The following is a 461,373-nucleotide window of genomic DNA, read 5'->3' as shown; positions in this document are numbered from 1 at the left end:
TACATTACCCGAAAAGTAGCCGATAAATTGAAATCGCTTTTTAACGAAGACCGTGCTGCTTTTGAACAAAAATGGAACGATATTAAAATTGTGCTGGAATATGGAATGCTGAGTGAGGATAAATTCTACGAAAAGGCGAAAGATTTTGCACTATATCCAACCGTTGATGAGGCGTTTTTTACTTTTGAAGAATTAAAAGAAAAAATAAAAGCAAACCAAACCAATAAAGAAGGTAAAATAGTTGTGCTTTATGCGTCAAACAAAGATGCACAACACAGCTATATATCAAACGCCAAAGCAAAAGGATATGAAGTGTTGCTTTTAGATTCGCCAATTGTATCGCATTTAATTCAAAAGTTGGAAATGGATCATCAAGACATCACTTTTGCGCGTGTTGATGCGGATTCAATTGATAATTTAATTAAGAAAGAGGAAACGGTGGTTTCTAAATTAAGCGAGGATGAAACTAAAAAACTAAAAGAATTTATTGAAACCACAATAAACAATAGCAGCTACAGTGTTCAAACCGAAGCTTTGGACAGCAATGCGGAACCTTTCATGATTACGCAACCCGAATTTATGCGTCGTATGAAAGAAATGCAGGCAATGGGCGGCAATACCATGTTTGGAAGTTTCCCAGATTCATACAATTTAATTGTTAATACGAATTCTGAAATTGCTTCTAAAATTTTAAACGAAAGTGATGAAGTCACTAAAAATCATTTAGTGAAACAAGCATTAGATTTAGCAAAACTGGCTCAAGGCTTGCTCAAAGGTGAAGAGCTTACTGCTTTTGTGAAACGAAATTTTGAAAATATTCAATAAAAAAAGGAGCAAAATGCTCCTTTTTTTATTGAATATTTTAAACTGAATTAATCAATTTTATAACGTTTTCTATCGTTTTCGTTTAAGTAGATTTTACGTAAACGCAACGATTTTGGAGTAACCTCAACATATTCATCTTTTTGAATATACTCTAAAGCTTCTTCTAAAGAGAATTTAATTGCTGGAATGATTCGGGCTTTATCATCTGCACCAGATGAACGCACGTTTGTTAACTTTTTAGTTTTTGTTACGTTAACCGTCATATCATCTCCACGAGAATTTTCTCCAATAACCTGACCTTCGTAAATATCTTCATTTGGATCTACAAAGAATTTACCGCGATCTTGCAATTTATCAATAGAATAAGGAATTGCTTTACCGTTTTCCATAGAGATTAATGAACCGTTGTTACGCCCTGCAATTTCGCCTTTGTATGGTTGATATTCTAAGAAACGGTGTGCCATAATTGCCTCACCTGCTGTTGCTGTTAACAATTGGTTACGCAAACCAATGATTCCGCGCGATGGAATATTAAAAACAATAATCATACGCTCTCCTCGTGGTTCCATTGATAACATTTCGCCTTTGCGCAATGTTACAAATTCTACTGCACGTCCTGACAAGTTTTCAGGAATATCAATGGTTAATTCTTCGATTGGTTCACATTTCACTCCATCGATTTCTTTAATGATAACTTGCGGCTGACCAATTTGCAATTCGTAACCTTCACGGCGCATTGTTTCAATTAACACAGACAAATGCAATACACCACGACCAAAAACCATGAATTTATCAGCAGAATCGGTTTCATTTACGCGTAATGCTAAGTTTTTCTCCAACTCTTTTGTTAAACGATCTTTTATATGGCGAGATGTCACATATTTTCCTTCTTTACCAAAAAACGGGGAATCGTTAATGGTAAATAACATGCTCATTGTAGGTTCATCAATCTTGATTGTTCCCAATCCTTCCGGATTTTCAAAATCGGCAATGCAGTCACCAATTTCAAAACCTTCAATCCCTACAACAGCACAAATATCACCTGCCTTCACTTCGGTAACTTTCATTCTGCCTAGACCTTCAAAGGTATAAAGCTCTTTGATTTTTGATTTCACAACGCCGCCTTCACGTTTAATTAAAGAAATATTCATTCCTTCACGCAAAACACCACGGTGTAAACGACCAATTGCAATACGACCTGTAAAAGAAGAGAAATCTAGCGAAGTGATTAACATTTGTGGGGTACCTTCTTTAACTTCGGCAGCTGGCACGTGTTCAATAACCATTTCTAATAATGCTTCCATTGAATCGGTTGGTTTTTTCCAATCGGTACTCATCCAGTTGTTTTTTGCCGAGCCGTAAACAGAAGGGAAATCTAGCTGCCATTCTTCCGCACCTAATTCAAACATTAAATCGAACACTTTTTCGTGTACTTCGTCTGGGGTACAATTTTCTTTATCAACTTTATTAATAACCACGCAAGGTTTTAAACCTAATTCAATAGCTTTTTGTAACACAAAACGTGTTTGCGGCATAGGTCCTTCAAATGCATCTACAATTAGCAAAACACCATCGGCCATATTTAAAACGCGTTCCACTTCTCCACCAAAATCCGCGTGTCCAGGAGTGTCAATAATGTTGATTTTTGTTCCTTTGTACTGAACAGAAACGTTTTTAGATACGATGGTAATTCCACGTTCGCGTTCTAAATCGTTATTGTCAAGGATTAAATCACCTGTATTTTCATTCTCTCTAAACAATTGACAATGATACATAATTTTGTCAACCATGGTGGTTTTACCGTGGTCAACGTGTGCAATAATTGCGATATTTCTTATTTGGGTCATAAAAATAAAGTTTCTTGTATTTTATTGATGCTATTTAACAACAAAAAGCCCTCGATGAAAGAGAGCTTCAGTGTTATATATCTCAAAAACATTAACTGATTAAAGTGCGTTAACGTGTTTTGTTAATTTAGACTTTAAGTTAGCTGCTTTGTTAGCATGAATAATATTCTTTTTAGCTAATTTATCGATCATAGAAGTAACAACAACTAATTTTTCAGCAGCTTCTGATTTTGTTTCAATCAAACGTAAAGCTTTAATTGCATTACGAGTTGTTTTGTGCTGATACTTGTTTAAAACTCTTTTCTTTTCGTTGCTTCTAATTCTTTTTAAAGCTGACTTGTGATTTGCCATTTTTTAATCTTTTTTTAATTGTAATTAATTATTTAAAACTTTTAGTTAAAAAAGAAAAACCTCCCACATTTGCCTAGGCAAACACTTTGGTTTTAACTAATAAAATAAAAGCCGAGACACTGACTGATATTTTACAAAACTTATTTACAACTAACAGTAGCCCGTAAGGGAATCGAACCCTTCTTACCAGGATGAAAACCTGGCGTCCTAACCGATAGACGAACGGGCCATCGTTTTTTTTAGGTTTGATGGAAACCTTTGTAGCCCGTAAGGGAATCGAACCCTTCTTACCAGGATGAAAACCTGGCGTCCTAACCGATAGACGAACGGGCCATCGTTTTTTAGGTTCGATGGAAACCTTTGTAGCCCGTAAGGGAATCGAACCCTTCTTACCAGGATGAAAACCTGGCGTCCTAACCGATAGACGAACGGGCCATTGTTTTTAGGTCAATGGAAAACCTTTGTAGTCCGTAGGGGAATCGAACCCCTGTTACCAGGATGAAAACCTGGCGTCCTAACCCCTAGACGAACGGACCATTATTTGTAATTGCGGTTGCAAAAGTATTAATATTTTTAAAACCTACAAATTATTTTTTTACTTTTTCTATATTTAATAAGAACTTGTTGCTTTTTATTAGCGTGTGCAAATATCTGTATAAATTTTTAATTAGCAAACCAAAATTTGAAAACAAATAGAAAATTCTATATTTTTCTTAATTGAGGTTAAATTTTCTCTAATCCCAAATTCTTTATGTGTTTACTTAAACCCATTTTTGAAAATGACGCAAAACATTTTATCATTTTCAAAAACAATAAATCACAGAAAAGCATTTAATAAATACTGATTCAAAAAATACAGACTGCGTATTCATTAGTTCAATCTAAGCAAAAACTCCGACGAAGTTTAGAACTTCGTCGGAGTTTTGCTTTTAGCTTATTGCTTAAAACTTATAATTAATCCAAACGCTCAATTTTTGCTCCTAAAGCTCTTAAGCGTTCATCAATGTTTTCGTAACCGCGATCTATTTGATCGATGTTTTGAATGACACTTGTTCCTTTTGCTGATAACGCTGCAATTAACAATGAAATTCCGGCACGAATATCAGGTGATGACATTTTGGTAGCCTTTAACTGCGATTTAAAATCATGGCCAATGATTACAGCGCGGTGTGGATCGCACAAAATAATCTTTGCACCCATATCAATCAATTTGTCAACGAAAAACAAACGTGATTCAAACATTTTTTGGTGAATCAACACCTCTCCCTTGGCCTGTGCTGCAACTACTAAAAATATACTTAATAAATCGGGAGTTAATCCTGGCCATGGGGCATCAGAAATTGTTAAAATAGATCCGTCAATATCGCCTTTAATTTCATAACCGTTGGTGTGTGCAGGAATGAAAATATCGTCTTCGTTTACTTTTTCAATGGTAATTCCCAATTTTCTGAAAGCTGTTGGTATCACACCTAAATTTTCCCAGCTTACATTTTTTATGGTAACCTCGCTACGTGTCATTGCTGCCAAACCAATCCATGACCCAATTTCGATCATATCGGGTAAAATTTGGTGCGTGCATCCACCTAAGCGTTCCACACCTTCTATCGTTAACAAATTCGATCCAACGCCAGTAATTTTTGCACCCATGGCGTTCAGCATCTTACACAATTGTTGCAAATACGGTTCACAAGCAGCGTTGTATATAGTGGTGGTTCCTTTTGCTAAAACAGCAGCCATTACAATATTGGCTGTTCCGGTAACAGAAGCTTCATCTAGCAACATATAGGTGCCTGTTAAGCCATTGGGCGCTTCTACCCCGTAAAAATATTCTTCGCGGTTGTATCTAAAAGTAGCTCCTAAATTGATAAATCCTTCAAAATGGGTATCTAATCTGCGGCGACCAATTTTATCTCCTCCCGGTTTGGGTATGTATCCTTTTCCAAATCGTGCTAATAACGGCCCCACAATCATGATAGACCCTCTAAGCGATTTTCCTTCTTCGCGGAATTTATCCGACTCTAAATAAGCCATATTCACCTGATCTGCCTGAAAGGAATAGGTGTTTCGGTCGATTTTTTCAACAGCAACGCCTAAGTTTTCTAACAATGTAATTAGTTTGTTTACATCGATGATATCAGGAATATTTGAAATTGTGATTTTTTGATCAGTCAGTAAAACAGCACATAAAATTTGAAGTGCTTCATTTTTAGCTCCTTGCGGTTGTACAATTCCATTTAACGGATGCCCACCTTCTATCTTAAAAGTTCCCATTAATTTGTGTTTCTGTTTTTCGGTGAATTAGTATTATTTTTCTTAACAAATCTATTATTGGTGTTGTTCCCTTGTTTGTTATTAGAATTATTATTCGAATTGTTTCTTTGACTGTTGTTTCCTGAATTGTTGCGATTTTGAAATTGATTGTTGCGGTTATTGGAATTACCACCCGAAGCATTGCGGTTGTTTTGATATGGGTTGTTCCAGTTATTTGTTTTGGCAAGGTTCACCGAATTGTTGTTCTCATCAACGCCGGTTGTTAAATCAATTTTGCCTGCCGATAATTTTTTTAAATGTTGAAAAATCACAGCATCTTCTACCGATTCATTATTCCAGTTCACATAACTTTTCTTCATGTGGTTGGCAATCACCATGATTAAAGCATCTTTCCGCTCTCCTTCTTCCCAATTAACAGCTTCTTGAATCATATCCACAATATTGGAACCATAAAAACGGTATTCATGGTTGTTTTTGGGATAGTCAATTAAAACCGGTTCGTGAAAATCGGTTACTGCTTTTGGTTTTTCATAAGGTGAATCTACGTCTAACTCAAAACGCGACATTTTAAAAAGCTGATCCCATAGTTTGTGTTGAAAATCTAACACATCGCGCAAATGCGGATTAATCGTTCCCATTATATCAATCACGGCACGTGCTGCACGGTTGCGCTCTTCACGGTCTTCTATTAAAATAACTTGGTCGATTAATTTTTGCAAATGACGACCATATTCAGGCAACACCAAATCTCTGCGGTTGGTGTTGTATTCTAAATTGTTTATTGCTTCTGTTGGATTAAATTTCATATAAAATTTATAAGGAAATAATTCCTTCTATAGTTGAAACTTCTTTGTATTTTTCAATAATTGCATCTGCACTGCCCATCACCACATTTATTGAAACACTTGAGTAGTTTCCGTTTTTAGATTTATTTGTTTTAATTACTGCTCCCATATTGTTGAAAGCCTTTTCAATTAAGGCAATTTTAGCCTCATCAGCTGGAACAATAAATTTGTATAAGTATTCTACCGGCCATTTTTCGGTCGTATTTTCTAGCTCGGCTTTTAGGCGTGCATAAAATTCTTCTGCTTTTTGATCCATATAATAAAAATTAGTACAAATATACATTAGATTTAAGTAAATATACTAATTAAAGACTTAAAATGACTATTGGTTTTAATAATTATAGTAATTTTGCATTTTGATTTTTAAAGTGGATAAGAAAATTATTGTTTTAATTGGCGGTCCTGGTTCGGGCAAAACATCGGTTATTAATAAATTGGCTGAAAAAGGATACGTTTGCTATCCTGAAATTTCGCGACAAGTTACTTTAGATGCACAAAAAACAGGTGTTGATCAATTGTTTTTAAAAGAACCTTTATTGTTTAGCGAACTGCTATTAAAAGGGCGTATTGAGCAATTTAAAAATGCACTAACCGAAAATGCCGATTGCGTTTTTATTGATCGTGGAATTCCCGATGTGTTGGCGTATATGCACTATATTGGCGATGCCTACCCTACCGTATTCGAAGACGCTTGCAAAGAACACCGCTATACAAAAATTTTTATTTTACCGCCTTGGGAAGAAATTTACGAATGCGACAACGAACGCTATGAGAATTTTGAACAAGCCCAACTTATTCACAATCACTTGGTGGAAACCTACGAAAGCTATGGCTATCACCTACAAGAGGTGCCAAAAGGTGATTTAGAAACAAGAATTGCTTTTATTTTGAATAATTTGTAAATTTTCTTTATTTTTAAAGAAAAAAAACACGGTTTTGTTTGAAGCTTTACACATTTTAAAAAAACATTGGAACCATGATGCTTTTCGCTTTCCGCAAGAAGAAATCATAGAGTCGGTGGTTCAGGGAAACGATACGCTTGCACTACTACCAACTGGCGGTGGCAAAAGTATTTGTTTTCAAATTCCAGCCTTAATGACCGATGGTATTTGCTTGGTGATTTCACCTTTAATTGCGTTGATTGAAGATCAAATCAATCAATTAAAAGACCGCAATATCAAAGCACTTTCTATTTCAGGAAACCTATCAACCGAAGAAATTTCAAACTTGCTGGATAATTCGCTTTACGGAAACTTCAAATTTCTGTATATAGCTCCCGAACGCTTAAAAAATGAATGGATTTTAAGCCGAATCATTCAATTGCCTATAAATTTGGTAGCGATAGACGAAGCACACTGTATTTCGCAATGGGGACACGATTTTCGTCCTGCATATTTAGAAATTGGCAAGTTAAAAGAATGGTTGCCCAATGTGCCGTTTATTGCTTTAACGGCTTCGGCCAACAAACGTGTGCAAGATGATATCATTAACAGCCTTCATTTGGTGAATCCGCAAACGTTTAAAAAATCATTTTTGCGGAATGAATTGCATTATGGCGTTTATCAACAAGAAAGCACCGAAGAAATAATGTTTCAAATTTTAAAAAAATCAAATGCACCCGCAATTGTTTATGTGAAAAGTAGAAAAGCAACGGTTGAAGTGGCAGAAAATTTGAAATCATACGGTATTGCTGCCGATTTTTTTCACGGAGGTTTGGATTTTAAATCAAAAAAAGAAAAGTTAAACCAATGGATTAGCGAAAAAACCTTGGTAATGGTAGCTACGAATGCTTTTGGAATGGGGATTGATAAGCCCAACGTGCGCAATGTGATTCATTTGCATATTCCCGATAATTTAGAGAGTTACTATCAAGAAGCCGGACGTGCCGGACGTGATGGCGAAAAAGCTTTTGCCACATTAATCTTAAACAATTACAGCGTTACCGAAGCCACTAATTTTCATCAGCACAACCACTTAGAAACCGACTTTGTAAAGCTGGTATATAAACGCTTTGTAAACCAATTTCAAATTGCTTATGGCGAAGGTTTTAACGAAACCATTCGTTTTAATTTTAAAGATTTTTGTAAGAAACACAATTTGCCCGTAAGCAAAACCTTTCATGCGTTTGCTTTTTTAGACAGGCAATCGGTTCTTACTTTTGAACAACATTTTAAATATAAAAATTACATACATTTTTTATTAAATTCTGAAGATGCCATTGCATATTTTAGTAATCATTCTATCGAAGAAATTATCTTTTTAAGTATTTTGCACCATTACCGCGGCATACACGAAAGTGACACCTTTATAGACATTGATGTATTGGCAAAACATACCAAAATACCCAACCAAAAAATTATTGAAATTATTGACTCTTGGGTTTTAAAAGGATTTTGCTCCTTTACACAAGCCCCAAATGATACAAATATTGTTTTAAACGAAATTCGTGAAGATGATATAACTATTAACCGAGTGGCAAAAAATTTGGTGCAGTTTAACAATGTAAAAGACATGCAATTCAAAGCAATGCTGCATTATGTAACCAATCAATCGGTTTGTAAAAACAAAATCTTATTAGATTATTTCGATGAGCTATATACCGATGATTGCGGCAAATGTTCGGTTTGTATTCAAAAGAAAAACAGCGCAGAGGATGTGCTTTCACAAATAAAAAATCAATTAAAAAACCACCCAAAAGGTCATGTTTTTGAATTGAGCGAATTAAAAAGTCGTTATTTAAACCAAACAATTTACTTGGCGCAAGCCTTAACCGAATTAATTGAAGAAAACCAATTTATTTATCAAAACGCAACCTATATTAAATTATAATGAATAAACTACGAATTGTTTTCATGGGAACACCCGACTTTGCCGTGGGAATTTTAGATACAATCTACAAAAACAATTACGAAATTGCAGCTGTGGTTACAGCACCAGACAAACCAGCAGGCCGCGGTCAAAAACTGCAACAATCTGCCGTAAAAATATATGCCGAGCAAAATAACTTAAAGGTTTTGCAACCCACCAACCTAAAATCGGAAACTTTTCTTGCAGAATTGGCCGCATTAAACGCCAACTTGCAAATAGTGGTAGCTTTTAGGATGTTGCCAAAGGCCGTTTGGGCAATGCCCGAATTTGGCACGTTTAATTTACACGCATCTTTACTTCCCGATTACCGCGGAGCCGCTCCCATAAATTGGGCAATTATCAACGGAGAAGAAAAAACAGGCGTAACTACATTTTTTATTGATGAAAAGATAGACACAGGTGCTATAATCCTAAAAAAAGAAGCACATATTGCACCAAATGAAACCGCCGGAACATTGCACGACAAATTGATGCATTTAGGCGCAGACGCAGTCATTGAAACCTTAGAGTTAATAAAAAACAACAATGCCACCACCACGCTGCAACCTGCAGAAGACACAAAAACGGCGTATAAACTTAACCGAGAAAATTGTAAAATAAACTTTAATAAGGAAAGTAAAGAAGTTTACAATTTAATTCGGGGGTTAAATCCCTATCCTTCTGCTTATACCATTTTGATAGATCATGAAAACGAATGGAATGTTAAATTACACGATGTATCTTATCGAACCGAAAAACACAATCACCAACCCGGAAGTTTTATCGCTACGAAAAAAACAATAGAAATTGCTACTATTGATGGATTTATCGAAGTTTTGTCGTTGCAATTTCCAGGAAAAAAGAAAATGAAAACAACAGAATTACTCAACGGAATGCAATTTTCAGAGCAAGCAAAGTGTAATTAAGGCCATTTAATAGCTTTTTTCCGCTATTTTTCTCACTTTTTTACAAAAAAAAGTTGTATAAATGAATTTAACTTTTAAATTTGTATATGTTAAGATTAACTCAATAAAAAAAAATTATTATGAACAAAACACAATTAATCGACGCGATTGCAGAAGATGCAGGAATTAGCAAAACAGCAGCTAAATCAGCTTTAGAATCATTTTTAAAAAATGTTGGTGAAACATTAACTAAAGGAGAAAAAATTTCTTTAGTAGGTTTTGGATCTTGGTCTGTTTCTGAAAGAGCAGAAAGAGAAGGTAGAAATCCACAAACTGGGAAATCAATTAAAATTGCTGCTAAAAAAGTAGTTAAATTTAAAGCTGGTGCTGATTTAGACGGAGCTGTAAACACACCTGTTAAAGCTGCAGCGAAAAAGAAAAAATAATTTTTTTCTTTTTGGATAATTAAAAACCACCTGAAAAGTGTGGTTTTTTTTATTTTTTTTTTACTTTTAAATAAAAAAGTAAATTATGAAACAGTTAACCCCCACTAAAGGAAAGTTATTAATAGCTGATTCTTCGGTTTTATTAGACACCGTTTTTAGTAGAACCGTTTTATTATTAGCTGAACACAATGCTAAAGGAAGTGTAGGATTTATTCTGAACAAGCCTTTGAATTTAACATTACAAGATGTGATACCTGAAGCTTCGGTAAATTTCAGAATTTTCAGTGGTGGTCCGGTAGAACAAGACAATTTATACTTTATACACACCATTCCTTCATTAATACCAAACAGTATCGAAATTAAAGACGGTATTTTTTGGGGGGGCGATTATGAAATATTGTTTGAACTTTTAAAAGAAAACAAAGTTTCGCAAAAAGACATTCGCTTTTTCTTAGGATACAGTGGTTGGGAAGAAAACCAATTGCAAGAAGAAGTACAGCAAAAAGCTTGGACGTGTGTAGAAAACCAATTCACCAATCATTTACTAGAAAAAACACCCTCTAAATTATGGAAAGAATTAATGATTGATTTGGGCGATGAATTTATCATTTGGGCAAATGCACCCGAAGATCCCGTTATGAATTGAACCTAACTAAGGCATTTAATTTTACCAATAAATTATTTGCCACTGTTTGATCAAACTTCTTTTTTCGGTATTGCGTTACCGATTGGATACCTACGGCAATGTTGGTTATAAACATTTCATCTGCTTTTTGTAACTCAAACGGAGAAATAGACCGCTCTTCAAAAAGTAAATCCTCTGATTTTTTAATAATTTCAATCATCTTTTTGCGGATAATTCCATTTTTACATCCATCGCTGATTGGAGGTGTTACCACCGTATTATTTGTAATTAAAAAAACATTTCCATTGGTGGCTTCCACCACATTTTTTTCATCATTAATCAACAAACAATTTTCGTAACCATTTTCTTGCGCGAAAATACTTGCAGTGATATTCACCAAACAACTGGTTGTTTTTAAAGAACTTAACAAATGTTTTGATATGTAAAAATCTTTAAAAAGTTCCACTTCGTATTTTTCAAGCTTATTTGTATAGATGGTTGCAGCGGGTTCAGCCACAATTACAAAACCTACGGTTCTTTGCTCTGGTAAATACTTCCCGCTTCCGTTTCTAAAAACAGTTAAGCGCACACGAGCGTGGGTTAAATTTAAAGCAGTAGTGGTTTTTATGATTTGACTTTCCATGTATTCTAATGTAAAATCGAGTGGAATTTCCATACGCAGAATTCGCAAGGAAGCCATTAGTCTAAAATAATGATCTTCAAGAAAAAGAATTCTTCCGTCTAAAACCTTTAATGTTTCAAAAACCGCATCTGCATATAAAAAACCACGGTTTTGTTCAATATGTTCGTTAGACTGACCTACTAAATCTCCATTAAAATTAATCATAAAAAAAGCTCTGAAATTCAGAGCAAATATAAGGCTTTAATTATGCAGACCCTAATACTTTTTTCAAATCTGCAATTTGGTTGTTCCATAATTGCGTTTGATCTTTCACTTCGTTTTCCTCTGCGAAATCGGTTACCATTAAAGTTACATCTTTAGTAAGCTCATCTAAAACAATACGAAGTTCAAAGAAATATTCTGTATCGGCACCTTCTTCATCCAACCAACGAAATTTTACTTTTTCATCGGTTTTTTTTGTGACCAATTTTGCTTTTTCTTCACTATCTTCCCAAATAAAAGTAAACAATTCACCTCGCGAGTTCACGTCATCTGCAAACCACTCTGTAAGCCCCGAAGGAGTTGAAATATATTGATACAACAATTGCGGGGAAGCTGTTATGGGGTATTCAATCTCAAACTTTGTTTTCATAGTTTATTTTTTTTGCGAAATATATAAAAAATAAAACTATTAGCAAATTTTTTTGGAATTAATTGAATGAAATTCCGCTTACAAATAATCAACATTTCCATTTTTCAAATATTGAAGGTTTTTAGTTGGTTTTAATTTGTAAAACGACAAATAAAGTCGCACCTTATTTATATTTTTACAACAAAAAATGTTTACAATCTCTCAAATATTAGTCCTTGTTCTTTTTGTAATATCGCTTATTTTGATCAATAAAAACATTCGGTTAAAGAAAACAAGCGATGCAAAAGAGCAAATGATTCATGAATTAGAAAACAACCACTCTTTACTTCTTTTCAAAAACAGCGAACTTACTGATAAATGTGAAATGCTATTAAAAGAAATGGAAGTGCTGCAAGAGCAAAACAAATTAATGACTCATGAAAACTATGATGCCAAAACGACTAATCGGGTATTAAAAGAAAAAATGGATTTTCAAAAAGCTGAAATTGCGCATTTACATAAGCAAACAACATTGCAGTTTGAACACATTGCCCAAAAATTATTGGAAGAAAAAGCAGAACGATTTACAAAAACCAACCAAGAGAATATTGATGCCGTTCTTAAACCACTAAACGAAAACATAGAACGCTTTAAAAAACAAGTAGAAGAAACGTATGAAAAAGAATCGAAGATTCGCTTTTCTTTAGACGAACGCATTAAGGAACTGTTGTTGCAAACCAATAAAATCAGTACCGAAGCTAACAATTTGGCTAATGCGTTAAAAACAAATCATAAGAAACAAGGCGATTGGGGCGAAGTGATTTTAGAAAATATTTTACAACAGTCTGGGCTTTGCAAAAACAGAGAATACCGTGTGCAACACAATTTGGTTATGGAAGGAAAAAATGTACGCCCCGATATTATTATTGATTTACCTGATCAAAAATCAATTGTGATTGATTCAAAAGTTTCATTAAATGCTTATGATGCCTATTGCCAGACTGAAAATGTAGATGAGCAGACTATTCATTTGAATAACCATTTAAAGGCGCTACGCATACATATTGAAGAATTGAGTAATAAAAATTATCAAAATCTCGTAAGTGGTTTAGATTTCACCATGATGTTTATACCAATTGAGCCTGCATATTTACTAGCGATACAGCAAGATAGTAACCTTTGGAACGAGGCTTACAAAAAACGTATTTTATTGATTAGCCCAACAAATTTAATTGCTTGTTTAAAATTGATTTCGGATTTATGGAATAGAGACAAACAAGACAAATCGGCACAAAAAATTGTAAAACAAGCCGAAAAAATTTATGAAAAAACAGTTCTTTTCACCAAAAGTTTCGAGCAGGTTGGCAAACAAATTCAGCAGGCACAAGATTCGTATTTAAAAGCACAAAATCAGTTAAGAGAAGGTAGAGGAAATATTTTATCGCAAACAAATCATTTACTGAAATACGGTATTTCGCCAAAAAATATTCTGAATGATTTTAACGATGAAGAGGATTCTGAATATTAAACTATTAGATCATACTTTCTAATCCTTTTCTTGTGCTATACTAATGAGAAGCTGACCCGAGCTTGCGAACAGAACGAAGTTAAACAAGTTCAGCTTGACAAGCTAGTCGATTATTTTTTAAAGCGCAAAATCAAATTCTGAATTTATAGAATAAAAAAATCGAACATAATGTTCGATTTTTTTTTATCTGATATTTTATAAAACTATACGTGTAACGCTCTGTTTTCTGTAGCAGCCAACGCAGCTTCTTTAATAGCTTCTGCAAACGTTGGGTGTGCGTGTGACATACGAGAAATATCTTCTGCCGAAGCACGGTATTCCATTGCAACCACTGCTTCTGCAATTAAATCTGCAGCACGAGCGCCAACAATATGGAAACCTAAAATTTCGTCGGTAGTTTTATCTGCTAAAATCTTAACAAATCCGTCTAAATCAGAAGATGCGCGTGCGCGACCTAAAGCTTTAAACGGGAACTGCCCCACTTTGTATTCTTTGTTTTCTGCTTTCAACTGCTCTTCTGTTTTACCAACAGCAGCAACTTCTGGCCAAGTGTAAACAACACCAGGAATCAAGTTGTAATCGATATGTGGTTTTTGACCTGCTAATTGTTCAGCAACCAAAACACCTTCTTCTTCTGCCTTGTGAGCTAACATGGCACCACGAACCACATCACCAATCGCATAAATATTTGAAGCTGTTGTTTGTAAATGATCATTTACTTCAACCTGACCTCTTTCGGTTAATTTCACTCCAGCTTTTTCAGCGTTCAATCCATCAGTGTAAGGACGACGACCAACACAAACCAAGGCGTAATCTCCATCTAAAGAAATTACTTCGTTTTTAGCGTTTAAAGCTTCCACCAAAACAGCATCGCCGTTTCGTTCTACTTTTTGAACTTTGTGCGAAGTGTAGAATTTCATTCCTGCTTTCTTCAACACTTTAGTCAATTCTTTAGAAACCGCTCCGTCCATAGTAGGCAACACGCGGTCTGCATATTCTACAACAGAAACCTGTGCGCCTAAACGCAAATAAACCTGACCTAATTCTAACCCAATAACACCACCACCAATAATGATTAAGTGTTTAGGAATTTCTTTTAACTTTAATGCTTCGGTAGAAGTAATGATACGCTCTTTATCGATTGAAATAAAAGGCAAAGAAGACGGTTTAGATCCTGTTGCGATAATAGTATTTTTAGCAGAAACTTGCTCAACAGAACCATCATTTTTTGTTACATTTATAGTAGTTGCATTTTCAAAAGATCCAACACCTTCAAAAACAGTGATGCTGTTTTTATCCATTAAAAATTTAACGCCGCCACAAGTTTGATCAACAACTGCTTGTTTACGGGCAATCATTTTTTGTAAATCGATTTTAACGTCACCAGGCAATTCAATACCGTGATCTGCAAAATGTTTCATTTCATCCACATGGTGCGATGATGCCAACAAGGCTTTAGAAGGAATACAGCCTACATTTAAGCAAGTACCTCCTAAAGTTGGGTATTTTTCAATGATTGCAGTTTTCATTCCTAATTGTGCGCAACGAATTGCTGAAACATATCCGCCCGGACCAGAACCTATTACAACTACGTCAAATGAATTCATATTTTATATTTTTTAGTGTAAAAATTAAAGTTGTACAAAAGTACGATTTATTATTGTGAAATAAGCATTTACGAAATGGTGAATGCTGCTAATTTTTTTTAAAGTTTATGCATATTTTCAGCTAAAGTTTCAATAAACTTTCCAATGGGACCTTTAATCATCATAGCCATCATTGGGTTAAAATCGCCCTCAAAAAACAACTGTACGTTGGTTTCTTCTGTGGCTTTTTCGTCTAATTTGGCAATTAAAGTAAAAGGTAGTTTGCTACTAGCGGCTCCCAAAACAACTTCTGTATTTGGTGTAGCACTTTTTTTTACCAATTTAATTTCAGGCATTCCTTTTAGTGCAAATTCAAAGCAGTTTTCGTCTATTACTTCAAACTTAGCAATGTTTTCGGGCATTAGCTTTTCGAAATTTTTAATATCGCTTAAAGCATCAAACAAATACGCTGATGATTTTTGAACAGTTACTATCGGACTTTCTAAATTCATAATTTATATTTTTTTAAACTCCCCAAACAGAAGGGTCTTTGCTCCAATCACTCAAAGTAGCAACTTCTTCTTGCGAGATGTATTTTTTTTCTACCGCCGCTTTTAACAACGTTGGATAATTGCTTAATGTTACCAATTGTATGTCTGCATTTTTAAAATTTTCTGTAGCAACATCAAATCCATACGTAAAAATAGCAGCCATTCCCAAAATATTGGCATCGGCAGCGCGCAACGCATCAACTGCTTGCAAACTGCTTTTTCCGGTACTGATTAAATCTTCTACCACAACTACGGTTTTACCAGCTTCAAACTGACCTTCGATCTGGTTTTGACGACCGTGCTTTTTAGCTTCTGGGCGAACATAAATAAAAGGCAATTCTAAGGCTTCGGCAACCAACAAACCAATACCAATGGCACCGGTTGCCACACCTGCGATATAGTCGGGTTTACCAAATTTATCTACAATATTTGCAGCAAATTCGTTTTTTAAAAATTTTCTAATTTCTGGAAATGAAAGAGTTATGCGATTATCGCAATAAATTGGCGATTTCCATCCTGAAGCCCATGTAAAAGGATTTTTAGGATTTAATTTAATTGCGTTTATTTGTAAAAGCAATTCGGCCGTTTTCTGTGCTGTATTGTCGTTAAAAATCATATTACAAATGTATAAAGTTTTTATTAATGATAAGCCACTTTTTTTAACAAGTACGCTAGAAAAAGAACGCAACTTTAAATATTATTTGCTTGAAACTATTGACCTGCAAAAGTTAATTGCTCAATATTTTAGTGGTGAAGTTACAAATGCTTACTTATATCATCCTTTCGAAGAACAGTTAATGAAACTTTTTAAGGATAAAATTACAGTGAACAAAGCAGGTGGCGGTTTGGTTGAAAATGATAAGAAACAGGTTTTGTTTATTTTTCGCAACGGCAAATGGGATTTACCAAAGGGTGGTATTGAAAAAAATGAAACTATTGAACAAACTTCTATCAGAGAGGTGGAAGAAGAAACTGGTTGCAAAAATTTAAAAATAAACAAACGATTAGAAAAAACTTTTCACATTTTTAAGCGTAACGGTGAATACCGTTTAAAAATAACCTATTGGTTTTTAATGAACACTAAATACAAAGGCAACTTACACGGACAAATTGAAGAAGGCATTGAAAAAGTGGTTTGGGTTGATAAAAAGGATATTCCAGAACTTCTTAAAAATTCGTACCAAAACATTAAATTGTTGTTTAATGATACGGTTTATGACCAAACTGTTTTAGAAAAAGAAAAAGGAATCATTTAAGATTCCTTTTTTTATTCTTCCATTTTTAAAGAAAGTTCAAACCAGCGTTCTTCTTTTTCTTCTAAGGTTTCAATTATTTTTTGCAATTCCAAGCCTTTTGAAATCATTTCTTCATCGGAAACAGTTCCATTTGAAAAACCTTCTTCGATTTGCTTTTTCTGATATTCCAGATCTTTTATTTCTCGTTCAATTTTAGAAAATTCTTTTTGTTCGTTGAAACTTAAACCTGACTTTTTAGGCTGATTGTCTTTCCAATTCACCTTTTCTTTCGGTGCATCGTCTTTCACAGGTTCGGCAGAATCTTCGTAAATTCTAAAATCAGAATAGTTGCCGGGGAAATCCTCAATCTCTCCTTCGCCTCTAAACACAAATAAGTGGTCTACAATTTTATCCATAAAATAGCGGTCATGTGACACTACCAATAAACATCCGGGATAATCTAACAAAAAGTTTTCTAGTACATTTAAGGTAACAATATCCAGATCATTTGTAGGCTCATCGAGAATCAAGAAGTTAGGATTTTGAATTAAAACTGTACATAAATACAATCGTTTTAATTCGCCCCCGCTTAATTTCTCTACAAAATCGTGCTGTTTTTTTCTATCAAACAAAAATCGTTCTAACAATTGCCCTGCCGAGATGGTTCTTCCCTTAGTCAGCGGGATATGCTCGCCGTATTCTTTAATAATATCAATAACTTTTTGTTCGGGTTTTGGGTTGATGCCACTTTGTGTGTAATATCCCACCTTAATGGTATCGCCAATAACCACTTTGCCAGAATCGGGTTGGATTGTTTGGGTTAAAATATTTAAAAATGTAGATTTTCCCGTTCCGTTTTTACCAATAATACCGATGCGTTCGCCACGATTAAACAGATAATCGAAGTTTTTTAGTATGATTTTATCGTTAAAAGCTAAAGAAACATTGTGCATTTCAATAACTTTAGAGCCCATTCGCTCCATATTGATTTCTAATTCCAACTGATGTTCTTTTCGGCGGGAATGTGCTTTTTCTTTAATAACGTAGAAATCGTCTTGTCGAGATTTTGACTTGGTGGTGCGTGCTTTTGGCTGACGGCGCATCCAATCCAACTCTTTCACAAATAGATTTTTGGCTTTATCGATCGATGCGTTTTCAGATGCAATACGCTCTTCTTTTTTCTGTAAATAGTACGAATAATTTCCTTTATATTGATAGATTTTTCCGTTGTCTAATTCGATAATTTCATTACAAACACGCTCTAAAAAGAAACGGTCGTGGGTAACCATAAACAAGGTAATGTTTTCTTTGGCGAAGTAATCTTCTAGCCATTCAATCATTTCCAAATCCAGATGGTTGGTGGGCTCGTCTAAAATCAGTAAATCGGGTTTATTGATTAGAACAATTGCCAATGCCAAGCGTTTCTTTTGCCCACCTGACATGTTTTTTACTTTCATCTTTAAATCTTCTAATTTTAATTTAAAGAGAATTTGTTTGTATTGTGTTTCAAAATCCCATGCATTGAACCGATCCATTTGATCAAACGCCAATTGATATTCCTCTTGATCGTCCATGTTTTCCAATGCCTTTTCGTATCGCTCAATAACTTTAAGAATTTCGTTATCTGATGCAAAAATGCTTTCTTCAACCGTTAATTCGTCTTGTAAATCAGGGTCTTGCGACAAAAACTCCATTCGGATTCCTTTACGGATTACCACTTGCCCAGTATCAGGAAAATCCAATCCATTGATAATGTTTAATATGGTCGATTTTCCGGTTCCGTTCTTGGCAACAAATGCAATTTTTTGGTCTTTGTTGATACCAAACGATACGCCTTCAAAAAGCGTACGCGCTCCGAATGATTTTGATATATTTTCTACTGAGAGATAATTCATGATTGATTTCTTGAGGCACAAAAATACGGTTTTTGAATGTAACTATGATTACTAATCGCACAATATAAACAAAACCCGCTTCAAATCTGGAGCGGGTTTCTTGTATTCAGGTTACATATTTCTGCGGTATTGACCGCCTACTTTAAATAAAGCATCGGTTATCTGACCTAATGAACATACTTTGGCAGCATCCATCAAAGCTTCAAAAATATTTTGGTTTGAGTATATTAATGATTTTGCATTTCATCTTTATCCTTCTTATAATTTGAATCAATAAGTGCAATTATGTTATTTAGAGAAACTTTTATTTTTTCAGATTTTGTTTTTTTTGATAGTAATTCTGCTTTAGATTTCATTTCATTAAAATTGGATTCGGGATATAAGTTAATAAGTTTTGGAAAATAATTATCAATTCCTTGAGCCAATTTTGATTTTCCTGCTTCACTAAACGCATCTTCGTTATTAATTTCATCTAGATAAATAAGATAATTTTTTATTAATGTGTTAACGTTCGAGTTTATATTACTTTTTACTCTAGGCGCGTTTGGATCGTCTGCACTTTCCTCTACTTGCTCATTTCCTAATTTAAAATATTTAAGTTGAAGTTCTAAACCAAAATGCCATACAGCTAGCATTTCATCTTCATACAAATACTGATCTTTTCTATCTAATACATTATAAATAGTAGTCATATTTTTCCATTCATTGAAAAACTTTTCGGCAATTTCATTTCTGTGTTTAAGTCCTAATTCATTGTCTTCTAGTACGATATTAAAATTTTGCTTATCGGTTAGTTTCTCAACTATGATTTTGGTATTGGGATCATCGAATGTTGGTAACATATCATCTTTTTCGTAACCATAATTAAGCTCTCTGACAACTTTATTATAATCATTTATATCCCAATATCTCTTATCTGTGGGAAAAACATTATTTTCCTTATTACAACTCAAAAAAGTTAAAATAACTAAAGCTAGAGTTAAATTTTTAATACCTTTCATGGAAATTAATTTTTGGTTTTTTGTATTCTGTTAATAAATTTAGTAAACTATCAACTATTATTTCATATTTTTTCTGTTCACTTAAAACATAACTATGGAAAGTATTGTAATCATATTCCTTTTGAAATGCTCTTTCTTCCTTTGCAGCTTGATCGATAATTTGTTTTATTTTTCTTTTATCAAATCTATCTAATTTATGTATCTTTTCTTTAGCTTTCCTTACATATAATTCTGTAATTTTAATATGATACTTTTCATGCTGTAAAAGCTCTTTACTGTTTGTATTCTGATTATAAACAAAAGATCTAGATGGATGAAAAAGAGATTGAATTGTTACCGAATTATCTTCAATCTTATAATCAATTGATGTTACAACATATGCAAATCTCTCATTCCCATATAATGTCTTTTTAAAAAATTCAATTCCTCTAAAATTTTTAAATGTAATCTGTTCATATTTATCAAAAGTCAAAGGCTTTTCATAGTTTAGAAAATTAGTGTGACTTATAATGATAAAACCTATTAATCCTAAAATAAGAGTCGTAAAAAAAACTTTTTTATACAAAACAATCTTCATCGTATTTTCATTAAACTTCTCAACTAAAGCATCACAATGTTACAGTAAAACAATATATAAAATTGAATATTTTACACTTTGCAATTATAGAAATTTTGATATATTTTCTACTGAGAGATAATTCATGATTGATTTCTTGAGGCACAAAAATACGGTTTTTGAATGTAACTATGATTACGAATCGCACAATATAAACAAAACCCGCTTCAAATCTGGAGCGGGTTTCTTATATTCAGGTTACATATTTCTGCGGTATTGACCTCCTACTTTAAATAAAGCATCGGTTATCTGACCTAATGAACATACTTTGGCAGCATCCATCAAAGCTTCAAAAATATTTTGGTTTTGTATAGCAACTTCTTGTATTCTTGCCAATTCTTCTGTTGCTTTTTGTGCTTTTGCTTTGTGAAGATTTTCTTTAGTTTTAATTTGAAACTGTTTTTCTTCTTCGGTTGCACGAATTACTTCTGCCGGAATCACCGTTTTAGATCCCGATGAACTTAAAAACGTATTTACCCCGATGATTGGGAACTCGCCATTGTGTTTCAACGTCTCATAATACAATGATTCTTCTTGAATTTTAGAACGTTGGTACATGGTTTCCATTGCACCTAATACACCGCCACGTTCTGTAATACGGTCGAATTCTGCCAATACGGCTTCTTCAACCAGATCAGTTAATTCTTCAATAATGAACGAACCTTGTATCGGGTTTTCGTTTTTCGCCAATCCTAATTCTTTATTAATAATCAACTGAATTGCCATTGCTCTACGCACCGATTCTTCTGTCGGAGTTGTAATTGCTTCGTCGTATGCATTGGTGTGCAACGAGTTACAGTTGTCGTAAATCGCATACAATGCCTGTAATGTGGTACGAATATCGTTAAAGTCGATTTCTTGTGCGTGCAACGATCTACCCGATGTTTGAATGTGGTATTTCAACATTTGTGCACGTTCGTTGGCTCCGTATTTTTGTTTTAAAGCTTTCGCCCAAATTCTACGTGCCACACGACCAATTACCGAATATTCTGGATCGATACCATTCGAGAAAAAGAATGATAAGTTTGGTCCAAACGCATTAATATCCATTCCTCTTGACAAATAATATTCTACATAAGTGAAACCATTTGCCAATGTAAAAGCCAATTGTGTTACCGGATTTGCACCTGCTTCGGCAATGTGATAGCCCGAAATAGAAACTGAATAAAAATTACGAACATTTTTTTCAATGAAATATTCCTGCACATCGCCCATTAAACGCAACGCAAATTCGGTGGAGAAAATACAAGTGTTTTGTGCTTGATCTTCTTTTAAAATATCAGCCTGAACCGTTCCACGAACTTGTGCCAAGGTGTTCTTTTTAATTTCGGCATACACATCAGCAGGTAAAACCTGATCGCCCGATACACCCAATAGCATCAATCCCAACCCATCGTTTCCTTCCGGTAAATCGCCATTGTATCTTGGTCTTTCCAAACCATTGTCTTCATAAATAGCTTTTATTTTTGCTTCAATTTCTGTCTCTAAACCATTTTCTTTGATGTATTTTTCACAGTTTTGATCGATTGCCGCATTCATAAAAAAGCCTAACAACATGGGCGCTGGTCCGTTGATGGTCATAGAAACCGATGTTGCCGGGTGCGATAAATCGAAACCAGAATATAATTTTTTCGCATCGTCTAAACAACAAATCGATACACCTGCATTTCCAATTTTCCCGTAAATATCTGGTCGATACCCTGGATCATTTCCGTATAAAGTTACCGAATCAAAAGCGGTTGACAACCTTTTAGCAGGCATTCCTTTTGATACATAGTGGAAACGACGATTGGTACGCTCAGGACCGCCTTCACCAGCAAACATACGTGTTGGATCTTCGCCTTCTCGCTTAAACGGATACAAGCCTGATGTAAATGGAAATTCTCCTGGTACATTTTCTTGCAACACCCAGCGTAAAATATCGCCCCAAGCTTCGTACTTTGGTAAAGCAATTTTAGGAATTTGTAAGTGCGATAACGATTCGGAATGTGTTTGAATTTTGATTTCTTTGTCGCGAACTTTAAACGAATAAACTGGATTTTTATACTTGTTTACTTTTTCGTCCCACGTAGTGATTACTTCCCAATTGTATGGATCTAAATCGCGTTTTAGTTTATCAAATTCGGCTAATAAAAGTTTTGACAATTCTGTATTTTGCGTTCCTGAAATTTCAATTCCATGCTGTGTTAGAATAGGTAATTTACCCGAAACTGTTTCAATGGTTTTAAAGATTCCGTATAATTTTTGAGCAACCTCTTTTTGTGAAACTGTTTTGTTATCGTACGCTCTGTTGTTTTCTGCGATTTCAGACAAATAACGGATACGAGCTGGTGGAATCACAAAGATTTTCTCAGACATCTCTTTTGTAATTTCAAAAGTAGATTTTAAATCAGCACCGGTTTTTTCCACCACTTTATCAATAATCGATTTGTAAAGTTGATTGGTTCCCGGATCGTTAAACTGCGAAGCAATTGTTCCAAAAACCGGCATTTCGTCTGGGTTTACATCCCATAAATTATGGTTGCGCTGGTATTGTTTTTTAACATCGCGCAAAGCATCTAATGCGCCACGTTTATCGAATTTATTGATGGCTACGATATCTGCAAAATCCAACATGTCGATTTTTTCTAACTGTGTAGCCGCACCAAATTCCGGGGTCATAATATACAATGAAGCATCAGAATGATCCAAAATCTCTGTATCAGATTGACCAATCCCCGATGTTTCTAAAATAATCAAATCGTACTGTGCTGCTTTTAAAACCTGAATAGCCTCTTCAACATATTTTGAAAGTGCCAAATTGGATTGACGTGTAGCCAACGAACGCATATAAACACGAGGGTTGTTAATAGAATTCATACGGATACGGTCGCCCAACAAAGCACCACCGGTTTTCTTTTTAGATGGATCTACTGAAACCAACGCTATGGTTTTTTCAGGAAAATCAATCAAAAATCTGCGCACGATTTCATCAACCATCGACGATTTACCTGCACCACCTGTTCCGGTAATTCCTAAAACAGGAGCGTTTTTATTTTCAACTTTATCAAAATCGAAAACCTTTAAAAAGTCTTCTTCACGGTTTTCTGCTAATGAAATTAATCGGGCAATTGTAGTAATATCCATGTCTTTCAACGACTGATAAATATCTTTCCCCGCAGGAATTTCTAAAGCACCTGTTGGAAAATCGGCTTTCTGCACCATATCGTTAATCATGCCTTGTAACCCCAATTCACGACCATCGTCTGGAGAATAAATACGCGTGATACCGTAATCCATCAACTCTTTTATTTCGGTTGGAAGAATTACGCCGCCGCCGCCGCCAACTATTTTAATATGTCCCGCTCCTTTTTCTTGAAGCAAATCATACATATACTTAAAATATTCATTGTGACCACCTTGATACGATGTCATGGCAATGGCATTTGCATCTTCTTGAATAGCGGTGTTCACCACGTCTTCAACCGATTTATCATGACCTAAGTGAATAACTTCACAGCCAGTAGCTTGAATAATTCGGCGCATAATGTTGATTGCTGCATCGTGCCCATCAAACAAAGCAGCAGCTGTAACGATACGAACTTTGTTTATAGGTGTATATATTTTTTGTTCCATTATTGATTTAATTTCGACTTCGCAAGATACATCTTTTACAGATTATATAAAAAAGATATGCGAAAATTATTCGTTTATAAAAAAAAGAGGAAGCTTTCGCATCCTCTTTTTTGTTGATATTTACAAGTGGTTATCGTTTCAACGAGAAGTGACCTGTAACTTCTTTTGTTAATCCTGTTTTTGGATCTACATACTCTGCTTTAAACCAGTAGTCGGTTGATGGCATTGGTTTTCCGTTAAAGGTTCCGTCCCAGCCTTCGCTTGCTCCACTTAATTGTTTAAGCAATTTTCCAAAACGGTCAAAGATGTATATTTTTGCATTTGGCTGATTCTTTAATGACCAAATGTTCCAAGTGTCGTTGTATCCGTCGTTGTTTGGTGTAAAGTATTTTGGATAATCCATCACATTGATTACTTTACTTGCCTCACATGGTTGTCCTTGAATACGTACATAAACTGAGTGCTCTCCTGGCGTTACATCTAAAAAGATATTTGAATCTTGCCATGGACCGTTGTCTAATTTGTACTCTAATTGTACGCCCGGACCTGCATAAGCCATTACTTCGATTGCGTTGGTATCGCCAAAGCTATCTGTTAGTTTCACTTCGTCGATTGTTACGCTTGGCGCTTCACTTACTACTGCCGTACGTGTTGTACTACAGCCGTTTGGACCAGTTACTACTACTTGGTAAGTACCACCGCGTTTCACATATAATCGCCCGCCGTCGTTTAACACATCTGCTACTGCAGGTGTTAAAGGTTGCCCATCACGTGTCCAAACAATGGTATAACCCGTATTTTCTTGGATTCCTGTTTCTAGGTAATGTCCACTAATCAGAGCAAATTGGTCGCGGTATTCGTAACATACTACTCCGTTTTCTAATGGTAAAACTTCCGGTGCGTCTTTTAATCGAACTGTAAAGGTTACACTTGCACTACATACCAAATTCGTATCAGTGTATTTTACTACTGCTCTTATTACTTCGCCGTCGAAAACTTGTACGCTGTTTTTGTTTACAATGGTGCCATCCCAACGCTCATACTGTACAAATACATCTGCTGCTGCTGGTTGGTTGCCAATAATCTCTGCGTCTAATCCGCTTAAATCTACTATCGACACACCATCGTTTTCAAAGTCCGTTTCACAGAATTCTGTATCAGTCGCTGCAAAGGCATATACTGCTTGCTCGATTTGGATAAAGAAGGTAGATATATTAAAACATCCCGTTTCACTGTTTTCTACACGAACCCAGATTTGTTGACGATCTAAGGTGGTGTTTTCATAGGTATATGGCAATGGGTTTACATTGTCTTCTGCATTTTCCTCGGTAGCAAAATATCTTACGATATGCTTTGCTGGATCTTGCGTACCCAAGGCTTGCGCATCTTTATCGCGTAGGTTGAACTTTGTGCTACGAGTTGGGTTATCCATACATGCTGCCAAAGTTGTCATTGGTCCTACTGTTGGCCATGGGTGTACCACCAAATCTAAAACAACAACCACATAACAACGTTGGTTTGTATCTGTGAAACTGTTTTCTACACGTACATAAACTTGTGATGTACCAGTAAAGAAATTACTTGGTGTACCTATTAAGCTTAAAGGATCTTGTGTATGAGCTCCTATCTCTGAAGCATAATACGTATAGGTATAATTACCAAAATTACCGATACTTGCTTCTGCATCTCTTAAATCAAAGGTTGCCATACCTGAGTTAAATGTATCTTCACACAATTCCAATGGTGTTGGTGTATAGTTCGGCTCTGGAACTGGTAACACGCGTAATGTTAAGGTAGTTACACTTCTACAACCGTATTGGTTTTCCACACCGATATAAATGGTTTGTGGGTTTACCGTATTATAGAACTGGCTTGGATTTGCGATTTTATTGAAATCGTTCTCTGCTGCTTGCTGGGTTAGGTAATAATTGATTACCGTTCCAAATGGTGGCTGACCGCCAAACAATTCATATTCACGGATGGTTAAATCAAACTCGCGCAATCCATCGTTTATTTGATCGGTATCACATAATACGATTGGTAATGGCTGTTGTAACACAAATGGTGCTGCTACCTCTATTTGGAAGCTCATCACACGTGCACAACCACCTGGTTTTGATGTATCTTCTATACGAACCCAGATTGTTTGTGGGTTTACTGTATTTTGAAACTGTGTAGGGTTTACAATCCAGTTTGTATTGCTATTAGCCAATGCTTGGGTAGTAAAGTAACGGATTTGGTAAGTCCCTTGAGCTGTTTGTGCTGCTAATAATGCCGCATTTTGCTCGGTTAAATCAAATATGGTTAATTGATCTTGAGTGCTTCCTAACACGTCACATTCTACCAATTTTGGTAAACTCGCAGGTAATTTTGGCGGCACTACCAATTGGAATGCGATTGGATATACAGAGAAACAACCGGATACAGGATCGTTTACGCGGATCCAAATTGTTGAATTTCCTGGCGTTAAATTGTTATAGGCTACCGGGTTCGATATATTATTTATATTGTTCATGGCATCAGACTCGGTTTCGAAAAACTGGAATCCGTAGTTTTGACCCGTAGCATCTATCAATGCTTTTCCGTATAAGTAAATATTAATGGTACCAAAACCTGAATCGCTACATATTACATAAGGTGTACTTGGTACGGTAATAACAGGGTTGGCTTTTACTTCTAAATTCATAGTGCTTACTACAAAACATCCCGTACTTGCGTTAAATACGCGAACATAGATGGTTTGTACGTTGGCAGATACGTTTTGGTATTGGTTTGCCAATGGATTTAATCCGGTTTGCGCATCGCTGTTGTTATAATGGAAACTTACATCTAAGCCTTGTTGCGTGCCGATGATTCCTGCTTTTAAACTTGCTAAATCAAACACTTCAAAACCATCCCCATTGGTATCACATTTTGTAACGGTTGGTAACGGGTTGGCTACAACCGGCATAGCTACCAATTCAATATTTATGCGACTTACTACGAAACAACCTGTGGTGTTATCGGTTACACGTACATAAACTACTGTTGATACACTGGTTGAAAAATTGGTTGGGTTGCCTATTGCTCCCGTATTTGCCATTGCTGCGGCTGAACTTATATGGTAGCTTACTGTATAGTTGGCAGCGTTTAAACCGGTTAACATTTCTGATTCTTTGCTGCGTAGGTTTACTGTTTCTACTCCATCATTATTAATGTCACAAACCTGAAGACCTCTAATTGGGGTAATGGCAGGAGTTTTGTTTACGATTAACACCAAAGGAACCGTGTTATAACAGCTAGAGTTGGTAAACCCTACGCGTACATAAATCGTTTGTTGGTCTTTTACTTTATTAATGTAAGCGCCGGTATTGAAGATGGCATTTGCATTGGCATCTGCATCTCCTTGGGTTTCGTGGAAAGTAACTACCGAATTAGCCGGCATTGGGTTTCCTGCGATTAATACGCGGGTTACATCTAAGTTAAATTCTCCAAATCCATCATTGTTTAAATCACAATATGTCAATGGTGCAATGCTGTTAGCTACTGGAGTGTTGATGATTTGTAACTGCAAAGGAACTACCGTGAAACAGTCGCCATCCAAATTGCGTACACGCACATAAATGGTTCCCGCTGCTCCGGTGTAATTTACAGGCAGCATTAACGCGGTGTTGCCTAATAATGCATCTTGCTGCGTGCTGTAAAACTCTAAAGACACACCTAGTGGACTAACAGGTACGGTGCTATAAGCTAAATTCAAATCGAAATTTGCTAAACCTGTATTTCCGTTTTCACATGCTGTGATTGGTAAAACCGTGGTTTGGATTAGCGGCAATAAGTTTCTATATAAATAGAAAGAAGTTACTCCAAATGACAATGAGTTGTTACTATCGGTAACGCGAACCCATATACGTTCACCGTTTGTTCCGTTATAAGTTGCTAAACTTCCCGATGGTATCGCATTGATGCCTGTATCTGCATCGGGTTTGCTTAAGTGGTAAGTTACTATATAACCTGCTGCATTGTTGTAAACAACAGGGGTTTGAACAGTTAAATCAAACGTTTGTACGCTCGCTCCCTCACATATCGATAAGTCCGGTAAAGGATTTAACGTTAAACTACAATTTAGTAAACTGATTGTAAATGAGGTTACATAAGGACATGGATTATTCAACTCGTATGCACGAACCCAAATCGTTAATGAACCGGTAGTACTATTCGGTAAATTATAAAAATTAGAAATTGCATTGGTATCATTCTCCGCATCTTGTTGCGTTAAATAATAACTGAATAATATATCTGGATTGCTCGTTACACCTGTCAAGGCATCGTCTAAATTAAATCGGGTCGAAGAACCTGAACTCGGACACAATGATATATTCTGTGGTGCAGATATCGTTACATAATCAAAAAATTCTATTCGAACGGGATCGGATACAAAATCACATAATACATTTGGAACAAATGCAACCACATGGTAATCTCCCGTTTCTGTTACCGTTAAAGTAGAACCTGTTTGACCTGGAATTTGCACACCATCTTTAAACCACTCAAAAGTAAATAAATTAGGGTCTAAACCAGCGTTTAAAGTGTAGCTATCGCCCACACATAAACCTTCGCCATTTTCAATTAAAACAGGGTTACCTAAATTTAAATTACCAATATTGAAACTTCCTCCTTCGATAAAAACCGCAGAATCAAGAGCAGAATCTCCTCTGTCTTGAATAACCATTTTAATACGATATTTAGTAAAAGGTACAACTGGCGATTCTGCTGTCATCTTAACGGTTTGTCCTCTAAAATTTATAGCACTTGTAGTACTTCCGTCATTATAACTATCAAAAAACTGTTCATTAACAGAAGGACAGTTTGCATTATGTGCTGCATCTCTAATTGTTACAACAGAAATAGGATCTGTGGTATTTGGTACTAATGCCAAATTGGTTGTAGTACCCGCTACTGTATTGGTTAAAAAAAATGCAAATGCATCAGAAAAGTTACATTGAAAAGTCCCATATTCTTCAGAAGCAAAAATAAAATTAAATTGCATTTCACTTGTAAAAGGAACAAAATCAAACTCTAATATAGTGGCATTATGATACGCATCCGTATTACCTAATATATTATTCATGTAGGTGGTAAGTTGCAAATCATCAGGCCACGCATTACTTGTACCGCTGCTTGAGCCTCCGTTTAATCCTCTTGGCCCTGGACCGTCGATCGCTTTACCTGTACTTAAAATAATACCATCAGCCATATCAAAAGCAGGATTGGTATTTTGAAAATAACCAATACCATTTGATTGGTCACCGGTTGCAAAACTGCTTCCTGTTGACCAGCTGACATTCGTTATTTGGGCACAAGGTGTTTTAATTAAAACATCTTTAACCAATTGCTCTGGCGTATAGGTAGTAGTATTAACAGTAATTGGTTGGCTAAAACCTAAAACTGAAAATAACAGTAGAAAACCTACCCAAAAACTGTTTGTTCTTAAATATAATTTCTTCTTCATATTTAAAATTTCTTATTTCTAAAAGTGAAACGCATACAAATATTTTTAATCTATATTTTATGCAAGATACATCGAAACATTTTATTTTTTATAAAAAATCATAAAAAAATCTTAATCAAACTAAAATTAACATATTTAATATTTTAGCAATTCGTATATTACCCATAAAAACACTTATATGAAATATTTACGTGGCGTTAAACATTCATAAATCATCTAACAAAAATCAATTTTCACCCTACTGAAACTTAATCGATTTTACGGGAGAAATTTTTGTGATGAGCACCGAAGGCAACAACATGATTATATAACTAATTACTACTAAAATCACATTTATTAAAAGGATATAAAACAGTGAAATTTGCACCGGGGCTTCTTTTACGTAATATTGCGTGGGGTCTAATGTAATCACACCAAAATATTTCTGAATCAGCAACAATCCTAAGCCTATAATGTTTCCTATTACTAAGCCTATCAATACTATATAAGTGGCATTGTACACAAATATCTTTCGAATACTCCAATTGGTTGCTCCTAAAGCTTTTAATATACCAATCATTTGCGTGCGTTCTAAAATTAAAACCAATAAAGCAACTACCATATTTATAACTGCTACCAAAATCATCAGCCCTACAATAATATAGATATTAAAATCGAATAGTTTTAGCCAATCAAAAATATGAAAATATTTAGTGCTTATTGGCTCACTGTTTAAGGTTGATGGAATATGACTATACACTTTATCGGCAACGGCATCAATCTGGGTAAAATCGTTTATGAAAAGTTCAAAACCACCCACCTCGTCTTGTTGCCATTTATTTAAGCGTTGCACGTGTTTTAAATCGCCAATAACAAAGGTTTCATCGAACTGAGGAAAGCCTGAGTCATAAATTCCTACAATAGTAAACGAACGCACATTGGGCATTTCTGCTTCTTGATTTCTTAAAAAATAGGTTTCTAACTTGTCGCCTACTTTCAACTCTAGTCGATTGGCTAAATAACCCGAGATAAGCACTTCGTTGGTCATTCCTTCTGCTTTATATTCTGGCAACTTTCCTTCTGAGAGATAATCTGCTAAATAGTTCCATTGATAATCTTTATCAACTCCTTTAAAAACAATTCCTTCAAACGATTTTTCGGTTCGAACTACTCCTGCTTTGGTAGCAAACGGATGCACCGCTGTCACTTCGGGTACTTCTGTAAAGTTTGGATAGAAATTTTGTTGGGTAGAAAGCGGTTCTAAAGTGATTTCGGACTGGTTATTATCAAAATTCGATACCACAATATGCCCATTAAACGATGTAATTTTATTGCGTATTTTTTCCTGCAAACCCAATCCTGTTGCCACCGAAACCAGCATCATAATCACACTAATGGCAACTGCGGCAATTGCAATTTTTATTATTGGCGCAGAAACACTATTTTTATACTTTTTAGAAGTTGCTAAACGTTTAGCTATAAAATAAGATACATTCAAAACTATGAAATATATAATTCACTCCAAAAATACATTTTTATTTTTCTTTGTAATAGTTTTTGCCAATTTAAGTTTTGTTGGTAATGCGCAATCTATACAAACAGGCGCCGAACAATTTCATCAATATTTTCCGTTATTAAAAGATAAAACAGTAGGAATTTTAACGAACCAAACGGGAATTGTTGAAGTAAATGAACCTTATAATGCGTATGGTAATTCAAACGGATGTATAAAATCAGTTAGAAAAGTAACAGTATATTTAGTAGATTTTTTAATCGAAAATAAAATCAACCTAAAAAAAATCTATGCTCCCGAACATGGTTTTCGTGGAACTGCCGATGCCGGTGAACTGATTAAAGACGGAAAAGATACCAAAACCGGTTTGCCAATTATTTCTTTGTACGGCTCCAACAAAAAGCCGACAAAAGAACAACTTGCGGGAATTGATGTAATGATTTTTGATTTGCAGGATGTAGGCGCGCGATTTTATACCTATATTTCGTCGTTACACTATTTAATGGAAGCTTGTGCCGAAAATAATATTCCGTTGATTGTTTTGGATCGACCAAATCCGAAAGGTGCAACGGTTGACGGACCTGTTTTAGAAATGAAAAATAAAAGTTTTGTAGGCATGCACCCAATTCCTGTGTTGCACGGAATGACTATTGGCGAATATGCCAAAATGATTAATGGCGAAAAATGGTTGAAGAATGGCGTTCAGGCAAAATTAACTGTTATTCCTTGCAAAAATTACAACAAAGGAATGCACTATTCATTGCCTGTAAAACCATCGCCAAATTTACCTAATGATACAGCTATTAATCTATACACTAGTTTATGCTTTTTTGAAGGAACGAATGTAAGTGTGGGGCGTGGCACCGAAAAACAGTTTCAAATTTACGGATCGCCCTTTTTAAAGAATATGAATTTTAGTTTTATACCCGAACCAAACGAAGGTGCAAAAAATCCGGTGCATAACGGTGTAAAATGTTTTGGAGAAGATTTATCAGCTCATGCAGCCATTGATGGTTTATCTTTAGAATGGCTTTTAAAAGCTTATAAAAACACCACGAACAAAGAAAAATTCTTTAATAACTTTTTTATAAAGCTTGCGGGAACAGATAAACTTCAAAAACAAATCGAAAAAGGTTTAACCGAAAAAGAAATCAGAGAGACATGGAAAGACGGTATTGAAGATTTTAAAAAAACAAGTAAAAAGTATTCGATTTACTTCAATTTTTAACTTCAATTTATCAATATGCTTGTTTAAAAATAGCTAAACTTTTACTATATTTGATTTCAAGTAAAAAAAATTTAATTGTTATGGACACAACCAACGCTGTAATTGCGATTATTGATCGTTTTCAATCTATTTATGAATGGTTTTTGCGTATTCTGGGGAATGTTATTGATTTATTTGAACGTTTTAAAGAATTTATTTTAAAATTAGTAGAATATGTAATCGACACTTTTAGCTCGGAAGAAGACGCTCAAGCTTTTCTAAAAAATTATTTAGACAACGAACACAGTTTTATATAAAAAAATGCCTTTGCTTTATAAAGGCATTTTCTTTTTCATTTCTTCAACAACAGCAAACGCTGCGGGACAAATTGCCACATTCTTTAAGGTTAAATGACTGATTTGCTGAAACTTCTTTCGGTCGGTATGCGGAAATTCCCTACAGGCTTTCGGGCGCACATCATAAATCATGCAGTAATTCTCGTGGTCTAAAAATGTACAAGGCACGCTTTGCAACACATAATCATTATCCTCATCAATCCGCAAATATTGGTCTATAAATTGCTGGGGCTTTTGGCGCAAATGTTTTGCAATACGCTCAATATCTGCCATGGTAAACAAAGGACCGGTGGTTTTACAACAATTCGCACACGACAAACAATCGGTTTTTTTAAACACATCATTGTGAATTTGCTGCATTTTATAATCTAAATCTTTGGGTGTTTTTTTCTTTAGCTTATCAAAATACTTCTTGTTTTCTGTGTGCTTATCTTTTGCTAACTTTGGCAATTGTTTTAAATAGTTTTCCATTGCAATTTTAAAATGCAAAATTACAAAAAATAAATACCGACATTTAAACTTTTAACCACGTAGAATTTCATTGCTTTTACTTAATGAGTACATAGCTTTTTAATAATTCATTATGTTTTCAACAAAAATAGAATCAGAAAATGTATGTTATTATGTGGTTGCAAAAAAAATAATTATATGTTTAAAGACCTTTTTGGCAAAGCCATGCTGGATTATGTGCAAAATAATCAGCCCGAAAATATAGTCACCGAAACCAATATCAGCGAAGCCGATGAAATGGATATTTCGTATCTTTTTCGATCATTCAATGATATGCCAAAAATCGAACAAAAAGCATTAAAGCTTTGTAAAGGAAAAGTGCTAGATGTTGGCTGTGGTGCCGGAAGCCATGCACTGTATTTGCAGGAAAAGGGATGCAATGTTTTGGCAATTGATATATCTGCAAATGCTGTGGAAACCTGTAAAATTCGAGGGGTTGAAAATGCTGTACAGATGGATATTTTACAGATGAATGAATCGGAACAATTTGATACTATTCTGCTTTTGATGAATGGAACCGGAATCTTTGGTAAATTGAAAAATATCGATCAATATCTTTCTAAATTAAAAAAATTATTAACCGATAACGGACAACTTTTAATAGACAGTTCGGATATCATTTATATGTTTGATGAAGACGAAGACGGCGGAAAATGGATTCCGATGTATGGTGATTATTATGGCGAGCTTACATTTAACATATCATACAAAGGCAAAAAAGAAGAACCTTTCAATTGGCTTTATTTAGATTTTAATACGCTGCAAAATGCTTGTATGGCACAAAACTTAAAATGTGAATTGATTTTAGAAGGATCTAATTTTGATTATTTGGCTAGAATTACAAAATAAACCATCAAGAATTTTTACTATAACTAGGAATTTCACAAATTTTCACAGATTGAAAAATCCTTTTCATCTTAAAATCTGTGGATAATAAAATTTTACAAACTTAAAGTTTCTGATCTTTAGCCAACAAAAAAGAGAAGCCCTTGCTTCTCTTTTTTTTACATCATATATTTCATAATAATACCTTGAATTTCGGCTTTAAAAGCCTCCGACCGATTGCTTAAAACAACAGCATAATTGCTTTTTACCATCATGAATTTTTTTGCCAATGGTGTTTGATAAAATTCAATCAAATTTTCCACTTCGCTTTGCGATAAGTTTTGCGAATAATAGGCAATTAAGTTCCTTTTTTGTTTGGCAATAAGCGGTTCCATGTCTTTTTTAAAACTTTCTCTATTAGTTACAGAAAGTTGTTTAGAAATTTCATCGGCAATATTGTAAAACTCTTTTACTTCACCAGAAAGTTCAACCAATTTTAATACATCGGCTTTATTAGCTTGGGCAAATGTGTTTGTAAAAACGGTTAAAAACAATACTACAACAATTTTTTTCATACCTCTTTTTTTACAGTAAAATTATCATTTTCTACGGAATATCCAAATATTTATGTGTTTGTGTAGAAATAGCCCATTTTGGATTTTTTTTTACATATTCTATAAGCGTTGGAAGCATTTCTGCCTTCTTACTCCACTCTACTTGCAAATACAGCTTGGCGTTTTTATTCACTTTTGCAGCTTGTTCTTCGGCAAAAATAAAATCGTGGTGGTTGTAAATGATGCATTTTAGCTCATTGGCAGCATCGTACACACTTTGCGTGGGCAATTTCTTTTTCTTTGGCGATAAGCAAATCCAATCCCAAAAACCCGAAAGCTCATAAGCGCCCGATGTTTCTATATTTGTTTGAATTCCCTTTTCTTTTAACTTTGATGTAAGATGATCTAAATTCCACATTAGCGGTTCGCCACCTGTGATTACAACCAAATTTCCATTTTCTTGAGCTTTCGACACAATATCGCTTACCGAAATTTTAGGATGCAGGTTTTCATCCCAGCTTTCTTTCACATCACACCAATGACAGCCCACATCGCATCCTGCCAAACGTATAAAATATGCGGCATGACCGGTATAAAAACCTTCACCTTGAATGGTGTAAAATGCTTCCATTAAAGGTAATTTTTCAACGATTTTTTCTGTTGCTGTCATTCTTTTTTTTGCAAAGATACGATAGTTATCACAAATCTTTATAAATGCGCTCTTGGAATCTATAAAACTAAACAACGCCAAGCTACAAAGTCTGGCGTTTTGCTTTTACCACAAAGTTATATAACAAAACAGCCTCAATACGTGTGTAAAGAGGCTGTTGGTTTTTATTGTTGCTCAAAGTCGGGAGACTTAGCACAGCTTTTAGATTTAATCTTTTTGTCACTATTCCCTTCGTTTTTGCATCCCGAATTGGGAAACATCAAGATGCAAGTTTATACATTAGGCAGTATTTTTATGATACAAGCCTTTCTTGTATTATGTTTCATCGCAGTTTTAAGTGGATATGTCAGCAAATTTTTAAAAAGAAAAACCTACATTCAAGCATACATGAATTATTTTCAGATTGCTGTTTGTATTGCATTAATTGTATTTATGTGGATGAAGTAGAAACTCTCCTAAAATTTTTTAAAAAAAATTAATTTAATTCCTTAAATTTGATTGACTTAATTAAAAAAGCGCTTTGAAACAAAGAAAGTTATTAAGCCAAAGGCATCCTATTTTATATTTTTTGGCAGTTTGGACTAGACGTTTAAAACGCAAAGCTGAATGGTTTTGTAGCGGTAATACCTATTCTAAATTAAAACCTATTGATTCCTCTTTTCAAAGAGTAAAAAAACATCAATCGGTATTGTTGCGAAAGCTGGGTGACGGAAATCAAGAGCTTCAAATAAACAAAGTTACTAATTTAAGAATTGCTCTAAAACAATTAAATGGTGTGGTGATTAAGCCCGGAGAAACGTTCTCTTTTTGCAAATTGGTGGGCTTACCAACAAAAAAAAAAGGCTATTTATTGGGTATGGAACTTTCTTTCGGAAAGGCGAGAGCAGGAATTGGCGGCGGTATTTGTCAAATAGCAAATATGATTCATTGGTTGGCAATGCACAGTCCGTTAACAGTTACAGAGCGTTCTAATCATTCGTTTGACCCCTTTCCCGATGAAGGAAGGGTTTTGCCCTTTGGAAGTGGTGCCGCAATTTTCTATAATTATGTTGACTTACAAATAAAAAACAATACTGATAATACATTTCAATTAAATCTTTGGCTTACAAGCACGCATTTGGAAGGTGAACTAAAAGCTAAAAATCCTTTGGGTGTATCGTATCATATATTTGAAAAAAATCATCAGTTCTTAAAAAAAGAAAGTCTTTTTTTTCGTCAAAATGAAATTTGGAGAAAGGTAATTGATAAAAAAACAGGAAATTGTTTGAAAAATGAACTTCTCAAGAAAAATTATGCCCGAGTGACTTATCAACCTGAAAATTATATCGACACTAACTTAAAAAACAGCTAAAATGAACAAAATTTATTTCCTATTTATAATTGTTGCTCTTTTTTGTAGTTGTTCAAAAACTACGCAACCAAACGACCCAATTCCAGCACATGAAACCATCGAAATTCAGTCTAAAAGTGTAAACGAGAAAAGAATAATTAATGTTTGGACACCCGAAGGTTACAGTCAATCCAAAGACAGTTTACCAGTAATGTATATGGCAGATGGTGGCATAAAAGAAGATTTTCCGCATATTGTCAACACTTTTGCAAAACTCATCCAATCTAAAAAAATACCGCCTATGATTTTAGTTGGAATTGAAAATACGGAGCGCCGAAGAGATTTATCTGGTGTTACTGAAGTTGAAAAAGACAAAGAAGTGGCTCCGGTGGTGGGTGGTTCGGAAAAATTCCGAGCTTTTATTAGTGATGAATTATTTCCCGAGATTGAAAAAAAATACCGCACATCGGGCAAAAAAGGTATTTTGGGAGAATCGTTATCAGGGCTTTTTGTAATGGAAACTTTTTTTCTAGAACCAGAACTATTTGATTATTACATTGCATTTGATCCATCTTTATGGTGGAACGACCACTATTTGGTAAAAACGGCGAAAGAACATCTAACGAAAATCCCAGCTGATAGCGAGAAAAAACTGTGGTTTGCAGGCTCTAGCGCTACTGATATTTCACCCTATACCAATGAATTAGCTGAGATTCTAAAAACGGAAAATCGAACTAATTTAAAATGGAACTATGCAGACGAACCTAAAGAAAAACACACCACTATTTTTAGAGCTACAAAGGAAAAAGCCTTAATTTGGACTTTGGGCAACGAATAATCGAAGTAGAATAATTTAGAATAGAACGATGATAAAAGAAGAATATCAAAAAAAATACACCGAAGAAGATGCTGTGGGATGGTTGCAAATAGATGAGCAATTAGAAAAGCTTTATCCCCAACAAGAACCTAAGCATTATGGACCATTGTGCGGCATTCACTTTATGGTAGGCGGCACCGATCCTATCGATGGGGCAAGTATATACAATACCAACAAACAAACTCCTCACAAACATTTGGTGAGCTACGGAATGTCGGAGCTTTATTATAACGAAGAAGCTTTAAACGGAGAATTCAGCAAATGGGGATTTGAGTTTACTTTTAGACTAAAACCTTTTGAAGGTGATATAGATGAACCTACTTGGGTGATTGGTTTGATGAACAACTTGGCGCGTTATGTTTTTCAATCGGGTAATTGGTTTGAAGAAAATCAATATATACCCACAAATGGCCCTATTAGAGCAAATACCGAAACCGAAATTGTGGGTTTGGTTTTTACCTTAGACCCCGAATTGGGAAAAATCAACACTCCGCATGGCGAAGTTTCGTTTTTACAAATCGTAGGAACTACCAAAAAAGAATTAGAGCATTTAAAAGCGCATTCCGCACGAAGCGAGGTTGAAAAATTAATCAACAAATTAAAAGAAGATAATCCGTTATTAATCACAGATTTAAACAGAAAATAAACTTAAAATAAAGCGTTTAATAAACGCTTTATTTTAATATTTGCTGGGTATGTTCTTTTGTTTTTACTTTATAAATAATATCTTCCACAATGCCCTTCTCATCTATAATAAAAGTAGTTCTGTGAATGCCGTCGAACTCTTTACCCATAAACTTTTTCGGTCCCCAAACGCCATAAGCATTGATAATCTCTTTATCTTCATCGGCCAATAGCGGATATTGCAGCTTATTTTTTGTAGCGAAATTTAACTGTCGTTTTTGCGAATCGGCACTCACGCCAATCACTTGATAATTTTGAGCAATAAAACGGTCTATATTGTTTTGTAAATCACACGCTTCGGCTGTGCAACCAGGAGTTGAAGCTTTTGGATAAAAAAACAAAACTATTTTTTTTCCTTTGAAATCATTTAATGTTACGATGGATCCGTTTTGATCGACACCTGAAAAGTCAGGAGCCTTGTCGCCTATTTTTATTGTATTCATTATTTTTTTTTTGTTTATTTGTTAAATCTAATAAATTCCTTACAAACATGAAAATATTTACACTAGTTACCTTATTATTTTCTTTAAACAGCATTGCACAAGTTTCAAATGCTACAAGAAATGTAGATTATAAAGCCATTGAAAAAGAAATCACCAACAAAAAAAGTCCGTATTTTTTTGAGCATTTGAAAGAGCGTTTTATCGCTTTAGATACCACTTTAACAATAGATGATTTTCATCACTTATATTACGGAAGTACTATACAAAACGATTACAATGTCAACAGAAGACATACTATTGATGAAAAAATTAGTGGCTATTATAATTCAGAAAATATCTCAACTGAACAATGGAAAGAGATTGCCAAGTATAATGAAAAAGTTTTAAAGAACGATTTATTTATAGATTTAAACGTTTTTGATGCGTTAATAGCTGCTTATCATTACACCGGAGATTCGGAAAAAAATATAAAGCTATCCAATTTATTTGATAAATTATTAGGTGCAATGCTTGAAACTGGCAACGGTTTTTCACAAGCTACTGCAATGGATGTTATTTCCACTTCGCATGAATATTATATGATGAATATTTTAGAATTCCCGGTCAGTGGTCAGCAATTATTAAGAGATGATGAGGGCAGATCGTATGATCTTTTAACCATAAAACATACAAATACAGCCTCTAATGCAGATGAAAATATTGATGAAGAATCGACGGAAGAAAAAATAGCCGAAAACGGAAAATTAAAAGGTTTGTATTTTGATGTTACGCGTTTGTTTGAATTATATGCAAAAATGTTCAATTAGTTTACCCCTATGACCAAAAAAGAAAAAGTTGCTTTTGTTATTGATACATTAGAAAAGTTGTATCCAGAAGTTCCTATTCCGTTAGATCATAAAGATCCATATACTTTATTGGTTGCAGTTTTGTTATCAGCCCAATGCACCGATGTTCGCGTGAACCAAATTACCCCAAAATTATTTGCTGTAGCCGATAATCCCTACGATATGGTAAAACTTTCGGTGGAAGAAATTGCCGACATTATCCGTCCGTGTGGCTTGTCTCCCATGAAATCGAAAGGTATTTATGGTTTAAGTAAAATTTTAATTGATCAACACAATGGCGAAGTTCCGGCAGATATCAACGCCTTAGAATTATTGCCTGCTGTTGGGCATAAAACAGCTTCGGTAGTCATGTCGCAAGCTTTTAATGTGCCTGCTTTTCCTGTTGATACGCATATTCACCGCTTAATGTATCGTTGGAATTTAAGTTCTGGTAAAAATGTAGTGCAAACCGAAATTGATGCTAAAAAAATTTTTCCAATAGATACTTGGAATAAACTGCATTTACAAATGATTTGGTACGGTCGCGAATATTCGCCAGCACGCGGTTGGAAATTGGAAAAAGACCTTATTACTCAAAAAATTGGCAAAAAATCGGTCATTAACGAGCTTCTTAAAATCTATAAACAATAAAGAAAGGAACTTTTTACAGTTCCTTTCTTCAGTTTTGAAAAGTTATGAAATGAAATGATCCTTTTTTTACCGCTTTTGTACTTTTTGAATAGTTTAAAATAAAGTCAATAGTACTGGTTTTAGGCAAAAGTTTAGGTTTTTGTTTACTGTTGGTTTTGTAATTTTTTATCATAGAAAAGGTTTATTTTTTATGATATAACGCCACAGTAGATTTATTATTGTTTAATCGTTTAAAATTATTTGTTTGTTGGTTATCATTTTTCGCAGATTAATAATGGCATAACGCATTCTGCCCAAAGCAGTGTTGATGCTTATATCATTTAATTCGGCAATTTCTTTAAAAGTTAAATCATCGTATAAACGCAAACGAATAATTTCCTGCTGATCTTCTGGCAGTTTCAAAACCAACAAGTGCAAGTCATCTTCAATTTGCCCTGCAATCATCTGTGCTTCGATATTCATTTGATTGTCAATCATTTTTCCAAAGATGGAATATTCTTCTTGATCGCGCTGCATTTTCACCTTAGATTGTTTTCTAAAATGATCTATAATCAAGTTGTGCGCAATTCGCATTACCCAAGGTAAAAATTTTCCTTCTTCGTTATAATTTTCTTTTTTTATGGTATTAATCACTTTAATAAAGGTTTCCTGAAAAATATCATCTGATAAATCTCGGTCTTTTACTTTTGAAAAAATAAAACTATATATGCGTGATTTGTGACGCTCTATTAATTGCGCCAAAGCCATTTCATTTCCAGAAGCGTATTGTTGAACTAATACTGCATCTGACAAAATTTCTTTTGCCATCTTAACTTATGTTTTAGGTTTTTACTATAAGTATAGATATGTAATAGGCTTGTTTATTTAAAGTTATAAGAACAAATATATAAAAAAATAATTCTTAAAAAAAACTTAAAGAAAAAATCTTTCATTCAAATATGATTTTTTTGTGAATTCGCAAGGTATAATCTTCGTTTAATAATTCGTAAATTTGTAGTTATTTTATGTACAAGCAATGAAAAAAACTGATTTTTCAAAAATCGACCCAAAACAAAATATCATTATCAAAGGTGCACATTTGCACAATTTAAAACAAATCGATGTTGTAATTCCGCGAAACAAAATGGTGGTAGTTACAGGATTGTCTGGCTCTGGCAAGTCCAGCTTGGCATTTGACACCCTCTATGCAGAAGGGCAACGTCGCTATGTGGAAAGCTTATCTTCGTATGCACGCCAATTTTTAGGCAGAATTAATAAACCAAAAGTGGAATATATTAAAGGTATTGCACCTGCGGTTGCGATTGAACAAAAAGTGAATACCACCAATGCGCGTTCTACCGTGGGTACATCAACCGAAATTTATGATTATTTAAAGCTTTTATATGCCCGAATTGGCACCACTTTTTCTCCAATATCTGGCAATGAAGTAAAAAAACATACCGTAACCGATGTGATTGATGCTGTAAAAAATTTTAATGAAGAATCGAAATGGTTGTTACTTGCTCCTGTATATGAAATAAAAGAACGTACCTTAATTGATCAATTAAAAATTGCATTGCAGCAAGGTTTTGCCCGATTATTTTATAAAAAAGAAACCCGAAGAATTGATGAATTTGTTGAAGAATTTGCATCAAAAAAGATAAAATCAGAAGATCTGCAGCTGATTATTGATCGTTTGGTGGTTCGGCATGATGAAGATTTCTACAATCGATTGTCTGATGCAGTAGATACAGCTTTTTTTGAAGGCAAAGGCGTATTGTATCTTCATGAATTGGAAACCGGCAAACAGCTGGAGTTTAACAATAAATTTGAATTAGACGGCATTACCTTTTTAGAGCCCAATATCCACTTGTTTAGCTTTAACAACCCTTATGGAGCGTGCCCTAAATGCGATGGTTTTGGAACCACAATTGGTATCGATGAAGATTTGGTTATTCCAAATACGGCTTTATCGGTTTATGAAAACGCCATTTATCCGTGGCGAGGCGAAAGCATGTCATGGTACCGAGATCAATTGGTAAACAATTCCCATAAATTCGATTTCCCAATCCACAAACCTTTTTATGAATTAACCGATAGCCAAAAGCAATTAATTTGGGAAGGAAATTCATATTTTACCGGATTGAACTATTTTTTTAAAGATTTAGAAGAAAACAATTACAAAATACAAAATCGGGTGTTATTGTCGCGCTATCGGGGGAAAACCAAATGCAATCTTTGCCATGGAAAACGATTGCGTGCAGAAGCCAACTATGTAAAAGTGGGTGGTAAAACCATTTCTGATTTGGTTGATTTACCAATCAACGAGTTGCGTGATTTCTTTAAATCGTTAAAATTAAACGAATTTGAAAATAAAGTTGCCAAAAGATTGTTGTTGGAAATCAACAACCGTTTGCAATTTTTAAGCGATGTTGGTTTGGATTATTTAACCATCAACCGCAGGTCTGCTACGCTTTCGGGTGGTGAGTCGCAACGTATCAATCTGGCAACATCATTAGGTAGTAGTTTGGTGGGATCGATGTATATTTTAGACGAACCAAGTATCGGGCTGCATTCGCGTGATTCAGAAAAATTGATAGAGGTGTTGAAAAACCTTCGGAATTTAGGAAACACTGTAATCATCGTGGAGCACGACGAAGATGTGATGAAAGCTGCCGATGAAATCATAGATATTGGTCCCGAAGCCGGAGTTTTAGGCGGAAAATTGATGGCACAGGGAACTTTTAAAGAGATTTTACAAGCCGATACATTAACAGCAAAATATTTAAACGGCGATTTAGAGATTAAAGTTCCTAAAAAACGTCGTACCGTTAAAAACTTTATCGAAGTAAAAGGGGCGCGAGAAAACAATTTAAAAAACATTGATGTGGTGTTTCCATTAGATTGTTTAACCATGGTGAGTGGGGTTTCGGGTAGCGGAAAGTCTACTCTTGTAAAAAAAATATTATATCCTGCATTAGAAAAGCACTTAATAGGTACCAGCGAAAAACCTGGGCAATTCAATGAAATTACAGGCTCTTTTTCGCACATTAAACACATTGAATATGTAGATCAAAACCCAATAGGAAAAAGTTCTCGTTCAAACCCTATCTCATACATCAAAGCATACGATGATATTCGCGATTTGTTTGCCAAACAAAAACTTTCAAAAATGCGAAATTACCAACCCAAACATTTCTCTTTTAATGTGGAAGGAGGACGATGCGAAGTTTGTAAAGGCGATGGAGTGGTTACCATTGAAATGCAATTTATGGCAGATGTGCATTTAGAATGCGAAGCATGTAAAGGAAAACGCTTTAAAAAAGAAGTTTTAGAAGTACAATTTGAAGGTAAAAGTATTTTTGACGTTCTAAATTTAACCGTTGATGAAGCAGTGGCATTCTTCACAAACCATAATCAAGATAAAATTGTACAGAAAATTCAGCCATTGCAAGATGTTGGTTTGGGATATGTAGCATTGGGGCAATCCTCTTCTACCCTATCGGGCGGGGAAGCACAACGCGTAAAACTAGCTACATTTTTGGGCAAAGGAGCCGTAAAAGAGCGTGCTTTGTTTATTTTTGACGAACCTACTACCGGTTTGCATTTCCATGATATTCAGAAATTACTGCAATCATTTCAGGCACTCATTGAAAAAGGACATTCTATTATTGTGATTGAACACAATTTAGACATGATAAAATGTGCCGACTATGTAATTGATATAGGTCCGGAAGGTGGTAAAAACGGCGGAACAGTTGTAGCAACCGGTACACCAGAAGAAATTGTAAAAAACAAAAAATCAATTACAGGAAGCTATCTAAAAGAAAAGTTGAAGTAGTTGTATCAAAGCGTTTCCACTTATAGTAGTAGAAACGCTTTGCTTTTATAGTGTAATTGCTATCGATGAACTCACAAATATTTATGAATGAAAAAAATTCCATTTATTGACCTAAAATTGATATTACCCATTGGATAAAAACGATTACTGTATCAGTATTACTTCCAAAGCAATCGGGCTTTTTCTAAATCTTCTTTCGTATCAATACCAATACCGGTATGGTTTGTAAGCACCATTTGTATGGTTCTCCCATATTCTAAATAGCGAAGTTGTTCCAACTTTTCTGTTGCTTCTAAACCTTTCATTTGCCAGGTAGTAAAATCTAATAACGCATTTTTTCGATAGGCATAAACACCAATATGTTGGTAATAAGGCGCATAAGTTTTTCCATCTCGTGGAAATGGAATGGTTGCTCTCGAAAAATACAAAGCTTTCAAGTTTTGATCTACTACCACTTTTACATTGTTTGTATTATTGATTGTCTCTAAATCATCAATCTCGAACATCAACGATGCCAAATCTATTTTTTGTTCAAGATCATTTTTAAAAATAGCAATTAAATTTTCTAAATTTTCTTTACTGACAAAAGGTTCATCGCCTTGAACGTTTACTACGATATCACAATCGATATTCTTTACCACTTCGGCAATACGGTCGCTACCGCTTTCATGCGAATCACTGCTCATTACTACATTTACATGGTGCTGTTTTAATGAATTGAAAATAATCTCATGGTCGGTTGCTACTAAAACCTCATCAAAAAGTTGTGTGGCAACTGTTGCTAAATAGGTCTGCACTACCACTGGTTTTCCACCTAAATCTTGAACCAATTTAGCAGGAAAGCGTGTAGATGCATATCGTGCCGGTATAACGGCTATTATTTTTAAATTATTCATTTTATACTTTTTAAACAAATAGAATTATACATAACGAAGTTTCAATTTTGAGATGACATAGTTCGTTATATGAACCTGTACCGAAAAATCTACCCTTCAAAAAAATCATCGCTAAAACCGATTAAATATACTTTTTCTTTGGCACGTGTAAGTGCGGTATATAACCAGCGCATATAATCTTTATTAATGCCGTTTGGCAAATATGGTTGTTCTATAAAAACAGTGTCCCATTGTCCGCCTTGCGATTTGTGACAAGTTACTGCATACGCAAATTTAATTTGCAAGGCATTAAAATATTCATTGTTTTTCACCTTTTGCATTCTCCGAAAAGCAGTGGTTTCTTCTTGATAATCTAGCATCACTTCCTGATACAATCGGTTCGATTCTTCATAGGTTAAACTTGCCGATTCGGAATGCAAGGTATCTAACAAAACAATGGTATCAAACGGCGGCATATCGGGATAATCAATCATGCGGACTTTTACCGATGCAAACCTGAAACCATATAAATCGTGGTGTTTATAGATTTGTAAAATTTCCAAAATGTCGCCATTTGCTATAAAATCGGTGGTTTTGGAATCTTTCAACCAAAAGTAATTATTTTTTACCACCATGATGTAATCACCGGCACTCATTTCGCTTTCGTTGTCTAAAATTCGGGTTCTAATTTGCTGGTTGTATTGGTTAGCGCGTTTATTTGATCGCACAATAAAAATGGTTTCTTCGGTTCCTTTTTTAGAATAGGCATCGTGAATGGCATCAAGTGTTTCATAACCATCTTGCAAGCGAATGATATCTTTGAAAGGCTTTACATCGAATTCAAAAAAATCGTAAAATTCTTGCTGTAACTGTTCGCGAAGCTCGGTGGCGTTGTATAAAATCCCGGAATCTTCTTCCTGACGCATCACTTCGGTCAATTCAATAAAATCGACTTTCATTTGGTAATTCAATGCCAATTTATCTTCGTTTAACGCCGGGCTTTCGTCCATTCCAACAGGTGGTAACTGTGCTGTATCGCCCACAATAATGAGTTTGCAATTTTGACCAGAATACACATAATACATTAAATCGTCTAACAACGAACCGTGGGTGTACATGGTGGCATCGGTCACATTATCGGAAATCATCGACGATTCATCCACAATAAAAATGGTGTTTTTGTGTTTGTTTGCTTGCATGGTAAATGCCACACCCGAATTTTTATCTTTTTTGGGATAATAAATTTTTTTGTGAATGGTATATGCAGGTTGCTTGGCGTAATTTGATATTACTTTGGCAGCTCTACCCGTTGGTGCCAGCATTACATATTTTTTATTTACAAATGGTAATTGATGCACCAAATTAGACAGCAATGTGGTTTTTCCGGTACCGGCATATCCTTTTAAAACAAAAATTTCATCGGGGTTATCACTTAAAACAAACTGTGAAATCTTTTTTAAAAAGGCATCTTGCTTTAAGGTTAATTCAAACGGAAAAGTGTTTTTTAATTGTTGATAAAATTGCGTAATGGTCATTATTTGTAATCGGGTTTTCACAAAGATACTATTAATCAACAAAAAAATTGTACTTTTGATTCTTATACATTTTATGATTATGTTGAACGAATCGTTTCAAAAATTATACATACAAGTATCGTTTCAAAATTTTAGTTATTGCGTTAAAAATCAAGTAAACAATCAGGTTTCGCATATAAAGTCGTTTGCTTTAGATCCATATAAGACTATTGAACAGCAATTAGATGTTTTTTTTGATAAGGAAGAAGCTTTGCAAAGTGGTTTTCAAGACGTGGTGGTTTTGCACGATAATAATTTAAACACATTTGTACCTACGGCTTTGTTTGATGAAACTTCGCTGGGAAGCTATTTGCAATACAATACCAAGGTTTTTCCGACAGATTATTTTGATTACGACAACTTGCCACAAGCCGAAATGAACAATATTTATGTGCCTTATGTGGCATTTAACAATTATTTTTTAGATGTTTTTGGCAGTTTTACATTTCAGCACATAAACACCTCTTTGGTGCAGCATTTTTTGGCAAAATCTGCAAACGATGCGGTTGCCAATCTTTTTGTACACGTGGGCGCTACCCATTTTGAATTGGTACTCACAAAACAAAAAAAATTACTTTTTTTTAATAGCTACGAGTTTCAAACCAAAGAAGATTTTATTTACTATCTATTATTTGTTTTTGAACAACTGCAACTAAATCCAGAAACTCAAGCCGTTACATTTTATGGCAATATAAGCACCGGAAGCGATTTATACCAGATTGCTTATCGTTTTATACGCCATGTTTCAGTGGCCGATATGCAAACGCTTGCCCAAACACTTTCTGTGACATACCAAGAACTTAAACAACATTATATTTTATTGCACGCATGAGAATAGTTTCCGGAAAATTTAAAGGCCGACGCATCACAGCTCCAAAAAACCTACCTGTTCGCCCTACAACCGATTTAAGTAAAGAAGCATTGTTTAACATATTGAACCATCAATTTTCGTTTCGTGAGCTAAGAGTGCTTGATTTATTTGCCGGAACCGGTAACATCAGTTATGAATTTGCCTCGCGGGGTGCCGAACCGATTACTTGTGTTGATACCGATTTTGGTTGTATAAATTTTATAAAGAAAACAGCTGCACAGTTTGAGATGGATATCACCACGATAAAAAGTGATGTGTATAAGTTTTTAGAACGAAGCAAAGTAACATACGATATTATTTTTGCCGATCCACCTTATGATTTTTCGCAAGAACAATTTGATAAAATCTACCAATTGATCTTTGAAAATGAATTGCTCGAAGCCGATGGTTTATTGATTATTGAACACTCTACGCAAACAAAGATGGAGCATTTGGAGCGTTTTAGTAACAGCAGAAAATATGGCGGTTCTATTTTTTCGTTTTTTGAATATGAACAAGAAGAAATAGATGACGATGAAGAGAATTTTGATGAAGAGGATTGATTTTTTTTGTTCTCCCAACCAATCCCCTAAAAAGCCCCACTAGCAATTCAATTCTTTATTATAACATATTTATGTTACCAACTTTAAGTTAAAAGCGTATCTTTATAGATAGCTAACCAATCTCACCTTTTAACTATGGAAACAATTATCGGAACAATAGCAGGGATTTTGACATCTATGTCCATGCTTCCACAACTCATTAAAGTTTTAAAAGAAAAAGAAGTGGAGAACATTTCCCACGGAACCATCATTGTTTTAATTTGTGGAGTTGCACTTTGGGTGGTTTATGGAATTTTGAAAAATGAATGGCCCATTATTCTCTCTAACGGGTTTTCGGTCTTAGTAAATGTCACACTGCTTGTTTATTATCATCTTTACAAAAAAAAATAACTGTATTATTCATCTGTAAGCATTCTAAAAATCAAAAAGTTGGCTTTAGCAATTAACATCTATACGCTATTAAATAACATAAATATGCTATAAAAAACCATTTTTTATATATTTTATGGCTATCTTTAATTATATAAAAATTGAAGCTATGAAAAAGTATTTTTTATTTGGTAGTATCGGCTTTATGTGCTTGTTACTTACCAGTTGCGAAGCCGTAGAAACCATTTTTAAAGCTGGAATGTGGTGGGCTTTCTTTCTTGTTTTTCTTGTAATTGGAATCATTCTTTGGATTTTTTCTAAAATGAGAGGACGAAAATAACAATCATCTGCAAGTTTCTTTTAAAAATAAGCTTGCAGATTCCCTTAAAATAAAGTAGCTTTAAGTATATTAAAGCACACTAAAAAACACGCATATTACTTTAATACAAACGAAATGTTTTTCTTATGCGTTTACTAAATTTTACCGAAAATGGCTTCTATTGCATACCCGGAAATTTCTATATTGATCCATGGAAACCCGTTGATTATGCACTAATAACGCACGCGCATGCCGATCATGCCCGTTGGGGAATGAAACGCTATTTGTGTCATCATTTTACAGTACCTATCCTTCACAGCCGAATTGGCAAAGATATTCAGGTACAAGGTATTGCTTACAATGAGTCGCTAATTATAAACGGGGTAAAGGTTTCTTTTCACCCCGCAGGTCACATTATTGGTTCGGCTCAAATCCGAATGGAATATAAGGGAAAAATAGCTGTAGTTTCGGGTGATTACAAGTTACAAAATGATGGATTGTCAACCCCTTTTGAACCAGTTAAATGCCACGAATTTGTAACAGAAAGCACTTTTGGTTTGCCTATTTACAAATGGTCGTCTGTGGAACAATTGAATCAATTGATGCTCGATTGGGTCATTGCCAACCAAAAAAACGGTAAAACTTCTGTCTTTGTGGGATATTCTCTTGGAAAAGCGCAACGCATCCTGAAAGCTTTAAGCGGTGTTGGCCCCATATTCACTCACTATTCCATTGCAAAATTGAATGAAGCTTATAAAAGTGTGGGTGTTGACCTTCCCGATTATCAAATTGTTGACTTTCGTGAATCGGTGCAACATGTGAACCAAGCAGTTGTAATTGTGCCCCCTGCCTTAGTTGAAAGTACCGCTTTAAAGAAAATTCCTAACATGGCTTATGCCGTTTGTTCGGGTTGGATGCAAGTGCGCGGTGCAAGAAGATGGCGAAGTGCCGATGCGGGATTTGCCGTAAGTGACCATGCCGATTGGGACGGACTTTTAACTGCTGTGAAAGCTACAGAAGCCGAAAAAGTTTATGTTACCCACGGACAAACTGCTGCTTTTGCTAAATATCTTAATGAAAACGGGATGCATGCGGTAGAACTGCACACTGCTTTTGGAAATGAAGAAGAGGACGAACAAACACCGGAAAGCGTATGAAAGAATTTGCCCAGCTTATCCATACTTTAGACAGCACCAATAAAAATTTGCAAAAAATAGCAGCTATTGAATTGTTTATTAAAACAGCTTCAAATGAGGATAAACTATGGTTTTTGTCCCTTTTCACAGGCAAGCGCCCAAAAAGAAGCGTTACCACCAAGTTGCTTAAACAATGGATTTTAGAAGAAACAAAATTGCCAGAGTGGCTTTTTGCAGAAAGTTATGCAGCTGTGGGCGATTTAGGCGAAACCATTGCCCTTTTGCTACCCAACTATGAAACCCGATCCGAAAAATCGCTCAGCCAATATATGGATGAAATCACAGCTTTGAAAGATGCCACCGAAGACGAGAAACGAGCGTATGTGGTATCTAATTGGCATGCAATGAGCAGTACCGAACGATTTATTTTTAATAAACTACTGGGCGGAAGTTTTAGAATTGGTGTTTCCTCTAAAACCGTTATAAATGCTTTGGCAAAATATTTCGATAAGGAACCAGCGGCGGTAACTCACAGTATTATGGGAGAATGGAGGCGTGAAGATGTTGATTTTGAAGGATTAATCACCGGTGCATACACGCAAGTTAATAAAAGCAAACCCTATCCTTTTTGTTTGGCTTATGCGCTAGACAAAGACTTAAAGTCGCTCGGCAATATTTCCGATTGGCAAATTGAATATAAATGGGACGGCATTCGGGCACAAGTGATTAAAAGAGATGGTTCGTTTTTTATTTGGTCGCGTGGCGAGGAACTAATCACCAACCAATTTCCTGAAATCGAAGCAGCTTTTGCCAATTTTCCATATGATTTTGTGATTGATGGCGAACTTTTAGTGGTTAAAAATCAAGAAGTTTATAATTTCAGTGAACTTCAAAAAAGGCTCAACCGTAAAAAGCTTCCTAAAAAAATGCTTGATGAACTACCTGTTTCGTTATACATTTATGATGTGTTGGAATGGCAAAACCAAGATCTTCGAACAGAGGCATTAGCAAACAGAAGAGCTGTTTTAGAAAGATATTTCAACACACCAAATCAAGAATCTATCCATTTGTCGCCTGTTATCAATGAAAAAAGTTGGGATCAATTAGCGGCAATTCGCAACAATGCAAGAGCCATAAATAGTGAAGGATTAATGCTAAAAAACCTGCACTCGCCTTATCACACGGGCAGAAAACGCGGGGATTGGTGGAAATGGAAAACAGATCCATTAACCATTGATGCGGTGCTTATTTATGCACAAAAAGGAAGCGGACGAAGAAGCGGTTATTATACCGATTACACATTTGCTGTGAAAAACGGCAACGAATTGGTCACCATTGCCAAAGCATATTCAGGGCTTACCGATAAAGAAATTCAAGAAGTGAGTAAATTTGTAAACCAAAATGCCATTGAAAAGTTTGGTCCTGTGCGCACTGTAAAACCTGAATTGGTTTTTGAAATTGCTTTTGAAGGCATTGGTTTTAGCAGTCGGCACAAATCGGGAGTTGCTTTGCGGTTTCCCAGAATTTTACGTTGGCGCAAAGATAAAAACGCTACTCAAATTGATGACTTAGAAGATGTTAAAAGGCTAATTACCTAATATGAAAAACGTAAATACCACCGAAGGTTACCAAATTATTACCGATTGGATGCACCGCAACCAACAAACACCTTTTGAGTTTCAAGAACGCACTTGGAATTACTACCACAAAGGATACAGCGGTTTGGTAATTGCCCCCACAGGTTTTGGTAAAACATTTTCGGTGTTTTTGGCTGCTGCTATAGATTTTATGAATCGATATGATGAAACGAAAACCGGTTTAAAACTCATTTGGGTAACTCCCATCCGCTCATTGGCAAAAGATTTAGCAAGAGCTATGCAACATGCCGCTGATGAAATTGGCCTTGATTGGCAGGTTGAAGTGCGCAATGGCGACACCGATCCCAAACAAAAAGCAAAACAAATCAAGCAAATGCCCGATGTGCTCATTGTGACCCCCGAAAGTTTGCATTTGCTTTTAGCGCAAAAAAGCCGCGATCAATTTTTCAAAAATCTAGCTTGCATTGCTGTTGATGAATGGCACGAATTGCTGGGAAACAAGCGCGGCGTTATGGTTGAACTTGCTATTGCATATCTTAGAAGTACACTTCCCGCATTAAAAATTTGGGGAATTACAGCCACTATTGGCAATATAGATCAGGCAATGGATGTATTGTTGCCTAATTTTCCCAAAAAAATAAAAATTATTTCGAAAGAAAAAAAGCAGATAAAAATAGTGCCTGTTTATCCAGATCATGTGGACGTTTTGCCATGGGCTGGTCATCTTGGTAGTAAACTAACCAACAAAGTGGTACAACTTGTTTTAAAAAGTAAATCCACCCTTATTTTTACCAATACCCGCAGTCAAAGTGAGCTTTGGTATCAATTGTTATTGGATGCGCACCCCGATTTTGCTGGTCAAATTGCGCTTCATCATGGTTCTATAGATCATCATCTTCGTAAATGGATTGAAGAATCGCTGAGCAACGGGCAATTAAAAGCAGTTGTTTGCACCTCATCACTCGATTTAGGGGTTGATTTTAAACCTGTTGACACCGTGGTTCAAATAGGATCCAGCAAAGGTATTGCCCGGTTTCTTCAAAGAGCAGGCAGAAGTGGTCATTCTCCTTTTGAAACATCCACCATTTACTTTGTTCCTACCCATTCTTTGGAACTGCTTGAAGTTGCTGCTCTCAAAGATGCTTTTAAAAATAAAATCATCGAGAAACGAGAACCTTTGGTTTTAACATACGATGTGCTGATTCAGTTTTTAGTAACCTTGGCTTTGGGTGGCGGTTTTTACCCCGAAGAAACATTTCCAATCATTAAAAACACCCACGCTTTTCATTTTATCTCTGAAGAAGATTGGTTGTGGTGCTTGGCTTTTATCACCAAAGGCGGTAAATTGGGCGAACATTACGAAGAATTTCACAGGGTGTCGGTTGCCGATGACGGGAAATATGTGATTACTAAAAGAAGAATTGGCATGCTGCACCGCCTAAATATTGGTGTGATTGTAAGCGATGCCATGCTTCGAGTAAAATATGTTTCGGGCGGATATATCGGAATGGTAGAAGAATATTTTCTCACTAAATTAAAAGTTGGAGATAAATTTATATTAGCTGGAAGGGTTTTGGAATATGTTCGCATGAAAGAACTTACGGTTTTTGTACGCAACGCATCAGGAAAAGCCATCACGCCCAGTTGGTTGGGAGGCAGATTGCCTTTAAGTGCCGATTTAGGATCATTTTTGCGAAAAAAAATAGCCGAAGCAGCAAAAAGCGAATCAAAAGCGAAAGAAGTTGCTTTTTTAGGTCCTTTGTTGCAGTATCAAAAAAACTATTCCACCTTGCCCACTGATAAAGAATTTCTAGTAGAAAGCATTCATACACGAGAGGGGTATCATTTGTTTATGTATCCTTTAGAAGGAAGATTTGTGCACGAAGTGATGGCTACTGTAATTGCTTATCGTATAAGTAAACGTTTCCCGATTAGTTTTTCCATTGCAATGAACGATTTTGGTTTTGAGTTGTTTTCAGACCAACCCATTCCTATTAATGAAGAATTATTGCAAGAACTTTTAAGCAGTAACGGATTGATGGATGATGTGGTTGGAAGCATCAATGCAGCTGAAATGGCGCTGCACAAGTTCAGAGACATTGCCGTGATTGCAGGTTTGGTGATACAAACTTTTCCGGGTGCTCAACGAAACAACAAATCGCTTCAGGCATCGTCGGGAATTATTTTTAAAGTTTTAGAAGAAAACGAGCCTACTCATTTATTGGTAAAGCAAGCATACACCGAGGTTTTCAATCAACAATTAGAAGAAGTACGGTTGCAAAAAACCTTTCAAAGAATTGCTGAAAGCACCGTGTTATTACAATTTTCAGACCGATACACACCATTAAGTTTTCCGATTAAAGCAGATAGTTTAAGGCAATCGCTATCAAGTGAAGATTTAGCAACCCGTCTGGAACGAATGATTGAACGAAATTTAAAGAAAAAAAAGAAATGAAAATTATCGAAAAATTGTTGCATTTTGGCGGGCAAGAATTTCTATTAAACAATCAGCGAAGCATGTTTTGGCCTGCTTTACAAACATTGATTTTTTCGGATTTGCATTCTGGTAAAAGTGCCTACTTTCGGAAAAATGGCATTGCAATGCCTTCTTATTTGCACACACTTGATTTGCAACGATTAAAAAATTTAATTTTGCATTATCAACCAAAAAACATCCTTATTGTTGGCGATTTAATCCACGCAGGAAACAACAAAGAAGTAACTGATTTAAAACAACTTATCGCAGAACATGATGCCATTAATTTTCAACTAGTGAAGGGAAACCACGACCGTTTGCCCGATTCGTTCATAAAAAGTTTAGGTTTTAAAAATATTTACCAGCATTTGGAAATTTGCGGTATTTTGGTGGTTCATGAACCTATAGAAAATCAAAAGCTACCAGCTATATCGGGACACTTACATCCGGGAGTTCAAATTCCGTTGTTAAAAAATAAAAGCAAACGATTGCCTTGTTTTATGGTTCAAAAAAATCAGTTGATTTTACCTGCATTTAGCGGATTTACCGGAATGGCCGTGCAAAAAACAAAAGGCGCTACTACTTTCTATGGGTTTTATGAATCAGTTTTTTTTGTTGTTCAAGAAGATTGAATTTGCCTTTGTTTTACTCCAACAATTTTAGCAACTTATTTCTTTAATTGCTCTTTAAAAACCTTTTTGAATTTTTCCACTTTTGGTTGAATCACTAATCGGCAATAAGCTTTATCCGGATTGTTTTCGTAATAATTTTGATGGTATTCTTCGGCCGGATAAAAAGTTTTGAACAATGATACTTCTGTAACAATGGGCTGGTTGTATGCTTTTTCTTTGTTTAATGCATCAATATAAAATTCAGCCAATTCTTTTTGTTCCGAATTATGGTAAAAAATTGCCGAGCGGTACTGCGTTCCAATATCATTTCCTTGTCGATTCAATTGTGTGGGATCGTGGGCTATGAAAAAAGCTTGCAACAATTCTCTGTATGAAATCACTCGTGGATTAAAAACAATAGCACACGCCTCCGCATGCCCCGTGTTTCCAGAAGTTACTTCTTCGTAAGTTGGATTAGAAAGCGTTCCACCAGTATATCCCGATGTAACCGAAAGCACACCATTTAACTGCTTAAACTGTTCTTCTACACACCAAAAACATCCTGCTGCAAACGTTGCTGTATCTGTAACAACTTGTGTAGATGGCTTATTAGAGGCGGTGTTTCGGGTGGCAAATTCAGTAGTTTTCTTGTTGCAACCCAAAATAGGCATAATGAAAAAACTAGCTAAAATGATGCTGAACGTATTAATAAAAATCGATGATTTCATGTTTGCTTTCTTTTTGTGGATTATAAAATTACAAAGAATGGAATGTTTAATGATGAAAGAATTCCCTAACAACACGTTAAAAATATTTCTTTATTTTAACATTAATTCCAAATTACAATAAAAAATTACTACTTTGCTAATCGAATTCCTGTGAATTGCGACCTTAAATTGGGATAGAAAAAATTGCGGTATGTTTTACGGCTGTGGTTTGCTGGTGTAGCAATCGAAGCTCCACGCAAAACCATTTGGCTCACCATAAATTTGCCATTGTATTCGCCCACAGCACCTGCTTCTTTTTGAAATCCTGGATAAGGTAAATAGGCCGAATTTGTCCATTCCCAACAACTTCCCCAATTTAATTCTTCGGCTGCAACCTCCCACTCTACTTCGGTTGGCAAACGCATTTCTTTCCATTGGGCAAAAGCTGCTGCTTCGTAAAAGCTTACATGACAAACCGCTTGTTGCCTGTTTATTTCCTGCAATCCATTGAACGTGTAATACATCCATCTGTCATCAATAAAATGCCAATAAAGCGGTGCTTCTATTTGATGCTTTTGCACCCAATCCCAACCTTCTGCATGCCAATACTTAAAATCATGATAACCACCCGATTCTATAAATTGCAGATACTCTTCATTGGTAACGGGCGATGTTGCAATCTGAAAACGATTCAAAAAAACCTTGTGTCTGTTCTTTTCATTGTCAAAACAAAATCCGTCACCATTATAACCAATTTCATAAATACCTTCGTTAATAGTACACATTGAATCATCTAAAAACACTTTGTTTTCTGGCATTTTTTTGGATTCGTAAACAGGAAAAAGCGGGTTGTGTCCCAAGATATATTTTATATCTGCCAAAAGTAGCTCTTGGTGTTGCTGTTCATGATTTAATCCCAATTCCAATAACGGATGTAAATGCTCCGTAAAGTGGATACTTTGTAAAAAAAGCACCATTTGCGCATCTACATACGCCCTATATTGATAAATTTCTGCAACAGACGGACGGCTTAAATTACCTCTGTCGGTACGGATTACACGTGCACCAATTGTTTCGTAATAACTATTAAACACATAATTATAATTGGTGTTAAAAACTTGATAATCTGGCAAATGTGGTTGCAACAAAAAAGTTTCAAAGAACCAAGTAGTATGTCCTAAGTGCCATTTCGGCGGACTCACATCAACTATTGGTTGCACCACATAATCCTCAGTTTGTAAAGGTTTGCAAATAGTTTCTGTATGCATGCGAATGTGGCGATACATTGCCAGCCAATCTGTTTTTTTGGTTGTATTTTTACTAGAAGTGTTTTGATCCATTTTTTTCTTTTTTTAAGCCATCCAAATAGCATCAATAAACCATTTTTTAGAGTCACTAATATTTTTTAGCGACTGAAAGCCCGAGTGATGCATTAAATGATGGATTTGTTCGGTGGTGAATTTCTGTGAAATTTCCATGTCTATCAACTCATTTGCTTCAAAATCAATCACTTCATCATCAATTGTCACCTTTTGTTTACAAATACTAACCAAATAACTGCGGCATGCACCTGAAACAGGATCATAAATCGGATAATGTTGAAAATTTTCTATTTTGAAATCAGCATGCAATTCACGATTGATACGGTTTAAAAGATTCACGTTAAATGCTGCCGTAATTCCTTCAGAATCATTGTATGCAGCAAGAATGGTATGCGGATTTTTCTTTAAATCGAACCCCATAAGTACCATATCGCCCGGATGCAACTTGCTGTGCAGTTTTTTACAAAAAAACAATGCTTCGTCTGCTTCCATATTGCCGATATTTCCTCCTAAAAAAAGAACCACTTTACGGTTTTCGGATTGCTTGGTGGCTTGTTCTAGCATTTCAAAATAATCACCTTGCATTGGAACGACGGATAGCTGGGGCAATTTCGTTTCCATTTGCTGCACCAATTCCGACAAAATATTTTCGGAAATATCAATAGGAAGATAACTAAACGCTGCTTTTTTTTCTAGTAAATGTTGCAATAAATAAACCGATTTTGTGGCATCTCCAGCTCCTAATTCAATTAAATCGAACGGTGTGTGATTGTGCATTATCACTTCGACAATTTCACTGGTTTTGTTTTTAAAAATGTCTAGTTCACAATTTGTGAGATAGTATTCAGGCATTTTCATGATGGCTTGAAAAAGTCGGTCGCCAATTTTATCATAAAAATATTTAGACGGAAGTTTTTTATTTTCTTGGTTTAATCCCCTCAAAATATCAGCTCGAAAAATATCAGAATTTTGATTGATTTGATCTGGAGGATTAACAGCGTGTTCAGTTTTCATAACAATTTATTTTACAATAATCACGCAAATACCTTGCCCCAAAATAGAAATTTAGAGCATGAAATCAATAAATTCAAACCAAAACTTATACATTAAGAAAGTATTGACCATTCTAAAGAGCTTTCTCTTTAATAAGATTAAAATATGCCGATTTTTATTTAAAAATTGGTAGCAACAAAAGCTTTAAAATATTTACAATAAAAATTACTTACTTAAAATTAGTCTATAAACAAACCATTGTTAAAATAAAATAGCATATAAAAATCCCTTTTTAAGGTTTTTTTATACAATGTGGGGATTTTTTTACCATAATTTTTTGATAAAAAGTGGGTGGGTTTTATCAAAAAAAATTATTTTTAAAAATAAACAATTGATTTTAAGATTATTACATTGCATATCTATTTATTTGGCACTTAAATTGTTTTATACATTATGCTTTGAAATAGAAATGACACCTTTGGTGTAAAAACGCCCGATATTAAGTTATTGGGCGTTTTATTAAACTAAACTTACCTATGTTATCCGCAATAAAAAGTATTTACATCGATCGTGAAATCAAAAAAGATTTAAGTAGCTCACAAATTTTCAACCTCGGTATCGTATCGGCAAACTTGGACGATTTTAACAACAGATTTCAAACAAATATCGTTTTGGAATTTGACAGTTTTACAAATATGTTTTCATGTTTATCAGACAAAAATGATTTAGGTGTTTGGTTTTGCGACGGAATTGGCGAATTATTAGCATTTGCCAATAACCCCAACAACCATAAAAAAGATATTATTGATAAATATATAAACAGCAGAAAAACAGAAGTTGATCATTTGCGTATTTCTCCCTTATTTGAATCGTACCGAAAAAGATATATTCATTATGCACCGATTGGTTTTTTAAATGATGTCAATGAAATGTATATTAAAAATCAAATGGATATGCTATTAGATGTTAAAGTAGTTGCTTAGTAACTAATTATTATTATTTGAATTAGTTCAAAAATATACTTTTTAATATACAAAAAATAAAAATATGTAAAATATCCCCGCTTTGTAGAAACAAACATTAATTTGTGGGTAATTTATAAAACACAAAAAAGTAATAAAGTATATTAATATACTTTATTTTAAAAATCTAAAAAAGTAATATGTATCATTTATAATTTAAGAATTATAGAATCAACACATATCTCCTAATAATCTAAAAACCAATGATTTTTATAGGTAAAATATTAAGTATTGCATCTTCATGCTCTCAAAATATCGGGAATAATTAAGATAATCACAGCAACTTGTATTGTAGATAAATGATTTTTAACAAACCGAATTATATCCTTTAAATTTTAAAAGCACAAATTTTGCTTTAAAAAAATAGTACAAAAACATACTTTATAAAATTTTGTTAAAAATTAAGTATAAAAATATACTATATAAAATGTTATTAATATATTTACATACTAATAATTTTTAGAGTAACCGATTTTTTATATAACTTATTTTAAATCATTATGAGTAAAAAAGTAATAATATATCTAAATTTTATTAGCCTTTTGGCAACCATATTGGTGAATTATTTGCTGAATACAGGAACAATGAATAGCAATACAATGAAAAGTATATCAGACAGCTATTTCAATATGTTTACACCCGCAGGGTACGCATTCAGCATTTGGGGCATTATTTATTTGTTGTTGATAGCACATACCATATATAGTTTTTATCAGTTAACAAAAAAAAATAATAGCTCCATCATAGATTCCATAGGGCTCACGTTTATAGCCACCAACGTTGTTAATTGTTTATGGGTTTATTTTTGGTTGAACGATGCAATTCTTATGTGCCTGATTTTGATGATTGTGTTATTGATTTTATTGCTACGCATTCTACTCAACAGTCAGCAATTGCAACCTAAAATTGCAGTGAGAAACCTATTCATTACATGCCCATTTGCTATATATGTCGGTTGGGTTTCAGTAGCGCTCATTGCAAATACAGCCGTTTGGCTTACAAAAATAGAATGGAAACCAATTTTTTTTACAGAAGTAGGCTGGACAATTTTAATGCTAATTATCGCCGGAATCATTGGCGTATATATCAGTTGGAAATACAATGCGATTGCGTTTGGTGTGGCTGTTGCTTGGGGAGTTGCAGCAGTAGCGGTAAGTAATTTTAATGAAAATTTTAATATTGTAATCACAGCCGTTATTGTATGCATCGCCATATTATCAGTTTGTTTATACCGTTTAATGCACAAAATAATACCCGCAGATTAATTGAATAAATATTTATCGAATACTTAAATCCTTGTAAATTATATAACTATTAAATTGATTAATTATGAAAATTAGAACATCCTTAAAAAAGTTTGCAAGTGCAACATTTGCATTCGCATTCCTTGCATTAACCACTTCGTGTAACGACGATGAGTCAACACCAATAATGCCTCAGCAAAAAACAATCGCAACCATTGTAAGCGAAAATGCAGATTACAGCCTTTTAAAAGCTGCTGTAACAAAAGCAAATTTAGGAGAAACACTAAACGGCACCGGCCCTTTTACAGTGTTTGCACCCAACAATCAAGCATTTGCAGCTTCGGGTATTTCCCAACAAACCATTAACAGCCTTTCAGAAACCGCTTTAAGCGATATTTTATTATATCATACATTGGCTGCAAAAGTAATGGCTGCAGATGTACCCGCAGGACCGAACGCTGAAGTTACAACTGTTGGTGGTGACAAAATATACGTTACCAAAGACAGCAGAGGGGTATTTGTAAACGGTTGGAAAGTAACCACTGCCGATATCGCCGCATCAAACGGAGTTATTCATTCAATTGAGCGTGTATTAATGCCGCCAACACAAGATATCGTAGAAATGGCACAAGCAAACTCAAACCTCTCTTACTTAGTAGCAGCTGTATTACGTGCTAGCGAAGGTTCAACAAACGTTGCTAATATACTTGCAACTACAAATAATCTAACTGTATTTGCACCAACCAATCAAGCATTTATAGACGCTGGTTTTCCTACCATAGCATCAATACAAAATGCAGATCCAGCTGCTTTAACATCAATACTAACTTATCACGTGATTGCTGCTCGTGCATTCTCATCTGACCTATCAAATGGTCAATCACTAAATACTGTAAATGGTGGAACATTAATGGTAGCTTTAGGAAATCAAGCAACCGTAAAAGGCAATGGAAACAGCACACCTTCTGTAATTACATCAGTAAATATGTTGGCAACAAATGGCGTAGTTCATTTAATTGACCGAGTTTTACTTCCATAATAATAGTTAAATGTTATTTTATTGAGTGTTCAAACCGTCTCACAAGTTGAGGCGGTTTTTTTATGCAAATAGGCACTGTACATTTTATTTTTTTGGGTAACTGATTATAAAATTTAGATATTTATCCTTAAATATAATGATTAAATGCTTTTGATGAGATTTTTAGCTTTCTTATAACAGATTCATGGATTTACTCGGATTTTCAACAATATACAGCAATACAATATACAGCAATACAATATACAGCATTACAATATACAGCATTACAATATACAGCATTACAATATACAGCATTACAATATACAGCATTACAATATACAGCATTACAATATACAGCATTACAATATACAGCATTACAATATACAGCATTACAATATACAGCATTACAATATACAGCATTACAATATACAGCAATACAATATACAACCTACATTATACAGTAATCATCAGCTAACCGCAATAGGGATTGCAGCCTTGTTGGAGCTCTTTGTTTTTGATAGAAAACAAAAGCGACGGCGGAAAGCCCGACCTGAAACGTTAGTGGAAGGGATTGCCCTTGTAAAATTAAATGAAATCAATAATTTTTTCTAATGCCATCCCACGCGAGCCTTTGATGAGTAGCAAATTGCTGTTGATGGTTTGTTTTTTAAGATGTGTAATGAAATCTTCTAAATTGATGAAATATTTTACGGTATCTGATGTTATTTGATTGCTGTAAAAATGTTGCCCTATAAAAATGGTTGGTATTTTGGTTTCGATAGCTTGTTTGATAATGGTTGTATGCTCTGTATTGGATGAGGTGCCCAATTCGAACATATCGCCTAAAATCATGGTTTTTGAAGGCTCTTGTAGTTGGCAAAAATTATCAATGGCTACTTGCATGCTGCTTGGATTGGCATTGTAGGCATCTAATAGAATGTTTTTATTGTTTATTTTTGTCCACTGTGAGCGGTTGTTTTGCGGGATGTATTCCTCGATGGCTTGCTTAATTGTTTCGAATGGAATGTTGAAATAATTACCTATGCAGACTGCAAAAGCGATGTTGGGCAGGTTGTATGATCCGGTTAGATTGGATTGTATATCGATATTGTTTACTTGCATAGATGCCATGGGTTGGGCATTTGCATTGTTGATTTGCAGGTTTGCAGCTGGATTATTTTTGGTGGAAAATCCGTAATGATTGATAGATTGTGTTTTTTGAACTTGTGTGGCATCGTCAAAGTTTACAAAAGCCGTTTTTTTGTTTTCACTGAGGTAGTCATACATTTCGCTTTTGCCTTTAATGACTCCTTCTATACCGCCAAAACCTTCTAGATGTGCTTTGCCAAAATTGGTGATGAAACCAAAATCGGGTTGGGTGATTTTGCACAATAATTCGATTTCTTTTTGATGGTTTGCTCCCATTTCAATGATGGCAAGGTCTGTTTCTTCGGTAATTCGCAAAAGGGTGAGTGGTACACCTATATGATTGTTTAAATTTCCAATGGTGGCAATGGTGTTGTATTTTTTGCTTAGAACCGCGTGAAGGAGCTCTTTGCTTGTGGTTTTTCCATTGCTTCCAGTTAGTGCGATTATGGGTAATCCAATATGAAACCTATGAAAACCGGCTAAATCTTGAAGGGTTTTAAGTACGTCGGTTACAATAATGAGCTTATTATTTTCTATTTTTTTTAGGTTGATATCATCTACAACGGCGTATGCGGCTCCTTTTTCAAGGGCTTGCAAAGCAAATTCATTGGCGTTGAAATTGGCTCCTTTCAAAGCAAAGAACATACTGTTGGGCAAAATGTTTCGTGTGTCGGTGCTCACACCATTGCATTGTGTGAACAATGCGTAAAGTTCGAATAATTCCATAATTGTACTTAAAGTCTTTAAGTGTTTTGTGTTGCAAATTTAACATTATTTAGTTTTTAGCGAAACAATTACTGCAAAACAATCTATACCATATTCTCTGGCTTTACCCATTCATCAAATTCATCAGAGGTGAGGTATCCCAAAGCAATTGCCGTTTCTTTTAAAGTGGTATTGTTTTTATGCGCCATTTGGGCAATCTCGGCGGCTTTGTAATAGCCTATTTTAGGGTTTAAAGCGGTTACCAGCATTAACGAGTTATCAACCAACTCTTTAATTCGATCATAATTTGGTTCAATACCTTTTGCGCAATGCTCATTAAACGATGCACAAGCATCGCCAATTAATTGTGCGGATTGTAGAAAGTTTGCTGCCATGAGTGGTTTAAATACATTCAGTTCGAAATGACCTTGCGCACCGCCAAATGTAATTGCTACATCGTTACCAATGACCTGAGCGGCAACCATTGTTAATGCTTCGCATTGTGTAGGATTTACTTTACCGGGCATAATAGACGATCCTGGTTCGTTTTCGGGAAGCAACAATTCACCGATGCTCGATCTGGGTCCTGATGCAAGCATGCGGATATCGTTTGCGATTTTGTTTAATGAAACGGCTAATTGTTTTAACGCACCATGGGTTTCCACAATGGCATCGTGTGCAGCCAAAGCCTCAAATTTATTTTCAGCGGTTATGAATGGAAATTTTGTGAATTGTGCAATATATTTTGCTACCAATACATCATAACCTTTTGGAGTGTTTAAACCGGTGCCAACAGCTGTTCCTCCTAAAGCAATTTCGGTTAAATGAGTCAATGTGTTTCTTAAAGCTTTTAATCCGTGGTTAAGCTGAGATACATAACCTGAAAATTCTTGACCTAAGGTAAGCGGAGTGGCATCCATTAAATGTGTTCGTCCAATTTTTACTACACTTTTGAACGCTTCTGCTTTTTCTTGTAAGGTATTTCGCAATTGTTCGATTCCCGGAATGGTAACTTGCTGAATGATTTTATAAGCCGCAATGTGCATCGCAGTTGGAAATGTGTCGTTTGATGATTGTGATTTATTCACATCATCGTTTGCTTTTAAAATGCTTTTTTCGGCACCAATTTCTAAACCAGCTAGAACTTGTGCTCGATTGGCAATTACTTCGTTTACATTCATATTAGATTGCGTTCCGGAACCCGTTTGCCAAATCACCAAAGGAAACTGATCGTTTAATGTTCCACTCAAAATTTCATTACAAACGGCAGCAATGGCATCTCTTTTTTCTACCGAAAGTACCCCTAAATCGCAATTGGCATAAGCAGCGGCTTTTTTTAAATAAGCAAATCCTTCAATAATTTCGATAGGCATAGATGCTTCTGCACCAATTTTAAAATTGTTTCGGGAACGTTCAGTTTGTGCACCCCATAGTTTATCTGCGGGTACTTTTACAGGACCCATTGTATCGGTTTCAATTCTATATTCCATCTTTATTAGTTGTTTTGTTGATACAATTAAAGGTACGGCTTAAAATCGATTAATCCATTTTTAGAAATATTTTTTAGAATTAATTAAGATTTTTGTTTGGGTAGTTAAAGTTTCGTTATATCTTTGTAACTGTATACACAAAAAATTCCGGAATCATGTTTGAATTTCAACAATTTATAGCTTTTTTAATTGGGTTAACAATCTTAACCATGGGTTTTTGGTTGATGTTTTTCCTTGTTAGCTTTGTATTTTACTGGGCTTTTGGAGGAGCAGCTGATCTTATTAAAGAGAAAAAAGCTAAAAGAGATGCATAAAAATATGTATTAAAAAAAAATCCTTTTCGTTTGAAAAGGATTTTTTTGTTTTTTTAGCCCATTGTGGTATAAACATTCTGCACATCGTCGTCTTCCTCGATTTTATCCAAAAGTTTTTCAACATCTGCGATTTGCTCCTCAGTGAGTTCTTTTGTTACTTGCGGAATTCGATCAAAACCAGATGATAAAATTTCCATATTGCGTTCTTCTAATTCTTTTTGAATCGAACCAAAGCTATTAAATGGTGCATAGATTAAAATACCGTCTTCGTCTTCAAAAATCTCATCTACACCTGCATCGATTAGCTCTAATTCAAACTCTTCCAAATCCAAACCTTCCACTTTAGCTATTCTGAAATTGCAGGTATGATCAAACATAAACTCAACAGAACCTTGTGTTCCTAAAGTTCCATTACATTTATTAAAGTATGAACGAATGTTTGCGACTGTTCGGTTGTTATTATCTGTGGCTGTTTCAATTAATACGGCAATTCCGTGGGGCGCATAACCTTCAAACAAAACTTCTTTATAGTTAGCTGTATCTTTGTCGGATGCCTTTTTAATTGCACGTTCTACGTTGTCTTTCGGCATATTAGCCGCCTTAGCATTTTGAATAACAGCACGCAAACGGGCATTGGTTTCAGGGTTTGGACCACCTTCTTTAACAGCCATAACAATGTCTTTACCAATGCGAGTAAACGTTTTAGCCATTGCCGACCAACGTTTCATTTTTCTTGCTTTTCTAAATTCAAATGCTCTTCCCATTTCTTCTTTTTATTAAATTTATACAAAATTATAGAAAAGTTGTTTTTCTTAAAAAAAAAACACTATTTATTTTGCATAAGAAAACTGCTTCGTTAAATTAGGCTTATTTAGTTTTATTGATTTTTACAACAAAAATATTATGCACGCATACTTTTTTGTATATTTACTTAACCAACTAAATGATAATATATGGATTTTTCACAGAAAATGTTACGCGACAATGCGTTAAAAGATAAAGTAATCATCGTAACAGGCGGTGGCAGTGGTTTGGGTAAAGCAATGACTACCTATTTTTTAGAATTAGGAGCAAAAGTTGCCATCACCTCTCGCGATATTGAGAAGCTAAAAAACACCGCTACCGAATTAGAGCAACAAACCAGTGGAACATGTTTACCGATTGCTTGCGATGTTCGTCATTACGATCAGGTAGAAAATATGTTGCAACAGGTTTTGTCGGCTTTTGGAAAAGTCGATGTGTTGTTAAACAACGCTGCGGGTAACTTCATCTCTCCTACCGAACGTTTATCGGCAAATGCTTTTGATACCATTATAGACATTGTTTTAAAAGGCAGCAAAAACTGTACGCTTGCTTTAGGAAAACATTGGATTGACAAAGGCGAAAAAAACAAAACCGTTTTAAATATTGTTACCACGTATGCTTGGACAGGTTCGGGTTATGTAGTGCCAAGTGCAACTGCAAAAGCAGGAGTTTTAGCAATGACGCGCAGTTTGGCAGTGGAATGGGCTAAATACGGAATTCGCATGAATGCTATTGCTCCAGGACCTTTTCCTACAAAAGGTGCTTGGGACAGATTACTGCCAGGTAATTTAAAAGATCAGTTTGATATTACCAAGCAAGTTCCGTTACGCCGTGTAGGCAATCATCAGGAACTGGCGAATTTAGCTGCTTACTTAGTTTCGGATTTTTCACAATACATCAACGGCGAAGTTGTTACTATTGATGGTGGTGAGTGGTTGCAAGGTGCTGGCGAATTTAATATGCTGGAAAATATTCCAAAAGAACTGTGGGATATGCTGGAGCAAATGATTAAAGCAAAAGGGAGTAAATAATAATCCGTTTAGCGCAAATTACTTAAAGCAAAATACATTACAAGGATATTTCTCGAGACACTGGAATACTGTATCTTGAAACCTTAAAAATAATAAACCAACATGCTAGATTATAGTAATAAAATAGGTTTGATTTTTTACACTCTTTAAATCTTGAATAGAAATGTGTATAAAAACACGGAAGAAAAAGAGATCTAATTTGAAGATAGTTTTGTAGATTTTATCAGCTAAATCTATAAATTGACAATAAAAATTCAATACTCATAAGATATTTTTAATAAGTAAAGTACAATTCTATTAGTGAAATCAAATCAATAAAAAAATTTACCAGCCAAATACGCTAATTTTTTGGTTGGTTAAATGGGAAATTAAATTTGCACATAAACACTTGCTTAAACAATAATAATTAATAAAACCTCCTTAAGAGGTTTTATTTAGTTTCGGTATTTTGTAAGACTTCTTCCTTGGCACTTTTTACATCTTTAAAATGCGTTGGTGCCAAACCGGTTACTTTTTTAAACTGATTGCTTAAATGACCTACCGAACTGTAGTTCATTTTATAAGCAATTTCGCTCAAGGTTAATTCATCGTAAACCAACAATTCTTTTACCTTTTCTATTTTTTGAAGTATATAGTATTGTTCAATAGTTTGCGATTCCTGAGTTGAAAAAAGCGAACTTAATGATGTATATTCTGTTTGCAATTTACTTGCTAAATATTCAGAAAGTGTAATGGTTAAATCGTTCATGTCTTTAGAAACCAACTCAATAATCTGGTTTTTAATACGCTCAACCGTTTGACTTTTTTTATCGTCTAAAATTTCAAAACCAAGTGCTACTAATTTTGCTTCAATTCTATTTCTGTCGTCATGAGTGATCGGATCGTGAAATTCAACCAATCCAAGCTCCACATCGTTCACATCATATCCCAAATCTTCCATTGTTTTTTCAACAGCCATAATACACCTTGGGCAAACCATGTTTTTAATGCGTAGGGTTTTCATAAATTCTTACTTTAATTTTGATTTTTTCAAATATATCATAAACCCCTCGTTTTTTCAAATTATTTAGGGTTTATTTCGTTAAATGGTCAAAATTACGCTTTTAATTTTCAACAAGAATATTTGGCAACTATTTCACACAAAATTAATATGGAAAACGTAAATTTGGGTAAAACTTATTGGAATGAAAGTACAAATTTGGTCGGATATTATGTGTCCGTTTTGTTATATAGGAAAGAAAAATTTCGAAGCCGCTTTAGAAAAACTTCCGTTTAAAGATCAAGTGGAAGTAGAATGGAAAAGTTATCAGTTAGACCCTGAATTAAACGAAACATCGGGATCAAAAACAATCAACGAATATCTTGCTGAACGCAAAAGAATGCCAATCGCTCAAATCGAACAAATGCAAATGCGTATAAAAGATATGGGCAAACAGGTGGGCATTGGTTTTAATATAGAAAATGCCATTGTGGCAAACACGTTTCCGGCGCACAAACTGATCCATTTTGCAGCAAAAAGCAATAAAGCGAACGAAGCGGAAGAATTGTTGTTTCATGCGTATTTTATCGATGGAAAAAATGTTGCCGATCACGAAGTATTGGTAAATATTGCCGAAGAATTAGGTTTAGATACCGATCAGGCGCAGTACGTTTTAAATTCTGATACTCTTGATTACGAAGTAAAACAAGATATTTTAGAAGCAAGAAATATCGGAGTTTCCGGAGTTCCGTTTTTTGTGCTAAATGATAAATACGCGCTTTCGGGTGCACAACCTATCGATTTGTTTGTAGAAGCTTTAACACAAACCTACAATGAAACCAACTCTAATAATTCAGCAGAAGGAAATTCGTGTACAATTGATGGGTGTGAATAATAGTTATTATGGATAAATATAAAGTATTGATTGCAGATGATTCCGAAAGGGAAAATTCTTTTATTGAAATCTGGTTTGATTATAAATTGATAGCTGAAATTACAAATGAGAATAATTCTATTTGTATAAATTTCTTCGATGTAAAAGACCTAAATTTAGATTTTAATGACTTTTTTACTATGGTTAATAATATACAAGTGAATTTAATTGAAAAAATACAGAAATAAAACATTACTCGGTTTTACAATAATTTATCATTTAGTGGCATTGATTTCGTTGTTTGGATTATATCCAAAAGATATATTCTATAATGAATTTGCTGATATTGGTATTTATGTAACAATTCCTATTTCATTTATTAGTTGGGGATTGCGTTTTTCCTCAACGAAAGTAGATTTGCTAGTAATTGGGATTCAACTATTTTTTTTCATCTTAAATTTATACATAAATAAAAGAATTGAAAGAAAACAGCGTTACTAATTTTTTCAATTTAATTTCAAAAAAACTACTTTTGCAAAGCTTTAAATTATGCAATCATGTACAAATCCATCATTCGTCCGCTTTTATTCAATTTTGATCCTGAAAAAGTGCATCATTTTACTTTTTCAATGATAAAAACCATGCACGCCATTCCGGGTATGAAATCGGTTTTTAAGTCGATTTATCAAATAAACGATAAAAGATTGGAACGCGAAGTTTTTGGCTTGAAATTTAAAAATCCGGTTGGTTTGGCTGCCGGATTAGATAAAGATGCAAAAATTTACAATGAATTGGATGCTTTTGGTTTCGGATTTATCGAAATTGGAACCATTACGCCAAAACCGCAAGAGGGAAATCCTAAAAAACGTTTGTTCCGTTTAAAAGAAGATTCAGGAATTATCAACAGAATGGGCTTTAACAATGGCGGAATTGATTTGGCAATTGAACGATTAAAGCAAAATAAAGGCGTTTTAATTGGTGGAAACATTGGTAAAAATAAAGTCACTCCAAATGAAGAAGCTGTAAACGATTATATGATTTGTTTCGATGCTTTGTATCCTTATGTAGATTATTTTGTTGTGAATGTAAGCTCGCCCAATACGCCGAATTTACGTGCGTTGCAAGACAAAGAACCGTTAACGGAATTGTTATCAACTTTACAAAATAAAAATCTTAAGCAACCAAAACAGAAACCGATTTTGTTGAAAATTGCGCCCGATTTAACCAATGAGCAGTTGTTGGATATTATAGATATTGTAAACGATACCAAAATTGCAGGTGTTATTGCTACAAACACCACTATTTCGCGCGATGGCTTACAATCTGCAAACCAAACAGAAATGGGCGGATTATCAGGCAAACCGTTGGCAAAAAGATCAACCGAAGTCATTCGTTTTCTATCAGAAAAAAGTAATAAATCGTTCCCGATAATAGGTGTAGGCGGAATACATTCTGCTGCCGATGCGTTGGAAAAATTAGATGCGGGTGCTTCTTTAGTTCAAATTTATACAGGCTTTATTTACGAAGGACCTGCCTTGATTAAAGAAATCAATCAAGCGATTTTAAAACGCAGTTAATGACGTTAGAAACCATTATATCGTTCTTTCTAACAAGCTTGGCGTTAACCATTTCGCCAGGACCCGATATAATGTATGTTTTATCAACGAGTTTAGCCAAAGGAAAACAGTTTGGTATCGCAGCCGCAATAGGTTTAAGTTCGGGTTTGCTGTTTCATACCACGTTGTTGGCATTTGGAATATCGACCTTAATTGTAGCTATTCCGTGGCTTTTTATCGCTATAAAAGTTTTTGGAACGTTGTATTTACTTCGAATTATCTACCTTTTATATAAAGCACCTATCGAACCTATTACGGTTAGTGTTGATAAAGCGCCCATTTCACGAAGCAATGTGTTTCAACAAGTTCAACAAGGATTAATCATGAATATTCTGAACCCGAAAATCATGTTGTTCTTTTTGTCGTTATTTCCTTCGTTTTTGCATCCCGAATTCGGAAACATCAAAATGCAAGTTTATACATTAGGCAGTATTTTTATGATACAAGCCTTTCTTGTATTTTGTTTAATCGCGGTTTTAAGTGGATATGTCAGCAAATTCTTAAAAAGAAACACCTACATTCAAGCATACATGAATTATTTTCAGATTGCTGTTCTTATTGCCTTAATTGTATTTATGTGGATTAAATAGATAAACATTAGTTATTTATTTTTTTGCAGATATTTTATCTTTCTATTATCTTTGAAACTTATGAAGCCAGTAAAAATAATAGAATGTCCGCGCGATGCCATGCAAGGCATTAAAATGTTTATTCCTACCGAACAAAAAGTTCAATACATTCAATCGTTGTTGCGTTGTGGTTTTGATACATTAGATTTCGGAAGTTTTGTTTCGCCTAAAGCCATTCCGCAAATGCAGGATACTGCTGAGGTTTTGGCACAGTTGGATCTATCAGAAACCAAAACAAAATTACTGGCTATTATTGCAAATACAAAAGGTGCCGAAATGGCATCGGTTCATAATGAAATTCAGTATTTAGGTTTTCCTTTTTCTATTTCAGAGAATTTTCAAATGCGCAATACGCATAAAACCATTGCAGAATCTATCGTTACTTTACAAGAAATTTTAGAAATCGCCAATAAAACCAACAAAGAGGTTGTGGCATATCTTTCTATGGGCTTCGGAAATCCGTACGGCGATCCTTGGAATGTGGATATTGTTGGCGAATGGACAGAAAAACTGGCAAATATGGGCGTGACTATTTTGTCGCTTTCTGATACCGTTGGATCTTCAACTGCAGAAGATATTGATTATTTGTTTTCTAATTTGATACCAAAATATCCTAACATCGAATTTGGTGCACATTTACATACAACTCCCGATGCTTGGTTTGAAAAAATTGATGCAGCTTACAAAGCAGGCTGTATCCGTTTTGATGGAGCTATTAAAGGGTTTGGCGGCTGCCCAATGGCAAAAAATGATTTAACAGGAAACATGCCAACCGAAAAAATGTTGAGTTATTTTACGGCAAATAGAGCTGCAACCAACGTTCAGATGACTTCTTTTGAAGCTGCTTATAACGAAGCATTGAAGATATTTAATTTTTATCACTAAAATTTTATTATATCGTAAAAAATCATTAAATTCGCATGCAATTCAACTACAATTGCAACATGAAAGCACACACAACTAAAATTGTCGGACAAGGATTAACCTATGACGATGTACTTTTAATACCTGCTTACTCAGAAATATTACCGCGCGAAGTAAGCATTCAATCAAGATTTACAAAAAATATTACCTTAAACGTTCCAGTAATTTCTGCTGCGATGGATACCGTAACAGAAAGTGCAATGGCAATTGCTATGGCTCGTGAAGGCGGAATCGGCGTTTTGCATAAAAACATGACGGTTGAACAACAAGCTTTGGAAGTGCGCAAAGTGAAACGTGCAGAATCGGGTATGATCATCGATCCAGTAACATTACCTTTAACAGCTACTGTGGGCGATGCAAAAACAGCAATGAAAGAAAACGGTATTGGCGGAATTCCTGTGGTTGACGAAAACCAGATTTTAAAAGGAATTGTTACAAACAGAGACTTGCGTTTCGAGAAAATGAACAATCGTTCTATTTTAGAGGTAATGACTTCCGACAAATTGGTTACTGCACTAGAGGGAACCACATTGGCTGATGCGGAACAAATTCTTCAAGAAAACAAAATAGAAAAATTGCCAGTTGTAAACGGCGATTATAAATTGGTAGGCTTAATCACGTTTCGCGATATTACCAAACTAACCTTAAAACCAAACGCAAACAAAGACAAATTTGGTCGATTACGCGTTGCTGCTGCATTAGGTGTTACTGCCGATGCTGTGGATCGTGCAAAAGCATTGGTTGCGGCTGGTGTTGACGCATTGATTATTGATACAGCACACGGACATACAAAAGGTGTGGTAAATACGTTGAAAGAAGTAAAAGCTGCTTTCCCAGAAATTGATGTAGTAGTAGGAAATATCGCTACTGCAGAAGCTGCATTATATTTAGCTGAAGCTGGTGCCGATGCCGTTAAAGTGGGTATTGGTCCAGGATCAATCTGTACAACTCGCGTTGTTGCAGGTGTAGGTTTTCCGCAGTTTTCTGCTGTAATGGAAGTTGCTGCTGCTTTAAAAGGAACAGGCGTTCCAGTGATTGCCGATGGTGGTCTTCGTTACACAGGTGATATTCCTAAAGCATTGGGTGCTGGTGCAGACTGTGTAATGTTAGGCTCTATGTTGGCAGGAACTAAAGAATCTCCAGGCGAAACCATTATTTTTGAAGGTCGAAAATTTAAAACATACCGTGGAATGGGTTCTGTAGAATCAATGAAGCATGGATCTAAAGACCGTTATTTCCAAGATGTGGAAGACGATGTGAAGAAATTAGTTCCAGAAGGAATTGAAGGTCGTGTTCCGTACAAAGGCGAGTTAAATGAATCAATGACGCAGTTTATTGGTGGTTTACGTGCCGGAATGGGTTATTGCGGCGCAAAAGATATCCCAACGTTACAAGAAACGGCGCGTTTTGTGCAGCTTACATCGTCAGGAATTGGTGAATCGCATCCTCATAATGTTACCATTACAAAAGAAGCTCCGAATTATTCGAGATAAAATAAAATCTAATTGAATAAAAAAACCAGCATTTTCAGCTGGTTTTTTTAGTTTTATTTTATCCTAAAAACGGATATCTGTAATCTGTATCAGGTACAAATGTTTCTTTAATAGTTCGCGGAGACACCCAACGCAACAAGTTAATCATAGAACCTGCCTTATCATTTGTTCCAGAACCTCTTGCACCACCAAATGGTTGCTGACCCACAACGGCTCCAGTTGGTTTATCATTAATGTAGAAGTTTCCTGCTGCATTTTCTAATGCTTTGGTTGCTGTTTCAACTGCATAACGACATCCAGAGAAAATAGCGCCTGTTAAGGCATATTCAGATGTACTGTCAACCAATTTTAAACTTTCTTCCCACTTTGCATCTTCATAAACATAAACCGTTAAAACAGGTCCAAACAATTCACGCTCCATGGTATCATACTTTGGATTGGTTGTTACGATAACGGTAGGTTCTATAAACCAACCTTTTGATTTGTCATAACCTCCACCAACAATAATTTCTGCTTCGTTTGATGCTTTTGCATCATCGATTGCTTTTGCCAATTTATCAAAAGAAGATTCAGAGATTACTGCCGACATAAAATTACTCATGTCTTCTGGTGATCCCATTTTAAAAGATTTCACATCTTCAATTACGAAGTTTTTAATTTCTTCCCACAAAGATGCTGGAATATAAGCCCGAGATGCTGCAGAACATTTTTGTCCTTGGTATTCAAAAGCTCCACGAGATAATGCTGTGGCCACTTCCTTGGCATTAGACGATGGGTGTGCCCAAACAAAATCTTTTCCACCAGTTTCGCCTACGATGCGAGGATAGGTTTTGTATTTGTGAATATTATTGCCAATTGTTTTCCAGAAATCATTAAAAACGCCTGTTGAACCAGTAAAGTGAATTCCTGCGAAATCTGCAGAATCTAAAATAGTGTTAGTAATCATCGCCGAATCACCATAAATAACGTTGATAACGCCATCTGGCAAACCTGCTTTTTTGAATATCTCTACAATTACGTTTGCAGAATAAATCTGTGTTGCAGCCGGTTTCCAAACCACAACGTTCCCCATCATTGCCACACACGATGGTAAGTTTCCAGAGATTGCTGTGAAGTTAAAAGGAGTAATTGCATAAACAAATCCTTCTAACGGGCGTTGTTCTACGCGGTTCCAAATACCTTTTGCTGAAATGGGCTGTTGTTTGTATATTTCGGTCATGTATTGCACATTGAAACGCAAAAAGTCAATCAATTCGCAAGCTGCATCAATTTCTGCTTGGTGCACCGTTTTTCCTTGAGCAATCATTGTTGCAGCATTTATTTTGGCACGGTATGGTCCTGCGATTAATTCAGCAGCTTTTAAAAAAATCGATGCACGGTGTTCCCATGCCATTTGCGACCATTTTACACGAGCTTCTAAAGCTGAATCAATAGCTTCTTGAATTAAATCTTTGCTTGCTGTGTGATATGTTCCCAAGTGATGTTGGTGATCAAATGGTGGAAATAAGTTTTTGGTATTTCCGGTTTTAATTTCTTTACCACCAATATACAATGGAATATCAACTGTAGATTGATACATTTCCTTGAACGCTTTTTGCACTTCTTCACGCTCTGTTGTTCCCGGAGCGTAGGTTTTTACGGGCTCGTTCACTGCAATTGGAACGTTAAAAAATCCTGTAGCCATTAGTTAAATAATTTTTAGTTGAATATATATGGAACACTCATATTAAATAAAGGAATTTTTACATGGAAAATCTGCGAATTGCTAAAATTAACAAATGTAAAATAGCCTTGCATGCTTCCTATAAATCCTAAAATATAAGCACCTGATGTGTATTGAAAGGTTTCATTGGGATTTACGATTGGTTTTTTTCCAATTACCCCTTCCCCATCTACTGTTTCTACTCCGTTTAATGAATCTTTTATAACCCAACAACGTCGCAGAAGTTGCACTACATCGTTTCCTTGATTTTGAATACTTATTTCGTAATTAAAAAAATTCACAAGATTGTTTAAATGCAAACTTTGTTTTACATATTTTACTTTAACGATAATTTTTATTCCTCTTGTGATTTTTGAAACCATTTTTTAGAAATTTATTCAAAATTACAAATAAATTTTTAATTGGTAATAAGTTTGCTGTCTGCTTTTCCTAAACCAATAATGCGATCGTATGGGTCGCTTTCGGTTTTGTAGTAAACCAATGTGTGGTATTGATTTTCTGTTTCAAAGAAATTACCATCGGGGTTTAGTTCTTCCAAAACTTTTCCGTTTGTTGTTGTTACCACATATTTGTAATTTGTAAATCCTTGTTTTAAAAGCAATGCCGTTTTATATGCTTTTTCGCTTTCGTTGAATTTTAATTCGGAATCGACATTTATTTGATAATCGTTAAACATGCCCACGATGTGCAATTCTTGTGAGTCAGGTAACTGTTCTAATTTATAAGTAAAATACACCCAGGCATAATCTGCTTCGGTGATATTGTTTTGTCTTAAAGCATTTCTGGTTTTAAAACCACCGTTTATATCTTGATAAAAAGTGTAGAAGTTGCTATTTTTTAAAGGAAATTTAGGTCGAAGATAAACCTGAAATAGATCGGTTCGTGTGATTCGTTCTACATTGTTGTTCACTTGCCGAATGTCGCTATCATCAAAAAACAAATATTCATTTCCAGCCCAAAAATTAGTTTCTTGGTCGTATTGATATTGAAATTGATTTCCAATCATGTATTGCGGTTGCAGATTGGTTAAGGCGTTAAACCATTGTCCATTTTGCAAAATCACTATTTGCACATTTTTTTTAGGATTTTGCAATTGCATTTCACCAAAATCAATAGTTAGATATACGTTTTGCTTGGCAGGAGCAACATCCAAATTACGTGTTTTTTTAATTTCCATTGCTACTGTTGTTAAGTCTTCATACAAAACAAATCGGCGTTCAATAATTTTTTCGTTGGCATCATTGTAAATTTCCAACATATAATTCCCAGATAGTAAAATTTTGGTATCCCGATTTGGAAACCGCACCGAATAATGAACAAAAGGTTGTAAAGTGTTAAACGATGTTTGATACGACGCAATCCGCAACGGTTGAATACCTCTGATGTACTGAGTTACTTTAAGGTTTGATGGTTTCCAATCTCGTGTATAATGCACAATTTTGTAGTAATAATCAGCTTCAATACCAGTTAAATCATCAAAAGAAAAAACAAAAGATTCATTCAATCTAAAAATGGGAATTAACGACTCGTTTCCTTGATGAAACGAAACCGATTTTATATAGTAAGGGTCAGCGATAGCATAGCTTGTTGTTGTTAAAATGAAGAATAAAAAGAAGAGTATATTTTTTTTCATACCATCAATTTTAGGTGATTGTTGTAAAGATACTAATCATTTACAAATCATGGGTTTAATTTTTTTTAATATTTTTTACGAACACTCGATTAAATTGTTTTATTTTGCAGTTAAATTTAAATAAAATATTTATTATGAAAAAAATCGTTTTATCATTAGCAGTTATTGGTGGATTAGTTTTCACATCTTGTAAAAAAGATGCCGCACAAGAAAACTTAGACAACAAATTAGATTCAATTACAGAACAAGCAAAAGACACCTTGAATGAAATTAAAGAAGAAGTTGCTGAAACAGTTGAATCTTTAGAATCAAAAATCAAGGAAGCGGAAGAAGAATTGAAAAAAGCTGTTACAGTAGAAGAAAAACAAGCAGCTACTAAAAAATTAAATGATGCAAAAGCTGCATTAGCTACTTTAAAAGGAGAAGCAATTTCTACAGCAGAAGAAGTAAAACAAGAAGCAACTGCTGCTGCTAATAAAGCTGGAGCTGCTGCTAAAAATACTGTAAAAAATGCAGAAAAAAAAGTAGAAAAAGCTAAAGAAGAAATTAAAACGAAAACAATTACAGTTAAGGATGGTGCTATTAAAAAAGCAGAAAACAAAGCTGTATTGACTAGCGATGATTTAAAAACCAGATAATAGGACGTTTCAACGAAAAAAATTGGACTGCTTCAAAATATAATTTTGGGGCAGTTTTTTTTATCAAATAAAAACACTTTAAATTTATCTAATAATTTTATTAAGCACTACTAAATAAAAAAAGTTGAGTTAGAAAATTATTCTAACCCAACCTTAACTTCAATATCTTTATTTAATTAAAGACTCTTAATTATTTAACAGTAATCGTATTGCTTAAGACAGAAAGTTTCCCAGCATTCATAGAGTTTCTAGATGAAACAAAATTAGCAACACCTTTTGCAGCTGATTTTCCTGAACTATTAACTCGAGGTGTTTTTCCATCGAAAGTTAAAGAAAATGGATTTCCGTTGATATTTCCAGAAGAAGCAGAATATGTTCCTACGAAAAATGGATCAGCAAAAGGAGCGTTAAAGTTAATAACTACATTTTCGTTAGATTGTCCAGCTAATGTAGTACCTTCAAAAACACCTGTAACTGTACCCGTTGTGTTTGTAGTTGTAGGCTCTTCATAAGTGTATTGATCACCACCAGCAGGAGTTGCAGGAGTAGTAAATCTAGCAATTGCAGTTGTGTTTCCTGAAACTGACTCTATTTGCCAGCTAGCAATTACTGCGGTTTGTGTGTTATCTTTGTAAAATAAGCCTCTAAAAACAACAACACTATTGTCAATGTCATACGTAGTTCCATTGTATGTAAAAGTACCTGTTCCTTCAGAAGGTACCACAACAGCTTCTTGAACATTAACTACAACTTCATTACTCATCTTGTCATTATACATAGCACTAAGAGTAACTTCACCAGCAGGCCCATTGATAACGAATGATCCATCTTCTGATTCGATATCTGTTTCTTCTCCATTAGCATATAGAATAGCACCTGTAATTGGTGTGCCGTCAGCTTCTTGAATACTTAATTCAAATGCTTCACCTGCATAAACATCAGCAGGATCAGTTACCAAAGCTAACTTAATATCCTGTGCAACAGGCGTTACTGGTGTAGAATCATCACCTCCACAAGATGTTACTGTTAATGAACCCGCAGCAACAAAAGCAATTGTTGCTAAAGATAAAAATACTTTTTTCATAATAGATTTATATTATTTTATTGTTAATTTATAAGTGCTAATTTAGGTATTATTTTTTAATAAACAATACTCAAAGCAAAAAAAATGCAATTTAACACAAATGAACTACTGCTGATAGCTTAAAAATTGCAGAAAATACTGTACATTTGAAATTCAAAACCTTATAATAACAAACCTTTTATATTAAATATGAACGAGCATTTTGAAACCAATCCGTTACTTGATCGTTTACCAAAGCATCTAAAACAATTTATAAAACCACAAAACTACGAAGATTATACCCCTATAAACCAAGCTGTATGGCGCTATGTAATGCGCAAAAATGTAGATTATCTTTCTAAAGTTGCTCATTCTTCGTATTTAGAAGGTTTAAAAAAAACAGGTATTTCTATTGAAAGCATCCCAAGCATGTATGGTATGAACCGTATTTTAAAGGAAATTGGCTGGGCTGCAGTGGCGGTAGATGGTTTTATTCCGCCAAACGCTTTTATGGAGTTTCAGGCTTATAACGTTTTAGTTATTGCTTCTGACATTCGTCAACTTGAAAACATTGAATATACACCCGCTCCTGATATCATTCATGAAGGCGCAGGGCACGCACCTATTATTGCAAATCCGGAATATGCAGAATATTTAAGACGATTTGGCGAAATTGGTTGCAAAGCTATTTCATCTGCCCACGATTATGAAATTTATGAAGCCATACGCGAATTATCTATTTTAGAAGAAGCAGAAGGCACGCCTGAAAGTGAATTGAAACGCATTCGCAACAAAGTAGATGAATTGCAAGCCAAAGCCACCGAGCCATCTGAAATGGCTTTGATTCGCAATTTGCATTGGTGGACCGTGGAATATGGTTTAATTGGAACTGTTGAAAATCCAAAGATATATGGTGCCGGATTATTGTCATCAATCGGCGAAAGCGAATGGTGTATGACAGATAAGGTAACAAAAATACCTTATAGTATTGATGCTGCTTATCAAGGTTTTGATATTACCAAGCCACAACCTCAACTTTATGTGACTAAAGATTTTGCGGAATTGAGTATGGTTTTAGAAGAATTTGCCAATAAAATGGCTTTGAGAACCGGAGGTTTAAGTGGTGTTGAAAAATTGATCCATTCTAAAGCTTTGGGAACTATTGAACTTTCAACTGGTTTGCAAATTTCGGGTGTTTTTACTAATGTGATTGAGCACGATGGTAAACCTGTTTATATTCAAACAACAGGGAAAACAGCCTTGGCTTATCGAGAAAAAGAATTGGTAAACCATGGAACAGCTTATCACTCCGAAGGTTTTGGTAGCCCTATTGGTCGTTTAAAACATATCAATTTAACAATTGAAGATATGGGGCCACGCGATTTGCAAGCATACAATATATATGAAGGAAATTATGTGGAATTAGAGTTTGAAGGCGATATTAAGGTAGCCGGTGAAATTATTACAGGTTCTCGAAATCTGCGCGGTGAAATCATTTTAATAAGTTTTAAAAATTGTACCGTTACTCATAATGAAACTGTGTTGTTTCAACCTGAATGGGGTACTTATGATATGGCGGTGGGCAAAAAAATTGTTTCTGCCTTTTCCGGTCCGGCTGATGTAAACAGTTTTGATATGATAACGCATGTACCAACCACTCAAACCATTAAATCGAAAAAAACCAATGAACGAGCAGCTTTAGAAAGTTTGTATCAAAAAGTGAGAAGTCATCGGGAACAACACTCATCTGAAAATTTGGAAGCTATTTTAAATGATTTAATCCATGAACATCCACAAGATTGGTTGCTTACTCTTGAGATAGTTGAACTATCCAAACAGCAAAGCCCAACACTTCATGACCGTGCTTTAGAACATTTGTTGCAAGTAAAAGCAAACAGACCCGAAGTGGCTCATTTAATTGCAAACGGATTGAATTTATTGTAATATTTTATTAAAAGACTCTAGTAAAAAAGAGTCTTTTTTTGTATTTTAACACTTTGTTATCACTTTCTAATTTTATTTTTAGAGAAATGTTTCTATTTTTGAGAAATTTAAAATACTACAAATGAACTTAAAAAAACTTACTTTAGGTCTTTTGATCTTACCTGCATCAATTTGGGCACAAGTTGTAGATTTAAACCAAAAACTACCAACAGACCCTGATGTACGTATTGGAAAATTAGACAACGGATTAACGTATTACATCCGTAAAAATGGAAAACCAGAAAAAAAAGTAGATTTACGTTTGGTTTTAAACGCTGGATCAATCTTAGAAACCGACAAGCAAGTTGGTTTGGCGCACTTTATGGAACACATGGTTTTTAACGGAACCAAAACGTTTCCTAAAAATGAATTAATCAGCTACCTTCAAAGCATTGGTGTGAAGTTTGGACAACACTTAAATGCCTACACTAGTTTTGATGAAACGGTATATTTCTTGCCAATTCCTTCAGATGATCCTGTGAAATTGGATAAGGGTTTCCAGATTTTAGAAGATTGGGCATTTAATGCCAATTTAGATGGAAAAGATATTGATGATGAGCGTGGTGTGGTTATTGAAGAATACCGTACGCGTTTAGGAGCGAATGAGCGCATGATGAAGAATTATTTGCCAAAAATGCTTTACAATTCAATGTATGCGAAACGTTTGCCAATTGGTACAAAAGAAAACTTAGAAACATTTAAACACGAAGAAATTCGTCAGTTTTATAAAGATTGGTACCGCCCCAATTTAATGGCTGTTATTGTGGTTGGAGATATTAATGTTGATGAAATGGAAGCTAAAATTAAAAGCCATTTCGGAAAATACAAAAACCCTGCAAATCCAAAAGAACGCAAATCATTTGATATTCCAAATCACAAGGAAACCTTTATATCTGTAAACACTGATAAAGAAGCCACCTCTTCAAACGTACAAATTTTTTATAAGGACAACGAAAAGGCAAAACCTTCAACAACGGTTGGCGATTATAAAAAAGATTTAATCGAAGGATTGTTTTCACAAATGCTAAACGCGCGTTTAGAAGAATACACCAACGATGCAAATCCACCATTTGTTTATGGATACAGCTTTCACGGCAGCATGTATGGGCGCGAAAAAGAAGCTTTTCAGTCAATGGCTATGACAGGCGAAGACAAACAATTAGAAGCTTTACGCGTTTTGGCTATAGAAAACGAACGTGCAAAAAGATTCGGTTTTACTCAGTCTGAATTAGAGCGTGCAAAAACAGAATATTTAGCGTTTTATGAAAAAGCATTTAACGATAAAGATAAAAACAATTCATCTGCTTACCTTGGCCAGTATCAAGGAAACTTTTTAGAAGGTGAAGCAATACCATCAATCGATTATGAATACAACTTGGTGAAAGATTTGTTGCCAACTATCTCATTGAAAGATGTAAACAACGTTATTCAATCATACATCAAAGAAGAAAACCGTGTGATTATCTTAACCGGACCTGAAAAAGAAGGATTAAAAACACCTACCGAAAAAGATGTATTGGCTGCTTTAGATGTATCAAAAGTTGAAATTACGCCTTATGAAGATGCAGTAGTTGCAGAATCATTAATTCGCAAAGAAATCAAACCAGGTAAGGTTACTAATACAACTAAAAATGATAAGTTGGGTACTACTACTTTAACGCTATCAAACGGTGCAAAAGTTACCTACAAAAAAACCGATTTTAAAAATGATGAAATTGTGTTTGGTGCAAGAAGTTTTGGTGGTTTTAACTTGATAGACAACGAAACCTATAAAAAAATACAACACGCATCAGGTTCTGTTCCACAAGCAGGTATTGCAGGTATGGATCAAAATGCTTTGGCTAAATTCAATACAGGTAAATTGTATCGTGTATCACCTTATGTGGGTGGCATCACTGAAGGTTTCTCTGGAAATGCAACACCAAAAGATTTAGAGTTTTTATTCCAATCGGTACACGCATATTTCACTGATTTGAATTACGATGAAAAAGCGTTTGAATCTGAAAAAAACAAAACAAAATCTTATTTAGCAAACATTATGGCGATGCCGGAAGTATTCTTCCAAATAGAGCTTTCAGATTTTATGTATGGCCACAATGCGCGTTACTCGTCACCAATTCCTACAGAAAAAGATTGGGACAACACCGATTATAAAAAAGCTTACGAATTGTATAAAGAGCGTTTTGCAGATGCAAGCGACTTTGAATTTTTCTTTGTTGGAAATGTTACCGATGAGCAAATGAAATCGATGTCGGAAAAATATATTGCTTCATTACCTGCTTTAAATCGCAAAGAAACACCTAAAGATACAGGTTTCCGCGCAAAAACAGGAATCCACAAAAAAGAAGTATTTAAAGGAACAGACGACAAAGCTTCGGTTCGCATTTCTTACGGTGGCGAAACTACTTATTCACAAAAAGAAAACCTAGCAATGCAAGCTTTAGGCGAAATTTTAACGATTAAATTGATCGAAGAATTACGCGAAAAAGAAGGCGGTGTGTATGGTGCTGGTGCACGTGGTAGCTTAAGCAAATTGCCTTATGGTTCTTACGATTTCTCTATTTCGTACCCAACCAATCCAAAAGATGCTGATAAATTAATTGAATTGACTTTGAAAGAAGTTGAAAAAATTCAGCAAAACGGACCAGATGCAAAGGATTTAGATAAATTCAAAGAAGGTGAAATGACCGATTACACGAAATCTTTGAAAGAAAACAAATATTGGTTAGGCGTTTTAACAAATGCATTCTCTGAGCAAGAAAACCCAGAAAAAGCTTTAGATTTTGAAAAGAACTTAAAAGCTTTAACGGTGAAAGATGTTCAAGAAGTAGCTAAAAAATACTTAACTAAAAACCGTGTAATAGCTGTTTTAAAACCAGAAACTGCTAAAAAATAGTTTTTTAAATTGAATGGTATAAAAAACTCCGATTGAAATTTCAATCGGAGTTTTTTTTTATAACGTGGATTCATGCATCTTAAAAAATGCATTATTAGGTATTAGTTTTTCTAATCTATCAATGTTTTTAATTTTTAAATCATTGCTAAATGCATCAATATGTTTGCTGTGATGCACATCGCTTCCCACAAAATCGTACATATTTTCTTTTAATAAATAATCGGCTACTTCAGTAATTCCGCTGCCATAATATCCTGTGCTACTCAGTAAATTCATTTGAAACAAACATCCCGCACTTTTTAACTTTTTAAAACTTGCATAATCTCTTTTATAGAAATTATAGCGTTCTGGATGTGCCAAAATGGGTTGGTAATTCTGTGATTGAAGTTCCATTATTATTTCGTATAACTGAATAGGCGGATTTATATAAGACATTTCAACCAACACATAATTGTCTTTTAAACATAATAAACGCTCATTTTCTAATCGTTTTAAAAAAGAATCATCCATTAAATATTCAGATGCTACTCTGAATTGTGCAGTTGAAAAACCCAATTCGCTTTTCACTTTTTCATATTGCTGTGTAATGCCTTCTTTAGTGTTCTCCCAAACCAAAGGTGTGGTGTGAGGTGTGGTTATAAATTGCTCAAAACCAAACGACTTTAAGTTTTCAATTAATTTTTTTGTATCGTTTAACGATTTGCTTCCGTCGTCTAAACCATATAATAAATGTGAATGTATATCCATAAATGCATCGGGCATTATTTCTTTAAGTGCTTTCTTCTTTTTTAAAAAACTAAACATTGGTTACTTTTAACTTTGGTAATATCTTTCTCATTCTCAAAAATAGTGCCACAATATAGACCAAATGCAGTGTTATCAAGGGTGCAGCAACCTGTATTAATTCTAGTCCCATAAAAATCAGCCCTATAACGGTTAAAGCTATTGCGACAAATAGCATTTTTATGCTACGAAATAGAAGTGCAAGAAAAAATAATGGATTGTAGAAAAAAATCCACACATTTAAAAATAATTCTTCGTGTTGGCTGTAAAGGCTTATTGCTAAAAAAAACAGGCTAAAAACGGCTGTGACTAGAAAATAGATTTTTTGAGCACTGTGTTTAAAAGCAAACAACGCAACTAAAAGTACAATGCCCCACAATGTGTAAACCGAATTCAGTGAAATTCCTTTTTGCTCTATTTTTTTTGCATACAGTACCTTTTCTTTTTGTACAATTTCTTGATTATATTGAAGGGCATCTTGCAGCTTTACTGGCAAAAAGATCAACTTATTTTGCTGGTTAGTTGGGTATCCAAATAGCAGGTTAATGCCTAATTTTTCAAAATAATGCGCATTTAAACCTTCATTCAAAATAAATCGATAGGAATGATTATTAGCCGGAAAGTTTGCATTCAAAGGTTTTTGGGTGGCATTATTGATCACATCAACCACCTTTGTGGTACAATTGTTTTTAATAAAACCGTAGGTGTAATAACGCTTTGGACCTTTTAACTGACTGTTGATATCGTTCCAAATTGCCATTTTTTGGTTGTATGACAAATGAAGTTCTTGCTCTATAACCTGTCGGTTGTCTAAAGTGTAGCTGTTAAAAAAGTCACTGAAAGAAGACACATCAAGGTAATAAAGCAAATTGCCTTTTACAAATTTGCTGTAGAAATTGGGTGTTCTAAAATCGAACATTCCCCAATTGTAAACCACATCCAAATTTTGATTAAAATCTTTTACTCGCAACGCCGTGTGCCCAAAAAGGGTGTACATTTCATCGCCTGTTCCGCATGTTAAAACGCTAATTTCTGCTTGCTCTGTTAAATAAGAAGGTTGTGATTGGGTGTATAAAAATGAAAAACAACAAATAATACATAACATTTGTTGTTTAAACGTGTGAATGAAATTAGTCATTTGATTTTGAAAAAATACCTAAATCTAGTTTTAGTGAAAAGATGTTTGAATACAGCGATGCACTTTGGTCACCGATGTCGGTCAATGCGTAATCTACCTGAATTCCTTTATATTTGAACCCTAAACCAATGTTGGGTTGAAAGGTTACTTTTTCAGAATTATCAATTTGTAATTCGTTTTGGAAATTACCCACACCGGCACGCACAAACACCATTCGATCATACCCAAATTCAAACCCGGCAGAAGGTTGAATACTGAAAGCTGAAGTGGAAATTAAAGCATTTGTTTCGTAAAATTCCGTATGCAAAACTGCAGCTGTTGTAAGGTTAAATTTTTCTGATAATGCAAAATCTCTTGCCACACCAAGTTGTAGTTTTGGCAACGTTAGTTCGGTAGTTTCAGGGAGTGTTTGATTTTGACCTTCCACAGCTCCTCTAATTTTTTCAAATTCGGCTTCATTGATATTCCAAACGTTGTAAGTGGTAGTGATATCGCGAGCCATTAATCCAAATTTCCATTTTTCGGTATGGTATTGCAGTCCCACGTCTAAGCCAAAACCCCATGATTTTGCAAAATCGCCAATCACTCGGCGCACAATTTTTGCATTGGTACCTAAAGATAAACCTTCTACCGATAATTTACGGGCATATGAAACATTAAAAGCATAATCAGCAGCAGAGAAAAGCGAAATTCTATTGTAATCAATGTTTCCGTTTTGATCGATTAATTCAGTAGTATTCATAATGTCATCTACCCCGAAGCGAATGGCAGAAAAAGCCAAAGCGCTTTTTTCATCGATAGGCATTGCGAAAGCTGCATAATCATACTGGGCAATATTGGCAAAATAACTGGCATGCATTAAACTGATTTGTTTGTCTTGCAAATGTACCAATCCTGCCGGATTCCAATAACCCGAATTCACATCGCCGGTTTGTGCAATCACACTGTTTGCCATACCAAATGATGCGGCATCAACCCCAATATTTAAAAATTCATTAGAGTATTTTCGTGCAGTTTGTGCCTGCATAAAAGCCGAACCAAAAAGTAAAGGCAATATATATAAAGCTTTTTTCACTTAGATAATTTTTACAAATATTACAAAATTTTACAATATATAAACTCTAAAAACTTAGAAGTTATTGTGTATTTTTGTTTAATAAATAAAAATATAAAATTCATGGCAATAAAAAAACACATTCCCAATGCAATTACACTTTTAAATTTACTTTCAGGATTAATTGCCTTAATTTATGCTTTTGATGACAATTTGCAAATGGCTTTTTTCTGGGTTTGTTTAGGAATTTTCTTTGATTTTTGGGATGGATTTGCTGCTAGAGTTTTAAAAGTTGCAAGTCCGTTGGGCGTGCAATTAGATTCGTTGGCAGATATGGTTACATCGGGAGTGGTGCCGGGAGTGGTGATGTATCAAATGTTGGCACACATACAGCAAAACAATGCTGCTTATATGGTGACCAATGACACATTTTATATGAAATTGGTACCTTTTATTGGCTTTGTAATTACATTAGGAGCATGTATGCGTTTAGCAAAATTTAATATTGATGTTCGCCAAACAAATAGTTTTATTGGCTTGCCAACCCCCGCAAATGCTTTGTTTATACTAAGTATTCCGCTTATTTTGAACACCACAATCAGTGATTTTGTATTTAATTTTTTCAGCAATCCGTATGTTTTGGTAGTAATCAGTTTTTTGAGTGCTTTTATAATGAATGCAGAGTTGCCTTTGTTTTCACTCAAAACAAAAAACAAAAATTTAAGCGATAATAAACTCACTTTTTTATTCTTAGGAATTTGTGCATTACTGCTATTGTTCTTCCGTTTTGAAGCTATTCCGTTAATTATTGTTTTTTATATTATACTTTCAGTGATTTTGAATAAAACGAAGAAAGTATCAATATAAAATACGCAAAGAATACTGTTAAAAAACTGAAACCCTACTGCAATTAGTAGGGTTTTTTATTAAAACATTTTTAAGATTTTATTTTTGTTGAAAATATACTTCTTCATACGGCTGAATTAGGACCCAACCTTCGCCCTGAAACATCATCTGAAATTCTTCTCCGCTACCTCGACCAAGCAAACTTTTAAAGGATACATTTGTTTTTAGTTCAGGTTTTAAATTACCAGCCCATGCCACGGTTGCATTTGGATCTGTAAAAACAGGTTCGCCGGGTTTCACTAATAATGTAAGAGGATCTCCATGGGTGGTGATTGCCACATGCCCTGTACCGGTTAATCGCACTTGGAACAAACCGCCAGACATCATTCCAGCAATACTCTTTAACATTGTTATTTCATTTTTAATGGATTGATCATGTGCTAAAATATCATTTCCATTTACACAAATCGATTCATTATGTAATTGTAATATTTGTACTTTTTTTCCAGAATCGGCAACATATAAACGTCCGGTTCCGCTTGCTTTCATCAGTTTAGCACCTTCCCCAGTTAAGGTTTTCTTTAATAAATTACCCAGTCCGCCAGATAGCATACCTTCACGTTCAAACTTGATATTACCAACATACCCCACCATACTTCCGTTTTTGGTCCAAACAGCCTGGTTGTTTAAATTAATTTCTAGCATTTGAGGTTTTTCCAACTCAAAATAATCGTGTTCTTTTTCGTTTTGTCTGGTTTTTTCTACAAACGAAGCAAGCGTGTATTCTCCCATAATTTCTAAATTTTATTTGTACAATAAATATAATAAAAAAAATGTGTTAAACAATGAAGATTGACTTCTCTGAAAGATTTTGTAATAGAAAATTCATTTAAAAGTTGAAACACACACATAGCAATGGACAATTAAAGTTTTTATTGTGATTAGTTCAGACATTATTGCGCATTCCCTAAACCAAAAACAGCACCTTCAGGATCTTCAACAATTACATAATTATAAGTTCCGTCTTTCTTTTTGCTTTCTTGGATGAGCTTTCCGCCTAAGCTTAATGCTTTTTTTAAACTTTCTTCTACATTTTCTACATTAATATACATTACCCATTGAGGTGGAATTTTTTTATTAACGCCTCTTTGATGGCAAATGCCACCTCCAGGTGTTTCATTGTCAATCATCATGGCGTAATCAACATAGCTGTCGCCTTGATCATCCATTGTAATTTCTTGTACTTGCCAACCTGTAACCTCTTTATAAAAATCTTTTAAGATGTTGGCATTTGGCACAGTTAAATCACTCCAAAAAAACTGACCTATTTTGTATTTAGAATCTCTCATAATTAATTGTTTTCTACATGTTTTTTAAAACTATTCAATATGGCTTGCCAACCTGCCTTTTGCAATTCTTCCGAATTTTGATTTTCGGCGTCAAAGGTTTCTGTAACAAGCACTTGGTTGGTTGTTTCTTGAAAGGAAATTTCAACCATTCTACCATCTAACAAGTGATATTTAATCAACTCATTGGGAATTATGGTGTCATAAATTGCTTCATAATCAAAAGAACTGCTTCCATCTTTGGCAGCCATGGTACTTTTTAACGTTCCACCTACTTTTAAATCATTTGATGCATTCATGCAATGCCAATCGGCTGATGCTTGGTTCCATTGCTCTATATCTTTTGGATTGTTTAGTTGATTCCAAACTTTATCAATAGAGCTGTTTATGATAACTGATACGGTTATTTTTGCCATTTGTTTATTTTATGATTTTTATCAAATGTAATAAATTACTTAATTTAAAATGATTTTATATTGGTTTTAAAACTCAATTTTTACATTTTTTTTACAAAAAGCCATTTTAAGATGTGTAACTTTAGGTTGCTAATTGAAAAAATAAATGTATATGAACACAGTAAGAATATCCCCGGCTTTAGAAAAAGCATTAAACGATCAAGTGACATTGGAAGCCTATTCCGCGCAAATGTATTTAATGTTGGCGTGTTGGGCCGATGAAAATCAGCTTGATGGAGTAAAAGATTTTATGATGAAGCATTCTCAGGAAGAGCGTATTCACATGGCTAAGATTATTGAATATATTCAAGAGCGTGGTGGAACCGTAACTATTGATGCCATCGCAAAACCTGAACCTAAACCGCAAAATGTTTTAGAATGCTTTGAAAGTGTATTGAAACAAGAAATTGAAAACACCACAGCGATTTATAAATTGGTTAAAATGAGCATGGATGAAGAGGATTGGGCTTCGTGGAATTTCATGCAATGGTTGGTAGCTGAACAACGCGAAGAAGAGAAATTGGCGTTGGATTTATTAGATAAAGTGAAACTTGCAGGCGGAGAAAACATGAGCAATACTGCCAAGTTTGAGTTGAACAAGGCTATTGGAAACACCCAACAAGATTTTCCTATTGCAGATGATGTAAATCCTTTGCAGTAAGATTAAGAAGATAAAAAAAACAGAGCCGTTAAGCTCTGTTTTTTCTTTGTGTTAATTTGCGTTTTTACGGTTGTCATTTGAATCGCGATCGATTAACTTGTTGTAAGGGTCAACGCCTACTTCAACTGGCTTTTTATCAACAATGATGCGTACTTTGTTATTTATTTTATTGATTAAGTACTTTTTGTTGTAAAGCTCATTTTCGTATTCGTGGTTGCCCTTCAAGGTTTTTTCGCCAAAAACACCCACTTCGATATAATCATTTAAAGGATACGATTTAATTTCTTTATCGCCCTCTTTTCCTACTAAAGTATTTCCTTTAGCATCGGTATAAATTTGTGTACCTTTTGGTGTTGTTCGATATTTTGATACAATAAACGAAATATCAACTTGATATTTGCCGTTTTTTAAAGGCGTTACTTCAACTTTATTCACCTTATTGTCATACAGCGTAATGGTTTCAAACATATCGGTAATTAAATACTGTAAATTTGCAGGTGTGTTCGCCTTCAAATGGTTCACAAATTCAATAGAATTGGTATAGGGCGCTTCTTGGAATTTCACTTTTGACACATATTCCTTTAATATATCATTGAAGCGTTTTTCTCCCAAATAATCACTCATGGCATACAATACCAACGATCCTTTGTTGTAATGAATATATTGCTGGTTTTCGTTGTACATTAACGGATTTTCTTCTTTCCATTCCCAAGTTCTTCCTTGTAAATAACTATCTAATGCTTCTTTTAAAAATTTGCGCATTTGGAATTTTCCGTATTCTTTCTCTAAAACTTTTAACGAACTGTATTCTGATAAAGATTCCGAAAGCAAAGTGGCTCCTTTCACATTGGCACCAATCACCTGATGCGCCCACCATTGATGTGCCATTTCGTGTGACACAACCGAGAACGGATAATCAACACCTTCGGGATCGTCTTCATCCACATTGGCAATAAATCCAATTGCTTCAGAAAAAGGCATGGTGTTCGCAAAAGCTTGTGCAAAAGTTCCCATGGTTTTTGGAAATTCAATAATACGCGCTTGTTTGTGCTGGTATTCGCCAAAATTTTCGCTGTAATAAGCCAACGATTTTTTTAAGGCATCCATCATACGGTCTAAATTGTATTCATGCCCTTTGTGATAGTAAATTTCCAGATTCAGGTTGTTCCATTTTTCTTTTTTAACTTCATATCTTGCAGAATTAAACGCATAGAAATTCAGCATTTTTTGATCCATTTTGTAATGAAAATAGTTTCTGCCGTCTTTCTGCCATTGTTTTTGAAGATATCCCGGAGCAATCGCCGTTTGATCGCCTGCAGTGCTCACAGTAGTTTCAAACGTAATCCAATCGGCTTCGTTTGAAATATACGTGTTTTGGCGTGCTTCCATATCATCGGTAGCAGCCATACGTTCGCGCGGAGGTAAATTGTATTTTTTTCGCACATCATTATCCTGAATTTCAACACCTTCATTGTATCCAAACGAAGGAAAAATACTGTTGTTGATAAATGTACCATTTTCAATAATCGGCGAGCGGTCTTTCAGCCAAGTGTTTGGTTGATTTTGTACAACCATTTCCACTTTTAAGGAATCGCCCGGATTTAATGGTTGATTCAATCGGTAAATATCAAAGTCCATCACGGTATCATTTTTCACCAATTGATAATCTTTGTTGAATTGTATCGATTGAAAGTTTTTACCGTAATTAATGAATAGCGAATCAATCACCTTGTTTGATTTATTCACCATTACATAGCGAACTACTGCTTTGTAGTTGCGTTCATTTGGAAAAATATCCATATCAACCTTTACATCAACAATGCGGGGTTGGGCATGTTTTTCGTATTTTTTATATTTTTTTTCAAAATCAACCCGTTGTTTTTCAATTTCTTGCGAAGTATAATAAGGTTCCAATTTTACTGCCTGATAATACAACGCATAGCTCAAAACAACAAATGCTAAAGTTGTAATTATTAACGGAACTGCAATTGGCATTTTAAAGCGTTTTACAAATAATTGCAAGCGTTCTTTTGCGGTTGATAATATTCCACGACGCCAAAAAAGCAAGGTTAATCCGTATAAAATAAAACCAAAAAGCAACCAATACAGCTTGTAGTAAAAATAATCACGTACAATTCCAAAACCATTCATGTCTGAATAACTGTAACCAGGATCTGAATTAAAATGGAATACCGATTGTTCAATTCCTAACTTCCTTAATCCCATTGGTAGAAACTGTACAATTATAAAGATTACGAAAAATCCTACAAAATAATTTCTAAAAAAGGATTGTATAAAAAGGGCTAAAAGAATTAATATTACATAATCAATCAATTGAAAACCAAAGAAATTGGCAATGTATTGCCCCAACTCGAAGTTGTAGTATCCTAAATAAGCTTGGATTAAAATGCCTGTTAAAATTCCAACTAAGAACACTACACAAACCATTCCTATTAAGGCTATGAATTTAGATAAAAGCAAACTCCAATTTGGAACTGCTGTGGAATCAATCAATAAATTCATTCGTGAAGACAATGCGTTGTTTAGTAAAATTCCTGCAAAAAGATAAATCAAAATGGATAAGAAAAAACCAATATTCCCACGTATCATTTCAATTATTTTCCAAGTAACAGGATAGGTGTTGGTGCCATACATTTCACCTAAATTCAGGCTAGATATGGCAATGAAAAGAACAGTGATGATCATTAAAATTATGAAAATCCAGTTTTTAACGATGCTTGAAAATTCAAATTTCGATAAGCGGAAAGCCGTTTTTAGGTTGGATGCAAACGAATAATTGTACGCTACTTTTGGAAGATTGATTTTAATAATACTGCCAAAGTTGTTTTTTATAACTCGTTCTGCTTTTCTTTTTTTGCCCAAAGTGATAGGTGCATGCGAGAAGCTAAATGAGAAATAAGTAACCGCCAATGCCAAAATACCAACCCCAATCCAAATTAAACGGTTGTAAATAATTACATCATCTAACGGAATTAGTAAAGTATTTTGCTCGTCAATTGTCCAATATTTTGTAACATAGCTCAGCGCTTGGTTTCCAAATGGTTCAAAAAGTGAAGCTACAAATTTATCATCAACTTTAGCTGTTAAGCTGCTTATGATGCTTGGAACAATCAACAAAATAATAACAAAAATAATCCCAATATATTGATTTCTAGTTAATGTGGTTAACATAAAAATTAGAGCTCCCATAAAGAAAATATTGGGCACTATAAACACTAAATAGCTTTGAAAATATGCCAATAGATTAACCGGTCCTAACAAATCAGGGTTTGCAAAAGGCAATGAAGTGGCTAGTAAAAAACCAAAACCAATAGAAAAGGTGATGATAAAAGTGATTAAAAAGCCACTTAAAAATTTACCCATTAAATATTGAAACTTATTAAAAGGATAAGCAAACAATAGCGTGTGGGTGTTGAATTTATAATCGCGATATACGGTGGAGCCAATTATCACCGGGATGATAAAGTTTATAAAAGTAGCAACTCCGCCCATAATACTATTTATGGCAATAGGTGAATTAACGTAGGTGTTGGAAGATGTGGTTACTGTAAACGCATCAAAATATCCCGAAGCACCAGCCATTAACCCAAACGATAGGGCAAAAAAGAGTATGAAATACAAATAAAACTGCCAGTTTTTAAACCAGCGTTTTGTTTCGAATTTAAAAATAGTTCCTAACATTAGATATCATTTTTTAATGAAACAAAATAAACGTCTTCTAAAATAGGTTGTGCTTCTATAAACGTTTCGTTGGGTTGCGCCTCGTTGTACACACGAATGTTCAGGGTGTTATCCGGATTAAAGTTTGATGAAAGAATGTTGTATTTTTGGTTGTATTCATCATATTCTGCACGATTGATAATACGCACCCAAATTTTACCTTTCAGCATTTCCTCTCCGCTTGTTGGTGTTCCTTCAAACAAAATTTTCCCACCGTTTAAAATGGCAATTTCGTTACATAATTCACGCACATCATCCACAATGTGTGTTGAAAAGATTACGGTGTGGTTGGCACCAATTTCGCGCAAAACATTTAAGAAACGGTGACGTTCAGCAGGATCCAATCCAGCAGTAGGTTCATCAACAATAATTAATTGCGGATTGTTTAAAAGCAGTTGCGCAATACCAAAACGCTGTTTCATACCACCCGAATAGCCGCTTACGCTTTTGTGGCGCACATCGTATAAATTGGTTAAAGTAAGCACCTCGTTAATGATTTTTTTACGTTCGGCTTTATTTGTAATACCTTTTAATTGGGCAAAATAATCTAACAATGTTTCTGCAGACATGTTTGGATACACACCAAATTCCTGCGGTAAATAACCTAAAACTTTGCGCAAGCTGTTTTTATCTTCCAAAACATTGATTTCGTTAAACATAATAGAACCCGATGTGGGGCTTTGTAAACTAGCAATGGTACGCATTAACGATGATTTACCAGCACCGTTTGGGCCAAGCAGACCAAACATACCTTTGCCAATTTCTAAATTAACATTATCTAACGCTTTAACGCCGTTTTTGTAGGTTTTGGTTAACCCCGAAATTTTTAGACTCATAACCTATTTTTTTATATTTTTTCTATGTGAAGTTTTTTAAGAATGAATTTTAATGTAAGTACAACTATTTACTTAAATGTTACAAAAAACACCAAGTTTTTGGTTAGAAGTTTTTAAAGTAAAGCAATAAAAAAAAGGAAAACTTTCGCTTTCCTCTTTTATCTATTTTCTGATTTCTTACTTAACGTATTCAATTTGGCTTTCTTCCACTTTTTGATTGTCAAAAAAACCTTGTTCGCGCATCCAGTCGTCACTGTAAATTTTACTCATGTAGCGCGATCCGTGATCAGGAAAAATAACCACCACATTGCTGTTTGCGTTAAATTCGCCTTCAGCATCGAACTGACGAACAGCTTGAAAAGCCGCTCCCGAAGTGTATCCTACAAAAATACCTTCGGTTTTAGATATTTCGCGAGCTGTGTGTGCGGCATCTTCATCGGTAACTTTCATAAATTGATCAATTACAGAAAAATCGGTTGCGGTAGGAATTAAATTTTTTCCCATTCCTTCCACTCGATACGGATAAATTTCTTTAGGATCGAATTCATGCGTTTCGTGGAATTTCTTTAAAACCGAACCGTAAGCATCCACGCCCAAAACGCGAATATTGGGGTTTTGTTCCTTTAAAAATTTCGCTGTTCCCGAGATCGTTCCGCCTGTACCCGAACAAGCCACCAAATGAGTGATTTTTCCTGCGGTTTGTTTCCAGATTTCAGGACCTGTAGTTTTATAATGAGCATCGATATTCAACTCGTTGAAATATTGATTGATATAAACCGAACCTGCCGTTTCTTCATGAATGCGTTTTGCTACGCTGTAATACGATCTTGGGTCGTCTGCAGAAACATTTGCCGGGCACACATATACTTTGGCACCCATTGCTTGCAACATATCAATTTTATCTTTTGACGATTTAGACGATACCGCCAAAATACATTCGTATCCTTTAATAATACTGACCATTGCAATGCTGAAACCGGTGTTGCCTGATGTTGTTTCAACAATAATACTGCCCGGTTTTAAAATACCTTTGCGTTCTGCTTCTTCAACAATATGTAAAGCAATACGGTCTTTTGATGAGTGCCCCGGATTAAAAGCTTCAACTTTAGCAAAAAAGTTTCCTTTTAAACCTTGAGATATTTTTTTTAACTTAATAAGCGGTGTATTGCCTATAAAATCTAAAATATGCTCATGCGCCTGGATCTCTTCTTTCATTTTTTTTGTTTTTAGCGATTTTTATCATCGCCATTTCACCGTGCAAAAGTACTATTTTTTTATTTAATGTTGAAAATCAAAAGGCATAATGTAAAAACTTTCGTTAATTCAATGCTTTACTTGTGGTTTTCTGCCACATAAAAAAATAACAAAAGTTCTATATTTGGGAACTTATTGTATATTCGTATAAGATTTAAGATCAATGGAAAGAATTTTTGCGAAAAGTACACTGCCAGATTTTTGGGAAAAACATTCAGATTCAGAACAGTATTTAAAAACATGGTATGACACTGTAAAAAATTCTGTCTGGAACAATCCAAATGAAGTGAAACAAACGTATGTGAATGCAAGTATTCTAAAAAACAACAGAATTGTATTTAACATTAAAGGAAATAGTTACCGATTGATTGCTAAATTTAATTTTGAAAAACAATGGGTTTTCATTCGTTTTATTGGAACACATACAGAATATGATAAAATTGATGCAAACACCATTTAAAAGATTTAAACTATGAATATAAAACCTATAAAAACAAAAGCAGATTATATAGAAGCATTGTCAAGATTAGAAGTTCTTTTTGATGCAAAAGCCGGCACACTAGAAAGTGACGAGGCAGATATTCTTGCTGTATTGATAGATGAATATGAAAAGAAAAACTTCCCGATAACAGCTCCCGACCCAATTGAAGCTATAAAAATAAGAATGGAGGAAATGCAGTTGAAACAAACAGATTTGATTGATGTGATAGGCGGAAAAAGTAAAGTGTCTGAAATATTGAACAGAAAAAGAAAACTTACTGTTAAAATGATTCGTAATTTAACTGTAAAACTAAATCTTTCTCCTTCTTTACTGATTGAAGAATATTAATTCTAAAATAATAAATAAACCCTTTCAGATTTTAAAATTCGAAAGGGTTTTTCTATAAATTGAAATGAATGTTACTTTTTAATTCCCTCCAAATCTAACAAAAAGGCAAATTCTTTAGCCACTTCTTTTAAAGCTTCAAAACCACCCGATGCACCGCCGTGACGGGCATCCATATTGGTATCTAAAAACAATAATTTTTTGTTGGTTCGCAGCGTTCGCAGTTGGGCAATCCATTTTGCAGATTTCCAATATTGCACTTGTGAATCGTGAAAACCTGTGGAAAGTTCCCTCTTTTTTTATACGGTTGCATTTAAAACTTGAATCCGCCAAATAAAAAAACGAGCCATTTAAAAAATGACTCGTTAAGGGTGAAAGACGGGTCTCGAACCCGCGACCTTTGGAACCACAATCCAACGCTCTAACCAACTGAGCTACAATCACCGTGTAGGAGTTTTATTTTAAAAGTCAACTCTGAACTTTTTGGGTGAAAGACGGGTCTCGAACCCGCGACCTTTGGAACCACAATCCAACGCTCTAACCAACTGAGCTACAATCACCGTATTTATTTTACGACTGCAAATATACAGATATTTCAATGCTTCGCAAACATTTTTTTGTTTTTTTATTTCAAATCTGTTAAGGCGTTGACAGCCACATATCTCTCTACTGTAAAGCCTTCTGCGTAATCAACAAAAACCAATCTTCCCAAGTCTTTTGCGCGGTATTCGATACTTTCTGTAAAGTTTTTTGTAGCAATAGGCGAAAGCGGTTCTTTAGAATCGGGATCATAAAATTGCGTACTATATGCCATTACTGCATCTATTTTGTGTTGCATAAATTGGGAAATATCTACTACAAAATCGGGTTCAATATTTTTCCATTGTATGTAGTGGTACACCAATTTTGGTCGCCATTCGGTTTGAATAACTCCGTTCAATGAAGTTTCAATGCGTCTTAATCCCGATAAAAAACAGGCATCTGAAACCAATTTACTTCCTTTTCCGTGGTCAATATGGCGGTCATCAATTGCATTGCAAATCACAATTTCGGGTTGGTATTGACGTATTTTTTTTATGATTTCTAATTGATGTGCCTCATCGTTTATAAAAAAGCCATCTTTAAACTTTAGATTTTCGCGAAATGTTACTCCTAAAATAGTTGATGCTTTTGCCGCTTCTTTTGCTCTGATTTCCGCCGAGCCACGCGTGCCTAATTCCCCTTGGGTTAGATCAATAATACCTACTTTTTTCCCTAAGGATACTTCTTTTGCAATGGTTCCACCGCAACCCAATTCCACATCATCAGGATGTGCACCAAAAGCCAATATATCTAATTTCATTTTTTTTCTTACTGTAAAATTATAAAACCTATCTACAAAACACTTTTTATGGTTTTGCTTTTATTTACCGTTTCTTCATACTCGTTCTTGGGTATGCTGTCTTTATTGATACCGCCACCCAAAAATAAATATGCTTGGTTATTATCTATTTTCATGCATCGCAAATTTACAAAGAGATCGCTCTTTGTGGAATAATCTAGATTATTAAATTTCCATTCACCTAAATATCCACCATAGAATTCTCGGTTATAACCTTCGTTTTCGATGATAAATTTTTTTGCTTCTTTTTTGGGAAACCCACACAGTGCCGGAGTTGGATGCAATGCTTCTACTGCTTTATACGCATCTTGAGTATTTTTCAAGACCGCTGTGATATCGGTTTTAATATGTACCAATGAACCAGCTTGGTAAGAGTACGGTGTGGTGGCCTGCAAATTATCACTTAACGGTTTTAAAGCATTCATTATAAAATCGGTGACAACTTGCTGTTCGTTTTGTTCTTTTTTTCCCCAAATAATGTTTTTTAAATCGGCATTTGGCTGGTTAATAGTACCTGCCAGCGAAACTGTTTGTACTACATTGTTGTTGATTTTTACCAATTGCTCGGGTGTTGCTCCCATCCACATGCCCACATTGGGGTGGTAAAACCAATATACAAAAGCTGTGGGATATTTTTTTATAAGTCTTTGAAAATAAATCGGATATTTATCTTGTTCAATTGTAACGGTTTCTTTTCGCGAAAGAACCACTTTTTCCATTAAGCCATCGTGAATAGCTTGAATGCCTTTGTTTACCAAAAGTAGATGTTTTTCTTTTTCAACGCTATTGGTTTGCGCAGGGATATCTTGTGAAAATTCCACAGAAAAATCGATAAATTCATGAGTGATATCGCAATCTTCCGGATAAAAAACTATTTTTTCATTTTCATGAAAAGGTGCAAATACAAAACAGCTTTTTGTGAGTTCGGTTGTGGTGTTTAGGACTTTATTTTTTTGAAACCAGCCAACTATCTGTGAAGTATTTGGTTTTCGGTACAGCACAAAAGGGGTGCTTGCGGCAAGTGCTTTTTGAAACAAATCATTCATATTACATATAGGTTTTTATTGATTGATACAGATGCAATTGGAGTTATCAACAAAAAACCAGCTTATTAGCTGGCTTTCGTTATAAAATACTTCCTATGAAATTATCGTTTTCCATGGTGCGCCAAACTTCTACATTGCTTATGAATTTGTCTTTGTAGGGTAAGCTGCGGCAATTTAATTGTATTTTAGATACTTTGTTTATATCTACCAAAAAATGATTGTCTTCCCAAAAATAGCAAAACAAAGGCGGCTGATTTCTGTGGATGGATGTGAACTTACCAAACACTTTGACGCGTTTTTTAACTTCTTGCTTCTTTAAAACTTCGAATCCCGATTTTTCAAAATAGGTACGAATCACAATTAAAGGGTTTTCGGTTTGGTTATTTACTTTTTTATACGATTGCAAGTAAAAATCGGTCATTAACTTTTCGTTCACGTATTTGCTTGCTATGTCAAATTCAAAAACAAACAACTGTTCTTTATCAATTAAATCGCGTTTGTCAAAATCTTTTGCAAGCAATAAAATTTCGTTCACACCATTATAAAAATTATAGGAAACCAATAATTCATAATAGTTGATTTTTTTACCTTCTTTATAGTAAAACCTAGGTGAAACCTGGTTAATAGTACCTGTTATTGTCATTAAATAATGTTCAAATGTATTTTTAGAATAATGTTTCAAAGATAGTTAATCTTGGCTTTACATGCGCTACATTTCATCAACTTTTATAGTTTGCCCTGCTGTGTGAGCTGTGTGTTCGGGTGCATACATGCTTTGAATGGTTGAAATACCGCTGGTGAAATTTCCTTGGTTGTTCAATCGCACGTCATAATCAATCACATATTTGCCTTTTCTTAAATAATCAATGAAGAAATGCGAGGCAGCATCGCGTGTGGATTGGTAAAAGCGCAAATTGTTTTCATATTTGTAGCCCGAAAGTACATCGATCGGTTCAAAAGTTGCTGCCCGTACATCTTTAATATGTACAAATTCCATGTCTTTTTCGGCAGTAATTTCTAATCGAATAATTACTTTTTGGCCTAAATGTAGTTTGGTTTCGCTTGAAATTTCCAGTAATTTGTTGTCCAAATTTTCTATATAAAATTTTCTAGAAATTTTTAAAATTCCGTTGTTTGCTTCTTTCACGGCGCTCAAATCTTCAAAATATTGCCAATAGATGCCTCCAAAAACTGGTTTTTCGCTTTTGTTTTTGATGGATACAGCTCCAAAATCATTCGTTATTTCCTCGGCTTTCCATTGATAATTTTGGTAGCTCAACAAATCATCCGACTGATTTGTAGCGGTTTCGTTGGTTTTTATGGTTTGATTTCCTAAAGTGACAATTGCTTTGTCTGTTTTTGCTGCTTCATTTGAATTTGATAACAACAAGGCATAAATGGCAGCTGTGGTTGCTTTGGTGGTGCCCCAATCTTTGTTTAATTTTTGACTGAGCAACCACGCATTTAACTTTTGAATAGCTGTTTCGTTTTGTTCAATCTCTTTAAAAGCCTCTATGATAAGTGCCTGAACTTCGGCTACGTTGTAATAGTAATAATTTTTACTGCTGTTTTCTTTCCAATACATGCCATAGGTTTCATCGATCACCGCACTTTCGTTTAGTTGATTTAAAATTTCTTTAGCCCAAGTTGTATCGCCTGTTCTGTGAGCAATTAAGGCTATTTTTGCTTTGTTTTGAAGCGATTCATGCACCCAATTTTTCTTTAGATTGTTAAGGTTTTGATCTAATTGTTTGGATACATCGGCAGGTATTGGAAAATCTTTTGCATAATAACTTTTCACAAAAGCATAATCAATTGCAGTTTGGTTTGATAATTCTTTGTAATTTTTAAGTTGATCTTGCATTTTCACATCGATAAATCGCTGGGCTTTGTTCACGATATTTTTCACATCAGTGGCAAGAAAATGTTTTACACCCAATTTATCTAATTGTGCTGTTGTAATCAAGATATGTTGGGTAATGTAATCATTTTCAGATCCACCCGAAAACCATCCAAAACCACCCGAAGGATTTTGACGCTCGCCTAAGGTTTTTACAATTTCGGTGGCTTCTTTTTCCAATCGATTGGTATCAAAATAGGCTGCCCATTGCGCTTTTTTCTCATCGTTTGAAATCAAATCTTTCATCCACGGAGTTTCTTGAAGCAATACGTTTTTCAAATCTTCATTTTCTTCCAATTTCGATGTAGGATTTTTCCTCCATTCCGCAATCAATTGAACCATCGATTCGTTTTCGTTTAAAACTTTTGTGGCTAAAACATCTGCAAAGTATTTCGCAAAAATTTGCTCGTTGCAATTGTGTTGATAATCAAACAAATAAGGCAATGACTGCATGGCTAACCAAGTAGCATTATGCGAAACTTCCACTACAAATTGATGATTTTTTAAGGTCTTTGAATCATTTCCTAGCAAATTATACAGTTTATAGTCTTTATTTTGCATGCCCAATTGCCAAATAGGTGCAGTTTCGGTAATCAATGTGCGGTTGCTTAATACCGGGATAACGCTTTCTTCTCCATCGGTAAAATTTCCCGCTTTTACAGATATACGGTATTGCAAACCTTCTATTTCTTTAGGAATTTCAACCGACCAACTTACCGTATTGGCACTTAGTCCGTTGATGGTTGCGGGAACCAATTGATCGGTTTTAATGATTTTATTCGTTAAATCTTCACCCGTAATGGTGTTGAACAAACGCAAATAAGCAGTTGCTTGTAAGGGTAAACTGGTGGTGTTGCTTACACGAGCTTTTAGAACAACCACATCGGTTTCACGTACAAAACGCAGCATATTAGGTTGTACCATTACATCTTTTTGAGTGCGAGTAAGCAGTTCTGTATAAATTGTTTCTGCTTTTTTGTTGTGTGCCACACCTCTAAATTTCCATTCGGTTAAAGCTTCTGGAGCTTTGAAGGTAATTTCTAAACTGCCGTTTTTATCGGTTTTTAAATGAGGATAGAAAAAGGCCGTTTCGCTTAAATTTTTGCGCAAAGGAACTTCTAAGTGAGCTGCAGCTTCTTGTGCTTTTTTGGTGGTTATGACAATTACACCATTTGCACCCCGATTGCCGTAAATAGCCGTTGCTCCCGCATCTTTTAGAACAGTTACGTCATAAATATCGCTTTGCATTAAACTTAATTGTTCACTACTTACAGGAACGCCGTCTAAAATAACCAAAGGTTTGTTGGAATTATCGTTAACAGAGCCAATGCCGCGGAGTGTTATTTTATCTGTTGCTCCTGGTTGTCCTGTACCAGTAGAAATATTTAAACCGGGGACTTGTCCTTGCAATGTTTGTATGAAACTAGCATTTGGACGACCTTCAACTGTTTTTGATGTGACAGTAAATCTTTCACCACTTCCTGAACCCTTATTACTTTTTAAAGCACCACCAATTAAACTACCCGAATCTTTAAAGTCACCATCAATACTTTCTTCTAAAGAAACATTTATTGAAAGTTCATTATTAGAATAAACTCCTGGAAGATTTTTTAATACTTCTTCCACAAATTTAATTTCTTTTTCTTTTGAATAGGAATCATCAACTTTCAAATGGCTGTAAATTAGGTTTAAACGGTATAATTGATAGATTTGGTTTGAAAAGTCATCAATCACCGCTTGTGTAATTGGTTCGTTGGTTGGTTCCAAATAAACAACTGTAAAATGCTCTTTTAGTTGTAGTCGTGCTTGTTTAAAACCTAAGGCCGTAATGGCTATTGGTTGAGATTTTTCGCCCCACACTCTTCCAAAACCTTCCGCGTTTGTATGGAATTCATTGGCATTTATTATATTGTAAATAAGGGCATTGCTTATGGTTTGCTGGGTAATTGCATGGCGCACTTCGATTTGATAATAACTGCATTTTTCATTAAAATAATCAGTAGGCAACTCTTCTAAATAGTTCGTATCCATCCAATCGCTAAAGCTGTAGCCAAAATAATTGAACTGGTTATTATAGAAAGATTGCGTGTAATAAAAATCGGTTTGCAAGCCATAAAAATTGTTCGTAACCAATCGGTTTGTATTGATTTTACCAAAATTTACAGAAATTGATTTTTCAAAAAGCTTTACATACGTGTCCCAATTTCTACTGTGCAACATATCCAAAGAAGCATCATACATACTGGCTAAAAACTCGCCTTGTAGTGGTTTTTTGCTTTGTTCAGATAGTAATTTTAATTTCCACTGATATTCATTACCCGGAATTAATTTGTTGTTCCAAACTTCCCATTGAGCAACAAAATTTTCGGTTGTTTTTTGTTGTTGTGGAATGATATAACTTTCTTCGCCATTAAACATTAAATGCTCTTTTGCAAAGTACCATTGATAAGCTATTTTGGCGTTTTCGTTACTGTTTGCCAACGGAATTTTCAGTATTTGTGTGCCTTTTGCAATTGGGAATACTTTGGTTTTTAGCTTTGCATCGGTATCAAGAATTTCTACATAAAGTGTGGTATGTTCATAAGCCGTGTGTACTTGCAAAACCAATTCTTTAGCCGATGATGTTTGATGTGTTGTTACCTTAAAAGCTTCGTTGGATGCTAATTTTTCGTTGGCATTTTTTATTTCGATAGTAGTGGTAGTGGTTAAAGGCAACTTCGATTTTTCATCAATGATTTCAAAAACAACTTTATAGGAGCCTGTTTGCCAATTGGTGATATCGTGAATGAATTTTTTATCTTTTTGTGTGGTGTAATTTCCTTGATAAACCAATTCTTCGTTGGTAAATTTCTGATCTGCTTCATTATAGGCTTCATAAGGAAATAGTGCACGAAAGGTTTCTTCATTTATTGAATTCATTTCAGGTACTTGCCACGAACGTTGCATGTAAAAACGATTTGGAGGTAAGGTTTTAAAGATTTTAACGGTTCCGTTTACCGATACATCATCACCGTTTTGAGTGAATGAAGTTATATTCAAATTAATTTTTTCGGTGGTTGCTACATTATTTTTTCCGTAAACGGCAATGCGTGTTGCATAGTTAGCCACAAAAAAGTTCCCACGATTTCCGCGAACTTCGCCTGCGTTGTCGGTGACTTCAAAATGATAATCTACAGAAAATTTTATGTGTTCTTTTTTAATGGTATCGGTTTTCGATTGCGATGGAATAACAAATTTGTAATTAAAAGCACCCGAAGCATCGGTTTGTATGGTATCTTTCTTTACAAAATAATCGCGGTACTCATAGCCCCCTGCATTAATTGATACAATGACCTGCGCATTGGCAACCGAGCCACCCGCCAAACTTTTTGCCCGACCAACCAATTCTATTTCTTCATTAAAATAAATGTTTTTCTTGATTTCATCAACCTGCACATCAAATGTGGGGCGTTTGTATTCTTCTACTTTGAAAGTTAAATATTTACTGTTTAAACTATTATCGTCCCAAAAACGTTCTTCTTCAGTACCTGTATAGTCGTCTAATTCTTCTATATCAATCTCAAAATCGCCGGTCAAAATATTTTTAGGCAATGTAAAAGTTCCACTAAACGAGCCCATATCGTTTGTGGTAACGGTTCTGGTTTCCAGCTCATCGCCATTGTCATCACTTATTATCAATTGAACCGATTTGTTTTTAACCACTTCATTACCACTTTCTTTGGTTTGATACAAAATCCCTTTGAATTGCACCTCTTGCCCTGGGCGATAAATAGATCGATCGGTATAAAACAATGCTTCAACATATTCACGACTTCGATTGGCGTAATGAGAAACATATTGCTTATTCCAATCTTCATAAACCGTTGTTTGATAGGTTTCGTTAGCAAGAAAAACCTGAACATGGAAATCTCTTGTGGTATTTTCAGTTTTTGTAAATAAAACCGTTCCGTTTTCATTGGTTGTGAAACGTTGTGCATTTATGGTCACCGCAGCGTTTGGATACGGTTTACCGGTATTAGGATGCACAAAGTAAAAAAGAACTTCATCATTTTCTTTTTTGGACACATATGTGTGGCTATTAGAAATACTTTTATTAAAAACCATTACGTTGGTAACTTTGAACGTGTTGTATTGCACGTTTTGAGGAATGGTTAAATCGTTTTCATTTTGATAAGCCACTAATAAGTAATTGCCTAACGGGAGTTGTTTACCTAAAATTTCGGTTGATGTACTAAAATATTTTTCGCTTACCGGCAAATCAATAGTCATTGTTGCCACAGGTTGATGCGTGGTAGTAATAACCTTATAAATACTATCGTTTATTTGTTTGGGAAATTTTTTAATATCGTAATAAGCAAGGTGTAGCTTTGGCAGATTTTTATAATTTATGAGATACTTTACAGGTTCGTTTTCATACACCTCATTAAGCAACGAAATAGTAAAAGCAGCTTGTTTTACAGTGTTTTCTAAAGCAACCGCATTCTCTAAAACATCGTTATTGGTTGTTTGATTTCTAATTTCGTTTGTTAACTGTAATGCTTTTTCATAATAATCTTTATGGTCGTTTTTATTCGCTCTGCGAACAAACAATGTTGCTTGTTCTAATTTGAATCGGTTTTTATAGAATTCGGTTTTCAGGTTTTTACCCAAATCATTCATTTGATCGAAGCTTTCAATGTATTGTGCATTCTTTGTAAACCGTAGAAATTTAACTTTATCTAAATTAAAATCGTCGTTTGTTTTGGTGTAGAAATCTTCCAATTGTTGAAAAAGTTCGATGCTTTTTTTAGAAAATAATTCGCGAATATCACTCGATGGTTCTATAATGATTTTTGCTGATTTAAATTGATCCGAGAAATCACTGATTTTCATTACATCATCAAAACGTAAATTATAATAAGCAGTTTCATATTCCGTTATAAAATTTAGCGCAAAAAACTCAAAAACAGTTTGGTTTAAATTCGCTTCGATAAAATCATAATCAATCAAAGGTTTTATTTGATGCACCTTGGTTTCTTTCAACAATTTTTCATTTTGAAACAATAAGTCAATCTGTTCGTTCAACACTTGTTTATAATGTTCTGCAGACCATTTTTCAATGTCATCAGGAAGTATTTCGGTGGTGTTTTTTATGTGTGAATTTTGATAATATCTGTACGAACTATTAAGTTCGTTAGCAATTGTTTTAATATAATACCAGCGATTTATTTCTTTATAAATACCCTTGCTGGTGTTCATTTCTAAGGTAATGTCGTTTAAAATATCTTGAGTGGAAACCTCTGCAAGTTGGGTTTTAAACTTTAAAGTATAAATAAAAGCTTTCGTTTTTTCGGCTTCGTTTTTTTTGCGATGCGTTTTTTTGTAGATATTCTGAACCGTTTCATAGGCAGTTTTGTAACTTCCTTTTTTCTCTAATTCATGAACTTTTTGCCAATATTTAGAAAAATCTTGTGCAAACAAAAACGTGCTGAACAAAAAAGACAGAAGTGTAAAAAAATATTTCATAAATGTGTTGTATAAAAATAGGCTGTTAAAATACGTTTTTTGTAGAAATATTTGTGTAATTCATTTTTTTTTTTTTTTTTTTGGAAAAGTATAATTATTAAAAATTTTTAAAAGATGAAAAAAGTAATGTTATTGTTGATTTTTGGAATTAGTGTCGTTTCTTGTAGTGATGATGCTGACGATAAAATTAGAAATGAAGAAAATGTGATGGTTAGTAATCAATCTAGAAGTTCTAGTGAAATTGAAAACTTAAAGAATGAATATGCTAATCTGTTGTTAACAGATGAGTATATTGATGCATAAACTTCGATGAAATTATTCTTTCAAAAGATTAAAATGGAAGGGTATAATACTATAGAAAATGAAGATGATCTAATTCTATGGATACATAATAACCCTAACGCTATCGAATTCGCTTCTCCTACCGAAGCTATTAATCAATATAATATCGTAAAAGATAAAATGACTCATTTTTATACTATTAATTCATCATTTTTTGTGAAACTTAAAGATTTAGAGCTTTCAGATGTAAAGAAGATTGTTAAAGTGGAAACGGATTTGTTTATAGGTACAATTGAAAATCCTATCCAAACTACAGGTTGTTGGGGTGATTGTATAGATGCTGCAAATCAATGTAGTAAAGAAGCGCAACAAGTATACGAAGAGAAATTAGCTTATGCAATATTAGTAGGAAGTACTAGTATGTTTGCACCTGCTGCAGTTGGCATGGCTGCTAATGCTTATTTTGAAAGAGTTCTTGCAGATAAGGTTTGTGCACAAGGATTGAAAGATTGTGTTGATGCGTGTGATTAAAAATAATTAATATGAAGAAATATTTCTGGTTTATTTTTCTAAGTTTACTATTAAGTTGTAAGAAAGATGATAGTGTTTTAAAGTACAATCAAACAACAAATAGTATTGAGCTTACAGATAAGGATTACGTTATTTTAGCTTTTGATGTGTTAAATACATCAAAAAAAGAAATTGAAAAAAAGGAAGTTTCTATAGAATTCAGAAACGAAAGTAAGGTAAATCTTAATTTAGATAGTATTTTTATTCAAAATCCTAACTTCAATTTTAAAAATAGTGCGTATGAAATGAGAGTTCTTTTACAGAAAGTTAATTTCAAAGATTCATTAGTTAGTGATACAGAAAAATATAAAATAATGACTTTATCATCTACTGAATTAAATAGTGGGCAAACAAGTTTTAAAGAACTTTTAAAATAGTAAAAAAGGCATCGAATTTCTCGATGCCTTTTTTAGTTGCTTCTCATTAAAAAAGCTATATAAATTATTTATTTTTCCGGACGCAATTTATTGCTAAATGTAATTTTATATGGTTTTTCGGTGTTTATATCGCCTTTCATTACATAAATAAACTTGTGTTTTGTTGCTTTATCGGTATTTATATAAATGGTTTTCTGAGTTGCTTTGTCGTAAATACTGGTAATTTCGGTATTCACAATGCGCATGTTTTTTGCTAAACCAGTGCTTTTGTCGGTGAAAACCATTCCTTTATACAACGTACTATTGTTGTTTTTTACCACCATTTCTTCGCCTGTAAATCCTTGTGTAAAGAACAAAATAGAATATTCTTTTGCAGTAGCGTCATACATTTCCAAGAACTTTTGTTGGGTGCTTGCACTCACTGCTCTAAAATCATTTCTTATTTGTTCAGTATAAAAAATGGCTTCTTTTTCCTTTTTAATCAATTCGGGTTTTTCGTTGGTTGTAGCGGTATCGATGTTTTTTTTCTTAGCGGTTTTGCACGATACCATACCCAAAACGCATGTAATAAATATTAATTTGCTGTATTTCATAATAAAATTTTATCGCAAGGTAGCTTGATTCACTATCTTTGCAAGATACAAATTTCAAAGCATAAACCATTCCAAAAACCTATACAAATTATTTTTTAGGCTCTTTAGGAAGGTTTCATCTTTTTAAATCCACAATTTGTGGAACATATTGTAGAATATTATGCACAATTTCGATGTTATTATTATTGGCGGTGGTGCTTCGGGCTTTTTCACGGCAATTAACTTGGCAATGCAAAACCCAGATATACGCATAGCAATTTTAGAAAGAAGCAACGAAGTGCTTTCTAAAGTCAAAATTTCGGGTGGCGGACGTTGCAATGTAACCCATGCGTGTTTTATTCCAAATATGCTAACAAAGTATTACCCGCGTGGCGAGAAAGAGTTAAAAGGTCCTTTTCATACATTTTGCACAGGCGATGTAATGGAATGGTTCAGTGAACGCGGTGTGTTGCTAAAAATAGAGGAAGATGGAAGGGTTTTTCCAGAATCGGATAATTCTCAAACCATTATCGATTGCTTTTTGAACGAAGCCGAAAACCTCCATATAAAAGTTATCAAACAAACCATTGTACAGCAACTTTCTAAGGAGGAAAATCTTTGGAAGATTGAAACATCTAAAGATACTTATCGGGCAAAACAAGTGGTTATGGCAACGGGCAGCAACGTTAAAATTTGGGATTTGCTTAAAACGGTAAATCATACAATTGTAAATCCGGTTCCTTCGTTATTTACTTTCAATATTAAAGACGATCGCATTAAAGATTTAATGGGTGTTTCAACCGAAATGGTTTCCATAAAAGTAAAAGATGCTCCATTAAAAGCAAGCGGTCCTTTGCTTATTACCCATTGGGGAATGAGTGGTCCTGCAATTTTAAGGCTTTCGGCTTGGGGTGCACGCGAATTGTTCCAGAAAAACTATCAGTTTCAACTAATCGTTAATTTCACCAATGATTTAGTTTTCGATGAGGTTTTAGATGAATTAATGCAATTGAAAAAAAGTAATCCTAAAAAAACAATTTACAAGCATGCGCATTATGGTTTAACCATGCGTTTGTGGCATCAATTGGTTCTGGCATCAGGCATTACAGAAGCAATGATTTGGGCAGATGTACCTAAAAAACAGTTGGTAAAATTAGCAGAACAACTCACCCAAGCCACATTTAATGTAAACGGAAAAAGCACGTTTAAAGACGAATTTGTTACGGCCGGCGGAATTGACCTCAAAGAAGTAAACTTTAAAACAATGGAAAGTAAATTGCAAGATAATTTGTATTTTACAGGCGAAATTTTAAATATTGATGCCATCACTGGCGGTTTTAATTTTCAAAATGCCTGGACAACAGGTTTTTTGGCAGCGAATGCTATTGCAGCAAAATATTAAAAAAATTATTTGAAATAGAGTTACTGTGATGCCAGCTCAATTTTACCAAAAGCTAAAAAAAATTAAATAGATATAATGACAACTTTAGATACCTTCAAAACTACAAACTACACAAAACCAACCACCAAAGGTTCGTTTACTTTTTCAGCACCCAGCAATATTGCTTTGGTAAAATATTGGGGCAAAAAAGAACATCAAATTCCTGCAAATCCGTCGTTGAGTTTCACCTTGAACAACTGCAAAACAGTCACCACATTGCAATACGAACCCAAAACAGAGAAAAACATTTCTTTTGATTTGCTATTTGAAGGTCAACCTAAAGAATCATTCCGACCAAAAATTCAAAAATATTTCGAACGCATTCAGGATTTGTGTCCGTATATTTTAGATTATCATTTTACGATTGATACCAAAAATACGTTTCCGCACAGTTCTGGTATTGCATCATCGGCATCGGGAATGGCGGCATTGTCGGCAAATATCATCGCGTTGGAAAAGTTGATACATCCCAACCAAACCGAAGCATATTATTTGCAAAAAGCATCCTTATTGGCTCGTTTAGGATCGGGAAGTGCCTGTAGAAGCATTAAAGGAAACATTGTAGTTTGGGGCAAAACAGAAAGTATTGAAAACAGTTCAGATTTGTTCGGAGTTGATTTTCCGTATGAAATAAATGCGGTTTTCCAGCATTATCAAGATACGATTTTATTGGTTGATAAAGGCGAAAAGCAGGTTTCAAGCACCGTTGGTCATGAATTAATGCACAATCACCCGTTTGCAGCACGCCGTTTTCAACAAGCTCATGAACATATTGCAAAGCTGAAAGACATTTTAAAATCGGGCAATTTAACCGAATTTATTGCATTAGTAGAAAGCGAAGCCTTAACGTTGCATGCCATGATGATGACCTCGATGCCTTATTTTATTTTGATGAAACCAAACACCTTGGAAATCATCAATCAACTCTGGAAATTCAGAGAAACAACCTATGTTCCGGTTTGTTTTACGTTAGATGCCGGTGCAAACGTACATGTGTTGTACCCGAATGATTATAAAGAAGAAGTTCAGAAATTTATTGCAAATGAATTAGCGAAATACTGCCAAAACAATCAATTTATACATGATGAAATGGGCTTTGGGGCGATAGAATTATAATCGGATAATATTCTGCATGGTCACACAGAATCTTGCAGAATATTAAAAGTTTCAGAAATTGATATGCTTCAATCAGTAAAGACGGAGAAAGATATAGTTTTTACGGTTAAATTATTAATCGTGGATTACAAGTTTTAAATGCACTACATCTTTTGTATTTTACTATATTATAATCTACACTATACATAAAATGTAGCGAAAGCCAATTGTAAATATACATCATAACCATCGAACTAAAGTTCGAGGCAATTGATTTAAGAGAACTTCAAACTTTAAAACTTAAACAAATTAACCCTAGATTCACAGTTTAACTCAGATTTTGTACAATATAAAGCAATACAATTTACACTATACAACCATACAATCTACATAACAGACCAATCACCCGCTAACCGCAATAGGGATTGCAGCCTTGTTGGAGCTCTTTGTTTTTTGCAAAAAAAACAAAAGCGACGGCGGAAAGCCCGACCTGAAACGTTAGTGGAAGGGATTGCCCTAATAAGTATGATTAATATCTATATTTATGATTATTGTTAGCTTGTATGTTTTGGTTATTCTATGGTTAGGGTGTCTTCCAAGAATTTTGAGGAAAGTAAATAGGTTTCGTTGATTATTTTATCTGTTTCGAATAGGGCGTAAAATGTTACTTCGCTGTTTTTATCTATGATGAGGGTTGATGAGTTGATGTCGCCGTATTCTTTTATTTTGAATTGTACGAAGCCTGTGACTATTGTGTTTTTAGTGTTTTGTACGGTTGCTTGTATGTAGTTTAGGTATTTGCCTTGTGGAGTGGGTTCTTGCGAGATGTAGCTAATAGTTGCTTGGGTTACTTGGGTTGTTCCGTTGTCGGCACGAGCGTTGTTGTCATCGTTTTGTGTGCACGACAAGAAAAGGATGGAAATGAATACTATTATTATATTTCGCATGTGTTGATAGTATGTTTTATGGTTAAATATACTAATTTATTGTTTGTTTTATTGGGTTGATGAAAGAAATGTTTATTTTTTATTTGCGGGATAAAAAAATGCCTTAAAGAAATTTCTCTAAGGCATTTATGGGATGTTTGTGATTTTTATTTAAAGTCTGCGTCTGTTACGCCTTCGTTTACTTTTATATCAGAAACTTTGAATTCTGCATTTCCTAACATTGGCACTGTGAAACTGTGTGGAAACTTGATTCCTTTTACTGCTTTGTAATCGCTGTATGCGGTAGTCATTTCTACGGTTTGTCCTTGAGCTTCCATTGTTTCGGATGATCCAACTTTTAAGCCTGAGGCTACGCTGTAAAAAGTGGTTTGTTTGTCTTTCTTTAAAACATATACTTCTTCGCCGTTGAATGTTTCGATTCCTGCTAATTCAAAACCAGCTGCATTTTTCAAATCTTCTAATTCATCGAACATTTTTGCCGAAGCTTGTGCATCTTTTAAATCATCGCCTTTTAATTCTTGTTTTTGACCTTGGCCAGACATGTAGCCCATGGTTGGTGTAATTACTTGTTTCATTAATTCCATGCCCATACCGTTTAAAGATACCATTTTTTGACCTTTAGCAGTTTGTTTTTGGGTTAATGTAATTTCCATTCCTTGCATGGTTCCTTTTGCTACCATTGCAACCGATTTTGCTTCTTGTAATTTTGCTTCACCACCAATTGCTTTGATGTGATTTTCGATTACTGTTTTAGAAGTAACGCCTGCCGGTGCTGCTTTTTTGAAAACTGGTTTTTCTACCGGGTTTGCATATTTGTCGTAATAGTTTACTGGGTATCCTAAACGGTCTAAAGTACCTGCAACATCGGCTCCTTTACCAACAATCACAATACGTTGATTGTCTTTCTTGAAGTATTTGTTTGCTACGCGTTGTACATCGGCTACAGTTACTGCCTGAATGTTTTTTATGTAGTTTTCATAGAAATCTGCTGGTAAACTTTGTGTTTTTGTTCTTAATGCAAAGCTCGCAATGGTACCAGGTTTTTGGGTTTCCATTACAAAGTTTCCAATGTATTTTGCTTTTGCAAGATCTAATTCTGCTTGGGTTACAGGTTGTGTTCTGATTTTTTGTAATTCGTTTACAAATTCTACCACTGCAGAATCGGTCACTACGTTACGAACAGAAGCAGAAGATGTAAATTTTGAGGTGTATTTACCTGATCCTAATGATGAATAAGCGCCGTAAGTCCATCCGTGTGCTTCACGTAAGTTCAAGAATAAACGGCCTTCACCACCACCTCCTAAGATTTGATTAGCAATTAAAGCTGCAAAATAATCTTTGTCGGTTAACTTTAAGTTTACGGTGTTTACTAAAGCAATTTCAGATTGAACTGCGTTTGGCATGTCCACAAAATCGATTTGTGTTTTTACTACATCATTTGGTTCTGGATATTTAGCAACAGGTGCTGATGCTTTTTTCCAGTTTTTGAATAATTTCTCTACTTGTTTTTTTACATCTTTAAACTTTACATCACCCACAACTACTAAATAAGCGTTTTCTGGCACAAAGTACGATGCGTAATTTTGCTTAACATCTGCTAATGTTACATTGTTCAATGTTTGTTCTGTTACAAATTCACCTTTTGGGTGGTTTGTACCAAACAACAAAGCATTTGTTACACGACCTGCTACCGAAGTAACCGATTTTTCATCAGCTTTTAATCCTTCAATAGCTTGTTGTTTTGATTTATCGAACTCTTCTTGATCGAATAATGGATTTAGGGAACCTTCTGCCATTAATTCTAACAAACGTGAACTGTATTTAGACAAACCGCTTGCTGATGCACCGGTGTTCCAAAAGTTAACATTTGCCCCTAAGAAATCAATTTCATCGTTGAATTTTTCTTTAGATGTTTTTGTGGTTCCGTTACCAACAACTGCGCTTGTTAGGCTAGATACACCTGCTTTTTCACCTTCTACATAAGGTGGTGTATCAATCGTTAACATATAACTTACACGTGGCAGTTTATGATCTTCTACAACCATTACTTTTAAACCGTTTTTCATAGTGAACTCTTGCGGCTTTTGCACGTTCACTGTTGGCATTGGTCCTGGTTTTGGTTGTGGACGTTTTATTTGAGCTTCGGCACTAATAGTTAGTAACAAAGCTGATGCGAATACTAATATTTTTTTCATTTTGTTTACTTTCTTATTTAGCTGAATCTTCTTTTGCCGGTACATAGTCTAACAATAAACGCGCATTGCTTTGTAAATATTTTTTAGCAACATCGCGAATTTCTTCTCTTGTAATTGAACGGTAGATATTAATTTCTTCATTAATAAGGTTGATGTCACCATACAACAAATAGTTGGTAGCTAAGTTTTCTGCCAAACCTTCTAAATCTGAGTTTTGACTCACATAACGGTTTTCAAAATCGTTTTGTAACTTTTGATAATCTCTTTCAGAAATCAATTCGGTTTGTAATTTTGTGATTTCAGCATCGATTTCTTTTTGTAAAGCCTCACGTGTTGTATCGCCCATAGGTAAACCTGCGATTAGATACATCCCGTAATCTTCTTGTGCGTAGTTGAAAGCAAACAACTGTAAAGCCATTTTCTTTTCATCTACAATTTTCTTTTGCATTGGTGATGATTTTCCGCCAGAAAGGTATGAAGAAATCATATCCAACACACGTGCATCACGGGTTTTCATAGATGGTGTTCTATAAGCGGTGATGTACATTGGTATTTGGATGTTTGGATCCTCTGCCGTTGCATGAATGGTTGATGTGATTGGATCTTCTTGAATGTTTACACGCGGAACGTTTGCTCCTTTTTTAATCACTCCAAAATATTTTTGAACCAATTCTTTCGTTTTTGCAAATTCAATATCACCAGCAATTACTAACACAGCATTATTTGGCACATAGAATTTTTTGTTGAATGCCTGAAACTCTTCTAAAGTAGCCGCATCTAAATGCTCCATTGAACCAATTGGCGCCCAACGGTAAGGGTGTTTTTTGAAAAGATTTTTCTTAACTTCTGTAATCCAGTTTCCATAAGGGCTGTTATCTACACGTAAGCGTTTTTCTTCTTTTACCACCTCGTTTTGCGTATCAACGCCGATTTGGTTGATAACCGGTTGCAATAAACGATCCGATTCCATCCAAATAGCCAATTCTAAATTATTTGATGGGAATACTTCATAATAATAGGTACGGTCGTCTGAAGTGTTGGCATTATTGTGACCACCATTTGCAGTTACCAACTTAAACCACTCACCTCTTTCAATGTTTTCGGTACCTTCAAACAAAAGGTGTTCAAAAAAGTGTGCAAACCCTGTGCGCTCTGGGTTTTCGTCTTTTGCACCCACATGGTACATCACTGAAGTAACTACAACTGGCGCCGATTTGTCTTGATGTAACACTACATGCAAACCATTGTCTAATGTGTACTCTTCAAATTCAACTTTCTGTGCTAAGGCAACACTGCTAATAAGAAGTGTTGTAGCTAAAGCTGTTAAAGATTTTCTCATAACTCCGATTAAATTAATTTGATTTTTAAATTAGTGTGCAATTTCGTGATTATGTTACATTTAAAATGTACTTTTTTTAATATTTTTTTCGAGAGGAATTAATTTTTTAAAAACGAGTCACTTAGATTTGTTTTATAGATATTTTTTGTATATTTGCAGTCTTAAAAATCAATTTTAATTTAATTGTTATGTACGCAATCGTAGAGATAGCAGGGCAACAATTCAAAGTTAGCAAAGACCAAAAAGTGTATGTAAACCGTTTGGCAACAGAAGAAGGAGCAAATGTTACTTTTGACAAAGTTCTTTTAGTTGACAATGCAGGAACAGTTACTTTAGGCGCCCCAGCTATAACAGGAGCTTCTGTAGGAGCGAAAGTTTTAAAGCACCTTCAAGGTGACAAAGTTATCGTTTTCAAAAAGAAAAGAAGAAAAGGATACAAAAAGAAAAACGGTCACAGACAAGCGTTGACGCAAATCGTAATTGAGGGAATCAACATTTAATCTGTAACTAGAAAGTATTAACAATTTTAAAAACCAAACATCATGGCTCACAAGAAAGGTGTCGGTAGTTCTAAGAACGGTAGAGAATCAGAATCGAAACGTTTAGGCGTTAAGATTTATGGTGGTCAAGCAGCTATTGCTGGTAACATCATTGTAAGACAAAGAGGTTCAAAACATAACCCAGGTGAAAATGTTTACATGGGTAAAGATCATACTTTACATGCTAAAGTTGATGGAGTTGTACAATTCGTGAAAAAGAGAGATAACAAGTCTTTCGTTTCTGTTGTACCATTTGAAGCTTAATCTTCTTAGACTGAAAAAATTAAAAAGCATCTCAATGAGATGCTTTTTTTATTGTTCTGCTAAAATGTTAATTTTATGTTTATAATACACTAAATTGTTACATAATAAACGTCTGCAGTATTCCGACTGATGTTTAGCACTTCAAAGCCACCATCTTCGGGTATCATTTCTACCAAATCAAACGATTTACAACTTTTTGGTAACCCTTTAAAAATTAAGGTGAACTCTAATGGTTTCTGAAAAGGAATTAATGTCCACTGCGGAGCAAAACTTATACCTTCTGCAAAAATTAATTTATATGTTACCCCTGATTCTTTATCAACCAAATAAGTACTTTTCCAAATTCTAGCTGCATCACCATAATCCATTGCATAAATAGAACAATGAACAATTACCTGTTTTTCTTCATTACTTAAAAATAAAATTTCTTCTTTAAGCTCGTCACAAATAGAGGGTTTTATTTTTAAATCTTCTTCAATCATTATTCCCATAACATACTATTAAAAATACAAAGGTATAAAAAAAAGCGATTCAATCTTGAATCGCTTATGATTTTGGATACTTGTGAGCTGAATTATAGCTGCGAATTTACAATAATTCTATTTATAACCTGTTATTAAAGCGTGCAAATATTGCGACTGCATATAATTTACTTTTCCTATTAGCACAGTAGCTTGAAAGGGAGTAATTAGCTATCTTTACAATCCGTATAAAAATCAATTTAATTTAAACATGCAAAACATAGAACACAAAGTAGCTTATATAACAGGAGGTACAAAAGGAATAGGCTTTGGTATAGCAAAAGCTTTATTGCAAAACGGAGTCAAAGTGGCAATTTCCGGAAGAAATATCGATGATGCAAATAAAGCAAAAGAACAATTGGGTACTGAAAATGTTTTGGCAGTGCAATCTGATGTTAGAAATTTTGAAGACGAAAAAAAAGCAGTTGAAGAAATTTTAGCAACCTATGGTAAATTAGATGTTGTTATTGCCAACGCAGGATTGGGTAAGTTCGTACCCATCGACCAAATGTCTTTAGAAGAGTGGAATTGCATGATAGAAACTAATCTAACAGGTGTTTTTCATACGCTAAAAGCAACTGTAGAACAATTAAAACAAAACAAGGGATATTATATCTCTATGGCTTCCCTGGCTGGTACAAACTTCTTTGCAAATGGTGCGGGTTATAATGCATCCAAATTTGGAGTTGTAGGTTTTACACAAGCAGCTATGCTAGATTTGCGCGATTATGATGTAAAATGTACTACCATTATGCCAGGTTCGGTTACCTCGAACTTTAACAATCATATCCCAAGCGAAGGAGATCAATGGAAAATTCAACCTTCGGATTTAGGACAATTGGTTGTAGATTTATTAAAAATGAATCCAAATGTTTTACCAAGCAAAGTTGAAGTGAGACCTACTAAAACAAAGTAAGACATGATCTAAAAAGTATATAAGTTAAAAAAGACACTCGCTTATTATGCGTATAAATTGAAAAATTTAACCCATATATTGTAAAAAATCTGAGTTAATTTTCGTGATCTGTGGTTAGTTTAAGGTTTAAAGTTTCAAGTTCTCTTAAATCAATTGCCTCGAACTTTATTTCAATGATTATGATGTAAATTTACAATTGGCTTTAGCCACATTTTATGTATAGTGTATAATGTAAATTGTATTGCTGTACATTTTAGAAAAGAAATTAGTGTAAATCTATAAATATGTGGTCAAACTAAATTCTACAAAACAATAAAAAGCCTTTTAAGCTGGTGTTAATAAAAACAGGCAGCGACCCGATCCTCCGAGGCGGAGAATTGCGCCGCACCACCCGAGCGAAGCGAACGGTACGTAGTAAATATCAAAAAAAGAAAGCCTATCTTGAAAAAGACAGGCTTTACTAAAAAAAGGCGGCGACCCGATCCGCCGAGGCGGAGAATTGCGCCGCACCTATAACAAAAAAGAGGCTGTCCAAAAAGGATAGCCTCTTTGTTATACTACTAACTTTTCAACATCATCACTAAAGTTAATTTCTTGCTTTTTTTGAAATAAAGACCGCTGATAGCATCTAAATTCGACAAAAATGACAAGTTTAGAACCAAAAATACGGCGTTTGAATACCGTTTTTCTTCCCGCAACTGCTACAGCCACCATTTTTCTAAAATTATGTCCAAGAGCCATCAGTAGAAATTCTAATTCTACTTTCTCTAAGCCTTTGAATGTAAATCTATTAAAATCATTATTGTGCTTGAGTTGCCCAAAAACAGCCTCTACTTCTATAGGGCGTTTACTGCGATGTTCCAGCCCTTTCTCGCTCGTTAATAAATTTCGAGCCTTTTCTTTAAGCTCATTCAACCGGTGATTGACTTCTATTCTGCGATTACCTTTTGCATTGAAGCATTGCTCTCGAAGCGGACAATTATTACAGTTTTTTGCCTGATAATAAGACACTTGCGATTCGTGTCCGTTGCTCGAAATTCGTTTTCCTTTGCCAACATTTTCCATTCGTTGACCCATCGGACAAACGTAAAAATCTTGTTCTTTGTTGTAGAATAAATTCTGAACCAAAAACGGATTATTTTTCATCGTCCGTTTCGCTTCTTTGTGAAAATAATTGTACTTCACGTAGGCTTTAATGCTTTTATTTTCAAGCATTTCGTAATTTTCTTCGCTTCCATAACCTGCATCGGCAACCACATCTTTGCTTTGTTTTCCATAGAGATTTTCAAAACCATCAAGATGCGATTCCAAAGTCGTGGTATCCCCCGGTTTTTGATGGATGGAAACGTGGGTAATAAACTGATTTTCAGTTGAAATCTGCGTATTATAAGCCGGTTTAAGCTGTCCGTTTTTCATGTGATCTTCCTTCATCCGCATAAAAGTAGCGTCAGGGTCGGTTTTGCTGTAAGAATTCCTATCGCCTAAAGTTTCTAGGTCTTTTTCGTATTTTTCTAATTTTGGAAGATGCTCATCCTGAAGTTTTTGTAGCTCTTTTGCCTGTTTTTTAGTGGGTTCTTTCAGCTTTTTATTCAAGATCGATAGCTTCTCCCGAAGTTCTTCCGAATTGATGCTTTTAGGTAATTCTTCTTTGTTAATTTCTTGATTATCAGACTGAATAGCACTTTCGATATCTGAAAGAATCGTGTTGATTTTAACTTCTAATTTTTCCTTGTATTTTTCAATCGAACCTCTCCAAACAAAAGTATAACGATTCGATTTGGCTTCGATTTTTGTTCCATCAATGTACTGAATATCAAGACTTACATAGCCCATTTCAACCAGCATTTTCACTACTTCGGCAAATAGTTGTTGAATATGATTTTTTAATATTTTCCCTCGAAAGTCGTTAATGGTTCGGAAATCAGGCGTAGAGTTGCCCGAAATGTACATGAAATAGATGTTTTCGGTGAGTGCTTTAGCTATTTTCCGGCAAGAATAAACGTTTGACAAATAGCTGTAAAACAACACTTTAATCATCATTCTTGGATGATATGCAGAGGTACCACCTCCTTTGTACAACTTAATTATATTGCTAATATCCAACGAGTTAACGACCTCTTCGATTAATCGAACAGGGTGATTATTAGGGATTTTATCAAAAATATTAATCGGAAAAAGTTCAGGACTATTGCCTGTTTGATTTTTAAAAACTACCTTAGCCATTGTTGGTTTTTTGTGCAACTCTAAGATAATTATTTTGGAGAAAAAATACAACAAAAAAAAGCTGTCCGACTTTTCGGACAGCTTCTCTTAAAAAAAGGCGGCGACATACTCTCCCACATGAAAATGCAGTACCATCTGCGCTATCGGGCTTAACTTCTCTGTTCGGAATGGGAAGAGGTGAGCCCCGATGCTATAACCACCTTAAATTTTTGTTTAAGGTTAAAAGTTTTTTTTGTTTTAGGTCTTAACCTTGAACATTAAACTTTGAACTTTAAACGCCACGCCAATGGCGGGCTAATATTGTTAACATATTTTCGATACTTTTTTTTGTAGATATTCCAGTCTTAATACTTAATACTAAAATCTTAATACTATTCTTTACAAAGCAACTTCCAGAGCACATAAGCATACGGGCTATTAGTACTACTCGACTATGACATTACTGCCTTTACATCTATAGCCTATCAACGTTGTCATCTCCAACGACCCTTTAAAGAAATCTCATCTTGTGGTGGGTTTCGCGCTTATATGCTTTCAGCGCTTATCCCTTCCCAACGTAGCTACTCAGCGATGCACCTGGCGGCACAACTGATACACCAGAGGTTGGTCCAATTCGGTCCTCTCGTACTAGAATCAGATCCACTCAAATTTCTAACGCCCACAGTAGATAGAGACCGAACTGTCTCACGACGTTCTGAACCCAGCTCGCGTGCCACTTTAATGGGCGAACAGCCCAACCCTTGGGACCTTCTCCAGCCCCAGGATGTGACGAGCCGACATCGAGGTGCCAAACCCCCCCGTCGATATGAGCTCTTGGGGGAGATCAGCCTGTTATCCCCGGCGTACCTTTTATCCTTTGAGCGATGGCCCTTCCATGCGGAACCACCGGATCACTATGCTCTACTTTCGTACCTGATCGACTTGTAGGTCTCTCAGTCAAGCTCCCTTTTGCCATTGCACTCTACGCACGGTTACCAAGCGTGCTGAGGGAACCTTTAGAAGCCTCCGTTACTCTTTTGGAGGCGACCACCCCAGTCAAACTACCCACCAAGCAATGTCCCCCGCATAGCGGGGTTAGATCTCAGATAAGCAAAGGGTGGTATTTCAACAATGACTCCACAACGCCTAGCGACGCCGCTTCATAGTCTCCCACCTATCCTACACATCACTTATCCAAGAACAATACTAAGCTATAGTAAAGGTGCACAGGGTCTTTTCGTCCCACTGCGGGTAATCGGCATCTTCACCGATACTACAATTTCACCGAGCTCATGGCTGAGACAGTGTCCAGATCGTTACACCATTCGTGCAGGTCGGAACTTACCCGACAAGGAATTTCGCTACCTTAGGACCGTTATAGTTACGGCCGCCGTTTACTGGGGCTTCAATTCAATGCTTCTCCGAAGATAACATCTCCTCTTAACCTTCCAGCACCGGGCAGGTGTCAGGCCCTATACGTCATCTTACGATTTAGCAGAGCCCTGTGTTTTTGATAAACAGTCGCCTGGACCTTTTCACTGCGGCCATCACGCCTTGCGGCGGATGGCGACCTTTCTCCCGAAGTTACAGGTCTATTTTGCCTAATTCCTTAGCCATGAATCTCTCGAGCACCTGAGGATACTCTCCTCGACCACCTGTGTCGGTTTGCGGTACGGGTTCTAATAATCTAAGTTTAGAAGCTTTTCTTGACAGCCTTTAGGTACACTATCTCTTTGCCCGAAGGCTCCGAGTACTATCGCATTTCTCCATCCTCTACGCATTTTACTATAAAGGATATAGGTACGTGCTTTAACGAACTATTCCGTCAGTTCGCGGTACTTTCACCACTGCGTCACTCCATCACAACTATTACAAGTACGGGAATATTAACCCGTTGGCCATCGACGTCCCCCTTCGGGTGTGCCTTAGGTCCCGACTAACCCACAGCTGATTAGCATAGCTGTGGAAACCTTGGTCTTACGGTGTGCGGGTTTCTCGCCCGCATTATCGTTACTTATGCCTACATTTTCTTTTCTAAACAGTCCAGCAATTCTCACAAATCACCTTCTACCCAGTTTAGAATGCTCCCCTACCACTGTACATTGTACAATCCATAGCTTCGGTAGTATGCTTATGCCCGATTATTATCCATGCTCGATCGCTCGACTAGTGAGCTGTTACGCACTCTTTAAATGAATGGCTGCTTCCAAGCCAACATCCTAGCTGTCGGGGCAATCAAACCGCGTTTTTTCAACTTAGCATACATTTGGGGACCTTAGCTGATGGTCTGGGTTCTTTCCCTCTCGGACATGGACCTTAGCACCCATGCCCTCACTGATGAAAATCATTTAATAGCATTCGGAGTTTGTCAGGAATTGGTAGGCGGTGAAGCCCCCGCATCCAATCAGTAGCTCTACCTCTATTAAACTTTTTCAGCGCTGCACCTAAATGCATTTCGGGGAGTACGAGCTATTTCCGAGTTTGATTGGCCTTTCACCCCTACCCACAGGTCATCCGAAGACTTTTCAACGTCAACCGGTTCGGTCCTCCATTTGGTGTTACCCAAACTTCAACCTGCCCATGGGTAGATCACACGGTTTCGCGTCTACCATTACTGACTCATGCGCCCTATTCAGACTCGCTTTCGCTTCGGCTGCGTAACTTAATTACTTAACCTTGCCAGCAACGGTAACTCGTAGGCTCATTATGCAAAAGGCACGCCGTCACCCAACGAATGGGCTCCGACCGCTTGTAGGCGTATGGTTTCAGGTTCTGTTTCACTCCGTTATTCACGGTTCTTTTCACCTTTCCCTCACGGTACTGGTTCACTATCGGTCTCTCAGGAGTATTTAGTCTTGGCGGATGGTCCCGCCGGGTTCAATCAAGGTTTCACGTGCCCCGACCTACTCAGGATACCACTATGTATTACATCGCTTACCAATACGGGACTATCACCCTCTGCGGTTCATCTTTCCAGATGATTCTTATTCGCTTTGCATACAATATCGTGGTCCTACAACCCCAAAATTGCCGTAACAACTTTGGTTTGGACTTTTCCGCGTTCGCTCGCCACTACTTACGGAATCACTTTTGTTTTCTTCTCCTCCGCCTACTTAGATGTTTCAGTTCAGCGGGTTTGCTCATCTATCGATGTGACATGTCTTCAACATGCCGGGTTGCCCCATTCGGATATCTACGGATCAATTCGTGTGTGCCGATCCCCGTAGCTTTTCGCAGCTTATCACGTCCTTCTTCGCCTCTGAGAGCCTAGGCATTCCCCATACGCCCTTATTTTGCTTATTGTGCTCTATTTTTTTTGTTTCATGTTTCTTTTTTTAAGGTTTCAAGTTAAACTTGATACTTTAAAAAAATTTATGACCCAAAAAATGTGCTTTATATTATTTCTAATATCTTTTCTACTTTTTAAATGTATCTCAATATGTCAATGAACTTTTTTTGTTTAATTGTTAAACCGTGTTATCGGTTAACCGCTTAAACAAATCAACGATTAATCGTTGAATCGTGGAGAATAAGGGAGTCGAACCCTTCACCTTCCCGCCTGTAGCGGGACGTTCTAGCCAGCTGAGCTAATCCCCCAATTTTTCTAATTACGAATCTGTTAATTACGAATTACGAATTGTGGATTCTTAACTTCTAGAATTTCCTTGTGAATAAATAGTGTACAGATCTTTTGACTTTCGAACTTTTGACTTTCGACTGCAAAAAGTAGTCCCGGGCAGACTCGAACTGCCGACCCCTACATTATCAGTGTAGTACTCTAACCAGCTGAGCTACGAGACTCTGTATTTTTTATTCTGCTTTTTTTTTGAACCAACAGTTAAAGAGTAAAAGATGTTTAAACCATCTCTAGAAAGGAGGTGTTCCAGCCGCACCTTCCGGTACGGCTACCTTGTTACGACTTAGCCCTAGTTACCGGTTTTACCCTAGGCAGCTCCTTGCGGTCACCGACTTCAGGTACCCCCAGCTTCCATGGCTTGACGGGCGGTGTGTACAAGGCCCGGGAACGTATTCACCGGATCATGGCTGATATCCGATTACTAGCGATTCCAGCTTCACGGAGTCGAGTTGCAGACTCCGATCCGAACTGTGACCGGTTTTATAGATTCGCTCCTTGTCGCCAAGTGGCTGCTCTCTGTACCGGCCATTGTAGCACGTGTGTGGCCCAGGACGTAAGGGCCGTGATGATTTGACGTCATCCCCACCTTCCTCTCAGTTTACACTGGCAGTCTTGCTAGAGTTCCCGACTTGACTCGCTGGCAACTAACAACAGGGGTTGCGCTCGTTATAGGACTTAACCTGACACCTCACGGCACGAGCTGACGACAACCATGCAGCACCTTGTAATTTGTCCGAAGAAATATCTGTTTCCAAATACGTCAAACTACATTTAAGCCCTGGTAAGGTTCCTCGCGTATCATCGAATTAAACCACATGCTCCACCGCTTGTGCGGGCCCCCGTCAATTCCTTTGAGTTTCAGGCTTGCGCCCGTACTCCCCAGGTGGGATACTTATCACTTTCGCTTAGCCACTCAAACCGAAGCTCGAACAGCTAGTATCCATCGTTTACGGCGTGGACTACCAGGGTATCTAATCCTGTTCGCTACCCACGCTTTCGTCCATCAGCGTCAATCATTTGTTAGTAACCTGCCTTCGCAATTGGTATTCCATGTAATATCTAAGCATTTCACCGCTACACTACATATTCTAGTTACTTCACAAATATTCAAGCCCTACAGTATCAATGGCATTTTTTTGGTTAAGCCAAAAACTTTCACCACTGACTTATAAAGCCGCCTACGGACCCTTTAAACCCAATGATTCCGGATAACGCTTGGATCCTCCGTATTACCGCGGCTGCTGGCACGGAGTTAGCCGATCCTTATTCTTACAGTACCGTCAAATTCCCACGCATGGGAGTGTTTCTTCCTGTACAAAAGCAGTTTACAATCCATAGGACCGTCATCCTGCACGCGGCATGGCTGGTTCAGGCTTGCGCCCATTGACCAATATTCCTCACTGCTGCCTCCCGTAGGAGTCTGGTCCGTGTCTCAGTACCAGTGTGGGGGATCTCCCTCTCAGGACCCCTACCCATCATCGTCTTGGTATGCCGTTACCACACCAACTAACTAATGGGACGCATGCTCATCTTATACCAATAAATCTTTATAATATAAATGATGCCATTTCTATTAACTATAAGGTATTAATCCAAATTTCTCTGGGCTATCCCTTAGTATAAGGTAGATTGCATACGCGTTACGCACCCGTGCGCCGGTCTCTCCCGCCCGAAGGCGGGATACCCCTCGACTTGCATGTGTTAGGCCTGCCGCTAGCGTTCATCCTGAGCCAGGATCAAACTCTTCATCGTATAATTTTTTTTATTGTTGATGTGTCGTTTAAAACCTCTTGGTTGCCCAAGAGCTTTTACTCTTTAATTCTCTGTTAATCCAATATGTCTATGAACTTGTTCTTCTTACATTCGCTTCTCTCTCAAAGCGGTTGCAAAAGTAAAACTTATTTTTTAATCAGCAAATTTATTTTTGCTTTTTTTTGAAAAAGTTTTTTTGTGGGCGATAACTTTCATTTCGTTATTGCGATTGCAAAGTACTTTAGATTTTATGAAACACGCAAATTATTTTCATTGTTTTTTTAAGGTTAATTTTTAGTTAACTTAGCATAAACATGTTAACTCCATTTTTTAACATTTAATAAAACTAAAAATTACTCAAAAACAACAAAAACTGATTGTGCAAAGTGATTTTTAAAATTGATTAACTTTCTTTAGAATTTCTAAATATCACTTCTTCCCGAATATTTTTTTAATAATTTAACTCTACTATTGTTCCATTAAAATTGGTAAATATTAAAAAATCAAATAAACTTCGCTCATTAAGCCTATTTCGTTCTTTGTCATTTTGAAATTTAGTTTCATCAAAGATATCTTTCAGTTGTGTTTTATTAGTTGAATCCTAGCTATATCATAAAATGACTTTATTATGTATTTTACCCCCGCTACTCAAAGCCTCCGGAGTTTTACACATTTTTATGTCAATAAACATTTTTAAACGCACGTGATGATAGTGTTTACTTACTTACAAGCTTTTTTTAATGCTTTTTTCATTTTCCGCTCATCAACTTTATATTTGTTTGTTATCCAGGTAGAAACGACTTTATTTGTCTTTTTACAAACAACATAAGTTGCTATTTTTTTCTTTTCATCGAGTAACTCTTTTCCATCTCCTTCTTTTAAATCTTCAAATTTAATTAATCCTTTTTCTACTTTATAAAGCGATGAATCTATTAAATCATTTTTTTTCAAAACATCAAATACGCTTGTAGTGGGAGCAGAAGTTATTTCTCCATCAATAAAGAAAATTTTATCTTTGTAAGATATATAATCTTTTGGGTAGTATCCAGTTCCATCAGGAGAAAGTATTACTTTATTATCCATAGAACCAATATTGAATATAGAAAATTTATTTTCTCTTGAATATAAAGGACTGATAAAGAAAATTTTATTTCTTTTAAATTGTGATTTATAACTTTTAGAAAAGTCGCTAACTAAAACCATCATCAACTTTTCTTTATCAAGCTGAATACCCGTACTTAGAAAATTAGGAAATAAAAAAATTACAAGTGTTAAAATTGGCATTATCATCAGAAACTTACTTCGTTTTTTTTGATGCTTTAATAAGTCCATTTTTATCATCGTTTCTATTTGTATTTATTCTGAGATTCTTGAGAATAAGTAAAGCCCGATGTCGCGGGTTTGCACCTTAAATCCGAGCGATCAAGTTATATTTCCCTTTTTGATATATTATCTAAAACTATGCTTTTTTATCCTAATGGGAGCAATAAAAAAACTAATAAAAACAAAAGAAATAAAAGGTATATTTAAAATAGTTTTGTGAATAATATTATTTGAATAAAAACAACGTATTATTTCATAAATGTTATTAGTATAATATATCACAACATTAAAATAATAAGCCTCTCCTTGATTATTAAAAAAATAATTGTACCAAAAGAATAAACAGAAAAATGTTAATAAAATGGTAGTTATTTTTAAATTGTAATATAAAAAAATTATTAATAAAACTATGAATATATTTCTTAACGCAATTATTCCTATGACATTTTGTTCAATAATACTTATGCTAATATTTGAAATTAATGAAATAATTAGAAATAATAATATAAATATTGTAATTATTTTATTTACATTCTTCATAAACTACTTTATATTATAAAAAACCACTTTCATTTTTTGTTGTACCTACTCCTTGGTTTTCCCCAATGTCGCGTATTTGCAATCCGTGACTTTATCTACCCAACATAAGGTTGTTATGGTTAAAATTTATCTTATACAAAAAAAGCAACCTTTCAGTTGCTTTTTGTTGATTATTTAGAATTTTGAACTTGCTTTCGTGCATATTCGTTGCTAGAGTCTAATTGCAATACTTTTTGAAACGATTGCACTGCTTTTGCTTTGTTTACGTTTTGATTGTAGTTACCAATCATCGTGTAAGCTTCGATTAAGGCGTCTTTAAAAGCAGCGTCGTTGGCTCTACCTTTTTGAGTTAAAAGATTGATGAATCCTTCATAATCTTTTTCCATTTGTGCCATAGACGTTGGCGTGTTTAAGTTTCGGTTTACACGCGCACTGATTAAATATGCTTCAAAAGTTGGCGTTTTCTTTAACGAACTGTCTAAGTTGGTTTTTGCTTTTTGCAATTGATCGTTAAACATTGGTTTATCGCTTGCCATGTATAATGCATTTCCTTTGTAATACATATCGTACACATAATAAGGTGATTTTTCATCTTTTGATGCTAAATCAAACACAAAATAGGCTTGCTCATAGTGCTCATCTTTAAACAAATCCACACCCAATTCGTGTAATGCTACTCCCAATTTTGGATTATCTTGAACGGCTTTAGTCATTTCTTGAATGGATTTTTTGTAAACCCCTTCATTAAATGTTCCGTCTTCGTTTCTAGATGCTTCCAATTCAGACAATCCTTTGTATAAATAGTCAATTGGTAATATTTGTTCTTTTTTATCTTGCACATCGAAATACTTATCAATGCTCTCTTTTGCGTCTAAGAACTTTCCGTTTTGGAAATCGGCTATGGCACGGTAGCGATACATGAAGAAGTTATCACCGCGTGTGTACCATTTGGTGCGCACTAAATCTCCTAATGATTTGTAATCTTTATTTTTGATTAAATATGCTGCCAACTCATTGTCTACATCCATACTTTCTCCAATCATTCCGTGGTATTTAAAATAGTTTTCCACCCCTTTGTCTAACAAAGAACGATCGTCTTTAAAACGAGCATAATCTGCATAAGTTAATCCCAACTGCTTATAAACATCTGCATAATTTGGATCTTTTGAAACAATGGTATCATAAACTTTTATTGCTTCTTCAAATTCATTTCCGGCACGGTACACATCGGCTAACTTCATTTTTGGCAACAAACTGTTCGGAAACATTTTAGAAGTAGCGTAATATACTCGGCGGGCATCTACAAACTGTTTTTCTGCAAAATAAATATCTCCGCGCGCAATGTGCGGCTCTGGTGTATCTTTGTTTACTAACATTGCTAAATTCACATAGTCTAATGCGGCATCAAAATCGGGTTTTGGCGCAAAAGTATATGCGTTTGCAATCACCAAATAGGTTTCAAAATCACTTGGTGAAAGGTTCAGCGTTGCTGCATTAAATTTTGATTTTGCTTCTTTATCTTTTTGGTCAAGTAAACCAATTTTTGCAATACCAATATTGTTTACATCGGCATTTTTTACAGCTCTTAATCCTTGTTTAAAATAAAAACTGGCAGAGTCTTTATTGTTCTCGTTTAAATGAATTACCCCTAATCGATAAAAGTTTTTTCCTTGATTGGGTTGTGAGCGAATAAGGCGATATAATTCTTTTTTAGCAACATCGTAACGACCATATTTTATCGCCGTATCAATTTCATTGCCGTCTTGGGCATTTGCACTAAAAATAAAAGATAATAAAGCTAAACTTAGGGTAATTTTTTTATTCATAATTACTAATGTATTGAAAATCTAGATTATTCTACTATGTTAATTTCGCGTTTTGGTAATGATATGGGCATAAGACCCGATTTTAAAACGATACGTTGTCCTTTGTCTGAAGCGGCAAAGCTTGCAAAACCTGTTCCCAAACCTGCTTTTCCCTGCACATCGATAATGCTTATTGTGCGAATCAGCGGATAACTGTTATCGGCTATGGTGCTCTGCGACGGTTGCACATATTGTTTCAGCGAATCATTATAAACCAACATCGAACGCAATTGTTTAATTCCTTCTTTGATTTTTGCGTCGGGTTGCACCATCCAATTGATTCCAACAACGCCTACTGCATTTTTATTTTTATTGATATAAGCCACAATCTCTTCAACCGAGTTCACGTAATATACATTTTTACTGACCTCTTTCACTTGGGCATCACTCATAATTTTGTTTACGATATTGGAATTGGCATCGTGAAAAACAAATACTTTATCTGAAGCTTTTGTTCCTTTGAAAATAGCCACCACATCGTTGTAATTAATCAAGGTGTCGTTGCTGCTTTTTTGTGTGATAAACAACACCGCATCTTTTGCTATTGGCGTAATCTTGGGCACTACCCTGCCTTTAAAAACGTTAAGCTCTTTTTCGTTAAACGTTTTTGGCACAATCGCCAATCGAATGGAATCAGTGTAAACAGCTTTCAGAATTTCGTTTTGCGAAAGCATTTTCAACTGAATATCCGTATCGTTGTAATATGTTTTAAAAACTTCATTTATGTCTTCAACTATAGGGAAAACCGATGATTCCACATACATTTCGGTTGTTCCTTTATTATATGCTTCTTGGCTTTTGGTTTTATTTTGCTGGGTTTCTTGCTTACACGAAATAAACAAACTTATACCTAAAATACACCAAATTACTTGCTTCATCTTTTTACACATTAATTGATTGCTAAATCTACTAATTTTTTTTTTAATAAACTTGACAAATTTTGCATTTTTAACAAACAAAAATTATAAGCGACCAAAATCTGGTTTTATGCTCTGTTAAATTTCGCAATTATATGTAGTTTATAACGAAGAATCTCGCTTTTGTGCGAGATTCTTTTTTAGTTGTTTATTTTAATTTTAATGGGTAATGTAAATTTTGAACGTACGGTTTTTCCATTATGCTCAGCGGGTTTCCATTTGGGCATGGTTTGTAACACACGAATTGCTTCTTGCCCCATTCCTAATTTATCTTCAACGATCTGTATGTCGGTAAACGAGCCATCTTTTTCTACCACAAAACGCAATTTGATAGTCACTTCTTTTAAGCTTGTTTCAGTAGTGTTCTTAGAAAACTTCCGCACAAATGCATCAAAAAACTTTTGGTATCCTTCTACAGGCACTGCCTTTTTTTGCACCAATGTTACAATTTCATTTCCTTTTAGCACAGTAGATCCAGAGGTAGATCCATCTCCAATTTTATCTTTACCGGGTTTTGTGTTTTTATCTCCTGGTTTGGTACCATCGGTATTTAAAGATCCATTTTTATTTGCATCGACATTTTCAGTGCTTGAATTGGTGTTATCGTCAAATTCATCTTGCGCTGTTAAGTCATCATTTTTCACTTTGTGATCTTCCACGATATTAACATCGGTCAATTTTTTATTGTCCATCACATCCGTTTTGGTTTCTACTGCCTTTGTTGGTTCATCTTTTGTTCCGGCAGGTTTTTCTGTAACAGGTGGTTCTACGATTTTATCCAAATCAGTTTCTACTAATGTAACTGTTTCAGATGAATCATCAGCAGGAGTAAATATAGTGCTTTCATTTTTGTTGGATGCATACAAATACGAACTTCCGAAACCTAAACTGATAATTGTTAAACCAATTGCCAATGCAATAAATGTGGTTTTGTGACTTTCTTGTCGTAATTTATAGGCTCCATACAATTTATTGCGGTTTTCAAACACAATATTGGTCCACTCTTTTCCAAATAAATTCAAATTACTCATAATAAAACATTTTTAAGTTAAGCGTACTTTTCAAACCATATTTTTTATCATTTAACTAAATATACAAAAATTAAACCAGCCATTTATAGGTAAACGTAAAGAATATGCATTTATTGTATAGCAATCCATAAAAAAAGCAGGAAGTTTATTCCTGCCTGCTATTAATAATTCTATAAAATCTGAAAATGCTGTACACAATTAGTAAAATCCCGAAAAGCAACCTTCTATTATAGGAAAGTTCTAAGGGGATTGATTTCCAAAAGATAAACATACATCCCAATATAAAATAAAGTGTTAAAAACACTAATCCCACAAAGAACAAAAATCGCTGTAAAAGCGATTTTTGTTTAAAGTTATTTATAAAATTTTGTAACATATTAGTTATTTACTCTAACTTTAATTGGTAACGTAAAGCTTGAACGCACGGTTTTCCCATTGTGTTCTGCCGGTTTCCATTTAGGCATACTTTTTAGTACTCTGATTGCTTCTTTACCAATGTTGTGCGGATCTGGTCCAGCAATTTGTATATCGGTAAAAGAACCATCTTTTTCAACAACGAACTTTAAGCGAACAGAAATCTCTTTCACGTTTCCACCCACATCTGGTGCGTTGAACTTTCTAATAAAGTTATTGAAGAAACCTTGAATACCTTCGTTTGGTGCAGCTTTTTTCGATACAAAAGTGTGTACTTTGTTAGGGTTTTCTTCTTCAGAAAATTTATCTCCTTTTCCATCACCTTTCGAACCTTTACTTGCACCACCTGTTTGCGAACCATCGGTTTTTAAATCACCGTCTGTTTTATCCGCTTCACGGTCTTCTCGTCCAGAAGTTTTAGTATCATCGAAGTCTTTTTGAGATGTTTTTTGTTCGTCTTTAACATCTTTATCCTTCTTAACTTCTGTCTCTAAGAACTTAACCTCTTCTTGTACAGATTTAGAAGCATCTGCTTGTTCAGGTTCCGGTTCAGGTTCCGGTTCATCTTCAATTTCTTCAACTGGTGGTTCTGGCTCTGGTAGCTCTGGTAGTGCAATTTCAGTTATTTCTACCTCAACATCATTTTTACTGCTATCGAATTTTTCTCCAAAAACAGATTTATATGCTACTGATCCACCAAAAGCCAAACCAATACAAACCACTCCTAGCAATAATGCCAGTAGGGTTGTTTTAGGATTTTCTTGACGCAATTTGTAGGCTCCGTACGCTTTGTTACGGCCTTCAAACACGATGTTTGTCCAATCCTTTCCAAATAAATTAATATTAGCCATAGTAGTTTATTTTTTATTTATGCTTATTGCATAACTGCTTTTTCTTCTTCTGTAATGTCTTGCAATGCATAAATCTCCACTCCAGTAATTGCCATCTCATCTAAAATATCAATCATATCTGTATATGTAGCATCTTCAGTTGCTTTGATCAACACAACAATCCCCTCTTTACCTTGAAACCCTTGAGCTTTTAGGTTAGCCATTTTTTGTAAAATAACTTTACGGATACCATTTTGCCCATAAGTTGAATCTGTTGGACCAATACCTTGAAAAGGATCATTAAACATACCCATATAGTATTTTAATTTACGATCTTTACCAATTAAGATAGTAATGGTTTTTGATTCTTTAGCATCTTGAGTTTCCTTTTGATTAGGATCTTTCATTTTATCCGGCATCGTCAAGTCCATTGACTGAGGTTTTGATAAAGAGGTGGTCAACATAAAGAACGTAATCAATAAGAATGCCAAATCTACCATTGCCGTTAAATCAACGCCGGCATTTTGTTTTTTACTTCTTACTTTTTTGCCGCCTTTGCCTTCGTTACCACCCGTATTTAATTCTGCCATTTCTTTTTAAAATTTAGTAGATTAAAAATCGTCTGTTCTTAAACCTGTAACAAGGTAAAAGCGGTTTTGACGTTGTTTTTGTAAAATATCCATTATCTCTTTAATGGTGCCATATTGCTCGTTTGCATCTCCTTTAATCGCTACTTTCAAGAACGACTCTTTTCGTTCCCATGAAGATTTACGTGCGTTACTCACCCACGATGCAAGCTGATTGTTTAAAGAGTCTTTATAAGGAATGCCCTTATGCAAATCTTTATTCATACGCTCGCTAGCAGGTTTTGCCAACAAACTCTTCATTTCACGGATATCAACACCAAAATTTTCCATTCCTGCAAAAGCATTCAACTCTTCTTGTGTGAATTGTATTTTGTACTCTTGCCCCATTTTTTGTAGTACTTCTATTTTGTCTTCTCTACCTGACAAACCAACAAAAACGTTTTCTTGCCCTACAGTAATAGTTAAAATATCATCTGTAGGAATTTTAGTTTCTTTTGTAGATGCAGGCAAATCAACCGGATATACTTCTGGTGTTTTTGCTGTAGAGGTTAAAACGAAGAATGTTAGCAATAGGAATGATACGTCACACATAGCGGTCATATCAATCCTTATACTTGATTTTTTCATTTTTGCCATATTCTTTCTTCTTTTTTAACCAGATTAAAATCTGGAATTATACAATTAATACGAGTTACAATAAATTATTTATTGTGTCTTCTGTATGATTGTGTAATTGCGAATCCGGCTTCGTCGATAAAATGCGTTAACTTATCGATTTTAGTTGTGAAAACGTTATAGAAAACAATAGCTAATGCAGATGTACCAATACCAGTAGCTGTACACATTAACGCTTCAGAAATACCTGTTGCTAAAGCTGTTGAATCGGGCGATCCAGCTGTTGATAAAGCCGAGAATGCTTTAATCATACCAGTTACTGTTCCTAATAGACCCACTAAGGTACCGATTGATACTAATGTTGCCAAAATAATCATGTTTTTCTCTAACATTGGCATTTCTAATACAGTAGCTTCTTCAATTTCTTTCTGAATAGTTTCAGTAGCTTTATCTGCATCAAAACCTTCGCGTTTTACTTCTTTTAGTTTGATTAATGCTGATTTTACCACATTTGCAACAGAACCTTTTTGTTTGTCTGAAAGCTCAATAGCATCATCGATTTGGTTAGCGTTTACTAAAGACTGTACCTTTGCAACATAACCTTTCACGTCACCAGCACCAGCAGCTTTACTTACCACAATGAATCTTTCAATACCAAATACAATAGTTGTTGTTAACAATCCAATTAATAAAGCAATTACCGGACCTCCTTTATACATCATTCCCAACAAGTCACCTGGAAGAGGATCGCCATGTCGATCACCATTCATGAAGTGTACGGATGAACCTAGAACAAATCTCCAGATAATATACCCAAAAACTAAACATAGAATAATAGCAATCGCCGCAGCCACGTTTGATAATCCTGAACTACTTGGATTTTTCTCAACTGTTTGTGTCATCTTAATAAAATTTAAATTTAATGTTTACTCAATTTTTAAAATTAGTTTTGCGCTTTCATTCAAGCAAAGCAAATTTAGTTGTTTAGTTGAAATAAAAAAATAATTTTTTAGTTCGTGTACTTAAAGATTTTAAAATTAACGAAAAAGAAACAATTATTTTACTTTTTAATATTTTTTTATCATATCCCTAAATTATAAACGTTTCATTATCTTTATTATTGTATTTTAACACCACTTTTTTAATAACAATTAATTAATATTAGATTTTCTTGCATTTTTTTGTTGCAAGAACTTCCTATCTTTATCAAAAATAGTATTTATTTCGATGGATTTAGAAAAATTTCAACAAACTATTAAGGACGGATACACTTTTAAAACCGACTTTATCACGCTTGGGGGTGCAATGGCAGACAAGCAAGCTATTGCCGATTTACTGATACACATACCGTTAAAAACTTTAAATCGTCATGGATTAATTGCAGGGGCAACCGGAACGGGCAAAACAAAAACCATACAAGTTTTATCGGAACAGCTTTCAAACAAAGGCATTCCCGTTTTAATGATGGATATTAAGGGCGATTTTAGTGGAATTGCCGCCAAGGGAGAAAAAACGGCTTTTATAGAAGAACGCCACGCAAAAATGAATCTTCCCTATGAGCCAGCTGCTTTTCCAGTGGAACTTTTAACCATTTCTGAACAGAACGGCGTGCGCTTGCGAGCAACTATTTCTGAGTTTGGTCCGGTGTTGCTTTCACGCATCTTAGATTTAAACGATACCCAATCGGGTGTTATGTCGTTAATTTTTAAATATTGCGACGACCACCAACTGCCTTTACTGGATTTAAAAGACCTTAAAAAGGTGATTCAATTTATAACCAACGAAGGCAAAGAAGACATTGAAAAGGAATATGGGCGCGTTTCTACTGCATCAACCGGTGCCATTTTGCGCAAATTAATTGAATTGGAACAGCAAGATGCCGATTTATTTTTTGGCGAAACTTCGTTTGATATAAAAGACTTAATGCGGATTGATGAAAACGGAAAAGGTTTTGTAAACATTCTTCGATTGAACGACATTCAAGATAAACCCAAATTGTTTTCTACATTTATGTTGTGTTTATTGGCAGAAGTTTACAACACCATGCCCGAACAAGGCGACAGCGGCCAACCCGAATTGGTTATATTTATTGATGAAGCACATTTAATCTTTAAGGAAGCCAGCAAAGCACTTTTAGATCAAATAGAAACCATTGTGAAACTGATTCGCTCTAAAGGAATTGGTCTGTATTTTATCACACAAAATCCTACCGATGTGCCAGATGGTGTTTTGGCGCAATTGGGTTTAAAAATTCAACATGCGCTTCGGGCTTTTACTGATAAAGACCGCAAAGCAATAAAATTGGCTTCGGAAAACTTCCCTTCTACTCCTTATTATAAGACCAGTGAAATCATCACTCAAATGGGAACAGGTGAAGCCTTGGTAACTGTGTTGAACGAAAAAGGTATTCCAACTCCATTGGCGGTTTGCATGATACAAGCACCTATGAGCCGTATGGATATTTTATCGCCCTCCGAAATTGAGGGATTGATACAAAAATCGCCTCTTAAAAACAAATACAATCAGGTGGTTGATAGAGAAAGTGCTTATGAATTGCTGCATAAAAAACTTTCAGTGCAGGAAGAAAGTACTCAAGAAACCACGGCAAAAAAATCTAGCCGAAGTGCTGCACCAAAAAAAGAAGAAAGTTATTTTACCAAACAAATTATAAAGGTGCTAACGAGTGCCACTTTTATTAGAGGTGCATTTGGAGTGCTTACCAAAATTTTCAAAAAATAATTTCAAAACAAAAGCAGACTAATTGTCTGCTTTTTTTGTATTTAATAAACCTAAGATAAAATTTTCTACTTCTTTGGTTTGCCAATCGCTGTGAATGTTTGGCAATTTCATTACTTGATCCATTACATTTTTCTGAAAATCGCCAATTGCTAGTGCATCTTCATACGGATTTAAACTAAATGTAACCCGGTCATACAGCGGCAACCACTTTTCTGGATGCAATTTAGTGAACCATGCTTCTATTTTCTTTTGTAATAAAAAATCGGCATCGGCTGTTTTGGTGCTCATTTCAATAAAATTTCTATAAGAAAGCTCTGCAATGGCATCGGCATTTGGCTTTCGCTTTTCCTGATATTTCTCAAAAACAGTTTGGATGTCATTTGGAAATTCGTCTAGCAACTCGCTCAAAGCTGTAATATCTTCAAAACCGGCATTCATCCCTTGTCCATAAAAAGGAACAATAGCATGTGCCGAATCGCCAATTAAAGCTACTTTATCTTTATATGTCCACGGATAGCAATGCATGGTCACCAATGAAGAAGTTGGGTTTGTGAAATAATCTTTCTTTAAATCGATAATTAAATCTTTTGTATCAGAGAAATATTCGTTAAAGAAAGCAGTTAGTTTGTCTTCCGTATTAATTTCTTCAAACGAATTTACTCCTTCAAAAGGCATAAATAAGGTGCAGGTGAACGAGCCATCATCGTTTGAAAGTGCTATAAGCATAAATTCACCGCGTGGCCAAATGTGAAACGAATTCGGATCGATCTTATGCGAACCGTCTGCATTGGCAGGAATGGTCAATTCTTTATAGCCGATATTTAAAAAATACTGTGAATAGTTGAACCTGTTTTGGCGCTGCATGCGGTGACGAATGCGAGAAAAAGCACCATCGGCACCATATACTTGATCAAACTGCTGTTCTTCAAAAGGGCCGTGTTCGTTTTCACCTATATATAAGGTTGCTGTTTCTAAATTTACATCCCAAATTTTTTGATTGAATTCAAAATGCACGCCGGCTTTCTCTGCTAAATCGATCATCATTCGGTTTAAACCGCCGCGCGAAATAGAATAGATGGCTTCGCCGTTGATGCCATAGGGCTGGAAAGACAAAGAACCGTCTTTTAAATGAATGGCTCTTTTATCCATTGCAATGGCAATTTTTCTAATTTCGTCGCCGATACCCACTTTATCCAAAGCATTCCAACCGCGTGTTGACATTGCAAGATTTATAGAACGACCTGAAAATTTTATTTTTCGAATATCTTCACTACGGTCAAAAACCGTTACATTGTAGTTTTTCTTTTTAAGATAAATGCCTAAAAGTGTTCCCACCAAACCGGCACCCGCAATAGCGATATCTTTTTTTTCTGTAAGCATAAGAGCTTTTTGTTTACTTAAAAATATGTGCGATAAAAGTACTAAAATGTATTGTAGCAGCCAAAGTTTAAAAAAAATAAAAAGTTAAATTGCATAGCGCCGATTTTTTTACTAATTTTAATATACTAATTTTAAAAAATAGTATGCTATGAGAGATTTAATTTGGCTTATTGCCGTAGTACTAATTATTTTATGGGCTGTGGGATATTTTGGTTTCGCAGATGCCGTAGGAAGTTTTATACACGTTTTATTGGTGTTGGCAGTTATTGCCATTTTATACCGACTAATTACTGGAAACAGACCTTAACTAATGCAAAAAACTCCTAAATTTCTTTAGGAGTTTTTTTTTAGTTTTTTTCAACTACTGGGGAAGCATTTACTTTTCTGCTTAATTCTAACGAGATGGCTGCTTTTTCCATTTTCACTTTTCCTGCCATTGTTTCTACAATCATTGTTGTTTCTGCAAGTTCGGAAATTCTGCCGTGAATACCAGCTTTCGTTACAATCTTATCGCCTACTTTTAAGTTGCTTTCAAATTCTTTTTCTTTTTTTACTCTTTGTTGTTGTGGGCGTATCATTAAAAAATACATAGCCGCCATAATTAAAACAAAAGGTAAAAACTGTTGTACTTGATCCATTTTATTATTCTGTTACGTTTGCTTTAACCGTTAATATTTCGCTTCCCGCTTCGGTATTGGTTGTTAAAGTAACGGTCTTACTTTGTGCACCAAGGCTGTTTGCAGAAAATACTACTTTCATTTTTGCCGATTTACCAGGTTTGATTGGTTCGTTTGGTTTTTCAGGAACGGTACATCCGCAAGATGCTTTTGCATCGATGATTACTAAATCCACAGTTCCTTCGTTCTTAATTTCGAACTCCACTTCACCTTTTGAACCTTTTTTCAATTCGCCGAAATCATGGGTAGTTTCGTTGAATGCGATTTTAGGAAAACCTGTTTGGGTGCTGGTAGAAGTTGTGGTTTCTGCTGCACCGTTTGCATCGGTTTCGGAAGTTGTTGTAGTTTCGATGGTGGTGGTTGACGCAGTGTTACCTATACGAGATGAAGCGTCTTCTTTTTTGTTGCAAGCTGTTAAACTTAAAGCGGCTAAACCCGCCACAAACATTAATTTTCTCATAATTTTATTCAATTAATCCTCTTCCTATTTTGTTTAATTTATTTGCTTCGCGGTATTCTTTGACTAAAGCGTCTAAAATTCCGTTGATAAAAATACTACTTTTTGGTGTGGAATATTCTTTTGCAAGTTCTAAATATTCGTTAATTGTTACTTTTACGGGTATCGATGGAAATTTTTGTAATTCGCAAACACCTAAATTCAAGATAATGCTATCAATTTCTGCAATACGATCCAAATCCCAATTGCGGGTTTTGTCTTCGTATTCCTTCACAAAAACATCGGCATTTAAAGCTGTTTTTCTAAACAATTGTTTGGCAAAATCTTTGTCTTCGTCGTCTTTAAAAACTTTGTTTAATTTAAAGTAGCTGCTTTCGTTTTTCAATCCTTCCAATTGTTTCAAAATCGCTGTGTTTACAACCGGAATATCATCGATCCAAGATATTTTATAATCTTCTAAAAATTCGTAAATTTTCTCGTTTGGTGCAATAAAATCGGTAAAAAGTTTAATTACGAACTCTTTGTCTTCTGCAAATGTATTCACCCCGTTGCGCATATAATTTTTATACAAATCGCTGGTTTTTATTTCTTGCAAAAGCGCTTTAATATAGTGATCGTTTACCTGAAACTGATTCACGTGCAACTCTTCTGTCCAGTTTTTTAAGGTTTCGGATTGCAATAAAATTTGCAGAACTGCGTTGTTTACAAACTTTTTATTCGGATTTTTTTCTTGTGGTGTAGCTAAGTGTTTTTGTGCCGATACTTCTAAAAAGGTAGCTTCTACTTTTTGAAGTTCTACTAATGAAGAAAGCATTAATAGATACAATTCACGGATGTTTTCTAAACTACTGAAAAGATATTTTTCATATACATCTAATTGATCGGATTGGTTTTGGGTCATTGCATATATTGCCTGCAATACTTTTGAACGGATATGACGACGGTTTACCATGCTACTAAGAACTTATTTTTATAAAGAAAGCGAAAACCTGATTGATTTTCGCTTTGCAAAATTAAAACAATATTTTAAATTTTATTTATTTTCTTGTTTTTTCTTTTCAATACGCTGTTCTGCCATTTTCATAGCTGCTTGGTTGGGTCTGATACCTTGTTCTTTTGCGTAGTTTAAAATATCTAATGTGGTGTTATAAATATTTTCTGTTCTGCGGATTGCTTCGTCTGAACCGTATTTAGCAATTTCACCAAACACATTAATGATACCACCAGCGTTGATTAAGAAATCGGGCGCATAAACAATACCTTTTTCTTGCAACATTTTTCCGTGGATGCTTTCGTCTGCCAATTGATTGTTTGCTGCACCGGCAATAACTTGTGCTTTTAATTTTGCAATAGAATCGGTATTTACAGTAGCTCCTAAAGCACATGGTGCATAAATATCTACATCTAATGAATATAAATCATCGCCCATATAGATTGCTGTGTTGTATTTTTGAGCTACTTCTTCTACGCGCTCTTTGCTAATATCTGTAATTGTTACCAATGCTCCTGCGTTTACTAAGTGCTTCACCAAAGTTTCGCCAACATTACCAATTCCTTGTACTAAAACTCTTTTTCCGCTTAAATCGTCAGAGCCGTATTTGAACTTTGTAGCTGCTTTTAATCCCATGTAAACACCATATGCTGTAACAGGTGATGGGTTTCCAGATCCACCTAAACTTTCAGAAATTCCTGTAACGTGTGGGGTGATTGAGTGAATTAAATCCATATCGGGAGTGGTGGTACCCACATCTTCTGCAGTGATATATCGTCCGCTTAGAGAATCTACATATTTTGCAAATGCTTTGATTAATTCCGGGCTTTTATCTTTTTTAGAATCACCAATAATTACTGCTTTACCGCCTCCTAAATCTAAACCTGAAATAGCAGATTTATAAGTCATTCCGCGCGATAAACGCAAAACATCGTTCAATGCTTCCCACTCTGAAGTATAATTCCACATACGAGTACCGCCCAATGCAGGACCTAATACTGTATTATGAATACCAATAATTGCTTTTAATCCAGTATCTTTGTCGTGGCAAAAAACAACTTGTTCGTGATGATCAAATGAAATTTGTCCAAAAACCGGATCAATTTTTTTTAACTCTTCTGGAGTATATGTGTTTGTTGTCATAATTTTACTTAATTTGATAGTATCAAATATAAAACAATTATTTTTTATTATTATTTTATGTTTACATTATTATTAAATTGACAAATATATAATACATAGCACAAAAAAGCTATAACAAAAAACATTGGTTTATTAATTATTAGCAGAAATGCCGCATAAGTTATGAAAGAACTTCAAAAGCTTAATAAATACTTTATAAAATACAAATATCGCTTCTTAATTGGAATTGTTATTACAATTGCCTCGCAGATATTTACCGTTTTCACGCCGCAATATATTGGAGATGCAATTACGGTTTTAGAACATTTCTTAAAAAACGAACTAACCGCCGAAGCCACTAAAAAAGCATTATGGCACAATATGCTGCTTATTATCGGCACCACATTAACCGCAGGTTTTTTAACTTTTTTAATGCGACAAACCATTATTGTGATGTCGCGAAATATTGAATTTGATCTAAAAAATGAAATTTACGACCACTATCAAAAATTAAGTTTAGATTTTTACAAACGCCAGCGCACCGGTGATTTAATGAGCCGTATTTCGGAAGATGTTGCAAAGGTGCGGCAGTATGTGGGCCCGGCAGTGATGTATTCAATCAACACTGTTTTTAGAATGGCGGTTGTTATTGTGCAGATGTATATCATCTCGCCCACTCTTACTTGGTATTCCTTAATTCCCGTGCCTTTTTTGGCAATTTTAATGTATAAATTAAGTACCGAAATCAACCGTCGCAGTTTTGCTTATCAGCAAAATCTTTCGAAACTATCCTCTTTTTCACAGGAGATTTTTTCAGGCATCCGCGTTATTAAAGCATACACCTTAGAAAATCGCGAAAATACTGCTTACGACCTTGCCACAACCGAAAGCAAATCCAAATTTATGCGGTTAACCTATGCCAACGCATTAATTGGCCCTTTAATGATTTTGTTGATTGGCATAAGCAACTTATTAATTGTTTTTATTGGCGCACGCATGTATATTAATGGTGTAATTACCGAAATTGGTATCATTGCACAGTTTATTTTATATATAAATATGCTCACATGGCCCATTGCATCTTTGGGCTGGGTTTCGTCTATGATTCAAGAGGCCGATTCTTCCCAAAAGCGCATTAATGAATTTTTAAACGAAGAACCATCAATTCAATCAAACACCACAGAACAGCATCTTTTGCAAGGAAAAATTGAATTCCACAAGGTGCACTTTACTTATGAAGACACTAATATTCAAGCACTAAACAATATTTCTTTTACAATTGAAAAAGGCGAAACCGTGGCATTTCTAGGGAAAACCGGCTCTGGAAAATCGACCATTTTACAGTTGATTTCCCGTTTGTATGATGTTTCATCAGGCTCTATCGCTATTGATGGAATCGATATTAAAAATTGGAATGTAGAAAACCTTCGCGACCAGATTGCGGTGGTGCCCCAAGATGCTTTTTTGTTCTCGGATACCATCAAAACCAACATTCAATTCGGTAAAGAAAACGCAACACAAGAAGAAATTGAACATTATGCAAAAATAGCCGATGTGCATAAAAACATTATTCGATTTGAAAACGGCTATGAAACCATTTTGGGAGAACGCGGCATTACCCTATCAGGCGGACAAAAACAACGGGTTTCCATTGCACGTGCGCTGATAAAAGATGCTCCTGTTTTGTTGTTAGACGATTGCTTGTCTGCTGTTGATACCGAAACCGAAGAACGCATTTTAAACAACTTAAAAGATATTTCGGCAAAAAAAACAACTTTAATTGTAACCCACCGAGTTTCATCGGCAAAAAATGCAGATAAAATCATCATCTTAAACGAGGGCGAAATATTAGAGCAAGGCACTCATTTTCAACTATTAAAACAAAACGGCTATTACGCAGATTTGTATAATAAACAATTAGCAGAAAAAGATGTACTTTAAATTTTGTTTTATAAGATTTTTTTTAGACTTTTGAAGAGATGTAAAAACTTTAACAGAACGAAAGGACTATGAGAGACAATGAAATGCTAGAAAAAGAAGAAATCTTTTCAAAAGTATTAAGAGCAGGTAGAAGAACTTACTTTTTTGATGTGCGATCTACCAAAGCAGATGATTACTATGTAACCATTACAGAGAGTAAAAAGTTCACAGAAGAAGATGGATCATTCCACTTCAAGAAACACAAAATTTACTTGTATAAAGAAGATTTCACCTCTTTTAAAGAAATCTTAAATGAAATGACCGATTATGTGCTAGAACAAAAAGGCGAAGAAGTTATTTCTGAAAGACATCAAAAAGATTTCAAAAGAGAATTGGCTGATGCAAAAAGTTTTACAAATGTAGAATTCGATGATTTTTAAAAAAATGATACTACGATACTAAATACCGGCAAATTGTCCGGTATTTTTTTTAAAAGCCTATGAAACAACTTTACACCTTTGTGTTTCTTTTGATTGCGGTAAACGTAGCTGCTCAAAAAAATTATGAAACCGAACAAATCATTTGGAACGGAAAAACGTATCCGTACCGTTACCATCACATGGAACAATATTTTAGATATTATCCAAGTAAACGTCCCGTTCCTAATAAAGACACCACCATTATCAACCGTAAGTACTTGGCTGTTTTTGAAGTGAAAGAAAATAAATTTTACTTAAACAATATGTACATTCACGGCAAAAATCAAAAGGTGAAAGATTTGTCTGTTTTACAAGAATTAAACACTACAAACGAACCCATGTTTCTAAGCTGGGTGAATGGCTTGTTTGATATTGGCATGGGTACAGAAAGATTCAGTGCAAACGATTCTTTAATACCTATATATGACCAATATATTGTATTTGAAGTAAAAAAAGGCATCATTGGAAGAACCGAAACATTTACCCATAATCAGTTAAAGCTTTTTAAAGACTATCAATACCGCCGTTTTAAAGAAACCCTAGATTACCAAAAATTAATGAGAAGATTGCTTTATAATGGAATGTCCGAAGGCGAAGCTTCCTTACATATCTATCAGTTTATTCTATTTTACAGCAAATCGAATTTTTTAAGGAGAACATAAAAAAACAAGCCATATAAGCTTGTTTTTTTTATTGCCAACTACTGTACAACACGTAATTATTACTTATTCGTTCAATCTCGCCAGCAAAGGCAGATGCTTCTAATTCTTTCACACGTTTAGCGGGAATTCCTGCATAAATACCATTTGGCAACAATTCCATATTTTGAGTTACCACTGCACCAGCAGCTACAATAACGTTGCTGTGCACCACACTATTATCCATGATTATTGCTCCCATACCCACTAATACATTATCGTGAATCGTACAACCGTGCACAACGGCGTTGTGACCAATTGAAACATTATTTCCTATAATTGTGGGGTGCTTTTGATAGGTACAATGTATTACTGCATTGTCTTGTACATTCACTTTGTTACCCATTTTTATAAAATGTACATCACCACGAACCACTGCATTATACCAAACACTGCAGTTTTCGCCCATTTGTACATCGCCAATAATGGTAGCATTTTCAGCAATGAAACAATTATCTGGAAATTGAGGTGCTTTTCCGTTTATAGATTTAATTAAAGCCATAGTATAAAATGAAAAATCCCGATAAATATCGGGATTTTCTGTTAATATTAAAAGTTCACTGACGGACAGTTACATTTGTAATTACTTTCTCTACACAAGAAGTTGAAACCAAGTGTTAACTGGTGAAAACCTCCATTGGCAAACTGCACTTCGCCAAATTGGTGCGAATAAGTATAGCCCACCATAATGTTTTTGAATTTAACACCTAATATTGGTGAAACAGAATGATAGTTTTGTTTTTTAACTTCACCATTTATATCTTTCATGTATTCAGCTCCTTCAAACATGGTTCTGTAAGAAATACCTGCGAAAAATTGTCCGTTAGAAAATTCCTTATACATTTTAAGGTTAAGGTCTAACATTTTCTCTTCTGTAGCTTCAGCGTATTGGAATAAAACCGATGGTTCCCATGAGAAACCTTGATCGCGATAAGATCTGTATCCTCGGTTTTTAGAAAACACATAACCTGCAGAAACAATGTATCGGCGAATGTTATCGTTTTCAACCATCGAATAAATTTCACGATCGGTAGTGATTACGTTTTTAACCGTACCGTGTGCATAAAAGTCTAAAAAGTGGTAGGAAGCACCAATATCTACATTAAAATAATTGTATCTTAATTCCTCTCCAGTAACTGAAGGATCAAAAATATTGCCCCATTCACTTTGGTCTAATTGCGAATTAACCATACCGGCACTAATACCAAAAGATAGTTTATTCAAATCATAATCGCTTCGTGAAAAAGTGATATGGTGTGCATAAGTTACTTTTGCTCCTGCTTGTTTATGGTATCCATTTCTATCGTTAAAAGCGATGAAACCAATTCCTGATCGTTCCGAAATAGCGGTATTAACACTTGCTGTTTGCAAAGCGGGTGCATCTTTTTCACCGAACCATTGCTGGCGTGCCGTTAAACGAACTTTTGCACAATTTGCTATACCCGCCATTGAAGGGTGGATAAGATAATAGTTATCTGTTAAATAATCTTGATACACAGGAATTCCTTCTTGCGCATTACTTATTTGTGACACAAATAATGAAGATATAACAACTAATAAAGATTTAGTAAATATATTCATAAATTCTTTTTTTCTCTTTAGAAATGGTTAACAAATATATAAAAAACTATAATACAATATATACTATGGTTTTAAAATATATCTAAAAATGTTACGAATTCAAATATGTTAATTTTACGTTTAAATTCCAAATATAAATATTCAATTGATATTTCTTTGTTAATTTTGAAAAAAATCTTAAAAAATGTTTAAAATAAATATAAAGGACACTCAAAACCCCGCTATAATTAAATTTGAATTCCCAGATTTTATAAGCTATGGAAGCAATTTTGAGTTTAAAAACATCGATGAAACGGCAAATTCGCCTTTGGCACGTCAACTTTTTTATCTTCCTTTTGTAAAAACGGTTTACATTTCAGGAAATTTTGTTGCTGTAGAGCGTTTTTCGATTGTAGAATGGAGTGATGTGCAAGACGAAGTTAAAAAGCAAATTGAAGATTTCGTTACCAATGGCGGCAAAGTGCTGATAGAAACAGAAGCAACTTCTTCTAAAAAAATTCCTGTAACAGTGTATGGAGAAACCACACCAAACCCGGGCGTACTAAAATTTGTATCAAACAAACTACTCACCAAAACAGCGGTGGAATTTAAGAATATCGATGACGCTAAACCATCACCCTTAGCAATAGAGTTGTTTAAATTGCCTTATGTAAAAGAAGTTTTTATTGATGAAAATTACGTTTCGGTAACAAAGTTTGACGCCTATCAATGGGATGAAATTACATTAGAAGTGCGTTCATTTATTAAACAATTCATTGAAAACGGCGGAACGGTTATCGATGACAGTTTAATTTCGCAAACAAAAGAACACGAACAACAACAAGAAGACTATTTTGAAAATTTAGATGTAACCTCTCAACAAATCATCAATATTTTAGAAGAATATGTAAAACCAGCTGTGCAATCAGACGGTGGTAATATCACCTTTGAAAGCTATGACGACACCAGCAAACTTGTTACTGTAACGCTAAAAGGTGCATGTAGCGGATGCCCGTCATCAACTTTTACCTTAAAAAATGGTATCGAAAATATGCTGCGACAAATGCTTCAAAACAATGATATTGTGGTGGAAGCATTAAACGGTTAATTGATAAGGCTGAGTTTTCTCAGCCTTTTTTATTTATTCTAAAAAATACAATTATGCAAAATCAACTTAAAAACGCACATTCCCCCTATTTGCTGCAACATGCCCAAAATCCTGTTTTTTGGCAAATGTGGAATACCCAAAACAGAAATTTTGCTAAAGAAACCAATAAATTGCTCATCATTAGTATTGGATATGCCGCTTGCCATTGGTGCCACGTGATGGAAAAAGAGTGTTTTGAAGACAATGAAGTTGCACATGTGATGAATGCTTCTTTCACCAGTTTTAAGATTGACCGCGAAGAATTACCGGCGATAGATGCATATTATATGCAGGCTTTGCAGCTAATGACCAAGCAAGGTGGCTGGCCGCTAAACATTGTAGCTTTGCCAAATGGTTTGCCTGTGTGGGGCGCCACTTATGTACCTAAAGAGCAATGGATAGATGTTTTAGAACAATTAGCCGAACTTTTTACAAATAACCCTGAAAAAATGTATGAATATGCAGAAAAACTTCAGAATGGTATTTCGCTTGCTAATAATATGTTAGAAATTTATCCGAAACAATCAACAGAATTTGACTTTAGTCCTCTTTTGTTGAACTGGAAAAAAAGTTTCGATGATGAGTTTGGTGGTTATCAACGGGCACCGAAATTCATGATGCCTACTAATTTGAATTTTCTTTATCAATATGGAATTGCAACAAACGATGATTCGTTAACCCAGCATGTAGAGCTCACACTTTCTAAAATGGCTTATGGTGGTTTGTTTGACGTGCTTGAAGGTGGCTTTTCGCGCTATAGTGTTGATCACAAATGGCACATTCCCCACTTTGAAAAAATGTTGTATGACAATGCCCAACTGCTCACAACCTATTCCAAAGCGTATCTTCGCACAAATTATATATTGTATAAAAATGTTGTAGAAAAAACAGTTGCATTCGTTACAAAAAATTGGCAAGATGCATCGGGTGGATTTTATGCCGCATACGATGCCGATAGTTTTAATACCGAAAATAAATTGCAAGAAGGTGCTTACTATTTTTGGCAAAAAAACGAGCTTCAGGATTTAATTGACCCAAGTGAATGGAATTTGTTTGAAGAGGTTTTTTCGATTAATGCCGATGGATTTTGGGAAGAAGCACAGGCGTATGTTTTATTTCAAAAAGAAGATTTAGCCGTAATTGCCAAAAAATATCAATTAAACCTCAACCAGCTTGAACAACTAAAGAGGATTTGGGAGCAACTTTTGTTGAAAAACCGAGAAAAAAGAACAAAGCCATTGCTTGATGACAAAATCATCACCTCGTGGAACGCACAACTTTTAACCGGTTTATTAATGGCAGAAAAAATCATTCCCTCACAAGAAATCAACCAAAGTATAGCATCTTTGACTCATTTTCTGCAAACAAAAGCCTTTCAAAACAATCAATTAGGAAGAGTTTTTAAAAACAATGAACTGTATATCGATGGCACATTAGAAGATTATGCGTTTACCATTGAAGCGTTTATCCAACTTTTCAATAAAACACAGCAGCAGCAGCATCTGCAGTTTGCTCAAGAACTTACCTTTTATGCTTTAGATGTATTTTTTGATGAAAAACAAGGCTTTTTTAAAGCATCGAAAGATAATTCACTTGGTACGGTTTTTGAGATAGAAGACAATGTGATACCATCAGGCAATGCAATCATGGCTCGAAATTTATTTTATTTGGGATTGCTTTTTAAAAACGAATATTTCACAAAAGTTTCCAATGAAATGATTGAAAGGGTGCTTGCACAAATCAATTACGCCAGTGCTTATTCGGAATGGTTAACAAACTATTTATTAGTTACCAATCATTTTGAGTACATCATTTTGAAAGATGTTTCACAAGAAGAATTCCGTGCTATTTATGAAGCAAATAAGCATCAAATAATACTGAATAATTCATTAAATATTCCTATTTTAGACGGCTATAAAAATCAAACCAAAAAATTTCAAGTTTGCACATTACATAGTTGCCAAATAGAAACAAACGATTTTACTAAAATTTTTAATTAAACCTCATGAAAAAAACAATCTTTATACTTTCTTTCGGATTATTTACACTTGCTACAAATGCGCAAGTTACTGTTCAAACTGGCGGAAATAACTTAACCTTTAGAAGAAGTGCAGATTTTAACGACGCTGCTGTTGCAGGATCAAAATACATTCAAAAATCTTTTGAAAGTGCAAAAGTGAATAACGGCACTCAAAATTTCCCAATTAGATATAACGCTTATGCAGATGTGATGGAATACAAAGACGGAAGCGATGTTTTAGAGTTAATTAAAGAAAAAAACACGCATTTTGTATTTGAAGACGGAAGTGTTTATGAATTGCTACAATATACCGATGACAAGAATTCGTACAGCAGATACCATAAAATTTTAATGGATCAAAACAATGTGAAGGTTTCTAAATTTCAAAGTGTTAAATTGAATCCTGCAACAAAAGCTAGTAATAGTTATGAAAGTGATTCACAAGCTTTTTACAAACAAAACAATGATGTGTACTACATTACCTATAACAATCAAACGTTTGAATTTGATGGAAAACAGAAAACCTTAGATAAAAATATTGAAGGGAAATCGGCAGAAATTAAAAAATTCTTTAAAGAAAATAAAATTAAGGAAAACGACGCCGATATGATTAAGCTAGGACATTTCTTAGCTAATCTTTAAAACAACGAAGACTCCTTTTTGGGAGTCTTTTCTTTTTCTAGTGGTTAACCAAAAAAAGCGTTAGGTTACAAAAATTTCTGCTTTTAAAAACCCTGCCAAAAAGTTCTAAACTTTGGCAGAGTTCGTATTCAAAGAAAACATCTAATTTGTTATTTTTTGGTGGTAAGCATAAAATCTTTAAGGTAATAAGGTTCAAAATAAGCCACATCTACAAAATCATTCTGCTGAAACTTTTCATAACTTAATGGGCTCATTTCTTTTGCTGAAGGATAAATAACATCTTCATGGAAAACAAATGTATCACTGGTTAAAACAGTTTTACATTTCAATGCGCCATCGCCCACAAAATGCATATTTCCGCTTTTATCTGCAAAAGCAGTTTCATCAATAATTAAAGCTTCGGCAGGGGTGATAGCTTTGTGGTGTTCATCAAATTGTTGGGTGAAAACTTCCATTCTTCGGGCATCAATCATTGGAATTATCAAACCGTTTGCAACAGAAATTTGTGCTGCCAAAACTGCCAATGTATCCACAGCAATTAAGGGAATATCCAAGGCATAACACAAACCTTTTGCAGCAGAAACACCAATTCGCAAACCAGTATATGAACCCGGACCTTTACTAACTGCTACTGCATGCAATTGCGACAAATCAAGAGAAGCTTGGTTTATAACATCTTTAATAAACACATGCAATTTTTCGGCATGATTAAATTGCTCCTCGGAAAGTTCTTTAAAAGCGATGGTTGTTCCATTGGCACCCAAACTTACAGAGCAATTCTTTGTAGCTGTTTCGATATTTAAAATATAAACCATTATGCTTTGTTTTTCTTTTTTCCTTTCATGATTCGATAAATCACAATGCCACCAACCAATAAAAGCAGATAAGGAAATGCCATTAAATATACAATTCCATCGTTTACAGCTTCTGCTTTCATCCCGGTTTCTTCGGTTTCCAACGCTGCTCTGCACATGGCACACTGAGCGAATCCATCCATAGAGAATAGAAAATAGAAAATAGAAAACAGAAAATATTCTTTTTTACTGAACATAATACGGAGCAATCATTAAATATACAATTACGCCGGTAACAGCCACATACAACCACATGGGATAGGTGATGCGTGCCAATTTTTTGTGCCGCTGATATGCACCTGCAATACCACGCACAAAAGTTACCAACACAAATGGAATAATGATGATGGATAAAAGAATGTGAGTAATTAAAATAAAAAAGTAAAGGTATCTTAATGCACCTTCCCCGCCAAATTTAGTTTCTACAGATGTCATGTGATATGCCACATACATTGCCAAAAAAGCAACCGAACAGCCAATGCATATTTTTATTAAACGTTCATGCAAAGATTGATTTCCTTTTTTAATAGCACGCACAGCATAAACGAGCAACACAGCTGTAATCCCGTTTATAGTTGCATAAATTGGTGGTAAAAAAGTGAGTGGTTTCACGTTGTAACCCAAATCGTGTAGGTTTACACTGAATAAAACAGCTACAACAACCGGAATGGCAATAGACAAGATCCAAATCCAAATGCTGTATTTTTTTTCAATTTGTGCGCTTTCCATTATTCTTTAATTAATTGTTGAATATCTTCTTTAAGCATTTTTAAGCCTTCTTCGTTGGTTCCATCATAATACGGAAAATCACCGTTTATACTGATATCCCTTGAACGAATCATTCCGTTTTTGTCAATCAAAGCAAACAAGCCTGAATGTTCAAAACCGCCTGGAGCATCGCTATTTCTGCCAACATATAAATTAAATTTACGCGACAAGGCAAAAATATCGTCTTCTTTTCCTGTTAAAAAATGCCAGTTTTTCATTGTAGCACCTAAAAACTGCGCGTGTTCTTTCAAATTTTCGGGCGTATCTGTTTCCGGGTCAATAGTTATTGATACAATTCCAAAGCGCTCTTCTTTCTGAAATTCGTTTTGCAACTTCACCATATTTTCATTCATTATGGGACAAATAGTGGGACAGGTAGAAAAGAAAAATTCCACCAAATAAACCTTTCCATCATAATCTTTGTTGGTAATGGTTTCCTTGTTTTGATTGGTGAATGAAAAAGCAGGTGCTTTGCCCACTTCTAGCAAATCATTTCGGTTTGCCACATTTAAACGGTCGCTTTCTACAACCGATGCGTCTTTAAAGCGGTTTACGATTTTTGGCACAAAGTAAATACCAAAAACTAAAACCACCAGTGAAATCCAAATGTATGCATAGTTTTTTTTCATGATTAATTGGTTACGTTATCAATTCTATTATTTTTCTTTAAGGCTAAGCGGTATTCAGCTAAAATCACCTTTACATCGTCTGCCATTTCATTGTGCAAGTCGGCTGCCGAAATGGTGTTGTATCCTTCGCGATACTCTTCTTCACCTTTTTTGTTTTTGCCTTTTCGTCCGCGTAAGTTCAATTCTTTATCGATAATATAAACGTTCGAGGTTCCGTATTTATCATCTAAACCACCCACCAAACCCAATTGTTTGTGGTATTGCTCGATTTCGTTGGCATCTGCCATCACATAGTACCAATTTTTTAGATCAATGTTTACGCCTAATTGCTGGTTCAACTTGTTAATGCCTTCCTCAGTGCCTTTTGGAGCAATCATAACCACCTGAAAATCTACAAAATCTTTATTGCGGTCATAAATTTTATGGGCTAAATTGGTGATATTGCCTTCCACATATTTTATATCGGTTCCGGGAAAACCCAAAATGGTGATTTTATTTTTTAGTTGCACAGGATTTTCCGAAAGAGGTTGCCAGTTTGAAGGAAGTTCTGCAATTTTTTCGGTGACAACAGGTAGTTTTATAAAAGAATTTACACCCGATGCAAAAAACAAATATGCAACAATGGGTACTATAAAAAGTGCTACCAAGAGCAGTAATTTTTTCATGGTGAAAATTTTTACAAAAATAAAAAAAGACGGTGTAATTACCGCCTTTTTAACGCTTATTTATAGTTTAAAAACCAACAAATGTTCGCAAAAACCTATTTTGATGATAGATATTTTAAATTTTGATAAGAAACAACTGGTAGTGGGGGTTTTGCTTTTACCACAAACTTTTATAACAAAACAGCCTCAATACGTGTGTAAAGAGGCTGTTGGTTTTTAATGTTGCTCAAAATCGTGAGACTTTGCGCAGCGGGTTTTTATAGGCACGGATTGCAAATCCGCGCGATCGGGGATTACAAATCCGAGCGATTGGGGTCAGGCTAAAACGGACTGCCCCTTAATTCTTAACTAATAAATCATTAAAAAATGGTTTAACCCTAAAATGAATATTTTATAAACAATACGGTGTATCATTTTAAACTTAAACAAACGCTTTCTAATGCGTTGCAACTATAAAACAAACTATTTTATGTGCAACAGCAGTAAAGTGTTTTATACTAAAACAGCCTCAATACGTGTGTAAAGAGGCTGTTGGTTTTAAAAGCACGGATTGCAAATCCGCGCCATCGGGTTATTGCACGGGCAAGATGCCCGCGCCAGCGTGTGGCTTATTTATTACTAAATATTTCCATATAACCTGAAGAATTATCACCTATTTTATATTCATCTAAATCAAAAATAAAAAAAATATCTTCTCCTGAATATCCATAAACCACTTCAACAGATTCACCGGTACTAATGCCTTTACTAAAACTAATTTGCTTTTTGTATAGTTCTTCACCTTTTATAAAAAAAAAATTTTTTTTATAATCTCCTAACAATGCTAATTTTAAATCAAAAGTATTTTTATTAAAATTTCTGAAATAATAAATTTCATTTTTCAGTAAATCAAGATAAATAACTTTTTCTGATCCATTTGAATCTCTAAATTCCTTTATTATATATTCTGAATAAATATAGTACTTTTGATAAACTTCATATAATTCATGACCAGTCCCTTTGACGGGATTATGTCTATAATTAAGTTCAGAATACCAATAATCATCCTTTTTTTCAAAAACCCGCTTTGTTTTTTTTCCATCCAATATTGCATTAATAATAATGTTATTACTATTTAAAGTAATTGGTTCAACCCAAGCAGTTTTGTCTAAAATTATTTTAGGTTTTGACATTTGCATACTTTTATACTCAAATGTCTTTAAATCATTTAGCTGATTAGCACAACTAAATAAAAATAATATAAAAAAATAACGAAGCATATATTTTATCATCTTATAAAATTATTTTGACTACCTAAATTAAATCCTTTTTTCACAGCTCGATAACTATTCTTAAAAGTTCTATTCGTATCACTCCTACTGTAACTTGGACTTTTATCATTTTTATTCATAGACAAGTTAAAAACAGTTCTCGATTGTTGACCCCGTGCGGACACTGTAAAACTATTCATTGTCTCACTATCTTTAGGATTTAAACTTTTCAACATATTCTCACCTCCATTAAATCTATACCCGCCGATCAATAAATGCTGAGAAGTTATTACCCTAGCATCTAACTGCTTGGACATACTTTGAGTTAGTTCAGCTCCTTCATCCCCTCTGCCAGTATTACATGCTAAAACAACTAAATTTTTTCCACTTAACTTATCACCTAAGGCACTTAAAGTTGAAGAACTATTCTTATTATTTACTTTAGTACTGCCAATACTAAAAGAACCAGAATTTCCGTGAGAAGTCAAGGCAAATGTTCCAACATCAGAACCATCTGTTTTTAATTGTGATAGTCCTTTAGAGAAACCTGAAATATCATCAACCAACATAATAGGTGTACCTGATTGTTTAGCATTATTATAATCCATAGAAAATGCAGAATCAGAGTTATAGTTACTTGGGATTACAGCCATTGTTCCTATATCACTCCCCGGTTTATAATTTACGAATGAGTAACCATCTCTATTTTTCGGGCCACCTTCTCCGTATACAGCACTCATACCAGTTGGGTCAATTAAATTTATTGGATTGTTATGTACGTAATGATATGGTGTCCAACCTACAAAGTCTTCCGCCAGCGGATCCACACTTACAAATATACTAATTCTTGGGTCATAATAACGTGCGCCGTAATAATACATTTGTGTGGCATCGTCTAATTCTTTTCCGTTGAACTTAAACTTGTTGTCGTAGCCCACACCAGACGGGTGGTTGGCACTTTGGTTATGCTCCACAATCATCTCCCCAAACGGCAGTGTTTCGTAGTAATGGCTCGGGCGTCCAAAGTTGTCTGTTAGGTATGTACTACTGCCTAAATGGTCGGTATGGTACCACCAAATTGGCTTGCGTTCTTCTTCGCGGTATGGTCCATCTTCGCCAGGTAAATCATCGTTACTTTCCGGATGGGGTGTTGGCAAATCCAAATCAGGGAAAAACTCTGGCGTATCTGGCCTTACAGTTTCTTTTGGTGAACAATTGAAATTTGTAAGCACATAATCTAATACCGCACAGGCATTGTTTGGCTCAAACGTTAGGTTTACCCGTATGTAGTTTAACGCTTGTTGAAAACAGTCTAACTCATTATTAGAACCATCGTCTTCCAAACAACCACAATCTATCATTATTTGCTCGCAACCGTCCATCCAAACACCGGTTTGAGCATAATATTCATAACATTCGCTTGCTTGTGGATTTGCGCAATCTTCGGCACAAATCTGCATTTCTTCTTCTTCGTCTCTAATACAGCCGCATTCTTTACCAGCCTGGCGTTTTGCTTTTACCACAAACTTTTAAAACAAAACAGCCTCAATACATGTGTAATGAGGCTGTTGGTTTTTATAGGCACGGATTACAAATCCGCGCCATCGGGTTACACCCGAGGCTTTAGCCGAACGGAACGAAGTTAAATCCGCGCGATCGGGTTAAACTTATCTATTCTTTTTAAACCTTTTTAAAATATCTAATCGGTTTTCTATATCTGAAGGAGATTTACTAATAAAAAATAATAGACTATTAAATTGAATAAACTCTCGGCTAAACTCAACATTAACATTTTCACCTTTTACAGAAATCTCATAATGAATATTTGGTTGATTATTAAAATATTTATAAACACCCATTCTACTATATTTTTCACTTCTTATGTAATCACTTTGAGATATTGTAATTATAGGTTTAATCTTTTCATAAATAAATAAATCAGGGATATATTTATCTAATGAATCTTTCATTACATTTACATTATACCATTTACTATTATTCAAATCATGTAAAATATAATCTGTTTTATCAATATGCAAAATAAATTCTTCAAATTTATTTATACTAAAAGAAATATTTATTGAATCTAATTCTTTTGGTAAATTCGAAACAGAATCATTCACTGTAAGATTATGAGTAACAATAATATCATCTTTATTAATCTGTAATTCTTTATTACAATTACAGAAAATACTAAAAAAAAATAATATAGGGAATATTCTTTTCATATTAAAAAAGTTTAAATACACTATTATAGAGAGGAATAGGTTTTGGTCTTTTTCCTTCATTTACCTCTTGGTTTTTATATATATTGTATTGGCGCCAATTAAATTCTTTGTACTTTTGAGTAGTTGAGTTCCATAATTTACCAGAATTCATCACATACCAATATGACATTCTATGACTTTTACTGCCATCACCTAATTTGTACTGCATATGAGTTATATATTCATGAATTATAACAGATGATTGAATATTTTCTACTGTACTTTCATAACTATATTCTCCTGATCCATATATTTTTCCAATATTACCGTTCAATGTATATTCTGTCATCCAACCAAAATCTGAACTAGCTTGATACTGAATCCCACCTATTATATTATTCATTTTAAATTCCGTTCCGAAAAATGAATTCCCATCTTGAGCGGAAACAATATGATTCCAAATTTTAGACTTTGCTTTTCCAGAAATTTCAGATGAAACATTATCTAATAAAAAAACATCATTTACAGTTTCATCATGATTCATAAACTCTTCTGCTGTCATATTTTCAAAGAAGCTTTTGTCTTTATCTCCATTGTAAATAATTATATCTCCTGTAAAACCTTCTTTAGTATTCCCTAAATGATTTCCTTCTACATCATATACTGGTTCTGCAGTCATCCCCGTAGGATCTGTAAACATAATAGGATTATTGGTTACATACTGATAAGGCGTCATGGTTTGCTCCGCCAGTGGGTCTACAGATACAAATATACTAATTCTTGGGTCGTAATAACGTGCCCCGTAATAATACATTTGTGTGGCGTCGTCTAACTCTTTACCATTAAATTTCCATTTGTTGTCGTAACCCACACCAGACGGGTGGTTGGCACTTTGGTTGTGTTCTACCATCATCTCCCCAAACGGTAATGTTTCGTAATAATGACTTGGGCGTCCAAAGTTGTCTGTCAGGTATGTACTGCTGCCTAAATGGTCGGTATGGTACCACCAAATTGGTTTGCGTAATTCTTCATCATAATCTTCTCCAGGATCCTCGGTGTTTCCGCCGCCATCAACCCAATCGTCGTCTTCATCCTCTGGTGTGATAGGTTCGTCAATTGGTTCTGATGGTAAAGGTACACATTTATAGGTTTCTTCCACATAATTTAACACCTCACAGGCATTGCTTAAATCAGGTAGCAGGTGGTTGTCTATATAAATCATTGCCAATACAGGACAGAGATCAATTTCACCGATGATAGGTTGTTCCTCGCAACCGCATTGTTCAAAAACTATATTACAATTTGAAGGCCATTCCCCATCGCCATGTATAAAACGTTCCCAACAGCCATAACTATCAATTATATCGTTTCTTTCTATGCATACATTGATACACTGATACCATTCAAAAAATGCCGATCCTTCCCCATTTTGAATCTGCACAGCCAATTGTGCTACCAAAATATTCAAGTCGGTTAAACAGTCTGCCTGCTGCTGTTGCCCGGGTGTTAATGTTGGATCTGTTGGATCTACAGGAACATTGCCCGGATTGTTTTCATCAATCGGTGTACACACATATTGGTTTACCGCAATTAATGCTTCACAGCTTGTAGCCGAATTATTGATGATTTCGTTGATTGCATCGATACAATGGGTTACTGATGCGGTGGGAGTTTGTACTTTACCAACATAAAACACAATAACTTACTGCGTCCTTATAAAAGTCGAAACTATTAAATGTGCAACAGCAGTAAGTGTTTTATAACAAAACAGCCTCAATACGTGTGTAAAGAGGCTGTTGTGTTTTTAAAAGCACGGATTGCAAATCCGCGCCATCGGGGTAGTGTCTTAGGTTTTTAACACAAAATCTTTGCGCAGCGGGTGGTTATCTAATCTCAGAAATATCCTGATATTCATCATTAAAATCAATATATATTTTTCTTATCTCCATCCCCTTTTCCAAAAACATCATTTCATTTATTACTCCCCTTATCCCACTGTTTTTATGGAGGCGTATCTGAAGTTTGTTGTCATGAAAAATAAGAGTATCCAACTTTAGTTTATTTAGATTACTAAAATCAACATTTATGCTATTGTTATAAACTAACATTGGGTATGATTCGGCATCATTATATATGGCATCAACTACTCCCTCATATTTTATTTCTACGATTAAACTATCTTTATCGACTGTTTTAACTTTAAAAGTAAAAAAATTAGATTTATTATATAGTGTATCTCCTTGCTTATTAAAGACTATTTCCTGATTCAAATACACTTGGTTATTTATAAGTTTAAATTCACTAATAGCAACAAGATTTTTTTGCAAATCAAAAGATTTCCAATATCCAACTGGTAGGGTATCTAACATGTACCCTTCGGATATTAAAGAGTCTTCTGTATATTTTTTTTGTACAAATCTTAATTTGTCGTTTTTACATCCAAATATTAGGAATAAGGACGTAAAAACTAATATAGTTGCCATTTTTTTCATCTCTTTCTTTTTTCACCCGATGTCGCGGATTTGTAATCCGTGACTTTATCTATAAAATTTTACTGTTGTTGTTATAAAATATGCACTATTAAGGTCTGTTAATTTATACTTTGTTGACACACCTCACTTTTATTTAGTTAACACTCGGATTTGCAACTTTAAATCTGCGCGTGCGCTTTTTTTTAGTTACCACCACACGAAAGATTCGTGCGGTAGCGAGGGCTGTTGGTTTTTATAGGCACGGATTGCAAATCCGCGCCATCGGGTCTGTACCACCTACATTACCGTAAATTAAAGATTGTATAGATAAAATAATACTTCTAAACCATCCTCTTCTTCCTGTATTTTTTGTTTAAGTAATTGGTAAAGTTGTTTATTTGACAATGACAACACATCTCTTTCAATTATAGTATTAATTTCATTAAGTGCATAATTTCCTCCTTTAAAATAATAATCTAAAGCTATTTTATAAAAATTTTCTTCTATTGTTAACTTTTTCCCTTCATATTTATCATAAACATTCTTTAATCCAAAATCTGCTCTGTTTGAATATCCTTTGATTTCTACAAGACTTCTAAATAATTCAATCGCAAATGAATCTTGCTCTTTTAATGTTTTAATGACTAATAGAGCATCGTTATGTTTATCTATTCGACATAAAAATTTTATTTTTTCTATTTTATAAAAATCATCTTCACTAATATTTATCAATTTATCTATATAAAACAAAACGGAATCGCGCTTTATTTGAGAATCAGTTTGTAAATTCCAACTTTCATAACTCATGATATATTTATCTTGTACCTTCGATAAATCTTCATTTTGTTTATTGCAATTAGTAGCAAGCAATAGAAAACTGATCAAAAAAAATATCTTTGTCATTTCAGTATTTAATTGATTTTTGAAATTAACTTTTTAGCAATGCTAATTGGAGCTACGGATAGCAAATCCTCACCATCATAGTCCATATGTTCGTACTGGTAACATAATTCCGTTTGCACAGTCTTCCGCAAAAAATCCACACTTACAAATATACTACTTCTTGGGTTACTTCGACTGCGCTCAGCATAAACTCCATAACGTGCGCCGTAATAATACATTTGGGTGGCGTCATTATAACTCCAATAAAAAAGCGGTTTCAAATTACTGAAACCGCTTTTTTATCTTTTAATTTTATAGATTAAAACATCCATCTCATGGAAGAAGTTTTAAAAACATCGTGGATATAATCGCCTTCTATCAATAGCAAACATGCCAAATAAGCAATTAAGAAAACCATTGGTGCAACGATTGACCAGCGGAATGATGATTTTTCACCTTCTAAGTGCATGAACGCCCACATGATATAGTACGCTTTTACAATGGTTAAAATGATGAAAATCCAGTTTAAGTAGCTTAAATTTAATAAACTGTTGTGAAATAATGCATCGGGTTTATAAATACCCAAAACAACTTCTACTATTGTAAGGATTGATAAGTAAATGAATACTTGCCAAATTCTTTTTGTATTTGATGCGTGTGCTCCCATTTTTTTATTTTTTTTAGATGATTATACTAAATAGAAGAATGTAAATACAAACACCCATACTAAATCTACAAAGTGCCAGTATAATCCTACTTTTTCAACCATTTCGTAAGTTCTTCTTTTTTCGTAAGTACCCAACAATACATTAAAGAAAATAATGATGTTTAACAATACCCCTACTGAAACGTGGAATCCGTGGAAACCTGTTATAAAGAAGAATAAATCGCCAAAACTTTTATGACCGTATTCGTTGCGCACCAAGTTTGCACCTTCTACCACGTATTGGAAATCGTTTGCACGTTTTAAAGTTTCTTCGCGAGATAAGGTTATTTTTTTATGTTTATTTTCCGGGTCGGTATATTGTGTTCTAATCAATATATCTGGGTTGTTTTCTAAACCTGCTTTCACTTGGCTTAATGATACGGATGTATTAGATCCTCCAGACATTCCCCAAACGCCTTTGCTTCTTGTTAATGCAGCGTCTTCACGCGCAATTGTTGTATCAGCAAATTCTGCTAATGCTACACGTTTTCCGTCTTTATTAACAAATTGCAAAATTTCGCCACCTCTTGTTTCCACAGCACCATAAGTTCCTGTGATGAAGTTTTTCCACTCCCAAGCTTGTGATCCAACGAAAACAAGACCGCCTACAATGGTTAATAACATATAAACGGCTACTTTCTTTTGCTTCATTTGATGACCTGCATCTACTGCCAATACCATCGTTACCGATGAAAAGATCAAGATAAAAGTCATTAATGCCACGTAAAACATTGGTGCATCTACACCATGCATAAACGGAAAGTGATTAAATACCTCATCGGCTATTGGCCACGAATCAATAAATTTGAATCTTGTAAAACCATAAGCGGCAAGGAATCCGGCAAATGTTAATGAATCTGACAAAATGAAAAACCACATCATCATTTTCCCATAGCTCGCTCCAAGAGGTTGGACATCTTCGCCACCTCCCCAAGTTTGTTCTTTAGTCGCTGCTGTAGTAACTGTCGCTCCCATAAAAAGTTTAAGTTGTTAAAAAGTTCCCAAATTTACATCTTTTTTCTTTTAAAGAAAAGTAAAAAGATTATTTGTAAAAAGTAAAAAATAAAAACAAATACAACCACAAGAATCCTAAAAAGTGCCAAAACATCGCACTTAACTCTATTCCAAGGGTTTGAGTTGCATTATACTTTTGTTTATAATGATTATAAATTACGATTAACAATGAAATTAATCCACCTGCCAAATGGGCAATATGTACTAAAACCACTACATATAAAAACGATGTGGTGATGGTACTTGCACTTCCTGTGAAATAATATCCGGCTTCAATAATTTGATTAAATCCTTGAAACTGCAACATCACAAAACTAATTCCCAACAAAAAAGTAAGTCCTAATAGTAAACTTGTGGTGGAACGGTTGTTTTTTTGTATGGCTTTTTTGGCTAAATGAAATGTGATACTGCTTAAAACAATCACCAACGTACTCCATAAAAATGCTTGTGGCAATTGAAAGTCTTTTAACCAATCCGGACGGTTTTTACTAATCACATAAGCACTTGTTAAGCCGGCAAAAATCATCACAATACTGCCCATTGCAAAAATAAGCATGGTTTTGTATGCCTTTCCTTTTTGTATTTTTTCTGCTTGAAGTTCTTCAGTATTCATTATCGCAAGAATTTATCTAATATAAAAATAATCTGTATCAATGTAATATAGGTAACGCTTATAAGCATTAGTGTTTTTGCCGATTTGTCGGTTTGTTTGCGGTATAATTGCACACCGCCATAGAGCATCCATAAACCTGCCGCCAAAACCAAAACTGCTGCGATTGGTGAAAGATACAATCTTCCGGTGTAACCTGTTGCCGGCAATAACGATGCAATGATTAACCACACACAGTATAAAATAACTTGTAATGCTGTTTTTTTGTCTTTTTTCCGTGTGGGTAATAAATAAAATCCGCCTTTTTCGTAATCGTTGAACAAGAACCAACCCAATGCCCAAAAATGGGGAAACTGCCAAAAAAACTGAATGAGAAACAACATTCCGGCTTCAATACCAAATTGATCGGTATGCGCCACCCAACCCAACATAAACGGAATGGCTCCAGGAAAAGCACCTACAAATACGGCCAATGGCGTTAAGGGCTTTAAAGGTGTATAAACGCTTGTATATAAAAAGATGGAAATAGCACCAAACATAGCTGTTTTAGGACTCACGATATACAAAATTGCTAAACCAACAATCGTAAGTGCTGCAGCCAATATAAACGCTGTGTTTTTTGAAACTCGCCCTGAAGAAACCGGACGGTTTTTGGTGCGATCCATTTTTGCATCTAAATCTTTTTCGATGATTTGATTAAATGCGTTCGATGCTCCCACCATGCAATAGCCACCCACAGCAAGCATCATCAATTTCATTATATCGATTTGCTGCCAGTCTTCCACCGCTAAAAGGTATCCGGCCAATGTAGAAAAAACCACACTAATAGCCAAACCTACTTTGGTCATGCTTTTAAATTCTGATAGCGCTGAAACTTTTATGACTGATGAAGATGTTTCCAAAATAAGCTGTTTATTCCTAAATAATTCGGTGTGCAAATATACTTGAAAAAAAATCTTAAAACTAACTATTTACACTATTAAAGTGTTAAACAAAATCGAAAAAACACTTTATATGGTTGTTGTTTCTAATAAAATTTGCTTTTGGGAAGAGGTACCAATTCGTTTCACTCCTATTTGTATATAAAACAAGGCATCGGTCAACTTTTTAATGCCACCGGAAGCTTTCACAGGCAATGGTGTAGCATTTTCAAGCATCAACGTAATATGATCGGGTGTAGCGCCATTGGGTTGGTTGTTTTCGGTGGTGAAAAATCCCGTTGATGATTTCACAAAAACGCGTGCATAATCATTTTCTTTACAATTTTTTATCACAACATTTTTAATCAATGTGGTGATTTGAATAATTTCTTTGTTGGATAATGCCGCCGTTTCTATAATCCATTTTATGGTTTTGAATTGTTGCAAACATATCATCGTACATTCCCTTACCTGATTTTGGACCAAGGAAACAGCACCATTTTTAAATGCAAGATAATCGATCACTACATCTAATTCATCTGCACCATTGTTTATAGCGTTTTGGATTTGCAAACACTTTTCTTCGGTTGATGCAGTGCCGTGTGGAAAACTGATTACGGTTCCAACCAACACTTTACTTTTGTGCGCGATTACAAATTGCTTGGCTTGCTGCACATATTCGGGCAAAATCATTACGCATTTGTATTTGTTGGCAACGGCATTTTGCAATAAATCTGCTACAATGGCATCGTTTTCAAAAGAAGTTATATTTGCTTGTTCGGCTGTTTGCAGATAGGTGGCATCTAAAAATTCAGTGATTTGTTTCATGGTTTTAAACCTAAATTCTTTCAAAAATAAAAAAAGAGGCTGTCCAAAAAGGATAGCCTCTTTGTTATACTACTAACTTTTCAACATCATCACTAAAGTTAATTTCTTGCTTTTTTTGAAATAAAGACCGCTGATAGCATCTAAATTCGACAAAAATGACAAGTTTAGAACCAAAAATACGGCGTTTGAATACCGTTTTTCTTCCCGCAACTGCTACAGCCACCATTTTTCTAAAATTATGTCCAAGAGCCATCAGTAGAAATTCTAATTCTACTTTCTCTAAGCCTTTGAATGTAAATCTATTAAAATCATTATTGTGCTTGAGTTGCCCAAAAACAGCCTCTACTTCTATAGGGCGTTTACTGCGATGTTCCAGCCCTTTCTCGCTCGTTAATAAATTTCGAGCCTTTTCTTTAAGCTCATTCAACCGGTGATTGACTTCTATTCTGCGATTACCTTTTGCATTGAAGCATTGCTCTCGAAGCGGACAATTATTACAGTTTTTTGCCTGATAATAAGACACTTGCGATTCGTGTCCGTTGCTCGAAATTCGTTTTCCTTTGCCAACATTTTCCATTCGTTGACCCATCGGACAAACGTAAAAATCTTGTTCTTTGTTGTAGAATAAATTCTGAACCAAAAACGGATTATTTTTCATCGTCCGTTTCGCTTCTTTGTGAAAATAATTGTACTTCACGTAGGCTTTAATGCTTTTATTTTCAAGCATTTCGTAATTTTCTTCGCTTCCATAACCTGCATCGGCAACCACATCTTTGCTTTGTTTTCCATAGAGATTTTCAAAACCATCAAGATGCGATTCCAAAGTCGTGGTATCCCCCGGTTTTTGATGGATGGAAACGTGGGTAATAAACTGATTTTCAGTTGAAATCTGCGTATTATAAGCCGGTTTAAGCTGTCCGTTTTTCATGTGATCTTCCTTCATCCGCATAAAAGTAGCGTCAGGGTCGGTTTTGCTGTAAGAATTCCTATCGCCTAAAGTTTCTAGGTCTTTTTCGTATTTTTCTAATTTTGGAAGATGCTCATCCTGAAGTTTTTGTAGCTCTTTTGCCTGTTTTTTAGTGGGTTCTTTCAGCTTTTTATTCAAGATCGATAGCTTCTCCCGAAGTTCTTCCGAATTGATGCTTTTAGGTAATTCTTCTTTGTTAATTTCTTGATTATCAGACTGAATAGCACTTTCGATATCTGAAAGAATCGTGTTGATTTTAACTTCTAATTTTTCCTTGTATTTTTCAATCGAACCTCTCCAAACAAAAGTATAACGATTCGATTTGGCTTCGATTTTTGTTCCATCAATGTACTGAATATCAAGACTTACATAGCCCATTTCAACCAGCATTTTCACTACTTCGGCAAATAGTTGTTGAATATGATTTTTTAATATTTTCCCTCGAAAGTCGTTAATGGTTCGGAAATCAGGCGTAGAGTTGCCCGAAATGTACATGAAATAGATGTTTTCGGTGAGTGCTTTAGCTATTTTTCGGCAAGAATAAACGTTTGACAAATAGCTGTAAAACAACACTTTAATCATCATTCTTGGATGATATGCAGAGGTACCACCTCCTTTGTACAACTTAATTATATTGCTAATATCCAACGAGTTAACAACCTCTTCGATTAATCGAACAGGGTGATTATTAGGGATTTTATCAAAAATATTAATCGGAAAAAGTTCAGGACTATTGCCTGTTTGATTTTTAAAAACTACCTTAGCCATTGTTGGTTTTTTGTGCAACTCTAAGATAATTATTTTGGAGAAAAAATACAACAAAAAAAAGCTGTCCGACTTTTCGGACAGCTTCTTTCCATCTTGTATAAATCCAATAAATGGTGGTTCCAAATAAAACGCCTGCGGTGTTGCAAAGCACATCTAACCATTCAAACGAACGATGAGTGGGCAATACATCTTGCAGAAATTCAATCATCAACCCAAATAAAATCAATCCTAAAACTATTAGCAAACGATTCAATGGATATGCCGATGATTTTTTGTTGAGCAAAGCCCATGACCATAAGAAAGACGAAGTGGTGTAAAAAACAAAATGCACTACTTTATCTAAATGTGGAATGCGTATTTTTTGAACTTCATTAATGTTTGATAAATTTATTAAACAAAAAACTAAGATGAGTACGTTCCACGCTATGGCAAGCAGCTTTTTCTTATGCACCAATTAATTCTTTGTATTGATCAGCTGTTAATAAAGCATCGAACTGAGCAGTATCGGCAACTTTTACTTTGATCATCCAACCTGCTGCATACGGATCGGTGTTTACCAATTCTGGTTCTGTTTCTAAACCTTCGTTGAATTCAATGATTTCGCCAGCAACTGGCAAAAATAAATCTGAAACTGTTTTTACTGCTTCTACTGTTCCAAAAACCTCGTCTTGGTCTAAAGTTTGGTCAAGTGTTTCCACTTCCACATAAACAATATCGCCTAATTCTTTTTGTGCAAAATCGGTGATTCCAACGGTTGCAACATCGCCTTCTAAACGAACCCATTCGTGGTCTTTTGTGTACTTTAAATTAGCTGGTATATTCATTGTTTTATTATTTTAAGCAAATGTATAACATTATTAAGAATTGAAAAATTTTTAGGGTTTAATTTCCAAAATTATATCGCAAGGTAAAGCCCGAACGTATATTGGTGATTGGAAACATGGTTGAAACAACTGCTTTTTGCATCATGTGTTCGTAATAAAAAATCATTCTAAAATTTTTACTTAAATCGTACTCTGCGTTCAACCTGATATTCGTCATATCCTGCCCTGCCCCTATTTGGTTGTTGGTATAATCTAAATAGCGAATAATGGTTTCGTTTCTTCGCCAAGAAAATTCGCTTGTAATTCGTAAATCACTAACAATTCTTCCACCGTTGGCAACACCTTCAAAGTTTGTGGTGAAACCTACATCTTTAATGATAAAACCTAATTTTACGCTGAACTCATTCCCTTGCACTTCCGTTAGCAAATTGTTATCAAAACTCATGGAAAGCAAACGGTCTTTATTTATCTTAAAACCAAAATCTATGTTTGATTTTGTTGATACATCAATACCAACTAGTGGGCTAAAACTTTCCATCATTGTGATATTGCTCACCACGTTTCTTGCCGGAAAGTTTCCACCTGCATTTAAGGCATTCGGATTTTCTAAAAACTCGTAATTGGTTTGGAAATTGTTTACAGAATAATCTGAAATATAGTTATGGTTAATAGTCAATCGATTCAAACTCTTTTTAAACCACCCCAATTTTGCTAATCCTGTATAGCGCAACGACCAGTTTGGCAGCGGAATATTACGCATAAATCCATTTCCTTGCTTCGAAATATCGCTGCCCGAATATGCAGCTAAGAACGAAGGAATCAATACTTCTTGATTGGTGCGGCTATAACCTACTGGATAACCATATTGGTCGATATTTGCAGGATCCGACAAATCAATGCCTCGTGCGGCAGCCAAACGGTTTGCAACTGTGATACGGTTTGCTTTGAATTGCTCAAAAACAGCCGATCCATTTACATCGCTTCTGCCAAAAGCTGTTCCAATCATGATATTTGATGTGCGATACATTCCAAATTCATAAGGCGAACGCGAGTTGTAAACACCGTTTTCTAAATCGTATTGCTCCGACATATTGTAGCTATAATCTTTATTGGCTTTTAAAGTAATCAATAAATCTTGAACAGGTTTCAATTCGGCTGAGAAAGTCAATCGTTCAGTGTGCATACGACTAAACTCTTGGTTGAACTCTGGATAATATGTCAACCAACCTTTTCGAGCAGCATCATAGCGCACATCTTCTTGTGAACCAAAAACATACCCAAGTGTTGGGCGTGCTGTTCCAAAGAAACCTAAACCGCCTAAATATCCCGGAAGCACCGTACCGTTTGATTCATTATAACCTACTTGAACATTTTTAACCATTGTTGCAACATTTATCAATGCATCTAATGCTGCCGAACCATTTTCTTCTTGTTCTTTTTTCTCTTTTTCGGTTAATTCTTTATTGCGTTCTACTTTTTCACCCGGTTTTGGTTTTTGGGTTAAAGCTTGTGGTGTTTTCTTTTTTGATTTACTTGACACTAAACCTACAGATTTATATAGAGTTTCCATGCTCAAAGTGGTGGTTAAATTGTGGGAATTGGCATTTTGAATGGTATTCCCCAAATCATAATTCACACCGTTGTAATCAATGCTTGAAAAAGCATCAGTAGCACGTTGCCAGCTGTAATCGCCTTTGTATGTATAATCTGCGTTGATGAATGATAAAAACGGAATTTTATCAAAAGGCAATTTATAATTCACATCAAAAGTTTGCATGCGCAAGTTTGGCGTACCCGGATCAAAATAACCGTCCCAAATATCTAATGAGTTATCCACATTGCGGTTGACATCCATATAATTTCGCACCACATTGTTGTTGGAAGCAGTGTAATTAACCACTAAACTTTTGGTAAGGTTAAAACTAACACCATAGTTGTAATTAAAGAAATAATTTCTTCGGTACAAGGGTTGAATTTCAATACCTTCTACATCGATCATTCTGTATTTTTGTTGGTTGTATTGTCTTAACACATCCGACTTGAATGTTACGTTGGTTGGCAATAAATTTATATTGAAATCGCTTAACAATTTAAAATATTTGCTTTTCTTGAAATTTTCTGCTTTTTTGAACGGTTCAATATTCCATGGCTTGAAGGAATAAGCATATACTAAAGACGAACGTGCTTGCTGATCTAACAAACGGTCTATTTCAAAATTGTGTTGTTGCACTTCATTGAATGAATGGGAAAGCGTTAAGTTTTCCACATCGTAAAAATGCTGTTTTTGATTTTGTCCACGTTGTTTGTTTACACCAATAAAATTAATACTGGTGCGTTTGGTATATTCAATTGCGCGGTCTTTAATCAGTTTGCGTTCTTCTGCAGACTGGGCATCATCCATTTTAGTTTCTAAGCGAATATCCGGATCGTTTGGATCGTATTCTGGTGTGATCTTTTCTTCGGAAACCGAATAGCTAAAAGGTATGTTTAAATTCCATTTTTTTGGCAATACTTGGTGGGCATTCACTGCAGTAGTTACATTGTACTGAAAAATATCTTCCCTGCTGCGTTCTTGTGGTCCTTGTTCCAATGCACCAAAGCCAATAGTTTGTTTGTTTACCGATGCGGTTACAGCTGCAAAATCGGCAATTTTAGCATCAACTGTAGCCACAGCAGCCCATCCACCTTTGTTGGTCATATCAGACATACGAAGTTCATTGAACCAAACTTCTCCTCGCAAATCTCTTGGCTGTTCAATGCTGTTTTCATACAGCACATTGGTATTGTTTCGAATACCAATCATAATGGTTCGCAACATTCCAAAGTTTGGATTTCCTTTTACACCAATACGCAATTTATTGATTTTTGATGCCAATTCCGGAGCTAACTCGTCTTCGTTTTTAAAATAAATAAAATTAGGATCTTGGTTGTTGTCGCGGTTGCGCATCAATTTTAATTTGGTGAGCAGCTCTAACTGCAATTCAATTTCATTGGCAAGCGGCCAAACTTCTTCTGCCATAGACGCTCCCCATTCGGTTACTTTTAACGGTATTTCTACTTGATAAAAGTTATTGGTAAAATCATTTCCAAAACGGATAAATGCAACCATTTCATCATCTTTCAATCGGGTGATATCTGTTTGTGCTTCTGTGGCTTCGGCATGTAAAAACATGCGTAGCTTTTTATACTGACGCATATCGATATTTCCAACATTCTTAAATACAGCACGCGAGTCTCCAGGTTCTAAACCATTTGGTGTGGTGGTTGCATTTGCTTTGTACACACGCAATGACAATGCTTGTTCATTTTGGTTGATGATACTGTTGTTTTGATTGATTTGTTCACGAATAATTCCCGGTGGCAATACATAAGGAATTGGTGTACGCGAATAGTTGTTTAAAATATTCAAAGTAGTTACATCGAAACCTGTATTTGTTCCCTGAACCACAATATTTGGATCTTCCACCAAACTTTCTGTATATCTTCGCCAATCGCTTCGAACCAAATTCAACGTTCCAAAACGCAAGGTTACTTCATCGGTAAATCCTGTTAGGAACATACGCATAAAACGCACCGATTGTAAATCAGAAATAGCTCCTACGGCATAATCTTGGCTTGCAATAATGGGCACTTTGTATTGTACCCATTTCACAGGAGTGGTGTTTCCGTTTAAAAACTTTTCGGTAGTTGTTCGCACATCCACCACATAGTTCTGGCCAATTATTGGGTTTGGCGTAACATTTACCTCATATTGATAATACGCATTAATCGTATTCATGGTGTTGTCATTATCAATATCTTCCACATCGGGCAAATTGCTGTTTCCGCGGTTGGTGTCAGTGAATTGTATAGGTGTATTTCCTTGCAAACCGTTATAGTTTTTATAGCGCGAAATAATATCACCTTGGGCAGTTAAGAAAAACTCATAATTATCAGCTGCAGGATCGGCCATACCTGCAAATTGTGTAAACTTAGCCTTTTCTTCTTCATCGTTTAATCCGTCTAAACCAACATCTTGAAAAGCGCGATTAGCAGGGTCTGAATCGAATGCATAAATCAAAGCAGTAGAAGCAGGTACTTTACCCCAAATAGAACTAATCGTAGGTGTGTTGTTTGCGGGAGAAGGCAATCCGTTTTCGTATTGCTTCATTCCGTCTTGCAAAATATCCTCAGAAATGTATCCCAAGTTAAAGAATAATTTCCCTGTATTTGCTGCATCTGCTGTATCGCCCGCATTTCCGGTATAAGGATCCATCATCCAAAATTCAATATACTCTACGTTTGCCTGTTCAAAATTGGTCGAAGCAATGGAACGCATAATCCCTGCCCAGTTTTGACTTGGATTAGGCAACTGGTTATTTGCTAAATATTGCGGATTGAAGTTATAAGGCCCTCGTTCTCTTGGATAGTAGGTTAAATTCAGTGGATTCACAGTAAGCAACTCTCCATTGGCTATATCCATTGTTGGGAACAGCTCTTCTTTATTAACACGGCGTGTTCTGTTGGACGACAACATGGCATCAGATATGTTATCAGGACGTCGATACGGATTATAAAAAATTTGATCTACTGTGTACCACGACATTTTTGCTCTGCGGAACCCAGATTGCAAGTCGGTGAAATTTTCACCATAGCCAACAGGAACCGAAGACATAAACCACATTGTTGGATTCAACACATCGATATTACTTTGTGTTCCTTCAAAATTTTCAATATAAGAAGTTGCTTCCCCATTTACTTGATCTAAACGCGATGCCCCAGGTTTCAAATATGCAAATTCGCCTCTAAATGTTAAACTCGACATCACATCGGTATCAATATTTGGCAATTTATTCACCCAGCGGGTCAAGAAAGGCAAATCGGTTGTATAATTGGCGTTAAATCCATAAATAGTATTGTTTACCGATTCTTCTCCAAAGTTTGATTTCACCGTTAAAGGCTGTTCCGTTAAACGCAAATAGGTAGCGCCTAAAATTAATTTATCATTTACCTGATGATCAACATGCACACCAAAAAACGAACGACGAGTTTGGTTGAACATAGAATTTTCTTCTACAGAAATTTCAATCGGTGTGTTGCTTTCTCTAAGCCCCGGATCTTGTATTTGAACCATTCCGCGTTGGTAATCTACGGTATAATCTACCCCTTCTACCAACATTCTTCCACCAGCGGTAACCGTAACAGAACCTGGTGCAATATTAAATCCAGGAATAGGAATTCCATCGCCTGAGGAACTTGTTGCTTTACCTTTTAACTGAAACTTATTCTTTTCACTGTCTTGTAAGGCTTTTACATACGTGCTTCGATACATGTTTTTATACACGTATTTCTTTTGGTTGGGGTTATAGCTGGCATCCACATCATAGTTTTCGGATGGATCGGTTGCTAGTTTGTTGAATAAATGTTCTCCAAATGGTTCAACAGTGGTAAAAATGACCCTTCCCCCTTCTTCGTCGATGGTGATTCCTTCAAACTTGTTCATGTTTTGAAGTTGCCCGCTGTTGTTATTATATCCGCCGCCTTGGTTTGGATTGTTACTGTTTGCCGGATTGCTTGTTGGATTGGTAGCAATATAATCGAACCAACCATCACCACCGTTTTGCGGATCATTTGTAGCATTTAATCGGTCTAAGTTAAAAACATTTAACAAAGGAGTATCTGCAACACCTTGGGGCAAAGTAGTACCCGAAACAGGAGAAATATAGTTGAGCGGTTGCGGGTCGGTGTACATAATGTTCAAGCGAAAACCATCGCGTTCTAAATAACGTGTGTTGGGCACTTGATAGATATTTTTCATCATCAAATCCCAAACCGGTTCGTTTACCGACGCCAACGTACTCTTCAGCATTTTCACAATTAAACTTTGAGTGGTTGGAATGTCTTGGTTATTGGCATCTTGACCAACCACCGTAGCATCTACGCCATCGGTACCAAATTCACCCACTTTATACACTTTTCCGCCAATGGTATATTCAAAAGCCACACCAAGCACTTCGTCATTGTTCAAAGGTTGCTGCAAGGTGATGTATCCTAATTGTGGATGGAATTTATATTCATTTTCGGATAATTTGCGGGCGTTTTCTAACTTGGCATAATCGCGCCCTTCGGTAACTTGAATATTAAATCCACTTTGGGCTGTGTTTATTTCACGAATGCCCGCGTTTAAAAAGTTTGTGCCAATTGCTTCGGGATTGAATTGGTTATTGCCGTTATCAACAGGTGCATCGACTTGAGAAGTTCCAAAAAAAGTTGGGTTTGCCGTTACATCAATCCCCACAATACGATCGGTTGCAGCATTGCTTAATCGAGCTTCCCCTAAATCTTGCAAAGCAATGATGTTTCGCATGTTGTTATTTGTCTGCGCCACACGGTTTTGCCGGTTGGTTACCCACACTTCTAAACGGGTAATGCGCACACGGCTGTTTATATACGGATAATTTATTAATGCTTTATCGTATTGATATCTAAAGTATTGCGAAAGGAAAAAGTTGCGGTTTTGTTCATAATCCAAAGCAAACATTTCAAAATTTTGAACAGTACCGCCACCTTCTGCCACAATGGTTTTTCGTTCGGAAGTTTGTCTAGAGAAAACACCCGTTAAAGTGGTTCTACCAAACTGTAATTTGGTTTTCACACCAAATAAATTCTGCGCACCACGCACCAATGAATTGTTTACCGGCATGCTTACGTTCCCCACTTCTAAGCCTTGCAAAATAGCGTCTTCATCGGGTTCGTAGTTCAACTTCATCATTTGCCTTTGAAAGTCTAAGGTTGCTTGATTATTGAAGTTAATATCGGTGTTTAAGCGGGTTCCTACTTTTCCTTGTAAACTTAAACTGATTCGCTGGTTAAAATCTAACGCAAATGTGCGGCGGTTTCTAGGGGAAATAATGGGATTGTCTTGTTTGGAATAGCGCAGACCCAAGTCTAATTCTACCGAACCACTTGGTTTCACATCGATGGTATTTCCTCCAAAAATTGTTTCAAATAATTTAGAGTTCACATAATATCCCGGCAATAAATCTTTCTTTTCTTCTTCGCTTAAGCGGTCTTGACCTGCTGCAATCCGTTTTGCGTAAAACTCGCGCATGGCAGCTTTCAGCAAAATATCTTCATATTGTTTGCGGGTTAGCACCATGGGATATTCTAAATTGAAATCGTTGTTGGTAACGGTGTACATATACCTGTCTGAAACTGGGTCGTAGGTATACATTTTCATTATAGAATCTACATCTTTCAAAGTAATAGCTCCGCGAATTACTACTTTATCTTCTTCGTTTTCTTCGATTTGTGCAAAAACAGGTGAAGCATTACCCAATAAGATAATAAGAAAAAAATACTTTAAAAGAATATATAAACGTGAAGATGTTTTCAAAATCTTACAAACTTTTTAATGCTGATTTGATAATTTGTTCTACAGTAACTTCTGGATTTTGCTGCACGATGTTTTTTACTACTTTTTCGGTAGCTTTTCGAACAAACCCAAGTACTTCTAATGCAGATAACGCTTCTTCTGCATTTGTATTGTTTAAAGGTGCAGATAAATCTTCTAAACCATATAATTTTTGTACTTTTTCTTGTAGATCAATGATAACGCGTTGGGCGGTTTTTAAGCCAATTCCTTTGATAGATTGTATGGTTTTCACATCGTTTGAAGCAATTGCTTGGATTAAATCTTTTGGAGCCACATATGAAAGCATGTTTCGAGCGGTGTTGCCACCAATCCCTGAAACCGAAAGCAATAACTTAAAAAGCTCGCGTTCTACCTTATCCATAAATCCATACAAAATATGCGCATCTTCTTTGATTTGCAGGTATGTATATATCTGAATGGCCTCGGCATCATTTATTAAAGAATAAGAATGCAACGAAATATGAACTTGATAGCCAATTCCGTTGCAATCTATAATAATATCTGTAGGAGTTTTTTCAACCAATCTGCCTTTTAAAAACGCAATCATTTCTTATCATTTAATTTTCATCAAAAATAGAAAATTTAATTAATATAATACGTTTTGTGCAATTTGGTTTACTTTTAAGCGTTTACACACTTTTTTTCTTTAAACTTTTTTGTTGGGCATCAATCACCGCCACAGCAGTCATATTCACCATTTCATCTACGCTAGCACCCAATTGAAACACATGCACAGGCGCATCCAACCCTAACAAAATAGGGCCGATGGATGTGGCTCCGTTTAATTCTTTTAGCATTTTATAGGTGGTATTTGCCGTATCTAAATTTGGAAAAACCAATGTATTTACCTTTTTACCGACTAATTTTGAAAACGGAAACTTGTCTTTTAACATTTCTTGATTCAGTGCAAAATCGATTTGAATTTCGCCATCAACCACCATTTCCGGATAAATTTCATGCAACATTTCAACCGCTTTACGCATTTTTCTTGGTGTTTCTTCTTTTGACGAACCAAAGTTTCCATACGAAATCATTGCCACTACCGGATCCAATCCAAACATTTTCACAGTGTGGTTGGTCATTAATGCAATTTTAGCAATTTCTTCGGAAGTTGGATTGGGGTTTACAGCAGTATCAGCCAAAAACATTGGGCCTCGGCGCGTAAGCATTAAATTGGTCGATGCCACTTTTGACACACCACTTACACGAGGAATTAAATCTAAAACCGGTTTTAAGGCAGACGGATAACTTCTTGAATAGCCCGTTAGCATAGCATCGGCTTCGCCTTGCAACACCATCATCGATGCAAAATAGCTGCGGTCGCGCATGAGCTTTTCTGCATCAATTTTTGTAATTCCTCTGCGTTCTCTCGACTTCCAAAAGAACTCTGTATATCGTTTTCTTCGCTCGCTTTCTTCGTTGATTTTAGGGTCAATAATCAGTACATCGGCATCAAAACCAATTTCCTCTTTTAATTCTAAAATCACATCTTTATTTCCTAACAAAATAGGAATTGCAATTCCTTCTTCGTAAGCAATTTGTGCTGCTTTTAAAACATTTAATTGATCGGCTTCGGTATAAACCACTTTTTTAGGGTTCATTTTTGCACGATTCATCAGCATACGCACCAATTTATTGTCGGATCCCATACGGTCTGATAATTCATCGCGGTATGCTTCCCAATTAGTAATCGATTCTGTAGCCACACCCGATTCCATTGCTGCTTTTGCCACAGCTGGTGGAATTTCGGTCATTAAACGCGGGTCAAATGGTTTTGGGATGATATAATCTTTTCCAAAACTTAATTTGCGTTCGCCATAGGCAATATTAACTTGCTCAGGCACCGATTCTTTTGCCAATTTTGCCAAAGCATAAACGGCAGCCAATTTCATTTCCTCGTTGATTTTTGTAGCACGCACATCTAGCGCCCCACGGAAAATAAATGGAAAACCTAAAACATTGTTCACTTGGTTAGGAAAATCAGAACGTCCCGTACCCATGATAATATCATCGCGCGTTGCCATTGCCAATTCGTAAGCAATTTCAGGATTTGGATTTGCCATTGCCAATACAATTGGGTTGGCTGCCATTGTTTTTAGCATTTCTGGTGTTACCACATTTGCAGCTGATAAACCAATAAACACATCGGCATCTTTCATGGCATCTTCCAGCGTGTGAATGTCGCGATTGGTTGCCCAAGCAGCTTTAGACGGATCTAAGTTTTCACGATCGGTACGAATAACACCTTTACTGTCTAGCATGACAATGTTTTCTTTTAAAGCGCCAACCGAGATATACATTTGTGTACATGAAATGGCAGCAGCACCGGCACCATTTACCACAATTTTCACATCTTTGATCTGTTTATTTTGCAGTTCGCAGGCATTGATTAATGCCGCACCCGAAATGATGGCAGTACCGTGTTGGTCATCGTGCATCACAGGGATATTCATTTCTTCTTTTAAACGGCGTTCAATTTCAAAACATTCCGGCGCTTTGATGTCTTCTAAGTTAATGCCTCCGAAAGTAGGCTCTAATGCTTTTACAATATTTACAAATTCGTCAACGTTTTTAGTATCTACTTCGATATCAAACACATCGATGTCGGCAAAAATTTTAAACAACAAACCTTTTCCTTCCATTACCGGTTTTGAAGCTTGCGCGCCAATATCGCCCAAACCTAAAACAGCGGTTCCGTTACTAATTACCGCTACTAAGTTGCCTTTTGCAGTGTATTTATACGCATTTTCAGGATTTTTTTCGATTTCTAAACAAGGTTCTGCAACACCTGGTGAGTAGGCCAATGCCAAATCACGTTGTGTACTAGTTGCTTTTGTAGGCACTACGGCAATTTTACCGGGTTTTGGTTTAGCGTGATATAATAAAGCTTCTCTTCTTTTTGAATCTTTGTGCATGATTTTGTTTTTTGATAAGTAACAAATATAGTAAGGCAGAATGAATTTAAGAAAAGAAAAAAAGTTTTTTTAAGAAAAACGATTATTAATAGAAATCCTTTTAAAACCTGTATTCTGCTTTTAAAAGAGCAAATCGGGGTATTAACTTATAACTTGTTTCAGAAACACTGATGTCAGAAAGGCTGTACGAAACAAAAGTGTCGGTGTTGAAAATATTATTTAGCGTGAACCCTAATCGAATTTTTTCACTCAATTGATAATCTATGTTTAAATCAGAGAAATAGAAATCTTTCTTGTTTTGCGATAAATTGCCAAAATAGTAGCGTTCGTTATGCAAAGTGGTGTATAGTTTTTTTGAAAATCTAAAGTTTAGGTTTAAAAATGTTCTATTGTTGGTATAATCAAAAACGGAAGTGGTTTTAAATTGATTGTAATCCCATTTGGTGCCTATATGATAATTAAAAACTCCGTTGAATCCAGAACGCACTTCTAGACCGTAATTTATAGTTGTGGACGTGATATTGCGAATATCCGATTCGTTTACAAAATTTTGATAGTTGGAAGTGTTTCCTCCAAATGTAAATTTAAAGTTTGATTTAATCTTTTTGAAATAATAATCGGCATTTATGTTAAAGTAAATCATTTCACGATTATTCAATACCACAGGTTCTGAAACAGAATAGTTTTGCGATAGTATGGATCTGCTTGAAAAATATTGATCTGAAAAACTATAACCTGTCATTGCCGACATAAAAAACCGATCGCTCCAATTTCCAAAAGTGTACATTAAATTAGCATTTTGGTTTGCAAATTGGGTAAAATCTTTATAACCTACCGAAAAATTTCTAAAGCCAGAATGAATATAATTTGGATAAATATCAAGCAAACTGCTGGTTTGCCAATTGTAACTGTATGATGCTTGCAGTTTGTTTTTTGCATTTATTTCCCAATTAAGGTTTAATGCTGGGGAAAATAAAAGCGGACTATATTTTTTATAACTATTGTTTTCAACGATTTTTTGGTTGATGAAATTGATTTTTGCCGATGGAACCATCCTGAAATTCGAGGTTATTTGATACGAATAACTTGCATTGGTGTAATAGGAATGGTTTTGAAATTGCAAATTGTTTTGAAAACCACTTGGCAATGAATCTGTTTCATTATCAATTAAATAAAAACGCGTGTTTAAATCATCGTTTCGCAATTCGGCTCCTGTAGTTAATTCAAACAAATGACCGTTGGCTTTTCGGTTTAAATATTTAGCCTCAAAACCATAGAAATTCATGTTATTGGCTGCTTTTTGCTTTACGACGTTGGCATTAGTGTTAAACAAATCTTGGTAAACAAACTGGTTCACATTATAGTTTTGCGGCGTTTCTTCGTTAATGAACCTTCCCGCAATAATCCAAACTTTTTTTTCGGTTGGTTTGGTGGTGTACACTATTTTAGAATCGAAAAAATTGGTTGTTGTTGCTAAACATTCTTCCAAATTATTTCCGTTGAAATTAATATTGCTGCGGTCTTTGTTATCTGCGTAATTAAAACGCGAAGTAATTTCGAGGGTGGCTTTTTTAGAAAAATCATGTGTAAGATCTATCTTACCAAATGCCGACAGTTTTCGTTGGCGCATATAATAATCTTCGGTGTTTGTAAAGGTTGTTGTGCCGTCTGAAAACTGATCGTAACTGTTTCGGTAAAAATTTTGTTCATTGGTGTTTAAAAAGGCTATTGCTTTTAATTTTGTTTTGTTGGTGAGTGTAAAAATACTATTTAATGAAAGCATTTCTGCATTGTTAAAATTGGTTCGGTCGTCACGCAAAGCTGCAGTTGACGGTGCTAAACTTAAAAACTGTTGTGCTTGCTGATTATCGCCCACCACATAATCGTTTGATGAACGAATTAAATGACTAATGTTGCCTGTGGCATCATACCCCAGATTGTTTAAGTTGGTTAAAAAATAGTATTTGTTTTTTTTGCCAAAGTTCATTAGGTTGCTTCGCACTGTGTAACGGTTTTCTGAAACCACTCCGTAACCCGCATCAATATTACCAAACCATTGGCGTTTGGCATCGTCTTCTAATTTTAGATTTAAGGCAACTTTATCGCTATTTTCAATGCCTTTTAAATGTTTGTTGTTTGAATAGTTTTTTAAAAGTTCTACTTCTTTCAAGGGTTTTACAGGCATGTTTTTAGAAAGGATCTTATAGCCTTTTTCAAAAAAATCGTCGCCCTCTACCATTATTTTTTCAATTTCTTGGTTGCCCACTTTTACCGTGCCGTTTTCGGTAACTTGTATGCCGGGTAGTTTTTTCAACAAATCTTCCACGGTGTATTCGGTACCGTCTAAAAACGATTTTACGTTAAAAGTAACCGTGTCGTTTTTTTGTTTTATGGGCGTGGGAATGTCTATAACAATTTCCTGGAGTTCTTCGTCTTTCTCTTGTAGCGTTATGGTTAACTCTTTATTTTTTTCTGTTGATAAATCAAAGTTTAAAAGCTGTTTTTCGTAACCCAATGCATTGCATTGCAAAGTGTATTCTTTGGCTTCTAAATTGGTAAAACTAAAACTACCGTTGGCTTTGGTAAATTGGTAAGCAACGGTTTTGTTTTCGGCATCTTTTATAATAATGCTTGCGTTACCCAATGTAGTGCCGTGTTCATTATTTACAACACCGGTAATGCTTTGAGCAAAAATAGTATTGCAAAAAAGCAATACTATTAATAATATTAGTAGGTTTCTCAAGATACTGATTTTAAAACAATTCAATAAAAACGGGTTTAGTTTGGTCTTCCATTCTATACAAAGGTTCACCAGGTTGTAATTTTGAATTTATGTAGTTTAATCTCTCACTTTGCTCTGATTTTTTTTTCTTAGTATATTGGTCTATTTCAAGGCGTTTATTTTGAAAAACAATTTTAGATACTTTTTTACTTAAATCAATATCTTTACCTAAACTTATGTTTATGGCTTGCGCTTTATACACCCCTTTATCATCTGCAACTTCTAAAATTAAACCGGTTAAACCTTTTAATTTCCATGGCCCTGCATTTACTGGTATTTCTTCGGTGTACCAAGCGGTATAATTTCTTCCTCTAAATTTCCCTGTTGCTTTTTTACAGGTAAAACCGCCTATTTTTTTTGTTTCGTTAATCAGTTTCCATTTAATTTCGGGCACATCTTCTTCAAAATGATAATAATCATAAGCTATTTGTTCGCCAAAAAGAATTTTTGTAGAATTTAGATATGAAAAATAATAATTAGCTGTTTTTTCTGTAGCAAATTCTGTTATAGATATCGTGCCATCTTCCAAATGTGTTACCTCACGGTCTTTTTTACCATAAACTTGCTGGTATAATGAAATGTCTTTGTTAAAATATAGATCATACGAAACATCCCAATTTCCATTACCTAAATTCAATGTTTGCTTGTATGTAACTTTGTTTTTAAAAGTTGTGGTTTGTGCAGCAGCTGAATAGTTTAATGAAAATAAAATCAAAAATATGTTAATAATTTTTTTCATAGATATAAATTGTTAAACAGTCTAAAATAAGGCTTAGACTGTTTAAATTTTTATAGTAGATCTATCTAACTAATTGCCCCATTCTTATAGGTATTAATAGTCTGTCTCCGTTTTGATTAATTGAATCGTAACATTCTCCTTTTATCCAAGGGCCATATGTTTTAGAACCATCCGAATGATGATAAACCGTTCTCCACCAACATGTAACTATTGCTTGCTCAATCTTGTCATCATTTTTTTTTCAAAAAATCAACAACAATCTCATTAGAAGCAAAACTGCTCCCTACAAAGGCTACACAAGCCATTGCACTAAAAAATAATTTTTTTATGTTTTTTTTAATTTTTATGTTAAACATGATGCGATAATAATAATAATAATAATAATATCTGCAAAATTTTTATGTTAAAATAACATAAAAATGCGATGTATTTTTATAAATATTTAATGATTCAAAAACTCAATATTCCGCATCAATCCAGAAAACTTCGTACGTTTTACGGGCGATTTTTTAAAGATTTCGTTGAATATTTCGTTGGTTAAATCGTTCCATTGCTGTTTGTCGTAATCAATCAAGGTAGGTTTTGGTTTAAAAAGGGGTTCGGTATTCGGTTTTGCAAAACGGTTCCACGGACAAACATCTTGGCACACATCGCAACCATACATCCAATCGTCTAACTTGCCGGAAAATTCATCAGGAATGGCATCTTTTAATTCAATCGTTAAATACGAAATACATTTGCTACCGTTCACAATATAAGGCGATTCTATGGCTTGTGTGGGGCAGGCATCGATACAAGCTGTACACGAACCGCAATGATTGGTGGTGGCGGTATCGTATTGCAATTCTAAATCAATAATCAATTCGGCTACAAAAAAGAACGATCCCTCGGTTTTTCTTATTAAATTGTTGTTTTTGCCAACCCAACCCAAGCCGCTTTTTGCTGCCCAAGCTTTATCTAACACCGGAGCTGAATCTACAAAAACACGTCCATCGACTTCGCCTATTTCATCGTTAATATAATGCAATAAATCTTTCAATTTATCTTTTATCACAAAATGATAATCTTCGCCATAGGCATATTTGGAGATTTTGTAGGAATTGGGATTTTGTTGTTCGGCAGGAAAATAATTCAGCAATAAAGACACAACCGATTTAGCACCGGGAACCAAAAGTCGTGGATCTAACCGTTTATCAAAATGATTTTCCATGTACTTCATTTCGCCGTTCATATTGTTTTTTAACCAACTTTCTAAACGCGGTGCTTCTTCTTCTAAAAAAGTAGCTTGTGAAATTCCACAATAAGAAAAGCCCAAATCGAGGGCTTTCTGTTTTATAAACTGTGTATATTTTTCTTTGTTAGTCATGAGCTACCTATTTTCCACAGATGCACAGATAAATAATTATTCGTTTTTTTACAACATAGATTTTGTATTTACTGTTTCTAGTGCTGCTAATAAATCTGTAAATAAATATACTTTCAATTGTGGTTAAAAAACAAAAAATAACTAAGATTTATTCATGATCGTTAAACAAACCGCCTTGCTTGCCCAGATTTTGTTTTCCTAAATGTTTATACGCTTTTTCGGTTACTTCACGTCCGCGCGGCGTGCGGTATATAAATCCTTCCTGAATAAGAAAGGGTTCATAGACTTCTTCAATGGTCTCGGCATTTTCTGAAACGGCTGTTGCCAATGTGGATAATCCAACCGGACCACCTTTGAATTTATCAATAATGGTTGATAAAATTTTGTTGTCCATTTCGTCTAATCCGTATTGATCTACATTCAAAGCTTTCAATGCAAAACGCGAAATCTCGATATCGATACGTCCGTTGCCTTTAATCTGAGCAAAATCGCGAACTCGTCGTAACAACGCATTGGCAATACGTGGTGTTCCTCGGCTTCGACCCGCAATTTCAATAGCCGCTTCCATATCAATAGGCACTTTAAGAATAGTCGCACTTCGTTCTACAATAGTTGACAATAATTCGATGTTATAATACTGCAAACGACTTTGAATTCCGAAACGTGCACGCATTGGTGCTGTTAACAACCCAGAACGTGTAGTTGCCCCAACCAATGTAAAAGGATTCAAGTTGATTTGAACCGAACGTGCATTTGGCCCCGATTCGATCATAATATCAATCTTAAAATCTTCCATTGCCGAATACAGATATTCTTCAACCACAGGACTTAAACGGTGAATTTCATCGATAAACAAAATATCACGTTCTTCCAAATTGGTCAACAAACCAGCTAAATCGCCTGGTTTATCCAACACAGGGCCAGAGGTGATTTTAATGCCTACATTTAATTCGTTTGCCAAAATATTAGACAAAGTTGTTTTTCCCAAACCTGGAGGTCCGTGAAACAAGGTGTGGTCTAAAGCTTCGCCACGTAAATTGGCTGCCTTTACAAACACTTTTAAATTTTCTAATACCTGATCTTGACCTGCAAAATCATCAAACGAGAGCGGACGCAGTTTTTTTTCTACATCGATTTCTTCGTTGGAATAATTTTCGTTGCTTGGGTTTAAATGCTCGTTCATAAATGCAAAGATAGTATTTTTACATATATCTCATTTAAACTTTTCAAACCAGCCAGATTCATAGTTAGCGCTATTTTATAAGTCTCATAGATTGATTACCTTTGGTAATACACATCTATGTTTTATCGAAATAAAATCTATCTAAATACATTTTAAAAATTCTATGTATCTATATGGCTCTATTACATTTTCAGTTTTACGAATATAAAAAATGCGTTACAAATTAACTCGTTGTATATTTAACGATTATTACAAATGAAAATACAAAAATGAACTGTACACTGTGCGACACTTTTTTAATGGAGAAAGCCGATACCGACTATTATATCTGCACAAATTGCAATGCTTATTTAAAGTGTGATTATTTATACTTTAATGAAGCTGAAGAGAAAAATCATTACGAACAACACAATAATGATGTAAACGATGCGGGCTATCAAAACTTTACTGCGCCGGTTACCAATACTGTTTTAGAATATTGTTCAACCGAAATGCTTGGCTTGGATTATGGTTGTGGAAAAGGTCCGGTAATTAGTAAACAGTTGATTGAAAAAGGATTTAAAGTTGATTTGTATGATCCGTATTTTTATCCGGATACTTCGTACTTAAACAAGCGTTATGATTTTATTTTTAGTTGCGAAGTGTTTGAACATTTTTATCATCCGTTTGAAGAACTAAAAAAATTACACAGCGTATTAAAACCAAACGGATTGTTGATTGTAAAAACGCATTTATACAACCACCAAACCGATTTTAAAAATTGGTATTACCGCAAAGATCAAACGCATGTTTTTATATACACTTTTAAAACGTTTGAATATATTGCGGAACATTTTGGTTTTGATATTGTAACCTTAACAGAAAAATTGATTGTTTTAAGGAAGCGGATATTTTAGGGGTTGTTGGTTAGTGATACATAAATTATTCGTTTATAAAAAAAAGAGGAAGCTTTCGCATCCTCTTTTTTGTTGATATTTACAAGTGGTTATCGTTTCAACGAGAAGTGACCTGTAACTTCTTTTGTTAATCCTGTTTTTGGATCTACATACTCTGCTTTAAACCAGTAGTCGGTTGATGGCATTGGTTTTCCGTTAAAGGTTCCGTCCCAGCCTTCGCTTGCTCCACTTAATTGTTTAAGCAATTTTCCAAAACGGTCAAAGATGTATATTTTTGCATTTGGCTGATTCTTTAATGACCAAATGTTCCAAGTGTCGTTGTATCCGTCGTTGTTTGGTGTAAAGTATTTTGGATAATCCATCACATTGATTACTTTACTTGCCTCACATGGTTCGCCTTGAATACGTACATAAACTGTGTGCTCTCCTGGCGTTACATCTAAAAAGATATTTGAATCTTGCCATGGACCGTTGTCTAATTTGTACTCTAATTGTACGCCTGGACCTGCATAAGCCATTACTTCGATTGCGTTGGTATCGCCAAAGCTATCTGTTAGTTTCACTTCGTCGATTGTTACGCTTGGCGCTTCATTTACTACTGCCGTGCGTGTTGTACTACAGCCGTTTGGACCAGTTACTACTACTTGGTAAGTACCACCGCGTTTCACATATAATCGCCCGCCGTCGTTTAACACATCTGCTACTGCAGGTGTTAAAGGTTGCCCATCACGTGTCCAAACAATGGTATAACCCGTATTTTCTTGGATTCCTGTTTCTAGGTAATGTCCACTAATCAGAGCAAATTGGTCGCGGTATTCGTAACATACTACTCCGTTTTCTAATGGTAAAACTTCCGGTGCGTCTTTTAATCGAACTGTAAAGGTTACACTTGCACTACATACCAAATTCGTATCAGTGTATTTTACTACTGCTCTTATTACTTCGCCGTCGAAAACTTGTACGCTGTTTTTGTTTACAATGGTGCCATCCCAACGCTCATACTGTACAAATACATCTGCTGCTGCTGGTTGGTTGCCAATAATCTCTGCGTCTAATCCGCTTAAATCTACTATCGACACACCATCGTTTTCAAAGTCCGTTTCACAGAATTCTGTATCAGTCGCTGCAAAGGCATATACTGCTTGCTCGATTTGGATAAAGAAGGTAGATATATTAAAACATCCCGTTTCACTGTTTTCTACACGAACCCAGATTTGTTGACGATCTAAGGTGGTGTTTTCATAGGTATATGGCAATGGGTTTACATTGTCTTCTGCATTTTCCTCGGTAGCAAAATATCTTACGATATGCGTTGCTGGATCTTGCGTACCCAAGGCTTGCGCATCTTTATCGCGTAGGTTGAACTTTGTGCTACGCGTTGGGTTATCCATACATGCTGCCAAAGTTGTCATTGGTCCTACTGTTGGCCATGGGTGTACCACCAAATCTAAAACAACAACCACATAACAACGTTGGTTTGTATCTGTGAAACTGTTTTCTACACGTACATAAACTTGTGATGTACCACTAAAGAAATCGCTTGGGTTTGGAATAAAACTATTGTCTGATGGACCAATATGAGCACCTATCTCTGAAACATAATACGTATAGGTATAATTACCAAAATTACCGATACTTGCTTCTGCATCTCTTAAATCAAAGGTTGCCATACCTGAGTTAAATGTATCTTCACACAATTCCAATGGTGTTGGTGTATAGTTCGGCTCTGGAACTGGTAACACGCGTAATGTTAAGGTAGTTACACTTCTACAACCGTATTGGTTTTCCACACCGATATAAATGGTTTGTGGGTTTACCGTATTATAGAACTGGCTTGGATTTGCGATTTTATTGAAATCGTTCTCTGCTGCTTGCTGGGTTAGGTAATAATTGATTACCGTTCCAAATGGTGGCTGACCGCCAAACAATTCATATTCACGGATGGTTAAATCAAACTCGCGCAATCCATCGTTTATTTGATCGGTATCACATAATACGATTGGTAATGGCTGTTGTAACACAAACGGTGCTGCTACCTCTATTTGGAAGCTCATCACACGTGCACAACCACCTGGTTTTGATGTATCTTCTATACGAACCCAGATTGTTTGTGGGTTTACTGTATTTTGAAACTGTGTAGGGTTTACAATCCAGTTTGTATTGCTATTAGCCAATGCTTGGGTAGTAAAGTAACGGATTTGGTAAGTCCCTTGAGCTGTTTGTGCTGCTAATAATGCCGCATTTTGCTCGGTTAAATCAAATATGGTTAATTGATCTTGAGTGCTTCCTAACACGTCACATTCTACCAATTTTGGTAAACTCGCAGGTAATTTTGGCGGCACTACCAATTGGAATGCGATTGGATATACAGAGAAACAACCGGATACAGGATCGTTTACGCGGATCCAAATTGTTGAATTTCCTGGCGTTAAATTGTTATAGGCTACCGGGTTCGATATATTATTTATATTGTTCATGGCATCAGACTCAGTTTCGAAAAACTGGAATCCGTAGTTTTGACCCGTAGCATCTATCAATGCTTTTCCGTATAAGTAAATATTAATGGTACCAAAACCTGAATCGCTACATATTACATAAGGTGTACTTGGTGCAGTAATAACAGGGTTGGCTTTTACTTCTAAATTCATAGTGCTTACTACAAAACATCCCGTACTTGCGTTAAATACGCGAACATAGATGGTTTGTACGTTGGCAGATACGTTTTGGTATTGGTTTGCCAATGGGTTTAACCCGGTTTGCGCATCGCTGTTGTTATAATGGAAACTTACATCTAAGCCTTGTTGCGTGCCGATGATTCCTGCTTTTAAACTTGCTAAATCAAACACTTCAAAACCATCCCCATTGGTATCACATTTTGTAACGGTTGGTAACGGGTTGGCTACAACCGGCATAGCTACCAATTCAATATTGATGCGACTTACTACGAAACAACCTGTGGTGTTATCGGTTACACGTACATAAACTACTGTTGATACACTGGTTGAAAAATTGGTTGGGTTGCCTATTGCTCCCGTATTTGCCATTGCTGCGGCTGAACTTATATGGTAGCTTACTGTATAGTTGGCAGCGTTTAAACCGGTTAACATTTCTGATTCTTTGCTGCGTAGGTTTACTGTTTCTACTCCATCATTATTAATGTCACAAACCTGAAGACCTCGAATTGGGGTAATGGCAGGAGTTTTGTTTACGATTAACACCAAAGGAACCGTGTTATAACAGCTAGAGTTGGTAAACCCTACGCGTACATAAATCGTTTGTTGGTCTTTTACTTTATTAATGTAAGCGCCGGTATTGAAGATGGCATTTGCATTGGCATCTGCATCTCCTTGGGTTTCGTGGAAAGTAACTACCGAATTAGCCGGCATTGGGTTTCCTGCGATTAATACGCGGGTTACATCTAAGTTAAATTCTCCAAATCCATCATTGTTTAAATCACAATATGTCAATGGTGCAATGCTGTTAGCTACTGGAGTGTTGATGATTTGTAACTGCAAAGGAACTACCGTGAAACAGTCGCCGTCTAAATTGCGTACACGCACATAAATAGTTCCCGCTGCTCCGGTGTAATTTACAGGCAGCATTAACGCGGTGTTGCCTAATAATGCATCTTGCTGGGTGCTGTAAAACTCTAAAGACACACCTAGTGGGCTAACAGGTACGGTGCTATAAGCTAAATTCAAATCGAAATTTGCTAAACCTGTGTTTCCGTTTTCACATGCTGTGATTGGTAAAACCGTGGTTTGGATTAGCGGCAATAAGTTTCTATATAAATAGAAAGAAGTTACTCCAAATGACAATGAGTTGTTACTATCGGTAACGCGAACCCATATACGTTCACCGTTTGTTCCGTTATAAGTTGCTAAACTTCCCGATGGTATCGCATTGATGCCTGTATCTGCATCGGGTTTGCTTAAGTGGTAAGTTACTATATAACCTGCTGCATTGTTGTAAACAACAGGGGTTTGAACCGTTAAATCAAACGTTTGTACGCTCGCTCCCTCACATATCGATAAGTCCGGTAAAGGATTTAACGTTAAACTACAATTTAGTAAACTGATTGTAAATGAGGTTACATAAGGACATGGATTATTCAACTCGTATGCACGAACCCAAATCGTTAATGAACCGGTAGTACTATTCGGTAAATTATAAAAATTAGAAATTGCATTGGTATCATTCTCCGCATCTTGTTGCGTTAAATAATAACTGAATAATATATCTGGATTGCTCGTTACACCTGTCAAGGCATCGTCTAAATTAAATCGGGTCGAAGAACCTGAACTCGGACACAATGATATATTTTGTGGCGCAGAAATCGTTACATAATCAAAAAATTCAATTCGAACGGGCGGTGCTTCTAAAATACAGCCTGTTACGTTAGGTATAAAACCTTTTACACTGTATTCTCCCGTTTCTGTAACTACTAAATTAGGACCGGTTTGACCTGGAATTTGGACACCATCTTTAAACCACTCAAAAGTAAATAAATTCGGATCTAAACCAGACTGTAACGTATAGCTATCTCCCACACATAAACCTTCGCCGTTCTCAATTAAAACAGGGTTACCTAAATCTAAATTACCAATATCAAAACTTCCTGCTTTGAAAAATGCAGCACTACTATGTCTGTTGTTTGGACAGAAATCTATTACCGCTAATTTAATTGTGTATTTTCTACCAACAATAACATTAGCCGTTAAAGATGTCATTGGAACTGTATGACCTATATAATTAATAGGTGCAGACAAAGCTGGTGTAGTGCTCGGGGCTGCATAAACATTTCCCATATACAAAGGGTTAACATTGGCACAAGTTCCTCCTGACTTTGTTACATCACGTACCGTATTAATTGAAATTGGGTCTGTTGTATTTGGAACTAGCGCTAAGTTTTGTCCTACTCCTGTCGTTGTATCAATTAACCATGCTGCAAACATAGCTCCATTTTCACACCACTCTCCACACTGGGAATGATAACTATTTGATGCAAATAAGTAATCAAAAGTAACTGAACTTTGGACCGGTATAAAATCAAATTCAAGTTGAGTAGATCGATAGGTAGGCTGCGACCCTCCCCCTGCATTATTAATAGCATCATTTAAAGTTTGATCTCCAGCCCAACGTTCACCGTTCACACCACTTGTTTGCCTAAGTGATGGCCCAGGAATTTCAGCAGGTGAATCAGTACACAAAACGACACCATCCTCAAAAGGAAAAGTTGAACCGTTTTGGTTAAAATACGCCAAATTGTAATACTGTTGAGCCTGTGGCGATCCATCTCCATTTTGATATCTTACATTAGACACCAAATCACATTGAGATCGCACTAAAACATCCTTCACAAGCTCGTCGGGCGTATAAGTAGCGTCCACAGCCACATAATTGTACTGCTGGCTAAATCCTAAAAAGCTGGTTACTAAAAACAGTATTAATAAATATTTGTTTCTCATAGTTAGTTAATATAAAATTTATGAGTTAAATAAAACAAAAAAACACACTTTGTTTTTAAAAGCGAAATTTACATAAAATTAAGAAACTATTAAGGTTTTTTTTGAAAAAGTTTTAAACAAGGTAAAATTTAACAGTTTTAAGCTACCGAAAAAACACATCACACGTATTATATTTCTTGACTACAATACTTTATTTAGCACATTTCACTATATTTGCATTCTTAATATTTTATCTAATAAATACTATTAAAATTATGTGTAAATCAGACGCATTACACGATGATATAGGCGAAAACCACATTGGAACAAGCGACTATACACCTTTGAGAGCCGACGCTTTTTCTATTTCGGACGATGAAAAAATTGAACGAATCAAGAAAGATGTAGAAAATATTTTAAATACTTTGGGTATGGATTTAACCGACGATAGTTTAAAAGGTACTCCTAACCGTGTGGCTAAAATGTTTGTGAAGGAAATTTTTGGTGGATTGAATCCTGAAAAAAAACCTTCTTCATCTACTTTTGACAATAAATATAAGTATAACGAAATGTTGGTCGAAAAAAACATTGTGGTTTATTCAACCTGCGAGCATCATTTACTGCCAATCGTTGGGCGTGCGCATGTGGCATACATTTCAAACGGAAAAGTGGTTGGTTTGTCTAAAATGAACCGTATTGTAGATTATTACGCAAAACGTCCGCAGGTTCAAGAACGTTTAACGATTCAGATTGTTGAAGAATTAAAACGTGTATTGGGAACCGACGATGTGGCTTGTGTGGTAGATGCCAAACATTTATGTGTAAATTCTCGTGGAATTCGCGATATTGAAAGTTCAACTGTTACTGCAGAGTTCAGTGGTGCTTTTAAAAACGATGTTACCCGCAGAGAATTTTTAGACTATATTAAATTAGATACGCAGTTTTAGTTTAACGCGAATTTGCTAATTCGCAATTGCGCAAAAATTATGAAAGAAAACCTAAAAATATACAATTCAATTACTGGAGAAAAAGAACTTTTTAAACCTTTGCACGAAGATAAAGTGGGTATGTATGTTTGTGGACCTACTGTTTACAGCAATGTGCATTTGGGAAATGTACGTACTTTTCTTTCGTTTGATTTTATCTTCCGAAGCCTTCAATATTTGGGATTCAAAGTTCGTTATGTGCGAAATATTACCGATGCCGGCCATTTAACCGATGACGGCGATGTGAACAACGACCGCTTTGTGAAACAATCGCGTTTGGAGAAGTTGGAACCAATGGAAATTGTTCAGAAATATACGGTTGATTTTCATAACGTATTAAAGTTGTTCAACCTGCTTCCTCCTACTATCGAACCAACTGCGACTGGGCATATTATCGAACAATTAGAACTTACTCAAAAATTGATCGATAAAGGTTTTGCTTACGAAAGTAACGGTTCGGTTTATTTTGATGTGCTGGAATACAATAAACGCGGTTTGAATTACGGGGAACTTTCGCGCAGAAACATCGAAGAATTGTTTGAAAATACTCGTGATTTGGACGGACAAAACGAGAAGAAAAATCCACAGGATTTTGCCTTGTGGAAAAAAGCTTCTCCGCAACATATCATGCGTTGGTCGTCTCCTTGGGGCGATGGTTTTCCGGGTTGGCATTTGGAATGTACTGCAATGAGCACGAAGTATTTGGGCGATGAATTTGATATTCACGGCGGCGGAATGGATTTAAAATTCCCTCATCACGAATGCGAAATTGCACAAGGAAAAGCGTGCAACGGCAACTCGCCTGTTCGTTATTGGATGCACGCCAATATGCTGACCATGAACGGACAACGCATGAGTAAATCTACCGGAAACTATATTTTACCAATGCAGTTAATCACGGGCGAAAATGATTTCTTTGAAAAACCTTTTACACCCGGCGTATTGCGTTTCTGTTTTTTACAAGCACATTACCGCAGCGTTTTAGATATATCGAACGAAGCTATGTTGGCATCTGAAAAAGGTTTTGACCGATTGATGGATGCCATAAAATCGCTTGCCGATTTAAACACTTCGGCAACATCTACCTTTAATGTATCAGAATGGAAACAGAAATGTTTGGATGCATTATTAGATGATTTCAATAGCCCGGTTTTGATTGCAACTATTTTTGAAGCAGTGAAATTCATTAATTCGGTTAAAGAAAACAAAGCTACCATTTCGGCAGCCGATTTAGATCTTTTGAAAGAAACATTAAACGCTTTGGTCTTTGATGTGTTGGGATTGTATCACGCAGAAACAGCAAACAACAACCAAAAATTAGAAGAAGTTGTAAACCTTTTAATCAACATGCGCAACTTGGCACGTGCCAACAAAGATTTTGCACAATCTGATTTAATCCGCAATCAATTGGCAGCAATCGGTATCGAGCTAAAAGACGGAAAAGAAGGCACAACTTTTACATTATAAATTTTACAAAAAAAGAGCTACTTAAACGGTAGCTTTTTTTATCTTTGATACTTATGGAACAACTCAAAAAAATACTCATTTTTCCTTTTGTTGTGCTGATACGTTTTTACCAATTGGTGATTTCGCCCTTAACGCCGCCCTCGTGCAGGTTCACGCCTACATGTTCGCATTATACCTTAGAAGCCCTAAGAAAACATGGTTTGTTCAAAGGGAGTTGGTTAGGTGTCAAACGTATTGCAAAATGCCATCCTTGGGGAAAATCGGGGTATGATCCTGTTCCATAAAAACAATTAAAAAATAGTTATTATGATTTGGAATCCGTCTGAAGGAATTACCATTGCAGGTTTCACCCTGCGCTTTTATAGTTTAATGTTTGTAGTGGCTTTTGGTTTGGGCTATTACATTATGAGCAAAGTATATCACCGCGAAAATCGCTCACAAGATGAGTTAGACAAACTTTTTTTCTACACGTTTATAGCCACTTTATTGGGTGCGCGTTTGGGGCATGTATTCTTTTACGATTGGGATTATTACCAGCATCATTTATCAGAAATATTGTTGCCATTTAGATTTGATCCATTTGAATTTACCGGATTTGCAGGATTAGCAAGCCATGGAGCAGCAATTGGTATTATTTTGGCAATGTTTTTTTACAGCCGAATTATTAAAAAACCGTTGTTGTGGATTTTAGACCGTGTGGTTTTATCAATCACGATTGGTGGTGTTTTTGTTCGATTGGGTAACTTTTTCAACTCTGAAATTTACGGTCATATCACCGAAAAATCATTTCCTTTTGGAATAAAATTTATTCGAGAGGAAGAGTTTTGGCGAGCAAACAATTTAATGGGAATTACGCAGGCTGCCAATAAAAACGAAGCTTATAAACTAATAGAAACCGACCCTAGATTTTCAACCATTTTAGAAGCCATTCCGTTTCGTCACCCTACCCAATTATATGAAGCATTTGGATACGTAATTTTGTTCATCGTTTTAATGTTTATGTACTGGAAAACCGATGCACGAAACTATTTAGGAAAAATCTTCGGAGTATTTTTGGTATTCTTATGGTTGATTCGATTTGTGGTGGAATACGTTAAAGAAAGCCAGGGCGGATTTGAATCTTCGTTAGGATTATTATCAACAGGTCAGTGGTTAAGTATTCCGTTCATCATTGCAGGAATTTATATTTGGGCAACTGCCAAAAACCGACCTGTATCACACTAAAAAGAGACAATTAATTATAAAAAGCCTTGAATAGTTTTCTATCTAAGGCTTTTTTTGTTTTTATTAACATTTCGTTTCATTTAATTTTTGCACATTCGTTGCATGAAAATAAAACGAAAAAAATTAATGACTACTACCCTGCTTGTTATCGGAATTTTAATTGCCGGAACATTGATCTTTTTACAACATCCGCTTTTTGGAAAACAACCATCGGGCGAGCGCTTAAAACGTATTCAACAATCAAAAAATTATACAAACGGTCAGTTTCAAAACTTATCAAACACACCCGCATTATCAGAAGATGCTACTTATTTTGGTATGATAAAAGAACTGTTATTTTCAAAAATTGAACACACCAAACCAACCGATAGTATTCCTTGTGTAAATACCAATTTATTAGAAAACACAATAAATGATGATTTCATGGTTTGGTTCGGGCATTCGTCTTACTACATGAAAATTGATGGACAATCGCTTTTGATTGATCCAGTTTTAAGCAAAAACGCCTCGCCTTTATATGGAACAAATACTGCTTTTGCAGGTGCCGACATGTTCACTTGTGAGGCATTGCCTAAAATTGATGTTTTAATTTTAACGCACGATCATTACGACCACTTAGATTATTCATCGTTTAAAAATATTAAAGACAAAGTAAGCAAAATTATTTGTCCGTTGGGTGTGGGTGCACATTTAGAATATTGGGGATTTCCAAAAGAAAACATCACCGAATTAGATTGGTATGAAGATGCATCTTTAACCGATTCTATCAAGATCACGGCTACTCCAGCACGTCATTTTTCGGGTAGAAGTTTTAAACGAAATACCACTTTATGGGCTTCATATGTGCTGCAAACAAAAAATTTAAACATCTATTTAGGTGGAGATAGCGGTTATGATACGCACTTTAAAGAAATTGGTACAAAATACGGCCCGTTTGATTTAGCGATTCTTGAAAACGGACAGTACGACAGAAAATGGAAATACATTCACATGATGCCCGAAGAAGTAGTGCAAGCAAGCAACGATTTGCAAGCAAAGCGCTTTTTCCCTGTTCACAGTTCTAAATTCAAATTGGCAAACCATCCGTGGAAAGAACCTTTGGAACGCGTAAGTATTGCAAGTGCAAAACAAACGGCATCGCAATTAATTACTCCAAAAATTGGTGAAGTAATTTATTTAAACCAGCAAGATCAGGTTTTTGAAAAATGGTGGGAACAGGTTAATTAATATAACCCGTAGTGCATTATAGAATTCCCACAGATGCACAGATTTTTATATTACTTTAAGCAAATCATAAAAATGACGCATCTTTATTGAATGCGATGCATTCAATATCTGTGAAAATTAATAAATAGTAGCATTAATTTTGTAAAATTACATCTGTGTATCTATGGTAACAAAAACAAATATTTACATATCAGTGTGTTATAGTTTATTTAATAATGCACTATGAGTTAATATAGTAAAAAAGTCGCTTCAAAAAAGCGACTTTAATTATTCATACTGTTGCACCAATTCCATGATTTTCTTATCTTTTTCTAACGAAATCAGTTTAGCTGTCATTCCGATGAAGGAGGAATCTTAACAATAAATAGTAAAGATTCTTCACTACATTTCATTTCGTTCAGAATGACACTTTTCAAAAAAGCGACTTTACTTATTCATACTGCTGCACCAGTTCCATTATTTTCTTTTCTTTTTCTAATAAAATCAGGCGCGTTCCTTCTAATTTATAATGCGTGACTTTTTCTAAAGCATCAGTAAAAACCTTTTCGTTTACACCATCGCAAAACATTTTAGTTGATGTGATATGGTTAAATTTCATAGTGTTTTGATACATTAACAACTGCCCATTGATTGCATTGCAAGCTGTGTTTCCTGAAAAAACCGGTTGGTTGATATCAATCTTAATAAAAGGTTTTTTGTAGGGATACAAATCGGCTGCTTTAATTTTTCCGACATAAATTTTATCTAAATACCAGTTTCCGTTCAACGTTACTTTGTGGAATTTCATTTCGCCACTGTCTGATTTTAAAATCAACACATTATGTTTTAATTCATACGAAGTAGCTTGCGACAAAGCTTTTCTGTAGTCATCACTTTTCACTTTTTCACACGCCATCATGGTCGAAATAAAATCAGCAGGAAAACTAATTTCTTGGTTTTTCTTCAAAGTCGCTTTTCCGTTAATTCTGTTGCAACCATCGTATCCGTAAACTGATAAATTTTCAGCACTTTCAAAAGTCAAAGTGGGCAATCCTTCTTTAAAATCTTTCGCTAAATCTTTACTAAAACTCGCACTGGCAAGTTCCCAATTTCCATTTAAAACCGATTGATCTTCTTTAATCTCTTTTTTAACCGCACAAGATACAATAAGGCTTGCTAGCGTTAAAAACACAAAAACTTTTTTCATATTTATTTTAATTTTGATAAAAATAAAAAAAGCTCCGCAAAATGCGAAGCTTTTAACTATTCGTTATGTAAAAAAGCTTGTCTTTCAAGTAACACTTCTTCACTTTCCACATGGTTTTCATCGGGCACACAACAATCAACTGGGCAAACAGCTGCACATTGCGGCTCTTCGTGAAAACCTTTACACTCGGTACATTTTCCAGGAACAATGTAATAAATATCGTCAGAAATTGGTGTTTGTGCATCTTCTGCATCTACTTCCGAACCGTCTGGTAAAATCACTTTTCCGCTTAATTTTGTACCATCTTTCCAACGCCAATCGTCGGCACCTTCATATATTGCTGTATTTGGGCACTCTGGCTCGCAGGCACCACAATTTATACATTCATCGGTTATTATAATTGCCATAGCAAGGATTTTATTTAATTAATGTAACTTTGCACAAAAGTACTGCATAAACAATTTACAAACAAATCTATATGATTTTAGAAGATAAAAAAAAGGCTTTTATACAATTGGGGCACTTTTTAAAACAATTTGCTACGACACCCTACCAACAAAACCCAGAAGTGTTGTGCAACGAATTGTTTTTTGAGCCGTTTATTGGTCTAATTAACCAATTACACTACAGCAACAGCTGGTTTAAACGCGAACAACTGGAATTTGCATTCAAATCGTGGAGCGATGCGTTAACAAACGATAATTTAACCAAATGGCTCGCTGCATATGATTTTCAGGAAGAACCTTTAAAAACAATAGGATTGGTGTTAGCTGGAAACATTCCAATGGTGGGTTTTCACGACATTTTATCAGTGTTGCTATCGGGCAATAAGGCATTAATCAAATTATCTTCAAACGATGCGTTGTTGATTCCTGTTTTGTTGAAATACCTTGAAACAGTTGAACCCGAGCTTAAAAATCGATATGAAATTACAAAAGATAAACTGGAAAATTTTGATGCAGTAATTGCCACAGGAAGCGATAATACGGCACGTTATTTTGATTATTATTTTGGAAAATATCCGAACATTATCCGTAAAAACCGAAATTCGGTTGCAGTTTTAAACGGCAATGAATCAAAAGAAGATTTAATTGCTTTAAGCGAAGATATTTTCAGGTATTACGGTTTGGGCTGCAGAAATGTATCGAAACTTTTTGTGCCAAAAGATTATAATTTTGACAACTTTTTCGAAGGAATGTTCTCTCAAAAAGATATAATCGATGACGATAAATACGCCAATAATTACGATTATAACAAAGCTGTTTTTTTAATGAGCAATTTTAATTTGCTAGACAACGGTTTTATGACAATTAAAGAAGACACAGGATACACCTCTCCTATTTCATCGGTTTTTTATGAGTTTTATGATGATATAAACGAGGTTAAAAAACGATTAAATACCGATAAGGAAAAAATTCAATGCATTGTATCAAATAATTTAGTTGAAAACAGTATTGCATTTGGAACCACACAAACCCCACAACTTTGGGATTATGCAGATAATGTGGATACAATGAAATTTTTGTTATCTTTATAAAAAATTTAATAAAAAAATGATGGATCAAATTCAGCAGATTGTAAATCAGCTTACACAGAAAGAAGTATCGGGCAGCAACAACATTTCTGACAATTTAGCAGGAGATGTGGCAAAAGAAACTGGCAATTCATTAATGGAAGGATTGCAAAATGCCGTTTCGGGCGGTAATATGGGCGAGTTAATGAATATGTTTGGCAACAGCGACACCAATTCGTTAACAAGCAACCCAATTGTAAAAAGCATTATCGATTCGTTAACATCGAAATTAGGTGCAAATGTTGGTTTAGACGCAGGCACATCGGGTAGTTTTGCAAGCAGTATTATACCTCAAATTTTAAGCATGATTATGGGTAAAGCTAAGAGCGGCGATTTCAACATTAGCGATATTTTAGGATCGCTAACTAGTGGAAACGCAACTGCCATGTTAGACCAAAACGGCGACGGTAAATTAGGAATAGACGACGCTATTAGTGCAGTTCAAAACGGTAATCTTGGCGATATTTTAAGCGGATTTTTTAAGAAGTAATTTTTTTAGATAAGAGATAATAGTTGAAAGATGAAAGACTTACATTTTATCTAAATTTATAATGAAAGCTCAACTTTAGGTTGGGCTTTTAGTTTAATATACTACTAACTCTGCCAAAGTTTTAAACTTTGGCAGAGTTGTTTAAAACTATTACGGTAAACTAAATTCAGATGGTTTAAGATATATATTTCAAAATTTTATTACCCCGACATTTTCTGCCCATCACCTTTTTTAAGTTTGGTAAACGTTAAACTTGATAATGCTGTTAAAACCGCCAAGGTTATTAAGGTTAAATGAAAAGCAGTAACTAAATCGCCGTGGTAAAAATCCATTTTATCTTTATAGAAAGCTAAAACCAATGCGGCAATAGATATTCCGAAACTTATTGATAATTGCTGCATAATTGCCAACAAACTGTTACCGCCACTTGCATGATCATCGTTTAAATCGGCTAGCGAAATGGTGTTCATCGCGGTCATTTGTATCGATGTAAAGGCTCCGTAAGCAATCATCAGCAAAATATAATATAGTAGCGGTGTATCTTTTTGCATAAAACTAAAAACAAAGATAATTCCCGCCAAAAACAAAGTGTTGCTTATTAAAATATTTCGGTATCCAAAACGTTTTACTAAAGGTACAATCCATGGTTTTACGGCAATGGTTGTTAATGCCGATGGCAACAGCATCATTCCTGCTTTTGACGCGGAAAAGCCAAAGCCAACCTGCATCATTAAGGGTAATAAAAAGGGTAATCCGCTGATTCCGAATCGGGTTATTAAACTGCCCAATAAACCAATTCGCAAGGTTCGAATTTTAAAAAGGTTCAAATCGATAATGGGTTTAGGTGTTTTTTTGAAATGTTTGTAATAAAGCACAAACAACAAAGCAGCTGCTGCAACCAAGCCTAAAACCAATGAATAGTGATTGATACCTACACTGCTTACTTCCAATGCAAAAGTTACCAATACCAATGCGGTGCTGAAATAAATCAATCCTAAAACATCAAACTTGCCCACCGTGTTTTTAAAATTCGGCATGATTTTAAAGGCTAAAAACATACCCAAAGCACCCACAGGTAAATTCACTAAAAAAATCCAATGCCATGAGAAGTTATCCGATAAAAATCCGCCTAAACTCGGACCAACAACTAAACCTAACAATCCCGGAATGGTGATGTAGTTCATTATTTTCAGTAATTGATTTCGCGGATACTGATACAAAATCGCCAAACGGGCAATGGGAACCATCATAGATCCGCCGATAGCCTGAAGAATTCGCGATAGGTTCAATGTAAGTAGATCAACAGCTATCGCACAAAAGAAAGATCCCAACGTAAACAAAAATACGGCAAACATAAACATTCGTTTAGTTCCGAATTTATCAGAAAGCCAGCCCGAAAGCGGTATAAACAAAGCCAACGTGAGCGTATAACTCACAATTACCGATTGCATTTCTAAAGGCGAATAATTCATATCGGCAGCGATGCTTGGCAAAGAGGTGTTGAGTATGGTACCGTCTAACGACTGCATAAACATGGCTACGGCTGCAACCAAGGGCAAATATTTTTCGTAAGGCGATGGGTTTTCTTTGATCATGCTAACAGTCTTCGTTTTTTGGTAGTTTTTGGTTCTCACATATAAATAAATCAGAACGAAAAAGTTTTCGTTCTGATTTTAAAGCATCTCAAAGTTACTATATAATTATAACTTTTTACAAACTATTTCACACTTTCTACCAATCGAATAAATTCGGCTTTGTATCCTTGTTTATCATTATGAATTCCTTGTGTGGCAAGTTCTATAATGTGTTTACTTTCTTTATCGGTTATCAGTTTGGAATCGCGCAATTTCAAGCCGAACCAAGCTACCGAAGAAGCAAATTTAAAATCGGCAGACGCATTTTTTAAATCGGTTGATTTATTTTCAATGGGTTGGACCATCTCAATGCTGTTGCTTTCTTTGGGATTTTTGTAACGAAATTTCACTGTTGCCAATTCGTTTTGATAAGTTCCGGAAACCTTGTTTTCGGTATATTTCAACTCGGTTGGTTGTTGGTAAAAATCGCTTTTTACACCGGTTGGAATTACTTCGTAAAGTGCCGTAACCGTATGTCCGCTTCCTAATTCGCCTGCATCAATGGCGTCGTTGGTAAAATCTTCGTTTCGCAATTTGCGCATTTCATAACCAATTAGTCGGTATGCCTGAACATGTGCTGGATTAAATTCAATCTGAATTTTCACGTCTTTTGCAATGGCATACATGCTGCCTTTAAATTCTTTGCCTAAAAATCGGTTGGCTTCCTGAATGTTATCGATATATGCATAATTTCCGTTGCCTTTTTTAGAAAGCGTTATCATTTTGCTGTCTTTATAATTGCCCATTCCAAAACCTAGACAGGTTAAAAACACACCACTTTTACGTTTTTCTTCGATTAATTCTTGCATTTCTTTGTCGGATGATTTGCCAATATTAAAATCGCCATCGGTTGCTAGAATAATACGATTGTTTCTATCTTTAATAAAATGCTTCTCGGCCATTTCGTATGCCAAATCCAAACCTGCAGCACCCGATGTTCCTCCGCCGGCACGCATATTATCAATTGCATTGATGATTTTGCTTTTTTCTGAAGCCTTTGTTGGTTCTAACAAAACCCCTACTCCGCTTGCATAATACACAATTGAAACCCGGTCGTCACTGCGCAATTCATTCAACAAAACTTTCATTGATTCCTTTAAAAGCGGTAGTTTGTTTACATCATCCATCGAACCGGAAACATCTACCAAGAATACGAAATTAGATTTTGGCAATTCGTTTGATGGAATTTCTTTTCCTTGTAAGCCAATTTTTAATAGTTTATGATTTTTGTTCCAAGGCGAATCGCTGTATTCGGTGTTGATTGAAAACGGATGACTGTCTGTTGGTTTTGAATAATCATACTTAAAAAAGTTGATCATTTCTTCCACACGCACCGCGTCTTTCGGTACTTTCTGTCCGTTGTTAATGAATCTGCGGATGTTGGTGTATGCCGCATTGTCCACATCAATAGAGAAAGTGGAAACCGGATTTGTGTGGCTGCTTTCAAACAGATTTTCCTGATACGATTCATAGGATTCCGAATCAACTTCGATGGGTTGAATGGTTTTTAAAGCTTCCTGAATCTGCAATGCTTCTTTTTTACGTTGTTTTCTGCTTTTTCTTTTTTTGGATTGATCGGTTTGCTGTGTGTCAATTTTAATAACACCATTTGCACCACGATTTCCATAAATAGCCGTTGCGCCTGAATCTTTTAAAACAGTTACACTTTCGATATCATTCGGATTTAAAGCGCGGAATTGTGCAGAAGTTGCAGGCATTCCATCGATCACATACAAAGGTTCTTCACCAGTACTTACAGATCCAATTCCCCTTAAAACAACAGTAGTATTACTTGAATCAGGCTGACCATAACCTGTAGCAATATTCAAACCCGGAACTTGTCCTTGTAATGTTTGAATAATCGATGCATTGGGGCGACCTTCGATTGTTTTTGATGTTACGGTGCTTACGGCTGTGTTTGCTGCTTTTTTAGATGTTGTACGGTAACTGTCAACTACAATCTCTCCTAATTCATCATCATTATTTTTTCTAGTAATTCCTTGAGAGCCTTTATCTGCAACACTTGTTTGATAACTTCTTGATCGAACGGAATCGTAAGACCCATCGGCTTCTCTGCCTGAAAAAGTTGCTTCGTTAAACTCTTTCTGGCTTGTTAGTTCATTTTTAACTTTATGATCACTTTTAGCTTCAACTTCTTGAAACTTAATATCGTTTGCAACTGATTTAGATGCGTTTGAAACAGCTTCTTTTTTAGGCAGAAACTCCTTTTTCTTCTGTTCAGCATTTGTTTCATCCTCTTTTACAACCTCTTCAAAAGCGTAAATGTCTTTTTGTGATGTTTTTTCTTCATTGAGAATTTCTTTGCCTTTATATTCATCAATCACCATGCGTTGCTCGTTTACGGCAGGTAAATCTTCTTTTTGAGGGTTGTTTTTTATAAACTGAATACCTACCGAAACAAAAACCAGCAAAGCCGCTGCAATTCCGGCATATTTCCAATAAGGAATTACTTTTTTAGTTTCTTTTTGATCTAATTTCTGTTCGATTTTATCCCAAACCTCATCCATATTCGGGAATGCTTGGGGTGCTTTTTCTTCCGACAGCTTGCGGAAGTACTTATCTATATTTTTATCTTGATTTTCCATAGCTTTCAGGTGTTTGGTTAAAATACAATTCTATTAATTCTTTGAGTTTGGTACGAGCCACGTTGAGTTGCGATTTAGATGTTCCTTCTGAAACATTCAATTGTTCGGCAATTTCTTTGTGCGAGTAGCCTTCGATAGCAAACAAGCAAAAAATGTTTTTTGCACCTTGTGGCAAATAATCGAGCAGCTTCAATACATCTTGTTCATTCAGCAAGGTGTCGTTTTCTTCAGCCGCGAAAGGCTGTACTGCCATATCATCCACATAAATTGGTCGATCGGTTTTTCTGCGAATGGTCAGTAAACACTGATTAATCACGATTTTCTTTGCCCAAGCCTCAAAAGCAGCATTTTCTTTTAGTTGATCCATCTTTGTGAAAATGGTGTAAAAGGCATCTGCCAAAGCTTCCTCTATTTCAATATCTTGCTTTAAATATCTTTTGCACACGATATATAATCTGGGAGCCAACAGTTCGTACACCTTCCGTTGCGATGTGCGATCCATTTTTCTGCATTGGTTTATTAAATGTTCATCCATATAAATGTATCTTTCTTATAAAGAGTACCCAAACACCTGAAAGGTTGGGATAAGATATTGTTTTTTTCTGAAAATTTTATTCTTTTTTTAGAAATGGATGTTTTTGACACTTGTTTTGTGAATAATACTATAAAAACCCATAGTGCATTATAAAATTCCCAAAGATGCATAGGTTATTAAATATTACTTCAAGCTAATTATAAAAAATTATATCCGCGTACCTGTGGTAATAAAAAAATTTTGAATAATAAGGTTTTGAAATTTATTCAGATGGTTCAAGATGGTTTGTTAAATAATTTCATAAAAAAAGCCTGCTTTTCAGCAGACTTCCTTTATGAATTGAATATTAATTTATACTTGAATCACACCTAAATTAAACTGTTTTTCTATCGGTGCATGGTTAGCAGCTTCAATACCCATAGAAATCCATTGGCGGGTTTCTAACGGATCAATAATGGCATCAGTCCACAAACGAGCTGCTGCGTAATAGGGAGATGTTTGAGCATCGTATTTCGCTTTGATTTTATCGAACAATTCTGCTTCTTTTTCCGGAGTTAACTCCTCACCTTTTGCTTTTAATGACGAGGCTTCGATTTGCAACAAAACTTTAGCTGCTTGCGCACCGCCCATTACCGCTAATTCGGCACTTGGCCAAGCCAAGAAGAAACGTGGATCATAGGCTTTACCACACATGGCATAGTTTCCTGCTCCGTACGAATTCCCCATAATCACTGTGAATTTAGGCACAACAGAATTACTTACTGCGTTTACCATTTTGGCTCCGTCTTTAATGATACCGCCGTGTTCCGATTTAGATCCCACCATAAAACCGGTAACATCTTGCAAGAAAACCAACGGAATTTTCTTTTGATTGCAATTTGCAATAAAACGAGTTGCTTTATCGGCAGAATCGGAATAAATTACACCACCAAACTGCATTTCGCTCGGCTTGGTTTTAGCTCCGGTCGTTTTTACAACCTTACGCTGATTGGCAACAATACCAACCGCCCAGCCATCAATGCGCGCATAACCGGTAATAATGGTTTGTCCGTAGCCAGCTTTATATTCATCGAATTCAGAATCATCAACCAAACGTTTAATGATTTCCATGGTATCGTATTGCTCGCCACGAGATTTCGGCAAAATTCCATAAATTTCGTTTGGATCTAAAGCCGGTTTCTTTGAATCAACTCTGTTAAACCCTGCTTTATCGTAATCGCCCATTTTTCCCACAATGTTTCGGATGGTATCCAAACAATCTTTATCGTCTTTGGCTTTATAATCGGTAACACCCGAAATTTCGGTATGTGTGGTGGCTCCGCCTAAGGTTTCATTATCGATTGATTCACCAATGGCTGCTTTTACCAAATAAGATCCTGCTAAAAAGATCGATCCGGTTTTATCAACAATCAAAGCTTCATCGCTCATAATTGGCAAATAAGCGCCACCAGCAACACAACTTCCCATTACGGCTGCAATTTGGGTGATTCCCATAGACGACATAATGGCATTGTTGCGAAAAATACGTCCGAAATTTTCTTTATCAGGAAAAATTTCATCTTGCATAGGCAGATAAACTCCGGCAGAATCAACCAAATAAATAATTGGCAAGCGGTTTTCAATGGCAATTTCTTGCGCACGTAAATTCTTTTTACCTGTAATTGGAAACCAAGCACCCGCTTTCACAGTAGCATCATTTGCCACCACAATCACTTGCTTGCCATTCACGTAGCCAATTTTCACTACGACACCACCCGAAGGACAACCGCCGTGCTCTTCATACATGCCATCACCCACAAAAGCACCAATTTCAATGGATGCTGCATCTTTATCAAATAAATAATCAATGCGTTCGCGAGCTGTCATTTTGCCTTGCTCATGCAACTTAGCAATTCTTTTTTCGCCTCCGCCTTTGTGTACTTTGGCTAATTTGTGTTTTAATTCTGATAACAGTAATTTATTGTGATCTTCGTTTTTATTGAAGTTTAGATCCATTTTTTATTTGTTTTATGAATTGTGCTAAAATACGAATATTCCCTCAATATATAAAAAAACGAATTTGAAAAAAAAAGAAATTAAAACTTAAAATTAATGATAAATTAACATTAGAGTACTACTTTCGCAGTGCGAAAAAATTAATAAACACACAAATGACTTTAAATTCAATTTTTCAATTTTTAGTTCCAAAGGATAAAAAGTTTTACCCTTTGTTTGAAGAAGCTGCTAATAAAATTAAATTATTATCAGAAACATTGCACGAAGCGGTAAACTTACCAGCTAACGACAGAGAAAAACTTTTAAAAGAAGTAGAGATTTTAAAATCTGAAATTGAACAAATTGTTCAAACCACCCGTATTGAATTAGAAAGAAACTTTATTACCCCTTTTGATAGAGAAGATATTAACAACTTAATGACTGCGGTTGACGAAATTGCCGATCATTTGAGCGATGCTGCCTCTCGTATGCGTTTGTATCAAATTGATAGAGTTACCAAACCGTTGCGCAAACTTACTGAAGCGAATTTAGAAGCTTGTAACGAAGTTGCGAAGTGTATTTACCATATTAAAGACATGAAAAACCTGAAAGCAATTACCGAAGGTTGTAAAGTAATTTTACGCTTGGAACGTAAAGCAGATAAAGTTTTTGACAAGGCTGTTGCCGATATTTTTGAAAATGAAACCAATGTGGTTGATATAATTAAGTATAAAGAGGTGATGGATGCTTTGGAAACTGCAACAGACAGTTGTCGCCGAGTAGCCAACGTTTTAGAAACGATTACTGTTAAGTATTCCTAATTATTTACAATTAAATCATTATGGAGCTATTTGACTTACTATCAAACCTTAATGTAAGTGGTGCCTGGCTTTTACTAGTAATTATTGTTTTAGCTTTAGGTTTCGATTATATTAATGGGTTTCACGATGCAGCAAACTCTATTGCTACCATTGTAACAACACGTGTATTAACTCCGTTTCAGGCGGTTTTATGGGCTGCTGCGTTTAATTTTGCGGCATATTTTATATCGCTTTACATCATTGGCGAATTTAAGATTGGTAACACTATTGCCAAATCGGTCAACGAACAATTTATTACCCTCGAAGTGATTTTTGCGGGACTAATAGCAGCTATACTCTGGAATTTGGCTACATGGAAGTTGGGAATTCCCTCTTCTTCCTCACACACATTGATTGGTGGTTTTATGGGTGCTGCCATTGCGCATGCAGGCGGAATCAACATAAATGGTGAAGATGTAATTGTATATGCTAAAGTAGTTCCGATTTTTTTATTCATTTTCGGAGCTCCGTTTTTAGGAATGATACTTGCTTACTTTATAACCGTTGCTATTATGTGGATTTGCCGCAAAGCACAACCGCACCGCGCCGAAAAATGGTTCAAACGTTTGCAACTAGTATCTTCTGCATTATTCAGCTTGGGGCACGGTGGAAATGATGCCCAAAAAGTAATGGGTATTATTGGTGCGGCTGTTATAAGTTTTCACATGGGACTGCCCGATGAATTAAACCCTTACGGAGCTATTGAAAATGCAGAACGCTTTAAATATTTTGTTTCGCATTGGGGTTGGGTACCTTTAGCATCGTTCTTTTTTATTGGTTTAGGAACCATGAGTGGCGGTTGGAAAATTGTGAAAACAATGGGCTCAAAAATCACCAAAGTTACTCCATTAGAAGGAGTTGCTGCTGAAACTGCGGGTGCTGTTGCTTTATATATTACGGAGCATTTAGGTATTCCGGTTTCTACCACCCACACCATTACAGGTTCCATTATTGGAGTTGGTATCACAAAAAGGGTATCAGCTGTGCGTTGGGGTGTTACAATATCATTGCTTTGGGCATGGATTTTAACAATTCCGGTGTCTGCATTAGTTGCGATGGGAATTTATCATTTGGTTCATTTATTTATATAAAATCGATACATTTTTAATAGAAAAAGCTCTCTTATACAAATATTATAAGAGAGCTTTTTGATTTACTAAGGTAAAGATATATGGATAATAGCACTACTTTTTAATTGCAACACTTTATTAAGACTTTTTACCTTTCTCTTAATCCTCAGGAAGTTCACCATACTTTTTTTTGTGATACGCTTCTTCCTGCATTACTTCGGTTCCCATGGAATCGATTTCTTTTTTACCATCCTGTTTGTCTTCATCCTTCTCCCTTTTTTCTTCGGGCAATAAATTACTTCCCTCTTTTATAGGTGAACCACCTGCACCTGAATTCGTTTGATTTGCTTCATGCACATCTTTGCCCTTTATATCAGTTGGGCTGGTGTTTTCATTGTTATTACTACCAGGAATATTTGTTTTATCTTTTTTCATAGTTTTTAAATTTTATATTAATTACTTATTCAATACATACAATAAATAAGCCTAAGTACATTACGATCGGTGAGGAATATGTACTTTTAGTTAAAAAACAGCACGGTGTTACCGAAAATATACAATCTGTAAGCAGGTTTAGTATTAAACTGATTATATTATCTTTCCAATTAAAAGTTACTAAAACATATATTATACACTATTCAATGATGAATTCTTACGCAGTTTATAGAATCTTTACACAGAAAAAAGTGAATCTGGATATGTTGGTTTTCATGCACCTTACTCATCCTTCATAAATGTTCCTTGAATGGCTATTTAAAAATGGTGCATTTGCCCTATTTTATTGCCATGCTGTTTTAAATAATATTGCATAGTAACAATTTAAAATAAACAGCAATGAAAACTAAATTACTACTTTCGATGGCGGTTTTAATGGGGATTTCTAGCATTAATGCGCAAACTTTAGGCGATTTTAAGCCGGGAAAAGCTGGTCCTGCAAGTCTGGAAAAACCAAAATTAGATAACAAAAATGTGTATATAGCTGATTTTGCTGTGCATTATCAGGTATATAGCGAGAAATCTGCTTCCAAGAAAGGCGGTTCGGGCATATTTGGTGCCGTGATGGGTGCTGCAAAAGCCTCATTGGCGGTTGGTTTGGATATTTCAGAAGAAACACTCCAGAATATTACGAATGACGCTTATACGCAGTTTGTTGCCGACTTAAAATCAAAAGGCTTTAATGTAATGGCAGCAGAAGAAGGAAAAAACACAGATTTCTATAAAGGGTATCAGTACAGTACCAACTTAAATATGACGCCTTCTAAAGTGGATGGTGCTGTTACTGTACATCCGCAAAACGTAGGTTTCTTCTACAAAGAAAAAGGCTCGACGGAAAATACCACAAAACTTTCTAAAGAGCTGAATGATGCTGCTGTGGTTCGTGTAGATTTATACGTAGAATTTGTAAACACCAGAGCTTCCAATAAAAGTGGTATCGGAGCCAATGTAGTAGCCAAAACAAATCTGGTATTATCGGAAGACAATACAATTGCCCATTTCATAGTTGGTCGTAATAAAATCGGAGGTTCTCCTTTGGCAGAATATCAGGGTGTCCTGAAAAAAGATTTAGATATTGACGGCGTAATTAAGGAAGAAAAAATCACCAATTACGTAGCTTCTGATTACGACAATTGGGGAACAAAAACGGCTTTTGGAACATTGTATTCGGCAAAAAACAAATCGGCTGCCAAAGCTGCAATAATTCCGGCTGATGCTCAAAAATATGAAAAAGGAGTTGAAATGGCGATTGATATGTTCCTAAAACATCATTTAGATGAATTTTATAACAAATATTATAATAAATAAACCTATTTTCTTAAATTTAGGTTAAAATTATTCATAATGTCATTGCAAGCTACCTTTCGTAATCAGATAAAAAACTATAGAAAGTGGGATTTTCTCATCTTTCTAAGCCTGACTTTACTGTCTGTGCTTAATGGTCAAACCACCGTTTTTTACCTGATTTATTTCTTTTGGTGGAATGCTTTGGTACAGTTGGCAGTAGATTTTTATTTCAGAAATCGAAATGAAAATGCAATTTGCGAAAACAATGAACGATTTGAATTCGGCAGTTTGTTTTTGATGGGAATTTACTGGGTGTTTATTGTGGTTTTTTTCGGGTTCATCGCCGGATCAGGCAATCACGAAATCATCTTTACCAATATGGAAGTTTTGTTTTTTCAGAATTGGTTTTTCAATGGCAACCTTATTTTTATTTTAGTTGAAAGAATTTTGCTGCATAAAGCCAAACAGCCCATACCCATTTATCTAAGTGCTTTCAGCCCCAATGCTATTGTTTTACACATTTCGATTATTGTTGGCGGTGTGGTGATGTTTTTTGTGGTGAGAAATTATCCCGAAATATTCACGCCCGAAAATCGTTGGGGTTCTGCATTGATAGTGCTTCCGTTTCTGCTGCTGAAAATGGGAATGCAATACCTAACTGCTTCCAATGATAAGTTTAACAAACAAAATGCTCCTTAAAATGAAAAAAATTATTACCCTAATACTTGTTTCTTTCATGGCTATCAATGGGTTTGCACAAACAAAAGATTGGGCAACAAAACCACGAAATCCCATACCGTTTGCCTATACTACTAATCATTTTGGTTATCAAGGAAATGTTGCACTTGTTTCCGATGGTTACAAAGTACAGCAATTTAACAAAGATGGTTTATTGGAAAAAGAAGCTGAAAACGGAGACCTGACGGAATATGTGTACGATGCCAACAATATGCCTACTGGGTTGTATGTTTACAAAAAATACGGCGATCAGGTGCGTTTATACTTGGTTAAATTTCATTACAAAAACGGTAAGCTTATAGGAACTCAAACCTCCGACAATAATTATGTGGATGGTAACGATCATAAGCAACTTTTTCTTTATAATAACAAAGGACTTTTATCTGCCATTACCAAGCATAAAGGTGATACCATCAAAACGTTTGAATATGATGAGGCTGGCAAAATTGTTTATATGAAAGACCGAAGTTGGGGTACCTTAAAAATGGCTTATGACCTTCACTTTGCATATCAGCAGCAAAAAGATATACTAAAGCTAAGCGTTACTATTAAAAACACGAAAGAGCCTAGTAAAGCTGCTACCACTCAAGCTTTCTATTATAATAAACAAGGTCTTGAAAGTGAAACATCTGATTTCACAAAAATAAAAACCGATGCTAAAGGCAATTTACTCAATGACCGATTTGCTTATTGGTATTTCGATGGACAAAAAACCGGAGCGGCATTTCCAAAGGGAATATCCATCGCAAATCTGCAGTTAACCGATGCCAAAAAACTTTATGCTGGATTAGTTATTCAAGATAGTAATTGCCAGGGGAACTGCACAGACGGTTGGGGAAGTTTCCACTATCAAAATGGGGATACATACGAGGGATTTTGGAAAGACAATAAAATGAACGGTCCTGGTCTTTTTACTTTTACAAGCGCCAAAGCCAATTACGACGGTGAATTTTTAAACAATACCATTACTGGTATGGGAATACTTAATTACGATGATGGTAATAAAACCTATCACGGCGAATTTAAGGCAGGCGTTTTTAGTGGGTTTGGAGTTTTGCAGGATAAAAAAGCCAATACCGTGCAGCTGGGCTTGTTTAAAGATAATAAATTACTTACTGAAGCAAAACCTACAGGAAATAAAACAGCTTGTATTAAAGGCGATTGCCAAAACGGAATTGGATTATTTGTATTTCCAAATGGCGATCAATTCATGGGGCAGTTTACCAACAGCGAACCTAGTAAAGGTATTTTCTATTACATTCAAAATAAAACATTTCATTTAGGAACGTTTAAAAACAGTAAGCCAGAAAACTTTGGTTTACTCGTAGAAAGACAAGGAAACTTTAGCAAAAAAGGGTATTGGAAAAACGGTAAACTGAATGGATCAGGAAACAGTTATTTTAGAAAAAACGGGCAAGGTTCTTTGGAAATTGGCGAATTTAAAGACGATCAATTGGTTAGAAAAATGAACTAACAGCACTAAAATCTGTAAACATGAGCACATTTCGCACCTATTTATTTCGATTTTGCATTCCAATTATTTTGATTCTTTGGGATTCAAATTCATTTGCTCAAAATCAATACCGATTAATTAAAAACAACTATTTCACGGAAAGTCGTACTTTTCCAGAATTTGTCGCAACAAACAATCTCAAACAAGTAACAACCAAAGAAGGCCCTTTAACGCGAACCGTTACTTACGATAAAAAGGGCGACTTGTTACAAGATATTTATACATCTGATTTCAACCTTTATACAAACAAAGACGACACATATGGTACTTATTCCACTTCGGGATTTTCTACCAAAGTTATTTCACCTTTATCAACAAAACCTTCGCATATTTCTGTGGGTTATGGTGATTTTTACATCGGTTATTTAGAAGTAGGAACGTATTACACTAAAGATGGACTGATTTTTACGGGATTTATGCTTCCCACTTTAAAAGAATTTGGCAATGGTTCGGTACTATTTATGGAAGATCCAAAAAATAAAAAATGTGCTTGGGCATTGATAGTTGATGGAAACATTGACTGGACCATACCAGCTAATATTGAGGAAAAGCCAGATGTGGAAACATTACATCGCACCTTCAATATGAACTTTAAAATCATTGCAGAATTGCCCCAGAAAAGGCTGCATCTAAAAGAAAAAAACAACCCTGTTGCCAATGAATTCATCAACGAATTATTAATGGTAAATATCACACCAAAAAACGCCACAAACTTTAATGGTTACGGACTGCATTTAAACCAAAATTCTAAAGTTGCAGTAGCTGACGAAGTGCAGGTGTTTGTGGGGCATTTTAAAAATAACGTTTTGAATGGTTTAGGATATTATGCTACTATCAACAACACCTTTCGCCCGGTGACAATGGGAAATAATCGCAAGATTCAAATTACTGAGCAAAGTGTTTCGGCAATGTTTGGCTATTTCAAACAAAACAGCTTGTTGCAAGGTCGAACCATAGATGCGCAAAATCAATCTAAAGATACAGACTTTTGGTCTGCTACAAATTATCCCGGCATTTTGTATTCTAAGTATGAAAAAAACAGAAAAACACCCTTTCCAGAATCTCAAAAATTGAGCGAATTACCAGCTGAAATCAATATTTATTTACCTTCGGTTGATAGAGAATTTGTAGCCATAGTGGACAAAAAAAATGGCGTTTTAAGAATTCGAAGCGACTTTAATACCGAGGATAAAATTAAGAAATGGCAATGCTTAGACGGTAAAAATGAAATGGTTTATTATCGAACAAAGAATTCGTTCAGCACAAATCAAAAATGTGAGAAAGAAGTAAAAAAACCTATATACGACACCAAACATGAAACTTATGTTGCCTATTACGAACATTCTTCAAAGAGATACGAAACCAATTTTGGGAGCTACACCAAAGTGTACAGAACTTCCACTTCGTCACCGGTTTATAAAACAAAAGAAGTGGGTTATTTTACCGGTCAATACAAAACCGAAAAATGCCCCTATTGTAAAGGAACTGGTGTGATACAGCATCTTTATACTGAAACCGTTTATAAACCTATTTTGTTTGATTTGCCTCAGCATGGAATTCATACACTTACTGGTTTGGATAAACAAAATTTATACGGAAAAGAAAATTACATGACCATAAAAACACAGATGGTTTTCAAAGCGTGTACAGAAACCTCATCAGATTTAAACTTTACCATTCAATTAATTGATGAATTAACGCGAAACGAATACGGCGATAATGAACAAGCCAAAACCAAAGTGTATGCCGGTATAGTAGATGAATTGGTGTTTTTTGAAGAACCTAAAGCTGCCGATAAATTTTTACGCTATTTTGCCACGGTACGCAGAACATTAATTGTAGATGCATTGAATCTTGAAGCTAAAAATCATTTTAAAAATACCATATGGTAAAATTTAAATCTCAAAATAGAACAACAATCTGATAAATATAAAGTGCAATAAATTCTGAAAAAATAGTGCATTTGCCCTATTGAACAACCGTTGCAATTGTATTTACTTTACATCATTGAACGTCTAATAAAATGAATACAACAGTTACATATACCGCAATAATTTTGCTTCTTATCTTCGGCTTCGTAGCCAAGGCACAAGAAAGCATTACACCAGAAAATTTCGATTTACCGAAAAACACGGTGAAAGCAGTTGTTCGTTATACCGATTTTTCTATTCCGCAGCAACAGTTTTCTGTACGACCAAGTTATACTGTCTATACTTTTAAAAATGATAAAATCGTCTGTTTACAATATGAAGACACTGCCTCGATGGTAAAAACAACGGTAAATTATCAATACGAAAACGATTACTTGAAAAGTAAAGAAACCCTTCAAAATTCCAATGCGGGAACGGAACGCAAAATCAACACTTACCGTACAGAAAAACAGGACTACAAAACCACATTTTATAGAACTTATCCTACAGAAGAAACAGACAAAACGATTTTGTTTTACAACGAAGCGGGCGAATTGCGAGGCAAATCGTTTTACAATGTACACGGGAAACGCACCGAACAAATAGAATATAACGGAAAGGAAGGTTACCGCCTTAAAAAATATTTCGACGAAAAATTGATGACAGATATCACCTACGTGAACGATAGCAACGGAAAATTAACGAAGAGCGAAACCATTGTTTTGCCTGGAGAAGATGAGGAAGTAAAGGTGCTTACATTGTATTACTATAACCCAAATGGCGACCTGAAACAAGTGGTGGATTTTATAACCGAGGCGAAAAATTCTGGTAAAAAAATATCAAGACAAAAACATTATACTTATTTGTACGATGGCGATGTATGGGTGGCACAAATTGAATACAGTCTTGCCAATAATAAAAAAAAGAATTTAATTGCTACCATTCGAACCCTTGAAACACCTGAGAAAATATACAACGCGCCAAGCGATGAGCAGCTAAAAGTTTTCTTTCAGGAAACGTATCAAAAATATTTAAAATTATCAAGATGAAAACAATAAAAAATATTAGTGCCATTTTACTTTGTATGGTTGCCAGCTTTGCAACTGCCCAAGATTTTATTCCCTATTATCCAACCGAATGGGATTTCAGAAACCACGTGGATTTGATTGATTTTTCACAAGTAAAAAATCTAACTACCAAGGAAATTGCCATTGACGAAAACGAAGAATTCCCCATTTTAGAAATTTATTTAAGCTGGAACAATACTTATCAATTAACCGATTATCAATTTGTGAATTACAACAACAGTTATGCCGATTTTGATATTGAATTTCAGTATGCCGATGCGTATTCCAAAAAATTGAAATCGGTAAAAATTATTAATCCCAACACGCTAAAAACCATTGAAGAATGGCAATACGCTTATGGTTCTTTTGATGTGGAAAAAATAAAAGTAACGCGTTATTTATTAAATGTTGCGCAACCCGATGTTTTTGAAGTAAAATACGAAGGAAATGATAACGATTATACCAAAGAAACCGTGTTCACACCTGAAAATTCAGAAGCTAAGAAAACAGAATTTTGGTACCAATCGGCTGCCGATGCTACCACACTTCGCATAAAAAAAACATATCTGAATGGTGTTTTAGATCAAACCGATCGTTTGCAATTAGATCAAACCGGAAATAAATTAGAAAAAACAGTGACGAACTTGGGTATTAGCAGCCTTACCAAATATCATTATAAATCCCGAAAAGTGGATGTAGCGGGAGATACATTCGACTACAAAGATTTGGAAAAAATTCAGGAAGACGGTAAAGATAAAGAACGTTTTGAATATCAGTTTGATGCGAGAGGCAACTGGATAGAACGCAAAAACTACAAAATGAAAAAGGGGAAATGGGAATTTTCCACCATTACCAAAAGAGCGATTGAATACCGAAACTAAAAATCTAAAATGATGAAATTTTTTGCAACTTTATTTTTTATAATCATTGGTTTCAGCTTAAAAGCACAAGAAGCCGAACATCTTTCACCTCCCAAAACCTATTGGCAATCGTATGGTTTTCAAAAGCAACCCGATTTTGCTAAGATTGCTTATTACAAAAGCGATAGTTTAGGATATGAACCGGTGATGGCGGAAGTAATTTCGTTTAATAAGGAAGGATTTATCATTCAAAAATATATGCGGATTTATGGTAAATATGCCAGCGAAACCGCTCATAATTATGTTTATACAAACGGCGTTCTGGACAGCATCAATACTGTTGCTTCCGCTTCAAATTTTAATTCGAAGCAAAAACTGCATTACGATGCAAATGGTATTTTAGAAAAAGTGACAGCTTCAGGCGTTTATACCAATTTTACCGACACCTTTCAGTATGATAACAACGGAATGGTTCTTTCCATTCAACGAACCTACCAAAACGGTAGCAAAAAAGAATCTTTGTTCGACCACCTGAAAAATACGGTCACAGAAAAAGAGACGAGCGCCAAAGGAACCGTGACGGAAACCATTTTTGTGTATGATGGTGATGATGTGTTGGCTTTTTTTCAAAAAGATAATCAAAATAAAATTTGGTTGAAAGACAAAGAACGTCGCATTGATTTTACAATAGAAATTACAGAAAATGATCCGTTGAATTATGTATTAAACTTGCGAAAAATGAAACAGGAAAATCCCAAAAAATTTCAGCAAACCATAGGTGATTTGAGTGGGAAATCGAGTGCAATGATTGTGTTCGACATTCCGGCTGAAAGTAAAAATGAAAACGGCGACTGGACGAAAAGATTACAAATCGACAAAGAATTTGGTATTCAACGAAGAATGGTTTTCAGAGAAATCAAATACAGCGATGGCAGCCAAAGCGGAAGTACAGAGTTTGATTTGATTTTTGACCAGAAAGTGAAGCGTATTAAATAACGATTTTAAAACAAACAAAATGAAAGCGATCATCACATTATTGTTTTTAATAGTAGGTACTTGCGTATTGGGTCAAACCACAGAAACCCGTACTTACAATGGCAAATACACCAAAGAAACGGCTTTGCAAAAAGCCAATGACTTTTTCAACCGCACAAACGGAGAAAAAATAACTTTTACGAAAATGGAGAAAAAATCAGATTATCAGTTTGTTGGTAACTGGAGTATTAAAGGAAAAGATGAAAATTTACAATCTAAAATAGAATACTTATTTGAAGATGATGGCTTAAAGATAAAAATAAATGAAATCGTACTGAACGATAAATATGGTGCATTGAAAATGGATAAAAACCATAAAGACGAAGCTGTAAGAAAAACGGCAGAAAATCTTTATACCACTATAAACGATTTATTTGTAAAAGCAGTATTCGTTTATTTAGATATTAATAATAACCAATTAAAAAACACCACTACAACTACAGTTTCAAATCCTTCGGGTCAAACCATAGAAAAGGATTATTCAAAAGACAAGATAACGGCGTCTTATAATGAGAATTTAAGTTTATATGTTAGAAAGATAAACGATGCCACTGTCTATTTTTATCAGGATAATAGTAGAATAAACCAACCACAACATTACGAAATCATCGAGGACGGCAAAAACCTACGACTCTTCACAACCTATACCAAAGATTATTACAGTGCTTTTTCTTTGAATGATATGTCAACTGACAAACTTTATCCTTTAACGCATAGAAATGGGGTGTTTTATCTGTATATCTATAAAAAAAACGGAACCTTTTCATTTAATTACCAGGGAAAAGCGCTTCATTCGACACAATATGAATTGTATATAAGCAAAGGAGATTATACTGTGGTAAAAGTTAAATCGGATAATACAATCTATTTGTTTAAGAGTGATTTGTCCAAAGCCGCTATCAGCAATAGTCAGGCAAAAGGAGTTTTAGTACATTTTGCAGATAAAAATCCAGTTTTTGTTGAAGCCGGAAAACCAACCGAACCAACGAAATGGAAAATTGAAAAAGAAAATGACAAATACTATATCATCAATAGTTCGGAAAATAAAAAACACGGCGTGACCGATTATGAAAAGAGTATCAACTCGGGAATTTATACCATAAACTAAACCTTATCACAAATGAAAAACCTAATTTTTGTCTGTTTACTTTTCTTTTTGACAAATGCTTTCGCTCAATCCCTGCCCGAAATCAGCTACCGGGATTACGGCTACAAAAAGCAGGTGAAAAAAGTAGAACAAATCTATTACAGCTTTGACGGCGAAAACGTAGAAAAGGTCGAACAACTAATCCGTGTTTTCAATGCTGATGGAAATCTGGAAAGCTACGAAAACCAAAGTTTTCTGGACGAAAGCTGGGCGAAATCAAAAACAGTTTACAAAAAAGGTCGTCTGCAACAGGAAATTTGGGAACACAGCAATCCCTATCTGAACCGAACCTATACCTACGAATATGACAAAGAAAACCGCATAACCAAAGAAAAAATTCGATTTAAAGATGGTGCCAAAAGTTATATCGACTTTCAATACCAAAACAATCAATTAAATTTTATAAATGCCGAAATTGATGGCGTAAAATCCAGCACAGAAAGACATTACAGCCAGAATGGGAATTTATACAAAGAAATCCACCGCCAAAAAGTTCCGGGCGAAACCGATATTATTACCAATTATTTTTATCTCGAAGACTGTGAAATTTTGTCTTTTGTAGCACCGCAAAGTTATTTCTACGCAACGGCATATCTGAAAGATGCGATGGATGAGATTGCAATCGAAATCAAATTTAAACTCATCGAAGACAGCATCGTTCAAAACAAGTTATTGAAAGGCATTCAGCGTTTTGATGCCGAAGCGCCAAAAGACAATTTACCTTTTGATTTGCAAGGATATTCTGAACAGACTTTGCAGGCGTATGCCAAAAATCCTGAAGAATTGAAACCTTATCGAATGTTGGTATTTCTCCATGACGAACATAAAAACATCATTGCCGAAGCAGAAGTGGATATAAAATCCAAAAAGATTGCAGGAATTGGCTTTTTTCAAATCACTTATGCCGACGGAACGGTCACGGGAAATACCGATTTTCAGCATAAAAAGCTACACATTTTTGAAGCCTTGTTAGAAAAATCTCAACTTCCCTAATTCCCATTGATATGAAAAATATTTTACAAAAATACCTCAACTTATTACTCCTTTTTATCAGCATTTTTTCGGCACAGAAAACTTTTGCCAATGCTGCACAACCGGGCATTTGGAACGCCGGTGGAACGGTTTTTACAATGTTGTATCCCGAAGATAGTCTGAGTTTTAAGAAAGTGCAGATGCAACAAGAACGCATTTACATTCAGCTTTATAAAGGTTTTGCGGTTGTGAAAGGAAGCTATATTTTTAAAAATATTAGCAATGAAAACCTCCAATTTAAAATGGGTTATCCGGTAAACGGTATTTACTCTGGAGGCGAAACGGATCTCAACCAAATTACCCTCGACAGTTTAAGTCAATTTAAAATCAAAGCCAAAGAACATTGGTTAGATTTAATCAAAGAAAATCATCCGGAACTCAATCACAGCGACCGAAATGTAAATCCGTTCAGCGACAATTGGATGGTTTGGCAAATGGCTTTTGCACCGAATGAAATTCAGACAGTAGAGGTTTATTTCATCGTAAATACCAACGATGCTCAGGTGCGCAAAGGCTATAATTTGGAAAACCGAAATGCGTTTATCTATCTTTTAGAAAGCGGCAGCGTTTGGCAGCAACCCATCGAAAAAGGAAATTTTTATGTGCAATTGAAAGACGGATTAACACTGGAACATCTACAAGGTTTGTCGGGTGGATTTAAATTTAAATTCAATGAAAAATATCACTTATTCGCCGGAACTAAAACGAACTTTTCGCCAACACCCGCAGATAATCTCGTGGCATCTTATTACGAAAAAATAGAGAATTTCGAATTTGCAAAACATACCGCTCAGTCAGAGAAACTATTCAATAACATTGATGAATTCAGCCGAATATCGTTCGATGAACTTACTTACACCGAAGCAGAATTAGGCAATCCATACGAAGTAAAAAGCACTATTGGCGGGGCTTTGCCAGGTTTGCTGACGATCTTTATGATTGTGGCGCCCATTCTTATCGTAGTATTGCTTGTAGGCGTTTTAATTTGGGGATTTGTTAAATGGCGGAAAATAAAAAAGCAAAAAGAACAATAAAATGGTGGCATTGGTTTTGTTTTTTATCGTTATCATTGGGTTGATATTGTTGCTCATTCCTTTATTGAAAAAGGTTTTAAACGATTATGCGCTTACGCTGGAAAGTCGTTCAGAAAAATTTACAGAAAAAAAACCAAACCCGCTTCAACAAGCGATGAACCAATCGGTAGAACAACGTTGGCAAGAACTGGACGAACTTTTTACCCACTTAGAAAACCCGACTTCCATTCAGCCGAATTCAGTAGAAATACTGCAATCGCTTTCGATTTATTTGCAATCCATCCTGAAAATTTTCAAATCCGAAGAAAGTTCTACTTGATTTTTTTATTAATTTAACAGCTTATAATGAAAGGAGTGAATTTGATGAGCAATTCAATTCTTAATTAAGCTTTCGCAATATGAAACAAATTCTACTTTTAATATTATGCTTTTTTATTTTCTCATTGAATAAAACATTCGCCCAAACCCAAAAAACGGTTGACAGCATTCAGCAAATTGTGGCACAGGAAAAAGCGTATCCCAAGAAAATTTCGGTGTTGCAGGATCATCTGAAAAAGATTTACCAAAAAGATTTTGATGCGACCATTCAGCTTTCGAGATGGGGTTTGGATTTGGCAAAAGCCGAAAACGACAAAGTGAATCAGGGTGATTTTTTGCGGTACATCGGTTTGGCGATGGCCAGAAAAGGTAAGGTGGACAGTGCTTCGGTTTATTATTATGAAGCGCTCAATTTGCTTGAAAAATCTGGAAATAGTGAGAAACTGGGCTTACTCTACGATGATATGGCGAGAATGTATCGCAAATTAAAACAACCTAAAAGAGCGTTGGAATTTTACAATAAAGCTTTGAAATTGTACGAAGATGAAAATAATTTGGAAGGCATTGCCCGCATCAACAACGAAAGCGGTTCTGTTTTTAGGGATGATTTTAAAGATTATGCGGAAGCCAATAGACGTTACGAAAAGTCATTGCGCATTCAGCAACAGCGAAATGATAGCGTGGGAATTGGCTATTCCTTGGAGTTTTTAGGCTATAATCAACTGTTGATTAAAGACTATAAAAAATCGGAAAGCTATCTGAAACAAGCATTGGAAATTCGTAAAAATCTGGACGATGATTTTGCCTTAATGCTCAACTATACGGCTTTGGGCGAATTTTATAAAGAAACCAAACAGCATCAACTTTCGAATGAATATTTTGAACAAAGTAATGCAGTTGCCCGAAAAATTAAATTTACCGACATTCAAAAATACAATTACGAGCAGATTACTGGCAATTACGAAGCGCTGGGCAATTATCAAAAAGCTTTTGAAAGTTTAAAATCGTTTAACGTGCTGAATGATAGTTTGTACACGGCCCAAAAACTGAAAGATGTTGAAGAAATTTCTACCAAATACGAAACGGCAGAAAAAGAAAATCAAATCCTGCAACAACAGGCAAAATTGACCAACCGTAATTTCTGGATTTTTGGTTTGGCTGCATTGGTTGTGATCATCGGTTTGATGGGGTTTTTGTTTTATAAACAACAAGTGCTGAAAAACCTTCGTCAAAAGCAAGAAAACGAAATGAAATTGGCACTTCAGAAAATCGAAAATCAAAACAAATTGCAGGAGCAGCGTTTGTCGATTTCTCGGGACTTACACGACAATATCGGTGCGCAATTGAGCTTCATCATTTCGGCTATCGACACCATTAAATATTATGTGAAGGACAAAGACGAAAACCTCATCAACAGGTTGAGCAACATCGGTTCCTTTGCCAAAGAAACCATTCAGGAACTGCGGGATACCATTTGGGCAATGAACAAACAAGGCATTACCATCAAAGATTTAGAAAGCCGGATTGCTAATTTCATCGAAAAAGCGAAACAGTCGCAAAGCCATATCCAGGTTAGCTTACAGATAACAGACGATGTGTCGGAAGAAGAAGTTTTTACGGGTATTCAAGGCTTGAATATTTTCAGGATTATTCAGGAAGCTACCAACAATGCGTTTAAATATGCCGAAGCAAGCCAAATTCAAATCCTCATTTCCAAAGAAAATTCCGTTCTCCAATTTCAGGTAAAAGATGACGGAAAAGGATTTGAAGAAAGTGAAATTGAACCCGGAAATGGATTACTGAATATGCGAAAAAGAGCTTTGGAATTAAACAGCGAATTGCAACTGCAATCGGAAATGGGGAAAGGAACGAAGGTGTGGTTTAATGTTCATAATAATTAAGAAATGTATGAAGACAAGAATTGCCATCATCGAAGACAATAATTTTCTTATCAAAAGCGTGAAAGATAAATTGTCACTTTTTGAAGATATACAACTTTCCTTCACTGCAAATGACGGCGTGCAATGTATGGAAAAATTGCAGACCGATAAACGCACCGACCTCATTCTGATGGATATCGAAATGCCTCGTAAAAACGGTATTGAAACTACAGCCTTGGTCAAACAAAAATATCCTCAGATCAAAATCATTATGCTGACGGTTTTTGACGATGACGAAAATATTTTCAATGCCATACAAGCCGGAGCCGATGGTTATTTGCTAAAAGAAACACCACCAAAAGAACTCTACGATGCCATTGTGCAAACTTTGGAAGGCGGTGCGGTAATGACGCCGTCCATTGCAATGAAGACTTTGAAGTTGCTACGAAATCCACTAATTACGCTACCCGAAAATCAAGAGGAGATTACGCTGACTGCACGCGAAACCGAAGTATTGGAGCAGCTTTCCAAAGGATTGCCTTACACAGCCATTGCCGAAAATTTATTCATTTCGCCGGCCACAGTAAGAAGGCACACCGAAAACATCTACCAGAAATTGCAGGTTCATTCTAAAATGGAAGCGGTGGAAATGGCGAAGAAAAATCGGTTGATTTAATGGTTATATACAAAAAACTGTTTCCTTTTCAAATAATTATCTGAAAACAGAAACAGTTTTATTCTTCATAGCAATTTTTTGGTAGCAAAGTATCCAACCAAATGATTGGTTACAAAACTACTTTATATAGATTAACCTAAGGTTAAGATGGGTTTATATTTACTCTTCCGCTGCTTCGAAATTCACGTGTTCTTCAGCAATTTCGGTCAGTAAATAATCGGTATCCTCTTCTTCATCCAAAGTTGCTTCCAGTAAATCGGCTACTTTTTCATATCCTAAAGTTATGGCTATTTGCGCCAAACCACCGTAAGTTGCAATTTCATAATGCTCTACTTTTTGAGCACCAATAATAATTGCTACATCGCGTGTCATGGAACCGTCTTCGGTATTTTTCACCATTTCATCCACTTCTTTCAAAATACCATCAATTGCGTCGCATTTTTTCTTTTTGGCTTCTTTTCCCAAAAGTTTAAATACTTTTTCCAAACGCAGAATTTGCTTTTTAGTTACCAATTCATGGTCTTCTAAAGCTTCTTGAAGTTCTTCGCAGGTTGCCTTATTTTTTATTTTTGCAAGCGACTGCTCAATAGCTGCTTCGGCATAATAGATATCCTGCAAAGCTTCAACAAAAAAAGTTTTAAGTTCCGAGTTGCTATTTTTATCTTCCATTGATTGATTTTTTTTAGTGTTATTGTCGGTATCCTTTGAATCTGTCGTATCGTTTGTAGATTTTTCGGCAGATTTTGAGGTGTTCTTTGGTTCTTCAACAGGTATTGTTTTAGAATCTTCACTTTTTGAAGGTGCAGATTTATCAATAGTTTTTTCTTTTAGATCTTTCTGACTCATAATTTTTCTATTTAAAAAGTGATAAAGAGAGGGAGTTTTTTACGCTCCCTCGCTTTTAATTAATTATTTCTGCGTCCGCCAAATCCTGAACGGCTTCTTCCAGAGGCTTTTCCACCCATACGCGCAATTCTTGATCGCTGTGCTTTGCTCATTGATGCAAATCCGCGTTTCGAAGTATCGCCTGAGCTGTTATTTGATCCACGACCCGAGTTGCTTCTGTTAGATGAACTTCCACGGCTTGATCCTGAATTGCTTCGACTTGAATTGGAACTACCGCGTCCTGAATTAGATGAAGAACTTCTGTTAGAACTACCACTTCCTGAGCGTGAGTTAGAACTTGAACGTCTTGAGTTCGACGAGCTATTTCCTCGGTTAGAAGAAGATCCACGACCGCTTCTTGAGCTTCCTCGCCCACTGCTTGATCGATTGCTTGATCTTCCTTTTGATGAAAATCGTCCTTGAGAATCTCTTGGATGTTCTTCTTCGAAGTAGTCATCGTCGTCGTAGTCATCGTCGTCATAATCCTCATCGTCGTAATCTTCATCGTCATAATCATCATCATCCCAATCATTCATTTGTCCTTGATTGAAATCATCTTCATAATCTGAAAAATCATCATCGTAGTCTTCGTCTTCTGAGCCATCTTCATAGCCGTGTTCGTAGCCTAATTGATAAATTTCTTCGTGAATTGCACTCATATTATCATGTGTGTCATGAGAATTGCGTGAAGAACTTCCTCTTCGTCTGTTATATCTTGAATTCATAATTATTGGTATAAAAAGTTAATACATTTTACAAGTGCCGGCATACTTGTACTAATTATCAAACAATAGATATTCCTAATTTTTTATACGGTAATTATTTGTGTACCTTTTAAAATGGGACTGTTTTCACGGAGATTTCAAGCAGGGTTGCTCTTGGGAGTTCTTTTAAATATTTTAACATTTTGATCTAATTTACCGCTTGTGGGTACTGATTGATTGTATTCAAAATTTTATTGTATAGCAAATCCACTATATGAATAACATAATATATAATTTATTAAAAACAAATAGCAAAAAAATCGAAAAAAACGTAAACTATTTCAAAATAAAAGCCAATAAAAAGAATAAAAACAAATTTAATAATGATCGAAAAATTAAAAATCATATAGCATATTCATGCTATTAATGTTGTTATTTTTGAATACTATCTACACAAAAAGGGGGAAATTTCCACAACTTCACCAAATAAAACCATTTTATTGTAACACCACTTTTGCTTTTGATAAGATTGTGACTTTTAAAAGAATTGTTTGTTAACAATGTGTTACACCAATAAGGGTTAAAAATAATTTGCTTGTGAGCGATTACTGAAAATGTAGTATAGAATTTGTCTAATTAGAAATAAAATACAAATTAAATATCTCACCATGAAAAACGAGTTACAAAACAATCATCATTCATCAACAACATCTCTAAATGAAATGAATTCATTTATGAAGATTACCCCAAAATATACCACTGAATCCTATAATGGAACCGAAAAATTACTTAACAAATGTGCAGTAGTAACCGCCAGCTGCAATGGTGTGGGCAAGGCTGTTGCAATTGCTTTTGCAAAAGAAGGTGCAGATGTGGCACTTATTTACAACCACCAGCAATACGAAAAAGAGCTGAAAAGTGTAGTAAAGCTCATTGAAAAAATGGGAAGAAAGGTATGGCTTTTTAAAGCGTTTACATTTGATGAATATAAATGCAAACGCTTGTTTGAAAACATATCTAAAAAAGTAAAAAACATTGATATCCTGGTAAACACTTTTTCTATATCCAATAAAAACGATACGGAAGGTGGTCATTATTTATTACGAAAAAACGATACCTTAAAAATTCAATCGCTTTTTACTTTAGGAAAAATTGCACCCGATTTTATGGCAAAAGATGGTGTCATTATAAACTCTGCCACTTTGTGTGCCTATGCACAGCCGGATCAACTTATCTTTTATGCGGCTTTAAAAGCAGCCATAAAAACCTATACACACGAAATGAACAGAATGTTTTCGGTGGCACAAAAAAAATTGCGCATTAATGGAATTACAACTGGTTTTATATGGTCAGAATCACTGCCCAATGTTTTGCCATCATACAACAACTTACCGTCTAATATTCACTCTGTAACGCCGATGCATCCTTATGAAGTTGCTCCACTATATGTTTTTGTAGCTTCAGCAGCTTCTCATCCAATTGCAGGTGAAACATTGGATGCCGGTGGAAAAATGTATAAACTTTAAAATAGAATCGCATGAAAAAAGAAGAAAACAAACTTAGATCGTTTCCCAAACCGCCGTTTGATGAACCCAGACAAAATGCCCCTGCATCGGAACAAGATATGGAATTGAAACCCGATCATGGAGAGCAGTCTTATGAAGGATACAACCGCATGCAGGATAAATGTGTGGTAATAACTGGTGGCGACTCTGGAATTGGAAAGGCAACTGCGATTGCATTTGCCCGTGAAGGTGCGGATGTGGTGATTTCCTACCTAAGCGATATGGAAGATGAAGACGCCAAGGATACCGCAGAATGGATTCGGAAAGCGGGTAGAAAAGCGTTGCTGTTTAAGGGCGATATCACCAAAAAAGAAATTTGCCAGATGCTTGTTGAAGTCACTATAAAAGAATTTAAAAAGATTGATGTGTTGATTAACAATGCCGCTTTTCAAATGGGGCGCGAAACCATCGATGCCATTTCAACAGAAGAATGGCAATTAACCTTCAACACCAATGTGTTGGCAATGTTTCATTTATGCCAATTAAGTATTCCACACATGCCCAAAGGCAGTAGCATTATCAACACCACATCGGTAAACGCATACCAACCAAATCCTACGCTTTTGCCCTATGCTGCTACCAAGGCTGCCATACAGAACTACACTGCAAATTTAAACCAAATGCTTATTGAGCAAAAAAAAGACATACGCGTGAATGCCGTGGCGCCCGGACCTGTTTGGACGCCTCTTATTCCGAGTACGCTAATTGATTATAAAGATTTTGGTGATGACACCGCTCTAAAAAGACCAGGTCAGCCAAGCGAAATTGCTCCAATCTATGTGTTTTTGGCAACAAAAGAAGCTTCTTATATTGGCGGTGCTACTATTCCGGCAACAGGTGGTAAAATTGCTTACTAATAATTTATATTGCAAAATTATATGACTGAAATAAGCATTTTAAAATGCAGTGCTTTAATAGCCGAAAAAAACTTAAAAATTGCTTTTGCAGAAAGTGCTACCGTTGGGGCACTTTCTGTTGCTTTTGGTTTAACTCCTTATGCGGGTTCTATTTTCTTGGGCAGTATTGTGTGCTATGATGCAGACGAAAAGCAAGCGCTTTTAAAAATTCCTAAAGATTTAATTGACAGCTTTACGCCGGAATCAAGCCCGGTGACTTATGAAATGGCTTTAAGTACAAAAAAGCTGTTTAAAAAAGCTGATATTATAGTTGCCGTTACCGGATTAACCAAGGCTGGCGGCAGCGAAACAGAAGAAAAACCCGTAGGGACTATTTTTTTGAGTTTTATTTTTGAAGATCGATCTGTGCAATTAAGAGAAATTTTTGAAGGAAATTCGCATCAAATTGTACAACAAACTTTAGCAAAAGTGGCTGAAGTAATTATGGATTATCTCTCAAAAAAATAAAAAAAACCTCTCTTAATTAGAAGAGAGGCTTACCAAAGTTGATTATTAATTAATCTTGAAAATATTCATCTTTATTTTCACCTTCGCGATTTACTTTGTTTGTTTTAAAATCCTTGTTGTTTTGAACATTGGTATTCATACCGTCAGGGTTTTTAGAACCATCATATCTTTTATCATCTTGATTGGTTCGATGTTCCTCGTGTGTATGTGCAAATGGATCTTTGTTGTTTGGATCAATCTGCTGCTCGTTTGGATCGTTGAATTGATTTTGAGTATTCTGATTTTGCGGATTTTGCTGACCTTTTTGATTTTGGTTGTTTGTTCCGTCTTGTTGCTGGTTGATTTTGTTATTTTCCATAATTAAATAGGTGTTAAAATATTAGTTGATTAAATTTTGAAAGATACTTTTCCTGTATTTCATTTCCATTTTATTTGGGATGTTCCCACTTTCTATACATCAATTTGTGAACCAATGCCAAATTACTGTTCCAGATATCATTCGATAGCAATTGCTCTGGAAGAAATCAATTTCATACACCAATCCTTTTTAAATACTAATGATACAAGCCAATGATAGTTTTTTAACAATTGTGTTGCGCTGTATTCATCAACATCAAATAGAACAATACTGTCTTTAAATATGTTTTTTAGCTTAAAATAAATAATAAAACATACATTTTTAACAATTAAATAATGAATAAAACACAATTATTTACAAAAAAACAAATCAAATAAAATCAAAAACAAAATCATAACACACTCATTTTTAAAAAGATAACTGTATAAAAAATACATTATTTGTAAATAAAATACCCAACATGCATCTTTTTTATAAACCGATTGCGTTCTTGCAACACTCAAAATGAAGCGGTATGTTTTTTGCTCTACTTTTGATACTTTTCCGTTTCATCACATTTTATAGTAATCACTCATTATTATAATGAATAAAAAATAAATAGTATGAAAAATGTATGTTACAAATATGGACTAATTGGCATTTTGCTGTTATCATTTAGCGTTGTTGCATCATGCCGTGATCGAAACGACCGAAATATGGACGACCAAGGATTGTACGGAGAATCAGAACAAGAGCGCTATCATGACCCCAATGCAGATCCTTTGAATGAGCAAGATATTTCGGGAGGCACTATCGATAACCATCAAACTGATACAATCAACCGAGGTATTGACACTGTTGGCTCTGGTAAAACCACTACCGACCGAACAATGCCCTAATTACGATACCTTATGAATAAAAAAAGCGTGCGAAATTTTGTTTCACACGCTTTTTTAATGCTGTTTTTTTATATTCTTTCTAAAGCAACTTACTGCTCATTTGAGATAGCACCAGGAATTTGACTCGTAATTTCATTATCAAAAACCACTATTACATAATCTACATTTTTATGCTCAAAATCTTTTAAAACCTTGAAATAGTCTGCTATAAATGCATCAATTCTTTTGGAATAAATAAGCACTGCGGTGAGTTTATCACTAAAAAAATAGAGCTCATTATCTTTTAGTTTTTTAAAGGAAATAGAGGTGTAATCGTTTCCATTTTTTAAATGTTGATACACATTTTGCAACTCTAAATTATTCAACGCCAAACCGCATGCGTCGGGATCTTTCTCGCGCTTTCCATCGAGAATTTCAGCACTTGTTGATTGCTCTTTTTGCACGAAAGCCAACACCGAATTGTGCATTACCGTTGCTAAATCTTCTAAATCGGTTTCATTGGTTATATACACAATTTTTTGGGGATCCACCTGCCAAGACGATACAATATGCTGCATATATTGTTCAGGATTTTCATTGATTTCAAATGGTTGTGCATAAAAAAACGCGGGCATTAAAAGAGCAAACAATTGGAAAATATTTTTCATGATATAGATAGATTATCAGGTATTTTTAGTGTTTTAATACCTGAATTTGGTTAGTTCTATTGATTATTACAAACTTTTGGGTTCTAAAAGTTTCTGTTTTATTACATAAATTATACCAATAGTTTGAAAAAATTTAACTCTCTTTAAAATCACAGTAGTCAACTACTCTAATAATTATGAAATAAAAAGTATTTGGTTGTAAATATAATTTTTTTTCTGGTTTATAGAATAATTAAAATGACATACCACTACTTTAAATTACATTGCAGCTATTATTATTAAAATTTAATCTAAATAAGCTTTGAAATTTAAATTTGGTTAAATAATTTTGCAACGTTTTAAAGCCAACTGCCACTAATGCAAAAAACTTTTTCATTTTTAATCACTTTATGCTTACTATTAGTAAGTAATTTTGGCTTTTCACAAAGTTATTCAGTTCAATTATCGTTAACAGACAGCTTAAACAGACCTGTTAGCGATGCTGCAATCAAATTAACAGATTCTAAACAAAAAATATTTAACTTTAGTAGCAATAACTATGGAAAATTAGTTATCCAGTTAGAAAAAAATAGCTACATTATAGAAATTGCACATCCTGATTATAAAAAATACAAAGATCAAATCAGCATAAATAAAAATACAGCATTATCTATAAAACTTAGTTACGACGGCAATCAATTAGAAGAAATTGTTATCACCGCAAAAGAAAGTAAAGGTTTAGCCACCTCATCAAAAATAGATCGGCAAGCAATGGCTCATTTGCAACCATCAAGTTTTACTGATTTATTAGAATTACTACCAGGTGGAAACGCAAAAGACCCAAACCTAACAGGTACAAATGTTATAAAGCTGCGTGAATTTGGAAGCCGAAACAACCAATACAATACAAGTTCTTTAGGTGTGCAATTTATGATGGATGGCAATCCAATGAACACTAATGCAGATATGCAAGTATCCACCAATGAAAGTCATTCAATTAACACCGGAATGCCGTCTTCTTCTCGTAATACCTATAATACAGGTATTGATATGCGCACGATATCAACCAACGACATTGACAATGTAGAAATTATCAGAGGCATACCAACCGCATCGTATGGAGATTTAACATCGGGATTGGTTTTAATTAATAGAAAAACTGGAGAAACAGCTTGGCAAAGTCGATTAAAAATTGATGGTTTCAGTAAATTATACTACTTAGCAAAAGGCTTTAAAATAGCAAAAAATTGGAGCCTTAATACCAGTTTAGATTATTTAGATGCAAAAGCCGATCCTAGAAATGAACACGAAAACTACCAACGAATCTCGGGATCGCTCCGCTCAACTGCTAATTTAAAGCTAGCGAACAATCAATTAAAATGGCAAACTAATTTAGATTATAACTTAAGTTTAGACAATGAAACTGTTGACCCCGACAGTGGCTTTGCTCTAATAGATCGTTATCAAAACAAAAAACGATATTTAAGCGTTGTAAATAATTTTGATTACAAAATTTCTGGTGCGTTCTTTAACCGATTCCAATTAAACACTTCGATAAGAAAAGGGTTGGAAGACCTTAATCAAACCAAATTAGTACAATTTTCGGGACCACGGGTAGTTTCAATAGCAACCGAACAAGGGGTAAACGATGGATATTTTCCTGAAACCCGATACATTTCCTATCTAACAACCGAAGGAAGACCTATAGATATGTCGTTTAAATTAATTGCTGATGCATTATTTTTCACGGGTAATTTATCACACAATTTAGAATCGGGCATCGACTTTCGATACAGTAAAAACAACGGACGCGGTCAAATATATGATATTTTAAAACCGCCATCGCCAAGCATGACCACTCGCCCCAGAGGATATAATAACCTACCCGCTCACCAAAACGCAGCGTTTTTTATTGGCGATCGTGTGCAATATGATTTTAATACGCATGGATTTTTGTTTTATGTGGGTGCAAGGGTTTCAAAAATGATAGGCTTACCAAAACAATATGCGTTAGCTGATAAAACTTATATAGAACCCCGTGCAAATTTTCAATGGAATGCCCCCATATTAAAAATAAATAATAAAGACTTAAAAACCGATGTTACCTTAGGGTATGGCTCGTTGTACAAACAACCAACGCTACTGATGCTTTACCCCAACTTACGCTTTTTAGACTTTCAACAGCTAAATTTTTATCATAACAATCCTGATTTGCGCTATGTTAACTTCATGACCTACGTTGTCAACCCTACGAACTATGATTTGCTCGCCGCAAAGAATGTTAAAAAAGAAATTAGACTTGATTTCTCGTACGAAAAGCACAACTTTTTTATCACCTATTTTAATGAAGATATGAAATCAGGGTTTCGCAACGATGTACAATTCACCACCTATTATTACAACCGATACGATGCTACAGGTTTAGATTTAGAAAACATGACCGAAAAACCAAATATTAACGATTTACCTTACGAACAACGATATGAATTTTTGGGAAACAGTACGCAGCAAAACGGTAGTAGAACTTTAAAAAAAGGGATTGAATTTGGTTATAGTTCTCCGCGCTTTAAAAATCTAAACACACGAATAACCCTAAATGGTGCTTGGTTTAAGACACTTTATGAAAACACCACTCCTTTGCACGAAAAACCTAACCAATCTGTTGGTGGAATATCATTTCCTTATGTTGGAATTTATAAAAACGATTATGGGTATATCAACACAGGGTTACGCTACAATTGTATTATTGATACTTATTTAAAAGATTTAGATATGAATATTTCTGTATCATTACAAGGAACATTGTTTTTAAACGAAGAGCGAACCAAACGGATGGCAGAACCTTATGCGTACTACGATAAAGACGGAAATATTTTTGAATTTCAAGAAACAGATAGAACAGACACCTACAAACAGTGGTTAATTCGAAATGTAACCACAACTGATAATTTAGCTACCGAATATACCTTCGATATGGTTGCCAATTTAAAAGTAACCAAGCGAATTTATGACAATGTAAATGCATCTTTATTTGTGAACAGGCTTTTTAGTTATTATGCCCCTTACACTTTTAACAACCGCACAATAGAACGCAATTTATGGAACGAACCATATTTTGGAATGGAATTAACGTTTAATTTTTAATATATATTATGAAAACTAGATTTTTATTAATGTTTTTAGCCATAATTGGCCTAACAATCACTACAGTATCTTGTAACAGTGACGACAGTGGTAATGCTATCGTCCAAACTCCAAGTAAATTAACATTGACCTTTTCAGGTGATAACATTGCTGAAATTAAATCAATGCAGGTTTCCTTTAAAGAAACAAATTCAGGTGAAATTATATCAAAAGAAGTAAGCAGTACACCTTTTGAAATGGATTTAAAAAAAGGATCTTACACAGCTACTGCAAATGGTACAGTTGTTTTAAAAAGTGGTGAAGAAATGGAAACAGCCGGAACCATTAGTTTTGATTTAACAACAGACACTCAAAACATCAACATACCTCTAAGTATTAAAGCTTTTAATGAAGATTTCATTATAGAGGAAGTTTTTTTCACAGGTGTACAAACCTTAGAGGGAAAAGCTTATAACTCTGGTAAATATTTTAAGCTAACAAACAATACTGATAAGGTTTTAAACACAGCCGGTTTGTTGATAATGAAATCAGAATTTAACCCTTCACTAAAATACGATATATCTCCCGAAATTCGTGAACAAGCATTTGCAGTAAGCGGTGTATTAATGATTCCTACAAATTTAGGAAAAGAAGTACAACCGGGCGATTTTGTTGTAATTGCAGATATGGCAACTAATCATAAAACAGCAAATATACCTGCGTTCGATTTAAGCAATGCCGATTATGAATTTCCAAATTTAGATAACCCTGCATTGGGACAAGTTGATAACCCGGCAGTACCAGATGCCACTGTTATTTATACAACTATGAACTATAACATGTTCTTTTTACACAATCGTGGATTAGAAAGTTATGCCATTGCACGTTTTCCTGCAGGGGAAACAGTTGAAAGCTGGTTAGCAAATCACAAGTATGACTACCAATATCCAAACCAAGCGGGGAACATCACTCAGAAAAGTGTTTATACAATACCAAACGAATGGATTCTTGACGGTGTGAATTGCGCGGTGCCGGCAACATGGTTACACAATCCATTGGCAAGTTCAATTGATAGTGGATATACTGCATGCGGAACAATTAATAGCGACCCAGAACGCTTTGGAAAAACAGTTCGAAGAAAAATAATCGGTACGAAGGAAAACGGTAAACCATTATACAAAGACACCAATAATTCTGATGTTGATTTTACAAAATCATCATCATCTAGTTTTGAGAACGGAATCGTTCATTAATCTATGAAAAATAGTTGTTCCAAACTGATTCTAATTTTGATCATTTGTATGGGTTTTGTTGGTAATGCACAAGATTCACTTACATTATACCAGCACATAGATAACCAAAATGACCAACTTAGAATTTTAAATAAAGAATACTACTATAATCCGGCAAATATGACGGACTATAGTAGCTATTCTTTTTCGAATATCGCTTTAAATTATCAAACTTCGAACAAAGAATCATATCTTTTGCAAGAAGGTGCATCACACAAGAAGTTTAATTTTGAAACTAATTCGTATAAAAAAGTTACCAAAAATTTGACTTTGTGGGGCAACGCTTCTTATACAAATACACAAACCGAAAAAATTCAATGGAACAACAATATTGATATTGAACGAATAAACCCCTTTGTTATTGCTGATTCAATCGGTGGAAAAATGAATTTGCAAACTTATAATTTTAGAGGTGGCTTTGCCAAAAATATTAATACATTTACTTATGGTCTGCAATTGGCATACACGGCAAGTTTAAATTATAAAACCCAAGATCCCCGACCAAAAAACACTACATCTGATTTACATTTATTGTTTGGTACTAATTATAATTTGAATAATCGTTATAAAATTGGTTTAGCTGCGGGTTTAAACAGATACATACAAACATCTGCTATAAAATTTTCTAGCGAAATAAGGCAAAATGCATTGTATCAAATGAATGGTTTAGGAACCTATAATTTCTATTTTAGCAATAAATCACAAAGTGCGTCTTATACCGATTTTTCACATAAATATCTTGTTTCATTAGGGTCAACAAACAATTTATTTTCAATAACAGCTGGTACTTTTTTTGGTAATTTAGTAAAAAATATAGAATTAAGTGGAAACAACACTTATGAAACTAATAGATTGGCAATTAAAAAAAAATTTGCAAGTATTACTAAACTCTATAAATTAAATTACAAATTTACAATTGGTGGTAAAATAATCTATAACAATATAAATAATACTGGAACAGAAATCTTATATACAACTAACACCGATGTTCTATCAAAACTGTTAGAAAATAAAAATTATTATTTAAAGAGTGATGAGTTTAATTTCAATTTTATTATACAATTTAAACAGACCACTTCTAATTTTTTTGCTCAACCTTTTTATACAGTAGTTTCTACGGAAGAAAGTACACAAAGCAATTCATCTTATCAAAATTTCAAATACAGTTTTATTGGAACAAAACTGTTTTACTTACAACAATTAAACAGTAAAAACAGTATAAATGTGAACGCAAACATTTACCAACGTCAATTACAATATACCAGAAATAATTTGGCTGTATCGCAAATCAAAGGCATTAATGAATGGTTGATTCATGATCTTAATATAAAAAAAACAAATTATACGGCACTAGAAGTTGCTGTTAGATACGACAAAAAACTAGCGTTTACCCAATCAATTTATAGTATATTCGCATTTGATTATTATCGGTTTACTAATGAAACAAATAATGTACAATTAACTTTAAGTTTAGGAATCTCTTTTTAAAATGAAAAATAATTTATTACCGGCAGCGATAATTGTTTCCCTGCTTTTCTTTAATTTTGGACCACTTGCTCACAAATACGCTGCTAGCAATGATATTTATGATTCCATCATCCCCTTGTATAAACAACCCATAAAAAATTGGCCCACTCCCACTATTGATAAAGGAGTTATATGGAACGAATTTGAAAGCATTAAAAGAGATTCTAATTATTTTAAAACACAAGATTTACCAGATGTAATTTTGGGAAAAATGCTCTTTTTTGATCCGAAGTTATCAAAATCGAACCAAATATCATGCAGTACTTGTCATGACCCCGAATTGGGCTGGACAGATCGCCGACGTGTTGCTTTAGGTCATGATCATTTACAGGGTGCTCGCAATACCATGACCCTGTTTAACATTGCAGACAGAAACTCTTTTTTTTGGGATGGTCGTGCCAAAACTTTAGAGCAACAAGTAACAGGGCCTATTAGTGCCCACAACGAAATGGCTGCAAATGCAGATAGTATCGTTTCCAAATTATCTAAATTACAAGGCTACAGAACACTGGTAAAAAATGCTTATGGAACAGATAAAATAACTTTTAATCATCTAGCAAAAGCTTTAGCTGCATTTCAAAAATCAATAAAAAGCCAACCCAGCAGATTTGATAAATTTATCGATGGGGATTATAATGCTTTAACCGACCAGGAAATTTATGGCATGCACCTTTTTAGAACAAAAGCACGATGTATGAATTGCCATTCAGGAAAACACCTTACCGATGAATCATTTCACAATATTGGATTAACTTACTATAAAAGAGAATATCAAGATTTAGGCAGATATAATATAACAGAGCTACCCGATGATGTAGGTAAATTTAAAACACCTAGTTTAAGAGATTTACTTCTAACCCGTCCTTGGATGCACAATGGTCTTTTTGATAATTTAGAAGGTATTGTAAACATCTACAATAGTGGTATGCAAATGAATAGTCCTACGCCGGAGCAAAAAGAACAAGACCCTTTGCACCCATATACTGACCCTTTACTAAAGCCACTTAAATTAACAAAAGAAGAAAAGAAAGCATTAGTTGCATTTATGGAATCATTATCTGGCACTCAATATAAGATGAGAAGACCCGATTTTCCTGTTAACTAAATCTTGAAACAAGTTATTTTGTCATTGAATCTGTAAAACTTCTAAGAAAATATTTCATTTTAAACCGTTAGAGCACTATTTAAAAAAAAAACAACCATTTATTGTTCAGGTTTCCAAAAATCGGCATTGTCAATCCCAGCTGTTTCGGCATGAAACTCAGGCTCTTTGTTGTGCTTTCTTTGCGATTCATAATCATTGGCTACCTTCATTGCTTTTTTGTGCAGTAATAAAATAGCTATTAAATTGATCCACGCCATAAGCCCTACCCCTATATCGCCCAATGTCCAAGCCAATTTTGCAGATTTCACACAACCTAAATAGGTAGAAACTAGAATTAATCCTCTTAAAAACCATATTCCGGCTTTTAGTTTTTTTCCATTGAAAAGAAAATCAATGTTCGATTCGGCGATGTAATAATACGCCATTATGGTTGTAAAAGCGAAAAACATTAAGGCTATGGCCACAAATTCGTTTCCTATTACCGGAAAATGTGTGCTGATGGCATTTTGAGTAAAAGCCGCGCCCGGTTCTATACCCGGAATATTTTCCACTACAAACCCCGATGCATCGTTCAACACATTGTATTGGTTGGTAAAAAGAATCATTAAAGCAGTGGCTGTGCACACAAAAAGCGTATCAACATACACCGAAAACCCTTGTACCAATCCTTGTTTGTACGGATGTGAAACTTCGGCAGCAGCTGCGGCATGCGGAGCAGTTCCCTGACCAGCTTCATTGCTGTATATTCCTCGCTGAACGCCCCAACTTATTGCAGCACCAACCATTCCGCCAAATGTGGCATCGACACCAAAAGCCGATTTAAAAATCAATGCAAACATTGCAGGCACTTCGGAAATATTTAAGGAAATAATGACCAACGCCATAACGATGTAAGAAACCGCCATGAAAGGCACTATAATTTCTGCCACTTTGCTTATTCGTTTCACTCCGCCGATAATAATTAAAGCCAACAATACGCAAACCACCGCAGCAGTTACTATGGTATTTACGCCAAATGCTTTTTCAACCGCAAGAGCAATGCTATTACTTTGAACGCTTGGCAACAAAAAACCACAACTCACAACTGTTGCAATTGCAAACAACACTGCCAAATATTTATTTTTTAAACCTTTTAAAATATAATAGGCCGGTCCGCCACGAAATTCACCTTTGCTGACTTCCTTGTAGGTTTGTGAAAGTGTTGCTTCGATAATTGCCGATGAACTGCCTAAAAAGGCAATAGTCCACATCCAAAAAATGGCTCCCGGACCTCCCATTGCAATTGCAGTTGCCACACCAGCAATGTTTCCGGTGCCTATTCGACCCGAAATAGCCAATGTAAATGCTTGAAAAGACGAAATTCCTTCTGAAGACTTTTCTTTTACAAACAACAATCTAACCATTTCGCGCAGTAAACGTATTTGGGGAAACCGTAATTTTATACTGAAAAACAATCCCGTGAAAAGACACAAGGCTATTAAAACGTTACTCCAAACTATATCGTTAATCCAATAAATGATGCGCTCCATTAATTTTTTTATATTGATTTTTATCTATTTACAAAGCTTTTTTCAGTAAAAACAAATGATTTATTAAGAAATATCGTTCATTTTATACAGAAATTAACTTGCAAAGGTTCATTAAAACTCAAAGCTATAAAATATTGTTTAAAAGATTCCTTATTTTGAAGATTAGTTTTTATAATAGGGTATTTATCAAACAAAATCATTATAAATACTGTTTCCATATACAAAATGTGGAAAATTGATACTATAAATATGTTTTGCAAGCGGCATTTGCGATTTCGATCTGTCGATATTATGATTGAAAATGATGCAATTAGCAAAAAAACAGGTGTTTTTAATGGAATTTCTACTTGAAATGAAAATAATTGTCTGATTTTTGATAGCTGTTAATTGGCTGTTTTAATGAATAGCAAAAATTATTTGAAACAAGCAATAATTATGGAAAAACAAAAATTAATACGAACATTTGTAACCAATCACGAAATGGTTTTAAATGCTATTGATTTATTAACCGAACAAGAATTTAATTATCACAGCGAAGGCAAATGGTCTGCGGGACAACAGCTACAGCATTTATTACTTACCATACAACCCTTTTCTACCGTACTTATCAGGAAAGATTTTATTTTGGATAAATTTGGCCCAATCAACAGAGCTATTTGGGATGAACAAACGGTTTTTAAGCACTATTTAAGCAGTAGCCGTAAAGCACCCGAACAATTTATACCCGATGATTATGTGTTTTTTGAGACAAAAAAAGAGTTGATGGCTGCTGTTTTAAAAAACGTGAAAAATATTCAAGAACTATTACTTTCCTTTTCTGACGCTGAATTAGACACTTTGACCCTACCTCATCCTTTGGTGGGACGCCTTACTATACGAGAAATGTTCTATTTAATGAGTTACCATCCTTTGCATCATCTAAAGCAAATAAAAGAGCAGTTGTTAGAGAAAGATGCGTAAACTTTTGGTTTTAAACCGCTCCAATTACATACATATTTTGCAAAGTAGGCGCTGCTACTCCGCCCGCTTTTTCCAAAGTAATGGCAAAGTTCTGAGCCGCACCAATTGTTGAAAGTACCACTTGGGTGTCTTCCGATGGATGATACATACCCGCACTGATTGGTGTGCCATTGTGAATTGCCCATAATTGGTATTGCATACCTTCTGGAGGTTCGGGTAAATTTACTGCATGTAGATACACATTCTTGGTTTCTTTGTCCCAAAACACCAAGGCTTTTGCATCGGGATGCTGTTCTACGCCATTCAGAGTAATGGTTTGTATATTGGGGTTTGTCACCACTTCCCACCTTTTTTGCACTTGTTGCAATGCATTATTTTGTTCGGCTAATTGCGTCGTAAGTCCCTTTATTTGGTTTTGCTGTTGCTTTTTATGTTCCCACCAAAAAACATTTCCAGCAATACTTATCAAAAAAAGAACCGATGCTGCAACTGCCCAATTTTTCCAACTGCTGTTGCTTTCTTTAACAAGAATGCGCTCTTTTGTAATAGGTTTTGGGGGTGCAACATTTCCTTCTGGTTCGGTTGTTGGGGTGTTCGCCTGTTGCTGTATTTTACTCCATATTTTTCCTTTTAAGTCTTCTGGTGGTGTAATTGCTTGCACAGTTGCGAAATCTTCCAAGGTTTTCTGCGCTTCCAAATAAGCGGCTTTAACCTCTGCATTATTCTTCATCACACATTCTAAAATAGCAGCTTCGTCCTCGGTAGCAATACCAAGAATATACGATTCTATTATTCCAGACGATATGTATTCTTTTGTGTTCAATTTATTGATATTCTTTAAGTAACTCTTTTAATTTTAATAAGGTGCTTCGCATTTTTGTTTTTACAGTTCCCAAAGGTATGCTTAATTTCTCGGAAATTTCCACTTGTGTATAACCTTGATAATAAGCCAATATAATGAGTTCTTTTTTATCTGCATCTAATTGATCCAATACCTTTGCAAAACCAATAAAATCTGCGGTGTTTATGGTATCTTCCTTTAAAGCATATACGACATCTGTTACCGATTGGTTTTTTAATTGATTTTGAAATGATTTAGATTTTAAGTAATCGATTGCTGTATTTCGCGCAATATTAATCATCCAGGTGTAGAGTCGCCCTTTGGATTCATCATATTGCCCAATGCCATTCCATATTTTCACAAAAACATCTTGAATAACTTCTTCGGTATATTCTTTAGACGATACAATGCGCAACACCACCCCATACAAAGCACCACAATAGTGGCTGTATAGATGGTTAAATGCAGCTTCGCTTTTCTGTTTTAATAAAACAACGAGATCTTCTTCTGAATAAATAGTTTTAATAGCTTTCTTATTTTATTTCAAAAGTACACATTTTTATGCTACTACCACATCTGAATTAAAAATTATCTCGTACATATTATAAAACAGTAAGAAAATCAATCTATTCATCGACAAAAAATTACCAATTATGAAATCAATCTATCAAATAATGGTGTATTTATTATTGGTTTGCAATATGCACGTTGCTTTTTCGCAATCAAATTCCTTTCAAATAAAAAACCCTTATTACTCCCGAACAGATACAACTACTTTAAAAGTATCAAATGCCGTTTGGAAAAAAATCCTTTCCAAAGAATTGTATCAAGTTGCCCGCGAAGCTGCCACCGAACGTGCTTTTACAGGTGCTTATTACAAACACAATGCAAAGGGCACTTATTACTGTGCGGTTTGCGGAAACGGTTTGTTTTTATCTACTGCCAAATTTGCATCAACTTGCGGGTGGCCGTCGTTTTATGAGCCTTTGCGCAAAAAAAGTGTGGTGTATAAAAAAGATGAATCGCACCAAATGATACGCACCGAGGTACTTTGCGGAAGATGCGGATCGCATTTAGGACATATTTTTGATGATGGCCCACCGCCAACCGGCAAACGCTTTTGTATGAACTCGATCAGTTTGCATTTTGAACCCCTCGCAACATCAACCAAATTGGGAGTTTTTTAAGAAAAGCAGCATCTATCTTAAAAAAAATCAAAAAAAAACATCCAACTGAAATCCAAATAAAAAATTCCGTCGTAAATGAACATATAAACAAATTACTAATCTTAAAAAAAAATAGAAATGAAAATTCAATCAACAATCTCAGCATTTGTTTTAGCAGCTTTAACATGTGCTTTTAGCGGAACAGCTTCTGCCCAAACGATGAAAGAACAAACGGTAATGGTGGGCGGTGCACCTATGTATCCATCCAAAAACATCATTGAAAATGCCGTAAATTCAAAAGACCACAAAACATTGGTGGCTGCTGTAAAAGCTGCAGGCTTGGTGGAAACTTTACAAGGTGATGGTCCTTTTACCGTATTTGCACCAACCGACAAAGCATTCTCTAAATTGCCAAAAGGCACCGTGGAAGAGCTTTTAAAACCAGAAAACAAACCCATGCTTACAAAAGTGCTGACTTATCATGTGCTGGCAGGAAATTACAGTGCAAAACAAGTTTGGGATGCTGTGAAAGCAGGTAACGGAAAAGCAACTATGGCTACTGTTGTCGGCACACCACTGACTTTTTGGACTAAAGGAAAAGATTTATATGTAACCGATGTGAAAGGAAACAACGCAAAAGTGACCATTGCCGATGTTAACCAATCAAACGGTGTGATTCATGTAATTGATACTGTTTTAATGCCTTAAATATAATTGTATGAAAAAAGAAATTATTAGTGTATCGAACGCACAAACCACGTTGGATACCGGCAGAAGAGATTTTCTAAAGCTTAGCGGCGTAACACTTGCGTTGGCAGGACTTACCTTGGTGGGCTGCGAAGATGAACCTATTATGGACACCAATATGGTTTTCGATTTAGGTAAGGGCGATGTGGGGATATTGAATTATGCGTATGCCTTGGAACAGCTGGAAGCTGATTTTTACACCAAAGTGGTAAATAATTTTTATGCAGGAATATCAAGCAAAGAAAAAGAACTATTTACCGATTTGTATCACCATGAAGTAATCCACAGAGATTTTTTTAAAGCTGCAATTAGTGGTGCCACCACAAATGTGTTGCCTATGCTAGAATTTCACTATCCAAATGTGAATTTCAACGATAGAAATTCGGTTTTAGCCACTGCAAAAGCCTTAGAAGATACAGGAGTGGCTGCATATAATGGTGCTGGAAAATATATATCAAATGCAGATTATTTGGTAATTGCCGGAAAAATTGTTTCGGTGGAAGCCCGCCACGCTGCAGCCATTAGAGATTTAATTAACCCAGGGTCTAGTGCTTTTTCAGGGGATGATGTTATCGACGCAAACGGATTGGATCTTGCAAAAGAACCCAGCGAAATTGTACCAACCGCAGCAGGTTTCATTAAAACGTCTTTCACATGGAAAGAGCAAGGAATTCAATAATTTAAAGATAACGTATTATGAATTTACTAAAGATATTAAACAAGCTTTCAGATGATCAATTCTACACGAAACAAGCTTCAAGGTTAGATGCCCTCACCGGCATGACCGACATAGGAACTAAAGCGGCAATAGCGGCACTGCCGTTGGGTTTGGGTAGTTTATTCACAACAACTGCACAAACAAAAAACAATGCCACAACTGCTCCAAATGCTTTTGCAGCAGGTGTGTTGACCGATGCTTTGCAATTGGCACTCACCTTAGAATATTTAGAAGATGAATATTACCGCATGGGGTTAGATGCCGGCGGTTTGATACCATCAGCAGACCGAACTGTTTTTATGCAAATTGCAAAACACGAAACAGCACATGTAGCTTTTCTAAAAGCAGCATTAACGTCATTGGGCGAAACTCCGGTAGCAAAACCCACTTTTGATTTTACAGCAGGTGGCAATTTTAACCCTTTCACAGACTATAACCAGTTTCTAATTTTGGCACAAGCATTTGAAGACACCGGAGTACGTGCTTATAAAGGCCAGGCAGGAAATGTGATGGGCAACAAACAAATACTGCAAGCTGCTTTACAAATACACTCGGTTGAAGCACGCCATGCCTCGCAAGTACGCCGAATGCGCAACAACAAAGGCTGGATTGAATTAGACAATGGCGGCAATATGCCGGCCGCAACCAATGCTGTTTATGCTGGCGAAGAAAACATTACCCAAGCAGGTTTTAACACCGCCAATGCATTTGGTGCAGCAGCTGGCTCCGCAGCCTATGATGAGGTATTAAGCGGATCGGATGCAGACACGATAGCCGGCTTGTTTATTGTATAACACACACCATTTTTTTAGGACCTTCTGTTCATAATTTTAGTTTTTAAGTTGATGATTAAAGCAGGTGGTTGGGCTACCTCTCAACAAAAAATAGAGGTAACAGCTTTTTAGTTGGTTTTATTTTTGTGCTGTATATACCACCTCTTTAATGCTGAAAGACACGCTTTTTTAGGCGTGTCTTTTTTCGTTTAAAACAAACAACAGTAAGTTTTTTTTAGTAAAACAGCCTCAATACGTGGGTAAAGAGGCTGTTGTGTTTTTAAAAGCACGGATTGCAAATCCGCGCCATCGGGTTGGTTTTATTTTTGTGCTGTATATACCACCTCTTTAATGCTGAAAGACACGCTTTTTTAGGCGTGTCTTTTTCGTTTAAAACAAACAGCAGTAAAGTGTTTTATTATAAAACAGCCTCAATACGTGTGTAAAGAGGCTGTTGTGATTTAAAGGCACGGATTGCAAATCCGCGCGATCGGGGTTTTGCTTTTTACCACAAACTATTAAACATACAACAACAGTACAATGTTTTATAATAAAACAGCCTCAATACGTGTGTAAAGAGGCTGTTGGTTTTTATAGGCACGGATTACAAATCCGCGCGATCGGGTGCAAAAATGTTGTTATTGACGATAACGAAGACGAATTTTTTACTGGTGAAGACCTTGACTACGCTGTGTAGTAACAAACATTTAATTAATAACGGTTGTATTTTTACGTACAACCGTTTTTTTATGTTTTAATATTACAACTACACCAAAACAACTTTTAAATTAATTGTACGTTTTTAAAACACCATACAACCAAATTTAAACAACTGTTATTATATAATTATACTTCGATAAACTCAGTAACCTGCACAAACACCCACATTTATAGTATATAGGTGTTGTACGGTTTGCTTTAGTTTTATAAATAATTTACTGTTCGTGTTGTTTGTAAAAGTTACTTTGGTGTACTTTACCACTATAAAACACACTTACTTACTGTGTCCTTTGAAAAGTCGAAACTATTAAACATACAACAAAAGTAATGTGTTTTATAATAATACAGCCTCCATACGTTTGTAAAGAGGCTGTTGGTTTTTATAGGCACGGATTACAAATCCGCGCCATCGGGGTTTTATTGCTTATTGCACGGGCAAGATGCCCGCGCCAGCGTGGTGAAGTATTATTTTTTCAAAAAAACCATATCTTTCCAATACAGTTTATTATTTTTTATTTTCACAAAATCTCCATCAAAATATTTTAAATATAAATTACATGGATTAAAGTTCTCTATTTCAAAATAAAAATCATTATAATAATGTTTTAATGATGACAAATCGTATCGAAAAAAATCAATAACTAATTGATTGCTAAAAGATATGCTTATCACATCGTCAGTTAATAACAAATTCTCATTTTTAGGATAGGCCAATAAAGATATTTTGTGTGTCCACAACTTTGGAGCCTTAAATACTAATTTACAATCATCATTATCTTCTTGAATCTGTACATTATAAATACTACTAAAAATAAAATTATTAATATCTAACTTATTAACGTTTAAAATTTTAATAGTGATGGATAAAGAGTCTTCTAATTCCTTCCGATATTCAGATTTTACTATCTTTGATTTAAATTCTTCGGATGAATGAATAGACCTGAGGCTATAATAAAATTTATCTTCCTTTTTAATATATCCTTTTGCTATTAATGGACAAAATGATTTTCTTCTTTCATAGAGTTCTTCTTCTATATCATATCGATTATGCAATTCAAAAGTATCTCCTTTTATTTGAAATTCATATAAATCACTTTCATATACTTCTTGAGCAAATGAATTATAAAATACTAAAAAAATTAAAACTATAAAATTACTCTTCATCATTTCTTTTCTTTCGTGGATTCAAGTTTTAAATGCAACTCGTCTATTTTCGTTCATTTTTAGAGCAAAAACTTCGTTAGGCGTTTTGAAACCAAATCTTTTTCGTGGTCTGTTGTTTAAAATATTAATAACTCTATTAATTTGATCTTGGGTTATCGATTCAAAGTTAGAACTTTTGGGAAAATATTGTCTTACTAAACCATTTAAATTTTCATTAGCACCTCTTTCCCAACTATGATATGGCTTTGCAAAAAAGTAATCAATAGCGAGCTTTTCTGAGAGTTGCTCGTGGTTGGCAAATTCCTTTCCATTGTCTGATGTAATGGTGTATAATAAAGGTTTCCAGTCTTTTAAAAGTTCTATTGTTTTGGTTTCTACGGCTTTTGCTTCTTTGCTGTCAATTTTTCCCATAAAAAGTAATCCTGTGGCACGGTCGTTAATAGTTAATAGTGCACCTTTATGATCTTTACCAATAACTAAATCTATTTCTAGATCTCCAAATCGTTCTTTTTTCTCCACAATTTGCGGTCGTTTGCTGATATCTACCCTATTGGCTATCAATCCTCTATTGTCTTTTGAACTAGCTCTTTTGCGGTATTTTTTACCTTTGGTTCTCAAATGTTTGTATAGGTTGCCACCGGCTCGCTTATCTTTCCAGATATACTGATAAATACGTTCGTGAGAAACCATTTTTTTTCCTTCTAAAACGGCTCTTCCTACCATTTGCTCCGGACTGAAATCTTGCTCTAAATACTGTTTTACATTGCTTATAACCTCTGGAGTGAATGTAAGTTTTTTAGGCTTGATTTGATGCCTTTTTTGGGCTTTTCGATGTGCTAAACTGGCTTTATAAATTCCGTTTCTGCCATCAGAATTTCTCTTGATTTCTCTAGAAACAACCGATTTGTCTCTCCCGATATAGTCGGCAATTTCAATAATTCGTTTACCTAAGCTGTGGTAAGTTTCAATTTTGTATCTTTGTTCAAGCGTTAAATGTCCCATCTTTATTTTGTAGTGCCGGAACCACAAAGTAAGGTGTTTTTTCGCCAACAGGGGGAACATTTTAGCCCCGCGGGGCTAAAATGTTCCCCCTGTTTTTTTTATGCGGTTGCATTTATTAGTTGAATCTAAGTTTTAAAAATCTTTCAATAAGAGGATACATAGGACTTCCGTTCGAAAAACGTTTATTCCTATTAATCTTTGAAGCATCAATATCTTTTATAAAGTTTACACCTTGCATACCTACGCTACCATTACCACTATATGCAGCCTGAATTTTATAAGCTTCAACCTCATTGTCAGAAATTTGCTCCAAATCTTTCCCTGCATTTGTTAATCTATTATAACCGTTTTTAACAACAAATTTAAGGTTTCTTCCTTTCTGTAAAAATTGACCAACATGTCTAATTTCATGTAAATGTTCTCCAGTATTAGTTCCTTGGATATAGATTTTATCTCCAACTCCATGAACAAATGAATTGGTTTCACTTTCAGGCAAATCTTCAAGAAAATAACTTCTAGAATCCTGATCTAACATTTCAATATCATGTAAAGATTGATTTAACAAACCTATCCTTTCTTCATAGTCTTTAATCTTATTATTTATCGAATTAATTCTCTTTTCTTTTGTTTCATTAGTTAAGGATTCAGTAAGATTAGCAATTTCTCCCTCATGACTTTTAATCTTACTTTTAATATCGCTTTCTAGACGCTTTTTATCTTCTGGTCTTTCCCAGATCATTCCCGTAGGATCTATTAGATTGATAGGATTATTAGCAACATAAATATAAGGTGATGATCCAATTTGTTTTGGATGTTCCGCTAGCGGATCTACACTTACAAATATACTAATTCTTGGGTCATAATAACGTGCGCCGTAATAATACATTTGTGTGGCGTCGTCTAATTCAGCGCTTTGCGCGGTTCGTTCGTCCAAAGCTCTGCCCGCTTTCTCCTCCGAAATCGTTGAACTTAAATTTGTTGTCGTAACCCACACCTGCTGGGTTTTATAACAAAACAGCCTCAATACGTGTGTAAAGAGGCTGTTGCTTTTTATAGGCACGGATTGCAAATCCGCGCCATCGGGTTTCAACTTTCATCAACACATTTGATACACTACCAGTTTAACCAATTATTATATATATAACCTTGAAGTTGATATTCATCAACTATACTTTTTTTAATCCAAATATACAATACTATTCCTAGTACCATTGTAATTGGTAATATAACAAAAAACAACCAATTTGGAACACTATTTACCTTATAATTTGTATTAATAGTTTTTATATAATTTTTACTATATCTAGTAACATTATAAAACAATATTAAAATACAGTATATAATATACATAGATTTAGTAACCCATTTATTATCACCTCTTAATAGTTCCAATAAGAAACTAAATAATGGAAACAAGATAAATAAATATATTAAAGAAATATACAATGTACTATTAAATCGTGCTGGATCATCCTTTTTAAGATAAACTCTATAAACCCTATAAAAAATGTAATCAAATATATTCATTAAAATATTATTTAAAATCAACTAAAGCTCCATAATCTTTATTGAACTTCTCTTCAACAAATTCCCCGCTGCCGCACGAATCCCCGACTGGCTACATTATCATATATCTTACTAATTGATTTTATTTAATATTAATAAACTCAAATATTGATATATTTCTAAATTCATAGGTACAGGTTTAACTGCAATAGTTAAGAAATACTCACAATAGCGACTTTGATAACCATCATTCAGTGAAAAATATGTTGATAAACCTATACTAGTTATAATCGGATTTTTAATATAAAAATGAGAATTAAAATCAATAACTCCTTTTTCATAATTTGAACTATTAAACAGATTTTGAATAATATCATCACTTTTATTAACTACAAAGTCATCAAGAACAAAATCCTCTTCATATTCACTTTTAAAAATAAAGTTATAAAAACTTCCGTCCTTTAAAAACAATAAATGCATTTTATAAGGTGTTGAGTAAATTATATATTTTCTATTGTTTAAAATTTTTCTATAATCTTGTTCTACTTTTTCAATTTTAAGTTTAAAATAATTCTCATTATTTTGAGAAAAACAATTTACAGAAATGAAAAATAAAAAAAAATAAGCAGCTATCTTCATAAATTTTATCTATAAGTTGGTAAAGTCGTAGAAATAGGAACAATTTCTCCTCCTCCATGAATTGGATTTTGTCCATTTCGCATTGTTTTTATCCCCATCACTCTTCTAATCATATTTTCATATTTTATAGCATTATATTGATTAACTCGTCCCGTAATTCCTCTTGAAAAAGGTATCCCATGACCAAAACCTTCATGAAAAGATGTTAATGCTCTACTCTTCCCCCGCTGCCGCACGAATCCTTTCGTGTGGTCATTCTTTAAAAACCAAACATTCTGAAAACAGCAATATCATCAAGCAGACCTTTTTCATCAGAATAATCTACCGCACTACTGTATGGGTAGTCTTGTGCACGAAAAACAAGACCTGCTTCTACAGGGTTTTGATGAACATAATTGATCTTTTGATTGATCATATGGTCACTCCAAAGTTCAATAGGTTTGTTATCATGTCTCCAGAATTGATATTGTTTCACATTTGAACTTTGTAAACCTTCTTTAAGAAAAAAATCCAATAGAAATTCTCTTCTGCTTTCTTTAGGATTTTCTTTGATGGCTAATACAATTACCCGGCTTGTAAATCTCTTTAAATCACCAATCAAAAGTTCAGGTTTTTGCCCGTTTATACTTCTGAAAACTAAATGCACATGACTGGACATAATACACTATGCATGAATTTCCAAACCTTTATTTTTTTGGCAGGATCTTACACTTTCCAGAAAAATTTCTTTGTATTCATTTCGGATAAATACATCCAGCCAGCCTACAACTGCAAAACTTATGAAATATAATCCTTCAGGATTGTGGAACTTGTAATTTCTGCTCATCTTTATGTTTTTTATAAAGATAAATAAAATTGTAATTTTAGAAAACTTTGTTAAAAGAAAAAGCCACACGAAGGGATTCGTGCGGCAGCGGGGATTCGTGCGGCAGCGGGGAATTTTAACTTTTGCTGTTTGCTTTATACAATAAAAAAATCATATAATAATGCGCTATGCCAAAAGTAAAAAATATTTGTGTTTACATACCAATTAAAGAAGATTTGTTTGAGTTTTTAAACTGCCTTTTTTTTTACTTTTTAATCGATTTTTATTAAGTAACAACTCGACTTTGCTGAGCAAAACAATTTCTACCAACTTTTTTAAACACTTATAAGCAATTTCAAATTACAAAAGGCTTAAATTACCATTCCTTTAAAATTTTTATTTTTTGATTAAAAATACTTCTTAAAAACTTTGAAAACAGAATAAAAAGTTTATCTTTGACCATTATTAATTTATTTTTTATTATTACAAATGAGAACAGGTACAGTAAAGTTCTTCAATGAATCAAAAGGATTTGGATTTATTACAGACGAAACAACAGGTCAAGACATTTTCGTTCACATCTCTGGACTTAAATCAAGAGAATTAAAAGATGGAGATGTAGTGAACTACGTTGAATCTGACGGAAAAAAAGGAAAAATCGCAACTGACGTTGTTGTTTTATAATATACGTTAGTACAACATATATTTACTTCCAAAATTAAAACACCTGCTTTTTGCAGGTGTTTTTTTATACAAACAGATTATTTAAAATCATTATAAATTACTACAAAACCGTTAAAATGCTACACAAAGCAAAACAATTGGTTTTTTATACGCTATGAAAAAATTATATTTGAAGTTTGAAAATTTAATGCACCAAACAACATGCAATCAAATCAATTAGATTTAATCCCAATCCTTATGCAGCTTGGGCTGGCAGCGGGTTTTGTTTTTGTTACCATTATAATTTCAGGTTTTTTAGGTCCTAAAAAAGCATCGAAAAATAAAGACGTAAACTTCGAATGTGGTATCGAATCGTTCGGTAATGCCCGCGTTCCTTTCAATGTGCGCTACTTTTTGGTGGCCATTCTCTTTGTTTTGTTCGATGTAGAGGTTATTTTCATGTATCCTTGGGCCGTAAATTTCATGGAATTAGGCTGGGAAGGCTTATATAAAATGGGCATTTTTATGTTCCTATTAATTGTAGGCTTATTATATGAGTTTAAGAAAAAAGGATTAGAGTTTGAATAAATGCAGTAAAAATTATGAGTAATCCATCAAACATAAAACAAGTTGCTCCGCCCGATGGTTTCGCTGGCGAAGGTTTTTTTGCAACAAAATTAAGTGAAGTGGTAGGTTTAGCGCGTGCCAATTCTATGTGGCCACTGCCTTTTGCAACCTCATGTTGCGGTATTGAATACATGGCTACTATGGCTGCTACTTACGATATTGGCCGATTTGGATCAGAACGTATGAGTTTCTCTCCTCGCCAAGCCGATATGCTTTTGGTAATGGGAACCATCGCTAAAAAAATGGCGCCTATTTTACGACAAGTGTACGAACAAATGGCAGAACCTAAATGGGTGATTGCCGTTGGTGCTTGCGCAAGTACAGGTGGTGTTTTTGATACGTATTCGGTTTTGCAGGGTATCGATAAAGTAATTCCTGTTGATGTGTACGTACCTGGTTGCCCACCGCGTCCGGAACAAATTTTAGACGGAATTTTAGAGCTGCAAAACATCGTTAAAAACGAATCGGTACGCCGTAGAAGCAGCGATGAATACAAAGATTTATTAAACTCATACAACATTAAATAACATGAGCTTAACAAACGAAATCATTCAGCAAACGCTAAGCCAACAGTTTACCCCTAAGGTAGAAAATTTTCATGTTCTGCACGATATGTTGGCGTTTGAAGTTAAGAAAGAAGCATCGTTCGAAGTGATTAAATTCTTAAAAGAAGATTCTTCTATGAACTTTAATTTCTTAACCGATGTTTGCGGAGTGCACTATCCCGATTATGAAGAAAATCGCCAATTTTGTGTGGTATATCATTTGCACAATTGGTTCGATAATATACGTGTTCGCGTAAAAGTATTTTTACCGGCAAACAATCCCGAAGTGGAAAGCATTGTTTCGTTGTATCCTGCTGCAAATTGGCAAGAGCGCGAAACATACGATTTTTACGGAATTGTATTTAAAAATCATCCGCAGTTAAAACGTATTTTAAATATGGATGAAATGGAATCTTTCCCACTTAGAAAAGAATTTCCTTTAGAAGATCAAGGTAGAACCGATAAAGACGACCGTTTCTTTGGTAGAACTGGTCCTAATTGTTAATACGAAAACGATGTCTGATTTATTATTAGTTCCGGAAAAGCGATTTGAAAAACAAATCAAGGAAACCAAAGAAAAAGATGGTGTAGAATTATCTATTTTAAATTTAGGTCCTACACACCCTGCAACCCACGGAATTTTTCAGAACATTCTTTTAATGGATGGAGAAAAAATCATCGATGGCGAAGGAACTGTTGGATACATTCACCGTGCCTTTGAAAAAATTGCAGAAAACCGTCCGTTTTATCAAATAAACGTTTTAACCGATCGTTTAAATTACTGTTCATCACCCATTAACAATACCGGTTGGTGGATGACGGTTGAAAAAATGTTGGGTATCGAAATTCCAAAACGCGTACAATATATGCGTGTAATTATTATGGAATTAGCTCGTATTGCCGATCATATCATTTGTAGTTCTGTAATGGGTGTTGATACCGGTGCATTGACTGGTTTCTTATACGTAATGCAGTACCGCGAAAAAATATACGAAATCTACGAAGAAATTTGTGGTGCACGCCTAACGACTAACATGGGAAGAATCGGAGGTTTTGAACGCGATTGGAGCGAAACGGCGTGGAGAAAAATCGATGAATTTTTAGCGGAATTTCCAGCAGTTTGGACAGAGTTTGAAAACATGCTAACCCGCAATCGTATCTTTATGGATCGTACCATTGGTGCTGGTGCTGTTGATGCCGATATGGCAATGAGCTATGGCTTTACAGGTCCTAACTTACGTGCTGCCGGTGTTGATTACGATATCCGTGTGGCAAGTCCTTATTGTTCGTACGAAGATTTTGAATTCGATATTCCTGTTGGTCAAAATGGCGATTGCTACGATCGTTTTTGTGTGCGAAATGCCGAAGTTTGGGAAAGTATGAAAATCATCCGTCAAGCATTAGAAAAAATGCCAGCCGAAGGAGGTTTCCATGCCGATGTTCCCGATTATTATCTTCCACCAAAAGAAGATGTGTACAACAATATGGAAGCCTTAATTTACCATTTCAAAATTGTTATGGGCGAAATTCCGGTTCCAAATACCGAAGTGTATCATTCAGTGGAAGGCGGAAACGGCGAATTAGGCTTTTACCTGATTACCAACGGAAGCCGTGTGCCTTATCGTTTGCACTTCCGCAGACCTTGTTTCATTTATTACCAAGCTTTTAACGAAATTGTGAAAGGGCGCAGCTTGTCTGATGCTATTATTACGCTTTCAAGTATGAACGTTATTGCTGGTGAATTAGATTGTTAGTATATGGAAACTATAGATAAAAAATACCATCAAGATATAAATATAACTCCGGCGTTAATGGAACGCATCAACGAGTTAATAAGTCATTATCCCGAAGGAAAACAAAAATCAGCATTGTTGCCCGTATTGCACGAATTGCAAGATGCACACGACAATTGGTTGAGTGTGGAATTGCAAAACAAAGCTGCCGAATTTTTAAACATTACGCCTATTGAAGTGTATGAAGTGGTTACTTTTTACACCATGTTCAACCAAAAACCGGTAGGAAAATATATGTTGGAATTTTGCGTAACATCTTGTTGTGCTATTAATAAAGCAGAAGATGTTATGGATTATACTTGCGAAAAATTAGGTGTGAAACCCGGGCAGGTAACAGCAGACGGAATGTTTTCTGTGGTGGGCGTACAATGTTTAGGTGCTTGTGGTTATGCTCCCATGTTGCAATTGGGCGATTTTTACCACGAACACTTAACCAAAGAAAAAGTAGATCAGCTGATTGCCGATTGTAAAGAAGGAAAAATAACCTTACACGATAAATAATACCATGGGACAAAAAATATTATTTGATAAAATCCATATTCCGGGTATCAAAACATACGATGTTTATCGCGAAAATGGTGGCTATGCTTCTGTTGAAAAAGCATTGAAAATGAACCCCGACGATATCACCGAAGAAGTGAAAACTTCTGGTTTGCGTGGTCGCGGTGGTGCAGGTTTCCCTGTGGGTTTAAAGTGGAGTTTTATCGATAAAAAATCGGGAAATCCACGCCATTTGGTTTGTAATGCCGATGAATCGGAACCTGGTACTTTTAAAGATCGCTATTTAATGGAATACATTCCGCATTTATTAATCGAAGGAATGATTACCTCGTCGTTTGCCTTGGGCGCAAACCTTTCATATATCTACATTCGTGGTGAATATATGTGGATTTTTAAAACCTTGGAACGCGCTATTAAAGAAGCGTATGCAGCCGGTTGGTTGGGTAAAAATATAAAAGGATCGGGTTACGATTTAGACCTTCACGTTCATTGTGGAGGTGGCGCTTATATTTGTGGCGAAGAAACCGCTTTAATTGAATCTTTAGAAGGTAAACGTGGAAACCCGCGTATCAAACCGCCTTTTCCGGCTGTTAAAGGTTTGTGGCAAAACCCAACAGTTGTAAACAACGTAGAATCAATCGCCTCTGTGCCATGGATTGTACTGAATTCGGGCGAAGATTATGCTAAAATTGGTTTAGGCAGATCTACCGGAACCAAGCTATTCTCTGTTTCGGGTCACGTTAAAAAACCAGGAGTTTATGAAATTGAAATGGGAATTACCGTTGATGAATTCATGAATTCTGATGAATATTGTGGTGGAATGATTGATGATCGTCCGTTGAAAGGATTAATTCCCGGAGGTTCATCGGTGCCAATTCTTCCACAACATTTAATTTTTAAAACCGCAAACGGTGAAGATCGTTTAATGACGTATGAATCATTAGCAGACGGCGGTTTTGCAACAGGATCATCATTAGGTTCAGGCGGATTTATTGTTTATAATGATACGGCTTGTATCGTTCGAAATACATGGAATTTCTCAAGATTCTATCACCATGAAAGTTGTGGGCAATGTTCGCCTTGTCGTGAAGGCACCGGATGGATGGAAAAAATATTGTGGAGAATTGAAAACGGTCAGGGTACAGAAGAAGACATTGATGTATTGTGGAGTGTTCAAGCAAAAATTGAAGGAAACACCATTTGTCCGTTGGGCGATGCGGCTGCTTGGCCAGTTGCTGCTGCCATTCGTCATTTTAGAGACGAGTTTGAATACCATATTCGTTTCCCAGAAAAAATTAAAAACAGAGATCATTTTGTAAATGAGCCTTTTGAAAAAGTAAAACATTTACTAAATTCAGTAACCATATAATTTTGTTTAAGGTTTAAAGTTTAAGGTTCAAATTTCGTAACCTTAAACGTTAAACATCAAACTTTAAACTACAAAACAATGAAAGTTACAATAGACGGAATAGAAATAGAAGTAGAACCGGGAACCACTGTATTGCAGGCTGCTCGTATGATTGGCGGCGATGTGGTGCCACCTGCTATGTGCTACTATTCAAAATTAAAAGATACAGGCGGTAACTGTCGTGCGTGTTTGGTAGAAGTATCAAAAGGCAGCGAAGCAGATCCGCGCCCAATGCCTAAAATGATGCCTTCTTGCAAAACAGGTGTTATGGACGGTATGGAAGTGAAAGTAAAAACTTCGGAACGTGCATTAGATGCCCGCAAAGCGGTTACAGAATTTTTGTTGATCAACCACCCCTTAGATTGCCCTGTGTGCGATCAGGCTGGTGAATGTGATTTGCAAAACTTATCGTTTAAACACGGTTTAGAAAAAACCCGTTTTAAAGAAGAAAAACGCACTTTTGAGCCTGAAAATATTGGCGATAAAATTCAGTTGCACATGAACCGTTGCATTTTGTGCTATCGTTGTGTGCATACCGCAGAGCAGGTTTGTGGCAGCAGAAATCACGGAGTTTTAAACCGTGGCGACCATGCACAAATTTCTACCTATGTTTCTGCAGCGATTGACCACGAAATGTCTGGAAACATGATTGATGTTTGTCCGGTTGGTGCGTTAACAGATAAAACCTTCCGTTTTAAATCGCGTGTTTGGTTTAACAAACCGTTTAATGCACACAGAAACTGCGACAAATGTTGCGGAAAAACAACTTTGTGGATGTTTGGTAACGAAATTCAACGTGTTACAGCTCGTAAAGATGAGTATCACGAAGTAGAAGAATTCATTTGCAATGAATGTCGATTCGATCATAAAGAAGTATCGGATTGGGTGATTGAAGGTCCAAGAAAATTTGAAAAATTCTCGGTTATCAATCAAAACAACTATACCCGAAAAATGGATACTGTGAAAATTGCTACCGAAAAACAGATTTTAGAAGGTCGAGAGCAAGACCGCAAAAAAATCAGTATGAAAGAAGTTCCATATAAAAACACAGAAAACAGTTAATTATGGAAGAAGCAATTATTATAGAAAAAAGTGTAATCATTGTAGCTGTTTTTGCAATTACAATGCTTTTTGCCATGTATTGTACATTGGCAGAACGAAAAATTGCCGCATGGATTCAAGACCGTAGAGGTCCAAACCGTGCAGGTCCGGGCGGAATGCTTCAACCTTTGGCAGATGGTTTAAAACTTTTTGCGAAAGAAGAATTCATGCCAAACACACCCAACACGTTTTTGTTTGTATTGGGTCCGTTTATATCAATGACTATGGCGTTGATGACCTCCGCAGTAATTCCGTGGGGCGATACCTTAGAAATTGGCGGTAGAAAAGTCGTTCTACAAGCAGCTGATATTAACGTGGCAATGCTTTATGTTTTTGCAGTTTTATCGGTAAGTGTATATGGCATCATGATTGGTGGCTGGGCATCAAACAACAAATATTCGTTGATTAGTGCCATGCGTGTAGCTTCGCAAATGATTTCGTACGAAATTGCGATGGGCTTGTCTATTGTGGCATTGCTAATGATGCACAGCTCTATGAGTTTACGCGATATTGCAGCAGGTCAGCACGAGATGAATTGGAATATATTTTACCAACCAATTGGTTTTTTAATCTTTTTAATTTGTTCGTTTGCAGAAACCAACAGAACTCCTTTTGATTTAGCAGAATGTGAACAAGAGTTAATTGGTGGATACCACACAGAATATTCGTCTATGCGAATGGGATTCTTCTTGTTTGCAGAATATGCCGCAATGTTTATCTCTTCTACCCTATTGGCGGTTCTTTATTTGGGGGCTTACAATTATCCGGGTATGACGTGGGCAGCCGAAAACTGGGGCGAAAATGCAGCTAACGGTATTGGTATTGCTGTATTATTTGTGAAAATATGTTTCTTTATATTTTTATACATGTGGGTGCGTTGGACCATTCCGCGTTTCCGCTACGATCAATTAATGAATTTAGGCTGGAAAACATTGATACCGTTAGCCATTATTAATATCGTTATCACAGCGGTTGTGTTATTATTAAAAAGCTAAAAATTAAGAATATGTCTATTCAAAATATATCCTTATCAGGCCGTAAAAAACAGGTTTCTAATAAAGAAATGACCTTGGGCGAGCGCTTATACATTGGTGCAATTGCAGGCGGTATGGCAACTACTTTTAAGCATTTGTTTAAAAAGAAAGTAACCATTAATTATCCTGAAGAAACCCGTCCGTTCAGTCCGGTTTATCGTGGGCAACACATGCTTATGCGCGATGAAGAAGGCAGAGAACGTTGTACAGCTTGTGGTTTGTGTGCCTTATCATGCCCTGCCGAAGCAATTACAATGAAAGCTGCCGAGCGTAAACCAGATGAGAAACATTTGTACAGAGAAGAAAAATACGCAGAGATATACGAAATTAACATGTTGCGTTGTATTTATTGCGGTTTGTGTGAAGAAGCTTGCCCTAAACAAGCCATCTACTTAACTACATCTAAAAAAATTGTAAAGGCAGATACCAATCGCGAGCATTTTATCTTCGGAAAAGAACAATTGGTTATGCCTTTAGAACAGGCTATACGTAACACCGCTAAATCAGAATAAAAATGATAGAGATTTTATTTTACATTCTTTCGGCTGTTACTTTAGGAAGCGCGTTTTTAACCATTCTTTCTAAAAACCCCATTCACAGTGCTATTTGGTTAGTAGTATGTTTCTTTAGCATTGCGGGTCATTATGCGTTGTTAAATTCACAATTTTTGGCAATGGTGCACATCATTGTATATTCTGGTGCCATCATGATTTTAATGTTGTTCACCATCATGTTAATGAACCTAAACATAAGCGATGAAATTGCAAAACCAGTGGTTACCAAAATCATTGCTACAATTTGTTTTTGCTTGATTGGTTTCTTTTTGGTGAGTTCGTTAGCACAAACAGCTCCGGCATTAGAAACATACGCCAGCACAGGGGTAGATTTCCAAACCATTCAAGTTTTAGGAAAAGTTTTATTGAACGAATTTGTACTACCTTTTGAAATGGCGGCAATTTTATTGTTAATGGCGATGATTGGTGCCGTATTAATATCTAAAAAAGAGAAAAAAACAGCATAATATGGAACAAGTTTTACAACAAATTGGTATAGACCAATACATTTATCTAGCCATATTATTATTTTGTATTGGAGCGTTTGGTATTTTATACCGCCGAAACGCAATTGTAATGTTTATGTCGATCGAAATTATGCTGAACGCTGCAAACTTGCTTTTAGTTGCTTTTTCAACGTATCACGAAGATGCAAACGGACAAGTATTCGTTTTCTTTACAATGGCTGTAGCTGCTGCCGAAGTAGCAATTGGACTGGCAATTTTGGTGGCGATTTATAGAAATATAGGATCGATTGATATTGATAAACTTAAAAAATTAAAAGGATAGCATGAGTACAACTATATTACTACTTACATTGATTTTCCCTTTGGTTGGTACATTAATCAACGGATTTTGGGGCAAACATTTAAGCAAAAAAGTATCGGGTACTATTGCAACAGTGGCAATTGCCGCTTCGTTTGTAACTTCATGCTTATTTTTCGCTTACATTCAAGATGCAGAACCTGTAAAGATTGTTTTGTTTGAATGGATGAAATTCAATTATTTTTCTATTGATTTCGGATTTTATTTCGATCAATTAGCGGCTCTTTGGTTGTTGTTCATCACAGGTATCGGAACATTGATCCATCTGTATTCAACAAGTTATATGAGCCATGATGAGCATTTCTCTAAATTCTTCACATATCTGAATTTCTTTGTTTTCTTCATGTTGATTTTAGTAACTGGAAGCAACTTGGCAATGATGTTCATTGGTTGGGAAGGTGTTGGTTTATGCTCATACCTATTAATTGGTTTCTGGTATAAAAACCAAGATTACAACAACGCCGCTAAAAAAGCATTCATCATGAACCGTATTGGGGATTTAGGCTTTCTAATTGGAATTTTTGTAACCGGATATTTATTCCATACTTTAGACTTTGTAGCGTTGAAAGAACAAAGCTACTTAGCCCCTACTTTAGGAATAGCAACCATGGCGTTCTTTATTGCAGCAACAGGTAAAAGTGCGCAATTACCGCTTTACACTTGGTTACCAGATGCAATGGCGGGACCCACACCGGTGTCGGCATTAATCCACGCAGCAACCATGGTTACGGCTGGTATCTTTATGATAACGCGTTTAAACTTTTTGTTCGATTTAACGCCAGATGTGCAACATATCATTGCAATTATTGGTGCGGTTACCTCGTTAGTAGCAGCTACAATTGCTTTGGTTCAAAACGATATTAAAAAGGTATTGGCATATTCAACCGTATCGCAATTAGGTTTAATGTTTTTGGCATTAGGTTTAGGTGCTTACGAAGTTGCTGTTTTCCATGTTATAACACACGCTTTCTTTAAAGCTTGTTTGTTCTTGGGATCGGGATCAGTTATCCACGCAATTGGTGGCGAACAAGATATGCGCCACATGGGTGGATTAAAAAAGCACATGAAAATCACGTATGCTACATTTTTTATATCTACTTTAGCTATTTCAGGTTTTCCTCCTCTATCAGGTTTCTTCTCTAAAGACGAAATTTTATTAACTGCATTTCACCATAACATCGTATTATGGGTTGTAGCAAGTTTAGCATCGATTTTAACCGCATTCTATATGTTCCGTTTGTTGTTCTTAACCTTCTCTAACAAATTCAGAGGAACCAAAGAGCAAGAAGATCATTTACACGAAAGTCCGTCTGCAATGACCATGCCTTTAATCATTTTAGCAGTTTTGGCAGCAGTTGGCGGATTAATCAGTATTCCGGGAAACAGCTGGTTAAACGAATTTTTAAAACCGGTGATTAAAAACAACGCGGCATCACATCCGCATGTATTGGGCACAACCGAATACATGTTAATGGGCTTGGCTGTTGTTGGTGCATTGGTTGGTTTAATGGTTGCTTACTTTAAGTATATTAAAAACAAACAGGTTCCGGTTAACGACAATAATGTTTCGGGCTTACAGAAGTTGTTTGCAAACAAATATTATTTAGATGAAATTTATCAATCTTTAATTGTTCATCCCTTGAATTTCTTTGGATCATTCTTTAAAAATCAAATCGACGGATTAATAAACGGAATTGTTTTAAGCTTTGGGAGAATTCCAGCAGAACTATCTTATCAAGGTAAAAAAGCACAAAACGGAAACATTGGTCTGTATTTATTTGCCTTTGTAATTGGCGTTTGTGGCTTGTTGTATTATTTATTTATGTGTTACTAAAATTATGGCAATGAATTGTATTATTATTTTACTTATTTATGTTTTGGGAGCTGTTGCTACATTGGCATCAAACTCTAAAAATGCAGCTAAAATAGCTTTAGTAACCAGCTTAATTAACGCCGTAATTGCTTTAATTTTAACAGGCGAATATTTAAACGGTGGCGATATTTCGTTTACGCAGCAATGGATCAGCAACCCGAACATCTCTTTATCATTTGTGGTGGATGGTTTAAGCTTAACCATGGTGCTATTAACAACGCTTTTGTTGCCAATTATTATTTTGGCATCGTTCAACACCTTATATTCTAAAGCAAATCAGTTGTATGCTTTGGTTTTGTTTATGGCATTTGCAATGGCTGGAACATTCTTGGCACAAGATGGTTTGGTGTACTATATTTTCTGGGAATTAGCATTGTTACCTATTTTCTTTATTGGATTATTATGGGGAAGCGACGATTGGAAAGTACGAAAACGCGTAATGGTAACGTTCTTTATCTATACTTTTGCAGGATCGCTGTTTATGTTGGCAGCTTTTGCTTACTTGTATTCACTAACCGGCAGTTTTGCTTGGGATGATCTTTCTAAAGCAGTGCTATCAACCAAAGAAGCAAATTATATTTTCTTGGCATTTTTCTTAGCTTATGGAATTAAAATTCCGGTTTTCCCGTTACACACGTGGCAGGCAAACACCTACGAGAAATCTCCAACTATCGGAACTATGTTACTTTCGGGTATCATGCTTAAAATGGGTATCTATTCTATTTTACGCTGGCAAATGCCAATTGCAGGAAATGTATCAGAAAACATCTTAAAAACGGTTATCGTTCTTTGTATCATTGGTATCATCTACGCATCATTAATCGCATTAAGATCAAACAACCTAAAACGTTTATTGGCATATTCGTCAATGGCACACGTTGGTTTGGTTGCTGCAGGTGCTTATGTTGGAAATAGTACAGGTTATCAAGGTGCGATTATTCAAATGGTTGCACACGGTTTTGTAGTGGTTGGTTTGTTTTATTTGGCTGATATCATTCACAAAAGATACGATACTTACGAAATTAAGGAAATGGGCGGTATTCGTTCACAAGCTCCTAAATTCACCACTTTCTTTTTAATCATCCTATTTGCGTCAATTGGTTTACCAGGAACTTTTGGATTCATTGGAGAATTTACCTTGTTGTTCGCATTATCAGAAAAAGAATTACTGTATGCCGTTTTTGCAGGAACATCGATCATTCTTGGAGCGTATTACATGCTTAAAATGTTTCAAAATGCCGTGTTAGGAAGCACAGAAAACAAGGTTTTTGCCGAAGTAACTACAAAAGAATATTTTGTTTTAGCGGTTATTTGTGTGGTTTTAATTGGTTTGGGAATCTATCCGAAATTACTAACCGATTTATTTATTCAATAGAACATAGAAAAATTAAACTATGAGTACATTAATAGCTTTAGCATCTTTAGCGGTTCTTATATTAGTATTAGAGATTTTTAACCTGCGCAAAACCATTGTGCCTTTAACTTTGGTGGGTTTATTGGTTGCGTTAGGCTTGAATATATGCGATTTTAATTCAATTGATTCGTTCTACAACAACATGATTGTGGTAAACAAATCAACGGTTTTATTCAATTCGCTTTTTATTGTTTTAACGTTTTTTATTGTGGCGTTGGGACAATCGTTCTACAAGGAACAATACGATAAAATATCAGATTACACCTCTTTAAAAATATTCTTATTGATTGGCGCTTACTGTATGGTTTCGTTCGGAAATCTGGTAATGTTCTTTTTAGGATTAGAAATTTTATCGATCACCTTATACATTTTAGCAGGAAGCGACAGAACGAATATAAAAAGTAACGAAGCCGGAATGAAATATTTCTTAATGGGATCTTTCGCTTCAGGATTTATTTTGTTCGGAATTGCCTTGATTTATGGCGCAACAGCTTCGTTTGATCTAGATCAGATTCTTTTGGCAAGCACACAATTGGCAATGCCAAAATGGTTCACCGTTGGTTTTACCTTAATGTTGGTTGGTTTACTGTTTAAAATAGCAGCCTTCCCGTTCCATTTCTGGGCTCCGGATGTTTACCAAGGATCGCCTTTGCTAACCACAACAACCATGAGTACATTGGCAAAAGTTGCTGCGGTAGCTGCGTTTTACAAGTTAAGCGTAGTATTTTTCCCTGCCATGCCAACAAACTTTGTAAACTTAATTGCTTTTTTAATTGTTGCCACATTGATCATTGGTAACGTAATGGCGCTGAAACAAAACAACATTAAACGCCTTATGGCCTATTCGGGTATTTCGCATGCCGGTTTTATGTTAATGGCAATTTTGTTGGGTAAAACCGCAGAACCTTATTTATTTTACTATATGACAGCTTATGCCATTGCAGGTATTGCGGCATTCAGCGTTATTTTATATGTATGTCAGGATAAAAAAGAAGAATTGGTTATGCATTTCCGCGGATTTGCAAAACACAAACCTGTGTTGGCAGTAACCTTGTCGTTGGCTTTATTATCAATGGCGGGAATACCTATTTTAGCAGGATTCTTTGGAAAATTATTCTTGTTTACCGAAGCTTTAAAGCAAGGTTTCTACATCACGGTTATTACAGCAGTAATTACATCAATCATTAGTATTTATTACTACTTTAAGGTAATCATCACCATGTTTACCTATAAAAATGCAGATGCCAATACGGTTTACCAGAAAAACGTTGTGTATGCTGCGGTTGCAGTTGCAGCCATCATTATTAATCTAGTTATCGGATTTTGCCCATCATTAATAATAGATTTATTTTAGTTAATTGATTACTTTACTAAAGGTTGATTTGAAGTTCAAATCAACCTTTTTTCATATCTTTAAAGTTAGAATAAGACAAAAATAATTTGTTAATTTTCAGACCTCACAGGTTTTAAAAACCTGTGAGGTCTTGGTAAACATACAAAGCTTGTAAATTTGTATCACCCATTGCAATATTTAAACTATGAAAGCTCCCGAAAGATATATCACCGAAAATAACAATTCTTTTTCCAGTTACTGGAAACCTACCAACGATAATTTATTGCCAAAATTACTGCCGAATGTTTCTTTGGAAGAAAGCGAACAACTTATTCCGTTGTATTTTCAGGTTGATGAATGGGGCGATACTGTAGCAAAAGAATATTTTACCAATAAACAGTTTAGCGAAGCTATTGGAACATTGCATCGTGATTTTTCGATGTATCCTTCAAACAAAGAAAATCTTTCAGAACCTACACAACAACTTTTTAAACAACTGTCCGATATTCCAGCTTGGGTAAATTTCGATTTGATTAATCTTGCGGCGACGTACTGTAACCGTTGCGGCACATCGGCATTATCGGTTTTGCGCAATTATTGTTTAATGGGCGGATACGAATCTTCAGCCATTAACAAACCGCTTATTTTTACACAGGCATTGCACAAAGGTGCCGTAAAACGTTTGGCTGATACGGTGGATTTCTGGATGAATGTTACAACGGTAAACGGATTAAAGCCTCAACAAAAAGGAATCTATTCGATATTAACCACACGATTGATTCATTCTTATTCCCGTTTACATATTGAAAAATCGACTGATTGGAAACCGGAATTGTGGGGCAGACCCATTAATTTATGGGATATGCTGGCTACCAATTTAGGTTTTTCGATCGCTTTTATGGACGGATTATCAAAATTAAAACTGCCACCGACCAATAAAGAACTGACCGCAGTTTTACACCTTTGGAAATACGTAGGTTATCTTTTAGGCATTCCGTTGGAATTATTGCCCGATACAGGCGAGGAAGCTGCAAAACAGCTTTATTTATGGAGTAAAACCCAGAAAGGTATCGATCAAGATTCAAAAGATTTGGCTTATGCGTTATATGAAGAACCCAAACTGGTTACGTTTACCAATAATTCATTTATGAAATGGTTTGTGCAAAAAACAAACGTCGGATACAACGAAGTTTTATTGGGCAGTGAAAGTCGGTCTGGATTAGGACTTCCCTACTCTAAAGCCAAATACTGGATTTTGTTGCTGAACAACATCAACCATTATTTCGATAAAAAAGCGAAAAGCAATTCAAAATCATACATCCAAGTGGCACAAAAAGGCAGGAAAGAGCAAGAAAAGATCTGGGATTTGTATCGCAAAGAAAAAAGGGAGTAACTTCTTGCACTACATTAAGCAGATACCGCAACTATTTCACGAACTTTACTAAAAATCAGAAAATATGGAACTAGGAATATCGATGTTTGGCGATTTAAGGTTAGATCCGCAAACGAAACAGCGAAAAGAACCTCATCAACGGTTTACGGAAATGCTGGAACAGGTTAAACTGGCAGACGAAGCTGGTTTGGATGTTTTTGAAATGGGCGAACACCACCGCGCCGATTACAGCGTAACCAATCCACAATTGTTTTTAAGCGCCGCAGCGGCTGTTACAAAAAACATAAAGTTAGGATCGGCTGTAACAGTTTTAAGCTCTAGCGACCCAGTGCGTTTGTTCGAAGATTTCAGTATGTTGGACCAAATTTCAAAAGGCAGGGCACATATTATGGCAGGTCGCGGTAGTTTTATAGAATCGTTTCCGCTTTTTGGCTTTAGCTTAGACGATTATGATGCCTTGTTTGAAGATAAACTACTGCTTTTGTTGGATATTGTTGCTAAAAACGGTACCAATATCAATTGGAATGGCCGACTAACACAGAGTTTGCAAAACGTAAATCTACATCCCAAACCATTTCAAGACCAACTGCCCGTTTGGATTGCTGTGGGTGGAACGCCCGCATCAGTGCTTCGTGCTGCACGATTGGGTGTGCCGATTATGTTTGCAATTATTGGTGGAATGCCTATTAATTTCAAACCTTTGGTTGATTATTACAAAGAAAATTATCTGGCAGCAGGTCACGATGCAGCAAAAATGCAAGTAGGTATTAATTCACATACTTTTTTAGGCGCTACCGGCAGTATAAAAGATGATTATTTTCCGTTCTATGCAGCCCAGATGGATCATATAGGAAAAGAGCGCGGTTGGGCACCATTTAGCAAAGAAGTATTTTTAAACACCACCCAACCAGAAGGAGCTTATATTATGGGAGAACCCAATGCGGTGATCGATAAAATTTTGCAACAGCATGAATGGTTTGGTCATACCCGCTTCGTAGGACAAATGGATGTGGGAGACCCAGCCCACAATATGCTTATGAAATCGATTGAATTATTTGGAACTAAAGTAGCTCCGGAGGTAAGGAAAGCTTTGAAATAAGATCGAATCGCTACTAATGTTATAGGCTTCCCCTTTTTAGTACAAGTTAAAAGTATAACTCATTGTTTTGGTGGTTAGCAGTTTCGCGATATAATTGCCGATAACGTTCTAGGGCTCCTATGTTTGCAAAGTAATAAATTTGCAAACATAGGAGCTCCAAGTTTACACGTCAACCCGCCTGACGCAAAACCCGTGTTGGCAGCTGAACTTCTTTTGTTAGTTGGGCCTGAACCTTTCAAATGATTGCCAATATTTGTCTTTATAAAGGTCATAGCTTAAATCTAATTTGTCTGAATATTTCTTTGTCAAATTGTAAAGAAGCTTTGATGGCTTTCTGAAATCTTTACAAGCGAAATAAATAATTCTTTCACTGTCTGCTGTTTGTCTACCTATGTTTAAATATCCTTCAAAGTCTTTAAGTTCAGCCATTATTTCATCTTCAAAGCTATTTAGTTGCTCATAAGTATTATTGTCAGGCATTCCATTGTTTTTACTGCCGTCAAATTTTATTTCAACTTTCAATATCCAAGGATGTGATGCTTTACTGTCCCAATCAAGTAAAGTTGTATTGATAATTGCAACTAATGGAAGTCCGATATTAAGTGTCGCTTCTAAACTTGAAAAACTATCATTTTCTGTGTTGTAACGAATGCCTTCATATCTTTCCAAAAACTCTTTCTCTCTCCAAATTAGATAATCTTTTAGTTTTTCAATTGGTATCAATTCTTTTTCTGCATGGTCTTTTGAAATTACTGTTAAGTTGTCGATGGTTGTAACAGAGTTAAGTTCACCGAGATAATTGTCAAGGAAAATGTATGTCCCATTTATAATTGTTGATTTCTCGTCTTCTTTATAGTCGTTGTGGGCTACAACTATGTCAACTTCATCAGGAAAATTTTTATGCTCAATAGCGTAAAACGATAGATTATCTCTGTCAAAAGTATAGTCTGCCATTTTAATCCCAACGTTCTCTATGTCAAGTTCGGGTTTTAATGCAGTAAATTTCCAATTAGGTATTTTGGGTGCTGAACTCACAAGTTCTTCAACAAAAACAATGTTCTTTAATACTCCATCAGGTGTAAATACCAATTCTGCTGTATTGTCGTCATACATACCTGTCAGATAAAAGAAACCGTCTTTTAATTCTTCAAGTTTTGGTGAAAGTTTGTTGAAAAAGCCCGCTTCTATATTTTTACCTGTCCTTACTACATTATAGAATGTCTGTTCGTTTGCAGAAAACCAATTCCAAAAGTCTGCATACGTCTGAATTTTATCTTCTTTCTTTCCAAATATTTTGTCAAAAATTCCCATTGTTTAATGTTGTTATTATTAGGTTTATGTGTCGTGTTAGCCTTGCTGCCTAACGGGGCGGCGGCTTTGCGAAGTTCTTTTTCCGAGCTTGCTCGGGGAAAGGATTTAGCAAAACCGCATTTTGAACTAAACCTCCGGTAGCTTTCGTTGCGATGATATTCGTACCTTAGTATTTATTAACGATTAAATAATTGATACTATGGTAACTAAAAAAAATCTCCGGAGGAATTAAGAGCGAACAAATACCTGAATCGCGCTTGTAACGAAATTAATGGTTTTTCAGAACTTCTACAACGTTTTGAGCGTAATATTTCTATTTTAGGACGAAGTAAACGGACTTTCGAAAATTATTCACGTCATATAGCTGCAATGGCGCTTCATTTTGGATCTTTACCAACCCAATTAGATCCTGAACAGGTTAAAGATTACCTCTTTGTACTCCAACAACGCTCTAAATCTCTTTCACAATCGTATTTTAAACACACCGTTTACGGACTAAGGTTGGAAATCTGGTTACGTTGCATGTTTTTGGGCAAAGAGGTCCGCCAAAAGTATATCTTATCGAAAATACACTTGCTTCTGTGAATTAACTTTTACGGGTAAGGGAACTTGTGTTTCATCGTAAAGAAAAGAAAGTGAAAAAGGTTGAAACAGTACAAGTTCAACCATAAAAAAAAGCAGTAATGGCAAAATTACTGCTGGTATATTTTAAAGCTACACTTCGAAAACTCCATAATACATAAAGCTACTCCGGTGAGCCTGCCCTGAGTTTATCGAAGGGTTCAACGGGCTTTACTTCACTTGTTTATTATTTGTTTTGGTGTTCAGTGATTTTCAATTCATCTCATGCCCTCCGGGCAAGACGAAAGCTTAGTTATTGTGCGTAGTTATTTTTTTATCGCTTCCATTTTATTTCCATTCTGAAAGATATTCATTTTTATTATCTTATAATTTTCATCTCTGATAAATTCAAACTGTACATCTACTTTTTTAACAAAAAACTTATTTTGAGTTTCAGGGATTAATTCGATTGCACTTTGTCCTGATAGTTGAGCAAATAATATAGAATCTTTAATGAAAATGTTGAAAATCACATTTTCATTAATAGCATAATTTCCTTCAAATTCTTTTAATTGAATTTCTGATAATTGAATTTCTTTTCTTGAAGCAACGAACTTTAAAGGTTTGTTGTATAAAATTGCATCTATTGCTTCAATAGCAGGTGTAGTTGCATCAAAGTTTTGCAAAATGATAATGGTTTTATCACTGTCTAAATGTCTTTCAAAATGAGTTTCAAAACCATTAGAATTTCCAGCGTGATATACCACTTTTCCAATTCCTTCTTTTTCTGTTATCCACCAACCAAAACCATAATTTATTGAATTTCCGTCAGTTAGTTGGGTGAAGCCATATATTAAATCTAAATCTCGTTTAGAAATGAATTTTTTATCATACAATGCTCTATCCCATTTTAGCAAATCTGATGTTGTTGTATGAATATTACCAGAACCATAAATTCCATTACTCCACATAACTTCTCCGTGATGAGATAAAATTTCAGGTCGCTCTCGTTTTTGTAAACTGACAGAGTAAATGTATCCAAGAGCCATATTTTTCTTAATTGTTTTATGCTCAAATCTGTGATAATCAAATGTGTTTTCCATTTTCAATGGATTGAAGATATTCTTGGTTAAAAAATCATTATATGATTTATGGGAAACTCGTTCAATTACAATGGCTAAAAGTTCAAATCCTATTCCTCCATAAAGGAATTTTTCTCCAGGATTAAATTTTTTTATTGGCTTGTACTTTTTATATAGCTTGATAATGTCTTTATTGTCTGCAATTTTATTTTTATCCCATTTTTCTTCAAAAAGGGAATCATAATCGGGAATTCCGTGAGTGTGAGTTAGTAAATTTTGAATCGTTACATTTTTATAGAATTTCAATTCAGGGATATATTTTGACAATTCATCTGTTAGCTTTAACTTCCCTTTATTCTTTAAAATGAATATTCCCATTGCTGTAAATTGCTTGGAAACAGAATTCAACTTATAGATAGAATTATTAGATAATGATATTTGCTGCTCAATATTTGAAAGGCCATAACTTTTTTCAAAAATAGGAACCCCTTTTTCGGCTATTAGAATTGAACCATTAAATCTATCACTTTGATGAAGTAAAGTAAAAATACTGTCTAATTTTTCAGCTTTCGACTGTGCTTTGACTGTACTAATGGTTAAAAGTAGGATTATTGCGAAAAATATTTTGTTCATTGGATTATCAGCTATTTTTTATAAGACGAACGCAATAATTATTTATTACAAAAAGTCATTTTGAGTTCTGTTTTAATTACGCACAACGGTCTCGGTTATAAACAGTTGGGGATTTTACGCCTTAACTTTTCAGTTTAGCACCGACCTTTGTTTTATGTTTATACTTCCGTTTTATCACTTTCGCCCCAATTGTTTATAGCCATTGTTGTAGCCAGTTATTTTTCAAGTATATCGCCTTTCTTTAGTTCAATACTTTTATAACCACCAACAAAATCAAATTCGATTGACTTTAATCCATCTTCGCTGTTTGTTGGAACTAAACAATTAAAATGCAGATGTTCAATATCTGTTTGGCCTGTCATACCTGACATCCCAATAGGTTGACCTTTCTTGATTTTATCACCTACTTTAACCAAACTTCCATTTTCAGTTAAATGTACATATTGGGTAAAAATGCCTGAATTTGGTTCATATATAGTTACAAAATTTCCATAAGATTTCCATTCATCTCCTTTGCCTCCATATTTATATTGGTCAACAACCCCAACTACAAAACCATCGGTTGATGAACAAATAGTATCATTTATTTTCAGGTCAAAATCAACAGCAAATTTTGACCATTCTGTATTATGAGTATGATTTGTATTATTTCCTTGAATGACTTTATATTTTTTGCCTTTTGGAAAAGGTAATTCCATTTTGATAGGTGTAATCTTTTTTGATAAACTACCAAATCTCCAGTTGTAACCAAATGATGCATTCTGGTCAAACTGGGATACATTTCTTATTCTAACTAATGTATCTGACTTTGCTTTCAATTCGATGATACCAAGTTCTTTAAGTCTATTATTTAAATTTGAGTTATTAGTTTCAATTTCAAATCTAATTGGACAACTAGCGGGATTTATGAGTTGTATTTCCAAACTCTTGTTTTTCAAAATAAATTTTGGTGTGGGAATTTCAGCTTGAGATATTTTCTTTGCAGGAAGTTTAGTTGTTGAGCAACCAACAACTAAAAGTATAATTATTACATAAAATACCCTAAATTTCATTTGTCTGATTTAATTGGCTACAACTGTCTGGGCTATACGTAGTGCGGGATTTGAAAGCTGAAAGTTTCAAATCGGCACGAAGTAGAGCGTAGCCGTTGAATATTTTAAATTTTCAATAAATATACAAAAGGCGAAGCGAAATACAAGACGAAAATTTCAAATTTCACACTTAACCCCGCATTATGTATAGCCTTTGTTGTGCAACGGTTTTATATTTTTTTCTTATTTGGATTCTTTCTGTTTGAAAATAAAGAAACAATCTCAATTGAATTTTTATTGATTCTGTAGTATAAATTGTTATGCTTTTCAACTACAGCTTTTCGGATTTTCTTTTTTTCAATTGATTCGGGGAAAATTGCAGGCATTTTTGAAATCAGTTCGATTGTGTGATCTAATTTAGCAGCAAATTTTCTTAATTCTCTTTCAGTCCAATTATTTTCAAGATATTCAATAGTTTCTTTAAGTTCAGAGATTGCGTGGTCAGTCCACAGTATTTTATAACCACTTTTCATAAATTCCTTTCACGTTAGAGTGAGAAGTTAATTTTCCGTTGTCAGCATCTTGAATTCCTTTTTCAATAGATTCTTTTTCGGAAGCAGAAATTTCATTCCACCAATCGGTTTTTTCTTCATCTCTTAATTTCATTAGTTTGTCAATCAAAGACTTGTCGTTTAATGTTGATAACCATTGAATTAATTCGATTTTTTTCTTTTCTAAACTTAAATCCATAATATCAAAGTTACAAATTTAATTCTATCATTCAATTTTTGCGTTATTTTTTTTTTAACTGTTGCACAACGGTCTGGGCTATACGTAGTGCGGGATTTGAAGACTGAAAGTTTCAAATCGGCACGAAGTAGAGCGTAGCCGTTGAATATTTTAAATTTTCACTAAATATACAAAAGGCGAAGCGAAATACAAGACGAAAATTTCAAATTTTGCACTTAACCCCGCATTATGTATAGCCCTTGTTGCCAATAGTTATTTTTTGCCCTTTAATTCCGCTTGCACAGCCGTAGAAATATTCTATATATTCAACTTCAAGTTCCATTTGGCTAAAAATTCGATGTACATTTTTTGAATTTCTATATTCTTCTGTATAAACACCTAACATTCTATAAGTTTCAGGATTTCCAAGAAATAATTTTCCTAAAACAGGAATAATTTTTTTCAAATAAAACATATAAAATGTTTTTAGAAGTTTATTATCTGGAACAGAAACATCAATCAAGGAAAACTTTCCACCTGGTTTTAAAATTCGATCAATTTCAAATGCTAATTTTTCAAGTTGTTCATCATTAAATGTCTTTAAACCAAAACCCGAAATAATAAAATCCGCAGTTTCGTTCTCGATTGAATTTTCAAACACGTTTTCTTTTAGAATTTCAATTTTAGTTCTTTTGAACTTACTTTTGTTTTTCTCAGCTCGATTTATCATTTCGGTTGAAAAGTAAAGTCCGATTAAAGTTGAGTTTTTATCTGAATTTTTAAGAATATACTTCCAACATTCTCCCATTCCGGTCATTAAATCGACAATAGTTTTACCGCTCTCGATTTCAATTTCCTCAACACATTGTTTTCTCCATCTTTCGCTGAATCCAAAAGAAGTTATGTAATTCATTTTAGAATACGAACTACTCATTTTGTCAAATAGCTTTTCAACAAATTTTGGTTCGTATATTTCTTTCATTCGTGTTGTTAATAATAATTATTGGCAACGGTTTTGTGTATGGCTTCGTTGCGGAAAGTTATGGAAAAACTTTCAAATAATCACAAACATTTGTGAATTGCAGCGAATTTTCCGCCAGGGAAATTCAGCCGCAATGAGCTATACACGTTGTTGTAAAACGTTTTTTATCCAATTTCTATTCCTCAGCCGCTGGATGATATTGGCTAATTTCAATTCCAAAATTCAGGTTTCCAGCTAGTTTTAGCAATTCAGGTTCCAAATAGTCAAATTGAGCTTCAACTTCGTGCATTCTCGTTGCAATTCCGAAATCAATTATTGGGTTTTCGTTATCTGAAAGTCCAAATGAAAATACAGTTTCAAGTTTATCAAAGTTGGCTTTTAAAAATTCAGTCGCATCTTTTCTTTGCTGTTCAAAGTAATTGTAATCGGCATTACTCAATTCAAAAGAGCAACCGTTTGAGTTCTCAATTTTTTTCTTTCCGATTTTTGTTTTTTCGCCTATCCGATACGTTTTATAGGGTTTCAAATCGGTTGATTTTAAAAAATCATCGACTTTAAAATTCTTTCCATCTATTCTTAAAACACAACTCATTCGGTTTGTCAAAATGTTTTACAACGGTTACGTATAAACGCAGTAGCGGAGTAGGGAAGTGGAAACTTTCAACTTTACACAAACATAAGCTACTTGCATATTTATTTGCTAAATTTACAAAAAGGAAATTAATTTGCAAGTAGCGACAAAGGATGTAGAAACTTTGATTTTGGTACTTATCCCGCTATTGCGGTTATACGATGTTGTAGCCAGTTTTTTTATCTCATCCATCCTTCGACAATATAATTCCGTTCAGTTATTTTATAATCCTTTCCATTTAAAGGTTCGAACCATAATTCAATTCTCGCTCCATATTTATCTCCCCAAGAACCTTCGTAAATAGTAAATTCTCCCGAATATAATTTGGGTTCGAAATTTTCTACATTGACTTTAGACCTAATTTTCATTCTATCTGCTGAAAGATGGTCATTTGAAGTCACTTCAAATGCTTTTATATAAAAGTTACCTTTTTCAGTTGGTTTGTAATCTGTAAAGTAGTTATAAATTCCTGGTTGGAAAGATGAAGCCAAAACCAAGTTAAATTCTCCAAAGTCATTTTCAGTTGGTTCAGTTTCCTTTGGTTCATAAATCTCAATGTCATTTGGAATTTCTTTATTCGCTCCGTAGTAATCTGGTGGCGAAAAAGTAAAAATGATTGATACAAAGAGAAATAAAAATCCTGAAATCAGTACTTGAGGAATCAGGAAATACCATTTTTTGATAAATATTTGAACAATTGCAGATATTATATTTCCTAAAATGTTTGCAAAAAATAACATCAGAGAAATATCAATTATTGAGTCGCTTTTCAAAACTTCTCCAAGCAGAAACACTATGAAAGGAATCAAATATGATACAATTGGAATCCACCAAACTTTGAAATATTTAAAAAAGATGTTTTTGACTTTCTCTAATCTCATTTTAATTTAGGACGATGTTTTTTTTAAATTGGCTACAACGGTTTGGGCTATACGTAGTGCGGGATTTGAAGACTGAAAGTTTCAAATCGGCACGGAGTAGAGCGTAGCCGTTGAATATTTTAAATTTTCACTAAATATACAAAAGGCGAAGCGAAAGACAAGACTAAAACTCTAAATTTCGCACTTAACCCCGCATTATGTATAGCCTTTGTTGAACTAAACCTCCGGTAGCTTTCGTTGCGATGATATTCGTATCTTAGTATTTATTAACGATTAAATAATTGATACTATGGTAAACCCCTGGTGCATTATTAAACGAGATTAATTTTTAGGTTGTTAATATTTCTATTAAACACAAATTTATTCAAATATTGAATAGTTGTCAGTGTTGTAATTTTAGCCAGAATTCTTGTTTCAAATCCTTCAAAGGTCTTTGCGTAATTTCTTCTAATCATAAATTGGTCACACAATTGTGAGAACAGAGTTTCAATTCTTTTTCTATATTTTTTGAAATGATAAAATTGAGGTTTATAACCTTTTTGATTTTTTCTTTTCGGAGTTTCTAATTGGATATTGACCTGGTTAAATAAATCAAGTTGAATGGTTTGTGAAAGATAACCTTTATCTCCAAGTAAAACACAATCAGACATTTGCTTTCTTATATCCTGCAAATAATGAATATCGTGGACAGAGGCAGGAGATAAATCAAAACTTTGAAAAACACCAGAAATTGAGCAAACAGCGTGTAATTTATAGCCATAAAAATGTAAATTTTGTGAAGCACAAAATCCCTTGTTGGGAATGGCATAATCGACCTCCTTACATATTTTACTTCTGGAAGAACGTGTTATTTTGCACACTTCCAAGGGCATACTATCGACCACAAAATAGTTTTCAAACTCATTAAATTTTTTTACCATTTTCATTCTGATTTCTTCGATAAATGGAAATAATTTTCTTTTTCTTCTGTTGTAAACACTTCGCTCAATTTTAGATTCAATTTCAAAACCCTTAATTTCTCTAAATAGCTGATGTTCAGAATCAATCGATTTAAATTCTGACAAGATTATTAAACTAATTAATTCAATATCAGATAGTTTAGGCTTTATTGGTTTAAAATATAAATTCTCTTTTTCCGAAATTTTCCGCAATTCCTTCAAAATTAATTTGTAACTTGCTTCTAAGTTGCTCATGATTGTATTTGATTGTCAGTCAATACAATATACTACTTTTTTGTATCTTGAGCAACTTTTTATATAATGCACTACGGGTTATGGTAACTAAAAAAAATCTCCGGAGGAATTAAGAGCGAACAAATATTTGAATCGCGCTTGTAGTGAAATTAATGGTTTTTCTGAACTTCTGCAACGTTTTGAGCGTAATATTTCTATTTTAGGACGAAGTAAACGCACTTTCGAAAATTATTCTCGCCATGTTGCTGCAATGGCCTTACATTTTGGCTGTTTACCAACCGAATTAGATCCTGAACAGGTTAAAGATTACCTCTTTGAACTCCAACAACGCTCTAAATCTCCTTCACAATCGTATTTTAAACACACTGTTTACGGACTTCGATTTCTACTAAAGACCGAAAATCTTCCGTATGATTATCTTCATTTACCGGCAATTCCTAAAGAAAAAAAACTTCCTGTTATTTTAAGTCGTCATGAGATTTGGAAACTGCTTCAACATGCCGATTTGCTCAAACATCGCATTTTAATTGGTTTGATTTATAGCTGTGGATTGCGCTGTATGGAAGTGAGAAACATCGAACTCAAACATCTCGATTTCGATAGAAAATTACTACATATTGTTCAAAGTAAAGGGAAGAAAGATCGTTATGTTCCACTTTCTGATCATATTATTCGAGGGATTAAAAAGTATATTTCGGTCGAACATCCTACCACCTTTTTATTTACCGGAAACACCAAAGATGCCAAAGGTTTTGATTCGCGTTATAGTCAGCGTGGGGTTCAATGGGTCATAAAATCGGTTTGTAAAAAGGCCGGAATTTTAAAAGATGTGCACACCCATACATTGCGTCACAGCTACGCTACGCATTTGCTCGAAGATGGTGTAAATATTCTGCAAGTTCAGAAATTGATGGGACATGAACGTATTGAAACTACGATGGAATACTTACATGTTTGTCAGCTCGAAAACCAAAAAGTACACAGTCCAATTGATACCGTTTTTGCGCTATGCAGCCGCAATGGGAAGTAGCCGATGTGCTCAAAAAAGTCGATTTGTCTAACCAAAACTTTACGGTTCATCAAGAAAAAACACTTCGAGCATTGACTTTATGCAGAACTGCTGCTTTGGGCGGACATGTAGATGCTTGTGATACTTGCGGAAACATCAGCATTAGCTACAACAGTTGCCGAAACAGACATTGTCCGAAATGTCAAGGTCATAAACGTGAAGAATGGATTCAGGCGCGCGAACAAGATTTATTGCCTTGTTCGTATTATCATGTGGTTTTTACCCTTCCAGATTCGCTTAATGGATTAACGATTCATCAGCCACAATTGATGTATAAAATCTTGTTTGATTCGGTTTGGGCAACGCTTTCTCAGTTCGGAAAAACTGAAAATATGCATTTAGGAATGATTGGAATTTTGCATACTTGGGGACAAAATCTGAGTTTGCATCCGCATATTCATTGCATTATTCCTGGAGGTGGAATTGATGCAAACGGTAAATGGAAACGCAAGATAAAAACCGATAAATACTTGTTTTGTGTAAAAGCATTGAGTAAGGTTTTTCGAGCAAAATTTGTGGCCTCCATGCGTAAAGAAAGTTTAGGAAATCAAGCGTTGTACAATCAATTATTCGAAAAGAATTGGGTGGTTTATGCCAAACGTCCTTTTGGTGGACCAAAACAAGTGATTGAATATTTAGGTAGATACACACACAAAGTAGCTATTAGCAATCATCGGATTAAAAACGTAACCAATCACGAAGTTACCATTGCATACAAAGATTATAAAGACGGTAGTAAAACCAAGCAACTCACCTTAAAAAATGAAGAGTTTGTTCGCAGATTTAGTTTGCATATTTTACCCAAACGCTTTGTTCGGATTAGGCATTATGGCATTTTAAGTAGTAGTTGGAAACGCGGAAAACTCCAACAATTACAAGAGCATTTAAATGTTGTAAGACCCGAAATCGAAATCAAAACACAACATAGAAAATGTTTTTGTTGTAAAATTGGAAATCTGGTTACGTTGCATGTTTTTGGGCAAAGAGGGCCGCCAAAAGTATATCTTATCGAAAATACACTTGCTTCTGTGAATTAACTTTTACGGGTAAGGGAACTTGTGTTTCATCGTTAAAAAAAGAAAGTGAAAAAGGTTGAAACAGTACAAGTTCAAACACAAAAAAAGCAGTAATGGCAAAATTACTGCTGGTATATTTTAAAGCTACACTTCGAAAACTCCATAATACATAAAGCTACTCCGGTGAGCCTGCCCTGAGTTTATCGAAGGGTTCAACGGGCTTTACTTCACTTGTTTATTATTTGTTTTGGTGTTCAGTGATTTTCAATTCATCTCATGCCCTCCGGGCAAGACGAAAGCTTAGTTATTGGTGGCAGTTTTTTATTGAATTGTAAAGTTGATTTTTCGTCCAAGTCCAATTTCAATAAGTTTATAAAGTGTCGAAAGTTGAATATCGCTGTGTCCATTTTCAATTCTCGATATAAAGCTTTTTTTTGCCCCAATTTTCTCAGCAAGTTGCTCTTGTGTCATTTGAGCCAATTTTCGTTCTTCTTTTATTAATTCTCCAATGGCAAAAGATTTGGCTTTAATTTCAAAGTCAGTTCTTTCTTTAGTTCCAGTTAACCCATATCTTTTGTCAAGATGTTGAGCAAAAGTCTTGATATTTTTATTTTTTGTTTCCATTTTTATTTTCTTTTTGTTCATTAAAATATTCCTGCATTATTTTTTCTGCTCTAATTATCTCTTTCTTCGGTGTTTTTTGCGTTTTCTTTTGAAATCCATTGAAAAGAACTACTAAATTTCCTTTGTCAAAACAGCAAAAAATTCTGTAAATATTACTTTCATATTCTACTCGAATTTCAAAAAGTCCTTTTACACCTTCGATACTTTTAAAAAACTTGGTTGGAACACGTTCAATAATTGTCATCATAAAAAGAACTTCGTCAATTTTGTCCTTTACTTTGTCGGTCAATGGTTCAAAAAAGTCGTCAAAATAGTCTTTATAAAAAACAATTTCTCTAATTATTTCCATTTGACAAAGTTAACGAATAATGGAACAATTACAAAATAAAATGAGTAAATTTTAATGCTTTTTTTGTTAGCGGTCGGTTCGGTAAAATTGCCACCAACGGGGCGGCGGCTTTGCGAAGTTCTTTTTCCGAGCTTGCTCGGGGAAAGGATTTTGCAAAACCGCATGATGTGCGAAGTTCGCGAAGCGACAAGCGCATCGTGCGGTGCAGGCGCCGCCCCGATGTAGCGAAAGGAGCGTAAGCGGATTTCGCTACATCGGTTACGTATAAACGCAGTAGCGGAGTAGTGAAGTCGAAACTTTCAACTTTACACAAACATAAGCTACTTGCATATTCATTTGCTAAATTTACAAAAAGGAAATTAATTTGCAAGTAGCGACAAAGGATGTAGTAACTATAATTTTAACACTTATCCCGCTATTGCGGTTATACATTGTTGCCCACTGTGCTTTATATTTCATTTAGTTCTTTTCTCATTAATTTGATAATATCGTCTTTAATGCTTTGAGTTACTTTACCCTTTAATTCAAGTTCCTTTTGTTGTAATTCAATTCTTACTTGATTTCCAGTCAACATTAATTTTGGTAGGTCAGACATCATTTTGTCAGACTGTTCCATTAATTTGTCATATGATAATTCCAAGAGATTGAGTTTGTCTAAAATTTCATCGCTTGCAATTAGGCGAATTGTATTTGTTTCTTGCTTTAATTTTGTTAGTTCAGCATAGGAATCGAAAGTCATTTTTTGTATTTTCTTGGACATTACTGTTACAGCTAAATTTTCTTTCTTTTTATTTCCTTGAGTGGCTGCATTTAGATAGTTTTTATTGAATTCATCTAAAATTGGCATTAATTCAGATTGATTTTTTAAAGTCGCTTCGTTTGTAAAATTGTCTAAAAGCTTAAAAAATCCAAGATATTGTTCTTTTTTACTCTCGTATTGATATCTCCTTTTGCTAATGTCTAATTGATGGTCTTTTTTAATGGATTCGGTTTCTTCAACAAGTTCTTTGTTTTTCCGTTTAAGAGCATTAATTTTTGCGCTTTCCTGAATAAAAGTCCTAACGTATAATATCAATAAGCCAATGAACCCAAAGAATAGGTAAAGGACGAAAGGTTTTAAAAAGTCAATTAGTTCATTCATTTGGTTTTTTCCAGCATAGTGGGCAACGGTTAGTATATGAAAAGTAGGCGATTTCGAAGTCCGAAACTTTCCGTTAAGCACAAAGTTTGATACGAGCCAAAACCCTTTATTTTTCTACTGTTTCGCCTATTTTTTATATACATTGTTAGCGGTTCGGCTTTTTATTTTCAATTCGTTATTGCGTAAATTATCAAGGTCGTTAAAGTTATCCCCAAAGCTTGGGCTGTGCCTGTTATTGCTCCAAATGTCAATGGTTTTTTCATTGTCGGAATTACAGAGGTTGTAAAAACGACAGCCATTGCAATTCCAAATCCAATTAAAAGCCCAAGTTTTAATGCTCCATTATACGAACTTGTATTTGTCAGTTTTAGCAAAATGGCAATCACAACTGTCGTAACGAAGCAAGCGAATAATGGTGCGATGTAATAAATATTGGTCTCTTTCCAATTTTCGGGTCTTTCAAAACCCATTGCATCTTCCCAACTTTTACCAAAAGCAAATTGTCTGTGCCATATACCGCAAAATGCACAATAAAATATTGTTCCTATTGCAATAGCCAACCAACTAATTTCTACAAGTACTTCCATTATCTGCGTGATTTCATTGCTTTAACTTTCTTAATTTTTGAATCCTCTATAAATTTTCGATACTCTTCCGTTTCCATTCCGAAAAGTGCTATTTTCCCATCACTGTCACTATGAATACCAAAACCATATGTTTTTGTCAAGGGTGAAGCTCGAAAGCAAGGCTGCCCTTTTGAGAAAAATTGTTCTCGTGCTTGTTTATATTCAGCTTTAGTCAAGTCTTTTCGGTCGGAAAACACTTGAAAGAAAACGTCATCAGAAGTAAATTTGTAGGGATTTTTTGCAATCATTTCGTATTGCATTTCCGCTACGGTTTTTTTGTCCTTTGTTGGCGGTTTTGTTCCCCTTTCCGCTTTTGTGTCTTCCGCAACTTCGATAAAAGTGTCAAAATAATTTGTCGAATGTATTTTCATTTCTTTCTCGTTTATTTTTTACGATTTCGTTTTTTTAGCTGACCGCTAACGGTTACGTATAAACGCAGTAGCGGAGTAGGGAAGTCGAAACTTTCAACTTAGCACAAACATAAGCTACTTGCTATTTTATTTGCTAAATTTACAAAAAGGAAATTAAATTGCAAGTAGCGAAAATGGAAGTAGTAACTATAACTTTATCACTTAACCCGCTATTGCGGTTATACATTGTTGTGCCCAGTTATTTTAAACGATAGATTGTCTTATTTTTTTCTCCTATTTTTTCAAAAAAGCCTAGTTCAGCTCCCTTTTTTAAATCTCTACTAGCTGTTGCAGAAGAAATATCTTTAAAAACATCCATATAATCTTTTCTTGTAAATTCGGTTTTATTTAATGAAACATAATATTCTAATCTGTCTTTTTCGTTTAATGTCCGATTATTGAAATCTAATAATTCACTTATTGAATTATCAATTACTTTTAACATATACTCAATAAATTTTGTTGAATTTCCTGACTTATCACTTTCTGCAAGAGCCTTGTAATATTTTTCTTGGTCACTACTAATTAAAGTTTCAAACGGTAAAAACTCAAATACCGGATATTTCTCCATTAAAATCAAAGTTTGCCATAACCTCCCCATTCTTCCGTTTCCATCTACAAACGGATGTATAAATTCCATTTCGTAATGAAAAACACAACTTTTAATTAACTCAATTTCGTCTGACTTTTTCAGGTATTCAAAAAGTTCCTTCATTAAATAAGGAACATTGCCAAATGGAGGTGCTAAATGTTCAACTTTTGAACCTTTTACGATTCCGACACTTTGTTTTCTATATTTTCCTGAATTTTCAATAAGACCTTCCATTAAGTTTTTATGAGCTTTTAAAAATGACTGTTCATTAGAGGGATTATATTTTTCTAAATTTTCATAGATTTTGATAGCATTCAAAACCTCAAGGACATCTTTTTTTGGGCCAATAACTCTTTTGTTGTCTACAAGCGCTGTAATTTGTTCTTTTGTAAGTGTGTTTCCTTCTATTTTTAACGAAGAATGAATAGTCTTGATTCTATTCTGTTTCCTCAATTTAGGTGAAGGTCTGTTTAATAAATTAGCATTTACTTCTCCCATTTTCTCAGAGATAGAGGTTATTAATTTTAAAATAGAAGATGTTATTTCGTAAGGTGGTTTCATTTGTGATACTATCATTTGATACTATCAAAGATACAATCATTTAAACAAAATTATGTAATGTGACGGATTTTTTAATTGGGCACAACGGGGCGGCGGCTTTGCGAAGTTCTTTTTCCGAGCTTGCTCGGGGAAAGGATTTAGCAAAACCGCATGATGTGCGAAGTTCGCGAAGCGACAAGCGCATCGTGCGGTGCAGGCGTCGCCCCGATGTAGCGAAAGGAGCGTAAGCGGATTTCGCTACATCACAAATATATACGAAAGTTTATTAATTAACAAAAAATAAAGAATAAAAACATAAACGATTGTTTATTAATAATATAAACGACAACAAACATTTACAATCGACTACAAATGTTTAACAACCGAATAAAATTTGCAAGCTGTCGCAACTTTGTACCAAATAATTATTTAACATTAAAATTTTATACGCCATGAGTACATTAAGAAACAGTGTTCGTCTTGTAGGAAGAGTAGGTAACACACCGGAAGCAAAAACTTTTGACAATGCTACAAAAGTTACTTTATCGTTAGCAACTAGCGACTTTTACTACAACGATAAAAAAGAAAAAATAGAAACCATCCAATGGCACAACATCGTTGCATGGGGCAAAACCGCTGAACTGATTCAAAAATATGTTGAAAAAGGTAAAGAAATTGCCGTGGAGGGTAAATTAACCTATCGTACATACGAAGATAAAGATGGCATCAAGCGCAGTATTACCGAGATTGTAATCAGCGAAGTGTTGTTTTTCTAAAATCAAAATCCGTAGGGTTTAATAGCATTTCCACAGATGCACAGATGTGTAATCTTTGCATCTGTGGTTTTATTCTAAATCAATAAGTCGCGGGTTGCTTTAAAGGTGTTTACATGGGCCTGCAATATAGTTCGCAGGTCGGGTGAATAACCTCCACCCATGCTGCACTGAATGGGAATATGGTATTTTTTAGCCAATGAAAATACCAATATGTCGCGTTGTTTGCAACCATTAATTGTACAATTCAATTTACCCAATTTGTCTGTTGTTAAAATATCCACACCTGCTTGGTAAAAAATAAAGTCGGGGTTTTCAGCAGCAATTATGGGCTCTAAATGCTGTGTTAAAAGCTGGATATATACCGCATCGGTAATGTTGTTTTCTAGTGCAATGTCTAAACTCGATTGTTCTTTTTTAAACGGATAATTGGCTTTTCCATGCATAGAAAAAGTGAAAACGTTTGGGTTGTTTCTGAAAATTTCCGCTGTTCCATTGCCTTGATGCACATCTAAATCAACAATTAGTACTTTAGATACCAAATGGTGTTTTAGCAAATAGGCAGCTGCAATTGCTTGGTCGTTCAGCATACAAAAACCTTCGCCATAATTAGAAAAAGCGTGGTGGGTGCCTCCGGCAATATTAAAGGCAATACCGCTGTTTTCTATCGCTTTTAAAGCGCCGGTTAAAGTGCCTTGTGCAATGATTCGTTCCCGGCGCACCAGTTGGGCGTTGTGCACAAAGCCCGTTTTTCTAATTTCTTTTGCGGTGAGTTGTAAATTCATATATCGGTTCACATAATCGCTACCGTGAACCAAACAAACGGTGTTGGTGTCTATTTCAGTGGGTTGAAAAAAATGTTCCTCGCTCACAATTCCTTCCAAAAGCAGTTGTTGTGGTAGTAGCTCGTATTTTTCCATAGGAAATCGATGGTTTTCTGGAACCGGATGTTTGTAAATAGGATGATACGCTATGGGAAACATTTTTGTTTTTTGTAAATTGCGACACTAAAATAAAAAAACTATGAATTTATTTAAAGAAATACAGCAAAGTTTGACTTTTCATAATATTATGTGTATATCAATAATGTTTATAATGTTTTCATGTAGTGGCGATAAGAAAGAATCCCAAATTATTGATATAAAAAAAAACACTTCAAAAAGAAATATTATTTATCAGGATACACCTGAAAAGTATTTTAAGACATCTGATAATTATAAAATATTTAAGGAAAGTGAAAGTTTACATATTCAAGGGAATTATAATGAGGCATTAAAAAAATTATTAGAACTTGAGAAATCTGAGAAGGAAAATGAACTTGTATTGGGTAGTTTAGGTATTGTTTATATGGATTTGAAACGATATGAACTGTCTGAAAATAAGTTAGAGAAAGCTATTAAAATCAATCCAGATTTCATTAACAATTTGTTTAATCTTGCCACACTTTATGAACGATTGAAGAATTATGAAGATGCCGATATGACTATGCAAAAAGCAGAGAATTTGAAAAAAACGGAACAAGAGGAATTTCTATACTATATGCAAAGAGCTTTTTTAAATTATAAATTAAACAATTGTGATAAAGCTTTAAAATTTTGCGAAAAAATTATAAACTCAAATTTTGATGAATATTATATAACCAATGCACAAGGTGCTTATAATGAAATTAAGGAAAAATGCGTTGAAAAATAATTACTATAACTTTTACTTTTCAGCAAATTCTACTCATTCAAAATATCCTGAAACAAATCAAAAAAGCGCCCCATATCAATACCGTCAACCAAGCCGTGATGTGCAAATAAGGCAACATTGAAAAATTTTCTACCATTTTTGTCCATCATTTTACCAATAGAAACTTTTGGTGCACTATCAGGGTATTGAAAGCCACGGGCATGCGTTAACGAGGTAAAATTTACCCAAGGAATAGCAGAAAAATGAATGATATTTTCGCCGTAATCGTCTTTCGTAAGCAAGGTGTCGGTTTGTTGAACTCGAGCTATTTCGTTTTTTACCGATTTTTGAAAAAGCTCTAAATCTTCTTGATAAATAATATGCGAAAAGCCAAAGGTTTCGTTTTTTTTTAAAACCGTTGACGAAGCATCAATCCGATTATACTGAAAAACCTTTCCATTGTCAATCCGCAGTTTAAAAGCCGGCAATTGATTCATGGTTTTCAATGCAGCATACAAATAATAAATAAAAAACGACGTGTTTAATGCTTTCGCTTTTTCGTAGGCTTTGGTAACATCGATTTCCACAGTAAGTCCGTAAAAGGGTTCATCCATTGCCGAGAAAAATTCAAAATGACTTTTTCGTTTCCAAGTATCTAAATCAATTTCTGTTTTCATATGTTCAATAACGTAATAATTTCGCTTGCTTTTTCAACGCTGTAAAAATTATTGTGCACAATTTCGTGGTCAATGCGTTCGTGTGCCCAAGTGGTGTGAAAAGGTACGTGCACGGCAGTTCCGCCAATGTTTAAAACCGGCAGCACATCAGATTTTAACGAGTTTCCAATCATTAAAAAGTTTTCAGGTTCAATTTCCAAACGTTTCAAAAGTTTTTCGTAATCCAATTCTTCTTTTTCAACCATCACTTCGATATGATGAAAATATGCTCCCAAACCCGATAAATGCAACTTGCGGTGTTGGTCTTTTAAATCGCCTTTCGTTGCCACCACCAATTTGTATTTTCCGTGTAATTGTTGCAAGGTTTCTTCAATGCCTTCTAACAGAACAACCGGTTTTGCCAATAATTCTTTTCCAATTTCAATGATTTTTTGCATTACTTTGGTCGATACTGTGTGGTTTGAAACCTCGTAAGCCGTTTGCACCATCGATAAAACGTATCCTTTAATTCCATAGCCATACAATGGTAAATTGCCAATTTGTGTTTTGAACAGCGCCTGCGCCAAACTTTGTTTTGAGAGATAATCACTCATTAAAGCACAAAATTTTTCTTCGGCTTCGTCAAAATAAGGTTCGTTAATAAACAGTGTATCGTCGGCGTCAAAGGCAATTACTTGTATGTTTTGTATCATTTTATTCAAAGTTTCTTCAAAGATAAAACCTAAAATCAGAGTAATTGTTCAAAAGGAATCAATTTGTTAAAAAAAATTGACCAATAATTAAATTTTGTACATTTAATATAAAAAAGAGAAAACTATGAAAAATGTAATGAAACAAGAAATGCAGCAACTAAATTACGAAGATGTAGCTGCTTTGGTAACCACAGGTGCGGCGGCAGGTATTGCCGTTACGAAGGTTACAGGACATTCTAAAACATTGGGTGCAGCGGTTGGCGTTGGCTTAAGTATGTTGTTTTATGGGATTTTAAAAAAATATGGAAAGTAAAAAAAATAGTATTGTTGTTGGTTGCAGCATTTTCGTTCAGCGCTTGTTGCACAAGATTGAATGATGATCTTCCAACTCCTGAACCGCGAGGATCGTATGTTGCCGTATTAATTGTTGATGCTATAACCAATAATTTTGAAGGCGGAAAGATTTATCATTATAATCAGGAATTTTCAACCTATAATTTAACGGTTGAAAATGTTCCCCCGGTTGATGTTGGATATATTAAAGTGCATTATGTGGAAGCAAATCAGTTGATTTATCACGCCACCCAAGTTTTCATGGGCAATGGTGAAATAATTGTTCCCAACCCATTAAAACCGCCACAAGATTTTCAGAGCGTGCTGACCGAAGATTTCTTTGCTTTTCCAAATGATGCTGTGGAACTGACAAACGCACCATCGCCCGAAGGAAAAGCTGAAGAAAAATGGGCACAAATTCAAAATTTAGAAGTGATTCGCAATGCGTTGCAACAAAACAAAGGTTCTATACACTATTTTAAACACATTACAGACACAGGCGGTTTTGTAGAACATGCCAAATGGGTTTTTATCGTAAAAAATTAAGGTTGCCAAGTGCAGCCTTTTTTTATTGATTTTTTAAAATAAACGTTTATTTTAGCAGTTAAAACAAACTAAAACTTTCAACTTTGGAACAAACAACTACAAGCAATTCTTTGAAAAGAGGATTGTCTAACCGCCATATTCAGTTAATTGCCTTGGGTGGAGCCATTGGAACGGGCTTATTCTTAGGAATTGGACCCGCTGCTGTTTTGGCCGGACCATCGGTTATTTTAGGATATGCCTTTGCAGGAATTATTGCTTTTTTCATCATGCGTCAGTTGGGCGAAATGGTGGTAGAAGAACCTGTTTCGGGCTCTTTTTCGCATTTTGCTTATAAATATTGGGGATCTTTTGCAGGTTATTCTTCCGGTTGGAACTATTGGATTTTGTACATTTTGGTTTCCATGGCAGAATTAACAGCCATTGGCAAATATGTACAATTTTGGTGGCCTGATATTCCCTTGTGGGTTTCCAGTTTATTTTTCTTTGTAACGATAACCGCCTTGAATTTAGGCTCTGTTAAAATGTTTGGCGAAGCCGAGTTTTGGTTTTCTATTATTAAAGTAGTGGCAATTTTGGCCATGATTGCTTTTGGAACATACTTATTAATTTCGGGAACGGGTGGCGAACAGGCAAGTATATCAAACCTTACAAACAACGGAGGATTTTTTCCAAAAGGTTGGCTCGAAAAAACCAGTGACGGATACCAAGGTTTGCTCTCGGTGATGGCGATTATCATGTTTTCATTCGGCGGATTGGAACTAATTGGAATTACAGCTGCCGAAGCCGCAAATCCCGAGAAAAACATTCCAAAAGCAACCAATCAAGTAATTTATCGTATTTTAATTTTCTATGTAGGTGCTTTAATTATTTTGTTTTCGCTTTCTCCGTGGGCAACCATCACCACAGAAACAAGCCCGTTTGTTACCGTTTTTGATAATTTAAAAGGTTTGCATTTCAATCTATTCGGAACCGATATTTCAGGTACAAATTTAATTGCCAATGTACTTAATTTAATTGTATTAACAGCTGCATTATCGGTTTATAATTCATCGGTTTACAGCAACAGCCGCATGTTATATGGCTTGGCAGAACAAGGGAATGCACCAAAATTTGTAATGCACTTAAATAAAAGTTCGGTTCCCACCCGCGCTATTATTGTTTCGAGCTGTTTTGCAGGTTTGTGTATCATTATTAATAAGTTGATGCCAGATGAAGCCTTTAAAATACTTATGTCCTTGGTGGTTTCATGTTTAATCATTAACTGGATTATGATTTCGTTTACACATTTAAAATTCCGTAAGTTTAAAGACAGCGTTTTGATAAAAACCAAATTCCCATCGTTTTTATATCCGGTTTCTAATTATATATGTATGGCGTTTTTGTTAGGGATTTTAGTGATAATGAGTATGACCGGTATGCATGTTTCGGTAATTTTAATTCCGGTTTGGTTGCTTATTCTATTTATAACATTTCAACTTGTTCAAAAGAATAAAAATCAATCTTAATATAGCTTAACAATTTTTGCCAAAGTATTTTATAATTTTAATGAACTAATCTAACACAAAAATTATTATGGAAATCAATCACAGAAAAGAAGAAAATAAAGGTGTTTTTATTGCAACAGAAAACGATGTAAAAGCCGGTGAAATGACTTATAGTAAGGCTGGGGATGATAAATTTATTATAGACCATACCGAGGTAAATCCGGAATTCAAAGGAAAAGGAGTTGGTAAAGAAATGGTTTTTGCAGCAGTTGAATACGCACGCGAAAACAACATTAAGATTTTGCCTTTATGTCCGTTTGCAAAAGCAATGTTTGATAAGAACAAAGACATCCAAGACGTTTTGGTTTAACATATAAACTCTGATAAAGTTTTAAACTTTGTTGGAGTTTTTTTTTTACAAAACATAAGTGTAAATAGAATTGTCTAAATATTTACCACCCATATCACATGGATAAATTTTATTTGTATCTAAATATATAATATCGTTAGAAAAAAAATAAAGAATCGTTTTTAGCGATTGATTTTTTAAGCTCAGTTGTAGCATCAACTATATAAGTATCTTTAAGCAAAAAATATGAAATTCCAATAATTATCATAACAATCATAAGAAACCCAAACAACTTATCACCGAAAACAGTAGCTAAATCTACTTTAGTAGTTTTATTCTTAACCATTATTAGAATTGCTTTTACAGCAAATATAAAAATACCAATTCCTATTAATAGTTGATTTAGATCTAAAATGGTCTTTAAAAGTATTATAATTATTTTTCTTCAAATATAGATTTTTTCTAGCCCGGATTGCAGCGGCATCCTTTTATCGGTGGCTGAGGCACTCGAAGCGCCGATAAAAGATATAGCGGAAAGCCGGAAATAGCTTCCAATAAAAATAACGAAACATGAACTTATGATGAAACTCTGAATTTGATTTAGAGTGACAAAATTAAAGTGAATTATGATTTGTTAGCCAATTGTCCGCAGGCAGCATCAATGTCTTTTCCGCGCGATCTGCGTACTTTTGCTACAATTCCGGCGTTTTCGAGAGCTTTTATGTATGCATCGATAACCGTTGGATCGGCTTGTTGAAATGCACCATCATCGATTGGATTGTACTCGATAATATTAACTTTGCAGGGCACGTATTTGCAGAATTTCACCAAGGCGTCAATGGCTTTTTTATCATCGTTTATACCTTTCCAGACCACATATTCGTAAGTGATTTTACTTTTGGTTTTGCGGTACCAATATTCCAAGGCTTCGCGCAATTCGGGCAACGGAAAACTTTTGGTGAAGGGCATGATTTGGTTTCGGGTTTCTTCGATTGCGGAGTGCAGCGATACAGCCAGCTTGACTTTCACCTCATCGTCGGCCATTTTTTTTATCATTTTTGAAACGCCCGATGTGGATACAGTTATGCGTTTGGGCGACATTCCTAAGCCTTCGCTTGATGTGATTTTTTCGATCGCTTTCATAACGTTTGGATAGTTCATCAGTGGTTCGCCCATGCCCATGAATACGATATTTGATAAGGGACGGTTGTGATACAATCTGCTTTCTTGATCAATTGCCACCACTTGGTCGTAAATTTCATCGGGTGCTAAATTACGCATGCGTTTTAAACGTGCCGTGGCACAGAAATTACAGTCTAAACTGCAACCAACCTGGCTTGAAACGCAGGCTGTAGTGCGGGTTTCGGTAGGAATTAAAACAGATTCTACGATTAAACCATCGTGCAATCGCACCGCATTTTTTATAGTACCGTCGTTGCTGTGTTGCATGGTATCTACTTTAATGTGGTTTATCACAAAGTACTGTTCTAGCAAAGCACGGGTTTCTTTTGATATGTTGGTCATATCATCAAAACTATGCGCGCCCTTGCTCCACAACCATTCGTACACTTGATTGCCACGAAAAGCTTTATCGCCCTGTGCCACAAAAAAGTCGCGTATTTGCTCTTTGGTTAAACTGCGTATATCTTTTTTAACTGTATTCATTTGGCAAAGTTACAATAATTTGGGTGTAGTTTAAAAGCTTTGAATTTGTTTGGCTATCTTTACTTAAAAAATTATCATTATGCATTTTATTTCCGAAGAATTAGAACAATATATAGCAAAACACTCGGCTGTTGAACCCGAACTTTTACAGCAATTAAACAAAGAAACCCATCAAAAAGTGTTGCAACCGCGCATGTTGAGTGGCCATTTTCAAGGCCGTGTGTTGAGTATGCTTTCAAAAATACTGAACCCGAAACATATTTTAGAAGTGGGCACTTATACGGGTTATGCGACTTTATGCTTAGCGGAAGGTTTGAAAACAGATGGTACAATTGATACTATCGATATTAATGAAGAGTTGGAGGCCATGCAGCAAAAATACTTTAAGGCTTCAGAATTTAAAAATCAAATTGTTCAGCACATTGGAAACGCTATGGACATTATTCTTACTTTAGATAAAAAATTTGATTTGGTTTTTATTGATGCCGATAAGGAAAACTATATTAATTACTGGAATTTGGTGGTACCCAAAATGAATAAAGGAGGAATTATTTTAAGTGATAATGTGTTGTGGAGCGGCAAGGTTTTAGAAACTGTTAAAAAGAATGATAGATCTACCCAAGTACTTTTAGAATACAACAAAATAGTGAATGAAGACCCACGGGTTGAAACCGTTTTATTGCCAATACGCGATGGTTTAACGGTTAGTAGGGTTTTGTAGAATTGAAAAAAAAAACCGTTGTATAATAAACATACAACGGTTTTACTTATTTCATGAGGAAGCATAATTGCTTCATAAAATTTATTACTTCACAAAATTCACAGCATTTGCAACCGCTTCTGCAATACCTGCAGGATTTTTACCGCCGGCTGTAGCAAAAAATGCTTGTCCGCCGCCGCCGCCTTGGATGTATTTACCTAGTTCACGAACAATTTGTCCGGCATTTAAGCCTTTGGTTTCTGTAATTTCTTTAGAAACATAGGCAGTCAACATAGGTTTGTCGTTTGTAACGGTTCCAAACAAGATAAAGAAATTAGTTCCTGTTGCGCCAATTTCGTAAGCCAGATCTTTGGCTCCGTTTGCATCTAAATCTACTTGTTTTGCTAAAAATTGTACGCCGTTTATTTCTTGAACTTCGTTCAGCAAATCGCCTTTTAAACTTTTTGTTTTTTCTTTCAGCAACTGTTCTACTTGCTTTTTCAATTTAGCATTTTCATCTTGCAACGAAAGAACCGCTTTCATGGTATCCTGTGGATTTTTCAATGCTTCTTTTAGCTCTTTTAAAGTAGCTTCTTGGTTGTTGTAGAAGTCTTGAACAGCATCGCCTGTTATTGCTTCGATACGACGAATTCCTGCTGCAACGGCACTTTCAGATACAATTTTAAACGCCCAAATATCAGCTGTATTTTGCACGTGAATCCCACCACATAATTCCATAGAATCACCAAACTTAATCGCACGAACCGTATCGCCATATTTTTCGCCAAACAATGCCATGACGCCTTCTTCTATTGCTTGTTTAAACGGAATTTCTCTACGTTCGATTAAAGGCAACTGCTCTTGAATACGTGCGTTTACAAAGGCTTCAATTTGCTGTAACTCCTCATCGGTAACTTTTGCGAAGTGCGAAAAATCGAAACGTAAGTAATTTGGCGCTACTAAAGATCCTTTTTGTTCTACATGTGTACCCAAAATGGTGCGTAATGCCTGATGCAGCAAATGCGTTGCCGAGTGATTTTTAGACGATTTTGTGCGCAAATCTGTATTTACTTTTGCTACGAAAGTTCCTTCTAAATTTTCGGGAATTTGCTTTGAAAAATGTAAAATAAGGTTGTTTTCTTTTTTAGTATCGATGATTTCAATTGATTCATTAGCCGAAACTAAAACACCTTTATCGCCAACCTGACCTCCACCTTCGGCATAAAACGGTGTATGATCTAAAACAATTTGATACAATGTACCGTCTTTTTTAGATTCCACTTTACGAATACGTGTGATTTTTACTTCGTTTTCCGTTTTGTCGTATCCTTCAAATGTTTCTACATTCCCGTCGACTAAAACATTCCAGTCGTCTTTAGAAATTTCAGATGCTGCACGCGAACGATCTTTCTGTGCTTTCATCGCAGCTTCAAAACCAGCTTCGTCTAATTCATATCCTTTTTCACGTAAAATCAATGCTGTTAAATCAATCGGAAATCCAAAAGTATCATACAATTCAAACGCTTTTGCTCCTTCAACAATTTTCCCTTCTGTTTTTTCGATCACAGAATCCAACAAATGCAAACCTTGATCCAACGTTCTTAAGAAAGAGGCTTCTTCTTCTTTGATTACGTTTTTAACCAAATCTTTTTGCGATACGATTTCCGGAAAGAACTGTCCCATTTGGGCTGACAATACATCAACCAACTGATAAATAAATGGTTCTTTTGTATCTAAAAACGTAAATCCGTAACGAATGGCTCTGCGTAAAATTCTGCGGATTACGTAACCTGCTCCGTTGTTTGACGGCAACTGCCCATCGGCAATAGCGAAAGCCACCGCACGCACGTGATCTACAATTACGCGAATGGCAATATTGGTTTTCTCCTCGACTTCGCTCGGAGTGACAGTGTTAGGCAAATATTTAGCTCCAGTAATTTCTGTAACTTTTTCGATAAGTGGCGTAAAAACATCGGTATCATAGTTTGATGTAACATTTTGCATTGCCATACACAAACGCTCAAAACCCATTCCGGTATCAACATGTTTTGCAGGCAATTTTTCTAACGATCCATCGGCTTTACGGTTAAATTCCATAAATACGTTGTTCCAGATTTCAACTACCTGCGGATGATCGGCATTTACTAAAGATCGTCCAGAAACTTCATTTCTTTCAGCATCGGTACGTAAATCTACATGAATTTCAGAACACGGTCCACATGGTCCTTGATCACCCATTTCCCAGAAATTATCCTTTTTGTTTCCAAGAATAATTCGGTCTTCGGCAACATATTGTTTCCATAAATCCCAAGCTTCTTGGTCAAAAGGTACATTTTCAGCATCGTTTCCTTCAAAAACAGAAACATACAAGCGGTCTTTATCAATCTTTAAAACTTCGGTTAAAAATTCCCAAGCCCAAGCAATAGCTTCTTTCTTGAAATAATCGCCAAAAGACCAATTGCCCAACATTTCGAACATGGTGTGGTGATAGGTATCAAAACCTACATCTTCCAAATCGTTATGCTTGCCCGAAACACGTAAACATTTTTGTGTATCGGCAATTCGGTTGCTTTTTGGAACGGCATTGCCCAAAAAATATTCTTTAAACTGTGCCATACCCGAATTGTTAAACATAAGGGTTGGATCGTCTTTTAAAACAATTGGTGCCGACGGAACAATTAAATGTCCTTTGCTTTCAAAAAAATCAAGAAATTTTTTTCTGATATCTTGTGATTTCATTCGATATATCTAAATTATGAATCGTTCAAAACTAACACTTTAAAAAAGTGAATTAACGGGCAAAATTAATGATTTTTGGTAGAATTACAGCAATTGTAAGATATTATTAAACTACTTGCAGAATAAATTCAAAAAATTGTATATTAGCATGCAGCAAAATGAAACGATAATGCAGATTGAGTTACCTGAAAAAAGATATTACAGCATAGGCGAAATTGCACAAGCATTTCGTGTAAACGCTTCGCTGATTCGTTTTTGGGAAAAGGAATTTGATGTTTTGAAGCCGAAAAAAAACGCAAAAGGCAACAGAATGTTTACGCCCGAAGATTTAAAAAACTTGAAAACCATTTATCATTTAGTAAAAGAAAAAGGGTTTACACTTGATGGGGCAAAAGATTTTTTAAAAAACAGCAAAAAAGCACCCTTAAACACCGTTGAAATTATCGAAAAATTGCAACTTATTAAAAAACAATTAATTAATATTAAAAACGAACTTTAATTTAGAAAATTATGAAAAAATGGCTTCCTCTAATAATCATTGCAGTAGTAGCAATTGGAATTTATTCATGGGTAAAAGGAGTAAACAACACCGCAGTAACTTTAAACGAGAATATTAAAGAAAGTTGGGGAAATGTTGAAACTGCTTATGAAAGAAGAAACTCTTTGATAGAAAATCTTGTAAATACCGTAAAAGGAGCTGCCGATTTTGAAAAATCGACACTAGAAGCAGTAATCAATGCGCGTTCAAAAGCAACGCAAACTACGGTTGACGCTTCAAACGTTACACCTGAACAATTAGCGGCATTCAGCCAGGCACAAAGCGGTGTAAACAGTGCGTTATCGCGTTTATTGGTATCTGTAGAAAGATATCCTGATTTAAAGGCAAACCAAAACTTTATTAAATTACAAGATGAATTGGTAAGTACAGAAAATCAGATTTTAACTGCACGTACCCGTTTTAATGAAGCAGTAAAACCATACAATAACCATATAAAAGTATTTCCAAATAACTTGTTAGCAGGTATTTTAGGATTTAGCGAAAAAGGATATTTTAAAGCCTCAGAAGGTGCAGAAAATGCTCCGGAAGTAAATTTTGATTTTAAATAAGATGTCGATAACCGAAGATTTTTTAAGCCTTTCTGAAGAACAGGAAATCGTAGCTGCCATTGTAACGGCCGAAAAAGAAACATCGGGTGAAATACGTGTGCACATAGAAGAGCATTCTGATTTGCCTGTATTAGAACGTGCCCAAGAAGTTTTTAAACAATTAGAAATGCATAAAACAAGCGCCCGCAACGGCGTTTTGTTTTATATAGGCGTTAAAGACCGGCATTTTGCCATTATTGGCGATGATGGAATTGATGCGGTGGTTCCATACGATTTTTGGGAAGCAACAAAGAAAAAAGTCATTGACCATTTCAAAGCCAATCAATACAAACAAGGTTTAATTGCAGGTATTCTGCATACAGGTAAGCAACTGAAATATTTTTTCCCGTATCAGGGTGCAGATGACGTAAACGAATTACCTAACGAAATTTCAAGAGGTTAATGAGTACTTTAAAAAAAATAACCACACTATTTGTTTTGCTTTTCCCTTTATTGGTTCTGGCACAATTTAATATACCCACAAAACCAAGCCTGGCAAGCGAACAAACCAGTGTGTATGACTACGCTAATTTATTATCACCAAACGAAAAACAACAATTAGAACAAAAACTAATAAAATATGCCGATACCACATCTACCCAAATTGTAGTAGCCATTATTCCAAGTTTACAAGGTGAATACGAAGGTGAATTAGCTCCGAAATGGGCACACAAATGGGGAATTGGTCAAAAAGATAAAGACAACGGTGTTTTCATTCTATTAGCAGAAAAAGAAAAAAAATTATGGATTGCTCCGGGGTACGGATTAGAACATCTTTTAACAGCCGGAATCAACGGCGAAATTATTCGAAATTTTATTATTCCCGAATTTAAAAAAGGTGATTATTATGCCGGATTAGATATTGGAACCACCAAGCTGATGGATCTTTTTTCCGGAACTTACAAAGGAGTGCGTCAAGAAAACAAAAAAAGTGGCAGCGGGTTTCCTGTTTTTTTTATCATCCTTATTGTTATTATAATAATTATTGCCAGTAAATCGGGCGGTGGAAAAGGAAACAATCGCGGACGTCGCAGCGGACCCGACTTAATGGATATTATTATTTTAAGTAGTTTAGGTCGTGGAGGCGGTGGTGGATTTGGAGGTTCATCTGGCGGCGGTGGTTTCGGTGGAGGATTTGGCGGCGGATTCGGCGGCGGCGGATTCTCTGGTGGTGGTGCTGGCGGAAGTTGGTAAAACCTATTCAAAATATTTAAAGCAGTTCATTGGAGCTGCTTTTTTGTTATTATAATTTCTTATAATAGGAGAATTTTGGCTGAAGCCTTCTATATCAAATTTTAAAACATCGGGCTAAAGCCCGACGCAATTGAGAATGAATATTCATGTAAATAATAAATCATTCATAATTATTGAAATAAAAAGAAGGTGTCCAAAAAGTGTCATTTTGAGCGAAACGGAGTGAAGTCGAAAAATCTAAAGTACTGATTATATGAGATTCTTCCTTCGTCGGAATGACAACTTCATTATTTGCCTTTTCAGACAGCCCCTTAATAGTGAAACTGAAACCAGACCAGTGTCCGCCGAGGCGGATAAGAGCCCAACATTACCATCCTTAACAACTTCAAAATCATAAAAAGCTCCAGATTTCTCTGAAGCTTTATAGTAGTCAGCTAAAGCGGAGACTCGAACCAGTGTCCGCCCAGGCGGATAAGAGCCCAATCTATTCCGCTGTCAATTGCTTAATCAATTCGCGTCCTTTACCCGTTTTATAGAATTTTTCAACTTGCATAGCTTCTTTCTTTGATGTAAAAAATTGAACATCTACTACAATCCAAGGTCGATATTTAATAGTATAACCTTTCGTTCCCAAAACATTATGTGATTTAATACGTTCAATTAAATTACTCGTAAAGCCAACATACGTCTTCCTATATTTTTTTGAAAACAAAATATAAACAACAAATTCTTCCATACTTTATTGAAATAAAAAAAAGCCACAGATTTCTCTGAAGCTTTATAGTAGTCAGCTAAAGCGGAGACTCAAACCTGTGTCCGCCGAGGCGGATAAGAGCCCAACATTACCACCCTTAACAACTTCAAAATCATAAAAAGCTCCAGATTTCTCTGAAGCTTTATAGTAGTCAGCTAAAGCGGAGACTCGAACCTGTGTCCGCCGAGGCGGATAAGAGCCCAACATTACCATCCTTAACAACTTCAAAATCATAAAAAGCTCCAGATTTCTCTGAAGCTTTATAGTAGCGGGAACTGGACTCGAACCAGTGACCTTTGGGTTATGAGCCCAACGAGCTACCTACTGCTCTATCCCGCGCTGTGCGTTAAATTGAATTTTTACTACGATTAAAAAACGAAATTCTAAACATTTTTTAAAAGGACTTTTAGTCTTAGTAGCGGGAACTGGACTCGAACCAGTGACCTTTGGGTTATGAGCCCAACGAGCTACCTACTGCTCTATCCCGCGCTATTGTGGTGCAAAGATAAGGCAACTTTTTGAACTACCAAAGTTTTTACAACAATTTTTAAAATTAGTGTGTTTCACGAATATTGACTAACTTTGCAAATTATTACAGAAATTTATGTCGCACAAAGCTGGTTTTATAAATATTATCGGAAATCCAAATGTTGGTAAATCAACTCTTATGAATGCTTTTGTTGGGGAACGTTTATCAATCATCACCTCTAAAGCACAAACAACGCGCCACCGCATCTTCGGAATTGTAAATGGCGACGATTTTCAAATGGTTTTTTCAGATACACCTGGGATTATCAAGCCTGCTTATGAATTACAAAGTTCGATGATGGATTTTGTGAAATCGGCGTTTGAAGATGCAGACATTCTTTTATATATGGTGGAAGTAGGCGAACGCGAATTGAAAGACGAAGCTTTCTTTAAAAAAATCACTCATGCAAAAGTACCGGTTTTGTTGCTGTTGAATAAAATCGACAAATCAAATCAAGAACATTTAGAGGAGCAAGTGGCTTTGTGGAGAGAAAAAGTGCCTAATGCAGAAATAATTCCAATATCGGCGTTGAATAATTTTAATGTGGATACGGTTTTTAATCGCATTTTAGAGCTGTTACCTGACTCGCCACCTTATTATCCGAAAGATGCGTTAACCGACAAACCCGAACGCTTCTTTGTGAACGAAATTATCCGCGAAAAAATTCTTTTAAACTATCAAAAAGAGATTCCGTATTCGGTAGAAATCGAAACAGAAGAGTTTAAAGAAGAAGAAAAAATCATTCATATAAAAGCGGTGATTATGGTGGAACGCGACAGCCAAAAAGGCATCATCATTGGTCACAAAGGATCGGCACTAAAAAAAGTGGGAATGGAAGCACGCGCCGATTTAGAGAAATTTTTCGACAAGCAAGTGCATATCGAACTGTTTGTAAAAGTGAATAAAGATTGGCGAAACAACCAATTTCAATTACGCCGTTTCGGATATCAACAAAAATAAAAAATCACACTTTTTAAAAGTGCACATTATATGAACAACATTGTAGCAATAGTAGGAAGACCCAATGTAGGAAAGTCAACCTTTTTTAACCGTCTTATTCAAAGACGCGAAGCCATAGTAGATTCGGTAAGTGGTGTTACCCGAGATCGCAATTATGGAAAAAGTGAATGGAACGGAAAAGAATTCTCTGTAATCGATACAGGTGGATATATTAAAGGATCAGACGATATTTTTGAAGCAGAAATACGCAAACAAGTAGAATTGGCGATTGATGAAGCCGATGCTATTGTGTTTTTGGTTGATGTGGAGGAAGGAATCACCCCAATGGATGACGAAGTGGCAAAATTGTTGCGCAAGGTTACCAAACCGGTTTTGTTGGTTGTTAACAAAGTGGACAATGCCAAACGCGAGCAAGATGCTTTTGAATTTTACAATTTAGGCTTGGGCGAATACGTGACTATGTCTGGAATGAGTGGCTCTGGAACGGGCGAAGTTTTAGATAAAATTGTTGAAATTTTACCGGAATTGCCAGAAGTTGAAGAAGTAAAAGACGAATTGCCTCGTTTTGCAGTGGTAGGTCGACCAAATGCAGGAAAATCGAGCTTTATTAACGCGTTGATTGGCGAAGATCGTTTTGTGGTAACCGATATTGCAGGAACAACGCGTGATGCAATCGACACCAAATACAACCGTTTTGGTTTTGAATTCAACTTGGTTGATACAGCAGGTATCCGTAGAAAAGCAAAAGTAAAAGAAGATTTAGAGTTTTACTCTGTAATGCGCTCTGTGCGTGCTATTGAGCATGCCGATGTTTGTATTTTGGTGATTGATGCAACCCGCGGATTTGAAGGTCAGGATCAAAGTATTTTTTGGTTGGCAGAAAAAAACCGTAAGGGAATTGTAATCTTGGTAAACAAATGGGATTTGGTTGAAAAAGACACCATGACATCACACGATTACGAGAAAAAAATACGCGAAGAAATAGCACCATTTACCGATGTGCCTATTCTTTTTGTATCAGCTTTAACAAAACAACGTTTACTAAAAGCGTTAGAAACAGCTGTAGAAGTGTATGAAAACCGCAAACAACGTATTTCAACATCGAAATTTAACGAAACCATGTTGCCGATTATCGAACACAATCCACCACCGGCAATTAAAGGGAAATACATTAAAATTAAATATTGTATGCAGTTGCCAACGCCTGTGCCGCAGTTTGTGTTTTTTGCTAATTTACCGCAATATATTAAAGATCCATACAAGCGTTTTGTGGAAAACAAATTACGCGAAATTTATAATTTTGAAGGAGTGCCGATTGAAATATACTTCCGCCAGAAATAATTACAAAAGGAAAGATTTAAACGTCTTTCCTTTTTTTGTATTTTTAAATCGATAAAAAAAATACTATGCGTTTCATCTATTTTAAAATAATTGCCTTCTTTTTGTCGCTCTATCTGATATTGTGCGTGTTGATGTATCTTAATCAGGAAAATTTCATTTTTTATCCTTTAAAAATCAATAAAGACACAAAGTTTACATACACTGAGAAGTTTAAAGAAATCAATCTTGAAACAAACGATGGTATCACAATAAACAACCTTTATTTTGAGACCGAAAATCCAAAAGGAGTTGTTTATTTTCTTCATGGCAATGCCGGAAATTTATCTACTTGGGGAAATGTTGCGTCGGTTTACCTAGAGTCAGGTTATAATGTTTTTATTACCGATTACCGTGGTTTTGGAAAAAGCGAAGGAAATATTTCAAATGAAAAGCAATTATTTGAAGATGCACAATTAGGTTACGATTTTCTTAAAAAAGAATTTAAAGAAGATCAGATAATTATTGTAGGATATTCCATAGGAACCGGAATTGCATCTTACCTGGCATCAAAAAACAATCCGCAAAAACTGATTTTGCAAGCGCCCTATTTCAATTTAAAAACCGAAATGAAATCCAGATTTCCCTTTCTTCCAACTTTTATATTAAAGTATCCATTAGAAAATAATCTGTATTTATCGAAAGTGAAGAGTCCTATTTTTATTTTCCATGGTGAAAAAGATTATGTTATTGCACCAGAAAACTCCTTGCAATTGAAGCCTCTTTTAAAAGATAAAGACACCATTTTTCTACTTAAAAACCAAGGTCATATCGGTATTAACAATCATTCACAATATCAAAAAGAATTAATTGCTATACTCAAGTAGATTTTTTACTTTATTCAAAAAGGCACAAAATATACACGATTACTATTATTTAAAAGTAAAAAAACAGCATTAATGAACTACATTTCGAACAGAAGATAAAACAACCATTCTCTTTTTTTTATAAAATTCAATTAAATTTTAGACTGATTTCATTAAATTTACGCTAATAAATTACATTACACTAAAAATGATTGATTTTCTATATCAGGATTCATTTCCTGTACAAAAAGATGATACAACGTACCGAAAAATTTCTTCAGATTATGTAAAAGTTGAAAAATTAGGCAATCGGGAAATTTTAACGGTGGATCCAAAAGGGTTGGAATTATTGGCAGAAACAGCAATGACCGATGTTTCTTTTATGCTGCGTACATCGCATTTAGAAAAATTACGCGCTATTATCGATGATCCCGAAGCTACAGACAACGACCGTTTTGTGGCTTACAATTTATTGCAAAATGCTGCAGTGGCTGTTAGTGGCGAGTTACCATCGTGTCAAGATACGGGAACAGCGATTGTACTAGCAAAAAAAGGTGAAAATGTTTATACCGGAATCGATGATGCAGAGGCTTTATCAAAAGGGATTTTCAACACGTATATCAACAAAAATTTACGTTATTCACAGATCGTTCCTATTTCAATGTTCGAAGAGAAAAACTCGGGATCTAACCTTCCGGCTCAAATCGATATCTATGCTAAAAAAGGAAATTCGTACGAATTTTTATTTCTTGCAAAAGGCGGTGGATCGGCAAATAAAACTTTTTTATATCAGCAGACAAAATCGTTATTAAACGACAAATCGTTAGAAGCGTTCATAAAGGCAAAAATCATGGATTTAGGAACGGCGGCTTGCCCTCCTTATCACTTAGCGTTGGTGATTGGCGGAACTTCGGCCGAAGCAACATTGGCAACCGTTAAAAAAGCGTCTGCGGGGTATTACGATCATTTACCAACAACCGGAAACATGGCGGGACAAGCGTTTCGCGATTTGGAATGGGAAAAACGCGTGCAGCAAATTTGTCAGGAATCAGGTGTGGGTGCGCAATTTGGCGGTAAATATTTGGTACACGACGTGCGCGTAATTCGTTTGCCACGCCACGCAGCATCTTGCCCGGTTGGTTTAGGAGTTTCGTGTTCTGCCGATAGAAATATCAAAGGAAAAATTACTGCCGACGGTATTTTTGTGGAACAGTTAGAAACCAATCCTGCAAGATTATTACCAGAAACGGCTCCGCATTTAGAAGAGCCCGTGCATATTGATTTGGATCAGCCAATGGAAAACATTTTGGCAGAATTGACCAAACATCCAATCAAAACCCGATTGATGTTGAACGGAACCGTTATTGTTGCCCGCGATATTGCCCATGCAAAAATCAAGGAAATGTTGGATAACGGCGAACCAATGCCGGAATATTTTAAAAACCACCCAGTTTATTACGCAGGTCCTGCAAAAACTCCTGAAGGTATGCCTTCGGGATCTTTCGGACCAACAACTGCGGGACGTATGGACAGTTATGTGGATCAATTTCAAGCAGCCGGCGGATCTATGATTATGTTGGCAAAAGGAAACCGCTCACAGCAAGTTACCGATGCTTGTGCAAAACATGGCGGTTTTTATTTAGGTTCAATCGGTGGTCCGGCAGCTATTTTGGCTAAAGACAATATTTTGCGTGTAGAAGTTGTAGATTTTCCTGAATTGGGAATGGAAGCCGTTCGTAAAATTACCGTTAAAGATTTCCCTGCATTTATTATCACAGACGATAAAGGAAACGATTTCTTTCAGAATTTGTAAACAGTTATTCGTTTTTAGCTGTTAGTTATAAGCTTAAAGCTCTATAAGGTGTAAACTTTATAGAGCTTTTTTAAATTCATCCTTGAATCTGTGGCAAAAAATAAATTGTATAACGAGTAATTTTGTTATCTTTAATTATCAAACTAAATAAATATGAAATATATTCTTAAAACACTCAAATGGCTACTTATTATTTTGGTAACGCTTATTGCTTTGTTATACATTTTTGGCTATGGCTATTTGCTTCGTGGGATACGTGTAACCTATTTAACTGGTCATAAAACAGCTTTTTTAGAAGATTACACGTATTTCAACAATCGAGAAATTAAAAAAGGAACGGCACAACCTTGGAACGTTTCTAAAAATTACAATAAAATTCCGGCTACTGAAAAGCTGAATCAAACACATAAAGACCTGCAAACTACATCGTTCTTAATCATTAAAAACGACAGTATTTTTCATGAAAGTTATTTCGATATTGGCAAAAAAGACAGTAAAACCAACTCGTTTTCTATGGCGAAAAGCATCGTAACATCGGCATTAGGCAAAGCGATTGATCTAGGAATGATTCAAAGTTTAGACACTAAAGTAATTGATTTTTTACCTGAATTAACAGGCGAATTTGCAAAAGAAGTAACCGTTGGCGATTTGGCAAGCATGGCATCAGGACAAAAATGGGACGAAAATTACTACGGACCAACTTCTGTAACAACACAGGCTTATTTTAAAACCGATTTGCGTTCGCTGATGTTAAGTTTACCGATTGATAAAAAACCGGGACAGAAATTCAGCTATCAAAGCGGCGACACGCAATTATTGGCAATGGTCTTAGAAAAAGCTACCAAAATGCATTTGGCCGATTTTGTGTCGAAATATTTCTGGCAGCCTATGGGAATGGAACATGATGCGCTGTGGCAGATCGACCATAAAAACAACGGCATTGAGAAAGCGTATTGTTGTATTGCCAGTAATGCGCGTGATTTTGCCAAATTTGGTAAATTGTATATGCAGCACGGAAAATGGAATGGCGAGCAACTGCTTCCTATGGGGTTTGTTTTTGAATCGATCAATCCGCGTTTTAAAGAAAGTCCGCAATATGGTTACGGCTGGTGGTTGTCAAACTACAAAAACAAGCACATTTACTACATGCGCGGTCATTTAGGGCAGTTTACCATTGTAATCCCCGAAGACAACATCATCATTGTTCGTTTGGGTCATATCAAAGGTTTGCAGACTACATCCGATGCGCACAGCAACGATTTGTATGTTTATATCGATGAAACCTATAAAATGTTAAACCAAGCATTATGATTGATAAAATAGTTTTGCCAAATATTCTTTTTTTGGATATTGAAACCGTGCCACAATCTGCATTTTTTAATGATTTACCAGAAGAAGCACAACAACTATTTGCCGATAAAACACAATATCAGCGCAAAGACGATTTAACGCCTGAAGAATTTTACAATCGTGCAGGAATTTGGGCAGAATTTGGAAAAATCATCTGTATTTCGGTAGGATATTTCACGATTAAAAATGCCGAACGCCAGTTTAGAACCAAATCGATTATTGGTGAAGAAAAACAATTGTTGGAAGAATTTAATGATTTGGTAAAAACACATTTCTCCAATCCGGCATTTATATTTTGCGGGCACAATATCAAGGAATTCGATATTCCCTATATGTGTCGCCGCATGTTGATCAACGGAATAAACATTCCCGAAAAACTGCAACTTTTCGGTAGAAAACCATGGGAAATTCCGCATTTAGATACCTTGGAATTATGGAAATTTGGTGATTACAAACATTATACGTCACTAAAATTATTGACACATGTTTTAAACATTCCGTCGCCAAAAGAAGATATTGATGGCAGCGAAGTGCGCAATGTGTATTACAACGAAAAAAACATCGACCGAATTAAAAAATATTGCGAACGCGATGTAGTTGCCGTAGCACAAATTTTTTTGAGAATGCGTAACGAACCTATTTTGAGTGATTCTGAAATTGTTTCAGTTTAAGTTTCAATAAGTTTTTTAGAGAAGTAAAACTTTAATAAACCGAAATATTTTCGGTTTAAATCATCAAAATGTTAAATTTCAAAAATAATTTTCTTTTTAAAAAATAAATTTAGAATTTTGTTCCGAAATAAAAATCGACAGATAAATTAAAATGCAACAATTTATAAAACATACAAAAAACTGTAAGATGTGGAAATATTCCCGCAGAGGTTTTGTATGCACTAAATTGTAACCATTTTACAATATAATATCGTGAATCCTCTGCCAAAGCGCAGGGGATTTTTTTTGCCCAAATAATTTAATATTAATCTATAAAACCAGTAATCATGAGCCTAGAACAAATTTCATTATTAAGTTTTGCCAACCAAAGCCAGTTAAACATTAAAAGCAGCGAATTGCAATTTTCAATCACTCAAAATGATATGAAAAAGAATTCAAACGCCCATTTTGAATATCTTTTAGCAGGATTTGCAGCGTGTATCAATATGGTGGGACATCAGGTTGCAGATGATCTGGATATGGATTTAAAATCGATTCAAATTGAAATCAAAGGAATTATAAACACTACTAAAAAGCAAAGCGATAAAACAAAAGACCGCAATGGTTTTCAGCGCATTGAACTTAGCGTGAAACCTGTAACTACTGCCGATCTAACAACCTTAAAATTTTGGATGGATGAAATCAAAGAACGTTGCCCGGTATATGATAATTTACTCAATTCAACACCCATTGATTTTGTAGTAACCAAAGATTATACACAAAAAGTAGCTTGATTTAGCAAGGAATGGCTAAAAACTATTCGCTTAAAAAAATTGTTTAGTTTGTTTTTACTACCTTTAATTTTTATAATTATTGGTAGTATTTTTTTTATGAAAGAACCGATTTTAAGAGTCGAAAATTTAAGTATTTCTTTTTTACAGGAAAAAAAATGGAACGAAGTAATCCATTCTATTTCATTTGATGTTTTTCCTAATGAAATTGTCGGAATCGTAGGCGAGTCAGGTTCGGGGAAATCGGTTTCAAGCTTGGCTGTAATGGGTTTGCTTCCTAAAAATATATCCGATTTAAACACAGGTTCTATTCATTTTAAAAACGAAAACATTACCAACTATTCCGAAAAAGGATTTCAAAAAATTCGGGGCAAAAAAGTATCGATGATTTTTCAAGAACCAATGAGTTCTTTAAATCCGTCGATCAGTTGCGGAGTTCAGGTTGCAGAAATTTTAGAAACGCATACCAATTTATCTGAAAAAGAAATTAAAGTAGAAGTTTTAAGATTGTTCGATCAGGTAAAATTGCCCGATCCCGTTACGATTTACAATAAATATCCACACCAAATTTCGGGCGGACAAAAACAGCGCGTGATGATTGCCATGGCAATTGCCTGCAAACCCGAAATTTTAATTGCCGATGAACCAACCACCGCTTTAGACGTTACGGTTCAACAGGAAATTATTTTGTTGTTGAAAAATCTGCAGCAAGAAACTGGTATGAGCATTTTGTTTATATCGCACGATTTATCGTTAATTTCTGAAATTTGCGACCGCATTTTAGTCATGTACAAAGGCGAAATTGTAGAACAAAATTCGGCTTTAAAGATCTTTAAAAATCCCGAACACATTTATACAAAAGCGTTAATTGCCTCTCGCCCATCGCTAAATGTGCGCTTAAAACGTTTGCCAACCATTCAAGATTATTTAAGCGGAACAGAAAATGCCGCAGCAATTTCGCATGAAGAACGCAAAGAACATTTACATAAATTGTACAATCAAAAACCTTTGTTACGTGTTGAAAACGTTGAGAAAGAATATCTTTTAAAAACACATTTGTTCAAGGCAAACGATTATTTTAAGGCGGTAAACAACGTAAGTTTTAAGATGTACGAAGGCGAAACACTAGGTTTGGTTGGTGAAAGCGGTTGCGGGAAATCAACATTAGGAAATGCTATTCTACAGCTGGATCCAGCCACAAAAGGACAGATTTTCTACAGAGATAAAGATATTACCAAATTATCTAAAAGCGAATTAAAAGAACTGCGAAAAGAAATTCAGATTATTTTTCAGGATCCATTTGCGTCGTTAAATCCAAAAATAACAGTTGGCGAAGCTATTTTAGAACCTATGAAAGTGCATAAACTGTACGCAAACGATAAAGAACGAAAAGAAAAAGTATTGGATTTGTTGGAAAAAGTTGGATTATTGCCTGAACATTATGACCGATATCCACATGAATTTTCCGGAGGTCAGCGCCAGCGAATAGGCATAGCACGAACCATTGCGGTGAATCCGAAATTAATCATTTGCGACGAATCGGTTTCGGCATTGGATATTTCGGTGCAAGCCCAAGTGTTGAATTTACTAAATGATTTAAAAGATAATTTTGGATTTACTTACCTGTTTATTTCCCACGATTTGGCAGTTGTAAAATATATTTCGGATCAGATTATCGTTATGAACAAAGGAAAAATCGAGGAACAAAACGAAGCCGATGCTTTAATTGATCATCCGCAGAAACCATATACTCAAAAATTAATTAACGCAATTCCGAAAGGTATATAAATTCAAAAGGCTGGACATATTAGGCAGCCTTTTTTTACATAGCATCTATTTCTTCTTGAACCTGTTCCCATTCTTGCATGGTTTGTTCTAAATCGGTTTTCAATTTTTCGTAGGCAGCAAACCATTTGCTATCGTTCATTAATTGCTCATAGTTCTCGGCCAATTCTAAGTCGGCTTTTGCAATTTTCTTTTCTAATTCGGTTATGATGCTTTCTGCTTTGCTTAACTTATTGTTTAATGTTTTTATACGTTTTTGTTCGTCGTATGAAAGCGATTTTTCAACTTTTTGAGCTTCTTTAACGCTTACCGTTGCAGTTTGTTCTTTCTTTTGTTCAAAATCACGCATATCACTGGCGTTGCGCTCTTCCAGAAAGTAATTAATGTCACCTAAATATTCTTTTATTTTTTGATCTTTAAATTCATAAACCTTATCGGTCATTCCTTGTAAAAAATCACGGTCGTGAGAAACCAAAAGCAACGTTCCTTCGTAATTTTTCAATGCTGCCTTTAATACATTCTTCGATTTTATATCCAAGTGATTCGTTGGCTCATCCATCAACAACACATTAATCGGTTTTAAAAGCAACATGGCCAATGCCAAACGATTTCTTTCTCCTCCCGATAATACTTTCACTTTCTTATCCACATCATCGCCCCGAAACAAAAACGAGCCCAACATATCGCGCACTTTTGATCGATTTGCATCTGTGGCCGCATCAATCATCGTATCTAAAAGTGTTTTCTCGCCATCTAAATAATCTGCCTGATTTTGTGCGAAATATCCCAATTGCACATTATGCCCAATCTTAATTTTTCCCTGGTAATCAAACTCATTCATTATCGCCTTAATCAGGGTAGATTTTCCTTGACCATTTTGCCCTACAAAAGCAATTTTACTTCCACGTTCAATAAAAAGGTTAATGTCTTTAAAAATAATTTTATCATCAAATGCTTTTTGCACATTTTCCATTTCTAAAACCACTTTTCCAGGTGTGATTGAAACTGGAAAAGAAATATTCATCACAGAATTATCGTCTTCATCTACTTCAATCCGTTCCACCTTATCCAATTTTTTAATTAAAGATTGCGCCATGGAAGCTTTAGTGGCTTTATAACGAAATTTCTCGATTAATTTTTCGGTTTCTTCTATTTTTTTAGCCTGATTTTTCTGAGCCGCCAACTGCATTTCTCGCATCTCCTGCCTTAAAACCAAATATTGTGTGTAGGGTTTATTGAAATCATAGATTTTTCCTAATGAAATTTCTATGGTTCGGTTGGTGACATTGTCTAAGAACATTTTATCGTGCGATACCAACACCACAGCTCCTGAGAATGATTTTAAAAAGTTTTCTAACCATATAATCGATTCAATATCTAAGTGGTTTGTGGGTTCATCTAATAGCAAAATATCATTGTTTTGAAGCAATAGTTTTGCCAATTCAATACGCATGCGCCAACCTCCAGAAAAAGTATCGGTTAATTGGTCAAAATCTGCGCGTTTAAATCCTAAACCCAACAACACTTTCTCGGTGTTTCCTTGATACAAATACCCTCCCAAAATATCAAACCGATGGGTTAAATCACTTACTTTTTCAATGATTTCGTGATATGCTTCTGATTCATAATCGGTTCTGTTAACCAATTCGGCATTCCATTTTGCCAATTCTTTCTCCACATACTGAATTTCATCGAAAGCCTGATATGCTTCCTCTAAAATAGTTCTTCCTTTTACAAAATCGATATCTTGCTTAAGAAAACCAATTTTAATTTCTTTGTCAAACGCAATGGTTCCGGAATCTGGTTCCACTTCGCCCGAAAGAATTTTTAACATGGTAGATTTTCCTGCTCCGTTTTTCCCTACCAAACCTACTCTATCGCCAGCACCCAAGCGAAAAGTTACATTTTCAAACAAAAAATCGCCGCTAAACGCAACCGACAAATCGTGTATATTAAGCATATTGCTATTTTATTAATTGTAATTTTTTGTAATATCTTGCTACATTGATATTGTGATCCAAAGGTACATTATTTTCTATGTTTTGATACAATTTATCTGCGAGATACGGCCCTAATAGCACGCCGCGTGTACCCAAACCGTTTAAAATATGAATATTTTTGTATTGATAATGAGCGCCCACCAAAGGTCTGCGGTCTTTGACAGTGGGGCGAACTCCTGCCACATGGTCTATCACTTCATACGGACAAGAAATCAACTTTTCTAATCCTTCCAAAAGTTCTTCCTTTGCTTGCTGTGTTGGAACATCGGTTTTGTCAGCCCAATCATAAGTAGCACCAATCTTGTACATATCATCTCCCAAAGGAATGATAAATATGTTTGATTTAACGATGTTCTGCAGCTTCAAATTTGGAATTCTTACATAAAGCAACTCTCCTTTTGTTCCATCTAAAGGTAAAAAATTAAAAAATGGATTGTTATGCATGGAAAAACCTTCGGCAAAAATTAAATGTTTCGCTTCTACATTTTTATAAATAATTCTTTCAGATTCCATATATACATCTTCATAAATAAATTCCTCTTCAAGGAATAGTTCATGCGTTTTAAGAAACCTTTGATAGGCATTTATAAACGGACCTACATTTAAAAATCCGGTGTTATAAACTTCTCCGAACAAAAAGGGACTATCAATATGCGGAATCTTTTCTTTCTTAAGCTGCACATTCAAATGCGGAGCTGTCAAAGGATAATCACACGCTAAAAACCAATTATTTTGCTCTTCGATTGATGCAAATTTTCTGTAAATAGGTACTTTATAGTAAAAAGAATCATGTAACAATTCTTCCATTTGCGGATAAAAGTTATGAGCCAAAGCGATTTGTTCATCGGCTTGCCATATTGAAGAAAACCTTTTTAGAACCAATGGGTTAAACATACCACCAGCAACTTGAGAGGAAGTTCGTTTTCCATGGTCCATTACCACAAACGATTTATTGTTTCGCCAACAAAAGTCCGCAAAACAAACACCAGCTAATCCAGCACCTACAATTAAATAATCAACTTTCATAATAATAAAAAAACTCTTATCAAATGATAAGAGTTTTATAGTTTAGATTACAAAATTAGTAATTCCATAAATCATCTTCAAATTCTCGGATCGATTCTTTGATACGCTCTGCTTCTAATAATTGCATCATGGCATTACCCTGTACATAGTCGCTAATATTTCTGTCTCCATAAATATTGTCCGCCTTATAAATTGTACTAGAGAATTTACGTGCATTGAATAGGTAGTCAAAGTTAATCTTCATAGCCGGATTTTTCTCATTATAAGCATACGAATTGTATAAGACATCTCGAGCATCTGGGAAGAAAATCCAGAATAAAGGAACAGCTTGTTCAAACTCTTCTCCTTTAGTAGCAATATCTGTTACAACTGGTGCTAAACCTAACAAACGGTATTTTAATTCTCCTGCATTGCGGTCTAAATACCACATACCCATTGTCCGGTATTCTTTAACATCACTAGGTCTAATTACAGTAGTATACATATACTGCTCATCAATTTTACCCTCTAACATTAATTGCTCTTTACCAATCTCAGTTGTATCCTTTCGCATGAATTTAGATTCTAAGTCTTTTATATTTAATTTAAACTTAAAATTCTCGTCTTCATACACTTCATTGATCTTTTTATTCATTACGGCATCTTTTAAAATGTTCCATAATGGTTTGCGATCCATGGTTTCTTCCATTGGAAAATAATAAACCAAATTTTGTCTTTGGTCTAAAGGCAATACTTCCCACACTTTTTTCTGAAAAATAATATCGCGATCGTTCACATACTCATAAGGTATAGGTCCATCAGCCTTTGCATAGATTTCTTCGATTGATTCATCACCAATCTCATTAGGCGACTGTGCATTTAAAATATTGTTCTGTGCAAAGGTTGCACCTGAAACAATTAGTGCACAAGCCGTTAAAAATAAATTCTTAATATTTTTCATAAACTCGAATTTTATTATTGAATTGTGAATGTAGCATTAGTAGGATCTTTAATAACTACATTCGGATTTTCAACTAATTTAGCTTTTATGTTAACAATACGAACTACATCACCAGGACGCAAACGGTTTGCTTTAGCTTGTGCAGATGGAGTCAAAGCCCCCCCACCATTTACAACTTCAGAACCCATTCCAGGAAATACAATTGTATATTGAGTCACTCTTAAATTCGTTTCAAATTCAAAATCCTCCATCTTGGCGCTAATTGAAACTTGAGCTAGATTGCTTGCAGGTCCTTTCGCGTCAGGTTCTCCACGAATTAATCCACGAGGACGTGGCAATGGTCTGATTCTAAATACTTGCTTAGATGTAATTGCTTTTCCATCAGGCATAGTACCTGTTGCAGTAATTACAGCTTCTTTACCAGCACTTGGAGTAAACATAAATTTTCCATTTCCAATTTTCTTCAAAGTTCCATTTGTAGCAGAAGCAGTTACTTTATCAGATGTGATTCCTTCCACAGTAATAGAGATAGGGTTGTCTAATCCAATGTAAACTACATTCATTTTATCTGCTGAAATGGTTGCAGAACTTGGACGGCTAACCACCATATAGTTAGAGTTTAAGATATCTACTACAATCGGTTCTCCATCTTCCATAAACGTAAATTTACCTGTAAATTTATGTTCTCCTAAGCCAGACGCAGTAGAAGTTCCTTCTACCTGACCTGCTTTAATTCTTGATTGAGGAATAGTTGCTCCATTTACAACAACCGAAGTTGGAACAGTTGAAGTATCATAACGACCTAATACTACTTTATACTTGATAGGTTCTCCTTGGTAATAAACTGCTTTATCAGGAATAACCATTGCTTGATAATTCTTCATTGAAGCAGCTTGCTTTAAAGAGTTTCCAAGAAATAAGTTATATGCTTCATGTTCTAATTGGCGCACATCGTTTTGCATTGATGATAAATAAGCCAAAGAAGAAACTGCTGGATAACCTTTAAAGTGATAATCTAAATAAGGAATATCTTTTCCATCTTTATTCTTAACAGCACTTGTATTAAATCTCTTCTCTATATCTTCAACAAGAAATTTATACTTCACATCGTTTCCTACAATAGCTTTAAAATCAGATTTGTATTTTGCAATACGTCCCATGATTTCTTTACCTTTTGCAGATAATCCTTCACCTTCAAACCAACCATAGTCAATTGTTTGACCTTTGTCCATTTGCTCGTAAGGCAATTTTTTTGTTTCCGAGTCAATTTCAAAGCCTTTAGTTGCATCGCCTTTTAAAGAACCTATATAATTATAAAATTCTGTAGAAAGCTTTTCAACTTGTTTTGCCTTTTCATAAGGATCGGTATAACGTGCAGGCTCATCTTCGGCTTTCATCGCCAAACCTGCAAGTAATACTTTATTTGTATCCTCAGCATTTGCATTTGCTGATTCAAACTTTTCATTCATTAATCCAAAAGCGGTTAACACTTCTTTTGACATATTTAGAGCCATCATAGCGATGAACACAAGATACATCAGGTTAATCATCTTTTGTCTAGGGGTTTGTTTTCCAGATGCCATATCTAATTAGATTTTTTTAAGAGTTAATACTAATTAGCTGTTTTTCCCATAGCAGACAACATTCCACCATAAACTGCATTTAATGTAGATAAATTAGATGTTAATGACATCATTTGCTCTTTCAATTTCAAGTTGTTTTCAGCAACCTCTCTGTTGATGTCTGCATTTTTAGTAGCGCTCTCTAATTGTACTTTATACATGGTGTTTAAAGTTTCTAATTGAGAAGCCGCCGTAGCCATTTCTTCTGCATATCTGTTTGAAGAAGCAACTGCATCAACAGTTGGAGCAATTCCTTTTGCTGCCGATTCAAAGTTTTTAATACTGTCGCGTAAACTTTCCATTAAGTTTCCATCGATTTTAGCTTCTTTCAAAATATTATCTAATTTTTCAGATAATAAACTTCTTTCCATTGTTGGTTGTGCAACCGCTGGTTGAGAAGATACAGACGCTGCTGCATAAGCAGGAGCTGTTGATCTTTGAGAAGATGAAGATCCACCAACTGCAGAAGTTGAAACCGTACCAGTTACTCCTACATTTCCTGCAACTTGCATTGCACGAGGCTCTCCGCCTTTTAATTCAGGGTACACTCTTGCCCAATCTAAATCTTCATCAACTGGTTCAAAAGCTGAAATTGCGAAGATTAATGCTTCTACTAATAGACCTACAGTTAACATATTATTACCGTTTAAAGGTCCTAATTCCATATGTGTGATTTTAAATAATGCACCTACGATTACAACTGCTGCTCCCATACCGTAGCAGAAATTCATTACTTTTTTAGGTATAGCCATCTTGTATAATATTTAATTTTAGTTAGTTAAATGTTTAAGTATAAATTATTTTGCGTTTCTTCCACTTTGAGGAGTATTTGCCTCGTTTAACAATCCTGGACCTGGAGCTGAAACAACCGTTCTAAAACCGATATAACAACGTGCTGAATCTGCATTTTCGCGATCGCGAGTTGCTACTTGTAGGAAATAACTTGGATCTCTCCATGAACCTCCACGAACCACTTTCATTGGGTTTGATGTTGTTCTTCCTTTTGGCTTTAAGCTAGATTGTAAAATATAACTTTCTTCATCATAAGACGAATCTGTCCATTCTGCTACGTTACCCGCCATATTATAAAGATTATAACCATTTGGCTTGTATGAACGTGCTTCTGCTGTGTATAATGCACCATCTATTGCATAATCACCTCTATCTGGTTTAAAGTTTGCTAAGAAACAAGCTTTTTCATCAGTGGTGTAAGGACCACCCCAAGGATACATTGCGCTTTTTAGACCTCCACGAGCTGCATATTCCCATTCAGATTCACTTGGAACGCGGTATTCATATAAGTTATGATCCATGTTTCTATCTGATGTATATGCTTTTTTGTATAATGTTCTCCAAGCTGCAAATGCTTTTGCTTGATGATGTGTAACACCAACTACTGGATATTCACCATACGCTTCATGCCAAAAATACTCTTTAAACATTGGTTCGTTGTAGGAATAGTTGAAGTTTTTAACCCAAGCAGTAGTATCCGGATATACATTTACAATCTCTGTTTTAAGGAATTTAGCCTGACGGTTTCTTACCTCGTTCGAAGAATCATTAATGTATGCGTTTTCGTCCCACCAAGAATATTTAAAGTTTAACTTATTCACATCGAAGGTAACCATTCCGTTTAAGTTTTGGTCTGCAGGAATGTATAACGAATCCATCACCTCTACATAGTATTCGTCTGGGTAGCGGCGAGGGTCTGTTATTAATCGTGCTTTTTTGTTTAAACGACGACCAGCATATTCATCATCATCCATTGCCATACTGTAATAGTTATCATACATATAACGATCGTATGCTGTTTGATTTTGATTTAATGATGGATCTTGAACCTCTTGAAATGCAAACGCTCCAATTCCACCTGCAGTAGCATCCATACCCATTTCATCTGCCATAATAGCTAAACGGGTTCTGATAATAGAATCTTTAACGTGCTCTACAAACTTACGGTATTGGTTGTTTGTAATTTCCGTTTCATCCATGTACATTGAACCAATTGTAACAGTGCGTGCAGGGGCATCTTCAGCACCAAGTAAATCTTCGTGAGTTTTACCCATTGTAAAAGATCCACCTGGAATAAAAGCCATTCCCTGTGGCTTTTCGGTAATCCAACGTTTCCCTTGTACTCCATCTAGTAGTTCTCCTCTGTCACCAGAACCACAACTGAACAAAAGCGAGGCAACCGCAGAAAGTGTAATGAACTTCTTCATATATTAATTGGGGTTTTATTTTAAAAATTATTCAAAGCGTAAACCTATTTAATTATTTTTAAATATACAACGAAATCTTAAAAAAAAATTTAATTTATATTTAACAATTTAATTTTAAACATTCTTATCCTAGCAGTTTTTTGTTTGCCCGCCACCATCTTTCGGGTACGATATTTTGCAAAGATTGCTTGTAATCATCATAGCTACAAGGGAATAACACTTTGCGATTAGCATCCACTAAACTGTTAATTTCGATCCACCAGCGTTCTGAAACATCGCTTTTAAAAAAAATCAACTCTTGCTCTTCTAATGGAACAATGTATTTCATGTAACTGGATTTGCTAATATAAGGATATTCATTCATTCTAAAATTAAATCCTTCAACAAAATACCATAAAATTTGAGTAATTAGCAAACTTTTTTCTGATATATTATCAATATTAAAAACTCCAAAGCTACTTACACGGTCGCTTAATCCCGCGTAACGTGCTAAAGCACAGATTTCTCGCCCATCAAAACCGTTTGGAAAAAATTCTGAAAAAAATCCTAAATCGGCCGATTTTATCGCATGAATATCTAAACTTACAATGTCTGCATCACGCAAAACCGGTTCGGCAATTTTAATATCGGTAATCAATTCTCCTAATCGATAGGCTTCAAAATACATTTTATCTATCAAATCGATTTCTTCTTGCGAATTAAAATAGGTTTGATAACCCAGCACACTGAAATTGTACAAATTTGCCGGTGTATCCATTATAATGTGGGTCATGAAATTTTCCGACGGATTTTCCACATCGTTCACCACATCTATTTTATTATCAATACAAACCAAATTCACATCTTGTTCCATGGCATCATAACCACGATAAAGCCCATAAGTTAAATCTTGCGATCCTCCCAAAACAATGGGTACAATATGTTGCTTTAACAAATCGGTCACTAGCATTTTAATGGCCGCATAGGTATCTTGAATGGTTTCACCGGCATGAATTGTTCCCAAATCTACCATTTTTTTTGTCCAATTACCAGGAAAAAGTTGATAGAAATTTTTTCGAAACGTATCAAAACCCACTTGATTGGTGGTTCCTGAACTGCCTCGGTTTTCGTTTACGGTAATCAATGCCAACTGCACATTTTCAAGATCAGGAAATGCGTTTCGCTTATGAATTGCCATTGTTTTTCCTAAGGAATGCTGCGGCAAGGTATCGATAAGTTGTTCTAATTCTTTAGAAATAGGCGTTAATATTTCGTACATCATCTGTTGCTATTTTTTTGTTGTACGTTTTGTGCTTTTTGTTGTTGTTTTCTTTGTTGATGCTTTTTTAGCTGTCGCTTTTTTGGCAGCCGTCTTTTTTGCTGGAGCTTTTTGTTCGATCAGTTTTTGAATTTCTTCTAAGGTTAAAGCAGCTGCATCTACATCTTTGCTTAATTCAATCTTTACTTTTCCTTGCAAGATTACCGATCTGCCCCAACGTGCTTTTTCTACACGAATGCCTTCTTCCTTAAAATCGTGAATTACTTTATCTTTTTCTTTTTGAAGCTTGTCTGCGATTAATTCTTCAATATCTGCTTGAGAAAGAGCATCAAAATTGTATTTTTTGTTTACGTTGATAAACATATTGTTCCATTTGATAAACGGTCCAAAACGCCCCACTCCTTTTTGAACAGGCAATCCTTGATAAATAGCAATAGGCGCATCGGCTTTTTGCTTTTCTTTTATCAATTCAATAGCGCGTTCCAGGCTCACATCTAGCGGTTCTTCGCCTTTGGCTAATGAAACAAACATATCTGCATAGCGCACATACGGGCCAAATCGTCCGTTGTTTACCTCCACTGTTTCGCCTTGATAGGTTCCTAAGTTTTTGGGCAACAAGAACAAGGTTAAGGCTTCTTCTAAGGTTATTGTTCCAATGTTTTGCGTAGGACTTAGACTTGCGAATTGTTTTTCTTCGTCTTCAGCATCGCCAATTTGCGCCATAGGACCAAATTTTCCTAAACGCACCAATACGGGTTTTCCTGTTTTGGGATCTTTTCCTAAAATACGTTCGCCTGATTCGCGCTCGGCATTTTTTTCCACATCGATCACATTGGGATGAAAATGATTGTAAAATTCATTCATCATTTTGGTCCAATCTAAGTTTCCTTCGGCAATCTCATCAAAACTACCTTCCACGCGGGCTGTGAAATTATAATCTAAAATAGTTGCGAAATTCTTTACCAAGAAATCGGTAACAATATTTCCGATATCAGTAGGAATTAATTTTCCTTTATCAGCACCTACCTTCTCTATTTGTGTGCTTGTTTTTATATTTCCGCTTTCTAAACGCAACAATTGATAGTTGCGCTCGGTGCCTTCGGCTGTTCCTTTTTCCACATAATTTCTCGCAATAATGGTTGAAATCGTTGGCGCATAAGTTGACGGGCGACCAATTCCTAATTCCTCTAACTTTTTTACCAAAGCAGCTTCGGTATAGCGTGCGGGCGGTCTTGAGAAACGTTCTGTTGCAGTGATGTAATTATTCTGCAAAGGCTCGTTTACTTTCATGGCAGGCAACAACCCTTCTTGCTCTTCGTCTTCGTCGTCGTTTCCTTCCAAATAAACCTTTAAAAACCCTTCAAAAAGCAACACTTCACCTGTGGCAACAAAATGCTGGTTGTGCTTATCTGCCACAATAGTTACATTGGTTCGTTCTAGCTGTGCATCGCTCATTTGCGAAGCAAGTGTACGCTTCCAGATGAGTTCATACAAACGGGCTTGGTCGCGGTCGATATTTACCGAATGACGCGACATATCTGTTGGACGAATAGCTTCGTGGGCTTCTTGTGCGCCTTTTGCCTTGGTGGAAAAATTTCGAGGTTTGCTAAATTCTTTTCCATACACGTTTACAATCTCTGTTTCGGCAGCTTTTATAGCATCTTGTGATAAGTTTACGCTATCGGTTCTCATATAAGTAATCAACCCGCTTTCGTACAAGCGCTGTGCCAACATCATGGTTTGCGAAACCGAATAATACAGCTTGCGCGATGCTTCTTGTTGCAATGTAGAAGTGGTGAACGGTGCTGCCGGAGATTTTTTTGCCGGTTTGGTTTCTAAATCGGAAACCTTAAATGTGGCATTTATATTTTTTTCAAGAAAAGCCTGCGCTTCGTTTTGCGTTTTAAAGTTCTTTGGCAATTTTGCTTTGAACGATTTCCCATTTGCCGCTACAAATTCTGCAGCAATATGAAATGATGACTCGGTCTGAAAGCTTTCTATTTCGCGTTCGCGCTCTACAATTAACCGAACCGAAACCGATTGCACACGACCGGCAGATAAACCTGCGCGCACTTTTTTCCATAGAACCGGCGACAATTCATAACCCACCAAACGGTCTAAAACGCGGCGTGCTTGTTGTGCATTTACCAAATTGTAATCAATGGTACGCGGATTTTCGATGGCTTTTTGAATGGCTGTTTTGGTAATTTCATGAAAAACAATACGTTTTGTGTTTTGTTCTTTCAACTTTAATTCTTCTGCCAAATGCCATGCAATTGCCTCTCCTTCGCGGTCTTCATCGGATGCCAACCAAACCGTTTCGGCTTTTTTTGATAAATCTTTTAATTTTTTTACTACAGCTTTTTTATCGGCAGAAACTTCGTATTTTGGTTTAAAATTATTCTCAATATCTACACCAATCTCTTTAGAAGGCAGATCGGCAATGTGCCCAAAGCTTGATTCTACCTGATAATCTTTCCCTAAAAATTTTTCTATTGTTTTTGCCTTTGCAGGCGACTCTACAATCACTAAGTTCTTTGCCATTCTTTTTTTATTTGAAAAGCAAAAGTATGTGATTTTTTTAAAATAGCCTTTTTTGATGCCATTTTAATTGTATTGTTTCAAATTTTGTGAAAGTGTTTTTTTAATAATATGAATTAATTCTTTGGGTTGAACCACTTTTATTTGGTGATTGTGCGAGAGGATTTCAGACACCAACTCCATGGTAGGAATTAACTGCAAGGTAATAATGGTTTTACCGTTTTCGATTTCGGTTTTTTGGGAAGGATGAATGGGCAACGTGCTGAAATATTTTCCATATTCAATGGATGTTTCTAGGATCACCGTTACTTTTTCACTGAAACCTTCCAGCGGTTTGGTGGTTACGCCCATAAAACGAGCAAAGTGTTTATGCACGTCTATTGTATCTTTTAAAATAAATTCGGTGGTGGCTTCGCAATCATACATTCGGTCTAGTGCAAACGTTTTTAGCGCCGGTATTTTGGAACCGTTTTTTATTTCAAATCCCACCACATACCAACGCTTTTTGCTTTCTTTCAAAGCCAAAGGCATCAATTTTCGACGGTCGCTTTTGTATTGATCAAATTTTTGGTAATTGAACTCTAAATGTTTTTTTGAGCAAATCGCATCTTTAATGCAATTATAATTTTCTAATCCGGTTGCCTTGCGTTCATCGATCAAAATAAAATTATTGACAGAAACATCTTGGGCAATGTGCAACATTTTTAAACTTTCCAGAGTGAACAATTGTGTGTTTTTTGAAGTGTTTTGCAACTCATCTTGCACCAAAAGATACTTCTTTTTTACTTTATCAAAAATAATTTTAATTTTTAAAGACGATTCAATGTCTTTTAAATCGCGCTGAAAGGTTCGCAATGACACACTGTGGTCTTCATCTACAAACGCATTTTTTAGTTTATTGTTTAACTCATCAAAAGACAAACCACTGCTGCCATGTAGCTGAAAAAGTTCTACAATGCGGGTTAATCTGCTAATTAAATTGTGTTTACTTGCCATAATTCGTATCAAAAGTATTTTTAAAAAGAGCTTCAATAGCCTCTATGCCAAACAGATTGATGTTTCGCGTGCCTATTCCTGCAAAATTGCTTGCGTTTATTTTTGGTAGTTCTCTAAGCGGTTTAAAATTCAAATAATAGGTATCCCAATACAACCATTGTGCCGCTTGCTGGTCATACACAAACACTTTTTTGCCGCTGTTTATAGCCATTTGCACTGCCCAAGCGGTGCCGCCTTTTACTTGCAAACGATTGTTTATTAATTTTAGATTGGTAACTGCATAAACCTCATCGGCATTTTTCACTTGAAACCAGTTTCTAGCCAAAAATTTTAAATATTGATTTATTTTAGAACGCTTTAAAACTTCGTTTGCTTTCAGTACGTTTTCAACACCTTCATTGAATTCGTCTGTAGTTAATTCGTATTTATTCTCTGAGTTGTGAAACTTTGTTCGATAGGAATAAGCCACAACCCGCACGTGAAATTTCTTTGAAAAAAATTCAAAATACGAATCGGCACCCTCTGCCCCGCCCGAATGGCATGTGTAATGATAAACGGCTTTCATAAGCGTAAATATACAATTAAAAAACGACACACAATGACGTATTAAAAATATCTAAATTTCATCTGCCATCTTGTCATACTTTTAATTTTAATTGTATCTTTGCAAATTGATTTGAATACGATTGGGAATATATGGAAAAGGTTATTGAAGAACAAAAACAAGGAACAAGCTTGGTTTTAGATCCGCAAAAAAATAATACCAAAAAGTTATTTATAGAAAGTTATGGTTGCCAGATGAATTTTTCTGACAGCGAAATTGTAGCATCGATTTTAGCCAACGAAGGATATAACACCACACAAAATTTAGAAGAAGCCGATTTGGTTTTGGTAAATACCTGCTCAATCCGCGACAAGGCAGAGCAAACAGTGCGCAAGCGTTTAGAGAAATACAATGCCGTAAAATCGATCAATCCGTCTATGAAAGTAGGCGTTTTGGGCTGTATGGCAGAACGTTTAAAAAGCAAGTTTTTAGAGGAAGAAAAAATTGTGGATATGGTGGTTGGTCCTGATGCTTACAAAGACATTCCTAATCTTTTGAAGGAAGTTGAAGAAGGACGCGACGCTATTAACGTGATTCTTTCTAAAGACGAAACCTATGGCGATATTGCACCTGTGCGTTTAAACAGCAATGGAGTTACTGCTTTTGTTTCTATTACGCGTGGTTGCGACAATATGTGTACGTTTTGCGTGGTTCCTTTTACCCGTGGACGTGAACGCAGTCGCGAACCGCAAAGTATCATGGAAGAAATTAAAGACCTATACGAACGTGGTTTTAAAGAAATCACCTTGTTGGGGCAAAACGTGGATTCCTACTTATGGTATGGTGGTGGTTTAAAAAAGGATTACGACAAAGCAACCGAGATGCAAAAAGCAACGGCGGTAGATTTCGCACAATTGCTAGACATGTGTGCAACGGCTTATCCTAAAATGCGTTTCCGTTTTTCCACGTCGAATCCGCAAGACATGCACGAAGATGTGATTCACGTAATGGCAAAGCATCACAATATTTGTAAATACATTCATTTGCCAGTACAATCGGGATCTACCCGCATTTTGCGTGAAATGAACCGCCAACATACGCGTGAAGAATACATGGATTTGATTGACAGAATCTATAAAATTATTCCGGAAATTTCGTTATCGCAAGATATGATTACAGGTTTTCCAACCGAAACCGAAGAGGATCATCAGGATACTTTATCATTAATGGAATATGTAAAATACGATTTTGGATACATGTTTGCATATTCTGAACGCCCGGGAACAATGGCTGCCAGAAAAATGGAAGACGATGTGCCAGAAGCGGTTAAAAAACGCCGATTACAAGAAATTGTAGATTTACAACAGCGCATTGCAATGGAACGTACCAAGCGTTTTGTAGGCGAAACGGTGGAAGTTTTAATTGAAAAAACATCCAAACGTTCCGATGCACATTGGTCTGGAAGAAATTCACAAAACACAACAGTTGTTTTCCCAAAAGGGAATTATAAAGTAGGCGATTTTGTATTGGTAAAAGTATCAGACTGTACATCGGCAACTTTAATTGGCGAAGCAGTAGGTTATTCGGAAATGCAGTAATTGTTTAGTTTAATTTGTTTCAAGTTTTTTTAGTTTCAGGTTATGGCGACAATAAATAGATTTGAGGATTTAGAAATATGGCAAGAAGCCAGAAGATTAGCCAAAATTATTCATAAATTATCTATCGAAACAAATCTAAAAACAGACTTTAAATTTAAAGAACAAATTAAATCTTCATCTGGATCCGTCATGGATAATATTGCAGAAGGATTTGAACGAGATGGCAATCTAGAATTCAGACAATTTCTTTCTATTGCAAAAGGTTCAGCAGGAGAAACAAGATCTCAACTGTATAGAGTTTTTGACTGTGAATATATTAATGAGAAAGATTTTGAACAATTAAGGAACGACTATGAGAGGTTAAGTGGAAAAATTAAAAATTTCATTACTTACCTAAACAATCAAGATTTTAGAGGTAACAAGTTTAAGTAAAGAACTATACAATAGAACTTAACATAAAAACAAAAAAAACTTGAAACCTGAAACAAAACAAAAAAACTATGGAAAACGTTCAAAGCATTAAACAGCGTTTCGAAATTATTGGTAACGATATAAAACTGAACAGAGCACTAGAAAAAGCCATTCAAGTGGCTCCGACTGATATTTCTGTTTTGGTTACTGGTGAAAGCGGTGTGGGTAAAGAAAGTATTCCAAAAATTATACACGCACTATCGCATCGCAAACACGGAAAATATATTGCTGTGAACTGCGGTGCTATACCTGAAGGCACAATCGATTCAGAGCTTTTTGGGCACGAAAAAGGTGCGTTCACAGGTGCTGTGGGCAGTCGTGAAGGTTATTTTGAAGTGGCAAATGGCGGTACTATTTTTTTAGATGAAGTGGGCGAATTGCCTTTAACCACACAAGTTCGCTTGCTTCGTGTGTTAGAAAACGGCGAATTTATCAAAGTGGGTTCTTCAAAAGTTCAAAAAACCGATGTGCGTATTGTGGCAGCCACCAACGTTAAAATGTTTGAAGCGATTGATAAAGGCAAATTTCGCGAAGATTTGTATTACCGTTTAAGCACCGTAGAAATCAATTTACCGCCTTTGCGTGAACGGGGCGACGACATTCATTTGTTGTTCAGAAAGTTTTCATCGGATTTTGCGCATAAATACAAAATGCCGCCGATTAAACTTACACCCGATGCCGCCGAATACCTTATTCATTACCGTTGGAGTGGTAATATTCGCCAATTGCGCAATATTGCCGAACAAATTTCGGTGATTGAAACCAACCGCGAAATCGATTTAAAAACCATTCAATCTTATCTGCCTCAGCGAAATGCACAATTACCATCGCTTATCGAAACCAAAAAAGCAGAAGGAGATTTTAGCAACGAACGCGAGATTTTGTATAAAGTGTTGTTTGATATGAAAGCTGATTTAACCGATTTAAAAAAACTAACGTTGGAATTAATGAACAATTCCAATTCGGCACAAGTTCAAGAATCGAACAAATCTTTAATACAACGCATTTATGGTCAGGCCGATGAAGGGCTATCAAAACCAAACAATCGTTCTATTCCGTTAGCCGAACACGCATCATCGACCAAAAACAATAATCCATCTGAAATAATGGATGAAGAAGATGACCATGATTATTTAATTGCTGAAACGGTTGATGATGAAGAAACATTGAAATTAGAAGAAAAAGAAATTCAACTCATAAAAAAAGCTTTGGAACGCAACAGTGGAAAACGCAAAGCCGCAGCCGATGAATTGGGAATTTCGGAAAGAACATTGTACCGAAAAATCAAACAATATGACTTGTAGATTTTTAGTCGTAAAAACATTGCAAACGATTCAATAATTCAACGAATGAAAACACCACATACATTATATAAATTTACAGCCTTTCTTTTCTGTTTGATTTTATCGAGCTGCGGTGCGTATAATTTTACAGGTACCGGAAAAATCGATGCAGAAACGTTTCAAGTGAATTATTTTTTGAACAATGCCGAACTGATTGAACCAGGAATTGAGCGCACATTTACCATTAGATTGCAAGATTTGTTGGTAAACCAAACCAGTTTAAACATGACCAACACCAATGCCGATTTGGTTTATGAAGGCGAAATAACCCAATTCCGTGTGTCGCCAATGACGGCTACTGCCGACCAAACAGCTGCGCAAAACCGTTTGTACATTGCTATAAATGTGCGTTTTACGAACAGAAAAAATCCGGAAGATGATTTTGAAAAAACCTTCTCGCACTTTTATGATTATCCGGCTAACAATCAATTAATTGGCCCTCAGTTAACCACTGCTTTAGAAGAAATATACGAACGCATTACGCAAGATGTTTTTAACGCCTCGCTGGCAAAATGGTAAGCTTATGAATGCACAACAATACGCACAATGGTTAAACAATCCGTACGAATTAACAGAACAGCAAACTGCTTCGTTGCAACAAATCGTTAGTGAATACCCGTATTTGCAATCGGCAAGGGCTTTGTATTTAAAAACCTTGCACCAACAACGCAGTTTTTTATACAACAGCGAATTAAAAAAAACAGCTGCTTATACCACTGATCGCGACGTGTTGTTTGATTATATTATTTCGGAAGAATTTATTGCGTACAAACCCTTACAGATTGAAGATTTGAATGTGGTTGATGAAAATTATATCGAATTCAAAAAGCCCGAACCCACATTAGATGAAAATATTGAAAAAAGGGTATTGAATACCTTGGTTTATATAGAAAATCAAGACAAAGAAACGGGATTGATTCAAAAAATCGATCAAATTTCAAAATCGAAAATCGAAGCCAAACTTGATAAAAAGGAACCAGCCCTGCCCCAACCCGACCCAATCACCGAAGAGGTGCATCAATTGGAAGAAAATTTGGAAGTGGGCACACCTTTAGATTTCTCTGAAAACGATAAATTTTCGTTTACTGAATGGCTGAAATTAACAACATCGCAACCCATTGAACGCGAAAATGACGTTGTTTCTGAAAAAGATCAAACGGAAAACAGTGAAAAACAACTACCAAAAGAAGAAAAAAATACGGAAGAAACGCTTCCCATTAAACAAAAAAAGATGGATTTAATTGATCGTTTTATAGAAGCAAATCCAAAAATAACACCAAGTAAAACGGCAGTTGCACCAGCCATAAACCTTGATCGGCACGAAGAAGAAGAACCCTATTACATGACCGAGACGTTAGCACGAATTTACTTGGAACAAAAAAAATATCAAAAAGCAATACAAGCTTATGAAATTTTAATTTTGAAATATCCAGAAAAAAGTAGTTTATTTGCAAATCGAATTTCCGATATAAAAAAATTACAAGAGTTTAATAATATATAAAACAAATAAATATGTTTACGATTTTTTTAGTGTTAATCACCATAGTTGCCTTACTTTTAATCATTGTTATCATGATTCAAAACCCTAAAGGAGGCGGTTTAGATTCATCATTAGGTGGTTCCACATCGGTTGGTGGCGTTCAAAACACCAACAAATTTTTAGACAAAAGTACATGGACATTGGCAGTTGCTTTAGTGGTTTTAATTTTAGTATCAAGTTTAAGCTTTAACTCTGGTTATTCAAACGATTCTCAAATTTTAGATCCAAATGCAGTTGCAACACCACCGGCAGCGTTGCCAAATGCTGGAGCAGCTCAAAACCAAGCAGCTCCTGCACCCAACACAGCAAGCGATCAAGCGCCTGCAAACAATCCATCACAACCTGCAAACTAAGTGAAAATATATACACAAAATGCCAGCTTATGACAAGCTGGCATTTTTTTTTCTGTCAAAATATCACTTTTTACAGTTGGCACACTTTTGGTCTAGACAAAAGCAAAAAATTATCATTCATAAAAATTTAAAAATAAAATAGTATGGCATTAAACATGAAACCGTTAGCAGACCGCGTGATTATTGAACCGGCTGCAGCTGAGACTCAAACTGCATCAGGAATCATTATTCCCGACACTGCAAAAGAGAAACCACAAAAAGGAACTGTTGTTGCTGTGGGTAATGGCAAAAAAGATGAACCATTAACCGTACAAGTTGGTGATACTGTTTTATATGGAAAATATGCAGGCACCGAACTAAAATTTGAAGGTACGGATTATCTGATTATGCGTGAAGATGATATTTTAGCGATTATTTAAGCTTAAAGTTTCGCGTTTTTGTAAAACAACTTTAAACAAAACCAAACATTAAACAATTAAACAAAAAAAGATAAAAAATGGCAAAAGATATAAAATTTGATATTGAAGCACGCGATGGTTTAAAACGCGGTGTTGACGCATTGGCAAATGCAGTAAAAGTAACCTTAGGACCAAAAGGACGTAACGTAATTATTTCTAAATCGTTTGGAGCGCCTCACGTAACAAAAGACGGAGTTTCTGTAGCGAAAGAAGTAGAGCTTGAAGACACCCTAGAAAATATGGGAGCACAAATGGTGAAAGAAGTAGCAAGCAAAACCAACGATTTGGCTGGTGACGGAACTACAACGGCGACTGTTTTGGCTCAAGCAATTGTTAAAGAAGGATTGAAAAACGTTGCTGCCGGTGCAAACCCAATGGATTTAAAACGCGGAATTGACAAAGCTGTTGAAGCGATTGTTGCCGATTTAGCAAAACAAACGCAAGAAGTGGGTTCTACTACCGATAAAATCAAGCAAGTAGCATCGATTTCTGCTAATAATGATGAAGTGATTGGTGAATTAATCGCTGAAGCTTTTGGTAAAGTGGGCAAAGAAGGAGTTATTACTGTTGAAGAAGCGAAAGGAACGGATACTTATGTTGATGTTGTGGAAGGAATGCAGTTTGACAGAGGATATCTTTCGCCTTATTTCGTTACCAATCCAGAAAAAATGGAAACAGAATTCGAGAATCCATATATCTTATTGTACGATAAAAAAATATCTTCTTTAAAAGAATTATTACCGGTTTTAGAGCCAGTTGCGCAATCAGGAAAAGCGTTGTTAATCATTGCAGAAGATGTTGATGGTGAAGCGTTATCAACTTTGGTGGTGAACAAATTACGCGGTGCATTAAAAATTGCTGCTGTAAAAGCGCCAGGTTTTGGTGACCGCAGAAAAGCCATGTTAGAAGACATTGCGATTTTAACAGGCGGAACCGTAATTGCAGAAGAAAGCGGTTACACCTTAGAAAACGCTACGTTGGAAATGTTAGGAACAGCAGAGCGCGTTTCGATTGATAAAGACAACACAACCATTGTAAACGGTGCAGGAGATTCTGAAATGATCAAAAACCGTGTGAACCAGATTAAAGCACAAATGGAAACGACAACTTCCGATTACGATCGTGAAAAGTTACAAGAACGTTTAGCGAAATTAGCGGGTGGTGTTGCAGTACTATACGTTGGTGCAGCATCTGAAGTAGAAATGAAAGAGAAAAAAGACCGTGTAGACGATGCTTTACACGCAACACGTGCAGCAGTTGAAGAAGGAATTGTTGCCGGTGGTGGTGTAGCATTGCTAAGAGCAAAATCGGCATTATCAAGTGTTGATGCTTTAAATGCGGATGAAAAAACAGGTATCCAGATTGTTTCTCGTGCAGTTGAATCGCCTTTAAGAACCATTGTTGAAAATGCAGGTTTAGAAGGATCTGTAATTGTAGCAAAAGTGGGTGAAGGCACCGGAAACTTTGGTTACAATGCCAAAACCGATGAATATGTAGATATGTTGGTGGCGGGAATTATCGACCCTAAAAAAGTAACCCGTGTGGCTTTAGAAAACGCTGCATCGGTTGCGGGTATGATTTTAACTACAGAATGCGCCTTAGTAGATATTAAAGAAGAAGGTGGAAGCCAAATGCCAATGGGCGGCGGCATGCCGGGAATGATGTAAAAATCATATTTGAATAAAACAAAAAATTCGAGTGTTTGCTCGGATTTTTTTATTGATTAAATACAGAAACATTCATGAATATTGTTTCATCTCTTTTTAAATATGTTCCACCTGTTTCGTGAACATGACCAAAAAGATGATAGGCTGGTTTTATTTTAGTTACAAACTTTTTTAAAACAGCACAACCAAAACCATTATCTAAAATTCCAGTTGGAGGCGCGTGGGTCAGCAAAAAATCTACTTTTTTAGAAAGCTTTATTCTTGGATACTTTGATAAATTCATTCTTGCTGCAACAGACGCAAAATTTATTCCTTCTAATAATATATTTCTATTTTCTAAAAAGATAATATTTGGTGGAAACATTTTTAAAAACTCATCTGGTTCATACATCCATTGCAGCTCATGATTTCCTGCTACAAACAATTTATACTTTGCAGGATATTGACTGAACCAATCTAAAAAATCAGAGAATTGTGAATTGTTTCCTAATGTACAAGCATCGCCTAAATGAATAGCAATATCGGTTTTTATAAGCGGTAGTTTTCTATGTTTACCGTGCGTATCAGCAAAAACAGCCAACCGCTTTTGGTTATAATCAATAATCATTGTGTTTTTTTCTGAAGTTATTTAGTAAACTTTTAATATTTTGTTTACCAACTGGATTTTGACTATGAACTATAAAATCAGGCATTTTTTTTCTGTTGTCTAAACAATAATTCACCAACCATTTAGCACAATCAAAACCACTTTCTTCTAAACCCAAATCGTGATCAAACGAAATAAAATCAGGTAACCCGTTTTGGGTAATATAATCTACAAATTCAGTATAAGAACGCACACCGATAAATCCTTCGGGAATAGGACGCAAATCGTCTAAGTAGAGTTTTTTCATTACTCTTTTAATTTATTTTGCAAACATACAAGGTCGAATAGACCTTGCAGGTTAAACATCAAGTTCTTTAAAATTTTGAATGGAACGAACCAAGTTATTTTCTGTTAAAGCTTCAACTGTTGACATTAGCATATCTTTACTGATAAATTTAATTTCGTTTTTCATTTCGCTGAATTCATGCATTTCAGCAAGTTCTTTACCAAACGAAACAAAATGCACATTCTTTAGTTCCTTAAATTTTAAATATTCTTTTTGCTGAAAAAACACCGTATGAATTATAAAAATTTGAATATCGGCATTTGATAGTTCTATTGAGAATGTATGCGGTTTTACGTTTAAATTTTGATGTTCTTTAAATGTAAGTAAATACGCCAAAGCCTTACAAAATTCAGGTTGTTCACAAAACTGCATGTACAACAGCTGTTTATGCATGTTGCTGTAAAACCATTGATTATTTTCCATTGTATTTCATTTTTTTCAAATGTAACGGCAGCGACGGACAAAACGTGACGGTTAGAAAAGAAAATCCCGAAATTTTTGGTTTCGGGATAAAGATATTAATCTATTTATATTCTGCTTCTATAACTTTCATCATTCTCTTGATAATACTATCAAGTGCTTCAATTAATTGTGGGATGATTTCCTTGTTAAATTTTAATTCCTTGAGATTTACATTTGACAATAGATTCATGTCGGAAGATTTTTTCCACAAATATGAAATAAATTTTTCATGTTTGTCTTGAACTGAATTATGAAATTCTTCTGAAAATTTCTCACCTAAATCTTTATGGATTTCAGTTTTTTTATCTCCTAAAATAGCACATGCTACTAACATTGAATTTAGATACGTATCTTGGAATTCAATATCAATGTACAAATCTTTAAGTACATCACTTTTAAGAGTAATACCTGAATACTGATTACCTGTATATAAATCTGAAGTTACTTCAAACTTTAATTTATTATTAATAGCTACGACTTTTATTACTTCTTCAATAAAGATATTTGCTGAATCATTAATCAAACTCTTAATTACATCATTTAGATTTTGCAAAAGCGTATTATAAGCATTATAGTTTCTTTCGTTACTTAGTATTAATTCTGTAAGTTCCTTTTCCATTTTATCGTTTGTTGTTTGGTTTGTAATTTGCTTAACTAAATGTAAGTATTGATTTAAAGTTTCTCTAATTATTGGTTTATTTGCCATTTCTTTGATACATTGTTCTATCCAATTTATAATATGGTTTTGATAAGAAATACAAATAAAATCTTTAGTATTTTCTAAAATTCCTTTTGAATCTTTTGAAGGTTCATATCCAAAAGGCGTTAAATAAATTATAGGATTTTCCTTATAATGGTTATAGTACCTAAATAATTGAGCACTTTGATCTCCTGCTCTAATTTTATTTTCTATTAAAATTTGATGCCGACCACTTTTTACAACAATATCAATCCTACCGCCTACACCTAATTCATAATCAACTCTTCCAATATGTTCTTCTTCTATAGAAAAACTTTGCGATGTATTAAATTCTGCCAAAATGGTTTCTTTACTTACACTTTCTGAAAACAAACTCTTAATCTCATTAATAAAAAGTTTTAAAAAAACATCTTTCTGTCCATGATTCCCTTTTGCGTTTAACAGATTAGCAATAAAAGCAGAATGCATCAACTCTTTTTCATCTAACCTTAAAATATTAAACACATTGAAGTTTTCGCCTGTGTATTCAGCCAAATCATCATACTTATTTTTTATAATTTGTGTTTTTTCTAATAGATTTTCTATTTGTTTTATATCCATTTTTTTTATGTTTTATAATTTTTATTACTATCAAAACACCCGCATCGCAATATGCGCACAAGCTTCAGCATCGGCTAATGCATTGTGGTGGCTTTCCAAATGAAAACCTAAATATTTTGAAACTGTGGGTAGTTTATGGTTGGGTAAATTTGGAAACATTTTTTTTGCCGCTCTGTAAGTACAAAGAAACTTATTCTGATGTATGGGCAACTGATAAGCCTGCAAAACTTCTTTTAAACAACCTTCATCAAACATACTGTTGTGTGCTACCAAAGGCATGTTTTTTATTCGTTTGGAAATATCAATCCATAAATCAGAAAATTGTTGGGCGTGTTCGGTATCGCTAAAAACCAATCCGTGCACTTGTGTGTTCCAATAGCTGTAAAAATTAGGCACGGGTTTTATGAGCTCGTAATATTTATCTACGATTATTCCGTTTTCTACAAACACCAAACCAATGCTGCACACACTGCTGCGGTGCTGATTGGCGGTTTCAAAATCTAATGCGGCAAAGGTTTTCAATGGTTTTTATTTTTTGGATAATCTATTTAGGAATTCTTTTATTTCATTACTCAATGATGTTATAAGCTCTGTTGAAACAGATGTACTTAATTGTCTTGTATGTACTAGCATCCTTTGTCCATCTGAACTATAATGTAAATTATACCAAGACTTTCCAACTATTTTAGTTTCTTCAAAGAACTTTACTTCAAAAATATCTTCAATATCAAAATTGTAATCACGTGGATAATGCCCTGAAGCAATTATCACTACAGGAAAAGTTCTAAAAAAATCTTTACGGAATAAATCTTTCCTTTTTTCAATAGATTCTGTTCTCAATTTTTTCAATTCTAATAGATTGTAGCTTCTTCCAGAAGGCACATCGTTTAGTTCTGTAGTGAAAATTTCTCTTTGAAAGTTAATATTACTTTGAGTATTACCATTTAAAAAAACATTTTGATAAATTTTTTGATAATGTAAGTAAGTATTACTAGTTCCCCCATTTCCATTTCTATCTTGTTTATTCTTTTGGTTCCACCAAGCAGTAATTGCATTACTATTGTCTAGAAAACTTTCTATTCTGACGTTCCAATCAAATTCATAATTTTCCTTAATATTATTTTCCCATGAATGAATATTGTTCCTATTTTCCTTATTTCTAGAATTTAATATTTCTTCATAAAACTCTTTCGTATCTTGTTTATGGTTATGGTAAAAATAATGCTCTTTACCAATCATTAAAATTTTCCCATTAGGATTTCCATATCCTAAAAATAAGTTATGCTCGTTTGCAAAACTTACAGCATCTTTAAACTCTCTTGAATAATTCATATTTCTCATGTTTGTATTGTTTTTATAAATTTAATTTAAAACCCTATATCCTTAAAATTTTGCATTTGGTTTACCAACCCTTTATTGGTTAAAGCCGATACTGTTTCCATTAACATACCAATGCTGATAAACTTAATTTTATTCTTCATTATAAAGAATTCATATCGTTCATCTATAGCTCTATCAAAAGAAACAAAATGTACATTCTTTTCATTTTTAACTTCATCGTATTTATCAAACTGAAAAGATCTCATCAAAACAATAAATATTTTTATGTTTTCATTTGATATTTCTATACTTGAAGTATGAGGTAATACTTTAAAATCGTACATCTTTTCAAAAGTTAGCAAGTAAGCTAAAGCTTCACAAAACTTTGGCTCTGCATGAAGGTATTCATAACATGCTTGATAATTTATATAAATGTAATAACGCTTTTTAGATTCCATATTTTATTTCCAAAAATCACTATAATTTTCAACAAATGTTTACGGGTTTCCACATTTACAATTGATATTTTTCTTGCAATTGCATTACCTCTTTTTTTATTCGATCTCTTAAAAAGGGTGGTTCTATCACTTCGCAAATAGCTCCGTAACGCATAATTTCCATCACAAAATCATTGGTTGGGTGCATAAATAGTGCTACCGTAAATGTTTCGTTGTTTTCTTTTATAATTTTTTGGGAAGCATGTAACGGTAAGGATTGTATATACTTTTTTTGATCGTTTGCAAATTCTAATATAATTTCCACAGGATCGTTGTAACATTCAATTCCAAAAGCATGCTGGTAAAATGCCTCTACGTTAATTTCCGGAGTTTTTTGTTTTTCTGAAGTAATTACGAAATCGCTGATACGGTCTAAACCGAAATTTCTAAAATCGTTTTTATCTGAATCGTAAGCAATTAAATAATAGCGGTTTTGCGATTCTTTAATGGCTTTGGGAACACAGCGGCGAAACGATGCTGCTTGCCAATAACTTTTTAGCTGAAATGTTACAACTAATTGATTTTGTATGGCGTGAAGAATTCCGTTGAAGTATTCGGTTCCTTTTGATTTTCTTTTTTCTAAATGTAAATAACCGCCAATTGTTTTTGCCTTTTGCAAAACCGCCACGGTATCAAAAGCTTCCATAATTCTATCGAAATGCAAATCGTTTTCATTGTTGATTATTTCGTAGTGATTTTCGCGTTTGTTAAAAGCAATTTCCACTCCCCAAAGCGATTCAATTTCGTTGCAATCTCTTTGAAAAGTGCGTTGACTTATGGCTAAATCATAATCTAATTCGTATTGCTTATTGAGCAAAAAATTGCTTATTTGCTTAAAACTAGCTGGATTTTTTCGTAGAAATTCTACAATTAAAAACTGTCTTTTAATCACGTCTTGCTTTGCCATATTCAATTAATTTATTCAAAAATAAACAGCATGATGGACAAAACGTGTCGTGCGGTAAATTATTTGTGTTTTTCTATCTAATTATTTTACAGTACAGAAGTAAAGATGAGTGCCAATGGGCGGCGGCATGCCGGGAATGATGTAAGATCGTTTCTATAAAACACCAAAAAACCGCTCAATGAGCGGTTTTTTTTATAGTACTTTACGATTCTCTTTCGTATTTACAACAACCGTGTAAATTATCGTAATTATCTTTGGTAGCTTTAACATCTTTAGTATCGTGGCCAGATTTAGCAACTGCTTCTTCTACTTTTAAGGCATTTGTTTTGTGTTCGTTGATGATTAAATGAAGCATTTGATCGTCTTGATGCCACTCGGCCGATTTCACTCCTTTTACACTAAAAGCGGCTTTTTCAATGCGTTTTTTACACATATCGCAGTTGCCTTTTACTTCTACATCAACTTTTGCGTTTTTACTTTTCTTTTCTTGTGCTGTAGCTGTAAATGCAACACCTAAAACAGCTAATAGTACCATTAAATATTTTCTCATTTTTCTTTATTTTTAAATTGTTAATTTGCTTAATTGTTTATCCGTTTAGATTATTTCATTTTGACAATGACAAACCAAACGTTAGATTTTCGACTTTATGACTTTTGACTTAAATACTATTTGACTTTAAATCGCAATCCGCCATAAAACATCTTTCCAAAAATAGGACCATATACAATAGTACTATCAAATTCATTGCCAAACGGATCATCTGCTCCTAAAATCACTCGGTGTTGTTGATAATTGCCAATGTTTTCGCCACCGACATAGATTTCAAATTTATCTGAAAAAACTTTTGTTACCTGTGCATTAATCGTAGAAAACGGATTGGTGTAACTCGGTAATTGATTTTCCACCGAATTATCGCCCGTGTAAGGTAAACGCTGTGCACCTAACCAGTTCCAAGTAGCATCGAACTTCCAATAGGCACCGTTATGTTCATGAGTAGAAAATTCTAAATTAGCAAAAACACGGTGTTTAGCCTGCAATGGTCTTTCTAACGTTTTGTCGCCGTATGTTGTTTGAATATCGTAATATTTATAAGCCGTTCTTAAATTTAAATGTTTGATGATGTTGTAATTTAATTCGGCTTGAAACGAATTGGCATAGGATGTTCCCTCTAAATTATAGAAATTAACAGTTCTTGCAGATTGATCCATATCAATCACGATTTGATTTTGGAAATCGGTACGATAAAAATCAAGTGTTAAATTGGCATTTTTTCCTAAAAAAGTAAAATCTTGCGAAACACTTATCCCGTAATTCCAAGCAATTTCTGGATCCATTCCATAGGCTTTCCCGCCTTCGTTCAAAATATTAAACTGACGAGAACTTGCGAACAAATATTGGTTTTCTGCAAAAATATTCGCCAATCTTTTTCCACGACCTGCCGATGCACGAACGGTGGTTTTTTCCCAAGGATTATAACGCAAATGCATGCGCGGAGTTACAAAAGTTCCCAATCGGTTAGAATTATCGATTCTTCCACCTAAAATCAAGGCTAAATTATTGGCATTATCATACGTATATTCAAAAAAAGCACCGTAGCTGGTATCGGTTCTATCGAAATTTCTAGTATCATAATTTGCTACGAACTCTGAATAATCATCGTGCATAAAGCTTGCTCCGGTAGAGAATTTATGCAATGTATTGCTGATGATAGAACTATATAAAAAGTTTGAATAAATACTGCGCTGCGTGATATCGAACTGGTTTAAACCAAAATACGAATTTTGTTTATGATAACTAAACGAGTTTTGCCAACCCATACTTTTGTACGGCTGATCGGGGAATACATAACCGACTTTTGTACTGGCATCAAACTTATCGGTATTCAATTCTGATCCCCATTTTAAGGTTGATAATTTGTGTTGTTTACTATCAAAATCTAGCTCGCCGGTTTGCTTTTCGTCTTTCATGTAACGTGTCGTAATAAAGGCGATCCACCCATTTTCAAGGTTTTGATACTGCCAACGATTCATGATATTTATTTGACTTCCTAACGGATTGTCTAAAAATCCATCATGGTTCATATCGTTCTTCTTCACACGAGTGTTTCCATGAACAAACAAAGAAGAGCTCCATTTATCTGATATTTTTTCGTTAAAATGCGCATTCATCTCAAAACGTGCATCGGTAGATCCGTATAAATTCAAAAAGAAAGGAATATCGTTCCCCGGTTTGATCAATTCGGTGTTTATTTGCCCCGAAATGCTTTCAAAACCATTTACAACGCTGCCCGCTCCTTTGGTAACCTGAATACTTTCAACCCAAGTTCCGGGCGTGAACGATAAACCATACGCTTGCGAAGCACCACGAACACTCGGAATATTTTCTTCGGCGATTAAAATATACGGACTGGTTAAACCCAACATTTTAATTTGTTTTGATCCGGAAATGGCATCGGAAAAATTCACATCGATTGACGGATTCGTCTCAAAAGATTCTGCCAAATTACAACAAGCCGCTTTTAGCAATTCGCCGCTGTTCATGGTTTGCGAGTTGGTGATGCCTTTATTGCGTTCGGTGTTTCTTCTATTCACTGTTACCACTAATTCTCCTAAAGCGGCTTCGGGTTGCATTTTTAAGAATTGGAATTGTGAAGCATCGTTCATTTCAGCTTGTAAAACCTCATACCCTTCTGCATAAATATAAATGGTGTTGGGTTGTTGTAATGTTAATTCAAAAATTCCGAATTCATTGGTGTTTGCCACCACACTGTCGTTTACTGTCAATGTTGCATTTTCTACTGCATTGTTGTAAACATCTAAAACCTTTCCCCTATAAGTATCCTGGGCAAAGACTGGTTGCATGCCAAAAGCACACAACAATAATAATGTATATTTCATGAGTTTGCATAATTAATTAAACATTCTTTTAGTAAAAAATGTGTAATTATGCGTAAAGAAGATACTGGCTGTATAGTTTGTATAAAGGTGGGGCGTTACTTTCGCGTCGAAAAGTAACATTTATTTTTTTTGGCAGCTTGTTTTCAGTAATAACAAGCGGTTGCAATTTATACAAAACCGGCTTTATAAAGTCTGAAAAATCGTTTGAAGCAACAACTTTTATAACAACTTCATCGGTTTTTTGTTGAATGGTTTCGTTTTTACAACAACCTTTTTTTACCGTTTCGTTTTTTTCTTTGCAACATGCTTTTTCGTGCGTGTCTTCGGCACATTTAATAGACGAAGCATACCCTAATTCAATTTTCTCGATAGCATTTCCACAATAGTGAATATTAACCGCCAACCCTACATTTGTAAAAAGTATGGCTGCAGTTAAAAATAAACTATACAAATAACGCTGGAACATGTTTTAGGTTTTGATGCGTTCTAATTTTTTGTAAATTTACTGAAAAAAATTCATGGAAAAAGAACAATTAAAGATTTCTTTAACAGAAATTATAAAATCACATAAAAGTAATAATGATCGTTTGCAAGAAATTTGCAACAAATTGCACAGCGAAATGAGTCATTTTGATTGGGTGGGATTTTATTTTGCCGATGCCCATAAAAAAGAATTACACTTAGGACCCTTTGCCGGACTACCAACAGATCACACCACTATTCCCTTTGGAAAAGGCATTTGCGGACAAGTTGCAGAAAGTAATCAAACATTTTTGGTTGATGACGTGCAAGCACAAGACAATTACATATCGTGCAACATTCATGTGAAATCAGAAATTGTGGTGCCTATTATTGTAAACGGTATTAATATCGGTCAGATCGATATCGATTCCAATACATTAAAGGCATTCACCGCAGAAGATCAAGCTTTCTTAGAATGGCTTACCAATGAAATTGCAGAAATGTATAAAAGCTAATGATATTAATTGCAAGATTAAAAAAAAGGTGTACATTTGCACAGAATTTTTCAATTCAAACATACATAACAATCATTTAAACAATATTAGCATGTATTTAACTAAAGAAGTTAAAGAAGAAATCTTCGCTAAGCACGGAGGTTCAGCAACAAACACAGGTTCTGCAGAAGGACAAATTGCATTATTCACTTACAGAATTTCGCACTTAACAGAGCACTTAAAAAAGAATCGTCACGATTTTAACACAGAGCGTTCATTAGTTCTTTTAGTAGGTAAAAGAAGAAGTCTTTTAGATTACTTAAAGAAAAAAGATATCAACAGATATCGTGAAATTATCAAAGAATTGGGTATCAGAAAATAATCAATTTACAAAGAGGTGTGCGCATGCGCACCTTTTTCATTTTATATAAAAGCATAAAAGCTTGGTTTTTCATTGGGTTCTAAACACACAACAACACAACAACAACATTTTTCCCTTTGTTTAATTAAGAATTAAAAATTTATGATTCCTAAAGTAACCCAAGAAATTATCGATTTAGGCGATGGCAGAACCATCACTATCGAAACTGGCAAATTAGCCAAACAAGCAGACGGTTCTGTTGTAGTTCGTTCAGGAAACTGTATGATTTTAGCTACGGCAGTTTCTGCAAAAACAGCAAACCCAGGTGTTGATTTTTTACCATTAACAGTAGATTATCGTGAAAAATTTTCGGCTGCAGGTCGTTTCCCAGGCGGATTCTTTAAAAGAGAAGCACGCCCAAGCGATCAAGAAGTTTTAACCATGCGTTTGGTGGATCGTTGTTTACGACCTTTGTTTCCGGATGATTATCATGCAGAAACCCAAATCATGCTACAACTTATGTCGTTTGATGAAAACGTGATGCCCGATGCAATGGCAGGTTTAGCAGCTTCGGCAGCATTGGCTGTTTCAGACATTCCTTTTTACAACCTTATTTCTGAGGTGCGTGTGGGGCGCGTAAACGGCGAATTAATCATTAACCCAAGCAAACAACAATTAGACGAGTCAGACCTTGACATGATGATTGGAGCTTCAAAAGATTCTGTTTGTATGGTGGAAGGTGAAATGAAAGAAATTTCGGAAGCTGAAATGATCGAAGCAATTAAATTTGCACACGAAGCAATTAAAGTGCAAATCGAAGCGCAAGAAAGAATGCGCGCGGCTTTGAATTTATCATACAGAACCTACGAGCCTGAGGAAAACGATGACACGCTGAAAAACGAAATTCACTCGTTTACCTACGATAAATTTTATGCAATTGCAGCAGAAGCAAGTGCAAAACACGAACGCAGCGAGAAGTTTGCTGCTTTAAAAGAAGAATTATTAGCTACTTTTTCTGAAGAAACTTTAGAAGAAAAGAAAGAATTAATTTCTAAATATTTCTCTAAAGCCCAAAAAGAAGCAGTTCGCAATTTGGTTTTAGATCAAGGACTGCGTTTAGACGGTCGTAAAACCACAGAAATCCGTAACATTTGGAGCGAAGTAGATTATTTACCATCAGCGCACGGTTCATCTGTATTTACACGCGGTGAAACCCAAGCATTGGCTACGGTAACATTAGGAACATCGCGCGAGGCAAACGTTATCGACTTACCAAGTGAGCAAGGCGAAGAACGTTTCTACTTGCACTACAACTTCCCTCCATTTTCCACAGGTGAAGCAAAACCATTGCGTGGTGTGTCACGCCGCGAAGTAGGTCACGGAAACTTGGCGCAACGCGCATTAAAAAACATGATTCCAGCAGATTGTCCTTATACCATTCGTTTGGTTTCTGATGTATTAGAATCAAACGGTTCATCGTCTATGGCAACTGTTTGTGCAGGAACATTGGCTTTGATGGATGCAGGTATTCAAATTGAAAAACCGGTATCGGGCATCGCAATGGGATTGATTACAGATGGAAATCGTTTTGCTGTATTATCTGATATTTTGGGCGATGAAGATCACTTAGGTGATATGGATTTTAAAGTAACTGGTACTAAAGATGGTATCACAGCTTGCCAAATGGATATTAAAATCGATGGTTTGCGTTACGATATCATGGAGCAAGCATTGCAGCAAGCACATGAAGGACGTATGCACATTTTGAATAAACTTACAGAAACCATTGCAGCACCAAACGCAACAGTGAAAGCGCATGCACCAAAAATTATCACAAGAACCATTCCTGGTGCTTATATTGGCGCATTGATTGGTCCGGGCGGAAAAGTGATTCAAGAATTACAAAAAGCTACCTCAACAACCATTGTAATTAACGAACTGGACGAGCAAGGAATTGTAGAAATTCTTGGAACCGATCCAGATGGAATTGCAACAGTGCTAGCAAAAATCGACGCAATTATTTTTAAACCACAAGTGGGCGAAGCCTATGAAGTGAAAGTAATTAAAATGTTAGAATTCGGAGCAGTTGTTGAATATACAGCAGCACCAGGAAACGAAGTTTTATTACACGTATCTGAATTAGCCTGGGAACGCACTGAAAACGTTACCGATGTGGTAAACATGGGCGATGTATTCCAAGTGAAGTATTTAGGTATAGACCCTAAAACTAGAAAAGAAAAAGTATCGCGCAAAGCCTTGTTGCCACGCCCTCCAAAACCGGAAGGCAAACCAGAACATAAAGGCGAAGGCAAGTCTGACAACAGAGAAAACAGACCAGCGCACAGAAACAATAACAACAGACCTTCTAACGACAAGAAAGAAGAAAACAACTAGTTTTTGTTAAATGTATTTTAAACCGATGAGCAAACCTCATCGGTTTTTTTTATTACACGTTATTTAACACCTCTTCTAGAGTTTGGAACATTGCTAAAGATAATCAGAAAATTCTTCATCTTATAAATTGTTAAAAAAAATATAATTTTGTGTTGTTTTTTTATTATATTTGAAATATAACTTTCAAATTAACACATAATGAAAAAGTTTATTTTAACCTTACTAATACTTGTGCCTTTTGCAATAAAGGCGCAAGTTACATTGATACCCGATCCGGTTTTTGAATCTAAATTGCTACAATTAGGAATTGATAGTGATGGTGTGGTTAATGGACAGATTTTAACTGTAGATGCCCAAACACCTACCCAAATTTACTTGGGTGGTGGTTCAATAATTCAAAATCTAACGGGGCTTGAAGCATTTATTAATTTAGAATATATTGAAGGTTATGGAAATGCAGTAGGTAATACTATGAATTTAACTACACTTACCAAATTAAAAACCCTTATTTTCTCCAATAATTGGCTATCCTCTTTAGACCTATCTAGTAATAAAGATTTAGAAACGCTAATTGTTGGAAATGGAGATTATGAAATATTTCAATATAACCATTTGACTACTTTAGATTTAAGTAATAACAATAAGTTAAAACTTTTAAGTGTTTATAGTTTATTGTCATTATGGAAAATAAATTTAAAAAACCATAACGCACCCAATCTTAAAATTATATTAGGAGATGAAAATAATGACCCTTATAATGTTTGTATCGAAGTAGATGACCCTGTAGCTGCTACAAACGGCACAGCTCCTTATGATACATGGAATATAACAAATACCCAAAACGGCAGTCATTATTTTAATCAAAACTGCGCTTTAAGTGTGGAGAAATTTGTAAACCAAAATTTTAAAATTTACCCCAATCCAGCAACTGATTATGTGGCAGTGGAACAAACAACAACCGAGGGTGTCCATCTGCAAGCTGTTCAAATTTTAGATAGTTCCGGCAAATTGGTGCGTTCTGTAAATGAAAATTTTGACCAAATCAATGTATCAAACCTTAATAAGGGACTATATCTTTTTGTGATACAAACTGATAAAGGCAACAAAACAGAAAAAATAATTGTTCAATAAACACTTTTTACAATATTATAATGAAAAAGTTTATTTTAACCTTACTAATACTTGTGCCTTTTGCAATAAAGGCGCAAGTTACATTGATACCCGATCCGGTTTTTGAACAACTCCTTATCAACTTGAATATTGATAGTGATGGTATGGTAAATGGGCAAATTTTAACCACAGATGCACAAAACGTTACCCAATTAAATTTATTTCAAGGAGGAACTGGTTTTAGAATACAAAATATGACGGGAATTGAAGCTTTTACAAATTTAGAGTTATTAGAAGGTAGTTTTCATGAATTTAACACTATAAACACGTCAACATTAACGAAATTAGATACGTTAATTCTGCCCAGTAATTCTATACAAACCATTAATTTGTCAAATAATTTAAATTTAAAATTCTTGCGAATTGGAAATGATGACTTAGAATTTTTGCAGCACAATCATATGTGGTACATAGATTTAAGCGATAATACAAAACTAGAATATTTAAATGTTATTAATTTATATAGTTTAAGAAAAATCAATTTGAAAAATCATAATAGTAATAAGCTTGAAATTTATTTAGGTTGGTCATACAGTCCATTTGTTACTCCAAAAAAACACACCGTATGTATAGAGGTCGATGACCCTGTTGCAGCAACAAACAAAACATTTCCATACAACAATTGGCAAGTATTTAGTGATAGTTATGTTAATCATTATTTTGATGCCAATTGCGCTTTAAGTGTGGAGAAATTTGTAAACCAAAATTTTAAAATTTACCCCAATCCAGCAACTGATTATGTGGCAGTGGAACAAAAAACAACTGATGGTGTAACCTTACAAGCTGTTCAAATTTTAGATAGTTCGGGCAAATTGGTTCATTCTGTAAATGAAAATTTTGACCACATCAATGTATCAAACCTTAATAACGGCGTGTATCTTTTTGTGATACAAACTAATAAAGGCAACAAAACAGAGAAGATTGTTATTAAATAAACATATTTTTACAATAACTATGAAAAAGTTTATTTTAACCTTACTAATACTTGTGCCTTTTGCAATAAAGGCGCAAGTTACATTGATACCCGATCCGGTTTTTGAACAACTCCTTATCAACTTGAATATTGATAGTGATGGTATGGTAAATGGGCAAATTTTAACCACAGATGCACAAAATGTTACCCAATTAAATCTATTTCAAGGAGCAGGAAGTTTTCGGATACAAAATATGACTGGAATTGAAGCTTTTACAAATTTAGAGTTATTAGAAGGTAGTTTTCATGAATTTAACACTATAAACACGTCAACATTAACGAAATTAGATACGTTAATTCTGTCCAGTAATTCTATACAAACCATTAATTTATCAAACAATTTAAATTTAAAATTCTTGCGAATTGGAAATGATGACTTAGAATTTTTGCAGCACAATCATATGTGGTACATAGATTTAAGCGATAATACAAAACTAGAATATTTAAATGTTATTAATTTATATAGTTTAAGAAAAATCAATTTGAAAAATCATAATAGTAATAAGCTTGAAATTTATTTAGGTTGGTCATACAGTCCATTTGTTACTCCAAAAAAACACACCGTATGTATAGAGGTCGATGACCCTGTTGCAGCAACAAACAAAACATTTCCATACAACAATTGGCAAGTATTTAGTGATAGTTATGTTAATCATTATTTTGATGCCAATTGCGCATTAAGTGTGGAGAAATTTGTAAACCAAAATTTTAAAATTTACCCCAATCCAGCAACTGATTATGTGGCAGTGGAACAGAAAACAACCGAAGGTGTCCATCTGCAAGCTGTTCAAATTTTAGATAGTTCCGGCAAATTGGTTCATTCTGTAAAAGAAAATTTTGACCACATCAATGTATCAAACCTTAATAACGGCGTGTATCTTTTTGTGATACAAACTGATAAAGGCAACAAAACAGAGAAGATTGTTATTAAATAAAACAACTAGTTTTTGTTAAATGTATTTTAAACGTCCTTGACACCTTTGCCAAAGTTCAAAAAATTGCAAAAGTTGACCCAATTTAAAAAAAATTTATATTTTTTGTAACCTTTTGCAACATGTAGCGTATAACTACTAGTTAACAACATTAAGGAAGGGTTTATTTAAACATGAGACAACTTAAAATTACCAAACAGGTAACCAATCGTGAAACAGCATCGCTAGACAAATATTTACAAGAAATTGGTAAAGTAGATTTAATTACTGCCGACGAAGAAGTAGAGTTAGCACAACGTATCAAGGCGGGCGATCAGCGTGCTTTAGAGAAATTAACAAAAGCTAATTTACGTTTCGTGGTATCGGTAGCAAAACAATACCAAAACCAAGGTTTAACATTGCCCGATTTAATTAACGAAGGAAACCTAGGGTTGATTAAAGCCGCACAACGTTTTGATGAAACACGTGGGTTTAAATTTATTTCATACGCTGTTTGGTGGATCCGTCAATCCATCTTATCAGCTTTAGCAGAACAATCTCGTATCGTACGTTTACCTTTAAATAAAATTGGATCTATCAACAAAATCAATAAAATGTATGCGTTGTTAGAACAATCAAACGAGCGTCCGCCATCGGCAGAAGAAATCGCTAAAGAATTAGACATGACGGTAAACGATGTGAAAGAGTCAATGAAAAACTCTGGCCGTCACTTATCAATGGATGCGCCTTTGGTTGAAGGTGAAGATTCTAACTTGTACGATGTTTTGCGTTCGGGCGAATCACCAAATCCAGACCGTGAATTGATTCATGAATCGTTAAGAACAGAAATCGAGCGTGCTTTAGAAACATTAACGCCACGCGAAGCTGATGTGGTTCGTTTGTACTTTGGCTTGGGCGACCAGCACCCAATGACGTTAGAAGAAATTGGTGAAACTTTTGATTTAACGCGCGAACGTGTTCGTCAGATCAAAGAAAAAGCAATCCGCAGATTGAAACACACCTCTCGCAGTAAAATCTTAAAAACTTATTTAGGATAATAATCATCACAAAAAACTCGTTACCAAAATAACGAGTTTTTTTTTGCCCGTTTTGTAACAAATCAAAATAAAACATACTAACTTTCTGTAAAAATTATTCTACTTGAAAGCTACCGAAAAAGATTTTTTGGACTTGATGCAAAAGCACAAAGGAATTTTATATAAAATTTCGAGGATGTATTTTGACCACACCGAAGACCAAGAAGACTTGATTCAGGAAATGACTTTTCAATTGTGGAAATCGTACCAAAACTTTAAAGGCGACAGTCAGTTTTCTACATGGATGTACCGCGTTTGTTTAAACACTGCACTAACTTTTTTTAAAAAAGAAGATAAAAAACAAGACAAATATGAATTGTATGAAAATTACGACCGGATAGATGCCGACGACAGCGCCTTTAAAGAAGAACAATTAAAATATTTTTACGATGCCGTGCAAGAACTCAACAAAGTAGAAAAAGCCTTAATTTTCTTGTTTTTAGAAGGAATGAATCATAAAGACATTGCCGAAAATTTGGGGATTAGCGAAGTGAACGCACGCGTAAAATTAAACAGAACCAAGGAAAAATTACAAACCATCATAAAAAAGAACGGATATGAATTTTGATGAGTTACAAAAAAAATGGAACAACCAGCCCGAGAAAGAAATACATATAAAACCAGAGTATTTAACCAAAAGTAAATCGTTGGCCGAAAAAATCATTAAAAGCTTTAAACGAGAGGCTTTTATTTGGGCAGTAAGTATTGTATTTATTTTGGTGGTTCCAATGATAGAAATGTACCAAATTAAAGGGGTTTTAAGCCTTATTTACTACTTTTTGGTGTGCCAATTTATCGTTTTTGGCTTGTATTATTACCGCCGATTTTACACAATCAGCAAAATGATTAAACAACCCAACACATTTAGCAGCCGCGAAAGTATTATTAGATTGTATTATGAATTTCACTTTGCAATTGAAACATATCGATCGTCTATCTATATTTTATTGCCCACGGCAATTGCTTTGTTTGTAATCACCTCGGGCAAAGATAAAACGTACGATTTAGTAGATAAATTCTATCATTTTAAAGAAACTTTTCAAACCGACCCTGCTTTTATTTACACGGTTTTGATTTTGGGAATTGTAACAATTGTACTGTTGATTTTGTTTTCGGAATGGATTATTAAAAAGTTCTACGGAAGATATTTAAAACAGCTGAAAGAACTAATGGACGAATTTGAAGATTAACAAAAAAGCAACTCAATGGAGTTGCTTTTTTTAGTAGTAGGTAATGGTTCTGTTATGAATATCCGTAGAAAACTCAGTGGTAACAATTGATTGAATCCAATTACCTTTTTCATCGAATTGATACTGAATATCAAATTCATATTTTTTATCAAGTTCATCGTCAAGGTAAATTGCTACACCACAAAATGTGCCGTACTCATTAAAAAAACTCACTGCTTTTTCTGCAAACCCGTCATCGTTCAGCGTTTTTCTTTCCATTCTCATTAACATCCCTGTGCTATTGTGAAAATATTCTGTTGTATTGAGAATCGCTCCAGATTCATCAAAAGATATTCTCTTGTACATTAAATTATTCTTGTCGTAATAATTTTCAGCTATTTTTATTGTTGTATCATTTTCTTCGTTATATATCGTTTCCAGCCAGCCTGTAGGGGTTTCTACTTTTTTTCTTGTTACATTATCGCGTTCTAACAGATTTTTGAGTTGCAATAAATAGCCTTCTTTCGTAAACTGTTTTTCACTTGTTAAAGATGAGCAATCTTTAGTTTGTGCTTTACCGTAGTTGTGGGAACACATTTTAAGCTCTTCGTGAATTGATTCTACATTTCCTTTCAACCCAAAAGACTCTAAACTTTGAGCATTTAAATGTAATCCAAAAAACATGACAACTAAAACAATATGCTTCATAAACAATTCATTTAGAAAGATAAAGATATAAAAAAAAGCAACTCGAATGAATTGCTTTTCGTTTTTATGAGATAACTATATTAGTATCTATAATATTCCGGCTTAAATGGTCCTTGAACCTCAACACCAATATAATTTGCTTGTTCTGTTGATAAGGTTTCTAACTCCACCCCTAATTTCATTAAGTGCAACGCAGCTACTTTTTCGTCTAAATGTTTTGGTAGCATATACACATTGTTTTCGTATTTATCTGCATTGTTCCATAATTCAATTTGTGCCAATGTTTGGTTTGTAAACGAATTACTCATTACAAACGAAGGATGCCCAGTTGCGCAACCTAAGTTTACCAAACGACCTTCGGCTAAAACAATAATATCGTTTCCGTTTATATTGTATTTATCAACTTGTGGTTTAATTTCAACTTTGGTGGCACCATAATTACTGTTTAACCAAGCCATATCAATTTCATTATCAAAATGACCAATGTTGCAAACAACGGTTTTATCTTTCATTTTTTCGAAATGACGACCAACAACAATGTCTTTGTTTCCGGTAGTTGTAATCACGATATCTGCATTGCCAACCACGGTGTCTAATTTCTTCACTTCATAGCCGTCCATAGCTGCTTGTAACGCACAAATTGGATCAATTTCGGTAACCGTAACAATAGATCCAGCTCCGCGGAATGATGCTGCTGTTCCTTTACCCACATCGCCATAACCACAAACAACCACGCGTTTACCAGCCAACATTAAATCGGTAGCACGACGAATAGCATCAACAGCCGATTCTTTACATCCGTATTTATTATCGAATTTAGATTTGGTTACCGAATCGTTCACGTTAATTGCCGGCATGGGCAATGTTCCATTTTTAACACGCTCGTACAAACGGTGCACACCAGTTGTAGTTTCTTCAGACAAACCTTTGATTCCTGCGATTAATTCTGGATAGCGGTCTAAAACCATATTGGTTAAATCGCCACCATCGTCTAAAATCATATTTAGTGGTTTGCGGTCTTCACCAAAAAACAATGTTTGCTCAATACACCAGTCAAACTCTTCTTCGTTTAAACCTTTCCACGCATACACTTGAATACCCGCTTCGGCAATTGCCGCTGCCGCCTGATCTTGCGTAGAGAAAATGTTACAAGAACTCCAAGTAACTTCTGCACCCAAAGCCTTTAAGGTTTCAATTAACACTGCCGTTTGTATGGTCATGTGCAAACAGCCTGCAATACGCGCACCTTTTAAAGGTTGTTCGTTTTTATATTCTTCGCGAAGTGCCATTAATCCTGGCATTTCAGCTTCTGCCAACTCAATTTCTTTTCTTCCCCATGCCGCTAATGAAATATCTTTCACTTTAAAAGGCACATAAGGTATCGTTTTTGTACTCATGTATTCTGTATATTTGTATGTCAAAATTCATGCAAATTTACGCATTTCATTTTAAATCAATGCAAATGAAATCATAAACCTTATTATATGCCTTTGTATAAAACCATTGTTCACAACTCTGATACTCAAATATTTGTTTGGAAAATTTCAGAAACCGAAGCTGCTTTGAATGCTACTATTCAATTGCAAGACAAACATTTGCATAGGTTGAACGGAATGCTTTCTGAACAACACCGCAAAGGTTTTTTAAGCGTGAGAAAATTATTGATGGAAGCCGGTTATACTGATTTTGATTTGAATTACGATACCAACGGAAAGCCGAGTTTGGCAGATGGAAAGTATATTTCTATCACCCATTCGTATGATTTTTCTGCGATTATTATCAGCTCTCAAAATGTTGGGATTGATCTGGAAAAACAGCGCGAAAAGATCATTAAAATTGCCGATAAGTTTATTGGATCTGAAAGCAGTTTCTTGAATATCGATAGGAATTATAAGGAAAATTTAAGCGTGATTTGGGGAGCAAAAGAAGCTTTGTACAAAATGTGCAATTCACGCAGTTTGAGCTTTAAGCAAGACATGCACATTCAAGATTTTACTAAAAACACCAATCAAGGCACTGCTTTGATTGATTGCAAAGAATTAAATTTTGGTTGTAAATTTATGTTTCATTTTGAAACATTTGAAAATTATACTTTAGTTTACGCCTTAGAAAATGAATGATTTTTCTTTCCCACAGATACACAGATAATTGAGTAATCAATTTGATTTTATTTACATATATAATCCGTGAATCTTTGGCAAAAACAAAAAACTATGAATAAAGAAATTATACAAACCGAAATACAATACAAAGCCGTGCGCAGTTCGGGTGCCGGCGGACAAAATGTAAACAAAGTGGCTACTAAAGTGCAGATTCAGTTTTTTGTGGAGCAAAGCAATGGCTTAACTGCCGATGAAAAAGCAACGTTGACCGAAAAATTAGCCAACCGCATTACCAAAGAAGGTTTTATTTTGGTGGAATGTGGCGAAACCCGCAGTCAGCTTAAAAACAAAGAATTGTGTACTCAACGCTTATTTATGTTATTAGAAAATGCGTTGAAGAAAGACAAAAAACGCATTGCCACTAAAATACCAAAAGCGGTAATTAAAAAACGTTTGGAAGACAAACAACACAACGCCGATAAAAAAGAGAATAGAAAGTTTAGGTTTTAATTCAATTTAACACATTTATGTTATTTCATGTTTTTTTATAATTTTTTATTTTTGTAAAAACAATTAATATTTAATTTAAATTTTATGAAAAAAATTTTTATCTTGGGCTTATTAACAACAACGTTCATCTCATGCTCGACTGATAATCAATTAGAAAACTCTAATTCCAAAAATGAAACAAAAACAGTTCTTGGATTAAAATCTGATGAAAACAATTCTATTTTTGAAGAATATATTAACTCACAAGAATATATCGTTTATGATGAAGCGGTATCTGATTTTACATCGCTTTTAAATTACAAAGGTTCTTTAAGTGATATAAATTCAATGGAAAAGTTAGAAAGTTATGTTAACAATAATTTACATTTAACAAATTTCTCAAGTTATACTCAATTTAGTTCAAAAAAGACAAATTTATTAAACTTAATAGCTACATTAAAAGGAACACCTTCATATGTAAAGTTTAAAGATCTTGTTTTAGCTACAGACCTAACAATATTAGAAGGATATTTCGGTACATGGTTTGGTTCAAATAGAACAGCTAATGCAGATTGTGAAAAAGACTATAAAAGTTGCAATGATGATGTTACTAGTCAATATGCCAAAAGCATGAAAGAAACTTTACAGGCACAAAAGGACGGCAGTATATCATCTAGAGATGCGCATAATAACTATGTTATGGCAGAAGTTGCATTAAAAATAGGAAGAGATAATTGCGATAGCGCCTTTAAAGATTGTATAACAAAATAAGAATAAAATGAGATTAAGTAATTTAATTTTAAAACTCTCTTTAGTATTTGTTTTTATAACATTTTCAAATAATTCATTTGCACAAAATACAGATATTTTAAAAGATGAATTATACATAAAATATGAAGATGCTTACAAAAAATATATATCATCTGATAACTATAGAGAATATCAAATCATAACAAAAGATATTGCTTCAAAAACAAAAGCAAAAAGGTGGTTAGATATTAAATCGTTAGATAACCTTGACTCGTGGTTAGATGAAAATTTTTCCAAAACTACATTTGCGTCAAAGTCTGAAGCTAAAGCCGCAATTTTAAAAGCATTTAAACTTGCGGAATATGATTTAGAGGCAAAAAAAGAATCAAATACATTATTTAGTGAGTTAAATAAGAAATATGATTCAAAACTTATAATGAGCACAGTAGCTAATAGAATTCAATTAGGAACTATCTTTTGATAGTTCTTTTTTTATTATCATTCTTCCAATTAATCCTCAATTAAAATCTATGCACAATCATTCAAAAGCTCCAAAACAAACATTAATGCGTTTACAAGTACAGCACGAAATTGCTGTTGCAAGTATTAAAATAATGAAAAATTAACCGATGAAAAAAAACAAATTACTTTAAAAGAAGAACGAAAACATTTTAATCAAAAGAAAAAAGGGTTACAAGGTGCTGCCTTCTAATAGTTCGTCTTTTTTCTATAATCTTTTCTCTTTCTTCTCAAAAAAAGAATTATCTTTGCATCGTCTCAAAGGGGTGCCGTACGGCTGAGATCATACCCGTTGAACCTGGGCAGGTAATGCTGCCAAGGGAAAGGAACAATACACTTTATGAGTGCACGCATAAGTTGCTGTTCGTAACGAAAACATTTTTATTAATCGAAACAAAATAAATGCCCCTTTTATTTGTAAAATTATTTTTACGAATGAAAACTCATTTTTTGTTTGCAGGTTTTTGTCTTTCGGCAATTTCCATGCAGGCACAAACGCAAACCAACACTAAGAACGACACTATTTCATCGGAAACTTTAGATGAAGTTTTGGTACAAGCCGTTCGCGCAACCAACAAAACACCTATCGCTTATAGCAATTTAAGCAAAGAAGAACTGGCAAAACGCAATTTGGGTCAGGATATTCCTGTTTTAATGAACTTTATGCCGTCGGTTGTTACAACTACCGATGCCGGTAACGGCGTGGGCTATACCGGAATTCGAGTTCGTGGTAGCGATGGTACGCGTATCAACGTAACCATTAACGGTATTCCATACAACGATGCCGAATCGCACGGAAGTTTTTGGGTAAACATGCCCGATTTTGTTTCAAGTGTGGAGAATCTGCAATTACAGCGCGGTGTGGGAACATCTACCAACGGATCGGGTGCTTTTGGAGCAAGTTTAAACTTATTGACCGATAAGTTTTCGTATGATGCCAATGGCGAAATTGCTAACTCAATCGGAAGTTTCAACACAAGAAAACATACGGCGAAATTCAGTACCGGATTGGTAAACAACACCTTTGAATTAACGGGGCGTTTGTCAAATTTGTATTCAGACGGATACATTGATCGCGCATCATCTAAACTGAACTCGTACTTTTTACAAGGAACTTTTATTAACGAAGGTACATTGTTGAAAGCATTGGTTTTTGGCGGAAACGAAAAAACGTATCAAGCTTGGAATGGTTTAGAGCAAAAAGATATTGACAAATACGGTCGCCGATTTAACACTTCGGGCATGTATTATGACAATGAAGGCAATATGCAGTTTTATGATAACGAAACCGATAATTACAAACAAGACCATTACCAGCTACATTGGAACGAAAAATGGAACAGCAATTGGAATTCCAATGTGGCGGTTCATTACACCAAAGGTTTCGGTTATTTTGAAAATTATAAGGTAGATGAAGATCTTGCCGATTATAACATATTGCCTATTGCCGTAAATGACGAAACCAACGAATCATCTGATTTGATCCGCAGAAAATACTTGGATAATCAATTCTACGGGGTTACCTTTTCTGCTCAGTACAACAAAGACAATTTGGAAGTGCTTTTTGGTGGTGCGGCAAACAGATACGAGAACGATCATTTTGGAGAAGTTTTGTGGGTGCGCAGCCAGCCAATCAATCAATTTAAACAAAAATATTACAGCGATTATTCTACCAAAAATGATGTCAATGGTTTTTTAAAAGCCAGTTATATCTTTAACGAACAATGGATTTTATTCGGAGATTTACAGTTGCGCAATGTGGCGTATAAAGCCAACGGAAACGAAACAGGTTTGGTAAACGACACCTTTAATTTCTTTAACCCAAAAGCAGGTATCACCTATAAAATGAACGATTCCAGCAGTGCTTATTTTTCGTATGCGAGAGCAAATCGCGAACCAAATCGCAGCGATTATGAAAACGGCAATCCGCGCCCCGAAAAATTGAATGATTTTGAACTAGGATGGAGATATGCTTCACAAAAATTGGCGGTAAACGTAAACGGATATTATATGTTGTACAAAGATCAATTGGTTTTAACAGGTGCTTTGAACGATGTTGGTGCAGCTTTGCGTGAAAACAGCGGTAACAGCTACCGCTTGGGAATTGAAATAGATGGTTCGTGGCAATTTGCTCCGAAATGGTTGATAAACCCAAATATTACTTTAAGTTCCAATAAAAACATCGATTACAAAGCACAAATAGATGGTTCGCTGGTACATTTAGGAAACACCAACATATCGTTTTCGCCCAACGTAATCGTGGGGAATGCCTTAACTTTTTCTCCCGTTAAGCAATTAAACCTTACATGGCTTACCAAATTTGTGGGCGAACAATATATGGGGAACACCGATTCCGATGCATCAAAGTTAGATTCGTACCTAACAAACGATATCAATGTGGTGTATGAAATGCCTTTAAAAAAATGGTTTCAATCGGTTTCCTTCAATTTATTGGCAAATAATATTTTTAACGTAAAATATATTTCAAACGGGTATTATTACACCTATGATGACGATTGGTCGAATCCTGGCAATATAATAACCAGAGAAGGCGCAGGATACTATCCGCAAGCACAATTCAACATTCTGGGTGGTGTAACCCTTAAATTTTAGTCTAATCAACCTTAATAATCAACAACCAAAAACGAGCATCTTTTAATGGTGCTCGTTTTATTTAATTATAAACATTCAGAATAGTTCCGCTTTGCATCACCCTATATTCTTTGAGTGGATATTGCGCTTCGGTTGTAGCTAAACCCAAATATAAATTATAAATCAAAGCATCTGAACAACCACAAGTAGCTTCCACCCCATTCAACGTTAATTTTGAACAACCATTAATGGCATGGTTCGCGCAAGTAGCTTCAAAAGCCCGAATACCTGTTCCGGTATTAATCACAAAAAAACCATTAATACCATAACCCGACACATACACGGCATTGCCTGGATATTGCAATTTATTATAAGTGGGCAAAGCCGTATTTATAGGTACATTCACCGCAATTTCAGGTAAATATGGGTTTCGGGTATCCCATTCATCTTTCGAACAAGCACTCAAAGCAAATGCAGCCCCAATTATTACAGTAAACAATTTTTTCATTACAAAACATTTGAAAAACAAATTTAATTATTTAACTTTGACCTATATAAAAATGTAACAAATATTAACATAATAAACGCATAAGAAACAAAATCCCGTATGTATGGGATTTTTTCTGTTTTATAAATTGAATTGAAAATGAGTAACGTATCCTATTACACCGCAGAAGGCTTAAAGAAATTAAGAGATGAAGTTGAGCATTTAAAAAGCGTGGAACGTCCAAAAGCCTCACAGGCAATTGCAGATGCACGCGACAAAGGCGATTTGTCTGAAAATGCAGAATACGATGCTGCCAAAGAAGCACAAGGTTTGTTAGAACTAAAAATTGCGAAAATGGAAGAAGTTTTGGCAAACGCTCGTTTAATTGACGAATCGCAGTTAGACACCTCTAAAGTATTGGTGTTATCTACTGTTCGCATTAAAAACCAAACCAACGGAATGGAGATTAAATATAAATTGGTTGCAGAAAGCGAAGCCGATTTAAAAGCCGGGAAAATTTCGGTTACCTCACCTATTGGAAAAGGGTTGTTGGGCAAATCGGTTGGCGAAATTGCTGAAATCAGCGTACCAAATGGCACTTTGAAATTTGAAATTTTAGAAATCACTAGAGATTAATTCCGACAAAACATGAGTATTTTCACAAAAATCATCAACGGAGAAATTCCATCATACAAAGTAGCAGAAAACGATGAGTTTATTGCTTTTTTAGACATAAACCCCAATGCAAAAGGACATACACTGTGCGTGCCCAAGCAAGAAATCAATAAGATTTTTGAAATGGAAAAAGGTTTATATACGCGTTTAATGGAATTTTCGTATGATGTGGCACAAGCAATTGAAAAAGCTGTTCCTTGCAAGCGTGTAGGTGTTGCAGTTGTTGGTTTAGAAGTTCCTCATGTGCATGTGCATTTAATTCCGTTACAAGATATGGACGATATGCGTTTTCAGCGAAAAGCGGCACTAACAAAAGATGAATTTGAAGAAACTGCCCAAAAAATAGCAGCGAATTTATAAAATGCATCCCTTTGAAATTTCAAAGGGATTTTTTTGTATTTTAGATACCTTAAAAATAATCTTTATGAAAAAAATCACTTATTTACTTACATTGCTAGCATGCATAAACCTATATGCCCAAAAATCGGCAGAAGAACAAATAAATGAAATAAAAAAAGAAGGAATTAAACTGTACAATTCTGAAATGGCATCATGGCATGGAACCGATTTGTTCATTGCGCAGTATCCAACAAAAGACCGAATTGGCGGCTATTTTTCCTATGCTGAAAACAATAACAATATTTGTACTTTTTATTCAAACGACCATAATCCAAAAGTGATTGGAACCGTTACATTTAATAATGATCAATTTGATTTAGATAAGGCGATTATAGATTTAACAGAACGAAACTTCAAAAGCAATGAAAACGAGATTTATCTTTTAAGAAAAAGTGCTCAAAAGGTTATAGAAAATGATACTGTTTTATTTAAACATTACAATAACACTAAATACAATTTAATTCCTTTAATCGAGAAAGATATAAATAAGGTTTATGTATTAACCGGACCGGCAATAAGTGGTGTGGTTATTTTTGGAAACGATTATCTTTTAACATTTAATAAAAAGAATGAACTAATAAGTAAAAAAAGCCTTCATCAAAATATTATTCCTATTGAATTTGATGATCATGAACAAGAAGTGGAATCTACTATGCATTCACATTTACCAGAGACAGGCGATTTTTTAACACCAACCGATGTTTGTACTTTAATGTTGTATGGAAAATACACCTCATGGAAAAATCATATAGTAGTTTCTAAAAATTATCTAAATATGTGGATGATTCACGACAATACCTATGAAATAATGACAATGGAAGCTGTTGAAAAAATAGCAAATGAAGCAGATGAATCAGAGCAAGAAGAATAAAATGAAATTTGAACCAAAACAAATCATCCTAAAAAACAGAAAAACAGTTTTAATAAGACCGGCAGCACTTTCTGAACGTATTTTGACAACCTTACCATGACTTTAACTGTGTAAAAGTTTTCTAAATTTTCTTATACTGAATAGAAAAAGTTGTTCCCTTGCCTATTTCAGATTTTAAAACGCGGATTGTTCCTTTGTGATATTTTTCAACAATGCGTTGCGTGAGCGAAAGTCCCAATCCCCAACCACGCTTTTTGGTAGAAAAACCCGGTTCAAATATTTTTCGGAATTGGCTTTTGGGAATTCCTTTACCGGTATCGGTTACTAAAATATGAATAAAAGCATCGCTATTTTTAATTTCAACCTTAATTTTTCCTTTACCTTTAATGGCATCAATAGCGTTTTTCACAAGGTTTTCAATTGTCCAACTGTGCAAAGTGGGGTTCAGCATTAAGTTTACCACATCGGTATTGGTTTCAAAGTCAAAATCGATTTGTTTAGAACTGCGCGATTGCAAATAATCAAATGATTTTTTTGTTTCGGTCACAATATTCAACAATTCCAAATTGGGTTCGGATCCAATTTTTGAAAAACGATCGGCAATTGTCTGCAAACGATTTACATCTTTCTGCACCTCCTCTACAATATTCGCATCTATTTCTTCTAATTTCATGATTTCGATCCATCCCATTAACGAAGAAAGCGGCGTTCCGATTTGGTGTGCGGTTTCTTTTGCCATACCTGCCCACAACTTGTTTTCAGAAGATATTCTACTGGTACGAAAATAACTGTAAACCAGCAAACCAAACAAAACCAAAATAGCCACCAAAGCCAAAGGATAATATTTTAATTTGGTGATTAATGATGAGTTGCCGTAATAAACATATTGAATTTCATCTAAAAATCTTACTTCAAGAGGAGCGTTTTCTTTTTTTAAATCATTTAAAAATTTATGTTGTAATTTCAAATCATCTTCAACTTCTTCTGGTAAGTTATAGTGGCTAATAATACTGTCTGTTTTTGTAGTAAGAATTGCAGGAATAGTTGTATTTCCACTTAAAACTGCCAAAGGTAAATCAACACTATTTTTATCTGTGTTAATCATACTTTTACTAGCTTCTGCCCAAATTTCCATTTTCACACGTTCTTCATGTTTAAATGTCTGGAAAAGCAAATACGTATTCCAAAGAATTAAAATTAAAATTCCCAGCGAAAAAATCAAGAGAAACCAACGGGTGTACAAACTTCTTTTAAGTATAGACATGCAAAAAATTTGAAATATGCTAAGCAAGATACTATTTTAAAACGTTATTTTGTTAATAATATTTTGAAAAATGAACCAAAAATTTTCCATGCAATACTTATATTTGTTGAAACCAATTTTAAGTTATGTTCAGCATTCATCCCACCGATTTAACGCCGGTACAAGTTCAAGCATATTTGCAAGGTGCTATCGGCCCTCGCCCTATTGCTTTTGCCAGTACGATAAGCGAAGACGGAACACCCAATTTATCGCCTTTTAGTTTTTTTAATATTTTTAGCTCTAATCCGCCGATTGTGGTTTTCTCACCGGCGCGTAGGGTTCGAAACAATACCGTAAAACACACTCTTTTAAACTGTGAAGCTACTAAAGAAGTGGTTATAAACATTGCAAATTACGATATGGTGCAGCAGCTTTCGTTATCTTCTACAGAATATGGCGACGGGGTGGACGAATTTATAAAGTCGGGCTTTACAAAACTGCCTTCAGATGTGGTGAAACCGTTTCGCGTAGCCGAAAGTCCGGTACAATTAGAATGTAAAGTAAATGATATTATTGCGTTGGGTGATCAAGGTGGTGCCGGAAACATGATTATTTGCGAAGTTGTGAAAATTCATATTTCGGAAGCTGTTTTAGATGGCAAAGGCGGAATCGATCAACATAAAATCGACTTAATTGCCCGCATGGGAGGCAATTGGTACACACGTGCCACACCGGGAATGTTCGAAGTAGAAAAACCACTAACCACTTTAGGAATTGGCGTTGATGCCATACCCGAAGATGCCAAAAAAAGTGGTATATTTGCAGGAAATGATTTGGGAATTTTAGGAAATGTAGAGGTTTTACCTACTGAAAGTGAGATTGATGCATTTTTAAAAGAACATGTTCAAATAAAAAATTGGAGCAACGAGAAAAACAACGAATTAATTTATAAAAAAGCTAAAGAATTTTTAAGTGAAAATGATGTAACATCGGCTTGGAAAACAATTTTAGCAGCAAAAATATAACAAATGGAAGTTTTAGGAAGAATTAAAGTAATTGGACCTGTACAAGATGTAAGTCCAACATTCAGAAAAAGAGAATTGGTTGTAACAACCGAAGAGCAATATCCGCAACATATTTTAATTGAATTCACGCAAGATAAATGTGATTTATTGAACACTTTTCAATTGGGAGAGCTAGTGCGTGTAGGCATTAATTTACAAGGTAGAGAATGGGTAAATCCGCAAGGTGAAACACGTTATTTCACATCACTTCGTGGCTGGAGGATAGATCGTCCGCAAATGCAACAACCTGCTTACAACCAACCACAACAAGGTTATGGCGCACCTCAAGGCGGTGGTTACGCACCACCACAACAAGGTTACGGCCAGCAACCACAGCAAGGACAAGGGCAGCCAAATCCTTTTGAAAACCAAGGTGGTGGTTATGCAAACAACAATAATTCAGGCTTTCCTCCTGCTCCGAATTTTAATCAAAACGAAGAAGCAGAAGACGATTTGCCGTTTTAATAATGCAAAAACAATAATTTTAAATCCTGGTTACATTTATAACCGGGATTTTTTTAATCTTAACCACATAGAAGCTTGAAGCATTGAAAATTATTGCCACAGATGCACAGATTTTTCTTATGTTCTTAAAAGATTATGATAGGCGTTTTACTTTTCGCATAGAAACTATATGAAAAATAATAAATTTCCTACCCTATCTTTAACAGTTAGTTATAATTCTATTCGTCTATGTGATTAATTTTTAATTATTTTGAATTACATCCAACGGGTTAAAGGTAATTATTAAATATACATCTGTGAATCTGTGGTAAAAGCTATGTGGACTATGTGGTTTCAAATATCTTATTAAATGTACAAACTTACCAAAGAACTCTATTTCCCAAATGTGGAAACCGCCCATTCATCGGGCATTGTGGCTTTTGGTGGAGATTTATCCTCCGAACGACTAATTTTGGCTTACAAAAACGGTATTTTCCCTTGGTTTGAAGACGGAGAAGAAATTACATGGTTTGCACCTGAAGAGCGAATGGTATTGTTTTTAAACCAATTAAAAATATCAAAATCAACTCGAAACATCCTCAATAGAAATATTTTTAAAACCACGTTCAACACTGCTTTTGAAAACGTAATTACAAACTGCCAGCAAATAAAACGCAGCGGTCAATTAGGTACTTGGATCACAGATGATATGCTGCAAGCCTATATTAAATTACACGAAATGGGTTATGCAAAATCGGTTGAAGTTTGGCAGGATAATGAACTGGTTGGCGGTTTATATGGTATTGATTTAGGACATATTTTTTGTGGAGAAAGTATGTTTTCTAAAGTATCAAATGCTTCCAAAATGGCGTTTATTGCATTGACTCAAAAATTAAAAACCGAGAATTATCAATTGATAGATTGCCAGGTTTACAATGATTATTTGGCACAATTGGGTGCCGAGGAAATTCCACGCGAGTTATTTATGCAAATTTTAAACAAGCAGTTAAAGGTTGTTTATGAAAAATAAGAAATCACTTCTTAATAATTTTCTTTACAATCTCAAAAATGAAATGCTGTTTGGAAGAAAAGCAAACAAATCAATAAAAGCTTACTTTAATAATGAAACAATGATAAAAAGCGCTATATCGTATCTATCTAAATTAAATTAAATATGAAAATACAATATCTAACTTACATCGTTATTTTTCTTTTATTTTCTTGCAAAAAGTCACCTTATAAAGAAGAAACAAACAAAAATTCTAAATTTAAATTAGAACTAGCCGAAGCACAAAAAATCATTGCGCTTCCGTTGCATTGTTTAGAAGTGGAATATCCAAATAAACTGGGACAGGTTTTAAAGTCATCAGAAGAATTGAAATCTCCCAAACAGTTGCGTCCCATTTTTTATGGTTGTTTCGATTGGCATTCATCGGCTCATGGTTATTGGTCGGTAGTGAAGTTAGTCAAGCAATTCCCGGAATTAGATCAAGACAAAACAATCGACCGCTTGCTAACAAAAGTATTTACCAATGAAAATGTAGCGATAGAAAAATCTTTTTTCGATCAACCACACAATAAAAATTTCGAAAGAACCTATGGTTGGGCATGGTTTTTTAAATTGCAGGAAGAATTATATACATGGAAAGACAACCCAAAAGCACAACAATGGTATCAAACACTGCAACCGTTGGAAAATGTTTTTGTTGAAAGATATTTGGAATACCTGCCAAAATTAAATTACCCAATCAGAACAGGAACACACGACAACACTGCATTTGGAATGGCGTTGAGCTTGGAATATGCCGAAACTGTCGGAAATAATAAGCTAAAGGATGCTATTATGGCAAAAGCAAAAGAATTGTACACGAACGATACAAACTGCCCAATTGCGTATGAACCAAGCGGTCATGATTTTTTATCGCCTTGTTTGCAAGAAGCTTGGTTAATGAGTAAAGTTTTAGAGAAGACAGAGTATAAGAAGTGGCTTCAAGTTTTTTTGTATCCTTTATTTGATAAGAACTTTGATTTAGAAGTCGGAAAAGTTTCTGATAGAACCGACGGACATTTGGTGCATTTAGACGGTTTGAACTTTAGCAGAGCAACTTGTTTGTTTCAAATCGCAAAAGTGTTACCTGAACTAAATCATTTAAGACCAATCGCCGAAAAGCATTTTAATGCTGCTTTTCCAAACATATCAAACGATGATTATATGGGAAGTCATTGGTTGGGAAGTTTTGCGTTGCAAGCGTTGGATGCGGAGTAAGCTGTTTTTTAAGTGATTATAGGGATGAGTTTCAGAGTGAAAATATATTAAGCACAAATCATTTAGTATGTATTCCCCATTTATAAAATCAACAAGTATTAAAAAAGAAAAAGAGGGCAATAGATAGATAATCTAGTTTGCCCTCTCTTATTAACCAAAAAAAACACTTATGAGCCACAAAGATAGGCAGTGTTGGCATTTTAAAACTTAATCTAGATTAAGTTTTTTTGTTTTTTGTGAATTTCTTTGAAAAAAAGTGTCTTCGGCGGGATTCGAACCCACATCATCAGAACCGGAATCTGACATTCTATCCTTTGAACTACGAAGACTTGTAATCAAAACTAAGCTGTTAATAGCTTTTTAACGATCGTTGATATCGTTTTTCCGTCGGCTGATCCTGCTAATTTAGCATTTGCCAAGCCCATTACTTGTCCCATTGCTGCCATTCCGATAAAGTTGCCTTCTGCTATAATACTTTTTACCACTGCTTCTACTTCGCTTTCTGATAGCTGTGCAGGTAAAAATTGCTCTATAATAGCTGCTTGTGCCAATTCGGGTTCAGCTAAATCGGTGCGGTTTTGTTCGATAAAAATTGCCGCAGCATCTTTGCGTTGTTTCACTAATTTTTGAAGTAGTTTTATTTCCTCGGCTTCTGTAAATGCTGTATCGGCTCCGGATGTTTGAGCTAATAAAAGTTCTGATTTTATAGCGCGCAATGATTCTAAAGCTACTTGGTCTTTTGCTTTCATTGCTTCTTTTAAAGCGGCGGTTATATTTGTTTGTAAGCTCATCTTGATTGTATTTAATAGCTGCAAATATAATGAAAAAAACCTCAAAAAGAACGACTCTTTTTGAGGTTGAGGTAAATATAATCCTAATTTAATTAGTCAACATTATCGTGCAAAAACGAATTGTTTGAGCGCAATTGCACATCATTGTTTCTGTCTGATGAAACCGAAGTTCTAGAAACATTGTTTGCAGGGTTTTGAGTTAAATCTACTCCCATTCTTTTGTATGCCGGCTCTTTCTCCAAATCGTTTATTTGGTTGCTAGCTGTATTAAATTTATGGTTAAACTCTTTCATTTTGCGTTTGCGTTCTTCTGCACGCTCGCGCAAAATATCGTTAATAGAGGTTTCCATTGGCGATGCATTTTCATCAACAATCACTCTCGTTGGTGTTACAGATGGTTCTTCCGTGCGAACAGTAAATGAGAATGCATCCTCTTCTTTCACTGGTTCTTCGGTTTGTTTTGAACCTAAAAGTTGGTCTTCCACTTCCATATAATCACTTAAATCATAACGAATGATTTCGTTTTCATCGCTCTTATTTTGAGGGGCAGATTCAACAGGTTTTTGTATTTCAAACGAAAATTCTTGTTGGTTCGATTCAAATGCATCTTGCTGTTGCTTTAAATCGAAACTAAATTGTTCATTTGCAATTGCTTGCGTTTCGGTAACAACTTGTTTTGGTTTCACAATTACAAATGTTGGTTCGTTTACAACAATATTACGAATATCTACTGTTTTTACAACATTCTGAGCTGCTTCTGGTTGAACCGGCTGTGGTTGCTGTGCAGTAATTTCACTGCTCGGTGAGGCAACTGCAGCGTGATTTTCAACTGAATTAGGGGTTTGAGTTTGAACTATTGTTTTTTTTTCAATATCATTTTGTTGGTTTCCCATGTCATCGTCTAAATTGTAAACGATTTTAGGAGCCGATGAAAATGTGGGATTGCTTTGCAACGGTTGCTCTGGCGATGGCGTGTTGTTAAACACAGGCGCTTGGTTTCCCAACAAATCTGCCGTAGCTTTTTGTTCTTCGCCCAAATGGTGAATGATTTTATTTTTGTTTTCGTCGTTTGCGTTAACAATCAATTTTTGTTGTTCCACATTAAACCCCGTAGCAATGATTGTTACCGAAATGGCATCACCTAAATTTGGATCTTCACCAACACCCATAATAATATTTGCGTTGTGACCAGCTTCCATTTGAATGTGGTCATTGATTTCTCCAATTTCATCAATCGTGATTTCATTTTCACCAGAAACAATCAACAACAATACATTTTTAGCTCCAGTAATTTTATTATCGTTTAATAACGGAGAATCTAAAGCGCTAACAATTGCTTCCTTTGCACGGTTTTCACCACTTGCTTCTGCCGACCCCATGATTGCTGTACCCGAATTAGACAATACGGTTTTTGCATCTTTTAAGTCGATATTTTGGGTGTAGTGGTGGGTAATTACTTCTGCAATTCCGCGCGAAGCAGTAGCTAAAACTTCATCTGCTTTAGAGAAACCAGCTTTAAAACCAAGGTTTCCGTAAACTTCGCGTAATTTGTTATTGTTAATTACGATTAATGAATCTACGTTCTTGCGTAGGTTTTCCACTCCTCGTAAAGCTTGTTCTTGGCGTACTTTTCCTTCGAATTGAAAAGGGATTGTTACAATACCAACAGTTAAAATGTCGCGGTCTTTTGCCAATTGTGCAATTACGGGTGCTGCTCCTGTTCCGGTACCACCGCCCATTCCGGCGGTGATAAATACCATCTTGGTATTGGTATCTAAAATTTGCTCAATCTCTTCGATACTTTCCAAGGCTGACTGCTGACCCACTTCAGGATTTGCACCTGCACCTAAACCTTCTGTTAAGGTTAAACCTAACTGAATTTTAATTGGCACGGGACTGTTGTTCAATGCTTGTGCATCGGTATTGCACACTACAAAGTCAACTCCGTTTATACCTTGATTATACATGTGGTTTATGGCGTTGCTACCACCACCACCAACTCCAATTACTTTGATTACATTCGATTTGTTTTTTGGCAAATCTGGAGAGAATGCTAAATTTTCAAAAACTTGATCCATATACTTTGGTGCTTTCTTTTTATTCTGCTTTATCAATAAAATCTTTAAACTTCTTTATAAATTTTCCAAGGAAACGATTTTCAATATAGGCCGATGTTCCTTGTTCCACATCATTTTGTTCTTCAGAATTTGTTTCTTGTTCTGAATGCTGTGGTTTATCGGTTATGGTATTCATTTGTATGCCAGTGTTTTTTGCTTCGTTTGTGTTGTTGAAAGGTTCAGTTTTTGGCTGAATTTTCACACCCGGATGCTCTTGCACATACAAACGGCTTCGGGAATTATTAATGTCGCTTTCCATCATCAATCCAACTGCTGTTGCAAATAATGGGCGTGAAACCAATTTAGCCGATTCGCCTGAAATATGTTCGTTTGGATAGCCAATTCGCGTGTCTATTCCAGTGATGTATTCTACTAATTGTTTAATATGTTTTAGTTCTGATCCGCCACCTGTTAATACAATTCCTGCGATTAATTTTTTGCGTGGATTGTCGTATCCATAGGCTTTTATTTCAGAGAAAACCATGTCAATGATTTCTACCACACGGGCGTGAATGATTTTAGACAGGTTTTTTAATGAAATTTCTTTTGCTTCCTGACCTCTTAATCCGGGTATTGAAACAATTTCGTTTTCTTTGTTTTCTCCAGGCCAAGCTGATCCAAAACGTATTTTTAATTGTTCGGCTTGTTTTTCAATAATCGAACAACCTTCTTTAATATCTTCGGTAATCACATTTCCACCAAAAGGAATTACCGCTGTATGGCGAATGATTCCATCTTTAAAAATGGCTAAATCGGTTGTTCCTCCACCAATATCAATCAATGCTACACCTGCTTCTTTCTCTTCTTGGCTTAAAACGGCGTCTGATGATGCCAAAGGTTCTAACGTTAAACCAGAGAGTTCTAATCCAGAGTCTTTTACACATCTGCCCGCATTTCGGATCGATGCAGATTGACCAACTACCACATGGAAACTTGCTTCTAATCGGCGGCCGTACATACCAATGGGTTCTTTTATGCCGCCTTCCTCATCTACTTTGAATTCTTGTGGAAGTACATGAATGATTTCTTCGCCGGGTAGCATGTTTAATTTTTGAACCTGTGCAATAAGTTTGTCGATGTCTAATTCTGAAATCACTGTATCGGGTTTGTCACGCGTGATGTATTCTTGGTGGTGAATACTGCGAATGTGTTGTCCAGCAATTCCTAAAACCACATCGTTTATTTTGCACCCTGATTCTGCTGATGCTTGTGCCACCGCATGTTGAATTGATTGTATGGTTTGCGTTATATTGTTAACCACACCACGTTTTACACCTAAACTTTTTGCGTTACCAATACCAAGAATTTCGAGTTTTCCATACTCGTTTCTTTTACCTACCATTGCAACAATTTTTGTTGTTCCAATATCTAATCCTACTGCAATGTTTTCTTTATTCATATCCTTTTATTTCGTGCAAACTACTTGCTCTGTAAATCGTAAATTAACGTTTTTGTAATGCCCAATAAGGGTGTCGTTTTTTGAGTAATGTACAAAAGCTTTGTAATTGTCAAACTTTTTTTCAATTTCTTTTAAATGCCCAAATTCTATCAAATAATTGTAATCGCGTACCGTAAAAATAAGCGATTGGTCATTATTTATTTTAATGCCTGTGATGGCTGTTTTTAGAAATGCGTCCTCATTTATTTGATTCAGCATTTTGGCAAAAGCAGCTTTGTTTTTTGGGTTCAGCGTTCCATATACCACTGGCACATGTGCGCTGAATTGCTGCGACAAAGGCATTTTATCTCCGTTTTCATCGATATAGTATGATTGATTGCCGTTTATAACCCTTGCCATGGCTGTTTTTTGGGTTACTTGTGCATGTAATTTGCCATCTACATCAACAAAAACTTCCGATTTTGCAATCATTGGGTGTTTGTTCAGTTTGTTTTCTATGCTGTTTAAGTTCAATTCACTATTTATTATTTTTGAATCGCGAGGAAAAGTTTGAACTATTGTATTTTTCACCATTTCTTGCGTAATAAAGTGATTGTTAGAACTTAACAATTTCACATCAATCTGTTCAATGTAGCGTGCGTTGTTTCTGTTGTTAGCAAAGGCTACCAAAGCAAACAAGGCGGCAATTACAAACGCCAAAAATACATCGAACCAATTGATTTTTTTAATCATTTTTTCAATTATTTTTTTCTAATTCTTTTTTAATTTCTTCTACCATTTCGCCTATGTCGCCAGCACCGATAATTAAAAGAACTTCTGGTATATTTTCGGTTAAAAAAGATACTAAATCTTCTTTAGGCAACAAAATTTTATTAGGCGAATTTATCTTATTTATCAACACTTCAGAATTGATGTTTTCAATCGGCAACTCGCGTGCTGGGTAGATTTCAAGCAAAACTATATTGTTGAATGTTGATAAACTTTCTGCAAAACCATCCATAAAATCTCTAGTTCTAGAGAATAAATGGGGCTGAAACACGGCTGTAATCTTCTTATTTGGATACATTTCGTGAACGGCTTGGCTTACTGCTTTTATTTCTGTTGGATGATGCGCATAATCGTCAATCATCACTAATTTTTCGGTATTGATTTTAAAAGAAAAACGACGACGGATTCCTTTAAAACTGTCTAAGCCCGATTTAATTTCTTCGTTGCTTAAACCATAAGTTTTCGCCATTGCAAATGCCAATGAAGCGTTCAAAACATTGTGTTCGCCAGGCATTAACAATCTTATATCGGTAATTTTTTCGCCCTTAAAATCTAAATCAAAAACGCGTTTACCGTTTTCGAATCGTAAATTATAAGCATTGATAACCGCCGTTCCGTTTACCGAAACTTCTGTACCGTTGATGTTTTCAATTCCTTGTGCGATAAACAATTTGTCTTTATCGCTGATTTTTGATGCAAATTCTACAAACGATGATTTAATGGCATCATTGGTGCCGTAAATATCCAAATGATCGGCATCGTCTGAAATTACACAAGCAATATTTGGATGTAGGTGTAAAAAAGAGCGATCAAACTCATCGGCTTCTACAACCGTAGCATCTGTTCCGTTACCAATTAAATTAGTATCGTATCCTTCCACAACTCCGCCCAAAAAGCCGGTAACAGGAGCATTTGCAGCAACCAAAATGTGCGCCAAAATACTCGATGTGGTTGTTTTTCCGTGTGTACCTGCAACCGCTAACGAAAAGCTGTTCTGTGTGATGATACCCAACACTTCGGCACGTTTTTTAACCGCAAAACCCTTATTCTGAAAATAATTAAGTTCGGCATGATGCTTTGGAACAGCCGGAGTATAAACCACCAATGTGTCTTTGGTATTTTGATAATCTGCTGTAATATTTTCTAAATCGTCGGTGTAATGAATGGCAATACCTTCGGCTTCTAACTCGTGCGTTAACTGCGTAGGTGTTTTGTCGTAACCGGCAACGTTTTTACCTATACGCTTAAAGTATCGGGCAATGGCACTCATGCCAATACCGCCGATTCCTATAAAGAATACATTATGTATGTCTTTTAAATTCATTACTTAACCAACTTAAAAATTTCTTTTACTATATCTTTTGTAGCACTTGGTAATGCTAATTATTTTTTTTTATTTCCTTAATCAATTTATCAAAATCACTTTGATAAGATTTATCTTGTACTACTCGAAATTTATCATATTCGCTTTCTGCTTTTAATTTTGCTTCAAGCATTGTTATCTTTCCTTTGTCGTTTAGAATCGGATAATTGGAAAGCTCTAAAAAGCTGTCCAAAAATTTGGTCCATTGTTGCATGTTAAAAGCAATTCCTCTTTGAGCGTTATTTTCTGCCAAATCTAAATATGCAGAAACAATTCTGTTTAATTCAGTAATGTGTTCATGCGACAAATAATTTTTGGCAACTGAAACATCACTTTTCAAAATCTTTCCCTCAGGTGCATCTTTCCACGTTTTTAACCCCATATACAATTTGGTGGCGTCGGCTTCGCTATAAATAATTTCGGCAGCTGTTTTTCCTGTAATTGCCCAATGCAATTTATTTTGAACCATTGCAAAAAAGCTTTTGGTTTGTGCACTACTTTTATCATAATCGCTGCTTAATGCATACAAATCGGTTATTTTTTGATAAAATCTGCGTTCACTTGAACGAATTTCGCGAATTCGCTCTAAAAGCTCATCAAAATAATCTTGTCCGAAATTTTTACCTTGCTTCAACCGTTCATCGTCCATTACAAAACCTTTGATGATAAATTCATTCAACGTTTGTGTTGCCCATTTTCTAAACTCGGTTGCTTGAATAGAATTTACTCTGTAACCAACTGCCAAAACTGCTTCTAAACGGTAGAAATTGGTTTCATAAGCTTTACCGTCTTTGGCAGTTGTTTCCATTTTGGAAATAACTGAATGCTCTTTTAATTCTTCACTTTCAAAGATATTTTTTAAATGTTTGCTAATAGCCGGGATACCCACTGAAAACAATTCTGCCATTGTTTTTTGCGTAAGCCAAAAGGTTCCGTTCTGAAAATGAACAGAAATATTGACTTTTTGGTCGATGCTATTAAACAATAAAATATCTTTTGGTTTCATAATTTACTTAACCAACTTAAAAATTTCTTTTACTATATCTTTTGTAGCATTTGGTAATGCCAATATTTTAATATTTTTTGACAATGCTTCGGCAACCTGATTGTTTGTTAACAAGCGTAGCATTTGCTCTTGAAACTGACTATCTAAATCGGTTTCTTTCAACAAAACGGCTGCGTTTTTATCGGTAATGCTTTTGGCATTTTTTGTCTGATGATCCTCAGCAACATTTGGCGACGGAATAAAAATTACAGGTTTACCAACAATTGCCAGTTCTGAAACTGATGATGCTCCGGCGCGCGAAACAATCACATCGGCTGCTGCGAACAACAAATCCATTCGTTCTATAAAATCGTACACAAAAACATCTTCGTTGTTGTGGTGTTTTTTGTAATCGTTGATGTAAAATTTACCACACTGCCAGATTAACTGAATGTTTTGCTCTTTGAAAAATGCTAATTCTTTTTCTACCAATTGGTTTATTCTGCGAGCACCCAAACTTCCGCCTAAAATAACGACAGTTTTTTTGTTGGGATTTAATCCGTAAAATTCTTGTGCTTCGCTTCGTTTGCTATCAATCGTTAATAGATCCTGACGAACGGGATTTCCTGTTTTAATAATTTTGTTCGATTTAAAATAAGTCGATAATCCGTCATAAGCCACACAAATTGCGTTTGCTTTTGCTGCCAGCATTTTATTGGTGATTCCCGGATACGAATTTTGTTCTTGTATCACCGTTGGAATATTCATTTGCTGCGCCACTTTAACGACTGCACCACTTGCAAAACCGCCGGTTCCAATCACCACATCGGGTTTAAATTCTTTGATGATTTTGCGCGATTTTAGTAAGCTTGATAAAAATTTAACCGGAAAAAGGGCGTTGTCAACCGTAATTTTTCTTTGAATGCCTGAAATCCATAATCCTTTGATATTATAACCCGCCGCAGGCACTTTCTGCATTTCCATTTTATCTTGTGCGCCCACAAATAAAATTTCGGCAGCAGGAATCTGTGCCTTAATTTCGTTTGCAATAGCAATTGCCGGATAAATGTGTCCGCCTGTACCGCCGCCGCTAATAATGAATCTTGGATTTGGTTTCATAATTTATTTGTTTAAAACTGCATAAATCGGATTGCTGTCCGAATCGTTTTCATTCTTTAACTCGTCTTCTGCCTGTTGTTCTTCTAAAACGCGTTTAAATTCGTCTTGTTTTCGTTGTTGATCTGCCAATTGTTGCTTTACTTGTTCTTCTTTTCGAGATATACTTAGAATAATCCCTAATGATACACACGTCATCCAAATTGATGTTCCTCCAGAGCTAACTAAAGGAAGTGGCTGACCTGTTGTAGGGAAAATTTCAACCGCAACGCCCATGTTGATAAACGCCTGGAAAATGATCGAAAATCCTAATCCAAAGGCTAAGTATTTTCCAAACAAATTGGGTGCTTTGTTGCTCACAACTAAAAAGCGGAAGAGTAATAATATGTAAACAATCAATATAGAAATTCCGCCCAAAAAACCAAATTCTTCTACAATAATGGCATAAATAAAATCGGACGACGATTGCGGCAAAAAGTTTTTCTGAACACTTTTACCGGGACCAACACCAAACATTTGCCCTTGAGCAATGGCAATTTTAGCGTTTTCGATCTGATAACGGTCTTCGTCTTTATCTTCCGAACCAAATCTACTAAAACGTGCTTCCCAAGTTTTGTAGCGCGATGGAGCCATATCCGGAAATGCCTTGAACATTCCAATTGCAAGAACCAAAGCAATGGCACCTGCTGTAATGATTTTGGTCATGTATCTCATAGGATATTTTCCTACAAACAACAACAAACCAATGGTGAATAAGATAATAGCAGCGGTTGATAAATTCGATGGCAATATGGGCCCAATGATGCACAATGCCGGAGCGCCCAACCAAAGAAGCGACCAGGCAAACGTGTATTTTTCATCGGCAAATCGCCATAAAAACCAAGCAACATATGCTATTAATGCAATCCAGCCTAATGAGGAAGGTTGAAAAGAAATGTTTAACAACGGAATTTTTAACCAACGGCTGGCATTTGCTCCGCCAATCATCATTCCTTGTGCTGCGGTAATTAATAGCAAACCCGAAACGGGAATCCATGCTACGGGTGCAATATATTTTAATCGATCAAAAGGAATGCGATGCACAAAAAAGATGATTACAATCCCCACGAATATGTGACCGAAGTGTTTAAACAACAATCCCACTATAGAACCTGTTCCAACAACATGCACCAAGTTGGTACTTGCGCTAAAAACCGGCATAAACGAGAACAGGGCAAGTAGCACAACGTACGCCCATATAGCTTTATCGCCTTGAAATTGGGATAATAACTTTCTCATTTTAATTATAATTTTTTTACTTCGTTCTTAAATTGTGTGCCACGGTCTTCGTAGCTTGTAAATAAATCAAAACTTGCACAAGCTGGTGACAATAAAACCGTATCGCCTTCTTCAGAAACATTTGCGGCTAATCGCACCGCTTCATTCATAGATGCGGCTTCGTAAATCACGTCAACAATCGGTGAAAAAGCATCAATAATTTTAGAATTGTCGATACCCAAGCAAATAATAGCTTTCACTTTTTCGTTTACAAAAGTCATTAACTCGTCATAGTCATTTCCTTTGTCCACTCCGCCCACAATCCAAACGGTTGGTGCAGTCATACTTTCTAAAGCAAAATATGTGGCGTTTACATTGGTTGCTTTTGAATCGTTGATGTATTGTACTTTATTAATTTTTGCAACTTTTTCTAAACGATGCTCTGCATTTTGAAAATTAGATAAACTTTCGCGAATTGTTTGTTTGCGTACACGCATCATTTGCGCAACTAAAGTGGCAGCCATAGCATTTTTTAAGTTGTGTTTACCTTCTATTGCAATTTCGTTTGCAGGTACAGTTATTTGTTCGTTGTTTATCATTGCTGTAATGTTGTTATCTTCTAAATAGGCACCTGTTTCAAATTTTTTTGTAAGCGAAAAAGGAACCAGTTGTGCTTTTGTTTTATTATTTTTTAACCAATTATCGATGGCTTCGTCGTCTGCATCATAAATCAAATAATCTTTTTCGGTTTGATTCATTGTGATACGAAATTTTGATGCAATATAATTTTCGTATTTATAGTCGTATCGATCTAAATGATCTGGGCTGATATTTGTAATCACTGCAATATGCGGGTTGTAATCGATATTTCCATCTAACTGAAAACTGCTCAATTCCAACACAAACATTTTCTCGGGATGCAAAGCCACTTGTTTTGCATAGCTTTCGCCAATGTTTCCTGCCAAGCCCACATTCAATCCTTCTTGTTTTAACAAATGATAGGTTAGCATGGTGGTGGTGGTTTTACCGTTGCTGCCCGTAATTGCGATTGATGTGTTTTTTGCAAATTGATACACAAATTCTATTTCGGAAATGACCTTAATGCCTTTTTCATGCAATTTTTTTACGATGGATGCTTTATCAGGAATTCCCGGACTTTTCACAACCACATCGGCATTTAAAATTTTGCTTTCGGTATGCTGTTGATGTTCCCATTCAATATTTTCATCGTTCAATATTTGCTGATACTTTTCACTGATTGATCCAAAATCAGAAACAAATACTTCGTAACCTTCTTTTTTTCCTAAAAGTGCTGTTCCAACACCGCTTTCACCTGCACCTAAAATCACCAACCGCATATTATCTTAATTTTAATGAAACCACACAGAAAATGGCTAAAAAGATTCCTACAATCCAAAAACGAGTTACAATTTTACTTTCGTGATACCCTTTTTTCTGGTAATGGTGATGCAAAGGCGACATTAATAAAATGCGTCGGCCTTCGCCGTATCTTTTTTTGGTGTATTTAAAGTAACTTACTTGCAAAACTACCGACAGGTTTTCGGCCAAGAAAATTCCACATAAAACTGGAATCAACATTTCTTTGCGCACTGCAATTGCCAAAACAGCGATGATTCCGCCAATGGTTAAACTTCCGGTATCGCCCATAAAAACTTGTGCCGGGAACGCATTGTACCAGAGAAAACCAACGAGTGCCCCCACAAAAGCAGCAATGAAAACCGTCATTTCCCCCGAATTGGGTATATACATAATGTTCAGGTAATTGGCAAAGATGAAATTTCCCGAAACAAAGGCGAAAATTCCTAAAGCCACTACTGTAATTGCTGATGTTCCTGCAGCAAGACCATCGATTCCATCGGTTAAATTAGCGCCGTTTGAAACGGCAGTTACAATGAAGATTACAATGGGAATAAAAATCAACCATACATAATTCTCGTATCCGTCGCCCATCCACGAAATCAATTGTCCGTAATTAAACTCATTATCTTTAAAAAACGGAATAGTTGTAGTAGTTGATTTAATGTCGAACTTGCTCACCACATCGGTTTCCAATAAAATGCTTGGCGTGTCGCGAACGGTAACATTTGGGTGAAAATAGAAAATTGCACCAACGATGATTCCCAAACCAATTTGTCCAACTACTTTAAATTTTCCTTTTAAACCTTCTTTATCTTTCTTAAAAACCTTTATGTAATCGTCTAAAAAGCCAATAACACCCATCCATACGGTTGTGAGGATTAAAACAAGCACATAAATATTGTCTAGTTTTGCCAGCAATAAAACCGGAATTAACGTTGCCATAATGATAATGACACCACCCATTGTTGGCGTTCCTGCTTTTTCGTTCTGACCTTCTAAACCTAATTCGCGTACGGTTTCGCCGATTTGCTGTCTGCGTAAATAATTGATAATTCTTTTTCCGAACAAAGTGGATACCAATAAGGAAATAATGAACGCAACACCCGAGCGAAAGGTGATGAATTGGTACAATGCCGATCCCGGAAAATCGAACATGGTGTCTAAATATTTTAATAAGTAGTATAGCATGTTACTTATTGAATTCGTTTAAAAAATTGATAACTTCCTCTAAATCGTTAAAGTGGTGTTTCACCCCTTTTATTTCTTGATAATCTTCGTGTCCTTTACCGGCAATTAAAATGATATCGCCTTCTTTTGCCATTTTGCAAGCTGTTTTTATAGCTTGTTGGCGGTCTTCAATAGTGAGATATTTGTTGGTATTTTGAGCTTCAACACCGGCTTCTATTTGTTTTAAAATTTCAAAAGGATCCTCATTTCGCGGATTGTCTGACGTGAAAATGACTGTATCGCTGTTTTCTGTTGCAATTCTGCCCATTTCCGGTCGTTTGGCGCTGTCGCGATTTCCGCCACAACCAACTACTGTGATTAATTGTTCGTTGAACGTGCGGATTTCGGCAATGGTTTTTAATACGTTTTCCAACGCATCTGGCGTGTGCGCGTAATCTACAATGGCGGTGATTTTTGTTTTTGAAACAATAAATTGAAACCTACCCGACACACTTTTTAAGGTACTTAAATGCAACAAAACTTCTTCTTTTGTTAAACCTAATTCTAAAGCTGTTGCGTAAATTGCCAATAGGTTTGATGCGTTGAATTTACCGATCAACTGTACCCAAACTTCTTGTTGGTTGATGTTGAGTAACATACCGTTGAACTGGCTTTCTATGATTTTGCCATGCACATCGGCAACGTTTTGAATGCTGTATGTAATTTTTTTTGCAGAGCAGTTTTGCAACATATAAGCACCATTTTTGTCATCGGCATTACTGATGGCAAAAGATGTGTTAGCGAGTGAATCGAAAAATGATTTTTTTACATTACGATACTCTGCAAATGTTTTGTGATAATCTAAATGATCATGTGATAAATTAGTGAAAATTCCGCCTTTAAAAGCCAATGCATGCGTACGCTCTTGTGCAATTCCGTGCGAACTTACTTCCATAAAACAATAGCTGCAACCTGCTTCAACCATTTGATTTAAGTAGCAGTTTATAGTGATGGAATCGGGTGTGGTATGCGTTGCCGGAAATTCCTCGTTGCCTACCAAAATTTTTACGGTTGATAATAAACCGACTTTATAGCCTGCTTTTGTAAATAATTGATGCAATAAAGTGGCAATAGTGGTTTTGCCGTTTGTACCGGTAACACCAACCAATGACAGTTTTTCTGATGGATTGTCGTAAAAATGAGCAGCTACTTGCGCCAATGCTTTGTTAGCATCGCTTACTTTAATATAGGTTATATTTTCTGCAAAAGCTTTAGGGTCATCTTCATAAATTACGGCAGAAGCACCATTTTCAATAGCTTTTTCGATATAATCGTGTCCGTTTACTAATGTTCCTTTTTGGGCGATAAACAAACAGTTTGGAACCACTTTTCTAGAATCAAAGACAATAGCAGTGATTGCCACATTTGTAGAACCTCTAACAGCATCTATCGATACTTTGTATAATATGTCTTTTAATTGTTTCAACTTAATTCTAATGTAATTGTTTGCTTTTTTGTTATTTTTTCGCCGTTTGCAACTGATTGTTTGGTTACTTTTCCAAAGCCAATAGTTTGTACTTTTAAACCTAAATTTTCAAGAATTGCTACGGCATCCATCGCTGGTAAACCAACCACATTTGGCATAACATTGCCCGATTGTTTCACGTTTGCGTAATAGGTTTTATAGCTTTTTATTGCTTTTTGCGATGGTGTTTCTATATTTTTAATTTCTTTTAACGAAGGCACATCGGTAAAAATCTTTTGTGCAATTCGTTTAAAAACCGGTCCGGCAACATCCCCTCCGTAATAACTGTGTTTTGTTGGTCGGTGAATGACTACGATACACGAATATTTTGGGTTTTCGGCTGGGAAATATCCAACGAACGACGAGGCATAATACATACCACCGCGGTTTCCATAATTCATTTGTGCAGTACCTGTTTTTCCTGCCATTGAAAAATCGTCTGAGCGAAGCCCTTTACCAGTTCCTCTTAAAACCACATTTTTCATAATCGCCTGCATTTCTTTTACCACTTTCGGCTTCACGATTTGCGGATTAATCACTTCTTTATCAAAAGTTCTAATTACTTGGTTCACATCACGAATTTCTTTCACAAACTGTGGCTTTACCATTTCGCCATTGTTTGCGATAGCGTTGTAAAGAGTGAGTGTTTGCATGGGTGTAACCAAAATTCCGTAACCGTAAGCCATCCATGGTAAGGCAATTTTACTCCAATTTCGGTCGCCCGGCACAGGAATATAAGATTTTGGTTCGCCTTTAAGATCCATTCCCAATGTGGCGTTGAAACCAAAATCTTTCATTTTATCGGTGAAATCCTTCGGATTGTCTTTATAGGCTTTGTAAACCGCTTGTGTAACAACGGTGTTTGACGATACTTCAAAGGCTCTACCTAAGGAAATTTTTCCGTAACCTCTGCGATTGGAATCACGTACTTGTCTGCCCGAGAAAGTTACAATACCATTATGCGTATCATAAATCGTTGCTGTATCGGCTTTTCCGTCATCAAGCAATGCTAAATATGATGCCAATTTAAATGTAGAACCCGGGTCATGACGCTCTAAAACGGCATAATTCACAGTTTCCCTATACGATCCATCGCCAATTTTTCCCAGATTCGATATAGCTTTTATTTGTCCCGTATTGGTTTCCATAACCACCACTGTTCCGTGATCGGCTTCGTAATATTCCAAAGAACTTAATAGGGCATGATGGGCAATGTCTTGAATATACACATCGATTGTGGTGGTGATGTCGTACCCATCTTTTGGATCGATTTCGTTTTCATCGTGAATGGGTTTCCACAAACTTTTCGACATTTTTTGAACCTTTCGTTTGCCCTCTTTACCTGTTAAATAATCAGTAAAAGCAGCTTCGATCCCTTTTCGGGTAATGGTTTTGTCATCGTTTACACGTTCATAGCCAATGGTTCTGTTGGCAATCATTCCCATTGGATATTCGCGCACATGTACTTGGTTCACAATCATTCCGCCTTTGAATTTACCCAAATTAAACAGCGGAAACGATTTCATTTTCATGTATTGCGTGTAACTTAATTTGGTAGCTATATGAATGTATCTTTTTTTATTGGAACGCGCCTTTCTAAAATAAGATTTGTACTCGCTTGCCGATTTTCGTGGGATCATTTTTGCTAAAGAATCAGAAAATGGCTCGATGTATTTTTCAAAATTTTCAGACGAAGGTGCCATTGGGTCAAAATAAATCGTGTATTTTGGAATAGAGGTAGCCAATAAACTACCGTCTGCCGAATAAATATTTCCGCGATTTGCCGGAATGATTTCGTCTTTAATTGTTAAGCTATCTGCTTTGCTGCGCCATTGTTCGCCTTCTTTGAACTGAATGATGCTCATTTTTGCAAAAATGGCAATACCAATGGCAAGCATTCCGAAGAAAACAAAGAAAATTCTGTTATTTTCGTTTTTTGCTAGTCCCATATTTCATACCATTTTTTTTCTTTCTCCATCACAACTTTTATCTTTTTGGGTGGAACCGATGAAGGTAAAATTTGATACACTTCCATTTGTTTTGAAATGTTCGATTCCATTCGCAATTGCATCAATTCGGATCTTTTGTCAACAAATTCCGAACGCAATTCTTTTACTTGCTCGGTTAGGTCTTTCGCTTTCATCATTTTTTGTTCGTAAAAATGATTGTTTGCAATAAGTACCAGTGTCCAGAAAACAATATAAATTATAAAAAGCCAATTTTTTAACGATTGCCCTTCAACCAAAAATTTTGCTTTTATTATACTGTTTAAACCCATTTTAATTTTTTTCTGCTATTCTTAATTTGGCACTTCGTGCTCTATTGTTTTGTTTAATTTCTTCTTCTGATGGAACAATAAGTTTGCCTATCGGTTTTAAGGGCACTTCATATCTGCCAAAAAAATCGCGTTCGGGTTCGCCTTCAAACATTCCGTTTTTTATGAAGCGTTTTACCAAGCGATCTTCTAATGAATGATAGGATATCACGCTTAACCGACCACCTGGTTTTAGCAATTCTAATGCTTGTTCTAAAAATTCTTTTAAAACATCCATTTCTTGGTTTACTTCAATGCGTATTGCTTGATAAATTTGTGCCAAGATTTTATTGCTTTTATGAGCCGGTAAAAACCGCGACAACACTTTTTTTAATTGTTCCGAATTTTTAATTGGCTCGGTTTTTCGTGCGGATACGATTGCAGCTGCCAGCCCACGAGCAGTGCTCAATTCGCCGTAATCAAAAAACATTTTGCTCAATGCAGCTTCTTCGTAATTGTTAATTACTTCAAAAGCAGAAAGACTATTGTTTTGGTTCATGCGCATGTCTAAATCGGCATCGAATCGGGTAGAGAATCCGCGTTCTGCTACATCAAATTGATGAGATGATACACCAAAATCGCCCAAAATTCCATCGACTTGCTTAATACCATACACACGCAAAAAGCGTTTTATAAAACGAAAATTTTCGTTGATTAACACAAAACGGTCGTCATTTAGTGTGTTTGCCAAAGCATCTGTGTCTTGGTCAAAAGCAAAAAGCTTTCCGTTGGGACCCAAATGGCGCATAATTTCTTTTGAATGACCACCGCCGCCAAAAGTTACATCCACGTAGATACCATCGGGTTTAATGTTTAAACCATCAACTGTTTCTTTTAACAGTACCGGATTGTGGTATTCGTATTCGTTATGCTCCATAATTTGTTCTTGTTCCCATTACCTCTTCTGCCAAATCGCCAAAGTCTAAATCTTCGTCGTTTACAATTTTTTCGTATAAATCTTTATCCCAAATTTCAATGATGTTTATTTTCGATGAAAAAACCACTTCTTTGGAAATGTTTGCAAATTCTAACAAATCTTTATTCATTTGCAAGCGGCCGGCGTCATCGATATCTACTATTTTTACACCAGCCATAAATTTGCGAACAAACATATCTGCTTTGCGGTCAAAACGATTCAATTCGTTTAATTTTTCCATCATCACATTCCATTCGGTCATGGGCCAAAGTTCTACGCATTTCTCATATACAGAGCGCTTTAGAACAAAACCTTCGCCAATTGCAGCCAATTGTTTTTTTAACGCAGCAGGTATCAACACCCTTCCTTTGGTGTCGATTTTACATTCGTATGTACCTACTATTGGTTGCATGAAATTTTTATAAATGATTAAATACAAAACAAAAGTAAGTAAAATTTTACCACTTTCTACCACTTTTTACCACTTTGTTGATAAGTTTTTCTGAAGCATGCATGAAATGGTAACTTATTGATTATAAGATGTAAAGTTTTTTTTAAAGATTTTTTATTGAAGCATCCAAAATATATAAGTATCTTTCAAAAGAAATACCTAATTAGTATAAAATAATGTAAATGATTTAACGAAGGTGCATTAACAGCAAAATGGTATCAAGGAGCATTTGTTAATTAAACTACTTTAACTTTACAGTATTTTTTTATTAATATCGTATATTTGTGAAATTGAAATCGCATATATGGAGCGAAACATAAAAGAAGAAGGAAAATTTAGATACATAGAGATTGGTGAAGGTACACCAATTGTTATTTTACACGGTTTAATGGGCGGTTTAAGTAATTTTGATGGGGTATCGGATTACTTTCCTAAAAAAGGCTATAAAGTAGTGCTGCCAGAATTGCCTATTTATACATTAAATATACTAAAAACCAACATAAAAGCTTTTGCAAAGTTTGTACACGATTTTGTGAAGCATAAAAAATACGAAAAAATCATTTTGCTTGGAAACTCACTTGGCGGGCATATAGCGTTATATTACACTAAAATGTATCCAGAGTTTGTAGAAGCATTGGTGATTACAGGAAGCTCGGGCTTGTACGAAAGTGCAATGGGTGATTCGTACCCGCGACGTGGCGATTACGAGTTTATTAAAAAGAAAGCAGAAGATGTTTTTTATGATCCGGCAGTAGCAACCAAAGAGATTGTTGATGATGTTTTTAACACCGTGAACGATCGTATGAAGTTGATAAAAACCCTTACCATTGCAAAAAGTGCCATTCGGCATAATATGGCGAAAGATTTGCCAAAAATGCACACGCCCACTTGTATTATCTGGGGGAGAAACGATATTGTGACGCCTCCCGATGTGGCCGAAGAGTTTCATGAATTACTTCCCGATTCTGATTTGTACTGGATTGATCAATGCGGACACGCTGCGATGATGGAAAAACCAGATGCGTTTAATGAAATTTTAGACCAGTGGTTTGAAAAACGAAATATTAAGTAATTATGAAAATTAATACCGCTGAATTTATCATAAGTAATTCGGATGTAAAGAAATGCCCTTCAGAACCTCTTCCAGAATATGCTTTTATAGGAAGATCGAATGTTGGGAAATCTTCGCTGATTAATATGCTTACCAATAATAAAAATTTGGCAAAAACATCAAGCCGTCCGGGAAAAACACAATTAATAAATCATTTTAAAATTAACAGCAACTGGTTTTTGGTCGATTTACCTGGATACGGATACGCTAAAGTATCTAAATCAACCAAAGCAATCTTTCAGAAATTCATTACACAATATTTTGAAAAACGCGAACAACTGGTAAGTGCGTTTGTTTTGGTGGATATTCGTCACGAAGCACAAAAAATCGATTTAGAATTTATTAATTATTTAGGTGAAAGTGGCGTTCCATTTGGAATTATCTTTACAAAAGCCGATAAGATAAGCAAAGGAAGCATTCAAAAGCACACGGCAGCGTACAAAAAAGCACTACACGCAAATGGATGGGAGGAAATACCGCCGTATTTTGTAACATCGTCTGAAAGTGAATTGGGCAAAGAAGAAGTTTTAAACTACATTGATCAGATAAATCAAGATATATTTAAAAATAATAGTTTTATATAAAAGCAAAAAGGTTTCCAAAGCGGAAACCTTTTTTTACTTATAATGATAATGTTATTAATTAAACGCTTTGGCAATCATTACCAATGAATCTTTATCTGTGATACCTGATTGTCGCCAAACCATTACTCCATTTTTATAAACCATTAACGTAGGTGCCGATTTAATCCGAAGCGCTTCTACCAATTCCGGATTTTTTAAAGTGTCTATATTAATAATAGTAAGTTTATCGCTCATTTCTAAAGCCACTTCTTCAATAATTTGCTGCATTTGCTCGCATTCGGGGTTGTGTTCGGCTGTAAACTGAATTAAAACCGGAATAGTTGAGTTGATTAAATCGCCAAATTTCGACATACATACCTTTTTTTCTATCTCTACAAAATTATAATTTTTCGGATATTATCGCCTTATTATTTACTTTTTTTTAATTCTAATAATGTAATTTCTGGCCAAATTCCCACACGTCCGGAATAGGCATGAAAGCCAAATCCACGGTTTACATATATATATTGATGCCCTTTGTTGTACAAACCGCCCCATTCTGGGTACACATACGTTGCCGGACTCCATTCCATAACTTTCGGAATTTTAAAACCAAATTGCATTCCGTGTGTATGACCTGATAAAGTGAGTTGGTATTTTTGCGGATGATTCACAATTTCGGCATTCCAATGTGAAGGGTCGTGCGTCATTACAATTTTAAAAGCATCGGTAGGAACATTTAAGGATGTCTTTTTTAAATCGCCTGCTTTTTTAAAGTTTAATCCCCAGTTTTCAACTCCTAAAAGGTAAATAGAATCGGTTTCGGTTTTTAAAACCACATTTTCATTGAGCAGCAATTGAAATCCACTCGTTGTGATATTGTTTTTTATTTGCACAAAGTTGGCTTCTTTTTCTGCCGCGGAATTCCACTTAACATATTCGCCATAATCATGATTTCCTAAAACCGCAAATTTACCATATTTGGGGGTTTTAATTTTTTGTAAGATACGAATCCATGGATCGGCTTCACTTGCCAAAGTGTTTACAAAGTCGCCCGTGAAAAGCAGCACATCGTAATCTTGTTGATTAATCATTTTAATGCCCTTTTCAATAGCGTCTTTATTATCCCAACTGCCCACATGTAAATCGGAAATTTGCAATACTTTTAATCCATCAAAACTTTCAGGTAAATCTTTAAAAACAATTGTTTCTTTCCGCACCTGAAAATTGTATTTACCCACTACAATTCCATAAATGATAGAAGCCATTAGTAAAAGAGATGCAGGTAAAATAATCTTTAGCAATGTTCCGCTTCTTAAAAGAGTTACGCTTTTGGCAAGGAAAAGTTTGGTGTAGCCCCAATAAAAAAGACGAATGATATCCTCAAAAAACAAAGGAACGCTTATTAATAATTTTGGAAGTATAAATAGTAAGAGCAAAGCAGTAACATGCATGCTTTCTGCTGTTTGTCCGGCGCTTCGGTCAAAGCTTTTAAAATATGAAATTATGCTCACTATTATTACAGCTAGTAAAAGTAAATAAGCATATACGGCTATTTTTTTTTCAGTGAATCGGTAAATGAGTATGCAAGTGTACACTTCTCCCAAAACCACCAAGATAAGCAGCAGATAAAGTATGGTTTTAATCATTAGAGTGATTTAGTTTTTTGTCAAAAGTACATAACTTATTTTTTGATAGGCTTTTCGTTTTTAATACTTTAACATATTCGTGTTTATTCAGTTGAAATTTAAAATATAGTTTCATAACGAAATTTGCAAAAAAAAGCCGTCTCAAAATACTAGAGACGGCTTCTTATTTAGGTTTTAGATAAACTTATCGTTTTACCACTTTAATGAATTGTGATGCTTTTGCAGTTTCCACCTTCACTAAATATGTGCCTGAACTTAGGCGCGATAAATCGGTGGTTACTTCAATAGCATTGAACTCATTGCTCATCACTTTTTGCCCGGTTAGGGTAAACACTTCTACCTTGGTTATAGCTTCGTTGTAGCTAATATGCAGCGCGCTATCAACCGGGTTTGGATAGTATTTCAACTGAGTTAAATCTAACTCTTGCGTGCTTACAGAAAGTATAACTGTAACTGCTGTAGGCGCACTTCCACAATTGTTAGGGTTTACAATAATTCCATAATAGGTAGTATTGCTCATCAAAAAGGTGCTTGGAGCAAGCTCATTAATCATTTCTATGGCATCATTTGCAGATGCGTACCATTTCACATTTGGTTGGTTCATTACCAGATCAGATACTTTTGCCGGGTAAGGAAACGTTTGTGTTGTTTGACCTGTTGGGCTGTTAGGCACCGGGCTCACATTCACAGCTACATTGGTTCTTGTTGATATACATCCTGCATTTTCTTGTGCAATGTAATAGGATCCTGAGGTTAACACAAAACTATTTGGTAATGGTGTGGTAGCTGTATTGCTTACATACCATACATAAGTTGTAGTTGGTGTGTTCAAATCGCCAATCTGCGTGCCATTACAAGCAGTGATAGAGGTCATCGTTGGTGCGGTAACATTTACTACTTGAACAGGAACAGCTACGCGTACCGATTCACAGTTTCCAATAACTTGTTGTACATAGTAAGTACCGTTTGATACTTGTGTAGTGCCTGACAATGGAATCATTGATTGTAATGAACTGTACCAATTTAAGCTTGCAGAAGGATCTTTTCCTACTACTAAGTCGTTCAATGTGCTGTTGCCACATACTGTTTGAGCCGTTGCCGTTGGTGCAGGTACTGCTGCCGCTACCGTTACTTGTACTGCTTGGCGTGGTGATTCACACGTTCCTGTTAACGAGCTAATGTAATATGTTCCCGTTGCCAATAATTGGCTTGCCGGTAATTGTATTGCACTTGTTGGGCTGCTGTACCATTTCAATTGGGTGTAATTGAACCCGTCTATGGTCATGTTTTGTACACGGGTGTTGCTGCACACATTTAACTGTGTGGTGGTTAATGGAGTTCCTTGGTTCAAAGTAATTTGAACTGCCGTACGTGTACTGCTTTCGCATGTTCCAACGGTTTGTGAAGCATAGTAAGTAGTACCATTTGTTAATACGGTTGTTGCAGGCAACAACATACCTCCTGTTAATGCACTGTACCATTTGATAGTACTTCCGGTGATTACAACATCTGCCAATGTTGCATTTTGACCAATACAGAAGCTTTGGTTAAATGCCACAGGAGCAGTTACAAACGCAGGCTCTACGATAGTGTATGATTCTGTTTTAGAACATCCGTTCGCATCGGTAACAGTTACAATGTAAGTTCCTTTAGCTAAACTGCTTAAGCTGGTTCCGCTTTGACCATTTGACCATGAATAGCTATAAGGTGCTGTTCCGCCAGTTGCTGAAACGGTAATCGCTCCATCGTTTTGTCCGAAACAACTTATGTTTGTTGCTGTTCCAGTGATTACCAATGCCGTTGGCTGTGCGATAGAAACACTTGCGGTTGCTTTACATCCGTTGGCATCGGTGATGCTTACCGTATAGTTACCCACATTTAAGTTGGTTGCCATATTGCTCATCATTCCGTTTGACCATAAGTACGTATATGGTGCGGTTCCCCCTGCTACGCTTACTGTAGCTGTTCCGTTGTTTGCCCCGTTACATGTAATGTCGGTTTTTGAAACAGTTCCAACTATCGGAGCAGGTTCTGTGATGGTAAAGTTCTCGGTGATGGTGTTTCCTGTGTGGTCGGTTACTAACACACTATACATACCTGCCGATAATCCTGTTGCGGTAGCAGCAGTTCCTCCACTTGGTGACCATTGGTAGGTGTAAGGTGCATTTCCGCCTATTGCTACGATGCTTGCGCTTGCGTCTGATCCGCCATTACAACTTACGTTGGTTTGAGATACAGACTGAGCCATCAATGGGATAGGTTGTGTGATTACAAAATCTTCTGTTGCGGTACAACCATTTGCATCGGTTACTGTTGCAGTATATGTTCCTGCAGTTAAGTTTGTGATTGCTGCTGTGGTTGCTCCATTGCTCCACATATAAGTATATGGTGCTGTTCCGCCACTTGCCGCCACAGTTGCTGAACCGTCATTACCTCCAAAAAGGGTAACATTGGTTTGTGCAGCGTTTGTTGCTACCAAAACAGTCGGTTCTGTGATAACAAAATCTTCTGTTGCGGTACAATTGTTGGCATCTGTAATGGTTAAGGAATATGTACCCGGCGCTAAATTACTTACAGAAGTACCAGTGTCTCCTGTAGTCCACAGATAGGTATAAGGAGCCGTTCCGCCTGTTGGCGTGATATCAATTGTTCCATTGTTTGAACCATTACAACTAATGTTGTTTACAACTGCGTTTGAAACTAAAGCATCAGGCTCGGTAACTACTGCTGTAGCTGTAGCTGTAACGTTGTTTGCGTCAGTTACTGTTACAGTGTATGTTCCTGCTGCTAACCCAGTTGCTTTGAAGCCTGTTCCTCCTGATGGAGCCCATGAATAAGTATAAGGTGGAGTACCATCAACAGTTATAACTTCAGCTGTTCCAGTTGTACCGCCATAGCATGTGTTATTAACTACTGTTGTGGTAGCAGTTGGTGGTGGAGTAACATCTATTCGAATATCATCCAAAGAAATATACCATGGAGAGCCATTCATGAATCCTTTAATTCCAACATAATAAGTGCCTGTTGTAGCTGGTGTGAATTTTCCTGTGATTAATTGGTAATTACCGTCAATGATTCCAGTTGGAGGCACTATTGCATTTGTCATTGCCGTATCAGATGCAGATGTACCGTAACTGATTGCAATATCAGAATTAGTAGCAGTTGACCCATCTTGGCGTGCATATAGTTCAACAGTATATCCTGTTCCGCCTATTAGATTAATAGGAATATAAATCCAATCGTCGTTACTATATCTTAAGAATGCATTCCAATTACCTGTTCTTGGAGATCTGTTGTAATCAGTTGCACTAGAATTGGCAGTCCACACTTGTGTTCCATTAATGGATTCCTGAAATAAACATCCACCAATTGTTGCAGCATCTGTATAACCTGTTTCAAATCCTTCGAAATATGGTGTTGTGTATGGATTACATAATGTTTTAAAGCTACCGCCACTTGCCCATTTACTAGTGTCGCCCGCGCCACAGTTAGCACGTACCCACCAAAAATATGTAGTGTCAGACGATAATCCTGTTGCGTTGTATGGTGATGTTTGATTGGTTGCTAACGGGGTTGTTGTATTTGTAGGAGCTGTGTTTGATGTACTCCAATAAATATCATAATTTCCTGACGGATTACTTGTTGAGGCAGTCCATGTCATAGTTACTCCTGTAGCAGTAGGATTTGAAGAAACAAGAGCTGTAGGGCTTATACAAGTTGGTGTAGCATCTATTGATATGTCATCTAAAGAAATATACCATGGAGAACTATTCATGAATCCCTTGATTCCTACATAGTAAGTTCCAGTTGTTGCGGGTGTAAAACTACCTGTAATTAATTGGTAGTTCCCGTTAATAATACCTGTAGCTGGAACAATTGTATTTGTCATTGCAGTAGCAACGGCCGATGTGCCATAGCTAACAGTTATATTAGAGTTTGTTGAAGTGCTTCCATCTTGTCTTGCATATAATTCAACTGTATAACTCACTCCTCCGGTTAAATTTATGGGAATGTAAATCCAATCATCATTACTATATCTTAAGAATGCATTCCAGTTACCTGTTCTTGGAGATCTATTGTAATCAGTTGCACTAGAATTGGCAGTCCACACTTGTGTTCCATTAATGGATTCTTGAAATAAACATCCACCAATTGTTGCAGCATCTGTATAACTTGATTCAAAACCTTCAAAGTAAGGTATTGTATAAGGGTTACACAAAGTTTTAAAACTTCCGCCACTTACCCAAGAACTGTAACCGCTTCCGCCACAATTTGAACGTACCCACCAAAAATAAGTAGTATTAGGTGCTAAACCTGTTGCGTTATAAGGTGATGTTTGATTTGTGTATGATGCAGCAGTAGTACTTGTAGGAGCCGTATTGTTTGTGCTCCAGTAAATATCATAATTAGCAGACGGATTACTAGGAGAAGCCACCCAATAAACAGTTGCTCCTGTTTGTGTTATATTGTTAGTAGTTACACCTGAAGGAGTTAAACAAGAGGGAGCTGCTCCTTGCGAAACAACAACGTCATCAATATAAACGTAATTGTCGGCTGAGGATGTACCCGAAGTAACATTAAATCTAATATAAACATTTCCTGAAACAGGTAAGCCCGAAAAAGTAGCTGTTTTTACGGCACAAGAAGCCGAAACTGTGTGGTTGGTGTTGTCAACTTGAAAAACATCTGTCCATGGACCTGAAGTAGATGTTGCCCATTGTAATTTAATAGTACCCAAATCAGTTAAAGTTTGTCCCGTAGTATTTGAACTGTACTGTGTGACTTTGTAACTAAAACTTACGGTTAAATCTCCGCCATTTGTACCTGTTAAAGCAGGTGATACTAGGTACGAAGTGCCACCATAGTAATTGTTAGCTCGCGCTGAAGCTGTTCCAATACAGGGAGTAGTTGTAACACGAGAAAAGCTACCAGACCCAGAACTAGTCCATGAATTTAATCCGGTAGTTTCCCAACCTTGCGTGTAGGATATTTGAGCATTTAGCTCAAATAAACTTAAAGCGAAAACTAATAGAAAAATAATTTTTTTCATATTTAATTAATTAAAATTTGTAAATTCTGTAAAAAATCTAATCAATTGCAATAACACACTAGCTGTAAGACAAATAAAGTCTTAAGCTTAGCATAAAATTCAACAACAATCACTATTTTTTACTTTTCTAAATATGCGATAAATGTAATTAAAAAAAATATATAAAAACAAAATAATTTGTCAATTAAAATAAAGTTTAACGAATTTATTTAATTTTTATTTTTTGCGGAATTGGGAGAGCCCTCATTTTTTTATTGGTAATTTTATTAAACTCTATTTCAAGGGACTTATTTAAAAGTCTATTTTAGGTTTTTATCAAAAACATACATTATTTAATCAACTTATTTCTTTTTTGTACTTTTGACTTTGTTGAAACAAATAGTATGAGTGAAAAACGATTATTTCTATTAGATGCCTACGCATTGATATTTCGTGGGTATTATGCCTTTATAAAAAATCCACGTATCAATTCCAAAGGGTTAGATACCTCGGCAGTTATGGGTTTTATGAATTCATTGATGGACGTTATAAAGCGCGAACGCCCCAATTATTTGGCAGTTGCTTTTGATAAGGACGGAAGCCAAGCTCGTTGCGAGATCTTTCCGGAATACAAAGCAAACCGTGATGAAACCCCCGAAGCCATTAAAATTGCAGTGCCTTACATCCAAGAAATTTTAAAAGCAATGCACATTCCCATTATTGAAGTGCCTGGAATTGAAGCCGACGATTTAATAGGAACCTTATCTAAAAAAGCCGAAAAAGAAGGTTTTCAGGTTTTTATGGTAACGCCCGATAAAGACTATGCACAGCTGGTTTCGGACAATATTTTTATGTACCGCCCGGCACGCATGGGCAATGGAATTGAAATTTGGGGCGTGAAGGAAGTTCAAGAGAAGTTTGAAGTGGAACACCCTTTGCAAGTAATCGATTTCTTGGGAATGATGGGCGATGCAGTTGATAATATTCCCGGATTGCCAGGCGTTGGCGAAAAAACAGCTAAGAAATTGTTGGCTGAATTTGGTTCCATTGAAAATTTGTTGGAAAATACCGACAAATTAAAGGGTAAAATGCGCGAAAAGATCGAAGCAAATAAAGAACTCGGCTTGCTTTCGAAGAAGTTAGCCCGTATTTTTTTAGATTGTCCGGTAGAATTTGATGAAACATTTTTTAAGCTAGATAAACCTGACGTAGAGAAAACCGATGCAATTTTTCAAGAACTAGAATTTCGCAGAATGAAAGAACAGTTTGATAAAATTTTTGCAGATGATGCAACAATGGTTCAGCCCACCCCAATTGGCAAGCAACCCGAAAAAACATCCGATCAAATTTCTTTATTTGAAACAGGCGACAGCGAAATTAAAATTGATCAAGAAGGATATTACAAAAATTTAGCAACAACCGATCATCATTACCAAATAATACAAGGTAAATTTGCGTTGCAGCTCTTTACAAAAACCTTGTTGGAACAGACCGAAGTGTGTTTTGATACCGAAACAACAAATTTAGATGCAAATTTAGCCGAATTGGTCGGCATGTCGTTTGCATATACTAAAGGATCGGCTTACTATCTTCCGTTTCCTGAAAATCAAGCCGAAGCACAAGAGTTAATCGAAATACTGCGACCGTTTTTTGAAAACGAACAAATTGTAAAAATTGGTCAAAATTTAAAATACGATATTAAAGTACTTAAAAATTATAATGTTGAAGTAAAAGGATTTTTGTTTGATACCATGATTGCGCATTATTTGATAAATCCAGATATGCGTCATAATATGGATGTTTTGGCCGAAACCTATCTGCAGTATCAACCTAAATCGATCGAAGAATTAATCGGTAAAAAAGGCAAAGGACAGCAATCAATGCGCGATGTGTCTTTAGAAGATATTAAAGAATATGCCGCCGAAGATGCCGATATCACCTATCAATTAAAAGAGGTTTTTGCTCCTAGATTGGATCAATCCAAAACCCGTGAATTGTTTGATAAAATCGAAAGCCCATTGGTATCTGTTTTAGCTGAAATGGAATCCGAAGGTATTCGATTGGATGTGGATTATCTAAAAAAGTTGTCGGTTGATTTATCTGCCGAAGCAGCATCACTTCAAACCAAAATATTTGAAACAGCCGGCGAGGAATTCAATCTGGCATCGCCCAAGCAGTTAGGTGTTGTTTTATTTGAAAAATTAAAGATAAGCAGTGGCAAGATAAAGAAAACCAAAACGGGGCAATATGCCACAGGAGAAGAGGTTTTGAGTGAATTAGCAAAAGACAATGAAGTGGTTCGGGATATTTTAGAATGGCGACAAATTGTTAAATTACAAAACACATATGTTGATGCCTTGCCCCATCAGATCAATCCAAAAACAGGTCGTGTGCATACCGATTATATGCAGGCAGTTGCAGCTACTGGGCGTTTAAGTTCCAACAATCCCAATTTGCAAAATATACCCATTCGCACCCAGCGCGGGCAAAATGTTCGCAAGGCATTTGTAGCACGAGATGAAAATCACGTGTTGGTATCTGCCGATTATTCGCAAATTGAATTGCGCATCATTGCTGCTTTGAGCGAAGAACCAAACATGATTGAATCGTTTAAAAAGCAAGAAGATATTCATAAGGCAACCGCTGCAAAAGTTTTTAATGTAGCTTTAGATGAGGTTACACGTGAGCAACGAAGCAATGCCAAAACGGTGAACTTTGGAATTATCTACGGTGTTTCGGCTTTTGGACTAAGTCAGCAAACCAGTTTAAGTCGTGCCGAAAGTAAAGAGTTGATAGATGCTTATTACCAAACTTATCCCAAATTGCGCGATTATATTGATAATCAAATCGCTTTTGCAAGAGAAAATGGTTATGTACAAACGGTTTTAGGTCGTCGCAGGTATTTAAAAGACATCAATTCGCAAAATGCAGTGGTTCGTGGAGGGGCAGAACGCAATGCGGTAAATGCGCCCATTCAAGGATCGGCAGCCGATATCATTAAAATTGCTATGATCAACATTCATAACCGATTGCTAAAAGAAAATCTGCAAACCAAAATGTTGTTGCAAGTACACGATGAGTTGGTTTTCGATGTTCCTAAAACCGAATTAGAGACAATAAAACCAATAATTAAAGAAGAAATGGAAAATGCTTTTCAGTTAGTTGTTCCATTGGAAGTGGAAATAGGTGAAGGAACCAATTGGTTGGATGCGCATTAATATGCTATTTTTCTTATAAATCAAAAATATTTTTGTTAAATAGTGTTAATATAACTATGTTTGATAAAAATTAGAAAAATATTATGAATTATTACTTAAAAGTATTACAGAATTACGCCGTGTTTAACGGTAGAGCAAGAAGAAAAGAATATTGGATGTTTTTTTTATTTAATGTTATTTTTGCATTTGCATTTGGTTTTATTTGTGGATTATTAGATGTTCCTAATTTGGCAAATATTTATACATTAGCAGTTTTGCTTCCTGGTATTGCCGTAGGAGTGAGAAGAATGCACGATGTGGGTAAAAGTGGTTGGTTTCTTTTAATACCAATTTATAGCTTGATCTTAGCATGTACAGAAGGAGATAAAGGACCAAACGAATACGGTGAAGATCCAAAAGCAAATATGTAATACAAAGTTTACATGGAAAAGGGCAGTTCAATTATTGAACTGCTTTTTTTTATGTCTAATTATTGATTTTTATCGCTCTTGAAACCTGATAGGAGTAGTGACAACCTTTGAGTTTCGTTTTCACAAGTAGTAGGTGACATTAATGTAGTTTATTATTTTTTGATATTGAATGCTTTAGTTAATGGGATGATAGTTACATTTTATTTTAGGAGAATTTAGTGTGGAGCTAAATTATCTTTTATAATTTAAATTTAATATGGCGTGGGTTGTTGTTCTAAAAAAAAGAGAAGCCGTTCATTTCCAACGGCTTCTCTACATGTATTATTAAGTTAAACTATTTTTTTACAATTTTAATAAATTGGCTGTTTTCCTTAGTTTTAACATTCAACATATAAGTTCCTGAACTTAATCTGCTAAAATCTAATTGAACCGTTTCTTTATCAAAACTATTTTTCATTACCAATCGTCCATTCAAATCAAATACTTCCACATTGGTGATTACTTCACTGTAAGTGATGGTTAATTGATCGTTTACTGGGTTTGGATAGTAATTTAATTTACTTAAATCAAAATCGTTTACTCCTAATAAAATACGAACTTCTATAGGGGTTGGTAAACTTGGACATCCGTTCGAACCGATAATTACTGCGTAATAAGTTGTTTGATCAACCAATGGCATATTTTGGTTCAATGGATTCAATCCTTTCATAGCATCATCGTAGGTTGCATACCAAACCACATTTGGTTGGGTCATGATCAAACTGCTTATTTGTGCATTGTCTGTATCGTTAAATGTTTGAGGCGATGCACCTGTTGGGCTGTTTGGTCTGCTATTGATGGTGATTTGAACTTGTGTACGTGCTGACTCACATCCGTTTTCAACGCGTGTCACAAAGTAATACCCCGATTGTAAAACATCTGTTGATGGTAAAACTACTGTTGAAGTACTGTTTACATACCATCTGTATGATACTCCTGATGGTGTTGGTAAGGTGATACTTCCTACTGTAGAGCCCGCACATAATGTTATTGGAGCTACTGCCGGAGCAGCTGTGCTTATTAAACGAACTGCTACTGGCACTTTTACCGATACGCAGTTGCCTACTCTTTGAGAAACATAGTAAGTTCCATTTGTTAATGGCGTGTTGGCTGCCAATGGTGTTACCGCTGTTGCATTACTATACCACTCTGCTGTTGCGTTTGGTAAAATTTGTGCATTTAATTGCGCCACTGTACCTGCTCCACAAATATTCTGGATTGTTGCAGTTGGTGCCGGAACACTACCTTGGGCAGTTGCAATAACCTGAACACGTAATGATTCACATCCGTTTACTTTCTGAGAAACATAATAAGTTCCGTTTACTATTTGTCCATTGTTTGGTATTGGTGTTGTAGAAGTAGCTGATGGATACCATACTAATTCCGCACCCGGTATCTGATTTAAATTAACGTTACCGTAATTTAACGTACCACATATTGAAATGGTTTGTGGTGTTAATGATGCTGGTGCTGCGTTAATATCAACCAATACAGCTATTCTACCTGACTCACATGCTCCTAACGTTTGCGAAGCATAATAAGTGGTGTTATCAACCAACGGAGTGGTAGATGCCAATGGAGTAGTAGATGTTGCTGAACTATACCATCTGATTTGTGATCCGCTTACACCTGAAGCCATTAAGGCTGATACTGTTCCTCCGCCACAAACTACTTGTGTGAATTGCGCAGTTGGCAGTGCCAATGGTGTTACCGTTGCTGTAAATGGCACACGTACCGATTTACAATTACCTTGGGTTGCTTCTACATAGTACGTACCTGTTTGGGTAATGTTGGTGATAGGTGTTGTTGCTGTTGCTGAACTATAAAATTCAAAAGTTGCATTTGTACCACCTGTTACAACTACATTACTTACCGGTGTTGCCTGACAAAAAGTTTGGCTTTGTACCACTGGTGTTACCACGTCTGCTACGTTGATGGTAACTGCTTTTGTGGTTTCACAACCCGATGGTGCTGTTAACAATGCATTATACACTTGATTCATGGCTACACCCGATGTGGTGTAAACCGTTAAAGCATTTGTACCTGCTGTGTAGGGAACAGTTGCTGCCGCATCCACATATAAATTGTTTATTGGCGACCACGTTACGCTTGATTGTTCTAAACCAAATTGAACATCTAAACGATCGGTTGTACGTGTTCCTGCAGTAGGGTTTGGATCAGTAGCACTTGTTGCATACATACCTACGTTAGAACCTGGTACTGAAGTAAAATAGGTTTGGGCATTATTGCCTGAACCCATACCTTCTTGGGTGATTTCTACCAATATGTTTGATTGTCCATCCCAATAGAAAGGACTGTCAAACTGTATGGTTTGCATACCTTGGAAGGTGTGTGTGTGATTCACTTCCGAATATACGGTTGATAAATTACCCGTAGCAAAGTTTGTTGTACCAAACGTAGCGTTTGGTGTCAACATCATTTTCACCGTGTACATTGGGTTGCTTAAACTTGCTCCTGAATTAATAGTTTCAAATGACAAGCTGTTAATGTATCCTGATGTATTTACACCTTGTGCAATCAATTCTGCAGCTGTATAAATATATTGTTGTTTAGAGTACATTGCACTTTGTACAAATGCAGATATTTCGCTTGTTGCAGCTGTGGTAGTTAATTTACTACCTATTGATGCCATAGCAGGTATGCTTTCTAAAGCTTCTAACTCTTGAATTTCGTTTTTACAAATGTCGTAAGAACTAGCCAATGTGGTTAATGCTTCCGGTTTTTTACCTGCATATACGCGAACTGTTTTAATGTGTTCACAAATACCGTTTGATTGTGTAGCAGATAATACATATTCTTGTTCTACGTTGGTAGCGAAAGTCCAACCATTTACTGCGTCACCGCTTACTCCTGCACTTGGTGTCCATACAAATGTATCGTAGTTACCCAAGTTGGTGGTAATGGTTACAGGATCTGATACTCCGCCCTCACATGAGGTGATGCTCGCTGTGGAAAGTTCAAATGCCGGTTTTAAGGAAACCGTTACCGGAATTTCTATCGCTGGTGATATACAACCAATATTTGCTAAAAATACAGTATTTGGACGGTATGTTGATGTTGTTCCATATAAATAGGGTGCACCACCCGTACTAGGTGAATTAGCTGCCAAAATACCGCTTATACCATGCCCGTTACCATAAAGTACTGATGTACGGCTTTCTGGTGTGGAGTGACCTCTCAACTGTCCATAAGGGCTTGATGAAGCACCATTGTCCGAAGTAACCTGTACCACAATATTACTTACCCCATCCCAATTGTAAGGTGTTGTAAAGGTAAATGTCATAATACCTGTGTTTAAAGGCTGTGCTGCATTGATATAAACTTGTGTTAAGTTACTATTTGGAATTAAATTTGTGGTAGAGACACTATTTGGAGTAGTTCCCAATGCGATACCAAAATTTGACCTAGGGTTATAGTTTCCGGTTGATACTACATCAAACTGAAGAGCAGTTATAGGTCCGGCTACCAATCCTTTATCAGTTAACTCTTTAGCAGTATAAATGTACTGGTGTTTATATCCTTCATATAAACTATATAAGAATTCCCATGAGCCAGAAGACGTATAAGTACCTGTACCTATTTGGACTGAGCTATTAGGAGTGACTTGTTGACTACGTAGCCAGAAACTTCTGTTTTGCGTAACATCGTCTTCCGAAACAAAGTTAGATCCCACAAATAATGGTTCTACATCTGTTGCGCTGTCAAACCATGCTGCTTCAAAAGTAGTATCTACTAAAGTGGCGTCTAACACCGCTTTTTGTGGTCCACACAATGCCAACGATGGCGTGTATGTTACAAAATCCGAGTAGTTACACAAAGTAGTTACCGATGGTCCTTTTGCCCAATCACTTTGATCTGTTGCCGAACATACCGCACGTACATAAACTGTATAATCTGTTGATGGGGCTAATCCAGGTACAGTAATATTGGTTACACCAACAGCTGTTACTGTGCTATAAATTGCTCCTGGTGTTCCTGGATTGCCACTTGTGCGTACTTCCACTTCATAAGCCATTTGGTTCAGGTTGTATATATCCTGCCAAGAAACATCAAATGAGTTTTTGCTTACATTCGAGATTGCAATTGTACTTTCTTCAATTGGTCTACAGCTTGGTGCATCTTCGTAATAGATATCATCTATAAAGATATATTTACTCATACTTTCATTATCAAAAGAAAATGCAAAATAATCATCGGTAGTACTAATTGGTAAATAAACAATATACTCTTGATAAGCTGTTGATGAAACATTAACGGTTTTAATCAATGTTTTTGTAGCACTTGCTGTGTTTCCATTCATACTATAGATGCTCAATTTTTCACCGTAGTTACCTGTAAAGTATAAGCGAGCTGAGAAGCGTAAGCGTTTGGTTCCGTTACCTAAATTATCGGTTTCTGGTGAAACTAGGGTAACTTCACCATCATAAGATGAACCTTGATAGGTATAGAAATGTTTTGATCCAGTTTTTGGACCCGTTGTACCAGTATAACCATAAGGATAGGTACTATTAGACCCCGTTCTTAAATAGGTCCAACAGTTCGGTACCGTGTTATTTGAAGAGCCACCTATATCCGCATTTTCAAAACCTTCAAAGAATGAACCCATAATCACGCCACACAAAGTATTGAATTTAACAGGGAATAAAGTCCAAAGTCCATCTGTAGTTCCACATTTACTGCGTATATATACCGTATAACTTGTAGAATGATTTAAACCAGAAATATTAACAGAAGTTGCTGGAGCATTTACGATGCCTGTTTGAACCAAACCGGTAGCGCCTGAACCAGCAGCACCTGATGTGCGAATTTCATATTCATATCCAGTCACTCCTGCTGCCAATGATGCATTCCATGAAATAGTAGCAGATGTTTGGGCAATATTTGCCACTTGGATGTTTGTAGGAAATATACATGGAGACAAATCTTCATAATACACATCATCTACATATACATACGCAGTACCGTTTTGACTGTCAAATGAAAAAGCAAAATAATCATCGGTACCGGCGGGAAGCGGTATAATAAACTCTTGCCAAGTAGTTGTTAACGGGAAGTTATTCTCTAACAAAGTTAAGGTTCCCGTAGCAGTAGGATTATTCATTGTGTATAATCCAAGTTTCTGGGTACTTTGATAAGAAGTAGAGGATACTCTAGCCCAAAAGCGAACTTGTTTTGTACCATTGCCTAAATTGTTCGTTTCAGGAGAAATTAATAGCATTTCATTACTTGTGCTAGGGCGGTAAGTGTAAAAACCTTTACCTGTTCTACCGGCTGATGTTGTGGTATAACCGTAACCCGAAGAAGCCTTATTTAGGTATGTCCAACAATTTGGAATGGTAGGATTTGTGCTACCACCTGTATCAACACCATCAAAATTTTCATAGAAATTAGCTGTATAAACTGGACACAATGTGGTGAATTTAACAGGGAAAGTGGTCCATACTCCTTTATTTGCACCGCAAACTGCTCTTACATATACGTAATAGGTAGTTGCGCCTGATAAGGCATTTGTAGTGGCTGTGGTTGAAGGAGCTGTAGTACTGCCGCTAGCAACAGCACCTGCTGTTCCTGGTGTACCAGATGTACGTACTTCCCATTCATAACCGGTAACTCCCGGAGCCAAAGATGGATTCCAAGTAAAAGTTGCACCTGTGATTGTAATGTTATTCGCTGCTAAATTGACAGGGAAAATACAAGGTGATAAATCTTCATAATACACATCGTCAAGATATACATATGCGGTTCCATTTTGGTTATCAAACGAAAAAGCAAAATAATCGTCTGTAGTTACAGGTAATGGAACGATAAATTCTTGCCAAGTGGTTGTTAAAGGAATGTTGTTTTCCACTAATGATAAAACTCCTGTAGATGTAGGGTCACTCATCGTGTAAACACCTAATTTTTGTGTAGTTTCGTAAGTTGTCGATGATACACGCGCCCAGAAACGTACTTGTTTCGTTCCGTTTCCTAGATTGTTTGTTTGAGGTGAAATCAACAACATCTCGCCCGTTGTATTAGGTCTATATGTATAAAAACCTTTTCCAGATCTTGCAGCAGTAGTTGTGGTATAACCATAACCCGACGATGCTTTGTTAAGATAAGTCCAACATTCTGGTACAGTTGGGTTAGAAAAGCTACCTGTTGCTACAGCGTCAAAACTTTCGTAAAAATTAACTGCTGCTAAAGGCTGCCCAACGGTTACAATGTTAGATGTACTAACACCATTACTATTTGTACAAGTAACAACACAGCGGTAATCTGTATCAGCTGTTTGGTTGGTTACTGTATGTGTGTTACCTGTTGCGTTTGGTATTGGCGACCAAGTACCTAATCCAGCAGGAGAACTTTCCCATTGTAAAGAAATTCCACCTCCTAAAGTATAACTGTTAAGTGTTAAAGTAAAAGGTTGACTTGCACAAGCTCTTGAGCTAGCAGTTGCAGTACCTCCATTTGGTGTTCCGGTACAAGGGATGGTTGATGTAATAATAACAGTACCGTTTCCTGAAGTATCTGGATTTGCAATAAAACCAGATTGCGTGTGATCTCTAGTGATACCACTAGTTACCCCCGCTCCATTAATATAGCCTGATCCGCCACCGCCACCATTACTAGTGTTGCCTGCGACACTTCCGCCACCAGCTCCACCGCCGTACCAGCCACCGCCACCAGCTCCTGCCATATCCAGCGATTGTCCACCCTGCCCGGCTGTACCTGGAGAACCAGAAGTTCCAGCTCCTGCGGCGCCACCTGCAGTTTGGGTTCCGCCTTGTCCTGGATTCGACCCATTACTGTTAACTCCAGTGAGACCGCCACCGCCGCCAACACCAGTACCAGAATTTGAACCACCTCCAGCACCTCCAGCAACTACTATAATGTTGCTACGTACTGCAGCGTCTGTTAATAAACCACTTGAACGGGAAACATGTGTAGCACCACCTCCAGATCCACGAGTTGCACCTCCTGGGTTTGGTCTAGCACCACCACCGTTGTAACCTCCGTTTATATCAGCAGGAAGTCCACCTGTAGCACCGGCTCCACCCACTACAATGTATAGTGTCCCACCTGTGTGCGTATAAGAAACTTTTGAATATCCTCCTATACCACCTTGTGAACCTCCTCCATTAGCCCCCCATACTTCAATATCGTATGTACCCGCCGCTAGCGTAACGCTCTGAACATTTCCTGTATAAGAAAAAGTTTGAGCTATCATTTGGAAACTTGGAAAAAGTAAGCCTAAAATGAATAATATCAAGGTTTTAGTGGTTAACCACCGTATCTTAAACCTAGATAATTGTGTAATTTTTTTCATAAAATACAATATTTAGAATTTGTTGTTTGAACGATAAATTTAAGAGTTTATTTTTAGTTATTTAATTTTTTACATACTATTTTTTAATTTTTAACATTAAAACATGTTTTTTTTATTAAATTAAAAGCAATTATTGCGTTTTCTGTGTGCGGTTAATCTATGGTGTTTGTAAAAGGATTATAGAGTAGGGTAAATAAAATAAAAACAAACAAATTTGTATAGTAAAATAAATTGTTTAATTTTGCACTCCCTTTATTGGGAATGGAATGTTTAATTAAAAATAATTTATTGTGGAAAGTTTAAGCTACAAGACAGTATCAGCAAACAAAGCAACTGTTCAAAAAGAATGGGTTGTTGTAGACGCTGAAGGTCATAACTTAGGACGCCTTGCTTCAAAAGTTGCAATGATTTTGAGAGGTAAGTACAAACCAAGTTATACACCTCACGTAGATTGTGGTGATAACGTAATTGTTATCAACGCAGAGAAGATCAACTTAACAGGTAACAAATTGAATGACAAAACGTACATTCGTCACACAGGTTACCCAGGTGGTCAAAGAGAATTAACAGCAAAAGTAATGCAACAAAAAAATCCTGCATTATTAGTAGAAAAAGCTGTAAAAGGAATGTTGCCTAAAAATAAATTAGGTGCACAATTATTCCGTAATTTAAATGTAAATGTTGGTTCAGCTCACAAACACGAGGCTCAGAAACCAAAAACCGTTAATTTAAACGAAATTAAGTAATGGCAGTTATTCACAAAATCGGTAGAAGAAAAACCGCAGTAGCTCGTGTTTATGTTACAGAAGGTTCTGGTAACATCACAGTGAACAAAAAAGATTTCGCAACTTACTTCCCAACGGCAACTTTACAATACAAAGTAATGCAACCACTTTCTATGACAGAAAATGCAGAAAACTTTGATGTGAAAGTAAACGTGTACGGTGGTGGAACAACAGGGCAGGCAGAAGCTGTACGTATGGCTATTGCACGTGCAATGTGTGAAGTTGACGCAGAAAACAGAGCAATATTAAAACCAGAAGGTCTATTAACGCGTGACCCACGTATGGTGGAGCGTAAGAAATTCGGTCAGAAGAAAGCTCGTAAGAGATTCCAATTCTCTAAACGTTAATATTTTATATTATTATTTAATAAAAAATCTAAGTTTTTGTTGTCGCTGGCTGAGGTCAGAGGTAGTTTAGCATCTAAATGAAGCCTCATAGCAAAGGCATAACGCTTACCGCTTGATGGAACATTGCTAATCACAAGAACGTAAACTATTACAAAAATGGCAAACAAAGTAGAAGTTAAAGAATTACTAGAAGCAGGTGTTCACTTTGGACACATGACTAGAAAGTGGGATCCAAACATGGCTCCTTATATCTATATGGAGCGTAATGGAATCCACATTATTAATCTATATAAAACAGCAGCTAAAATCGAAGAAGCAAACGAAGCTTTAAAGAAAATAGCAGCATCAGGTCGTAAAGTATTATTCGTAGCGACCAAAAAACAAGCAAAAGATATCGTTGCTGAAAAAGCAGCAGCAGCAAACATGCCATACATCACTGAGCGTTGGCCAGGTGGTATGTTGACTAATTTCGTTACAATCCGTAAAGCTGTTAAAAAGATGGCTTCTATCGATCGTATGAAAAAAGACGGTACATTTATGACTCTTTCTAAAAAAGAGCGTTTACAAGTTGACCGTTTACGTGCAAAATTAGAAAAGAACTTAGGTTCTATTGCTGATATGACACGTTTACCGGCTGCATTATTTGTAGTTGATATCAAAGCTGAACACATCGCAGTAAAAGAAGCTCAAAAATTAAACATTCCAGTTTTTGCAATGGTTGATACAAACTCTGACCCACGCGAGGTTGATTATGTAATTCCAGCAAATGACGATGCTTCTAAATCAATCGATAAAGTATTATCTTTAGTAACTGGCGCTATCATCGAAGGAAATTCTGAAAGAAAATCTGAAAAAGAAGAAGCTGCTAAAACTGAAGCACAAACTACTGCACAAGAGTAATCTTAACAGTATCTTAAAGTCGTTATGCTGATGGTTTCCTATTTTTGGGTCTGTCAAATAACGACTTTTTCTATTTAATCAAATAATTAATTTAATTCTCAATAAAATGGCAAATATTACTGCTGCAGACGTAAATAAATTAAGACAAACTACAGGTGCCGGAATGATGGACTGTAAAAAAGCTTTGGTAGAAGCTGAAGGCGATTTTGACAAAGCAATCCAAATTTTGCGTGAAAAAGGGCAAAAAGTTGCTGCAAACCGTTCAGACCGTGAATCTACCGAAGGTGCTGCTGTATCTTTTATCAATGCAGACCAAACAAAAGGTGCAATTATCACTTTGAACTGTGAAACAGATTTCGTTGGTAAAAATGAATCATTCGTTGCATTGGCAAACGAATTGGTAGAAAAAGCAATCAACTTCTCTTCTAAAGAAGAATTTTTGGCTTCTCCATACAATGAATCAATGACTGTTGCTGAAAAATTAATTGAGCAAACAGGTGTGATTGGTGAAAAAATCGAAATCGGTGGTTTCGAAATTTTAGAAGGTGCTTTTGTGGGAACGTATGTTCATGGTAACAAAATCGCTGCTTTAACTGCTTTATCTTCTAAAATTGACAACGCAGAAGCATTGGCAAAAGACGTTTCTATGCAAGTTGCTTCTATGGGTGCAGAAACATTATCTTACAAAGATTTTGATCCAACATTTGTTGCAAACGAAACAGCTGCGCGCATTGCAGTAATCGAAAAAGACAATGAAGAATTGGCTCGTTTAGGTAAAACTTTGAAAAATGTGCCTAAATACATTTCGTATGCACAAATTACAGATGCAGTTTTGGCACAAGCTGAAGAGGATGCAAAAGCAGAATTGAAAGCAGAAGGTAAACCAGAGCAAATTTGGGATAAAATTTTACCAGGTAAAATTGCTCGTTTTATTTCTGATAACACTACTTTAGATCAAGAAAAAGCGTTATTAGACCAAAACTTTATTAAAGACGATTCTAAAAAAGTAGGTGATTATGTAAAAGGATACAACGTAGAAATCGCAGGTTTCAAACGTGTTTCTTTAGGATAATTCGTCATTTTTAATAATACCAAAAACCCCAAATTCAATTGAATTTGGGGTTTTGTTTTATTTTTTATTTTTTCTAATCAAATATTGGAATAATAGGTATACTAAATAAATACCCCCCACTAAGATAATTAATAGAAAAATTTGCCATAAAGAAATAAAATTATCCATAATTTGATGTTTTTAACAAGGTAAATTTAAGCGGTAACGTACAGGAATCGACCAAATTGTAGCAATTCCTTCGTAGAAAAGTACGTAATTTTTTGTTCCTGTAACAGTTGCCCCACCCGCATCAATTGAAACGACTCCTTGTGTAAAACTATATCCCAAGGCAAATCCTGTGAGATAACCTGTTACTGATGATATTGAACCATCTTTAATTACAAGATCAAATTGAAGAGTTGCTCCTCCAAACCCTCCAAAAGCACCAGAATATATACCATCAGCACATCCAAAACTTGTCAAAGGTGGTGTCTGCGGTTTTACATCTATGGAAACTTCTTTACTGTGTTCTTCCTGTAAATTTCTAATAAATTCTCTATATTCTTCAAAGGAAGAGAATACGGCAACTGCTTCATCAGGATTAACATTATCAACGATTTCAGCATTTAAATTAAACTCATTGGCAAGTTCATTAATTTGCTCAATAGGGTCACCAACACGTTTTATTAAATTACTTTCAGAAGTGATGGGGGTGTTTTCTAACTCGTCTGAATCTTGATTACAAGAATATAAACCTGTGGTAGCTAGTACAGCACCAACAATAACTAATGTGTAAAATTTAAGTTTTTTCATTTTCTAAATTTTTAATAATTAAAATGTTAATGTTAGCTAACTATTGTAAAAATAAAAAAAAAAGTAAAACTAAAAAAAGTTAACAAAAAGTTAAATACATGTACTTTTTTTTTTAAAATTGGTCAAAAAAATTGTGCAAGTATTCTGATTGTTACCTTGCAAAGATGGAAACAATTATTTCTTTAACTCTAAAATTTGTATGGTGTTTGTGCCATCGGTCGATTTCCATTTTTGAAACTTGCGTTCGTTTTCCATAATAATCCATGTTTTTGAAAATTCAGAGCCTTCGCTTTTAATCGAAATGTATTTGTCGTCATTCCATTCCCATTTAAAAGGCAATTCATCGTTTCGATCGATCCCTAAAACCGAATAATTCAGTTTCTTTTCGCCATCGCCATTTCCTTTAAATTCCATAGTTCCAACATTGTTCAGAGTAATAGATTGTTCGCCAGGTGTAGTGGTTTCAAATTTTGAAACATTCCAAGTACCCACCATTCGATGTGCACACGATGAGATACAAGTCATCACCATTAATAAAGCCGTAATTTTTGTAAATTTTAAAGTCATTTCTAAATTTTTTATATACTTACAATATAGCTAAAATAAAGCTTTTTTCCAAATTTTATAGGGTGTTTTCTAATGTTTTACATGCCAAGAATGCCAATTTGCCTAAATAAATGATTTTATTGTAACAAAACACTGCAATCATTTACTAATTAAAAAAATAATAATGAAAAACATTTTACTTGCTTGCACTTTGCTTTTTGCAGGTTTGCTGCACGCTCAAAACATAAAGATTGAAGGATTGGTTACTTTTGAAGGTGAACCTATTCCTGAAACTTTTATTACCGTTAAAACAGAAAAGGTTTACCATGCTACTACAAACGATAGCGGCTATTTTATGGTCGAAATTCCTGAAAATGTAACACAATACACCATTATTTGGGAACATTCGCAGTTTAAGGCAGTAACAAAATCATTCCAATACAGTGCAGATGCACCTCTAAATTTAGAATTCACAGAACAGCAAGAAGAAGTACTGAGCGGAATTGTTATTGATCAAACCAATAAAAACATTCGCAGGTTTGCCGATAAAACGGTGGTTGATGTAGAAAATTTGACCGTTTTAAACGCAGGCAGTGTGTTTGATGCAGTGAATAAATTACCCGGAGTGTTGGTTACAGCCAACGGACAAATTGCGCACAACGGAAAACTAGCAACCATTTTTTTAGATGGCGAACCAACAGGTATGAGCGGCGATCAGCTAACCAATTTTCTGAAAAACCTCCCAGCAAACACGGTGAAAAGCATCGAAATTATCGATCGCCCTGGTGCAAAATACAGCGCTACTTTCAACGGAACCATTATCAATGTCATTACCAAATCGGCGAAAATTGAAGGTATTAGTGGTAGTATCACGCAAGAGAATATCGTGAATAGTCGTATTAAAAATAATACTTCGGCACAAATCATGTTCAAAAAGAACAAACTCAGTTGGAATATGAATACGGGTTATACCCACCATGAGGGCAACACCAATTCTTTGAACGAGTTTAGTTATAACAGTAACGGACTTGCTGTAAAAGCCCGCGAAAATTACTGGAACAATGGCTGGTATCAAAACTATTATTTGCGAAACAATTGGCAGTACAAAATCACCGATTTAGCCAACCTAACGTTGAAATATAACTACAACCACACCTACAGCAAACCAAAATCATATGGCACTATGTTTAATGCTTTTGGCGATACTGAGCTTGCCTACAAGCAACAAACTGCCAACCGAAGCAATAACAACATCCACGAACTGCAGTTTATTTATGCGCAAAAACTGGATACTATTGGTACGAATTTCACATTGACCTCAAACACCGAATTTCAAAACAATACAAACAGCAATCAATTGTTTGTGGAAGGTGAAAATGTTTCTACTATTTTGGCTGATAATAACTTTGTGTACAGCCAAACCCGAGCCGATTTTGAAACGCCTTTTAAAGCCGCAAACGGTACTTTATCTTTAGGCGCGCACTACACACATTCGGTTTCTGGCAACAACGGTTCTTATATTTGGGAGCAGGCACGAACCTATATTCCGTATGATTTTAAATACACCAACAAGGCCGCTTATGCAAGTGTTTCCGGAAAAATTAGTTCATTAATGATTTCGGCAGGAGTGCGATTAGAAAACTTAACGTATCAATCAGAAACCGCGGTTGATTCCCTCGATTTAAAGCAAGATTTCACCAATTTGTTTCCAACGGTGAGCTTAAAATATAATTTAATGTCTGGTGTTTATTTAAGCGCGGGATACAGTAAACGCATGAATTTGCCGGGTGCACAATCGTTCAATCCAAACGTGACTTCGCAGAACAGTTTGTTGGTAGCAAATGCAGGAAATCCGAACCTGAAGCCACAAATAAGCCATAACATGAATGCTACCTTAACCGTCTTCGATTATATTTATTTCAATTACAACCTGTCTAAAATGCCGAATCAAAACGTGGTGTTTTACGAAATTGCCGATAATGGTACGTTAGAATCGAAATCGAATAATATAGAAAACGGTTTTTCGCAGAGTTTCAATATGGGATTGCCCATTCCTTACGCCATGTTTACCAAAGGCATTAAGAATATGATTAACGACCGAAACGGATTGAATGTGGATGAATTGTCGTTCACGTATTTGAATGCTGGCTATTTTAAAACCACGTATGATGAGGTAATTCCCGATCGATTTCAAAGAGGTGCGTTTTATATATTTACCTATTCGCAGTTTTATTTGGGCAACAACACACGGGTTTTTGTAACGTATTACAACATGTTTAAAGGTGTGATGAATTTATATGAACTGAACAAACCGGCACAAAACCTGAATATTTCGGTAAACAAGAAATTTATGGATAATAAATTAACCTTGAATGTGGGTATTGACAATGTATTGAATACCGATGGTTTTGATGTGAACGTATTTGGAAACGGTTTGCAAATGCGCACCCAAACCTTAAACGAACGCCGTATGTTTAAAGTGGGATTAACCTTTAACTTTGGATCTTTTAAAGATCAAAACCAACAACTATTCCCACAAGGAACACCACCTTTTAAAACGAATTAGAAATAGAAAAGATAAACCCCAAATTCTAACAATTTGGGGTTTTGATTTATTTTTCGTTTTCCTTGAGAAATCTTAAACGCTCTCCTGTGTCTGGGTCACCAAAAAAATACCATATTTTATATTCAGTGCCTTTTTTATAGACATTCAAGTCAGAAAGAGTGGTTTTATTTTCATACGTGAGAATAAGTTCTGATTTGTTTTCTAACATATTAATTTTCCAATTTCCATTTTGGATCTTATTATCATTATTAGATAAAGCTGAAGGATTAAATAAATCTATTGATTTGTTTGATTGGAAAGAACCATCCTTATTAAAAATGATGTAAATACTATCATTTTCCTCTAGTGATAAATATTTATAAGAAAACTTGTCAAGCTTCCATTTTCCTACTATATCTTCTTTTGAATATTGTACATTTTCAGTTTGAATTTTATTATCAATTCCATATCCTCCATTACATGAAAATAAAATAGTGCAAAGAAAAAAGGTTATTATTACCCTCATAAAATGATTAATATTTGTAAAAGATAAATATAATAAAAAACAATGGAAAAAATAAGATTGTAATAGAGTTTGATTGAAATCTTACTATCAAAAATCATCCCATATTTTCACAAGTTAAGATAAATTAATTATTGAAAATTATTATTAAGTTAGTTTTGGTAGTCGTTGTTATTGAATTTCATAACTAAAAATATGTGTGTTTCCTTTAACGTTTTTAATGTTTTTATAACGTTTAAACTGATGATTTATAATGTTGTATATTGAATCAGGTCTTTTTTTTGAGGTGTTATTTCTGATATAAATATTGCTGTTAACTTCATTTGATTCTTTTATAAAAATTAAAGGTCTTAAATAAAAATCATCAATGGATTCAAAATTTCCGTTAGTATCTATAACACCAATAAACTCAACACCTATATGAATTTCTTCTTTGGGTATTTTTATTTTGTTTGTTAATTCAAATTCTAATAAATTTCTTTTTTGTTGTTTAAATGTAATTGGCTCTGAACTTTCTATTTTGTTTAAATTGTAATCATAAAAATTTATACGTAAGCATATTTCGTAATTTTTAGTTTCTCTTTTTTTATTATATGTTATAAAATCTCTGTTAATAGAAGCGGTGATTTTTTTTATATGGCTACCAATATAGTTTTCGCTAAAAATAACTTTTTCTATAATTTCACGACCAGGTTTAATAGGGGTGGCAGTTACCCGGTTACTAGTTGTTTTTATTTTTATTGGGGTTTTGTTTATATTTATTGTGATTTCGTCTAATAAATTTTCATTTATAAAATTAAGATAAACTGTGTCTTTAACATCATTGACTAAAACTTTCTTAGACTCAAATTCTGGCATTTCAAAAAATAAAGTGTCTGTTGCATTATATTCCAAAATATCAACTATCCCATTTTTATTACTGTAAAAAAGATTATTATTAAAATTTAAACCATAGAAAGGTATTGGGTTATTTGTTTTGCTATCTATTAGTGTGATTTTTTTTTGAGCAAAAATAGAAGTGCTTGCAATTAAGAAACTTACCAGAGTAAAAATATTCAAATTATTCATTTTTATAATTTATTAAAATAAGAAGAAGCTGTCCGAAAAGTCGGACAGCTTTTTTTTGTTGTATTTTTTCTCCAAAATAATTATCTTAGAGTTGCACAAAAAACCAACAATGGCTAAGGTAGTTTTTAAAAATCAAACAGGCAATAGTCCTGAACTTTTTCCGATTAATATTTTTGATAAAATCCCTAATAATCACCCTGTTCGATTAATCGAAGAGGTCGTTAACTCGTTGGATATTAGCAATATAATTAAGTTGTACAAAGGAGGTGGTACCTCTGCATATCATCCAAGAATGATGATTAAAGTGTTGTTTTACAGCTATTTGTCAAACGTTTATTCTTGCCGGAAAATAGCTAAAGCACTCACCGAAAACATCTATTTCATGTACATTTCGGGCAACTCTACGCCCGATTTCCGAACCATTAACGACTTTCGAGGGAAAATATTAAAAAATCATATTCAACAACTATTTGCCGAAGTAGTGAAAATGCTGGTTGAAATGGGCTATGTAAGTCTTGATATTCAGTACATTGATGGAACAAAAATCGAAGCCAAATCGAATCGTTATACTTTTGTTTGGAGAGGTTCGATTGAAAAATACAAGGAAAAATTAGAAGTTAAAATCAACACGATTCTTTCAGATATCGAAAGTGCTATTCAGTCTGATAATCAAGAAATTAACAAAGAAGAATTACCTAAAAGCATCAATTCGGAAGAACTTCGGGAGAAGCTATCGATCTTGAATAAAAAGCTGAAAGAACCCACTAAAAAACAGGCAAAAGAGCTACAAAAACTTCAGGATGAGCATCTTCCAAAATTAGAAAAATACGAAAAAGACCTAGAAACTTTAGGCGATAGGAATTCTTACAGCAAAACCGACCCTGACGCTACTTTTATGCGGATGAAGGAAGATCACATGAAAAATGGACAGCTTAAACCGGCTTATAATACGCAGATTCCAACTGAAAATCAGTTTATTACCCACGTGTCCATCCATCAAAAACCGGGGGATACCACGACTTTGGAATCGCATCTTGATGGTTTTGAAAATCTCTATGGAAAACAAAGCAAAGAAGTGGTTGCCGATGCAGGTTATGGGAGCGAAGAAAATTACGAAATGCTTGAAAATAAAAGCATTAAAGCCTACGTGAAGTACAATTATTTTCACAAAGAAACGAAACGGACGATGAAAAATAATCCGTTTTTGGTTCAGAATTTATTCTACAACAAAGAACAAGATTTTTACGTTTGTCCGATGGGTCAACGAATGGAAAATGTTGGCAAAGGAAAACGAATTTCGAGCAACGGACACGAATCGAAAGTGTCTTATTATCAATCAAAAAACTGTAATAATTGTCCGCTTCGAGAGGAATGTTTCAATGCAAAAGGTAATCGCAGAATAGAAGTCAATCACCGTTTGAATGAGCTTAAAGAAAGAGCGAGAAATTTATTAACGAGCGAGAAAGGGCTGGAACATCGCAGTAGACGCCCTATAGAAGTAGAGGCTGTTTTTGGGCAACTCAAGTACAATAATGATTTTAATAGATTTACATTCAAAGGCTTAGAGAAAGTAGAATTAGAATTTCTACTGATGGCTCTTGGACATAATTTTAGAAAAATGGTGGCTGTAGCAGTTGCGGGAAGAAAAACGGTATTCAAACGCCGTATTTTTGGTTCTAAACTTGTCATTTTTGTCGAATTTAGATGCTATCAGCGGTCTTTATTTCAAAAAAAGCAAGAAATTAACTTTAGTGATGATGTTGAAAAGTTAGTAGTATAACAAAGAGGCTATCCTTTTTGGACAGCCTCTTTAAGTTATATTATGGGTTAAACGCATTTTCTGGTGTCATTTCAGGTCTTCTTCTAAAATGATCAGGTTTCGCTGAACAAGGTCTTGTCAATTTGTGATCGGGTGTGGTTCTTGTTCCTAATATATTGTAGGCACAATCAATAGCACAATTACCTTCGCTATCAGTATATTCAAGGCTACAAGCCCACCCCCAGAATCTATCGCCCCCAAATATTGGAATTCCGCTAGTTTGATAATTCTGTCCAATTTCTAAAAGATTGTGACCATGATCTATAAAACCTTCTATTGAATTTATGTCATCATATAAAAGTATTTCATTTGTTGTGAAATCTTCAATACGCATTTTTAATGTTTCTTTGTTGATGTCAACTATTGACGCAACTTCATTTGTTTGAAGGTCAAAATAGATGTAAACTTTTAAAGCATCATTTATTGTAGCTTCTTTTAATGCAAAATTATTGTTTTCTTCGTCCACAATTATTAATCTTTCTCCTAGTTCAAATGCAGCATATCTTTGCCCTAGTTCATACTCAAAAGAACTGTCTTCAGGATCGCTACTACTCCTTGCGGCAGTCAAATTAGTACTTGATTCTGTATTCTCTTGATTTTGGCTATTGATATCTTCATTACTACAAGAAAATAAACTAGCTGTTACTAATGTTGCACCAATTATGCAAAGTGCTAAATGTTTAATTTTTTTCATAATTAATTCAATTAAAATAATTTAAAATATGTTTTTGTTAGCTAACTGTTGTAAAACTACAAAAAAAAAAAAAACTAAAAATAGTTAACAAAAAGTTAAATTTACTTTTTTGGTGTATAACTTAGTACGCTGTTTATAATAGGGCATATAAAAACCTAATATCTTTGTGAAGATAAATATAATAAAAAAACAATGGAAAAAACACGTTGCAATTGGGTTTCTAACGATGAATTGTATATTAAATATCATGATGAAGAATGGGGAAAACCTGTTTATGATGACAACGTTTTGTTTGAATTTTTGGTACTAGAATCTTTTCAGGCGGGGTTAAGTTGGATTACGATTTTAAAAAAGCGTGAAAATTTCCGTACAGCTTTTGATCAATTCAATTATAAAAAAATAGCAAAATACAATCCGGAAAAAGTGGAAGAATTGTTGCAAAACGAAGGAATTATTCGTCATCGTGGTAAAATTGAAGCTACCATAAACAACGCACGCGTTTTTCAGGAAATTCAACAAGAATTTGGTTCGTTCTCTGACTATTTATGGAAATACGTTAACGGTAAACCGATTGATAATAAACTGAAAAGCATAAAAGACGCTGTTGCAAAAACCGAAATATCAGATGCCATTGCAAAAGATTTAAAAAAGCGTGGTTTTAAATTTATGGGATCTACCACCGTTTATGCTTTTATGCAAGCGGTGGGAATGGTAAATGATCATATTACAGAGTGTTTTTGCTATAAAAACCACTAATGAAACTCACTAAAAAACAAATCGTATTTATATTGTTAGGAGGTGTTTTTATAACAAATGCCATTGTTGCCGAATTAATTGGTGGCAAACTAATAAACGTTGGTCCTTTTATTCTGAGTGTAGGTATTTTGCCTTGGCCTATCGTGTTCGTGGTTACCGATTTAATCAACGAATATTTTGGAAAAGAAGGCGTAAAAAAACTTACATATTTAACAACTGGCTTAATTTCCTATACGTTTTGTATGGTTTTTTTGGCGATACAAATTCCGACCTCTAATGTTTCTGCAGTCAGTTTCAGTGCTTTTCAAGAAGTGTTTGGGCAGGGTTTGTGGATTATTATTGCCAGTATTATTGCTTTTGTGTGTTCGCAACTGATAGATGCAGCTTTGTTTGTGTTTTTTAAAAAGCGAACAGGTAGCAAAATGATTTGGCTTCGCAGCACCGGGTCAACCGTGATTTCGCAGTTGTTTGATAGTTTTATTGTAACCGGAATTGCCTTTTGGCTCACCGGCAAGCTTAGTTTTCAAGATTATGTGAATATGGCAGCAACGGGGTACTCCTTTAAGCTTCTATTAGCTGTTGGCTTAACGCCATTGATCTACTTGGGGCATTACCTCATTAAGAACTTTTTAGAAAGAGAATCAAGTGTTTCATCTTCGTAAACAACCTGTAACTGCCTAATTAAAATTTGCATCACATGGGTAACTTATTAGAACCATAAAACCCTGCTGTAAAGTCGATATTTTGGATGTAATTGAAAATAAACACCTCGAAGTGTAGCATTTAATGTATCGTATCTACTAACGCTTATGCTTTTACACAAATTGAGGAATGGTAAAAATTCAAGCTGTCCATTTCATATAATTTTATCTTTTTATAGTTGATAATTTATTTTTTTTAATATATTGATGTTTCTTAGATTCAATTAATATATGCTTAAAAAAAGCCAAAGCGCTAAGCTTTGGCAATGTTAATTGTTAAAAAAATATTACTTCAACGCATTAATTGCATTGTTATAATCAGGTTCTTGGGTAATTTCAGGAACTTGTTCGTTATAAACCACTTTTCCTTCTGGGTTAATCACCACAACAGCTCTGCTCATTAATCCGTTTAAAGGACCATCGGTCATTTGTACGCCGTAAGCATTCGTGAAATCGTTGGTTTTAAAATCCGATAATGTTTCCACATTCTGCAATCCTTCAGCTGCGCAAAAACGGTTCAATGCAAACGGTAAATCTTTAGAAATACATAAAACAACTGTATTGTCAACAGCCGAAACTTCTTTATTGAATGTGCGAACCGATTGTGCACAAACACCTGTATCAACACTTGGAAAAATATTTAAAACCACATTTTTTCCTTTGTAATCACTCAATGATTTTTCAGATAAATCTGTACTTGTTAATTTAAAATCGGGTGCCGTTGCCCCTACTTCAGGTAAATTTCCTGCGGTATGAATTTGGTTGCCTTTAAATGTAATCTGTGCCATAATTTCAATTTTTGTTTTTATAAAATTACAGCTATTTTTAAATATAGTCCCTACTGCTTGTGAAACTTTTTGTTTAATTAACACCTAATTGGTCAGTGAGCCTGTGGTTGCTGAGCTTATCGAAGTATCGAACTGCCAATATAATTTATTAAATCATTAACTTTAAAGTATCATAAATTCGTGTTATCTTTGTAATTTAAAACAATTCTATATAAGTTGTTTATTTGCAAGTCTTTAAACAACCATTAAGATACAAAAAATGAAGTTAGACAGAAAAGAAATATTAGCTGCTTTAGAAACGATTTCTGTTGCAGGCGAAGGTAAAAATATGGTACAAAGCGGTGCGGTACAAAACGTAATGACTTTTGGCGACGAAGTGGTGGTTGATGTAACATTGCACACGCCGGCTTTACATATTAAGAAACGTGCCGAAGTGGATATTATGAAAGTTATTCACGAAAAAATCTACGATAAGGCCAAAATTAAAGTAAATATTAAGGTTGAAACTCCGGAAAAACCTGAAATCAAGGGAAAATCAATTCCGGGAATCAGCAATATCATTGCGGTGTCATCGGGTAAAGGTGGCGTAGGAAAATCAACCATTACAGCTAATTTAGCAGTTACTTTGGCTAATATGGGTTTTAAAGTTGGTGTTTTGGATGCCGATATTTATGGTCCATCCATGCCGATAATGTTCGATGTGGAGAAATCGAAACCTATTTCGGTTGATGTGAACGGAAAATCGAAAATGAAACCTATTTTAAGTTATGGTGTGGAGTTGTTATCAATCGGCTTTTTCACAAGTCCTGACCAAGCAGTAATTTGGCGCGGACCCATGGCTTCTAAAGCATTAAATCAAATGATTTTTGATGCAGATTGGGGCGAATTAGATTTTCTTTTATTAGATTTACCACCAGGAACGGGCGATATTCACTTGTCATTAATGCAATCGTTGCCCATTACCGGTGCAGTTGTAGTAAGCACACCGCAAGCTGTTGCGTTGGCAGATGCACGAAAAGGAGTATCTATGTTTATGGCAGAAAGCATCAATGTTCCCGTTTTAGGTATTGTTGAAAACATGGCCTATTTTACACCGGAAGAATTACCGGAAAACAAATATTACATTTTTGGGCAAGAAGGTGCAAAAAACTTAGCTTCTGATTTAGAAGTTCCGTTTTTGGGCGAAGTGCCTATTGTGCAAAGCATACGCGAAGCAGGTGACTACGGTCGTCCGGCGGCATTGCAGAACCAATCAATCGTTGCTGATGCTTTTGTAGAAATTGCACGCAATGTGGTATCGCAAACCGTTTTAAGAAATGAGTCGCTTCCACCAACCGAAGCAATTAAAATTACAACAAAGGCAGGTTGTTCTGCTGTAAAAAATTAAATTAACCATCGATTGTTCGATATCAATCTAAAAAATATGGCTTCAGAAACTATAAAACAGAATGTAGAAAAAGCGTTAGAAGAAATCCGTCCGTTTTTAAAATCAGATGGTGGCGATATCAGCTTGATTTCTATCGAAGACGATAAATATGTAAAGGTGCGCTTAGAAGGTGCTTGCACTTCTTGCAAAATCAATCAAATGACTTTGAAAGCGGGCGTGGAAACGACCATTAAAAAATATGCACCCGAAATTGAAACGGTAGAAAATATTCCCGCCGTTGTTTAAAAAAATACAAAAACAAAATAGTGGTAAGTAATGATATTTATCACTTTTTTTGTGCTTTTAGTTCTTTAATTTTATATAAATTTTACTTTTATGATCGAAACAGATATACTGATAATTGGTGCCGGACCCACAGGACTTTTTGCTGTGTTCGAAGCCGGATTATTAAAATTACGCTGTCATATTATAGACGGACTACCGCAACCAGGTGGTCAATTAACAGAATTATATCCTAAAAAACCAATTTTTGATATTCCCGGTTATCCATCGGTTGGTGCTGCTGAATTAATTGATAATTTAATGGAGCAAATTAAGCAGTTTGAGCCTGGTTTTACCTTAAACGAAGTTGCTGAAAATATTGAAAAACTAGAAGACGGCACTTTTATCGTTACCACCAACAAAGGCACACAACATCATGCAAAAGCAGTAGCAATTGCGGGCGGTTTGGGCAGTTTTGAACCACGCAAACCGGTTATTGAAGGATTGAATTTCTATGAAGATAAAGGTGTGGAGTATTTTGTGAAAAATCCGGAGCAATTTAGAGGTAAAAACATTGTGATAAGCGGCGGCGGCGATTCTGCTTTAGATTGGAGTATCTTTTTAAGCGAAGTAGCTAAAAGCGTGACATTGGTGCACAGACGAAACGAATTCCGCGGAGCTTTAGATTCTGTAGAAAAAGTGCAGGAATTAAAACATCAAGGCAAAATCAATTTGATAACGCCAGCCGAAGTAACCGAAATTCACGGAAACGAACATGTAGAGGCCGTAACTTTATCTTTTGGTGGTGATACCGCTTCTAGAACCATTAAAACCGATTATTTTATTCCATTGTTTGGTTTAACGCCAAAATTGGGTCCTATTGCAAACTGGGGATTAGAAATCGAAAAAAATGCCATTAAAGTAAACAACGCACTTGATTATCAAACCAATATAGAAGGTGTTTATGCCATTGGCGACATCAATACCTATCCGGGTAAATTAAAATTGATTTTATGCGGATTTCACGAAGCTACTTTAATGTGTCAAAGTGTTTATAACCGTATAAATCCAGGTAAAAAATATGTGTTGAAATACACCACTGTTTCAGGTATCGACGGTTTCGACGGAACACGTAAAGAAGCCGAAAAAGCGGTTGTAAAAGCGATTGATTAATCCATCTAAATAAAAAGTAAAAGAGTATGTTCAAAAGCATACTCTTTTTTTGTAACATTTCATTAAAAAAACTACTTACTAAATAAAAAAACATGACATTTAAACAACTTGCTGGCTTGGAATGGAAAGCCACGATTCGAAAAGGAGCGGTTACACAACGTGTTTTAATGGCATTGGGTAAAGGTTATTTCGGACTTTGCTATTTGGTAATTATGACAGGCATGGTTGCTGGATTGTTTAAACTAGCCGAAGAAGAAGGATTGGATCCGTTTCAGGGCTTTTTTAAATATGCCATTTACTTGTGGTTGGGCGATTTGGTAATTCGTTATTTCTTTCAAAAAATGCCAACCACTTTGGTAAAACCCTTGCTGATACAAAATATTCGCAAAAAAACGATTGTTAGTTATTGTTTAACCAAATCGGCTGTATCATTCTTTAACTTTGTGAACCTGTGTATGGGTGTTGCGTTGTTTTTAATGTTGGCGTTTGATTATGAAATAGGTATTACAAACAGCATTTTATTTGCTTTATCGTTCACGGTTTTCTTTTGGGCAAACAACTTTTTGGTGCAACTTTTAAACCATATAAACAAATTCGCATTGCCTTTTTTAGTGCTTTTTGCAGCTGTTTTAGCATTAGATTATTTTAAATATGTAGAAGTAACGGCATACACCAAATATTTCTTTGAAGCCATTTACAATTATCCATTTTTGTTAGCAGTGATGGTTGTTTATTTATTGGTTTTAGTCGTTGCATGTTATCGTTTTTACTTTAAAAATTTATCGTTAGATAGCGCCGTTGTTGTTAAAAAAGAAACTTACACTTATTACGAATTAAATTTTTTAAACCGATTTGGCAAGTTGGCTCCGTTCTTAAAAACCGATATAAAACTGCTCACCCGCAACAAACGCACCCGAACTGTATTGCTTATGAGTGGCGTGTTTTTATTATACGGATTATTGTTTTTCACCATGGACATGTATAAAGGCAGTAGCTTTTTCATCATATTGGCTTCCATCATGATTACGGGTGGTTTTATGATGCTTTTCGGGCAGTATGTACCAAGTTGGGACAGTGGTTATTTCCCGTTAATGATGACACAAAATGTTCCCTACCGTCAATATTTAGAATCGAAATGGTTAATTATGGTTTTGGGTACCTTAATCTCCACTATTTTGGCAAGTTTCTACTTATTTTTTGGGTTGCAAACCTATTTGATTATTGTTGCAGTGGGTTGCTATAACATTGGTTGGAACTGTTATATGTCGCTCATTACCGGCGCATTTGTTCGCACTAAAATCGATTTATCGAGTAATAAAAATGCGTTTGGCGATTCAAAAGCCTTTAATGTTCAAACTTTGCTTTTAAGTATTCCAACAATTGCAATTCCTATGGTGTTGTATTTGCTACTAACCAGTTTACTATCGTTTAATATGGCAATTATTGCTTTTATAATCATTGGTTTAATTGGTGTATTGTTGAAAAAAACAATGTTTAATTTGATAGAAAATCTTTATAAATCACAAAAATATAAAACCATACAAGCATATAAATAGTTATGATACAAGTAGATAAATTACGAAAAACCTACGGTGGCACTACCGTTTTAAATATAGAAGAATTAGAGATTCCCATGGGGCAAAGTTTTGGTTTGGTAGGAAACAATGGCGCGGGAAAAACCACTTTTTTTAGTTTACTGCTCGATTTAATTGAACCATCGCAAGGTTTTATTAAGAACAACGAAGTAATTGTGAACAAAAACGAAAATTGGAAAGCTTTTACCACTGCGTTTTTAGACGACAGTTTTTTAATTGGATACCTTACCTGCGAAGAATATTTTTATTTTTTAGGAGAATTGCGCAACCAAACCAAAGAGCAAGTCGATGCTTTCTTGGTTACATATGCCGATTTTTTTAACGATGAAATTTTGGGTAAAAACAAATACATCCGCGATCTTTCTAAAGGAAATCAAAAGAAAGTTGGAATCATTGGAACATTAATTGGCAATCCAAAAGTGATTATTTTAGATGAACCGTTCGCTAATTTGGATCCCACTACACAAATTCGTTTAAAAAAGATTTTACGAAATATTGCCGATACCCAACAGACAACCTTGTTGGTTTCAAGCCATGATTTGAATCATACTTTTGAAATTTCAGACAGAATTGTTTGTTTTGAACGCGGAAACATCATTAAAGATATTCACACCAAAGAGTATTCGTATGAAGAATTAACAGCGTTTTTTGATGTGGTTGTTTAATTTGTTTTAAATGTAGATTCACCCTGCATATTTTCAAGAACCTTTTAAGTATCAAAAAAAAAACGAGCTCTATAAAAGCTCGTTTTTCTATTAATTATCGCCGTCTAGCAATCTACCTAAACCACCTAAAATGCTTCCTTCTCCCTGCGATTTACCACCAGCGCTTGGAGCATGGGCAATGATTCTATCGGCTAATCTGCTAAAAGGCAACGACTGCACATATACAGTGCCTGGTCCTTGAAGGGTTGCAAAGAACAATCCCTCTCCGCCAAAAATACTGTTTTTAATACCGCCCACAAATTGTATATCGTAGGCAACACTGCTGGTAAAACCAACAATACAACCTGTATCTACTTTTAGAACTTCGCCCGGTTGTAGTATTTTTTTATGCAATGTACCGCCGGCGTGTATAAAAGCTAAACCATCTCCCTCTAATTTCTGCATGATAAATCCTTCGCCACCAAAAAGTCCTGTTCCAATTTTACGGTTGAATTCAATACCTACCGAAACACCCTTTGCAGCACACAAGAATGCATCTTTTTGACAGATAAACTTTCCGTTGGTGGTGCGCAAATCCAAAGCAATGATTTTACCGGGATAAGGCGATGCAAATGAAACCTTTTTTTTGCCGTAATTGGTATTTGTAAAAGTTGTCATAAACAAACCTTCACCCGTAATCCAACGCTTACCTGCGTTTAACACTTTTCCAAACAAACCACCTTGTTGCTGACTGCCATCACCAAAAATGGTTTCCATTTTAATACCGTCATCCATCATCATAAAACTGCCTGCTTCAGCAACAACGGTCTCTTGTGGGTCTAACTCAATCTCTACAAATTGCATTTCTTCCCCAAAAATCTCATAATCTATTTCGTGTGCATTCATTTTTTAATTGTTTTTATAATTAGTATTGGTTTGTACTTTAATGTTACACTACATACTAAATAGCTGTGGTTTTTTATTAGTATCTTTGCAAAAATGCAGATTATGAACGATATTAAAATAACAATAATAGACAGAGCAGGCAACGAGCATATTGTGGACGCACCTACCGATATGAATATGAACGTAATGGAATTGGTGCGCGCGTATGAATTGGCCGAAGAAGGAACCATTGGTATTTGTGGCGGTATGGCAATGTGTGCCTCGTGTCAATGCTACGTTTTAAACGAAGAAGAGGTAAATTTACCCGAAAAAAATCCAGACGAAGAAGCCATGTTGTGGGAAGCTTTTAATGTGAAAGAAAACAGCCGGCTAGGTTGCCAAATTGGTATTTCACCTGAAATTGAAGGCTTACGAATTGAATTGGCACCAGAAAGTTAATAAATGTTTAAGGAAAAACGAATCACTTTTCATAAATAATTTGTACCTTTAAGCAAATTTGAATGAATTTGTTGAATGCATAGATTTATTTTATTGGATTATTTTAGTGAAAAACGAGGTGTATGCTTCGTTTTTCCTTTTATAAAACTATTTGCAATGCTGCGTAATTTCAAACAAATATTTATTTAATTTTGCTTGTTCTTAATCATTTTTTATGAAAGCTTTATTAAATGTTATAAAGTGGTTATTGCTGGCACTAACCGTATTGTTGTTGGCATATATTTGTGGAATTACTTTTTTTCACGACATCGTTTTTTACATGAACGAAAAGTATAAAATTTACCTAATTATTCAGTTAGTACATTTAGCCGCATCATTGTCTGCACTATTTGTAATTTGGAGCAGCCAACTGTTCGACCGTTGGAAAAAAATCGATCAAACATTATTGGTGGTGTTTTTATCCATTTTTGGATTGTGGTATTGGTACAAGAAATACGGCAAAATTTATTTAGATCATGAAAATACGAAAGAGTATTAGTTGATGGTAAAAACAATAAAGAAGCTGTCCGAAAAGTCGGACAGCTTTTTTTTGTTGTATTTTTTCTCCAAAATAATTATCTTAGAGTTGCACAAAAAACCAACAATGGCTAAGGTAGTTTTTAAAAATCAAACAGGCAATAGTCCTGAACTTTTTCCGATTAATATTTTTGATAAAATCCCTAATAATCACCCTGTTCGATTAATCGAAGAGGTCGTTAACTCGTTGGATATTAGCAATATAATTAAGTTGTACAAAGGAGGTGGTACCTCTGCATATCATCCAAGAATGATGATTAAAGTGTTGTTTTACAGCTATTTGTCAAACGTTTATTCTTGCCGGAAAATAGCTAAAGCACTCACCGAAAACATCTATTTCATGTACATTTCGGGCAACTCTACGCCTGATTTCCGAACCATTAACGACTTTCGAGGGAAAATATTAAAAAATCATATTCAACAACTATTTGCCGAAGTAGTGAAAATGCTGGTTGAAATGGGCTATGTAAGTCTTGATATTCAGTACATTGATGGAACAAAAATCGAAGCCAAATCGAATCGTTATACTTTTGTTTGGAGAGGTTCGATTGAAAAATACAAGGAAAAATTAGAAGTTAAAATCAACACGATTCTTTCAGATATCGAAAGTGCTATTCAGTCTGATAATCAAGAAATTAACAAAGAAGAATTACCTAAAAGCATCAATTCGGAAGAACTTCGGGAGAAGCTATCGATCTTGAATAAAAAGCTGAAAGAACCCACTAAAAAACAGGCAAAAGAGCTACAAAAACTTCAGGATGAGCATCTTCCAAAATTAGAAAAATACGAAAAAGACCTAGAAACTTTAGGCAATAGGAATTCTTACAGCAAAACCGACCCCGACGCTACTTTTATGCGGATGAAGGAAGATCACATGAAAAACGGACAGCTTAAACCGGCTTATAATACGCAGATTTCAACTGAAAATCAGTTTATTACCCACGTTTCCATCCATCAAAAACCGGGGGATACCACGACTTTGGAATCGCATCTTGATGGTTTTGAAAATCTCTATGGAAAACAAAGCAAAGAAGTGGTTGCCGATGCAGGTTATGGGAGCGAAGAAAATTATGAAATGCTTGAAAATAAAAGCATTAAAGCCTACGTGAAGTACAATTATTTTCACAAAGAAACGAAACGGACGATGAAAAATAATCCGTTTTTGGTTCAGAATTTATTCTACAACAAAGAACAAGATTTTTACGTTTGTCCGATGGGTCAACGAATGGAAAATGTTGGCAAAGGAAAACGAATTTCGAGCAACGGACACGAATCGCAAGTGTCTTATTATCAGGCAAAAAACTGTAATAATTGTCCGCTTCGAGAGGAATGTTTCAATGCAAAAGGTAATCGCAGAATAGAAGTCAATCACCGTTTGAATGAGCTTAAAGAAAGAGCGAGAAATTTATTAACGAGCGAGAAAGGGCTGGAACATCGCAGTAAACGCCCTATAGAAGTAGAGGCTGTTTTTGGGCAACTCAAGTACAATAATGATTTTAATAGATTTACATTCAAAGGCTTAGAGAAAGTAGAATTAGAATTTCTACTGATGGCTCTTGGACATAATTTTAGAAAAATGGTGGCTGTAGCAGTTGCGGGAAGAAAAACGGTATTCAAACGCCGTATTTTTGGTTCTAAACTTGTCATTTTTGTCGAATTTAGATGCTATCAGCGGTCTTTATTTCAAAAAAAGCAAGAAATTAACTTTAGTGATGATGTTGAAAAGTTAGTAGTATAACAAAGAGGCTATCCTTTTTGGACAGCCTCTTCTTATTTATAATAAAGTTGATATTATATAAATTCTTTAAATCTTCGTCAGTTCGAGCTTGTCGAGAACTTCTCGATACGCTTCAATGCGTTGCGCTACTCGAAGAGACGATCCTTGTAAATATTACTTTGTTTAATATTTTAGTATCGTACCAACATAAGAAATCTTATTTAAACGCTGGGAAACCCGTAACATCCATACCTGTAATTAACAAGTGAATGTCGTGTGTACCCTCATATGTTACCACCGATTCTAAATTCATCATGTGACGCATAATAGAATATTCGCCGGTAATCCCCATTCCGCCTAACATTTGGCGTGCATCACGGGCAATGGTTAATGCCATATCCACGTTGTTGCGTTTCGCCATTGATATTTGTGCTGATGTTGCTTTGCCTTCGTTACGCAAAACCCCCAAACGCCAAGTTAATAATTGTGCTTTGGTGATTTCTGTAATCATTTCGGCTAATTTCTTTTGCTGTAATTGAAAAGCTCCGATTGGTTTATCAAACTGAATGCGTTCTTTAGAATATCTTAAAGCCGTATCATAACAGTCCATTGCAGCACCAATAGCTCCCCACGCAATACCATATCGAGCCGAATCTAAACAACCAAGGGGCGCGCCTAATCCAGATTTGTTTGGTAATAAATTTTCTTTTGGAACTTTCACATTGTCAAAAATCAATTCTCCAGTTGCCGATGCTCTTAACGACCATTTGTTATGCGTTTCAGGAGTTGAAAAACCTTCCATTCCTCTTTCCACGATTAATCCATGAATTCTACCTTCTTCATTTTTTGCCCAAACCACGGCTATATCTGCAAATGGAGCGTTTGAAATCCACATTTTTGCACCGTTCAATAAATAATGATCGCCTTTATCTTTAAAGTTTGTAACCATTCCGCCCGGGTTCGATCCAAAATCAGGTTCTGTTAAACCAAAACATCCAATCATTTCGCCGGTTGCTAATTTTGGAAGATATTTCATGCGTTGTTCTTCGTTTCCGTATTTCCAAATGGGATACATTACCAACGATGATTGAACCGATGAGGTTGAACGTACACCTGAATCGCCACGTTCAATTTCCTGCATGATTAATCCATAGGAAATTTGATCTAATCCTGCACCGCCGTATTCCACAGGGATATAAGGTCCAAAACCGCCAATTTCACCCAAGCCTTTTACAATCTGATGTGGAAATTCAGCACGTTGTGCATACTCTTCAATAATGGGCGAAACTTCTTTCTTAACCCATGCGCGCGCCGCATCGCGTACTAATTTATGTTCTTCTGTAAGTAAATCGTCTAATAAATAATAATCTGGTGCCTGAAATAAATCCGGTTTCATATCTACAATTGTTTAGTTCTCACAAAAATACTTATTTTTTAAGAAGAAAGAGAAAATTTTTTATGATTGAATTTTTTCGAATAAAAATAGTAACTTGCTGTTAGTTATTGATAAAAGAAGAAAAAGTAGTTGTGATATGATAAATAATGATGTAAAAAATCAGATGAAAATAAACAGACTATTTGGTCTTTGTAGGTACGTTACGATTTTTCTTGGAATATTTTTGCTATCTACTTGGACTGTAAAATCCGCATCTTTAGAAAATCTAATTCAATATAAATTTCAGCAAGATGTTTTTAAAGAAATTACAGGTATTGTTAAAACTGAACAAGGAGATCCAATTCCGGGCGTTGTTGTAAAGTTAGCAGGAACAAATGTAGAAACAGTAACAGATGTTGAAGGAAGGTACAAGTTTGATGCAAGTGAAGGCGATAGAATTCAGTTTATTTATAAAGGGTATAAAACAATTATGGCGACTGTTCGTAGGAGTAATATTTTGAATATTAAGATGAAAGAAGAAGATATTGACTTGCCTGACGTTATAATTTCTTTCAATTATCATTCAGCAATAGGATGTGCTATTGATACAGTTGGTGTTAAAAAAATTGAACTTAATAAAAAGCATATTGTAGATGTTGCATTCCCATTAGTCTTTAATGTCGATATGAGACCGTCAGAAGTTTATAGAAATTCCGAAATCATTTTAAAAGATGCAGAAGCTTTAACACGTAATGGTAATTATACTTACATTGTAGATGGCGTGCGTGTTAGCGAAGAAACATTTCGATCGTTAAATCAGAACGATGTTGAAAGCGTTGATATTTACAAACACACCAATGTTTACAATGCACGGTTTGGAAACAAAGAAAATCAAAGTAGCATAGCTTTGGAAGTTAGATAGACTTTTATCCTGCAAGATTTTTAAAATCTTGTAGGTTTGAATTAAGTAATATTTGAAACCTACAAGGTCATTCAGACCTTGCAGGTTTTATCAAAACAACCGCAACTGTTCGCCTTTCGTTCCATCAAACAAATCAGTTGATAACGCAGGGAATTTCGAGTGACTGAAAAATTTCTTTCTGCCAATTTCGAATGTTTTGTGAATCATATCGGCAAAATTTCCGTTACCTGCATTGCGTTTTGCGATATTCTTTTCGGCTAAATTACCTTTGTGCAGGGATGCAATCTGATTTAAAATTTTTTCTTTTCGATCGGGATAATGCACTTCCAACCAATCTTTAAAAACAGGTTCCACTTCATCGTTTAATCCCACCAAAGTATATCCAAAAGAATGTGCCCCATTTTCTGAAATTGTTTTTAATATCGGCAGAATTTCCATGCTGTTTAACCCGGGAATGATCGGCGCAACCATTACATGCGTGGGGATATTGTTTTCGGATAACGTTTGTAAGGCTTTTAGTTTTGTTTTTACAGATGATGTTCTGGGCTCTAAAACCCTGCGTAAATCCTCGTTTATGGTTGGTATGCTTAAAGATACATTTACTAGATTTTTAGCTGCCAGTGATTTTAAAAGATCTAAATCGCGAAGTATTAATGAGTTTTTTGTAATGATACTCACCGGATGACGGTAATCTAAACACAGCTGCAATATTTTGCGAGTAATTTCTAATTTTCGTTCTAAAGGTTGGTAGCAATCAGTATTTCCCGATAATTGAATAGTTGATGCTTTGTAACCGCGTTTTAAAAAAAACTGCTCTAAAAGTTCCGGAGCGTTTTTCTTAACCAAAATAATTCGTTCAAAATCTACACCGGCACTAAATCCCCAATATTGATGCGTTGGCCGGGCATAACAATACGCACAACCATGTTCGCAACCCTGATACGGATTTACAGAATATAAAAAGGGTAAGCTGTTGCCTTTTACTTTATTGACTATGGTTTTTGGAAATACCTCTAAAATTTGTGTTTTAGCCAATTCTTCTTCATAATCATCTTGATAAATCGAGGTTTCATAGCGTTGTTTAAAGAATTTATTAGCAATATTTTCTACGGCACCTTGTCCTTTTGTAATTTCTTTTTTCATACTGTTTTACCCTTACGCTTCTATCTTTCAAAAATACATTCAGCTAAAGACATTTTGTGTCATTGGAACCAAATATATCTTTGCATCTGCAGAATGAAAAAAAATTACACCCCTATCATAAAAACAGTAGGTATTGCAAAATGTATAAAACTAGGTGAGAGCTTTACACTTTCCCTTCCCACTCATTAAAAAATTGCTCTAGAAAACCTTCCATATAACGGTGACGGTTTGCCGCCATTTCTTTTCCTGTTTGGGTATTCATTAAGTCTTTTAAAAGCAATAGTTTTTCATAAAAATGATTAATTGTTGTGCCTTTATGGTGTTTGTATTCCTCTTTGGTCATTTTTAATTTGGGCGCTATTTCGGGGTTGTGCATAGCATTGTTTTTATAGCCTCCATAATTAAAAGTTCGGGCAATACCAATGGCTCCAATGGCATCTAAACGATCGGCATCTTGAACAATTTCTAACTCTTTGGAATGAAATGTTCTGTTGAAATTTCCGCCTTTAAACGAAATATTCTCGATGATTTTCACCACATGTGCTTGCACATCTTCCTTAATATTAATAGACGCCATAAAGTTGCGTGCTTTTTTAGGACCAATAGTTTCATCGCCATTGTGAAACTTACTATCGGCAATATCGTGCAACAATGCTCCTAAAACAACAACTTGCTCATTGGCTTGTTCGGTTTTTAACAAGGTTAACGCATTTTTATAAACCCGTTGAATGTGGAACCAGTCATGCCCAGCTTCTGCACCTTCTAACTCTTTTTTTACAAAATTTACTGTTTGAGTGATGTAATCCATTTGAAGAAAACGATTAAAAAAGCCGATATTTCTATCGGCTGCTTTTTGTTATTTTACAATTGCGGGGGTTACCCATTTAAAAATATGTGATTCATCTGAAATCTTCATACGATCGGCTAATTTTGCCATTCGGTCTGGAAGTTTCATTAAATAGTCTCTTGCTTTTTCGGCTTCATCTGTTAGGTTGGTAATCTTGTCTATTTCCCAACGTTTGATCAACTTATTTAGAATATCCACATAATCCATAGAGGTATAAACACCTATTCTTTGTGCCGATTCTGAGAAGTTGTGAAAAGCATCTCCGATTGCCCCACCCGATTCGCGGATTAAATTAGCAGGCATGGTGATTTTTCTTTTCATCATATAATGAAAAGCTTTCATCATTTCTGAAGGATCTACCTGAAAAATGCGTTCTACAAATTCGGAATATGCATGATGATGGCGCATTTCATCGCCTGCAATCAGTTTGCATATTTTTGATAGTTTGTGGTCGCCGTATTTTTTTGCCATTTGCGCCACGCGGTTGTGCGAAACATACGTTGCTAACTCTTGGAAACTAGTAAATACAAAGTTTTTGTAAGGATCGCGGTCTGTTCCAGGGTCAAAACCATCGTTGATTAAATGGTGAGTGGTCATTTCCACCTCGCGCATGTTTACCCTACCAGACAAATACAAATATCTATTTAGCAAGTCGCCATGACGGTTTTCTTCACCTGTCCAATGACGGATCCATTTTGCCCATCCGTTTCCATCGCCATCTTCACCACCTCTTTGATCTACACCTTCCACATCCATTAACCACGATTCATAGGTAGGCAATGCTTCTTCGGTAATGGTATCGCCCACTAAAACCACCCAAAAATCATAAGGTAATTCTTTGGCATACGCTTGTAATTCGCGAACTTCTTCTAGAAAGTTTTCATTGCGCGCATCAGGTAGCATGTCAGAAGGCTGCCAAATTTTTTCTACAGGGATTAAATAATTCTGCACAAAAGTATCTATGTTCTTTTCCAAGAACTGCATTACTTCTAATCGAACATTTTGAATAGACATTTTAATAATTTTTTTATACAACTTTTGTTGCGTTATTTTATTGATGAAACAATTGCTTCTTCCGTTTTTTGAAACAATGTTACAAAATCAAAATCGCTTACTTTCATGGCGTCATGAACTTGCAATTTTAGGGCGCTTCCCAAGCCCATTGGAAACATTCCAAACCGAAACATTTTCCACGAGTTGTTAATTGTTAAAGGCACTACATACGCATCAGGAGCAAATTTACAAAGCATTTTCACACCGTTTTCTGAAAAACGCTTTGGCTTTCCGGTTTTAGAGCGTGTTCCTTCTGGAAAAATCACTGCCGAACGGTTGTGCTTCTGTATGTATTCACCCAAGCCTTTTATGGCGGGTAATGCTTGTTTGGGGTCGTTTCGATCAATTAAAACCGACCCACCGTATTTTAGATTGAACGACACACTTGGTATGCCTTTTCCCAATTCTTTTTTACTTACAAATTTTGGATGTGTTGCTCTTAAAAACCATATAATCGATACAATATCAAACATCGATTGATGATTTGATACATAGATGATTGGTTTGTTCTGTGGCAATTTCTCACGTCCTTCCACATTAAATGTTGTTCCCAAAATGTTGGCGCTGCGCATTAGAAACCATTGCAAAATATCTACACTGGTTTTATGGGCTTGATAGCCAAACAATTTCAAGCAAACCCACTGTATGGGATGAAACAACAACAAACTTAAACTTAAGAATAAATAATATACAATACTTAACGGATAAGATAAAATCTTGTGCACTTGTTACAATTTATGTTCAAATATACAACAAAAAAAAAATCTACCGAAATTCAGTAGATTTTTATGTTATTTGGCATACAAATTAACAATATTCATTGTATGCTTCCTTCAAATTCTCAGCAATAACATCTGCTGGATGCCCTTCAATATGGTGACGCTCTAACATGTGAACCAATTCGCCATTTTTAAACAAAGCCATTGAAGGCGATGATGGTGGAAAAGGAAACATTTTTTCGCGTGCGGTGTCAACAGCTTCTTTGTGAACACCTGCAAAAACCGTTACAATCTGTGCCGGTTTTTTGTCGTTGCCTAAACTCATGATTGCTCCCGGGCGCGCATTACGAGTCGCACAACCGCAAACCGAGTTCACTACAACTAGAGTGGTTCCGTCTTTTGCCAATGCATTTGTAACTTCATCTGCTGTATATAATGCTTCAAAACCTGCTGAAGTTAATTCTTCTTGCATGGGTTTTACTATTTCTTCTGGATACATATTTTTATGTTTAATAATTATCCACAAAATTAATCATTTTTAACGACAGATGAAAATCAATAAAACTTAAAGAAATGTTATTTGTTTTGATAAAGATTCTTTGCAGTTTTATAAATTTGTTGAAAACAAAAATATGATACAACCACCATATTTACAAAAAGGCGATACGGTAGGAATAATTTGTACCGCAAGAAGTTTTTCGAGTGAAGCTGCTCAACCAGCCATAGAACTATTACAATCGTGGGGTTTGTTGGTTGAATTAGGAGCAACAATCGATGTGAATGTGAACCAATTAGGCGGAACCGACCAGCAGCGCACAGACGATTTGCAACGAATGTTAGACAACCCCAACATAAAAGCTATTTGGATTGCAAGAGGCGGATACGGAACGGTGCGAATTATCGATTCCATTGACTTTTCAAAATTTTTAAAGCACCCTAAGTGGATTATTGGTTTTAGCGACATTACGGTTTTGCACAGCCATATTCACAATTTAGGCGTGGCAACTTTTCATGCCATTATGCCGTATTCTGTGCCCAAAGCATTATCCGAAGCTAAAGAAACATTGCGTCAGGCGTTGTTTAACGAAGATTATCAAATTGAAATCCCATCGAACCCAAGCAACAAATTAGGTGCGGCAGAAGGCGCGTTAGTAGGCGGAAATTTATCGATTATTTATAGTCTTTTAGGATCAAAATCATCCATCAATACGAACGGAAAAATTTTGTATTTGGAAGATTTAGATGAATATTTGTATCACATAGACCGTATGTTTTACAATTTAAAACGCAATGGCTATTTCGATGGTTTGAATGGATTAATCATAGGGGGAATGACCGATATGCATGACAACCAAATTCCGTTTGGATATGATGTAAGGCAAATTGTTTTGGATTTGTGTAAAGAATTCGATTTTCCTATTTGTTTTGATTTTCCCGCAGGACATATACCTGACAATCGTGCATTGAAATTAGGAACAACCGTTTCGCTTGCTATTACTGAAAACGCCACCATTTTAAAATACATATAATGGCAACACACAATGATATTGGCACAAAAGGGGAACGATTAGCCCAAGAGTATTTACAAATGAATGGCTACACCATTTTAGAAACAAACTATCGCTATAAAAAAGCCGAAATCGACATTATTGCCACCAAAGATCATCTTTTAGCAATAATCGAAGTAAAAACACGCACTTCTACCGATTATGGAGAACCGGAAAGCTTTGTAAACAACAAAAAAATCAAATTGATTTTAGAGGCAACCAATGCCTACATTCAAGAAAAAGATTTAGACTTAGAAGTGAGCTTGGATATTATTTCGGTAATCATTGGAAAAACAACCGAAATAAACCATATTCCGAACGCTTATTATTTCTTTTAAGTAAAATTTTGTTAATATTCTGTTGAAAAATACTGCTAACCAAATCAATTTTTGTACTTTTAAATAAAAAAAGTATGACTTCTTTTCGTATAGAAACAGACTTATTAGGCGATTTACAAGTTCCCGTAAATGCTTATTATGGTGTGCAAACTCAGCGCGCCATTCAAAATTTCAAAATATCAAACTATAAATTAAATCACTATCCGATTTTTATAAAATCATTAGCTGTTGTAAAATTAGCAGCTGTTGAAACCAATTTTGAACTAGGCTTAATAAAAGATGATTTAAAAGAGGCGATCTCGCAAGCATGTTTGGATATTTTGAAGGATCAGTACCTCAACGAGTTTCCAATTGACATGATTCAAGGTGGTGCAGGTACATCGGTAAACATGAATGCCAACGAGGTTATTGCAAATATTGCTTTGGAGAAAATGGGGCATAAAAAAGGCGAATACCAATATTGCTCGCCAAACGATCATGTGAATCTCTCCCAATCTACCAACGACACCTACCCTACTGCTTTAAAATTGGCTTTGTTTCAATCTTCAAAAGAAATAACGAATGCGTTAGAAAAGTTATTCTTTGCATTGGATCGCAAGGCAAAAGAATTTGAAAACGTAATAAAAATGGGGCGTACCCAACTGCAAGATGCTGTACCAATGACTTTAGGTCAAGAATTTGAAGCTTTTGCTTTTACATTAAAGAAAGAAATTCCTTATTTGCAGGAACAAGCCTATCAATTTTTGGAAGTGAATATGGGTGCAACAGCTATTGGCACAGGACTGAACGCTCCGAAAGGATACGCACAGTTATGTGCTGAAAAATTAGCAACCTTACTAAATGAACCTGTGAAAATGGCAGAGAATTTAGTAGAAGCAACGTCTGACACCAGCAGCTTTGTTGCATATGCCGGTGCTTTAAAAAAATTAGCCATTAAACTATCCAAAATATGCAACGATTTGCGCTTATTGGCATCTGGTCCCCGAACTGGTTTATATGAAATTAATTTACCTCCCAAACAACCCGGTTCATCGATCATGCCTGGAAAAGTGAATCCCGTGATTCCCGAAGTGGTCAACCAAGTGTGCTTTAAAGTAATTGGCAACGAAACAACGGTTTGCTTGGCTGCAGAGGCTGGTCAATTGCAATTAAACGTTATGGAACCCATTATTGCTTTAACGATTTTTGAATCGATTGAAATTTTAACGAATGCCATTGATACCTTACGCATTGAATGCGTGGACGGAATAACTGCTAATACCGAACATTTACGAGCGGAAGTGCAAAATAGTATTGGCATTGTTACTGCTTTAAACCCTATCATTGGTTATAAAAACAGCACAAAAATTGCCAAACAAGCCCTGGAAGAAAATCGAAGTGTATATGACTTGATTTTAGAGCAAAACATTCTTACCAAAGAAGAATTAGACCGATATTTAGACCCCAAAAACATGTTGAGTTCGCATTAGAATAATAAAAGTCGTTTTCTTTATACTGGGAAACGGCTTTTCCTTTTAAGAGATTTAGATTTATAATTTTTAATCAGACATGTTGGTTAAATCCTAATGCAGGTTTCTCATAGATTCCTGTTAAATACCTGTCTCTGCATGTATGCCGAAATGTGCTTTTGCAATAGGGATTATAGCCTTGTTGGAGCTCTTTGTTTTTGCCAAAAAACAAAAGCGACGGCGGAAAGCCCGACCTGAAACGCTAGTGGAAGGGATTGCCCAAAGAAAAACTTTTGTTGGTGGTTGTTTTATTTATTTTTATATTCATCGTTTAATTTTATGGATAAATACATGAAAAAAATTGGGGCTTTTTTATTTTTTCTATTTTTTGCAGGGGTTGTTTTTGCGAACGATGGTGCTTATTTTATGAGCGGCAATCAGTTAATACCTATTAAGGAAACAAGTGTTGAAGTACGCAAGGAAATACTTTCGTTAAAACGGGTGGGTGACTTTGTAGAAGTTACGGTTGATTATACTTTTTTTAATCCGGAAAAGAGAGCGAAAACGATTTTGGTGGGTTTTGAAGCTTTTTCTCCAGAAGGCGATGCAGATTTCTACCCTAAAAATGGGCAACATCCTTATATGAACGATTTTACTGTGAATTTGAATCAAAAGATTCTTCCGTATGAGATTTCGTATGTATCAACTGAAAATAAGGAAAAGGAATTTTCTTTAGCAGAAATTGAAAACAGCGAATCCATGCTTGATTATGCAGAATTTTATTATGTGTATCATTTCAATGCTACTTTTCAGCCAGGAAACAATCGTTTGGTGCATACCTACAAATTTCGCTTGTCGGGCTCGGTAGATTATGCATATAATTTTGATTATGTTTTAACGGCAGCAAACAGGTGGGCAAATAATAAAATTGACGATTTTACATTGAATATTGATATGGGTGCTTATCAGGATTTTTATATAAATTCTACTTTTTTTAAATCGGTTGATGAATGGACCATTCATGGCGTTGGTGAAAAAGTGGATGATTTTATGAAAGAATACCGGTTTTCTAACGGACAAAGTGCTGCGGGGTTTTTTATTCATAATGGAACTATTCAGTTTAAAAAGAAAGATTTTCATCCTAAAGGAGAATTATTTCTGTTCAATCCGCATTTTTTCTTCATTAATAATGTTTTTAGTTTGCAAAATAATCTTCCCTTTCATAAAGATTTAATGATATTTTTTGATGAAATTGAAGACGAAAATGCTTTAAAAGTGCTTCAGAATTTACCTTATGCCCGCAGAGGATATGTTTTTAAAAATGAGATTTTGAAGAATTATTATGAGAAAATGCCTTGGTATATTCCCAATGAAACGTATGTGCCAGAGCCAGATGAATTAGATGAAATGGAACAAAAATGGCTGGAAGGGCTTAAAAATATAAAAATTTTAAAAACAAAATAATGCATCAATTGAAAAATATAATAGGGTTGTTTTTTATTCTTTGCAACTGTTTTACAAATGCACAAAACAACACCTATAATCAAAAAAAAGAGTATGGTTTTAAAGGCGCAGTGAAAAAAGTGACCACTTATATGGTGCGCACTACTAAATATCGGATTCCAACGGATACAGTCGATTATTTTGGTAAAACCAGTATCCATTTCACAAAATCGGGCGATGTAACCACTTATACCAAAATGTATCAAATGCCCGATTACGCATTCAAAAGCAACATGCATTATAAAGGTTCCGGAAAAAACATATCGTTTACCGAAACTAGCACTCTAAACGGTGAACAAGAAAAGAAGCTCGATTACACCTATCATTGGACAACGGATTTAAGTTATGAAATACTGCCCAAATTGGTTGCCGATAGCACAAAAACCACTGTGCATTTAAACACTGATTTCTCTATAAAAAAGGTTGTTTTTGAAGGAGTTAATTTTAAATCTGAGGAAGAAGCCACCTACTTGTACGATGAAAACAACCAATTGCAACAACTTATTTACGATGTTAAAACCACCGATGGCGATGAAATTTCTACTATTCAAGATGTACGCAAAATAAAATCGGTAGATGTGTTTAACAATCCCACTGTGATTTATTTTTACGAAACCACCGAAAGTCGTGTGCCAAAATCGGTACTTTTTAGGTATTATGAATATTACTAAGTGTATGAAAACAGAAAAAAATTATCTAGAAATCAACAGAAATTCTTGGAACAACCGAACCGAAGTGCATCTTAGCTCTGCTTTTTATGATTTAGAGGGATTCATGCAGGGAAAATCGTCTTTGAATTCGATTGAATTGGAATTGTTAGGCGATGTTTCCGGAAAATCGATTTTGCATTTGCAATGCCATTTTGGACAAGATACTATCTCACTAAGCAGAATGGGTGCAAAAGTGAAGGGTGTTGATTTATCAGACAAAGCAATAGAAGCCGCAAAAGTTTTGGCTCAAAAATTAAACGCCGATGCCGAATTTATTTGTTGCGATTTATATGATTTACCCAATCATTTACACCAAACGTTTGATATGGTTTTTACAAGCTATGGCACCATTGGCTGGTTACCCGATTTAGATAAATGGGCGAAAATTGTATCGCAATTTTTAAAACCCGATGGAAAATTCGTATTTGTAGAATTTCATCCGGTGGTTTGGATGTTCGATGATGCTTTTGAAAAAATCGAATACAACTATTTTAAAAGTGATGCAATTGAAACCTTAGAAGGATCTTATACCGAATCAACAACCGATGCAAAGCAACATTTCATTACTTGGAATCACAGTTTAAGCGAAGTTTTAAGCAGTTTGTTGCAACAAGGATTACAGATCAATTCGTTTAATGAATATGATTATTCACCTTACAATTGCTTTGATAATACCCTAGAATTTGAACCAAATAAGTTTAGAATTGCGCATTTGGGTAATAAGATACCAATGGTTTATTCGTTGATGGCTGTTAAAGCAAAACAATAACAGTTATATACCTACTTTATACTTCTAATGTAGTAGCTCCGAAACCTTGTAAGTTGAAAAGTTAATCTGAATACACTAACCTTCAAAAGGTGTAAATTAAAAAATCATCTACGTTTTTTAATATTTCTAACTAAAGCATCTACCACACCTAAAATCACGACTTCATCGCTCTCGGTAATAACAACAGAATGTGCATATTTTGGGTTTAGTGCCACTAATTTAGAATTCATTTTATCATAGCGTTTTAAAGTGTATGCTGATGAATTAATTGATACCACCACATCATCACCGTGTTGCGGTTCATAATCGGAACGCAAGATTAAAATGTCATTTTCTTGGTAATCAGGATACATAGACAAGCCCTTTACACGATTTACAAATGTTGCTTCAACTTTAGAAAGATACAATTCGTCTAAACTGATACGATCATTTAAAAAATCTTCTGCTGGTGATGGAAAACCAGCATTAACACCTTCTTTTACCTGCACATAATATTTTTCACCATTGGTATGAATGGGCAAAAATTCTAATTCGCTATCAAATTTTATAAACTGTATCATCTTATTTCTAAAATTTCATTCCATTTTGTGGTATAATTAGGGCTTAAATGCTCCTGATTCATTTTCCATGTTTTATCTAATGCTTGGGAAGCCAATTTCAATTTTTTAGTTCCGTATTTAGAATTTAACCGATCTATTGTTTGCATAAGTGTTCGATGCTTTACCGGTTCTTCTTCAAACAAAACAAATTGTTTTCCATGTTCCGGTGCAATACCACCCACGATAACTCCGGCTTTTTTGTAATGGTATCCTTGTTTAAAAATTAAATCTAGACCTTTTTGTGCACATTTAGCAAGTTCTATATCTGAGTTTGTTGGATATGGCATACTCACATTTATAGAGCGACTATATTGGTCTTGTTTTTCATTGAAGCGGTTGGTATAGATAAAAACAGTAACTACTTGGCAAGTTGATTTTTGCTTATGCAATTTTTGGGCACAAGTAACTGCAAAGGTTGTGATACGTTCTTTAATGTATTCCTTATCCGTATAAGTGGTATCAAAAGAGCGCGTGGTTGCGATATGCTTTTTGGCTTGAATTTCTTCCAACCCTAAAACCGAAATTCCTTCTAACTCTTTTTTTAAACGCAACCCTACTACTGAAAATTGTTTTCTTACATACTCATCGGGAAGTTCTATAAACTGAGAAGCTTTATGAATACCATTGGCTTTCAACTTTTTAGACATTTGTCTTCCAATACCCCAAACATCTTCTATATTAAGCCATTTTAAAGCTTTAACCCGTTTTTCATCTGTATCGATAATATAAACACCCTTTAACTCAGGAAATTTTTTTGCAATATGATTGGCTACTTTCGCCAAAGCTTTCGTAGGCGCAATACCCACACAAGTTGGTAGAAGCGTTTTCTGTAAAATCTCTTGTCTTATTTTTTTGCCATATTCACCTAGTGAGTGCATAGAAAAATCATGGAGATTCAAAAAACATTCATCGATAGAATACACTTCTAGATCAGGGGTGTAGTTTTGCAGAATACGATACACTCTATTGCTCATATCTCCATATAGTGCATAGTTTGAAGAAAATACTTGTATTCCTAATTCTTGAAATTTTTCTTTATATTTAAACGTGGGAGCACCCATAGGAATTCCGGCCTTTTTAGCTTCGTTTGAACGCGAAATAACACAACCATCGTTATTACTTAAAACAACAACAGGTCTATTGCGTAAAGTTGGATTAAAAATACGCTCACAACTTACATAAAAATTATTAATATCTACCAAAGCATACATTTTACAAATGTAATTTTTTATAAAATGTAAAAGAAGTTAAAATGGTGTCGTTTTGCTGAAAAAAACCGATTACTTTTTCCGAACTCACAGCTATAAATACATCCCTACGAGTTGTTTTGATTAAAATCTTTGTAAAACAAATCAATGACTTTGACGAGGATGTTTTTAATTTGGTTTGCTCCCTCTTGGGTTGTTAAATCAATTCCAGAAAATGTGTTCCCGTTCACACCTTTATACATATTTAAGTAGTACACTCCCGAAACTAATAGTGCAGAAAAAGCCCGGAATTCTACTGCCTTTTCACCAAAATAGGGGTCGGTTAAATTTTGTAACAGTAGTTCGCCATTACGTTCACGTTCATCGTTAATATTTTTCAGCGCTTGTTTTTTTTCAGATATACCCCAAAGCAAAATATTTTGTAGTGCATCATTTTTATCCATATAGTCATACTGTTGCACCAACATTTCTTTAACAAAAGCCTCGCCACCATCATTTAAAACTTCGTTTTGCATTTGCACATTACTCCAAAAGTCAAATGTGCGTAGATATTCGTCAATTAATTCTTCGCGTCCTCCAAAATATTTATAGATTAGTTTTTTGTCTAAACCTGCAGTCTCGGCAATAGTATTTACTTTCAGAGCAGTATAACCTTTCGTTTTCAAGATATGCCCTACGGCATTTAAAAACTGCTTCTTACTCTTATTTTTATCCCTCTTTCTAGGTTCATTTTCAGGCAATTTCATTTTTTTTTCAGTTTTTAGCAAAAATAATCATTTTTTTCAATTCACTTATTGGTGACTTGTGTTATATTTGCATTACTTCGCTATAATGCTAAGTTTCAATTATTAGGAATTGTAATTATACATCACCATAATTTTATCAAAACACTTATCATCGCAATTCCGGGCAAAAATAGTTCGGAATTGTTTTATTGTAACCACTTTTTCTTAACAATTTCATTACCTCATCATCCCCTACTTTAACCTTACAATAATACAAGGCTAACATTTGGTTTTCTTTGCTGCGCTAGTTTTGTGGCAAATAAATTTTTAAGCCAAAACTATAAAAATGAAGCATTTTTACATTTTAGCCGCATCGTTAGTTGGTGCAATGACATTTGCACAAAACGGAGTGATTTCCGGAAAAGTAGTAGATGGAAACAATCAATTTTCTTTACCTGGAGCTACAATTAAAATCGAAAATTCGAATCGCTACACTATTTCCAATCAAAACGGTGGCTATGAATTTTTAAGCCTTCCAGAAGGCACCTATACGGTTTATGTAGAATACATTGGATATGTAACTGCTGCGCAAGAAGTTGTTGTTGTTTCAAATACTACAACAACTGCAAATTTTCAATTATTTACGGGTTCTGAAGAGTTGGAAGAGCTTGTAATTATCGGTGATTTTCTTCGCGGGCAGGCAAAAGCCTTAAACCAACAACGCAACAATGCCAATATCACCAACATTATATCGTCTGACCAAGTGGGGCGTTTTCCAGATGCCAATATCGGTGATGCTTTAAAAAGGGTGCCGGGAATCACTATGCAGAACGATCAAGGCGAAGCTCGTAACATTATTGTTCGCGGATTATCTCCTGAGCTGAATTCAGTTACTTTAAATGGCGACCGTATCCCTTCTGCTGAAGGAGACAACAGAAATGTTCAAATGGATTTAATTCCATCGGATATGATTTCTTCGATCGAAGTAAATAAAACATTAACGCCGGATATGGATGCCGATGCTATTGGTGGGTCTGTAAACCTTATTACCCGTGCTGTTCCAAACCGCGAGCGCATTTCGGCAACTTTGTCTGGCGGATACGCACCAATTCGCGACAAAGGTTTATACAATGGTGCCTTTATATACGGAAATCGGTTTGTTGATAATAAATTGGGCGTTATTGCTTCAGGAACATGGCAGTCACAAAATTTTGGATCAGACAACGTAGAAGCTGTTTGGGACAAGGACGACAATGGCAATGCGTATTTAACCGAAATGGACATCCGCAAATACGATGTGCAACGTGTGCGCAGAAGTGCTTCATTGAGTGCCGATTATGTTTTTAACGAAAACCACCGAATTGATTTCACAGCAATGTATAACTGGCGCGACGATCGTGAAAACCGTTACAGAGCACGATACCGCGATTTGGAATTGCAAGACGACGGCACCTATATTGGTGAAATTCGCAGAGAAACAAAAGGCGGAATTGATAACAACCGCAACCAAAATGCACGTTTAGAAGATCAACGTGTCGTTAACGTGTCGTTGCGTGGTGAGCACTTATTGTCGCCAAAATTAGACATGGATTGGGCTTTTTCTTATTCAAAAGCGAGCGAAGACCGTCCTAATGAGCGATACATCGATTTCAGACAGAAAGACGTGGCAATGGGGCAAGATCTTTCTGATGGCAAAAAACCGTTAGTATTTGCATTGAATGGTGAAAATCCAAATGATTTTGAATTGCGAACAATATCTGAAAACCACGATTATACGCAAGAAGAAGAAATCGGAGCTAAAATTAATTTCCGCATGCCCTTTTCAGTAATTGAAGACCAAAAAGGACGCTTGCGCTTTGGAGCACGTTTGCGCTTGAAAGATAAAGTACGTGATAATATTTTCTACGAATACCAACCTATAGCAGAATGGGGCAGTTTAGCAAACACTCCAAATGTGAATTGGTCAGGAAACGGATACAATCCAGGCTCGCAATATGCACCCGGATACTTTGTAAACAATGCTTTTTTGGGTTCTTTGAATTTAGGAAATCCTGATTTGTTCGAAGCTTCGTTGCAACCTTCGGAATTTTTATCATCAAACTATAAAGCAAAAGAACGCATTACAGCAGGATATTTGCGTTGGGATCAAGATTTTAAAGAGAAAACATCAATAATTGCAGGTGTTCGTTTAGAGCATACAGCTATCGAATATACAGGAAATTATATCATAGATGAAGAAGATTTGGTAGGTGAAATTAAAAACGAAAACGATTATTTGAACATTTTACCAAGTATTACTTTAAAACATTATATCACCAATAATTTTATTTTGCGTGCTGCAGTAACCACAGGTATTGCACGTCCTAATTATTATAATTTGGCTCCTTATGTGAATGCAATTCCTGCCGATGCCGAAATTGCTGCGGGAAATCCTAACTTAAAAGCAACGTATGCAACCAATTTCGATGTAATGGCAGAAAATTATTTTGAAAATATTGGTATTGTGTCGGCTGGGGCATTCTATAAAAATTTAGACAACTTTATTTATACTTATAACAATACCATTTTTACAACTGAAGATTTTGCGGCACAATTTCCGAACGTAGCCAACCCAATACCAGGTGGCGAAAACTGGGATTTCACACAAGCTCGTAACGGTGATAAAGTAAGCGTTTATGGTTTCGAAGTAGCTTTTCAGCGACAGTTAGATTTCTTACCTGGAAAATTCTTTAAGAACTTTGGTTTATATGCCAACTATACCTTCACAAAATCTGAAGCAAAAGGAATTACCAACGAAGACGGAACTCCACGCACAGGTTTAGGTTTACCGCGCACTTCACCGCACATGGTGAATGGATCTTTGGCATGGGAAAACGACAAATTCTCTGCGCGTATATCAGCTAACTTCACCTCGGCTTATTTAGATGAAATTGGCGGCAACGAATTTGAAGATAGTTATTACGACAAACAATTTTTCCTTGATTTTAACATGGCTTACAAGTTCTTGCCAAATTGGCGCGTGTTCTTAGAAGCAAACAACTTAACCAATCAGCCGTTGCGCTATTATCAAGGTGAAAGCAACCGCATGAAACAAATGGAATTTTACCAATCTCGCTTCACTTTGGGCGTTAAATATGATTTTTAATGAAAAATAAACATTCAATCTACTTATTATTTTTATTAGTCATTAGTTTTTATTCGTATGGTCAGGCGCGTCCTGATCATACGCTTAATAAAACAGCGAATCAACATGCAGAGATTCAACCTGCAAAAAACGGAATTTCGTTTTTGGCTATCGGCGATTTTGGCCGTCATGGCGCATTCACCCAAAAAGAAGTTGCCCGTGATATGGGAACGGTTGCAGAAATTTTAGATTTGAATTTCACCATTTCTGTGGGTGATAATTTTTATCCGAATGGCGTTCAAAGTACGCAAGATTACCAATGGATTTCATCGTTTGAAAGCATTTATACCCACCATTTATTGCACGAACCTTGGTTTGTGGCTCTAGGAAATCACGATTATGAAGGAAATGCCCAAGCACAGATTGATTACAGCAACATTTCGAGACGTTGGCAAATGCCTCATCGCTATTTTGAACGATTAATAGAAATTGATAAAGGCAAATACTTACAACTTTTGGTGATTGATACCAATCCGTTTATTGCTAAATACAAGGCAGATCCTGAAAAATATTTGGGAATAGCTGATCAAAACACCCAAGAGCAATTACAATGGATAGAAACAAAATTAGCCAACAACGACCCCAAAATTGTGTGGAAAATTGTAGTGGGACACCATCCGCTGTACACAGGTGGCAAACGAAAAAATGATCAAGAAACCAAAGATATTCAATTGCTTTTTGAACCCATTTTAGAAAAACATAAGGTAGATGCCTACATTTGCGGACATGAACATGATTTGCAGGTTATAAAAAAAGGTGATAAAAATGTAATGCAGTTTTTATCTGGTGCAGGCAGCGAATTGCGCGAAACCGGTAAAATAGAAGGATCGCTTTTTGCCGAAGCCGTTCCGGGATTTATGGCTTTTACATTAACCAACAATGCGTTGAAAGCTTATGTAATTCAATCAAACGAAAAAGATTTCAAAGTAATTTATCAAACCGAAATTAAAAAATGAGAAAAGTACTCTATCTTATAGCAGTTACCACTTTTATAGCATCTTGCAATTCGTCTAAATTGGCTCCGGTTGCAAAAAATGCTTTAAAACCAACAATTGTTACACAACCAACACCCCATGATACCGATGATCCTGCTATTTGGATCAACAAAACCAACCCTTCGCAGTCATTAATCATCGGCACCGACAAAGAAGCGGCTACCGGCGGTTTGTATGCCTATGATTTACAAGGAAAAATGGTACATAAGGTATATCCAATGGATCGCCCAAATAATGTGGATATTGCATACAGCTTGCCATTGAACGGTAAAAAAGTGGATATTGTGGTGGTTACCGAACGAAAAAAAAATCAAATCCGCATATTTTCTTTGCCTGATTTAAAACCAATTGATAACGGCGGAATTGCTGTTTTTGCCGATTCAGAACAGAAAGATCCTATGGGAATTGCATTGTACACCAATCCTTCAAACGGAAAAATTTATGCAATTGTAGGCAGAAAAGAGGGAGTTTCAGGCGAATATTTGTATCAATATGAATTAACGGATAACAAAGGAACTGTTGGCGCTAATTTGGTGCGAAAATTTGGACACTATTCAGGCAAAAAAGAGATTGAAGCCATTATGGTTGATAATGAATTGGGATATATCTATTATGCCGATGAAACCCAAGGAATAAGAAAATATTACGCCGATCCCGCAAAAGGAGATAAAGAACTGGCCTTTTTTGGTCAAAAAGATTTTAAACGCGACCACGAAGGTATTGCTTTGTTCAAAACAAATGATAAAGAAGGATACATTCTTATATCAGACCAACAGGCAAATAATTTTGTGGTTTATAAACGCGAAGGCACCAATGACAATGTGCACGACCATAAGATGATTGCTAAAATTCCTTTTTCAACCATTGAGTGTGATGGTGCGGATGCGGTTAATTTTAACTTTGGAAGTATGTTTCCAAACGGTCTTTTGGTAGCAATGAGCAATGGTATGGTTTTTCATTATTACGATTGGCGCATTATTCAAAAAGAAATAGACCAACAGCAGAAATAAACCCCAAAAAACAAAACAAATCCTACAGCCAACACACTGTAGGATTTTTTTATTGATTGTTTTGATTACTTTTCGACAGGCGTTTCATTCACAATTCGGTGCGTATTATTTTTTAACGAATCGATTTTAAGAGGCACAGTGATTTCTTTTTGGGCAGATTTTTCACTGCCGGTAATATAATAATTTCCAACGATGAGAATTGCTGGGCAAAGCAACGACACACCGAATAGCAGTAAATGGGAAGTAATTTTTTTCATGAGTAGTTCTGTTTTGTTGAATATTTAGGTTTCTTGTTGTAATGCTTTTTTATAGGTGCTTAAGGCGCGTTCGCGTGCTTGTTCATGAACCACAATGGGTGGTTCTAAATTGGTTTCAAAATCAGGGTTCCATTTTTTTATGTATGCTAATTTTTTATCAAACTTTTGCGTTTGTGCAGTAGGGTTAAATATCCGGAAATATGGTGCAGCATCGCAACCGCAGCCTGCTGCCCACTGCCAATTGCCGTTATTGGCTGCCAAATCATAATCGTTTAATTTTTCGGCAAAATAGGCTTCGCCCCAACGCCAATCAATCAGTAAATGTTTGCACAAAAAACTGGCAACAATCATGCGCACGCGATTGTGCATAAAACCGGTTTGGTTCAGTTGCCGCATACCTGCATCTACAATGGGATAGCCGGTTTGTCCGTTGCACCATTTTTTAAATTCGGCTTCGTTATTGCGCCACGCTATATGGTCGTATTTTTCTTTAAAAGATTGATGCACCACGTGTGGAAAGTGATACAAAATTTGCATAAAAAATTCGCGCCAAATTAGTTCAGAGAGCCACACCTCATTGTGTTTCATGGCAAAAGATACACACTTGCGAATACTTATGGTGCCAAATCGCAATGCTGTTCCCAACTGTGTGGTGTGTTGCAATGCCGGAAAATCGCGGTATTTGTCGTAATCATTAATAATAGTTGGTTCTAAAACAGGTTTTTCAAAAATAAAATCGGTGGTTTTAAAACCGATATCCTCTAAACTAAGAAGGTGTTGCGAGGTTTTGTGAAAATTTGCGGTATTTAAGGCGTAGGTTTTAAGGGATTCTTTCGTTAATTTACTGCGCCATTTTTTGGAATATGGTGTGTAAACTGTATAGGGTTTGCCATCGTCTTTGGTTATTTCGTTCTGTTCAAAAATCACTTGATCTTTGTACGTGTGAAATGATATATCTTTCTTGGTCAAATAATCGGCCACCAATGCATCTCTTTTAATTGCTTGTGGCTCGTAATCTCTGTTGCAAAAAACAGCCTGAATATCATATTGTTCGGTTAAGTCCTCAAACGCTTCCAACACGCTTGAATAAAACGTATGCATACCTGAATTAATCTTTTCTAAATCAGCATTTATATCTGTAATTGCTTGATGAATATAGTGTACCCTGCGGTCTTTTTTTTCTGGTAATGCATTTAAAATGCTTGTATCAAAAATAAAAACAGGAAGCACAGGTAATTCGCAGCCCAATGCGGCAGATAAACCTGCATTGTCGCTTAAACGCAAATCGCGACGAAACCAAAATATGTTTACTTTAGTTTTCATGAATTGGCTTTCTTTGGAATATCTTGAAAAAATAAAGTACCAATAAAAATTGTGCGTAACCGTAAACTGCATCTTCCACAGGAATGGTAAGCATTCTGATACCTAGAAACTCATCGGGATTGTAATTTACGATGGGCGATGGTAATCCGGTTCCTGTGAGTATTCCGTTAACCCCGAAAAAACCGGGCATTAGTATTAAAAAGGTTAAACTGGCACGGCTGATCCATTCTTTTTTAGCGATAAAATGCAAGTAAACAAGCGTGAGTATTGTAGCGATTGCCGTAACCAAAGTGTACATTTTATCGGTATGCAACAGCCCTACCACCGCACAAACAATGATGCTTACAAACACAATAACATTGTTGAAGGCGCTTGCCCATGGCCAATCGAAAAATTTCTCTAAACAGAAATAGGTAAACACACACGAAAAGGGAATACAGAAAAAAAACAACCATTCTTCAATTGGTAAACCGGCAATAATTAAACCTGTGGTATAATCGGTATTAAACCACCACACTCCGTGTGCAGTGAACCATACATCCCATGCAATAAAAGGAATGGCAACTATTGTGGCTGCCAACAAGAACGGTCCGAATTGTTTATGAAACTGCAAGCGCTTATCAAATGATGCGATGAAGCAAACAATTATCGTAAAAAAGTTTATCAGAAGATAGGTATAAGGTTGCAGCATCATTATTTATTGAAATACATTTTAAAATATTTTACAGGAACCCACAAGAAACCGAAACATTCACCGTGTTCTTTTCCCAAGTGTTTGTGGTGTTGTTTATGCGCTCTGCGGATTGATAAAAGGTATGGATTTTGGGTGTTTTTAAGTACTTTCAATCGTTGGTGAATAAAAATATCGTGTACAAAAAAATACGCCATACCGTATAATGTGATGCCAATTCCGATATAAAAAAGATAATTAAATGCGGCTTGAGCTCCAAAATACATCAATGCAATAGCAGGTATCGCAAAAATCACAAAAAACCAGTCGTTTCGTTCCAATTCACCTTCGTTGCTATGATCGTGATGATCGCGATGCAAAACCCACAAAAAACCGTGCATTACATATTTGTGAATCACCCAAGTGGCGCCTTCCATCAGCAAAAATACAGCTATAACTATTAATACATTCATGGTTTGTTATTTGTTTGCAAAAAGTTTTTCCAACACTTTGTATCGGTAATTAAAAATATGTTCTAATTTTTTTTGAACCATTAATTTATGTGCAATATTTCCTATTGGTCCAAGTGGTAGTTCGTAATCTACCGTATCATTCATGAACACTCCTTCTTCATTAGGGATAAATTCATGGAAATGATTCCAGTATTTATAAGGTCCTTTTTTCTGAAAATCGGTAAAGCTTTTTCCTTCATCCACTTGTGTGATGAGCGTGGTCCAGCGCATGGGAATATTGAGCAATGGCGTGATTTTATACGCAATTTCTTGCCCAACGTAAATCGATTCGCCATTTAAAGCAGTTAGTACATCAAAACCCATTTCTTTCGGAGTTATAACCGCCAAATTATGCGGCGATGAAAAAAACTGCCAAGCTGTTTCTATATCACAATAAAGCTGTTGTGTTCGTTTTAACTGATAGCGCATCTTTTTAATTTTTTTTAAACAACCTCATTGATCATTTTCAGTAAGGTTGATGACCGCACATTTCCTTTGTGCTTGATAATAAAATCTTTGTCTTCTTTTTTATTGTCGCGGTAATTGAGAAACCATGGGGCATTCTCTTGAACAGAAAATCGAAGAAAACGAATCTCAATATTATTGGAGTCTGCTTTTACCGCTTTCTCTAATTTTTTTTTCCCTTCATTAAAGGTTTTTAACTTTGCTGTGGGACCGCCCACATGTTTTGCCCAAATGGTTTGCAAAGCGCCTAAATAAGCCAAATGCACGTTGCTACTGGTTTCATTGGTAAGCTGGGTAATTAATGTTTTGCATATTTCTTTATTGTTTGCAGCTTGGGCATAGTTTTTTCGAACATATTCTAAATCTAAAACCACTGCGCTTTTTGCAACAATAGGCAACATACATATCACAGCTATTAGCAATTTTTTCATCATAAGGCAGTAATTTTATATTGCAGGTAACTGGTCATTGCAAGCCCTAATTTTTGTCCGTTATGCACACGTACTCTTTCTTTTAAAATGCGTTCTGCGGAGCTTTTTTTAATTTTGTTGAACAAACACAAATAATATCTGTATGCCAAATACACTCCAAATTTTGATGCTGCAGGCAACTTTTTAATTCCTACCAAAGCTTCTTTAAATTCTGCAGCAATTTCGGCTTCAATTTGTGCCTTAATACGGTTGTCGAACACATTCATTTCAATATTAGGGAAATAGGTTCTGCCCAAAACATGATAATCATCCTTTAAATCTCTTAAGAAATTCACTTTTTGAAACGCCGATCCCAATTTCATGGCATAAGGCTTCAATTCTTCGTATTGATTTTGCTTGCCTTCTGTGAACACTTTCAGGCACATAAGTCCTACTACTTCGGCCGAGCCTAAGATATATTCTTTATACAAGTCGGAATTGTAATCTATTTTGTTTAAATCCATTTCCATACTATGCAAAAATTGATCAATTAAACTGCGATCAATAGCATATTTGTGCACCGCTTCTTGAAATGATTGCAAAATAGGGTTTAATGCAATACGCTCATCTAAAGCTTGATAGGTTTGCTCGGTAAGTCTTTTCAACAAAACCGCCTTGTCATAATCGTGAAAACTGTCCACAATTTCATCGGCCAAACGAACAAATCCGTAAATACCATAAATAGCAGGGCGAATGGAAGGGTGCAATGCCAAAATGCCCAATGAAAAGCTGGTGCTGTACTTTTGCGTAGTAGCTTTGCTTACATGTTGCGATAATTCGTCAAAGAGTTTTTTCATCTTTATATTTTTTTAGGGTGGGGAACATCTATTGTTTGTTTGCTATTTAGACTTTTATTTCGTCAATCTTCACTTTATGCGCTTCTTTTGCCACAATTTTTCCTGATATAATAGATGGTGGCACACCTGGACCCGGAACGGTTAATTGCCCGGTGTATAGTAAATTCTTTATTTTTTTGTTTTGTATAGCCGGTTTTAAAACAGCGGTTTGGTTCAGCGTATTTGCCAATCCGTAGGCATTGCCTTGGTAGGCGTTGTAATCTTGCACAAAATCACTTACACAGTAACTGCGTTTGTAATCGATATCGTTTATTAAATCTTTTGTACCGGTATGTTTTTCCAAGCGAGTCATCATTTCTTTAAAATAGCGCTCTCTTGTTTGTTCATCATCGGCAATACCTGTTGCTAAAGGCATTAGCAAAAAAATATTTTCGTGCCCTTCGGGCGCAACATTTGAATCGGTTTTAGACGGACAACATGCATAAAACAGCGGTTTTTCAGGCCAACTTTTATTTTTGTAAATGGTATCGATATGTGCATCCAAATCATGTTCAAAAAACAAGGTATGGTGTTTTAAATTCGGAACTCTTCTCTTTAATCCCAAGTAATAAATTAAACAAGATGGAGCAAAAATGCGTTGTTTCCAATAATCTTCATTGTAATTTTTTTCTTCGTTTTTCAATAAAGACTCTGTATGGTGGTAGTCAGACGAAGCTATGATGGTATCAAAATCAATAAAATCATCGTTTACCTTTAAACCAATTGCTTGATTTTCTTCGGTGATTATTCGCTCTACATTTTGATTAAAATGAAACTTTGCACCCTGCGCCTCTGCTACTTTTTGCATTGCCAATACCAATTGATAAAACCCACCCAACGGATACCATGTTCCTAATGCATACCCACCGTAATTCATAAGGCTGTACAAAGCAGGTATGTTTTTGGGAGATGCACCGAGGAAAATTACCGGAAATTCCATTAAAGCACGCAACTTCGGGTGCTTAAAATATTTCGCTACATAGGAACGAAAATTACTCAGCAAGTTAAGTTTCAGTGCGCTGCCTGCAATTTTAGGCGAAACAAATTCCCACCAGCTGTGGCAAGGTTTATTAACGAATTCTTGCATACCCACTTCATATTTGTAGCGGGCAGCTTTCATAAAATGATCCAATTTATCCGCAGCCCCCGGTTCTAACTGTTCAAACAGAACCTTCATTTCTTCATAATTTTCAGGAATGGCTACGTTACCATCGTCAAAAATCATTTCGAATTGCGGGTTTAGGGCAATTAGTTGATAAAAATCGGAAGTGCGATAACCAAAATCACTAAAGAAATTTTCAATGATATCCGGCATCCAATACCAGCTTGGTCCCATATCAAAGGTATAACCATTATCGGTAGTGAACTGTCGCGCTCGCCCGCCTGGTTGGTCATGCTTTTCGAAAACATGCACCTCATTACCCGCTTTTGCAGCATAAGCGGCAGCTGATAACCCCGAAAAACCGGCTCCTATAATAGCTATTCTCTTTGACATATTTTTTTTATTTATGCGGATAAATACTTTTCGGTTACACGTTCTAACAGTTCCGAACTGTCGTAATTTTGTTGGAAAATAGGTTGATGAAAATGATCCAACTTATTCAACAATCGAATAAGGTCTGCTTTTTCGTTGTCATCCAAATTTCCTGTAACAATTTGGGAGGCCACACGAATTTTATCCATTTGCGCATCCAAAGCCTCTTTTCCTTTGTTGGAAATCTGAATAATTTTACTGCGTTTGTCTATTTCAGAGTCTTCTTGTATTACCCATCCTTTATCAATCAATCGATTAATAATTTGCATGCCCGTTGGCTTATCTTGAATATTTTTTTTAATCAACTGCATTTTGCTCATTGCTCCAAAAGCATTCAAGTTAATTAAATATATAAAATCTTCTTGCGTAGAAAATTCTGAATTGTGAATTGCTGCCTTTGAATAGGTTTTTGCATACCTGCTTAAATGCACAATTAGCGTGTTTATTACGCTTTCTGCACTGCGCCCTTTCTCTTTTCCTTCCCACTGAACATCTTCTAACGAAGTTTCACCAACAATATTTCCTGCAAGCCAATCTCTAAAACCTGACAGGTCATTTTTTGTATGTTTGCCGTTTTTTTCAAACTCTTCCAGTAGGTTGATTACGTCTCTTAATAATGTGTAATTCATACAAAACGGTATTAATTTGTACTTAAAATATTCTAATTTAGAATGTAAATATACTAAAAAAAGACATAAGATTACTTATGCCTTTTCTTTTTATTGCTTTTTAACATTACGCAAGGTATTGTTCTAAGACGATTTTTCTATCATTTCTTCGATTGCATTCCATAATAATATTCGTTTCTGCAATGCAATTTTGGCAATCTGCTCTACTTCTTGCCATTTTTTTTCGTTGGTTCCACACAAAAAATCAATCATTTCAAAAGCCATTGGTCCGTGTTCATCAGCATCGAGCTCTATATGTCTTTCAAAATAATAAATCAATTCTGATAAATCCACCTCCGGAAATTGTTCTTTTAATTCTTTTAATAAATGATGAAACATAGTAGGAATTAAATCTTCTCTGCCAAAGGTGAAAGCAGCTGCAATTTCGTGTGATTTACCATTTTCTATCACCTGAAAGGTAAACTCTAAAAAAGCTTTAACATGATCGTGCAAATTACTTTTTTTAATAGCAGAAAACACATCGGTTGATTGCACGTTATTTAAAAACAAATCCAAACTTTCTGTATCTGTACCGCTTTTCTTCATTGCTTGCACATACATTTCAAAATGACTTAATCGTTTTCCGTCTAATGAAAGATCCGATTCTTCGGCCAATACAATCTCATTGATTAAGTAGCGGGCTTGCGGATTAGACGATGCAAACCAAGGACTGGACGTGCAGGTGAGCTGCGATTGCAGTGCTTTTAAAAGCGACATAAAATCCCACACAGCATACACATGTGTTTGCATAAAAAGTTGCAAATGCGGAATGGTTGTGATTTTTTTGTATAACGAATGATGAATTAACTCCTTCTTTAAAGGCTCAATAGCTTTATTTACTGATGCAATTGCGTTCATATTGGGATAATTTATCCAAAAATACGTTGCAAAAAGTTATAAAATAGCAGTTCTTTTTATTTTAACATCTTTAGCAATACGAAATTATAATTGCTGGAAAAAGTTTTGGGAAATAAATTTTCGATACTTACTTATTAAAAGTATTTTAGCTGTTTATTTTAGTGTATTAATTAAACTGTTTTGTACAAAACACTATCTTTATAAACCATATTCATATAATTCTGATAACATTTTAATTATACAAGCGATGCGTTGGTCGTTAAAGCAAAATCCCGATTCTCAAATAATTCAGCATTTAAAATCCACATTAAATGTAAGTGCGCTTATTGCTACTTTGTTGACGCAGCGAGGTGTGGACTCTTTTGAAAAGGCCAAAAAATTTTTCCGACCAAACTTGGCAGATTTGTACAATCCGTATTTAATGAAAGATATGGATAAAGCCGTGGAGCGAATTGAAAAAGCCATTGCAACCAACGAACGTATTTTGGTTTTTGGTGATTATGATGTGGATGGAACTACGGCGGTTGCATTGATGTCTTCATATCTGAAAAGTTTTTATCCCGATGTGGACACCTACATTCCCGACCGTTATGCCGAAGGTTACGGAATATCAAACCAAGGAATCGATTATGCCGAAGACAATGGAATTACACTGATTATTGCTTTGGATTGTGGTATAAAATCAATCGATAAGATAGAATATGCCACCCAAAAAGGGATTGATTTTGTAATCTGTGACCACCATTTGCCCGGCGATGATGTTCCAAATGCGGTTGCTGTTTTAGATCCCAAACAAAAAAATTGCAATTATCCGTTTAAGGAATTGTGCGGTTGTGGTGTGGGTTTTAAATTGATACAGGCTTTGGCGGCAAACCGAGGCGAAACCATCGAAGATTTAATTCCGTATCTAGATTTGGTGGCAACAGCCATTGCAGCCGATATTGTGCCTATTGTAGATGAAAACCGAATTTTGGCTTATTTTGGTTTGCAGGTGATCAACAGCAATCCTCGACCGGGAATTTTGGCAATGAAAAAACAATTTGCCATTAAGGAATTCACCATAACCGATGTGGTTTTTAAAATTGCTCCGAGAATTAATGCTGCCGGACGCATCAATCATGGGAAATATGCGGTTCGATTACTGACCGAATTTAATTTGGATGAAGCTATTGAATGTGCTAAAGAAATAGACGAGTTTAATCAAAGTAGAAGGGTTTTAGACCAACAAATCACAGAAGATGCCTTGCAACAGATTACTGAAAACAACGAAGAACAGGCTTCGTCATCGGTTGTGTATCATGAAAGTTGGCACAAAGGTGTGATTGGTATTGTGGCTTCCCGTTTGATTGAAACCTATTATCGTCCTACGTTGGTTTTTACAAAAAGTGGCGATTATCTGGCGGCTTCGGCTCGATCTGTTAAGGGTTTTGATGTGTATGAAGCATTAGAAAAATGTTCGGAACATATTGTTCAATTTGGTGGGCACATGTATGCAGCGGGTTTAACGATTAAAGTTTCTGAATACGAAAATTTCAAGGCGAAGTTTGAAGAAGTTGTGAAATCAAGTATCACAATCGAACAAAAATCAGAAGAAATTGAGATTGATGCCATAGTTGATTTTAACGAATTTGACGAAAAAACGCTCCGTATTTTGAAACAGTTTGAGCCGCATGGTCCAGGAAACATGACGCCTGTCTTTTTTACATCGAATGTTTTTGATACAGGAAATGCGCAATGTATCGGTAAAAATAACGAGCATTTACGAATGTTTGTAAAGCAAAATCACACCCAAGCTTTTCCTGCAATTGCCTTTAAAAAAGGAGATATGATTGATGCCATTCGCAATTTAAAATTGATGAATATGGTGTATTCTTTATCGGAAAACCATTGGAAAGATAAAATTTTTGTTCAATTGCAACTAAAAGATATTAAAACCCAATAAATCGCTAGAAAACTATTCAAATTATTACCTATTTTTGCAACTGCAAATTTTTAATCTTAAAACAAATTTTATCTATGAGAGTAGCTGTAGTTGGCGCAACCGGTATGGTTGGCGAGGTAATGCTGAATGTGTTGGCAGAACGTAATTTTCCTGTAACTGAATTAATTCCGGTAGCATCAGAAAAATCGGTTGGCAAGGAAATAGCTTTTAAAGATAAGAAATATAAGGTGGTGAATTTGCAAACAGCCGTTGAAATGAAACCCGATGTGGCGTTGTTTTCGGCAGGTGGAGAAACATCGTTGGAATGGGCACCAAAGTTTGCCGAAGCGGGCACAACTGTTGTTGATAATTCATCGGCTTGGAGAATGGATCCTACCAAAAAACTGGTTGTTCCAGAAATCAATGCAGATGTGTTGACAAAAACCGATAAAATCATTGCCAACCCAAACTGTTCAACCATTCAATTGGTAATGGCATTGGCTCCGTTGCATAAAGAATACAAAATTAAGCGTGTGGTTGTATCAACCTATCAGTCGATTACCGGAACGGGCGTAAAGGCGGTTCAGCAGCTAGAGAATGAATACAAAGGTGAAAAAGGCGAAATGGCTTATAAATACCAAATTCATCGAAATGCGATTCCTCATTGCGATAGTTTCTTGGATAACGGTTACACCAAAGAAGAAATGAAGCTGACCAACGAAACCAAAAAAATCATGGGCGACGACAGTATTAAGGTTACGGCTACGGCAGTTCGTATTCCGGTTGTTGGCGGGCACAGTGAAGCAGTGAATATTGAGTTTGAAAACGATTTTGATGTAAATAAAGTTCGTGCTTTACTGCAAAACACCCCGGGACTTATGGTACAAGATAATCTAGACACCTTTACTTATCCAATGCCTTTGTACGCGCAAAATAAAAACGAGGTTTTTGTAGGAAGAATCCGACGAGATGAAAGCCAAGCAAACACTTTAAATATGTGGATTGTTGCGGATAATTTACGAAAAGGTGCAGCAACCAATACCATACAAATTGCTGAATATTTGTTAGAAAACAAATTAATAGGTTAAAATATGTTAATATAAGTTATAGAAAACTCTTGATTCGTCAAGAGTTTTTTTTTATAAAAACCTAAACATTTTATAGAATTAACTATATTTTTTAGGATTAATGAAATACGTTTGTCACTTCAAATTTTTTTAGTTGCTCTTTAAAAAATTCGCTACATCTTCTGTCCACAGGTTTCGATATTTGTTCAAATAGTTTTCGTGACCAGCAGATGAGTAGGTCTTTAATTTTTTAGACCCTGCTAAATTATTATATATTTCATCGATTTCTTTTCTACTGACATTTTTATCCTTTTCACCAAACAAAAGCAATGTTGGACAGCTAATATGTTTCGCATATGTAGTTGGGTTGTGGCTAAAAGCCCAAAAATTATTTTGTACGCCACCCCAAAAAACTAATAGCCCAGCCATTGGAAATGTTGGAACATTCATATTAGAAAAACGTGCAGCCACAGTATCATACATTGTTCCAAAAGGACATTCAAGGATTATTGCTCTTGGTTGCATATCATAATCTTTAATGGCTTTCATAATAGCTACTGCCCCCATTGAAGTGCCAAAAAGATAAATTTCCTTTTCCCCTTTTGATAGAAGATAATTGTATGCGGTTTTAACTTGTTCGGCTTCTTTAAAACCAATTGTTGTTGTGTTTCCCTCTGAACCACCACTTCCCATAAAATCAATAAGAAATGTATTGTAACCTAAACTATCAAAAATTGCAGCTTTATCAAGCATCGATGACTTTTCACCGCCGTATCCATGAAATAGAATTACCGTTCCTCGTGCAGCCTCTGCGGGGCAGTACCAACCTTCCACTTTTTTATTACTTTGTAATTGAACGGTTTCAAATTTTAGAGGTTTTATATCGTTTGTTGGTCTTGGATTATTTACACCAAAAAATAGTGTTTGTAATTTTTGATTGAAACTAAGTTGATCTGGCCTTTGCGTTTTTGCGGAGTGGGCATGTGAAAAGTGCGTAAATTTATAAGAATGAACAATTGCTATTAAGTTCATCACGACAAAAACAATAATAGCACCCCATCTTAGTTTCTTTCCTATTTTCATTATTCTTATTTTTCAAAAAAATTATTCAATGGTGAAATGTAGGAAAAAAATCTATCAAATAAAAGCTGTTGATTTATTCTAACCCCCACCTCGTTAACCCTTCTTAAAGGAATCAACAGGCAAAGGAACAAAGTCGGTTTCGCCGGGTATTTTAGGAAATTCCTGCTTTTGCCACATTTCTTTAGCTTTTTCTATTTTTTCTCGAGAAGAAGAAACAAAATTCCAATAAATAAATCGTTCTTCCGGAAAAGGTTCCCCACCAAACAAATAAACTGTTGAACCGGCTGTAATTTCAAATTCACATAAATGGGCATCTTTCGTAATAAGTATTTGTTTAGAACCAAAATTGGTATCCTGATGGTTTATGTTTCCTTCTAAAATATACAAGCCACTTTCCCCGTACAATCGGTCTTTTAAATGAACTGTTTGGTTCTTGTTGGCTTTAATCTCTATCATATACAGTTTACTATACACCGGAACCCCCGACTTTTTGTCTTCAAACTCACCTGCTATCAACTTAAAATCTAAATCATTTTCTTGCCAAACGGGTAAATCCTTAGCTGCAATATGCACAAAGTTGGGTTCCATGTCTTCTAAATGCTTTGGTAGGGCAATCCAAATCTGCAAACCGTGCATTGTTTTATCAATAGTTCTCATAAAATCGGGTGTTCTTTCGGAATGAACCACACCTCTACCGGCAGTCATCCAATTCACAGCACCAGGTTCAATCACAATATCGTTACCCAAACTGTCTTTATGCTTCACAGCACCTTCAAATAAAAAAGTCAACGTGGACAAGCCTATGTGCGGATGAGGTCCCACATCTAAATTTTCATCGGCTTTCATTTGGGCAGGTCCCATGTGATCGATAAATACAAATGGACCAATATTGCGTTTCTGTCTAAAAGGCAACAACCTGCCTACCAAAAAATTACCGATATCGGCAGCTTTTTCTTCAAAAATAAAATCTATGTTCGACATGTCGTTTAAAATTCTTTTCATAAAGATATCAAAATTCAGCGGTATCATTTGTTAATCTGTATTAAGATTCGGTACAAGGTTTTAATAAATCTACAAAAAGCATTAATTTTGCATAAAATTTCATGGAATGATTAAAATTGGAAAAATAGAATTGCCCGAACATCCGCTTTTATTAGCGCCTATGGAAGATGTGAGCGATCCGCCTTTTCGCCGTTTATGCAAAATGCACGGTGCTGACATGATGTATTCAGAATTTATTTCTTCAGAAGGGTTGATTCGTGATGCCATGAAAAGTAAAATGAAATTAGATATTTTTGATTACGAACGCCCAGTTGGTATTCAAATTTTTGGTGGTGATGAAGAAGCCATGCAACTTTCAGCCAAGATTGTAGAAACCGTACAGCCCGATTTGGTAGATATTAATTTTGGATGCCCGGTAAAAAAAGTAGTTTGCAAAGGTGCAGGTGCCGGTGTTTTGAAAGATGTTGATTTAATGATTCGGTTGACCAAAGCGGTTATCAGCGGCACCAATTTGCCTGTTACAGTTAAAACACGATTAGGCTGGGATGAAACATCGATAAATATTGATGAAGTGGCCGAACGTTTGCAAGATGTGGGTGTGCAGGCTTTAACCATTCACGCCCGAACTCGTGCACAAATGTATAAAGGACACAGCGATTGGACGCATATTGAACGAATTAAGAACAACCCACGTATTAAAATTCCGATTTTTGGTAATGGAGATATCGATTCGCCCCAAAAAGCAAAAGAATACAAAGAGCGTTTTGGACTAGACGGAATGATGATTGGACGCGCGGCAATCGGCTATCCTTGGATTTTTAATGAAATAAAACATTACTTAAACACGGGTAAAATTTTGGCTCCGCCAACAATGAAGGATCGCTTGGAAGCTGCAAAAAACCACTTGATTTGGTCGATGGAATGGAAAGGTGAACGCTTAGGGATTGTAGAAATGCGCCGCCATTATACCAATTATTTCAAAGGAATTCACGGATTTAAAGCACATCGTCAACGATTGGTTACTGAAGATGATCCGAGCCAATTACTTAAAATTTTCGACGAAATTGAAGATTTTTATAAAGATTACATAGTGGAACAATTATAAAATGTCTCGATATTTAAACTTTGCCAAAGTTTTTATTAAAACTCTACCTTTTAACTGCTTCACAGCAGCTGATTAGCAGAAACTGCTGTGGTTCACACAAATTTATTTTACATTTTACAACAATACAAAATACATTATACAGAAAAAAAACTACTTTTTCACCAGTTTTTTAACCGCTGTGCCTTGCTTGGTTTGTAAATGCAGCATATACGTGCCGCTTGCTAAGTTGGTAACATTTAGCTGTATTTCGGTTTCGTTTTGAAAGGTTTGGCTACTTAGTTGCCTGCCATTTACATCGTAAACTGTTATTTGTTGTACAGGCATGTTATCGCTGTTGCTTATATTAACCACATTTGTTGCCGGGTTGGGGTATATATTAAATTTTTCTACCAACTGCTCGGTTATACCAACTGTTACAACAGGCACGGTATTTTGTGCCGATATATTTATATTATCAAACCTTGTGGTTGTAGCATTTACTGGCACAACATCTGCATTTTTAGCAGTAAAAAACATTAATTGCACGGGACTGTCATCGTGTTCTATACCGCTTAAATCAAAATTATAACCGGCGTTTTCTACAACCGTATAGTTTATAGAAGGTATGCTAAAATATATTTTATTGTTGTTATAATCTATATAAACTTCTAATGTAGTCCAGGTGTTAACAGGTAATTGAATAGGCGTTTTGTTTAACATAAAAGGTAATCCCAAAGGAAATGAACTAGTATGATTTCTGTTACCTATATCACGACAAATGTAACCTAGCTCATCATGCAATCCAACGGATACCAACCTGCCTTCATCACTAAAAAAATGTATAGTGGTGCGAGTTTCATCATCAAAACTTGTGCAAAAAACATCAAACGCCAGCTTAAAAACATTGTTACCGGGGGTACGCTGCTGCCAATAGGTTTTTAAATCGGTTCTATACAAAAAACGGTTAAAATCTCCCACCAAATTCATTGGTGGAATTTCTACTGCATTTCCTTTATTGGGTTCGGCTATTATTTGATAATCGGTATTTGTACCTGCTGCAGGGTTAGGGCTAAAACCACCTATTACACTTTTGGTGTACCAACCGCCTTTACCGGGTATGGTTCCAGTAATATCTGTACCTACATTACCTGTGGTATAGACGTTAAAATCTTCGGTGTATAATATTTGGCTGTTTGCCATATTACAACCTAAGGCTATTAATAAAACTATTAAATACTTTTTCATAAACTTTTTTTATTCAAAAACTATGTGTATGTTATCGTAAGGAACTATTGACCCAATTGGCAGGCCCCACACATGAAACGAAGAAGTTTCGAAATAGCGCATACCAACTGATGTAGGAAAACTTACGCCTGAAGCTTGCATTCCTGGATAACCACCTATTACTTGTGAAGCATCAACTACAATTTCATTAGTAATTGCAGTGCCACCGCTGTGGTAATATAAATTGCCGTTAAAACTATCTGTTAAAAATAGGTTAGTCCATTCTGTTGGGTCTTGATCAGGATCTGCTTCTAAAGCCAGGGCATAATACACATCACTGTTAAAACTGGTTGGGCTGTTACCAAACTCTATTTTATAATAAAACACTTTACCGTACTGCGATAATAACTGTTCTTCGGAATTAGTACCTGCTGGTGGCGTTGGTGTAACAGGATAGCCCAAAGTTGTTACCGGCTGCACCAAATCGTTATTTATAATATCAAGTTTAACTGTTTGCAAGTTAAAATTATACCCAATATTTACATTGCGTAAAGGGCAATGTTCTTCATCTGAAAAAACCATTAATTCGTGGGTGTACCAAGGTGGAGTATCGCCCGAATGGTTTGCCAATACAATGGGGTTTGCTTGTACGTAATTACCATATTCGCTTACACCGTTGTATATATTTGGATATAAAGCAGTAGATAAATTAAACGATCCGGTTGGGGTGTTATATGTTCCATCATCGGCTCCATCAAAATATGCTAATCCAATATAAGGGGTTATTCGGACATAAATACCTCTATTGTATTCTAAATTGCTTTCAAAAAAATATCCTACAGGCACTCTTTTGTTAAAATTCCAAGGGGAAATATATTTACCAGAACCCGTATAGGTATTGGTCTGGTATTGTGATCCATTGTTTGAATTTGTAACTGTTTCTTGATTCATTTCATCTTCAAAAACACTGTCGTTGGTACATGCTGTAAGGGTTAGACCTATTACCCCCCCCACAAAATTTTACTTAATTTACTCATAATTATTATATTTAAGTTAACCGAATTGTAAATATAATAAAAAATTTAACATGTTGTTAAATAAAACAAAAAAAGCTAAAAATTTCTTTTTAGCTTTTTGAATATTTTGATGGTTTATTAATGGAAAAGCTGTATAAAAAAACCGCCTTATAAAAGGCGGTTCATGTATTTATTTTGTAATTTGCAGGTGCTTCATGAGCAATTTTGTTCCGAAATAAAATCCGGATAAAATGGTAAAAATAATAGTTAGCATTGCAACATATTCTGTAATGCGCGTTAATACGCTTGGGTCTTTAGCATCGCCGTCTAACAAAAAACCTGCTGTTGTAAGTACCGAAGCCAATGCCAAAATGTTTATAACTGCTTTTTTCATAATATCCTATTTTTAAAGCAATAACGAACAAAAACATTTTATTATTGTTTGCTTACAGCGTTTTCATATCAATTACAAAACGGTATTTCACATCCGATTTCTGCATGCGAACATAAGCCTCGTTAATTTCGTGCATATTGATTACTTCAACTTCTGAAACAATGCCGTGTTCGCCACAAAAATCAAGCATTTCCTGTGTTTCTTTAATGCCCCCGATTAATGATCCAGCAATGTTTCTGCGTTTGTTGATCAACACGCCGCCGTGAATTGGAAATGGTTCAATAGCACCCACCATACACATGGTTTTATCGAGTTTTAACAACAACAAATACGGATTTACATCATGCGTTACCGGAATGGTGTTCAACAGAAAATCAAAACTGTAGGCGTGCTGCTTCATTTGGTCGGCATCTTTAGAAATCACCACCTCATCGGCTCCTAATTTCATGGCATCTTCGCCTTTTGCTTCAGATGTTGTAATCATCACCACCTGCGCACCCATTGCTTTGGCAAATTTAACGCCCATGTGACCCAAACCACCTAAACCAACAATGCCCACTTTATCGCCTTTTTTTACGTTCCAATGACGCAATGGCGACCAAGTTGTGATACCGGCACACAATAAAGGTGCAACATTTTCCAGCGGAAGATTGGTTGGCACATTTAACACAAAATCTTCTTCTACCACAATGTTTTCTGAATATCCACCATAAGTAATGCCGCTGTATTTGGAATTTTTAGAATTGTAGGTTCCTGTAAAACCGTTTTCGCAATACTGCTCTAAACCTTGATCGCATGAATGACAATGCTGGCACGATTCTACCATGCAGCCAACGCCCACAATATCGCCGACTTTAAATTTTGATACTTCGCTGCCCACAGCTTCCACTCGACCAACGATTTCATGCCCCGGTACAGCCGGATAATTTGTTGGTCCCCAATCGGATTTCGCTGTATGCAAATCGCTGTGGCAAACGCCGCAATATTCTATTTTTATAAAAACGTCTTTTGCGTTTAAAGTTCTTCTTTCTATAGTGTGAGCACCCAGCGGATCTACCGCATTAAAGGCTGCATAAGCTTTTGTTGCCATTTTTTTATTGAATGTTTGATTTTATAAAGTTAGGGAAAGATTTATTTTGATGTAAAAATGTTTACTTAATTTTTTTTGATGATTTTATTCCCACCCTAATTCTTGTCTTAATTTCTTGGTTTGTTCGGGATCTGCCAACGGAATATCTTTATCGTTTGGATTGTTACGCCAACTTTCGTGAAAATCCTCAATTTTTATCAAATTAAATATTTGCTTCCCATCGTGTCTGTATTTTGTGAAATCTATTGTCCTAAACTTGATGGAAGAAATATCTTTATTAAGATAAGAAGTTTTATATAAGGGATAAAATGAAGTCCAAAGTTTTTCAAAATTATTTACTCTTTGTAAGTTATGGAGCTCAACATAACCATAATCTTTTTGTATTAGAGAAAAAGAATTACCAGTAGGTAATGAACCTATTTTTGATGATATATCCAATAAAATTTGTGCGTTGTTAAATGAATGTTTATCTAAAATGTTATCAATGATTTGTTTCTGCTCTTCATTTAATTTCAAAGATTGATATATATCTGTGGAAATACCATTTACTATCTGATCTTTATCTGCCAAAGTATTCAATTCAAAAATAGTTTTTTGTTTATCAAGATTTTCGCTTAGCCATTCACTGTGATTTTTAATATACATTTCTTTAAACCAATTTGATAAATTTCCATATATAATTGATTCGTAGTAATTCTCTTTCCCTGAAAGATAAGAAACATTATATCCGTAATATCTTGTCAATAACGTTAAAATTTCTTTAAAATAATCAATATCCTTAAACTTATAAATTGATGATAATTTTGAATGTAAAATTTCGGGATTTGGTTTTTCTTCTAATTTTTCTAACTCTTTAATATCAGCTTTTAATTTTTGATAGGTTGTTTCGTCTTTTGGAAAATTGTGAATAATCTGTGATGCTAAAGAATCGCGGTAGGTTTGGGCATGGATATTTGATATACATAGTAGGCTAAAAAATAGTAATAGTGTTTTCATAATTTTGAATTTAATGGATAATAAATATAAAACATTTTATTTGAACATTCATATAACGCTGTTTAATCACAAATAGTCTTTATCTTTGCACTTTAAATAAAACGTTATGGGGAAAGAAACGAAAGAAGGTTTATACCAAGGCATCATTGAAAAAGATGAAAAAGGAAATTATTTCTGCGGACCTTATTTGTTGGATTATAAATTTACCGAAGCTAATTTTAAGCTGGGCGATAAAATAAGTATTAAAAAATTGATTAACAACCCTAGCGATATTAGTGTGGAGCAGTATCCAAAAAAATCAATGAAATTTTCGCTGGCAAACGGCGACAAACCTTCTAAATAGAAACATCCATCGCGCAAACGATGGATTTTTTTGTTACTGTTCTATTTCTAATGTCATTTTTAAGTGTCCATCGTTTAAATTATAAAAAACATTTTTATTTGATTCTTTATGATTTTTATGTGTTCTGTAAGATACACTTTCATCATTATCACACATCATCACATAAAAACTACCTACACCGTTTTTGTAGGTTTCAGACAACACTTTTATACCTATAAAAAAACGCCCTTCAGGAAAATCAATTTCAGATACATCAACTTTAAAATCTCCTTTATGATCTTTTGAAACGAAAAATTTTACTTCACAATCACTCACTATATTTCCAAGTTGATATCTATCATTCATTTCATATACCAATATGCCAAATTCCATATCCAAATAGCTTATATTAACCTGTTCTATATTTTGCCCAACAAATCTTGTATAACGATTGTTAAAATTGAACACCACTGATTTTACTTTACCTTTAGGAGGATTATTTATTCCTGTAACAATTGATTCATTCTGATTATAGTAACCGTAAAAAGGAAAGCCTTTTATTTTTAACTTTTTTATTTTCTTTTTTGTTTTTGAATTAATAATTAATTCATCTAATGTGGTTTCATCATTTTTGTTTTGTGCTGATAAAGTTGTTGAGCAAAATGAAAACAGCATCAATAAAAGTAAAATTTTGCGCATAAGTTAAGTTTTTAGAAACTAAATTTAATTAAAAAAGTCACCGCAAAACGGTGACTTAAATTTTATTTAACATTTAATAAAACTGTTACAACTTCGTAACGCCCATATTCCACAAAGTAAATGCTTGTATATCGGCATTTTCGTTAATGGTTTGCTGCACCGATTTTCCTGCACCGTGACCTGCATTTACATCAATACGAATTAACATTGGATTGTTACCCGCATTTTTCTCTTGTAATTCGGCAGCGAATTTAAAACTGTGTGCAGGAACAACTCGGTCGTCATGGTCGCCTGTTGTAACCATAGTTGCCGGATACGAAACACCAGCTTTTACGTTATGAACCGGCGAATATCCTTTTAAATAATTAAACATTTCGTTAGAATCTTCAGCCGTTCCGTAATCGTAAGCCCAGCCTGCACCTGCGGTAAATGTGTGGTAACGCAACATATCTAAAACGCCGACAGCCGGTAAAGCTACCTTCATTAAATCTGGTCGTTGGGTCATGGTTGCACCAACCAACAATCCACCGTTTGATCCACCACGGATTGCCAGTTTTTCGCTAGATGTGTATTTTTCTTTTATTAAATATTCTGCGGCTGCAATAAAATCATCGAACACATTTTGCTTTTGCATTTTGGTTCCGGCATTGTGCCACTTTTTACCGTATTCACCACCTCCACGCAAATTCGCTACGGCATAAACGCCGCCATTTTCTAACCAAACGGCATTGGCCACACTAAAACTTGGCGTTAACGAAACATTAAAACCTCCGTAAGCATACAACATGGTTGGGTTGGTTCCGTCTAACTTTGTTCCTTTTTTATAGGTAATCATCATGGGTACTTTTGTACCGTCTTTAGATGTATAAAAAACTTGTTTTGATTCATAATCGCTTGAGTTGAACTTCACTTTTGGCTGTTGATACACTTGCGATGTTCCCGCAGCAATATTCATTTTATAAATGGTACCTGGCGTAATGTAGTTGGTAAACGAATAGTACAATTCTGTGGCATCTTTTTTATCGCTGAAACCACTTGCGGTTCCCAAGCCGGGCAATTCAATGGTGCGGATGAATTTCCCCGAATAATCAAATTGTTCTACCACCGAAACGGCATCTTTCATATAATGCGCAAAAAAATAACCGCCCGCTTTTGATAAATCCAGTACATTATTTGCTTCTATAATGAGGTCTTCCCACGCATCTAAGTTCACAATTTTTACCGCATCTACCACCATTAATTTTCGGTTTGGAGCATTCAGGTTGGTTTCGATATAAATTTTTCCATCTTTTGAATCAACCACTGAATAATCATTGTCAAAACCTGTGATAACGGTTTGCACTTGGCTGTTTGCTTTTGTAAGATCTTTAATATACAATTCGTTACCCGATGTGGCATTTGCAGCTGTAACAATCAAGTATTTTTGATCGTTTGTAACATATCCGCCCACATAACGGCGTTTGTATTTTTCGCCAAAAACCACTTGATCGTTTTTTTGAGGTGTATTTAATTGATGGTAATATAATTTGTGTTGATCGGTTTTGGCAGAAAGCTCGGATCCGGTTGGTTTGTCATAGCTTGAATAGTAAAAACCTTCGTTTTTGTACCAGCTGATTCCCGAAAATTTCACATCGACTAGTGTATCACCAATTACCGATTTGTCTTTTGCATTTAAAACAATGATTTTGCGCCAATCGCTGCCGCCTTCTGAAATGGCATAAGCAACTAAGCTTCCATCTTCGGTAAACGAAACATCGGCCAATGAGGTGGTTCCATCTTTAGAAAACGTATTCGGATCTAAAAAGATTTCTTCTTTGCCCGATTGGTCTTTTCGATACAAAACGGATTGATTTTGCAAACCATCGTTCTTAAAATAATAGGTGTAATCACCTTCTACAAACGGAGCGCTGATTTTTTCGTAGTTCCATTTTTCGGTTAGTTGTTTTCGCAATTGATCGCGATAGGGAATTTGATCTAAATAAGCAAAAGTTACTTGGTTTTGCGCCGTAACCCAAGCAGCAGTTTCGGCAGAGCGGTCGTCTTCTAACCAACGGTATGGATCTGACACTTGGTTGTTAAAATAGGTGTCTATAACTTCCTTTTTTGCAGTTTGGGGATATTTCATTGTTTTATTTTGGGCATTTACGCTTTGTGAAAAAATAACAGAAGCGATAAAAATAGAACATACTAATTTTTTCATGATGGTATTGTTGATGTTCTGCAAAATAAAAAAACTTGCCGAATTGGGCAAGTTTTTAATTATATGAATTGAATTTGATTACTTTTTTGTGTATTCTACTTTTATGTAATAATCTTCGTTTGAGAACATTATTTTTTCGGGAAAATGATCGGCATTGTATGTATAGTCGATTATTTGGGTGTGGTTTTCTGATGATTCTAAATCTTTATACTCTATTTTTACACCGTTGTTAACCATGTATAAAAAGTAATCGTCTAACAAATAAACATACACCCATTGCGGCGTTTTTACATTTTTAAAGACACCGTTTTTTGTATCGTATTCAAAAGTATATTCCTCGTAGGGATTGGTTACTTTTTTTATATTTCCTATGTTATCATAAGAGATTGACCCGCCGTCGTATCCTATCAATTTACCTTTGTCATCAATAGAAAAAACATCTACAGGTTCGGGGTCGTCATTATAAGAAATTAGTACCTTACCACCTTCATAGGTAAACATGTAGTTAGTGGTATAGGTATTTTCTGTGGTAATTTCTTCAACTTTTGCCGAAGTTACTAAATCACCGGTATAGTTAAGTGTAGTAGTAATGGTATAGTTAGAATCGCCTTCTTTCATCTCGACAATTCTATTTTTATCATCGTATTTAAAAGTAACCGGACCACTGTCGCCGTAAATTTTTGCCGGAAGATAAACAGCATTTGTAGTTAGCTCTTTTTCTTTATCACATGAATTGAATGTAAAACAGCCTGCAAGCAGGGTTGCCAAGATTATTTTTTTCATAAGTATAAACTTTCAAATTTGGTGTAAATATAAAACTCCTTTCCATATAAACAAGCAAGGAGTTGGTTTCTACATCAAAAATATTACTTAAACACCAAGGCGATACGTTTTTTTAATCTTTGCCAAAGTTACTCTACTATAGTTTGCTATTTTTACACAAATTTATTCTACATTCTACAGCAATACAATCTACATTATACAGAAAAAAAACTATTTCTTCACCAGTTTTTTAACCGCTGTACCCTGATTCGTTTGCAAATGCAGCATATATGTGCCGCTTGCTAAATGTTCTACATTTAATTGTATTTCGATTTCGTTGTTGTAGTTTTTGGTGCTTAACTGTTTGCCTGCAACATCATACACCGTGATTTGCTGTATCTGCATATTTTCGGCATTAGTGATGTTTACCACGCTGTTTGCTGGGTTGGGGTATAAATTAAATTTTTCTGCTAACTGCTCGGTAGTAGCTAAAGTGGGTACCGTGTTTTGAGCTACTAAATTAATGTTATCTATTTTTGGGGTATAAAAAGTACCATCAACATCGCCAGACTTCGTGTAAAAAAACACTAATTCAACAGGGCTGTCATCAGGCAAGGGGTTGCCCTCGGTATCTAAACCACCCAGCTCTAAAGTAAATGCAATGTTTTTAACATTCGTATAGTTTAAAGTTGGTATGCTGAAATACGCTTTGTTGTTATCATAATCTATATACATTTCTACAGTAATCCAACTGCCATTTGGTGGCGGTTGTAAGGGGGTGCCGGGACTTACCACTACAGCTTCACCACTTCCGCGATTAAAATTACCCCTAGAAAAATCAAAACCAGCCATAAAACTATGATGATCAGGATCATATGAAAACCTAGTCAACCCTCCTTCCTTGCTGTATAAAATTATACGTATTGGATCAGATGGAGGAGTGGAACTGATATAACTATCATCTACATACAAATCAAAACTGCACTTAAAAACATTATTACCTGCTGTGCGTTGTTGCCAATAGGGGTTGATATCGGTACGGAATAAAGTACGTGTCCATTCACCTTTTTTGGTAAGGGGTCCTATTTGTGCAACATTCCCTTTGTTGGCTTCGGCTACAATTTTATAATCGTTATTGGTAAGCGGCGTATTGTAGATAGGTTTATTTTCGGATTTGGTAAACCAACCGCCTACACCGGGTACCGTGCCGTTATAATCGGTGCCTATATTTCCCACAGGATAACTGTTAAAATTTTCGATGTAGAGTACTTGGGCAGTTAAGTTATAAACGCCTAACAAGGTGGTTATAATAAGGAGAATCTTTTTCATAGTTAACTATTTACTCTATATAAATTTTTACTCCACGAGGTTGTCTATTAGGTTTTGGCACCCAAGGACCGGTAAGAGCCGGAATTTGAACCCACTCATCATAAAACGGCACGGTAGTTATTTTGCGAATACCAGTGCCACTGCCGAGGGTAGCAGTACCAAACAACTGTCCTGAACTCACGTTCATAGGGTCTGAACCTGTAAACGTATCGGGATTAACAACAATTTCCTTTGTGCTTACACCACTGGGGCTATCGTGATATAATAAATCGCTGCCAAAAGGTACATCTGAAAGCCCCATTAGAGACCAATCGTCATTAATACTATTATTCTCTAGGGCTAATACATAATACGCATCGGGGTCAAAATTATACATATCGGTACCAAACTCTACTTTGTAATAAAACACTTTGCCATACTCGCGCAACAAGCGTTCTTCTGCACTTGTACCAGCAGGTGGTGGTGCAGGTAATGGATACCCTAGCTGCATAGGTTGTACAATATCATTGTTTATAATATCAAAACCAATACTGTTTAAATTATAATTAATACCCACTGGTATGTTTACTAACGGGCAATGATCTTCATCATGTTGCACCCACAACTCGTGGGTGTACCAACCTGTACCAGGCACTTGTGTTAATACAATAGGATTTGCTTGTACATAATCGCCGTATTCATTTCCACTGGCAAAAAGATTTGGATAGGCACCACTTGCCAAGTTAAACCCACCTGTTGGGGTATTGTAAAAACCATCATTAGCACCATCATAATATGCCAAACCTATATAAGGGGTTACCCGGACGTGTACACCGTCGTTCATTGTACCGCTGTATAATTCGTATTTAACTTTATACAATGAATCAATATCCCATGGCGACTCATAAGAATCAGACATGCTATAAGTTGCATACTGTGAACCGGGATTAGAAGGATGCTCTGAAGTACTTGCTTGACCATTGTCCTCAAATACACTGTCGGTTGTACATGCTGTAAGGGTTAGGCCTATTACTCCCCCCCACAAAATTTTTGCAAATTTTGTCATAATTACTATATTTTTAATTAGTTAGGATGTAAATATAATAAAAAAATTAACATGTTGTTAAATAAAACAAAAAAAGCTAAAAATTTCTTTTTAGCTTTTTTTGTTCTTGTATAAAATCTTATTTCATTTTTTGCAACTAATGGCGCATTGAAACTTCTTCGTTGATGATGTTTATAAACTTTGCCAAAGTTTGGAACTTTGGCAAAGTTTTTTTAAAGTTACTCTACTACAGTTTGCTATTTTTGCACAAATTTATTTTACATTTTACAGCAATACAATCTACATTATACAGAAAAAAAACTATTTCTTCACCAGTTTTTTAACCGCTGTGCCTTGGTTGGTTTGCAAGTGCAGCATATACGTGCCACTTGCTAAATGTTCTACGTTTAATTGTATTTCGGTTTCGTTGTTGTAGTTTTTGGTGCTTAACTGTTTGCCTGCAACATCATACACCGTGATTTGTTGTATCTGCATATTTTCGGCGTTACTGATGTTTACAACACTGTTTGCCGGGTTGGGGTATAAATTAAAGTTTTCTGCCAAAAAGTTTTCTACTCCTAAATAGTTTGGCAAGGTGCTTAAAGCAGTTAATTTAATATTATCATATTTTACCGCCACTGGTAAATTACCTGTACCTCCTCCATGTAAATGTAAAATCTCTATAATTTCATTATGTGTAAAACTTGCTCCCTTTAAAATATTTAATGCGGGTATGTAAACATATATTTTACCACCAATTACATTACCTGCTTCGTATTCATAATCTACAAAAAGTTGCACTGAAACCCAAGTGTTATAAGGAAAATTAGTATATTCAGGAGTATTATTTACTCCCAAATAAATGTACTGTGTACCAGAAGGTGTGTAATACCCTGTCTGTAATTTAGCATTAACAGCTGATGGTTTTCCAGCAACAATATTATCTATGACATTGCTCACTGTATATTTGTTACTAGTTGCGGTGCTTAAACCTACATACCCCCCCATTTTATCTGTACTAACCGAAGTACTAACGGTATAAACATCGTATTCTAATTTTAATATATTGTTACCTTGTGTTCTGCCATTCCATAAGGTGTTGATGTTTTTTTGTATTACCCTCGAAGTATTACCTTGCGTAAAATTATTAATATTGCCGCCAATTGCCAATACATTACCCCTGCCAGCTTCTGCAACAATTTCACATGGTGCAGGGTTGTTAGGGTATGCTTTTCTCACATACCAACCGCCTTTTCCAGGTATCGCTCCTGTAGCATCGGTGCTTACTTCTCCCAATGCATAATTATTGAAATTTTCGGTAAATAATATTTGTGCTGTACATAAGTGCGTGAACAAAAAAACTGCTGCTATATAAAATATTCTTGTTTTCATAATTATAAAATTAAAATACGCCAAACTTTCTAATTATAAATAGTTTGGCGTCTTGTTTATTACTATTACTCTATATATAAACGTACAAACCCGTCTAAATAAGACGTTCTTGCCCTAAATGAACCCACAGCTGTTGGCATATCACCGCCAGAAACTACAAAATCTGGGTTAGCAACAGTTGTAGGATCTACAATAATTTCTCTAGAACTAATATGCCAATATAAATCTCCGCCAAATGTATCGGTTACAGACAGTGAATTTTGTATTGCATCACCACTATCATCTTGCAATCCCAAAACATAAAAAGTATCTGTAAATACTGTGGGATTACTTCCAAATTCAATTTTGTAATACATTACCTTTCCGAAATCTTTTAGTAATTGTACCTCTTGCGGGGTAGCAGATGCTGATGGTGGTGTAATGGGAGGCAAGCCCAATGCTGCGGGTTTAACCATGTTGTTATTTACCAAATCAAAAAAAATAGGCTCTGGGTTGTATGGGTATTGATACACACTTGGCATAACAGGACAATGATCGTTTGCTTGAGGTGTAACCCAATCAGAAAATACCGCTAATTCGTGTGTACTTGAAGTACCTGTTAAAACAATTGGGTTGGCAGCTATGTAATTCCCATACTCATTACCACCAGCATATAAATTTGGATAACCGCCCGCTAAATTAACCCCATTATAAATACCATCATTAGCACCATCGTAATAAGCCAAACCAATATAAGGGGTTACTCTTGTATAAACACCTTGTTGAGAAAATAAATGGCATTGAAAATAATGTTGAACCGGTACCACATTATTAATATCCCAAGGAGAATCATACCCATTGATATTCGTAAAAGGCTTGACTCCACCTGAATCACTTGTTGCTTTAGGATCGGTCCCTGGCACTACTTTTTTAATTCTGGTGTTTGGCTTTGCGAAACATCTTCGCTACATGCTGTAAGGGTTAGGCCTATTACCCCCCCCACAAAATTTTACTTAATTTACTCATAATTATTATATTTAAGTTAATTGAATTGTAAATATAATAAAAAAATTAACATGTTGTTAAGTAAAACAAAAAAAGCTAAAAATTTCTTTTTAGCTTTTTTTGTTCTTGTATAAAATCTTATTTCATTTTCTGCAACCAATTGCGCATTGAAACTTCTTCGTTGATAATGTTTCGCAATTCAGCAATTGCCACACGGTCTTGCTGCATGGTATCGCGGTGGCGAATGGTTACGGTTTTATCTTCTAATGTTTGGTGGTCAACCGTGATGCAAAACGGCGTTCCCAAGGCATCTTGGCGGCGGTAACGACGGCCAACGGCATCTTTTTCATCATAAGCCACATTGAAATCCCACTTTAATTCTTCAATAATTTCGCGGGCAAGTTCCGGCAAACCGTCTTTTTTCACTAACGGTAAAACTGCTGCTTTTGTTGGTGCTAAAACACTTGGTAACTTTAAAACGGTGCGCGTGGATCCGTCTTCCAAAGTTTCTTCTTGCAAAGCTTTTGAGAAAACTGCCAAAAACATGCGGTCTAATCCTACAGATGTTTCTACTACATACGGCACATAAGACGAATTGGTTTCATTGTCGAAAAACTGTAGTTTTTTGCCCGAATGTTGTTCGTGTGCTTTTAAATCGAAATCGGTACGCGAATGTATTCCTTCTAATTCTTTAAATCCAAATGGAAAGTTAAATTCAATATCAGTAGCCGCATTGGCATAATGTGCTAATTTTTCGTGGTCGTGGTAACGGTAGTTTTCGTTTCCTAAGCCCAATGACAAATGCCATTTTAAGCGGGTTTCTTTCCAATAGTCATAGTGTTGCATTTCTTCGCCCGGTTTTACGAAAAACTGCATTTCCATTTGTTCAAACTCGCGCATACGGAAAATAAATTGGCGTGCTACAATCTCATTGCGAAACGCCTTTCCTGTTTGTGCAATTCCAAACGGAATTTTCATACGTCCGGTTTTTTGCACGTTTAAAAAGTTTACGAAAATTCCTTGTGCGGTTTCGGGGCGCAAATACAAATCCATCGCCGTATCAGCAGAAGCTCCTAATTTTGTTCCGAACATTAAATTGAATTGGCGCACATCGGTCCAGTTTTTAGAACCTGTTTCTGGATCGGCAATTCCCAATTCTTCAATTAAGGCTTTTACATCTTCTAAATTACCTGAATCTAAACCGGCTGCCATGCGTTCTAAAATGGCTTTCTTTTTGGAAAGATATTCCACCACACGTGGATTGGTCGTGATGAATTCTTCTTCGTTAAAAGCATCGCCAAAACGCCCTTTTGCTTTTTCGATTTCTTTTTGGGCTTTTTGCCAAAGTTTCTCGCAATAATCTTCGATCAACACATCGGCACGGTAT

General features: G+C 35.4%; 417 protein-coding genes, 11 tRNA genes, 3 rRNA genes and 6 pseudogenes (2 of these 437 running past the window's edge). 199 read left to right on the top strand and 238 right to left on the bottom strand.

Annotation, left to right across the window (positions count from 1 at the left end; all coding sequences use genetic code 11):
* Positions 1-825: the end of a molecular chaperone HtpG gene (gene htpG / locus MG290_RS13210; RefSeq protein WP_264561708.1), read on the top strand. The gene continues 1,026 nt to the left of window position 1, outside the view; the window shows 825 of its 1,851 coding nt (coding positions 1,027-1,851); its start codon lies off the left edge, out of view; it ends in the stop codon at positions 823-825.
* Positions 826-872: 47 nt separating this feature from the next.
* Here the strand turns inward: htpG and typA are convergent, their stop codons facing one another.
* The 9 genes from typA to MG290_RS13165 form a co-directional block, all read right to left on the bottom strand.
* Complete coding sequence (gene typA, locus MG290_RS13205; protein WP_257499576.1) at positions 873-2,672, bottom strand: translational GTPase TypA; 1,800 nt, start codon at positions 2,670-2,672, stop codon at positions 873-875.
* Between the two features lie 99 nt (positions 2,673-2,771).
* A complete protein-coding gene (gene rpsT / locus MG290_RS13200; protein ID WP_257499577.1) occupies positions 2,772-3,023 on the bottom strand; it encodes a 30S ribosomal protein S20 in 252 nt (83 codons plus the stop codon).
* A 157-nt stretch (positions 3,024-3,180) separates the two neighbouring features.
* Positions 3,181-3,252: transfer RNA gene (locus MG290_RS13195), tRNA-Glu, on the bottom strand.
* A 32-nt stretch (positions 3,253-3,284) separates the two neighbouring features.
* Positions 3,285-3,356, bottom strand: a tRNA-Glu gene (locus MG290_RS13190).
* A 30-nt stretch (positions 3,357-3,386) separates the two neighbouring features.
* Positions 3,387-3,458: transfer RNA gene (locus MG290_RS13185), tRNA-Glu, on the bottom strand.
* Between the two features lie 29 nt (positions 3,459-3,487).
* Positions 3,488-3,559: transfer RNA gene (locus MG290_RS13180), tRNA-Glu, on the bottom strand.
* Between the two features lie 418 nt (positions 3,560-3,977).
* The gene (gene murA, locus MG290_RS13175) at positions 3,978-5,294 is read right to left on the bottom strand and encodes a UDP-N-acetylglucosamine 1-carboxyvinyltransferase (RefSeq protein ID WP_264561707.1); all 1,317 of its coding nucleotides are present in this window, start codon (positions 5,292-5,294) and stop codon (positions 3,978-3,980) included.
* Complete coding sequence (locus tag MG290_RS13170) at positions 5,294-6,100, bottom strand: DUF4290 domain-containing protein (RefSeq protein WP_264561706.1); 807 nt, start codon at positions 6,098-6,100, stop codon at positions 5,294-5,296. Before MG290_RS13170 ends, murA begins: the two co-directional genes overlap by 1 nt.
* A 7-nt stretch (positions 6,101-6,107) precedes the next feature.
* Positions 6,108-6,395, bottom strand: coding sequence for a DUF493 family protein (locus MG290_RS13165; RefSeq protein ID WP_257499581.1), 288 nt, complete (start codon positions 6,393-6,395; stop codon positions 6,108-6,110).
* A 112-nt stretch (positions 6,396-6,507) separates the two neighbouring features.
* On the opposite strand from MG290_RS13165, the gene MG290_RS13160 reads away from it, so the two are divergent.
* The 5 genes from MG290_RS13160 (at position 6,508) to MG290_RS13140 (ending at position 10,983) form a co-directional block, all read left to right on the top strand.
* Positions 6,508-7,041, top strand: coding sequence for an ATP-binding protein (locus MG290_RS13160; RefSeq protein ID WP_264561705.1), 534 nt, complete (start codon positions 6,508-6,510; stop codon positions 7,039-7,041).
* Between the two features lie 34 nt (positions 7,042-7,075).
* Positions 7,076-8,968, top strand: a complete 1,893-nt coding sequence (locus MG290_RS13155) for a RecQ family ATP-dependent DNA helicase (protein ID WP_264561704.1) — start codon at positions 7,076-7,078, stop codon at positions 8,966-8,968.
* Positions 8,968-9,912 carry a methionyl-tRNA formyltransferase gene (gene fmt, locus MG290_RS13150; protein ID WP_264561703.1) on the top strand — a complete coding sequence of 315 codons (945 nt, stop codon included), beginning with the start codon at positions 8,968-8,970 and terminating at the stop codon, positions 9,910-9,912. Before MG290_RS13155 ends, fmt begins: the two co-directional genes overlap by 1 nt.
* Before the next feature lie 119 nt (positions 9,913-10,031).
* Positions 10,032-10,337 carry an HU family DNA-binding protein gene (locus MG290_RS13145; protein WP_257499585.1) on the top strand — a complete coding sequence of 102 codons (306 nt, stop codon included), beginning with the start codon at positions 10,032-10,034 and terminating at the stop codon, positions 10,335-10,337.
* Positions 10,338-10,422: 85 nt separating this feature from the next.
* Entirely contained in the window at positions 10,423-10,983 is a 561-nt protein-coding gene (locus MG290_RS13140; protein WP_257499586.1) for a YqgE/AlgH family protein, read from the top strand.
* Here the strand turns inward: MG290_RS13140 and MG290_RS13135 are convergent.
* Complete coding sequence (locus tag MG290_RS13135) at positions 10,973-11,809, bottom strand: aminotransferase class IV (protein WP_264561702.1); 837 nt, start codon at positions 11,807-11,809, stop codon at positions 10,973-10,975. The genes MG290_RS13140 and MG290_RS13135 overlap by 11 nt on opposite strands.
* A 40-nt stretch (positions 11,810-11,849) precedes the next feature.
* Entirely contained in the window at positions 11,850-12,236 is a 387-nt protein-coding gene (locus MG290_RS13130) for an START-like domain-containing protein (RefSeq protein WP_272585667.1), read from the bottom strand.
* Between the two features lie 187 nt (positions 12,237-12,423).
* On the opposite strand from MG290_RS13130, the gene MG290_RS13125 reads away from it, so the two are divergent.
* The gene (locus tag MG290_RS13125) at positions 12,424-13,743 is read left to right on the top strand and encodes a DNA recombination protein RmuC (protein ID WP_264561701.1); all 1,320 of its coding nucleotides are present in this window, start codon (positions 12,424-12,426) and stop codon (positions 13,741-13,743) included.
* Positions 13,744-13,946: 203 nt separating this feature from the next.
* Here the strand turns inward: MG290_RS13125 and lpdA are convergent, their stop codons facing one another.
* The 3 genes from lpdA to pyrE all read right to left on the bottom strand — a co-directional run bounded on the left by lpdA (position 13,947) and on the right by pyrE (position 16,496).
* Positions 13,947-15,350 (bottom strand): dihydrolipoyl dehydrogenase, encoded by a 1,404-nt coding sequence (gene lpdA, locus MG290_RS13120; protein ID WP_264561700.1) that lies wholly within the window; start codon positions 15,348-15,350, stop codon positions 13,947-13,949.
* A 98-nt stretch (positions 15,351-15,448) separates the two neighbouring features.
* Positions 15,449-15,841, bottom strand: a complete 393-nt coding sequence (locus MG290_RS13115) for an SRPBCC family protein (protein WP_264561699.1) — start codon at positions 15,839-15,841, stop codon at positions 15,449-15,451.
* Between the two features lie 13 nt (positions 15,842-15,854).
* Complete coding sequence (pyrE, locus tag MG290_RS13110) at positions 15,855-16,496, bottom strand: orotate phosphoribosyltransferase (protein WP_264561698.1); 642 nt, start codon at positions 16,494-16,496, stop codon at positions 15,855-15,857.
* Between the two features lie 7 nt (positions 16,497-16,503).
* Here pyrE and MG290_RS13105 point away from each other — a divergent pair, with 7 nt between their 5' ends.
* The gene (locus MG290_RS13105) at positions 16,504-17,136 is read left to right on the top strand and encodes an NUDIX hydrolase (RefSeq protein ID WP_264561697.1); all 633 of its coding nucleotides are present in this window, start codon (positions 16,504-16,506) and stop codon (positions 17,134-17,136) included.
* Between the two features lie 11 nt (positions 17,137-17,147).
* Here the strand turns inward: MG290_RS13105 and MG290_RS13100 are convergent, their stop codons facing one another.
* The 6 genes from MG290_RS13100 to MG290_RS13075 all read right to left on the bottom strand — a co-directional run bounded on the left by MG290_RS13100 (position 17,148) and on the right by MG290_RS13075 (position 31,210).
* Entirely contained in the window at positions 17,148-19,010 is a 1,863-nt protein-coding gene (locus MG290_RS13100) for an ABC-F family ATP-binding cassette domain-containing protein (RefSeq protein ID WP_264561696.1), read from the bottom strand.
* Between the two features lie 227 nt (positions 19,011-19,237).
* The gene (locus MG290_RS13095; protein ID WP_264561695.1) at positions 19,238-20,011 is read right to left on the bottom strand and encodes a hypothetical protein; all 774 of its coding nucleotides are present in this window, start codon (positions 20,009-20,011) and stop codon (positions 19,238-19,240) included.
* Positions 19,998-20,588, bottom strand: coding sequence for a hypothetical protein (locus tag MG290_RS13090; protein ID WP_264561694.1), 591 nt, complete (start codon positions 20,586-20,588; stop codon positions 19,998-20,000). Before MG290_RS13090 ends, MG290_RS13095 begins: the two co-directional genes overlap by 14 nt.
* A 237-nt stretch (positions 20,589-20,825) precedes the next feature.
* Positions 20,826-24,242: a methylmalonyl-CoA mutase family protein gene (locus tag MG290_RS13085; protein ID WP_264561693.1), complete on the bottom strand. Its 3,417-nt coding sequence runs from the start codon at positions 24,240-24,242 to the stop codon at positions 20,826-20,828.
* A 130-nt stretch (positions 24,243-24,372) separates the two neighbouring features.
* Entirely contained in the window at positions 24,373-29,733 is a 5,361-nt protein-coding gene (locus MG290_RS13080) for a T9SS type B sorting domain-containing protein (protein WP_264561692.1), read from the bottom strand.
* Positions 29,734-29,971: 238 nt separating this feature from the next.
* Complete coding sequence (locus MG290_RS13075) at positions 29,972-31,210, bottom strand: ABC transporter permease (RefSeq protein WP_264561691.1); 1,239 nt, start codon at positions 31,208-31,210, stop codon at positions 29,972-29,974.
* 4 nt (positions 31,211-31,214) lie between these two features.
* Here MG290_RS13075 and MG290_RS13070 point away from each other — a divergent pair, with 4 nt between their 5' ends.
* Complete coding sequence (locus MG290_RS13070; protein ID WP_264561690.1) at positions 31,215-32,453, top strand: exo-beta-N-acetylmuramidase NamZ family protein; 1,239 nt, start codon at positions 31,215-31,217, stop codon at positions 32,451-32,453.
* An 80-nt stretch (positions 32,454-32,533) separates the two neighbouring features.
* Positions 32,534-32,749, top strand: a complete 216-nt coding sequence (locus tag MG290_RS13065) for a hypothetical protein (protein WP_264561689.1) — start codon at positions 32,534-32,536, stop codon at positions 32,747-32,749.
* Between the two features lie 15 nt (positions 32,750-32,764).
* Here MG290_RS13065 and MG290_RS13060 read toward each other — a convergent pair whose 3' ends face one another.
* A complete protein-coding gene (locus MG290_RS13060; protein ID WP_264561688.1) occupies positions 32,765-33,259 on the bottom strand; it encodes a YkgJ family cysteine cluster protein in 495 nt (164 codons plus the stop codon).
* Positions 33,260-33,436: 177 nt separating this feature from the next.
* Here MG290_RS13060 and MG290_RS13055 point away from each other — a divergent pair, with 177 nt between their 5' ends.
* Positions 33,437-34,147 (top strand): class I SAM-dependent methyltransferase, encoded by a 711-nt coding sequence (locus MG290_RS13055; RefSeq protein ID WP_264561687.1) that lies wholly within the window; start codon positions 33,437-33,439, stop codon positions 34,145-34,147.
* Positions 34,148-34,302: 155 nt separating this feature from the next.
* Here the strand turns inward: MG290_RS13055 and MG290_RS13050 are convergent, their stop codons facing one another.
* Together MG290_RS13050 and MG290_RS13045 are read right to left on the bottom strand one after the other, a co-directional pair.
* Positions 34,303-34,698: a DUF2059 domain-containing protein gene (locus MG290_RS13050; protein WP_264561686.1), complete on the bottom strand. Its 396-nt coding sequence runs from the start codon at positions 34,696-34,698 to the stop codon at positions 34,303-34,305.
* 31 nt (positions 34,699-34,729) lie between these two features.
* Complete coding sequence (locus tag MG290_RS13045) at positions 34,730-35,347, bottom strand: 7-carboxy-7-deazaguanine synthase QueE (RefSeq protein ID WP_264561685.1); 618 nt, start codon at positions 35,345-35,347, stop codon at positions 34,730-34,732.
* A gap of 520 nt (positions 35,348-35,867) precedes the next feature.
* Here MG290_RS13045 and MG290_RS13040 point away from each other — a divergent pair.
* From MG290_RS13040 to MG290_RS13030, 3 genes are read left to right on the top strand one after another with little or no spacing between them, the layout of a single operon-like run.
* On the top strand, positions 35,868-36,698 hold the full coding sequence (locus tag MG290_RS13040) for a VanW family protein (protein WP_264561684.1): 831 nt from the start codon (positions 35,868-35,870) through the stop codon (positions 36,696-36,698).
* Position 36,699: 1 nt separating this feature from the next.
* Positions 36,700-37,515, top strand: a complete 816-nt coding sequence (locus tag MG290_RS13035; protein ID WP_264561683.1) for an alpha/beta hydrolase — start codon at positions 36,700-36,702, stop codon at positions 37,513-37,515.
* 28 nt (positions 37,516-37,543) lie between these two features.
* A complete protein-coding gene (locus tag MG290_RS13030; RefSeq protein WP_264561682.1) occupies positions 37,544-38,200 on the top strand; it encodes a suppressor of fused domain protein in 657 nt (218 codons plus the stop codon).
* A gap of 28 nt (positions 38,201-38,228) precedes the next feature.
* Here MG290_RS13030 and bcp read toward each other — a convergent pair whose 3' ends face one another.
* Positions 38,229-38,681 (bottom strand): thioredoxin-dependent thiol peroxidase, encoded by a 453-nt coding sequence (gene bcp / locus MG290_RS13025; RefSeq protein ID WP_264561681.1) that lies wholly within the window; start codon positions 38,679-38,681, stop codon positions 38,229-38,231.
* 47 nt (positions 38,682-38,728) lie between these two features.
* Between bcp and MG290_RS13020 the strand changes: the two genes are divergently transcribed.
* Both MG290_RS13020 and MG290_RS13015 read left to right on the top strand, forming a co-directional pair.
* Positions 38,729-39,487: a DUF4919 domain-containing protein gene (locus tag MG290_RS13020; protein WP_264561680.1), complete on the top strand. Its 759-nt coding sequence runs from the start codon at positions 38,729-38,731 to the stop codon at positions 39,485-39,487.
* 9 nt (positions 39,488-39,496) lie between these two features.
* Positions 39,497-40,156 carry an endonuclease III domain-containing protein gene (locus tag MG290_RS13015; RefSeq protein WP_264561679.1) on the top strand — a complete coding sequence of 220 codons (660 nt, stop codon included), beginning with the start codon at positions 39,497-39,499 and terminating at the stop codon, positions 40,154-40,156.
* Positions 40,157-40,378: 222 nt separating this feature from the next.
* On the opposite strand, the gene MG290_RS13010 is transcribed toward MG290_RS13015, so the two are convergent.
* Entirely contained in the window at positions 40,379-40,963 is a 585-nt protein-coding gene (locus tag MG290_RS13010) for an RNA polymerase sigma factor (protein ID WP_257498299.1), read from the bottom strand.
* A gap of 208 nt (positions 40,964-41,171) precedes the next feature.
* Here MG290_RS13010 and uvrA point away from each other — a divergent pair, with 208 nt between their 5' ends.
* Complete coding sequence (uvrA, locus tag MG290_RS13005) at positions 41,172-43,976, top strand: excinuclease ABC subunit UvrA (RefSeq protein ID WP_264561678.1); 2,805 nt, start codon at positions 41,172-41,174, stop codon at positions 43,974-43,976.
* 158 nt (positions 43,977-44,134) lie between these two features.
* Here the strand turns inward: uvrA and kdsB are convergent, their stop codons facing one another.
* Together kdsB and MG290_RS12995 are read right to left on the bottom strand one after the other, a co-directional pair.
* On the bottom strand, positions 44,135-44,872 hold the full coding sequence (gene kdsB / locus MG290_RS13000; protein ID WP_264561677.1) for a 3-deoxy-manno-octulosonate cytidylyltransferase: 738 nt from the start codon (positions 44,870-44,872) through the stop codon (positions 44,135-44,137).
* Between the two features lie 89 nt (positions 44,873-44,961).
* Positions 44,962-46,386 carry an ATP-dependent DNA helicase gene (locus MG290_RS12995; RefSeq protein WP_264563212.1) on the bottom strand — a complete coding sequence of 475 codons (1,425 nt, stop codon included), beginning with the start codon at positions 46,384-46,386 and terminating at the stop codon, positions 44,962-44,964.
* A 55-nt stretch (positions 46,387-46,441) separates the two neighbouring features.
* On the opposite strand from MG290_RS12995, the gene MG290_RS12990 reads away from it, so the two are divergent.
* The 8 genes from MG290_RS12990 to pdeM all read left to right on the top strand — a co-directional run bounded on the left by MG290_RS12990 (position 46,442) and on the right by pdeM (position 54,368).
* Positions 46,442-47,257: a DUF3822 family protein gene (locus MG290_RS12990; protein WP_272585652.1), complete on the top strand. Its 816-nt coding sequence runs from the start codon at positions 46,442-46,444 to the stop codon at positions 47,255-47,257.
* Complete coding sequence (gene rsmD, locus MG290_RS12985) at positions 47,254-47,838, top strand: 16S rRNA (guanine(966)-N(2))-methyltransferase RsmD (protein ID WP_264561675.1); 585 nt, start codon at positions 47,254-47,256, stop codon at positions 47,836-47,838. The genes MG290_RS12990 and rsmD overlap by 4 nt, the downstream gene beginning before the upstream one ends.
* Before the next feature lie 135 nt (positions 47,839-47,973).
* Positions 47,974-48,228, top strand: coding sequence for a SemiSWEET transporter (locus MG290_RS12980; protein WP_264561674.1), 255 nt, complete (start codon positions 47,974-47,976; stop codon positions 48,226-48,228).
* A gap of 148 nt (positions 48,229-48,376) precedes the next feature.
* Positions 48,377-48,547, top strand: coding sequence for a phosphatidate cytidylyltransferase (locus MG290_RS12975; RefSeq protein ID WP_257498293.1), 171 nt, complete (start codon positions 48,377-48,379; stop codon positions 48,545-48,547).
* A 125-nt stretch (positions 48,548-48,672) separates the two neighbouring features.
* A complete protein-coding gene (locus MG290_RS12970; RefSeq protein WP_264561673.1) occupies positions 48,673-49,683 on the top strand; it encodes a ligase-associated DNA damage response exonuclease in 1,011 nt (336 codons plus the stop codon).
* Positions 49,680-51,260, top strand: coding sequence for an ATP-dependent DNA ligase (locus tag MG290_RS12965; protein ID WP_264561672.1), 1,581 nt, complete (start codon positions 49,680-49,682; stop codon positions 51,258-51,260). Before MG290_RS12970 ends, MG290_RS12965 begins: the two co-directional genes overlap by 4 nt.
* A gap of 1 nt (position 51,261) precedes the next feature.
* A complete protein-coding gene (locus MG290_RS12960) occupies positions 51,262-53,715 on the top strand; it encodes a ligase-associated DNA damage response DEXH box helicase (protein WP_264561671.1) in 2,454 nt (817 codons plus the stop codon).
* A complete protein-coding gene (gene pdeM, locus MG290_RS12955; RefSeq protein ID WP_264561670.1) occupies positions 53,712-54,368 on the top strand; it encodes a ligase-associated DNA damage response endonuclease PdeM in 657 nt (218 codons plus the stop codon). Before MG290_RS12960 ends, pdeM begins: the two co-directional genes overlap by 4 nt.
* Positions 54,369-54,403: 35 nt before the next feature.
* Here the strand turns inward: pdeM and msrA are convergent, their stop codons facing one another.
* From msrA to egtD, 3 genes are all read right to left on the bottom strand, one after another.
* Complete coding sequence (msrA, locus tag MG290_RS12950) at positions 54,404-55,075, bottom strand: peptide-methionine (S)-S-oxide reductase MsrA (protein WP_264561669.1); 672 nt, start codon at positions 55,073-55,075, stop codon at positions 54,404-54,406.
* 128 nt (positions 55,076-55,203) lie between these two features.
* The gene (gene egtB / locus MG290_RS12945; protein WP_264561668.1) at positions 55,204-56,394 is read right to left on the bottom strand and encodes an ergothioneine biosynthesis protein EgtB; all 1,191 of its coding nucleotides are present in this window, start codon (positions 56,392-56,394) and stop codon (positions 55,204-55,206) included.
* 12 nt (positions 56,395-56,406) lie between these two features.
* Positions 56,407-57,390 (bottom strand): L-histidine N(alpha)-methyltransferase, encoded by a 984-nt coding sequence (egtD, locus tag MG290_RS12940; protein WP_264561667.1) that lies wholly within the window; start codon positions 57,388-57,390, stop codon positions 56,407-56,409.
* Positions 57,391-57,905: 515 nt separating this feature from the next.
* On the opposite strand from egtD, the gene MG290_RS12935 reads away from it, so the two are divergent.
* From MG290_RS12935 to MG290_RS12925, 3 genes are all read left to right on the top strand, one after another.
* On the top strand, positions 57,906-58,352 hold the full coding sequence (locus MG290_RS12935) for a hypothetical protein (RefSeq protein ID WP_264561666.1): 447 nt from the start codon (positions 57,906-57,908) through the stop codon (positions 58,350-58,352).
* Between the two features lie 539 nt (positions 58,353-58,891).
* Positions 58,892-59,656: a tryptophan-rich sensory protein gene (locus MG290_RS12930; protein WP_264561665.1), complete on the top strand. Its 765-nt coding sequence runs from the start codon at positions 58,892-58,894 to the stop codon at positions 59,654-59,656.
* A 64-nt stretch (positions 59,657-59,720) separates the two neighbouring features.
* Positions 59,721-60,674: a fasciclin domain-containing protein gene (locus tag MG290_RS12925; RefSeq protein WP_264561664.1), complete on the top strand. Its 954-nt coding sequence runs from the start codon at positions 59,721-59,723 to the stop codon at positions 60,672-60,674.
* Positions 60,675-60,845: 171 nt separating this feature from the next.
* On the opposite strand, the gene MG290_RS12920 is transcribed toward MG290_RS12925, so the two are convergent.
* The 3 genes from MG290_RS12920 to fumC form a co-directional block, all read right to left on the bottom strand.
* Positions 60,846-61,073, bottom strand: a complete 228-nt coding sequence (locus MG290_RS12920) for a hypothetical protein (RefSeq protein WP_264561663.1) — start codon at positions 61,071-61,073, stop codon at positions 60,846-60,848.
* 165 nt (positions 61,074-61,238) lie between these two features.
* Positions 61,239-62,528, bottom strand: coding sequence for a UDP-N-acetylmuramoyl-tripeptide--D-alanyl-D-alanine ligase (locus MG290_RS12915; protein ID WP_264561662.1), 1,290 nt, complete (start codon positions 62,526-62,528; stop codon positions 61,239-61,241).
* An 83-nt stretch (positions 62,529-62,611) separates the two neighbouring features.
* On the bottom strand, positions 62,612-63,997 hold the full coding sequence (gene fumC / locus MG290_RS12910; protein WP_264561661.1) for a class II fumarate hydratase: 1,386 nt from the start codon (positions 63,995-63,997) through the stop codon (positions 62,612-62,614).
* A gap of 155 nt (positions 63,998-64,152) precedes the next feature.
* Between fumC and MG290_RS12905 the strand changes: the two genes are divergently transcribed.
* The gene (locus tag MG290_RS12905) at positions 64,153-64,311 is read left to right on the top strand and encodes a hypothetical protein (RefSeq protein WP_257498424.1); all 159 of its coding nucleotides are present in this window, start codon (positions 64,153-64,155) and stop codon (positions 64,309-64,311) included.
* A gap of 53 nt (positions 64,312-64,364) precedes the next feature.
* Here MG290_RS12905 and MG290_RS12900 read toward each other — a convergent pair whose 3' ends face one another.
* Complete coding sequence (locus MG290_RS12900; protein WP_257498425.1) at positions 64,365-65,075, bottom strand: YebC/PmpR family DNA-binding transcriptional regulator; 711 nt, start codon at positions 65,073-65,075, stop codon at positions 64,365-64,367.
* 189 nt (positions 65,076-65,264) lie between these two features.
* Here MG290_RS12900 and MG290_RS12895 point away from each other — a divergent pair, with 189 nt between their 5' ends.
* Positions 65,265-66,146 carry an SDR family oxidoreductase gene (locus MG290_RS12895; protein ID WP_264561660.1) on the top strand — a complete coding sequence of 294 codons (882 nt, stop codon included), beginning with the start codon at positions 65,265-65,267 and terminating at the stop codon, positions 66,144-66,146.
* A 430-nt stretch (positions 66,147-66,576) separates the two neighbouring features.
* Here MG290_RS12895 and MG290_RS12890 read toward each other — a convergent pair whose 3' ends face one another.
* Positions 66,577-67,149, bottom strand: coding sequence for a helix-turn-helix domain-containing protein (locus MG290_RS12890; protein WP_264561659.1), 573 nt, complete (start codon positions 67,147-67,149; stop codon positions 66,577-66,579).
* 181 nt (positions 67,150-67,330) lie between these two features.
* On the opposite strand from MG290_RS12890, the gene MG290_RS12885 reads away from it, so the two are divergent.
* The 7 genes from MG290_RS12885 to guaB are packed head-to-tail and all read left to right on the top strand — an operon-like array spanning position 67,331 to position 72,661.
* Positions 67,331-68,020: a DsbA family oxidoreductase gene (locus tag MG290_RS12885; protein WP_264561658.1), complete on the top strand. Its 690-nt coding sequence runs from the start codon at positions 67,331-67,333 to the stop codon at positions 68,018-68,020.
* Positions 68,021-68,028: 8 nt separating this feature from the next.
* Entirely contained in the window at positions 68,029-68,247 is a 219-nt protein-coding gene (locus tag MG290_RS12880; protein WP_264561657.1) for a hypothetical protein, read from the top strand.
* On the top strand, positions 68,228-68,500 hold the full coding sequence (locus MG290_RS12875; protein WP_264561656.1) for a hypothetical protein: 273 nt from the start codon (positions 68,228-68,230) through the stop codon (positions 68,498-68,500). Before MG290_RS12880 ends, MG290_RS12875 begins: the two co-directional genes overlap by 20 nt.
* A 56-nt stretch (positions 68,501-68,556) precedes the next feature.
* Positions 68,557-69,576: a quinone-dependent dihydroorotate dehydrogenase gene (locus MG290_RS12870; RefSeq protein ID WP_264561655.1), complete on the top strand. Its 1,020-nt coding sequence runs from the start codon at positions 68,557-68,559 to the stop codon at positions 69,574-69,576.
* The gene (locus MG290_RS12865) at positions 69,576-70,205 is read left to right on the top strand and encodes a LysE family translocator (RefSeq protein WP_264561654.1); all 630 of its coding nucleotides are present in this window, start codon (positions 69,576-69,578) and stop codon (positions 70,203-70,205) included. The genes MG290_RS12870 and MG290_RS12865 overlap by 1 nt, the downstream gene beginning before the upstream one ends.
* 60 nt (positions 70,206-70,265) lie before the next feature.
* Positions 70,266-71,129: a hydroxymethylglutaryl-CoA lyase gene (locus MG290_RS12860; RefSeq protein ID WP_264561653.1), complete on the top strand. Its 864-nt coding sequence runs from the start codon at positions 70,266-70,268 to the stop codon at positions 71,127-71,129.
* Between the two features lie 59 nt (positions 71,130-71,188).
* Positions 71,189-72,661 (top strand): IMP dehydrogenase, encoded by a 1,473-nt coding sequence (gene guaB, locus MG290_RS12855; protein WP_264561652.1) that lies wholly within the window; start codon positions 71,189-71,191, stop codon positions 72,659-72,661.
* A 58-nt stretch (positions 72,662-72,719) separates the two neighbouring features.
* Here the strand turns inward: guaB and pruA are convergent, their stop codons facing one another.
* The 3 genes from pruA to MG290_RS12840 are packed head-to-tail and all read right to left on the bottom strand — an operon-like array spanning position 72,720 to position 76,017.
* Positions 72,720-74,345: an L-glutamate gamma-semialdehyde dehydrogenase gene (pruA, locus tag MG290_RS12850; protein WP_264561651.1), complete on the bottom strand. Its 1,626-nt coding sequence runs from the start codon at positions 74,343-74,345 to the stop codon at positions 72,720-72,722.
* A 14-nt stretch (positions 74,346-74,359) separates the two neighbouring features.
* A complete protein-coding gene (gene apaG / locus MG290_RS12845) occupies positions 74,360-74,746 on the bottom strand; it encodes a Co2+/Mg2+ efflux protein ApaG (RefSeq protein ID WP_264561650.1) in 387 nt (128 codons plus the stop codon).
* 35 nt (positions 74,747-74,781) lie between these two features.
* Positions 74,782-76,017, bottom strand: a complete 1,236-nt coding sequence (locus MG290_RS12840; protein ID WP_272585634.1) for a type IX secretion system plug protein — start codon at positions 76,015-76,017, stop codon at positions 74,782-74,784.
* 134 nt (positions 76,018-76,151) lie between these two features.
* On the opposite strand from MG290_RS12840, the gene MG290_RS12835 reads away from it, so the two are divergent.
* Complete coding sequence (locus MG290_RS12835; protein WP_257499481.1) at positions 76,152-76,655, top strand: hypothetical protein; 504 nt, start codon at positions 76,152-76,154, stop codon at positions 76,653-76,655.
* A 190-nt stretch (positions 76,656-76,845) separates the two neighbouring features.
* Here MG290_RS12835 and MG290_RS12830 read toward each other — a convergent pair whose 3' ends face one another.
* On the bottom strand, positions 76,846-77,739 hold the full coding sequence (locus MG290_RS12830; protein ID WP_264561647.1) for a hypothetical protein: 894 nt from the start codon (positions 77,737-77,739) through the stop codon (positions 76,846-76,848).
* Positions 77,740-77,928: 189 nt separating this feature from the next.
* Between MG290_RS12830 and MG290_RS12825 the strand changes: the two genes are divergently transcribed.
* Complete coding sequence (locus MG290_RS12825; RefSeq protein WP_264561646.1) at positions 77,929-79,662, top strand: aromatic amino acid hydroxylase; 1,734 nt, start codon at positions 77,929-77,931, stop codon at positions 79,660-79,662.
* 121 nt (positions 79,663-79,783) lie between these two features.
* The gene (locus tag MG290_RS12820; RefSeq protein ID WP_264561645.1) at positions 79,784-82,597 is read left to right on the top strand and encodes a M16 family metallopeptidase; all 2,814 of its coding nucleotides are present in this window, start codon (positions 79,784-79,786) and stop codon (positions 82,595-82,597) included.
* A gap of 57 nt (positions 82,598-82,654) precedes the next feature.
* On the opposite strand, the gene MG290_RS12815 is transcribed toward MG290_RS12820, so the two are convergent.
* From MG290_RS12815 to MG290_RS12805, 3 genes are read right to left on the bottom strand one after another with little or no spacing between them, the layout of a single operon-like run.
* The gene (locus MG290_RS12815) at positions 82,655-83,401 is read right to left on the bottom strand and encodes a tyrosine-protein phosphatase (RefSeq protein WP_264561644.1); all 747 of its coding nucleotides are present in this window, start codon (positions 83,399-83,401) and stop codon (positions 82,655-82,657) included.
* Positions 83,394-84,518 (bottom strand): lipoprotein N-acyltransferase Lnb domain-containing protein, encoded by a 1,125-nt coding sequence (locus MG290_RS12810; protein ID WP_264561643.1) that lies wholly within the window; start codon positions 84,516-84,518, stop codon positions 83,394-83,396. Before MG290_RS12810 ends, MG290_RS12815 begins: the two co-directional genes overlap by 8 nt.
* Positions 84,511-85,545, bottom strand: a complete 1,035-nt coding sequence (locus MG290_RS12805; protein ID WP_413614626.1) for a PorV/PorQ family protein — start codon at positions 85,543-85,545, stop codon at positions 84,511-84,513. Before MG290_RS12805 ends, MG290_RS12810 begins: the two co-directional genes overlap by 8 nt.
* Positions 85,546-85,701: 156 nt before the next feature.
* Between MG290_RS12805 and MG290_RS12800 the strand changes: the two genes are divergently transcribed.
* Positions 85,702-86,439 (top strand): CDP-alcohol phosphatidyltransferase family protein, encoded by a 738-nt coding sequence (locus tag MG290_RS12800; protein ID WP_264563211.1) that lies wholly within the window; start codon positions 85,702-85,704, stop codon positions 86,437-86,439.
* A 78-nt stretch (positions 86,440-86,517) separates the two neighbouring features.
* Here MG290_RS12800 and MG290_RS12795 read toward each other — a convergent pair whose 3' ends face one another.
* The 3 genes from MG290_RS12795 to MG290_RS12785 form a co-directional block, all read right to left on the bottom strand.
* On the bottom strand, positions 86,518-87,210 hold the full coding sequence (locus MG290_RS12795; RefSeq protein ID WP_264561641.1) for an AIM24 family protein: 693 nt from the start codon (positions 87,208-87,210) through the stop codon (positions 86,518-86,520).
* A gap of 161 nt (positions 87,211-87,371) precedes the next feature.
* Complete coding sequence (locus tag MG290_RS12790) at positions 87,372-87,767, bottom strand: VOC family protein (protein WP_264561640.1); 396 nt, start codon at positions 87,765-87,767, stop codon at positions 87,372-87,374.
* Between the two features lie 2 nt (positions 87,768-87,769).
* Positions 87,770-88,180: an SRPBCC domain-containing protein gene (locus MG290_RS12785; RefSeq protein WP_257499470.1), complete on the bottom strand. Its 411-nt coding sequence runs from the start codon at positions 88,178-88,180 to the stop codon at positions 87,770-87,772.
* Between the two features lie 151 nt (positions 88,181-88,331).
* On the opposite strand from MG290_RS12785, the gene MG290_RS12780 reads away from it, so the two are divergent.
* On the top strand, positions 88,332-88,880 hold the full coding sequence (locus tag MG290_RS12780; RefSeq protein ID WP_264561639.1) for a ferritin: 549 nt from the start codon (positions 88,332-88,334) through the stop codon (positions 88,878-88,880).
* A gap of 51 nt (positions 88,881-88,931) precedes the next feature.
* Here the strand turns inward: MG290_RS12780 and MG290_RS12775 are convergent, their stop codons facing one another.
* From MG290_RS12775 to MG290_RS12765, 3 genes are all read right to left on the bottom strand, one after another.
* A complete protein-coding gene (locus MG290_RS12775) occupies positions 88,932-92,582 on the bottom strand; it encodes an ABC transporter permease/M1 family aminopeptidase (protein ID WP_264561638.1) in 3,651 nt (1,216 codons plus the stop codon).
* On the bottom strand, positions 92,582-93,457 hold the full coding sequence (locus MG290_RS12770) for an ABC transporter ATP-binding protein (RefSeq protein ID WP_264561637.1): 876 nt from the start codon (positions 93,455-93,457) through the stop codon (positions 92,582-92,584). The genes MG290_RS12775 and MG290_RS12770 overlap by 1 nt, the downstream gene beginning before the upstream one ends.
* A gap of 177 nt (positions 93,458-93,634) precedes the next feature.
* Complete coding sequence (locus MG290_RS12765) at positions 93,635-94,672, bottom strand: PLP-dependent cysteine synthase family protein (protein ID WP_264561636.1); 1,038 nt, start codon at positions 94,670-94,672, stop codon at positions 93,635-93,637.
* Positions 94,673-94,874: 202 nt separating this feature from the next.
* Between MG290_RS12765 and MG290_RS12760 the strand changes: the two genes are divergently transcribed.
* Together MG290_RS12760 and MG290_RS12755 are read left to right on the top strand one after the other, a co-directional pair.
* On the top strand, positions 94,875-95,171 hold the full coding sequence (locus MG290_RS12760) for a type II toxin-antitoxin system HigB family toxin (RefSeq protein WP_264561635.1): 297 nt from the start codon (positions 94,875-94,877) through the stop codon (positions 95,169-95,171).
* Between the two features lie 12 nt (positions 95,172-95,183).
* Positions 95,184-95,540 carry a helix-turn-helix domain-containing protein gene (locus MG290_RS12755; RefSeq protein WP_264561634.1) on the top strand — a complete coding sequence of 119 codons (357 nt, stop codon included), beginning with the start codon at positions 95,184-95,186 and terminating at the stop codon, positions 95,538-95,540.
* Between the two features lie 71 nt (positions 95,541-95,611).
* On the opposite strand, the pseudogene MG290_RS12750 reads toward MG290_RS12755, so the two are convergent.
* The 7 genes and pseudogenes from MG290_RS12750 to MG290_RS12720 form a co-directional block, all read right to left on the bottom strand.
* Positions 95,612-95,824: pseudogene (locus tag MG290_RS12750) on the bottom strand (prolyl oligopeptidase family serine peptidase); the annotation flags it as partial.
* A gap of 82 nt (positions 95,825-95,906) precedes the next feature.
* Positions 95,907-95,982: transfer RNA gene (locus MG290_RS12745), tRNA-His, on the bottom strand.
* A gap of 40 nt (positions 95,983-96,022) precedes the next feature.
* Positions 96,023-96,098 (bottom strand) — tRNA-His (locus MG290_RS12740).
* A 64-nt stretch (positions 96,099-96,162) separates the two neighbouring features.
* Positions 96,163-96,879 carry a bacillithiol biosynthesis deacetylase BshB1 gene (bshB1, locus tag MG290_RS12735; protein ID WP_264561633.1) on the bottom strand — a complete coding sequence of 239 codons (717 nt, stop codon included), beginning with the start codon at positions 96,877-96,879 and terminating at the stop codon, positions 96,163-96,165.
* Between the two features lie 32 nt (positions 96,880-96,911).
* Positions 96,912-97,964 (bottom strand): chorismate-binding protein, encoded by a 1,053-nt coding sequence (locus tag MG290_RS12730; protein WP_264561632.1) that lies wholly within the window; start codon positions 97,962-97,964, stop codon positions 96,912-96,914.
* 79 nt (positions 97,965-98,043) lie between these two features.
* A complete protein-coding gene (locus MG290_RS12725) occupies positions 98,044-98,607 on the bottom strand; it encodes a hypothetical protein (protein ID WP_264561631.1) in 564 nt (187 codons plus the stop codon).
* A gap of 66 nt (positions 98,608-98,673) precedes the next feature.
* Positions 98,674-105,369, bottom strand: coding sequence for an MG2 domain-containing protein (locus MG290_RS12720; RefSeq protein ID WP_264561630.1), 6,696 nt, complete (start codon positions 105,367-105,369; stop codon positions 98,674-98,676).
* A gap of 114 nt (positions 105,370-105,483) precedes the next feature.
* On the opposite strand from MG290_RS12720, the gene MG290_RS12715 reads away from it, so the two are divergent.
* From MG290_RS12715 to MG290_RS12705, 3 genes are read left to right on the top strand one after another with little or no spacing between them, the layout of a single operon-like run.
* On the top strand, positions 105,484-105,672 hold the full coding sequence (locus tag MG290_RS12715) for a hypothetical protein (RefSeq protein WP_264561629.1): 189 nt from the start codon (positions 105,484-105,486) through the stop codon (positions 105,670-105,672).
* Between the two features lie 33 nt (positions 105,673-105,705).
* The gene (locus MG290_RS12710; protein ID WP_264561628.1) at positions 105,706-106,182 is read left to right on the top strand and encodes a hypothetical protein; all 477 of its coding nucleotides are present in this window, start codon (positions 105,706-105,708) and stop codon (positions 106,180-106,182) included.
* 11 nt (positions 106,183-106,193) lie between these two features.
* Positions 106,194-106,598, top strand: coding sequence for a hypothetical protein (locus tag MG290_RS12705; RefSeq protein WP_264561627.1), 405 nt, complete (start codon positions 106,194-106,196; stop codon positions 106,596-106,598).
* Between the two features lie 68 nt (positions 106,599-106,666).
* Here MG290_RS12705 and MG290_RS12700 read toward each other — a convergent pair whose 3' ends face one another.
* Complete coding sequence (locus tag MG290_RS12700) at positions 106,667-107,191, bottom strand: hypothetical protein (protein WP_264561626.1); 525 nt, start codon at positions 107,189-107,191, stop codon at positions 106,667-106,669.
* Between the two features lie 160 nt (positions 107,192-107,351).
* Here MG290_RS12700 and MG290_RS12695 point away from each other — a divergent pair, with 160 nt between their 5' ends.
* Both MG290_RS12695 and MG290_RS12690 read left to right on the top strand, forming a co-directional pair.
* Positions 107,352-108,572: an NAD(P)/FAD-dependent oxidoreductase gene (locus MG290_RS12695; protein ID WP_264561625.1), complete on the top strand. Its 1,221-nt coding sequence runs from the start codon at positions 107,352-107,354 to the stop codon at positions 108,570-108,572.
* A gap of 75 nt (positions 108,573-108,647) precedes the next feature.
* Positions 108,648-109,727: a diphosphomevalonate/mevalonate 3,5-bisphosphate decarboxylase family protein gene (locus MG290_RS12690; protein ID WP_264561624.1), complete on the top strand. Its 1,080-nt coding sequence runs from the start codon at positions 108,648-108,650 to the stop codon at positions 109,725-109,727.
* A 551-nt stretch (positions 109,728-110,278) separates the two neighbouring features.
* Here the strand turns inward: MG290_RS12690 and MG290_RS12685 are convergent.
* The 3 genes from MG290_RS12685 to MG290_RS12675 all read right to left on the bottom strand — a co-directional run bounded on the left by MG290_RS12685 (position 110,279) and on the right by MG290_RS12675 (position 114,187).
* On the bottom strand, positions 110,279-110,653 hold the full coding sequence (locus MG290_RS12685; RefSeq protein ID WP_264561623.1) for a hypothetical protein: 375 nt from the start codon (positions 110,651-110,653) through the stop codon (positions 110,279-110,281).
* A gap of 146 nt (positions 110,654-110,799) precedes the next feature.
* Positions 110,800-112,848, bottom strand: coding sequence for a M16 family metallopeptidase (locus tag MG290_RS12680; RefSeq protein WP_264561622.1), 2,049 nt, complete (start codon positions 112,846-112,848; stop codon positions 110,800-110,802).
* 13 nt (positions 112,849-112,861) lie between these two features.
* Positions 112,862-114,187, bottom strand: a complete 1,326-nt coding sequence (locus tag MG290_RS12675; RefSeq protein ID WP_264561621.1) for a M16 family metallopeptidase — start codon at positions 114,185-114,187, stop codon at positions 112,862-112,864.
* Between the two features lie 188 nt (positions 114,188-114,375).
* Here MG290_RS12675 and rplU point away from each other — a divergent pair, with 188 nt between their 5' ends.
* Together rplU and rpmA are read left to right on the top strand one after the other, a co-directional pair.
* Entirely contained in the window at positions 114,376-114,687 is a 312-nt protein-coding gene (gene rplU / locus MG290_RS12670; RefSeq protein ID WP_257499516.1) for a 50S ribosomal protein L21, read from the top strand.
* Positions 114,688-114,729: 42 nt separating this feature from the next.
* Positions 114,730-114,990, top strand: a complete 261-nt coding sequence (gene rpmA, locus MG290_RS12665) for a 50S ribosomal protein L27 (protein WP_257499515.1) — start codon at positions 114,730-114,732, stop codon at positions 114,988-114,990.
* Between the two features lie 89 nt (positions 114,991-115,079).
* Here rpmA and MG290_RS12660 read toward each other — a convergent pair whose 3' ends face one another.
* The gene (locus tag MG290_RS12660; RefSeq protein WP_264561620.1) at positions 115,080-115,481 is read right to left on the bottom strand and encodes a hypothetical protein; all 402 of its coding nucleotides are present in this window, start codon (positions 115,479-115,481) and stop codon (positions 115,080-115,082) included.
* 241 nt (positions 115,482-115,722) lie between these two features.
* Here MG290_RS12660 and MG290_RS12655 point away from each other — a divergent pair, with 241 nt between their 5' ends.
* Positions 115,723-116,427 (top strand): SDR family oxidoreductase, encoded by a 705-nt coding sequence (locus MG290_RS12655; protein ID WP_264561619.1) that lies wholly within the window; start codon positions 115,723-115,725, stop codon positions 116,425-116,427.
* A gap of 711 nt (positions 116,428-117,138) precedes the next feature.
* Here the strand turns inward: MG290_RS12655 and MG290_RS12650 are convergent.
* From MG290_RS12650 to MG290_RS12585, 14 genes and pseudogenes are all read right to left on the bottom strand, one after another.
* Positions 117,139-118,650, bottom strand: a pseudogene (locus tag MG290_RS12650) (IS1182 family transposase); the annotation flags it as partial.
* A 92-nt stretch (positions 118,651-118,742) separates the two neighbouring features.
* Positions 118,743-118,854 (bottom strand): 5S ribosomal RNA (rrf, locus tag MG290_RS12645).
* A gap of 194 nt (positions 118,855-119,048) precedes the next feature.
* Positions 119,049-121,931 (bottom strand): 23S ribosomal RNA (locus MG290_RS12640).
* Between the two features lie 221 nt (positions 121,932-122,152).
* Positions 122,153-122,226, bottom strand: a tRNA-Cys gene (locus tag MG290_RS12635).
* 130 nt (positions 122,227-122,356) lie between these two features.
* Positions 122,357-122,430 (bottom strand) — tRNA-Ile (locus MG290_RS12630).
* A 70-nt stretch (positions 122,431-122,500) separates the two neighbouring features.
* Positions 122,501-124,018, bottom strand: a 16S ribosomal RNA gene (locus tag MG290_RS12625).
* Together the 16S, 23S and 5S rRNA genes with 2 tRNA genes alongside form the textbook arrangement of a ribosomal RNA operon.
* 720 nt (positions 124,019-124,738) lie before the next feature.
* On the bottom strand, positions 124,739-125,350 hold the full coding sequence (locus MG290_RS12620) for a hypothetical protein (protein ID WP_264561618.1): 612 nt from the start codon (positions 125,348-125,350) through the stop codon (positions 124,739-124,741).
* Positions 125,351-126,051: 701 nt separating this feature from the next.
* Positions 126,052-127,707, bottom strand: a complete 1,656-nt coding sequence (locus tag MG290_RS12615; RefSeq protein ID WP_264561617.1) for a tetratricopeptide repeat protein — start codon at positions 127,705-127,707, stop codon at positions 126,052-126,054.
* A gap of 26 nt (positions 127,708-127,733) precedes the next feature.
* Positions 127,734-128,624 (bottom strand): PstS family phosphate ABC transporter substrate-binding protein, encoded by an 891-nt coding sequence (locus MG290_RS12610; protein WP_264561616.1) that lies wholly within the window; start codon positions 128,622-128,624, stop codon positions 127,734-127,736.
* Between the two features lie 179 nt (positions 128,625-128,803).
* Complete coding sequence (locus MG290_RS12605; protein ID WP_264561615.1) at positions 128,804-129,694, bottom strand: energy transducer TonB; 891 nt, start codon at positions 129,692-129,694, stop codon at positions 128,804-128,806.
* A 377-nt stretch (positions 129,695-130,071) separates the two neighbouring features.
* A complete protein-coding gene (locus tag MG290_RS12600) occupies positions 130,072-130,959 on the bottom strand; it encodes an energy transducer TonB (protein ID WP_264561614.1) in 888 nt (295 codons plus the stop codon).
* 23 nt (positions 130,960-130,982) lie between these two features.
* Positions 130,983-131,528: an ExbD/TolR family protein gene (locus MG290_RS12595; RefSeq protein ID WP_264561613.1), complete on the bottom strand. Its 546-nt coding sequence runs from the start codon at positions 131,526-131,528 to the stop codon at positions 130,983-130,985.
* A 21-nt stretch (positions 131,529-131,549) separates the two neighbouring features.
* Positions 131,550-132,152 carry an ExbD/TolR family protein gene (locus tag MG290_RS12590; RefSeq protein WP_319800345.1) on the bottom strand — a complete coding sequence of 201 codons (603 nt, stop codon included), beginning with the start codon at positions 132,150-132,152 and terminating at the stop codon, positions 131,550-131,552.
* 74 nt (positions 132,153-132,226) lie between these two features.
* On the bottom strand, positions 132,227-133,042 hold the full coding sequence (locus tag MG290_RS12585) for a MotA/TolQ/ExbB proton channel family protein (RefSeq protein WP_264561611.1): 816 nt from the start codon (positions 133,040-133,042) through the stop codon (positions 132,227-132,229).
* A gap of 325 nt (positions 133,043-133,367) precedes the next feature.
* On the opposite strand from MG290_RS12585, the gene MG290_RS12580 reads away from it, so the two are divergent.
* Positions 133,368-134,879 carry a DUF853 domain-containing protein gene (locus MG290_RS12580; protein ID WP_264561610.1) on the top strand — a complete coding sequence of 504 codons (1,512 nt, stop codon included), beginning with the start codon at positions 133,368-133,370 and terminating at the stop codon, positions 134,877-134,879.
* 18 nt (positions 134,880-134,897) lie between these two features.
* Here the strand turns inward: MG290_RS12580 and MG290_RS12575 are convergent, their stop codons facing one another.
* Positions 134,898-136,259 (bottom strand): FAD-dependent oxidoreductase, encoded by a 1,362-nt coding sequence (locus tag MG290_RS12575; protein ID WP_264561609.1) that lies wholly within the window; start codon positions 136,257-136,259, stop codon positions 134,898-134,900.
* Between the two features lie 148 nt (positions 136,260-136,407).
* Between MG290_RS12575 and MG290_RS12570 the strand changes: the two genes are divergently transcribed.
* Positions 136,408-136,566, top strand: a complete 159-nt coding sequence (locus MG290_RS12570) for a lmo0937 family membrane protein (RefSeq protein ID WP_124899743.1) — start codon at positions 136,408-136,410, stop codon at positions 136,564-136,566.
* A 40-nt stretch (positions 136,567-136,606) separates the two neighbouring features.
* Here the strand turns inward: MG290_RS12570 and yajC are convergent, their stop codons facing one another.
* The 4 genes from yajC to MG290_RS12550 form a co-directional block, all read right to left on the bottom strand.
* Positions 136,607-136,897, bottom strand: a complete 291-nt coding sequence (gene yajC / locus MG290_RS12565) for a preprotein translocase subunit YajC (RefSeq protein WP_257499620.1) — start codon at positions 136,895-136,897, stop codon at positions 136,607-136,609.
* A 4-nt stretch (positions 136,898-136,901) separates the two neighbouring features.
* Positions 136,902-137,396, bottom strand: coding sequence for a DUF1573 domain-containing protein (locus tag MG290_RS12560; protein ID WP_264561608.1), 495 nt, complete (start codon positions 137,394-137,396; stop codon positions 136,902-136,904).
* Positions 137,397-137,400: 4 nt separating this feature from the next.
* Positions 137,401-138,345, bottom strand: a complete 945-nt coding sequence (nusB, locus tag MG290_RS12555) for a transcription antitermination factor NusB (RefSeq protein WP_257499622.1) — start codon at positions 138,343-138,345, stop codon at positions 137,401-137,403.
* 81 nt (positions 138,346-138,426) lie between these two features.
* Positions 138,427-139,527, bottom strand: a complete 1,101-nt coding sequence (locus tag MG290_RS12550; protein ID WP_257499623.1) for a Glu/Leu/Phe/Val dehydrogenase dimerization domain-containing protein — start codon at positions 139,525-139,527, stop codon at positions 138,427-138,429.
* A gap of 162 nt (positions 139,528-139,689) precedes the next feature.
* Between MG290_RS12550 and MG290_RS12545 the strand changes: the two genes are divergently transcribed.
* The 3 genes from MG290_RS12545 (at position 139,690) to MG290_RS12535 (ending at position 142,567) form a co-directional block, all read left to right on the top strand.
* Positions 139,690-141,447: an ABC transporter ATP-binding protein gene (locus MG290_RS12545; RefSeq protein ID WP_264561607.1), complete on the top strand. Its 1,758-nt coding sequence runs from the start codon at positions 139,690-139,692 to the stop codon at positions 141,445-141,447.
* Positions 141,448-141,515: 68 nt separating this feature from the next.
* Positions 141,516-141,866 (top strand): PUR family DNA/RNA-binding protein, encoded by a 351-nt coding sequence (locus MG290_RS12540; RefSeq protein WP_257499625.1) that lies wholly within the window; start codon positions 141,516-141,518, stop codon positions 141,864-141,866.
* Positions 141,867-141,925: 59 nt separating this feature from the next.
* The gene (locus MG290_RS12535; protein WP_264561606.1) at positions 141,926-142,567 is read left to right on the top strand and encodes a hypothetical protein; all 642 of its coding nucleotides are present in this window, start codon (positions 141,926-141,928) and stop codon (positions 142,565-142,567) included.
* Between the two features lie 28 nt (positions 142,568-142,595).
* Here the strand turns inward: MG290_RS12535 and MG290_RS12530 are convergent, their stop codons facing one another.
* Positions 142,596-143,105 carry a gamma carbonic anhydrase family protein gene (locus MG290_RS12530; protein WP_264561605.1) on the bottom strand — a complete coding sequence of 170 codons (510 nt, stop codon included), beginning with the start codon at positions 143,103-143,105 and terminating at the stop codon, positions 142,596-142,598.
* Between the two features lie 47 nt (positions 143,106-143,152).
* Complete coding sequence (locus MG290_RS12525; RefSeq protein ID WP_264561604.1) at positions 143,153-144,184, bottom strand: PorP/SprF family type IX secretion system membrane protein; 1,032 nt, start codon at positions 144,182-144,184, stop codon at positions 143,153-143,155.
* A gap of 184 nt (positions 144,185-144,368) precedes the next feature.
* On the opposite strand from MG290_RS12525, the gene MG290_RS12520 reads away from it, so the two are divergent.
* The 3 genes from MG290_RS12520 to MG290_RS12510 are packed head-to-tail and all read left to right on the top strand — an operon-like array spanning position 144,369 to position 147,972.
* Positions 144,369-145,271: a NifU family protein gene (locus MG290_RS12520; RefSeq protein ID WP_264561603.1), complete on the top strand. Its 903-nt coding sequence runs from the start codon at positions 144,369-144,371 to the stop codon at positions 145,269-145,271.
* A 53-nt stretch (positions 145,272-145,324) separates the two neighbouring features.
* Positions 145,325-147,310: a thioredoxin domain-containing protein gene (locus MG290_RS12515; RefSeq protein WP_264561602.1), complete on the top strand. Its 1,986-nt coding sequence runs from the start codon at positions 145,325-145,327 to the stop codon at positions 147,308-147,310.
* 5 nt (positions 147,311-147,315) lie between these two features.
* Positions 147,316-147,972: a hypothetical protein gene (locus MG290_RS12510; RefSeq protein ID WP_264561601.1), complete on the top strand. Its 657-nt coding sequence runs from the start codon at positions 147,316-147,318 to the stop codon at positions 147,970-147,972.
* 149 nt (positions 147,973-148,121) lie between these two features.
* On the opposite strand, the gene tsaB is transcribed toward MG290_RS12510, so the two are convergent.
* The 5 genes from tsaB to MG290_RS12485 are packed head-to-tail and all read right to left on the bottom strand — an operon-like array spanning position 148,122 to position 150,888.
* On the bottom strand, positions 148,122-148,787 hold the full coding sequence (tsaB, locus tag MG290_RS12505) for a tRNA (adenosine(37)-N6)-threonylcarbamoyltransferase complex dimerization subunit type 1 TsaB (RefSeq protein WP_264561600.1): 666 nt from the start codon (positions 148,785-148,787) through the stop codon (positions 148,122-148,124).
* The gene (locus MG290_RS12500) at positions 148,787-149,023 is read right to left on the bottom strand and encodes a hypothetical protein (protein ID WP_264561599.1); all 237 of its coding nucleotides are present in this window, start codon (positions 149,021-149,023) and stop codon (positions 148,787-148,789) included. Before MG290_RS12500 ends, tsaB begins: the two co-directional genes overlap by 1 nt.
* Positions 149,013-149,555, bottom strand: coding sequence for a DUF420 domain-containing protein (locus MG290_RS12495; RefSeq protein WP_264561598.1), 543 nt, complete (start codon positions 149,553-149,555; stop codon positions 149,013-149,015). The genes MG290_RS12500 and MG290_RS12495 overlap by 11 nt, the downstream gene beginning before the upstream one ends.
* Positions 149,555-150,223: an SCO family protein gene (locus tag MG290_RS12490; protein ID WP_264561597.1), complete on the bottom strand. Its 669-nt coding sequence runs from the start codon at positions 150,221-150,223 to the stop codon at positions 149,555-149,557. Before MG290_RS12490 ends, MG290_RS12495 begins: the two co-directional genes overlap by 1 nt.
* A gap of 2 nt (positions 150,224-150,225) precedes the next feature.
* Positions 150,226-150,888: a hypothetical protein gene (locus MG290_RS12485; protein ID WP_264561596.1), complete on the bottom strand. Its 663-nt coding sequence runs from the start codon at positions 150,886-150,888 to the stop codon at positions 150,226-150,228.
* Between the two features lies 1 nt (position 150,889).
* Here MG290_RS12485 and MG290_RS12480 point away from each other — a divergent pair, with 1 nt between their 5' ends.
* Entirely contained in the window at positions 150,890-151,108 is a 219-nt protein-coding gene (locus MG290_RS12480; RefSeq protein WP_264561595.1) for a hypothetical protein, read from the top strand.
* A 388-nt stretch (positions 151,109-151,496) separates the two neighbouring features.
* Here MG290_RS12480 and MG290_RS12475 read toward each other — a convergent pair whose 3' ends face one another.
* The 21 genes and pseudogenes from MG290_RS12475 to ruvB all read right to left on the bottom strand — a co-directional run bounded on the left by MG290_RS12475 (position 151,497) and on the right by ruvB (position 180,734).
* On the bottom strand, positions 151,497-152,060 hold the full coding sequence (locus MG290_RS12475) for a hypothetical protein (protein ID WP_264561594.1): 564 nt from the start codon (positions 152,058-152,060) through the stop codon (positions 151,497-151,499).
* Positions 152,061-152,155: 95 nt separating this feature from the next.
* A complete protein-coding gene (locus MG290_RS12470) occupies positions 152,156-153,661 on the bottom strand; it encodes an RHS repeat-associated core domain-containing protein (RefSeq protein ID WP_264561593.1) in 1,506 nt (501 codons plus the stop codon).
* Positions 153,662-153,805: 144 nt separating this feature from the next.
* Positions 153,806-154,366 carry a hypothetical protein gene (locus MG290_RS12465; protein WP_264561592.1) on the bottom strand — a complete coding sequence of 187 codons (561 nt, stop codon included), beginning with the start codon at positions 154,364-154,366 and terminating at the stop codon, positions 153,806-153,808.
* 1 nt (position 154,367) lies between these two features.
* Positions 154,368-156,041 (bottom strand): RHS repeat domain-containing protein, encoded by a 1,674-nt coding sequence (locus tag MG290_RS14880; RefSeq protein WP_413614610.1) that lies wholly within the window; start codon positions 156,039-156,041, stop codon positions 154,368-154,370.
* Positions 156,042-156,228: 187 nt separating this feature from the next.
* The gene (locus MG290_RS12455) at positions 156,229-156,828 is read right to left on the bottom strand and encodes a hypothetical protein (RefSeq protein ID WP_264561591.1); all 600 of its coding nucleotides are present in this window, start codon (positions 156,826-156,828) and stop codon (positions 156,229-156,231) included.
* A gap of 300 nt (positions 156,829-157,128) precedes the next feature.
* Entirely contained in the window at positions 157,129-157,719 is a 591-nt protein-coding gene (locus MG290_RS12450) for a hypothetical protein (protein WP_264561590.1), read from the bottom strand.
* Between the two features lie 298 nt (positions 157,720-158,017).
* Complete coding sequence (locus tag MG290_RS12445) at positions 158,018-158,365, bottom strand: cytochrome C oxidase subunit IV family protein (protein WP_257499642.1); 348 nt, start codon at positions 158,363-158,365, stop codon at positions 158,018-158,020.
* 21 nt (positions 158,366-158,386) lie between these two features.
* A complete protein-coding gene (locus MG290_RS12440) occupies positions 158,387-159,379 on the bottom strand; it encodes a cytochrome c oxidase subunit 3 (RefSeq protein ID WP_264561589.1) in 993 nt (330 codons plus the stop codon).
* A 67-nt stretch (positions 159,380-159,446) separates the two neighbouring features.
* Positions 159,447-160,031, bottom strand: a complete 585-nt coding sequence (locus MG290_RS12435; protein ID WP_264561588.1) for a cytochrome c oxidase subunit 3 — start codon at positions 160,029-160,031, stop codon at positions 159,447-159,449.
* Complete coding sequence (gene cyoE / locus MG290_RS12430) at positions 160,031-160,876, bottom strand: heme o synthase (RefSeq protein WP_264563210.1); 846 nt, start codon at positions 160,874-160,876, stop codon at positions 160,031-160,033. Before cyoE ends, MG290_RS12435 begins: the two co-directional genes overlap by 1 nt.
* A 162-nt stretch (positions 160,877-161,038) precedes the next feature.
* On the bottom strand, positions 161,039-161,776 hold the full coding sequence (gene deoC, locus MG290_RS12425) for a deoxyribose-phosphate aldolase (RefSeq protein ID WP_264561587.1): 738 nt from the start codon (positions 161,774-161,776) through the stop codon (positions 161,039-161,041).
* 223 nt (positions 161,777-161,999) lie between these two features.
* A pseudogene (locus tag MG290_RS12420) lies at positions 162,000-163,511 on the bottom strand (IS1182 family transposase); the annotation flags it as partial.
* Positions 163,504-163,962, bottom strand: a complete 459-nt coding sequence (locus MG290_RS12415; protein WP_264561586.1) for a VanZ family protein — start codon at positions 163,960-163,962, stop codon at positions 163,504-163,506. The gene MG290_RS12415 and the pseudogene MG290_RS12420, both read right to left, overlap by 8 nt.
* Positions 163,955-164,335 carry a glycine cleavage system protein GcvH gene (gcvH, locus tag MG290_RS12410; RefSeq protein WP_264561585.1) on the bottom strand — a complete coding sequence of 127 codons (381 nt, stop codon included), beginning with the start codon at positions 164,333-164,335 and terminating at the stop codon, positions 163,955-163,957. Before gcvH ends, MG290_RS12415 begins: the two co-directional genes overlap by 8 nt.
* Before the next feature lie 58 nt (positions 164,336-164,393).
* A complete protein-coding gene (gene sov / locus MG290_RS12405) occupies positions 164,394-171,710 on the bottom strand; it encodes a T9SS outer membrane translocon Sov/SprA (protein ID WP_264561584.1) in 7,317 nt (2,438 codons plus the stop codon).
* Between the two features lie 4 nt (positions 171,711-171,714).
* Positions 171,715-172,296 carry a Holliday junction branch migration protein RuvA gene (ruvA, locus tag MG290_RS12400; protein ID WP_264561583.1) on the bottom strand — a complete coding sequence of 194 codons (582 nt, stop codon included), beginning with the start codon at positions 172,294-172,296 and terminating at the stop codon, positions 171,715-171,717.
* 82 nt (positions 172,297-172,378) lie between these two features.
* Complete coding sequence (locus MG290_RS12395) at positions 172,379-174,664, bottom strand: NADP-dependent malic enzyme (protein WP_264561582.1); 2,286 nt, start codon at positions 174,662-174,664, stop codon at positions 172,379-172,381.
* Between the two features lie 100 nt (positions 174,665-174,764).
* Complete coding sequence (locus MG290_RS12390) at positions 174,765-177,407, bottom strand: carboxypeptidase-like regulatory domain-containing protein (protein WP_264561581.1); 2,643 nt, start codon at positions 177,405-177,407, stop codon at positions 174,765-174,767.
* Positions 177,408-177,417: 10 nt separating this feature from the next.
* On the bottom strand, positions 177,418-178,185 hold the full coding sequence (locus MG290_RS12385) for a GLPGLI family protein (RefSeq protein WP_264561580.1): 768 nt from the start codon (positions 178,183-178,185) through the stop codon (positions 177,418-177,420).
* A gap of 442 nt (positions 178,186-178,627) precedes the next feature.
* Positions 178,628-179,551, bottom strand: a complete 924-nt coding sequence (queG, locus tag MG290_RS12380; RefSeq protein ID WP_264561579.1) for a tRNA epoxyqueuosine(34) reductase QueG — start codon at positions 179,549-179,551, stop codon at positions 178,628-178,630.
* Between the two features lie 148 nt (positions 179,552-179,699).
* Positions 179,700-180,734, bottom strand: a complete 1,035-nt coding sequence (ruvB, locus tag MG290_RS12375) for a Holliday junction branch migration DNA helicase RuvB (protein WP_264561578.1) — start codon at positions 180,732-180,734, stop codon at positions 179,700-179,702.
* Between the two features lie 269 nt (positions 180,735-181,003).
* On the opposite strand from ruvB, the gene MG290_RS12370 reads away from it, so the two are divergent.
* A complete protein-coding gene (locus tag MG290_RS12370) occupies positions 181,004-181,630 on the top strand; it encodes a class I SAM-dependent methyltransferase (RefSeq protein WP_264561577.1) in 627 nt (208 codons plus the stop codon).
* An 89-nt stretch (positions 181,631-181,719) separates the two neighbouring features.
* On the opposite strand, the gene MG290_RS12365 is transcribed toward MG290_RS12370, so the two are convergent.
* Complete coding sequence (locus tag MG290_RS12365) at positions 181,720-187,098, bottom strand: T9SS type B sorting domain-containing protein (protein WP_264561576.1); 5,379 nt, start codon at positions 187,096-187,098, stop codon at positions 181,720-181,722.
* Between the two features lie 254 nt (positions 187,099-187,352).
* Here MG290_RS12365 and folE point away from each other — a divergent pair, with 254 nt between their 5' ends.
* From folE to MG290_RS12340, 5 genes are all read left to right on the top strand, one after another.
* Positions 187,353-188,024 (top strand): GTP cyclohydrolase I FolE, encoded by a 672-nt coding sequence (gene folE / locus MG290_RS12360; RefSeq protein WP_264561575.1) that lies wholly within the window; start codon positions 187,353-187,355, stop codon positions 188,022-188,024.
* A 39-nt stretch (positions 188,025-188,063) separates the two neighbouring features.
* Positions 188,064-189,530: a cysteine--tRNA ligase gene (cysS, locus tag MG290_RS12355; RefSeq protein ID WP_264561574.1), complete on the top strand. Its 1,467-nt coding sequence runs from the start codon at positions 188,064-188,066 to the stop codon at positions 189,528-189,530.
* Between the two features lie 53 nt (positions 189,531-189,583).
* A complete protein-coding gene (yidD, locus tag MG290_RS12350; RefSeq protein WP_264561573.1) occupies positions 189,584-189,814 on the top strand; it encodes a membrane protein insertion efficiency factor YidD in 231 nt (76 codons plus the stop codon).
* Between the two features lie 22 nt (positions 189,815-189,836).
* The gene (lgt, locus tag MG290_RS12345) at positions 189,837-190,754 is read left to right on the top strand and encodes a prolipoprotein diacylglyceryl transferase (protein WP_264561572.1); all 918 of its coding nucleotides are present in this window, start codon (positions 189,837-189,839) and stop codon (positions 190,752-190,754) included.
* 102 nt (positions 190,755-190,856) lie between these two features.
* Positions 190,857-191,981 carry an MBL fold metallo-hydrolase gene (locus MG290_RS12340; protein ID WP_272585597.1) on the top strand — a complete coding sequence of 375 codons (1,125 nt, stop codon included), beginning with the start codon at positions 190,857-190,859 and terminating at the stop codon, positions 191,979-191,981.
* Between the two features lie 430 nt (positions 191,982-192,411).
* On the opposite strand, the gene MG290_RS12335 is transcribed toward MG290_RS12340, so the two are convergent.
* Both MG290_RS12335 and MG290_RS12330 read right to left on the bottom strand, forming a co-directional pair.
* The gene (locus tag MG290_RS12335; protein ID WP_264561570.1) at positions 192,412-193,167 is read right to left on the bottom strand and encodes an META domain-containing protein; all 756 of its coding nucleotides are present in this window, start codon (positions 193,165-193,167) and stop codon (positions 192,412-192,414) included.
* Between the two features lie 56 nt (positions 193,168-193,223).
* On the bottom strand, positions 193,224-193,574 hold the full coding sequence (locus MG290_RS12330) for a 4Fe-4S dicluster domain-containing protein (RefSeq protein WP_264561569.1): 351 nt from the start codon (positions 193,572-193,574) through the stop codon (positions 193,224-193,226).
* Between the two features lie 71 nt (positions 193,575-193,645).
* Here MG290_RS12330 and MG290_RS12325 point away from each other — a divergent pair, with 71 nt between their 5' ends.
* Positions 193,646-194,704, top strand: a complete 1,059-nt coding sequence (locus tag MG290_RS12325) for an acyl-CoA reductase (protein ID WP_264561568.1) — start codon at positions 193,646-193,648, stop codon at positions 194,702-194,704.
* Positions 194,705-194,720: 16 nt separating this feature from the next.
* Positions 194,721-195,230, top strand: coding sequence for a hypothetical protein (locus tag MG290_RS12320; protein ID WP_264561567.1), 510 nt, complete (start codon positions 194,721-194,723; stop codon positions 195,228-195,230).
* Positions 195,231-195,430: 200 nt separating this feature from the next.
* Here MG290_RS12320 and MG290_RS12315 read toward each other — a convergent pair whose 3' ends face one another.
* From MG290_RS12315 to MG290_RS12300, 4 genes are all read right to left on the bottom strand, one after another.
* A complete protein-coding gene (locus MG290_RS12315) occupies positions 195,431-196,825 on the bottom strand; it encodes a DHA2 family efflux MFS transporter permease subunit (RefSeq protein ID WP_264561566.1) in 1,395 nt (464 codons plus the stop codon).
* Between the two features lie 122 nt (positions 196,826-196,947).
* Entirely contained in the window at positions 196,948-199,470 is a 2,523-nt protein-coding gene (locus MG290_RS12310; protein WP_264561565.1) for a vWA domain-containing protein, read from the bottom strand.
* Positions 199,454-200,005 carry an RNA polymerase sigma factor gene (locus MG290_RS12305; protein WP_264561564.1) on the bottom strand — a complete coding sequence of 184 codons (552 nt, stop codon included), beginning with the start codon at positions 200,003-200,005 and terminating at the stop codon, positions 199,454-199,456. Before MG290_RS12305 ends, MG290_RS12310 begins: the two co-directional genes overlap by 17 nt.
* A gap of 351 nt (positions 200,006-200,356) precedes the next feature.
* Positions 200,357-202,000, bottom strand: a complete 1,644-nt coding sequence (locus MG290_RS12300; protein ID WP_257499676.1) for an acyl-CoA carboxylase subunit beta — start codon at positions 201,998-202,000, stop codon at positions 200,357-200,359.
* 155 nt (positions 202,001-202,155) lie between these two features.
* Between MG290_RS12300 and MG290_RS12295 the strand changes: the two genes are divergently transcribed.
* A complete protein-coding gene (locus tag MG290_RS12295) occupies positions 202,156-202,800 on the top strand; it encodes a DUF47 domain-containing protein (protein ID WP_257499677.1) in 645 nt (214 codons plus the stop codon).
* Between the two features lie 20 nt (positions 202,801-202,820).
* Positions 202,821-203,930 carry an inorganic phosphate transporter gene (locus MG290_RS12290; protein WP_264561563.1) on the top strand — a complete coding sequence of 370 codons (1,110 nt, stop codon included), beginning with the start codon at positions 202,821-202,823 and terminating at the stop codon, positions 203,928-203,930.
* 138 nt (positions 203,931-204,068) lie between these two features.
* Here MG290_RS12290 and MG290_RS12285 read toward each other — a convergent pair whose 3' ends face one another.
* Positions 204,069-204,344 (bottom strand): hypothetical protein, encoded by a 276-nt coding sequence (locus tag MG290_RS12285; RefSeq protein ID WP_264561562.1) that lies wholly within the window; start codon positions 204,342-204,344, stop codon positions 204,069-204,071.
* A gap of 399 nt (positions 204,345-204,743) precedes the next feature.
* Here MG290_RS12285 and MG290_RS12280 point away from each other — a divergent pair, with 399 nt between their 5' ends.
* The 13 genes from MG290_RS12280 (at position 204,744) to MG290_RS12220 (ending at position 218,901) form a co-directional block, all read left to right on the top strand.
* Complete coding sequence (locus MG290_RS12280) at positions 204,744-205,712, top strand: hypothetical protein (protein ID WP_264561561.1); 969 nt, start codon at positions 204,744-204,746, stop codon at positions 205,710-205,712.
* 36 nt (positions 205,713-205,748) lie between these two features.
* A complete protein-coding gene (locus tag MG290_RS12275; RefSeq protein WP_264561560.1) occupies positions 205,749-206,390 on the top strand; it encodes a hypothetical protein in 642 nt (213 codons plus the stop codon).
* A 1-nt stretch (position 206,391) separates the two neighbouring features.
* Complete coding sequence (locus MG290_RS12270) at positions 206,392-207,903, top strand: hypothetical protein (protein WP_264561559.1); 1,512 nt, start codon at positions 206,392-206,394, stop codon at positions 207,901-207,903.
* A 20-nt stretch (positions 207,904-207,923) separates the two neighbouring features.
* Positions 207,924-209,834: a hypothetical protein gene (locus MG290_RS12265; protein WP_264561558.1), complete on the top strand. Its 1,911-nt coding sequence runs from the start codon at positions 207,924-207,926 to the stop codon at positions 209,832-209,834.
* A 131-nt stretch (positions 209,835-209,965) separates the two neighbouring features.
* Entirely contained in the window at positions 209,966-210,901 is a 936-nt protein-coding gene (locus MG290_RS12260; protein ID WP_264561557.1) for a hypothetical protein, read from the top strand.
* Positions 210,898-211,800 carry a hypothetical protein gene (locus MG290_RS12255; RefSeq protein ID WP_264561556.1) on the top strand — a complete coding sequence of 301 codons (903 nt, stop codon included), beginning with the start codon at positions 210,898-210,900 and terminating at the stop codon, positions 211,798-211,800. Before MG290_RS12260 ends, MG290_RS12255 begins: the two co-directional genes overlap by 4 nt.
* Positions 211,801-211,809: 9 nt before the next feature.
* Positions 211,810-212,775, top strand: a complete 966-nt coding sequence (locus MG290_RS12250) for a hypothetical protein (RefSeq protein WP_264561555.1) — start codon at positions 211,810-211,812, stop codon at positions 212,773-212,775.
* A 19-nt stretch (positions 212,776-212,794) separates the two neighbouring features.
* Positions 212,795-213,922, top strand: coding sequence for a hypothetical protein (locus tag MG290_RS12245; protein ID WP_264561554.1), 1,128 nt, complete (start codon positions 212,795-212,797; stop codon positions 213,920-213,922).
* 114 nt (positions 213,923-214,036) lie between these two features.
* Positions 214,037-214,954 (top strand): hypothetical protein, encoded by a 918-nt coding sequence (locus tag MG290_RS12240; RefSeq protein ID WP_264561553.1) that lies wholly within the window; start codon positions 214,037-214,039, stop codon positions 214,952-214,954.
* An 11-nt stretch (positions 214,955-214,965) separates the two neighbouring features.
* Positions 214,966-216,027 (top strand): hypothetical protein, encoded by a 1,062-nt coding sequence (locus MG290_RS12235; RefSeq protein ID WP_264561552.1) that lies wholly within the window; start codon positions 214,966-214,968, stop codon positions 216,025-216,027.
* Between the two features lies 1 nt (position 216,028).
* The gene (locus MG290_RS12230) at positions 216,029-216,346 is read left to right on the top strand and encodes a hypothetical protein (RefSeq protein WP_264561551.1); all 318 of its coding nucleotides are present in this window, start codon (positions 216,029-216,031) and stop codon (positions 216,344-216,346) included.
* A 79-nt stretch (positions 216,347-216,425) separates the two neighbouring features.
* On the top strand, positions 216,426-218,246 hold the full coding sequence (locus MG290_RS12225) for a tetratricopeptide repeat-containing sensor histidine kinase (protein WP_264561550.1): 1,821 nt from the start codon (positions 216,426-216,428) through the stop codon (positions 218,244-218,246).
* A 7-nt stretch (positions 218,247-218,253) separates the two neighbouring features.
* Entirely contained in the window at positions 218,254-218,901 is a 648-nt protein-coding gene (locus MG290_RS12220) for a response regulator (RefSeq protein ID WP_264561549.1), read from the top strand.
* 159 nt (positions 218,902-219,060) lie between these two features.
* On the opposite strand, the gene MG290_RS12215 is transcribed toward MG290_RS12220, so the two are convergent.
* Both MG290_RS12215 and MG290_RS12210 read right to left on the bottom strand, forming a co-directional pair.
* Positions 219,061-219,747, bottom strand: a complete 687-nt coding sequence (locus tag MG290_RS12215) for a YciE/YciF ferroxidase family protein (RefSeq protein WP_264561548.1) — start codon at positions 219,745-219,747, stop codon at positions 219,061-219,063.
* A gap of 59 nt (positions 219,748-219,806) precedes the next feature.
* Entirely contained in the window at positions 219,807-220,445 is a 639-nt protein-coding gene (locus MG290_RS12210; RefSeq protein WP_272585572.1) for a KGG domain-containing protein, read from the bottom strand.
* A gap of 713 nt (positions 220,446-221,158) precedes the next feature.
* Between MG290_RS12210 and MG290_RS12205 the strand changes: the two genes are divergently transcribed.
* From MG290_RS12205 to MG290_RS12195, 3 genes are read left to right on the top strand one after another with little or no spacing between them, the layout of a single operon-like run.
* Positions 221,159-222,016 (top strand): SDR family oxidoreductase, encoded by an 858-nt coding sequence (locus MG290_RS12205; RefSeq protein ID WP_264561546.1) that lies wholly within the window; start codon positions 221,159-221,161, stop codon positions 222,014-222,016.
* Between the two features lie 11 nt (positions 222,017-222,027).
* The gene (locus tag MG290_RS12200; protein WP_257499695.1) at positions 222,028-222,912 is read left to right on the top strand and encodes an SDR family oxidoreductase; all 885 of its coding nucleotides are present in this window, start codon (positions 222,028-222,030) and stop codon (positions 222,910-222,912) included.
* 21 nt (positions 222,913-222,933) lie between these two features.
* Positions 222,934-223,419: a CinA family protein gene (locus MG290_RS12195; RefSeq protein WP_264561545.1), complete on the top strand. Its 486-nt coding sequence runs from the start codon at positions 222,934-222,936 to the stop codon at positions 223,417-223,419.
* Between the two features lie 49 nt (positions 223,420-223,468).
* Here the strand turns inward: MG290_RS12195 and MG290_RS12190 are convergent, their stop codons facing one another.
* A complete protein-coding gene (locus MG290_RS12190; protein WP_264561544.1) occupies positions 223,469-223,777 on the bottom strand; it encodes a hypothetical protein in 309 nt (102 codons plus the stop codon).
* 602 nt (positions 223,778-224,379) lie between these two features.
* Here MG290_RS12190 and MG290_RS12185 point away from each other — a divergent pair.
* Entirely contained in the window at positions 224,380-224,655 is a 276-nt protein-coding gene (locus tag MG290_RS12185; RefSeq protein ID WP_264561543.1) for a hypothetical protein, read from the top strand.
* An 89-nt stretch (positions 224,656-224,744) separates the two neighbouring features.
* Here MG290_RS12185 and MG290_RS12180 read toward each other — a convergent pair whose 3' ends face one another.
* Complete coding sequence (locus tag MG290_RS12180; protein ID WP_264561542.1) at positions 224,745-225,302, bottom strand: hypothetical protein; 558 nt, start codon at positions 225,300-225,302, stop codon at positions 224,745-224,747.
* Positions 225,303-225,659: 357 nt separating this feature from the next.
* On the opposite strand from MG290_RS12180, the gene MG290_RS12175 reads away from it, so the two are divergent.
* From MG290_RS12175 to MG290_RS12160, 4 genes are read left to right on the top strand one after another with little or no spacing between them, the layout of a single operon-like run.
* Positions 225,660-228,425: a TonB-dependent receptor plug domain-containing protein gene (locus MG290_RS12175; protein ID WP_264561541.1), complete on the top strand. Its 2,766-nt coding sequence runs from the start codon at positions 225,660-225,662 to the stop codon at positions 228,423-228,425.
* An 8-nt stretch (positions 228,426-228,433) separates the two neighbouring features.
* Positions 228,434-229,657, top strand: coding sequence for a DUF4876 domain-containing protein (locus MG290_RS12170; protein WP_264561540.1), 1,224 nt, complete (start codon positions 228,434-228,436; stop codon positions 229,655-229,657).
* A 3-nt stretch (positions 229,658-229,660) separates the two neighbouring features.
* Positions 229,661-231,184, top strand: coding sequence for a DUF6850 family outer membrane beta-barrel protein (locus tag MG290_RS12165; protein WP_264561539.1), 1,524 nt, complete (start codon positions 229,661-229,663; stop codon positions 231,182-231,184).
* A gap of 1 nt (position 231,185) precedes the next feature.
* Complete coding sequence (locus MG290_RS12160) at positions 231,186-232,328, top strand: cytochrome-c peroxidase (RefSeq protein ID WP_264561538.1); 1,143 nt, start codon at positions 231,186-231,188, stop codon at positions 232,326-232,328.
* 98 nt (positions 232,329-232,426) lie between these two features.
* Here the strand turns inward: MG290_RS12160 and MG290_RS12155 are convergent, their stop codons facing one another.
* Positions 232,427-233,857, bottom strand: a complete 1,431-nt coding sequence (locus tag MG290_RS12155; RefSeq protein ID WP_264561537.1) for an alanine/glycine:cation symporter family protein — start codon at positions 233,855-233,857, stop codon at positions 232,427-232,429.
* Positions 233,858-234,292: 435 nt separating this feature from the next.
* Here MG290_RS12155 and MG290_RS12150 point away from each other — a divergent pair, with 435 nt between their 5' ends.
* Positions 234,293-234,817 carry a DinB family protein gene (locus MG290_RS12150; RefSeq protein ID WP_264561536.1) on the top strand — a complete coding sequence of 175 codons (525 nt, stop codon included), beginning with the start codon at positions 234,293-234,295 and terminating at the stop codon, positions 234,815-234,817.
* A 10-nt stretch (positions 234,818-234,827) separates the two neighbouring features.
* Here MG290_RS12150 and MG290_RS12145 read toward each other — a convergent pair whose 3' ends face one another.
* Entirely contained in the window at positions 234,828-235,640 is an 813-nt protein-coding gene (locus MG290_RS12145) for an anti-sigma factor (protein ID WP_264561535.1), read from the bottom strand.
* A gap of 1 nt (position 235,641) precedes the next feature.
* Positions 235,642-236,175, bottom strand: coding sequence for an RNA polymerase sigma factor (locus MG290_RS12140; protein WP_257500706.1), 534 nt, complete (start codon positions 236,173-236,175; stop codon positions 235,642-235,644).
* 184 nt (positions 236,176-236,359) lie between these two features.
* Between MG290_RS12140 and msrB the strand changes: the two genes are divergently transcribed.
* The 4 genes from msrB (at position 236,360) to MG290_RS12120 (ending at position 239,083) form a co-directional block, all read left to right on the top strand.
* A complete protein-coding gene (gene msrB / locus MG290_RS12135; RefSeq protein WP_264563209.1) occupies positions 236,360-236,845 on the top strand; it encodes a peptide-methionine (R)-S-oxide reductase MsrB in 486 nt (161 codons plus the stop codon).
* A gap of 117 nt (positions 236,846-236,962) precedes the next feature.
* On the top strand, positions 236,963-237,532 hold the full coding sequence (locus tag MG290_RS12130; RefSeq protein ID WP_264561534.1) for a fasciclin domain-containing protein: 570 nt from the start codon (positions 236,963-236,965) through the stop codon (positions 237,530-237,532).
* A 10-nt stretch (positions 237,533-237,542) separates the two neighbouring features.
* On the top strand, positions 237,543-238,250 hold the full coding sequence (locus MG290_RS12125; RefSeq protein ID WP_264561533.1) for a ferritin-like domain-containing protein: 708 nt from the start codon (positions 237,543-237,545) through the stop codon (positions 238,248-238,250).
* Positions 238,251-238,267: 17 nt separating this feature from the next.
* A complete protein-coding gene (locus MG290_RS12120) occupies positions 238,268-239,083 on the top strand; it encodes a ferritin-like domain-containing protein (protein ID WP_264561532.1) in 816 nt (271 codons plus the stop codon).
* 1,164 nt (positions 239,084-240,247) lie between these two features.
* On the opposite strand, the gene MG290_RS12115 is transcribed toward MG290_RS12120, so the two are convergent.
* The 6 genes from MG290_RS12115 to MG290_RS14815 form a co-directional block, all read right to left on the bottom strand.
* On the bottom strand, positions 240,248-240,949 hold the full coding sequence (locus MG290_RS12115; protein WP_264561531.1) for a hypothetical protein: 702 nt from the start codon (positions 240,947-240,949) through the stop codon (positions 240,248-240,250).
* Positions 240,950-240,967: 18 nt separating this feature from the next.
* Entirely contained in the window at positions 240,968-241,948 is a 981-nt protein-coding gene (locus tag MG290_RS12110) for an IS30 family transposase (protein WP_264561096.1), read from the bottom strand.
* Between the two features lie 115 nt (positions 241,949-242,063).
* The gene (locus tag MG290_RS12105) at positions 242,064-243,038 is read right to left on the bottom strand and encodes an RHS repeat domain-containing protein (protein WP_264561530.1); all 975 of its coding nucleotides are present in this window, start codon (positions 243,036-243,038) and stop codon (positions 242,064-242,066) included.
* A 548-nt stretch (positions 243,039-243,586) separates the two neighbouring features.
* Positions 243,587-244,093, bottom strand: coding sequence for a hypothetical protein (locus MG290_RS12100; protein WP_264561529.1), 507 nt, complete (start codon positions 244,091-244,093; stop codon positions 243,587-243,589).
* 259 nt (positions 244,094-244,352) lie between these two features.
* Positions 244,353-244,694: a hypothetical protein gene (locus tag MG290_RS14820; RefSeq protein ID WP_319800344.1), complete on the bottom strand. Its 342-nt coding sequence runs from the start codon at positions 244,692-244,694 to the stop codon at positions 244,353-244,355.
* 63 nt (positions 244,695-244,757) lie between these two features.
* The gene (locus MG290_RS14815) at positions 244,758-244,919 is read right to left on the bottom strand and encodes a hypothetical protein (protein WP_319800343.1); all 162 of its coding nucleotides are present in this window, start codon (positions 244,917-244,919) and stop codon (positions 244,758-244,760) included.
* A gap of 468 nt (positions 244,920-245,387) precedes the next feature.
* Here MG290_RS14815 and MG290_RS12090 point away from each other — a divergent pair, with 468 nt between their 5' ends.
* From MG290_RS12090 to MG290_RS12010, 17 genes are all read left to right on the top strand, one after another.
* Entirely contained in the window at positions 245,388-245,582 is a 195-nt protein-coding gene (locus MG290_RS12090) for a cold-shock protein (protein WP_091517786.1), read from the top strand.
* 201 nt (positions 245,583-245,783) lie between these two features.
* Complete coding sequence (locus tag MG290_RS12085; protein ID WP_257500632.1) at positions 245,784-246,149, top strand: NADH-quinone oxidoreductase subunit A; 366 nt, start codon at positions 245,784-245,786, stop codon at positions 246,147-246,149.
* A gap of 14 nt (positions 246,150-246,163) precedes the next feature.
* Entirely contained in the window at positions 246,164-246,715 is a 552-nt protein-coding gene (locus tag MG290_RS12080) for an NADH-quinone oxidoreductase subunit B (RefSeq protein WP_264561528.1), read from the top strand.
* 1 nt (position 246,716) lies between these two features.
* Positions 246,717-247,238 (top strand): NADH-quinone oxidoreductase subunit C, encoded by a 522-nt coding sequence (locus tag MG290_RS12075; RefSeq protein WP_264561527.1) that lies wholly within the window; start codon positions 246,717-246,719, stop codon positions 247,236-247,238.
* Between the two features lie 10 nt (positions 247,239-247,248).
* Complete coding sequence (locus MG290_RS12070; protein WP_264561526.1) at positions 247,249-248,487, top strand: NADH-quinone oxidoreductase subunit D; 1,239 nt, start codon at positions 247,249-247,251, stop codon at positions 248,485-248,487.
* A gap of 3 nt (positions 248,488-248,490) precedes the next feature.
* Positions 248,491-249,027: a complex I 24 kDa subunit family protein gene (locus MG290_RS12065; protein WP_264561525.1), complete on the top strand. Its 537-nt coding sequence runs from the start codon at positions 248,491-248,493 to the stop codon at positions 249,025-249,027.
* A gap of 4 nt (positions 249,028-249,031) precedes the next feature.
* Entirely contained in the window at positions 249,032-250,396 is a 1,365-nt protein-coding gene (gene nuoF, locus MG290_RS12060) for an NADH-quinone oxidoreductase subunit NuoF (RefSeq protein WP_264561524.1), read from the top strand.
* A gap of 78 nt (positions 250,397-250,474) precedes the next feature.
* Positions 250,475-251,497, top strand: coding sequence for a 2Fe-2S iron-sulfur cluster-binding protein (locus MG290_RS12055; protein ID WP_264561523.1), 1,023 nt, complete (start codon positions 250,475-250,477; stop codon positions 251,495-251,497).
* Positions 251,498-251,499: 2 nt separating this feature from the next.
* On the top strand, positions 251,500-252,531 hold the full coding sequence (nuoH, locus tag MG290_RS12050; RefSeq protein WP_264561522.1) for an NADH-quinone oxidoreductase subunit NuoH: 1,032 nt from the start codon (positions 251,500-251,502) through the stop codon (positions 252,529-252,531).
* Positions 252,532-252,542: 11 nt separating this feature from the next.
* A complete protein-coding gene (locus tag MG290_RS12045; protein WP_264561521.1) occupies positions 252,543-253,082 on the top strand; it encodes a NuoI/complex I 23 kDa subunit family protein in 540 nt (179 codons plus the stop codon).
* Positions 253,083-253,084: 2 nt separating this feature from the next.
* The gene (locus MG290_RS12040; RefSeq protein ID WP_264561520.1) at positions 253,085-253,591 is read left to right on the top strand and encodes an NADH-quinone oxidoreductase subunit J family protein; all 507 of its coding nucleotides are present in this window, start codon (positions 253,085-253,087) and stop codon (positions 253,589-253,591) included.
* A gap of 1 nt (position 253,592) precedes the next feature.
* Positions 253,593-253,913, top strand: coding sequence for an NADH-quinone oxidoreductase subunit NuoK (gene nuoK / locus MG290_RS12035; protein ID WP_150009340.1), 321 nt, complete (start codon positions 253,593-253,595; stop codon positions 253,911-253,913).
* A gap of 1 nt (position 253,914) precedes the next feature.
* Entirely contained in the window at positions 253,915-255,783 is a 1,869-nt protein-coding gene (gene nuoL / locus MG290_RS12030; RefSeq protein WP_264561519.1) for an NADH-quinone oxidoreductase subunit L, read from the top strand.
* Positions 255,784-255,793: 10 nt separating this feature from the next.
* Positions 255,794-257,197: a complex I subunit 4 family protein gene (locus MG290_RS12025; RefSeq protein ID WP_264561518.1), complete on the top strand. Its 1,404-nt coding sequence runs from the start codon at positions 255,794-255,796 to the stop codon at positions 257,195-257,197.
* 19 nt (positions 257,198-257,216) lie between these two features.
* The gene (locus MG290_RS12020) at positions 257,217-258,590 is read left to right on the top strand and encodes an NADH-quinone oxidoreductase subunit N (RefSeq protein ID WP_264561517.1); all 1,374 of its coding nucleotides are present in this window, start codon (positions 257,217-257,219) and stop codon (positions 258,588-258,590) included.
* Between the two features lie 184 nt (positions 258,591-258,774).
* Positions 258,775-259,962: an oxygenase MpaB family protein gene (locus tag MG290_RS12015; RefSeq protein WP_264561515.1), complete on the top strand. Its 1,188-nt coding sequence runs from the start codon at positions 258,775-258,777 to the stop codon at positions 259,960-259,962.
* 64 nt (positions 259,963-260,026) lie between these two features.
* The gene (locus MG290_RS12010; RefSeq protein ID WP_264561514.1) at positions 260,027-261,061 is read left to right on the top strand and encodes an LLM class flavin-dependent oxidoreductase; all 1,035 of its coding nucleotides are present in this window, start codon (positions 260,027-260,029) and stop codon (positions 261,059-261,061) included.
* Between the two features lie 216 nt (positions 261,062-261,277).
* On the opposite strand, the gene MG290_RS12005 is transcribed toward MG290_RS12010, so the two are convergent.
* Entirely contained in the window at positions 261,278-262,372 is a 1,095-nt protein-coding gene (locus tag MG290_RS12005; protein WP_264561513.1) for a DUF695 domain-containing protein, read from the bottom strand.
* Between the two features lie 246 nt (positions 262,373-262,618).
* Between MG290_RS12005 and MG290_RS14875 the strand changes: the two are divergent.
* Positions 262,619-262,831: pseudogene (locus tag MG290_RS14875) on the top strand (phage integrase N-terminal SAM-like domain-containing protein); the annotation flags it as partial.
* Positions 262,832-263,259: 428 nt separating this feature from the next.
* Here MG290_RS14875 and MG290_RS11995 read toward each other — a convergent pair.
* The 8 genes from MG290_RS11995 to MG290_RS11960 form a co-directional block, all read right to left on the bottom strand.
* Positions 263,260-264,648, bottom strand: a complete 1,389-nt coding sequence (locus MG290_RS11995) for a serine hydrolase domain-containing protein (protein ID WP_264561512.1) — start codon at positions 264,646-264,648, stop codon at positions 263,260-263,262.
* A gap of 215 nt (positions 264,649-264,863) precedes the next feature.
* The gene (locus MG290_RS11990; protein WP_264561511.1) at positions 264,864-265,700 is read right to left on the bottom strand and encodes a M23 family metallopeptidase; all 837 of its coding nucleotides are present in this window, start codon (positions 265,698-265,700) and stop codon (positions 264,864-264,866) included.
* A gap of 209 nt (positions 265,701-265,909) precedes the next feature.
* Positions 265,910-266,212, bottom strand: a complete 303-nt coding sequence (locus MG290_RS11985; RefSeq protein ID WP_264561510.1) for a type II toxin-antitoxin system RelE/ParE family toxin — start codon at positions 266,210-266,212, stop codon at positions 265,910-265,912.
* Positions 266,196-266,429 carry a hypothetical protein gene (locus MG290_RS11980; RefSeq protein ID WP_264561509.1) on the bottom strand — a complete coding sequence of 78 codons (234 nt, stop codon included), beginning with the start codon at positions 266,427-266,429 and terminating at the stop codon, positions 266,196-266,198. The genes MG290_RS11985 and MG290_RS11980 overlap by 17 nt, the downstream gene beginning before the upstream one ends.
* 226 nt (positions 266,430-266,655) lie before the next feature.
* A complete protein-coding gene (locus MG290_RS11975) occupies positions 266,656-267,390 on the bottom strand; it encodes a class I SAM-dependent methyltransferase (protein WP_264561508.1) in 735 nt (244 codons plus the stop codon).
* Positions 267,391-267,565: 175 nt separating this feature from the next.
* Complete coding sequence (locus MG290_RS11970) at positions 267,566-267,982, bottom strand: hypothetical protein (RefSeq protein ID WP_264561507.1); 417 nt, start codon at positions 267,980-267,982, stop codon at positions 267,566-267,568.
* 218 nt (positions 267,983-268,200) lie between these two features.
* Positions 268,201-268,902, bottom strand: a complete 702-nt coding sequence (locus tag MG290_RS11965; RefSeq protein ID WP_264561506.1) for a hypothetical protein — start codon at positions 268,900-268,902, stop codon at positions 268,201-268,203.
* Between the two features lie 311 nt (positions 268,903-269,213).
* Complete coding sequence (locus tag MG290_RS11960) at positions 269,214-270,095, bottom strand: IS982 family transposase (protein WP_264561505.1); 882 nt, start codon at positions 270,093-270,095, stop codon at positions 269,214-269,216.
* 127 nt (positions 270,096-270,222) lie between these two features.
* Here MG290_RS11960 and MG290_RS11955 point away from each other — a divergent pair, with 127 nt between their 5' ends.
* Together MG290_RS11955 and MG290_RS11950 are read left to right on the top strand one after the other, a co-directional pair.
* On the top strand, positions 270,223-271,125 hold the full coding sequence (locus MG290_RS11955) for a tyrosine-type recombinase/integrase (protein WP_264560948.1): 903 nt from the start codon (positions 270,223-270,225) through the stop codon (positions 271,123-271,125).
* Entirely contained in the window at positions 271,104-272,201 is a 1,098-nt protein-coding gene (locus MG290_RS11950) for an IS91 family transposase (RefSeq protein WP_264561504.1), read from the top strand. The genes MG290_RS11955 and MG290_RS11950 overlap by 22 nt, the downstream gene beginning before the upstream one ends.
* A gap of 300 nt (positions 272,202-272,501) precedes the next feature.
* On the opposite strand, the gene MG290_RS11945 is transcribed toward MG290_RS11950, so the two are convergent.
* From MG290_RS11945 to MG290_RS11920, 6 genes are all read right to left on the bottom strand, one after another.
* On the bottom strand, positions 272,502-272,804 hold the full coding sequence (locus MG290_RS11945; RefSeq protein ID WP_264561503.1) for a helix-turn-helix domain-containing protein: 303 nt from the start codon (positions 272,802-272,804) through the stop codon (positions 272,502-272,504).
* Positions 272,788-273,153: a type II toxin-antitoxin system RelE/ParE family toxin gene (locus tag MG290_RS11940; protein ID WP_264561502.1), complete on the bottom strand. Its 366-nt coding sequence runs from the start codon at positions 273,151-273,153 to the stop codon at positions 272,788-272,790. The genes MG290_RS11945 and MG290_RS11940 overlap by 17 nt, the downstream gene beginning before the upstream one ends.
* Positions 273,154-273,601: 448 nt before the next feature.
* Positions 273,602-274,294: a hypothetical protein gene (locus tag MG290_RS11935; protein ID WP_264561501.1), complete on the bottom strand. Its 693-nt coding sequence runs from the start codon at positions 274,292-274,294 to the stop codon at positions 273,602-273,604.
* A gap of 167 nt (positions 274,295-274,461) precedes the next feature.
* Entirely contained in the window at positions 274,462-274,881 is a 420-nt protein-coding gene (locus MG290_RS11930; RefSeq protein WP_264561500.1) for a DUF1761 domain-containing protein, read from the bottom strand.
* Positions 274,881-275,291, bottom strand: coding sequence for a DUF6157 family protein (locus MG290_RS11925; RefSeq protein ID WP_264561499.1), 411 nt, complete (start codon positions 275,289-275,291; stop codon positions 274,881-274,883). The genes MG290_RS11930 and MG290_RS11925 overlap by 1 nt, the downstream gene beginning before the upstream one ends.
* Before the next feature lie 238 nt (positions 275,292-275,529).
* On the bottom strand, positions 275,530-276,483 hold the full coding sequence (locus tag MG290_RS11920) for a Fic family protein (protein WP_264561498.1): 954 nt from the start codon (positions 276,481-276,483) through the stop codon (positions 275,530-275,532).
* A gap of 431 nt (positions 276,484-276,914) precedes the next feature.
* On the opposite strand from MG290_RS11920, the gene MG290_RS11915 reads away from it, so the two are divergent.
* Positions 276,915-277,238 (top strand): single-stranded DNA-binding protein, encoded by a 324-nt coding sequence (locus tag MG290_RS11915; protein ID WP_264561497.1) that lies wholly within the window; start codon positions 276,915-276,917, stop codon positions 277,236-277,238.
* Positions 277,239-277,312: 74 nt separating this feature from the next.
* Here MG290_RS11915 and MG290_RS11910 read toward each other — a convergent pair whose 3' ends face one another.
* The gene (locus MG290_RS11910) at positions 277,313-278,218 is read right to left on the bottom strand and encodes a histone deacetylase family protein (protein ID WP_264561496.1); all 906 of its coding nucleotides are present in this window, start codon (positions 278,216-278,218) and stop codon (positions 277,313-277,315) included.
* A gap of 40 nt (positions 278,219-278,258) precedes the next feature.
* On the opposite strand from MG290_RS11910, the gene MG290_RS11905 reads away from it, so the two are divergent.
* Entirely contained in the window at positions 278,259-278,927 is a 669-nt protein-coding gene (locus MG290_RS11905) for a tetratricopeptide repeat protein (protein ID WP_264561495.1), read from the top strand.
* Positions 278,928-278,956: 29 nt separating this feature from the next.
* Here the strand turns inward: MG290_RS11905 and MG290_RS11900 are convergent, their stop codons facing one another.
* Complete coding sequence (locus tag MG290_RS11900) at positions 278,957-279,583, bottom strand: chloramphenicol acetyltransferase (RefSeq protein WP_264561494.1); 627 nt, start codon at positions 279,581-279,583, stop codon at positions 278,957-278,959.
* Entirely contained in the window at positions 279,580-280,275 is a 696-nt protein-coding gene (locus MG290_RS11895; protein ID WP_264561493.1) for an HAD family hydrolase, read from the bottom strand. The genes MG290_RS11900 and MG290_RS11895 overlap by 4 nt, the downstream gene beginning before the upstream one ends.
* A gap of 124 nt (positions 280,276-280,399) precedes the next feature.
* Here MG290_RS11895 and MG290_RS11890 point away from each other — a divergent pair, with 124 nt between their 5' ends.
* The 4 genes from MG290_RS11890 to MG290_RS11875 all read left to right on the top strand — a co-directional run bounded on the left by MG290_RS11890 (position 280,400) and on the right by MG290_RS11875 (position 283,008).
* On the top strand, positions 280,400-280,588 hold the full coding sequence (locus MG290_RS11890) for a hypothetical protein (RefSeq protein WP_264561492.1): 189 nt from the start codon (positions 280,400-280,402) through the stop codon (positions 280,586-280,588).
* 56 nt (positions 280,589-280,644) lie between these two features.
* Positions 280,645-281,154, top strand: coding sequence for a hypothetical protein (locus MG290_RS11885; RefSeq protein ID WP_272585542.1), 510 nt, complete (start codon positions 280,645-280,647; stop codon positions 281,152-281,154).
* Between the two features lie 83 nt (positions 281,155-281,237).
* On the top strand, positions 281,238-282,659 hold the full coding sequence (locus MG290_RS11880; protein ID WP_264561490.1) for an amino acid permease: 1,422 nt from the start codon (positions 281,238-281,240) through the stop codon (positions 282,657-282,659).
* A 67-nt stretch (positions 282,660-282,726) separates the two neighbouring features.
* Positions 282,727-283,008: a GNAT family N-acetyltransferase gene (locus MG290_RS11875; RefSeq protein WP_264561489.1), complete on the top strand. Its 282-nt coding sequence runs from the start codon at positions 282,727-282,729 to the stop codon at positions 283,006-283,008.
* 136 nt (positions 283,009-283,144) lie between these two features.
* On the opposite strand, the gene MG290_RS11870 is transcribed toward MG290_RS11875, so the two are convergent.
* Both MG290_RS11870 and rlmN read right to left on the bottom strand, forming a co-directional pair.
* Positions 283,145-283,333 carry a hypothetical protein gene (locus MG290_RS11870; RefSeq protein WP_264561488.1) on the bottom strand — a complete coding sequence of 63 codons (189 nt, stop codon included), beginning with the start codon at positions 283,331-283,333 and terminating at the stop codon, positions 283,145-283,147.
* A gap of 278 nt (positions 283,334-283,611) precedes the next feature.
* A complete protein-coding gene (rlmN, locus tag MG290_RS11865; protein ID WP_264561487.1) occupies positions 283,612-284,652 on the bottom strand; it encodes a 23S rRNA (adenine(2503)-C(2))-methyltransferase RlmN in 1,041 nt (346 codons plus the stop codon).
* 79 nt (positions 284,653-284,731) lie between these two features.
* On the opposite strand from rlmN, the gene MG290_RS11860 reads away from it, so the two are divergent.
* Positions 284,732-285,373, top strand: a complete 642-nt coding sequence (locus MG290_RS11860) for an O-methyltransferase (protein ID WP_264561486.1) — start codon at positions 284,732-284,734, stop codon at positions 285,371-285,373.
* Between the two features lie 84 nt (positions 285,374-285,457).
* Here MG290_RS11860 and alaS read toward each other — a convergent pair whose 3' ends face one another.
* The gene (gene alaS / locus MG290_RS11855) at positions 285,458-288,091 is read right to left on the bottom strand and encodes an alanine--tRNA ligase (RefSeq protein ID WP_264561485.1); all 2,634 of its coding nucleotides are present in this window, start codon (positions 288,089-288,091) and stop codon (positions 285,458-285,460) included.
* A gap of 169 nt (positions 288,092-288,260) precedes the next feature.
* Between alaS and MG290_RS11850 the strand changes: the two genes are divergently transcribed.
* From MG290_RS11850 to MG290_RS11835, 4 genes are read left to right on the top strand one after another with little or no spacing between them, the layout of a single operon-like run.
* Positions 288,261-288,590, top strand: coding sequence for a MerR family transcriptional regulator (locus MG290_RS11850; RefSeq protein WP_264561484.1), 330 nt, complete (start codon positions 288,261-288,263; stop codon positions 288,588-288,590).
* Between the two features lie 11 nt (positions 288,591-288,601).
* Positions 288,602-289,198, top strand: coding sequence for a LemA family protein (locus MG290_RS11845; protein ID WP_264561483.1), 597 nt, complete (start codon positions 288,602-288,604; stop codon positions 289,196-289,198).
* Between the two features lies 1 nt (position 289,199).
* Complete coding sequence (locus MG290_RS11840; protein WP_257499832.1) at positions 289,200-289,640, top strand: TPM domain-containing protein; 441 nt, start codon at positions 289,200-289,202, stop codon at positions 289,638-289,640.
* Positions 289,640-290,431, top strand: a complete 792-nt coding sequence (locus MG290_RS11835) for a TPM domain-containing protein (protein WP_264561482.1) — start codon at positions 289,640-289,642, stop codon at positions 290,429-290,431. Before MG290_RS11840 ends, MG290_RS11835 begins: the two co-directional genes overlap by 1 nt.
* A gap of 484 nt (positions 290,432-290,915) precedes the next feature.
* Here the strand turns inward: MG290_RS11835 and MG290_RS11830 are convergent, their stop codons facing one another.
* The 3 genes from MG290_RS11830 to MG290_RS11820 form a co-directional block, all read right to left on the bottom strand.
* The gene (locus MG290_RS11830; RefSeq protein WP_264561481.1) at positions 290,916-291,167 is read right to left on the bottom strand and encodes a GIY-YIG nuclease family protein; all 252 of its coding nucleotides are present in this window, start codon (positions 291,165-291,167) and stop codon (positions 290,916-290,918) included.
* A 284-nt stretch (positions 291,168-291,451) separates the two neighbouring features.
* A tRNA-Met gene (locus MG290_RS11825) sits at positions 291,452-291,524 on the bottom strand.
* A gap of 77 nt (positions 291,525-291,601) precedes the next feature.
* Positions 291,602-291,674 (bottom strand) — tRNA-Met (locus MG290_RS11820).
* 115 nt (positions 291,675-291,789) lie between these two features.
* Between MG290_RS11820 and era the strand changes: the two genes are divergently transcribed.
* The 8 genes from era to MG290_RS11780 all read left to right on the top strand — a co-directional run bounded on the left by era (position 291,790) and on the right by MG290_RS11780 (position 301,249).
* On the top strand, positions 291,790-292,674 hold the full coding sequence (era, locus tag MG290_RS11815) for a GTPase Era (protein ID WP_264561480.1): 885 nt from the start codon (positions 291,790-291,792) through the stop codon (positions 292,672-292,674).
* A 30-nt stretch (positions 292,675-292,704) separates the two neighbouring features.
* Complete coding sequence (der, locus tag MG290_RS11810; RefSeq protein ID WP_264561479.1) at positions 292,705-294,015, top strand: ribosome biogenesis GTPase Der; 1,311 nt, start codon at positions 292,705-292,707, stop codon at positions 294,013-294,015.
* Between the two features lie 65 nt (positions 294,016-294,080).
* A complete protein-coding gene (locus MG290_RS11805) occupies positions 294,081-294,878 on the top strand; it encodes an alpha/beta hydrolase (RefSeq protein ID WP_264561478.1) in 798 nt (265 codons plus the stop codon).
* Between the two features lie 190 nt (positions 294,879-295,068).
* Complete coding sequence (locus MG290_RS11800; protein ID WP_272586439.1) at positions 295,069-296,670, top strand: fumarate hydratase; 1,602 nt, start codon at positions 295,069-295,071, stop codon at positions 296,668-296,670.
* Positions 296,671-296,823: 153 nt separating this feature from the next.
* Entirely contained in the window at positions 296,824-297,981 is a 1,158-nt protein-coding gene (locus tag MG290_RS11795; RefSeq protein WP_264561476.1) for a serine hydrolase domain-containing protein, read from the top strand.
* Positions 297,978-298,691: a 3'-5' exonuclease gene (locus MG290_RS11790; RefSeq protein ID WP_264561475.1), complete on the top strand. Its 714-nt coding sequence runs from the start codon at positions 297,978-297,980 to the stop codon at positions 298,689-298,691. The genes MG290_RS11795 and MG290_RS11790 overlap by 4 nt, the downstream gene beginning before the upstream one ends.
* Before the next feature lie 326 nt (positions 298,692-299,017).
* The gene (locus MG290_RS11785; protein ID WP_264561474.1) at positions 299,018-299,464 is read left to right on the top strand and encodes an OsmC family protein; all 447 of its coding nucleotides are present in this window, start codon (positions 299,018-299,020) and stop codon (positions 299,462-299,464) included.
* Between the two features lie 96 nt (positions 299,465-299,560).
* On the top strand, positions 299,561-301,249 hold the full coding sequence (locus tag MG290_RS11780) for an ABC transporter ATP-binding protein (RefSeq protein ID WP_264561473.1): 1,689 nt from the start codon (positions 299,561-299,563) through the stop codon (positions 301,247-301,249).
* A 34-nt stretch (positions 301,250-301,283) separates the two neighbouring features.
* Here MG290_RS11780 and abc-f read toward each other — a convergent pair whose 3' ends face one another.
* From abc-f to MG290_RS11730, 10 genes are all read right to left on the bottom strand, one after another.
* Positions 301,284-303,206: a ribosomal protection-like ABC-F family protein gene (abc-f, locus tag MG290_RS11775; RefSeq protein WP_264561472.1), complete on the bottom strand. Its 1,923-nt coding sequence runs from the start codon at positions 303,204-303,206 to the stop codon at positions 301,284-301,286.
* A 4-nt stretch (positions 303,207-303,210) separates the two neighbouring features.
* Positions 303,211-304,272 (bottom strand): NAD(P)/FAD-dependent oxidoreductase, encoded by a 1,062-nt coding sequence (locus MG290_RS11770; RefSeq protein ID WP_264561471.1) that lies wholly within the window; start codon positions 304,270-304,272, stop codon positions 303,211-303,213.
* 55 nt (positions 304,273-304,327) lie between these two features.
* A complete protein-coding gene (porN, locus tag MG290_RS11765) occupies positions 304,328-305,212 on the bottom strand; it encodes a type IX secretion system ring protein PorN/GldN (protein ID WP_264561470.1) in 885 nt (294 codons plus the stop codon).
* Between the two features lie 14 nt (positions 305,213-305,226).
* Positions 305,227-306,795 (bottom strand): type IX secretion system motor protein PorM/GldM, encoded by a 1,569-nt coding sequence (porM, locus tag MG290_RS11760; RefSeq protein WP_264561469.1) that lies wholly within the window; start codon positions 306,793-306,795, stop codon positions 305,227-305,229.
* Between the two features lie 29 nt (positions 306,796-306,824).
* Complete coding sequence (porL, locus tag MG290_RS11755; protein ID WP_257499847.1) at positions 306,825-307,586, bottom strand: type IX secretion system motor protein PorL/GldL; 762 nt, start codon at positions 307,584-307,586, stop codon at positions 306,825-306,827.
* Between the two features lie 45 nt (positions 307,587-307,631).
* On the bottom strand, positions 307,632-309,053 hold the full coding sequence (porK, locus tag MG290_RS11750) for a type IX secretion system lipoprotein PorK/GldK (protein ID WP_257499848.1): 1,422 nt from the start codon (positions 309,051-309,053) through the stop codon (positions 307,632-307,634).
* 124 nt (positions 309,054-309,177) lie between these two features.
* A complete protein-coding gene (locus MG290_RS11745; protein WP_264561468.1) occupies positions 309,178-310,314 on the bottom strand; it encodes a formimidoylglutamase in 1,137 nt (378 codons plus the stop codon).
* 6 nt (positions 310,315-310,320) lie between these two features.
* Complete coding sequence (gene topA / locus MG290_RS11740) at positions 310,321-312,855, bottom strand: type I DNA topoisomerase (protein ID WP_264561467.1); 2,535 nt, start codon at positions 312,853-312,855, stop codon at positions 310,321-310,323.
* A gap of 63 nt (positions 312,856-312,918) precedes the next feature.
* Positions 312,919-313,848, bottom strand: a complete 930-nt coding sequence (locus MG290_RS11735; RefSeq protein ID WP_264561466.1) for a helix-turn-helix transcriptional regulator — start codon at positions 313,846-313,848, stop codon at positions 312,919-312,921.
* Complete coding sequence (locus MG290_RS11730) at positions 313,838-314,413, bottom strand: hypothetical protein (protein WP_264561465.1); 576 nt, start codon at positions 314,411-314,413, stop codon at positions 313,838-313,840. Before MG290_RS11730 ends, MG290_RS11735 begins: the two co-directional genes overlap by 11 nt.
* A gap of 131 nt (positions 314,414-314,544) precedes the next feature.
* Between MG290_RS11730 and miaB the strand changes: the two genes are divergently transcribed.
* From miaB to groL, 8 genes are all read left to right on the top strand, one after another.
* On the top strand, positions 314,545-315,990 hold the full coding sequence (gene miaB / locus MG290_RS11725) for a tRNA (N6-isopentenyl adenosine(37)-C2)-methylthiotransferase MiaB (RefSeq protein ID WP_264561464.1): 1,446 nt from the start codon (positions 314,545-314,547) through the stop codon (positions 315,988-315,990).
* Between the two features lie 42 nt (positions 315,991-316,032).
* Positions 316,033-316,422 (top strand): four helix bundle protein, encoded by a 390-nt coding sequence (locus tag MG290_RS11720; protein ID WP_264561463.1) that lies wholly within the window; start codon positions 316,033-316,035, stop codon positions 316,420-316,422.
* 68 nt (positions 316,423-316,490) lie between these two features.
* Positions 316,491-317,765, top strand: coding sequence for a sigma-54 interaction domain-containing protein (locus MG290_RS11715; protein WP_264561462.1), 1,275 nt, complete (start codon positions 316,491-316,493; stop codon positions 317,763-317,765).
* Between the two features lie 45 nt (positions 317,766-317,810).
* Complete coding sequence (lptE, locus tag MG290_RS11710; RefSeq protein WP_264561461.1) at positions 317,811-318,323, top strand: LPS assembly lipoprotein LptE; 513 nt, start codon at positions 317,811-317,813, stop codon at positions 318,321-318,323.
* A 4-nt stretch (positions 318,324-318,327) separates the two neighbouring features.
* Positions 318,328-319,305 (top strand): tetratricopeptide repeat protein, encoded by a 978-nt coding sequence (locus MG290_RS11705; protein WP_264561460.1) that lies wholly within the window; start codon positions 318,328-318,330, stop codon positions 319,303-319,305.
* Between the two features lie 5 nt (positions 319,306-319,310).
* Positions 319,311-319,697 carry a preprotein translocase subunit SecG gene (gene secG, locus MG290_RS11700; RefSeq protein WP_264563207.1) on the top strand — a complete coding sequence of 129 codons (387 nt, stop codon included), beginning with the start codon at positions 319,311-319,313 and terminating at the stop codon, positions 319,695-319,697.
* Between the two features lie 143 nt (positions 319,698-319,840).
* A complete protein-coding gene (locus tag MG290_RS11695; RefSeq protein WP_264561459.1) occupies positions 319,841-320,116 on the top strand; it encodes a co-chaperone GroES in 276 nt (91 codons plus the stop codon).
* 77 nt (positions 320,117-320,193) lie between these two features.
* On the top strand, positions 320,194-321,822 hold the full coding sequence (gene groL / locus MG290_RS11690) for a chaperonin GroEL (RefSeq protein ID WP_264561458.1): 1,629 nt from the start codon (positions 320,194-320,196) through the stop codon (positions 321,820-321,822).
* Positions 321,823-321,871: 49 nt separating this feature from the next.
* Here the strand turns inward: groL and MG290_RS11685 are convergent, their stop codons facing one another.
* The 11 genes from MG290_RS11685 to MG290_RS11635 form a co-directional block, all read right to left on the bottom strand.
* Positions 321,872-322,429, bottom strand: a complete 558-nt coding sequence (locus MG290_RS11685; RefSeq protein WP_264561457.1) for a metallophosphatase domain-containing protein — start codon at positions 322,427-322,429, stop codon at positions 321,872-321,874.
* Positions 322,419-322,715: a cyclic-phosphate processing receiver domain-containing protein gene (locus MG290_RS11680; RefSeq protein WP_264561456.1), complete on the bottom strand. Its 297-nt coding sequence runs from the start codon at positions 322,713-322,715 to the stop codon at positions 322,419-322,421. Before MG290_RS11680 ends, MG290_RS11685 begins: the two co-directional genes overlap by 11 nt.
* Before the next feature lie 51 nt (positions 322,716-322,766).
* Entirely contained in the window at positions 322,767-323,177 is a 411-nt protein-coding gene (locus MG290_RS11675) for a hypothetical protein (RefSeq protein ID WP_264561455.1), read from the bottom strand.
* 100 nt (positions 323,178-323,277) lie between these two features.
* Complete coding sequence (locus MG290_RS11670; RefSeq protein ID WP_264561454.1) at positions 323,278-324,516, bottom strand: PDDEXK-like family protein; 1,239 nt, start codon at positions 324,514-324,516, stop codon at positions 323,278-323,280.
* A gap of 30 nt (positions 324,517-324,546) precedes the next feature.
* Entirely contained in the window at positions 324,547-325,038 is a 492-nt protein-coding gene (locus MG290_RS11665) for a 3'-5' exonuclease (protein ID WP_264561453.1), read from the bottom strand.
* A 6-nt stretch (positions 325,039-325,044) separates the two neighbouring features.
* On the bottom strand, positions 325,045-325,857 hold the full coding sequence (locus tag MG290_RS11660; RefSeq protein ID WP_264561452.1) for a hypothetical protein: 813 nt from the start codon (positions 325,855-325,857) through the stop codon (positions 325,045-325,047).
* Positions 325,858-325,883: 26 nt separating this feature from the next.
* Positions 325,884-326,294 carry a hypothetical protein gene (locus MG290_RS11655; protein WP_264561451.1) on the bottom strand — a complete coding sequence of 137 codons (411 nt, stop codon included), beginning with the start codon at positions 326,292-326,294 and terminating at the stop codon, positions 325,884-325,886.
* Positions 326,295-326,349: 55 nt separating this feature from the next.
* A complete protein-coding gene (locus MG290_RS11650; RefSeq protein WP_264561450.1) occupies positions 326,350-327,240 on the bottom strand; it encodes a helix-turn-helix transcriptional regulator in 891 nt (296 codons plus the stop codon).
* A 202-nt stretch (positions 327,241-327,442) separates the two neighbouring features.
* Entirely contained in the window at positions 327,443-327,790 is a 348-nt protein-coding gene (locus MG290_RS11645) for a heavy-metal-associated domain-containing protein (RefSeq protein ID WP_264561449.1), read from the bottom strand.
* Positions 327,791-327,906: 116 nt separating this feature from the next.
* A complete protein-coding gene (locus MG290_RS11640; RefSeq protein ID WP_413614609.1) occupies positions 327,907-330,138 on the bottom strand; it encodes a TonB-dependent receptor plug domain-containing protein in 2,232 nt (743 codons plus the stop codon).
* Between the two features lie 46 nt (positions 330,139-330,184).
* Positions 330,185-330,604, bottom strand: a complete 420-nt coding sequence (locus tag MG290_RS11635; protein WP_264561448.1) for an HYC_CC_PP family protein — start codon at positions 330,602-330,604, stop codon at positions 330,185-330,187.
* A gap of 52 nt (positions 330,605-330,656) precedes the next feature.
* On the opposite strand from MG290_RS11635, the gene MG290_RS11630 reads away from it, so the two are divergent.
* The 9 genes from MG290_RS11630 to MG290_RS11590 all read left to right on the top strand — a co-directional run bounded on the left by MG290_RS11630 (position 330,657) and on the right by MG290_RS11590 (position 339,190).
* Positions 330,657-331,115, top strand: a complete 459-nt coding sequence (locus MG290_RS11630; protein WP_264561447.1) for a GAF domain-containing protein — start codon at positions 330,657-330,659, stop codon at positions 331,113-331,115.
* A 91-nt stretch (positions 331,116-331,206) separates the two neighbouring features.
* On the top strand, positions 331,207-331,476 hold the full coding sequence (rpsO, locus tag MG290_RS11625; protein ID WP_257499873.1) for a 30S ribosomal protein S15: 270 nt from the start codon (positions 331,207-331,209) through the stop codon (positions 331,474-331,476).
* 141 nt (positions 331,477-331,617) lie between these two features.
* Positions 331,618-333,849, top strand: a complete 2,232-nt coding sequence (locus MG290_RS11620; RefSeq protein ID WP_264561446.1) for a polyribonucleotide nucleotidyltransferase — start codon at positions 331,618-331,620, stop codon at positions 333,847-333,849.
* 198 nt (positions 333,850-334,047) lie between these two features.
* Positions 334,048-334,980 (top strand): T9SS type A sorting domain-containing protein, encoded by a 933-nt coding sequence (locus tag MG290_RS11615; RefSeq protein ID WP_264561445.1) that lies wholly within the window; start codon positions 334,048-334,050, stop codon positions 334,978-334,980.
* A 20-nt stretch (positions 334,981-335,000) separates the two neighbouring features.
* Positions 335,001-335,954: a T9SS type A sorting domain-containing protein gene (locus MG290_RS11610; RefSeq protein WP_264561444.1), complete on the top strand. Its 954-nt coding sequence runs from the start codon at positions 335,001-335,003 to the stop codon at positions 335,952-335,954.
* A 19-nt stretch (positions 335,955-335,973) separates the two neighbouring features.
* A complete protein-coding gene (locus MG290_RS11605; RefSeq protein ID WP_264561443.1) occupies positions 335,974-336,927 on the top strand; it encodes a T9SS type A sorting domain-containing protein in 954 nt (317 codons plus the stop codon).
* A gap of 170 nt (positions 336,928-337,097) precedes the next feature.
* Complete coding sequence (locus MG290_RS11600; protein WP_090677933.1) at positions 337,098-337,961, top strand: sigma-70 family RNA polymerase sigma factor; 864 nt, start codon at positions 337,098-337,100, stop codon at positions 337,959-337,961.
* 103 nt (positions 337,962-338,064) lie between these two features.
* Positions 338,065-338,568, top strand: a complete 504-nt coding sequence (locus MG290_RS11595; protein ID WP_264561442.1) for an RNA polymerase sigma factor — start codon at positions 338,065-338,067, stop codon at positions 338,566-338,568.
* Positions 338,558-339,190 carry a hypothetical protein gene (locus MG290_RS11590; protein WP_264561441.1) on the top strand — a complete coding sequence of 211 codons (633 nt, stop codon included), beginning with the start codon at positions 338,558-338,560 and terminating at the stop codon, positions 339,188-339,190. The genes MG290_RS11595 and MG290_RS11590 overlap by 11 nt, the downstream gene beginning before the upstream one ends.
* Before the next feature lie 30 nt (positions 339,191-339,220).
* On the opposite strand, the gene MG290_RS11585 is transcribed toward MG290_RS11590, so the two are convergent.
* Positions 339,221-339,877 (bottom strand): hypothetical protein, encoded by a 657-nt coding sequence (locus tag MG290_RS11585; protein WP_264561440.1) that lies wholly within the window; start codon positions 339,875-339,877, stop codon positions 339,221-339,223.
* An 80-nt stretch (positions 339,878-339,957) separates the two neighbouring features.
* Positions 339,958-341,274 (bottom strand): adenosylhomocysteinase, encoded by a 1,317-nt coding sequence (gene ahcY, locus MG290_RS11580; RefSeq protein WP_264561439.1) that lies wholly within the window; start codon positions 341,272-341,274, stop codon positions 339,958-339,960.
* Positions 341,275-341,361: 87 nt separating this feature from the next.
* Between ahcY and MG290_RS11575 the strand changes: the two genes are divergently transcribed.
* The 5 genes from MG290_RS11575 to MG290_RS11555 all read left to right on the top strand — a co-directional run bounded on the left by MG290_RS11575 (position 341,362) and on the right by MG290_RS11555 (position 346,350).
* Entirely contained in the window at positions 341,362-341,997 is a 636-nt protein-coding gene (locus MG290_RS11575) for a 4'-phosphopantetheinyl transferase family protein (RefSeq protein WP_264561438.1), read from the top strand.
* Positions 341,998-342,090: 93 nt separating this feature from the next.
* On the top strand, positions 342,091-342,489 hold the full coding sequence (arfB, locus tag MG290_RS11570; protein ID WP_264561437.1) for an alternative ribosome rescue aminoacyl-tRNA hydrolase ArfB: 399 nt from the start codon (positions 342,091-342,093) through the stop codon (positions 342,487-342,489).
* Between the two features lie 84 nt (positions 342,490-342,573).
* Entirely contained in the window at positions 342,574-343,239 is a 666-nt protein-coding gene (locus MG290_RS11565) for a hypothetical protein (RefSeq protein ID WP_264561436.1), read from the top strand.
* Between the two features lie 7 nt (positions 343,240-343,246).
* Entirely contained in the window at positions 343,247-343,699 is a 453-nt protein-coding gene (locus MG290_RS11560) for a hypothetical protein (RefSeq protein WP_264561435.1), read from the top strand.
* A 473-nt stretch (positions 343,700-344,172) separates the two neighbouring features.
* Positions 344,173-346,350 (top strand): TonB-dependent receptor, encoded by a 2,178-nt coding sequence (locus MG290_RS11555; RefSeq protein ID WP_413614608.1) that lies wholly within the window; start codon positions 344,173-344,175, stop codon positions 346,348-346,350.
* Positions 346,351-346,411: 61 nt separating this feature from the next.
* Here MG290_RS11555 and MG290_RS11550 read toward each other — a convergent pair whose 3' ends face one another.
* On the bottom strand, positions 346,412-346,837 hold the full coding sequence (locus MG290_RS11550; protein ID WP_264561434.1) for a hypothetical protein: 426 nt from the start codon (positions 346,835-346,837) through the stop codon (positions 346,412-346,414).
* 138 nt (positions 346,838-346,975) lie between these two features.
* Between MG290_RS11550 and greA the strand changes: the two genes are divergently transcribed.
* The 3 genes from greA to MG290_RS11535 all read left to right on the top strand — a co-directional run bounded on the left by greA (position 346,976) and on the right by MG290_RS11535 (position 348,761).
* On the top strand, positions 346,976-347,452 hold the full coding sequence (greA, locus tag MG290_RS11545; protein WP_257499884.1) for a transcription elongation factor GreA: 477 nt from the start codon (positions 346,976-346,978) through the stop codon (positions 347,450-347,452).
* 12 nt (positions 347,453-347,464) lie between these two features.
* Complete coding sequence (locus tag MG290_RS11540; RefSeq protein ID WP_264561433.1) at positions 347,465-347,851, top strand: HIT family protein; 387 nt, start codon at positions 347,465-347,467, stop codon at positions 347,849-347,851.
* Positions 347,852-347,915: 64 nt separating this feature from the next.
* Entirely contained in the window at positions 347,916-348,761 is an 846-nt protein-coding gene (locus MG290_RS11535) for a hypothetical protein (RefSeq protein WP_264561432.1), read from the top strand.
* Between the two features lie 121 nt (positions 348,762-348,882).
* Here MG290_RS11535 and MG290_RS11530 read toward each other — a convergent pair whose 3' ends face one another.
* Entirely contained in the window at positions 348,883-350,025 is a 1,143-nt protein-coding gene (locus tag MG290_RS11530) for a sensor histidine kinase (RefSeq protein ID WP_264561431.1), read from the bottom strand.
* A gap of 125 nt (positions 350,026-350,150) precedes the next feature.
* Here MG290_RS11530 and MG290_RS11525 point away from each other — a divergent pair, with 125 nt between their 5' ends.
* From MG290_RS11525 to MG290_RS11510, 4 genes are all read left to right on the top strand, one after another.
* Positions 350,151-351,029 (top strand): flavin reductase family protein, encoded by an 879-nt coding sequence (locus MG290_RS11525; protein ID WP_264561430.1) that lies wholly within the window; start codon positions 350,151-350,153, stop codon positions 351,027-351,029.
* A 3-nt stretch (positions 351,030-351,032) separates the two neighbouring features.
* A complete protein-coding gene (locus tag MG290_RS11520) occupies positions 351,033-351,533 on the top strand; it encodes a DUF3127 domain-containing protein (RefSeq protein ID WP_264561429.1) in 501 nt (166 codons plus the stop codon).
* A gap of 349 nt (positions 351,534-351,882) precedes the next feature.
* Positions 351,883-352,542, top strand: a complete 660-nt coding sequence (aat, locus tag MG290_RS11515) for a leucyl/phenylalanyl-tRNA--protein transferase (protein ID WP_264561428.1) — start codon at positions 351,883-351,885, stop codon at positions 352,540-352,542.
* A 144-nt stretch (positions 352,543-352,686) separates the two neighbouring features.
* Positions 352,687-353,778 carry a DUF2891 domain-containing protein gene (locus tag MG290_RS11510; protein ID WP_264561427.1) on the top strand — a complete coding sequence of 364 codons (1,092 nt, stop codon included), beginning with the start codon at positions 352,687-352,689 and terminating at the stop codon, positions 353,776-353,778.
* 257 nt (positions 353,779-354,035) lie between these two features.
* On the opposite strand, the gene MG290_RS11505 is transcribed toward MG290_RS11510, so the two are convergent.
* From MG290_RS11505 to mraZ, 16 genes are all read right to left on the bottom strand, one after another.
* Positions 354,036-354,107, bottom strand: a tRNA-Arg gene (locus MG290_RS11505).
* Between the two features lie 12 nt (positions 354,108-354,119).
* Positions 354,120-354,569, bottom strand: coding sequence for a GatB/YqeY domain-containing protein (locus MG290_RS11500; RefSeq protein WP_264561426.1), 450 nt, complete (start codon positions 354,567-354,569; stop codon positions 354,120-354,122).
* Positions 354,570-354,661: 92 nt separating this feature from the next.
* A complete protein-coding gene (gene ftsZ, locus MG290_RS11495) occupies positions 354,662-356,647 on the bottom strand; it encodes a cell division protein FtsZ (RefSeq protein ID WP_264561425.1) in 1,986 nt (661 codons plus the stop codon).
* A gap of 19 nt (positions 356,648-356,666) precedes the next feature.
* The gene (gene ftsA, locus MG290_RS11490) at positions 356,667-358,085 is read right to left on the bottom strand and encodes a cell division protein FtsA (RefSeq protein ID WP_264561424.1); all 1,419 of its coding nucleotides are present in this window, start codon (positions 358,083-358,085) and stop codon (positions 356,667-356,669) included.
* A 6-nt stretch (positions 358,086-358,091) separates the two neighbouring features.
* The gene (locus MG290_RS11485; RefSeq protein ID WP_264561423.1) at positions 358,092-358,817 is read right to left on the bottom strand and encodes a cell division protein FtsQ/DivIB; all 726 of its coding nucleotides are present in this window, start codon (positions 358,815-358,817) and stop codon (positions 358,092-358,094) included.
* A gap of 4 nt (positions 358,818-358,821) precedes the next feature.
* Positions 358,822-360,177: a UDP-N-acetylmuramate--L-alanine ligase gene (murC, locus tag MG290_RS11480; protein WP_264561422.1), complete on the bottom strand. Its 1,356-nt coding sequence runs from the start codon at positions 360,175-360,177 to the stop codon at positions 358,822-358,824.
* Between the two features lie 55 nt (positions 360,178-360,232).
* Positions 360,233-361,222, bottom strand: a complete 990-nt coding sequence (locus MG290_RS11475) for a virulence RhuM family protein (protein ID WP_264561421.1) — start codon at positions 361,220-361,222, stop codon at positions 360,233-360,235.
* Between the two features lie 3 nt (positions 361,223-361,225).
* The gene (gene murG, locus MG290_RS11470; protein WP_264561420.1) at positions 361,226-362,320 is read right to left on the bottom strand and encodes an undecaprenyldiphospho-muramoylpentapeptide beta-N-acetylglucosaminyltransferase; all 1,095 of its coding nucleotides are present in this window, start codon (positions 362,318-362,320) and stop codon (positions 361,226-361,228) included.
* Positions 362,321-362,323: 3 nt separating this feature from the next.
* Positions 362,324-363,595 carry an FtsW/RodA/SpoVE family cell cycle protein gene (locus MG290_RS11465; RefSeq protein WP_264561419.1) on the bottom strand — a complete coding sequence of 424 codons (1,272 nt, stop codon included), beginning with the start codon at positions 363,593-363,595 and terminating at the stop codon, positions 362,324-362,326.
* A gap of 5 nt (positions 363,596-363,600) precedes the next feature.
* Complete coding sequence (gene murD / locus MG290_RS11460) at positions 363,601-364,932, bottom strand: UDP-N-acetylmuramoyl-L-alanine--D-glutamate ligase (RefSeq protein WP_264561418.1); 1,332 nt, start codon at positions 364,930-364,932, stop codon at positions 363,601-363,603.
* A gap of 1 nt (position 364,933) precedes the next feature.
* Entirely contained in the window at positions 364,934-366,142 is a 1,209-nt protein-coding gene (gene mraY, locus MG290_RS11455) for a phospho-N-acetylmuramoyl-pentapeptide-transferase (protein WP_257499982.1), read from the bottom strand.
* A gap of 1 nt (position 366,143) precedes the next feature.
* A complete protein-coding gene (locus MG290_RS11450) occupies positions 366,144-367,607 on the bottom strand; it encodes a UDP-N-acetylmuramoyl-L-alanyl-D-glutamate--2,6-diaminopimelate ligase (protein ID WP_264561417.1) in 1,464 nt (487 codons plus the stop codon).
* A complete protein-coding gene (locus tag MG290_RS11445; RefSeq protein WP_264561416.1) occupies positions 367,604-369,595 on the bottom strand; it encodes a penicillin-binding protein in 1,992 nt (663 codons plus the stop codon). The genes MG290_RS11450 and MG290_RS11445 overlap by 4 nt, the downstream gene beginning before the upstream one ends.
* The gene (locus tag MG290_RS11440; protein WP_317618268.1) at positions 369,586-369,924 is read right to left on the bottom strand and encodes an FtsL-like putative cell division protein; all 339 of its coding nucleotides are present in this window, start codon (positions 369,922-369,924) and stop codon (positions 369,586-369,588) included. The genes MG290_RS11445 and MG290_RS11440 overlap by 10 nt, the downstream gene beginning before the upstream one ends.
* Before the next feature lies 1 nt (position 369,925).
* Positions 369,926-370,837 carry a 16S rRNA (cytosine(1402)-N(4))-methyltransferase RsmH gene (gene rsmH, locus MG290_RS11435; RefSeq protein ID WP_264561415.1) on the bottom strand — a complete coding sequence of 304 codons (912 nt, stop codon included), beginning with the start codon at positions 370,835-370,837 and terminating at the stop codon, positions 369,926-369,928.
* A complete protein-coding gene (gene mraZ, locus MG290_RS11430) occupies positions 370,827-371,288 on the bottom strand; it encodes a division/cell wall cluster transcriptional repressor MraZ (RefSeq protein ID WP_257499978.1) in 462 nt (153 codons plus the stop codon). The genes rsmH and mraZ overlap by 11 nt, the downstream gene beginning before the upstream one ends.
* Before the next feature lie 343 nt (positions 371,289-371,631).
* Between mraZ and MG290_RS11425 the strand changes: the two genes are divergently transcribed.
* Both MG290_RS11425 and yihA read left to right on the top strand, forming a co-directional pair.
* Positions 371,632-372,399 carry an alpha/beta fold hydrolase gene (locus MG290_RS11425; protein ID WP_257499977.1) on the top strand — a complete coding sequence of 256 codons (768 nt, stop codon included), beginning with the start codon at positions 371,632-371,634 and terminating at the stop codon, positions 372,397-372,399.
* A 2-nt stretch (positions 372,400-372,401) separates the two neighbouring features.
* Entirely contained in the window at positions 372,402-373,022 is a 621-nt protein-coding gene (yihA, locus tag MG290_RS11420; protein ID WP_264561414.1) for a ribosome biogenesis GTP-binding protein YihA/YsxC, read from the top strand.
* Positions 373,023-373,076: 54 nt separating this feature from the next.
* Here yihA and MG290_RS11415 read toward each other — a convergent pair whose 3' ends face one another.
* The 3 genes from MG290_RS11415 to MG290_RS11405 form a co-directional block, all read right to left on the bottom strand.
* Positions 373,077-373,373: a thioredoxin family protein gene (locus MG290_RS11415; RefSeq protein WP_257499975.1), complete on the bottom strand. Its 297-nt coding sequence runs from the start codon at positions 373,371-373,373 to the stop codon at positions 373,077-373,079.
* A gap of 56 nt (positions 373,374-373,429) precedes the next feature.
* The gene (locus tag MG290_RS11410; protein ID WP_264561413.1) at positions 373,430-374,650 is read right to left on the bottom strand and encodes a metallophosphoesterase; all 1,221 of its coding nucleotides are present in this window, start codon (positions 374,648-374,650) and stop codon (positions 373,430-373,432) included.
* A 184-nt stretch (positions 374,651-374,834) separates the two neighbouring features.
* Positions 374,835-379,700 carry a T9SS type A sorting domain-containing protein gene (locus MG290_RS11405; protein ID WP_264561412.1) on the bottom strand — a complete coding sequence of 1,622 codons (4,866 nt, stop codon included), beginning with the start codon at positions 379,698-379,700 and terminating at the stop codon, positions 374,835-374,837.
* 383 nt (positions 379,701-380,083) lie between these two features.
* Between MG290_RS11405 and polA the strand changes: the two genes are divergently transcribed.
* Both polA and MG290_RS11395 read left to right on the top strand, forming a co-directional pair.
* Positions 380,084-382,897, top strand: coding sequence for a DNA polymerase I (polA, locus tag MG290_RS11400; RefSeq protein ID WP_264561411.1), 2,814 nt, complete (start codon positions 380,084-380,086; stop codon positions 382,895-382,897).
* A gap of 83 nt (positions 382,898-382,980) precedes the next feature.
* A complete protein-coding gene (locus tag MG290_RS11395; RefSeq protein WP_264561410.1) occupies positions 382,981-383,307 on the top strand; it encodes a DUF805 domain-containing protein in 327 nt (108 codons plus the stop codon).
* A 334-nt stretch (positions 383,308-383,641) separates the two neighbouring features.
* Here the strand turns inward: MG290_RS11395 and MG290_RS11390 are convergent, their stop codons facing one another.
* On the bottom strand, positions 383,642-390,676 hold the full coding sequence (locus tag MG290_RS11390) for an Ig-like domain-containing protein (protein WP_272585502.1): 7,035 nt from the start codon (positions 390,674-390,676) through the stop codon (positions 383,642-383,644).
* Positions 390,677-390,966: 290 nt separating this feature from the next.
* Here MG290_RS11390 and rplM point away from each other — a divergent pair, with 290 nt between their 5' ends.
* The 4 genes from rplM to tsf all read left to right on the top strand — a co-directional run bounded on the left by rplM (position 390,967) and on the right by tsf (position 393,780).
* The gene (gene rplM, locus MG290_RS11385; protein WP_257499901.1) at positions 390,967-391,422 is read left to right on the top strand and encodes a 50S ribosomal protein L13; all 456 of its coding nucleotides are present in this window, start codon (positions 390,967-390,969) and stop codon (positions 391,420-391,422) included.
* Positions 391,422-391,808 (top strand): 30S ribosomal protein S9, encoded by a 387-nt coding sequence (gene rpsI, locus MG290_RS11380; RefSeq protein ID WP_257499900.1) that lies wholly within the window; start codon positions 391,422-391,424, stop codon positions 391,806-391,808. The genes rplM and rpsI overlap by 1 nt, the downstream gene beginning before the upstream one ends.
* Positions 391,809-391,964: 156 nt before the next feature.
* A complete protein-coding gene (gene rpsB, locus MG290_RS11375) occupies positions 391,965-392,708 on the top strand; it encodes a 30S ribosomal protein S2 (protein WP_264561408.1) in 744 nt (247 codons plus the stop codon).
* Positions 392,709-392,814: 106 nt separating this feature from the next.
* Complete coding sequence (gene tsf, locus MG290_RS11370) at positions 392,815-393,780, top strand: translation elongation factor Ts (RefSeq protein WP_264561407.1); 966 nt, start codon at positions 392,815-392,817, stop codon at positions 393,778-393,780.
* Between the two features lie 180 nt (positions 393,781-393,960).
* Here tsf and MG290_RS11365 read toward each other — a convergent pair whose 3' ends face one another.
* A complete protein-coding gene (locus MG290_RS11365) occupies positions 393,961-394,572 on the bottom strand; it encodes a hypothetical protein (RefSeq protein WP_264561406.1) in 612 nt (203 codons plus the stop codon).
* 174 nt (positions 394,573-394,746) lie between these two features.
* Positions 394,747-395,139 (bottom strand): hypothetical protein, encoded by a 393-nt coding sequence (locus MG290_RS11360; RefSeq protein ID WP_264561405.1) that lies wholly within the window; start codon positions 395,137-395,139, stop codon positions 394,747-394,749.
* A gap of 163 nt (positions 395,140-395,302) precedes the next feature.
* Between MG290_RS11360 and MG290_RS11355 the strand changes: the two genes are divergently transcribed.
* On the top strand, positions 395,303-397,684 hold the full coding sequence (locus MG290_RS11355) for a TonB-dependent receptor domain-containing protein (RefSeq protein WP_264561404.1): 2,382 nt from the start codon (positions 395,303-395,305) through the stop codon (positions 397,682-397,684).
* A gap of 46 nt (positions 397,685-397,730) precedes the next feature.
* Here MG290_RS11355 and MG290_RS11350 read toward each other — a convergent pair whose 3' ends face one another.
* Entirely contained in the window at positions 397,731-398,189 is a 459-nt protein-coding gene (locus MG290_RS11350) for a glycoside hydrolase family 43 C-terminal domain-containing protein (RefSeq protein WP_264561403.1), read from the bottom strand.
* 168 nt (positions 398,190-398,357) lie between these two features.
* A complete protein-coding gene (locus MG290_RS11345) occupies positions 398,358-399,254 on the bottom strand; it encodes a hypothetical protein (protein WP_264561402.1) in 897 nt (298 codons plus the stop codon).
* Positions 399,255-399,363: 109 nt separating this feature from the next.
* Here MG290_RS11345 and MG290_RS11340 point away from each other — a divergent pair.
* Positions 399,364-400,875, top strand: a pseudogene (locus MG290_RS11340) (IS1182 family transposase); the annotation flags it as partial.
* 199 nt (positions 400,876-401,074) lie between these two features.
* Here the strand turns inward: MG290_RS11340 and MG290_RS11335 are convergent.
* Entirely contained in the window at positions 401,075-401,767 is a 693-nt protein-coding gene (locus MG290_RS11335; RefSeq protein ID WP_264561401.1) for a hypothetical protein, read from the bottom strand.
* 192 nt (positions 401,768-401,959) lie between these two features.
* Here MG290_RS11335 and MG290_RS11330 point away from each other — a divergent pair, with 192 nt between their 5' ends.
* On the top strand, positions 401,960-402,523 hold the full coding sequence (locus MG290_RS11330) for a DNA-3-methyladenine glycosylase I (RefSeq protein WP_264561400.1): 564 nt from the start codon (positions 401,960-401,962) through the stop codon (positions 402,521-402,523).
* Positions 402,523-403,185 (top strand): queuosine precursor transporter, encoded by a 663-nt coding sequence (locus MG290_RS11325; RefSeq protein WP_264561399.1) that lies wholly within the window; start codon positions 402,523-402,525, stop codon positions 403,183-403,185. Before MG290_RS11330 ends, MG290_RS11325 begins: the two co-directional genes overlap by 1 nt.
* Positions 403,186-403,511: 326 nt before the next feature.
* On the opposite strand, the gene tpx is transcribed toward MG290_RS11325, so the two are convergent.
* Positions 403,512-404,012 (bottom strand): thiol peroxidase, encoded by a 501-nt coding sequence (gene tpx / locus MG290_RS11320; RefSeq protein WP_264561398.1) that lies wholly within the window; start codon positions 404,010-404,012, stop codon positions 403,512-403,514.
* 259 nt (positions 404,013-404,271) lie between these two features.
* Here tpx and MG290_RS11315 point away from each other — a divergent pair, with 259 nt between their 5' ends.
* The 5 genes from MG290_RS11315 to MG290_RS11295 all read left to right on the top strand — a co-directional run bounded on the left by MG290_RS11315 (position 404,272) and on the right by MG290_RS11295 (position 409,093).
* The gene (locus MG290_RS11315) at positions 404,272-405,399 is read left to right on the top strand and encodes an Mrp/NBP35 family ATP-binding protein (RefSeq protein ID WP_264561397.1); all 1,128 of its coding nucleotides are present in this window, start codon (positions 404,272-404,274) and stop codon (positions 405,397-405,399) included.
* 36 nt (positions 405,400-405,435) lie between these two features.
* On the top strand, positions 405,436-405,684 hold the full coding sequence (locus MG290_RS11310; protein WP_264561396.1) for a NifU family protein: 249 nt from the start codon (positions 405,436-405,438) through the stop codon (positions 405,682-405,684).
* Positions 405,685-405,774: 90 nt separating this feature from the next.
* The gene (locus tag MG290_RS11305) at positions 405,775-406,833 is read left to right on the top strand and encodes an NAD(P)/FAD-dependent oxidoreductase (protein ID WP_264561395.1); all 1,059 of its coding nucleotides are present in this window, start codon (positions 405,775-405,777) and stop codon (positions 406,831-406,833) included.
* Positions 406,834-406,925: 92 nt separating this feature from the next.
* Positions 406,926-408,389 (top strand): DUF5687 family protein, encoded by a 1,464-nt coding sequence (locus MG290_RS11300; RefSeq protein WP_264561394.1) that lies wholly within the window; start codon positions 406,926-406,928, stop codon positions 408,387-408,389.
* A gap of 2 nt (positions 408,390-408,391) precedes the next feature.
* Positions 408,392-409,093, top strand: coding sequence for an ATP-binding cassette domain-containing protein (locus MG290_RS11295; protein ID WP_264561393.1), 702 nt, complete (start codon positions 408,392-408,394; stop codon positions 409,091-409,093).
* 90 nt (positions 409,094-409,183) lie between these two features.
* Here the strand turns inward: MG290_RS11295 and MG290_RS11290 are convergent, their stop codons facing one another.
* A complete protein-coding gene (locus MG290_RS11290) occupies positions 409,184-409,978 on the bottom strand; it encodes a TIGR00266 family protein (RefSeq protein WP_264561392.1) in 795 nt (264 codons plus the stop codon).
* Between the two features lie 102 nt (positions 409,979-410,080).
* Between MG290_RS11290 and MG290_RS11285 the strand changes: the two genes are divergently transcribed.
* From MG290_RS11285 to MG290_RS11275, 3 genes and pseudogenes are all read left to right on the top strand, one after another.
* Positions 410,081-410,416, top strand: coding sequence for a 2Fe-2S iron-sulfur cluster-binding protein (locus MG290_RS11285; RefSeq protein ID WP_264561391.1), 336 nt, complete (start codon positions 410,081-410,083; stop codon positions 410,414-410,416).
* A 214-nt stretch (positions 410,417-410,630) separates the two neighbouring features.
* Positions 410,631-410,954, top strand: coding sequence for a hypothetical protein (locus MG290_RS11280; protein ID WP_264561390.1), 324 nt, complete (start codon positions 410,631-410,633; stop codon positions 410,952-410,954).
* A gap of 105 nt (positions 410,955-411,059) precedes the next feature.
* A pseudogene (locus MG290_RS11275) lies at positions 411,060-412,571 on the top strand (IS1182 family transposase); the annotation flags it as partial.
* 355 nt (positions 412,572-412,926) lie between these two features.
* On the opposite strand, the gene MG290_RS11270 reads toward MG290_RS11275, so the two are convergent.
* Positions 412,927-414,105: an acyl-CoA dehydrogenase family protein gene (locus MG290_RS11270; protein ID WP_264561389.1), complete on the bottom strand. Its 1,179-nt coding sequence runs from the start codon at positions 414,103-414,105 to the stop codon at positions 412,927-412,929.
* Between the two features lie 163 nt (positions 414,106-414,268).
* Between MG290_RS11270 and MG290_RS11265 the strand changes: the two genes are divergently transcribed.
* A complete protein-coding gene (locus MG290_RS11265) occupies positions 414,269-415,006 on the top strand; it encodes a carboxypeptidase-like regulatory domain-containing protein (RefSeq protein WP_264561388.1) in 738 nt (245 codons plus the stop codon).
* Positions 415,007-415,096: 90 nt separating this feature from the next.
* Here MG290_RS11265 and MG290_RS11260 read toward each other — a convergent pair whose 3' ends face one another.
* From MG290_RS11260 to MG290_RS11240, 5 genes are all read right to left on the bottom strand, one after another.
* Positions 415,097-416,149 (bottom strand): PA0069 family radical SAM protein, encoded by a 1,053-nt coding sequence (locus MG290_RS11260; RefSeq protein WP_264561387.1) that lies wholly within the window; start codon positions 416,147-416,149, stop codon positions 415,097-415,099.
* Between the two features lie 163 nt (positions 416,150-416,312).
* Complete coding sequence (locus MG290_RS11255; RefSeq protein ID WP_264561386.1) at positions 416,313-416,957, bottom strand: HD domain-containing protein; 645 nt, start codon at positions 416,955-416,957, stop codon at positions 416,313-416,315.
* A 48-nt stretch (positions 416,958-417,005) separates the two neighbouring features.
* The gene (locus MG290_RS11250; protein ID WP_257499905.1) at positions 417,006-418,010 is read right to left on the bottom strand and encodes an acyl-ACP desaturase; all 1,005 of its coding nucleotides are present in this window, start codon (positions 418,008-418,010) and stop codon (positions 417,006-417,008) included.
* A gap of 32 nt (positions 418,011-418,042) precedes the next feature.
* Complete coding sequence (locus MG290_RS11245; protein WP_264561385.1) at positions 418,043-418,774, bottom strand: lysophospholipid acyltransferase family protein; 732 nt, start codon at positions 418,772-418,774, stop codon at positions 418,043-418,045.
* Positions 418,775-418,856: 82 nt separating this feature from the next.
* The gene (locus MG290_RS11240) at positions 418,857-419,267 is read right to left on the bottom strand and encodes a BrxA/BrxB family bacilliredoxin (RefSeq protein ID WP_264561384.1); all 411 of its coding nucleotides are present in this window, start codon (positions 419,265-419,267) and stop codon (positions 418,857-418,859) included.
* A gap of 133 nt (positions 419,268-419,400) precedes the next feature.
* On the opposite strand from MG290_RS11240, the gene MG290_RS11235 reads away from it, so the two are divergent.
* From MG290_RS11235 to MG290_RS11210, 6 genes are all read left to right on the top strand, one after another.
* Positions 419,401-420,297 carry a S66 peptidase family protein gene (locus MG290_RS11235; protein WP_264561383.1) on the top strand — a complete coding sequence of 299 codons (897 nt, stop codon included), beginning with the start codon at positions 419,401-419,403 and terminating at the stop codon, positions 420,295-420,297.
* Positions 420,297-420,653, top strand: coding sequence for a YraN family protein (locus tag MG290_RS11230; protein ID WP_264561382.1), 357 nt, complete (start codon positions 420,297-420,299; stop codon positions 420,651-420,653). The genes MG290_RS11235 and MG290_RS11230 overlap by 1 nt, the downstream gene beginning before the upstream one ends.
* A 74-nt stretch (positions 420,654-420,727) precedes the next feature.
* Positions 420,728-422,122 carry an aspartate ammonia-lyase gene (gene aspA, locus MG290_RS11225; protein WP_264561381.1) on the top strand — a complete coding sequence of 465 codons (1,395 nt, stop codon included), beginning with the start codon at positions 420,728-420,730 and terminating at the stop codon, positions 422,120-422,122.
* 330 nt (positions 422,123-422,452) lie between these two features.
* Positions 422,453-423,565 carry a YARHG domain-containing protein gene (locus MG290_RS11220; protein WP_264561380.1) on the top strand — a complete coding sequence of 371 codons (1,113 nt, stop codon included), beginning with the start codon at positions 422,453-422,455 and terminating at the stop codon, positions 423,563-423,565.
* 8 nt (positions 423,566-423,573) lie between these two features.
* The gene (locus MG290_RS11215; protein WP_264561379.1) at positions 423,574-424,275 is read left to right on the top strand and encodes a hypothetical protein; all 702 of its coding nucleotides are present in this window, start codon (positions 423,574-423,576) and stop codon (positions 424,273-424,275) included.
* A gap of 4 nt (positions 424,276-424,279) precedes the next feature.
* A complete protein-coding gene (locus MG290_RS11210; protein WP_264561378.1) occupies positions 424,280-425,083 on the top strand; it encodes a class I SAM-dependent methyltransferase in 804 nt (267 codons plus the stop codon).
* Between the two features lie 104 nt (positions 425,084-425,187).
* Here MG290_RS11210 and MG290_RS11205 read toward each other — a convergent pair whose 3' ends face one another.
* From MG290_RS11205 to MG290_RS11195, 3 genes are all read right to left on the bottom strand, one after another.
* On the bottom strand, positions 425,188-425,643 hold the full coding sequence (locus tag MG290_RS11205; RefSeq protein WP_264561377.1) for a LexA family protein: 456 nt from the start codon (positions 425,641-425,643) through the stop codon (positions 425,188-425,190).
* Positions 425,640-426,893, bottom strand: a complete 1,254-nt coding sequence (locus MG290_RS11200) for a Y-family DNA polymerase (RefSeq protein ID WP_264561376.1) — start codon at positions 426,891-426,893, stop codon at positions 425,640-425,642. The genes MG290_RS11205 and MG290_RS11200 overlap by 4 nt, the downstream gene beginning before the upstream one ends.
* 104 nt (positions 426,894-426,997) lie before the next feature.
* Complete coding sequence (locus MG290_RS11195; protein WP_264561375.1) at positions 426,998-427,636, bottom strand: TetR/AcrR family transcriptional regulator; 639 nt, start codon at positions 427,634-427,636, stop codon at positions 426,998-427,000.
* 325 nt (positions 427,637-427,961) lie between these two features.
* Here MG290_RS11195 and MG290_RS11190 point away from each other — a divergent pair, with 325 nt between their 5' ends.
* Genes MG290_RS11190 through MG290_RS11180 form a run of 3 tightly spaced genes read left to right on the top strand, consistent with a single transcriptional unit; the run spans position 427,962 to position 432,804 of the window.
* Positions 427,962-430,760, top strand: a complete 2,799-nt coding sequence (locus tag MG290_RS11190; protein ID WP_264561374.1) for a TonB-dependent receptor — start codon at positions 427,962-427,964, stop codon at positions 430,758-430,760.
* Positions 430,760-431,755: a metallophosphoesterase gene (locus MG290_RS11185; RefSeq protein ID WP_264561373.1), complete on the top strand. Its 996-nt coding sequence runs from the start codon at positions 430,760-430,762 to the stop codon at positions 431,753-431,755. Before MG290_RS11190 ends, MG290_RS11185 begins: the two co-directional genes overlap by 1 nt.
* Positions 431,752-432,804 carry a phytase gene (locus MG290_RS11180; protein ID WP_264561372.1) on the top strand — a complete coding sequence of 351 codons (1,053 nt, stop codon included), beginning with the start codon at positions 431,752-431,754 and terminating at the stop codon, positions 432,802-432,804. Before MG290_RS11185 ends, MG290_RS11180 begins: the two co-directional genes overlap by 4 nt.
* Positions 432,805-432,869: 65 nt before the next feature.
* On the opposite strand, the gene MG290_RS11175 is transcribed toward MG290_RS11180, so the two are convergent.
* The 10 genes from MG290_RS11175 to MG290_RS11130 all read right to left on the bottom strand — a co-directional run bounded on the left by MG290_RS11175 (position 432,870) and on the right by MG290_RS11130 (position 440,397).
* Positions 432,870-433,061, bottom strand: coding sequence for a hypothetical protein (locus tag MG290_RS11175; RefSeq protein ID WP_264561371.1), 192 nt, complete (start codon positions 433,059-433,061; stop codon positions 432,870-432,872).
* 24 nt (positions 433,062-433,085) lie between these two features.
* Positions 433,086-434,384 carry a cryptochrome/photolyase family protein gene (locus MG290_RS11170; protein WP_264561370.1) on the bottom strand — a complete coding sequence of 433 codons (1,299 nt, stop codon included), beginning with the start codon at positions 434,382-434,384 and terminating at the stop codon, positions 433,086-433,088.
* Positions 434,374-435,078, bottom strand: coding sequence for a lycopene cyclase domain-containing protein (locus MG290_RS11165; RefSeq protein ID WP_264561369.1), 705 nt, complete (start codon positions 435,076-435,078; stop codon positions 434,374-434,376). Before MG290_RS11165 ends, MG290_RS11170 begins: the two co-directional genes overlap by 11 nt.
* Positions 435,078-435,527 (bottom strand): sterol desaturase family protein, encoded by a 450-nt coding sequence (locus tag MG290_RS11160; RefSeq protein ID WP_264561368.1) that lies wholly within the window; start codon positions 435,525-435,527, stop codon positions 435,078-435,080. Before MG290_RS11160 ends, MG290_RS11165 begins: the two co-directional genes overlap by 1 nt.
* Before the next feature lie 6 nt (positions 435,528-435,533).
* Positions 435,534-435,995, bottom strand: a complete 462-nt coding sequence (locus MG290_RS11155; RefSeq protein ID WP_264561367.1) for an SRPBCC family protein — start codon at positions 435,993-435,995, stop codon at positions 435,534-435,536.
* A gap of 14 nt (positions 435,996-436,009) precedes the next feature.
* Complete coding sequence (locus MG290_RS11150) at positions 436,010-436,465, bottom strand: hypothetical protein (protein ID WP_264561366.1); 456 nt, start codon at positions 436,463-436,465, stop codon at positions 436,010-436,012.
* A complete protein-coding gene (locus tag MG290_RS11145) occupies positions 436,462-437,298 on the bottom strand; it encodes a phytoene/squalene synthase family protein (RefSeq protein ID WP_264561365.1) in 837 nt (278 codons plus the stop codon). Before MG290_RS11145 ends, MG290_RS11150 begins: the two co-directional genes overlap by 4 nt.
* A 46-nt stretch (positions 437,299-437,344) precedes the next feature.
* A complete protein-coding gene (locus MG290_RS11140; RefSeq protein WP_272585480.1) occupies positions 437,345-438,832 on the bottom strand; it encodes a phytoene desaturase family protein in 1,488 nt (495 codons plus the stop codon).
* Between the two features lie 11 nt (positions 438,833-438,843).
* Positions 438,844-439,500 (bottom strand): MarR family winged helix-turn-helix transcriptional regulator, encoded by a 657-nt coding sequence (locus MG290_RS11135; protein WP_264561364.1) that lies wholly within the window; start codon positions 439,498-439,500, stop codon positions 438,844-438,846.
* A 123-nt stretch (positions 439,501-439,623) separates the two neighbouring features.
* Positions 439,624-440,397 carry a DUF3050 domain-containing protein gene (locus tag MG290_RS11130; protein ID WP_264561363.1) on the bottom strand — a complete coding sequence of 258 codons (774 nt, stop codon included), beginning with the start codon at positions 440,395-440,397 and terminating at the stop codon, positions 439,624-439,626.
* Positions 440,398-440,644: 247 nt separating this feature from the next.
* On the opposite strand from MG290_RS11130, the gene recJ reads away from it, so the two are divergent.
* Entirely contained in the window at positions 440,645-442,339 is a 1,695-nt protein-coding gene (gene recJ, locus MG290_RS11125) for a single-stranded-DNA-specific exonuclease RecJ (RefSeq protein ID WP_264561362.1), read from the top strand.
* A gap of 74 nt (positions 442,340-442,413) precedes the next feature.
* Positions 442,414-443,406 (top strand): aspartate-semialdehyde dehydrogenase, encoded by a 993-nt coding sequence (locus MG290_RS11120; RefSeq protein WP_264561361.1) that lies wholly within the window; start codon positions 442,414-442,416, stop codon positions 443,404-443,406.
* A gap of 129 nt (positions 443,407-443,535) precedes the next feature.
* Here MG290_RS11120 and MG290_RS11115 read toward each other — a convergent pair whose 3' ends face one another.
* Both MG290_RS11115 and MG290_RS11110 read right to left on the bottom strand, forming a co-directional pair.
* On the bottom strand, positions 443,536-444,468 hold the full coding sequence (locus tag MG290_RS11115) for an alpha/beta hydrolase (RefSeq protein ID WP_264561360.1): 933 nt from the start codon (positions 444,466-444,468) through the stop codon (positions 443,536-443,538).
* Between the two features lie 93 nt (positions 444,469-444,561).
* Positions 444,562-445,449 (bottom strand): pirin family protein, encoded by an 888-nt coding sequence (locus MG290_RS11110; protein WP_264563203.1) that lies wholly within the window; start codon positions 445,447-445,449, stop codon positions 444,562-444,564.
* Between the two features lie 127 nt (positions 445,450-445,576).
* Between MG290_RS11110 and dusB the strand changes: the two genes are divergently transcribed.
* Positions 445,577-446,575 carry a tRNA dihydrouridine synthase DusB gene (gene dusB / locus MG290_RS11105; RefSeq protein ID WP_264561359.1) on the top strand — a complete coding sequence of 333 codons (999 nt, stop codon included), beginning with the start codon at positions 445,577-445,579 and terminating at the stop codon, positions 446,573-446,575.
* A gap of 150 nt (positions 446,576-446,725) precedes the next feature.
* Here dusB and MG290_RS11100 read toward each other — a convergent pair whose 3' ends face one another.
* From MG290_RS11100 to MG290_RS11080, 5 genes are all read right to left on the bottom strand, one after another.
* Positions 446,726-447,799, bottom strand: coding sequence for a T9SS type A sorting domain-containing protein (locus MG290_RS11100; protein WP_264561358.1), 1,074 nt, complete (start codon positions 447,797-447,799; stop codon positions 446,726-446,728).
* A gap of 9 nt (positions 447,800-447,808) precedes the next feature.
* Entirely contained in the window at positions 447,809-448,792 is a 984-nt protein-coding gene (locus tag MG290_RS11095) for a hypothetical protein (protein WP_264561357.1), read from the bottom strand.
* A gap of 192 nt (positions 448,793-448,984) precedes the next feature.
* On the bottom strand, positions 448,985-449,188 hold the full coding sequence (locus tag MG290_RS11090) for a hypothetical protein (protein WP_264561356.1): 204 nt from the start codon (positions 449,186-449,188) through the stop codon (positions 448,985-448,987).
* A gap of 52 nt (positions 449,189-449,240) precedes the next feature.
* Positions 449,241-450,278, bottom strand: a complete 1,038-nt coding sequence (locus tag MG290_RS11085; RefSeq protein ID WP_264561355.1) for an NAD(P)-dependent alcohol dehydrogenase — start codon at positions 450,276-450,278, stop codon at positions 449,241-449,243.
* A gap of 84 nt (positions 450,279-450,362) precedes the next feature.
* Positions 450,363-451,274 carry a hypothetical protein gene (locus MG290_RS11080; protein ID WP_264561354.1) on the bottom strand — a complete coding sequence of 304 codons (912 nt, stop codon included), beginning with the start codon at positions 451,272-451,274 and terminating at the stop codon, positions 450,363-450,365.
* A gap of 106 nt (positions 451,275-451,380) precedes the next feature.
* Between MG290_RS11080 and MG290_RS11075 the strand changes: the two genes are divergently transcribed.
* Positions 451,381-451,617, top strand: coding sequence for a hypothetical protein (locus tag MG290_RS11075; RefSeq protein ID WP_264561353.1), 237 nt, complete (start codon positions 451,381-451,383; stop codon positions 451,615-451,617).
* Positions 451,618-451,650: 33 nt separating this feature from the next.
* Here the strand turns inward: MG290_RS11075 and MG290_RS11070 are convergent, their stop codons facing one another.
* From MG290_RS11070 to MG290_RS11035, 8 genes are all read right to left on the bottom strand, one after another.
* The gene (locus tag MG290_RS11070; protein WP_264561352.1) at positions 451,651-452,295 is read right to left on the bottom strand and encodes a hypothetical protein; all 645 of its coding nucleotides are present in this window, start codon (positions 452,293-452,295) and stop codon (positions 451,651-451,653) included.
* Between the two features lie 85 nt (positions 452,296-452,380).
* On the bottom strand, positions 452,381-454,495 hold the full coding sequence (locus MG290_RS11065) for a prolyl oligopeptidase family serine peptidase (RefSeq protein WP_264561351.1): 2,115 nt from the start codon (positions 454,493-454,495) through the stop codon (positions 452,381-452,383).
* A 78-nt stretch (positions 454,496-454,573) separates the two neighbouring features.
* Positions 454,574-455,278 (bottom strand): hypothetical protein, encoded by a 705-nt coding sequence (locus tag MG290_RS11060; RefSeq protein WP_264561350.1) that lies wholly within the window; start codon positions 455,276-455,278, stop codon positions 454,574-454,576.
* Between the two features lie 210 nt (positions 455,279-455,488).
* Positions 455,489-456,586 carry a T9SS type A sorting domain-containing protein gene (locus MG290_RS11055; RefSeq protein WP_264561349.1) on the bottom strand — a complete coding sequence of 366 codons (1,098 nt, stop codon included), beginning with the start codon at positions 456,584-456,586 and terminating at the stop codon, positions 455,489-455,491.
* A gap of 10 nt (positions 456,587-456,596) precedes the next feature.
* Positions 456,597-457,631: a hypothetical protein gene (locus MG290_RS11050; protein WP_264561348.1), complete on the bottom strand. Its 1,035-nt coding sequence runs from the start codon at positions 457,629-457,631 to the stop codon at positions 456,597-456,599.
* A gap of 300 nt (positions 457,632-457,931) precedes the next feature.
* Complete coding sequence (locus MG290_RS11045; RefSeq protein WP_264561347.1) at positions 457,932-459,002, bottom strand: T9SS type A sorting domain-containing protein; 1,071 nt, start codon at positions 459,000-459,002, stop codon at positions 457,932-457,934.
* A gap of 65 nt (positions 459,003-459,067) precedes the next feature.
* Positions 459,068-459,904 carry a hypothetical protein gene (locus MG290_RS11040; protein ID WP_264561346.1) on the bottom strand — a complete coding sequence of 279 codons (837 nt, stop codon included), beginning with the start codon at positions 459,902-459,904 and terminating at the stop codon, positions 459,068-459,070.
* Between the two features lie 220 nt (positions 459,905-460,124).
* A protein-coding gene (locus MG290_RS11035) for a glycine--tRNA ligase (RefSeq protein ID WP_264561345.1) crosses the window boundary here: on the bottom strand, positions 460,125-461,373 show its 3' portion. 296 nt of this gene lie beyond the right edge of the window; the window shows 1,249 of its 1,545 coding nt (coding positions 297-1,545); its start codon lies beyond the right edge, outside the window; it ends in the stop codon at positions 460,125-460,127.

The sequence above is a fragment of the Flavobacterium sp. CBA20B-1 genome (assembly GCF_028473145.1).
Lineage (GTDB): Bacteria > Bacteroidota > Bacteroidia > Flavobacteriales > Flavobacteriaceae > Flavobacterium.
The sequence above is the reverse complement of the archived record's forward strand: the minus strand, read 5'-3'. Positions and strand labels throughout refer to the sequence as shown.

Excerpts from the sequence above, each read along its gene's own strand:
- MG290_RS12065 (WP_264561525.1), top strand. The coding sequence starts at position 248,491 with ATGGAAACTATAGATAAAAAATACCATCAAGATATAAATATAACTCCG.
- yihA (WP_264561414.1), top strand. The coding sequence starts at position 372,402 with ATGAAAATTAATACCGCTGAATTTATCATAAGTAATTCGGATGTAAAG.
- MG290_RS12715 (WP_264561629.1), top strand. The coding sequence starts at position 105,484 with ATGAAAAAAGTAATGTTATTGTTGATTTTTGGAATTAGTGTCGTTTCT.
- MG290_RS12960 (WP_264561671.1), top strand. The coding sequence starts at position 51,262 with ATGAAAAACGTAAATACCACCGAAGGTTACCAAATTATTACCGATTGG.
- MG290_RS12265 (WP_264561558.1), top strand. The coding sequence starts at position 207,924 with ATGAGCACATTTCGCACCTATTTATTTCGATTTTGCATTCCAATTATT.
- MG290_RS12280 (WP_264561561.1), top strand. The coding sequence starts at position 204,744 with ATGAAAACTAAATTACTACTTTCGATGGCGGTTTTAATGGGGATTTCT.
- MG290_RS12930 (WP_264561665.1), top strand. The coding sequence starts at position 58,892 with ATGAGTAAAAAAGTAATAATATATCTAAATTTTATTAGCCTTTTGGCA.
- uvrA (WP_264561678.1), top strand. The coding sequence starts at position 41,172 with ATGAAAAAAACTGATTTTTCAAAAATCGACCCAAAACAAAATATCATT.
- MG290_RS11365 (WP_264561406.1), bottom strand. The coding sequence starts at position 394,572 with ATGAAAAAACTTAAATTTTACACATTAGTTATTGTTGGTGCTGTACTA.
- MG290_RS12200 (WP_257499695.1), top strand. The coding sequence starts at position 222,028 with ATGAAAAAAGAAGAAAACAAACTTAGATCGTTTCCCAAACCGCCGTTT.
- porN (WP_264561470.1), bottom strand. The coding sequence starts at position 305,212 with ATGAAAAATATTAAGAATTTATTTTTAACGGCTTGTGCACTAATTGTT.
- MG290_RS11970 (WP_264561507.1), bottom strand. The coding sequence starts at position 267,982 with ATGAGTTGTGTTTTAAGAATAGATGGAAAGAATTTTAAAGTCGATGAT.
- MG290_RS12225 (WP_264561550.1), top strand. The coding sequence starts at position 216,426 with ATGAAACAAATTCTACTTTTAATATTATGCTTTTTTATTTTCTCATTG.
- MG290_RS13010 (WP_257498299.1), bottom strand. The coding sequence starts at position 40,963 with ATGGCAAAAGAAATTTTGTCAGATGCAGTATTAGTTCAACAATACGCT.
- MG290_RS12870 (WP_264561655.1), top strand. The coding sequence starts at position 68,557 with ATGTACAAATCCATCATTCGTCCGCTTTTATTCAATTTTGATCCTGAA.
- MG290_RS11715 (WP_264561462.1), top strand. The coding sequence starts at position 316,491 with ATGGAAAACGTTCAAAGCATTAAACAGCGTTTCGAAATTATTGGTAAC.
- MG290_RS12510 (WP_264561601.1), top strand. The coding sequence starts at position 147,316 with ATGAAAAAAACAATCTTTATACTTTCTTTCGGATTATTTACACTTGCT.
- MG290_RS12500 (WP_264561599.1), bottom strand. The coding sequence starts at position 149,023 with ATGTTCAGTAAAAAAGAATATTTTCTGTTTTCTATTTTCTATTTTCTA.
- MG290_RS12295 (WP_257499677.1), top strand. The coding sequence starts at position 202,156 with ATGACTTTAAATTCAATTTTTCAATTTTTAGTTCCAAAGGATAAAAAG.
- lgt (WP_264561572.1), top strand. The coding sequence starts at position 189,837 with ATGATTTGGAATCCGTCTGAAGGAATTACCATTGCAGGTTTCACCCTG.
- MG290_RS11135 (WP_264561364.1), bottom strand. The coding sequence starts at position 439,500 with ATGAATTACACATTATTAAGAGACGTAATCAACCTACTGGAAGAGTTT.
- MG290_RS11150 (WP_264561366.1), bottom strand. The coding sequence starts at position 436,465 with ATGATGAAAAAATTGCTAATAGCTGTGATATGTATGTTGCCTATTGTT.
- MG290_RS11055 (WP_264561349.1), bottom strand. The coding sequence starts at position 456,586 with ATGAAAAAGATTCTCCTTATTATAACCACCTTGTTAGGCGTTTATAAC.
- MG290_RS11845 (WP_264561483.1), top strand. The coding sequence starts at position 288,602 with ATGAAAAAATGGCTTCCTCTAATAATCATTGCAGTAGTAGCAATTGGA.
- MG290_RS11145 (WP_264561365.1), bottom strand. The coding sequence starts at position 437,298 with ATGAAAAAACTCTTTGACGAATTATCGCAACATGTAAGCAAAGCTACT.
- MG290_RS11330 (WP_264561400.1), top strand. The coding sequence starts at position 401,960 with ATGGAAAAAACACGTTGCAATTGGGTTTCTAACGATGAATTGTATATT.
- murD (WP_264561418.1), bottom strand. The coding sequence starts at position 364,932 with ATGCGGTTGGTGATTTTAGGTGCAGGTGAAAGCGGTGTTGGAACAGCA.
- MG290_RS12320 (WP_264561567.1), top strand. The coding sequence starts at position 194,721 with ATGATGGATCAAATTCAGCAGATTGTAAATCAGCTTACACAGAAAGAA.
- MG290_RS12275 (WP_264561560.1), top strand. The coding sequence starts at position 205,749 with ATGTCATTGCAAGCTACCTTTCGTAATCAGATAAAAAACTATAGAAAG.
- MG290_RS11770 (WP_264561471.1), bottom strand. The coding sequence starts at position 304,272 with ATGAAAGTTGATTATTTAATTGTAGGTGCTGGATTAGCTGGTGTTTGT.
- MG290_RS12255 (WP_264561556.1), top strand. The coding sequence starts at position 210,898 with ATGAAAACAATAAAAAATATTAGTGCCATTTTACTTTGTATGGTTGCC.
- porM (WP_264561469.1), bottom strand. The coding sequence starts at position 306,795 with ATGGCATCTGGAAAACAAACCCCTAGACAAAAGATGATTAACCTGATG.
- MG290_RS12160 (WP_264561538.1), top strand. The coding sequence starts at position 231,186 with ATGAAAAATAATTTATTACCGGCAGCGATAATTGTTTCCCTGCTTTTC.
- MG290_RS12970 (WP_264561673.1), top strand. The coding sequence starts at position 48,673 with ATGCGTTTACTAAATTTTACCGAAAATGGCTTCTATTGCATACCCGGA.
- MG290_RS12700 (WP_264561626.1), bottom strand. The coding sequence starts at position 107,191 with ATGAAATACAGCAAATTAATATTTATTACATGCGTTTTGGGTATGGTA.
- typA (WP_257499576.1), bottom strand. The coding sequence starts at position 2,672 with ATGACCCAAATAAGAAATATCGCAATTATTGCACACGTTGACCACGGT.
- mraZ (WP_257499978.1), bottom strand. The coding sequence starts at position 371,288 with ATGCAACCAATAGTAGGTACATACGAATGTAAAATCGACACCAAAGGA.
- MG290_RS11935 (WP_264561501.1), bottom strand. The coding sequence starts at position 274,294 with ATGAATGAACTAATTGACTTTTTAAAACCTTTCGTCCTTTACCTATTC.
- gcvH (WP_264561585.1), bottom strand. The coding sequence starts at position 164,335 with ATGAATATACCAGCTAATTTAAAGTACACAAAAGACCACGAATGGGTT.
- MG290_RS12270 (WP_264561559.1), top strand. The coding sequence starts at position 206,392 with ATGAAAAAAATTATTACCCTAATACTTGTTTCTTTCATGGCTATCAAT.
- ftsZ (WP_264561425.1), bottom strand. The coding sequence starts at position 356,647 with ATGGATCAAGTTTTTGAAAATTTAGCATTCTCTCCAGATTTGCCAAAA.
- rpsT (WP_257499577.1), bottom strand. The coding sequence starts at position 3,023 with ATGGCAAATCACAAGTCAGCTTTAAAAAGAATTAGAAGCAACGAAAAG.
- MG290_RS12250 (WP_264561555.1), top strand. The coding sequence starts at position 211,810 with ATGATGAAATTTTTTGCAACTTTATTTTTTATAATCATTGGTTTCAGC.
- MG290_RS13015 (WP_264561679.1), top strand. The coding sequence starts at position 39,497 with ATGACCAAAAAAGAAAAAGTTGCTTTTGTTATTGATACATTAGAAAAG.
- tsaB (WP_264561600.1), bottom strand. The coding sequence starts at position 148,787 with ATGGTTTATATTTTAAATATCGAAACAGCTACAAAGAATTGCTCTGTA.
- MG290_RS11990 (WP_264561511.1), bottom strand. The coding sequence starts at position 265,700 with ATGAAATTTAGGGTATTTTATGTAATAATTATACTTTTAGTTGTTGGT.
- MG290_RS12545 (WP_264561607.1), top strand. The coding sequence starts at position 139,690 with ATGAAAGAACTTCAAAAGCTTAATAAATACTTTATAAAATACAAATAT.
- MG290_RS11670 (WP_264561454.1), bottom strand. The coding sequence starts at position 324,516 with ATGGATATAAAACAAATAGAAAATCTATTAGAAAAAACACAAATTATA.
- MG290_RS11205 (WP_264561377.1), bottom strand. The coding sequence starts at position 425,643 with ATGATACAGTTTATAAAATTTGATAGCGAATTAGAATTTTTGCCCATT.
- topA (WP_264561467.1), bottom strand. The coding sequence starts at position 312,855 with ATGGCAAAGAACTTAGTGATTGTAGAGTCGCCTGCAAAGGCAAAAACA.
- MG290_RS12260 (WP_264561557.1), top strand. The coding sequence starts at position 209,966 with ATGAATACAACAGTTACATATACCGCAATAATTTTGCTTCTTATCTTC.
- MG290_RS11120 (WP_264561361.1), top strand. The coding sequence starts at position 442,414 with ATGAGAGTAGCTGTAGTTGGCGCAACCGGTATGGTTGGCGAGGTAATG.
- MG290_RS11860 (WP_264561486.1), top strand. The coding sequence starts at position 284,732 with ATGCATTTTATTTCCGAAGAATTAGAACAATATATAGCAAAACACTCG.
- MG290_RS12475 (WP_264561594.1), bottom strand. The coding sequence starts at position 152,060 with ATGTCAAAACCTAAAATAATTTTAGACAAAACTGCTTGGGTTGAACCA.
- MG290_RS12165 (WP_264561539.1), top strand. The coding sequence starts at position 229,661 with ATGAAAAATAGTTGTTCCAAACTGATTCTAATTTTGATCATTTGTATG.
- MG290_RS11655 (WP_264561451.1), bottom strand. The coding sequence starts at position 326,294 with ATGGAATCTAAAAAGCGTTATTACATTTATATAAATTATCAAGCATGT.
- MG290_RS13055 (WP_264561687.1), top strand. The coding sequence starts at position 33,437 with ATGTTTAAAGACCTTTTTGGCAAAGCCATGCTGGATTATGTGCAAAAT.
- MG290_RS12730 (WP_264561632.1), bottom strand. The coding sequence starts at position 97,964 with ATGAATGATTTGTTTCAAAAAGCACTTGCCGCAAGCACCCCTTTTGTG.
- nusB (WP_257499622.1), bottom strand. The coding sequence starts at position 138,345 with ATGGTAAACCGTCGTCATATCCGTTCAAAAGTATTGCAGGCAATATAT.
- MG290_RS11045 (WP_264561347.1), bottom strand. The coding sequence starts at position 459,002 with ATGAAAACAAGAATATTTTATATAGCAGCAGTTTTTTTGTTCACGCAC.
- MG290_RS14815 (WP_319800343.1), bottom strand. The coding sequence starts at position 244,919 with ATGAGCAGAAATTACAAGTTCCACAATCCTGAAGGATTATATTTCATA.
- MG290_RS13090 (WP_264561694.1), bottom strand. The coding sequence starts at position 20,588 with ATGAAGATTGTTTTGTATAAAAAAGTTTTTTTTACGACTCTTATTTTA.
- MG290_RS12245 (WP_264561554.1), top strand. The coding sequence starts at position 212,795 with ATGAAAGCGATCATCACATTATTGTTTTTAATAGTAGGTACTTGCGTA.
- egtB (WP_264561668.1), bottom strand. The coding sequence starts at position 56,394 with ATGGATCAAAACACTTCTAGTAAAAATACAACCAAAAAAACAGATTGG.
- rplU (WP_257499516.1), top strand. The coding sequence starts at position 114,376 with ATGTACGCAATCGTAGAGATAGCAGGGCAACAATTCAAAGTTAGCAAA.
- MG290_RS12445 (WP_257499642.1), bottom strand. The coding sequence starts at position 158,365 with ATGGGAGCACACGCATCAAATACAAAAAGAATTTGGCAAGTATTCATT.
- MG290_RS11850 (WP_264561484.1), top strand. The coding sequence starts at position 288,261 with ATGCAGATTGAGTTACCTGAAAAAAGATATTACAGCATAGGCGAAATT.
- MG290_RS11520 (WP_264561429.1), top strand. The coding sequence starts at position 351,033 with ATGGAAGTTTTAGGAAGAATTAAAGTAATTGGACCTGTACAAGATGTA.
- MG290_RS12710 (WP_264561628.1), top strand. The coding sequence starts at position 105,706 with ATGGAAGGGTATAATACTATAGAAAATGAAGATGATCTAATTCTATGG.
- MG290_RS11355 (WP_264561404.1), top strand. The coding sequence starts at position 395,303 with ATGAAAAACATTTTACTTGCTTGCACTTTGCTTTTTGCAGGTTTGCTG.
- murA (WP_264561707.1), bottom strand. The coding sequence starts at position 5,294 with ATGGGAACTTTTAAGATAGAAGGTGGGCATCCGTTAAATGGAATTGTA.
- MG290_RS11165 (WP_264561369.1), bottom strand. The coding sequence starts at position 435,078 with ATGATGCTGCAACCTTATACCTATCTTCTGATAAACTTTTTTACGATA.
- MG290_RS11785 (WP_264561474.1), top strand. The coding sequence starts at position 299,018 with ATGAGCCTAGAACAAATTTCATTATTAAGTTTTGCCAACCAAAGCCAG.
- MG290_RS12190 (WP_264561544.1), bottom strand. The coding sequence starts at position 223,777 with ATGGAAAATAACAAAATCAACCAGCAACAAGACGGAACAAACAACCAA.
- MG290_RS11980 (WP_264561509.1), bottom strand. The coding sequence starts at position 266,429 with ATGGATTTAAGTTTAGAAAAGAAAAAAATCGAATTAATTCAATGGTTA.
- MG290_RS11950 (WP_264561504.1), top strand. The coding sequence starts at position 271,104 with ATGCAGCCGCAATGGGAAGTAGCCGATGTGCTCAAAAAAGTCGATTTG.
- MG290_RS11285 (WP_264561391.1), top strand. The coding sequence starts at position 410,081 with ATGAACGATATTAAAATAACAATAATAGACAGAGCAGGCAACGAGCAT.
- MG290_RS12515 (WP_264561602.1), top strand. The coding sequence starts at position 145,325 with ATGCAAAATCAACTTAAAAACGCACATTCCCCCTATTTGCTGCAACAT.
- MG290_RS11660 (WP_264561452.1), bottom strand. The coding sequence starts at position 325,857 with ATGAGAAATATGAATTATTCAAGAGAGTTTAAAGATGCTGTAAGTTTT.
- MG290_RS11410 (WP_264561413.1), bottom strand. The coding sequence starts at position 374,650 with ATGATTAAAACCATACTTTATCTGCTGCTTATCTTGGTGGTTTTGGGA.
- era (WP_264561480.1), top strand. The coding sequence starts at position 291,790 with ATGTCGCACAAAGCTGGTTTTATAAATATTATCGGAAATCCAAATGTT.
- MG290_RS12580 (WP_264561610.1), top strand. The coding sequence starts at position 133,368 with ATGGATTTAGAAAAATTTCAACAAACTATTAAGGACGGATACACTTTT.
- MG290_RS12590 (WP_319800345.1), bottom strand. The coding sequence starts at position 132,152 with ATGAAAAAATCAAGTATAAGGATTGATATGACCGCTATGTGTGACGTA.
- MG290_RS12180 (WP_264561542.1), bottom strand. The coding sequence starts at position 225,302 with ATGAAAAATATTTTCCAATTGTTTGCTCTTTTAATGCCCGCGTTTTTT.
- MG290_RS11565 (WP_264561436.1), top strand. The coding sequence starts at position 342,574 with ATGAAAAAAATTTTTATCTTGGGCTTATTAACAACAACGTTCATCTCA.
- MG290_RS11140 (WP_272585480.1), bottom strand. The coding sequence starts at position 438,832 with ATGTCAAAGAGAATAGCTATTATAGGAGCCGGTTTTTCGGGGTTATCA.
- MG290_RS12535 (WP_264561606.1), top strand. The coding sequence starts at position 141,926 with ATGAAACAACTTTACACCTTTGTGTTTCTTTTGATTGCGGTAAACGTA.
- MG290_RS11615 (WP_264561445.1), top strand. The coding sequence starts at position 334,048 with ATGAAAAAGTTTATTTTAACCTTACTAATACTTGTGCCTTTTGCAATA.
- porK (WP_257499848.1), bottom strand. The coding sequence starts at position 309,053 with ATGAAGAAGTTCATTACACTTTCTGCGGTTGCCTCGCTTTTGTTCAGT.
- MG290_RS13030 (WP_264561682.1), top strand. The coding sequence starts at position 37,544 with ATGATAAAAGAAGAATATCAAAAAAAATACACCGAAGAAGATGCTGTG.
- msrA (WP_264561669.1), bottom strand. The coding sequence starts at position 55,075 with ATGAAATCATCGATTTTTATTAATACGTTCAGCATCATTTTAGCTAGT.
- MG290_RS11425 (WP_257499977.1), top strand. The coding sequence starts at position 371,632 with ATGGAGCGAAACATAAAAGAAGAAGGAAAATTTAGATACATAGAGATT.
- folE (WP_264561575.1), top strand. The coding sequence starts at position 187,353 with ATGTGTAAATCAGACGCATTACACGATGATATAGGCGAAAACCACATT.
- rpsB (WP_264561408.1), top strand. The coding sequence starts at position 391,965 with ATGGCAAACAAAGTAGAAGTTAAAGAATTACTAGAAGCAGGTGTTCAC.
- MG290_RS13065 (WP_264561689.1), top strand. The coding sequence starts at position 32,534 with ATGGACACAACCAACGCTGTAATTGCGATTATTGATCGTTTTCAATCT.
- MG290_RS12195 (WP_264561545.1), top strand. The coding sequence starts at position 222,934 with ATGACTGAAATAAGCATTTTAAAATGCAGTGCTTTAATAGCCGAAAAA.
- MG290_RS12890 (WP_264561659.1), bottom strand. The coding sequence starts at position 67,149 with ATGAAAACCCTACGCATTAAAAACATGGTTTGCCCAAGGTGTATTATG.
- MG290_RS11335 (WP_264561401.1), bottom strand. The coding sequence starts at position 401,767 with ATGAAAAAAATTAAACATTTAGCACTTTGCATAATTGGTGCAACATTA.
- MG290_RS12025 (WP_264561518.1), top strand. The coding sequence starts at position 255,794 with ATGAATTGTATTATTATTTTACTTATTTATGTTTTGGGAGCTGTTGCT.
- MG290_RS12865 (WP_264561654.1), top strand. The coding sequence starts at position 69,576 with ATGACGTTAGAAACCATTATATCGTTCTTTCTAACAAGCTTGGCGTTA.
- MG290_RS12325 (WP_264561568.1), top strand. The coding sequence starts at position 193,646 with ATGATTTTAGAAGATAAAAAAAAGGCTTTTATACAATTGGGGCACTTT.
- MG290_RS11640 (WP_413614609.1), bottom strand. The coding sequence starts at position 330,138 with ATGAAATATACATTATTATTGTTGTGTGCTTTTGGCATGCAACCAGTC.
- fmt (WP_264561703.1), top strand. The coding sequence starts at position 8,968 with ATGAATAAACTACGAATTGTTTTCATGGGAACACCCGACTTTGCCGTG.
- MG290_RS11190 (WP_264561374.1), top strand. The coding sequence starts at position 427,962 with ATGAAGCATTTTTACATTTTAGCCGCATCGTTAGTTGGTGCAATGACA.
- MG290_RS11210 (WP_264561378.1), top strand. The coding sequence starts at position 424,280 with ATGAAAACAGAAAAAAATTATCTAGAAATCAACAGAAATTCTTGGAAC.
- MG290_RS13140 (WP_257499586.1), top strand. The coding sequence starts at position 10,423 with ATGAAACAGTTAACCCCCACTAAAGGAAAGTTATTAATAGCTGATTCT.
- MG290_RS12100 (WP_264561529.1), bottom strand. The coding sequence starts at position 244,093 with ATGAAGATAGCTGCTTATTTTTTTTTATTTTTCATTTCTGTAAATTGT.
- MG290_RS13070 (WP_264561690.1), top strand. The coding sequence starts at position 31,215 with ATGAAATATATAATTCACTCCAAAAATACATTTTTATTTTTCTTTGTA.
- MG290_RS11240 (WP_264561384.1), bottom strand. The coding sequence starts at position 419,267 with ATGTATCCAGAAGAAATAGTAAAACCCATGCAAGAAGAATTAACTTCA.
- MG290_RS11360 (WP_264561405.1), bottom strand. The coding sequence starts at position 395,139 with ATGACTTTAAAATTTACAAAAATTACGGCTTTATTAATGGTGATGACT.
- MG290_RS11720 (WP_264561463.1), top strand. The coding sequence starts at position 316,033 with ATGGCGACAATAAATAGATTTGAGGATTTAGAAATATGGCAAGAAGCC.
- rpsO (WP_257499873.1), top strand. The coding sequence starts at position 331,207 with ATGTATTTAACTAAAGAAGTTAAAGAAGAAATCTTCGCTAAGCACGGA.
- MG290_RS11050 (WP_264561348.1), bottom strand. The coding sequence starts at position 457,631 with ATGACAAAATTTGCAAAAATTTTGTGGGGGGGAGTAATAGGCCTAACC.
- MG290_RS12840 (WP_272585634.1), bottom strand. The coding sequence starts at position 76,017 with ATGAAAAAAAATATACTCTTCTTTTTATTCTTCATTTTAACAACAACA.
- MG290_RS12655 (WP_264561619.1), top strand. The coding sequence starts at position 115,723 with ATGCAAAACATAGAACACAAAGTAGCTTATATAACAGGAGGTACAAAA.
- MG290_RS12330 (WP_264561569.1), bottom strand. The coding sequence starts at position 193,574 with ATGGCAATTATAATAACCGATGAATGTATAAATTGTGGTGCCTGCGAG.
- MG290_RS13060 (WP_264561688.1), bottom strand. The coding sequence starts at position 33,259 with ATGGAAAACTATTTAAAACAATTGCCAAAGTTAGCAAAAGATAAGCAC.
- MG290_RS12785 (WP_257499470.1), bottom strand. The coding sequence starts at position 88,180 with ATGGCAAAAATAACCGTATCAGTTATCATAAACAGCTCTATTGATAAA.
- MG290_RS12585 (WP_264561611.1), bottom strand. The coding sequence starts at position 133,042 with ATGACACAAACAGTTGAGAAAAATCCAAGTAGTTCAGGATTATCAAAC.
- MG290_RS12340 (WP_272585597.1), top strand. The coding sequence starts at position 190,857 with ATGAAAATAAAACGAAAAAAATTAATGACTACTACCCTGCTTGTTATC.
- nuoK (WP_150009340.1), top strand. The coding sequence starts at position 253,593 with ATGGAACAAGTTTTACAACAAATTGGTATAGACCAATACATTTATCTA.
- MG290_RS11280 (WP_264561390.1), top strand. The coding sequence starts at position 410,631 with ATGAAAGCTTTATTAAATGTTATAAAGTGGTTATTGCTGGCACTAACC.
- MG290_RS11610 (WP_264561444.1), top strand. The coding sequence starts at position 335,001 with ATGAAAAAGTTTATTTTAACCTTACTAATACTTGTGCCTTTTGCAATA.
- bcp (WP_264561681.1), bottom strand. The coding sequence starts at position 38,681 with ATGAATACAATAAAAATAGGCGACAAGGCTCCTGACTTTTCAGGTGTC.
- MG290_RS12605 (WP_264561615.1), bottom strand. The coding sequence starts at position 129,694 with ATGAGTAATTTGAATTTATTTGGAAAAGAGTGGACCAATATTGTGTTT.
- MG290_RS12620 (WP_264561618.1), bottom strand. The coding sequence starts at position 125,350 with ATGGACTTATTAAAGCATCAAAAAAAACGAAGTAAGTTTCTGATGATA.
- MG290_RS12575 (WP_264561609.1), bottom strand. The coding sequence starts at position 136,259 with ATGCTTACAGAAAAAAAAGATATCGCTATTGCGGGTGCCGGTTTGGTG.
- MG290_RS12395 (WP_264561582.1), bottom strand. The coding sequence starts at position 174,664 with ATGCACAAAGATTCAAAAAGAAGAGAAGCTTTATTATATCACGCTAAA.
- MG290_RS12465 (WP_264561592.1), bottom strand. The coding sequence starts at position 154,366 with ATGAAAAGAATATTCCCTATATTATTTTTTTTTAGTATTTTCTGTAAT.
- MG290_RS12560 (WP_264561608.1), bottom strand. The coding sequence starts at position 137,396 with ATGAGAAAATTAATGTTTGTGGCGGGTTTAGCCGCTTTAAGTTTAACA.
- msrB (WP_264563209.1), top strand. The coding sequence starts at position 236,360 with ATGCACGTTGCTTTTTCGCAATCAAATTCCTTTCAAATAAAAAACCCT.
- egtD (WP_264561667.1), bottom strand. The coding sequence starts at position 57,390 with ATGAAAACTGAACACGCTGTTAATCCTCCAGATCAAATCAATCAAAAT.
- MG290_RS12070 (WP_264561526.1), top strand. The coding sequence starts at position 247,249 with ATGTCTGATTTATTATTAGTTCCGGAAAAGCGATTTGAAAAACAAATC.
- MG290_RS11250 (WP_257499905.1), bottom strand. The coding sequence starts at position 418,010 with ATGTCTATTCAAAATGTTCGATTAGAAGTAATGCAGTTCTTGGAAAAG.
- MG290_RS12595 (WP_264561613.1), bottom strand. The coding sequence starts at position 131,528 with ATGGCAGAATTAAATACGGGTGGTAACGAAGGCAAAGGCGGCAAAAAA.
- MG290_RS11175 (WP_264561371.1), bottom strand. The coding sequence starts at position 433,061 with ATGAAAAAAATTACTTCCCATTTACTGCTATTCGGTGTGTCGTTGCTT.
- nuoH (WP_264561522.1), top strand. The coding sequence starts at position 251,500 with ATGGAAGAAGCAATTATTATAGAAAAAAGTGTAATCATTGTAGCTGTT.
- MG290_RS11560 (WP_264561435.1), top strand. The coding sequence starts at position 343,247 with ATGAGATTAAGTAATTTAATTTTAAAACTCTCTTTAGTATTTGTTTTT.
- MG290_RS13130 (WP_272585667.1), bottom strand. The coding sequence starts at position 12,236 with ATGAAAACAAAGTTTGAGATTGAATACCCCATAACAGCTTCCCCGCAA.
- MG290_RS11895 (WP_264561493.1), bottom strand. The coding sequence starts at position 280,275 with ATGATACAAAACATACAAGTAATTGCCTTTGACGCCGACGATACACTG.
- MG290_RS12695 (WP_264561625.1), top strand. The coding sequence starts at position 107,352 with ATGCACAATTTCGATGTTATTATTATTGGCGGTGGTGCTTCGGGCTTT.
- MG290_RS11605 (WP_264561443.1), top strand. The coding sequence starts at position 335,974 with ATGAAAAAGTTTATTTTAACCTTACTAATACTTGTGCCTTTTGCAATA.
- MG290_RS12435 (WP_264561588.1), bottom strand. The coding sequence starts at position 160,031 with ATGAATACTGAAGAACTTCAAGCAGAAAAAATACAAAAAGGAAAGGCA.
- MG290_RS12975 (WP_257498293.1), top strand. The coding sequence starts at position 48,377 with ATGAAAAAGTATTTTTTATTTGGTAGTATCGGCTTTATGTGCTTGTTA.
- MG290_RS11465 (WP_264561419.1), bottom strand. The coding sequence starts at position 363,595 with ATGAGAAAGTTATTATCCCAATTTCAAGGCGATAAAGCTATATGGGCG.
- MG290_RS12775 (WP_264561638.1), bottom strand. The coding sequence starts at position 92,582 with ATGTTAGGAACTATTTTTAAATTCGAAACAAAACGCTGGTTTAAAAAC.
- MG290_RS12935 (WP_264561666.1), top strand. The coding sequence starts at position 57,906 with ATGTTATCCGCAATAAAAAGTATTTACATCGATCGTGAAATCAAAAAA.
- MG290_RS11890 (WP_264561492.1), top strand. The coding sequence starts at position 280,400 with ATGAAAAATGTAATGAAACAAGAAATGCAGCAACTAAATTACGAAGAT.
- MG290_RS12205 (WP_264561546.1), top strand. The coding sequence starts at position 221,159 with ATGAAAAACGAGTTACAAAACAATCATCATTCATCAACAACATCTCTA.
- MG290_RS12815 (WP_264561644.1), bottom strand. The coding sequence starts at position 83,401 with ATGTTTAGTTTTTTAAAAAAGAAGAAAGCACTTAAAGAAATAATGCCC.
- MG290_RS11475 (WP_264561421.1), bottom strand. The coding sequence starts at position 361,222 with ATGAAACCAAAAGATATTTTATTGTTTAATAGCATCGACCAAAAAGTC.
- MG290_RS13050 (WP_264561686.1), bottom strand. The coding sequence starts at position 34,698 with ATGAAAAAAATTGTTGTAGTATTGTTTTTAACCGTTTTTACAAACACA.
- MG290_RS12490 (WP_264561597.1), bottom strand. The coding sequence starts at position 150,223 with ATGAAAAAAAACTATGCATACATTTGGATTTCACTGGTGGTTTTAGTT.
- MG290_RS11575 (WP_264561438.1), top strand. The coding sequence starts at position 341,362 with ATGCCTTTGTATAAAACCATTGTTCACAACTCTGATACTCAAATATTT.
- MG290_RS11185 (WP_264561373.1), top strand. The coding sequence starts at position 430,760 with ATGAAAAATAAACATTCAATCTACTTATTATTTTTATTAGTCATTAGT.
- MG290_RS12150 (WP_264561536.1), top strand. The coding sequence starts at position 234,293 with ATGGAAAAACAAAAATTAATACGAACATTTGTAACCAATCACGAAATG.
- MG290_RS13145 (WP_257499585.1), top strand. The coding sequence starts at position 10,032 with ATGAACAAAACACAATTAATCGACGCGATTGCAGAAGATGCAGGAATT.
- MG290_RS12765 (WP_264561636.1), bottom strand. The coding sequence starts at position 94,672 with ATGAAAGAAGAGATCCAGGCGCATGAGCATATTTTAGATTTTATAGGC.
- MG290_RS12155 (WP_264561537.1), bottom strand. The coding sequence starts at position 233,857 with ATGGAGCGCATCATTTATTGGATTAACGATATAGTTTGGAGTAACGTT.
- MG290_RS11730 (WP_264561465.1), bottom strand. The coding sequence starts at position 314,413 with ATGAAAGCCGTTTATCATTACACATGCCATTCGGGCGGGGCAGAGGGT.
- rsmD (WP_264561675.1), top strand. The coding sequence starts at position 47,254 with ATGAGAATAGTTTCCGGAAAATTTAAAGGCCGACGCATCACAGCTCCA.
- MG290_RS11945 (WP_264561503.1), bottom strand. The coding sequence starts at position 272,804 with ATGGAAACAAAAAATAAAAATATCAAGACTTTTGCTCAACATCTTGAC.
- MG290_RS11200 (WP_264561376.1), bottom strand. The coding sequence starts at position 426,893 with ATGTATGCTTTGGTAGATATTAATAATTTTTATGTAAGTTGTGAGCGT.
- rpmA (WP_257499515.1), top strand. The coding sequence starts at position 114,730 with ATGGCTCACAAGAAAGGTGTCGGTAGTTCTAAGAACGGTAGAGAATCA.
- MG290_RS11390 (WP_272585502.1), bottom strand. The coding sequence starts at position 390,676 with ATGAAAAAAATTACACAATTATCTAGGTTTAAGATACGGTGGTTAACC.
- MG290_RS12755 (WP_264561634.1), top strand. The coding sequence starts at position 95,184 with ATGAATATAAAACCTATAAAAACAAAAGCAGATTATATAGAAGCATTG.
- MG290_RS12905 (WP_257498424.1), top strand. The coding sequence starts at position 64,153 with ATGTTTGAATTTCAACAATTTATAGCTTTTTTAATTGGGTTAACAATC.
- MG290_RS11265 (WP_264561388.1), top strand. The coding sequence starts at position 414,269 with ATGAAAATAAACAGACTATTTGGTCTTTGTAGGTACGTTACGATTTTT.
- MG290_RS12450 (WP_264561590.1), bottom strand. The coding sequence starts at position 157,719 with ATGACAAAGATATTTTTTTTGATCAGTTTTCTATTGCTTGCTACTAAT.
- MG290_RS11110 (WP_264563203.1), bottom strand. The coding sequence starts at position 445,449 with ATGTCGAACATAGATTTTATTTTTGAAGAAAAAGCTGCCGATATCGGT.
- MG290_RS11270 (WP_264561389.1), bottom strand. The coding sequence starts at position 414,105 with ATGAAACCGGATTTATTTCAGGCACCAGATTATTATTTATTAGACGAT.
- nuoF (WP_264561524.1), top strand. The coding sequence starts at position 249,032 with ATGGGACAAAAAATATTATTTGATAAAATCCATATTCCGGGTATCAAA.
- greA (WP_257499884.1), top strand. The coding sequence starts at position 346,976 with ATGAGTAACGTATCCTATTACACCGCAGAAGGCTTAAAGAAATTAAGA.
- aspA (WP_264561381.1), top strand. The coding sequence starts at position 420,728 with ATGACTTCTTTTCGTATAGAAACAGACTTATTAGGCGATTTACAAGTT.
- MG290_RS11705 (WP_264561460.1), top strand. The coding sequence starts at position 318,328 with ATGAATGCACAACAATACGCACAATGGTTAAACAATCCGTACGAATTA.
- MG290_RS13100 (WP_264561696.1), bottom strand. The coding sequence starts at position 19,010 with ATGAATTATCTCTCAGTAGAAAATATATCAAAATCATTCGGAGCGCGT.
- MG290_RS12530 (WP_264561605.1), bottom strand. The coding sequence starts at position 143,105 with ATGGCTTTAATTAAATCTATAAACGGAAAAGCACCTCAATTTCCAGAT.
- MG290_RS12365 (WP_264561576.1), bottom strand. The coding sequence starts at position 187,098 with ATGAGAAACAAATATTTATTAATACTGTTTTTAGTAACCAGCTTTTTA.
- MG290_RS11930 (WP_264561500.1), bottom strand. The coding sequence starts at position 274,881 with ATGGAAGTACTTGTAGAAATTAGTTGGTTGGCTATTGCAATAGGAACA.
- pyrE (WP_264561698.1), bottom strand. The coding sequence starts at position 16,496 with ATGATTTTTAACGACAATACAGCACAGAAAACGGCCGAATTGCTTTTA.
- MG290_RS11395 (WP_264561410.1), top strand. The coding sequence starts at position 382,981 with ATGAATTATTACTTAAAAGTATTACAGAATTACGCCGTGTTTAACGGT.
- MG290_RS12895 (WP_264561660.1), top strand. The coding sequence starts at position 65,265 with ATGGATTTTTCACAGAAAATGTTACGCGACAATGCGTTAAAAGATAAA.
- nuoL (WP_264561519.1), top strand. The coding sequence starts at position 253,915 with ATGAGTACAACTATATTACTACTTACATTGATTTTCCCTTTGGTTGGT.
- MG290_RS12610 (WP_264561616.1), bottom strand. The coding sequence starts at position 128,624 with ATGAAGCAAGTAATTTGGTGTATTTTAGGTATAAGTTTGTTTATTTCG.
- MG290_RS12080 (WP_264561528.1), top strand. The coding sequence starts at position 246,164 with ATGAGTAATCCATCAAACATAAAACAAGTTGCTCCGCCCGATGGTTTC.
- MG290_RS11290 (WP_264561392.1), bottom strand. The coding sequence starts at position 409,978 with ATGAATGCACACGAAATAGATTATGAGATTTTTGGGGAAGAAATGCAA.
- MG290_RS11985 (WP_264561510.1), bottom strand. The coding sequence starts at position 266,212 with ATGAAAAGTGGTTATAAAATACTGTGGACTGACCACGCAATCTCTGAA.
- arfB (WP_264561437.1), top strand. The coding sequence starts at position 342,091 with ATGAATAAAGAAATTATACAAACCGAAATACAATACAAAGCCGTGCGC.
- MG290_RS12220 (WP_264561549.1), top strand. The coding sequence starts at position 218,254 with ATGAAGACAAGAATTGCCATCATCGAAGACAATAATTTTCTTATCAAA.
- MG290_RS11085 (WP_264561355.1), bottom strand. The coding sequence starts at position 450,278 with ATGGCAACAAAAGCTTATGCAGCCTTTAATGCGGTAGATCCGCTGGGT.
- MG290_RS12290 (WP_264561563.1), top strand. The coding sequence starts at position 202,821 with ATGGAGCTATTTGACTTACTATCAAACCTTAATGTAAGTGGTGCCTGG.
- MG290_RS11915 (WP_264561497.1), top strand. The coding sequence starts at position 276,915 with ATGAGTACATTAAGAAACAGTGTTCGTCTTGTAGGAAGAGTAGGTAAC.
- MG290_RS12810 (WP_264561643.1), bottom strand. The coding sequence starts at position 84,518 with ATGACTAATTTCATTCACACGTTTAAACAACAAATGTTATGTATTATT.
- MG290_RS11680 (WP_264561456.1), bottom strand. The coding sequence starts at position 322,715 with ATGAAAAAACTCTACTTAGACGATTTGCGTCCTATTCCCGAAGGATTT.
- MG290_RS11650 (WP_264561450.1), bottom strand. The coding sequence starts at position 327,240 with ATGGCAAAGCAAGACGTGATTAAAAGACAGTTTTTAATTGTAGAATTT.
- MG290_RS11440 (WP_317618268.1), bottom strand. The coding sequence starts at position 369,924 with ATGGGTTTAAACAGTATAATAAAAGCAAAATTTTTGGTTGAAGGGCAA.
- MG290_RS12690 (WP_264561624.1), top strand. The coding sequence starts at position 108,648 with ATGACAACTTTAGATACCTTCAAAACTACAAACTACACAAAACCAACC.
- MG290_RS12045 (WP_264561521.1), top strand. The coding sequence starts at position 252,543 with ATGTCTATTCAAAATATATCCTTATCAGGCCGTAAAAAACAGGTTTCT.
- MG290_RS12720 (WP_264561630.1), bottom strand. The coding sequence starts at position 105,369 with ATGAAATATTTTTTTACACTTCTGTCTTTTTTGTTCAGCACGTTTTTG.
- MG290_RS12085 (WP_257500632.1), top strand. The coding sequence starts at position 245,784 with ATGCAATCAAATCAATTAGATTTAATCCCAATCCTTATGCAGCTTGGG.
- MG290_RS12540 (WP_257499625.1), top strand. The coding sequence starts at position 141,516 with ATGAGAGACAATGAAATGCTAGAAAAAGAAGAAATCTTTTCAAAAGTA.
- MG290_RS12285 (WP_264561562.1), bottom strand. The coding sequence starts at position 204,344 with ATGAAAAAAGATAAAACAAATATTCCTGGTAGTAATAACAATGAAAAC.
- MG290_RS11870 (WP_264561488.1), bottom strand. The coding sequence starts at position 283,333 with ATGGTTAAGAATAAAACTACTAAAGTAGATTTAGCTACTGTTTTCGGT.
- MG290_RS11925 (WP_264561499.1), bottom strand. The coding sequence starts at position 275,291 with ATGAAAATACATTCGACAAATTATTTTGACACTTTTATCGAAGTTGCG.
- MG290_RS11255 (WP_264561386.1), bottom strand. The coding sequence starts at position 416,957 with ATGGATTACATCACTCAAACAGTAAATTTTGTAAAAAAAGAGTTAGAA.
- MG290_RS11510 (WP_264561427.1), top strand. The coding sequence starts at position 352,687 with ATGAAAATACAATATCTAACTTACATCGTTATTTTTCTTTTATTTTCT.
- MG290_RS11685 (WP_264561457.1), bottom strand. The coding sequence starts at position 322,429 with ATGATTATTGATTATAACCAAAAGCGGTTGGCTGTTTTTGCTGATACG.
- MG290_RS13165 (WP_257499581.1), bottom strand. The coding sequence starts at position 6,395 with ATGGATCAAAAAGCAGAAGAATTTTATGCACGCCTAAAAGCCGAGCTA.
- guaB (WP_264561652.1), top strand. The coding sequence starts at position 71,189 with ATGAAAGCACACACAACTAAAATTGTCGGACAAGGATTAACCTATGAC.
- MG290_RS12110 (WP_264561096.1), bottom strand. The coding sequence starts at position 241,948 with ATGGGACATTTAACGCTTGAACAAAGATACAAAATTGAAACTTACCAC.
- MG290_RS11315 (WP_264561397.1), top strand. The coding sequence starts at position 404,272 with ATGAAGTTAGACAGAAAAGAAATATTAGCTGCTTTAGAAACGATTTCT.
- pdeM (WP_264561670.1), top strand. The coding sequence starts at position 53,712 with ATGAAAATTATCGAAAAATTGTTGCATTTTGGCGGGCAAGAATTTCTA.
- MG290_RS11070 (WP_264561352.1), bottom strand. The coding sequence starts at position 452,295 with ATGCGCAAAATTTTACTTTTATTGATGCTGTTTTCATTTTGCTCAACA.
- MG290_RS11590 (WP_264561441.1), top strand. The coding sequence starts at position 338,558 with ATGAATTTTGATGAGTTACAAAAAAAATGGAACAACCAGCCCGAGAAA.
- MG290_RS11090 (WP_264561356.1), bottom strand. The coding sequence starts at position 449,188 with ATGAAAAAAGCAGTTATAAACATTTTGGCATTGGCTTCGGTACTTACA.
- MG290_RS13020 (WP_264561680.1), top strand. The coding sequence starts at position 38,729 with ATGAAAATATTTACACTAGTTACCTTATTATTTTCTTTAAACAGCATT.
- MG290_RS11405 (WP_264561412.1), bottom strand. The coding sequence starts at position 379,700 with ATGAAAAAAATTATTTTTCTATTAGTTTTCGCTTTAAGTTTATTTGAG.
- MG290_RS12440 (WP_264561589.1), bottom strand. The coding sequence starts at position 159,379 with ATGGGAGCGACAGTTACTACAGCAGCGACTAAAGAACAAACTTGGGGA.
- fumC (WP_264561661.1), bottom strand. The coding sequence starts at position 63,997 with ATGGAATATAGAATTGAAACCGATACAATGGGTCCTGTAAAAGTACCC.
- MG290_RS12915 (WP_264561662.1), bottom strand. The coding sequence starts at position 62,528 with ATGGAATTATTCGAACTTTACGCATTGTTCACACAATGCAATGGTGTG.
- MG290_RS12315 (WP_264561566.1), bottom strand. The coding sequence starts at position 196,825 with ATGATCAAAGAAAACCCATCGCCTTACGAAAAATATTTGCCCTTGGTT.
- MG290_RS11525 (WP_264561430.1), top strand. The coding sequence starts at position 350,151 with ATGTTCAGCATTCATCCCACCGATTTAACGCCGGTACAAGTTCAAGCA.
- pruA (WP_264561651.1), bottom strand. The coding sequence starts at position 74,345 with ATGGCTACAGGATTTTTTAACGTTCCAATTGCAGTGAACGAGCCCGTA.
- MG290_RS12965 (WP_264561672.1), top strand. The coding sequence starts at position 49,680 with ATGAAAGAATTTGCCCAGCTTATCCATACTTTAGACAGCACCAATAAA.
- MG290_RS11975 (WP_264561508.1), bottom strand. The coding sequence starts at position 267,390 with ATGAAAGAAATATACGAACCAAAATTTGTTGAAAAGCTATTTGACAAA.
- MG290_RS11100 (WP_264561358.1), bottom strand. The coding sequence starts at position 447,799 with ATGAAAAAGTATTTAATAGTTTTATTAATAGCCTTAGGTTGTAATATG.
- MG290_RS12210 (WP_272585572.1), bottom strand. The coding sequence starts at position 220,445 with ATGAGTGCAATTCACGAAGAAATTTATCAATTAGGCTACGAACACGGC.
- MG290_RS11790 (WP_264561475.1), top strand. The coding sequence starts at position 297,978 with ATGATTGATAAAATAGTTTTGCCAAATATTCTTTTTTTGGATATTGAA.
- MG290_RS11485 (WP_264561423.1), bottom strand. The coding sequence starts at position 358,817 with ATGATTAAAAAAATCAATTGGTTCGATGTATTTTTGGCGTTTGTAATT.
- MG290_RS12005 (WP_264561513.1), bottom strand. The coding sequence starts at position 262,372 with ATGGGAATTTTTGACAAAATATTTGGAAAGAAAGAAGATAAAATTCAG.
- MG290_RS11325 (WP_264561399.1), top strand. The coding sequence starts at position 402,523 with ATGAAACTCACTAAAAAACAAATCGTATTTATATTGTTAGGAGGTGTT.
- MG290_RS11965 (WP_264561506.1), bottom strand. The coding sequence starts at position 268,902 with ATGAGATTAGAGAAAGTCAAAAACATCTTTTTTAAATATTTCAAAGTT.
- MG290_RS12185 (WP_264561543.1), top strand. The coding sequence starts at position 224,380 with ATGAAAAATGTATGTTACAAATATGGACTAATTGGCATTTTGCTGTTA.
- MG290_RS12215 (WP_264561548.1), bottom strand. The coding sequence starts at position 219,747 with ATGAGTCAGAAAGATCTAAAAGAAAAAACTATTGATAAATCTGCACCT.
- MG290_RS11805 (WP_264561478.1), top strand. The coding sequence starts at position 294,081 with ATGCGTTTCATCTATTTTAAAATAATTGCCTTCTTTTTGTCGCTCTAT.
- miaB (WP_264561464.1), top strand. The coding sequence starts at position 314,545 with ATGGAAAAGGTTATTGAAGAACAAAAACAAGGAACAAGCTTGGTTTTA.
- MG290_RS11960 (WP_264561505.1), bottom strand. The coding sequence starts at position 270,095 with ATGAGCAACTTAGAAGCAAGTTACAAATTAATTTTGAAGGAATTGCGG.
- cysS (WP_264561574.1), top strand. The coding sequence starts at position 188,064 with ATGAAAGAAAACCTAAAAATATACAATTCAATTACTGGAGAAAAAGAA.
- MG290_RS12550 (WP_257499623.1), bottom strand. The coding sequence starts at position 139,527 with ATGACAACAAACACATATACTCCAGAAGAGTTAAAAAAAATTGATCCG.
- ruvB (WP_264561578.1), bottom strand. The coding sequence starts at position 180,734 with ATGAACGAGCATTTAAACCCAAGCAACGAAAATTATTCCAACGAAGAA.
- MG290_RS12525 (WP_264561604.1), bottom strand. The coding sequence starts at position 144,184 with ATGAATATATTTACTAAATCTTTATTAGTTGTTATATCTTCATTATTT.
- MG290_RS12170 (WP_264561540.1), top strand. The coding sequence starts at position 228,434 with ATGAAAACTAGATTTTTATTAATGTTTTTAGCCATAATTGGCCTAACA.
- MG290_RS11230 (WP_264561382.1), top strand. The coding sequence starts at position 420,297 with ATGGCAACACACAATGATATTGGCACAAAAGGGGAACGATTAGCCCAA.
- MG290_RS12685 (WP_264561623.1), bottom strand. The coding sequence starts at position 110,653 with ATGCGAAATATAATAATAGTATTCATTTCCATCCTTTTCTTGTCGTGC.
- MG290_RS12780 (WP_264561639.1), top strand. The coding sequence starts at position 88,332 with ATGAACACAGTAAGAATATCCCCGGCTTTAGAAAAAGCATTAAACGAT.
- MG290_RS11075 (WP_264561353.1), top strand. The coding sequence starts at position 451,381 with ATGGGGAAAGAAACGAAAGAAGGTTTATACCAAGGCATCATTGAAAAA.
- mraY (WP_257499982.1), bottom strand. The coding sequence starts at position 366,142 with ATGCTATACTACTTATTAAAATATTTAGACACCATGTTCGATTTTCCG.
- MG290_RS12385 (WP_264561580.1), bottom strand. The coding sequence starts at position 178,185 with ATGAAAAAAATTATTAACATATTTTTGATTTTATTTTCATTAAACTAT.
- MG290_RS11635 (WP_264561448.1), bottom strand. The coding sequence starts at position 330,604 with ATGTTCCAGCGTTATTTGTATAGTTTATTTTTAACTGCAGCCATACTT.
- MG290_RS11115 (WP_264561360.1), bottom strand. The coding sequence starts at position 444,468 with ATGAAAATAGGAAAGAAACTAAGATGGGGTGCTATTATTGTTTTTGTC.
- tsf (WP_264561407.1), top strand. The coding sequence starts at position 392,815 with ATGGCAAATATTACTGCTGCAGACGTAAATAAATTAAGACAAACTACA.
- murC (WP_264561422.1), bottom strand. The coding sequence starts at position 360,177 with ATGAATTTAAAAGACATACATAATGTATTCTTTATAGGAATCGGCGGT.
- MG290_RS11995 (WP_264561512.1), bottom strand. The coding sequence starts at position 264,648 with ATGAACAAAATATTTTTCGCAATAATCCTACTTTTAACCATTAGTACA.
- MG290_RS13045 (WP_264561685.1), bottom strand. The coding sequence starts at position 35,347 with ATGACAGCAACAGAAAAAATCGTTGAAAAATTACCTTTAATGGAAGCA.
- abc-f (WP_264561472.1), bottom strand. The coding sequence starts at position 303,206 with ATGCTTAATATACACGATTTGTCGGTTGCGTTTAGCGGCGATTTTTTG.
- MG290_RS13085 (WP_264561693.1), bottom strand. The coding sequence starts at position 24,242 with ATGGAACAAAAAATATATACACCTATAAACAAAGTTCGTATCGTTACA.
- MG290_RS12600 (WP_264561614.1), bottom strand. The coding sequence starts at position 130,959 with ATGGCTAATATTAATTTATTTGGAAAGGATTGGACAAACATCGTGTTT.
- rlmN (WP_264561487.1), bottom strand. The coding sequence starts at position 284,652 with ATGAATACAGTTAAAAAAGATATACGCAGTTTAACCAAAGAGCAAATA.
- MG290_RS12680 (WP_264561622.1), bottom strand. The coding sequence starts at position 112,848 with ATGAAAAAAATATTAGTATTCGCATCAGCTTTGTTACTAACTATTAGT.
- MG290_RS12920 (WP_264561663.1), bottom strand. The coding sequence starts at position 61,073 with ATGCTGTATATTGTAATGCTGTATATTGTAATGCTGTATATTGTAATG.
- ftsA (WP_264561424.1), bottom strand. The coding sequence starts at position 358,085 with ATGAATAAAGAAAACATTGCAGTAGGATTAGATATTGGAACAACAAAA.
- ahcY (WP_264561439.1), bottom strand. The coding sequence starts at position 341,274 with ATGAGTACAAAAACGATACCTTATGTGCCTTTTAAAGTGAAAGATATT.
- MG290_RS11060 (WP_264561350.1), bottom strand. The coding sequence starts at position 455,278 with ATGAAAAAAATAATCTTGGCAACCCTGCTTGCAGGCTGTTTTACATTC.
- MG290_RS12980 (WP_264561674.1), top strand. The coding sequence starts at position 47,974 with ATGGAAACAATTATCGGAACAATAGCAGGGATTTTGACATCTATGTCC.
- MG290_RS11600 (WP_090677933.1), top strand. The coding sequence starts at position 337,098 with ATGAGACAACTTAAAATTACCAAACAGGTAACCAATCGTGAAACAGCA.
- MG290_RS11645 (WP_264561449.1), bottom strand. The coding sequence starts at position 327,790 with ATGAGAAAATATTTAATGGTACTATTAGCTGTTTTAGGTGTTGCATTT.
- MG290_RS12900 (WP_257498425.1), bottom strand. The coding sequence starts at position 65,075 with ATGGGAAGAGCATTTGAATTTAGAAAAGCAAGAAAAATGAAACGTTGG.
- MG290_RS12615 (WP_264561617.1), bottom strand. The coding sequence starts at position 127,707 with ATGAATAAAAAAATTACCCTAAGTTTAGCTTTATTATCTTTTATTTTT.
- MG290_RS12335 (WP_264561570.1), bottom strand. The coding sequence starts at position 193,167 with ATGAAAAAAGTTTTTGTGTTTTTAACGCTAGCAAGCCTTATTGTATCT.
- MG290_RS12760 (WP_264561635.1), top strand. The coding sequence starts at position 94,875 with ATGGAAAGAATTTTTGCGAAAAGTACACTGCCAGATTTTTGGGAAAAA.
- MG290_RS11260 (WP_264561387.1), bottom strand. The coding sequence starts at position 416,149 with ATGAAAAAAGAAATTACAAAAGGACAAGGTGCCGTAGAAAATATTGCT.
- MG290_RS13125 (WP_264561701.1), top strand. The coding sequence starts at position 12,424 with ATGTTTACAATCTCTCAAATATTAGTCCTTGTTCTTTTTGTAATATCG.
- MG290_RS11840 (WP_257499832.1), top strand. The coding sequence starts at position 289,200 with ATGTCGATAACCGAAGATTTTTTAAGCCTTTCTGAAGAACAGGAAATC.
- MG290_RS11155 (WP_264561367.1), bottom strand. The coding sequence starts at position 435,995 with ATGCGCTATCAGTTAAAACGAACACAACAGCTTTATTGTGATATAGAA.
- murG (WP_264561420.1), bottom strand. The coding sequence starts at position 362,320 with ATGAAACCAAATCCAAGATTCATTATTAGCGGCGGCGGTACAGGCGGA.
- MG290_RS11535 (WP_264561432.1), top strand. The coding sequence starts at position 347,916 with ATGAAAAAAATCACTTATTTACTTACATTGCTAGCATGCATAAACCTA.
- MG290_RS11695 (WP_264561459.1), top strand. The coding sequence starts at position 319,841 with ATGGCATTAAACATGAAACCGTTAGCAGACCGCGTGATTATTGAACCG.
- MG290_RS12130 (WP_264561534.1), top strand. The coding sequence starts at position 236,963 with ATGAAAATTCAATCAACAATCTCAGCATTTGTTTTAGCAGCTTTAACA.
- deoC (WP_264561587.1), bottom strand. The coding sequence starts at position 161,776 with ATGAAACAAATCACTGAATTTTTAGATGCCACCTATCTGCAAACAGCC.
- porL (WP_257499847.1), bottom strand. The coding sequence starts at position 307,586 with ATGGCTATACCTAAAAAAGTAATGAATTTCTGCTACGGTATGGGAGCA.
- MG290_RS13080 (WP_264561692.1), bottom strand. The coding sequence starts at position 29,733 with ATGAAGAAGAAATTATATTTAAGAACAAACAGTTTTTGGGTAGGTTTT.
- MG290_RS12115 (WP_264561531.1), bottom strand. The coding sequence starts at position 240,949 with ATGATGAAGAGTAATTTTATAGTTTTAATTTTTTTAGTATTTTATAAT.
- MG290_RS11065 (WP_264561351.1), bottom strand. The coding sequence starts at position 454,495 with ATGAAAAAATTAGTATGTTCTATTTTTATCGCTTCTGTTATTTTTTCA.
- MG290_RS11735 (WP_264561466.1), bottom strand. The coding sequence starts at position 313,848 with ATGGCAAGTAAACACAATTTAATTAGCAGATTAACCCGCATTGTAGAA.
- MG290_RS12725 (WP_264561631.1), bottom strand. The coding sequence starts at position 98,607 with ATGACAATAACAGGTACTATTAACCAGGTTTCACCTAGGTTTTACTAT.
- recJ (WP_264561362.1), top strand. The coding sequence starts at position 440,645 with ATGCGTTGGTCGTTAAAGCAAAATCCCGATTCTCAAATAATTCAGCAT.
- MG290_RS12795 (WP_264561641.1), bottom strand. The coding sequence starts at position 87,210 with ATGGGAGAATACACGCTTGCTTCGTTTGTAGAAAAAACCAGACAAAAC.
- MG290_RS11300 (WP_264561394.1), top strand. The coding sequence starts at position 406,926 with ATGACATTTAAACAACTTGCTGGCTTGGAATGGAAAGCCACGATTCGA.
- MG290_RS12820 (WP_264561645.1), top strand. The coding sequence starts at position 79,784 with ATGAACTTAAAAAAACTTACTTTAGGTCTTTTGATCTTACCTGCATCA.
- tpx (WP_264561398.1), bottom strand. The coding sequence starts at position 404,012 with ATGGCACAGATTACATTTAAAGGCAACCAAATTCATACCGCAGGAAAT.
- MG290_RS11905 (WP_264561495.1), top strand. The coding sequence starts at position 278,259 with ATGAATTTATTTAAAGAAATACAGCAAAGTTTGACTTTTCATAATATT.
- ruvA (WP_264561583.1), bottom strand. The coding sequence starts at position 172,296 with ATGATTGCGTTTTTAAAAGGCAGATTGGTTGAAAAAACTCCTACAGAT.
- lpdA (WP_264561700.1), bottom strand. The coding sequence starts at position 15,350 with ATGAATTCATTTGACGTAGTTGTAATAGGTTCTGGTCCGGGCGGATAT.
- der (WP_264561479.1), top strand. The coding sequence starts at position 292,705 with ATGAACAACATTGTAGCAATAGTAGGAAGACCCAATGTAGGAAAGTCA.
- MG290_RS12455 (WP_264561591.1), bottom strand. The coding sequence starts at position 156,828 with ATGGCAACTATATTAGTTTTTACGTCCTTATTCCTAATATTTGGATGT.
- MG290_RS12770 (WP_264561637.1), bottom strand. The coding sequence starts at position 93,457 with ATGAGTCTAAAAATTTCGGGGTTAACCAAAACCTACAAAAACGGCGTT.
- MG290_RS11835 (WP_264561482.1), top strand. The coding sequence starts at position 289,640 with ATGAGTACTTTAAAAAAAATAACCACACTATTTGTTTTGCTTTTCCCT.
- MG290_RS12090 (WP_091517786.1), top strand. The coding sequence starts at position 245,388 with ATGAGAACAGGTACAGTAAAGTTCTTCAATGAATCAAAAGGATTTGGA.
- MG290_RS12660 (WP_264561620.1), bottom strand. The coding sequence starts at position 115,481 with ATGGGAATAATGATTGAAGAAGATTTAAAAATAAAACCCTCTATTTGT.
- MG290_RS11295 (WP_264561393.1), top strand. The coding sequence starts at position 408,392 with ATGATACAAGTAGATAAATTACGAAAAACCTACGGTGGCACTACCGTT.
- alaS (WP_264561485.1), bottom strand. The coding sequence starts at position 288,091 with ATGAAATCACAAGATATCAGAAAAAAATTTCTTGATTTTTTTGAAAGC.
- MG290_RS12055 (WP_264561523.1), top strand. The coding sequence starts at position 250,475 with ATGAAAGTTACAATAGACGGAATAGAAATAGAAGTAGAACCGGGAACC.
- MG290_RS11555 (WP_413614608.1), top strand. The coding sequence starts at position 344,173 with ATGAAAACTCATTTTTTGTTTGCAGGTTTTTGTCTTTCGGCAATTTCC.
- MG290_RS11500 (WP_264561426.1), bottom strand. The coding sequence starts at position 354,569 with ATGAGCTTACAAACAAATATAACCGCCGCTTTAAAAGAAGCAATGAAA.
- MG290_RS12175 (WP_264561541.1), top strand. The coding sequence starts at position 225,660 with ATGCAAAAAACTTTTTCATTTTTAATCACTTTATGCTTACTATTAGTA.
- MG290_RS12015 (WP_264561515.1), top strand. The coding sequence starts at position 258,775 with ATGAAAGCTCCCGAAAGATATATCACCGAAAATAACAATTCTTTTTCC.
- MG290_RS12675 (WP_264561621.1), bottom strand. The coding sequence starts at position 114,187 with ATGAGAAAATCTTTAACAGCTTTAGCTACAACACTTCTTATTAGCAGT.
- MG290_RS11415 (WP_257499975.1), bottom strand. The coding sequence starts at position 373,373 with ATGTCGAAATTTGGCGATTTAATCAACTCAACTATTCCGGTTTTAATT.
- bshB1 (WP_264561633.1), bottom strand. The coding sequence starts at position 96,879 with ATGAAATTAGATATATTGGCTTTTGGTGCACATCCTGATGATGTGGAA.
- MG290_RS12790 (WP_264561640.1), bottom strand. The coding sequence starts at position 87,767 with ATGAGAGATTCTAAATACAAAATAGGTCAGTTTTTTTGGAGTGATTTA.
- queG (WP_264561579.1), bottom strand. The coding sequence starts at position 179,551 with ATGACTAACAAAGAAAAATATACACAGTTTATAAAACAGAAAGCCCTC.
- MG290_RS12230 (WP_264561551.1), top strand. The coding sequence starts at position 216,029 with ATGGTGGCATTGGTTTTGTTTTTTATCGTTATCATTGGGTTGATATTG.
- MG290_RS11195 (WP_264561375.1), bottom strand. The coding sequence starts at position 427,636 with ATGAAATTGCCTGAAAATGAACCTAGAAAGAGGGATAAAAATAAGAGT.
- MG290_RS12485 (WP_264561596.1), bottom strand. The coding sequence starts at position 150,888 with ATGAAAAAATTACTGCTCTTGGTAGCACTTTTTATAGTACCCATTGTT.
- MG290_RS12995 (WP_264563212.1), bottom strand. The coding sequence starts at position 46,386 with ATGACCATTACGCAATTTTATCAACAATTAAAAAACACTTTTCCGTTT.
- MG290_RS12370 (WP_264561577.1), top strand. The coding sequence starts at position 181,004 with ATGAACTGTACACTGTGCGACACTTTTTTAATGGAGAAAGCCGATACC.
- MG290_RS13135 (WP_264561702.1), bottom strand. The coding sequence starts at position 11,809 with ATGATTAATTTTAATGGAGATTTAGTAGGTCAGTCTAACGAACATATT.
- MG290_RS11795 (WP_264561476.1), top strand. The coding sequence starts at position 296,824 with ATGAAATATATTCTTAAAACACTCAAATGGCTACTTATTATTTTGGTA.
- MG290_RS11540 (WP_264561433.1), top strand. The coding sequence starts at position 347,465 with ATGAGTATTTTCACAAAAATCATCAACGGAGAAATTCCATCATACAAA.
- MG290_RS12880 (WP_264561657.1), top strand. The coding sequence starts at position 68,029 with ATGGATAAATATAAAGTATTGATTGCAGATGATTCCGAAAGGGAAAAT.
- MG290_RS12705 (WP_264561627.1), top strand. The coding sequence starts at position 106,194 with ATGAAGAAATATTTCTGGTTTATTTTTCTAAGTTTACTATTAAGTTGT.
- MG290_RS11530 (WP_264561431.1), bottom strand. The coding sequence starts at position 350,025 with ATGTCTATACTTAAAAGAAGTTTGTACACCCGTTGGTTTCTCTTGATT.
- MG290_RS12495 (WP_264561598.1), bottom strand. The coding sequence starts at position 149,555 with ATGGAAAGCGCACAAATTGAAAAAAAATACAGCATTTGGATTTGGATC.
- apaG (WP_264561650.1), bottom strand. The coding sequence starts at position 74,746 with ATGGTTTCAAAAATCACAAGAGGAATAAAAATTATCGTTAAAGTAAAA.
- MG290_RS11345 (WP_264561402.1), bottom strand. The coding sequence starts at position 399,254 with ATGAATAATTTGAATATTTTTACTCTGGTAAGTTTCTTAATTGCAAGC.
- MG290_RS11350 (WP_264561403.1), bottom strand. The coding sequence starts at position 398,189 with ATGAGGGTAATAATAACCTTTTTTCTTTGCACTATTTTATTTTCATGT.
- MG290_RS12010 (WP_264561514.1), top strand. The coding sequence starts at position 260,027 with ATGGAACTAGGAATATCGATGTTTGGCGATTTAAGGTTAGATCCGCAA.
- MG290_RS12300 (WP_257499676.1), bottom strand. The coding sequence starts at position 202,000 with ATGGATCTAAACTTCAATAAAAACGAAGATCACAATAAATTACTGTTA.
- MG290_RS12120 (WP_264561532.1), top strand. The coding sequence starts at position 238,268 with ATGAATTTACTAAAGATATTAAACAAGCTTTCAGATGATCAATTCTAC.
- MG290_RS12885 (WP_264561658.1), top strand. The coding sequence starts at position 67,331 with ATGAAAGTACAAATTTGGTCGGATATTATGTGTCCGTTTTGTTATATA.
- MG290_RS13095 (WP_264561695.1), bottom strand. The coding sequence starts at position 20,011 with ATGAAAGGTATTAAAAATTTAACTCTAGCTTTAGTTATTTTAACTTTT.
- MG290_RS11780 (WP_264561473.1), top strand. The coding sequence starts at position 299,561 with ATGAAAGAACCGATTTTAAGAGTCGAAAATTTAAGTATTTCTTTTTTA.
- polA (WP_264561411.1), top strand. The coding sequence starts at position 380,084 with ATGAGTGAAAAACGATTATTTCTATTAGATGCCTACGCATTGATATTT.
- MG290_RS11920 (WP_264561498.1), bottom strand. The coding sequence starts at position 276,483 with ATGAAACCACCTTACGAAATAACATCTTCTATTTTAAAATTAATAACC.
- MG290_RS13170 (WP_264561706.1), bottom strand. The coding sequence starts at position 6,100 with ATGAAATTTAATCCAACAGAAGCAATAAACAATTTAGAATACAACACC.
- MG290_RS12020 (WP_264561517.1), top strand. The coding sequence starts at position 257,217 with ATGAGTACATTAATAGCTTTAGCATCTTTAGCGGTTCTTATATTAGTA.
- MG290_RS12310 (WP_264561565.1), bottom strand. The coding sequence starts at position 199,470 with ATGGAAAATCAAGATAAAAATATAGATAAGTACTTCCGCAAGCTGTCG.
- cyoE (WP_264563210.1), bottom strand. The coding sequence starts at position 160,876 with ATGACCAAAGTAGGTTTGGCTATTAGTGTGGTTTTTTCTACATTGGCC.
- MG290_RS11130 (WP_264561363.1), bottom strand. The coding sequence starts at position 440,397 with ATGAACGCAATTGCATCAGTAAATAAAGCTATTGAGCCTTTAAAGAAG.
- MG290_RS11745 (WP_264561468.1), bottom strand. The coding sequence starts at position 310,314 with ATGATGTACGAAATATTAACGCCTATTTCTAAAGAATTAGAACAACTT.
- MG290_RS11160 (WP_264561368.1), bottom strand. The coding sequence starts at position 435,527 with ATGAATGTATTAATAGTTATAGCTGTATTTTTGCTGATGGAAGGCGCC.
- MG290_RS12520 (WP_264561603.1), top strand. The coding sequence starts at position 144,369 with ATGTTTAAAATAAATATAAAGGACACTCAAAACCCCGCTATAATTAAA.
- MG290_RS13105 (WP_264561697.1), top strand. The coding sequence starts at position 16,504 with ATGTATAAAGTTTTTATTAATGATAAGCCACTTTTTTTAACAAGTACG.
- aat (WP_264561428.1), top strand. The coding sequence starts at position 351,883 with ATGTACAAACTTACCAAAGAACTCTATTTCCCAAATGTGGAAACCGCC.
- kdsB (WP_264561677.1), bottom strand. The coding sequence starts at position 44,872 with ATGAATAATTTAAAAATAATAGCCGTTATACCGGCACGATATGCATCT.
- MG290_RS12835 (WP_257499481.1), top strand. The coding sequence starts at position 76,152 with ATGAAAAAAATCGTTTTATCATTAGCAGTTATTGGTGGATTAGTTTTC.
- MG290_RS11910 (WP_264561496.1), bottom strand. The coding sequence starts at position 278,218 with ATGTTTCCCATAGCGTATCATCCTATTTACAAACATCCGGTTCCAGAA.
- MG290_RS12075 (WP_264561527.1), top strand. The coding sequence starts at position 246,717 with ATGAGCTTAACAAACGAAATCATTCAGCAAACGCTAAGCCAACAGTTT.
- MG290_RS12125 (WP_264561533.1), top strand. The coding sequence starts at position 237,543 with ATGAAAAAAGAAATTATTAGTGTATCGAACGCACAAACCACGTTGGAT.
- rsmH (WP_264561415.1), bottom strand. The coding sequence starts at position 370,837 with ATGGAGCATAACGAATACGAATACCACAATCCGGTACTGTTAAAAGAA.
- MG290_RS11875 (WP_264561489.1), top strand. The coding sequence starts at position 282,727 with ATGGAAATCAATCACAGAAAAGAAGAAAATAAAGGTGTTTTTATTGCA.
- rpsI (WP_257499900.1), top strand. The coding sequence starts at position 391,422 with ATGGCAGTTATTCACAAAATCGGTAGAAGAAAAACCGCAGTAGCTCGT.
- MG290_RS12040 (WP_264561520.1), top strand. The coding sequence starts at position 253,085 with ATGATAGAGATTTTATTTTACATTCTTTCGGCTGTTACTTTAGGAAGC.
- MG290_RS11630 (WP_264561447.1), top strand. The coding sequence starts at position 330,657 with ATGGAAAAAGAACAATTAAAGATTTCTTTAACAGAAATTATAAAATCA.
- MG290_RS13035 (WP_264561683.1), top strand. The coding sequence starts at position 36,700 with ATGAACAAAATTTATTTCCTATTTATAATTGTTGCTCTTTTTTGTAGT.
- MG290_RS11445 (WP_264561416.1), bottom strand. The coding sequence starts at position 369,595 with ATGGGACTAGCAAAAAACGAAAATAACAGAATTTTCTTTGTTTTCTTC.
- MG290_RS11170 (WP_264561370.1), bottom strand. The coding sequence starts at position 434,384 with ATGAAAACTAAAGTAAACATATTTTGGTTTCGTCGCGATTTGCGTTTA.
- MG290_RS12925 (WP_264561664.1), top strand. The coding sequence starts at position 59,721 with ATGAAAATTAGAACATCCTTAAAAAAGTTTGCAAGTGCAACATTTGCA.
- yajC (WP_257499620.1), bottom strand. The coding sequence starts at position 136,897 with ATGGATCAAGTACAACAGTTTTTACCTTTTGTTTTAATTATGGCGGCT.
- MG290_RS12860 (WP_264561653.1), top strand. The coding sequence starts at position 70,266 with ATGAAGCCAGTAAAAATAATAGAATGTCCGCGCGATGCCATGCAAGGC.
- MG290_RS11305 (WP_264561395.1), top strand. The coding sequence starts at position 405,775 with ATGATCGAAACAGATATACTGATAATTGGTGCCGGACCCACAGGACTT.
- MG290_RS11940 (WP_264561502.1), bottom strand. The coding sequence starts at position 273,153 with ATGGAAATAATTAGAGAAATTGTTTTTTATAAAGACTATTTTGACGAC.
- dusB (WP_264561359.1), top strand. The coding sequence starts at position 445,577 with ATGATTAAAATTGGAAAAATAGAATTGCCCGAACATCCGCTTTTATTA.
- MG290_RS11235 (WP_264561383.1), top strand. The coding sequence starts at position 419,401 with ATGATACAACCACCATATTTACAAAAAGGCGATACGGTAGGAATAATT.
- MG290_RS13115 (WP_264561699.1), bottom strand. The coding sequence starts at position 15,841 with ATGAATTTAGAAAGTCCGATAGTAACTGTTCAAAAATCATCAGCGTAT.
- MG290_RS12825 (WP_264561646.1), top strand. The coding sequence starts at position 77,929 with ATGAACGAGCATTTTGAAACCAATCCGTTACTTGATCGTTTACCAAAG.
- MG290_RS11180 (WP_264561372.1), top strand. The coding sequence starts at position 431,752 with ATGAGAAAAGTACTCTATCTTATAGCAGTTACCACTTTTATAGCATCT.
- MG290_RS11220 (WP_264561380.1), top strand. The coding sequence starts at position 422,453 with ATGAAAAAAATTGGGGCTTTTTTATTTTTTCTATTTTTTGCAGGGGTT.
- MG290_RS11550 (WP_264561434.1), bottom strand. The coding sequence starts at position 346,837 with ATGAAAAAATTGTTTACTGTAATAATTGGGGCTGCATTTGCTTTGAGT.
- MG290_RS12830 (WP_264561647.1), bottom strand. The coding sequence starts at position 77,739 with ATGAAAAAAGTATTTTTATCTTTAGCAACAATTGCTTTTGTTGCTGCG.
- MG290_RS11900 (WP_264561494.1), bottom strand. The coding sequence starts at position 279,583 with ATGAAAACAGAAATTGATTTAGATACTTGGAAACGAAAAAGTCATTTT.
- MG290_RS11675 (WP_264561455.1), bottom strand. The coding sequence starts at position 323,177 with ATGGAAAATAATCAATGGTTTTACAGCAACATGCATAAACAGCTGTTG.
- MG290_RS12805 (WP_413614626.1), bottom strand. The coding sequence starts at position 85,545 with ATGCAGGCACAAACTGCACGAAAATACTCTAATGAATTTTTAAATATT.
- MG290_RS11830 (WP_264561481.1), bottom strand. The coding sequence starts at position 291,167 with ATGGAAGAATTTGTTGTTTATATTTTGTTTTCAAAAAAATATAGGAAG.
- MG290_RS11310 (WP_264561396.1), top strand. The coding sequence starts at position 405,436 with ATGGCTTCAGAAACTATAAAACAGAATGTAGAAAAAGCGTTAGAAGAA.
- groL (WP_264561458.1), top strand. The coding sequence starts at position 320,194 with ATGGCAAAAGATATAAAATTTGATATTGAAGCACGCGATGGTTTAAAA.
- lptE (WP_264561461.1), top strand. The coding sequence starts at position 317,811 with ATGAAAACACCACATACATTATATAAATTTACAGCCTTTCTTTTCTGT.
- MG290_RS12570 (WP_124899743.1), top strand. The coding sequence starts at position 136,408 with ATGAGAGATTTAATTTGGCTTATTGCCGTAGTACTAATTATTTTATGG.
- MG290_RS11620 (WP_264561446.1), top strand. The coding sequence starts at position 331,618 with ATGATTCCTAAAGTAACCCAAGAAATTATCGATTTAGGCGATGGCAGA.
- MG290_RS12235 (WP_264561552.1), top strand. The coding sequence starts at position 214,966 with ATGAAAAATATTTTACAAAAATACCTCAACTTATTACTCCTTTTTATC.
- MG290_RS11080 (WP_264561354.1), bottom strand. The coding sequence starts at position 451,274 with ATGAAAACACTATTACTATTTTTTAGCCTACTATGTATATCAAATATC.
- MG290_RS12305 (WP_264561564.1), bottom strand. The coding sequence starts at position 200,005 with ATGGATGAACATTTAATAAACCAATGCAGAAAAATGGATCGCACATCG.
- MG290_RS11585 (WP_264561440.1), bottom strand. The coding sequence starts at position 339,877 with ATGAAGCATATTGTTTTAGTTGTCATGTTTTTTGGATTACATTTAAAT.
- yidD (WP_264561573.1), top strand. The coding sequence starts at position 189,584 with ATGGAACAACTCAAAAAAATACTCATTTTTCCTTTTGTTGTGCTGATA.